Source organism: Chloroflexia bacterium SDU3-3, from assembly GCA_009268125.1.
In the GTDB taxonomy this organism is placed as follows: domain Bacteria; phylum Chloroflexota; class Chloroflexia; order Chloroflexales; family Roseiflexaceae; genus SDU3-3.
In genome coordinates this window covers 1-461373 of record WBOU01000002.1, presented here as the reverse complement: position 1 = coordinate 461373, position 461373 = coordinate 1, and the positions used below count along the sequence as shown (strand labels likewise).

The following is a 461373-nucleotide window of genomic DNA, read 5'->3' as shown; positions in this document are numbered from 1 at the left end:
GGGCGACCCGCGCCGCCCTCTTTTTTGCCCTGCGCCGCCGCGCACGCTGGCGCGATCTTTGCGATAGATATTTCCACAATTCTACGCATGCAAGTATCATGCGGGGCGCACAACCAACACATACAAAGGACACCCGCATTGAGCTGGATCTTCACCATCATCGCCTATCTGATCGCCATCGCGCTGCTGCTCGGGCTGGTGGCCGCTGTGATCGCCCCCTTCGAGTCGCTGGGCTGGTGGGCAGGCTGGAGCAAGCGCTGGCCCAAGCCGATGGGGCTGCCGCCGCCCACCCAGCCGAGGCCCGGCCCCGAGCCAAGCTGCTACATCGTCTACCTCAGCGGCGTGGGCAGCACGGGCGCGGGCGGCCTGACCCCAAAAGAGCGCAATTTCCTCACCCTGCTGGCCCAGCGCCAGCCAGGTGCCGCAATTATTGACGATGTGTTCCCCTACTCGCCTGCTGGCGTGGGCCTTACCGAGAAGCGCGCCACCACGGCGTTCTGGCGCTGGGTCACGCAGGCCATGCGCCGCCCCGCCACCCGCGAGCTTTGGCGGATCATCGGCATCCGCAATGTGCTGCAGGTGGCGGTCTCCGCCGACCCGCGCTACGGGCCGGTGTTCAACTTTGGCATCGCCCGCTCGATCGTGCTGCAGCTGCTGCGCCAGGGCTACCAGATGCGCACGCGCGCACCGATCATCCTGGTGGGCCTGAGCGGCGGCGGGCAGGTGGCCGTGGGCGGCGGTGCCGCGCTGCGCCGCCTGATCGGCGCGCCGGTGTGGGTGATCTCGGTGGGCGGGGTGCTCACCAGCGACGCCAGCGTGGTGGATATCGAGCACATCTACCACCTCTCCGGCTCGCGCGACCACACCCAGTACCTGGGGCTGCGGCTCTACCCCGGCTGCTGGCCGATCTTCCCCAGGTCGGCGTGGAATCAGGCTATGGCCCAGGGCAAGCGCACGGTCATCCGCGTGGGGCCGATGCGCCACATGGGCCACGGCGACTACTTCAGCCCCACGGTGACGCTGCCAGACGGGCAGACCCACGCAGCCCATAGCGCCGATGTGATCGGCGAGCTGGTAGACCGGATCATCGTGCGGGCCGGGGCGACGCGCGAGAAAGAGCAGGGGGCCATATGCTAGGGCAGATCGGATCATTCCTCGCCGCGCTGTGGGCCGCGCTCGGGGCGACGCTGGGGCTTCAGGTCGACCAGATCAGCCTGGCGGTCAGCGCGCCATGGGCCAACGAGGTCGGCATCACCATCGCGCTGCTGGCGGGCATCTCCATGATGATCGGCCAGAGCATGATCTTGTTTGTAAACCGCCTGACGCCGCGCCGCTTCATCTACAGCCTAGGGTTCTTCGCCGTGGTGTTCTCGCTGGGCCAGGCGCTATGGGCGGCCACGCTGTGGGCGGTGGCGCATGTGGTCTTCGGGGTTCAGGGCCAGCTGGTGATGACGCTGCGGGTGGTGGGGGTGGGCAGCGCGCCGCTGATCTTCGGCGCGCTGATCGCCATCCCCTACCTGGGCACGCCGATCGAGTGGGGGCTGAAGATCTGGAGCATGCTGGCCACGCTGATCGCCATGCTGAACACCTTCGAGCTGAACATCTGGCAGGCGCTGGGCTGCGCCATCGGCGGCTGGCTGATCTACCAGCTGGCCACGCGGCTGTTTGGTCGCCAGCTGGGCGCGCTGCGCGACTGGCTGTGGCGGCTGGCCACCAACACCGAGTTCGACACCAGCGAGCAGGAGCTAGCCCTGGCCACCCAGCGGCTCCAGGCCGATCTGGCCCAGTGGGCGCGGCGCTAGACCAGCGCCTCCTCCACCACCTCGCATATGTAGTGCAGCACCTGCAGGTGGCACTCTTGGATACGCGCGGTGTTGTCGCTCGGCACGATCAGCTCTAGGTCGGCCAGGCCCTTGCATGCGCCGCCGGTCTTGCCCAGCAGCGCCACGGTCTTGCCGCCCTTCTCGCGGGCGGCCTTCAGCGCGGCCACCATGTTGGGCGAGTTGCCGCTGGTGGTGAACACCAGCACCACATCGCCGGGGCGCACCAGGCCCTCGATCTGGCGCGAGAACAGCGCCTCGTAGCCAAAGTCGTTGCCGATACATGTGAGCACCGACGAGTCGGCGGTGAGCGCTATGGCCGGAAGGGCGCGGCGGTTGCTGCGGTAGCGCGCCAGCAGCTCCTCGGCCAGGTGCTGGGCGTCGGTGGAGCTGCCGCCGTTGCCTGCGGTGTAGAGCACGCCGCCGCCCAGCACGGTGTCGCGCACCAGCGCGGCGATCGCATCCACGGTCGGGGCCAGCGTGGCCAGGGCCGCGTGCACGGCGGTGATCTCATCTATCTGCTGCTGAAATGAGGCCATTGGTTCATCCTTTCGCTCTGCCGCCCTATGGCGGCCAACGGGCCGATTATACCGCAGCGCACGCAAAAGGGCCGAGGGTTCACCGCGCAGGCGCGCCTGCGGGTATCTGACAAAAGATGGCCGTAGCAGCGCTGGTGTGCCATCCACGATGGCGGTTCCTCTGTGTGCCGGTCTTTCGGATGCGGCAGACGGGGCGATCCGGGGTGCCGGGGCATGCACGGTACGTAAGATCAAAAATCTCATTCACCCGGCCCATGCGGCGAAGATGCTACTCGTGCAAACTGGCCATATGCACGAACACCAGCCGCCAGGAAAACAGCATCGGAACGCCTCAAATTGGGGTTCCAAGGGCGATGCCCTCAGCAGGTATCACGTTTGTGGGCAGGGCATCGGGATGCAGTAAAGCGTACCATCAAGCGTGCCAAGCCAGGCACGGCACGCGAGATCGGGAATCGCATCCGCCCGGCCCATGCGGCGAAGGTGCTACTCGTGCAAACTGGCCATATGCACGCACATCAGCCGCCGGATTTCGGCATAGGAATGCTATAAATTGGGGGTTCCAAGGGGGCGATGCCCTCTGGCGGGGTTCCGAGGGGCTGGCCCCTCGGAGCCGCCCGCGCAGGGCATCCACCCACCAAACAAAAGGATCACCTTCATCGAAGCCGCAACCGGTCGACCTGATCGGGCAACACTTCAAGCATTGCCGACGGTCGGGCCGACGCAGAACCACTCCAAAAGTGACACCATGTGAGGGGCGATGCCCCTGGCGGGGGTTCCGGGTGCTGGCCCCCGGACGCCGCCCGCGCAGGGCACACACTCACTAGCCACGAGGAACCCACATCGTCGATAGAAGCACCGGCTCAGGTCGACCCTGCCACCCTATGGCGGCCAACGGGCCGACTATACCGCAGCGCACGCAAAAGGGCCGAGGAGGAGCAACCCTCCCCGGCCCTTGCCACACCTGGCGGCGCTACTGCTCCAGCAGCCAGTCGAGCGCCAGCAGATAGCCGCGCCAGCCCAGCCCGGCGATCTGGCCGCTGGCCACCGGCGCGACCACCGAGTGGTGGCGAAACTCCTCGCGCTTGTAGACGTTGGAGAGATGCACCTCCACGATCTTGGCATCCAGGCTGGCCAGCGCATCGCGCAGCGAGAGGCCATAGTGGGTCAGCGCGCCGGGGTTGATCACGATCCCGTCGGCATCCCAGCCCTCGGCCTGCAGAAAGTCGATCAGCGCACCCTCGTGGTTGGACTGAAAGCACAGCAGCTGCGCGCCCGCCGCCTCGGCGCGCTCGCGCAGCGCCTCGTCGATCTGGGCCAGCGTGGTCACGCCATAGATGGCAGGCTCGCGACGACCCAGCATGTTCAGATTCGGCCCGTGTAAAATCAGGATTTTCATCACTTTTGCACCATCGGCAGATAGGTACTGTAGGTCAGCCCAGAGACGATCGCATCCGGCACGATAATATCGGTCGCCTCGGAGTAGACCGTGGGGTCGTACTTCGAGGTCGCTCGCACCACAATGCGGTTGCGCACCTGGTCGCCCACATCATCGGGCACGGTCACCACGATCTGCACCAGTTGGCTGCTGCCGCGCGGCAGGCCACCGCGCGGCTCGGTGTAGTTCACCGTCACCGCCCAGTCCAGATCCTGGGTGGTGGTGATCGTGTAGGTATCGACGCCGTTGCCAATATTCGAGAGCGTGTGCAGGAAGTAGAGCTTGCCCGGCTGGGTGCGCGCGGTGCGGTTCGGCGAGATGTTCACCCCGGCCTGCTGCAGCACCGTGGTGGTGGCCGTGGCGCGGTCGAAGGCGGTCGGGTCGCCCACCGAGCGTGCGGTGATATAGGTGGTGTCGATCGCACCCGCGTTGGCGGTGCCCGGCACCTGCACCGTCACCGTCACCGCCGTGGATGCGAAGGCGGCAAGGCGCACACTGGCAGGCGACACCGACGTGATCCAGCCCAGGTTGGACTGCGCCTGCAGCGTGATCGAGTCCTCCATGCGGCCTGTGTTGGTGACGTAGTGCGTGTACTGGATGATCTCGCCCGGCAGCGCCGCGCCCGCACGGTCGGGGTCGATGATCACCGCGTAGGGCGGGCCGATGCGCACAGTGGCGGTGGCCTCGTCGCTCGCGCCCTGGCCGGTGGAGTTGGTGTTGTCCGACGAGGCCAGGATCTGCGCGACGATATCGGTGTTGTCTGGCGCGTCGTCAGGCACCTGCACGGTCAGCTTCACCGCAATAGTCTGCCCAGGCGTCAGCAGCTGCGGCGTGGTGGTGCCGGTAAAGATCACCGTGGCCCCCACCGGGTTGGTCACGGTGCCCAGCGCCGCGCTGATGGTCTGGTCCACGCTGCCGCTGTTCATCACCGTGAAGTCGAAGGTGATCAGGCTGCCAGCGCTGGCCGACTTCACCTGGGCATGCGGCTCGATCAGCACGCCGGGCACCGCCTTGATGCCGGTGGTGATGGTGGCCTCCTGGTGCTCGCTGGGGATGGACGAGGTGGCGCGCACCGTGGTCAGATTGCTCACCGAGGCGGCCTGGCCTGGCGGGATGTGCAGCTCGACCTGGATGGTCTGGCTTGCGCCTGGGTCCAGCGCAACGCTCTCGGGTATCAGCGCCACGGTCCAGCCGCTGGCCGCCTGCGATGCGTCGGCGGTCAAAGTGATGGTATCGCGGAAGTTGCCATTGTTCTTCAGCGTGAGCGTGTAGGTAACGACCGTGTTGGGCGACTCGTCGGGCGCGGTCTGCGACGCCGGGGTCAGCGACAGGCTGGCCACCTGGTTCACATTCACGGTGTCGGTCTGGGTCTTGGGGCCGGTGCCATAGTTCACCGCCTCGGCGGTGATCACCAGCTGGTAGGCCTTGGCCAGCGCGCCGCTGGGCACGTGCACGGTGTAGCTAAAGTTCACCGAGCCGCCGCCCTTGGTCACCGGGCCGATAGGCGAGGTGGGCGGCGTGACCATAGTCCAGCCGGTGGGCAGGGCCACGCTCAGCGTAAAGGTGTCGTCGATATTGCCCACATTGCTCAGCGTGTGGCTGAAGGTCACATCGTCGCCGGGGTCTGCGCTCTGCGCGGCGGCGGCGCTGATCTGCGGCACGGCGGCATCCTGCACCTGCACGGTGTCGGTGCGCTGCGCGCTGGGCTTGGGGTTCGTGACCGACTGGGCGGTGACAGTGAAGGGGTAGGTTCCGCCAGCCTGGCCGTTCGGCACGGTCACGCACACCACCACATTCGAGGTCGCGCCCTTAGGCACCGTCACCGGCGAGCCGCTCTGCACCCGCGAGGCCCAGCCGGTAGGCGGCGTGATCGTGATGGTGAACGAGTCGGTGCCGTTGCCGTTGTTGGTCAGCACGTGGGTAAAGCAGACCTCGTCGTTCGGGCCGCCGGGCTGCGGGGTGGTGCTGGCGGCGCTCAGGGCCAGCGCCGGGGCCAGCGGCACCACAATCGCCACCTCCACGCTGTCCGCGCCGCTGCCGCCCTGCTGGGTGGCGGTGAGCGTCAGGTGGTAGGTGCCCGCAGGCGTGCCCTGCTTCACCCGCGCGCCAAACGTGATGGTGGTGGCCGAGCCGCCAGCCGTCAGCGAGGGCGAGGGGTTGGGGGAGACCGTCAGGTTGGTGATGTAGGTCGCGGCATCGGTCGTCACGCTCATGTTGAACGCGCCATCCGCGCCGCCAACATTCTGCAGCTGCGCCGTGAACGATACATCGATGTCGCTGTTGGCGATATTGGTCGAGACCGTGGTGCTCGGCGGGGTCTCATTGAACAGGTCGGGCATCGCGCCATTGCTCGGCTCGCTGGTCTGGGTGCAGCCGGTGGCCGTGATCGGTGTGGAGAACTGCGAGGTGTTGCCAGCCTGATCGGTGGTGGTGAAGGTCAGGTTGGGCATGCAGCTTGTCACGCCCGAGATGGTGTAGTTGCCGCCGCCGCTGGCGGTAAACGAGCTGAGGAAGAACTTACCCTCGTTCGGCTCGGCCGTGACCGCGTGAAAAACCTCGATCAGACAGCCGCTGCCGCAGTTTGCGCCGTTGGTGTTCAGGCCGGTCACGGTCAGCGTGCCGCCCGCCAGCGCCGCGCTGGCCACGCTCGGTGTGGCGACCCCGGCGTTGCCGCCGCTGGTCAGGCTAATGCCAGCGTGGGTGCCGCTGGAGACGTTGTTGCTGGTGGTGGTGCGGTTGACGCGGTTCGCAGTGGCCGCCGCGCCGTTCACCAGCACGCCCACGGTGTTGTTGCGGATGATATTGCCGTCGGTGGCGTTGGCCTTGCCCGCCGTGCCCAGCGCGCCGATCAGGTTGCTGGCGCTGCCGTCGATGCGGATGCCGCGCGTGTTGCCGGTGATGGTGTTGCCCTTCACCGTGTTGGCGCTGGTGCCCGAGCTGATCACCACGCCGTCGCCCGTGCTGGCGCTGGTGTGGGCCACGATCGTGTTGCCCGGCCCGATGATGTTGTTCTTGCTAGTGCCCAGCAGGTCGATGCCCGCCGCCCCGTTGCCCACCGAGGAGTTGCCGCCCAGCAGCCCGCCGATGGTGTTGTTGCGGATCGCCGCGCCGCTGATATTATTCAGCCGAATGCCGTCGCCGCCATTGCCAGAGATCAGGTTGCTATCGATCGTGATGCCGGTCACGCCATCGTGGGCGTAGATGCCCTGCGAGGTGCTGCCGGTCACGTCGGCGGTGCCTGCGGCGTTGGTGCCGATCTTGTTGTTCGCGATCGTGACCCCGGTGGGCACCACCGACTCAAGCGTGCCATCAAGCTCGATCGCGCTCAGCGCGTGCGCGCTGATGGTGTTGCCATCGATCGTGATGCCGCTGACCGCGCGCTGGATGCGGATGCCCGTGTTCGAGGTATCGCTCGCTGCCGTCGCGCTCTTCAGGCCAATATAGTTGTTCTTGATCGTGGTGCTAGTGGCAACCATCGCACCAGCCGCCTGGTTTGTCACCACCACGTTGCTCAAGTTGTTGCCCGCAATGATATTGCCGCGGTCATCATTCGAGCTATCGGGCGCGTTGGTGCCGCCAATCGTCACCCCTACCGAGTGGGTCAGCTTCACGCCGCCGACCTTGTTGGGGATGGAGGAGCCATTGGCGCCGATGCCGATCCGGTTGCCGCGAATGATCTCGCCGCTGCCAGTGCCGTTGTTCTTATCGACCACCACGCCAAAGCCGTTATTAACATCGACATCGGTAGTGGTGTCCGTCCCATTGCCGCTGATGATATTGCCAGGGCCAATGATCGTATCAAAGGATGTATCCCCGATATAGACGCCCGCTGAGGCATTGGCAAGCGCGGTATTGCCGCTGACATCCACGCCGATCTTGTTGTCGCGGATCAGATTGCCGCGCACATCATTATTAGAAGTAGACGTGTCGGCGGACACAAAGATGCCGTAGGAATTGTTGCCCGCAATCACATTATTGCGGATAATATTGTTGCTCGCCCCACGGATGATCACGATACCGCCCGACTGGTTGTTGGGGCTGGAATTACCCTTCCCCGTGCCAGCCAAGTTGGTGCCGATATACGAATACTCGACCACATTCCCGCTGGCCGCCGCGCTGGTGATCACGATACCCGCGCCGTAGCCGCCCACATATTTCAATCCCCGAAAGCCATAGAGCGCCAGGCCACGTATGGTGTTGCCAGCCGATGAGATCGTAAAGCCATCGCCGACCGTGCCAGGCCCCCAGCTGATGTTTGCACCGTTGAGCGCTACCTGCGGCGTGTTGCTGGCGCTCAGGGCGTCGATCGTGAGGTTTCCCCCAGTCAAGGCGGGAAGTGGTGAGGCTAGATTAAGCGTCCACGTCTCACCCGCGTTCAGGCCAAAGCCGATCACGTCGCCGCCGCTGCTGGCATTGGCCGCATCGATCGCGGCACGCAGCGAGCCTGCGCCCGAGTCATTGGCATTGGTGACACAGATAGTAACGCCCGCGCTGCAGCTGGCCGCAAAGGTGGGGCGCACGCTCAGCAGGGGCGAGAGGCAGACAAGGGCGGCAAGCGCGAGCATCAGCGCGCGGCGTATTGCGTGGGGCACGGCGTTCCTCCTCACGAGGTGTGGAAGCAGACAATCGCTTGATGATAAGAAAGCCTGCCAGCCTAAGCGTTGCGGGGTGGCTTAGGCTGGCAGGCTAGGATGGCGAACCTAGCGCACGACAAACGGTAGATACATACGCGGCACCACCGCGCTCTGCGTTACGGTGATGGTGTCCTGCACGCCGCCGATGCTGCTATTGCTCTCATCATACAGCGTGATGCTGACAATATCCTTGTCGCCACGGTAGGCCTGCGAGCTGACCGTGACATCGGCTGCGAAGCGCAGGATGCGATTGTTGGTGGTGTCCAGCGTGAAGGTGCCATCGGCGGCGATCGTGATGCCTGGGGTGAGCGAGCGGAACGCCACCGTGCTGCCAATGCTCGACCCAGCATCCAGCTTGAAGGTGGCCGCCGTGTTGCCGATGTTCTGCACCTCGTGGGTGAAGGTCGTGATCTGGCCCGCCTTGCCCTCGCCCGAGTCGTCGTAGCCGATGGTGGCGCGCTGATCCTGGGCCACCGTGGTGGTGGTGGTGATGGTGACCGGCTCCAGCAGCAGCGGCGAGGAGATCACGATCGTGGTTTTCGCCTGGGTGCCCGCCGCCGCCTCGTAGGGGATGGACACATTCACCGCAGGCGTCTTGGCGATGCCCGGCGTCAGCGTGACGGTGTCGGTGGTGAGCGTCGTCTCCCACTCGGCGAAGTTCCCGTCGATGGTGGATGTCGTCGCCACAATCGTCACGGTGCCCGTCAGGTTGCCGGTGTTCAGCAGCGTGATGTTATAGGGCACCGTGGTCGGCTTGGCTGGCGGCGGGTTCAGCGTCACCCCGCTGCCCGTCGTCGAGCGCGGTGTCACCTTCAGCACGAACTTGCTCGTCACCTCGGTCGAGACGCTGGTGCTGTCGGTGGCATCGGGGATGAGCGCCGAGGTCACGGTGATATAGGTCGTGTCGGTGGTGGGGATGCGCACGCGCGGGTCGGTGCCCTCCGGCAGGGTCATCGTCAGCGTCACCGGCTTCGACTCGCCCACGCCGCCGTTCTGGCCGGTGCCCTTCAGCGAGAGCGCCTCGGGGTTCAGCACTGGCTCCCAGCCCTTGTCCGACTTGGCCACTAGCTGCAGGTCGGTCAGGTCGAGCGTGCCCACATTCGTCACCCGCAGCGTGTAGGTGACTGGCTCGGAAGGCCCGGCCAGCAGGCTGCTGGCCCCGATCACCTCGATATCAACCGCCGGACTCACGGTCAGAACGCTGAACTCCGAGGTGTTGCCTCGGTAGTCGGTGGCGGTCACGGCTAGCTGCGCGGGCAGGGTGGCCAGCGTGGTGGTGAAGTAGCCGCTGGTATCAATCGCTACCGGGCCAACCGTGGCGATCGCATCGCGGCCCTCGCCATCGAGCGTGCTAGGGTTGGCGGCGAAGAATTGGAGCGTGCAGGTGATACACGCCGAGGGGCTGAGCTTGTCGATTCGCACGCGGCCCGTCACCAGCCGCTTCTCGTTGAGCGCCATGTTGTAGGGCGGGTCGATATCGTGGTTGGGCTTGGTCGCGACCTCGCTGCCGCCTACAGTCGTGCTCTCTAGCGCGATCGCCTTTGCATCGTCGCCCGTCTTGCCCTGGCCATTGCCGGTAAAGCTGTTGTCCTGGATGAACACACGCTGTGGCGTGCCCGTCACGCGCACGCCGCTCAGGGTGTTAGAGTAGATGGCGCTATTGCGGATCTCGACTGGGCCAGACGAGGCATCGATCAGCACGCCATTTTCAGTGTTGCCCAGGCCCGAAAGGTAGTCCGTGCTCGGCTTGGTGGTGCCCAAAGTGTTGTAGCGCAGCGTGGTGGTGGTGGTGCCCGTACCGCTGATGCGGATGCCATTTTTGCCGTTGCCCGCGATGGTATTGCCCGCCGCTGCCGTGCTGCCGCCCACCACCGTGCCCACCGCATTATTGATCTGCACGCCATCGCCGCTGTTGGCGATCTTCACCGCATACTTGCCCTGGTTCGCGCCGCTGGTTGCCTTGCCCAGGCCAATGATGTTGCCCTGGAGGGTGGCGGTCAGCACCTGCGAGCCGCTGAGCAGCACGCCTGCGCCACCGTTGCCTGCGATGACATTGCCCTGGCCAGTGGTAGAGCCACCGATCAGGGTATTTTTCACGCCCGCATCAACATAGATACCGCCAAGCGTGTTGGCCAGCGCCGCGCTCTCGGCGGCATTCAGCCCGATCTTATTGCCCTGGACGGTTGTTCCATCGGTGTTCTTATAGGTCGAGACCGTGCGCGAGATCGAGATGCCATACTTAGTGTTGCCGCTGATGACATTGCCCTCGCCCGTGGTGGCGGTGCCGATCACGGTGTTGCTGGCATTATCTTGCACGCGGATGCCGCCCTGAGCATTCGGCGCGCTGGCCGAGCCGCTGAGCGAGATACCGATGTAGGAGCCGATGATCTTGTTGCCAGTGGTGCCATTATCGGTCAGCAGAACGCCATAGCCCTGGTTTGAGGCTATTACCGTGCGAGCTGAAGCGGTGCCCCTAATCGTGTTCTGGCGTGCGCCAGCCGTAAGGCGAATGCCATCGCCAAGGTTGCCTAGGCCAGTGGCAGGCACGCCATTCTCATTGGTGCCGATGTAGTTCCCAGAAAGGGTATTGCTGTAGGTCTGCGTGCCTGTGAGCTGGATGCCGGAAAGCCCGTTTGCGGAGATCACGTTGATGCCGCCGCTGGTAAGATTACCAATAGCGTTCTGCGCGCTATTCTCAAGCTGGATGCCGAATCCATTGTTCTTCACCGGCTCAAGCGAAGCCGATGCGCCAAGCGATACACCAATATAGTTATTAATCAGTGTATTCTGGTTTGAATTCACCAGCGATATGCCATTGCTACCATTGCCGCTAATATAATTTCGCCCATCATTGCCCGTCGCGCCAATAAAGTTGCTATTTGCGCTCGAAATACGGATACCTGCCGCAGAGTTGGGGTATGCAGTCGATGAGAGGGGTTTGCTGCCAATATATGACCCTTTGACCGTGTTATTAGTAGCCCCCGCCCCACTAATCAAGATACCAACACCCTTTGTGCTATCACTACTGGTAAAGTTAATGATGACTAGCTTATCGATAGTATTCCCAGAAGATGTGATATTGAGCCCAATCGCGCTGGTACTCGATACGTCTGTACCATCAATCACAATTCCAGGCTGGGCAATAATGTTATTCTTGCCAGTAATCGTTGTATTAGGCGTATTGATATCAGGCAGCGGCGCACCTTGTGGGCTGATCGTCCAGAAGCCGCCGCTTGCGCTGCTGTAGCCAAAATCAGGATCAGTGGTATCGGGTGGAATAATAAACTCAATGGTACTGTCAGCACCATCGTTCTGGGCTCTCTCCAAGGCCTGACGCAGCGTACAGTTCTTATTTGCTGCATCGCTATCGTTGCATGCGCTTGGATTATCAGAAAGATCGCTGTCGAGGGCATTATCTACATAGTAGATGGCACTTGCAGCCTGCGCAACCTGGGTTGGAACTGCCGAGGCAATCATGCCAACACAGGAGAGCAAGATGCCCCAATTCGCCAAACGATTGCGGGCCATAGTGGCGCTCCTCACATTTTAACCAATGAGTAACCTTTGCGACCAGTGCTAGCCACATTCTATCATATGCATTCCAATGGTACTTATAGGAATGTAGTACCGAAAGCAGGGTATCGAAGCAGAAAGCAGCGCTGCGCCGACGTTCTTCTCTACAAGTACTATCGCTATTCGGGAGAACCTATGCGGCAGATCTCACGGCGCACATTCGCGGCCCTGCTCGGCGTTTCGGCATTCCTCACCACCACGGCAGGGTGCGCGGGTGTGCCCGGCATCACCGTGATGCCACCTGCGCTCACGCCCACCCCGCTGCGCACCTCGATGGGGATGATCACGCACTTCCAACCCAATAATCAAGACATCAGGATCAGCCTGTGGGAGTACCCAAACGGCGAGGTGAAAGCCGAACTGTCGAGCGACAATAACCGACACATCGGCACGCTTGAGCATCAGTTTCCCAACATGCCAGCAAAAACGATCCTTGTCCATACCGTCGCGAATGACTCCTATAAGATCATCGGCGTGATCGACCGCTCATTCCCAGCCCCATTTCACATCATCGAATTTGAGCCAGCCGGTGCCGACCCCGCCGACAAGGATTCGCTCAAGAGCCAACAGGGGTATCATGCGGTGCCACGGTTGTTTAGCATTTCTATCGAACCCAACGAGCTAGCAAACTGGCAGTCCATCCGGCGCATCGCGATCAAAACCCGCATGTCGATCAAGCAGGGCGCAGCCGCCCCCAGCGGCGCTGGCAACGCCTGGGAGCAGCGGTACGACCCAGCGGTGGAGCTGGCCCCGCTGATCATCGAGGTGAAGTAGCGCGGCGGGCCTTCCCCGCTGGTGCTTGCCGATAGCCAGAATCTGCACGCTGCCGTTCGTTCATAACGGCAGCGGACAATACTCGGCACAAAGGGGATCTATGCGGCAACATCTATTATGGCATCGTGGCCCTGCTGCGGCCTTTGCGGTGGCGCTTTTCATTCTGACGGTAGCCTGCGCGGGCAGCAGCGCGGCCACGCCGCCAACCACGCCCCAGCGGCTCGGCACCTTCCAGCACCGCCTGCCCAGCGGCGAAAATGCCAACATCAGGCTGTGGCACAACCCCGATGGCAGCTTCGAGGCCAAGCTGGAGCGCAGCGGCGGCGAAGACCTGCCGATCGGCACCTTCCAGCAGCACTTCCCCGACATGCCCGGAGAGACGGTGCTCTTCCATTTAGAGGGCAGCGACTACATCATCCTCGGCACGATCGACGAGACCATCACCGGCGAGCTCAGCACCGTCGATTTCGAGCCTGCGGGCGCAACCAACATCAACTGGCTGGAGTCGCTAAAAGTCACGCGGCCCTCGCGCTCGAACCCGCCGATCTTCGCGGTCATCATCCGCGCCGATGAGATCGATAGGTGGCAGGGCGTCCAGCGCATCGCGATCAAGACCCGCGAGTCGCTCAACCAGCTTGTGGAAGATCCCAGCACCACTGGTGCGGCCTGGGAGAAAAAATACGATCCACCGGTTGATATCTCATCGCTCTTTATCGATATTCAGCCCTAGCAAAATAGCCACCCCCAACGAGCAGCACATGGCCCCCGCGCTTCCGCCGGGGCCATTGCCACGCCCTGCGCAATTCCTACAGAAATCTAACACCCCTCTTATAGTATGCCGCCAGATTATGGATACACTATGGACAGCGCGAGTTTGCGGGAGGCCAATTCCCGCAGCCGCAATTCACTGAGGAGGAAACACTCATGGCGAAGATTGTTGGCATCGACCTTGGAACCACAAACTCGGTTGTCGCGGTGATGGAAGGCGGCGACCCTGTTGTTATAGCCAATGCAGAGGGCAACCGCACCACCCCATCCGTGATCGCGTTCACCAAGACCGGCGAGCGCCTCGTTGGGCAGACGGCCAAGCGCCAGGCCACCATCAACCCCGAGAACACGCTGTACTCGGTCAAGCGCTTCATCGGCCACAACTACGACGAGGTGCCGACCGAGCGCGAGATGGTGCCGTTCAAGGTCTCGAAGGGCGCGCGCGGCGACATCCGCATCCACTCCACCAACACCGGCAAAGAGTACGCCCCGCAGGAGATCTCGGCCATGGTGCTGCAGAAGCTGAAGACCGACGCCGAAGCCTACCTGGGCGAGCCGGTGACGCAGGCCGTGATCACCGTGCCGGCCTACTTCAACGACAGCCAGCGCCAGGCCACCAAGGACGCGGGCAAGATCGCCGGCCTTGAGGTGCTGCGCATCATCAACGAGCCGACCGCTGCGGCGCTGGCCTACGGGCTGGACAAGCAGAAAGAGGAGAAGATCCTGGTCTTCGACCTCGGCGGCGGCACCTTCGACGTGTCGGTGCTGGAGGTGGGCGATGGCGTGGTGGAGGTGAAGGCCACCAACGGCGACACCCACCTGGGCGGCGACGACTACGACCAGCGCGTGGTGGACTGGCTGATCGACGAGTTCCGCAAGGATCAGGGCATCGACCTGGGCAAGGATCGCCAGGCTCTCCAGCGCCTGAAAGAGGCCGCCGAGAAGGCCAAGATCGAGCTTTCCAGCATGAGCCAGACCGAGATCAACCTGCCGTTCATCACGGCCGACGCCAGCGGCCCCAAGCACCTGCAGCTGAACATCACCCGCGCCAAGTTCGAGCAGCTCACCAACGACCTGACCGAGCGGCTCAAGGGGCCGTTCCAGCAGGCGCTGCGCGATGCGGGCATCACCGCAGGCGGCCTGGACGAGGTGGTGCTGGTCGGCGGCTCGACCCGCATGCCCGTGGTGCAGGAGATGGTGCGCAAGATCACCGGCAAGGAGCCGAACAAGTCGGTGAACCCCGACGAGGTGGTGGCGATCGGCGCGGCCATCCAGGCTGGCGTGCTGGGCGGCGAGGTGAAGGACGTGGTGCTGCTGGATGTCACCCCGCTCTCGCTGGGCGTGGAGACCATGGGCGGCATCATGACGCGGCTGATCGAGCGCAACACCACCATCCCCACCCGCAAGAGCGAGATCTTCTCGACGGCGGCGGATGGCCAGACGGCGGTGGACATCCACATCCTCCAGGGCGAGCGCGAGATGGCACCCGACAACATGACGCTGGGCCGCTTCCGGCTGGAGGGCATCCCATCCGCCCCGCGCGGCGTGCCCCAGATCGAGGTCACGTTCGACATCGACGCCAACGGCATCCTGAACGTGAGCGCCAAGGACCGCGCCACCAACAAGGAGCAGCGCATCACCATCACGGCCTCGACCAACCTGAACAAGGATGAGATCGACCGGATGGTGCGCGACGCCGAGTCGCACGCCAGCGACGACAAGCGCCGCCGCGAGCTGGTGGAGCTGAAGAACCAGGCCGACAGCACGACCTACCAGGCCGAGAAGACCCTGGGCGAGCTTGGCGACAAGGTCGACGGCGTGCAGAAGGCCAAGATCGAGGGCCTGATCAAAGACCTGCGCGAGGCTATCTCGCAGGAGGACGAGATGAAGATGAAGTCGCTCTCGGCGGATCTTCAGCAGGCGATCATGCAGCTGGGCCAGGCAGCCTACAGCCAGGATGGCAGCGCGGGCGGCAGCAGCAGCGCCCCCAAGGACGATGGCGTGGTCGAGGGCGAGTACACCGTCGAGTAGCGCCACCCGACAGAGCGAGCAGCGCGGGGCCTGGGAACCTTCCCAGGCCCCGTTTTTGCTATCTGGCCCATACCTTTTGCGGATGCAACGAAATAGGCCGGGCATTCGTCTAAAAGGCATTGGGGCATCTATCGAACAACCATGCGGGCACAAGGCGGGAGCGCGCGGACATGAATATCATCGACATGCTGATCATCGCCCTGGTGGGCATATCGGGCCTCCTGGGCCTCTACTGGGGGATCATCCGGCAGGTGCTGTCGGTGGTGGGCGTGCTTGTCGGTATCGTGCTGGCCAGCCGCTACGGCGGCGGCGTGGCCGACTGGATCGAGGGCTTCGGCCCCACCGGGCGCGTGGCCGACATCCTAGGCTTCGCGGCGGTGTTTGTGGCCGTCACCACCGCCAGCAGCCTGATCGCCTCGGTGCTGCACCAGGTGGCCGAAGTGCTGTTCTTGGGCTGGGCCGACCACCTGATCGGCGGGCTGCTGGGCGTGGCCCAAGGCGCGATCGTGGCCACGGTGATCCTAGCCATTCTCAGCGCCATCCCCAGCGAGCAGGTGAGCAGCCTGCTGCGCGACTCGCAGTATGCGCCAAATGTGATTCATCTATCACAGTTTGTGCTCGCGCTGCTGCCCGAGTCGCTGCGCATGGCCGCCGAGGTGTTCTTCCCAAAACTCTAGCCGCTCTCCCTGTCGTCATTCCTGCTGTTAGCGCGTTCAATTGGCGCAACGAGCAAGATGCGAACATTTGATCTATTTCTACGCCATATGGTAGGATTCTGCTCAGACAATCATGCAAAACATCCAAAAGCTATAGAACACATACTTCTTTCTCGAAAATAACTGCAAGAGAAGAACGCATGTACAAGCTGCAAAATGGATTTGCATAAAACTAGGTATGGTATAATGGCACAAATCTCACGGCATACGAACGTATACGATGAACTTCTTAGCGAGAGAGTAGCACCATGAGTCAACTCGGCGAGCGGCTGCGTGCTGCACGCGAGGCGCAAGGCATCTCCGTGGCGCAGGCATCTGCCGAAACGCGCATCCTACCGCGCTACATCGTGGCGCTGGAGGACGGCGACTACCAGCACCTCCCTGGCGATGTCTACGCGCGGGGCTTTATCCGCAACTATGCCGGGTATCTCGGCATGGGCGCCGAGGAACTCATCGAGCTCTATCGTGTCGATCGGGGCAGCACCGACCCGATCAAGGTTGTCGCCACCACATCCACGCCCAAGATCCGCGGCCTGTTTGTGCCCAGCTTCTTCGGCGTGTTCTTCGTGGTGATCGCCTTCGTATGCATTCTCTACCTGGTGATGAACCTGACCAGCACCGGCGGCGGGTCGCAGCTGGCCACCGGCGACGTGCCCACCGTGGCCCCCACGCCCGAGCCGCTGCCCACCTGGGGCAGCGTGCCCACCACCGCAGCGTCGGATCAGCCCGCCGTGGCCAGCCAGCCCACCACGCCCGCAGCCACCCCGCCCGACCAGCAGGTGGCGGGCGGCGCGATCAGCACCCCCACGCCCACCGCGCAGGCGCAGAGCGCCCCGATCGTCGGGTCGGTGCGGATCGCCCCCGGCGACCACAAGGGCTCGTGGATCCGGATCACCACCGACCGCAAGGTGATCTACGAGGGCGCGCTGAGCGCCAGCACCATCCGCGACTTCAGCGCGCAGAACAGCGTGCGGGTGCGGGCCGGCAACGCCGGGGTGGTCTACGTCACCATCAACGGCGTCGAGCAGGGGCCGCTGGGCAGCGAGGGCCAGGTGTTCGACTTCGCGTGGCCGCCACAGTAGACCGACCGCACCGACAGAGGCGTATACCACTGAGGATGGCCGAGCTTCGGCCATCCTCGCACTATTTTCGCCGCAGATATGGCATAATACAAAAGAGAAATGAGGAACTATGCCTGCAGAAAGTAGCTTCGATGTCGTGTCCGAGTTCGACCGCCAGGAGCTGATCAACGCCGTTGACCAGGCCCGGCGCGAGATCTCCACCCGCTACGACCTCAAAGATAGCAAGACCACCATCGACCTAGATGACACCTCGCTGACCATCACCACCGAGTCGGACATGCATCTGACGGCGGTGCGCGATATCCTGCTCACCAAGGCCATACGCCGCAACCTCTCGGTGAAGATCTTCGACTTCGGCGTGGTGGAAGAGGTCAGCGGGCCGCGCGCCCGCCAGGTGGCCAAGCTCCAGCAGGGCATCCCCGACGATCTGGCCAAGAAGCTCCAGAAGCTCATCCGCGAGCACGCGCCCAAGGTCCAGGCGCGCATCCAGGGCGACTCGCTGCGCGTGGCCAGCAAGAGCAAGGATGAGCTTCAATCTGTTATTCACCTGCTGCGCGAACGGCAAGATGAGTTCGCCGTGCCGCTGCAATTCAACAACTACCGATGAAATTTCACATTATCACCCTTGGCTGCCCCAAAAATAGCGTCGATAGCGAGGGCATGGGCGGCATCCTATCCTCCCAGGGCCACACCCCAGTCGAGACCAGCGCCGACGCCGATATCGTGATCGTCAACACCTGCTCGTTCATCGCCGCCGCCCGCGACGAGACCGTACAGGTGCTGCGCGGCATGGCCAGCGAGAAGCGCGCCGGCCAGAAGCTGATCGCCGCTGGCTGCATGGCCGAGAGCCACGGCGACATGGTGGGCGCGATCCCCGGCGTGGATGCCGTGCTCGGCACCCGCGAGTGGATGAAGATCGGCGACGTGGTGGGCACCAAAAAGCCCACCGCCGGTCGCACCGGCATGGTCGACTTCATCCCGCTGGGCCTGGCCAGCGCACCCGCGCCCCAGCCCGCGCCCGAGCCGCCGCTGGCCCACGCCGAAAGCCTGCTGGTGCCCGGCGACTACGCCGACTGGCGCACCACGCCCATCCGGCGGCACGTGGGCGGCCCCTCGGCCTACCTGAAGATCTCCGACGGCTGCAACCTGCGCTGCGCGTTCTGCACCATCCCCTCGTTCAAGGGCGACATGCGCTCCAAATCCATGGGGGCCATCCTGGGCGAGGCCCAGGAGCTGGTGGCCCAGGGCGTGCGCGAGATCGTGCTGGTGGCCCAGCACCTGACCGACTATGGCCGCGACCTGAAGCTGAAGGATGGCCTGGCCACCCTGCTGGATGAGCTGTGCCAGGTGGTGCCCGAGAGCACCTGGATCCGCCTGATGTACGCCTACCCGCACGGCATCACCGAGCGCCTGATCGAGACCATGGCCGCGCGCCCGCAGATCTGCAAGTACCTGGACATGCCGCTGCAGCACGCCCACCCCGACATGCTGCGCCGCATGCGCCGCCCGCCGGACACCGACCGCACCAGGGGCATCATCCGCGACCTGCGCGCCGCCATGCCCGACTTCGCCATCCGCTCGACCTTCATCGTCGGCTTCCCCGGCGAGACGCGCGAGGAGCTGCAGTCGCTGCTCGACTTCTTGGAGGAGACCCAGCTCGACCGCGTGGGCGTGTTCCGCTTCTCGGATGAGCCAGGCACCCACGCCGCCACCCTGCCCGACCATGTGCGCCCGAACACCATCGAGCGGCGCTGGCACCAGGTGATGCAGCTGCAGCAGGGCGTCTCCATCCAGCGCAACGCGCGCTGGGCGGGCCGCGAGATCGCCATGCTGGTGGAGGGCGCTGGCAGCACCGACAAGGGCGAGCCGGTGGTGGTGGGGCGCTCGTTCCGCGATGCGCCCGAGGTAGATGGCCAGGTGTTCGCGTGGGGCAGCGCCCCCGTGGGCAGCTTTGTGACGGTGCGCGTCACCAAGCCCACCGAGTACGACCTGTGGGGCGAGATCGTGCATGTGGACGAGCCGACCCTGAAGCTGGCATAGCAATGCCCCTGCAGCGCTCGGTGGTCGGGCCATCGAGTGCTGCAGGGGCATCGCTACGCATCGCGATCGGCTGCAGGCTTCGCCTCAGCTTCGCTCGCCATTCAGGCGGCGACGCGGGTCTGAAGCAGGCGCTGGAGCCGGCGCAGCTCGTTGGGGTTGCTGCGGGCCAGGTAGTCGATCATGTAGTCGATCGCGGTCTCGCTGTAGTCCTCCATCAGGCCATCGAGCACCTGCTGCACCACCATGGTGACAAAGTCATCCTCGGAGATCGCGGGGGTGTAGACATAGGCCAGGCCCTCGCGGTGGCGGTAAAGCACGCCCTTCTCGGACAGGCGGCTCATGGTGGTCATCACCGTGGTGTAGGCGATATCGCGCTGCTGCGAGAGCTTGCGGTGCACCTTCTTGACCGTGCTGCGCTCATCCTGCCACACGATCTGCATGATGTCGGTCTCGAGTGGGCCAAGAACCTTGACAAGGCCATCCTTGGAGGGGCTGAAGCGAAAGCGCATGTTGAGCGGCATGGGAGTGGACTCCTTTCAGATAGCGTGTGTGCCGGTCGTGTCATCCACTCGCGGAGATCGCCGACCAGCGAGATCCATTAACTTACCTAACGCCTGTTTGTTCGTAAACCGTGCTACTGGGCAAAGTTCCTGTGTTCGCGATCCGCACGTGTAGTGTACTAGCCAGGGACGCACGCAACAAGCGTTTTGGATTACTGCGTGGTTACATAAGATTACTGGAAGATTACTACGCGCCATACCGACGCCTGACCGCGCCAATCGCCTCGCCGCTCGCACGTTATGTCCACCCCTCTCTTGCCATAGCCGCCGTCGCAACATCAGCGCACTGCACCCGCCACAGGCTACCGGCATCGTGTGCTCAATCACCGCACAAGGATCATCAAAGGTACGATCGAATCACATACCCCGGATATATCAGCTCTATGACAAACTGTGGTATGCTCTTTGTAGGATACCGTCGCAAGCACCGTGGCTCTCAGGCCACCCAAACCCCCATCTATCGCTTGTAGTAGGATGAACGATGACAACAGCAGACCCTCGCATACCCATTCAAGATGCAATGCGCGCAGCATTCCCCCTCGCCGAGGATCGGGTGGCGCAGTTCTACCACATGCAGCACTACCAGCTTGGCTGGCGCGATGAGCAGCTGGGCGAGGCCAGCTGCGACCCCGGCAAGCTGCTGCGGCCCCAGCTGGCCATGCTGGCCTGCGAGGCGGTGGGCGGCAGCGCGGCCAAAGCCCTGCCGCTGGCGGCTGGCATCCAGCTGCTGCACGACTTCACGCTCATCCACGACGACATCGAGGACAACAGCGACACGCGGCGCGGCAGGCCGACCGTGTGGAAGCTCTGGGGCCTGGCCCAGGGCATCAACACCGGCGACGGCATGTTCGTGGTGGCCCACCTGGCGGTGCATCGGCTGGCGGCCAACGGCGTGCCCGCCGAGGTGGTGCTGGAGGTGCTGCGCCGCTTCGACGAGACCATCCTGACAATCTGCGAGGGCCAGTTCCTCGACATCAGCTTCGAGGGCAACCGCAGCATCACCGAGGGCGACTATTTGGCCATGATCAGCCGCAAGACGGCGGCCCTGATCGCGGCGGCGGCGGGGCTGGGCGCGATCATCGGCGGGGCCGACGCGCAGGCGGCCAAGAGCCTGTTCGACTTCGGCGAGCACCTGGGGCTAGCCTTCCAGATCCAGGACGATGTGCTGGGGATCTGGGGCCTGCCCGAGCAGACTGGCAAGCCCCTGGCCGCCGATATCTACCGCCGCAAGCTCTCGCTGCCCATCATCCGCGCGCTGGCCACCGCCGACGCCCGCGAGGAGCTAGCGGCGCTCTACGCCCGCCCCGAGCTGAGCGAGGTCGAGGTGCTGCGCGCGCTGGCCATCCTCGATCAGGCGGGGGCCAGGGGCTACACCGAGGGCGTGGCGGCCCACCACCACCGCCAGGCGCTGGCCGCCCTGGATGCGGTGGGCGGCGAGAGCGCGGCGCTCCGCCACATCCGCGCCATCACCGAGGGGCTGCTGGGGCGCAGCAAGTAGCGCGCGGCAAACACAAACGGGCTGCGCTCTTATTGAAAAGAGCGCAGCCCGTTTTTATGTCGTCCTGAATATGCTCGCGCTAGCCGACGACGGCCTCGCCCAGCCCCAGCCGCCGCCGGATGAAGCTGGCAAGCTCCTCGATGGCGCGCTGCGCCTCGGGGACAGCGGCGGCGTAGATCTGGAACACGTGCCACATATCCGGCCACACCGACAGCTCCACCGCCAGATCGGCGGCACGGGCGTGCTCGGCCAGCACCAGCGAATCATCCAGCAGCAGCTCATCCTCGCCCACCTGGATGGCCAGGGCAGGCAGGCCGCGCAGATCGGCGTGGATGGGCGAGATCTGCGGGTGGCGCGGGTCGGTCGCGCCGGGGTAGGCCTTGCCAAGCCCCTCCAGCGCCTCGCTGGTGAAGATCGGGTCGGCATCGCCCTTGGCGGCGCGGCTCGGCAGCTCGCCGGGAAGATCGGTCCACGGCGAGATCAGGGCGGCCCCAGCGGGCATAGGCAGGCCCTCCTGGCGAAGCGCTAGCAGCAGCGCCAGGCTCAGCCCGCCGCCCGCCGAGTCGCCGCCCACCACGATCTGCTCGGGGCGCACCCCCGCTCCCAGCAGCCAGCGGTAGGCGGCCAGCGCATCCTCCACCGCCGCTGGGAAGGGGTGCTCCGGCGCAAGGCGGTAGTCGATCAGCAGGCTGCGCACCCCAGCGGCGAGGCTCAGGCGCGCGACCAGATCGCGGTGCGACCGAGGCGACCCCAGGATATAGCCGCCGCCATGCAGGTAGAGCAGCACGCTCTCGGCGCTGTGATGCGGTGGCACGACCCACTCGGCGGGGATGCCGCCCGCGTCGACCGGCTGCACGTGGGTGCCCTCGGGCAGCGGGATGGGCTGGCCAACATGTCGCTCGACCATGCCCTCGAACCCGGCGCGGCGCTCGGCCAGCGATAGCTCGGCAAACGGGGCGTTCTTCTCGGCAAGCAGGGCCGAGCGGATCTGGACACTTTCTCTGCTGGGCATTCTTCTCTCTCCTGTGGTCTCGCGGTCGCTGCCAAGATCATGCTCGCGCAGGTAGGCAACGCCTAGCGGATGTATGATAATGCCACTATAGACTGTAAGCTATGTTTTGAGAAGAAGGTACCAAAAAGTAACCTATGGAAACCAAGCAGCAACAGCCCGACATCTTTCAATCTGAATGCCACTCGCGACAGGTGCTCAGACTGATCGCAGATCAGTGGACGATGCTTGTGTTCTACGCGCTGGGGGATGGAGCCATGCGCTTCTCGCAGCTGCTCCGGCGGATCGATGGCATCTCGAAAAAGATGCTGACCCAGACGCTCCGCGCGATGGAGCGCGACGGCCTGATCCGGCGCGTGGTGCACCCGGTGGTGCCGCCCATGGTGGAATACTCGCTCACGCCGCTGGGCGAGAGCCTGCTCGGCCCGATCCAGGCCATCTGCGAGTGGGCCTACGGGCACCTGGGCGAGGTCGCCAAAGCGCAAGCGGCGTATGATCAGCAAGATCACACGCCGCTCCAAGATACGGTCGCCGCCCTTGTGAGAGAGCGCTAGGCCTTTTTTCCACGCAGCATGGCCAGCATCTCGTCGCTGTCCTTCTGCATGCGCCGGATCTCCGCGACCGTGGCGTGCTGCTGGCCCACCACGTCGTCGATCAGCGGGCTGAGCTGGCCGATCTCCGCGCCACGGTCGGTCAGCTCGCCATCGGCGCGGCGGATGCGCCGCGCGCTGTGGACGGTGAGGGCGATGCCAAACAGGCCAAGGCCGATGCCCAGCGCAGGCAGCGCGGCCCCGGTGTCCGGCAGCATGGGGCTGGCAACAGTGGGATCGATCGGGTCGCCGCCGCCGCTGGGCGTGGATGGCCCCAAGGTGGGCGGCAGCGGCGGCGTGGCAGCGGCCTCGTCGCTGGCCAGCGCGGCGGCGGTGGGCGCTGGGCTGGCGGTGGGGCTAGCCGTGGCGGTAGAGGTAGGCCTGGCGGTGCTGGCCGCGCGCGTGACGCCAGCGCCAGCATCGGGCTGGGCGGTGGGGGTGTGGGTCTCGACGATAAACTGGGCCTGGGGGGTGGCGATGGCCTGATCCACGCCGTTGCTCTGGTGGGTATTGCCCACGATATCCAGGTATACGTAGGCCGGGTCGGCGGCGGCGGTCACCCGCTCGTCGTCCTCGGCGATGGTGCGCGCCGAAAGGCTGCTGCCCAGCGCCGCATCGCTGTGCACGCGCACATCGACCTGGATGCGCGCGGGCTGGCCAAGCTGCGCAGTGATCACGCAGACCACCGGCGTGCCGTTCTGGCAGCTGCCCACCGACGAGCTGACCTCGACCACATCCATCTGCTCGTCGAGCAGCATCTGCATGCGGATGCTGCGCTGCTGATGGCTGGTCGAGACCACATGCACAACATAGCTGAACTGCCCGCCCGGCGCGACCGAGGCGACCGTGGGCAGCTGCGAGATGGTGAGCGGCGGGTCGACCACCACGGTCTCCAGCGGGCCAGCGGTGGCCGTGGGTATGGCGGTGGGCGGCTCGGCCTGGGCCGGGCTGGGCGCGGGCGTAGCCTGCTCGGGCGCGGGTGTGGCAGTGGGCAGCCCAGCGGTGGCCGTGGCCTGCGCGAGCGTGGCGGTAGGCAGCCCAGCGGTGGCCGTGGGCGGCATGGGCGTAGACGTGGGCGGCGCGGGTGTGGATGTGGGCGTGGCCGTAGGGGCCACATCGGTCGGGGATGCGGCGGGGGTCTCGGTGGCCAACTCCTGCGAGCGGGCAGCAGCGGGAGCCACGGGCGGGTTCACCCAGCGGTAGATCTCTGCGCCCGCCGATGCCATCAGCAGGAGCGAGAGGGCCAGGGTGCTCAGCTCGAGCGGCGTCCAGCTTATCTGCCGTCTGAGTCGGCGCGATAGGGGCCAATGCATGGGGACGTTGCCTCCGTCTTTGATCGTACGCCAGCGGGAAGCCGGATTGCGGATCGCGAGAGACCCGCTGACAGATGGTATACTAGCACGGCGCTTTTCCGCCCGACATGACAAAACGATTGCACATGCACCTAGCCCTTCTCAGCGCCGAGTATCCGCCTACAGCCGGTGGTATTGGCGACTACACCCGCCAGCTCGGCACGGCGCTCGCGGCGCGCGGCCACGCGGTCACGATCTGGACGATTGTGGGGCAGCGCTTTGTGGTGCAGGGCCTAGCGGGCGAGCCACTGCTGGCGCTGCCCTGCGCGGGCGGGTGGGGCTGGCCCAGCTGGCGCTGCGTGGCCCAGGCGCTAGCCCAGACCCGCCCCGACGCGCTGCATATCCAGTACCAGACCGGGGCCTACGGCATGCACCCGGCCATCAACTTCCTGCCCTGGCGGCTGCGCCGCACGCCCCAGGCCCCGCCCACGCTTGTCACCGCCCACGATCTGCTGGAGCCGTACCTCTTCCCCAAGGCCGGGCCGCTGCGCCGCTACGTCACCCGCCGCCTGATCGCCGACGCCGACGCGGCCATCCTGACCAACGAGGCCGACCTGGCCCAGGCCCAGCGCTACCGCCCGCCGCCCCGCAGGCCCGCCGCGCTCATCCCCATCGGCTCGAATATCCCCACGGCGCTGCCGGATGGCTACGAGCGCGAGGCCTGGCGGCGGCAGCTTGGCCTGGCCGACGACGAGGTGCTGGTGGCCTACTTCGGGCTGATGGGGCGCAGCAAGGGCGTGGACACGCTGGTAGAGGCGCTGGCCCTGCTGCCGCCCCACATCCGCCTGCTGGTGATCGGGGGCGAGGCCAGCGCGCCGCAGGATGTGGCCTACGCCGCCGAGGTGCGGGCGAGGATCGCCGCGCTGGGCCTGGGCGGGCGCGTGCAGATCACCGGGCAGCTGCCCGAGCACGAGGTGGCCGCGCACCTGCGTGCCGCCGACATGGCCGCGCTGCCATTCGCCGACGGCGCGAGCTTCCGGCGCGGCAGCCTGCTGGCGGCGCTGGCCCACGGCGCGCCGGTGGTGACGACCGCGCCCCAGGCGGCGGGCGGCGCGCTGCGCCCACTGGTCGAGGGCGAGAGCGCCCTGCTGGTGCCGCCCGACCAACCCGCCCCGCTGGCCCAGGCCATCCTGCGCTTGGCAGGCGACCCCGCGCTGCGGGCGCGGCTGGCCGAGGGCGGGCGGCAGCTGGCCGCACAGTTCTCGTGGGAGCACATCGCCCAGCAGCACGAGCAGCTGTACCAGCAGCTTGCTCGCCGCGAAGGGGCTGATTAACCACGAAGACGCGAAGATCCGGAGATTCGGATGAACCACCAAGACCCTGATTAACCACGAAGACTCCAAGACTCCAAGATCCGGAGATTCAGGTAAACCTCCATTTTGGAGATTTCTCAAAATAATAGGGATGAAGCATCACTTGCTTCATCCCTTTCTTATGGCCATCACTTCTTCAAAACCTTGGTGTCTTGGAGTCTTGGTGGTTCCGGTCCCCGTTCTCAAACCCTTCGTGTCTTCGTGGTTACGTTCCCAGGTTCTCCCAGGCGCGGTCGATCTGGGCCAAGGTGGCATCCAGCGGGCCGCTGTTGTCGATCACCACATCGGCCTGGGCCACCTTATCGGCCTGGGGCGGCTGGGCCTCGATGCGCATGCGGGCCTCCTCGGGCGACATGCCGCGCGTGGCGATCAGGCGCTGGGCCTGCTGCTCGGGCGTGCATGTGACGACCCAGATCGCGTCGCAACGCGCCTTCCAGCCCGCCTCCAGCAGCTTGATCGCATCCACCACAGCCACGCGGGCCAGCCCCGCCCGCGCCACCTCCTCCAGCCAGCCGAACACCGTGGCCCGCACGGCGGGGTGCACGATCGCCTCCAGCCGCCGCAGGGCCTCGGCGTCGCTGAACACCACGCTGGCCAGCCGCTTGCGGTCGAGCGGCCCACCCGGCGCGGTGGCCACCTGCGGCCCGAAGGCGGCCACGATCTGCTGGTAGACCGGCTGGCCCGGCTGCTGCAGGTCGTGCGTCACGCGGTCGGCATCGATCACGGCTGCGCCGCGCCGCGCTAGCTCGGCCAGCACGGTGCTTTTGCCGCAGGCGATGTTTCCCGTCATCCCGATCAGGTAGAGCCTCTGCGCTGGCATTATGTCTCCTGGCGATGCGGTACGAGTATATGATAGGAATACAATAGCGCTATCATATGATATTCTTCGCTCTATTCATCATAGACCGACACGTCAAAGTCACAGACCGGCATGCTAAAGTCATAGACCGACATGCTAAAGTCATAGACCGACACCCAGATGATGGCCGACGCGTGTATCGGCCATCACCTGGGCGCAAATGACTACATGTCCACATACTCCTGGGTGATCAGGGCCTGCTCGGGCACGCCAAACAGCTTGAGCAGCTCGCCGATCAGGTCGATCTTGGCCTGGGCGTCGCGGCGGCTCCAGGTGCGGCTCTTGATCTCCAGGTAGGGGCTAGGCCGCCCATCGAGCGTGTCGATGTTCAGCGCGAAATCCTGGCCCTGGTAGATGAACCGCCAGCGGCGGCGGTGCTTCTCCACCTCCACCACGCGGTCGGGCTGGAAGTACTCGCGGTAGAAGCGCAGCGTGCGGTCGGCGCTAGCGGTGTAGCGAGCGCGGCTGAGCAGCACCGAGTCGGAGTAGACATCGCGCAGCTCGGGCGCGGTGAGCGTGATGGTGTACTTCGGCTCGACGCGGGCCTGCGGGTCGCGGCGGTGATCCTCGCGGATGCGCACGCGGCCCTTGGTGGCGTCGGCCCAGAGGAAGTAGGTGTCGTACTGGTCGCGCTCGCTGGTCTTGGTGATCTGGATGCGCGGGTCTTCGAGCAGCGCGGCGATGCGGTCGGCGTCGGATTGGGCGATCTGGGCCTTGAGCTGCACCTCGAAGATCTCGTCCTGCTGCACGCCGCCGATGGCCAGGATCTTGTCGAGCACGTTCGACTCGCGCTGGGCCAGAAACACATTCACCATATCGGCCACGCGCTGGGCCTCGCCAAGCACGTGCGCCTCATCCACAGTGAGCATGGTGCGGTCGCGCATCAGCCAGCGCCCGTTCACCATGGTGTCGCGCACATCGCTGGAGTGGGCGCTGTAGACCAGCTGCGAGTAGATAGCGTCGGGGGCGTACTGGTAGCGCGGCGAGCTGTGCAGCTTGCCCAGCTCGATCACCACCAGGTCGGCGCGCTTGCCCGGCTCCAGCGAGCCGATCAGGTGATCCATGTGAATGGCGCGAGCGCCGCTGGATGTGGCCAGCGCCAGCGCCTCGCGGGCGGGCACCGCCGTGGGGTCGCCGCTCACACCCTTGGGCAGCAGGGCGGCCAGGTGCACCTCGGTGAGCATGTCCTGGTCGTCGTTCGAGGCCGGGCCGTCGGTGCCCAGGCCGGTGTTCACGCCCTCGTTGATGAACTGGCGGATGGGCGCGATGCCGCTGGCCAGCTTCAGGTTGGATGTGGGGCAGGGCACCACGCCCACACGCTGCTCGCGCAGCAGGCGGATGTCGTCCTTGGTGGCGTGCACACAGTGGGCGGCGATACACTTCACATCGAACGCGCCCACGCGCTTGGCGTAGCGGATGGGCGTCACCTCGCGCTGATCCTGGCTCTCCTCCACCTCGTGGGCGGTCTCGGAGAGGTGGGTCGTCATGGGCACGTCGTACTGCTGGCAGATCCGGGCCGCCTCGCGGTAGATCTCGTCGGTGCAGGTGTAGGGCGCATGGGGCGCAACGGTGGGGATCACGCGGTCGTGGCCGTGCCACTGCTCCACAAAGCGCTGGACGCGCTCCAGGCCCTCATCGAACGAGGCCGCATCGGGGGTGGGCAGGCGCATCACGGTCTGGCCGCAGATCGCGCGCATGCCGCTCTCATCGGCGGCGCGGGCCACCTCGTCCTCGAAGTAGTACATGTCGACAAAGGTGGTGGTGCCGCTGCGGATCATCTCGGCGCAGGAGAGCATGGAGCCAGTGTAGACGAACTCGGGCGTCACAAAGCGGCTCTCGACCGGGAACATGTAGCCGAACAGCCACACGTCCAGCTGCTGGTCGGAGACCAGGCCGCGCAGCAGGCTCATGGGGATGTGGGCGTGGCCGTTAATCAGGCCGGGGATGACCGCGCACCCCGCGCAGTCGATGGTCTCGCTGGCGGCGTAGCGCGCGGCGATGGCGTCGGTCGCGCCGACGGCCACAATATCGCGCCCGCGAATGGCCAGCGCGCCATCCTGAAACACGTTGCCGCCGGGGTCCATCGTCACGATGGTGGCGTGGATGAGCAGGGTATCTACCGTCTCAGTCATAGACCGTTTCCTTATCTGTGTCGTTTATGTATGTGATCGCTAGTATACCACCCTCCTTTTTGGCGCTGGGCGGCGGGGGTGCCCATGCGCTATCGGGATACGAGAGAGACCCGATTGGCTGTCGCGCAAACACGTTGAATGCTCCATCCGACGAGTTTGGCCGTCGAGTGGACGAGCTGTATGGCCAATCCATCGAGTTTTGTGATCAAACGAAGGTACGGTGTTGGCGCGCCGCGAGCGATGGCGGTCCCGCTTATTCACTGGGTGGATGCTCTGCGCAAGCGGCAACTAGGGGCTAGCCCGCACATGGTGTCACTTTCTCTGGCTTTTTGGAAAAAAGTGCGCTGCCGCTGATTCGGCCAGGGGGCGCCTTCGTTGTTAGCGCCGGTGTTTGGTCGGTGGGTGGATGCCCTACGCGGGCGGCGCCTAGGGGCCTGCCCCTAGGAACCACGCAATAGGGTCAGGATGCGTGAGCAGCACCTTCGCCGCATGGAAAAGGTGAGATAATCTCCCCTGAATCCCTCCGTTCCCTTCGCGTCTTCGTGGCTTCGTGGTTCATCATGCTCCTTGGTGTCTTGGAGTCTTGGTGGTGAAAAAGCCTCAACGCATCGGTCACTCGCCTGCGGTCCAGACCTTGCTGTAGGAAGAGCGGCCTAAGAAAACCCCGATGTTAGGCCAAGTGTAGCTTGTCGAGGAGCGGTGGAGCGCACCAGCGCGTGCGACGCCATCGATCGATAGGAGGATGGTATGTGGAAGTGGAGCAGCGGCCTGCTGGCAGCCGCGCTGGCGGCTGGGACCATGGGGGCGAGCGATGCGGCGGCGCAGGGCGCCAGCCAGCAGTGCTTCCCCGAGACCGGCCAGTGCGTCAGCGGGCGGTTCTATGAATACTGGAAGATGAACGGCGGACTGCCCGTCTTCGGCTACCCGATCGGGCCACAGCAGGACATCCGCGACCCCGATACGGTGAATGTCTACCCCACCCAGCTGTTCGAGCGCGCCCGCTTCGAGCTGCACGCGGGCACCCCGGCCCCCTACGACGTGCAGCTGAGCCTGATCGGCAACGACGCGCTGGTGAACCGAGGCGTCTACTGGCAGACCCTGCCGCGCGTGGCACAGGCCCCCGAGGGCTGCCTGCTGTTCGAGGCCACCGGCCACACGCTGTGCGACACCGCGCAGGGCGTGGAGAACGCGCCGAATGGCACGCGCACCGGCTTCCGCAGCTACTGGGAGAGCCACGGCCTGGCCGACCCCAAGCTGGATGCCTACGGGCGCAGCCTGGCCCTGCTGGGCATGCCGATCACCGAGCCGCGCTACGAGCTGAACAGCAGCGGCACGCCGGTGATCGCCCAGTACTTCGAGCGGGCGCGGCTGGAGATGCCGCTGGGCGGCGGCGGGGTGACGCAGGGGCGGCTGGCCGCCGACCTCGCGGCTAGCGCCTACACACCCACAGCCTTCGCCACCGGGCAGGCCTCGCCGCGCAACCTGGTGTTTGATGAGAACGTGGTGTACTGGCTGACATCCGAGGGCGGCAACAGCATCTACCGCCTGGCCAAGGCGGGCGGCGCGCCCGAGATCTACGCCAGCGCCGCCGAGGGCATCGCAGGCCTTGCGGTCGATGGCAAGAACGTGTTCTGGACCAGCGGCAACCGCATCATGCGCGGCAACCTCGACCGCAGCGAGATAGCGCCGATCGCCACGCTGGATGGCCTGAGCAACGTGAACGAGCTGGCCGCCGACGAGTCGAACCTCTACTTTGTCACGCTCGACGGCACCCTGCACGAGATCTCGAAGCAGGGCGGCCAGATCATCACCATCGGCAACGATATCATGCTGAACACCAACGTCGCGCTGGATGCCGAGCACGTCTACTGGCTGGGCCAGGAGGGCGTGTACCGCGCCAGCAAGCGCGGTGGCGACCAGGTGCTGCTGGGCAAGCTGCACAACAACCTGCCCAACCGGATCGTGGTAGAGGATGGCCGAGTGTACGTGGCCACCCTGCTGGGCACCGGTGGCAGCGCCGTGGTGGCCCTGCCCGCCAGCGGCGGCGAGGCCGTGACCATCGCGACCTCGCCCACCTGGGTGCAGGCGCTGGCCACCGGCGGCGACCACATCTACTGGGCCACCGCCAATGGCGAGGTGTGGCGCATCCCCACCTCGGGCGGCACGCCGGAGCTGCTGGAGCTGGGGCAGGATAGCCCGGGCAGCCTGGCGGTGGATGGCGACAGCATCTACTGGGCCAACAACCGTGGCGACGCCGCCGTGATGCGGCTGGGCCTGACCCGCCCGTAGCGGCGGGCACAACAAGGCGGGGCAGGATCATCATCGATCCTGCCCCGCTTCATGTTGCCAAGCAAAGCGACCGCCTACTTGGGCCTGCCCAGCTCGACCGAGCGGCGGTAGGCCGCCCAGATCGCATCGGAGAGCACCGTGCGCAGGCCGCCCTTCTCCAGCTCGTACATGGCGGCGGCGGTGGTGCCGCCCGGCGAGGTGACAGCGTTACGCAGCTCGGCGGCGTGCGCGCCCGTCTCGATAGCGTAGCGCACGCTGCCCAGCATGGTCTGCTTCACCAGCTCGTCGGCCAGGTAGCGCGGCAGGCCCATGTGCACCCCCGCATCCACCATCGCCTCCAGCATCATGAAAATGTAGGCCGGGCCGGTGCCGTTCAGCGCGGTCGACATGTCCAGGTAGGTCTCGTCGCCCACGTACTGCTCTTTGCCCGCCGCGCCCAGGATCACGCTGGCCCAGCCGCGCTGCTCCTCGCTCACATCCGCCGAGGAAGTCCACACCGTCATGCCCTCGCCGATCTGGGCGGGGGTGTTGGGCATCGATCGCACCACCGCGTGGTGGTCGAGGCCCTGGGTGAACTGGCTGATCGCAGCGCCCGCCACGATCGAGATCGCCAGGGCGTCCTCGCGCAGCTGGCCGCGCAGCTCGGCCAGCACCTTGGGCAGGGTCTGCGGCTTCACGGCGAACAGCACCACCTGCGCCCAGCGCGCCGCCTCCAGGTTGTCGTCGATGGCGCGCAGGCCGGGGTAGCGCGCCTCCAGCTCGGCGCGGCGCTCGGCGCGCGGCTCGGTGGCCAGCACCTGCGCGGGGTCCACCAGCTGCTTCTTCAGCAGCCCGCCGATCAGGGCCTCGCCCATCACGCCCGCGCCGATCACGGCGATTCGCAGATCGCGTATCATCACTTGCTCCCCTCGTGGGGCGGCCCCGCCGCTGTGGTTGCGGCGGGGCCGCCGCCGCAGCTACACCGCCTCGGCGTACGCCTCGTGGCCGGGCACCGGGAAGCCAGCGCACAGCTCGCGCACCTCGGCGGCGATCCGGGCCTGCTTCTCGGTGTCGCCGATGTCGGACAGCACATCCGCGATCCAGTCGGCGATCCGGGCCATCTCGGCCTCCTTCATGCCGCGCGTGGTGACGGCGGGCGAGCCGATGCGCAGGCCGCTGGTCTTCGTGGGCGGCTGCGGGTCGTTGGGGATGGCGTTCTTGTTGGTGGTGATGCCCGCGTGGTCCAGCGCGTTCTGGGCCTGCACGCCGGTGATGCCCAGGCCGGTCAGGTCGGCCAGCATGAGGTGGTTGTCGGTGCCGCCGCTGATCAAGTTGATGCCGCGCGCCTTCAGGCCGGCGGCCAGCGCCTGGGCGTTGGCGCGGATCTGCTTGGCGTAGGCCTTGAACTCGGGGCGCAGCGCCTCGGCGAAGGCCACGGCCTTGCCCGCGATCACGTGCTCCAGCGGGCCGCCCTGGTTGCCGGGGAACACGCTTGAGTTAATCGCCTTGGCGTAGGCCGCGTCGGAGAGAATGATGCCGCCGCGCGGGCCGCGCAGGGTCTTGTGGGTCGTGGTCGTCACGATCTGGGCCACGCCCACCGGCGAGGGGTGCTCGCCAGCCGCCACCAGCCCCGCGATGTGGGCGATGTCAGCCATCAGCAGCGCCCCCACCTCATCGGCGATCGCGCGCATGCGCTGAAAGTCGATAATGCGCGGATAGGCGCTCGCGCCGGATGTGATCAGGTTGGGGCGCACCTCGCGGGCCTTGGCGGCCAGCTCGTCGTAGTCGATCTGGCCGGTGGCCGGGTCGACGCCGTAGAAGGCCGTCTTGAACCACTTGCCGCTGAAGTTCACCGGCGAGCCGTGGGTCAGGTGGCCGCCCTGGTCGAGCCGCATGCCCAGGATGGTGTCGCCCGGCTTGAGCAGCGCGGTGAACACCGCGATGTTGGCCTGCGCCCCCGAGTGGGGCTGCACGTTCACCGCATCCGCGCCGAACAGCTGCAGGGCGCGGTCGATCGCGATCTGCTCGATCTGGTCCACGAACTCGCAGCCGCCGTAGTAGCGCTTGCCCGGCAGGCCCTCGGCGTACTTGTTGGTCAGAATCGAACCCTGGGCCTCCATCACGGCGCGGCTGGTGTAGTTCTCGCTGGCGATCAGCTCAAGGCCGTCGCGCTGGCGTCGCGCCTCCTGGTCAATCAGGGCAGCGATCTCCGGATCGCTCTGGAACAGCGTGTCAAGTGCAGACATGGGGGTGACTCTCCTTGGTTATGCGGTGCGCATTCCGGCTGTGCCAACAGGGAGGCATTATACCGTATCGCCCCGATCCCATGATTCTTTTCACCGCCACGACTCCGAGACTCTTCACCACGAGGGCACGAAGCCACGAAGCGGAGAAAAGGGGGACGATTACCACCAAGACTCCAAGATACCAAGGAGAAAAAAAGGCGGTCGTCGCTGCGCAGCATCTTCGCTGTGGGCTGGATTATGGCCAGCCGTCTTGCGCTCGCGCCTTCGCTGGATGGGCTAGGCCGCTGGCGTTTTTCACTGCGGCGCAAGCGGTTTATACTGCGGCGCAGGCGGTTTGTACACCCTCTCCCCTTCGCGCCTTCGCGTCTTCGTGGTATTCGTCCCCTTCTCCCCTTGGAGCCTTGGTGTCTTGGTGGTAAAAAACCAGCGCAGCCGCCCCAGCATCATTGACGCCCCCGCATCAGGATGCTACAATGCCGCACGAATGAGCACCACGCGCAAAAAACAGATCATCCTGGGCGTCTGCGGCAGCATCGCGGCCTACAAGGCCGCCGACCTGGCCCGCAAGCTCACGCTCGGCGGCATCCAGGTGGATGTGATCATGACCGCAGCCGCGCGCCAGTTTGTTGGCGAGGCCACCTTCCAGGCGCTCACCGGCAGGCCCGTGCTGAGCGACATGTGGGCGCTGCCCGAGGATGGCGTGGTGGGCCATGTGGCGCTCGGCCAGCAGGCCGACCTGGTGGTGATCGCCCCGGCCACCGCCAACACCATCGCGCGGCTGGCGGCTGGCTTCAGCGACGACCTGCTGACGACCACCGTGCTGGCCACCCCGGCCCCCGTGCTGGTGGCCCCAGCCATGAACGTGCAGATGTACGCTAACCCAGCTACCCAGGACAACATCGCGCTGCTGCGGCGGCGCGGCGTGGTGGTGATGGAGCCGGGCTACGGGCGCATGGCCGAGCCGATGGTGGGCAGGGGGCGGCTGCCCGAGGTCGCCGAGATCGCGGGCCAGATCTACGCCATGCTGGGCCAGCGCGACGGCTCGCTGCGCGGCAACACCGTGGTGGTGACCGCCGGGGCCAACTACGAGCCGATCGACCCGGTGCGCTTTATCGGCAACCGCTCGTCGGGGCGGCAGGGCTACGCCATCGCCGCCGAAGCCCGCGACCGTGGGGCCAAGGTCATTCTGATCAGCGGGCCTGCAACTATCGACCCGCCCCACGGCGTCGAACTGGTGCGGGTCGAGACCGCGCGCGAGATGGAGCAGGCCGTCCACGCCGCCATCCCCGGCGCGGATCTGCTGGTGATGTGCGCCGCCGTGGCCGACTTCCGCGCCAGCGAGGTGGCCGAGCACAAGATCAAGAAGGGCGCGAGCGACGAGCTGGTGCTGCACCTGGCCAAAAACCCCGACATCCTGGCTGGGATCGCCGACCAGCGGCACCTGGTCAAGGTGGGCTTCGCCGCCGAGACCCGCGACATCCAGGCCTACGCGCGCGAGAAGCTGGTGCGCAAGGGGCTGGACATGATCATTGCCAACGAGGCCGTGGCCAGCATCGGCAGCGCCGAGAGCGCCGCCACGATCATCACCAGCGACCACAGCGAGCCGCTGCCGCAGCAGCCCAAAGAGCAGACCGCCGCCGCCATCCTGGATGCGGTGGAGCGGCTGTTCGCCGAGCGACTGAGACACTAAATACGCCGGCCATGCGCAGCCACCCAGCCTGCGCGGCCAATTCGATACCGATAGAGACTATGAGCGAACAGGAACAACCGGTCGAGCAGGCATCCAGCACGAACAGCAGCGGCGAGCCGACCCAGATCGGGCAGTTCCCCCAGCCAGGGGGCAGGCCCACCCGCCAGCTAGACAGCACGCAGCAGCAGCCCGCCCAGCCCGCGCAGCAGCGGCAGAACGCCGCCCTGCGCGAGCGGATCGCCACCCTGGTGGCGGCCCTGGGCGACCCCGAGCACCCCCTGCACCAGCAGGCCGTGCAAGATCTGGTGGCTATCGGCGACCCCGCCGTGCCCGCGCTGAACGAGGCGCTCAACCCGCGCAGGCCGTGGCTCACCGCCTTCCGCGCCGCCGAGGCCCTGGGCCAGATCGGCGACGGGCGGGCCACCAGCGCCCTGATCGAGGCGCTGCGCCACCCCAACAGCAACGTGCGCTGGGGCGCGGTGCGCGCGCTGGCCGTGATCGGCGACGCCCGCGCCATGCTCGATCTGCGGCGCGTGGCCCGCGACGACCGCGCCAAGACCACCTGGGGCGAGTCGATCGGCGGCGCCGCCGCCAGCGCGCTCGACCAGATGCGCTCGCAGAACGTGCTGTTCCGCAGCGCCGAGCTGATGAAGACCGCGCTGGCCTGCGTGCTGATGCTGCTGGCCCTGGTGGCCGCGGTGAGCGTGATCACCACGCTGCGCACCGAGCTGTCGCGGATCGGCCACGACGCGGTGGACACCAACGCCCTGTTCGCCCCGACCACGCCCACGCCCAACACCTCGGGCACGCCCGAGGCCACGCCCGAGGCCACCGCCCAGGCCGAGGCCACCGCCCAGGCCGGCGCGGCGGCGCTGCCCACCACCGCGCCCAATGCGTCGGATGTGGTCACCGGCACGGTGCTGATGGCCGCCAACGTGCGGTCCGAGCCAAACAGCCAGAGCGGCAACGCCAACAAGATCGGCAGCCTCAACCCTGGCGACGACATCGTCTTTCTGGCATCCACATCCGACAGCAAGTGGTACCGCATCCAGCTGGGCCAGCGCTACAAGGCCAGCTCGCGGATCGACAGCACCGACGGCACCGGCTGGGTGATCGCCACGCTGCTCTCAAAGCCCACCGGCAGCCTGCCGATCGAGCAGGCCGGCGCGCCGACCGCCACGCCCGCCGATGTGCAGCGCCTGACCGAGGCGGAGACGCCGCTGCCTACCCTTCAGCCCTAATCTGCCTGCTATGCGCGCGGCCCAGGCAGCCCGCCGCGAACGATATTTTTTATGACACAACCTCTCTCGAAGACATTGCGCGCCATCTTCCTTGGCGTCGCCCTCGTATCAGTGATGATCAGCGCCGCCAGCTACATCCTGCTGGCCGAGCTGCGCCGCACATCCGACGCCTCAAGCGCCCCGGTGGTGTTTGTGGTCGAGCCGGGCGACTCGACCAACACCATCGCCACCAAGCTGGCCGACGCCAAGCTCATCCGCGTGCCGCTGTTGTTCACCGCCCTGGTGCGCATGCAGGAGCTGGATGGCCAGCTGAAGGCCGGAACCTACAACCTGAACCACGCCATGACGATGAGCAACATCATCTCGGCGCTGCAGCTGAGCCAGGGCGTGGAAGAGGTGCAGCTGACGATTATCGAGGGCATGCGCCGCGAGCAGATCGCCGAGGCGGTGGGCGGCGCGGGCTTCGCCAACATCGACACGCAGGCCTTCCTGTCGGCCACCGCCGACGGCGCGAGCTTCAAGGATCGCCACTTCCTGCTGCGCGACCTGCCCAGCGGCGCGAGCCTAGAGGGCTACCTGTTCCCCGACACCTACCGCTTCAGCAAGACCGCCACGGTCGATCAGGTGATCAACACCATGCTGGACAACTTCGACCAAAAGTACGCCAGCTTCGAGACCTCGGTGCAGGTGCAGAGCAGTGTCCACCAGATCGTCACCATGGCCTCGATCGTGCAGCGCGAGGCCGCCCGCACCGACGAGATGCCCAAGATCGCCTCGGTGTTCTGGAACCGCCTGAAGCCCGAGAACGTGGGCGAGACCGGCGGCGGCAAGCTGCAGGCCGACCCGACGCTGCAGTACGCGCTGGGCAAAGAGGGCGACTGGTGGCCCAACCTCAGCAACCTCTCGCTGAGCGAGATCAACGGCAACACCAGCCCCTACAACACCCGCGTGCAGACCGGGCTGCCCCCCGGGCCGATCAGCTCGCCCGGCCTCGCCGCGCTTGAGGCGGCGGCCAAGCCCGATACCAGCGCGCCGTACCTGTACTTCGTGGCCTCGTGCACCGACAAGGGCGCGCACAGCTTCACCGCATCGTTCGAAGAGTTCCAGAAGCTTGAGCAGGAATACCTGGCCTGCCAGCCCCAGGAGTAGGCCGCCATGCCGACCAAAACCGCCGCCCTGCTGGGCTTCCCGCTGGGCCACAGCCTCTCGCCCAAGCTGCACGCCGCCGCCTTCGCCCACGCCGCCATCGATGGCCAGTATGTGCTGTGGGAGACCCCCGCCGAGCAGCTGGCCGAGCGCGTGGCCGCGCTGCGCGATGAGGCCATGTACGGCGCAAACGTGACGCTGCCGCACAAGCTGGCCGTGCTACCGCTGCTGGATGCCATCCACCCCGACGCCGAGCAGGTGGGCGCGGTCAACACGATCGTGCGCGGCCCGGGCGGCGCGCTCACAGGGTACAACACCGATGTGCCCGCCTTCCTGGCCGCGCTACGCGAGGACGCTGGCTTCGACCCCACGGGGCGGCGCGCGGTGGTGCTGGGCGCCAGCGGCGCGGCCCGCGCTGCCCTGGCCGCGCTGCTGGGCGCGCACGCCGCCAGCGTGGCTGTGGTCAACCGCACGCTGGAGAAGGCCGAGGATGTGCTGGGCGACGCGCTTAACGCCGCCGACTACGACCCCGCGCTCTACGCCATCACCTACGGCGACCCCGCCCTGCCCGAGCTGCTGGCCGAGGCCGAGCTGGTGGTGAACGCAACCTCGCTGGGCTGGCAGGCCGACGAGACCCCGCTGGATGCCGCGCTCATCCCCGCATCCGCCCTGGTGTACGACATGGTCTACCGCCAGACCCGGCTGCTGCGCGAGGCGGCGGCTAGGGGGGCGCGCACCCAAGATGGACTGACCATGCTGGTGCGCCAGGCCGCCCTGGCCTTCACACTCTGGACCAACGTCGAGGTTGCGCCCGAGGTGATGCTGCGCGCCGTGAGCTAAGCCACCTTCTTCAACACCCTGCGAGGCACTATGCTTGTCACCGCTGTACTGATCGCTATCCTCGGGCTTGCCATGGGCATGCTGCTGAACATCCTAGTGGTGCGCATCCCACGCGAGAAGCACATGGGCGGGTGGCCGCGCTGCACGCGTTGCGGCAAGCCGCTGGAGTTCTGGCAGGCGCTGCCGCTGGTGGGCTGGCTGGCGCAGCGCGGCAGGGCGCGCTGCTGCGGCAAGCGGCTGCACTGGGTGCACCCGCTGGTCGACGCGCTCTCGATGCTGTCGCTGGTGGTCTTCTACCTACACTACGATCTCAGTGCCCGCTTCTTCTTCCTGGCCTTTGTCGCCGCCGTGCTGCTGCTGACCGCCGCCATCGACTGGCTGCACCGCTCGATCTACACGCTATTCATCCTGGTGCCCGCGCTGCTGGCGGTGGTGGTGTCGGCGTGGGTGCCCGGGCTGGGGGTGGTGAACTCGGTGGTGGGCGCGCTGTTCGCGGGCTTCGCCTTCGTGCTGCTGTTCATGCTGGCGCGCATTCTGTTCCCCGGCAAGGCCGCGCCCTTTGGGCTGGGCGACGTGTATCTGGCGATCTTTATCGGCGCGACGGTGGGGATCGTGAACCTGATGCCCGCGCTGTTCTACGGCATCCTGGCGGCGGGCATCTACTCGGCGGGCATCATCCTGATGCGGCGGGCAGGCCGGCCCAACATGCCCGAGTACATCGCCTACGGCTCGTTCCTCTGCCTCGGCACCCTGGCGTTCCTCATGGTGCAGGCGATGATCTAGCGCGTTTGCGCGCGGGCGGCCCTGGGAAATAATCCCAGGGCCGCTTCTATTTGAGGGCGGCCCAACCCTCACAAAACTGTATTCATTTTGCTATAGAAATGATCGATTCCTACGATATACGCCCGTTGCGTATGACTAAAGAGTTATTGTAGGAACATAACGCATATGATACGATGCTCCCATAGTGGCATGACCCATCTAGGCGTCGGATAGTATGCCTGCTGTAGCGCCGTCCAGCTGGGGCCAGCGCTCTTTTTATGCCCTACCCAAGCACTGTCAGCTTTCCAAACCAAGACACGCATTGTGGTGCGGCAGCTCTGGAACACACTATCACCACACAACCGCCAGAAGCCATGCAGAGGCCGCTGTATGTGCCTACAAGGATGAGCTATGCGAAGAACCGCCACGTTTCTGCTGGCAGCGACGCTAAGCCTGACGCTCTTCGGGCCATTTGCGCAGGCTGCCCCGGTCGCCCAGACTGACCCGCCTATCGACCCGCCCTACACCGAGGTGACGCCCAGCAATGGCTCGCGCCCCGAGGGCGACGACACCGCCAGCGGCGCAGTCGCAGCCATGATCCAGCTCAACCAGCCCCCCGCCACCGAGTCCGAGGGCCGCGACCAGATCGACGCAGCCCAGCAGCAGCTGCTGCCCGCGATCGAGGCGCTGGGCGCGCAGGTGCTGTTCCGCACCCAGCTGGTCTACAACGGCATCGCGGTGACCGCCCCCGCCGAGCAGATCCCGCAGCTGCGCGCGCTGCCCGATGTCGCCGATGTGCACCTGATGACCCCGAAGGCCCAGGCTGCGGCTGAGATCCCTGCACTTATTTCTTCTTCTCTCACCGCTACAGCCCCCAGCAGCGACGGCAGCGGCGTGCGGGTGGCCGTGATCGATACCGGCATCGACTATACCCACGGCGACTTCGGCGGCGCAGGCACGCCCAGCGCCTATCAGAGCAATAACCCCAGCGTGGTCGAGCCAGGCAGCTTCCCGACCGCCAAGGTGGCCGACGGCTACGACTTCGCAGGCGACGACTACAACGCCGCAGGCACGGCCAGCAGCAGTATCCCCACCCCCGACCCCGACCCGCTCGACTGCAACGGGCGCGGCACGCACATCGCCGGGCTGGTGGCCGGGCAGGGCGTGAACGCCATCGGCGGCACCTACGGCGGCCCCTACAACAGCTCGGTCAACTACAGCGACTTCAAGATCGCGCCGGGCGTGGCCCCCAGCGCGTCGCTCTACGCGCTCAAGGTCTTCGGGTGCGGCGAAAATGCCACCACCACGCTCACCACCCAGGCGCTGGAGTGGGCGATCGACCCCAACCGCGACGGCGACACCAGCGACCATCTGGATGTGGCGATCATCGGGTCGAGCACACCCTTCGGCAGCCCCGACGACCCCGACGCCCAAGCGGTGGCCCGCGCCATCCAGGCGGGCATGGTGGTCGTCACCGCCGCAGGCGATGGCATCGGCAGCTTCTACTCGGTGCAATCGTACGGCACCGCCAACGGCGCGATCGCGGTGGGCGCATCGATCGGCAGCCCGCAGCGGCTGAGCCAGGGCGACGACGAGGAGTACACCGACCCAGCGTGCTTCGACCTCGGCTCGCTCAGCGCGCAGTTTGTGGGCAACAATATGGCGGTGCTGCGCAACCACACCCCCGCCTGCACCTTCCAGGTCGGCCTCGCTTCCTACCGCAAATTCGACGAGGTGATCGACCACCAGGAGCTGTACGACTCGGCCACCGCCGAGATCGGCCCTGGCAAGACGGTAACGCTGCAGGTGGATGTGCCCGACTGCGCGACCCAGGTGGATGTGTTCCGTGGCCCGGTACTGCACTCGCTCAACGGGCGGCGCTACTCGACCCGGCTCATCCAGGCCCAGCACGTGGGCGGCAGCCAGTACTGCGCGGCCTCCGAGGCGGCCTCGTACGGCCTGCCCAGCACCACCACGCGCGGCATCCAGCGCGGCAACGCCACGCTGAAGCCCGACATGGTCGCGCCCAGCATCAATATCAGCTCGGCGGCCATGGGCAGCGGCACTGGCAGCGCCAAGGCCAGCGCCTCGTGGGCGGGCGCGGCCCAGGTGGCTGGCGCGGCGGCGCTGCTGCGCGGCCTGCACCCCACGTGGGGGCCAGCCGAGGTGAAGGCCGCCCTGATGAACACCGCCACGCCCGTGCTGATGGATAATGGCACGCCCTACCCCACGTCGCTTGAGGGCGCGGGGCAGCTCAACCTGGCGCGGCTGGCCAGCGCCGACCTGTTCGCCTACAACAGCGCCGATGGCGATGCCGCGATCAGCTTCGGCGCGCCGGTGCTGAGCCAGCCATGGGTGGAGACGCGCACCATCGCGGTTGCCAACACCGGCACCAGCGACAAGGTGCTGACCACCACACTCCAGCTCGCCGCCCAAGAAAACGGCGTCAGCATCAGCCTGCCCAGCACGGTGAGCATTCCGGCGGGCGGAACCACGGCGGTCTCGGTGTCGATCAGCATCGACCCAGCGCTGCTGGATTTCACGCCCGATCTGGCCACCACCACCGTGCTGACCACCACCGGCAGCACGCTCACCCGCCCACGCTTCTACGTGGCCGAGCACAGCGGATTCATCCAGCTGGGCGGCGGGGCCGAGGCCATCCGCGTGCCCTTCGTGGTGATACCGCGCGCCGGGTCGGAGACCTCGGTCAGCAGCCGATCGCTGACGGTGCCCTATGGCGCGACCAGCTTCTCGCTGCCGCAGACCAACACCGGCGCGCGCAACGCGGCCATGAACATCACCAACAACCGCCACATGGCGCTGACCAGCGCGTTCCAGCTCGTGGGGACTAGCCCGGCCAACCCCATCCTGACCGGCACCCAGCAGGCTGCCGACCTGCGCTACCTCGGTATCACCAGCGACAGCCTGCTGTGGGGTGAGCCAAACATCCTGTTTTTTGGCATTGCGACCGAAGGCCCGCGATCCACACTCAACGAGATGCAGTTCCGCATCTATATCGACTCGAACCTGGATGACGTGGCCGACTATGTGCTGATCAACACCACCTGGCCCGACAGCCAGAGCCAGCCGACCGACGCCTTCCGCTTCAGCTTCTACAAGATGAACGCGGATGGCAGCATCGGCAACGTGGTGGGCGAGGGCCAGGTGAACGCCGCCGCAGCGCCCAACGACTCGCCCTATGTTGATACCGCCCCCTTCAACTCATCGGTGATCATTGCGCCGGTGGGCATGGTGACGCTCAATGTGCCCTCGGGGCAGAGCACGATCAACGTGCGGGTGGAGACGCGGCTGCGCGCGGTGGCCGGGTTCACCGCCATCGTCGATCAGCTGCCCGAGAGCGGCTGGAGCAGCTACGATATCCAGGCCCCGGCTATCGCACCCATATCCATGCTCAAGCTCTCTGGCCGCCCGCTGTTCATCGATACGCCCAGCAGCACGATCAGCGGCACGGTAAACACCACCGCGCTGGCGGCGAGCGGCGGGGCACAGATGCTGGTAATGCATATGCACAACGCCCCTGGAAGCCAGGTGGAGATCGTGAACGTTCGCACGGCGACGCCAGGGAATGATCAAGAGTACCGTATCTACTTCCCCACCATCCTCGTCCGCTAGCCCCTAGCCAGAGCGCCCGCCGCCGAGTCTATTCTCGACGGCGGGCGTTTTTGCGCTCTGCCACAAGCCGCGCATGCCTCCACCTGGAGGGCGGCGCTCCCTCGTGATACGCTATTGCACACCCAAAAGTTATAGCAAGGCCACTATGCTCAGCACCAGCGCAAAAAACCGCCGCCGGAGCATGCGCTCTCGGCGGCGGCCTCGTTCCTTGCTATTGGATAGGCTTCCCTATGGCACCACAAAGCTTGAGGATGGCTGGTTTACCGGCGATGTGTAGGTATTCCCTCCGTAGTCCCACGACACCGAGGAAGAGCCACGGTTCAGCGTGGCACCCGAGGGCGCGGTGCCCTCAACCACCATCATATTTACCGTCGAGCCGCTGGCGACCGTGATAGTACCGCTGATGTTCAGCGATACGATGCCGCCGGGTGCGGTCAGCGGCTTGTCGCAGGTGGCGGCTGATGCCACGGGGTTGGTAAGGGTGCAGGTCGAGACGGAGAAGTTCGACGGCATATTCACCGAGAACGAGTTGAGATCAATTGACCCGGTCGAGCCTGTGTTGGTAAGGTCGATCGATATATAGACCATGCCCCCCGAGGAGGAGAAGCTCGTCGTCACCCGAACACTTGTTGATGGCGTCGGCGTGGGCGTGTTCGACGGCGTCGGCGTGGGCGTGTTCGATGGCGTGGGCGTGGGCGTCGGCACCGCTGGCGTGTCGGTCGGCGTTGGTGTGTCGGTCGGCACCGCTGGCGTATCGGTCGGTGTCGGCGTTGGTGTGTCGGTCGGCGTGTTCGATGGCGTCGGCGTGTCGGTCGGCACCACTGGCGTGTCGGTCGGCGTCGGCGTGTCCGTCGGTGTTGGCGTCGGCGTGTCGGTTGGTGTCGCTGTTGGCGTATCCGTCGGCACCACCGGCGTATCGGTTGGTGTCGCTGTTGGCGTATCCGTCGGCACCACCGGCGTATCGGTTGGTGTCGCTGTTGGCGTATCCGTCGGCACCACCGGCGTATCGGTTGGTGTCGGCGTCGGCGTATCCGTCGGCACCACCGGCGTATCGGTTGGTGTCGGCGTCGGCGTATCCGTCGGCACCACCGGTGTGTCGGTTGGTGTCGGCGTCGGCGTATCAGTTGGTGTCGGGCCAACTGTTGGTGTTGGCGTATCGGTTGGTGTCGGGCCAACCGTCGGCGTCGGTGTGTCTGTCGGCGTTGGGCCAACCGTCGGCGTGTTGGTCGGCACCACCGGCGTATCGGTCGGTATCGATGTCGATGGAACTGCGGTTGTCGGCACTGGTGTATTAGTCGCAGGCACCGATGTCGCGGGCACCGGTGTATTAGTCGCAGGCACCGACGTCGCGGGCGCTGGGGTCTTGGTCGCAGGCACCGATGTCGCGGGCACCGGTGTATTAGTCGCAGGCACCGACGTCGCAGGCACTGGTGTATTAGTCGCGGGCACCGACGTCGCGGGCACCGGTGTATTAGTCGCAGGCATCGATGTCGCGGGCGCTGGGGTCTTGGTCGCAGGCACTGATGTCGCGGGCACCGATATCGCGGGCGCTGGGGTCTTGGTCGCAGGCACCGACGTCTTCCCTGGCAGCGATGTGCTCACCACAGCCGACGTGGCCGTGACCGGCCGTGGCGTGAGCGTGGGTGCCATAGTGGCCGGTGGGAATAGTGGCATGCCGGTGGGGCGCGCTGGTGTGCCCGCTGGGGCAGGCGGCGGCGTGCCGGGCCGCACCGAGGGCGCGGGCGACGACGGCGGCGCGGGCCAGATCGAAGGCGTAGGCGTGGCGGTGCGCGCCGCCGTCGGGCGGGGCGTGCGGCTGCCCGCCACCGGCGACTGCTGCGCGCGCGCCGTGGCCACCGCCGTGCGGCCAATCGAGCCGCCCGCGCTCCGGGTCGGCGTGGGGGTCGGCGTGCCAAGCACCGCCGTCGGGGCGGCGGCCAGCAGCGGCAGCGAGCCGATCTGCGCCGTCGGGAACATGCCCGCCAGCAGCGGCGTGGGGGTGGCCGTCAGGTAGCTGTTGGCGATCGCCGTGGCGGTCGCCACATCCGCCGCGATCCGCTGCACCACGCTCTGCGACATGGGTGGCATCGCGCCCGTGCCTGCCCATGGGCCATAATCGGCAGCGCCCTCGGCCAGCAGGCTCACGTTGCGATAGTTGCTCCTGGGCGACATAGCGGCGGTGATGACATGCTCGATCCCAAAGATCAGCAGCATGGCAAGCGCGATCGTGCCAGCAGCCAGCCAGCGCAGCGGGTCATGCTGCTGCGTTTTTCGCTTCGGTCTCTGCGACTGCATCGATCTGCCTATCCGCTAAAGGCAGCACGAAGCTAAACGTGCTGCCCGCACCAACTTCGCTCTGCACCCACACCTGCCCGCCCTGCCGCTCGATCAGCTGCTTGGTGATCGCCAAGCCCAGGCCGCTGCCGCGCTCGGGCGAGTTGTTGCCCTCGATCCGGCTAAACCGCGTGAACATGCGCCCTAGGCGCTCGGCGGGGATGCCCATGCCAGTGTCGGCCACATCCACCTGCACCTGATCTTCGGCCTGATACGCCTGGATCGTGATCCCGCCAGCCGAGGTGTAGCGCCGCGCGTTATCCACCAGCTGGGTGATGATTAGCCGCAGCTGCTCGCGGTCCGAGAGCACCTGGGGCAGATCGGGCGCGATCTCCACGGTAAGCTTCAGGCCCTTTTTCTCGATAGCGCGCTGCAGCGGTGCCACCGTCGAGTCGATCACCGCGCCGATGTCCAGCGGCTCTGGCTCGGTGGCCAGGGTGTTCGACTGGATGCTGGCGACCATCACGATGTTATTGATCAGATCGCGCAGCTGCTCGGTGCGCCCGTGGATGAGGCCCAGCACCTCGCGCTGATCGTCGTTCATGTCGCCGTAGATACCGCGCTGCAGCAGCTCGATGTAGCTGTAGATCGGCGTCAGCGGCGTGCGCAGCTCGTGCGAGATGGTGGCGATGAAGTCGGTCTTGGCCTCATCCACCTGGGCCTCGGCGGTGATATCGTGCAGCACGATCACCTCGCCGCGCTGCTCGCCCGCCTCGCCGATCACCGGCGCGCGGCTGAGCGTGATGGTGCGCAGGCCCATGCGGTAGTGCCCGGCCACCGTGCGCGACTCGCCAAACATATCCTGGCGCGGCGCGGCGTCCTCCATCTCGATGCTGCCAAACGGCACACCGATCAGCGCGGCCAGATCGCGCTCCAGAATCTGCTGGGCGGCATCGTTGGCCAGCACCACCACGCCATCGGTATCCACCACCACCACGCCATCGGCGATCGACTGCAGGATGGCCTTGCGCTCGCTGGACTCCTCGTAGGTCTGGGTGTAGAGCAGCGCATTGTAGAGCACGCTGGCCGACATGTTCGCGGTGGCGATCAGGGTGGGCAGCTCGGCGGGGGTGAAGGCGGCGGGGCGCTGGTGGCCAAAGATCAGCACGCCCACCAGCGCATCCTTGATCTGCAGCGGGGTCAGCAGCAGGTGCTGAAACTGGGCGATATCGGACAGGCCGCTGGCGGCCAGCAGCGGGTCGTCGCCCGCCACCAGGCGCGGCTCGTGCGCGTCGGCCAGGGCCAGCAGCAGGGGCGCGTCGTCGGCAAGCTCGACGCTGGCCAGCCGTGTCAGGCCAGCCGACGCGCCCTTGGGGACGCGGTAGGCCCACGCACCGTGCTGGTGCAGCAGCGCGCAGACCTCCACGCCATCCAGCAGCGAGCGGGCGGTCTCGCCCGAGACGGACAGCACTGCATCAACGTCGATCTTTGTCGTTAGGTCACGACTAGTGGTGTAAAGCTTCAGCAGGTGGGTCGTCATCTGGTTGAAGGCCACGCCCAGCCGCCCCAGCTCATCGCGCGAGCGGATGTCGGTGCGGCGCTCCAGATCGCCCCCGGCCACCGCCTCGGCGGTGGACACCAGCTCGCCCAGCGGGTGCGTGATCGAGCGGGCAATCAGGTAGCCCACGATCACCGCGCCCAGCGCCAGCGCAAAGGTGATCACCAGCACGGCGTTGCGGCTGAGCGAGAGCGACTCGGCCTGGAAGTCGCTAGAGAGCGCCACCGAGAAGTAGCCGACCTGCGCCTGCGCCACCACCAGCGGACTGTAGGCAAACTCATAGTTGCGCCCGCGCAGCATCACGGTGTCGAACACCGAGCCGGTCTTGTCGGCCTTGAGCCGGTCGAGGATCTCCTGGCGCATGCCGTAGCTCGGCAGCTCGCCATCGCGCTGCAGCAGCGACGAGCCGAGCGGCGCGCCGTCATTGCCGTAGTAGTTCGTCACCACCGACTGGCTGGTCTTCTCGAACAGCTTGAGCATGCGGTCGATCTTGATGCCGACGAATACCCCGCCCAGCACCTTGCCATTTTTGACCACCGGCACCACGGTGTAGAAATATGGCTCGGCGTTGGCCTCAAGCTCGATCAGGTTGGCGTACTTGTCCACCCGATCTGCGGGCGTGCTACGCAGCACGCGCTGGATGTCGGGCAGCGCGCCGAGGTTGGTGCCCGCGATCTCGGTGGGCGGCGCATCGCCCTCGGGCGCACGCTGCCAGTCGAAGAAGGCCTTGCCGGTGCTGTCGAAGGCGATGAAGCGATCGACATCCAGCGTGTCTTTAAACTGGCGCTGGTAGTCGTAGAGCGGGGCGACCGCCTTTTTAATCGTCAGCGGGTCGCCGCTGGCGAAGGCGTCGGGCATGGATGGCGCGCCCACCTCGGGGTTGGGCTGGGCCAGCGCCACCAGGTACAGAAAGGCCAGGTGATCGCGCTCGCGCTGCAGCAGCGCGGTGGATGAGTTGCGGGCGATCTGCTTGAGCTGCTCGGTGAGGCGCTCCTGCCACGAGGCGGCGGTGAGCGCAAGCGCGATCGCCGCACCTGCAAGCGTGACCAGCAGCATGAGCGCAAGGTAGGGGACGATGATCTTATAGCGGATGTGCGACAGAAACAGCCGCAGGAGGCGTTGCATGTGGCCCTACCTTTGCGGGAAAGTGTATGTACAAGACGTAGTGCGGGTCACGGGTGTGCTGCGCATTATATCGTAACTTTATGACACGTTGCAAGGTGCGACCATGCGCCGCCTGCCGCCCGCGAGGGGTGGCGCAGCGCCGCTACGACTGCGCGTAGGGCAGCACGAAGGCGAAGATGCTGCCCTCGCCCTCGCGGCTCTCCAGCCAGATCTGGCCCTGGTGCGCCTCCACCGCCAGCTTGCAGAAGGTCAGGCCCAGGCCAGTGCCGCGCACCTTACGCCCGCGCACCTGGCCAAACTTCTCGAAGATCCGCTCGTGGAAGGCGGCGGGGATGCCCGGCCCGCGATCTTGCACCCACAGCACCAGCCACCTGCCCTCGGGCTGGGGGATACGCACCGGCATCGGGTCGCTGGGCTGGCCGTCGGCGATCACCTGCGCGCCCAGCGTCACCACGCTGCCATTCGGCGAGAACTTGAGGGCGTTATCGAGCAGGTTCTGCAGCACGCGCACCACCTTGTCGTGGTCGGCCTCGATCGGAGGGATGCCGATCGAGACCTGCTGCTCCACCACCACGCTGTGGCTCTGCGCCGAGACGCTCAGGCGCTCGGCGGCCTGGTCGAGCAGCGCGTAGGGGCTGATCGGCTCAAGGTCGAGCGTCATGCGCCCCTCCTCCATCTTGGCGATGTCGAGCAGGGTGTTGATCAGGCCCAGCATGGTCTGGCTGCCCTGGTGGGCGATGCCCAGCAGCTCGCGCTGCTGATCGCTCACGGGGCCGCCCAGGCCGCGGCTGACCATCATGATGCCATTCATGATCGAGGTGAGCGGGGCGCGCAGGTCGTGCACCAGCATGCCGGTGTAGTCGTCGCGCAGCTGCTCCAGCTCCTTCTCCTGCGTCACGTCGCGGAACAGCTCCAGCTGGGCGTAGATGCTGCCGTCATCGTGGCGCACCGGCAGGGTGAAGTGGCGGATGAAGCGCCGCCGCACGCCGCCCAGCTCGTACTCGGTGGTGGTCTGGTCATCGCCCTCGTCGTTCTGCCAGGTGTGGGTGGTGGTCTCGTGGGCGCGCTCGCGCAGCTCGGCCTTCAGCGCGCCCAGGCTGCGGCCCAGCAGCTCGGCCTCGGGCACGCCCAGCAGGTCGGCCACCATGGGGTTGGCGCTCAGGATCTCGTCATCCAGCGTGGTCAGCACGATGCCGTCGGCGGTGGAGTTGAGGATGGCCTGCAGGCGGTCGCGGCCATCCATCACCTGGCGGAACAGCCGCGCGTTCTCGATCGCCACGCCAATGAAGGCGGCCATGCGGGTCAGGCGCTGCTCGTCCTCATCGGTGAACGGGCCATCCAGCTTGTTCAGCAGCTCGATCACGCCGATCACACGGCCCTTGGCCATCATGGGCACGCACAGGATGGATTTGGTGACATAGCCCAGCGACTCGCTGATGTTGCGGTAGAATCGCGGGTCGTTGGCCACATCGGCCACGATCGCGCTCTGCCCGGTGGCCGCCACATAGCCCACCACGCCCGAGCCGAGCGGCACCGACAGCCCGGCCAGCCGCTCCTCGCCGCCCTCCACTGTCATCACAAAATCTAGCGTGCGCTGGGCCTCGTTGATCAGCAGCAGCGAGCCGGCATCCACCCGGAAGTACTGGTTGAGCTTCTGCACCACGAAGGCGTAGACCTCGTGCGCATCCAGCGTGGATGTGACGGTGACGGCGATATCGTTCAGGGTGGAAAGCTCGTCGTCGCGGCGGCGGGCCTGCTCGGTGATCCGAAAGGCCACGATGGCGGCGGCCAGCTGGCTGGAGAGCAGCCGCGTGAAGCCGACCGCATCCTCGGAGAAGCCGCGCGCCTGCGATGCCGGGCTGAGCACCAGCAGGCCGATCGCCATGTCCTGCGAGATCAGCGGCAGCACCTCGGCGTAGCTCACGCCGCGCTGGCGCAGGTAGGGCGCGAGCGCGCTGGCCACATCCTCGCCCTTGGCGGCGTCGATCGTCACCACGTGCCGCTGCTGCAGCGCGGTCTCAAGCGGGCCGCCGGGCAGCAGGTCGACGGCGGCGGGCAGGCTGGCCGACGGCGGAAATTCGCAGACGATCTGCCCGCTCCGCTGCTTGTCGAGCAGCAGCACGGCGCTGCGCGACAGGTCGAGGAACTGGTTCAGCTCATTCAGCGAGAGCAGCAGCAGCTCGTCGAGCGTGGCCGCGGTCTCGATCGCCTGGGTGATGCGGATGAGGGCATCGTTTCGTGGCATAGTTTCGGCTTTGATGCTGTCTTCAGCGGGATAGCTACGCATAGGAACTAACAGCTTCTCTCCAACCGGGCCAGCACACACCGCAGGGATGAAGTATGCTATGATGACGTGCGGCGGCGCGTGATTATTATACGATTCCTACAGATTCCGGCAAGCTGTTCTTGCCTATAGAACGTGACAATTATGTGACTTCGCCCCCTGCGCCGCAGCGATAGCAGGTTTTCTCGCGGTACGAGGCAGCATGTCGCCCCGCCCATCGTTCGCGTCATGCCCGGCGACCGCACCGGCGCGTAGCAAAGGCACCATGCACACACCCCAGAACCTCAACGGCACCTGGCAGCTGATGCCAGTCGACCTGTTCCGCGCGGGCGTCTACCCCGCCGACGATGCGGCCTGGCTTGAGCAAGAGCTGCCCGCCCACTGGCAGCAGCACCCGCTGCTGCAGCGCTACGCGGGCAAGCTGGTCTACCGCAGGCGCTTCGCGCTGCCGCCCGCCGCGCCGGGCCAGCGCCGCTGGCTGCGCCTGGGCGGCGTGTTCTACACCGCCCACGTCTGGCTCAACGGCGTGGCGCTGGGCCAGCAGCAGGGCTACTTCGCCCCCCACACCTACGAGATCACCCAGGCGGCCCAGGCCGAGAACACCCTAGTGGTGGAGGTGGACTGCCCCGACGAGCACCACAAGACCGGCAAGCGCCTGATCACCGGCGTGTTCTCGCACTGGGATTGCCTCGACCCACTCACCAACCCCGGCGGCATCTGGCGGCCCGTGGACGTGCTGGCGAGCGGCGACACCCGCATCGCCGAGCTGCTGCTCGACACCCAGGCCGTGCGCGAGGACGCGGCCCAGGTGCGCTTCCGCGCCACGCTGGACAGCGCCACGGCTGGCGAGGCCCGCCTGCGCTGGACGATCGCGCCCAAGAACTTCGCGGGCCTGGTGCAGACCCTGGTGCAGGAGCAGCCGCTGGCCGAGGGAGTGCGCGAGGTGCAGGGCAGCTTTCACATCCGTGACCCCCAGCTATGGTGGACGCACGACATGGGCCACCCCAGCTGCTACAGCATCCGGCTTGAGGTGCTGCGACGCGGCGAGGTCTCGGACAGCTACACCGCCACCTTCGGCGTGCGCAGCTTCGCGCTGAAGAACTGGGTGGCCTACCTGAACGGCCAGCGCCTGTTCCTGAAGGGCTGCAACTACGCCCCCGGCGACACCCGCATCGCCACCATGGACCGCGAGCGCTGCGAGCAGGACATCCGCCTGGCCCGCGAGTGCCACATGAACCTGCTGCGCATCCACGCCCACGTGGACACGCCCGCGCTCTACGAGGCCGCCGACGAGGCAGGCCTGCTGCTCTGGCAGGATTTCCCGCTGCAGTGGCTCTACGAGCGCGAGGTGCTGCCCGAGGCCGAGCGCCAGGCCCGCCAGATGGTGCGCCTGCTCTACAACCATCCCTCCGTGGGCATCTGGTGCATGCACAACGAGGCGCTCGCCATCGCCGAGACTAGCGACGAGAGCCTGCTGGCCAAGGCGCGGCTCTACAGCTCGACCTTCGGCTGGAACTGGAACCGCGAGGTGATGGACACCCGCCTGAAGGCCGTGGCCGAGCGCGAGGATGCCACGCGGCCCGTGGTGCGCTCCTCGGGCGAGTACGCCGTGCCGGGCGTGCGCGACGGCACCGATACCCACTTCTACTTCGGTTGGTACGACGCCTACGGCCCGCTGGAGGGCTGGGAGCCGCTCATCCGCCGCCTGCCCAAGAACGCCCGCTTCGTCAGCGAGTTCGGCGCGCAGAGCTTCCCCAACGCCGCCAGCTGCGCCCACTTCATGGATGCCGATATCGCCAAGGTCGACTGGGCGCGCCTAGAGCAGCGCCACCAGTTCCAGCCCGAGATCATGGCCCGCTGGCTCGACTGGCGCAGCGCCCAGAGCCTAGAGGAGCTAGCCACGATCACCCAGCGCTACCAGAGCGAGATCAACCGCTTCTACATCGACCGCCTGCGCCTGCGCAAGTACCGCCCCACCGGCGGCGTGGTGCCCTTCATGTTCCACGACCCCAACCCGGCCATCCTCTGGTCGGTGCTGGACTACTGGCGCGTGCCCAAGGCCTCGTACTGGGCGCTGCGGCTGGCCTTCAGCCCGCAGTATGCCTTCTGCATCGTCGCGCCCGGGCCGCACCGCCTGGGCCAGCCGCTCGATCTGGCCATCCACGTGGTGAACGACGCCCGCCAGCCTGCGCCCATCCACATCTCGGCCCGCCTGACCGACAGCGCGGGCGGGCTGCTGTTCGAGCGCACCGCCGAGCTGGCGCTGCCCGCCGACTGCGAGGCCCGCGAGCTGGAGCGCCTGCGGCTGACCCCTGAGCGCACTGGCCAGCACGTGCTGGCCCTGGCCTGGGAGTGCGGCGGCGAGCGCTGCGAGAACCGCTACGAGCTGGATGTGGTGGCCGACTAACCACGAAGACGCGAAGGGCACAAAAGACCGCTCACCACCAAGACTCCAAGGCTCCAAGAAGACAAAAGAGAACGAATACCACGAAGACGCGAAGGTGCGAAGGGCACAAAAGACCGTTTTCACCACTAAGACACCAAGGCACCAAGGGAAGAAAAGGCGCTGGATCAGAGCGCAAAGCCAGCCCTACCCACCCGGCCCATGCGGCGAAGGTGCCGCTCGTGTTTTTTGGCCATATGCACGAACACCAGCGGCCAGCATTCGGCATAGGAATGCTCCAAATTGGGGTTCCAAGGGGCATCGCCCCTGGCGGGGTTCCAAGGGCGCGGAGCCCTTGGTGCCGCCCGCACAGGGCATGACCACCGACCAAGAACTACCATCGTCATCGAGGCCGTAGCCGGTCGGGCCGACCTAGGCGCCGCCCGCGCAGGGCATCCACACACCCACCAAGAGGAACCATCTACCACGAAGGCGCGAAGACACCAAGGGAAGAAAAGGCACTGGATCAGAGCGCAAAGCCAGCCGAGGGCGCAAAAAAGCGCGGCGGGGGATGTGTCCCCCGCCGCGCCAGCAGCACAAAGGGCAGGCTAGAGGCCAGCCACCTGGGCCGCCTTCGCCAGCACGCCCCACAGCACATTCGGCAGCAGGCCCATAGCCAGCATCAGCGCCATGGTCAGCGCCAGCGACAGGCTGACCACGCGCGGCATCGGCAGCGGGCCCTCAGATGCGGGCAGGTTGAACCAGATAACCTTGAGCATGCGCAGGTAGTAGGCCAGCGCCACCACCGTCATCGCCACCGCGATCGCCACCAGCCAGAACGCCCCGGCCTGGTAGCCCGCCATAAACACGAAGAACTTGCCCCAGAACCCGGCCAGGGGCGGGATGCCCGCCAGCGAGAGCACGAAGACCGTGAGCAGCAGCGCCATGGGCATGTTGCGCCGCGCCAGGCCATCCAGGTCGCTCAGGTTGTCGCCGCCGACCGCATCGTGGATGGCGGCCAGCGCGCCGAACGCGCCGATGTTGGTGAGCGTGTAGGCGATCAGGTAGTAGAGCAGGGCCTGCAGGCTGAACTCCTTCGCGCCGTAGGCCGTGGAGCTCCACAGCAGCAGGGCCAGCAGGATGAAGCCCGCGTGGCCGATGCTGGAGTAGGCCAGCAGGCGCTTGGCGTTCTGCTGCGGCAGCGCGGCCAGGTTGCCGAACACCACCGTGGCCAGCGCCACCACCAGCAGCAGCGCGCTCCAGCCACCCAGCGGGGCCAGGCCGCCCGCCGCGCCCGGGAAGGCGGCGGTGAGCATGCGATACAGCATCAGGAAGCCCGCCGTCTTGGACGCGGTGGCGATGAAGGCCGTCACCACGCCGGGCGCACCCTCGTAGACATCGGGGGCGTAGCTGTGGAACGGCACCGCCGCGATCTTGTAGCCCACGCCGCCCACGATAAACACCAGCGCCAGCATCAGCAGCGGCGACGCGCCGCCCGCGCTGGCCTGGGCGATGGTGGTGTAGAGCGTGGCGATCGCGGGCGCGCCATCGCCCTGGCGCAGCCCCGCGCTGGCCGTCAGGCCGTAGGCCAGGCTCATACCGTAGAGCAGGATAGCCGAGGAGAACACGCCGAACAAAAAGTACTTCAGGCCCGACTCGGGCGAGCGGTTGGATGCGCGCTGCTGCCCGGCCAGGATGTACTGCGGAATGGAGGCCAGCTCCAGCGCGATGAAGGCCAGGATCAGCTCCTGCGCGCCCGCCATCAGGCACATGCCCGCCGCGGAGATCAGGATGAGGCCGTAGAACTCGCCGGGGTTCTCGCGCACGGGCCGGCCCATGGAGACCAGCACCACCAACAAGGCCGCCCCCACAAACACCAGCCGCGCGATCTGCGTCAGGTGGTCGGTGGCCAGCGCGCCCAGGATGGGCTGGCCGCCCGGGCCGCCGCGCTGGATGTTGTAGAAGAACGACGTCCACCCCGTACTGGCCGACTCGGGCAGCACGAAGAGGTAGCCGCTCTGCACCAGGGCCGCCGCCAGCACCACCGCCAGCACGATCGCGGTCATCTGCGCCGAGGCCTTGGTGCGCTCGACCAGCGCCGCGCGGTCGGAGGCCCAGCGCTCCATCACATCGGTGATGACGATCATGATGCCCATCACGATCAGCATCATCTCCGGCAGCAGCCGTGAGAGGTCGCTCAGTTCAAAGGTCATAGGTTTGCTCTTTATCCACGAACCTGCGCCGCCGCCCCGCGGGCCGCGCGCAGCCGAACATTCCGCCTAGCGCCCCAGCGCCACCTGCGCGGCCTGCTGCACCGCCGCCGCCACCGGGGCCACGCCCGAGGCGATCGGCTCGGTGAGGATGCCGGGGAAGATGCCGCAGCCGATCACCACCACCGCCAGCAGGATGCCCGCCGCGCGCTCCTGCCAGGTGAGCTTGGGCAGGCTGAGAAACGCCTGGTTGCGCAGCGGCGCGAAGAACACCGCGTGGATGGCCCGCAAAATGTAGGTGACGGTGACCGGGATAGCCAGCGCCGCCAGCACCGCTATGATCGGGTAGGCCTGCCACATGCCCATCAGGATGTTTAGCTCGGCCCAGAACCCGGCCAGGCCCGGCATGCCCATGGCCGACAGACCCGCGATGATGAACAGCACCGCCGTGAACGGCATCACGGCCAGCAGCCCGCCCAGCTCGGGGAGCTGGCGGGTGTGGGTGCGCTCGTAGATCATGCGGCCCACCACCGCGAAGAACAGGGCCGTCATCGCGCCGTGGGCGAACATCTGCAGCACCGCGCCGGTGAGGCCGATGGTGGTGCCCGATGCGATGCCCAGCAGCGTGAGCGCCATATGGCTCACCGACGAGTAGCCCAGCATATACTTCATGTCGGGCTGCACGGCGGCGATCACCGCCGCGTAGAGCACGCCCACCACCACCAGGATGGAGAGCGGCAGCATCCAGTAGCTCGCGCCGTAGGGCATCAGCCACAGCGCCACGCGGATGCAGCCGTAGGCCCCCAGGTTCTTCAGCACGCCCGCGTGCATCATGGAGGCGGCGGTGGGCGCGGCGGCATAGCCCACCGGCGACCAGCTGTGGAAGGGGAACATGCCCGCCAGCACCGCAAAGCCCACAAACAGTGCGGGGAAGATCGCCACCTGCGTGGCGCGCGAGAACAGGCCGCCCTGGGCCAGCAGCCGCAGGTCGAAGGTGCGCAGGCCGCTGCCGAAGTAGACCGCCACCATGCCGAAGATGATCAGCGCCGAGCCGCCCATCAGGTAGAGCGTCAGCTTCAGCGCGCCGTACTCCTTGCGCACGCTGCCCCAGATGCCCACCAGCAGGTACATGGGCAGCACCGCCAGCTCGTAGAACACGAACAGCAGGAACAGGTCGATCGAGACGAACACGCCGTAGACGCCCACCGCCAGCATCAGCAGCAGCACCCAGTACTCGCGGCAGCGCTCCTCGATGTTCCAGCTCACCAGCGCGGCGGTGAAGATCACCAGGCCGTTGAGCAGCAGCATCGGGGTGGAAATACCATCCACCGCCAGGGTGTAGTTGATGCCCAGCTGCGGCAGCCAGGGCAGCGTCTCGACAAACTGGAAGCGCGTGGCGCTGTGGTAGTCGTAGCCTAAGAAGACCAGCGCCGCGAGCACGAGCGACAGGAATGCGAAGCCGGTGCCCACCGCGCGGATCGCCTGCTTCTGCCCGGCTGGCAGCAGCATGATGATCACCGATGGCACCAGCAGGCACAGCCAGATCAGGCTGAGCCAGGGGATATGAGCGGGAAGCTGGAGCACGTTCATAGTACGCCCATCTGCGGCGACCCAGAGCCAGCGCCCTGGCGTCGCGATATCACGAAAGGAACTGGCGGACCACCTGGGCCAGCGCCAGCGCCGCCGCGTTGCTCATGTCGAGCAGCGGCGCGGGGAAGATGCCCAGCGCCAGCAGCAGGGCCAGCAGCGGCGCGGCGGCCACAAACTCGCGGCTGGAGAGCCGCAGGTCGCCCGCGCCGCCCAGGATGCCGCTGGGCGCACCGTGGAAGATCTGGCCAAACATGCGCAGCAGGGCCAGCGCGGTGATCACCAGGCCCAGTGTGGCCACGCCGGTGAACAGCGGCAGCGCGGCCCATGCCCCCCGGAAGATCATCAGCTCGCCCACGAACCCGGCCAGGCCCGGCAGGCCCAGGTTGGCAAACAGCGCCACGCCGAACACGCCCGCGAACAGCGGCATGGAGCGGCGCAGGCCGCCGATGCCGCCAAGCTGCCATGTGCCGGTGCGGTCGTAGAGCGCCCCAGCCAGCAGGAACAGCGCGGCGGTCGAGAGGCCGTGGGCCACCATCTGCATCACCGCGCCGTTGGTCGCGATCGCGCGGCTGTCGGCGTCGCCGGATGAATAGGCCACGGCGGCGATCGCCAGCGCCACGTAGCCCATGTGGTTGATCGAGGTGTAGGCGATCAGCCGCTTGATGTCGCCGCGCACGTAGGAGAGCGCGCCGTACGCGCCCGCCAGCACGCCGGCCAGGGCCAGCGCCGCCATCGTGGGGGCGAAGGTGTGGGCGGCCTCGGGCACCAGCGGCAGCAGAATGCGCAGCATGCCGTACGCGCCCATCTTCGACATCACCCCGGCCAGCAGCATGGAGCCAGCCGTGGGGGCCTCGGCGTAGGTCTCGGGCAGCCAGATATGCAGCGGCCACACGCCCAGCTTGATGCCGAAGGCCAGGAAGATCGCCCAGAAGGCGATGCCGCCGTACAGCGCGGGGTTTGCGCCCAGCACATTGGCCAGGCCGATCTGCTGCGCGTAGCTGGCCAGCATCGTCTGCAGGCTGGGCATCCCGGCCTCCAGGCCCTGCCCGATCCGCCCGAGCTTGATCAGATCGAAGGTGGGCGAGCCTGCGGCGCTGGTGGCCACGTAGAAGAACTGGAACAGCAGCAGCATGCCCAGCGAGCCAGCCAGGGTGTAGACGAAGAACAGCAGCGCGGCGCGCGCGCGCGGCCCGCCGTCGCGGCCCCAGCCCTGCACCAAGAAGAAGGCCGGGACGAGGCTAAACTCCCAGAAGATAAAGAAGAAGAAGAAGTTCAGCGCCACAAAGTAGCCCAGCATCGCCGCTTCCAGCAGGAAGATCAGCGCGAAGTGGGCGTGGGCGCGCTCCCTCACGCCGCCCGCCGCCAGCAGCGCCACCGGCGCAAGCGCCGCCGTCAGCAGCACCAGCGGCAGGCTCAGGCCATCCACCCCCAGGAAGTACTCGACCTGGATGGCGCTGACCCACGGCACCTTCTCGACGTACTGCACCACCGCCTGGCCCTGGGCGGTGGCGCTGGGGTCGAACCCGGCCCAGACCGCGCAGGCCAGCGCCAGCGGCACCAAGGCCCACAGCACCGCCCCGATCTTCATCGCCCGCTCGGGCAGCTTCAGCCAGGCGCTCAGGCCCACCAGCCCCAGGCCCGCCAGCGGCGAGAGGATCAGGAGCGTGAGCAATGGGAAGCCCGCAGTTCGCAAATAGTCCATAGTTGTATCTGCTCGCCGCCCGCCGGTGCGACCGGAAGGCGCGCGTCTTATCGGAATGCGTACAGCACGATAATCCCCAGCACCACCACGCCGCCAAACAGCATCGCGCCGTAGTCCTGGGCGATGCCCGTCTCGGTCTTGCGCAGGCGGTCGCCCACGCCCACCGTCCCGCGCGAGGCGGCGTCCACGCCGTCGTTGAACCCGGCGTCATCCACCAGGAAGGCCAGCCGCCCAAACAGCTGCCCGGCGCGGTCGATCAGCACCACCAGCGGCATCAGCAGCGCGTCATCCAGCCAGCGGAAGGCCCGCGCCAGCGCGGCGGTGAGCCTGCCGAACGTGGCGGCGTACAGCTCATCCACCTGCATACGGCGGTTGAAAAAGGTGAAGCCGCCGCCGAACATCGGCTCCAGTGGCTCGGCCTGGGCCGCCGCCGCGCTACGGTAGAGCGCGTAGCCCGCACCCATGCCCGCCAGCGTGGCCAGCACCGCCAGCGCCATAGCCACCAGGTTCAACTCGCCGCCCTCCTGGCCCAGGTAGGAGGCCAGGCCGTGGAAGAACGGCGTGTTGGAAAAGCCGCCCAGCACCGCGAACGCGGCCAGCACCGCCAGCGGCGCGAGCATGGTCCACGGGCTTTCGTGGGGCCTGTGGTCGCCGTGGCCATCGCCCCGGAACTCACCGAAAAACACCAGCAGCACCTGGCGCGTCATGTAGAACGCGGTCAGGAAGGCCGCCAGCAGCAGCACCGCGCCCACGCCGTACGATCCAGCGCCAAACGCCTCGGCCAGGATCTCATCCTTGCTCCAGAATCCGGCGAAGCCAGGGAAGCCGATCAGCGCCAGGTAGCCCGCCATATACGTCCAGAACGTCACCGGCATCAGCCTGCGCAGCCCGCCCATCAGCCGGATGTCCTGCGAGGCGTTCGGGTCGTGCCCGACCGCGTGCTCCATGCCGTGGATGACCGAGCCGGAGCCGAGGAACAGCAGCGCCTTGAAGAAGGCGTGGGTCAGCAGGTGGAACAGCGCGGCCATCCAGCCGCCCACGCCCAGCGCGGCCACCATAAAGCCCAGCTGCGAGACGGTGGAGTAGGCCAGAATGCGCTTGATGTCGAACTGCGTACAGGCGATCAGGGCCGCGCCCAGCGCGGTGATCGCGCCGATGGCGGCCACCACCGGCAGCGCGCCGCTCACCAGAAAGATCGGGTAGGTGCGCGCCACCAGGAACACGCCAGCCGCCACCATAGTGGCCGCGTGGATGAGCGCCGACACCGGGGTGGGGCCTTCCATCGCATCGGGGAGCCACACATGCAGCGGGAACTGCGCAGCCTTGCCCACCGTGCCGCAGAAGATCAGCAGCGCGATGGCGGTGGCGGTGGAGATGCCCAGCGCCGTGGGCGTGGTGGCGATCTTGGCCAAGAACTCAGGGCTATAGATCTGCCCCGCGCCCGTGCCGAAGTCCATGCTGCCCGCCTGCCACCACAGGTACACCAGACCCAGCATCAGCAGCACATCGCCGATACGCGTGGTGATGAAGGCCTTGATCGCGGCCTGGCGCGGCGTGATCTGGGCGGGGTTGGCGTAGCTGCGGTCGTACCAGAAGCCGATCAGCAGGTACGAGCACAGGCCCATAATCTCCCAGGCCATAAAGAACAGCAGCAGGTTGCTGGCCAGCAGCATCAGCAGCATGGCCGAGGTGAACAGCGAGATGAACGAGAAAAATCGGCCCTGCCGCTCGTCGTGGGCCATGTAGCCGATCGAGAACAGGTGGATGCAGGCCGAGACCACCGCCACCATCGCCAGCATCAGCGCCACCGCGCCATCCACCGTGAAGCCCATGGTCACAGGCGCGCCAGCGCCCGCCGGTGCCCAGCGGAACACGTGGGTGATCGCGGCCTCGGGCATGGCAAAGCCGCCCGCCTCGGCGGCGTGCTGCGGGTGCGGCAGCGCGAAGGCCACGCCCAGCGCCATCAGCGCCGAGCAGGCCATCAGCGCCGTGGCCAGCCAGCCGCTGGCCTGCCCGCTGCGGCGGATGGGCGTCAGCGTAATTATCAGAAAGCCCAGCAGCGGCAGCGCCGGTATCAGCCAGGCATATTCGAGGAAGGACATAGCGACCTCGCCAGGGCGGCGCGGCAGGGCCAGGCCCTGCGACGCGGCCTAACCTCTCAACACATCAACATCATCGATATTGGCCGTCTCGCGGCGGCGGTAGATCGCGATCACCATCGCCAGACCCACCGCTGCCTCGGCGGCAGCCACCACCACCACAAACAGCGCGAACACCTGCCCCGAGGACGCCCCCGGCTCCAGGTAGCGCCAGAACGCGACCATGTTCAAGTTCACCGCGTTGAGCATCAGCTCGACGCCCAGCAGCATGCGCACCGCGTTGCGCCGCGAGAGCGCACCGAACAGGCCGATACAGAAGAGCGCCCCCGCCACAAGCAGCACAAACGGCAGAGGGACCGCATCAGGAAGTGTCACCATAACGCCTCTACGCCTTATCTAGCTCGGCTGGCTGCGCGGCTGCGGCGGGGGCCTGCTGGGCGGCGCGGGCCTTGCGCTCGGCCACCTGCTCGGCCAGCGTGCGCACGCGGCGGCGCGACCCGCCCTGCTCGAAGGCGATCATCACCGCGCCCACCAGCGCCACCAGCAGCAGCACCGACGCCACCTCGAAGGGCAGCAGGTAGGTTCCCAAAAATGCCTTGGCCAGATCCACCGTCGAGAGCACCTGGGAAGCAGCCGCAGCGGCCTGGGTCTGCTGCAGGCCGGGCCAGGGGTGGTTGTACACCGTCGGCGCGATCAGCAGCGCGAACAGGCCCGCCGCGATCAGCGCGGTGAGCCACCAGCGCTGGTACAGCAGGTGCGCGGTCTTCTCGCCCTCCACGTCGCGCGTCAGCATGATCGCGAACAGGATCAGCACCGACACCGAGCCGACATAGATCAGCACCTGCACCAGCGAGATGAACTCGGCCTCCATCAGCAGGTAGAGCGCGGCCAGCGTGAAAAAGCTGGCGATCAGCCAGAGCGCCGAGTGGATCAGGTTGCGCACGCTCACGGCCATGGTGGCGCTGCCCAGCGCGGCCAGCGCCAGCAGGCCAAACACGATTTGTACAAACAGAGTCATCGGGGTCAATCTCCTGCGCGGCACGCGCCTACGGCTGGGTCACAGCAGCCGCCCCTGCGGGGGCAATCGCCTCGTCGGCTGGGGCGCGGTTGGCGCGCAGCATCCAGATATAGCCAGCCACGCTGATCACGGCTGTGATCGCCCAGGCCAGCAGCTCGCGCGCCCAGGGGGCCATGGCGGCCAGCCAGCCCAGCGCGTCGCCCATGGTCCAGGCCGGGCTGCTGCCGTACAGGCGGATGGTGGCCCACAGCCCGGCGCTCATCACGTTGATCAGCGCCAGCGGCAGCAGGAACTTCCACGCGAAGCCCATCAGGTGGTCGACACGCACGCGCGGGAACGCGCCGCGCAGCCAGATCATCACGTAGAACAGGAACCAAGCCTTGGCCTGGAGGTAGATCACCGAGAGCACCACGGCGAAGAACGCGCCCACGCCGCCCATGGCCGCCAGCTGCGCCACGCCCGGCCCCTGCCAGCCGCCCAAGAACACCGAGCAGGCGATCAGCGCCAGCCCGAAGTTTAGGATGTACTGGCCCAGGTAGAACACGGCGAACTTCATGCCGCTGTACTCGGTCATATAGCCCGCCACGATCTCCGAGTCGGCCTCGGGGATGTCGAACGGCGTGCGCTCGCCCTCGGCAAGCTGGCAGATGAAGTAGATCACGAAGCCCACCAGGCCCACCGGCGTGAACACGAACCAGCCCAGGCCCAGGTCGGGCGCGCCCGCCAGCGTGCTGCCCACAAAGGGCAGGCCAGCCTGCAGCTCGTTCAGCTTGTTGAGCGACATGGTGTTGTTCAGCACCACCATGCTCAGCAGGGCCATCGCGCCGGGCACCTCGTACGAGACCACCTGGGCCACCGAGCGCATCGCGCCCAGCAGAGCGAACTTGTTGTTCGAGGCCCAGCCCGCCATCATCATGCCCACCACCGAGATGGAGGAGACGGCGGCGACGTAGATCAGCGCCGTGGGCAGCTCGATCGGCGTGAGGCCACGGCCCCAGGGCACCACCGCGAAGATCATCATCACCGGCCCCAGCACCAGCACGGGGGCCAGCAGGTGCACCTTCTGGTCGGCGGATGCGGGGACGATGTCCTCTTTGGTAAACATCTTCACGCCGTCGGCCACCGACTGGAACAGGCCGAGCGGGCCGACGCGGTTGGGGCCGATGCGGTCCTGCATGCGCGCGATGGCGCGGCGCTCCATCCAAACCTGGAGCATGAAGATCATGGTCGGCACCAGCAGCAGGATGACCGCGATGATGAAGTAGCCTATCAGGATCGCGAGCCAGTCCAGGCCAGTCCAGCCAAACTGCGCGAAGAGCGAGCGAATCAGGTCGACCATAGTCCTGTCCGTTTATTGCTTATCCACCAGGTGCTCGTCTTCAACCCCAGCTTCCTGCTGGGCTTTCTTGGCGGCATTGGCGGCACGAATAGCTGCGAGGCGTGCGGCTTTCTCATCCTGCGGCGCGGCGGGCGTGGCCTCAGCGGGCGCGGGCGCTTCCTCCTGCGCCTTCTTCGCCGCATTGGCGGCACGAATAGCTGCGAGGCGTGCGGCTTTCTCATCTACCGGCGCGGCGGGCGCGGCCTCAGCGGGCGCGGCGGCTGCAGCCTCGGCGGCAGCCTTCGCCGCGTTCTTCGCGCGAATAGCGGCCAGACGCGCGGCCTTCTCATCCACTGGAGCGGCGGGCGCGGCCTCAGCGGGCGCGGCGGCTGCAGCCTCGGCGGCAGCCTTCGCCGCGTTCTTCGCGCGAATAGCGGCCAGACGCGCGGCCTTCTCATCCACCGGAGCGGCCTCAGCGGCCTCGGCGGGCGCAGCCTCGGCGGCGGCCTTGGCCGCGTTCTTGGCGCGGATGGCGGCCAGGCGCGCGGCCTTGTCCAGCGGTGCGGCCTCGGCGGGCGCGGGCGCAGCCTCGGCGGCGGGGGCCTCGCCACTGGCCTGGGCGGCATTCTTGGCGCGGATGGCGGCCAGGCGCGCGGCCTTGTCCATTGGTGCGGCCTCGGCGGGCGCGGGCGCAGCCGCCACCGGCGCGGCGGGCTTGGCGGGCGCGGGTGCGCTTGGCGGGTTCTCGGGCACCTTGCCCACCATCTGCGGCGCGATGCCGATCGCCCCCGGGCGGCGCTTCACATTGCCCTGAAGCTTCTTCAGCGCGTTGTCGCGGGCCTCCTCCCAGAAGCTGGGCGCGAGCGACTCGTAGTACGAGATCGGGCGCGAGAGATCGGCCATGCCCACGTTCAGCCCTGGGTGGTCGTCGGTGGCCAGCTCGAAGTTATGGTCCATCTTGATCGCGTCGAACGGGCAGACCTCGGCGCACAGGCTGCACGACATGCAGGCGTCGTACTCGATCAGGAACTCGGCGGGCGCGGGCACGGCCTTGTCGGTGGCCGGATCTTTCGCCTGGGTGATGTGGATCACCTGCGGCGGGCAGATGCGCTCGCACTGGAAGCACGAGGTGCACAGCAGCTGGGCCGACGTGTCCTCGTAGAGCAGGATGGGAAAGTTGCGGAACGCCTGGGCCAGCGGCAGCCGCTCCTCGGGGTACTGCACGGTGAACACGCCGCTGGTCTGGCTGGGGTCATCCAGCTTTTTGGTAAACGCATCCACAACGTGTCGCTGGATCACCGCGAGCCCGGCCAGCAGGCCCTGGCCCGCCCGCACCTTCGACTCGCCGCGATCGACGGTATAGACCTTACCGCGCTCAAGTTCAACCGACATAGCAATTACCTTCCGCGCTGGTGCGCGAGCGCCCTAGCGATCCACTTCGCCGAGAACAATATCGATGCTGCCCAGAATCACGATCACATCCGCGATCTTGTAGCCCCGGCACATGTCGGCCAGCGGCGAGAGATTGATAAACGAGGGGGCGCGGATCTTGTAGCGGTAGGGCGTATCGCTACCATCGCTCACCAGATAGTAGCCCAGCTCGCCCTTCGGCCCCTCCACGCGGCCGTAGGCGTCGCCGGGGGCGGGCTTCAGCGCCTTCTGCTTGCCCATGGATGCCATGGCCGGGTTGATGTGGCCGCCCTCGGTGTCGGGCAGCCGCTCGATCACCTGCTGGATGATCTTGTAGCTCTCGCGCATCTCGGCCATGCGCACCAGGATGCGGTCGTACACATCGCCCACCGAGCCGACCGGTATGTCGAAATCCAGCTCGGGGTAGACGCTGTAGCCATCGGCGCGGCGCAAGTCGTAGGGCACGCCCGAGGCCCGCAGCAGCGGCCCCGACACGCTGTACGAAAGCGCCACCTCTTTGGGCAGCACGCCCACGCCGATCGAGCGGCTCATCAGGATCTCGTTCTCGCGCAGCAGCAGCTCGCTCTCATCGAAGAAGCGCGGCAGCGCCTGCATCAGGCCCTTCAGCTGCGGCATGAACTCGGGCGGCAGATCGCGCCAGACCCCGCCGAAGCGGAAGTAGTTGCACATCATGCGCGCGCCCGAGGCCATCTCGAACAGGTCGAGGATCTTCTCGCGCTCGCGCATGCCGAAGGCCAGCGGCGTCTGCCACGCGCCCATGTCGTTGAGCAGGAAGCCGGTGGCCGCCGCGTGGTTCTGGATGCGGGTCAGCTCGGCCATCAGCACGCGCAGGTAGTTGGCCCGCTGCGGAACCTCGATCCCGGCCAGCTTCTCCACCGCCAGCGCGTAGCCGAAGTTGTTGCTCATCGAGTTGAAGTAGTCCAGCCGGTCGGTGAACGGCATGATCTGGATGTAGGTCGAGACCTCGGCCAGCTGCTCGTGGTTGCGGTGCAGGTAGCCGAACACGGGCTTCAGCTCCACCACCGTCTCGCCATCCAGCGTCACCAGCATGCGGAACACGCCGTGGGTCGAGGGGTGCTGCGGGCCAATATTGACCTGAAACTCTTGCGTCTTTAGCATATATCTTCGCCTTCGCGGGGCCAGGGGCCGCCAGCGCCGTCGCAAAAAAACAGAAGGGGCGGCATCGCCGCCCACTCCGCCCCCTATTCCGCCTCGTCTAGGTACTTATCGCCCTGTTTCGAGAAGTCTTTCCGCATCGGGAAGCCCTCGAACTCGTCCCACATATAGATCCGGCGTAGCTCGGCGTGGCCGGCGAATTGCACGCCGTATAAGTCATACGCCTCGCGTTCCTGGAACGCCGCGCCCGGCCACTCTGCGGTCAGCGTGGGCAGCTCGGGGTGCTCGCGCGGCACCCGCGCCTTCACCACCGCCACGCCGCCCGCCACGTGGGCAAAATGGTAGACCAGCTCGATCACGCCGTCGGCCAGGTAGTCCACGGCGGTGATATTGCTCAGGTGCTCGTAGCCCAGCGCGTCGCGCAGGTAGCTGGCCACGGCGGGCAGCTGCGCGGGCGCGACCACCAGATCGTCGGTGGCCAGCATGTCGGCGCGGGCGTGCTCGCCCTTCTTGCGGGGCGCTTCCTCGCTGGGCCTGGGGGCGGTGGCGATCCGTGCGCCGGGGATGTCGCGGTCGATGGCTGCCTTGAGTTCGTCGAGGGAGAGATTAGGCACCAGGCACCTCCGCCGCGCTCTTGCGCTTCAGGTCATCGGCGGCCAGCTCGGGGGCCAGCCCAGCGGCCTGATGCGGGGCCACCAGCTGCACGCGCTCATCCATGATCGGGAAGGCGCGCGGCTCCTGGGGGTGCTCGATCACGCCGGTGCGCTCGTCGCCCTTGGTCGGCCCGCTCAGCGGGCTGATCAGCGGCAGGCCGCCCACGGCATCGATCAGCTTGCCATCCACCTCTAGGCCGTGTGCGCCCCAGGTGGGGATGACGATATCCTTGGGCGTGCTCTTGCCGTACCAGCTCACGCGGCCCAGCTTCTGATCGTCGATCTTGGCCTGCAGCGTCATCAGCGCATGCAACAGCGCCTCGGGGCGGGGCGGGCAGCCGGGCACATACACATCCACCGGCAGCAGCAGGTCGATCCCGCGCAGCACATTGTAGCCGTCGCGGAACGGCCCGCCGGATGTGGCGCAGTTGCCCATGGCCATCACATAGCGCGGCTCGGGCATCTGGTTGTAGAGCCGCACGATCAGCGGGGCCATCTTCTTGGTCACCGTGCCGGCCACGATCATCAGGTCGGCGTGGCGGGGCGAGGCGCGGAACATCTCGGCCCCAAAGCGCGCCAGGTCGAAGCGCGAGAGGCCGGTGGCCATCATCTCGATCGCGCAGCACGCCAGGCCAAACGACATCGGCCAGATCGACGAGCGGCGACCCCAGTTGTAAAAGCGATTGACGGTTGAGATCAGGATTCCCTGTTTCTCAAGCTCTATCTGTGTCGGGTCAATGTCGGGCATCGACAACCCCTATCATCAGTAGGTGCGCCAAGCCGCCTGCGCGGGCGAGGCTAGATCCACTCTAGCGCGCCCTTTTTCCAAGCGTACACCAGGCCAAATACGAGGATCACCAAAAAGATCGCCATCTCCACCAGTGCAAAAAGCCCCAGCTGGTTGAAGGCAACCGCCCAGGGGTAGAGAAACACCACTTCTACGTCAAAGAGCACAAACACCAGCGCGTAGAGGTAGTACTGCACTTTAAACTGCACGTGGATGTCGCCGATCGCCTCAAGACCACACTCGTAGGTCTCCAGCTTGTTAGGCGTTGGGCGCTTTGGCCGGAGAAAATAGGCCGCCACAATCGGGATCAGAGGGAATATGGCCGCTATAACAAAAAATAAGCCAATAAAGGCATATGTCGTCAGCATGGCTGCGTTCCTTATGCACTTTCGCGAGCGGTTTTAGTATAGCACAGGGGGTATGGGGGGGGTGGAGGCGAAAAAGGTAAGAAACGCAAAACAAAACGAAACAAACGTAAACTATTTGGCCAGATCAGCTAATTAGTGATCTTCATCTCGACACGACCAACGCGCACGATATCGCCCTCCTCCACCACAGTGGCGTCGCGCACCTCCATCTCGTTCAGGAATGTGCCATTGGTGCTGTTCAGATCCTCCAGCACCCACTCATCGCCACGCAGCTCTAGCCGGGCGTGCTGCGACGAAAGGAACGAGTCGTTCAGCGCGATCTCGCAGCTCTCCATACTACGGCCAATAATATTGCTTGGCCCCAGCGGGAAGACCTTGCCGGTGGGCACGCCGCTCTGGCCCGCGCGCACCACCACCATCTGGCCGTAGGGGCTGCGCCCGCTGGCCGCCGGGGTCTGGCTGGCCGAGCGCAGGTCGCGGATCACCGATCGAAGCACCTGGTAGAGGAAAAAGTACAGCAGCAGGACAACGGCAACCCGCAGCAGAAGGATAATGATGTTCAGCGAGGTGTTAGCAATTTCCATGTTTATGCTACCGTCGGCAGTCCTGCACGCTCTCGAACTTCACCACAGAAAAAAGGACGTCGGCGCTAGCTCTCGCGGAAGGTCAGCTCTAGCCCGCCCAACGAGATCACATCGCCGTCGTTCAGCGCCCGCTCCTCCACGGCCTCGCCGTTCACAAACGTGCCGTTGGTCGAACCGATATCGGCCACCCAGAACCGGCGCGAGCGATAGCGCAGCTGGGCGTGGTGCCGCGACACCCGCGTGTCCTCTAGGATAATGTCGTTGTTCAGGCCGCGCCCGATGGTCAGCATCGTGCTCTCTAGCGGGATGCTCTGCTTGCCGCCGCCGCCAGCCAGCACGAGGCGGGCGCGCGGCTGCTGGGCCTGCATTGGCTGGATGACCTGGGTGCGCTCGCTGCTGTCGGCCTGGGCCGGGGCGCTGCTGGTCTCGGCCACCACCTGGATGCTGCGCCGGGGCACATCGTCGTCGGACATCAGCTCCACCACCGGGTGCTCCAGCATCGAGAAGCCGCGCTCCTGCGCCAGATCGGAGAGGTAGGTGGCCATCTCGCGCTCCATCTCGCCCCGGATGGGCTGGAACGTGGCGTAGTCCTGCGGGTTGAGGTAGGCGCGGTAGAGGTTGGGCACGATCACGCGCCGCACGCTCACCATCTGCTGCGACTCCATGGCCCGCTCCAGGCGCTTGGCGATCTCGGAAGGCTGCACCGGGCTGCGGAAGAGCCGCGTCACCGAGCCTTCAACCAGATTTTCCATGAATGACTCAAAGCGGCCAAGCGCGGACATGGCATGCTCCTCCTGAGCATCGGTGCGGGGTCGCGATGTTGGCGCTCTGAGAGCGCCAGCTTTCCTATTGTACCATAAGCCCCCGGCGGGGCGAAAGCGCCACGGAGCCGACCCTATGCGCCCGCCCCGCCGACGCCATGGGCGCGGGCGTAGTCGCAGATCTCGCGCAGCACGCATAGCCCGCAGCGGGGCGCGGCCCAAGTGCACACGCGCTGGCCGTGGCGCAGCATGTTGTGATGGAAGTTCCACAGCACATCGGCCTCGGCGGGCAGCATGGCCAGCAGCAGCGCGTGGGCTTGCTCGGCGGTGGCGCGCGGCCCGATCAGGCCCACCCTGCCGCTGACGCGGTGCACGTGGGTGTCCACCGGCAGCACCGGCTTGCGGAAGCAGAACAGCAGCACCAGCGTGGCCGTCTTCGGGCCAACGCCCGGCAGCGCGGTCAGCCAGGCCATCGCCTCGTTCACCGGCAGCTCGCCCAGAAAATCGATGTTGGGCGCACCCCGCTCGGCGATGATCTGCTGCAGCACGGCCTTGATGCGCGGGGCCTTGGCCTCGGCAAAGTTGGCGGGCGCGATCAGGGCGGCGATCTCCTCCGCCGGGGCCTCGGCGATGGCCTGCCAGCTGGGGAAGCGCGCCCACAGCTGCTGGAAGGCCCGCTCCTCGTTCGCGCCGGTGGTGCGGTGCGAGAGCATGGTGGAGATCAGCTCGTGCAGCGGCTCGCGGCGGCGCTGCCACGGGCGGATGCCATACTCGCCCCCCAGCCGCTCGTAGACCTGGCGCGTGCGCGCCGCCTCGTCATGCAGTTCTCGCTCGATCATGGCCGTACCCCTTTCCGCTATCACAAAAGCATCGTTGGGAAAGAGGCAAAACCTATGCCGCAGCCCGGCACAGAAAAGCGCCCGCCAGGGTGATGCTGGCGGGCGCTTGTGAAAGTCGCCGCTACTGGTTCAGCAGGCTGCCCAAGTTGAAGCCGCCGCCGCTGTTGCCGCCGCCGCTGCTGCCACTGGCCGCAGGCAGGTAGCCCGCGATGGCCTTGGCCAGGTTCATGATCGGCATTGTCTGCAGCCACACGCGCCCTGGGCCGCGCAGCGTGGAGAGGAACAGACCCTCGCCGCCGAACAGCATGTTCTTAAAGCCCTTGACCATCTCGACATCGTACGAGACGGTCGGCTCGAACATGGCCACGCATCCAGTGTCTACCTTCAGCACCTGGCCTGGCTCCAGCGTGTACTCCACGATCTCGCCATCCAGCGAGACAAACGCCACACCCGGCCCGGTCAGCTTCTGGAGGATGAAGCCCTCGCCGCCGAACAGGCCCGAGCCAAGGTTGCGGCGGAAGTGGATATCGGTCTGGATGGTCTTCTCGCCGCACAAGAAGGCATCCTTCTGCGCGATGATCTGCTGGCCCTCGCCCAGGTGCACCGGCACAATCTTACCGGGGAAGTCGGCGGCAAACGCCACGATGCCCTTCCCGCCCTGCGACGTGAACTCGACCATAAACAGCGACTCGCCCGAGATCGCACGCTTGAACATGCCGCCCAGGCCGCCGCCGCGCCCGGTGGTGTTCATCGCGATGTTGCCGCTCATCCAGGCCATACCGCCGCTCTCCGAGAAGACCGTCTCGCCGGGATCAAGCTCCATCACCACGGACTGCATGGTGGTACCGTAGATCTTGTACTCCATGCCGGTCGTCCCACGGCCAGATGTGGCCACCTGCGGCTCGGGCAGATCCAGGCGCTCACCAAATTTATTGGAGTAGGCGTATTCTTCGGACACAGCAGAACCTCCTCGTTATGTATGCGGCCATTCCACTTCGCAAGATCGGCGGAGCGCTCAGAGCGTCGCCAGCCTGTTTGCAAACACGTGATAGAAGAGATACGCAGCGTGCGGCGGTAAAGTTGCAAAACAGAAGGCGTGGCGCAGGAAATCTGCGCCACGCCCCCCGTATCATGGACACGCCAATGGTAGAGGCTTAGTTTGGCTTGTTCAGCGTGGCCAAGAACTCGACATTGGTGCGCGTTTTGGTCATGCGGGTGAGCACCAGCTCGGTGCCCTCATTCTCGCCCAGCATGCTCACCATGCGGCGCAGCGTCCACACCTGGCGCATCGCATCGCCCAGCAGCAGCTCCTCGCGTCGCGTGCCCGAGCGAGTGATGTCGATGGCGGGGAAGATGCGCTTCTCGGCCATCTTGCGGTCGAGGTGCAGCTCCATGTTGCCGGTGCCCTTGAACTCCTCGTAGATCACATCATCCATACGCGACCCAGTGTCCACCAGGCAGGTGGCGATGATCGTGAGGCTGCCGCCGTTCTCGATGTTGCGGGCAGCGCCGAAGAAACGCTTGGGCGGGTAGAGCGCCACCGGGTCGATACCGCCGGAGAGCGTGCGGCCTGACGGCGGCATGTCCAGGTTGTAGGCGCGCGCTAGGCGGGTGATCGAGTCCATCACGATCACCACATCCTGGCCGCCCTCGACCAGGCGCTTGGCCCGCTCAAGGGTCATCTCGGCCACCTTGGTGTGGTCCTCCACCGGCTCGTCGAAGGTCGAGCTGATCACCTCGCCGCGCACCGAGCGCTTCATGTCGGTCACTTCCTCGGGGCGCTCGCCGATCAGCAGCACCATCAGGTGCACATCGGCGTGGTTGGATGTGATGCCGTTGGCGATCGACTTGAGCAGCATGGTCTTGCCAGCCTTGGGCGGCGACACGATCAGGCCGCGCTGGCCGCGCCCGATCGGGGCCACCAGATCGACCACGCGGGTCGAGAGGATGTGCGGCTCGGTCTCCAGGTGCAGCTGCTCGTTGGGGAAGATCGGGGTGAGCTGATCGAAGGACGGGCGGCGGCGGGCGGTCTCGGGGTCCATCCCGTTGATCTGCTCGACGCGCAGCAGCGAGTAGTAGCGCTCGCTCTCTTTGGGTGGGCGGATCTGGCCCATCACGCGGTCGCCGGTGCGCAACCCAAAGCGGCGGATCTGCGACTGCGAGACATACACATCATCCGCGCCAGGCAGCATGCGCTCGCTGCGCAGGAAGCCAAAGCCATCGGAGACAATGTCGAGCACGCCGTCGCTCAGCTGGTGGCCCTGCTCTTCGGACTGGGCCACCAGCAGCTTCATGATCAGGTCTTGCTTCTTCAGGCCGCTGACGCTCTGCATGTCGAGCTTGCGGGCAACCTCGCGCAGGTCGGAGAGGGTCATCGCCTCAAGCTCGTTCATGCTCAGCTGGGGGGGGCGGCCAAAGCCATCGGCGCTGGGGGCCTCGCGGTCGCCGCGGAAGCGCATGTCGTCGCGCTCGGGGCCACGCGGGCGGAAATCATCGCGCGGGGCGGGCCGGGCATCGTCGCGCTCGGCCACGCGGGCCCGGCCACTGGGGCGCTCGGCAGGTACTTCAGCACGCTGCGGGGTGCTCGGGCGCTCGCTCGCCGCTGCCTCGGGCTCGGGCTCGGGCATGGCGCGCACCTCAACACCATCGGATGGTGCTGGCTCTACAACTTTTCGTATGCGTGGCACACTAAACTCCTCGTTAGCGCATAGCGCGCATCTGTGCAGGTTTTAGAAAACAATGGCGAAAAACAATGGTAGGAAAAAAAAGGCGGCGGATTGTAGCTTTGAGAGGCATTGTGTTTTCAGTAGTAGCAGGCTTCATCGAGGTTGGGTTGGAAAAGCACCACCACCTATAGGCTCGGGAAAGGGAATAGCTGTGGGGGTACATCGGTGATGCGGCAGATCCGCGGCTCTATGCCCACGTCAAAATATACACCGCCATTGAGCGGAGGCCTTCTTAAAAACGCGCTAGGGGGATCAATCCATTGAAACTGGCAGCACGGGGCGTACCACCAACACAAGCGACGGAGGATGCCCAGCAACGCTTCGCTCGTGACTGGAGTATACCACAGCTGTCAAGAGTACGTCAACCTTGGGCAGGGCATGGCTTTGGGGTGAGCAAAATCGCCTTTTCCCGAAGAAACGCTATGGTGCAAAATAACGCAGATACAGCTATTATTTTCGCTTTTATTACATTGAATATGTGTTTGTGCGCTATTCCCCCAGCACCGATACTCTTTCCTAGAATACGAGATGCAGCCTGCCTTTTTTTGCAAAACCGAGCATAAATACCGCCAAACGATCTTTGTCACCAGCCGACTCTACTGGGGGATTTTAGTTGACAGTTGGCTTGAGAATGCCGTACAATGCCCCGAGATGTATTCCTACTTGGTACCCATAGCCCACCAGAACTGGCACTAGGACCACTATGAAAAAGCTATCAACTGCCGAAATTCGCGCGACCTACCTGCGCTTTTTTGAGCAACGCGGCCACACCGTTGTCCCCAGCGCACCGCTGGTGCCAGGCAACGACCCAACGCTGCTGTTCAACAACGCGGGCATGGTGCCGTTCAAAGATACCTTCTTGGGCCTTGAGCAGCGGCCCTACACCCGCGCCACCAGCGCGCAGAAGTGCCTGCGCGTGTCGGGCAAGCACAACGACCTTGAGGAGGTCGGCCCCTCGCCTCGCCACCAGACCTTCTTCGAGATGCTGGGCAACTTCTCCTTTGGCGACTACTTCAAGGCCGATGCCATCCAGCTGGCCTGGGATCTGCTGACCAAAGAGCTGGAGCTGCCCGTCGAGCGGCTGTGGTTCACGGTGTTCGGCGGCAACGATCTGGTGCCCGCCGACGAGGAGGCCGAGCAGCTCTGGCTGAAGGTCGGCGCGTCGCCCGACCGCATCCTGCGCTTCGGCGAGAAAGACAACTTCTGGGTGATGGGCGACACCGGCCCCTGCGGCCCCTGCTCGGAGATCACCGTCTACCTAGGCGAGGATCTGAGCAGGATGCGCGCCGACGGCGTGAACAGCGACGACCCCGACTATGTCGAGATCTGGAACAATGTGTTCATGCAGTTCGACCGCGAGACGATGCAGCCCATCCCCAAGCCGTCGATCGACACCGGCATGGGCCTTGAGCGCATCGCTATGGTGATGCAGGGCGTGAAGGCCACCTACGACACCGACGCCTTCACCCCGATCATCGGCAAGACCATCGCGCTGCTGGGCAGCGACGAGCGCCACTACCGCGCCAACTTCGCGCCCTACCGCGCCGTGGCCGACCACGCCCGCGCGGTGGCCTTCCTGATGTCCGAGGGCATCCAGCCCGGCAACACCGGCCGCAACTATGTGCTGCGCCGCCTGCTGCGCCGCGCCGTGTACCAGGGCCGCACGATCGGCTTCGAGAAGCCCTTCCTGGCCGAGGTGGTGGGCACGGTGATCGACGAGATGGGCGGCCACTACAAAGATCTGCGCGAGCGCCGCGACTTCATCCTAGAGACCACCGACACCGAGGAGCGCCAGTTCCTGCGCACGCTCTCGGGCGGCGTGGTGCGCCTGAACGCGGTGATCGAGCAGACCAAGGCCAGCGGCGGCGACACGCTCTCGGGCGTGGACGCGTTCACGCTGAAGGACACCTACGGCTTCCCGCTCGACCTAACGCAGCGCATCGCCGCCGAGCAGAGCCTGCAGGTGGATGAGGCGGGCTACGATGCCGAGATGGAGAAGCAGCGCGAGCGCGGTCGCCAGGCAGCGCAGTTCAAGCGCGGTGCCGACGCCGAGATCTGGGCCGACCAAGAGCTGCCCGCCAGCGAGTTCACCGGCTACGAGGCCACCGCCGACCACGGGCGCGTGCTGGCCATCACGGCGGCGGGCGACGTGCTGCGCCACGCCCAAGAGGGCCAGCAGGTGCAGATCGTGCTGCACCGCACGCCCTTCTACGCCGAGAGCGGCGGCCAGATGGGCGACACCGGCACGCTGGCCACCGCCGCCGCGCTGGTGCGCGTGACCGACACCCAGCGGCCCATCCCCGGCGTGATCGTGCACCACGGCGTGGTCGAGCGCGGCAGCATCGGCGTGGGCGACGAGGTGGAGGCGCGGGTCGACACGCTACGCCGCCGCGACATCATGCGCAACCACACGGCCACGCACCTGCTGCACAAGGCCCTGCGCGAGTCGCTGGGCGAGCATGCCACCCAGGCCGGTTCGCTGGTCTCACCCGAGAAGCTGCGCTTCGACTTCAACCACAACAAGCCGCTGACCCAAGAGCAGCTGCGCAGCCTTGAGGCCCACGTAAACGCCTGGATCCGGGCCGACGCGCCAGTGTCGTGGGAGCAGAAATCCTACCAGGAGGCGCTGGACTCGGGCGCGATGGCGCTGTTCGGCGAGAAGTATGGCGACCGCGTGCGCATGGTGACGGTGGGCTGCGGCGACCGCGAGCTAGAGGTAGATGCCCCGGTGGCCACCTGCTCGCGCGAGCTGTGCGGCGGCATCCACGTGGGCCGCACCGGCGAGATCGGCGCGTTCACCATCCTGGGCGAGAGCGGCGTGGCCGCTGGCGTGCGGCGCATCGAGGCCGTGACTGGGCGCGGGGCCGAGGCCCTGGCCGAGCAGCAGTCCGCCACGGTGAAAGAGCTGAGCGCCAAGCTGGGCGTGCCCACCGCCAAGGTGGCCGAGCGCGTCGACGGGCTGCTGGCCGAGCTGAAGCAGCGCCAGCGCGAGCTGGATGCGCTGAAGAGCCAGCAGGCGCGCGGGTCGCTCGACGGCCTGCTGGAGAAGGCGCAGAGCCTGAACGGCTTCCGCCTCGTCACCGCCCGCGTGGAGGCCGAGGACAACAACGGCCTGCGCGAGATGGGCGACTGGCTGCGCGACAAGATCAGCTCGGGCGTGATCGTGCTGGGCGCGGTGCTCAACGAGAAGCCGGCCGTGCTGGCGGTGGTGACGCCCGATCTAGTGAAGCAGGGCTACCACGCGGGCAACCTGGTCAAGGCGCTGGCCCCGATTATGGGCGGCGGCGGCGGCGGGCGGCCCGACATGGCCCAGGCCGGCGGGCGCGAGATCGAGAAGCTCGACACCGCCCTGGCCGAGGCCGCGTCGCTCGTGGCCGCGCAGAAGCGCTAGCTGGCCGCCACCACGCTCTGCTGTGGGGTTCTATGGCCTGGGGATGCTCTCCCCAGGCCCCCAGCAGCCATCTTCCCCCGCAGCCCCCAGCATCCCCCATCAGCGCTAGGCGCGTCTGACCAAGGGCCACCTTGGTCGCGCACAGAAATAGTGGAGGAGCCGTGACATCGGGCGCATCTGATCTTGTGATGGTCATGCCGACCGACACATTTGATTCCATCGCCAAACAGATCCGTGCCAGCGGCGCAGGCATCATCCAGCTGCTGATCGCCGACAACAACCCCGCATTCCAGAGCACCGACACCTTCACGCGCCTGGCCGAGCTGGCGCGGCGCGGTCGCGTGCAGCTGATGGTGATCAGCTCCGACGAGCTGACCCTCGCGGCGGCGCAGGAGGCGGACCTGGATGTGGTGGGCGTCGATGGAGCGCGCATCTCCATTCCCGCGCCGCCACATACGCAGCCCCCCGAGGACACCTACAAGACCCACGTCATCCCCCGCGAGGAGCTTGACCCCCCCGCCAGCCGCGACGAGGACAGCGACCTGCTGGCCCAGCTCTACAGCGCTGCGCCACCCGCCGCCCAGCGTCGTCCCACCTTAGACAGGCTCGACGACGATCTGGATGATGATCTGGATGACGGTCTGGGCAGCGGCCTGGATGATGGGCCGAGGGCGCGGCACGATCGACAGCGCAGCCGACGGGACGACCTAGACGACCTAGACGACCTGGATGATGACTACCTGCCGCTGGGACGTAGAGCGCTGGATGAGATCGAGGATGTGACGCCCAGCCGAGGCTCGCGCGCCTATGGTCGACGCGGGGCCGCCCAGCCCCCAGCCCGCCAGCGCGGGCGCAGGCCCATACCCACCTATGCCGATCTGGATGAAGATCTACCCCGCCAGCAGCGCGGCAGCTTTGTGCTGCCGATTATCCTCGGCATCCTGCTGGTGGCCCTACTGATCGGCTTTGGGTTCTACATGAACCGCCCGCTGGTGGCGTTCTGGCCGCCATCCACCAATGTGAAGATCACGCCCTTCAGCAACGAGATCATCCCGCTCGCCGAGTCCAGCGCCGACGGCTCCATCCAGGCCCAGCCGATCAGCACGCGGGTGGAGCAGACCATCCAGGGGATGGCCAGCCAGCAGCCCTCGCCATCGGGCACGGCGCGCGGCACGGTGCAGATCATCAACGCGCTCAACAACCCGATCGAGCTGCCAGTCGGCACCGAGTTTATCGGCACCAACAGCGCAGGCCAGCAGGTGGGCTTCCTGATCGACTCGCCCGCCACCGTGCCAGCGGCCATCAGCACCAGCGATCTGTTCGGATCGCGGGTAGAGTTTGGCAAGATCGACATCCAGGTCTCGGCCCGCTCGCCCGGCAGCGCATCCAACATCGCGACGGACAGCCTGACCCAGCTGATCGTGCCGGGGCAGCCGCCGATCAGCAACAGCGAGCAGGTGCGCCTGATCAACCAGCCGATCGAGGGCGGCACCGAGGAGCTGCTGTATATCGTGACCGAGCAGGATGTGCGCAACATCCTGGGCGCTGGCCTGGGCAAGCTCTATCAGAACGCCCAGACCAAGCTCAGCGCCATGCCGCCGCAGGGCCTCTCGCTCGATCCCGACACGATCTGGCCGAACACCAGCTCGCTCGGCGATCCGGCAAATTACGACACGCCTGTGATCACCCCAACGGTCGGCCAGCCAGTCGATCAGGCCAACCCGGTCTTCACGATGACGCTGTCGGCCAGCTTCAGCGCGCTGGCCGCACCCAAGCCGATCCAGCTGCAGATGCAGAGCTTTCTGAAGAGCTACTTCTACCAGCGCAGCGGCACCGCGCTCTGCGGCGGCGATAGCCAGTTCGATGTCACGCCCAGCCGCACGGTCTGGAACGGCCAGCAGCTGCTGGTCGACGGCGAGCTGACCTGCACGCCCAAAACTGCGATCACGCCCGAGATGCAGGCGCAGGTGCAGCGCGCGGTGCTGGGCCAGAGCTACAGCGCGGCCAAGGCCAACCTCGATCAGCTGCAGAGCCAGGGCGTGATCGGCAGCTACCAGCTGCCCAATGTCGAGTCGTTCCCCAGCATCGGTCTGCTCGTGGGCTTCGAGGGGCATGCGGGCACCTATCGGCCTACCCAGTTTCCCCAGGGCCAGCTGCTGCCTACCGCCGAGCCGAACGCCACCGCCGAACCAGAGGCCACCGCCGAGCCAGAGGCCACCGCCGAGCCAACAGCAGGAGCAGCACAATGACCAGCGAGCCGGGCCGGATCATGGCCCTCGACATCGGCAGGAAGCGCATCGGGGTCGCGCTCAGCGACTCGCTGCGCATGTTCTCCTCGCCGCTCACCACGGTGGGCGGGCAGCCGCGCCATGCGGCCATCGGCAAGATCGCAGCGCTGATCCGCCAGAATGAGGCCACCGAGCTAGTGGTCGGCCTGCCGCTCACGCTCAGCGGCGAGGTCGGGCCGCAGGCCGAGGAGATCAACCGCTTTGTGGCCGAGCTTGCCGAGCAGGTGCATATCCCCATCCACATGTTCGACGAGCGGCTGACCACCGCCGAGGCCCAGCGCGTGATGATCGAGATGGGCATGAAGCCCGAGCAGCGCAAGGCCAAGATCGACGAGATGGCCGCATCGATCATCCTGCGCGACTACCTGAGCGCCAGACACCCGCCGCCGCGCCCGAGCGCCTATGGCGACTACGATGATGATTTCGCCTAGCAGAAAGCACAAAAGGCCGCCCGCATATAACAATGCGGGCGGCCTTTTGCTTTGCTACAGACTATTTCTAGGCAATAGAGAGCGCCAGCAGCGTCATGTCATCGTGCGGTGGCACATCGCCGCAGAACAGCGTGATCGCATTGGTGATCTGGTCGATCAGCAGGTGCGGGTCATCGCCAGCATAGCTGCGCAGGATAGCCTCTAGCCGGGCGAAGCCGAACAGCTCGTGGTCGGCGTTTTGGGCCTCCACGATCCCATCGGTGAACATCAGCAGCAGGTCGCCGTGGTCCACCGCTACCTCCAGCGACTCGTAGCGGGTCTCGGGCAGGATGCCGAGCGGCAGGCGCGGCCCGGGGGTCTCCAGGTAGAACAGCTCGCCATCGGCGCGGCGGCGGATGGGCGTGAGCTGGCCAGCGTTGGAGATTAGCAGGCGCTGCTGGTCAAGATCGAGCATGGCGTAGCAGAGCGCCACAAACGAGCGCGGCGGCACATCCTTCGAGATCCATGCGTTGGCCTCGCGGATGACCTCGTGGGGCAGGCGACGATCGCGCGACTCGGCGCGCACGATCGAGTGTGCGATGGCCATCAGCATCGCGCCTGGGATGCTCTTGCCCGAGGCGTCGCCCACAAACAGCGCCAGCGCGCGGTCGCCCGCCAGCGGCACAAAGTCAAAAAAGTCGCCGCCGGTCTCGCGGGCGGGCACGCAGCGCGCCGCCACCACCAGCCCCCGCAGCTGCGGCAGCACATGCGGGAACAGATTGCTCTGGATGTGCCGCGCGATCTCCAGCTCCTGCTCCACCCGCGTGATCGACTCCTCGTAGAGCCGGGCGTTCTCAAGCGCCACGGCGGCTTGGTTGGCGAATGCCTGGGCCACATCCACATCGCGCTGGCTGAAGTAGCCGATCTGCTTGGAGTCGATGTTCAGCACGCCGATCACGCGGCCCTGGGAGATCAGGGGCACGCCGATCCACGAGTGGATGACCTGGGGCACGCCGGGGCTGGGCATCCAGTCTTTGGTGGCCACCACATCGGGGATGAGGATCGGCTCGCGCCGCGCCACCACCGCGCCCGCCCCGCTCACCCTGGCGTGGATGTGGAACTCGCGCATCATCAGGCGCGCATCGAAGCCCTGCACAGCGGCGAAGCGCAGGATGTCGCGGTCGAGCAGCATGATCGATGCCGAGTCGTAGGCGATCACGTTCTTCAGCTCGCGCAGCATCAGCTCCAGCACCTCGCGCGGGTCGAACGACGCGCCGAGCACACGCGCCACCTCGCGCAGGGTGTCAGCGGTGCGGCGGGCCTCCTGCTCGGCCTCGTAGAGCCGGGCGTTCTCCACCAGCTGGCGCTCGCGCTCCTCGAACAGGCGCACCTTCTGCACGCCCAGGCTCAGGTGGCTGGCGATCTGGCTGAGGAAATCGACCGTCTCGTCGTCGTACATATAGCTGCGGTAGTCCTGCAGCACCAGCACGCCGATCGGCTCGCTGCCGCCCGCGCGCAGCGGCACGCCCACCCACGAGCGCGACTCGATCCCGGTGCCGATCGGCTTGGGGAAGATGCCGCGCTTGTGCAGGTCGCCCATCTGGGCCTGCATGTCCTGCAGCAGCAGCGGCTCGGCGTGCTCGAAGATCCAGGCGGTAGCGCTGCCCGCCCTGGGCGGCGAGCCGATCCAGGCCTCGCCCAGCTGCTGGCCATCCTCCAGCAGGATGGCGTGGGTGATGATCTTGGTATCGGGCGAGCAGATCAGCAGGTAGAAGACCGAGGGCTGCAGCAGATCGTACACCAGCTGCTGCACGCAGTCGAGCATCTCTTGGAAATCATAGGAGGCGCTGATCAGCTGGCCCACCTGGCCGATCGCGTTCAGCTCGCGGATCTGGCGCTTCTGCGAATCGAAGAGCCGGGCGTTCTCCACCGCGATCGCGATCTGGTTGCCCACCGCCTGGGCCAGCTCTACCACCTGCGGCGCAAACGCGTGCGGCGCGTGGCCGAACATGCTCAGCGAGCCAAGCACCTGGCCCCCGGCGCGCAGCGGCACGCCCAGCATGGAGGTGAACGGCAGGTGTGGGCCAAGGTAGCTCAGCGCGCTGGCATCCAGGCGGTCCTCCACCACCAGCGGGCGGTTCTCGCGGGCGATAATGCCCGAGATCGTCTCGGTGAGCGGGATGCTGGCAGCCTCGCGGCTGTACTCGGCGGAGAAGCCGCGCGACATCAGCAGCACCAGCTCGTCGCGCAGGGGGTCGTACATGCGCACCGTGCCCGCATCCATGTGGAACAGCGGCAGGATCATGTCGAGCACGTGGCCCAGCAGGGTGGGCAGCGGCTGCTGCACCACCAGCTCGGCGGCGATCAGGCTCAGGGTCTGCAGCTCGACGGTGCGCTCGTTCACCTGGCGCGAGAGCGCCGCGCCCAGCGCCTGCTGCTGCAGATCCAGCCAGGTGTTCTCCAGCACCACCGCCACCACGTCGCCAAAGCGCTGCAGCAGGTCGGTGTCGTCCTCGTCATACAGGTGCGGCTCGTAGCTCTGCAGCGAGATCACGCCGATCGAGTCGGCGCCGACCAGCAGCGGGATGCCCAGCCACGAGCGCGAGCGCTTCTCGGTGTGGCCAAAGGTGGTGGGGGCCTCGCCAAACTTCGAGCGCTCGGTGTCCAGATCGCGGAACAGCAGCGGGCGGTGGCTCGACACCACCATGCCCGTCAGGCGGCCAAAGTCCTCGTCCTCGCAGTACTCGTGCACGCCCTCGTCGACCATGAGCACCGCGCGGAAGTGGCCCTCTTTCGCCGGATCGCACACGGCGATGTAAAATGCATCGAAGCGAAAGACGTGGCGCAGCTCGCGGGCCACCGCCTCGAAGATCGGGCGGTACTGCGTGGCCCCCCGGCACGAGAGGCTGAGGCTGCGCAGGGCCTCAAGGGCGCGCCTATCGCGCGCGGCCTGCGCCTGGAGCGACTGGATCTGCAGATCGAGTTCGGCGGTGCGTGGTGGTGCCATAGCCTCCTCGGATGGTGTGTGTTCTTCTGAATTATACCGAACTTTTGCCACAATACACACACGCTGGTTTGGCAGTTTGCGCCATCATGGCAATAAACGTGCACCTCCACCAATTTGGCCCGCAAAATAATCCGCGCCGACAGAATGCAACACTTTGCGTGGGCGAGACGTCAACTCTAGCAGCGAATATGGGTGCAGATAGCACCCACGAGAAGGAGATGACCATGACAACCCCAAACGACCCGCAGGATAAGGCCGAGAGCACGACCCAGCGCGACCCCGCCGAGGATCTGTCCAAGGAGCTGCGCGAGCTGGCCAACCAGCTCGAGGCCGCCTTCCGCGCCGCCGTGGAGAGCGACCAGGCCAAGCAGCTGCAGCGCGACCTGGCCAACGGCCTGAAGGAGCTTTCCTCGCAGGTCAAGTACGCGGTCAAGAACGCCCAGGAGAACCCGCAGGTGCAGCAGGCCACCGAGCGAGGCCGCGAGGCGATCCACAACGCCCGCCAGAGCAAGACCGCCCACGACCTGCAGGAGACCCTGGTCAACGGGATCTCGTACATCAACGAGCAGCTGCGCTGGGTGGTCGAGCGCATCGAGGCCCACGAGAAAACCGCCCAGGCCACGCCCAGCCAGAGCGTGCCCGTGGAGCACGAGGTGCCCGTGACCGGCAAGACCACCAAGCTGGATGAGGACGACTCGCCCAGCATCTAGCCAGCACACCACCGCAAGCCGCACAAGGCCAGGGGAGCACTCCCCTGGCCTTGTGCGTATCGAAGAGTTTTGCTCTCAGAACCACAGGGTGCCAACATGCCACCCAAAGGCACCCTGGCCTTCTTGACATATATGCCCGCATATCTATAATTATCAGCCTATAATTTCAACAACACCACTACCATGCTGAAGCGGCGTTGCGCAGGCATCCTGTGCGGCGCTGTGCTATTTTCACCGACATAGAGGAGCGACGATATGAGATGGGCCGGGCAGCTCATCGGTCTCATTCTTGTGACGCTACTGAGCACCTCATGTAGCGCGCCAGCCCCTGTGGCGCAGCCGCAAGGCAGCCCCACAGCAGGCAGCGCCCCCCAGCCCTCCGCCAGCCTCGCAGGCCGCACCCTCGCGGTCGCCACCGACGCCGAGTACCCGCCCTTCGCCTTCCGCACCCCGCCCGAGAACACCCTAACTGGATTCGATGTCGAGCTGATGCAGGCCATCGCCACCAAGGCCGGTGCCACGCTCAGCATCCGCGAGGCCCCTTTCCCAACCCTGCTGCAGGGCCTGGCCGACCGCAAGTACGATGCGGTGGTCGCCGCGCTCACCATCACATCCGAGCGGCAGCAGCAAGCGAGGTTCAGCGAGCCATACGCCACGGTCGGGCAGATCATCGTGGTGCGCGCGGGCAGCAGCGGGGTGGAGGGCTATAAAGATCTGGACGAGATCGGCCTGGTGGGCGTGCTGAAGGACTCGGCTGGCGAGACGATCGCCCGCAAGCGCTCCAAGGTCGATGACGACAAGCTGCGCACCTACGCCGACATCCAGCAGGCCTGGGCCGATCTGGCCGATGGCACGATCGATGCGCTGATCAGCGACAGCGTGCAGGCCGGGCAGTTTTTGGCCACCCCCGCCTATCGGCAGAAGCTGACCCGCATCGGCAAGCCGCTGGCCGCCGAGAGCTACGGCATCGCCGTGCAGCAGGATGACGCCCAGCTGCAGCACGCGATCAACACCGCCCTGGCCGAGCTTGCCTCCGATGGCACGATCGATCGCCTAAAGCAGAAATACGGTATCGAGTAGGCGAACAACACCAACCAAGCGACCGCCTGGGCCGCGCCAAACGGCCCAGTGATGTGCAGCATCCGCACCCACACCAAGAAAGTTATCGCCAATGACCAATGTGGACAGCAGCATCCCAACACGCGGCCCTGGCATCTGGCCAGGGAGCCTGCTGCGGCGCGTGCCGTGGTGGCTTCTGATCATCCTCGCCGCCGGGTTCATGGTCCTCTACTCCATGGTCCAAGAGGAAAAGTATGTCAACACGCTCTCGTACCTGCTGCGCGGCGTAGGCACCACCATCGTGATCACGCTGGCGGCCTACAGCATCGCGCTGGTGCTAGGCCTGCTGGCTGGCCTGGGCCGGATCTCGCAGAACGCCGTGATCTACACCATCGCCACCCTGTATGTGGAGGTGATGCGCGGCCTGCCGATGCTGATCATCATTATCTACATGCAGTTCATCGTCGCGCCTGCGCTGGGCACGCAGCGCAACGCGGTGCTCTCGGCGATCATGGGCCTGGCGGCGGGCTACGGCGCATACATCGCCGAGGTGTTCCGTGGGGCCATCGAGTCGCTCGACCGTGGCCAGGGCGAGGCCGCCCGCTCGCTGGGCATGAGCCACTTCCAGGCCATGCGCCACATCATCCTGCCCCAGGCCTTCCGCCGCGCCCTGCCCGCGCTGGGCAACGATTTTGTGGCCATGCTCAAGGACTCGTCGCTGGCGTCGGCCATCGCCGTGCAGGAGCTGACCAAGCTGATGCAGATCGAAGGCTCGCGCACCTTCGACAACTTCCGCGCGTTTAACGCCGCCGCATTTCTGTACCTCGCCATGACCCTGCTGCTGTCGCTGGTTGTGCGCTGGATGGAGGGGAGGATCAACCGTGACCGACGCTAACCCAGCTTCCGCCCAGCGCGGCGAGCCGATTGTGGAGCTGCGCAACCTGAGCAAGCACTACAAGAGCGTGCGCGCGCTGGATGATGTGAGCCTCGACCTGCACGTGGGCGAGGTGCTGATGATCATCGGGCCATCTGGCTCGGGCAAATCGACCCTGCTGCGCTGCATGAACTACCTGGAGCAGCCCGACAGCGGCAGCGTGCGGGTGGGCGGCGTGACGCTGGGCCAGCGCGGCACCAACATCAACCGGGTGCGCGAGCACATGGGCATGGTGTTCCAGCGCTTCGAGCTGTTCCCGCACCTGACGGTGCTGCAGAACATCATGCTGGCCCCCAAGATCGTGTCGAGCCGCAGCGACGCCGACTGTGAGGCCACCGCGCGCCGCCTGCTGGACAAGGTGGGGATCGCGGCGAAGGCGGGCAGCTACCCCGCGCAGCTCTCGGGCGGGCAGCAGCAGCGCGTGGCGATCGCGCGGGCCTTGGCCATGCAGCCCAGGGTGATGCTGTTCGACGAGCCGACATCCGCCCTTGACCCCGAGATGATCAAAGAGGTGCTGGATGTGATGCTGGCCCTGGCCCAGGAGGGCATGACGATGGCGATCGTCTCGCACGAGATGGGCTTCGCCCGCGCCGCCGCCAACCGCGTGGTGTTTATGGACCACGGGCGGATCGTGGAGACCGGCACGCCACAGCAGGTCTTCGAGCAGCCCCAGCACGAGCGCACCAAGCTGTTCCTCAGCAAGATTTTGCACTAATCTCGGCGCTGGCGCTATCTTCACGCCACCATGCGGGCCGACCGTAGGCAATGCTTGCAGCGTTGTCTGGTCGGCCCAGCCCATGGCTTTGCACCGCCTCTCGCAACCGTGCTATAATCCCACACACGGCTCACACCTATAGAAAACAGCGGCCACGCGGCCAATACGGCGCAAGCGATATGACTCAGGCAACGCCCACAACCGCATACGTGCTCTGCGAGCGCTACCGGATCGAGGAGCGGCTGGGGGCCAACCGGCTGGCCGTGGTGTACCGCGCCTTCGACGAGCGGCTGCACCGGCCTGTGCTAGTGCATATGCTGCGCAAAGATCTGGTGGGGCAGGAGCCGCTGCGCCAGCGCTTCATCCAGGAGGTGCAGGCCAGCGCCAAGCGCTCGCACCAGTCGCTGCTGGAGCTGTACGACAGCGGCGATGTGTCGGGCAGGCCGTTCATGGTCACCGAGCACATCGCGGGGCGCGCCATCCGCGACCTCGGCCCGCTCTCGCTGGAGGAGGCGCTGCTCTACCTGCGCCAGCTGGTGGGCGCAGTAGCCACCGCCCAGGCCGCTGGCGTAGCCCACCCGCCAATCTCGTCGCGCAACGTCATCCTGATCGACGACGGCCACGTGGAGCTGGTGGAGAGCTGGCAGACCCCGCCGAACGAGGTGGCGCTGGATCTGGCCGCCTACCGCCCGCCCGAGCGCACCGAGGGCATGCCCGCCACATCGGCCAGCGCGGTCTACGCGCTGGGCCTGTTGCTGCTGGAAATGCTGAGCGGCCAGCGGGTGTTCACCGGCCAAGACCCGCGCGTGGTGGCCGAGGCCCACACCACCACCCAGATCCCGACCATCGCCGAGGTGCGGCCAGCGCTGCGCGTCATCCCGCTGGAGCAGATCATCGCCAAGGCCACCGCCCGCCGCCCCGAGCAGCGCTACCCCGACGCGGCCTCGTTCGGACGCGCGGTGGATGACCTGTGGCGCACGCTGAACAGCGAGACCAAGCGGCTGGCCAACGCGCCAGTGCAGCGCCCCGGCCTGCGCGAGCGCGTGACACGGGTGGCCGCATCCACCATCCCCGCGATGGTGGCCAGCCAGCCGCCCCTATCGACATCCTCCACCATCCCCCAGGCTGCGGATGCCATGGAAGAGAACGATCTCGCGTCGATGCTGCCGCCCGCATTCCGCCAGAGCCGCAGGCGCTCGATGACCGGGCTAGCGCTGGTGATCGGCCTCATAGCCATAGCCGTGCTGGTGGGCTACAGCCTGGCCAGCTTCGCGATCGAGCAGCTCTCGGGGGTGCAGCTGCCGCGCCTATCGCTGCCCAGCGCATCCATCCCCAGCTACCTGCCCGAGTGGCTGACGGGCGTGCCCAGCGGCGGCGAGGATGTGTATGTGGTGAGCGGCGTGCCGGATGAGGGGCTAAATTTGCGCGATAACCCCGGCATCACCACCAACGTCATCGGGCTGCTGCCCAACGGAACTATGCTGCGCAACCTGGACAACCCGCGCGAGGCCGACGGGGTGACCTGGCTGCACGTGCGCACCCGTGTCGACGACCGCGAGATCGAGGGCTGGGTCTCCAAAAACTTTGTTAAGCCCGTGACCAAAGGCACCTGACCGACCATTCGCCCAACAACCCAACCACTGGCTTGGATCCAAGAAGAACCACGCTATGCAATCCACGTCTGATCCTTCCTATTTCCTTGTTCTGGGCGATGCCAACGCCGACATTATTGCCCCCGCGCCATCTTTCCCCACCGAAGGCGACGACCTGCCAATCGCCCGGCTGCACTGGGCCAGCGGCGGATCGGCCACAAATGTGGCCACCGGGCTGGCGCTGCTGGGCGCACCGGCGCGGCTGGTGGCCCGCGTGGGCGGCGACCCGGCAGCCAGCATCGCGCTGGGCGCGGCCCAGTCGGCGGGCGTCGATCTGCGCCACATCCAGCACGACGAGCAGTCGGCCACCGGCACATGCATCGCGGTGGTCTCGCCCGCTGGCGAGCGCACCTTCCTCAGCTTTCGCGGCGCGAATATCGCGCTCACCCAGCCCAGCCGCGAGGCCTTCGCGCAGGCCCGCTGGCTGCACGTGGGCGGCCACGCGCTGCTCACCAGCCCGCAGCGCGATGCGGCGCTGGGCGCGATCGCCGATGCGTCGGCCCAGGGTATCCCTGTATCGCTCGACCTATGCCTGCCGCTGGTGCGCGAGCACGCCGCGCTGGTGCGCACGCTGATGCCGAGCATCCGCGTGCTGTTCGGCAACCGCCACGAGCTGGCCGAGCTGGGCGCGCACGAGCTGGCCCCCGGCGCGATGGCCGTGGTCAAGCTGGGCGGCGAGGGCTGCGAGGTGCGCACAGCCCAGGGCAGCATCCGCGCCGAGGCCTTCCCCACCCAGGTGGTGGACACCAACGGCTGCGGCGATGCCTTTGTGGCCGCCTTCCTGTGGGCCATGATGAAGGGCTGCCCGCCCCAGCACTGCGCGCTGATCGCCAATGCGGCGGGGGCCTACGCGGCAGCGCGGGCGGGCGCGGCCACATCGCTGCCCGACCGGGCGGCGCTGGAGTCGTTCGTGGCCGCGACGAAGCTGGAGCTGGGGGTGCCCGCGTAGCCCCCAGCTGCGATCAGGAGTCCCGCATGGTTCGAAAGGCGGCGGCGCGCGTGCCGCTGATATGGGCATGGCTGGTCGGCGCAGTAGCGCTGCTGCCACGGATGACCGACCTCACCGACTTCTTCACCACCGACGAGGCCTACCACTGGATCGACCGCGTGGCCGGGTTCAGCAAGGCCCTAGCCACCGGCAACCTCTTCAAAACCTCGCAGACTGGCCACCCCGGCGTGACCATTATGTGGCTGGGCACACTGGGCACCTGGGCCGAGCAGCTGGCCGTGGGCCAGGGCTGGGCGCAGCCGCCCAGCGAGGCGCAGCACCTGGCATGGCTGCGCGCGCCCCACGCGCTGCTGGAGGCCCTGCTGGTGCCGCTGGTCTACATGCTGCTGCGCCGCCTGGTCAGCCCGCTCGCCGCCATGCTGGCCTCGCTGCTGATCGCGCTCTCGCCCTACCTGATCGCCCACGGGCGGCTGCTGCACCTGGATGCGCTGCTCACCAGCTTCGCCACGCTGTGCGTGCTGTTCCTGCTGGTGGACATGCAGGAGGGCGGCTGGCGCTGGCTGGTGGGGTCGGGGGTGTGCGCGGGGCTGGCGCTGCTCACCAAGGGGCCCGCGCTCATCCTGCTGCCGTTCGTGGGGCTGGCCATGTGCGCGCCCGCCGCCCAGCAGCTGCTGGCCGACGTTCGCGGCGGGGCGCGGCCCAATGTGGCGGCGCTGGCCTGGCAGGTGGTGCGCCGCTACCTGATCTGGCTGGGCGTGGCCGCGCTGGTGGTGGTGGCGCTGTGGCCCGCGCTGTGGGTGCAGCCGGTGTGGATCCTCAACAACTACTGGGCCGAGATCCGCGACAACGGGGCCAGGGCCAACGGCGACGGGCAGTTCTTCATGGGGCAGGCGATCGCCGACCCCGGCCCGCTATTCTACCTAGTGGCGGGGGCCTTCCACACCACCCCGGCCATGCTGGCGGGGCTGGCGCTGGCGCCGCTGGGCCTAGCCCTGGCCGAGCCACGGCAGCGCCGCCCGCTGCTGGTGCTGCTGACCTTCGTGCTGTTCTGGACGGCCGTTATGACGGCAGGGCCGAAGAAGTTCGACCGCTACACCCTGCCCACCTGGCCAGCGCTGCTGGTGCTAGCCGCCGCCGGGCTGGCCAGCCTGCACGCGCTGGCGCTGCGGCTGCGCGGTAGGCTGGCCGTGGCTAGCCGAGTGGCCGGGGTGTGCCTGATGGCCCTGCTGGCGGTGGATGCCGCCCAGCTCTGGCAGATCCGGCCCTACTTCCTGAGCTACTACAACCCGCTCTTGGGCGGCGGCGCGGCGGCCCAGCGCAATCTGCTGATCGGCTGGGGCGAGGGCATGGAGCAGGTGGCCAGCTACCTGAACGCGCAGCCCAACCCCGGCAATGAGCCGGTGCTCTCCACCCTGGGCGCGACGCTGCGGCCCTTCCTCAGCGCGCCCATCCGCCCGATCGAGCGCTACGGCAGCGACCGCGCCAGCTACGCCGTGGTCTACCACGAGTCGCTGCAGCGCGCCGCCGACCCGCCGCTCTACGCCAAGATCCAGCAGGGCGTGCCGCTGCAGCAGATCGTGATCAATGGCATCACCTACGCCACCATCTACCAGGTACCGCGCCCCTACGACCACGCGCTGCCCGCCCATTTTGGCGACGAGCTGTGGCTGCACGGCTACAGCGTAGCGCAGAGCCAAGGCCAGCTGATCATCACGCTCGCGTGGGATGTGCGCGCCCAGCCCAGCGCCGACTACAGCGTGTTCTTCCACCTGATCGACGCCAGCGGCGCACGCGTGGCTCAGGCCGATGTGGCGCTGGGCGGCGGCGAAGACCCCGGCACCCGCACGTGGCAGCCGGGGCGGCAGGTGGCCGTGCCCATCGGGCTGGGTCTGCCGCCAGGGCTGCCCAAGGGCAGCTACGCCCTGCTCATGGGCCTCTACGACCAGCGCACTGGCGAGCGGCTGCCCTTCACCCATGCCCCCGCCGAGCCGGAGCGCCTAGATGGGCCGCACGTGCTGCGGCTTCAGGCCATAGAACAAGGAGAATGACCATGACACCCCCGTGGAAGCAGCGCATGGATGCGCTCCAGCTCAAAGATCTGGCCGAGATCTTCGGCACGCCCAAGCCGATCATCGGCATGGTGCACTGCTGGCCGCTGCCGGGCGCGCCGGGCTACACTGGCTACGGCATGCCCACTATCATCGACAACGCCCTGCGCGACGCGCACGCCCTGGCCGAGGGCGGCGTGGATGGCATCATCGTCGAGAATATGTGGGACATCCCGTTCCGCGCTGGGCCGCACATCCAGCCCGAGAGCATCGCATCGCACGCGGTGGTGGCCGCCGCCGTGAAGCGCGAGCTGCCCCAGCTGCCCATGGGCATCAACCTGGTGCACAACGGCGGCGTGTCGCTGCTGGGCATCGCGCTGGCCTCGGGGGCCGAGTTCATCCGCGTGTGCATGTTCACCGGCGCAGGCGTGTGGGATGCGGGCGAGATCGACGAGGGCTGCGCCGCCGACCTGATGCGCCGCCGCAAGGATCTGCACGCCGAGCACATCAAGATCTTCGCCGATGTGGACAAGAAGCACTCGGTGCGCTTCCCCGGCATCGATCTGGCCACGCACATCGAGTGGACGCGCTTTTTCGGGGCCGACGCGCTGATCATCTCGGGGCGGATGACCGGCGACGCGCCCAACCTGCAGAAGGTGCGCGAGGCCAAAGCCATGGCGGGCGACCGCCCGGTGCTGCTTGGAAGCGGTACCAGCGAAAGCAACATCGCGGCGTTTATGGAGGTGGCCGATGGTACGATCGTGGGGTCGTCGATCAAAGATGATGGCGTGTGCGAGAACCCGGTGAGCCTTGCGCGCGTAAAGGCCTTCGTGAGCGCGGCGCGTGGCAAAGCCTGATCTGGCTCATTCCACCAAACGAGCAGCGGTACCATTTCAAAAGTTAATAAAAGATAGTACTTTCACGCCCAAACGAATTAGTACTAGAGGTTAGGTGAAGGATGTACCATTGCCCCGTATGCAATCATGCCCGGCAATGGTACTCTATCGGTGCAGCAGCAATCACCCAACCCAACACTTCACCACCCGCTCTGCCGATTCCTAGCCCGTCCGCCACCCGACCGGCATCGCACACTCGTCCGAGCATCGTACACCCATCCGAGCCCTACATCACACCACTATCGTCGGTACAGCAAGCTCTTGTCTTCTGTTGCATTGTTCGCACGCTACCGTCGTCGTACCAACCGGGCACACGCCGCAGCTTCATCGCAGCCGACACTCTCGCTACAACCAACACCATCCCAGCAGCAGCGCGGCATGTTGTCCCGGCCATCGCAGCAGCATCCTAGCACACCGGTCTCACCCCACCACCACATCACGCCCGTTGGGCGGCGGGCTACGAATCGACCCACAACCTAGCAGTACGTTCCAGCAGCCTCGGCCATGCCGGGGCTGCTGTCGTTCACGCTTCTTTTTCCACAGCGATTAGTGTCTCTATCGGCATAAAACACCGCTGCCGCCAGCATCAAAACTAACAAAACTATAACACTGCTCTAGCGCCGAATCGCCGCAAAACGTGTATGCTTGTACCAGACATTTTCAGGAGGTAGCAAGAGCTATGTCGTTTAACACAAACCGATTGACGGAGAAATCCCAGGCGGCGGTGCTGGCGGCGCAGACCCTGGCCGAGCGCAACGGCAACAGCCAGATCGAGCCAGAGCACCTGCTGCTGGCCCTGCTGGAGCAGGGCGAGGGTGTGGTGCCCCAGGTGCTGGCCAAGATGAACGTGGCCGTGGGCGCGCTGGCCCAGCAGATCCGGCAGGAGATTAACCGCTTCCCGCGCCAGAGCGGCGGGAACGTGCAGATTGTCATCGCCCCGCGCCTGCGCACGGTGATGACCCGCGCCTACGACGAGCTGGCCCAGTTCGGCGACGAGTTTGTGTCCACCGAGCACCTGCTGCTGGCCCTGCTGGCCCACGGCGGCGGCGGCGCAGAGCGCGCGCTCAAGCAGAACGGCGTCACCCGCGACAACCTGCTGACCGCCCTACGCGAGGTGCGCGGCACCCAGCGCGTCACCAGCGCCAACCCCGAGGGCACCTACGCCGCGCTTGAGCAGTACGGGCGCGACCTGACCGAGCTGGCCCAGAAGGGCAAGCTCGACCCGATCATCGGGCGCGACGAGGAGATCCGCCGCACCATCCAGATCCTCTCGCGGCGCACCAAGAACAACCCAGTGCTGATCGGCGAGCCGGGCGTGGGCAAGACCGCCATCGTCGAGGGCCTGGCCCAGCGCATCGTGCGCGAGGACGTGCCCGAGTCGCTGAAGGGCAAGAAGGTGGTGGCGCTCGACATGGGCGCGCTGATCGCGGGCGCGAAGTACCGCGGCGAGTTCGAGGAGCGCCTCAAGGCCGTGCTGAACGAGATCCAGGAGCGCGAGGACGTGATCCTGTTCATCGACGAGCTGCACACCGTGGTGGGCGCTGGCGCTGCCGAGGGCGCGATGGACGCGGGCAACATGCTCAAGCCCATGCTGGCGCGCGGCGAGCTGCGCATGGTGGGCGCCACCACGCTCGACGAGTACCGCAAGTACATCGAGAAGGACGCCGCCCTGGAGCGCCGCTTCCAGCCCGTGGTGGTCGACCAGCCCAGCGTGGAGGACACCATCTCCATCCTGCGCGGCATCAAGGAGCGCTACGAGACCCACCACGGCGTGCGCATCACCGACGCGGCGATCGTCTCGGCGGCGGTGCTCTCCGACCGCTACATCACCGACCGCTTCCTGCCCGACAAGGCTATCGACCTGATCGACGAGTCGGCGGCTCGCCTGCGCATGGAGATCACATCCGACCCGCAGGAGCTAGATGACCTGAAGCGGCGGCAGATGCAGCTGGAGATCGAGCGCGAGGCCCTGAAGCGCGAGAAGGACGCCGCCAGCAAGGAGCGCCTGAACAAGCTGGAGCTTGAGCTGGCCAACCTGAAGGAGCAGCGCAGCGGCGTGGAGGCCCAGCTGCAGCGCGAGCGCGATGTGCTGGGCAAGATCCAGCAGGCCCGCGAGGAGATCGACGCCACCAAGGTGGAGATCGAGCGCGCCCAGCGCGAGTACGATTACAACAAGGCCGCCGAGCTGCAGTACAGCAAGATGATGGCGCTGGACAAGCAGATCGCCGACCTGGAGACCCAGCTCAAGTCCAGCGGCAGCATCCTGCTCAAGCAGGAGGTCGACGACCAGGACATCGCCGAGGTGGTCTCGAAGTGGACCGGCGTGCCGGTGGTGAAGCTGCTGGAGGGCGAGGTCGAGAAGCTGGTGAAGATGGAGGATCGCCTCCACGCCCGCGTGATCGGCCAGGAGGAGGCGGTGGTGGCGGTGGCCAACGCGGTGCGCCGCTCGCGCGCGGGCCTGCAAGACCCCAACCGCCCGCTCGGCTCGTTCCTGTTCCTCGGCCCCACCGGCGTGGGCAAGACCGAGCTGGCCCGTGCGCTGGCCGAGTTCCTGTTCGATGACGAGCACGCCATGATCCGCATCGACATGTCCGAGTACCAGGAGAAGCACACCGTGGCCCGCCTGGTGGGCGCGCCCCCCGGCTACGTCGGCTACGACGAGGGCGGCCAGCTGACCGAGGCCGTGCGCCGCAAGCCCTACTCGGTGGTGCTGTTCGACGAGATCGAGAAGGCCCACCCCGATGTGTTCAACGTGCTGCTGCAGGTGCTGGATGATGGGCGGCTGACCGACGGCCAGGGCCGCGTGGTCAACTTCAAAAACGTCGTAGTGATCATGACATCCAACGTGGGCAGCCCGGTGATCATGGATCTGACCGGCAGCGGGGCCGAGCAGGATGAGATCCGCCGGGCCGCGCTGGAGGAGCTGCGCGGCGAGTTCCGCCCCGAGTTCCTCAACCGCATCGACGAGATCATCGTGTTCCGCCCGCTCAGCCGCGCCCAGATCGGCAAGATCGTCGAGATCCAGCTGGGCAACCTACGCAAGCAGCTGGCCGGTCGCCAGATCAAGCTGGAGCTGAGCGACGGGGCGCGCAACCTGCTGGCCGACGAGGGCTACGACCCGGTCTACGGCGCACGCCCGCTCAAGCGCCTGATCCAGCAGCGCATCCAGAACCCGCTGGCGCTGGCCATCCTCCAGGGCCAGTTCCGCGAGGGCGACACCGTGCGCGTGCGCACCGACAGCGACTCGCGCTACGTCTTCGAGAAGATCGCCGACGAGGTGCCCGCGCTGCCCGAGTAGGCGCAGCCACATAAACAGACGGGGTGTGGGATGGGATAAGCTCCCACCCCGCACCCCGTTTTATGTCATCTTCGCTACGAAGACACCAACAACTCTTTCCAGATCTTCGTGCCTTCGCGTCTTCGTGGGGAATCGCCCCCCTCGCTTTTGAGATCAACGAGAACCCATCGTCATCATCGCCGTAGGGGCGGATCTTGTGTCCGCCCACCGCGAAAGCAATGCAATCATGGTAATCATCTACGATGCTCGCCATGGCAACCATGCGGGCGGGCTTAAAACCCGCCCCTACGTCATTGATTGGCGCGGTATTCCATCCCCAAAACCTTGGGGCCTTGGAGCCTTGGTGGTATATCCGTTCCCAAAAACACAAAAAGGCACCAAGACCCTTTTCAGAATCTTCGTGCCTTCGCGTCTTCGTGGTTCATCCATCCCCCAAAACCTTGGTGTCTTGGAGCCTTGGTGGTAAAAAACCTACGCGGCCTCGATGAAGTACTGGCCGTGCACCAGCTCGAACACCAGCTGGTCCAGCGTCACCTCGGCCTCGTGATATGAGCGCGCAAACCCGACAAGCTCGCTGTCGAGATACATGACGTAGTCGTGGCTTTCGTGATCATACACTATGTTTTTATCGTACATACTCTTCCCTCACGTTGTCCAGAAATACACCTCTAGATGGAAGATAGTATAGCACATGAGTTCTATAATGCAAGAGCTTTTTTAAAAGAAGCTGACCAAGGCGCTCACCACCCCAGCCCACACCCGCGTGGCGCAGGATTTGATAGTGGCACCGTATGTTCGCACGCTGGGCGAGGCTAGGGGTGGGGTAGGGCGTTGCATCGCGTGCTATGATGGGTGCAGCCCATACATAGGAGCGCAGGCCACACCGCACCACCCCCGCCGCCCCGCGCCGCCCGATAAGGAACCCATGGATCTCATCACCGACGCCTACGCCTACCTGCTTGGCCACACCCAGCAGTTCTGGGATGCGCTGGCCCGCCACCTGCTGCTCAGCGGCGTGGCCCTGGCCGCCAGCGTGGCGCTGTGCGTGCCGCTGGGCATCGCCATCGCGCGGCGCGTGCGGCTGGCCCAGGCCGTGATCTCGGCCTTCGGCGCGCTGCGGCTCATCCCCAGCCTGGCCGTGCTGTTCCTAGCCCTGCCCTACCTGGGTCTGGGCCTGCGCCCCTCGCTGTTCGCGCTCACCCTGCTGGCCCTGCCGCCCGTGCTGATCAACACCTACGCGGGCATGCGCGGTGTGCCCCGCGATGTGGTGGAGGCCGCCAGCGGCATGGGCATGTCGCGCGGGCAGGTGCTGCGCCGCATCGAGCTGCCCCTGGCCGCACCATCCATCCTGGCCGGCATCCGCACCGCTGCCGTCGAGGTGATCGCCAGCGCCACGCTGGCCTCGTTCATCAGCGGCGGCGGCCTGGGCGAGTTCATCCAGACCGGCTTCGCGCTCAACCGCACCAGCGTGATGCTGGTGGGGGCTGTGCCCGTGGCCCTGCTGGCCCTGGCCGCCGAATTGCTATTCGGCCTGCTAGAGCGGCGCACCCGCGTCGCGCAGATCAGCATCTAACCGAGGCGCGGCACTGTGTCCCGCCGCGCCTGCACGAGATAGTTGGAGGAGAGCATGCGTAGATTCCACCAGATCGCCCCGCTGGCCCTGCTGGCCGCCGCCCTGCTGGCCGCCTGCGGCCAGTCCGCCAGCCCCGCCAGCTCGACCGCCCTCGTGGTCGAGACCGCAGGCCCCGTCGAGCTTCAGCCCGCCGCCGAGGTGACCGCCCCGGCCCTAGAGCCGGTCGGCGCCAGCGGCGCAGCCACGGCCCCCGCCGAGGCCGCCACGGCCCCAGCCGAGGCCACCGCGCCCGCCGCCACCGCCGCCGCCGAGGCCACCACGGCCCCAGCCGCCGAACCCGGCACGATCAAGATCGGCTCGAAGAACTTCACCGAGATGTTCATCCTGGGCGAGCTGTACGCCCAGCTGCTTGAGGCCAACGGCTTCACCGTCGAGCGCAAGTTCGACCTCGGCGCGACGCCCATAGCCCAGACCGCCATCACCCAGGGCGACATCGACCTCTACCCCGAGTACACCTCCACCGGCCTGCTTGAGGTGCTCCAGCAGGAGCCGATCAGCGACACCGCCAAGCTGCTCGCCACCCTGCGCAGCGAGTACGAGAGCAAGTACCAGCTCACCTGGCTGGAGCCGTCGGCCTTCAACGACACCAACACCTTCGCCGTCACCCAGGACACCGCCACCAAGCTGGGCCTGAAGACCTACTCCGACCTGTTCGCCAAGGCCGCCGACGTGCGCCTGGGCGGCCCGCCCGAGTTCCCCGAGCGCAACGACACCAAGAACCTGGAGAAGATCTACGGCGCGCAGATCGCCGGATTCAAGAGCTACAGCCAGCTGGGCACCGGCTCGCTGCGCTACGACGCCCTGAAGAGCGGCGATGTCGACGCCATCGTGGCCTTCGGCACCGACGGGCGCATCCGCAGCGACAACCTCGTCATCCTCCAGGATGACAAGCAGGCCTACCCCACCTACAACGTCGCCCCGGTCATCCGCCAGGACGCCCTGACCAAGTACCCGCAGGTCGCCACCATCCTCTCCCAGCTCGGGCCGCTGCTCACCGACAGCGTGATGCAGGATCTGAACTACCAGGTGGATGGCCCCGACGCCAAGGAGCCAGCCGCCGTGGCCAAGGCCTTCCTGCAGAGCAGCGGGCTGGTGAAGTAGCCAGCTGTGGCGCGGGCTGGGCTGGAGGAACCGCACCCCGATAGGAAAAATCGGGCCGGTCGCACCAGCCCAGCCCCACCGCTTCGGTCTGGATCATGGCCAGCAGCACCCTAGCAGCACCTTCGCCGGATGGGCCAGGCCGCTGGGTCTTCACCACCAAGGGCAACCGATTTACCACGAAGACGCGAAGCCGCGAAGAGAACAAGAAGATTTACCACCAAGCCTCCAAGGTAGCAAGGGGAGAAGTCTGAAAAGAGCGCCACGCTAGCCTACTTATCCCATGCGGCGAAGGCGCCGCTCGTGTTTTGATGGCCATATGCACGAACACCAGCAGCCAGCGAACAGCATAGGAACGCCCAAAATTGGGGGTTCGAAGGGGGCATCGCCCCATCGCGGGGTTGCTAGGGGCTGGCCCCTAGCCGCCGCCCGCGCAGGGCACACACCCACCACCCAAGCAGAACCGCCATCGTGGATGGCTCACCACCACGTGGGATCGTTCCACCACCACGTGGGATCGTTCCACCACCACGTGGGATCGTTCCACCACCGCGTGGGATCGTTCCACCACCGCGTGGGATCGTCCGCCGACCAGATACCGCCTAAGCAGTACGCAGAAGAACTATGGCAACCATCGTCCTTGAAGAACTGACCAAGCGCTTCCCCGGCGAGCCGAGGGCGGCGGTCGACGCCGTGAGCCTCAGCATCGAGCCGGGCAGCTTCGTGGCCCTGATCGGCCCATCGGGGTGCGGCAAAACCACCCTGCTCAAGCTGCTCAACCGCCTCTACGAGCCGACCGAGGGCCGCGTGCTGATCGACGATGTCGACATCGCATCCAGCCCCGCCACCGAGCTGCGGCGGCGCATCGGCTACGTCATCCAGCAGTCGGGCCTGTTCCCACACATGCGCATCGAGCAGAACATCGCCGTGGTGCCCGAGCTGCTGGGCTGGGACCGCGAGCGCATCCGCCAGCGCACCGACGAGCTGATGGAGCTGATCGGCCTGCCGCCCGAGTACCGCAGGCGCTACCCTCGCCAGCTCTCCGGCGGCCAGCAGCAGCGTGTCGGCCTGGCCCGCGCGCTCGCCGCCGACCCCGCGATCATGCTGATGGACGAGCCGTTCGGCGCGCTCGACGCCATCACCCGCCTGCGCCTGCAGGATGAGCTGCTCGACATCCAGCGCAAGCTGCACAAGACCATCGTCTTCGTCACCCACGACATGGAGGAGGCCCTGCGCCTGGCCGACGTGGTGGTGGTGATGAACGAGGGACAGATCGTGCAATCCGGCCCGCCGCTGGAGATCGTCAGCCGCCCGGCCAGCGCCTTCGTAGAGAACCTGGTGGGCGCGGGCGACATGCTGCGGCGGCTCTCGCTGCTCAACGCGGGCCAGCTGGTGGCGGGGCGACGCGCGGCCCGCACCGCCCCGCCCCAGGGGCCGCAGGTGAGCGCCGACGGTAGCCTGCGCGACGCGCTGGCCGCCCTGATCGGCAGCGAGGCCGACGCCGTGACCGTGGTGGATGGCGCGGGGGCCTCGCTGGGCAGGCTCAGCTTCGAGGACATCCGCAGCGCCCTGGCCGAGCCATCCGAGCGGGAGGCCTAGCATGGACCAGATCCTCGCGGGGCTGCGCTATATCGGCAGCAACCCCGGCCTTATGCTCCAGCTCACCTGGCAGCAGCTGTGGATCACGCTGGTGTCGCTGGGCATCGCCCTGGCGATCGCGCTGCCACTAGGCGTGGCGCTGGCCCGCACGCCCAGCCTGCGCGGCCCCGTGCTGGGTGTGCTCAGCGTGATCTACACCATCCCCAGCCTGGCCATGCTGGTGCTGCTGCTGCCGCTCACCCGGCTCGGCCCGCAGACCGCCATTGTGGCGCTGGTGGCCTACGCCCAGATCGTGCTGGTGCGCAACACCCTGCTGGGCCTCACCAGCATCGACCCGGCGGTGCTTGAGGCGGCGCGCGGCATGGGCATGACGCCCTGGCAGCGGCTGTGGCGGGTCGAGCTGCCGCTGGCCCTGCCGCTGATCGTGGCCGGGGTGCGCATCGCCACGCTCTCGATCATCGGCATCGGCACCATCGCCGCCATGATCAACGCGGGCGGGCTGGGCACCCTGCTGTTCCAGGGCGTGGCCAGCGGCCAGCGCGCCAAGATCGTGGCGGGCAGCCTGGCGGTAGGCGCGCTGGCGCTGCTGGCCAACCTGCTGCTGCGCGGCGTCGAGCGCCTGGTGGCCCTGCCCACCGGGGCCGAGCAGCCCTAGCCGCACCATACACACACAAGGAACCCCAACCATGAATGCCGACACTGTACTGCGCGAGCAGCTTGTGGCCCTGCTGCGCGGCGGGAACGCCCACATGAGCTTCGATGAGGCCGTGAAGGACTTCCCGCTCGACAAGATCAACGCCCTTCCGCCCAATGTCAGCTACACGCCGTGGCACCTGATCGAGCACCTGCGCATCACCCAGTGGGACATCCTGGAGTTCGTGCGCAACCCGGCCCACGTCTCGCCGCCCTGGCCCGAGGGCTACTGGCCCGCGCCCGGCACCCAGGCCGACGCCCAGGCGTGGGAGGCCACGGTGGCCGCCTTCCGCCGCGATCTGGCCGACATCGAGGCGCTGGCCACCAGCCCCGACACCAACCTGACCGCGCCCATCCCGCACGCGCCCGACTACACCATCCTGCGCGAGATCCTGCTGGCCGCCGACCACAACGCCTACCACATCGGCGAGCTAGGCATCCTGCGCCAGGTGATGCAGGCGTGGGGCTAACACAAAAAAACAGGCGGGGCTAGTGTGCCCCGCCTGCTGCTTTCTAATCTCCCCTACGCCTCACCCAGATACTGCCGGAACAGCTCGACCCAGCGGCGCATGCGGTCGAGCTGGTGGTAGCGCTCGATCACGCCGTGGCCAGTGCGCGGGTAGGTCACCATCTCCACCGGCACGCCGCGATCCTTCAGCGCGCGGAAGAACTCGTAGCCCTGGTCCACCGGCACGATCCGGTCAAGCTCGCCGTGCTGAATGAGCGTCGGCGTGGTCACGCGCTCCACGAAGGTGATCGGCGCGCGCGTGTCGAACACGCCGCCCTGCTCGTAGGGGTTAGCCCGCAGCGACACCCGATCCCACAGGCCGATGTGCGCGCCGCCGTGGAACGAGCGCCAGTTGGTGATCGCCGCGCCCACCATGGCCGCCTTGAAGCGCGTGGTCTGCGTGATCGCCCAGGCCGTCATATAGCCGCCGTAGCTCCACCCGCCGATGCCCAGCCGGTCCGGGTCGGCGATACCCTCGGCCACCAGCTCGTCGATCCCGCTGATAATATCCTCGTAGTCCTTCCCGCCGAAGTCGCCGATGTTCAGCTCCAGGAACTCCACGCCCCAGCCGTTGCTGCCGCGCGGGTTGGGCAGGAACACCGCGTAGCCATCGCCCGCGAACAGCTGGAGGGCGCGGTTGGCCACGTAGTAGTTGTGCAGGTAGAGCCAGGCCGGGCCGCCGTGCACCCACGTGACCATGGGCACGGGCTTGCCGGGCTGGTAGCCCACCGGCAGGATCAGGATGCCCTGGATCTCCAGCCCGTCGGCGCTGCGCCAGCGCACGGTGCGCTGCTCGCCCACCGCCAGCTCGGCGGCCAGCTCGGCGTGCAGCGCGGTGAGCTTGCGCCACTCGCCCGCCGCATCCAGTGTCCACACCTCCTGCGGGGTGGTGGCGTCGCTGCGCACCAGGGCCACGGTGCCATCATCCGCGATGTAGCGCGATAGGTAGCTCTCGCTGATCGCGAACTCGCCGCGCGCGCGGGCCACCGGGCCAGTGCCTGCGGCCAGGTCGATCTGGCCCACCGCGCCCTCGCCGCGCTCGTAGGCCATATAGTCCACCCGCGCCATGTCGGGCGAGAACTGGTACCACCACAGGCTGCCGGGGTAGCCCTCGGTCAGATTGCGCGGCGCGCCGCCGCCGATCGGGATGAGCAGCAGGTCGCCTGCGTTCATGCCACGGTCGCTCCAGATCCCCGAGAGCACCGCAACACACGCGCCGTCGGGCGTCACGCGGGGCATCGCAAAGCACTTCTCGGGCACCTGGTAGATCGTGCGCGGCACGCCGCCATCCGGCCCCACGTAGGCCACCGAGGTGGCGAACCACGACCACTCGTACGGCTCGGCGGCGGTCAGCAGCGCCAGGCCGCCATCGGGCGCCCAGCCGAACTCCCAGATCTGCACGTCGCCGGTGGTCAGCTGGCGCAGCTCGCCGCTGGCCACATCGGCGGACCACACGCGCCACCATGCGTGCGCCTGCTCGAACTCCGCCGCGTCGTCGCCGCGTCGGCGGCGCTCAAGCGCATCGGCAGGCTCGGGGTCGCTCATCAGGATGCCGATCTTCGTGCCGTCGGGCGACCACGCGATCTCGTGGATGCAGCCTGCGGTCTGGACCAGCCGCCGGGCCTCGCCGCCAGCGCGGGGCAGCAGGTAGACCTGGGCCAGGCCGCCATCGCGGTCGGAGAGGAAGGCCAGGGTGCGGCCATCGGGCGACCACGTGGGCGAGCTGTCGGATCGGGTGCCGCTGGTGTAGGGCCGCGGCTCGCCGCCGCTGGTCGGCACCGCCCAGATCTGGCGCTTCACAAAGCCCTGGTACTCTTTAAATGGCTCGCAGCGTGTGAAGGTGATCAGCGCGCCGTCAGGGGTGATCGAAACATCCGTCAGCGAGGAGAACGCGAGCACATCCTCCGGGGTCGCAGTCCGCATAGCATATCTCCCGTCATCGAAAGCCTAGAGCAAATCGTTTTATTGTTCTCTGTGGGGTGTTTCCTTGGTGTCCGCGCCCCAGTTCTCGCCGTGTGCCTCGCGCGTGGGTGGGCCAGCGAGGAATGCTATAGATCGATTGTACCACGGCAAATGCAGCATCCGTGGTATATGGCTTGCTCCCATCCCAAGCAAGCAGAAAAGAGAGGAGACGATTATGGCAACCGATCTTCACGCTGCGCTGAGGCAGCTTGCTGCGACCTCGGGCGAAGGCCCGATCCTGAGCATCTACGCCGACTGGGGCCAGACCGACAGCGGCCAGCGCCCTGCGCGCCGCCAGATCGAGCAGGAGCTAGAGCGGCTGCTCGCCGAGCAGAGCCTGCACGGCGAGGCGCACGAGCAGGCCCGGCAGCAGCTGGGCCAGATCATGGGCTACCTCGACACCCAGGCCCCCGCCGACGCCACCGGCATCGCGGTATTCAGCAGCCCCGACCAGCAGCTCTGGCAGGCCCTGCCGCTGCACGCGCCGGTGCAGACCAGCGTGGCGCTCGACCGCTTCCCGCACCTGTTTCAGCTGGCCCGCATCGCCGACGATAACGAGACCTACGCCCTGGTGATCGCCGAGGGCCAGGAGGCCCAGATCTTCGTGATCGCCTACAACCAGCCCGAGCACGTGGCCGCGACCGAGGCCGACGAGAAGATCAAGCGCTTTGACCAAGGCGGGCAGGCCCAGATGCTGTTCCAGCGCCGCACCGACAACGTGATCAAGGCCCACATCAAAGATCTGGCGCAGGAGCTGGGGCAGGTGATCGAGCGCTATGGCGTGGAGCACGTGATCCTCTCCAGCAACGACGCGATCAAGGGCATCGTGCTCGATACATTGCCGAAGCACATCCAGGATCTGGCGGTGGCCTACATCAACCTGGACCCACACGCCGACATGGCCAGCATGATGGCAACGATCACCCCGCTGATGACCGATGTGGAGCGCCAGAAAGAGCAGCAGATCGCCACCGAGCTGGAGAACGAGGTCGGGGCCGACGCGCGCGGCGTGGCAGGCACGGCGGCCACCGCGCTGGCGCTCAGCAAGGGCCAAGTGCGCACACTGGTGATGCAGGCGAGCTTCGCGGGCAGCGGGCGCATCAACCCGAGCAGCGGGTTCCTGTTCGCGCCCGGCTACCTGAGCGACCCCTACGACGGCACACCGCTGAGCGAGATCGACCTGAGGGAGGCCTTTGTGTTCCGCGCGCTGCAGCAGGGCGCGGATGTGGAGATCGTGGAGGAGAGCGCGTACCTGGCCAGCAACGACGGCGTGGGCGCGCTGCTGCACTACCGCGACGACGTGCAGGCCAAGCAGGCAGGCGGCAGCTAGGCAGGCGCGGGCGGGGCTGGCGATGCCGCCCCGCCCGCACTGCGCTAGAACAGCCCGCGCAGCAGCCAGAAGGTCAGCATGCCCGCCGCGATGGTGAGCAGCACGTTCTGGGTGCGCCAGGCCACCAGCGCGCCCACCACGCCTGCGGGCAGGGCAGGGCCGAAGGTTAGGGAGCGGGCCGCGCCAACATCCTGGATCACCAGGGCGGGCAGGATGAGCGCCACAAATACGGCGATCGGCACGAAGCCCAGCCAGCTGCGCAGCCACGCGGGCAGCTCGCCGCGCAGCAGCAGCATGGGCGCGACCCGCGCCGCGACCGTCACCAGCGCCATCGCAACCATGGTCAGATAGATCGTCATCGCGGCTCCTCCTCACCGCCCGTGTGGGCATACTCGGCGCGGGTGAGCCACGCCCCAGCGCCGCTGGCCGCCACACCGGCGATCAGGATGTACCATCGCCCCGGCAGCAGCAGCGCGCCAGCCAGCGTCAGCAGGCCCGCCAGCACCGCCACGGCCAGGCTCGCGCGGCTCTTCAGCAGCGGCACCAGCAGGCCGATAAAGGTGAGCGGAAAGACCAGATCGAGGCCATAGGATGCCGGATCGGGGATGCGCGAGCCGATCAGCAGGCCCGCCGCCGTGCTGATCTGCCAGATGGTATAGAGGCTGATGTTCGAGCCGAACTGGTAGGCCGCGCTACCCTTCCCAGCCAGCCAGCGGCGCATGCCCACCGCGTAGCTCTCGTCGGTCAGCTGCGCGCCCAGCATGGCCTTCTCGGCGGCGGGGCGCTCGCGCACCAGCGGCGCAAGCGAGGCCGCCAGCAGCAGGTGGCGCGCGTTGATGATCGCGGTGGTCAGCACGATCGTCCAGGGTGTGGCCGCGCTGGCGAACAGGCCAGCCGCCGTGACCTGCGACGCCCCCGCGAACACAAACAGCGACATAAACAGTGTCTGCAGCGGGTCAAGCCCCGCGCTCAGCGCGCTGACCGCGTAGATCGCGCCAAACGGCGCGACGCCCAGCCACAGCGGGATGGTGTCGCGAAAGCCCTGCCAGAAATCACCAGAGCGGGGCCGGGCGAAAGCGCCAGCGCCAGCCTCAAATTCTCCCTCGACCATGTTCCACACCCTTTAACGAACATATGTTGCCATTCTTCCTGTGCATGCTAGCATACATCCAACCTATTTCCCTAGCACAATCCGCGCCTATGCCACAGAACAATCCAATACCCAGGGGATGCAGCGAGAACAAAGGTACCAAGCCAAACCTTACTGATTGCTCATTGTTCCCGCCGCGGCTTGCCTGTAGATTCAACTCAATGTGAGCCGCGCTCTCATACTAGCAACCAAGCAACCATAGAAGGAGGCCACATGTCCGATGAGCGAGAAGACACCACGATCTACGCGGTGGTGGTCAACCACGAGGAGCAGTACTCGATCTGGCCAGCCGACCGCGAGCTGCCCCTGGGATGGAACAAGGTGGGCAAGGAAGGCCTAAAGGCCGACTGCCTCGAATATATCCACGAGGTCTGGACCGACATGCGCCCGCTGAGCCTGCGCAAGATGATGGAGGAGCAGGCGCGGCAGGGCTAAACATGGCCGAAAGCAGCGCAACGCCCCAGCCGGAACATCCGGCTGGGGCGTTGCTGTGCGCCAGCGAACCTAGGCCCGCCGCACCTCCACCAGGTTGCTGTGGAAGGTGCTCTGGCCGCCCAGGTCGCCCAGCGCATCGGGCGTGGTCCAGTTTACGTTGCGCCCGCCGCGCGAGTGCATGGCCCAGTGGCCCTTGGGCGCGATCGCCACGCCCGGCATCACGTCATCGGTCACCACCGCGCGCAGCTCGCACCAGCCGCGCTCGCTGCGCACCACCACGTGGTCGCCCTGGGCGATGCCACGCGCCGCCGCATCGGCGGGGTTCAGCTCGACAAATGGCTCGCCCTCCTTGGCCATCAGGCTGGGCTGGCCGCCGAAGCTGGATGAGACAAAATGGTGCGAGGCCCCGCTGATCAGCACCAGCGAGCCAGGCGCGGGCGCGCGCAGCTCGTGGGGGGCGCTGTAGTCGGGCAGCGCATCCACGCCGTGCTCGCGCATGCGGTCGCAGCGCAGCTCGATCTTGCCCGAGGGCGTGGGGAAGATGCCATCGGCGAAGGGCACATCCTTCCCGGGCGCGAAGCTGAGCGGCACGCTGCCCTCGGCCTGCAGGCGCTCGAAGGTGACGCCTGCCATGTAGGGGTTGCTGGCCCGCGTGGCGTCCAGCACCTCGCGGATGACATCCTCGGCGCTGGCCTGCAACCACGGCTCGGTGTAGCCCATGGCGCTGGCCAGCAGCCGCATCACATCCCAATTGCTCTTGGCCTCGCCCAGCGGCGCGATGGCTGGGGCGTTGTACTGGATGTGGCGCTGGCCGTAGGCCTTATGCAGGTCGGCGTGCTCAAGCTGGGTGGTGGCGGGCAGCACGATGTCGGCGTAGCGGGCCGTGTCGGTCATGAACTGCTCGTGCACCACGGTGAACAGCTCCTCGCGCTCCAGCCCCTGCACGATCAGGCCCGCGTTGGGCGTGGAGGCCACAGGGTTGGCGGCGTACACATACAGGCTCTTGATCGGCGGCTCCTGGGCCTCGCCCATCAGCGCCGCGCCCAGTCGATTCATGTTGATCGTGCGCGGCGGTGGCGGGCACTCGCTGGCGTGGCCCACGGCCTCGCTGTTCCAGCGACCGTAGCCGCCGGTGCTGTAGGAGAAGCCGCCGCCGCGCCTGCCCACGTTCCCCGTGATGGCGGGCAGGCAGCACAGCGCGCGGATGGTCTGGCCGCCGTTGCCGTGGCGCTGCACGCCGTCGGCGGTCTTCAGCAGGGCGGGCTTGGCCTGGGCGTAGCGCCGCGCCAGATCGCGGATGGCCTCGGCGGGCACGCCCGTGATCGCCTCGGCGCGCTCGGGCGGGTAGGCCTCGGCGCGCTCGCGCAGCTCGCGCCAGCCCACGGTGTGCGCCTCCAGGTAGGCCTCGTCGTGCAGGCCCTCGGCGAAGATCACCTGCATCAGGGCCAGGGCCAGCGCCGCATCGGTGGCGGGGCGGGGCTGGATGTGCAGATCGGCGGAGCGCGCCGTGATCGTGCGGCGCGGGTCGACCACCACCACATACGCGCCGTTCTTCTGGGCCTGGCGCAGGAAGGGCATAAAGTGCGGCCCGGTGCTGGCCGGGTTGTGGCCCCAGATCAGCACCAGCTTGCTCTCCATCACCTGCGCGGGGTCGGGCGCCCAGCGCGCCCCGTAGGTCGACTCCACCGCCACCTCGGCGGCTGCGCCACAGATCGCCCGATCCAGCCCGCTCGCGCCCATGCGGTTCCAGAGCCGCGCGTCGCACACGCCCATCTGCAGCATGCCCAGCGTGCCCGAGTAGGAGTAGGGCAGGATGGCCGCCGCGCTATGATCGGCGATAATCTGCTTCCAGCGCGTCGCGATCGTGCCGATCGCCTCATCCCAGCTGATCTGCTGCCACTGGCCGCTGCCCTTCGGCCCAGCGCGCCGCAGCGGGTGCAGCAGGCGGTCGGGGGCGTACACGCGCTCTAGGTAGGGGCGCACCTTGGCGCACAGCCAGCCCTGGGTGTGCGCGTGCGACTTGTCGGCGTAGAAGCGCACGGCGCGGCCATCCTGCACCTCGGTGATGGTGGCGCATGTGTCGGGGCAGTCGTGCGGGCATGCGCCGCGTATGAACGTCGTTGCGCTCTCCGATGCCATTGGTTCCCTCCTCCATATGCGGCTTGCTCGCCAGATCTCACGCTCTCGCGCGACCATGATACCGCAAAGGAAGCAGACATGAAGCGCGGCAAAAGGTTCACCGGCGCACCGATATTTTTATGGTATCTTTGTTAAGGCTCTTAATAATTTGACACTGCAACAAACAATCAAAGAGGACTGTATTTCATGGCATCCTTCCAACTCATCCCCGCCGAACCAAAGTTCTACGACTGGTTTGAGAAAAGCGCGCAGAACCTTGTGGACGCCGCAACCCTGCTTGAGACCATGTTTGCCAGCGAGCAGGACTGGCCTGGCCGCGTGGCCCAGCTGACCGAGCTGGAGCACCAGGGCGACTTTATCACCCACGACATCTTCGACCTGCTGCACAAAACCTTCGTGACCCCGCTCGACCCGCCCGAGATCGAGATGCTGACCAGCAAGCTGGATGATGTGATCGACTTCATCCACGCCGCCGCCGACTCGCTGCTGATCTACCGCATCGACAAGACCCAGCACCACGCCCACGAGCTGGCCAAGCTCATCCTGGCCTCCACCAAAGAGATCGCCCAGGCCATCGGCTGCCTGCGCGACAAGAAGCGGCTGAACAGCATTCTGCCGCACGTGCACGAGATCCACCGGCTCGAAAACGAGGCCGACCGCATCCTGCGCACCGCGATCGGCGATCTGGTCGATCAGCGCGACGTGTTCGAGCTGGTGCGCTGGCAGGAGGTCTACCAGCTGCTAGAGAGCGCGTCGGACCGCTGCGAGGATGTGGCGGATGTCCTGCGAACCGTGGTGATCAAGTATGCCTAGCGAACTCATCGTGCTGGTGCTGATCGTGCTGCTCGCGGTCGCGTTTGACTTCATCAACGGCTTCCACGACACCGCCAACGCCATCGCCACCGTCGTCGCCACCCGCGTGCTCACACCGCTGCAGGCCATCCTCATGGCGGCGGGGCTGAACTTCGTGGGCGCGATCACCGGCACCGCCGTGGCCAAGACCATCGGCACCGGCCTGGTGGACACCGCCGCCATCACGCAGGGCGTGGTGGTCTCGGCGCTGGTCTCAGCGATCATCTGGAACCTGATCACCTGGTACTATGGCATCCCATCCAGCTCCAGCCACGCCCTGATCGGCGGGATCGTGGGCGCGGCGATCGCCGAGGCCGGCTTCGCGGTGCCCAAGTACGAGGCGATCCTCGCCAAGGTGATCGTGCCGCTGGTGCTCTCGCCGATCGTCGGCTTCTTCGTGGCCCTGGTGCTGATGGTGCTCGTCACCCGCATGGTGATGCGCCAGACACCCTCGTGGATCCAGCATGTGTTTGGCAGGCTGCAGATCCTCTCCTCGGCGCTGATGGCCTACTCGCACGGCGGCAACGACGCGCAGAAGACCATGGGCATCATCACCATGGCGCTGGTGGCCTACGGGTCGCAGACCACCTTCGACGTGCCGCTGTGGGTGGTGCTGATCTCGGCCACGGCCATGGCCTGCGGCACCGCCTCGGGCGGCTGGCGGATCATGCGCACCATGGGCACGCGCCTGGCCGACCTGCGGCCCATCCACGGCTTCGTGGCCGAGACCACGGCGGGCGTGGTGATCGAGATCGCCTCGCGCCTGGGCTTCCCGCTCAGCACCACCCAGGTGATCAGCGCCAGCATCCTGGGCGTGGGCGCCTCGCGGCGGCTGCGGGCAGTGCGCTGGAACATCGCGGGCAGCATCGCCACCGCCTGGGTGGTCACCATCCCCACCTGCGCGCTGATGGCGTGGGCGGTCTACCACCTCACCAACCTGTTCATCCGCTAGGCGGCACGGGGCGGCAAAAAGCGAGGCGGGCGGCCAGCATTGGTCGCCCGCCTCGCTGCATCTAGCGCAGCCGCCAGCTAGGCCGGCTGCTCCTCGGTGCTCATCTCGGCCACGCGTGGGCTGAGCACCTGCTCGTCGTTCGAGATCTGGCCGTCGCGCACGTGGATGATGCGGTTGGCGAACGCGGCCACATCCGGCTCGTGCGTCACCAAGATGACGGTGATGCCCTCCTGGCGATTGAGCCGCTGGAAGATGCCCATGATCTCGTCGCCAGTGCGGGTGTCGAGCGCGCCGGTCGGCTCGTCGGCCATGATGATGCGCGGGCGGTTCACCAGGGCGCGGGCGATGGCCACGCGCTGCTGCTGGCCGCCGGAAAGCTCGTTGGGCTTGTGATGCAGGCGCTGGCCCATGCCCACCGACTCAAGCGCCTGGCGGGCGCGCTCGGCGCGGTCGGCAGCGGCGGCGGCGTACTGCAGCGGCAGCTCCACGTTGCGCTGGGCGCTGGTGCGCTGCAGCAGCATGTACTGCTGGAACACGAAGCCGATCTTGCGGTTGCGGATATCGGCCAGCTGGTCGTCGTTCATGCTGCTCACGTCTGCACCATCCAGCAGGAAGGTGCCCGATGTCGGCTGGTCGAGGCAGCCCAGCGTGTTCATCAGGGTCGATTTCCCCGACCCCGACGGCCCCATGATCGCCACCATCTCGCCCGCCTCAATGGTGAGCGAGACGCCCCGCAGCGCCTGAAACTCCATATCGCCCATGCGGTACGATTTCACAATGTCGCGGATCTCTATTAGAGCCATACCAGACCTCATGTAGCTTGTGCCGCCATGTGGCGGGCGCGGGTGTTCGGGGCGCTACTCGTAGCGCAGGGCCTCGATCGGGCGCAGCCGCGCCGCGCGGCGGGCCGGGTAGATACCAAAGAACAGGCCGACCGCCATCGAGAAGCCCAGCGACAGAAAGATCGAGTCGGCGGTCACCACCGGCGTGGTCACGCCCGTGAGCTTCACGATATAGGCCACGCCCACGCCCAGCAGCACGCCCACGATGCCGCCCAGCACGCTCACCAGCAGCGCCTCGACCAAGAACTGCTGCATGATGTCGCTGCGGCGCGCACCCACCGCCTTGCGCAGGCCGATCTCCTTGGTGCGCTCGGAGACCGAGACGAGCATGATGTTCATCACGCCGATGCCGCCCACCAGCAGCGAGATACCGGCGATCGAGCCGAGGAATACGGTCAGGATGGTTGTCACCTGGCTGAGCGACTCAAGCACATCGGCCTGGTTGAACACGCGGAAATCATCCTCGGTGCCGTCGCTGCTCAGCTTGTGGCGCACGCGCAGGGTCTTCTCGGCCAGATCCTGCACGCCATCCACCAGATCGGCCGAGCTGACCTGGATGTAGACGGTGGAGAGCAGCAGGCTGGATGTGCTGCTGGAGCGCGCCCCAAACAGCTTGAGCTGGGCGATCTTCAACGGCACCATCACCTGGTCGTCGATCGAGTTGCCGGTGCCGCCCGCGCTCTTCAGCACGCCGATCACGCGGAAGATCTGGTTGTTGATGCGGATGGACGAGCCGATCGGATTCGCGGTCGAGAACAGATCCTCGGCCACACCGCTGCCCAGCACCGCCACCGACTCCATGCTGTCCGACTGATCCTGGGTGATCAGGGTGCCGTAGTCGATCTTGGCGTTGCGCACAGTGAAGAAGCTATCGGTCACGCCCAGCACGGTCGACTGGGTGTTGTTCGACCCGGCGATGATCTGCGAGTTGCCCTGGTAGACCGGGGCGCTGGCCGCGACGCCCGGCAGGCTGGCCAGCACCTCGGCGTCGGCCATCGTCAGGTTGTTGGACGATGAGCGGACGCCGCCGCTGCCAAACGACATGCCCGGCGAGATGGTCAGCAGGTTGCTGCCGATGCTGGAGATCTGCGAGGTGATCGAGGATGTCGCGCCGCGCCCGATCGAGAGCAGCGCCACCACCGAGGCCACGCCGATGATAATGCCCAGCATGGTCAGCAGGGTGCGCAGCTTGTTGGCCCGCAGGCTGCTGACCGCAATCCGGATGCTCTCGCCAGCCCCGCGCCCGAAGGGCAGCGCGGGCAGCGCGATCTTCCGCGCACGTGCTTGTACGGTTGCCATAGCTATCGGTTCCTTCCGCCGCCGCCCATGCCGCCGCTGGGCGGGCCACCCATGCCGCCACCCATACCGGGGATGCCGCCGCCGCTATTATTATTCGACGTTGAGGATGAGGACGAGGAGCCGGTGGAGAGCGTTACCACCACCGTGTCGCCCTCGGCAAGGCCGGAGAGAATCTCGGTGTTCGAGCTGTCGGTCAGGCCGGTCTTCACATCCACCTGCTCGGTCTGGCCGTTGCGCTCCACATTCACCACGCTGCCCTTGGTGCCCTGCTGGATGGCCACGGTCGGCACCAGCAGCGCGTCCTTGTGCTCCTGGGTGGTGATCGTCACCACGGCGTTCATGCCCACGCGGATGGCGGCCTCGGTCTTGTCGAGGTTGACGTGCACCTCATAGGTGGTCACGTTGTTGCTCACCGTGGGGGTCAGGGCCACATAGGAGACTGTGCCGGTGAGCACGGCGGTGGAGATGGCGTCGATGGTGACGCTGGCGGCCTGATCAACTGCAAGGTTGGGCACATCCACCTCGCTGACGCTCATGTTCACGCGGTAGAGCGAGTCGTCGATCATGGTGATGGCGGCGTCGCTCGCGGCGCTCACCGACTCGCCCGCGCTGACGTTGACCGCGCCCACCACGCCGTCGAAGGGCGCCTTCAGCTCCGCCGAGTCGCGGTTCTGCTGGGCCTCGGTGAGGTTTGACTGGGCCTGCGACACCTGGGCCTCGGCCTGGGCCAGCTCCACATCGGTGGCCGGGGCCAGCAGGGCATCCAGGCTCGACTGGGCCTGGGCCACCGACTGCTCGGAGATCTTCACATCGGTGGCGGTGCCCGCGCCGCTGGCGCTGGCCACCGAGGCCTCGGCGCTGGTCACCGAGGCCTTGGCCTTGGCGATGTCGCTGGCGCTGGGGTTCAGCAGGGCGTCGAGCTTGGCCTGGGCCGAGGCCAGGTTGTTCTCGGCGGTCTGCACATCGATCACCTCCTGCTGGCGGGCATTGTCGTAGCTCAGCTGCGCCGACTGCACCGAGGTCTGGGCGTTGTTGAGCGAGGCCTCGGCCTGCACGAAGGTGTTGTAGTACTGCTGGCGCTCGCTGTCGTTCAGCGAGTTGGCCACCTTGTTGCCGCTAGAGTTGGTGGTGGTGGGGTTCGTCGGGTCGTTGCCGGTCTCCTGCACGTAGTCCCAGTTGTGCTTGGCGGCGGCGTAGCTGGCCTGGGCCGTGGTGAGCGACTGCACCGCCTGGTCGAGCGAGTACTGGGCCTTGGTCTTATTTGCGGATGCCGAGTCCTTGGTGGACTGGAGGCTGTTCTGGGCGTCGGTCACGGCGCGCTCGGCCTCTTGGCGGTCGGCGTCGGTGGGGTTGAGCAGGGCGTTCAGCTCGGCCTTGGCCGTCTCTAGGTTGGCCTTGGCGCTGGCCACCGTGCCAGGCTTGGCGTCGCCGGTCTTGGTCTTTTGCAGCTGCAGCTGGGCGGTGGTGAGCGACGACTTGGCCTTCGCGATATCGGTCTCGCTGGCCCCGGCCTTCAGCTCATCCAGGCTGGCCTGGGCGCTCTTCAGATTGGCCTGGGCCTGCGACACCTTCTGATCGAGATCGTCGGTCTGCAGCCGCACCAGCACATCGTTCTTCTTTACGCGCTGCCCTGCGGACACCAGCACCTCGGAGATCGTGCCGTCGAGGCCGAAGTTCAGGTCGCTCTCCTGGTTCGCCTCGATCTGGCCGCTGCCGCTGATGCTCTGCGATATGGTGCCGCGCGTCACCTTCATGCTGGTCGACTGGCTGGTCGCCTTCTGGGTGCCACAGGCGCTCAGCACGAACGCCGCCACGCACACCGGCACGAGCGTATGCCTTAGCACGCGGAAAAAATGCGGTTTCACAAACATCGTTTCTCTCACGATACAACTTGGATCGGTGCGCTGTTCTACCCCGATCGACGGGTTCCAAATGTTCCGAGGCTAAGGGTACTGAAGAGATGTTCAGAAGGTATATAGAAGTTGTGTGACTTCCTAGTATTTCTATATATGCGGGATGCACCGCTTCTACATATAATCTAAATATGTGGGGGCTATACTTAGAAGAACGGCGGGGCACCGCAGCGCACGGCGATGCAGGCCACCAGCACTGAAGATGTGCGCCCATGCCGACAACACTGGGCCTCGCGCCAGCCACACATCGTACTGCGCGCCACGGTATGGAGGAAAGATGAAGAAGACGATCCTGGTTGCCGACGACCACCCGAGCGTGCGCACGCTGGTGGACGAGTACCTGACCGAGGCGGGCTACCGCGTGGTCACCGCGCGCGACGGCGTGGATGCGCTGGCCGTGGCCCGGCGCGAGAACCCCGACCTGCTGCTGCTGGATGTGATGATGCCCAACCTCGACGGCTTCGAGTTTATGAAGATCTACCGCCGCGAGTTCCGCCAGCCGATCATCATGATCACCGCGCGGCTAGAGGAGTCGGACAAGGTGGTGGGGCTGGAGCTGGGGGCCGACGACTATGTGACCAAGCCCTTCGGCATGCGCGAGCTGCTGGCCCGCATCCGCGCGGTGCTACGCCGCGTGACCATGGATGCCAGCCAGCCCGACGATGTCTACCGCCTCGACGACCTGACGCTCAACCGCAGCACGCGCATGGTCACGGTCGAGGGGCTGGCCGTCAACCTCACGCCCTCCGAATTCGAGCTGCTGGCCACCCTGATGGCCGCGCCTGGCCGCGTGTTCGCCCGCGAGCTGCTGCTGGAGCGCCTGCAGGGCAACGACTACGAGGGCGTCGAGCGCACGATCGACGTGCACATCCGCAACCTGCGCCGCAAGATCGAGAAAGACCCGGCGCGGCCACACTATATCGAGACGGTATTTGGCGCAGGCTACCGCTGCCGCGCGCCCTAGCGCGGCCAGGCTCGGCACCCAACAGCGTTCGGCACAAGATTCAGGATAGAACATGCGCTCTCTAACAGCAAAGCTGGTGGCGGCCTTCCTCTTCACAAGCGTGGTGGGGATGGCGCTGGCATTCTTCTTTATCTGGCGCTCGGTCGCCACCGAGTTCGACGACTATGTCGTCACCCAGCTGCGCTCCATCTACATCCGTAACGCCGCCAGCTACTATGCCGAGAACCAGAGCTGGGATGGCGTGGCCCAGGCACGGCTCGACAGCTACCGCACCTTCAGCCAGCAGGACCAGCAGGCCGACAGCAAGCCGCGCGACCCCAACCGAAACCCGCCGCCGCTGCCGCTGCGCTTCGCCGTGGCCGACACCACCGGCCATCTGCTCATCCCGCTCAACGGCTACAATATCGGCGATACCGTGCCGCGCCCCATGATCCAGGATGCCAAGCCGATCGTGGTGGACAGCCAAACCGTAGGCTATGCGGTGGTGCAGATCTTCGAGCCGGTGCGCGACACCAACGAGAACCGCTACCTGACCCGCACCAGCTACGCCATCGGCTGGGCCGCCCTGGGCGCGGCCCTGATCGCGCTGCTCAGCGGCTTCATCCTGGCCCGCTTCATCACGCGGCCTGTGAAGGACATGACGGTGGCCGCGCGCGCGATCGCCGAGGGCGACCTGGCCCAGCACGTGCCCGTGCGCTCCAGCGACGAACTGGGGCTGCTGGCCGCCCAGTTCAACCGCATGAGCGCCGACCTGGCCCGATCCAACCAGCTGCGCCGCCAGATGACCGCCGACATCGCCCACGACCTGCGCACGCCGCTCACCGTGATCTCGGGCTACCTTGAGGCCCTGCGCGACGAGGTGCTGAAGCCCTCGCCCAAGCGCTTCGCCACCATGTACGACGAGACCCAGCTGCTGCTGCGGCTGGTGGAGGAGCTGCACATGCTCTCGCAGGCCGACGCGGGCGAGCTGCCGCTGGCTAAGCAGCCGCTGACCGCCCGCCAGCTGCTGGAGCGCACCGCCGCGCTCTACCAGCACGAGGCCGACCAGCAGCGGGTGCGGCTGGCAGTGCAGCTGCGCGGCGAGCCATCCATGGTGGGTGACCCCGAGTACCTGAGCCGCGCCCTGGGCAACCTGGTGAGCAACGCCCTCCACCACACCCAGCCGGGCGACAGCATCGCGCTCAGCGCCGAGGCCAGCGACAGCCACGTGGAGCTGGCGGTGGAAGATACCGGCTGCGGGATCGCAGCCGAGCACCTGCCCAACATCTTCGAGCGCTTCTACCGCGCCGACGAGTCGCGCCAGATCGACACCGGCGGCTCGGGGCTGGGCCTCGCCATCGTCAAGTCGATCGTCGAGGCCCACGGTGGCCAGGTAAGCGTAACCAGCGAGCTGGGCAGCGGCACCCGCTTCGTGCTCTCCATCCCGATCGAGAAGGCCCTGCCGCCCCCGCTTGAGGCACCGCAGGCGATCGCCTATCATCCGTAGGCGCGGGCCGCACCCTCCACACGACCAACCACAAGACGAACGAGCGCACAGCCTGGCTTTCATGCAATGCGCTGGGCAGAGCGGTATGCTGCCTATGCCACCAGCCGTCGGGCATGGGTGCCTTTCGTTGTGGCTTTTCTTGCGCCCCCTTGGTGCCTGGGCGTTCTGGTGGTAAAACATGCCGCCAATCAACAACGCAGAGGCCCTGCTTTTTCGCCCAAGAGCGCCCCCAGAATGCAGAAGAACATGGTACTATGACAGTGCCGTGTGTCGAAGGCAACCCGCAGCAGCGACCGGCGCGATGGCCAGCCCAAGCGCCCGTCCATGGACCACAGCCGCACACCAGGTGTGGCTGTCTTTATGCCCGCGCAGCGATGCGGCGGCATGGCAGCCCATCCCCTCGCCCACCCCGGCCAGCGGGCGACATGCCCCATGCGGCGGCACCCCCGGCGCGGCATCGCCATTCGGAATCTGGCAGCAACACGACAGAAGAGGAACAGCGACCCCATGGCAGAGCTCGACGATCTCAAACGCGCGCTGGTGATCGGCGCGCACCCCGACGACAACGAGTTTGGCGCGGGCGGCACCATCGCCAAGCTGGCATCCCAGGGCTGGGATGTGACCTTCATCATCGTCACCAACGGCAACAAGGGCAGCCACGACGCCGAGATGACATCCTACCGCCTGAGCGAGATCCGCGAGCACGAGCAGCGCGCCGCCGCCGCCCGCCTGGGGGTGAACAAGGTCATCTTCCTGCGCAACAACGACGGCGAGCTAGAGCCGACGCCGCAGCTGCGCGCCGAGATCGCGCTCTACGTGCGCCATCTCAAGCCGCACCTAGTGTTCACCCACGATCCGTGGAAACACTACATGATGCACCCCGACCACCGTGTGGTGGGCTTCGCCGTGATCAACGGGCTGGTGAGCGCGCGCGACCACCTGTTCATGCCCGGCCTAGCCCAGATCGGCGTGGCGGTCTGGCGGCCCGAGGCGCTGCTGCTCTGGATGGCCGAGCAGCCCGACCACGCCGAAGATATCGCGCCATTCGTCGAGCAGAAGATCGCGGCCCTGCACGAGCACCACACCCAGCTAGATGAGAACCCGACCTGGGAGGACCGCGTGCGCGCGCACATAGCCGAGGTCGGCAGAAAATACGGCCTCGATGCCGCCGAGGAGTTCAAGCGGATCGTGCTCTGATGCCGCGCTCGCCCACGGCGGCGCAGAGATCGGTACAACAGTCCGGCGCGACCTACCACCGCTGCTATGCGCAGCGCCCGCCCCACCCATCGCGCCCTCTCCGACCAAGCGATTGGCAGTATTCTGGCCCGCTGCATGGCGCACAGGAAGGCCTATGCCATCAGTTGCCACATGGCCGACGCCTGAGAGAAGGTAGGTGTAACAGTGCCGTTTTCGCCTTCCTCTTCGAGGGCATCGCCCCTCGTCCAGTTTCAGCAGCAGAGCATCACCCATGTGCTGCGCTGGCTGATGTGGGTGACATCCGCCGCCGCACTGCTGCAGCTGGCCGCGCAGCAGATCACCCAGAACGATGCCATGTGGCCCAGCACCATCTTCACGTTCGTCGGCTGCATGGTCATCCTCGCCGCCCGCTGGCTGGCCGCAAGGGGCGCGCTGCAGGCCGCAGCCCTGCTCACGGTGGGCGGGCTGGTGGGTGCGCTGGTGCTGACGGCGCTGATCGTCTGGCCGCCGCTGATCGCGATCATGCTGGCCATCCTGATGATCGCAGCCATCGCGCTCACCATCCTCGACAACGGCTGGATGAATCTCGCCCTGGGCCTCTGCGCCATCACCGGCCTGGGCATGACCGCATTTCACCTGCTGCAGGGCGGCCAGCAGCTGCAGCAGGTGCTGGTGGATGAGCGCACCCTGGGCATCGGGCTGACCTGGCTCACCATTGGATTTGTGCTGTGGATCCTCTGGTCGTTTCGCCAGCGCCTCGGCGCGCTGCTGGCCGACTTCGAGCAGGCCAACTACCAGCTGACCAGCAGCCACCTGAGCCTCAGCGGCCAAAACGAGTGGCTCACCTACACGCTGCACAGCCTTGGCGACGCCGTGATCGTGGCCGACCGCGCCGGCCTGATCACGATCATGAATGGCGCTGCCGAAACCCTGACCGGCTGGAGCCAGGGCGAGGCGCTGGGCCGACCGCTCGCAAGCGTGGTGCTGCTGGTCGATCAGCTCACCCAGCAGCCCCTGCCCGACCTCGTGCGGATCGTGCACGAGTGTCGCCAGATGGTCAGCTTCCGCTCCAGCGACAACATCCTCATCCATGGCCGCAAGCGCCCCGCCCGCAGCGTCACGGCCACCATCGCACCAATCTTCGACCAGGCCAGCGCCCTGATGGGCACCACGCTGGTGCTGTCCGACATCACCATGGCCCGCCGCACCCAGGAGGCGCTCCGCCTATCGGAGCAGCGCTTCGCCACCGTCTTTCAATCGCAGCTGGTAGGCATCATCCTGATCTCGCTTGACGAGATGCGGATCATCGACATCAACGGCCATGCGCTCAGCATGCTGGGGCATCGCCGCCACGCGCTGGTGGGCCACACCTTGGCCGAGGCCGAGCTGGGCATCCCGCCGCGCTCGGCTAGGGCGCTGTTTCGCCTGCTGCGGCGGCGGCGCGCCATCCACCGTATCGAGCTGCCATTCCGCACCGCCGCAGGCACCATCCGCGAGATGCAGGCATCGCTTGAGCTGATCGAGAGCAGCGCCGAGCCGTATATCATTCTGATCGGGCAGGATGTGACCGAGAAGAAGATGACCGAGCTGGCCCTGCGCGAGAGCGAGAGCATGTACCGGCTGATCGCCGAGAACACCCATGATCTGATCGCGCTGCTCGACGATCAGGCCCGCTATCTATTTGCCAGCCCCTCGCATCAGCGCATCTTGGGCATCCACGTGTCACATCTGATCGGCACCAGCCTGTTCGATGTGATCCACCCCGACGACCGCGAGGCCCTACGCCAGCACTGGCGCAGCCTGCTGCGCGTCGAGCGGCATCTCGACACCGTGCGGCTCTGCCACGCCGATGGCTCGCTGCGCTGGTTCGAGATCCAGTCGACCCTGATCGAGGAGGCGGGCGTGCGCACGGTGGTGCTGGTCGCGCGCGACACCACCCAGCGCCGCGCGCTGGAGGCCCAGTTCTACCAGTCGCAGAAGATGGAGAGCATCGGCAGGCTGGCCGGCAGCGTGGCCCACGATTTCAACAATATGCTCTCGGCGATCACCGGCTACACCGAGCTGGCGCTCGACGATCTGCCGCGCGATAGCACGCTCTACCACGACCTGATCGAGGTTCAGCGCGCCTCCAACCGCGCCATGGGCCTCTCGCGGCAGCTGCTGGCCTTCTCGCGCCGCCATGTGATCGAGTCGCAGGTGGTCAACCTGAACGACACCATCTACGAGCTGGATAAGATGCTGCGGCGGCTGCTGGGCGAGGATATCGAGCTGGTGACGCTGCTGACCCCCGACCCGTGCACATGCCGGGTGGAGCCGGGCCAGATCGAGCAGGTGCTGATCAATCTGGCCGTCAACGCCCGCGATGCGATGCCATGGGGCGGCAAGCTGCTGATCGAGACCAAGCTGCACATGGCGGGCAGCCCCGATCTGTCCATCCCGCTCAGCGGCGGCTATGAGTACGTGGCATCCATCCGTGTCGCCGACACCGGCGTGGGCATGTCACCCGATGTGCTGCAGCAGGCCTTCGAGCCGTTCTTCACCACCAAGCCAGCGGGCACCGGCACCGGCCTGGGGCTGGCCACGTGCTACGGGATCATCAAGCAGCACAACGGCAGCATCCAGCTGGAAAGCGCCATCGGCGAGGGCACCGCTGTCACCATCTTCCTGCCCGCGACCACCGCCGCTGTCACGCCCCGGCCAGCCAGCGAGGCGCTGGCCAAGCCCTATGGCGGCACCGAGACCATCCTGGTAGCCGAGGATGAGGCCTCGGTGCGCGAGATCGTGCTGCGGGTGCTGCGCAGCCAGGGCTACACAGTGCTGGATGCCACCAACGGCGAGGAGGCGCTGCGCGTCGCCGAGCGCTACGAGGGCGCGATCCACCTGCTGCTCAGCGACCTGGTGATGCCGCAGATGAGCGGCACCATCCTGGCGCAGCGGCTGCGCGAGCTGCGGCCCGGCATCCGTGTGCTGTTTATGTCGGGGTATCCAGGCAGCAGCGCCACGCAGCAGGATGCGCTGCTGCTCGCATCATCATTCATCCAGAAGCCGTTTTCGGTGGCGGCGCTGGCCCTGAAGGTGCGCGAGGTGCTGGACTGCGAGCGCGAGGCCAGCGCCTAGCGCAGGCAAGCAAAAGCGGCGGGGAGCCAAGGCCCCCGCCGCCACCAGCCCGGCTAGGCTAGGTCGCCGCAGCACCCGCGCGGGCCTCGCCCGCACTACGGCGCTCCAGCGCCACCAGCACGATCGCCACATCGGATGGGTTGATACCAGCCAGCCGCGCGGCCTGCCCCAGCGTAGCCGGGCGGAACCGCAGCAGCACCTGGCGGGCCTCGTTGCGCAGCCCCTTCACCTCGGCATAGTCGAAGTCGGCAGGGATACGCCGCGTCTCCATGCGCTGGATGCGCTCGGTCTCCTTCAGGGCCTTCTCGATATAGCCGCCGTAGACCGCGCCGATCCGCAGCTGCTCGGCCACATAGCCAGGCAGGGCGGGCAGATCGAGCGCCTGCCGCAGCTGCTCGTAGCTGGTCTCGAAGCGCCCCAGCAGCTCCTCGGCGCTCATCTCCGATGTGATCGTTATGATCCCGGCGGCGGCCAGCCGCTCGTTGGTGGCGGCGGATGGGTAGACCCGCCGCCCGCGCAGCGCGGCCTGCATCTGCTCGGTCTGCTCGCGCTTGTGGGCCACGGCGGCCTGCGTGGCGGCATCCACTAGGCCCAGATCGCCAGCCAGCGGGGTCAGCCGCAGGTCGGCATTGTCACCCCGCAGCAGCAGGCGGTGCTCGGCCCGCGAGGTGAACATGCGGTACGGCTCGTGGATCTCCTTTGTCACCAGATCATCGATCATCACGCCGATATAGGCCTCATCGCGGCGCAGGATGACCGAGGGCTGGCCCTGCGCAGCGCGCGCGGCGTTGATGCCCGCCATCAGGCCCTGCGCGGCGGCCTCCTCGTAGCCGGTGGTGCCGTTGATCTGGCCCGCCAGGAACAGGCCAGGCATGCGCTTGGTCTGCATGTCCGCCGTGATCTCGCCGGTGGCCACCGCGTCGTACTCGATCGCATAGCCCACCCGCATGATCTCGGCCTGGCGCAGCGCGGGGATGGCGCGCAGCATCTGCCACTGCACATCCTCGGGCAGCGAGGTGTTGCAGCCCTGCACATACACCTCGTTGGTGTTCCAGCCCTCCGGCTCCAGGAACAGCCCGTGGCGCTCTTTGTCGGCGAAGCGCACGATCTTGTCCTCGATGCTGGGGCAGTAGCGCGGCCCCACGCCCTCGATCACACCCGAGAACAGCGGCGCGCGGTCAAGATTCTGGCGGATGGCCTCGTGGAACTCGGGGGTGGTGTAGATCAGGTAGCACGGCAGCTGCGGGTGCCAGCCATCCAGCGTGGGCGCGGGGTAGACGTGCGAGGGCGGGCCGTGGAAGGCCGGGTCGACCGGCGGGATGGGGTCGGCGTAGTAGTGGCCGAAGTACAGCGGCGTGCGGCTGCCGTGCTGCACCGTGGCCTGGCTGAAGTCGATCGTGCGGGCGTCGACGCGCGGCGGCGTGCCGGTCTTCAGGCGCACCAGCGGGAAGCCCAGCCCGGCCAGATCCTCGCCCAGCGCCACCGCAGGCGACTCGCCCGCGCGGCCCGCGCCCCAGATCGCCGGGCCGGTGATCGCCCGCCCGCGCAGGAAGGTGCCGGTGGTGAGCACCAGCGTGCGCCCCAGGAACACCCGCCCGGTGTGCGTGACCACCGAGAACAGGCCGCCCTCGGCCTGCGGCGGCACGATCCGCTCGACCATGGCCTGCTTCAGATCCAGGCCGGGCACCTGCTCCAGCGCCTCCTTCATCACCTTGGCATAGAGCCGCTTGTCGGCCTGGGCACGCAGGGCCTGCACGGCGGGGCCTTTGCTCTCGTTCAGCAGGCGGATCTGGATGAAGGTCTGGTCGGTGATACGCCCCATCAGGCCGCCCATGGCGTCGATCTCGCGCACCAGATGCCCCTTGGCCGGGCCGCCGATCGAGGGGTTGCACGACATGTGCGCCAGCTTATCCAGGTCGATGGTGATCAGCATAGTACGGCTGCCCATGCGCGCCGCCGCCGCCGCCGCCTCGCAGCCCGCGTGGCCGCCGCCGATCACGATCACATCGTAGGTTGTCGGGTGTTGATTCTGATTCATAGCCCGAGTATTGTACCATGCACAGGCGCATAAGGCATCCCAGCGCGCCAGAGCGACTCCCGCTCCACCAAACAGGCAGATCCTAGGCCCGCCCCACAGGCTGATAGATAGCCACATCACCAATGCAGCGCACTGTCTCGCCACAGACCACCACGCCAGCACCATCGGGGCAGGCATACAGTGGGTATCCGTGTGTATCGGCATAGGCTTGCATAGCCTGTGCCCCTGGCTCGGCTGCCGTAGCATGGGGGAGAAAGCCAAAGGGCACCAGCCCAATACCTGCGGTATCGAATGCCTCAGCGGAGGGCGTGTCACCGCACAGCAGCGCCGAATCAATCGATGGGGTCTGAACAATCGCCCCGGCGCTCACACCGATCAGCACGCCCTGATGGGCGTAGCGACGCAGCGGCTTAAGAAGCTGTCGCCGCCGGAGCCAGTGGAGAAAAGAAAAGGTATTCCCTCCCGAAAGATGGATAGCATCGCAGGAAAACAGATCCTGAAGCTGGGCGGGATCATATGCTACATCCAGCTCGGTATAGCAGCACAGGTCGATCCCGTACTGGCGATAGTACTGCTGCCGCGCCAAAAAATAGCGACGCGACGGATCATGGGACGAAGCAATATATCCAACCCGTGGATGCGACTGCCCCAAAAGTTCGCACAGCTCGCGGTCAACAGACTGGTTTGCAGGAATGATCTGATCGCTATACAACACCAAACGAAGCATTGTAGGCCTTCTTCCTTGGGCTACACGGCATACTACCAAGTATAGCAACTCGGTGGCAGAGCACCTCCTATCCAAGATGCATATTGCATAACCAGCATATGCCCAGGGCAGATCCGCATCTAATCATTCGGAGATGCGAGCAGCCAGCCGGAGCATGCCGCATAGGATGAAAGAACAAAGCTTCGCGTGTCGAATGTTTCCACCCCCGTTTATTCGTGACACATAACGATTTTCTTAAACCTTTTCTTTACCTATGATCAGAAAGCCGAAAAGATTCACAGTGGTTATGACATTTTGCAATGAAACTGCAATAACTTGGCTCGTGTTATATGGTATAGTGACTACATCAGGTTGGTATGACCTCTGCAATGTACAAGCAAGCCAACACACGCTTGTGGCGGCTCTCAGCGAACAGGCTGGCATAGTCCCTCTGGTGCCAGGTTGCTCGTGCGAACACAACCGTTGTAGAACACAGGAGGCTGTATTCTTGCTACAACGGGCAGCAGCTCCTATCAGCGATCTCCCTCCTGCTGCCACTTCAGTCGCTATCCGCTCGTGCATTTGGCCCCACCTCTAGCGTCTTGATTACGTGAGGGCGATCAAGAGCAACGCGCCAGGTGGTCTATCAGCCGCCTTCATACGATTTTTCGAGCTTATTCCCGCCGATCTGGGCGGACGCGCACCGCCCAGGCAGAAGCCCCCGCATCACATGCACACCCTCAGACCCTGGCCCCGCCCGTAATTCAATATTTCCTCTGCGCCACAGGGGCGGGATGACATCCCGCCCCTGATTTGTGCTATGCGGCAGGCTTGCCACACATTCCGCCCATGTGGGCAAGGCGCAACCGAACGTGGCCCAAGATATGCGATAATGCCTCAGAAACGGTTTGAACAATCTTTATGAGGAGACACCCATGCAGGTCAATGCTGGAATCTTCAAAGCCTACGATATCCGCGGGATCTACCCGACCGATCTGAACGACGAGGCCGCCTACGCCATCGGACGGGCCTTCGTGACCTTCCTGAAGGCCAAAGAGGTGATCGTCGGGCGCGACATGCGGCTCTCCGGGCCTTCCCAGTTCGACCATGTGACCCGTGGCATCATGCACCAGGGCGCAAACGTGATCAACATCGGCATGGTCAGCACCGACCAGTTCTACTTCGCCTGCGCCAAGCTCGGCAAGCCGGGTATGATGGTCACGGCCTCGCACAACCCCAAAGAGTACAGCGGCTTCAAGATGGTGCGGCAGATGCCCTACCTGCTGAGCGGCACCGAGGGCATCCAGGATCTGCGCCAGATCGTGGAGAGCGACGCCTACGACACGCCCAGCGGCACCGGCACCATGAGCGAGGTCGACCTCTCCGAGGAGTTCATCACCAACATGCTCTCGCTGATCGACGTGGCGGCGCTGAAGCAGCTGAAGGTGATCGCCGACACCGGCAACGGCATGGTCGGCCCCATCCTCAAGCGTGTCTACGAAAAGCTGCCGGTCGATCTAGTCGGCCTGTACCTCGACCCCGACGGCAGCCTGCCCAACCACGGGCTGGACCCGCTGCAGCCCGAGAACCGCGCCGAGCTGCAGGCCCGCGTGGTCTCCGAGGGCGCGGCGGTAGGCTTCGCCTTCGACGGCGACGGCGACCGCTTCTTCGCGATCGACGATCGCGGCGAGTTCGTGTCGGGCGACTTCATGACCGCGCTGATGGGCGAGTACCTGCTGAAGAAGCGCCCCGGCAGCAAGATCGTCTACGACGTACGCGCCTCGTGGGCCGTGCCCGAGCTGATCACCGCCGCTGGCGGCACGCCGCTGATGGAGCGGGTGGGGCACGCCTTCATCAAGCGCCGCATGGCCGATGAGGATGCCCTGTTCGGCGGCGAGGTGACGGGCCACTACTACTTCAAGGATTTCTCCTTCGCCGACTCGGGCCTGCTGCCCTCGCTGATCATCCTGGAGATGATCTCGACCACGGGCAAGAAGCTCTCCGAGCTGCTGCAGCCGCTTGAGGCTAAATACTTCATCTCCGGCGAGATCAACTCGCGGGTGAGCGACAGCAAGGCCAAGATGGAGGAGCTGGCGCAGCGCTACAGCGACGGCAAGATCGAGCACATGGATGGCGTGTCGGTCTCGTACCCGACCTGGCACTTCAACGTGCGCGGCTCGAACACCGAGCCGCTGCTGCGGCTCAACATGGAGTCGATCGCCAGCCCGGCGGAGATGGAAGAGAAGCGCGACGAGCTGCTGGCTATTATTCGCGGCTAGCGCTACGTTCGGAAGCACACAAAGGGGCGCGGGCGGCGTGGAGCTGCCCACGCCCCTTTGCTTTGCGCCAGGCTAGGCGCGGCCCCGCCTGCGCACGCGCGCGGCCCACAGGGCCACGGCCAGCACCACCAGCAGCGTGCCGCCGCTGATCGCCAGCCCCAGCGTGAACGAGCGCGGCTGGTAGCGCATCTCCACCGTGTGCTCGCCTGCGGGCAGCCAGACGCCGCGCAAGGTGTAGTTGGTGCGGTAGAGCGCGGCAGGCTGGCCATCCACTGTCACATCCCAGCCATCGGCGTAGGAGTCGGCCAGCACCAGCAGCGCGGCGCTGCTAGCAGTGGCCAGGATGCGCACCTGGTTGGGCGCATAGCTCACCACGGGCGCGGCCTCGGCGGCGGCGGCGGGCTGCACAGCGGGCGCAGCCTCGGCCACCACGGCCAGGCTGGCCGGGTCGAAATCGGCGCTGGCCATGCGGTCGAGCTGGGCGATGTCATCGGGCAGGTGCTCGACGCGGTGAACCAGCCACGCGCGGGGCAGGGCGTTGGGATTGCGGTAGATCGCGCCCTCGTCGCTCTGCTGCACCAGCTCCAGCGGCTGGTAGAGCGCCACATTCTGGCTGCCGGGCGTGAACAGGATGTAGCGCACGTTCAGCATGTCCAGCAGGCGGCGGTGCTTGTAGGCCGAGGTAAGGTAGGCGCGAAAAGCGATATCCTCATCGCCGGTGTGGCGGTAGTCCTTGCCGTCGATCAGGCGCACCAGCTGGTTGTAGCGGGCCGAGTAGAGCGACACATAGCCGCGCACATCCTCCAGGCCGTAGGTCGAGGAAAAGTTGGGCGGCAGCACTTCGTAGTCGCCGCCGTGGATGCGGAACGGCCCTGGCTGGCGCAGCAGAAAATCGACCTGGCGGGTGGGCGGGTAGAGCAGCCCCGCGTCCTGGGCCGCGCCGCCCTCCTGGGCGAGCGCCGCGCTCAGGTCGGCGGTCGGGCGCACCTGGCCTAGGTCGAAGGTGGTGGCGTAGCCCCCGCCGTTCCACACCAGATCCACCGCCAGCACCGCCGCCGCCACTGGCCAGCCCGCCAGCGCCAGGCTGCGGAGGCCCGTGCGCGCCGCAGCCACCAGCAGCCCCAGCGCCGCAGCCGATGCCACGCCCAGCAGCAGCGTGGGCAGCAGCGGCTGCTGGCGCACCGCCGTGATGTACTGGCCATAGCGCGATGCGGGCGTGAACAGCTGCAGGTGCAGCATAGCCCAGCCCAGCAGCGCCGCGCCGCCGCCCAGCAGCAGCGCGCGGTTCACCAGCAGCCCCGCCGAGCGCGTGCGGCTGCGCTCGAACAGCGACTGCGCCCCCATGGCGGCCAGCACCGCCACCGCGAAGCCCCAGACCACAAACCAGCGGGTGTGGTCCTCGAACTGGCGGTAGGGCGGCACCAGCGCTGCGAAAAGCTGCAGCAGCGGCGTGCGCACCGCCATGGCAAACGCGGCGGCGGCGAGCACACCGAAGAAAGCGGCAGCGCTATGGCGCGAGCGGGCCAGCGCCACCAGCACCAGCGCCAGCACCAGCAGCCCCGCGTAGGGCTGCGGGGCCTGCAGCAGCTGCGCCCCCCACGCGGGCGCGTCGCCCACGCGGGCGCTGCCGCCAGTGCTCGGCAGCAGCAGCCGCAGCAGCGCCATGAACTGCTCCTGTGCGCTGCCGGGCTGCACGCCCAGATCGGCGCGCTGGCCCTGGGAGGAGAGCTGCACCGAGGGCAGCAGCTGGGCCGCGCCCAGCCCCAGCGCGCACACGCCCGCCAGCGCCAGCCCCGCCGCAGGCCGCCAGTCGCGCAGCTGGGCGGCGCGCAGCAGCACATAGCAGCCCACGCACAGGTAGGCGTAGAACGCCACCTGCAGGTGGCTCACCAGCGGCAGCGCCAGCACCGCGCCCGCCAGCGGCCAGCGCCGCCAGCGCCCGCCGCCGATCGCCCACTCCGCCGCCCAGAAGCACCACGGCACCATGGCCGTCGCGCCGGTGTGGTGCGGGAACGGCAGCCAGGTGAGCATGTAGCCGTTGAGCATGTAGGCTGCGCCCGCCAGCGTGGCCGCGCCGCGCCCCAGCCCGATGCGGCGCGCGAACAGGAAGGTGCCCGCCCCCGCCAGCATCACCTGCAGGAAGGCGTACCAGCCGTAGGCCTGGGCCAGCGGCAGCAGCAGAAACAGCACGCTGGGCGGGTAGAACAGGGTCAGCTGGCCATCGGGCAGCAGGGGCGTGCCAGCCAGCACGGTGGGGTTCCACAGCGGCCACGCGCCCTGGCCGATCATCTGGTTGGCCAGCACACGGCGCGGGTAGACCTGCTTGATCGGGTCGGTGGCGATCGGGTTGTTGACCGACACGCGCTCGTAGGAGTAGCGCCAAGGGTGGAGATGGAGCAGCGCATCCATGGGCAGCAGCACCCGCCCAGGCAGCAGCGCGCGCCACAGCAGCAGCAGCGCGATCGCGAGCAGCGCGGCCAGCGGAAGCCAGCGCCGCGCGTGGGGCCAGCGAGAGAGAGAAGCCATGCGGCACCTAGGGTATTCAGCAGCCCGCCGCGCCGCCGCGCCGCCGGGCCTCGGGTGTATGCCAAGGCCCTATTATAGCGGGATGCCGTCGAAGCGCCGCTAGAGCGAGCCGGAGATCCATTTACCACCAAGACTCCAAGGCACCAAGGGGAAACATTTAACCACGAAGACACGAAGGCACGAGGGAGAAAAACACCATGCCCAGATGCGATAAAACCGCAGCATAAAAGCGTAGATCCTGAGCCAGGCAAAAAAAGCCCCGCCGCAGCAGGTGTGCGGCGGGGCGAGGTCGGGCGCTAGCGCCGCGACTTGCGCCGCCGCGAGCTGGAGGAGTGATCCTCGTCGTGGAAGAAGATCGAGAGCAGCCACGAGACGATGCTGATCACGATCGCGCCCCAGAACGCTGGCCAGAACCCGGCCACGTGGAAGGACGCGCCGAATACCGCATCGGAGAGCCAAGAGGCAAACCAGAGCATCAGCGCGTTGATCACCAGCGTGAACAGGCCCAAGGTGACCACCACCAGCGGCAGCGAGAGCAGCTGCACGATCGGGCGGATGGCCGCGTTGACAATCCCAAACACCGCCGCCATCACGATCAGCGTCACCCAGCCGTTCGAACCGATGATCTCGATACCCTTCACCAGATTCGTAGCCGCAAGCAGCGACAGGGCATTAATGAACCAGCGGATGAGCAGTTTCAAGACGTCCACTCCTATCAGTTGTACGATGAATGCGGAGCTATTGTAGCAAGTTTCGGGCATGCATAAAAGTACCCCGCCGCAGCCTGTCGCCGCAGCGGGGTGGGGCAGGGGAATGCGGCTATCGAGAGCTGGTGAAGGTCGAGGTCACATAGCGTGGCGCATCGCCGAGCGTGATGGAGGGGATCGAGCCGCCGCGCACGGCCATGGTGGTCTGGCCACCATCGCGGTCGACCACGCGGGCATTGGCCCCGCCCACCGTGAAGCTGGCCTGGATGGGCGTCTGCGCCCAGAGCACATCGATCAGCGCGTTGCCGCGCCGCAGCCGCAGGTCGTAGGCGGCAGGCCCGCTCACCGCAGCGATCGCGTCGAGGTAGATGGTGCCGCGCCCGCTAAACTCGTCGGTGCCGTCATCCAGCACCAGCGCGGTGATCGCGGCGGGAAAATCGAGCTTGCCGTTGCCATCTTGGCTGATGCGGTTCCAGGCCGCCACCGGCGCAGCCAGCGAGACCCTCAGCTGGTGCCAGCCCTTCGGCCCCACGGTGCCAAACGAGTACTGCAGCACCTCGCCCTCGGCATCGCGCAGCCAGACTTTTAGCACGTTGCCGCTGCCATCGCCATAGGCCCACACCGCCAGCTCGCGCGGCGTGCCCGAGATCGGCGCTGGCGTGGCGCGGTTGAACACCACGTAGTCGTTCTGATCGGTGGGGAAGATATAGTTGATCGCCGCCGCCTGCTTGCCTTCCTGCTGCACGGCGGTGGTGGCGGTCAGCGAGCCATAGGGCTGATCGCCGCGCGACCAGCGGCCAAAATCCTCGAAGTCGAGCGCCGAGGACTGCACAAACAGGTTGCCCAGGCTCACAAAGCTGGTGCCGCTCACCTGCTGGCTAAGCGTGCGGAAGGCGCTGTAGGCTGGCTTGGGGTGGGTAAAATCGGCCCGCCCAGTGCCGTACTCGAACAGGCCGTAGGGGTTGCCGGGGTCATCCTTCAGCGTGTACCAGAAGCTGCGCTCGATGCCAGCCCGCCACAGCAGCAGCATGGAGCGCACCAGATAGTTGGCCTGCTGCTGCTGATCGACGATGCCCACCGCGTCGTGGTCGCCAGGGCCGCTCGACCAGCCCACCTCGGTGGCCCAGATCGGCTTCTGGCCATAGCTGGCCATCATGGTGCGCACCCCGTCGGCGGCGGCCATGATCGCGCCATCCTCGGGCGAGTTGGGGTCCACATAGGGGTGGATGGCCAGGATGTCGAAGCTGCCCCACGCGCCAGCGGCGGCCACGCCACGCAGGTACGAGAGGTTGAAGGGGCTGATGCCGCCCAGCAGCACCTTGGCGCTGGGGTCGATCTGGTGGATGGCGGCGCTGGTATCGATCAGCAGGCGGGCATAGGCGGCGGGGTCGGTGGCGGGCTTCCAGAACAGCTCGTTGTCTGGCTCGTTCCAGATCTCCCAGTGCTTGATATATGCGCCGTAGCGCTGCACCACCGCGCGGGCGTAGGCGACAAACAGCTGCTGGTCGGGCGCGTAGAACGACACATCGTTGGGGGCGTCGCCGGTGTAGGGCGTGGCCCAGCCAGGCGGGTGACCCAGCACGCCCACCACCTGCACCCCGCGCGACAGCAGGGCGCGGAAAGCCGCGTCGGTATAGCTCCAGTCCCAGCGTCCCTGGGTCTGCTCGACCCGCCACCAATGGACATCCTCGCGCGCCCAGCCTGCGCCTGCGTTGGCCACCAGTGCGGCGGGCACATCCATGCTGGCCAGATCGGTGTAGCGCGTGGCTAGATGGGTGTTGATACCAAACGGTGCGCTATCAAGCGGCGTGACGCTAGGTTCGGCGGCGTAGACCGCAGGCACCGCGCTTGGGGATGCTGGGAAGAGAAGGGCAGCGCATGTTAATAGGACAAGGAGAAGCAGAAAATTTCGTGCTGTCACGTCATCCGGTAGGGCTAGGCGAGGGTCCGTTGGGGTGATTATAGCGGAATGCACAGATTCTGTCGAGATGGCCGATCGTCCTGTTCAGGCCGACGGCAGGCGACTGGACGCTTTTTCTACTATACCACATACCGCCAATATAGAGGGGTATGGTTCACCCTGATATGCCACACCTAACTATAATCTAGCAAGAAACAAGCGTTGTTTCACTTAAAACTACTATACAAATTTTAATAGCTGCCTGCATTTCTATAGTTATTGCCCTTTTACAAGAAGTTGTGTTTTATTTCACCACACTGCGCTTTACACCTGCTACTATAGTCTCAGTTGAATTTAAAGTTACTTCTACAAGAGGTGGAGGCAGGTTATGGAAACGCTCAAGCAGCCCAAGTTTACTGGTATCATCTGGCTTCTTCTTCGGCTCTGGCTCGGCTACAACTGGGCGATGGACGGCTTCGAGAAGGTCTTCGGCGAGGGCAGCGCAGGATGGGTCGGCAACAAGGCCGGCGCCTCGGTCACCGGCTTCCTGAAGGGCGCGATCGCCAAGTCGTACCTGGCCCCCGACTTTGTGCCTGGCAGCCGCCCCGGCGTGCAGAACTGGTACGCCGACCTGGTGCAGAACGTGTTTATGCCCAACGCCACGCTGTTCAGCTACATGGTGGCCTACGGCGAGCTGCTGGTCGGCATCGCGCTGATCATCGGCATCTTCACCCGCTTCTCGGCGCTGATGGGCGTGATCATGAACCTGTCGTACCTGCTGGCTGGCACGGTGAGCGTGAACCCGCAGATGCTGGTGATCGGCCTGCTGATCGTTATGGGCGGCGCTGGCGTGACCTACTACGCGGCTGACCGCTTCGTGATCCCCTTCCTGAAGGCTCAGATCGCGGCCCGCACCAGCGGCGGCCAGGCTCCCAGGCCGCGAACCGCATAGCCACCATAGACCGGGCTGAACAAAAAGCAGAGCGGGGCCAGCTGGCCCCGCTCTGCTTTTTGTTCTGTCGCGCCGGGTGTGGCTAGCGCTCGGCGTCGCTGGGCGGCAGCACCGGCAGCAGCATGGTGAAGGCGGTGCCCTCGTTCACCGCGCTGGCCACGCTGATCTGGCCGCCGTGCTGAGCGATGATGTGCGCGCTGATCGCCAGCCCTAGGCCGGTGCCCTGGGCCTTGGTGGTGTAGAACGGCTCGAAGATCCTGGCCAGATGCTCGTCGGGGATGCCCTGCCCGGTGTCCGAGATCTCGATCCGCGCGTAGGGCGGCAGATCGGACGAGCTAGGGATGAGGTTGGTCTCGACGCGCAGCGTGCCACCATCGGGCATGGCGTCGCAGGCGTTAATCATCAGGTTGAGGAACACCTGGCGGATCTGGTCGGCGTGGCCGATGATCTCGGGCACATCGTCGGACAGCGAGCTTTGGATGATGATCTGGCCGCGCCGCAGGTGGGTCTGCACCAGCTCCATCGTCTCGTCGATCAGCATGTTCAGATCCACCGGCTCCAGCTCGTCGCGGGCGGGGCGGTAGAAATCGCGCATGCGCGAGACGATCTTGGCGATGCGGGCCAGCTCGCTCTGGGCAATGTCGAGAAAGGTGCGCTGCGGCGAGTCCGGCGGGATGTCCTGATCGACCAAGTAGAGGCTGTTGCGCGCCGCATACAGCGGGTTGTTGATCTCGTGGGCGATCGAGGCGGCCAGCTCGCCCACGGCGGCCAGCTTGGCGCTCTGCAGCAGCTGGGCCTCGGCGGTGTTCAGGCGGGCCTCGGCCTCGGCGTGCAGCGTCTTGGAGGCCAGCAGGGCGTGCTGCAGCACCGTGGCGCGCTCGCGCTCGAGCACCTCGGCCAGGGCCACGGCCACCAGGCTGCCCAGCGACTGGGCAAAGGGCAGATCGCGCGGCAGCAGCAGGTGGGCGTTGTTGCTGCCCAGCACGACCATCGCGCCAATCCGGCGGGCCTCGGTGCGCAGCGGCATAAAGATCGCGCTCGACGGCGGGTAGGGGCTGATCAGGCCGGAGAGGACGTGGTGCTGCTCCTCGGTCAGATCTTCCAGCAGCATCTCGAGCTGGGGGCCGACCACCAGCATGGGGCGCGGGGTGAGGAAGGCGTGGCCAGGGAAGCCCTGCTGGCGCGAGAACCGCAGGTTGTTGCGGGCCTTAAAGCCATTGGCCGCGATCAGGGTCAGCTGCTCGCCGGTGTCGTCGGCGATAAAGGCCAGCGCCGCGCCGGTGCCCGGCAGCAGGTTCATCGCCGACTGCGTGGCCAGCGAGAGGATGGGCTCGAGCTCGTGCGAGACCAGCAGCGTGATGCTCATCGACATCAGCGCGCTCAGCTGCGGCGCGACATCGCCGCGCTGCATCGCGACGCTGGCCTCAAGCTCGGCGATGCGCATGCGCATGGCGGCCTCGTGGCTGGCTCGGTGGTGTGCGCGCCGGATTGCGGCGCTTGGGGTGCGCGTAAATCGATATCTCATATGGGTATTATTGTAGCATGGTGGCAAAATAGGGCAAAGGTACGCTTGTACCCGCCCCAGCAGCCATGGTATCGTGCCCATGAGCCAGCCACGCCGTACGCAATAATGAGGCCCCCATGCTACCACAGGTCGAGCTGAGCGATCTCGCGCCGTCGATCATGCTCACCCTCCGCGAAAATAGACTCACCCCTCGCTATCGCCAGCTCTACGATGCGCTGCGCGATGCCATTCTCAGCGGGAGGCTCGCGCCGGGCAGCAGGCTGCCCGCCACCCGCACCCTGGCCCAGGAGATCGGCGCGTCGCGCAACACCGTGGTCAGCGCCTTCGAGCTGCTGCTGGCCGAGGGCTACCTAGAGACCAGGGTGGGAGATGGCACCTATATCAGCCGCCACATCCCCGACGATCTGCTGCGCAGCGGCCCGCCGCCGATCGAGAGCGCGCCCGCCGCACCGGGGGCGGGCGCACTCTCGGCGCGCGGTGCCCAGATCGCAGCCATCGCCGCCGCGCCCCCGCTCGCCACCAATGCACCGCTGGCCTTCCGCCCCGGCATGCCCGCCGTCGACCTGTTCCCCTTTGAGCTGTGGGGCAAGCTCGCCGCCAAGGTCATGCGCGCGCCCAGCCCCGAGCTGCTGCGCTACGGCGACCCGGCTGGCTACGCGCCGCTGCGCGAGGCGATTGCGTCCTACCTTTCCAGCAGCCGAGGCGTGGCGTGCACCCCCCAGCAGGTGATCATCATCAGCGGCTCGCAGCAGGGGATCGATATCATCGGGCGGCTGCTGCTCGACCCTGGGGATGTGGCGCTGCTCGAAGACCCCGGCTACCTGGGCGCACGCGGGGCGCTGCTGGGCCTGGGGGCGCGGGTGGTGCCGGTGCCGGTCGGCCCCGAGGGCATCGACATCGCGGCGGCCCGGGCCACCAGCCCCAACGCCCGGCTGGTCTACGTCACCCCCTCCCACCAGTACCCCACCGGCATCACCATGAGCCTGGCCCGGCGGCTGGCGCTGATCGAGTGGGCGCGCGACCACAGCGCGTGGATCCTTGAGGACGACTACGACAGCGAGTTCCGCTATGTGGGCAGACCGCTGCCTGCTATGCAGGGGCTGGACACCCACCAGCGCACCATCTACATCGGCACGTTTAGCAAGATGCTATTTCCGGCCATGCGGCTGGGGTATCTGGTGGTGCCGCCGCACCTCATCGGCGCGTTCAGCAACGCGCGCGCCCTGGCCGACCGTGGCTCGCCCAGCTTCGACCAGGCCACCGCCGCCGAGTTCCTGCAGTCGGGGGCATTTGCGCGGCATGTGCGCCGCATGCGCAAGATCTACGCCGAGCGACAGGAGGCGCTGGTGGCTGCCGCCGATCGGCACCTGCGCGGCCTCATCCAGATCGAGCCGAGCGAGGCGGGCATGCACCTGGTGGGCTGGCTCGATGAGAGCGCCAGAGTCGCGCCGATGGTGGCGGCGGCGGCAGCCCAGGGCATCACGCTCAACACGATCGCGGCCTACACGCTTGGGCCGCCCACGCGCCCGGGCCTGCTGTTTGGCTACGCCGCCATCCCCCCAGCCGAGATCGCGGCGGCGGTGCGGCGGCTGGCGCAGGCGTGGCGATCGCTGACATACCGGCGGTAACCGCCAGCAGATTCGGGCGACAGCGTGGCGCAGAATGGGGTCTATCCGTACGTTGATTATCTCGCTATAATTCATAGCATAGTATCGTTGGGAAATCAGCATATCTACCAGACCTTCACTGAGCGAGTACGCGCATGCATGCCACAGCTTACGCTGTCCTCTATACTATTCCTGCGCTCACCGCGCTCGGGCTGAGCCTGCCAAGCTTCGCGCGCCGTCGGCAGGGCGGGCGTGCATTCGGGGTGCTGATGGTGGCGCTCGGGGTGCGCTGCGGGGGGCATGCGCTGAGCCTGATCTCCCCCGATCTGCAGGCCGCTCTGTTCTGGCAGCAGATCTCGGCGCTGGGCGGCGTGGCCATCGGCCCGGCCTGGCTGCTGCTGGCGCTGGCCTGGTGCGGCACCCGCGCCACCGCTACCACGCGGGCGCTCGGGCTGGCCGCAGCCGGGCTGGCCGCGCTCTGCGCCGCGGCCATACTCACCAACGATTCGCACCACCTCTGGTGGGGCGCAGCCTATAGCGCGGCGCGGCCAGGGGCCACCATCGAGCTCGTGCGCGGGCCGCTGTCCTGGGCGGGCATCGCGCTTTCCTACAGCTACACCTGCGCCGGGGTGCTCCTGCTGATCCGCCAGGCGGCGCGCAGCGAGCAGCGGCACATGCGCTGGGTGGCGCTTGCCGCGCTCGCACCGCTGCTCGCCAACCTCGCCAGCCTGCTCTGGCCGCGCATCTGGCCAGTGGATGAGATCACCCCGCTAGTCACCAGCGCCGCCGTGTTTCTGATGTTTGCCATCTGGTTCTCCGCCGGGCAGCAGATCGAAGACTGGCTGGTAGCGCTCTTCGAGCAGGCATCCGATGGGCTGCTCTTCCTCGCTGCCGATGGCACTATCGACTCGCTGAATGCAGCCGCCCGCCAGATCCTGGGCGTACCGCAGGGCCAGCCGATCGCCCACCTAGCCCAGATCGAGGCCCGGCTCGCCGACGCCATCCTGGCCGCATCCAGCATGCCGCACCGCGAGATCGGCGACACCTACGCCACAGCCAGCGGCCTGCGCCAGATCCAGATCCGCGCCGTGCCGATCGAGGGCAGAAAGCACCAGCAGCTCATCCGGCTGCGCGACGCCACCGAGCAGCAGGCGGCCCAACAAACCCGCAGCATCTACCAGCAGCACCTCGACATCCTACGCCAGATCGGCCACGCCACCAACGCGCTGGCCACCCCCCAGCCGCTGCAGCCAATCGCCCAGGCCCTGATCGACACGCTGCACTGGGATCGCGCCGTGATCGGGCTGCTGCAGCACGATGAGAACACGCTGCATCTGGTGGTCGATGTGCCCCGCCCGGCAAAGACCCTTGAGGGCCGCTTCATCGACTCGTACCTCTTTGGCAATATTGTCGAGATGCTCAAGCAGCCAGCGCCCCAGCTGCTTCAGGTGGATGCCCCAGCGCTGGTCGGCACGCCCACCGAGGCCGTGCTGCAGTGCCTAGATGCGCCCACCGTGCTCTGCGTGCCGCTCCACAGCGCGCAGAAGCCCATCGGCATGCTCTTCCTGGGCAGCACCACCGCCCGCAGCCTGCTGCCCGACGAGCTGCAGCTGATGGAGATCGTGGGCGCGCTGGTGAGCAACGCCGTGGTGCGCAGCCAGCTCGACGCCAGCGCGCAGCAGGCCGAGGTGCTCAAGGCATCCTTCCTGGCCACCATCTCGCACGAGCTGCGCACCCCGCTCACCTCGATGCTGGGATTTATCGACATGCTCAAGGCCAACGTGTTTGGCCCGATGCCCGAGGCCTCGCTTGAGGCGTTCGGCCACATCGAGCACAGCAGCCGATCGCTGCACCAGCTGATCGACGACATGATCGATCTGGCCAAGATGGAGGCGGGACATATGGCGGTCGAGCTCTACCCGGTGAACATCGAGCTGGTGCTGTATATGGTCGCCCAGCGCTGGATGCCCCAGCTCAAAGAGCGCGGGCTAACCCTGCGCGAGGAGATCGAGCCAGATCTGCCGCTGATCCAGGCCAACAGCGCGCGGCTGGAGCAGGTGCTCAACCATATTCTCTCCAACGCGGTGAAGTTCAGCAGCGCGGGCGAGATCAGCATCCGCGTGCACCGCTACGATGGCATGGTGGCGATCAGCGTGCGCGACAGCGGGATCGGCATCGCCAAGGCCAACCAGCAGCAGGTCTTCGAGCTGTTCTCGCAGGTGGAGCCGACGCTGACGCGGCGCTACGGCGGGGCGGGCATCGGCCTAGCGATCAGCAGGCACCTGATGACCCTGATGGGCGGCACGATCACGCTGGAGAGCGAGCTGGGCGCTGGGTCGGTGTTCCGCTGCTGCTTCCACACCGCCTTCACCGAGGCCCGGCACGCCGCGCCCATGGTGATCTCGGAAGAGCCATCGTACCTGGGCAGGCCGCGCAGCTAGGCGCAAAACGCCGAGCGGCGGGCCGATCGCTCAGCCCGCCGCCCATCGCCCCTGGCCCGCCGCCTACTCGGCCTGCGAGAGCGAGGCCGCCTTCATCTCGCGGGCCGCCTTGATCAGCCGGGCCTCCAGCACGTGCTCGGGCACGCGCTGCACATCCCACACCAGCCGCAGCTTCTCTAGCCCCATGATCACATACGAAGAGAGATCGAACTGATACCAGCGCATGCCGTGGAAGGCCGAGCGCGGGAAGGCGTGGTGGTTGTTGTGCCAGCCCTCGCCAAACGCCAGCAGGCCCACCACCCAGTTGTTGTAGCTGCGGTCGGTGGTCTCAAACATGCGGTTGCCAAAGGTGTGGCAGATCGAGTTCACGCTCCACGTCACGTGGGTGGTCAGAAACACGCGCACGAACCCGCCCCAGAGCAGGCCCGTCCAGCCGCCCAGCAAGAACGGGATCAGGTACGACAGCACAGTCCAGACCAAAAAGGTGTCGCTCATAAACACCACCAGCCGATCCTTCTTCAGCCAGCGCCCGTAGACCTCAGCGTTCGACTTGAAGCCGTTGAAGAACCAGCCGAGGTGCGCGTGCAGGAAGCCGTGGATCGGGCTGTGGGGGTCGTCGTCGTGGTCGGAGTTGGCGTGGTGCTGGATGTGGATCGAGGCCCAGTCGAGCGCGGGGCCTTCCATGGCCATACTGCCGAACATCAGGAACAGGAAGCGCACCACAGGGTGCGCCGCAAAGCTGCGGTGGGTGAGCATGCGGTGAAACCCGACGGTGATGCCGAGCGCCGTGACCGTGTACATCCCTAGCATGATCGCAATATCGCGCCAGCCCACCAGCTGCTCCCAGAGCAGCACGATGGCGTAGATAGTCGCTATCAGCGGGACAACCACTGTGAACACCACCAGAAAACGCTCAACTGGGGTCTCAAGGCGGCGACGCAGTGCGGCAAAGTCGACGGACATAGCAGGGGGTTCCTTTCACGATTGTGGGGGCGGAGATGACGGTGGGCGCTCGCGACACACGGCGCACAGGGTTGAACCTTGTGCCGTGAGTATAGCAGGCGGGGGATGTGTGAAGATTACGAATCCGCCCCCGCGCGCCCAGGCTATAATGGGGCGACACCAGCGACACCACAAGGTAGAACCTATGCAAGATTCAACAGCCTACGCCCAGCAGATCGCCCGCGCCCTCGGCATCCGCGCCGAGCAGGCGCTGGCCACCATCGCGCTGCTGGATGACGGCAACACGGTGCCCTTCATCGCCCGCTACCGCAAGGAGCGCACCGGCGGCCTGGATGAGGAGCAGATCCGCCAGGTGGGCGGCCAGATCGAGACGCTGCGCGCCACCGACGAGCGCCGCGACGCGGTGATCGCCTCGATCGAGGAGCAGGGCAAACTGACCCCCGAGCTGCGCCAGCAGCTGCTGGCCGCCGCCACCCGCACCGAGATCGAGGACATCTACCTGCCCTACCGGCCCAAGCGCCGCACCCGCGCCTCGATCGCCCGCGAGAAGGGCCTCGCGCCCCTGGCCGACATGATCCTGCAGCAGGCGCGCGTGGGCCAGACGCCCGAGCAGCTGGCCGCGCCCTTCGTGGGCGAGGCGGTGCCCAGCGCCCAGGATGCCCTGGCCGGTGCGCGCGACATCGTGGCCGAGGCGATCAGCGACAGCGCCGAGGTGCGCCGCGCCACCCGCGAGAAGGCCATGCAGTGGGCGGTGCTGCGCTGCGAGAAGATCGACAAGGCCGAGGACTCGCGCGGCACCTACCAGACCTACTACGCGTTCGAGGGCATGGTGGGCCGGCTGCGCCCCCACCAGATCCTGGCGATCAACCGTGGCGAGGAGGAGAAGGTGCTGCGCGTGGCGGTGGATGTGAAGGAGCGCGACTGGCGCAGCGCCGTCGAGCGCACCTTCCGCGCCGACAGCCGCTCGCCCATGGCCCAGCAGCTGGCCCTGGCCATCGACGATGCCGCCACACGCCTGCTGCTGCCCGCCATCGAGCGCGATGTGCGCAGCACCCTGGCCGAGGCCGCCGGGCAGCACGCCATCGGCATCTTCGCCACCAACCTGCGCGGCCTGCTCACCCAGCCGCCGATCGCCGGGCAGGTGGTGCTGGGCATCGACCCCGGCTTCCGCACCGGCTGCAAGGTGGCGGTGGTCGACCCAACCGGGCGGCTGCTTGACATCGCCACGATCTACCCCCACGAGCCGCAGCGTCGCGCCGACGAGGCGCTCAAGATCCTGCGCGGCCTGATTGCCCGCCACGGCGTGGGCCTGATCACCATCGGCAACGGCACCGCCTCGCGCGAGACCGAGCAGCTGGTGGCGGGCCTCACCCGCGGCGCGCCGGTGCGCTACCTGATCGTGAACGAGGCCGGGGCCAGTGTCTACAGCGCCAGCCCGCTGGCCCGCGCCGAGTTCCCCGAGCTGGATGTGAGCCTGCGCGGCGCGGTCTCGATCGCCCGCCGCGCCCAAGACCCGCTGGCCGAGCTGGTGAAGATCGACCCGCAGTCGATCGGCGTGGGCATGTACCAGCACGACCTCGACCAGCCCAAGCTGGCCCAGGCCCTCGGCGGCGTGGTGGAGACCGTGGTGAACCAGGTGGGCGTGGATGTGAACACCGCCTCGCCCGCGCTGCTGCGCCACATCGCCGGGATCGGCCCCAAGCTGGCCGAGCGCATCGTCGAGCACCGCAACACCAACGGCCCATTCGAGACCCGCGTGGCCCTGAAGAAGGTCAGCGGCCTCGGCCCCAAGGCCTTCGAGCAGTCTGCCGGGTTCCTGCGCGTACCTGCGGGCAAAAATCCGCTCGACGCCAGCGCCATTCACCCCGAGAGCTACCGCACCGCCGAGGAAGTGCTGCGGCGCGCAGGCCTGCCGCTGCGCTCCAGCCCCGCCGAGCGCAAGCCCGCGCTCGACGCGCTGCTGGCCCAGCAGCCGCTGGAGCAGCTGGCCAGCGAGCTGGGCACCGGCGTGCCCACGCTGCGCGACATCTTCGAGCAGCTGGTGCGGCCAGGCCGCGACCCGCGCGCAGATCTGCCCGCGCCCCTGCTGCGCAGCGATGTGCTCTCGATGGATGACCTGCTGCCGGGCATGCGCCTGAAGGGCACCGTGCGCAACGTGGTGGATTTCGGGGCCTTTGTCGACATCGGCGTGAAGCAGGATGGGCTGCTGCACGCCAGCCAGATCCCGCGCGGCACCGTGCTGGGCGTGGGCGACGTGATCGAGGTCGAGATCCAGCGCGTGGAGGCCGAGCGCAAGCGGATCGCGCTGGCCTGGGTGCGGCCCTAACCTCACAGGGTCTATGCGTTCTCGATCAGCAGCATCGTGACCACCAAGGCTCCAAGGAGCAAAAAACTATTTACCACCAAGACGTGAAGACACGAAGGCCAGAAGGAAACCTATCGCATAGGGGGAATATTACGCTGGGGCGACCCTGGATAATGCTTAACACTTTGCCGGTTGATCCCAGCGCAAAGGCCGGGTAGAACGCATAAATACACCTAACGCAATGCGCCTACCAATACCCACCGCGATCCATGGTATTATCGTAGGCGCATATTCCCCACACCCTTGCATGCAACGCCGCACGAAACCTTCTGAGGAGCATATGATCAAGAAAGAATACTCAAAGACTGGTCGCTCGTGCAAAGTCACGCTAGAGCTGCCCGCCGAGGTCAAGGCCCAGACCGCATATGTCTGCGGCGACTTTAACGAGTGGTCGCAGGATGACCTAGCGATGAAGCGCCGAAAAGACGGCAGCTTCCACGCCACCTTCTCGCTGAAGCCCGGCAACGCCTACCGGTTCCGCTATCTCTTGGATGGCGCGCGCTGGGAGAATGACTGGGCAGCCGACGAGTACCTGCCAAACGACCACGGCAGCGAAGACTCTGTGATCAAGGTCTAGCCATAGCGGGCCTGCCGCGCGCCCTTGCGCGTGCGGCAGGCGCCAGCACAAGAGGCACATGTGAGCAAGACGACCACTATCTACCTTGCCCTCGGCACCAACCTGGGCGACCGCCGCGCCAACCTGCTGGCCGCTCTGCGCGCCCTGGCCAGCCATGTCGCCATCCGCCAGGTCTCGTCGCTCTACGAGACCGAGCCTGCCTATGTCGAGGACCAGCCGCGCTTCCTCAATGCGGTGCTGCGCGGCGAGACCGCGCTGCCCCCCAGCGAGCTGCTCGCGGCGCTCAAGCAGATCGAGGGCGAGCTTGGGCGGGTGGCCGGGATGCGCTTTGGGCCGCGCCAGATCGATATCGACATCCTGCTGTATGGGGAGACGCAGCAGGCCGATGCGGCGCTCACCATCCCCCACCCCCGGCTAGCCGAGCGCCCCTTTGTGCTGGTGCCCCTGGCCGAGATCGCCCCTGAGCTTGTGCCGCCCGGCTACGCCCAGAGCATCGGCGCGCTAGCCGAGCGCGTGCGCGGCCACGGCGACATCCTCGCCCAGGTGGGCGCGATCGATAGCGGCGAGTGGGCCTAGCGCGCCACGATCAGACCCCCACCGCATACTCGTGAAGGCCGCCGTTCAGCCAGGCCACAAAGGCCAGCACCACCTGCATATCGAACGCGCGGCCCATATCCCAGATCAGGCGATTCATAGCCTCCTCGAACGATAATATCGTGTTATATGGCCGCTGAGTCGTCATAGCGTCAAAGGCATCGGCCACGGCCACGATCCGCGCGCCCAGCGGTATCGCCTCGCCCGCCAGGCCATCGGGGTAGCCTTGGCCATCCCAGCGCTCGTGGTGGTGCCGCACGATCGGCGCGACCGCACCCCCAAGCCGCAGCGGCTGCACGATCCGCTCGCCGATCAGCGGGTGCTGCTGCATGTGGCTGCGCTCATCGGGCGACAGCGGCCCCACCTTGCGCAGGATGCTTTCGTCGACCCCCACCTTGCCCACATCGTGCAGCAGCGCGCCGTAGCACAGCTCATCCAGCTCGCGCGCCCCCATGTCCAGCTGCTCGCCGATGGCGCGGGCGTACAGCGCCAGCCGCTGCAGGTGGCCCTCGGTGTAGGCATCCTTGGCCTCCACCGCCCGGGCCAGCGCAAAGATCACATCCTCGGCCTGCTCCATCCGGTCGATCCGGCGTTTGGCGCGCAGCAGCACGCGGATACGGGCCTCAAGCTCGTTGGGATCATATGGATGGCACAGAAACATATCGGCCTCGGCCTCGATCGCACGCATGCGCACCGCTGGCACATCCTTGGACGCCAGCATGATCACGGGGATGTGCCAGATAGCCGGGTCGCGCTTGATTGCGGCGCAGGTGGCGTAGCCATCGGCATCGGGCAGGGTCTCGGCCAGCAGCACCAGGTCGGGGGCAAACGAGCTGATCGCCTGCATTGCCAGGCGGGCATCGGGCACGCAGGTGGCGCTATGCCCGGCATGGCAGATCTGCTCCTGCGCGCGGGTGCTGGCCAGCGGATCGGCATCCACGATCAGCACCTTCCCTGGCTCGTCGGCGCTGGCCGCCTGCCGAGCAGAAGGCGCATGGCCACCCTGCATCGCCCAGAGAAGCGATTCGTGCGACAGATGCTGCAAAACCATAACATTCTCCTCACCTGTCCAGGGGATGGCAGATTGCTAGCGGAGATGCCCACAGCTGAAAAGGGTGGAATAGATTACCATTCTCGGGCAGTACCAGGGCATATGCGGGCAAAGAGATCAGATAGCCGCATATGCGATCTCAGCGGGGAGTAGGGTGATGTTAGAAACCCTGGTCTATTATGCCACATTTTTTTGTTTTATACTACGATACTTCGTGTGTTGTCAAATTTGCATCACATAGTTTGTTAGGTAAAGCATTATCGAAATCGGCGCAGCAAGCCAGCAGCAGCCCAGCACGCCCAGCGGGCCATGCTACAATACCGCCCAGACTATCGGATGCTGTAACCTGTGGGGAAAAGCAATGTCTGACCAATCGCGCAAAAACAAACGCCACATGATCAAATATGAGTGGAATAAAGACCAGATCCGCGCGCTGCGCATCCATCTGAATATGACCCAGCACGAGATGGCCGACGAGCTTGAGGTGCGCCAGCAGACGATCAGCGAATGGGAGACCGGGCGGCACCAGCCGCACCGATCGACCCTGAAGATCCTCTCGATGCTGGCCGAAAACGCCGAGTTCGCCTATACCACCCAGCCCAAGGCCCCCGATGCGCCGCCCGATCTGATTGACCCCGCCGAGCAGTAGGGCGCACGCATCTCAGAAACTTCTCATCTACGCGAGCCTGCTAACAGACGCTTGCAAGCGGCGTGCCATTCAACCCGCAGAAGACCGAGCCTATACTACAACCAGAAGCCGATCCTGCAGGAGACGCAAGGCTCTATACTAGGCAGACACCCCTTACTGCATGACATGTTGTTTTATGGGTGGTCGATTTATCGCATTATAGAGCCTTACACCATCATTTTGTGTAAACATGGGAATACACAAAGCTCAGATATTGGTGCAAGGCTTTCTCATCAGCTATTTGATTCGTCAGCCAAAAGAGCATGTCATGCAGTAAGGCAGACACCCAGCAAGCACCTAACCCTTCGCACCATAATCAAGGCCAGCAGCGCCGCACTGCGCTGCTGGCAGAGAAAAGGGAGACAGCAATGTTGCGCAAGTTCTTCACGCTCGCCATGCTGATCACAGCGATCTTCAGCAGCTTGGCCACCGCATCGCCCGCAGCCGCCGCCCCGCGCGAGCGCTGCTTCAAAGAGACCGGCTACTGTATCACCGGCTCGATCCTCGACTACTGGGAGAAAAATGGCGGCCTCTCGGTGTTCGGCTACCCGATCACCCCGCTGCAGACCGAGTGGAACAACGACGGCTGGAACGGCCCGACCCAGTGGTTCGAGCGCGACCGCCTCGAAGACCACTCATCCGACCGGCAGGGCATCCTGGCGGGCCGCCTGGGCGCTGCCTACCTCGACATCACCGGGCGCTCGTGGCAGAACCTGCCCAAAGATGACCCCAACGCTGTAGGCACCGGCTGCCGCTACTTCGCCGAGACCGGCCACAGCCTGTGCGGCAAGTTCCTGCAGTACTGGAGCAAGAACGGCGGCCTCGAGCGCTTCGGCTACCCGATCTCGAAAGAGATGCACGAGGAGCTGCCGACCTGGGGCGGCACCGTGCAGTACTTCGAGCGGCGGCGCATGGAGATCCACCCCGAGAACGCCGGAACCCAGTACGAGGTGCTGCTGGGCCTGCTGGGCCGCGAGCTGAACACCTACTACACCGGCGGCTGCGGCGATGTGATCTCCTCGCTGCAGAAGACCGCGCAGGCCTTCGGCCAGTCCTTCGCCTGCGCCACCCCGCTGCCCATGGTGGGCGTGCAGATCGCCACCCAGCAGTTCGAGCGCGGCCAGATGGTGTGGGTGCCCGGCCAGACCAGCACCAGCGGCGGCACGATCTACGTGGTCTTCTTCGACAACGGGCGCAACCGCACGGTCTGGCAGTCGTACTACGATGGGTGGACCGAGGGCCAGCCGGTCACGATCACCGACCCGGTGCCGACAGGCAAGGTGGCCCCGACACGCGGCTTTGGCAAGCTGTGGAGCGAGATCCCCAGCGTGCGCAACACGCTCGGCTGGGCCGTGGCCACCGAGGTGGGCGAGGCGGGCCACGTGCAGTCGTTCCGCAACGGCAACACGATGATCTACCGCAGCAGCAGCGACCGCGTCTACCTGTTCTACAGCGACAACACGGTGGATGATGTGAACCGCATCAAGTAGCGTATGACCTAGCAGCTAGCGGGCAGGGGGCGAGGGCAGCATTGCCCCCGCCCCCTAGCTGTTCCGCTGCCAGATTAGTTGCCATGGCACAACTTTCTGTAGCTGTTCCTTTGCTCACAAAGAATAGCGCGCCTGCTATCATTCTAGCATCCGGCTGATGCCGGGAAAACCTGTTCTTTCTTCCAAAAACTGTTTCCTTGTTTAGTCATCCATAAGGGCAAGATCATGAGCATCGAAAAGGCATCGCGCCGCAGCTTTCTGAAAAACGCCTCGATTGGCGTGAGCGTGCCGGTCGTCACCGGCGTGCTGGCCGCATGCAACAACAGCGGCGCGCCGGCCGCCGTGGCCACACAGATCACCCAGGGCGAGGGCGGCGAGCCCACCACCGTGCCGAGCGGCCAGCTGACCGTGGATCAGATGGACCAGATGCACGTAGATGGCGTGAAGGCATTTGTGGCGGGCAAAGAGACCACCACCAAGGGCAATCAGCCATTCGAGCCTGTTATGGATGGCGATGTGAAGGTCTTCAACATCACCGCCGCCGTCACCAAGTGGGAAGTGACCAAGGGCACCTTTGTGGATGCCTGGACCTATAACGGCACCATGCCCGGCCCGCAGATCCGCGTGACCGAGGGCGACAAGGTGCGCGTGGTGCTGAAGAACGAGCTGCCCGAGAGCACCGCCATCCACTTCCACGGCCTGATCGTGCCAAACAACATGGACGGCGTGCCCGGCATCACCCAGGATCCGGTCAAGCCCGGCACATCCTTCACCTACGAGTTTACGGTCCGGAACAGCGGCTCGCACATGTACCACTCGCACCACAACTCGACCAAGCAGGTGGGCCGTGGTCTGCTGGGCGCGTTCATCGTGGAGCCGAAGGACAAGAGCAAGGAGCCTGCGGTCGATGTGGACTACGTGCTCATCCTCAACGACGCGCTGGGCGGCATGACCTTCAACGGCAAGGGCTTCCCGGCCACCGAGCCGATCGTGGCCAAGCTGGGCCAGAAGGTGCGCATCCGCTACATGAACGAGGGCGCGCTGATCCACCCGATGCACCTGCACGGCATGCCCCAGCTGGTGATCGCCAAGGACGGCTGGCCGCAGCCGCAGCCCTGGATGTGCGACACGCTGAACGTCGCCCCTGGCGAGCGCTGGGATGTGATCATCGACTGCACCGAGGAGGGCGTGTGGGCCTTCCACTGCCACATCCTCTCGCACGCCGAGAGCGACCACGGTATGTTCGGCATGGTCACGGCGCTGATCGTGCAGAAGTAGCTAGCGTATAAAAAAGCAGGCCGGTGGCATAAGCCACCGGCCTGCTTTTTTATGTGCTGTGGGGAGCCTAGCCGCCAACAGGCGAGAACAGGTAGCCCTTGCCGCGCACATTCAGCAGGTAGCGCGGGGCGCTGGGGTCCGGCTCGATCTTCTGGCGCAGGTGGTGGATGTGGGGCTTGATCAGGTCGCCCGCCTCGGCCTCGTCGGCATCGTAGCCCTGGGCGCAGCGCACCAGCTGCGAGTAGCTGAGCATGTTGCCGGCGTGCTCGGCCAGGCACAGCAGCACGCGGAACTCGGTGGGCGTCAGCGAGAGCGAGCGGCCATCGATGGTGGCGACCTGCCGCCAGGTGTCGATCTGCAGCGCGCCCGCTGTCACTAGGCGATCCGACGGCCCCGTGCGCTCGGATGACTCGCTGCGGGTCTGCTGCGAGCGCAGCTCATCCACCGCGCTGCCCACCATATCCAGCAGGGCCTTCTGGCGGGTCTGCTGCGAGTGGTGGGTGAGGGCGGCCTTCACGCGCTCGATCACCTTGGGCGGCTCGGTGGTCTTCAGCAGGTAGTCGAACACGCCCTGGTGCAGACCCTCGACCGCCGTCTCAAGCGAGCCATGCCCGGTGAGCACAATGATCTCGATCTCGGGCTGGCGGGTGCGGGCGGCGGCCACCACCTGCATGCCATCCATCCCAGGCATCTTGAGGTCGACCAGCAGCAGGTCGAAGCGCTGCTTTTCCAGCAGCACCACGGCCTCTTCGCCATTTTCTGCTGATTCCACGGTGTAGCCGCTGCGCTGGAGCAGCGCCACCAGCGTGCGCCGAATGTTCACCTCGTCATCGACCACAAGGAGACGGCTCTGTTCGGTCATAGAATCTTCCTTCAGCGTGGAGCAGTATCACAGGTTCTTTCTATAGTTGCGGCTATTATACCGTATTTGCCAAGATATTTCCGAGTTCAAATGATAGCAGCACACGCTAACGGATGCGTATCTCAAGCGGGCGGCCCAGGCCCACCACCGCGCTATCGCTGCCGTGGAAGACAGTGGGGGGCGCGCGATACTGGCCACGATGCGCGGCCTGCATCAGGTAGCTGCGCTGGTAGACGCCCGGCTGCACGCCCGCCGCACCCCAGCGCATCGCCGCCCCGCCCGCCACATCGCCGATGAGGCGAAACCCGCCCGGCAGCGCATCCTCGCCCCGCAGCACATCTAGCGGGCGGGCCACCACAAAGGTGAGGCGCACCAGCACCACGTCGCCCAGCGCCACGCCATCCAGCGCGATCGGCTGGCCAGTGCGTGGGTCCAGATATTCGCGCAGCACGTGCACGTCGTTTGAAGGGCTAGGGGACAGCGGCGCTGCGCTGTAACCCAGCAGCGCAGCGCCCTGGGCGGTAGCCGTCAGCACCAGGGTGCGCGAGAGCGGGGCGGCGGGTAGGCGCAGCAGTTCGCCGCCGGTCGGGATGATCCGCCCATCGGCCTGCAGGCTGGCCAGGCTCGCGCGCTCGGGCAGCGCACCGCGCATGGCCGCGATGGCGCGCACCGCCCGCATCCCGCCACCCCAGCCCTGCGGCCCATAGGATGCAGCCAGCCAGCGCCGCATCTCGGGCAGCACGGGTATGTCGGGCTGGGCCACCGCAAAGGCGCGGGCGGCCAGCGCGGTGGCGGCGAAGCTGCCGCCATAGCTGGCGCTGGGCACATAGCTACCAGCCGCATCGTGTGCGACCTGGGCCTGCAGCGCGCCTGCCAGCTCGGCGGCGGCGGTGGAGCCGCGCGGCAGCGACAGCAGCAGCAGCGCCATATCATTGGGGCGCAGCCCGCTGGCGGCGCTGGCGCTGGGCGCGGGGGCGGGGCCAAGCAGGCTGGCGATATAGGCGCGCGGCACCTCGCCCAGGGCAGCAGCGCCGCGCGTCAGCGCCGCATCGGGCACGGCCACGCCCGCGCGCCGCGCTACGGCCAGGCTCTCCAGCGCGAACAGGCTCAGATCTGGGTCGGCGGCCTGCGCGCCCGCCACGCGCCAGCCGCCATCCGCACCCTGCTGGGCCAGCAGCTCGGCCAGGGCCTGGTAGGCCAGATCGGCAGTGGATGTCAGCGGCGCGGCCAGCTGCAGCAGCGCGGCGCTCTCCTCGGCGGCGCGCTGCGGCGTGGCAGACAGCTGCGCCAAGGCCTGCTGCTCCAGCGCCTGGATCGACGCCGATAGCCGCACATCCAGCGGCTGCCCCACCGGGCGCTCGACCGCGCCCGACCAGATCCGATCAACCAGCGCGCCGTGGGACAGCAGGGGGGCATCGCTCGGCTGCACATCCCACGCCAGCGAGCGCAGCTCCAGCGTGCCGCCCTGGCCCAGCGCCACCACCCGCACGCTGGCCTGGGGCGAGTCGAGCGCCGACACGCGCCATGCCAGCTCGACCTGCGCGCCTGGGCCGAGCGTGATGCGCTGGCGCTCGCCCCCACCGGTCAGCTGCACCCCCGACATGCCCAGCGTGACATCCACCGCCTGCGCGGCGTGGCTCGTGCTGCGTAGCGTGGCCCGGATCTCGGCCTGATCGCCCTGGCGCATCACGCTGGGGGCCTGCACATCCAGCGACAGCGGGCTGGTGATCGTCAGCGTCTGGCGCACCTCGGCGGGGTGCTGGCCCGCACCCGCCGCCCACGCCTGCACGATCACCTCGGCGGGCGGGGCGGGCAGAGCCAGGGGGAAGGCGAGCACTCCGCCAGGGTCGGTCGGCAAATCCGGCTGCCAGCGCAGCAGCCGCGACTCGCCCGAGGGCAGCCGCTGGTACACCGACAGCGCTAGGTCGGTCGCCACCCCGCGCCCCTCAGCGTCGGCGGCGGTGATCGTGATCGGCAGCGTGGCGCGCGGTGCCACCGGCGTGCCGTGCACGAGCGAGAGCCGCAGCGCCGGGGGTTGCTCCACCGCCAGCGTCGCGCTGGCCGCGCCGCCCTGGCCAGCCAGCAGCAGTTCCACCGCCACCTCGCTTGCGCCCAGCCCGAGCGGCACCGTAATCACGCCGCCAGGGCGAACATCGCGCACCGACACATCCATGCGGTCGCCCTGCCGCGCGATCAGCAGCGCCCGCCGCGCGCGAAAGTCGGCGGGGATGAGCAGCTGGGCCACATCGCCCGCGCGGTAGCTGGCGCGGTCGGCCAGCAGCGGCAGCCGCTGGCCCGCCACCGCTGGCCATGCCGTCTCATCACCCGCAAGCCAGACATGGGCGCGCGCCGCCGAGGGGCGGCCAGCCTGATCGGCGGCGGTCACGGCGATCTCGTACAGACCGCCGCGCCCGCCGGAGAGCGTAATGCTGGCGGTCCCATCATCGCGGGTGCGGATGCTCTTGGCCAGCATGCGGGTGCGCCGCCCAGATGGAAGCTCGCCATCGGGCAGCTGCGAGAGCTCAACCGAGAGCGCGCGGTTTGGCAGCGGCTCGCCCGCCGCCCCGGTCAGCGCCAGCGCCACATCAAAGGGCTGGCCAGCGGGCACGATCCGGCGATCGAGGCGGATGCCGATCTGCGCAGCGGCGGGCGCAGCCACCCCGGCGGCCAGCGCAGGCGGGCGCGGCACGGTGGTGTTGGCAAGCCGTGCGGTCAGGGTGTAGCGCGAGCGCACATCAACCCGCACGCTGTCCGACAGCACCAGGGTTAGACGGCCATCCAGGCCCGCCGTCCCCTGCCCAGCCGCCACCACATGGCCCGGCGCATCGTCGGGCCCCAGCGCCAGGGACCAGGTCAGCGGGGCCAGCGGCAGCGGCAGGCCGCCATCCTCCACCCGCAGCGTGGCCGTCAGCGGCTGGCCCGAGGCCACCGCAGGCGGCAGCTCGATCGCCACATCGGGCGACGGCGCGTCACCCGCAATCGCCAGATCGGCGGTGAACAGCTGACTGCCCAGGCTCAGCGCCAGCATATAGCGCCCCGGCAGCGCCGCTGGCGGCAGCGCCAGGCTGGCGCTGATCACACCACCCGCGCCCACATGGGCGGCGGTGGCGGCCACCTGCTCGGTGGTAGCGCGGCTGCGCAGCGAGAGCGTGCCGCTCAGCACATCGGGCGGCGCAGCGCCCAGGCCGCTACCGCGCACAAACCCGCCCACGTAGATGCGGTCGCCCGGCACATACTCGCGCCGATCGGTCAGCAGCGTGGCGGTCAGCGGCAGCGCCTGGCTGGGCAGCACCGCCTCGCCCAGCGCCAGGCCGCCATCGCCCACCAGCGCCACCAGGCGCGCCGAGCCATCGGCGGGGGCGCGGAACACGCCATCGCCGCCGGTCGCGCCCTGGGCCACCAGCGCGCCCTCGCGGTAGAGCCACACAGGCAGCCCTTCCGACGGGGCGCCGCCCACCGTGGCCCACACCGCCGCATCGGTGCGGCTCTGCCGCAGCTGCGCATCCACATCCGACACGCTCAGCAGCAGATCGAGCCGCAGCGTGCCCACGGCGCGCAGCCGCAGGTAGTAGATCCCGGCAGGCACCGGCCCGCGCTCGCCCAGCGCCAGAATCTGCCCGCCCGCCGCATCGCGCAGCCGCGCCTCCCAGCCGCGCACCAGCGGCAGCCCGTAGCGCGCCGGGTCAAACGACTGCCAGTCGCCCTCGGCGAAACCCAGCATGCGCACCGCCGAGTCGGCATCCAGACGATACAGCGCGGCGCTGAGCGCCGTCAGATTTCGGCTGGCGATCTGTGGGCCAAGCGCGCCAGGCGGGATGCGCAGCACATGGGCCTGCGCCGCTGGGGCCGCTAGCGATGGCGGCGCCTCGGCGGTCTGGAAGCGCAGATCGTAGGCCGCACCCAGCGCCGCGCCGTTCATATCGGTGAGATCTGCCGGAAGCGTGAGCGTGTAGGCGCTGCTCGCCGCAAAGGCCGCCGAGATCCGCGCCTCGTTGCCGCTGGCGGTGATAGCCAGGCCCTCGACCGGCGGGGAGATCTGCAGGGCGCGCTCCAGCACCCGCTGGTCCACTGGCGTGCTGAAGATCACCCGTAGCGGCTGGCCCAGCGCCAGCGGCTGGCCCTGGCCGGGGTAGCGCCCAGCCACCAGCGGCCTCGGCGCGGTGCGAAACTCCCAGCGCTGGGCGGGCTGCGCCGCGTCCCCAAGGGTCAGGGCGGCGCTGTAGGCGGTATCGGGCATCCAGCCGCCCGCCGGGGTGAAGGTGATCACCTGCGTAGCATCGGGCAGGACTGCCTGCGAGAACGCGCCATCGACCGAGGGGCTGATCACCAGGGTGGCGCTGGGGCTAGGGAAGGGCACCGGCTGCGACAGTGTGAGCGAGAGCGGCGCGCCCAGCGCCACCCGCTGGGCGGCGAGTGGCGGCGCGGCGGCCAGCACACGCGGGGCGGCGGTGCTAAATCGCCACACGTAGGGCGTGGCCACGCGCTCGCCCGCCGCATCGGGAAGGCCCGCAGCCAGCGTGGCGGTGTAGGTCGTGCCCGCAGCCAGCGGCGCGGCGGGCCGAAACAGCAGGGTCTCGGCATCTAGCCACAGCGCCTCGCCGAGGGTGGCGGGGTCAAGCTGCAGCGGTGGCGAGGCCAGCGGCACGCCCACCTGCGCCTCGGACACCATCGGGCGGCTGAAGAGCAGGCTGATCGGCGCATCCGGTGTGGTGTCGCGCGCGCCGGGGGCTGGCGAGGCCAGCAGCACGCCCTGCGCCGCGGCGATCGCGAACACGGCCTGCGCCCCCTGCAGCAGCGCCATGCCACCCCGACCCTGCGCCTGCGCGCCCAGGCTCAGCGTGTAGCGCGCGCCGGGGGCCAGCGGCTCGGCAGGCGCGATGGTCAGCGCGCTGCCATCTTCGGCCCAGCGGAAACGCAGCGCGGCGGCGGGCGAGATGAGGATCGCCCGCTCGACCGACTGCCGATCCATGGGCTGGGTGAAGCGCAGCGTGATCGCGGCCTGCGGGGAGATCGTGCTGCCGGGGGCGGGGCTGATCGAGGCCAGCGCGGGGCGGGCGCGCAGCGGCGCGGGGAAGGCCGCCAGCACGCCCAGCACAAAGAAGAGCACCAGGGCTAGCGGCCCGCCGATCTGGCGGCGGCCCAGGTGTCCGAATCTATCTTTCCAGCGGCCAGCAGCGTCGTGTTCAGGCATAGCAGCGGCTAGTATAGCATGGCTTGGTGCGCGGCAAAAGAGAGCGCCCAGCAGCATTGCTGGGCGCTCTCGTGTAGGTGGCGGGGAGGGAGGGATTCGAACCCTCGAGGAGGTTACCCCCCTAGCGGTTTAGCAAACCACCGCACTAGGCCTCTATGCGACCTCCCCGTGCATTCTGTTGTACCCACTGGTGTTCAGTGGAGGAGCGAGTGGGATTCGAACCCACGAGACTTGCGTCTGGTTGTTTTCAAGACAACTGCCTTAAACCACTCGGCCATCGCTCCAGTATTCGAGTGGCAGGCGGGACAGGAATCGAACCTGCAACCTGCGGATTTGGAGGCCGCTGCTCTGCCTAATTGAGCTACCCGCCTATCGGGGCATAATATACCACACGTTTTGAATCCTTGCAAGTGGACTAGAAATGCCTGCGAACCGGCGATGGGAAGCCTTTCCCGCCGCCGGTTCGCCCGCCCACCTAGAAGATGCCCTGGCCCGGCGAGAGAATGTGGTCGGGGTCGAACATGGCCTTGGCCTGCTGGAACTGCGGCCACGCCGCGCCGAAGTGCTGCGCCCACTCGGCCTGGCTCAGCGGGATGGCCCCGATGGCGTAGCGCGTGCCGCCCAGCGCCCGCACCTGCTCGTAGAGCGCGCGGTTGGCGGCCACCATCTGCTGCGCGATCTCGGGCGTGGCCGCCGTGCGCAGGATGTCGAATAGGAAGACCACCTCCTCGTTCGGCACGCGGAAGAACGGCTTGGTGAACTTCGCGCGCTTCACGGGGTAGATCAGCACTGGCCCCTGGCCGGTGTCGGCCTCGGTCAGGCTGGCCACAATCCCGCCGACGTAGGCGTTCACCTGCGACGCGGGCACAAACACATCGTACCAGGGGTGGGGCAGGTACCACGCGCCGATCGACTTCAGGAAGGCCACCGTCGGCGCGAGCCGGTTGAGGAAGTCGAAGTACGTGACGTCGGCGATCGCCTGGCTGCCGGGGTTGAAGCTCAGGCCCGCCAGCAGCGCCGTATCGTTGGGTGTGCTAGGCGCGCTGTAGAAGCTCGCGGCCTCGATCATATACTGCCAGCCGCCGCCCGCCTTGGCCACGATCTGCCCTTCCACATAGTCAAATCGGCCATCGCCGATCAGGGCCTGCTGGTCGGCGGTGAACAGCGCGATGTCGTCGTAGGAGAGCAGGTAGGTGCGTGCCGAGGCCTTGGCCGCCACCAGTTTGACCGTGGCGCGCACGATAATGCCGAACTGGCCCAGGCCGCCCAGCACCGCGTTGAACAGCGCGGCGTTGCGCGTGGGCGTGCACGAGACCAGCTTGCCCTCGCCGGTGACCACTAGCAGCTCCAGCACGTTGTCGATCTGCAGGCCGTGCTTGTGGCTCGCGCCGCCGATGCCGCCCACGCTTAGCGTGCCGCCCACGCTCAGGTCGATGTAGTCGGTGGCCACCGGCGGGATGCGGCCCTGCGCCAGCGTGGCCTGGAACAGGTCGATCCAGCGCACGCCGCCCTCGACCACCGCGTAGGCCGGGCGGATGGAGCAGATCTGGCTGAGCGTGGACATATCGATCACGAAGCCCGCGTCGACCAGCGGCTGGCCATAGGTCGAGTGGCCCTGGCCGCGCGCCGCCACGGCGATATGGTGGCGTCGGGCGAACTTCACCATCTTCACGATGTCCTGCACCGAGCCGGGGCGCAGCACCGCCTGCGGCGTACGCGTGACGATATGGCCGTAGTCCTCGGCCACCGCCGCCAGCGAGGCCGCGTCGGTCAGCAGCTCGCCATCCAGGTGCGGGATGGCATCGGCCCGCTCGGCTGCCGCCGCCTCCGAGACCCAGCTGCGGCTCGCCAGATCGAACCCAACGATCGCAGCCCCAAGCGTCGCCTGCTTCAAAAACGTACGCCGTCCATTCGCCTGTGCCATGGGGGAGACCTTTCTACAAGAGCGAAACACAGGGCAGAAGCTACACGCTATCGGCTATATAAACGGGGTATTGGTCATTTTTAGGCTCATGGCCAGCGCCGAGCGCAGATCGCTGGTGGTGGCCAGCTCGGAAAGGTCGATTCCCAGGCTCACGATCACCTGGGCGACCTCGGGGGCGATGCCGCAGAGGATGGTGCGCCCGCCCAGCAGCCGCACGGTGCGCGCCGCCTGGATGAGCACATTAGCGATGTGAGTGTCCACCGCCGTCACGCCGGTGATGTCCAAGATCACCACGCGCGCCCGCATGGAAGAGGCCGCCTCCATCAGGCTGGAGAGCATCTGCAGGGCGCGGGCGCTGTCGAGCGCGCCGATAATCGGCAGCAGCAGCACGCCCTCGGCGACGTTCAGGGTGGGGGTGGAGATCTCGCGGATGGTGGCGATCAGGTGCTCCTGCCGCTCGTTGGCCAGCTCTAGCTCGGCCACGCGCCGCCCGATCTCCTCGCGCTGGGCCTGGTCGCGCTCGCGGCTCAGCTCTAGCTCGCGGGCCACGCGGTTGACCATGTTGGCCAGCACACCCAGCTCGTCGCGGCGATCGCTGCTGATCGACTGGTGGTCCTTGCCCTGCACGATCAGGCGCAGGCTGGTGCCAATGGCGCGGAGCAGCGTGCGGTCTTCGGGGGAAAGCTGCTTGTAGTCTGCCATGCGCTACTCTTCCCAGGTGAGCGAGAACACGCACGACTCAGCGCCGTGGCGCTGGCACTGCGCGTGCTCGGCCTTCAGCTTGCGCGCGTTGAAGGCCTCGACCGCGCCCTGAAGCGCGCCGAACTCAAAGTTGCAGTTGTAGGGCTGGGCCGCCTCGATCCGCGCGTGGCCAGGGCCGCTCTCCAGCACGCGCCAGTAGCCGCTGTTGCCGCGCGTCACCTGCTGCCAGATGTTCGGCAGGGTCTGGATCACATCCTGCGGCGTCTGGATGCCGAACGAGCGGAAGGTTGCCTGCAGCGCGTAGTAGATGGTCTTGCCGATCTCCTCGGGCAGCGAAGGGTCGGCCTCCTCGAAGCGGTTGAGCACGCTCTCAAGGGTCTGGCCCAGGTACCAAGCATCGGAGTCAACCTGATCGAGCGCCGCCAGCATCTCGGCGTCGCAGTGCTCGGAGGCAAGCGTGCCGATCATCATCAGCACAAAGCCCTGGCTCAGCGGCGGGCCGCTGCGATCGTCGCCGGGATCGGGGTAGGGGGTGAGGTCAAGCGGGAGATAGCGATCAAAATGCTCCATGGCGTGGCATCTCCTGATGATGATATATGCTTTTTACAGATTGTTCGCTTTTATTATAGCAATATTTCGAAACACAAACTAGTAGGATTTTTCTCCTGCTTTCCGCAAGTCATACCGCATCCTAGCGAAAAAAAGCCGCGTGCTATAATCAGGGCACGATGCCAGCGGGCGAGCACCCTGGCGATAACCACGAGGAGCGGAAGCATGGCCGAGCCACGTCTCTTTCAAAACTTTATCGGCGGCAAATGGGTCGCGAGCGCCAGCGGCAAGACCTTCGAGAGCCGCAACCCCGCCGACACGCGCGAGATCGTCGGCGTCTTTCAGGATAGCGGTGCGGAGGATGTGAACACCGCCGTCGCCGCCGCGCAGAAGGCCTACAAATCATGGCGGCTGGTACCCGCCCCCAAGCGCGGCGAGATTCTGCTGCGCGCCGCCCAGCTGCTGCAGGAGCGCAAGGATCGCTACAGCGAAGACCTGACCCGCGAGATGGGCAAGCCGCTGTTCGAGGCCAGCGGCGACATCGTCGAGGCGATCGGCATGGCGCAGTATGCGGCTGGCGAGGGCCGACGCATGCACGGCGTCACCACGCCGTCGGAGATGCCCAACAAATTCCAGATGTCCATCCGCCAGCCGCTGGGCGTGTGCGGCCTGATCACGCCCTGGAACTTCCCCATGGCCATCGCCTCGTGGAAGATGCTGCCCGCGCTGGTGTGCGGCAACACCATCGTGATCAAGCCCGGCGAGGACACCCCGGCCAGCACCTACAACCTCGTGGAGTGCCTGGTGGAGGCGGGCCTGCCCGAGGGCGTGGTGAACATCGTCACTGGCTACGGCACCACGGCGGGCCAGCCGCTGGTGGAGCACCCCGATGTGCCGGTGATCTCCTTCACCGGCTCGACCGCCACCGGGCGGCTGGTGAGCAAGCTGGCCGCCGACAAGATCAAGCGCGTGAGCCTGGAGCTGGGCGGCAAAAACCCCATGATCGTGCTGGACGACGCCGACCTGGATCTGGTGATGGCCGGCCTGCTGTGGGGCGCGTTCGGCACCACCGGCCAGCGCTGCACCGCCACCAGCCGCCTGATCGTGCAGAAGGGCGTGGCCAAGGAGCTGACCAAGCGGATCGTAGAGCGGGCTGCGGCGCTGCGCGTGGGCGACGGACTGCTGGCCGATACCGAGATGGGGCCGCTGATCAACGCGAAGCAGCTTGAGCGCGTGCAGAGCTACATCAAGATCGGCCAGCAGGAGGGCGCGCGGCTGCTCACCGGCGGCCAGCGCCTGACCGAGGGCAAGTACGCCAACGGCTTCTTCCTGCAGCCCACGATCTTCGGCGGCGTGACGCGCTCCATGCGCATCGCCCGCGAGGAGATCTTCGGGCCGGTGCTCAGCATCATCGAGGTCGAGGACTTCGACGAGGCGATCAGCGTGGCCAACGATGTGCCCTACGGCCTCTCGGCCTCGATCTACTCGCGCGATGTCAACGCGGCCTTCCGCGCCATGCGCGACATCGAGAGCGGCATCTGCTATATCAATGCGCCCACCATCGGCGCGGAGATCCACCTGCCGTTTGGCGGCGTGAAGGGCACCGGCAACGGCCACCGCGAGGCTGGCCCGCAGCTGATGGACGCGTTCAGCGAGTGGAAGTCGGTGTACGTGGACTACAGCGGCCAGCTGCAGCGCGCCCAGATCGACAACGAGGCATAGGCACCAGAGGCGCGGGCTTGGAATCCAAGCTCGTGCCTCTTCTTAACCCATAAAGAACCCTTTAGAACTCTTGACAGCCGTATTATACTTTCCCCATAGGCCCCTGTAGCTTAAATGGAAGAGCGCAGGACAATTGCATAACCTGGTCACGGGTGGTCAATTCCAGAGGCACCGAACGGCAAACCCAGCCTAGACGGGTGGAACTCCCGTCCGTGTAACTCGGTAGGGAAGCGCGTTGACAGCCGCCCGACCGCTGGCCAACACGCGAATGTGCGTGCAGCGTGGGTGCGGGTTCGATCCCCGCCAGGGGTGCCTATCCACCGAAAGTTGTAATCTTCCTCATCCCTTTTTCACTTGACCCAGCGCCCTTTTTTGGCTACAACATACGGTACACAGCGAGACCGTAGCCAGCTAGAGGTGCAGCATGCCAACGCAACAGACGCTCCAACAGATCACCCCCCACGTCTACTGGTTCTCGCCAGATTCGGCCACCGACCGCCCCGCGCTCGGCGTGGTGGTGGGCGAGCGCGCCACGCTGCTGGTGGATGCGGGCAACTCGCCCGCCCACGTGCAGGCGCTGCTGGCCGCCCTTGATGAGCGCGGCATTCCTAGCCCCAGCTACCTGGTGCTCACCCACTGGCACTGGGACCACGTGTTCGGCGCGGCCACGCTGAACCTGCCCACCTTCGCGCACCTAGAGACGCGGCGGATCATGCGGGCCATGGCCCGGCTCGACTGGGGCGACGAGGCGCTCGACCAGCGCGTGGAGGCGGGCCGCGAGATCGCGTTCTGCCGCGACATGATCAAGGCCGAGCTGCCCGACCGCAGCGCGCTGGTCATCCAGCCGCCCGAGATCGGCTTCGAGGGCGAGATCGAGCTGGATCTGGGCGGCATCACCTGCGTGTTCGCCCACGTGGGCGGCGACCACGCCCACGACTCGACCGTGGTGCTGGTGCGCGAGGAGGGCGTGCTGTTTTTAGGCGACTGCTTCTACGACGACATCTACCATGGCCCCAAGCGCCTGACCACCCGCCAGCTCTTCCCGCTGCTCGACCGGCTGCTGCGCTACCAGGCCGAGTGCTACATCGGCGGGCACGACCCCGAGCCGATCGCCGCCGCCCGATTCCAGGCCGATGCGGCCCAGCTGATGGGCATCGGTGCGGCGGTGGATCGGATAGGCGACAACCCCGAGATGGTGCGCTGTACCCTCCCCGAGCACCTGGGCCGCCCGCTGATGCCCGACGATCTGGAGATCGCCGACGCGTTTCTGGCGGGCCTGCGCATGCCCGAGGTGAAGCCGGTGCTCTAGGCATGCAGAAGCGGGCGGGGGAAGCCCCCGCCCGCCTGCGCCCAGCGCCAACTGTGCGCCTAGTCCTCTGCCGAGGCCAGCGCTGTGGCCCCCGGCGCGCCCGCCAGCCGGGCCTGCAGCCGATCCTGCGGCACCCGCCAGACCTGCTTCACCAGCCCCACCTTCTCCAGCAGCATAATAATGTACGAGGACAGATCGAACTGATACCAGCGCATGCCGTGGAAGGCCGAGCGCGGGAAGGCGTGGTGGTTGTTGTGCCAGCCCTCGCCAAACGCCAGCAGGCCCACCAGCCAATGGTTGCGGCTCATGTCCTTGGTCTCAAACATGCGGCTGCCGAACAGGTGGCACACCGAGTTGACGCTCCAGGTCACGTGGTTGTTCAGGAAGGTGCGCACCAGACCGCCCCACAGCAGGCCCTGCCAGCCGCCGATCAGGAAGGGGATGAGGTAGCCAAGCGCCACCCACAGCAGGAAGGTGCGCGAGAAGAACATCACCATGCGGTCTTTCTTCATCCACTTGCCGTAGTCGTCGGCGATGCTCAGGCCGTTCAGGAACAGCCAGCCGACGTGGGCGTGGAAGAAACCGGCGATCGGGCTGTGCGGGTCGTCCTCCTCATCGGTGTGGGCGTGGTGCTTGATATGGACGGCGGCCCACTGGTAGGCTGGGCCTTGCACCGCCATCGACCCGAAGGCTAGGAAGAGAAACTTGACCACCGGGTGCGGCTCGAAGCTGCGATGGGTGAGCATGCGGTGGTAGCCGACCGTGATGCCCACGCCAGTGAGCACATACAGCACCAGCATGAGAATGATATCGTTCCAGGTCACTAGCCGGTTCCACAGCTCTACAATCGCGTAGAGCGTGCCAAGCAGCGGTGCGATCACGCCGATCACCACGCCAATGCGCTCGCCAGAAAGCCCAGATTTCGCCATGTTGCGGTTTCTCCACTTTGGTTGCGACAGATACAACCATTGTAGAGAAGGCGGGGCATCTGCAGAAGTGCGCTGCTCACCGTTCTGGGCAAAAAAAAGCGCGCCCGATCGGCGCGCCCTGGGGAGAATCAACAACTGCTCCAACAATCTGCGAGAGTCAAACGATCCGATCTGCTCCTGACCGCTTGCTAAGCAGAGATGCGCTCATCTGCATGCGCCTGGGCGGCTTTCACCTCAAGCGACTCACGGTTGAGCTGATGCCAGACATTCATCCCTGCAAACACCGGCACCGCAAGCATAATGACGATCCAAATCAGCCAGAGCATCTTCCTCTCCTACACGATAGCGATGGGTTTTAGGGCCGGTAGTGCAAGCTTTGTACCACCAGAGCCGTGTACACCCTATGAATTACCGCGAATCGAAAAAGATGTCAATGGTAAATAGCTGATATTTTGCCGCCCGCAGGGCCAGCTAGCGAGCTGCGCCGCTACACCGTGCGGAAAAACCGCGCGTGCTGGGGCGGGGTGGGCTGGTAGGCCAGGCGGCCATCGGCCCAGCGGGCCAGGTCGGCGCTCACCAGCCAGGCCGCGATGGTCTGGGCGCGGCGGCGGGCCGTGCTCTCGGCCAGCGGGGCGATCTGGCGCAGCACCGCGATGACGCCGGGCAGATCGAGCGCGCGCCCCTGGGCCAGCGCCGCCAGCACCGAGCGGGTCGGCTCGCGGTCGCGCAGCAGGCGGCGCAGGGCCTGGCGCTGGCTGTCGCGGCTATAGCTGGCAAAGGCCCGCCCGTAGGGCGTGAGCCGCAGCTGGTGCGGCGCGGCCTCGCCATCCAGCAAGCCCAGGATGCGGGCAGCCTGGGCGTAGTAGTGGCCCTGGCGCGGCCCCTTGGCCCCAATGTAGCTGGCGATCGCGTCGGGCGTATCGACCCCGCGCGCCACGGCCTCGGCCACACGGGCCACATCCCAGAGCACATCGGCTTGTGGTATCTTGACGGTGTTGGCAGTCATGGCATCCGCGCTCCTTCCCCTCGCTAAGGTGCACGCTGTTCATTCTGTCTCGTTATGTTGAATAATACATATGTTCTGATCATTTTGCAAGACCTGAAGGGGCGATCTTTTATGACAATTCAACCCGAGCTTATCGCCGACTACGCCTGCGAGACCGGCGAGAACCCCATGTGGCACCCCGACGAGCAGCGCGTCTACTGGGTGGACATCCCCAGCGGCAGGCTGTTCCGCTACACGCCCGCCACCGGCCAGCACGAGCTGTGCTTCGAGTCGCCCGAGCAGCTGGGCGCGGCCACGCTGCAGTCCGATGGCTCGCTGCTGCTGTTCTTCGAGCGCGGCGTGGTGCGGCGCTGGCGCGACGGCCTGGGCGAGGTGGTGCTGGGCGGCATCGCGGGCGAGGAGACCAGCCGCTTCAACGACGCCATCGCCGACCCGAGCGGGCGGGTGTTCTGCGGCACCATGCCCACCAGCACGCGCAAGGGGCGGCTGTACCGGCTGGACCTGGATGGCGCGGTCACGCCGGTGGTGGAGGATGTGGGCTGCACCAACGGGCTGGGCTTCGCGCCCGACCGCAGCCAGCTCTACTACACCGACTCGACCACGCTGAAGGTCTACCAGTTCGACTACGACATGGCCAGCGGCGCGATCGGCGGCCAGCGCACCTTCGCCAAGGCCGAGCACGGCGGCGGGCTGCCCGACGGGCTGACGGTGGACGCCGAGGGCTACATCTGGTCGGCGCGCTGGGATGGCGGCTGCGTGGTGCGCTACGCGCCGGATGGCAGCGAGGTGGCGCGCTACCGCTTCCCCGTGCCCAAGGTGTCGAGCTGCTCGTTCGGCGGGCCGGACTACCGCGACCTCTATGTGACCACAGCGGGCGGCAACCAGAAGGATGTGGACGGCCCCACCGCGGGCGCGCTCTACGTGCTGCGCGGCGTAGGCCAGGGCGTGCCCGAGTTCCGCTCGCGCATCCTGCTCTAGCGCCACACATACAAAAGGGCGGGGTGGCCTAGTGAAGCCATCCCGCCCTTTTTTCTACCCTGCGCCCGACAGCCTAGGACTGCACCAGCCGCAGGATGCCCTGCGCGGGGATGCGCACCCAGTCCGGGCGGTTGTCGAGCTCGTACTGAAGCTCATACACAGCCTTCTCGATCAGGAAGGCATCCAGCAGCACGTCGAACTCGCCCTGCTGCTGCGGCATAAAGGCCGCGCCCTGCACGGTGCGCAGGTAGCTGCCCAGGAAGGCTGCCGCGACCCAGGCGTACCACGAGCGCCCCCAAGACTCTAGCTGGGCGTCGCCGGTGAGCGCGGTGGCGGCGGCATAGTCGAACGAGCGCAGCATACCGGCCACATCGCGCAGCGGCGAGCGCTTGGCGCGGCGCTCGGCCAGGCTGCGGGCTGGCTCGCCCTCGAAGTCAATAATCACGAAGTCGCCGTCGGGCAGGGCCAGCACCTGGCCCAGGTGGTAGTCGCCGTGGGCGCGGGTGCGCAGCGCGGTCAGCGGGCGGCTGGCCAGCGCGTCGAAGCGGGCGCGGATGGCCTGCTCGCCCGCCAGGATGGCCAGCACATCGGCGCGGTCGGCCTCGGGCTGGCGCTCCAGCCACAGGCGGGCGTTGGCAAACACGCGGTCGGCCAGGGCGTGCATGGCGGCCACATCGGCTGCGGCCACATCCGCGCCGAACGGCTCGGCGGCGAAGGCCGGGTCGTCGGTGGGGGCGGCCAGGGCCAGGTGCAGCTCGGCGGTGCGCTGGCCCAGGGTGCGCGCTGCCCCCAGGGTGGGCGCGAACAGCCGCTCGGCCTCGGGCGCGAGCGCCGCGCCGTCGCCGCTGGGCGGGGGCTGCTGCCCAGGCCCGATCTGGCCCCGCAGCTCGCCCAGCAGCTCCAGCATGCGCCCCCAGGCATCGCCCACGTTGGGCACAAACCCCATGAGCATGCCCAGCACCGCAGGCTCTGCGCCCTGCTCCTCGATCGTGATCGCCCCCGCCACCGGCGCGATCTGGCCAAACTGGCCCTGCTCGGTCAGGTAGCGCCCGATCTCCAGATCGGGGTTCTGGCCCGCCACAATGCGGCGGAACAGCTTCAGGATCAGCCTGTCGCCGTAGATAATCGAGGTGTTGCTCTGCTCGGCCTTGGAGATGCGCGGGGCCAGATCGCCCTGGCCGCGCAGCCGCGCGAAGCTGCTGGTCGGCTCGGCCACCAGCGCCAGCGAGAGGCCGGGCGCACGCGCCGCACCGCCGATAGCGTCGAGCAGGGCCTGGCAGAAGGCCGGGTCGTACACCGCATCGAAGATTGCGGGTGCGCCGAGGGTATCGCCCTGCGAACGCACCACCGCCTGGGGCATATCCTCGCGCAGCGCATCGGCCTGCAGGCCCTCGGCGCGGGCCAGCGGCAGCAGGTAGCAGTCATCCAGCCCCTCGGCGTAGGAGATCTGCACAAAGCACAGGTAGGCCAGCGGCGCGCTGGCAGGGAAGGGCACCGCATCGCGGATCTGGGCGCGCGCGATCGTGCGCGACTTGCCGCCAAACCAGCGGCGCTCGCGGATGTAGGCTGGCAGCGCCTCGGCCAGCGAAGGCTGGCGCAGCGCCTCGTGCAGCGCGTACGCCGATGTCAGTTGCGTCATTTCTGCCCCCTACACGTGGTCGCCGACATTGCGCACCAGCGGGCCGCGCTGCAGCCGGAAGATATGCACAGGCAGATCAGTCGTCAGCTCCACATAGTTCCACTCGCCGCTCCAGGTGTAGCTGGTATCGCGCAGCAGATCATGGGCAAAAAACGGGCCATCGCTGGCCAGCCCCAGCTCGCCCAGCGGCAGCTGCACCCAGCCCGCCTGGGCGCTGTGCGGGTCAAGGTTCACCACCACCAGGATCAGGTTGGAGCCGTCGGCGGACTGCTTGGTGTAGGCGATCAGCTGATCGTTCTCAGCGTAGGCCAGCTCCACGCGGTGGAAGCGGATGCCCTCGTTGCGCTGGAGCGCGCTGTTCTCGCGGCGGATGCGGTTCAGCTGCGCGATCAGCGGGCGCAGGCTATGGGGCTGATCGAGATCCCACACGCGGATCTCGTACTTCTCGTTGTCGATGTACTCCTCGCGGCCCGCCACCGGGGTGGAGAGCAGCAGCTCGTAGGCCGGGCCGTAGATGCCATAGCTGGCGCTGAGCGTGGCGGCCAGCGCCAGGCGCGCGATGAACAGCGAGCGCGGCGCACCGTAGAACTGCGGCGTGAGGATGTCGTGGGTGTTAGGCCAGAAGTTAGGGCGGAAGAACTCGCGCGCCTCGCTCTGGGTCAGCTCGGTCAGGTACTGCTGCAGCTCCCACTTGGTGGTGCGCCACGTGAAGTAGGTGTACGACTGGGTGAAGCCCAGCTTGGCCAGGCGGTACATCACCTTGGGCCGCGTGAAGGCCTCGGAGAGGAAGATCAGGTCGGGGTGCTCGCGCTTCAGCTCGGCAATGCACCACTGCCAGAACGTGAACGCCTTGGTGTGCGGGTTGTCCACGCGGAAGATCTTCACGCCCTGCGCGATCCAGAACTCGAAGTAGCTCTTCAGCTCCTGCCAGAGCGCCTGCCAATCATCCGTCTCGAAGTTGAAGGGGTAGACATCCTGGTACTTCTTGGGCGGGTTCTCGGCGTACTGGATGCTGCCGTCGGGGCGGATGTAGAACCAGTCGGGGTGTTCGCGCACATAAGGGTGGTCGGGCGAGCACTGGAAGGCGTTGTCGAGCGCCACCTCCAGCCCGTGCTCGCGGGCGGCGCGCACCAGGCTGCGGAAGTCCTCCAGCGTGCCAAGCTCGGGGTGGATGCTCTTGTGGCCACCCTGGGCGTTGCCCACCGCGTAGGGGCTGCCCGGCTCGCCGGGCTGGGCCGTGGGGCTGTTGTCCTTGCCCTTGCGGAAGGTCTCGCCGATCGGGTGGATGGGCGTGAGGTAGAGCACATCGAAGCCCAGCTCGGCGATGTAGGGCAGCCGGGCCTCTACATCCTTGAAGGTGCCGTGGCGGCCCGGCTCGGTGGCGGTGCTGCGCGGGAAGATCTCGTACCACGCGCTGAACAGGGCGCGCTCGCGGTCCACCGTGATCGGCAGCTCGGGCGAGGATGTGACGAAGGGCCGCTCGGCGTTGCGCGCCATCAGCCGGGCCAGCTCGGGCTCAAGCGCCATCGAGCGCGCATCGGAGCGCAGGGCCTTGGCGTAGGTCTTCAGCTGCTTGGCCTCGGCCTTGGGGGCGCGGGCGGCGGCGGCATCCACCAAGCGCGCACCGATCTCCAGGTCCACCGGCGTCACCGTGTCGGCGGCGATGCGCTTGGCCATGTCGCGCGCCCAAGACTGGAAGTGGTCCATCCAGCCGACCACACAGTAGGACGCCTGCCCCACCTTGGCCACCGTAAACTCGCCGCGCCAGCGGTCGTTGTCCAGCAGGGCCATGGGGGCCTCGCGCCACTCCTGCTCGCCCGCCTCGCGGTAGCGCACGGCCACACCGATCAGGTCGTGCCCGTCGGCGAAGGCGTCGGCCTCGACCACCACCTTCTCGCCTACCACACGCTTAATCGCAAACGCCCCGCCATCGAGCTGGGGGGTGACTCCCTCGATCACGACGCGGCTGCGCCCTTCACCATCTATCGTCATTGATGCACCTCAAGCACATTCGGTGGGTTCCGCTACTACTCTACCACAAAAGCAGGCAAGCGCTGTGCCAGAGGTATGAGACCCTAGGGCGTATGCGTTTTCGTTCAGAAGAACATTCTTACCACCAAGACTCCAAAAAGCAAACTGTGTAGAGCTAAGCTACTGCTTCCTGCGTTATTCGTTTGCTTCTCTTTTATTCTTTTGGAAAACGCATAGGCCCTGCATGAGACCGCCTACAGACTCAGCTGGCGCAGCCGCTGCTCTAGCTGGGCAATCTCTTTCTCTGTCTCTTCAAGCTGGATAATGATTGACGGATCGGCGCTAAATCCAAAAATTGCCTTCTGCTTCTGTAGCTCACTGCTGCGCCTTCGCGTGAATGAAAGCTGCTGCTGCAACGATTCTCGCTCACGCTGCACATCGCTCGGCGTGCCGATGTTGATCGTGTTCCCGCTCACGGTACTGTTGCCGCTGGAGATGTTCACATTGCCCTGCACGTTCGCGCCCTGCATGTTGATGCCGCCCGCCGCGCCATCTGCGGCGGCCTGCTTCGGCAGCTGGAACAGCACGCCATCGCTGGCGCGGGTGTAGACCGTGGGGATGCCCCAGTCGGGGCGGCGCAGGCCGGAGATGCCCACCACCGCCTTACGACCCTCGGTCACGCAGGCGTCGATCGGCAGGCCCTCGCTCAGCGCGTAGTAGAACTCGCCTGCGAAGGCTGTGGTCGACTCCTCGGGCACTGCGAACTGCATGGAAATGACAGCCGGTATGCCGTTGGCGATCAGGCTGGGCGAGATGCTGCGGAAGGGAGCCGAGGCCCTCGCGCCGCTCTCGCAGGCGTCCAGCACGATCAGGCGCATGCCGCCGCCGCTCATCAGGATGCCCAGCTCGCGAGCGCTCACCGCATCCTGGCTGCCGGTCGAGTCCTCGAAGAACAGCACCCCGTTGCGCTTATCGCGGCTAAAGCCGCCATGGCCCGCAAAGTGCCAGATCTGGAAGCCCTCGCGCAGCCGCCGCTGAAGCGTGGCCCGCGTCAGGTGGCGCTCCTCCACCACCTCGATCCGGCTCGCATCCAGCAGCTTGCGCTCCTTCAGCGCCGCGATCACCGCATCTAGCTCGCGATCGACCTCGGCGTTGGGCATGTCGCTGGGCTGCGCGCCGGTGAGCAGCAGGCGCAGCGGCGGCTTACACTCAAGGCTGGGGGTGCGCACTGGGGCCTGCGGGTAGCGCACCACCGAGATGCCCAGCAGCACGAAGGGGTTATCGAGCTGCGGGTCGAACAGGAACTCCCAGGGCAGCACGGCCACCTCGGCGTCGCCGGGGGCGGTGCGCAGCTTCAGACGGATGCCCTGATCCTCGGACAGCGCGCCCTTGACGCGCATGAGCAGATTCAGCATCTCGCCCTGAAACAGCGCGCTGTAGAGCTTTTTCCCGAGCGTGATCAGGTCATCTTCGGAGGTATCGTCGGTGCGCAGGCCGAGCAGCAGCTCTTGGAACTCGCTGTCGGCGTTTAGGTCGGGCAGCTCGCCGCTGGCCTGGCCCTGGTCCGAGTCGGCCTGGAAGCGCAGCCTGCCGCCCTCGCGCGGCTGGAAGGTGATGTCGATATCGCGATAGGTGCTGGGCATGGGGCTACCTCGCTAGGTAGTGGGAAGAATACGACCGTGCTACGTACAGCCCCATTGTATATGCCATCTAGCGCCGTGTGAAGAGATCGTCGATCAGCAGATCGGGGTCATTTTGAAATGGCCAGAGCAGCAGCCCGGCCAGCTGCAGCTCGCGCGCGGTGGCCCTGGCGGTGCGCAGGTCGCGCGTGAGGTCGGCGGTGCTGCGCTTGGTGCCCTCGCCGGTGGGGAAGCCCAGCTCGGTGACGAGCAGCGGCTTGTCTAGCCCCAGGTTGTACAGATCCTGCGCGGCGGTGCGCAGGTCGGCGGGGAAGCCCTTGCCGTAGTACCAGTGGGCGGCGTAGCGGCCCGAGTTGTAGGGGTCGTCGTCGTAGTAGTGGAAGGAGTAGAGATCGACCACATCGGCCAGGCGGATGCTGGCCTTCTCGGGGCGGAAGTAGCTCTTGGCGAAGCCCACGCTGGTGGTCACGAGGCGCTCCGGGTCGATCTTCTTCACCTCGTCGTGGACGACCTTGATAAAGGCCAGCCGCTGCTCGGCCAGGGGCAGGCAGCCTGCGTAGTCGCCGTTGTCCCAGTCCCAGCAGCGCTCGTCCACCGGCCCGCCCAGGTCCAGCTCGTTGAACAGATCCCACACGATGATCCCAGGCCGCCCCTTCAGGTGCTCCACCACCGGTCGCACGTGGATGCGCAGCGCCGACGCGGCGTTCTGCGCGCCGAACTGATCCTGCGGGTACTTGGCCAGCAGCACCGGCATCACGTAGATGCCGCGCGCGTTGGCGGCGGCGATCAGCGCATCCAGGTGGTCGAGCGCGTAATCCATCTTATAGCTCGGGTCGGCCAGCTGCGCCCCGCCGAACACATAGTAGTTGAGGAACACGCGGATGGTGTTCACGCCCAGCCGCTGCAGGTGGTCGAAGTCGGCCTCGATCGGCGCGAGATCCCACGGGCAGTTGGCATCGGCCCCAAAGTTCAGCGCCGAGCAGGTGGCCAGATCGGCGGTGGTGGGGTGGATGTAGTTCACCCCGCGCATCTCGAACGGCTGGCCGCCCGCCTCAAGCGTGTGGCCCACGGCCACCACGGGCGGCAGCGCGGCGGGCGCGGCAGGCGTGGCGGTGGGGGGCGCAGGGGTGGTGGCGGCGGGCTGCGCGACACAGGCGGCCAGCAGCAGGGCGGCCAGCAGGCACAGCAGCGGGGCGTTTCGGTGTGGCATAAGTGTGGGGTTGGGCAGGCCACGGGCGCGGCCTAGCGGCTAAAGCGGCGGGAACACAGCGCGTGCGGCGGGGGACGTGCGCACGCCCCCCGCCAGCCCGAAGGCTACATCCGCTCGGGGGCGCGCACGCCCAGCAGGCCCAGGCCGTTCTCCAGGGCCTGGGCGGTGGCGGCCACCAGATACAGCCGCGCGGCCCGCAGCTCGGGCGTCTCGGCCTTCAGCACCGAGCAGTCGCGGTAGAACCCGGCCAGCGCCCGCGCCGTCTCGTAGCACCACTCGGCGATCACGAAGGTGGCGTAGCGCACGCCCGCCTCGCGCACCGCGTCGGGCAGCTTGGCCAGCTGCTTGGCCAGCGCCTGCTCGGCGGGGTGCACCAGCAGCGCGGCGTACTCGGCCTGGTCGGCGCTGGAGCGTCGGCCCAGTCCGGCCTCTTCCTCGGCGGCCTTGCGCAGGATGGACCGGCAGCGGGCGTTCATGTACTGGATGTAGGGCGCGCTGTTGCCCTCCAGGGCCAGCATCTTGTCCCAGTCGAGCCGGATGTCGCGCCGGGGATCCTGGTACAGATCGTTGTAGATCACCGCGCCGATGCCCACCGCCTCGGCGATCTTCTCCTTCTCGGCCTCGCTCAGATCCTGGCTCGCCTGATCGACCACGGCGCGGGCGCGGCTGTGGGCCTCGTTCAGCAGGTCGCTCAGGTAGACCATGTTGCCCTTGCGGGTCGAGAGCACATCGCCGTTCTGGTCGAACACCGTGCCAAACTTGATGTGGGTAAGCGCCACCTCGGGCGGCACGTAGCCCATGGCCCGCGACAGCGCAAACAACTGCCGGAAGTGCAGCTCCTGCCGCGCATCCACCACGTAGATGATCTGCGCGGGGTGGAACTCGCTCCAGCGGAACTTGATGGTGGCGGCGTCGCGGGTGTGGTAGAGCGTGCCGGTGTCGCTGCGCTGCAGCAGGAAGGTCGGCATGTTCTTCTCTAGCTCGCTCACCACCACGGCCCCGGCCTCGTCGCGGTAGGCCACGCCCTGGTCCAGCGCCTCCTGGATCACGCCGTCGGTCATGCCCGCGTAGAAGCTCTCGCCGAAGATATGGTCGAAGCTGACGCCCAGCCGGTCGTAGTTGGTCTGGTTGGCCTGGATGGTCAGGTCGACCATCCACTGCCACAGCTCGCGGGCGGTCGGGTCGCCCTGCTCCAGCTTCAGCGACCACGAGCGGGCCTCGTCGTCATACGAGCTGTCGCCCTGCTCCAGCGCCGCCTTCAGCAGCCGGTTGTACTCGGCGTAGAGCTTATCGATCTGGGCGATCGCCTCCTCGCCCTCGGCCTCGGGCTTGCCCCACTTGACGATGGCGGCGATGTTCACGCCGAACTGCTTGCCCCAGTCGCCCAGGTGGTTGTCGCCCAGGGCGTTGTAGCCCAGCGCCGAGAAGATGTTGTGCAGCGCCTGCCCGATGATCGTCGAGCGGATGTGGCCCACGTGCATAGTCTTGGCGATATTCGGCGACGAGTAGTCGATGATGATCGTCTGGCCCTTGCCTAGGTCGTCGCTGCCGTAGCGCTTGCCCATACTGTGCACCTCGCCCAGCACGCTGGTGGCGAACAGCTCGGGCTTGAGCGCGAAGTTGAGGAAGGGGCCAGCCGCGCTCACCGAGCCGATCAGCGACTCGGGGGCGATCTGGATGGCGGCGGCTAGCTCCTGGGCCAGCTGGGCCGGGTTCACGCCCAGCTCCTTGGCGGCGCGGAAGGCCGGGAAGGCCAGGTCGGCGGGGATGTTGGGCTTGGGCGCGACCACCTCGATCTGCGCCTCGGGCACCCGCCCGGTGGCGGCGATGGCCTGCTTGACCTGGGCGGCAAATGTATCTAGAGAGTAATCCACGTAAATCCTCACTTTTCGGTGCAAAAAGAATGGCTAGAGGCACACGGCGCGTGCAGGGCTTCTGTTCCAGCGCAGCAGGTGATGGGCGGCGCGGGGGTGAACCCGCCTGCCTCGCCCATCACCTAGCTACGCTGAAAAAGCACAAGCATGCCGTCGAATCCTCTAGCCGTCGTTCTCTAGCCCGTACTGCTGCCACAAGTATATGCGGAAGCGCCGCTCTGCGCAAGGAGGGCGAATACCATGAAGGCACGAGGGTGCGAAGGCTCAAGAGGACCGTTTACCACCAAGGCTCCAAGGCGCCAAGGGAACGAGAACATGCATCTCGCCACAACCGCCATCACCGATGGGAGCAAGCGCCAGGCCAGCCTGACCTGGTCGAGGTTCATTTTGACCCGGTCGAGGTTCATTTTGACCCGGTCGAGGCTCATTTTGACCCGGTCGAGGTTCATTTTGACCCGGTCGAGGTTCATTTTGACCCGGTCGAGGTTCGTTTTGACCCGGTCGAGGCTCATTTTGACCCGGTCGAGGCTCATTTTGACCCGGTCGAGGCTCATTTTGACCCGGTCGAGGCTCGTTTTGACCACCGTGCGTGAGGGTCGCCAAGGGAAACATCGGGATCGGGCCAATGTTAACCCACCCGGCCCATACGGCGAAGGTGCTGCTCGTGTTTTGATGGCCATATGCACGAATGATAGCAGCCTGTGAACAGCATTGGAACACCCAAAATTGGGGGTTCAAAGGGGGCATCGCCCTCAGCAGGTGTCACTTTTTTGGGCAAGGCATCTGGAAGCAACAAAGTACACTATCTCGGGTGCCGGGCCATACGCAGCACCCGAGATCGGGAATCTCATCCACCTGGCCCATGCGGCGAAGGTGCCGCTATGGTTTTGATGGCCATATGCACGAACACCAGATGCCTGATTTCGGCATAGGAATGCTACAAATTGGGGGTTTCGAAGGGGGCAACGCCCCCTCGTGGGGTTCCTAAGGGCTAGCCCCTAGGCGCCGCCCGCGCAGGGCATCCACCCGCTAAACACCTACCACTGCCATCGCTCATTTAAAAAGCCCAGCGCAAACCGGAAAAGTGACACCTGCTAAGGGGCATCGCCCCCTTGCGGGGTTCCTAGGGGCTGGCCCCTAGGCGCCGCCCGCGCAGGGCACCCACCCGTCGAACACACACGACTGCCATCGCTTATGGAAAAAGCCCAGCACCGACAGCAAGAAGTAACACCCTGTGAGGGCTGGCCCCTGTGTGCCGCCCGTGTAGGGCACCCACCCACCAAGCTGCCAGCGCCATAAAATCGCCCGCGCCGCCACCTAGCAAAAAAGCACTACTACCGCTGTCAGAAAAACGTCATATATGCCACTTGTGCTTTTTCGCAAACCGAATACCATGTAGCCATACCCGAACAACAACCGATACGATCTGGAGAACAGGTGTGGCGCGCTGGCGCTTGCGTCTGAACATTCGCACAAAACTGCTGGCACTGGCGCTCATGCTCGCCTGGCTCCCGCTGCTGGGGGTCAGCTGGTTCGGCCTTCAGAGCCTGGCCACCGCGCGCGCCACCGCCGAAGAGTCGACGATCGATGCGCTGCGACGCCAGACCGAGAACAGCCTCGCCGAGCGAGCCGCCGACAAGGCCAAGCTCTATAACTCCACCCTGGACCACATCCAGCAGCAGGTGGAGAGCGTCGCGGGCTATGCCAACACGCTGATCGCCGCCGGGCCGCCGACCGAGGGCGGCGGTGAGCGCGTGTGGGTGGTGCCGGGCGGCGCGACCCCGCGCAACCTCGCCAACTACCCCGAGACTGTGGCCCGCGCCCGCCAGATCACCCCGCTCATCCGCACCATGGTCGCCCGCAACCAGCTGATCAGCCTGGGCTACGTGGCCTTCGAGACCGGCGGCGTGATCGCCTTCAACCAGGACATCATCGACAAGCTGCCCTACTCGTTCGACCCGCGCGACCGCCCCTGGTACAAGGCCGCCAAGACGCAGAAGGGCACCGTGTGGGCCGACACCTACGTGGACGCCAACACGCTGCAGCTGGTGACGACCTGCGCCACCCCGCTGTACGACACCGAGGGCAGGGTCATCGGCGTGGTCGGCTTCGACATCCTGCTGCAGACCATCCAGCAAGACCTGCTGCAGACCGACATCGGCGCGCAGGGCGGCGCGTTCCTGCTGAACAGCGACGGACAGGTGCTGGTGGCCCCGCAGATGCGCACCGACAACCTGCAGTGGAACGAGCAGTTCCGCACCGAGAACCTGCTCGACTCCGACGACCCGCGCCTGCGCTCGGTGGTGAACCGCATGGTGAACGGCGAGACCGGCATCAAGCGGCTGATGGTGGACCAGGATGACATCTACCTGGCCTACGCGCCCGTGAACTACTCGGGGTGGAGTGTGGGCATCATCTACCCCGAGTCGGCGATCAGCGGCCCTGCCAAGGCGGTGGGCAGCAACATCGCCACCCAGCAGGACGACCTGCGCAACCAGGTGGCGATCATCCTGCTGCTGAGCCTGATCGCGCTGCCGGTGGTGGGGGCCACGCTGACGCTCTGGCTCACCCGCCCGCTGCGGCGGCTGCAGCTGGGGGCGCAGCGCGTGGCGGCGGGCAACTTCAGCCACCAGATCGCGGTGGAGAGCAACGACGAGATCGGCGACCTGGTGCGCTCGTTCAACAGCATGAGCGTGGCCCTGGGCCAGCAGGTGGATGAGCTAGAGGACAACCTGCACCGCCTGGCCACGCTGAACGAGGTCTCGAACCGCTTCAAGACCATCGTCTCGCTGCCCGAGCTGCTGGACATGATCCCGCGCTCGGTGTGCGACGACCTGGGCTTCGACCGCGCCGCGCTCTACCTGGCCGAGGGCAGCTACCTGCGCTGCATCGCCGCCTCGTTTGGCAAGGGCAACGAGCAGCAGGCCATCGACTTCATCGAGGCCGCCAACAACGATCCGGTGTCGCTGGAGGGCAGCACCATCGAGGCCGACATCATGCGCAGCGGCCAGGCCGTGATCATCGACAACCCCTGGGAGCACCCCAAGATCCCCCAGGCCAAGCAAGAAGTGGCCCAGAGCGAGAGCTATGTGCAGGTGCCGATCTTCGGCCACGACGAGGTGATCATCGGCCTGCTCTCCGCCGACTACCAGTTCAGCCAGCGCGAGATCACCCCGCGCGACGCGGCGCAGCTGCTGACCTACGCCAGCGTGGTGGGCCTGACAATCGAAAACACCAAGCTCTACAACCACCTTGAGCAGCAGGTGACCCAGCGCACCACCGAGCTGCGCGCCGCCATGGAGCGCGCGCAGGAGGCCGACAAGCTGAAGACCCAGTTCCTGGCCGCGATCTCGCACGAGCTGCGCACCCCGCTGAACGCGATCATCGGCTTCTCCACCGTGATGCTGGATGAGCTGGATGGCCCGATCACATCCATGCAGCGCGAGGATCTGCGCACGATCAACCAGAACGGGCGGGTGCTGCTGCACCTGATCAACGAGCTGCTGGATCTGGCGCGGATCGAGGCCAACCGCGTGGAGATCAGCCCCGAGAGCTTCGCGCTGAGCGAGGTGGTGGGCGAGGTCACCGACACGGTGCAGGGACTGATCGTGGGCAAGCCGATCAAGATCCACGCCAGCCTGCCCAGCCAGTCGCTGCGGGTCTACGCCGACCGCGCCAAGACCCGGCAGGTGCTGCTGAACCTGCTCTCAAATGCGGTAAAATTCACCAGCGAAGGCACGGTGGCGATCACCGCCCGCCCCATGACCATGATGGCCGAGGGCACGCAGCAGCCGCGCACCTTTATCGCCATCGGCGTGCGCGACACCGGCATCGGCATCGCCCCCGAGCACTTCGGCGAGATCTTCGAGGAGTTCCGCCAGGTGCACGCGGGCCGCACGGGCGCGCGCGGCAGCGGGCTGGGGCTGGCGATCACCCGCAAGTTTGTCGAGCTGATGGGCGGGCAGATCTGGGTCGAGAGCGAGCTGGGCCAGGGCAGCACCTTCACCTTCACCCTGCCAGTGCCCGAGCTTGGCCCGCACGACCCCCAAAACGAGGCGGCGCAAGATGACGCCCGCAGCATAATGGACGGCACACATGCTTGAAGAGCCAACCATCCTCTATATCGAAGACAACCACGACAACCAGCGGCTGGTGGCGCGGGTGCTTGAGGCGCGCGGCTACCGCGTGCTGCTGGCCGACGACGGCCCCCAAGGCATCGACAAGGCCACCGACCGCATGCTGAGCCTCATCCTGGTGGACATGAACATCCCTACCATGAATGGGTATGAGACCACCACGCGCCTGCGCGCCATGCCCAACCTGCACGGCACGCCGATCGTGGCGCTCACCGCCGACGCGCAGCCCGGCACGCGCGAGCGCACCCTGGCCGCAGGCTGCGACGGCTACCTGACCAAGCCGATCGACCCGCGCCGCCTGCCGATGCAGCTTGAGGAGTTCATGACGGGCAAGCGCGAGACGCTGCAGCCCGCCCAGGAGACCCAGATCCTCCGCGAGTACAGCCAGCAGCTGGTGCAGCGGCTGGAGCAGCAGATCCAGGAGGTGACCGAGGCCAACCAGGAGCTGAAGAAGCTGGACCAGGCCAAGAACCACTTCCTCGCCGCGATCTCGCACGAGCTGCGCACGCCGCTGACCGCCATCCTAGGCTACCTCGACCTGTTCGAGCGCGGCACCCTGGGCAGCTTCGAGCCGATGCAGCAGGAGGCCATCCAGGTGATCACGCGCAACGCCCGCCTGCTGGGCGACCAGCTGAACAGCCTGATCTACCTACAGCAGGTGCAGTCCGCCGATGTGAAACGCACGCCCTTCCTGGTGCACGAGGTGCTGCGCCGCGTGATCGGCGAGCTGGAGCACCGAGCCAACGAGGGCGGCGTGGCGCTGCGCGCCCAGATCCAGCCCACCACGCTCTACCACGGCGACGCCACCGGCGTGGAACACGCGCTGCGCCAGATCATCGACAATGCGATCAAGTTCACCCCGGCGGGCGGCCAGGTGCTGCTGACGGTGGAGGATACGCCCAAGGGCATTATCGTGTTTGTGAAGGATACTGGCATCGGCATCCCCGATGTCGAGCAGGAGAATATCTTCAAGCCGTTCTTTCAGCTCGACACCTCCATGTCGCGCAGCCAGAACGGCGTGGGCGTGGGGCTGGCGATCGTGAAGCATGTGATCGATGCGCACCGGGGCACGATCAAGCTGCGCAGTGAGCCTGGCAAGGGTACGCTGGTGCAGGTGTTCCTACCGCGCGAGTGGGAGTAGCGGAAAGCGCAGCGGCCCGCCTATCGGCACGATAGGCGGGCCGCTTTTGTATGCTGAAAAACGCTAGGCGTCGTACGCAGCGCCAGTGGCGTCGGGCGGGGCCGATGCCAGAGTCACCACCTTGATCACGGCCCAGGCAAGCAGGTAGTACACCGCAATGGCCACCAGGCTCGATATCTCGAACACGCTGTTGCCCAGGGTCGGCTCGCCAAACAGGGTGTTGAACGGCGCGACAAACAGTCCGCTCAGGCCGTACACAAAGCTTGCGAAGGCATTGTCGGGGTTGGCAGCCATCGCCAGCAGCGTGAAGCGCAGCATGATCAGCACGGCGATCGCGCTGGCCACAAAGTAGATCACGCGCTGCGTGCGCCGCAGCGAGGCCAGCCGTCGCTCGCGCTCGGAGGGCACCGTGGTGGTGCGGTGCTCCACGCTGGCAACCGCCCGCTGCCCCGGCGTCTCCACAATCTCCTCGCGCACGATACGCTCTCGCTCGACCATAGCTTGTTCCTCCAACGTCTCCAGCGCCTGGCGCTGGGGTGATACGTATAGCTGAACAGCTCTAAGGCAAAAACCGTGCCAGAGACAGCACAGCGGGGTAGGGCACAGCGCCCTGCCCCGCCGCGTGCGCCGCAGGCTAGGCCGAGAAGTCGATCACCGCGTCGCCGCCAGGGATGATGCCCAGGCGCTTGTAGCCCAGCACGCCGCCCGACTCGACCTGGAGGCCGGGGAAGACCTTGCCCAGGCGGGCGTTGCCCAGCCGCTGTGCCAGCACCTCGCCCAGCACGGCGCGGTAGTCGGTGGTGATCTTCAGATCCTGCTTCTGATCCAGGTCGGCCAGCCCCGGCCACGCGCCGTACATCTTGCCGCCGTTCACATGGCCGCCCAGCACAAACATCGCGCCGCCGTGGCCGTGGTCGGTGCCGCCGCCGCCGTTCTTGCCTAGCCTGCGCCCGAACTCGCTCATCACCACCACCGTCACGCGGTTGCGGTGGTTGGGCAGGTCGTTGTAGAAGGCGTGCAGCGCGCGAGAGAGCGTGTCGACCTGGCGGGCGTAGTAGCCGTTGCCGTTAGTGCCCTGGTTGTCGTGGGTGTCCCAGCCGCCAAAGTCCACCGTGGCGATGCGCAGACCCATGTTCAGCTTGATAATCTGGGCCAGCATCTTGAGCGAGTTCGAGAGCGTGTTGCTCTCGTAGGTGACGTTGGCCTCGGGCGTGTAGGTCAGATCCTTGCCGCCGTTGGCGTTCTTGAGGCTCTGGATGGCGTTGATCACCTCCAGCGCGCGCTGGCCAGCGCCCACAAACGCCCCGCTGCCGGTGTACATGGCGTTGAGCGCGTTCAGCATGGCGGGGTTGCTGGTGCTGTTGTAGCTGTATGGGCCGCTTAGGCCGTAGCTGTTCAGGTCGGTCATCACCACGCCGCCGCTGTAGTCGAGCAGGGCGTTGGGGGCAGCGCTGCCCGCCGAGATGGTGGGCAGCAGCGCGGTGGATTCGCCGATCAGCTGGATGTGGCGGGCCAGCCAGCCGCTGGTAGTGTTCTTGTTGCCCGGCGTGCCGCGCTCGATGTAGTCCATGGCGTCGAAGTGGCTGCGGGTGTCGTCGTTCAGGCCGGTGGCGTGCACAATCGCCAGGTTGCCCGCGTCATACAGCTCCTTGAGCGGGGCGGCGTTGGGGTGCAGCCCGAAGCTGCTGGTCGCACCAAACGCCGCGTTGTTCGGCGCGATGGCGAGCGGACTTTTCACCACCAGCGTGTCGCCGGTGGCCCCGCCGCGCTTGGCGTAGTAGATCGCGTCGTCGTAGGGCGACACGAGGCTGAGGCTATCGCAGCCGCCGCGCAGGAAGACCATGACAAAGATCTGGTCGGGCGTCATCACCATTGGTAGGTAAGTGGTGTAGGTCGCATCGCCCTGCGGCTCGGCGGCAAACACAAGCTCGCCGATGCGCCCGCCCGCCATCGCGGTGATCGCGGTGCTGCACCCAGCGACAAACTGGCGTCGTGAGATCGACATTAGGATGCTCCTCATCCTGCGCTGGGCAGGGGTTTAGCGGCTGTGGAACTCGGGGCTGGCGGCCAGCAGCTGGATCATGGCCTGGTAGCGCTGCTTGAGGCCATCGCTCTTGCCCCAGTCGGGGGCCTTGGGGGTGGGCGCGGGCGGCTGGGCCGCGTCGCCGCCCTGCGCGAAGAACGCGATCACCTGGCTGCGCACGGTGTCGCTGATCGCGTAGCCAAACAGGCGGGCGATCCAGGCATCCACGATCTGGGTCACGCTGCGGGCCTCACTCGTCGGATCCCAGCCGCTGATCTCCGGCGTGGTGATGTTGCCGCCCCAGCTCTGCACCAGCAGGAAGGGCAGGTTCCAGCGCCGCAGCGTGCTGTTCGAGCTGATCCAGTAGCTGGCGATGTCGGGGTGGCCGGTGGGGGTCGGCCACTCGAACAGCTTGTGGCCGGTGCCATTCATCTGGTACATGATGGTTCCCCAGAAGCCGCCGCCGCTCTCCTTGCCATCGTACGAGGTCTGGTCGACCGGCAGCTGCGCCCCGGTGGCGCGCAGGTAGGCCGCCACCGCCTCGAAGGGCCGCTTGACCTTCTGGGCCCACGCGGCGGCGAACTCCGCCGAGGTGACGATGGTGCGCACCACCTCGCGCAGCTGGTTGGGGTTGTCCAGGTTGGCCATCCAGGTGGCCACCGCCGCATCGATGGCGGCCTGGGGCGGCTCGTCGGCGATCAGGCGGCGGCAGAGCTTCTTGCACACGTACGCGGCCACCTTCGGGTGCTTGGCCAGCATGTCGAAGACCAGCTTGGCCTCATTTTCTGCGCCCACGTCGCGGGTGCGGATGAGGGTGCCCAGCACCTCCTTCACGCCCTCGTAGTGGTAGCTCTCGTTGAAGGTGTAGAGGCCATTACTGGTGTTGATCGTCCAGCCAGTCAGGCAGGAAGCGGCCTCGTACACGTCGTCGTCGATATAGCCTGCCGGGGTCACGCCATCATCCAGCTTGGGGATGGCGGTGCGGTCGTCGTAGAACTTATAGTAGTTGTCCGAGCCAAAGGTGTGCAGCTCGAACAGCTCGCGGGCATAGTTCTCGTTCCCACCCTCGGCGCCCGAGGCGCGGTTGTTGTAGTTATCCAGCGAGTACATCATCGCCGTGCTCTTGGCGACGGCCTCCAGGAAGCTGCGGAAGTTGCCCAGCGCGTTGGCGCGGATGATCCGGTCGTAGACCGGGAAGGTGGCCATGATCGAACTCTCGCTGGTGCCATTCACGCTGAAGTGGTTGTGCCAGAAGTCCACCAGCACCTCGTAGAGCTGGCGCTTGCTCTGCACCGCCCGGATCCAGGTGGCCACCCGCACCTCGTCGAAGGGGCGGGTGCGCTCGGTGTAGTGCATCGAGACGCTGTACTGCGAGCGCGGCCACAGCTCCTGGGTCAGCTCGTCGTTGGATTTGGCGGAGAGCACGAAGCCCAGCGGGGCGGCGTCGTTGCGGGCGGGGTAGCTCTTGCTGGAGTCGCTGGAGTCGGTGTAGGCCTCGTAGCGGATCTTCAGGCGGGCGTTGCTCAGCGCCTGCTGGCACTCGGCATCGTCGATCGTGTCGGGGCTGAGCTGCTGGCCGACCCACGCGGCCAGCCGTGCGTCGTCGTCGGCCCCCAGCTGGTTGAAGGCATCGATCTCGCCCTGGCGCGGCCCATAGGCCAGCCGGTTGAGCACGATCACCGCCAGCGGCGGCAGCGCGGCGCTCGGAGCGTTCTGGGCGGGCACGGCGGCGCTGGCCAAGCTCTCGGATGCTTTGGGCAAGCCAAGAAAAGAGCGTCGTTGCGCGAGGGCCATAGGATCTCCTTGATGATGACCGACAAGAATAGGTTCAGCGTAATTGTTTGTGTAAGTTCGCACAATAGTTCCATGGTACCTGAATCTGTTCACAAAACTACTATCATGCGTTGTCCAAAAACACCGCTTCCCAGAGCCATATTCACAACGAGAAGAGAAACAAAAAGGCGGAGATAGCGCACATGTTTTGCGCTATCTCCGCCTTTGCAGCAGCTCTAACGATTCCCGCTACGCGCCCTTCGGCACCGGCTGCGGCAGCGGGGCGGGCTGGGACTGGCGCTTGCTGCCGGGCAGCGTGGCGGCGATCACAAACGCGAGGATGGGCATCGCGCCTAGGACGTAGAACACGGCGGTGAGGCCGAAGTGATCGGCCACCAGGCCAAACAGCGGCGTGCTGGCCCCGCCCACGCCGATAGCCAGCCCGGTGGTGATGCCCGAGGCCACGCCCAGGTTGGCGCTCGCGTACTCCTGGCCGATCACCACGGCGATGGTGAAGGTGGCCAGCGTGGCGAAGCCCACCAGGCCCACGCACAGCAGGGCCAGCTGGGTGGGCGCGTTCAGGAACAGCAGCAGCATGGGCGTGATCAGCGCCAGCAGCACCATCAGCACGCGCTTGTAGCCGAAGCGGTCGGCCAAAAAGCCGCCCAGCAGCGTGCCCACCGCACCCGAGATCGAGAGCACCGTGAGCGCGAACGGCGCGCTCTCCAGCGGCACGCCGCGCACATGGATCAGGTACGACGGCACGAACGAGAGCATGCCGTAGTAGAGCGAGGCGCGCAGGATGATCACCAGGGTGACGCGGGCGAAGGCGCTCCAGTCGCTCTTGGCCTCGGCCACCTGCCTGGATGCGCGGGGCGCGGGGCGCAGCCTGGCGAAGCGTGGCATAGCCCACAGCAGCACGCCGGTGGCCAGCAGCGCGGTCGGCATCACCGCCATGGTGCCGGGCAGGCCCCACGCGCTGATCGCCAGGCCCATCAGCAGCGGGCCGAGCGCGAAGCCCACGTTCCCGCCCACAGTGAAGATGCTCATGCCCAGAGCCGGGCGGCTGCGCGCCAGGTAGTTGGCGAAGCGGTAGCCCTCGGGGTGGTAGGCCGCCACGCCGAAGCCGTTCAGCAGCACGCAGACGATAATCATCCAGTAGCTGGGCACCAGCCCGGCCAGGGCCAGGCCCACCGCGCCCAGCAGCAGGCCCATGGGCAGCAGCCAGGGCATCGAGCGCTTGTCCGAGTAGTAGCCCAGCAGCGGCTGCACCACCGCCGAGATCACGGTGGCGGCCAGCACCACGCTGGTGGCGGCGGTGTAGCTCAGGCCACGCTGCGCGATCAGGAAGGGCAGCAGGGCGGGCACCGCGCCTTGGTTGATGTCGTTGATCACATGGCTGCCCGCCAGGATGGCCATGCTGCGCTTGTCGAAGGGTTCGTTTTCCATGAGAATCTTTTGCCGCCGCTTGGCAGCAGGCTAGCGCCGAGATACAGGCTCGGCAGGGCGAACATCTGTCGCGAATCGATGCGATATGCTCAGTATGGGGGCACGCGATCAATACGTCAAAGATGAAGATCATATCGCTGTGATATCATTTGATTATGGATATTCGCCAGCTACGATCCTTCGCCGCCGTCGCCCGGCTGCGCCACTTCACCCACGCCGCCGAGGAGCTGCACCTGGCCCAGCCCGCGCTCTCCCAGCAGATCCGCCAGCTCGAGCGCGAGCTTGGCGTGCGCCTGCTCGACCGCTCCAGCCGCCGCGTGGCGCTGACCGAGGCAGGCAAGGCGCTCTACATCCACGCCCAGGGCCTGCTGGCCGATCTGGACCGCGCCGAGTACGCCATGGCGGCCTTCGCGGGGCTGCGGCGCGGGCGCGTGTCGATCGGCACGCTGCAGACGGTGGCCGAGGGCACGCTGCCGCCGCTGATCGCCCGCTTCCACCAGCGCTACCCAGGGCTGGAGATCCACCTGATCGAGGAGATGACCGACCAGCTGACCGCCATGGTGCTGGGCGGGCTGCTGGACATCGCCTTCATCCACACCGCCGAGCACGAGGGCCAGCCGGGCGTGGAGTTCCCGCCCGTGCAGCACCCCGACCTGATCTGCACGCCGCTCTACCGCGAGCGCCTGATGGTTACGCTCGCGCCTGCGCATCGGCTGGCTGCCATGCCCAGCGTGCCCTTTGCTGCGCTGCGTGGCGAGCCGCTGATCGTGTTCAAGGCCGGGGCCAGCCTGCGCCTGCTGGTGGCGGCGGCCTGCGCCTACCACGGCTTCGCGCCGCAGATCAGCTGCGAGGTGAGCGGGGCCACTTCGGCGCGGGCGCTGGCCGCCGAGGGGCTGGGCGCGGCCATCCTGCCGCGCTCAGCGGCGGAGGGCCAGGGGCCGCATGTGGCGGCGCGGCCCATCCACGCCCCCGCGATGACACGCACGGTGATGCTGGTGCGCCACAGAGGCCGCGACCTCTCGCCCGCGACCGAGGTGTTCCTGGAGACGGTGCGGGATGTGTACCCGACGGATGGCGGGCTGGGATAAGATCCTAGCGAAGATAGACAGCAGATAGCACAAAAACCTCGGCGTTTGCCGAGGTTTTTGCCTTTCTCGCTGGTTCTATTGATTATCGGGCGATAGCATCAGAAAACCGGAAATAGTGTTGGATATTGCCAAGAATCATCGATCTTCTTGCTGGAAGCGCGGGTCTACCTGCTTGGCGCATGTCTCCTCTGACTCAGCCGCAGTGCGACATTCCATATAGGCCGCCGTGGTCTGCTGGGCCTGCTCCAGCGCTGTATCAAGCGGCTGGCCGCGCTGCGCATCGCCCACGGCTTTGAGCAGCCAGTGGCTTTGGTACGAGTCGAGCAGCAGATTCGATGTGGCGCTGGCAAGCGGCTGCTGGGCAAGATCGGCGTAGCGCGCAAACAGCGCCGCTGTATCGGCCCCAAGCTGCTGGGCCAGGGCGGGGTCGGTGGCCTGCGAGCGGCGGGCGGGCAGCAGGCCCAGCGGCAGGGCCTCGCGCTGCTGGCTGAGCCACGAGATCCACTGCCAGCACGCCTGCTGGTGGCTGCTCTCGGCGCTGATGTGCAGGCCAAGCACGATAAAATCATCGGCGGCGAGGCCCTGCGCGCCAAAGGGCGGCGCGGCAACCCCGATCTGCGAATCCGCCAGATGCGCGGGGATGGGCGCGAACTCAAACCACAGGCCAACCTGCTGCTCGTTGACCAGCTGCTGAATCGCCGCTGAGCCGAGCGAATCTGGCGCGGCGCTGGCGGGCTGGCCCGCCGCCAGGAAGTCGATGTAGGCCCGCAGTGCCTTGACCACCTGCGGGTCGGTGAAGTTCGGCACCTGCCGCCCCTGCTCGGTGCGCCACAGGCTGGCCTGAAAGCGCCCCAGAAAGAACGGGATGGTGTACTTCGGGCTTGGGTCGAGGCTGCCGTAGATCGCGGGCTTCGCCGGGGTCTGGGAAAGCTGCTCCACGGTGGCGGGCAATGTCTCAAGCGACCAGTCGCCGCCAAGCTTGGCGGTGGGGTGCGCGGCGGCGATAGGCTGCGCATAGCCCACCCAGCGCACCAGGACAGCGAGCGGCACACCTGTGAGCGTGCCGCCGCGCCGATAGGGCGACCACCACGCCGCCGGAATGTCGCCCTGCTGGAAGCGCTGATCGGCATCCGCGAAGGGCTGAAGGTCGAGCAGCTTCTGGCCGGGGTCGGCGAGCGCGGCGGGCTGGGCGAAGCAGTCGGGCGGCGTCGCGCTGCCGTCCAGCACGATCTCTAGGTCGGCGTGCTGCTCCTGGAAGGCGCGCGCCAGCGGCTGGAGCTTGGCAGAATCCAGCCCTGCCGCGCTGAAGACCACGCGCTCGGCAAGCGGATTGCGGGTCTCGGGGATAGGCGTGTTCACGGTGAATGGGCCGCTGGTCGGCGGCGGGGTGGGCCAGGATGCATCGGTCTCCGCCCCCGCTTCCTTGGCCCGCGCAGCCGCCTCGGCGATAGGCAGGTTGTCTTCGATAACGCCATTCACCAAACTGTAGAGTGCGTGATAGCGGCCAGGGCTTATTGAGGGGGTAAAAGACGCCGGAAAAGGGCGGTCAAGCGCGAACTGAAGCGCTGCGCGGGCCTCGGGGTCGCTCTCCATCTGCTGCCAGGTCTGCTGCTGCTCAAGCAGCGAGCGACGGACCGGAATCTCCCGCACTGCTGGGGGGATAGCGCTATAATCTGCCTCTGGCAGCGCGTGGGTCAGAAACGATAGCAGCTTCCAGGCTTCCTGCGGGTGCTGTGTTCCTGCGCTGATGATCAGGCTCGGCTCAAGCGGTATATCATCTGAGAAGTATGTGGTGGGAATCGGCATAGTGCCAAATTCAAACGTTCGAGTGTCATGATTCAGCGTGCTGTTATAGTGAAGCGCTGGCCAGATAGCAACCTGCTGCGTGGTGATGAGCTGGTCGTAGTCGAATATTTCATCGCCTGCTGGGCCAGGATAGACCACACCATCCCGCACAAGCTGGCGCACGCGGGTCAGGACCTGGGCAACCTTGTCGCTTTCGAAGGGCAGCGTTTGCTCTCCATATGGATTAATGCCCTGCTCGCCTAGCAGCGCCAAAAACAGATCAGAGCCATTTGCCCCTACCGCAATGCCATACACATGGGTGCCATCGGGGCGGGTATGCGCCAGCTGGGTCGCTGCATCGAGCAGCGCCTGCCAAGATTGGCCGGGCGCTGGCGCTGGCAGCTTTGCCTCGTCCCACAGGCGTTTGTTGTATTGCAGCAGCGGCACGTGCATCTGGAGCGGTAGGCTATACACGCGGCCATGGTAGCTGGCCTGTTCGATCACGCCAGGGTAGTAGTCGGTGGGCTGAAATGTCGCATCGGGTTCAAAAAAAGGCCGCAGATCGAGCAGCAGGTTGCTATCCCACACCTCGCTGGTTTGAAAGCCAGATGTTAGGCTGACATCGGCAGCGCGAGCGATGTTCTTGGCGATCTCAAGAGGGCTACCAGACGCATCGGTCAGTTCTACAGTCTGCACATGGATCTCGGGGTGCTGCGCGTTGAAGCGCGCGATGATTGGCGCATACAGCTCAGGTTCTTCTGTGCCGAAGGAGATCACTGCGCCGCTTCGCTGGCTATTTATATCAGATTGCGCATCATATTCATTTCCAAAAGCGCAGGCGGAAAGAATTATCGAAGATGCGAAGGCGAATATTATATGTTTTCTCATACTTACACTCGAAAAAGCTCCTGTTTTACATCCCAACTTCCCAAGCGCGCCTATTCTACACCTAACTAAGAATCCAATCAATAAAAATCTGATGTGCTATGCTGCGAGATCTCGCCTAGGCATAAAATAATCGGATGCCAAAAACGAGGGAAAGGTATACATCGATGAATGAGCTATTGATCTGCTGCGAGTGGGGCGAGCGCGGGGTGGCCCAGCTTGCGCCGCTGTGCGACGCGGTGGTGATCGTGGATGTGCTGTCGTTCAGCACGTGCGTGGCGGTGGCGGTGGAGCGTGGGGCCGAGGTGCTGCCCTACCGCTTCCGCGACGACAGCGCCGAGGAGTACGCCCGCGAGCGCGGGGCCTTGCTGGCGGGGCCGCGCAGCAGCCAGGGCTACACGCTCTCACCCCGCTCGCTGCTGGGGCTTCCGGCGGGGGCCAGGCTGGTGCTGCCCTCGCCCAACGGCGCGACGCTCTCGCTGGGCACAGGGGCCACGCCCACCTTCGCGGGCTGCCTGCGCAACGCGGCGGCGGTGGCGCGGGCGGCCCAGGCCTGCGGGCCGCGCGTAGCCGTCATCCCGGCGGGCGAGCGCTGGCCCGACGGCAGCCTGCGGCCAGGGGTGGAGGACCAGATCGGGGCGGGGGCGATCATCCACCACATGCGCGGGGAGAAATCGCCCGAGGCCCAGGTGGCCGAGGCGGCGTTCCTGGCCGCGCGGGACAGGCTGGCCGAGCTGCTGCTGCAGTGCGCCAGCGGACGCGAGCTGGCCGAGAAGGGCTTCGCGCCCGACGTGGCGCTGGCCGCCGAGCTGGGCTGCAGCGCCGCCGCGCCCGTGCTGCGGGGTGGCGGCTACCGTGCGGCCTAGGCGCTAGGCCTCGGCGGCGGCCTGCGCGGCGGCTGGCTCGCCCCGCCAGACCTTGGGCAGCCGCACCCGGAAGGTACTGCCGCGGTCGAGCTGGCTCTCCACCTCGATCCGCCCGCCATGCATCTCCACGATCTCGCGCACCACAAACAGCCCCACGCCCATGCCGCTGATGTTGCGGGCGTCGGCGTTGTCGGCGCGGTAGAAGCGGTCAAACAGGCGGTCGAGCGCGTGGGCTGGGATGCCGATGCCACGGTCGACCACCGAGATCGTGCAGGTGGCCTCGTCGTCCTCAAGCCGCACGGCGATCTGGCCGCCAGCCGGGCTATACTTGATCGCGTTCTGGATGAGGTTGTGCAGCACCTGCTCGATCCGCAGCTCGTCGCCATCGATCATCAGCTCGCTGTCGCAGCCCTCAAGCAGCAGCGTGTGCTGATCGAGCATAGACTGCACCTGGCCAGCCACGTGGCGCATCAGCTTGGCCAGATCCATCGGCTGGGCGCTGATCTGCAGCTGGCCGGTCTGGATGCGCGAGATATTGAGCAGGGTCTCGATCAGGCGATTCAGGCGGCTGGATTGCTCGACCACCACATCAATCAGGCGCTTGTTCTGCTGCTCGACCTCGCCTGCGCGCTCGAAGCGGCGCTGGATGAGCTGGGCGTAGCCAAACAGCGTGGTGAGCGGGGTCTTCAGCTCGTGCGAGGCGATCGAGAGGAACTGGTCGCGCAGCTTCACGGCGGCCTCGGCCTCGGCGCGGGCGCGCTGCTCGCGCACCAGGGCCTGGGCCAGCTCGCCCTCGGCGCGCTGGCGGGTGGCGATCTCCTTGCGCAGCGCGGCGTTGGCCTCGGCCAGGGTGGCGGTGCGTTCCTGCACGCGCTGCTCTAGCTCCTCGGCCTGGCGGCGGATCTTCTCGGTCTTCACCCACAGGTCGACAAACACATTCACCTTCGACAGCAGGATCTCGGGCACGATCGGCTTGAGCAGGTAGTCGACCGCGCCCAGCGAGTAGCCGTGGAAGACATGGCCCTCGCTGGTGTTGACGGCCGTCAGGAAGATAATCGGTGTGCCCTGCGAGCGCTCGCGCCCGCGGATCAGCTCGGCGGTCTCGAAGCCATCCATGCCCGGCATCTGCACATCCAGCAGGATGACCGCGAAATCATGCTGCAGCAGGCTCTTCAGGGCCTCGGTGCCCGAGAAAGCCTTGACAATGGTGTGGCCCAGCGGGCGCAGCAGCGCCTCAAGCGCCAGCAGATTCTCGGGGCGATCATCGACAAGCAGGATATTTACCGGATGTTCAGATTGCATGTCAGGTCACCTCAGCCTATGAGCGATGGTCCTTGGAGTGCGTGGTAGCGCCGCCATGGCGCAGGCGCTGCAGCAGCGGCGCGATCTCATCCAGCGGCAGCAGGTGGTCAACCGAGGTGGCGTGGATAGCCGCCTCGGGCATGGTGCGGCTCTCGGCGCTGGCCGGGGTCTGCACCACCGCCACGCCGCCAGCGCGCTTGATCGCGGCCAGGCCCGCCGCGCCATCGTGGCTCGCGCCGGTGAGGATGATGCCCACCGCGCGCGCGCCCAGGGCCAGGGCCGCCGTCTCGAACAGCACGTCGATCGAGGGTCGCGCGCTATTGACCGGGGCCTCGGTCGAGAGCGCGTAGGTGGTGCCATCGATCATCAGGTGGTAGTCGGCGGGGGCCAGGGCCACCTGGCCCGGCGTGATCGGCGACTTGTCCTCCACCTCCACCACCGGCAGCGGGCTATGCTGCGAGAGGAAATCGGCCAGCCCGTGCCCATCCTCGGGCGAGCGGTGCTGGGCCACCGCCAGCGGCAGCGGGAAGCTGGCATCCAGGCCGCCCAGCAGCTGGATCAGGGCGTTCAGGCCGCCCTGCGATGTGCCGACCACCACCAGACCATACGGTTGCGCCATATGCCCTCCCTCGCGCGCCAGCTTCGCCACGCTAGGCAATACGCCGATACAGACGCTCGCCCCGCACCAGCTCCTCGTAGTGGTGCTCGTGGGTATTGAAGGCTATCGTCTCCTGCTGACCTAGCCCGAGCAGGCCAAACATCACCAGGCTGTCGTAGAACAGGCTGTGCGCCCGCTCCTGCAGCGCGCGGTTGAAGTAGATCAGCACATTCCGACAGAGTATCACGTGAAACTCGTTGAACGGGCCATCCATGGTCAGGTTGTGCTGCGAGAATACCACATGGTCGCGCAGCGATGCGCTGAAGATCGCGCTCTCGTAGGCGGCGGTATAGTACTCGGAGAACGAGCGCAGGCCGCCGGCCCGCAGGTAGTTGCTGGTGTACTCGCGCATGCGGTTCAGCGGGAAGATGCCCTGCTGGGCCTGGTGCAGCACCTCCTCATTCATATCGGTGGCGTAGATCCGGCAGCGGCTGTAGAGGTTCTCCTCCTGCAGCAGGATGGCCATCGAGTAGACCTCCTCGCCGGTCGAGCAGCCCACGTGCCAGATCCGGATGAACGGGTAGGTGCGCAGGATGGGCACCACCCGCCGCCGGAAGGTCAGGTAGAAGCTCGGATCGCGGTACATCGCGGTCACATTCACCGACACGCCCAGCAGAAAGCGCTCCAGGGCCGCGCGGTCGTGCAGGATGCGATCCTGCAGGGCCGAGATGGTGCTCAGGCCCTCGGCGCGCACACTGTTCCACACCCGCCGCCGCAGCGAGGCCAGCGCGTAGTCGCGGAAGTCGAATCCATAGTGGCGGTAGATCCCCTCCAGCAGCAGCTGGATCTCGATCTCCTCAAGGTCATTTTTTGCCATAGCTCTTGCGCCCATCTGCGGTGCGGCTGCGCGCACCGCAGATCCATCCTGGTTCGGCGTAGCCCCCGCTATTTATACAGCCACACGCGCAGCAGCGAGAGCAGCTGCTCGGTGTCGACCGGCTTGGTGATATAGTCCGACGCGCCCGCCTCGATGCACTTCTCGCGGTCGCCCTTCATGGCCTTGGCCGTCAGCGCGATGATCGGCAGCGCCTTGTACTTGCGCTGCTTGCGGATGGCCCGCATGGTGTCGTAGCCATCCATCTCGGGCATCATCACATCCATCAGCACGATGCTGATCTCGGGCGTGCCCTGCAGGATCTCGATGCCATCGCGGCCATTTTCGGCGTAGACCACCTGCATGTTGTGGCGCTCCAGCACGCTGGTGAGCGCGAAGATGTTACGCACATCGTCATCGACGATCAGCACCTTCTTGCCCGCCAGCACCGGGTCGAACTTGTGCAGCTCCTCCAGCATCTGGCGCGTGGGCTGGGGCAGGTTGGCCTCCACGCGGTGCAGGAACAGCGCGGTCTCATCGAGCAGGCGGTCCATCGACTGCACATCCTTGATGATGATCGTGTCCGAGATCCGCTTTAGCTCGGTCTCCTCGCGGCGGCTCAGATCTTTGCCGGTGTAGACAATGATCGGCAGCGTGCTGAGGCTCTGCTGCTGCTTGATGCGCTTGATCAGATCGACCCCCGACATGTCGGGCAGGCCCAGGTCGAGCACCATGCAGTCGAAGTGCTCGGTGGCTAGGATGGCCAGGGCCTCTTCGCCCCTGCCCACGGCGGTGGTGTGCACATCGCCGTTGCCGATCAGGGCGATCATGCTCTGGCGCTGCACCTCGTCGTCCTCCACTATCAGCAAGTTCTTGACCTTGCGCTCTAGGAAGCCGTGGATGCTGGTGAACACGTCATCCAGCGCCTCTTTCGTCACCGGCTTGGTCAGGTAGGCGATCGCGCCCAGGTGCATGCCGCGCTGGCGCTCATCCACGCCCGAGATGATGTGGACGGGGATGTGCCGCGTGGATGGGTCGTGCTTCAGGCGGTCGAAGATCGTCCAGCCGCCCACGCCCGGCAGCACCAGATCCAGCGTGATCGCCTGCGGGCGGTACTGGCGGGCCAGCAGCAGGCCCTCCTCGCCGCTGAGCGACACGATGCCTTTGAAGCCCTTCTCGCGGGCGGTGTCGAGCAGGATGCGCGCGAACGTCGGGTCGTCCTCGATGATCAGCAGCGTGTGGTCGCCCTCGTGGATCTCGGCGCGGTCGTCGGCGATCTGGGGCTGCGGCGCGCTCTCGGCGGGCGCGGCGGCAGGCTCGGCGGGCAGGGCAGGGCGGCGCGGCGGCAGGCTCGGTGGCTCGCGGCGCGGCGCTGGCTCGCCCTCGGACGGCAGGGCGTAGTAGTCGTCGGGGATGTAGAGCGTGAATGTGCTGCCCTGGCCGATCTCGCTGGAAAGCCGGATCTCGCCGCCCAGCAGCGTGGCGATCTCGCGGCTGATCGAGAGGCCCAGGCCGGTGCCGCCGTACTTGCGGCTGGTGGTGCCATCCACCTGCTGGAAGGCCTCGAAGATGATGCGCTGCTTATCGGCTGGGATGCCGATGCCGGTGTCGCTGACGCTAAAGGCGATCACGCGCGTGGCGCTGTTCAGCGCGCCGCTGTCGGGCGACCAGCCGCCCTGCGCCGGGGCGATCTTCACGTGGATGCCGCCCTGCTCGGTGAACTTGAAGGCGTTGGAGAGCAGATTGCGCAGCACCTGCTGCAGCCGCTTGGTGTCGGTGGTGATCGTGCGCGGCAGCTGGCTGTCTAGGTCGATGGTGAACTCCAGCTGCTTGTCGTGCGCCAGCGGGCGGAAGCCCTGCTCAAGCGTGAGCCGCAGGTCGGCGAAGGCGATCTCGTCGGCATCGATCGACATGGTGCCCGACTCGATCTTGGCCAGATCGAGGATGTCGTTGATCAGGCTGAGCAGATCCGACCCGGATGCGTAGATCGTGTTGGCGAACTCGGTCTGCTTCTCGCTCAAGTTTCGGTCGACATTCTCGGCCAGCAGCTTGGAGAGGATGAGCATCGAGTTGAGCGGCGTGCGCAGCTCGTGCGACATGTTGGCCAGGAACTCGTTCTTGTACTTGGATGAGAGCGCCAGCTGCTCGGCCTTCTCCTCCAGCGACTGGCGGGCCAGCTCGATCTCGCGGTTCTTGCGCTCCACCTCCAGGTTCTGGCGGGCCAGCAGCTCGGCCTTCTCCTCCAGCTCCTCGTTGGTCTGCTGCAGCTGCTCGCGCTGCTGCTTCAGCAGCTCCTCGGATGCCTTAAGCGTGCGGGCCTGCTCCTCCAGCCGCTGGTTGGTCTCGGTCAGCTCGGCCTGCTGGCCCTGCAGCTCCTCGGCCAGCGACTGCGACTGCGAGAGCAGCACCTCGGTGCGCATGTTGGCCTCGATCGTGTTGAGCACGATGCCGATGCTCTCCATCAGCTGGTCGAGGAAGGTCAGGTGGATGTCGCTGAAGCTCTGGAACGAGGCCAGCTCGATCACGGCGCGCACCTGGCCCTCGAACACCACCGGCAGCACCACGATGTTGCGCGGCGGGGCCTCGCCCAGGCCCGAGCTGATCTGGATGTAGTCGCGCGGCACATCGGTGATCAGGATACGGTCTTTCTCCAGCGCGCACTGGCCCACCAGGCCCTCGCCTATGCGGAAGCGGTTGGAAATGTGCTTGCGCTCGCGGAAGGCATAGGCGCTGAGCATGCGCAGCAGCGGCTGGCCGTCGTCCTCGCTCATCATGTAGAACAGGCCCTTCTGGGCGTGCACCAGCGGGGCCAGCTCCGACAGCACCATGCGGGTCACGGTCTCTAGCTCGCGCTGGCCCTGCAGCAGGCGGCTGAAGCGGGCAAGGTTGGTTTTTAGCCAGTCCTGCTCGGTGTTCTTCAGCGTGGTGTCGCGCAGGTTGGCGATCATCTGGTTGATGTTGTCTTTTAGCTCGGCGACCTCGCCCTGGGCCTCCACGTCGATCGAGCGGTTCAGGTCGCCCTTGGTCACGGCGGTGGCGATCTCGGCGATCGTGCGGATCTGGGTGGTCAGGTTCGCGGCCAGCCGGTTCACGTTGTCGGTCAGGTCGCGCCAGGTGCCCGACGCGCCGGGCACGTTGGCCTGGCCGCCCAGCTTGCCCTCGATGCCCACCTCGCGCGCCACGGTCGTCACCTGGTCGGCGAAGGTGGCCAGGGTGTCGATCATCTCGTTGATGGTCTCGGCCAGCGCGGCGATCTCGCCCTTGGCGTCGAGCGTGAGCTTGCGCTTCAGGTTGCCGTTGGCCACCGCTGTCACCACGCGAGCGATGCCGCGCACCTGGCCGGTCAGGTTGTTGGCCATCGAGTTCACGTTGTCGGACAGCTCTTTCCAGATGCCCGCCACGCCGGGCACGTTGGCCTGCCCGCCCAGGATGCCGTCGGTGCCCACCTCGCGCGCCACCCGCGTCACCTCCGAGCCGAACGAGTTTAGCTGATCGACCATGCGGTTGATCGTGTCTTTCAGGTCGAGGATCTCGCCCATCGCGTCGGCGGTGATCTTGCGCGAGAGATCGCCGTTGGCCACGGCCTTGGTCACGTCGGCGATATTGCGCACCTGGCCGGTCAGGTTCGAGGCCATCGAGTTCACGTTGTCGGTCAGGTCTTTCCAGACCCCGCCGACGCCGCGCACATAGGCCTGGCCGCCCAGCTTGCCCTCGGTGCCCACCTCGCGGGCGATGCGCGTCACCTCCGAGGCGAACGAGTTCAGCTGGTCGACCATGGTGTTGATGGTGTTCTTCAGGTCGAGGATCTCGCCCTTGGCGTCGGCGGTGATCTTCTTGCTCAGGTCGCCGCCCGCCACGGCGGTGGTGACCTCGGCGATATTGCGCACCTGGGTGGTCAGGTTGTTGGCCATCAGGTTCACGTTGTCGGTCAGGTCTTTCCAGGTGCCGCCCACACCCTTCACCTCGGCCTGGCCGCCCAGCTTGCCCTCGGTGCCCACCTCGCGCGCCACCCGCGTCACCTCCGACGCAAAGCCGTTCAGCAGGTCCACCATGGTGTTGATGGTGTTCTTCAGCTCCAGGATCTCGCCCTGCGCATCGACCGTGATCTTGCGCGAGAGATCGCCCTTGGCCACGGCGGTGGTCACATCGGCGATGTTGCGCACCTGGGTGGTCAGGTTGTTGGCCATCAGGTTCACATTATCGGTCAGGTCTTTCCAGGTGCCGCCCACGCCCTTCACCTGAGCCTGCCCGCCCAGCTTGCCATCGGTGCCCACCTCGCGCGCCACCCGCGTCACCTCCGACGCGAAGCCGTTCAGCTGATCCACCATGGTGTTGATGGTGTTCTTCAGGTCGAGGATCTCGCCCTTGGCATCGGCGGTGATCTTCTTGCTCAGGTCGCCGCCCGCCACGGCGGTGGTGACCTCGGCGATATTGCGCACCTGGGTGGTCAGGTTGTTGGCCATCAGGTTCACATTATCGGTCAGGTCTTTCCAGGTGCCGCCCACACCCTTCACCTCGGCCTGGCCGCCCAGCTTGCCGTCGGTGCCCACCTCGCGCGCCACACGCGTCACCTCCGACGCGAACGAGTTCAGCTGGTCCACCATCGTGTTGATCGTGTTCTTCAGCTCCAAGATCTCGCCCTGCGCGTCGGCGGTGATCTTCTTGCTCAGGTCGCCGCCTGCCACAGCGGTGGTCACATCGGCGATGTTGCGCACCTGGCCGGTCAGGTTGTTGGCCATCGAGTTCACGTTGTCGGTCAGGTCTTTCCAGACCCCCGCCACGCCCTTCACCTGAGCCTGCCCGCCCAGCTTGCCGTCGGTGCCCACCTCGCGCGCCACCCGCGTCACCTCCGACGCAAACGAGTTCAGCTGGTCCACCATCGTGTTGATGGTATCCTTCAGCTCCAAAATCTCGCCGCGCGCATCGGCGGTGATCTTCTTGCTCAGATCGCCGTTGGCCACGGCGGTGGTCACCTCGGCAATGTTGCGCACCTGGCCGGTCAGGTTGTTGGCCATCGAGTTCACATTGTCGGTCAGGTCTTTCCAGACCCCCGCCACACCCTTGACCTCGGCCTGGCCGCCCAGCTTGCCGTCGGTGCCCACCTCGCGCGCCACACGCGTCACCTCCGACGCGAAGCCGTTCAGCTGATCCACCATGGTGTTGACCATGGTGGCCGTGCGCAAGAAGTCGCCCTGCAGCGGCCTGCCCTCGATCTCCAGCGGGATGGTGCGCGAGAGATCGCCACGCGCCACCGAGCCGATCACGTTGATCACCTCGGTGGTGGGCTGGGCCAGGGTGGAGATCAGGGTGTTTACCGCCTCCACATTGGCATCCCAGCTGCCGTGGGCATCGCCCAGGCTAGCACGCTGCGAGAGCCGCCCCTCGGTGCCCACCACGGTGCTGATCCGCTCGAACTCGCGGGTGGTGCGCTCGTTCAGCGCGATAATATCGTTGAGCGTATCGGCGATCTTGCCAGCGATGCCGGTGTGGTCATCGGGCATGCGCACCGAGAAATCACCCTTTTTCACCGCCATCAGCACACGCAGCAGCTTGCGCGTGTCTAACGAGTCGGTATCCTCTGCTACTGTCATGGATGTGTTTTTCCTCGTGCTCGGATACGGATTTTGTGGCATGCGCCTGGGCGCATACGTGGTAGGCCAGGTATCCCACGGCCAGCGCGGCGGCTTGAGGGCGGTGGGGGAAGGGCTTAGCTTTTTATGCGAAGGGCAGTGTAACTATACCATCAACTTGCGAATCAGGCAGACTATGGCTAGGCACATACAAGGCCTATACGTTTGCCAAAACTAATACATCCAGATCAAACAAGCAATGCTGAAACCATAGGATGTGTTCCCTTTTGTTCCTTGGGGTCTTGAAATCTTGGTGGTAAAAATGTTCTGCCAAACCAAAACGTATAACCCCTACACATGTGCGTCAGGCCGCAGCCAGCAGCGCCGCAAGCCGCTGGAATGCGGTGCGCAGCTCGGGTGGGCCAAGCACAGTAATTGGACAGCCAAGCCGCGCTATCTGGCGGGCCAGCATGTCCAGATCGTCGATCGAGGATCGTAGCAGCGTGCCACCTTCTATCTCTTCGAGCACCGCCAGCGATGCAGGGAACGCACTACGTGCCAAAGCAAGATCTGTGCCAAGGATCACCGTGCAGTCCCATATATCGGGGATATCGGCAAACGATCGGGTGATGTGTGCTAGGCAGTCGAAGCCCTGCGGCGGCGCGAACTCGGCATCCAGCAGGGCCAGGTGGCGCACGCGGTCGAGCCGGAACACGCGCAGATCGTCGCGCAGCAGGCAGCGGCCTGCGGTATACCAGCGCCCGCCATAGCAGGCCACGCCATAGGGTTCAAATTCGCGCTCGCGCACACCCTCGCCCGATGCGTAGCGCAGCAGCACACGCCGCCCGCGCTGGGTGGCAAGCCCCAAGATGCCTAGGTGCACGCTCTCCACCACCGCAGCCGGGCCAGCCACATCCAGCTCCAGGGTGGCGTAGAGCGCCTGCACCCGCTCGCGCAGCGCATCGGGCAGCACCCGCTCGACCTTGGCCAGCACGCCCTCGATGGTGGGGGCGGTGGCACCCAGGCCCAGACGCCGCGCCACCAGCAGCCCCAGGCACAGCGCCATGGCCTCCTCGTCGCGAAACATCAGCGGCGGCAGCTTGAAGCCGGGGCGCAGCGCGTAGCCGCCCTGCCGCCCCACCACCGAGCGGATGGGGATGCCCAGATCTTGCAGCATGGCCACATAGCGCCGCACCGTGCGCACATCCACCTCCATCCGCGCCGCTAGATCCGGCCCGCTGATCTGCGGGTGCGACTGCAGCAGCTCCAACACGGTGAGCACTCGGCTCGTGGGGTGATACATTGGAAAGCATCCCTTGCCAGAAAAAAAGAGGATCGATTATATCCGCGTTACGGTGTATCCTCAATAGTACAGGGTTTACGCACATCGCTCTAGCGCCAACGATGACCATCATGTGACCAGCGCCGGTTGCACATGGTGTCATTTCCTGCGGCTTTTTTCTATGGCGGCGGGCACCAGGTACATCGGCAAGCTCAACCCTGTGATTTCCCAGCGGTGCACTGCCTTCCGCCAGCGGTGCACTGGCCTTCGCCAGCAGTGCACTGCCTTCCGCCAGCGGTGCACTGCCTTCCGCCGAGTGTGCACTGCCTTCCGCCGAGTGTGCACTGGCCTTCGCCAGGTGTGCACTGGCCTTCGCCAGCGGTGCACTGGCCTTCGCCAGCGGTGCACTGCCTTCCGCCAGCGGTGCACTGGCCTTCGCCAATGCTGCCCAGAAGCTCGGCAGTCCCATCGGCACCCGTGAGCAGGAAAGGGGAACAGCCCAACTGATCAGCACACGCGCAGCGCAGAAAAGGCGCGGCACCTAGAACGAACGCCGGAGAGAAGAGCGGGGCGGAGAAGCAACAGCCTGCTTCGGCAGATCATATCGTGGGCAGCTATAGAGGAGAACTCATCATGCCAGAGACCATCAAGCGGGCCGCATCCTACATCTGGGGCAACGCGCGGCTGATCGACCGACAGATCTTCTCCCACCTCTTTCTCGGCGGGCCACGCCAGGCCGCGCTCGACGCGCTGCGGGCCTACCAAAACAATGATGGCGGCTTTGGCCACGCGCTTGAGCCAGACATCCGCACGCCGCTCAGCGCGCCGCAGCCCGTCGAGATCGCCTTCCACGTGCTCGACATGCTGCACAGCTTCGCCGACCCCATGGTGGCGCGGGCCTGCGCCTACCTGCAGGGTATCACCACGCCCGAGGGCGGGGTGCCCTACGTGCTGCCCACGGTGGCAGGCTACCCCCACGCGCCCTGGTGGACGCCCAGCGAGAACCCGCCCGCCTCGGCCAACCCCACGGCGGCGCTGGCCGGGCTGCTGCTCAAGCACGGCGTGGCCCACCCCTGGCTCGAACAGGCCGTGCCCTTCTGCTGGAAGGCCATCGAGCAGTCCGACTCGACCGAGTACCATGATCTGATGCCCATGATCTGCTTCCTAGAGCACTCCCCCGAGCGCGCCCGGGCCGAGCGCGAGCTGCGCCGCATCGGCAAGCGCATCCTCGACGCTGGCGCGGTGGCCGACGAGGGCGCGGCGGGCTACGCCCACGGCGTGCTCGACTGGGCACCCAGCCCGCAGAGCTACTGCCGCACGCTGTTCGACGAGCGGCGGGTGCAAAAAAGCCTCGCGGCGCTTGCGGCGGCGCAGCGCGAGGATGGAGGGTGGGAAATAATGTGGGATGCGATCAGCCCTGCGTGCGCGCTGGAGTGGCGGGGATGGGTGACGGTGAAGGCCGTGCGCACGCTGCGGGCCTACGGGGCGATCTAGGCCAGCGCCGCGCGTCGGCGGGCTAGCTCGGCCTTCAGGGCGGCCACGCGGCGGCGGATGGCGATAAACGCCTCGACGCTGGCGCGGTCGAGATCGAGCGCGGCGAAGGTGGCCCACACCTCATCGGGCAGCGCATCGGCGGCGGGGCAGTCGCCCATCGCCAGCGCGGCCCCCTGCGCCGACCCCGGCAGCATATACTCGCTTGTCATCATATTGCTCATCGCTCATCGGCCCCTCGGCCCCACGTGCAGGGCCGAGGGGATCGCTCCTCTCTGCTTCAGCTAGTTCTGCTCGTTTGCCTGTGCAGACCGCGTGCCATCGCGCAGCGCCCGCAGCGCCGCCAGATCCGCATCGCTCAGATTCTCGGGAAGCACCAGGCGCACCCGCGCATACAGATCGCCGCGCTGATCGGGGCTGCCCAGGCGGGGCATGCCCTTGCCGCGCAGCCGGAAGCGCGTGCTCGCCTGGGTGCGCGGCGGGATGCGCAGCTTGATCGCGCCATCCAGACCGGCCACACGGGCCACCCCGCCCAGCGCCGCCGTCAGAAAGTCCACATCCACATCCGCCGTCAGGTCGTCGCCCTCGCGGCTGAAACGCTGGTGCGGCAGCAGCTGGATGACCAAGAACAGATCGCCCGCCGGAGCGCCCGCCGCGCCCTGCCCGGCCAGCCGCACCCGCGAGCCATCGGCCACGCCGCGCGGGATCTTGGCCTCGATTGTGCGCTCACCCACCTGGATCACGCGGCTCGCACCATTGAACGACTCCTCCAGCGAGATTTCACACACGATCTCCATGTCGCGCCCGCGCCTGGGCCGCTGCTGGGCCGCGCGGCCAGCCGCGCCGCCAAACAGCGAGCCGAACAGATCGGCGTATGGCCCATCGGCCCCGAACAGATCGCCGAAGTCCTCGGGGTCGAGCGTGGCCTGGCCGCCGCCCGCGTGGCGCTGGCCCTGCCAGCGGGCCTGCTGGCGCAGCGCGTCGTACTGGCGGCGCTGCTCGGGGTCGCCCAGCACCTGGTAGGCGCTGTTCACCTCCTTGAAGCGCTCCTCGGCCTTGGCATCGCCCGCGTTTCTGTCGGGGTGGTAGGCGCGGGCCAGCTTGCGGTAGGCCGCCTTTATCGTCGCATCGTCGGCGTCGGGGGCCACCCCCAGCACGGCGTAGAGATCGTTGTTCTCCATGGTATACCTCGCTTCGGAAACAGATTTTTCAAACAGCACTTTTCTGGTTTTTTGCAGTCTTCGCGCCACAGCAACGCCCCACGGCGGCAGCGCGTCGGCGCGCACCATGGGGCGTCGGGGCATTCTCGGCGGCAGCTAGGCGCGCGGCAGCGCCACCACCACGTGGGCGGGGCGCAGCACCTGGCCATCCAGCGTGTAGCCGGTGCGCACCACCTGGTGCACGGTCTCGCGGTCCACATCGGCGGGGTGGCCCGTCACCGCCTCGTGCAGGCGCGGGTCGTAGGCCGCGCCGGGGACCAGATCCATGGGCAGCACGCCCTCGCGGGCCATGGTGGCCTGCAGCATCTGCAGCGTGGCCTGCACGCCGGGGCGCAGCGCGTCGTCGGCGGGGGCGTAGGCCATGGCGCGCTCCAGGTTGTCGGCCACGTCGATCAGGGCCAGCGCCACCCGCCGCGTCTGCGCGGTCACGCGCGCGGCCACGTCGCGGTCCACATTCTTGCGCGTGGTCTCCAGCGCGTCGGCGATCCGCAGGAAGCTGGCCTTCAGCTCGGCGTTCTCCTTGCGCGTGGCGGCCAGCTCGGCCTGGCACTCGCCCAGGCTCTGGCGTCGGCCAAAAAACGGGTCGGTCATCGGGGTTTCCCTTTCACACAGTCGCGCCGCCAGAACACCACCGCCGCCGCGAGCATCACAGCAGCATGATAGCAAAAAAAGCGCACAAAAAAAGGCCCTCGCGGGCGTTTTAGCGCTTCTCTAACACTCCTCTATGGTTCTACCAACAATCGTACGCGCCCGGCAAGAGGCCGCAGCAGACGTGGTATACTCGCCCTGGATAGCGCAAACACCGCACCCAACTACACAGCTATTCAGAACAGCCCAAGGAACACGACATGCCGCACCTCCGCCCCGCCCGCGTGGCGCTGATCGCCCTGGCCCTGCTGGCCGCCCTGCTGCCCCAGCGCAGCCCCGCCCGCTCGCAGGATGTCTTCCACCTGCTGAAGGATATGACCCCGGGCACAAGCTACCGCGAATCCCGACCTCAAGACACCGTTGTGCTTGGGGATTTCATCTACTTTATCACCGATGATTACACCTATAGCGAAAATGCCCAACTCTGGCGCACCGATGGCACCGATGCGGGCACGACCATGATCATGGATTTCCCTATCGATGCGTTCTATGAGGTGTACCAGCTTCAGGTTGCTGGCGACCGCCTCTTCTTTCTAGCTAATAGCATCGTCTACGGGGTCGAACTGTGGACTAGCGATGGCACTGCGGCGGGCACGCACATGGTTGCCGATATCGCCCCCGGCCATCAAAGTTCTTTTACTGACCATGGGCCAGACCTTAACCAGAGCTTCCGCTTCCCACTCGCCGCGCTCGATGGTGTGGTCTACTTCTCGCCCGATGATCAAACGCTCTGGCGCACTGATGGGACAGAATCAAATACCAAACAAGTCCTATCGCTCAAAAATAACTTCATCGACCTGCGCGTCTTCGATGGAAAGCTGTATATCACCGATACCCTTTATCACCTATGGGTAACGGACGCCACCGAGCAGGGGACACAGAAGCTGATCGACTTCACTAGTGATTTCACCCCAGCGTTCCTGGCGAATAATAGCTATCTCGTACCGTTCAACAACAAACGCTATCTTCTAGATGTAGGTCAATCCAATACTATATCGAATCTATGGGCAACCGATGGAACGCCAACCGGCACATCGATAGCCGCATCAATACCACGAAGGAATTCCAACAGCACCTCCATCCCGATTGTCGTCAACAGCAAGCTCGCCTTTTTGATAGAGGGAGATTCAAACATCGAGCTGTGGGCCAGCGATGGCACCGAGGCTGGCACCGCCGTCACGTCATCACTGCCCTATGGCTATTTCTCGGCCCCGCTGCTGATCAATGGCCACATGCTATTTACCATCACCCCCTATTATGGTGCCAAACAGGCCCAGCTGTGGTCCAGCGATGGCACCGAGGCTGGCACGAAGCTTGTCACCACGCTGGATACCAGCGACAAAAAATTCACCATGCGCTCGGTGGGCGGCTACGCCGTATTCTGCGACACCACATGCTGGAGCAGCGACGGCACGGCGGCGGGCACCACCCAAATCACCGACAGCACCGTGCTCTGGCTCTATACCGCATCCGAGCTAGATGGCGCGCTGATAGCGCCGATCAAGAGTGGCTCGGCCACCAGCCTGATGGCCCGCACCGATGGAACGAAGGCAGGCACAAGCCAGTTCTTCTCGAAAAACATGCCCGCCAGCAGCATTACGATCCGCACAGCAGTGCTTGGTAACACGCGGTTTATCGCCACCACCACCGGCCTCTGGGAGACCGACGGCACCCCCGCTGGCACAGAAGAGCGCACAGGGATCACCAGCAAGTTCCCCACCGGCGCAGCACTGGAAGCTATGGTGCCATTCAGCGGAACCCTGGTGCTCCAAGAAAATCATCGGGATGCCAGCTATAACAATTTCTCAGGCCTCTGGCGCAGCGATGGCACGCCCGCAGGAACAAGCCTCATCAAAAACTTCGACCGGCCAATCGGGTCCATGCTGGTCCTACAGCATACCCTCTACCTCCTTGATTATGACGGCACGCTCTGGGCAAGCGATGGCACCGAGGCTGGCACAAAAACGATCGCCACCGGGCTATCAGCCCCTCACCTGCTATCGGTCGGCAGTGATCTGCTCGTAGAAACGCTTACCTTCGGAAGCGGCACAGGAAATAAGACAGCCCGCGTTCTGAAGCTCAATACTGCTAGCAGTAGCCTTGTTGAGATCTCCCCCACATCGGATGCCGCTTGGTTCTATGGCGATAGGATCGGCAAGAGCGCCTACTGGACAATCTCCTCGGGCAGCCAGGTGGGCTGGTGGCGCTACGATGAGGGCGCGAGCGCGCCAGCGCTGATCGCCACCATCCAGACCGATCTCCCAACGGCACGCGGAGGCTCCACGTTTCTCTGGAACAACAAGCCAACATTCATGTGCTATGGCGATACAGCCGCCGAGCTATGGCAGGGCGACGGCACCGCCGAAGGGGCGACGAGGCTGCAAACCATCCCCGCCGACATCCAGAACCTGGCGACGGCTGGCCCCTACATCTACTTTGTGCAAGAAAATAGCGCTCTTCAGCACCAGCTGTGGCGCACCGATGGCACTGCTGAGGGCACAATCCTGCTGAAAGATGCCGACCCACGGATGGCCCAAGGGTATATCGAGTTCCAAGAAGCTATCGGCGGCAAGATCTACTTCACAACCTCCACACCAGATACTGGCATGGAGCTATGGAGCAGCGACGGCACCCCCGAGGGCACCAAGCTCTACGCCGACATCAACCCCGGCCCGGCTGGCTCGACCCCAAGGATCATGCTCAACCTGGGCAGCGCGCTGCTGGTTCAGGCCACCACCGCGTCGTATGGCCGCGAGCTGTACCTGGTCGATATTCCCGTGGGCAGCGAGCGGCTCTACCTGCCGCTCGCCCAGCAGTAGCACAAACCGTATATAAAAAGAAAGAAGCATATGCGACGCCACACGCCCATCCGGCTTGCCATCATGGCCCTGGCCCTGCTGGCCGCCCTGCTGCCCCAGCGCAGCCCCGCCCGCTCGCAGGATGTCTTCCACCTGCTGAAGGATATGAACCCGGGCAGCGTCGCCCGCGCCACCAAGCCGCAGGATACCGCCGTGCTTGGCGATGCCGTCTACTTCATCACCGACAGTAGGCCCTGGGAAAGTAATGCCCAGCTCTGGCGCACCGATGGCACCGACACGGGCACAACCATGATCATGGATTTTCCCATTGGTGAGTTCTCGGTCGTCTACCAGCTCCAGTCCGCTGGGGGCCACCTCTACTTCCTGGCCGACAGCAGCTTCTACGGGATCGAGCTGTGGACCAGCGATGGTACGGAAGCCAGCACCCACATGGTTGCGAATATCACGCCGAGCTATGACGACTCCTTTATGAACTATGGGGCCGATATTGACATCGATGGGCACTTCCCAGGAGCAGCGCTCGGCGGGCTGTTCTACTTCTCGCCGGACAACCTAGAGCTTTGGAGCACTGACGGCACGGAAGCGGGAACAAAGAAGGTGCTCTCGCCCAGCGGCGGGGTCGCAAATCTCCGCGTGGTTGACGGCAAGCTCTTCATCCTCAACGGCAATTTTACTGAGCTATGGGTGAGCGACGCCACCGAGGCCGGCACGCAGAAATTGGCAGATTTTTCGTCAAGCTTCCAAGAATACTTTGCCGCCAATAATAGCTACCTCACACCCTACAATGGCAAAAACTACTTTCTAGATGACGGTGATGACTCCAACTCGGTTAATCTCTGGGCGACCGATGGAACACCAGCAGGCACATCGATCATCGCAAACATGCCAGCATATACTTCTCTCTATGGCATAAACCTCTCCATTCCTATCGTTGTCAGCAACAAGCTCGCCTTTTTGGTAGATGGCATTTCAAATACCGAGCTATGGACAAGCGATGGCACAACCGCAGGCACCGCAGCCGTCACGTCGCTGCCCAATGGCTATTTCTCGGCCCCACTGGTTGTCAACGGCACGATGCTCTTCACTATCAGCCCATACAACAGTAGCCAGGCCGAGCTATGGGCCAGCAACGGCACCGCAGCGGGCACCAAGCTCGTGACCACACTCGACACTAAAAGCACAAATTTCAAGCTGCGCGCCCTGGGGGATAAAGCTATACTCTGCGCCGACACGTGCTGGAGCAGCGATGGCACGGCGGCGGGCACCACGCCGATAGCCGACGGCGCAGCGCTCTGGCTCTATGCCGCATCCGAGCTGGGTGGCGCGCTGATCGCGCCGATCAAGAGCGGCTCGGCCACCAGCCTGATGGCCCGCACCGACGGCACCGTGGCGGGCACAAGCCAGTTCTTCTCCGCCAGCCAGCCCGCAAACAGCAGCGTGTTGGGCACGCCCGTGCTGGGCGACACCCGCTACATTGTCACGCCAACCGGCCTGTGGGAAACCGACGGCACCACCGCAGGGACACAGGAGCACCCTGGGATTCTGTCCAAGCTCCCCAGCAACGCCTCAATCGTCGCCATAAACCAGATCCAGAGCGCGCTCATCCTGCAAGAGCGACACTGGGATGGAAAGAATTACATCTTTGGCATCTGGCGAACCGATGGCACTGTAGAGGGAACAAGCCTGATCACAAGCATTGGTACGGACATCGTCGTACCAAGCTTGCTACCGATGGTTGTTGCAGGCAATGTGCTGTATGTCATCGACGCGCAGAATAACCTCTGGTCAAGCGACGGCACGCCCGAGGGAAGCAAGCAGATCATTAGCAGTATGCCTAACTACAACTCGTTACTCGCAGTCGGCACCGATTTGCTCATCATAGAATCTAACTTTCAAACAAATGTAACGCGTATCTCCAAAGTCGCCACGGACCGCAGCACGCTTGTCGAAATCATGCCATCTGGCAACTACAACTGGAGAAATCCCAACGTCATCGGCAAGAGTGCCTACTGGAATATATCCTCTGGCGGCAAGGTAGAGCAGTGGCGCTACGATCAGGGGGCTAGCAAGCCCGTGCTGGCATCATCAATCACCACAGCGCTGACCGTCTATACAAACCGAATGTTTAACTGGAACAATAAGCTGACGTATATGCTCGAAGGAGACACAAACAGCGAGCTATGGCAGAGCACGAGCGGCACCGCAGCCCCCACCAAGCTGCTCGACATCCCGCACGCCGTCAGCACGGTCATAGCCGCTGGCCCGTATATCTACTTTGAAGCCGAAGACTATGTGGAGGCCGAGGGGTATATCAAGCGCCAGGTCTGGCGCACCGATGGCACCGCCGAGGGCACGGTGCTGCTGCAATCGACCTCGCATATACGCGAGACCTACATCAACCTTCAGAAGGCGGTCGGCAGCACCCTCTACTTCTCCATCTACATGCCCGATCGTGGCAGCGAGCTATGGAGCAGCGACGGCACCGCAGCAGGCACCAAGCTCTACACCGACATCAACCCCGGTGCGGCTGGCTCCGATCCGGAGGTGCTGCTGGAGCTGGGCGGCGCGCTGCTGGTTCAGGCCACTACCGCATCCTATGGCCGCGAGCTGTACCTGGTCGATATTCCCGTGGGCAGCGAGCGGCTCTACCTGCCGCTCGCCCAGCAGTAGCACATATCTCTAGCGTAGGATTAATATGCGACACCAAAGCCTCATCCGGCTTGCCATCGTGGCCCTGGCCCTGCTGGCCGCCCTGCTGCCCCAGGGCAGCCCCGCCCGCTCGCAGGATGTCTTCCACCTGCTGAAGGATCTCGATACCAGCACCAGCGCCGACGCGCGCCACGCCACTGAGGCGATCACTATGGGCGGGGCAACCTACTTTGCAACCTCCGATGGCTATCGCAAGTGCGAGCTGTGGCGCACCGATGGCACTGCCAGCGGCACTGCTGTGGTCATGGACTTCACAGACTACCTGCACTACCGCGTCTTCCAGATGATACCGGCGGTTGATCGATTCTATTTCTTAACCGAGTCGTTTGAGTACGATACATTCCTCTGGGTCAGCGATGGAACCACCGAGGGAACCCACATCGTGCTTGATAGCGAAACGGGTCAGCCGCTTTCCGATTTTCTTCTATATTATGGAGGAGATCCCGACAAGACCTCAGGCAATCCTTTCACTATTATCGGCAATCAGCTATTTATCGCATCAAATTTCGGTACAATCTGGAAGACCGATGGTACAACTGCAGGGACCACCAAACTACCACTAAATACTGGCATCAATAGCCTTATCAATAGCAATGGAACGCTTTACATTGTCGATCATACAGAGAATCTCTGGACGAGTGATGGAACCGCTGCAGGCACCCAAAAATTGTCGCAGATCATGATCAGGGATTGGTACTCAAGTGACTACTTTTCCCCACATGCCACCTTTGCCAACAAGCTCTACTACTTACAGCAGCCAACTAACACCGATCTAACAGAGCTATGGGCTACAGATGGAACGCCTGCAGGAACAAAAAAGGTCGCCGATCTGAATAGCAGCAATCAATACGCCACCATAGCAGCAGACGATAACGGTATCTGGATCAGCACGAATTTCAACGACACGATACTCTGGACGAGCGATGGCACCGCCGCTGGCACGGTTCCCATCACCACCTTGCCCGCTAACATGAACCGCGATCTCGCTTTTCTTGAGGGCAAGCTCTACTTTATTCTGTCAAGCGCCGAGGGCATCGATCTCTGGGCCAGCGGCGGCACGGCGGGCAGCACCGCGAAGGTTGCCACGCTCAGCGCAACGCTCCAGGACACGCAGCTGCGCCAAGTCGGCAGCAAGCTGATCATGTGCGGGCTAACCACGGTCGAGTGCTGGGCATCGGATGGGACAGCGGCGGGCACCACAGCCATCACCAGCGCGGGCACGCGGCTCAAGCTGCCGATCGCGGCGCAGCTGGGCAGCGCGCTCATCGCGCCTGCGGGCGGCACCAACGCGAGGGGCTTGATCTGGAAGAGCGATGGCACCGCCGCTGGCACCGCCGCCATCACCAGCATCACCCTGGGGGTCGGCGCGCTCACCCACGAGGCCCAGCGGGTGAACGGAGCCACATACTTTGTCAGCAACGGACAAGAGATCTGGAAGAGCGACGGCACCACCGCTGGCACCACACTGCAGAGCGAGCTTAGCGCCAAGATACCAAGCGGAGCGCGCTTTAAGCAACTGCTGAGCGTCAATGGCAAGCTGATCATCGTCACCAGCACAGCCTTCCTCGCGTCGGATGGAACAGCGGCGGGCACCGTGGTGTTCAAAGAGGCCACTGACAGCTACAGCTACGAGGTCTTTGACCATCGCCTGCTGATCAGCGATGGCGCATCCAGCCTCTGGGCCAGCGATGGCACCGCCGCTGGCACCATCCTGCTGCCAACCGATGGCGGAACAATCGGCGATCTCACCCGCTATGGTGCGCAGATGCTCTTCACCACCGTGAAAGATGAGGTGAAGACTCTCTGGACGACCAATGGCACCGCCGCTGGCACCACAGCGCTCACCGAGCTTTCTAGCACAGCGGCAACCCGCTTCACCGTACAGGGATCAGGCATCTTTTGGATAGCGCCCACGAACAATCATATCGAGCTGTGGACCTATAACGCACAGGAAAGAAAACCCCAGCAGATCACCGACATCGTGCCAGCTATCACGGTGCAATATATCAAGGTTCTCCTAGCTGGCAAATCCCTGATCATGCTTGTTCAATCAAATGCCGAGCTTGAGATCTGGAAAAGCGATGGCACAGATACAGGCACCGCTAAAATACGCAGTATGCAACTAGCGCTAGGCGAAGAGATCAGCGCGGGAGATCTGGTCTTTTTTATGGGCAAGGACACAGCCCATGGCAACGAGCTATGGCGCACCGATGGTACAGTCGAGGGCACCTTTATGGTAAAAGATATCAACCCCGGCCCGACCAGCAGCTACCCTGACTTCTTTCACGCCGTAGGCAGCACAATCTACTTCTGCGCCTACACGCCCGCTACTGGGGTAGAGCTATGGCGCAGCAATGGCACCACCGCGGGCACGGCGCTGTACGCCGATATCGCCCCTGGCCCCTATAGCTCCAATGTGCGCCCCGATATTGGCAACTTCGGCACCGAACTGTGGGTACAGGCTGCCACCCCGCAATATGGCAACGAACCATATATTGTCAACATCAACGTAGGGGATGAGCGGCTCTACCTGCCCATAGTCACTATGCCGTAGCTAACGTATACAATACACACAAACAAAGACACAATCGGCGATAAAAATATCTATCGCCGATTGTGTCTTTATCTTTGCCCCTTGAATCATTCACCCGTGCCCTTGAATCATCCCCTCCGCCATCCCCTCCCAGCCGTGCGCCGCCGTGGTGTACAATGGCCCCACAAGAGCACAACCAGGATAGGAGCATGGATGGAACGCTTTGCGGATCAGCCGCTTGAGCAGCCACATATCGCCGTCTTCGGCTCGGACAAAGTGGGCAACTTTGTCGTCACCACCCCGCTGCTACGCGGCCTGAAGGAGAAGTACCCCGGCTGCACCCTCGACTTCTTCGGCGGCGAGACCACCCGCGATCTGGAGGAGCGCTGCCCCTACATCGACGCCCGCTTCGCGCTCTACGGCGAGCGCGAGGACTACCTGGGCGAGCTGAATAGCTTTGTGGCCCAGCGCCGCGAGCAGCGCGGCCCCTACGATCTGGCGATCAACTGCGACGAGTTCAGCGAGCTGAACCTGGTGGTGGTGGCCGCCACCGCGCCGCGCTACCTGGTGGGCGCGTCGCTGCAGCCCGACTTCCGCCGCAAGCTGCCCCCCGGCGACGACCCGCGCGACCGGCTGCTGCGCGACCAGGACTGGAACGACGCGGGGCTGGTAGCGCGCTACCCGGGCGTGGTGGCCAGCAACTACATCGCCGAGATCTTCTGCAGCATGGCCTACGTCAACACCGACTTCGCCTACACCGAGGTCGAGTCCGACCCGCCGCCCTTCGCCGTGCCCGACGTGCTGCTGCACATGACGGCCACGCGCAGCGCCAAGCAGTGGCCGCTGGCCTACTGGCGCGACCTGATCGGCTGGTGCGCCGAGCGCGGCCTGACGGTGGGCGTGGTGGGCAACAAGCCCGCCATCGAGCGCGCCCGCTACCACGCAGGCGACCTGGAGACCACGCTGCTGCGCGAGACCGCCCTGATCGACCTGCGCGGCGAGACCCGCCTGACCGAGCTTGCCGGGGCCTTCGCCCAGGCCCGCGCCGCCGTGGTGGTGGACGCCGGGCCGATGCATATCGCCGCTGCCGTGGGCTGCCCCACCGTCTGCGTGTTCGGCAACGACGCCGACGGCGACGGCGCAAGCCCGGTGCGGCTGTGGGCACCGCGCCGCCCCAACGCGCTGGTGGTGCGCACGCCTGCCAAGTGCCGGGCCTGCGTCGAGAACCGCTTCAAGAACGAGGCCTGCCTGGTGGATGGCCACCCCTGTATGCGCGAGCTGCGCCCCGGCCTGGTGATTGCGGCGCTGGAGCAGGCGATGGCGATGGGCGGGCAAAATCGGCAAAAAGCGTGATCCGCACACAGGCAAAAATTACCCAGACTCGCTATACTACCAAACATCCGTTCGTCTACGAGAGCAAGCATGAAAACACAGCAGACTCACCGCGTGGTGATCACGGGCATGGGCGCGATCACGCCACTGGGCAATAGCGTGGCCGCCATGTGGGATGGCCTGGCCGCCGGGCGATCCGGCGTGGGCTACGCCACCGGCTACGACACCGACCAGATCCCCTATGTCATCGCCGCCGAGGTCAAGGGCTTCGACCCGCGCGACTATATGGATGCCAAGGCCGCGCGGCGCATGGCGCGCTTCGCCCAGTTCGCCGTTGCGGCGGCGGGCGAGGCCCTGCGCGACAGCGGGCTGAACCTGGATGCTATCGACCGCACGCGCGTGGCCGTGAACATCGGCACCTCGCTGGGCGGCACCGCCAATGTGGAGGCCCAGACGCTCCAGTTCGAGGCCAAGGGCCGCAAGCGCATCGACACGCTCTACCTGCCCACCTTTATCTACAACATGGCCTCGTGCCAGGTGGCCATCCAGCACGGGCTGCACGGCCCCACCACCACGCCAGTGCTGGCCTGCGCCACCGGCACCTACGCCATCGGCGAGGCCGCCCGCGCCGTGCACCGAGGCGACGCGCTGGCCGCTGTGTGCGGCGGCACCGACGCGGGCGTGACCGCGCTCAACACCATGGGCTTCGGCGTGATCGGCGCGATCGCCCCGGCGGGCGATGACCCCGCCGCCGCCGTGCGCCCTTTCGACGCCCGCCGCCACGGCACCGCAGGCGGCGAGGCCTGCGGCATCCTAGTGCTGGAGCAGCTAGAGCACGCCCTGGCCCGCGGCGCGCGCATCTACGCCGAGCTGGCGGGCTTCGGGGCCACCGAGGATGCCTTCCACATCACCGCCCCCGCACCCACCGGCCAGTACGCCGCCCTGGCCATCACCCGCGCCCTGGAGGACGCCGAGCTGGCCCCCGCCGATGTCGACCACATCAGCGCCCACGGCACCGGCACCCCGCTCAACGACGCCGCCGAAACCCAAGCGATCAAGCTGGCCCTGGGCGAGCACGCCTACCGCGTCAGCGTCAGCGGCATCAAATCTATGCTGGGCCACACCGCCGGAGCCGCCGGGGCGCTGGCCGTGATCGGCTGCGCCAAGACCATCGAGACCGATCTGGTGCCACCCACCATCAACTACCAGCAACCCGACCCCGCCTGCGACCTCGACTATGTGCCCAACGTGGCCCGCAGCCAGCGCGTGAACGTGGCGCTGGCCAACGCCTTTGGCTTCGGCGGCCAGAACGCCGTGATCTGCGTGCGCCGCTACCAGGCCTAGCCCTGGCACAGCATCTGCCTGCCTATCCAGGGGGATAGGCAGGCCACCGCCACTATTCCAGCATCCCAACCACATCTCTAGTATTGCGATAGGGAAGAGCAGAGAGGAAACAGCCATGTGTGGAGGAATTCGCTTCGCCTACGATCCGGCGCTCAAGCCCGCCCTCGACGAGGCCTTTACCGAGCAGCAGGTCGGCTCGTTTGAGCAGAGCGGCCTGGTCGAGACGGTGTTCTGGCAGGCCCGCCCCATGCTGCCCGCCGTGGTGGATGGCGCGCTGCGCCTGTTCGACTGGGGCAACCGCGACCCCCAGCTGAAATTGCCCAAAACCGGCTGGGTACGCATGGAGAGTCTTCAGGAGGGGAAGTGGAACTACCTACGACCCAAGGAAGTAATCATCCCCGCGTGCCAAGGCGTGGAAAAGAAGGTCTGGTTCGATATCGACATCGGCATCCAGGGCTACCTGGTGCGGCGCGGCGACACCGAGCGCATCTATATGCTCACGCTGCCGCCCACCCCCGAGTACACCGCGCTCACCGGCCACGACCGCATGCCCGCGCTGATCAACCAGGACCAAGTTACGCCCCGATCTTGACAATTCATCGTCAAAATAGTTTCATTTTAGTACTATAATCCGGCGGTACCTGCAGGGGATTGACCATAATCCAATGCGGCTCCTATGCTACAGCTACATAGGAGCCGCACCCGACCTGAAAACATGAAGGAGCGCGTGAAATGAGTCTCACGCAGCGCCAGATTTCGCTTGTTCTTCTCGCGCTCACCACCGTCGGAATCACCCTTGCATGTCTTGGTCTACTGCTGACAAATCCCCACGACCAGCTGCTCGTCCCGCTGGCGATCTTCGCCGCTGGCTGCGGCGGCGTGCTCTACGCCTATCTGCGCGGCTGGCCCTACGCGTGCCACGTGCTTGTCGCAGGCTACACCATCGCTATGGGCCTCGGGCTTGACCACGTGTTTGTCACCCAATATGCGCCGCTCGTTCTCATCCTGCCCCCGCTGATCGCCCTCATCACCACCAGATGGCAGTGGGCACTGGGCAGCGGCATTGTGCAGTACCTTATCCTAGTCGTGCGCGCCGGTGGCACGGGCGTCTACGCCCAGCCGCTCACCATCGCGATCTACGCGATCATCCTTGGCGGACTGATCCTCAGCAGGCTGGCCACCGACTCGGCCCAGCGCCTGGCCGACGCCAACGCCCGCGCCGAAGAGCTTGCCAGCCGCGCCGAGCAGCACAGCCGCGAGCTAGAGAAGCAGGCCGCCATCCTCACTTCCCAAAATGCCCACCAGCAGGAGCTGCTCAATCGCATCGCCGAGCTGGAGCTGCCGCTGGTGCCGCTCACCGATCAGGTGCTGCTGGCCCCGATCGTGGGCTACCTCGACGAGCAGCGGGCCGACAAGCTGATGAAGTTCTTGCTGGGCGAGGCCAGCCGCCGCCGCGTGCAGCATGTGGTGCTCGATGTCTCGGGCATCGCCGCGATCGACGAGCAGGTGGCTCGATCGCTGCTCGACACCGCCCAGGCGCTGCGCCTGCTGGGCTGCCGCGTGATGATCAGCGGCATCAGCGCCCCCATCGCTATGACCCTCACCGAGATCAATGTTGACCTCCACCGCATTATCGACGTGGGAGATATCCAAGACTTATTGCGAAACTATAGCGGTATGGCTGTTCATTACGCGGGTATGTAGTTTCAATCTCCCTTGTGCCACCTGCGGTCTTTCGGTATAGTACGATATGTGAAGTATCTGCATAGTCCACATTGCATTTATCACCTCGTAGAAAGGACTCACGATGCTCAACCTTCACAGGCAGGTGCTGGGCACCTTAGTAGCTGTATCCGTAATGGCGATCGGGGCCAACCCCAGCATCGCAGCCGAGCGCCGCGAGCCAGGCTCCTATACCAGCAAGGCCAGCTACAACCGCGATTGCGCCCCCGCAAAACTCATCCTGAACTGGAGCGCCTCCCAGATCGAGCGCAACGGTTTCGATGTCGAACTGTATGGCCAGCCCCAGGCAAGCCTCAGCTTCAAGGGCAGCGGTGTCAAGTACCTCTCGCTTGATACAGCCGCCAACCCGACCAACGCGAGCTATGTGGCCAGCCGCATCACCGAGGCCGACCCCGAGCTTCCGGTCGAGCAGCGCAGCCCCTGCTGGCAGCCCAGCGCGAAGTTTAAGATTGTGGGCGAGTTCATCATGCGCTTCGATCAAAAGAACGCACCCGCCACAATGACCGAGAACTTCATCTTCTGGAACGCGCCGCTCGGCGCCAACGGCAATGGCATGATGACCGCCATCGGCGTCTCGCGCACGCAGGGCCAGTATGTGGCCGCCGTCGCACAGGATCTGAACCTCGCCACCTACCAGGGCCTCTACAGCACGACGCCCATGCCCTCGTGGCTCGATGCCTCGAAGTGGCACGCCATCCGCGTGACCTTCAGCCAGACCGATGCCAAGATCGAGGTCGCCCAGCTGAGCCACCCCTACACGGTGGTAAGCCACGTGCAGCTGCTGCACCCGCCCGAGGCGCTCGACTTCGAGTTCTCGGTCGACAACGAGGCCTTCCCCGGCTTCTACGCGCCGATCACCGTCCCCGATGGGGCGGACATCTCGTACATGTTCTTCCGCAAGGTCCCCACCAACTGGTAGTCGGCCAGTCTTCCCCTCGCAGGCCATGGGTGTACACCCATGGCCTGTTTTTATAGGCCGCGCTGGTGCCAAAACGTACCGATTCGCTCCCCCACCCCCACAATCGTATGCTGCTCGTAGCGCTCGCGCAGGCCGCTCTGCGCTATGTCAGCGTAGCGGTTGGTCTTATCGGCCTGCCATGTGGTGCGCCCAAAGCGGTGATCCCAAAAAATCGTGCGGATATCGGATTCATCGATCTGATAGCTGGGAAAGGTGGTCCAGTAGAGATCGGCCCGCTCGCCGAGGAATGGCGGCATCAGATAGCCAGCCTGCGGCTTCCCAAAGCCAATAAATACATCCACCGGATCAAGATCCTGGCCGTAGTAGGCGCGCACAGCCTGCTCAAAGCTGCGGGCACCAGCCTGGATCGCCGCCTGAGTCGCATCCCAGATAGCCTCCTCGGCCCGGCTGATCACCATGGTCCACCAGAGCTCGCGTGGGCCATTTTCCGCCGTGCGCTGCTCGGTGGCCGAAAACAGATCGGAGGCAAAAGGCAGATTGTGCGCGCCGTAGAAGCGCACGCGCACGCCTAACTTTTGATAGAACGCAAGGCTCTGCTCGTCGCACAGCCGGGCGAGCGCGGCGCGAAGCTGATCTTGGTAGATGCCAACCTCGCGCACCTGCGGCGGGCCAAGCACGGGTGAGAAAAAGCGCTGCACGCCCAGATCAAAAAACAGCTCGACCTTGCCGAACTGCTGATCCCATGCCCAGTCAAAATAGCGCCCATCGACCGACACGCCCGCCAAGGCCGCGTGTCGGCGCGTGCCGCCGGGTGCCCACACCACCGTCTTTGGGGCATAGCGCCGCACCTCTTCGCGGGGCATGGCGAGCACCTGCTCTCGTTCCATGCATATTCTCCTTTCCATAGGCCTACTGAGCGCTGGTGAAAAGCAGTGTGAGAAACCGTGGTCTATAGCAAGAAATATACCAGATTTTAACCACCTGTGCCCAGGCTGTATGGTTTCTCGATTACAATAATTATAGTGTCAAAATATATCCGCCCCTCTGTGAGAGTGTGTTATGAAAGTATCGCAACGGTTGGTCTCGCTAATCATTATGGCAGCCGTCTGTATTGGAGGGCTTCTCACGTCGCTCGTGAATATGTCTAGCCAATCGACGAGCATTGCTGTGCTCCCTACCCTTATAGGATCACTGCTCTGTGCGGCACTGTGGTACTGGCACTGGCGCAATGGGAAGTATGCCAACTACATCTTTATTTTCCTCGTCAGCATCATGCTAGTCATTGTGCTCCCCGACCACTTTGTCTACGACGAGGTGGCATCCACAATTTTCCTGCCTGCCGTGCTGGCACTCATCCTTACCGGACCAATAGGGGTGGTGGCAACAGCGCTGGGGCTGATCGTTGCGCTGCTGATCCGTGCGGGGTTTCAGGGTATCTACACCACCCCTGTGGCACTGATCGTCTACTTTCTGATCACAGGGGGGATGGCGCTGGCGCGGCTGATCACCGATCAGGCGCTCAGCAGCGTCCAAGAGAGCGCGCGCGCGGCGGAGCTATCGCGCACGCAGATGGCGCAGCAGGCGCAGGCGATCGAGGAGGCCAACGACCTGCTCATGACCCAGCTTGACCAGCAGTCCGAGCTGCTCAATCTGGTGACCTCGCTCGAGACGCCGATCCTCCGGCTGGCCGATGGGGTGCTGCTCGCCCCGGTGGTCGGACATATCGACCCAGGCCGGGCCGACCGGCTGCTCCAGCGCATGCTGGCAACCGCGCATGCCGAGCGTGCCCAGGTGGTGATCATCGACATCGGCGGGGTGTCGCTGCTCGACAGCACCGCCGCGGGCAATCTCATCCGCACCATCCAGTCGCTGCAGATCATTGGCTGCAGGGTCATCCTGAGCGGCATCGCCGCCCAGGTTGCCATGACCCTTGTGCACCAGGGGATCAACCTCGACGCAGTGACGATCGTGCGCAGCCCACAGGAGGCGCTTGAGCTTGTGCTCTAGCTGCCGCCCACGCGCGAGCCGCAGCTGGGGCAGAACATGGCCGTCGGCGGCAGCATAAACCCACACGAGGGGCAGGGCTTCTTCCCATACGAAGCGCTGCCCTGTTCGTTGGCCGAGGGGTAGGGTGTGCCCGACATGGTCGGCGGCACCACGCTGATCGGCACATCCTGCGCCGCGCTGCTGGGCTGCGGCACCGGCTCCACATAGCCCTCGTTCTGCGCCGACTTCAGCTCATCCTCTTTCAGCGTCAGCGACGAGCGCAGGGCATCGATCCCCTGGGCCAGCTCGGCGATAGTGGCCGACTGGATCTGGCCCGCGCGGTACAGATCATAGGCGCGATCGCCCAGATCCATACGCTTGGCATCGATCTGCCGACGCTGCTCGGCCAGCTCGCCCTGGATGCGCGCGATGCGGGCAAGCTTCTCGGCCTCGAACTTAGCGCGGTCGATGCCCTGTGAAACAGATTTGCTCAGATTATCTAGAAATCCCACGCTTCAACCTCACTTCTCGCTAGAGCTTCCGCTACTGGGCTGGCAGCAAAATATACCCACTGATCGTCACTCCAAAAGTCGTGCCTGCGCTGGTGCTGCCCTGCTCCACCGGATCGCCGATGAAGGCTGGCGTCACATTCGAGCTAATCTTCGCCTCGTCGCCGTAGGTTGCCTTCACCTGCTCGGCGAAGGCAGCCAGCAGCGCCTGGCGCACCTGATCGGCGCTGGCGGTAGCGGGCACGGTGGCCGTCACCTCTAGCGACACCTTCTGCAGCCGCTGCTGAAGCGGGGTAGGCGAGGGCAGCAGTTTGGTGATCGCCGCAGGCAGGTAGGGGCTAAGCACCGGCTGCACATAGCTGGGGGCGAAAAACCACCCGGCTACAGTCAGCGCCAGCAGCAGCACCGCCGTGGCGATCAGATTGCGGAAAAAGCGCCCGATCGCGGCCAAGAAGCCGCCTCGGCGGCGTACAGGCTGGGCGGGCTGGGCGGGCTGGGTAGGCTGAATCGGCTGCGCCGCCTGCGGCAGCGGCGCGGGCTTGGGGCGGGCTGGCGCTGGCGGCACGCTGGGCTGGGGCTGAGCGGGTTGGGCCTGCGCCACCTGGGCCTGCTGGGTGCGCGCCGCCATGGCCACAGGCTGCTGGGCGGGCTGGCGGCGCACCTGCTGCGCTGGAGCCATGGGCCGCAGCTCGGCCCGCAGCTCGGCCACCGAGTGAAAGCGATCCTCGGGGCGCATCTGCAGCGCCCGCGCGATCGCATCGGCGGTGCGCCGCGAGACCATGGGCGCAAGCGCCGTGATGGCAGGGAACGAGAACGGCGCCTCGTCGCGCGGGTCGCGGCCCGTGAGCATGTGGTGAAGCGTAGCGCCCAGCGCGTAGATATCGGACTCGACGGTGGCGATGCCCTGGTACTGCTCGGGCGGGGCGTAGCCAGGCGTGCCGATCTGGGTGGCGCGGTCGGATTTCTGGAAGACCTTGGCGATACCAAAATCGACCAGCTTGATCGCCCCCGTATCCTCCAGCATCACGTTCGATGGCTTCATATCGCGGTAGATCAGCCCGTTCTGGTGCAGGTAGCCCAGCACATCGCAGATCTGATCGGCCAGCACCAGCACGCGCTCCTCGGGCATAGCGCCTTGGCGCAGCACATCCTCAAGATCTTGGCCGCGCACAAAATCCATGGCCAGGTAGCTGCGGCCTTCGTCTTTAAAGTGGGCGTACACCTTGGGGATGCGAGGGTGCGACAGGCGCTGAAGCAAGTTGGCCTCTAGCTCGAAGCGGGCCAGCGCCTCGTCCAGCTCCTTGGGGTCGAGCGAGCGCTCGATCATCTCCTTCACTGCGTAGCGAAGGCCATCCTCGCCTACAACCTCGTAGACCGCGCCCTGGCCGCCCTGCTTAATGATCCGGGTGATGCGGTAGACCGTCCCCTGGGCCATGCCGTCGTTATTCAGAAGAATGTCGCGCCCGCAGTGCTGGCAAAAGCGCGCGCGCGGTATATTTTGCCGATGACAGATCGGGCAGAGAATATGCTCGACAGGTTCGGCGCTGATATCATCTTCGAGTGGCTGGATGCGCGCCATGAATGTCCCTCCTGCGCTTGCGGTAGCGTAGCACACCGATGCGCATTCGGCAAGCGGATGGCGAACGCCTAGACCTTGATAACATATACGCTCAGAACAGAACGAGGGTTGCGGCTGTGAGCCATGTGCATGGCCCACAGCCCTGCTGTTAGGTGGGCTAGCGAAAAAAGCGATACCGAAGAACACCACAGACCATGGTACAATATCTGATAAGATTCACCATACTTATAGCGATCGTCAGAGCACTGCACCGGCGCATATGGTTGGGAACCTTCTGCCCAACGCCTCTGGCTGGTGCGCTATAGGGGCTGTGTATGTATGTTCGCCCTGGCCATGCATACGAGGAGTTACGCAATGTCGCTGCCGCTGCCGCAGCCCGCGCTGGAGCGCCTCCGATCTGCCCGACATGTTGTTGCGATCACCGGCGCAAGCCTCGCTGCCGAAAGCCAAGTCCCCTCTTTCCGCCAGGCCCGATCGGGCGAGTGGGCCAAATATGATGTCAGCGAGCTTGCGACCCAGCAGGGCTTTGTGCGCAATCCACGCCTCGTCTGGCAGTGGTACGACCACCGGCGGAAGCTGGCCGAGCAGGCCGAGCCGAGCCCCACGCACTACGCGCTGGTCGATCTGGAGCAGCACTACCCCGCGTTCACCCTGATCACCCAATCGATCGATGGCCTGCACTGGCGCGCTGGCACGCGCGATCTGGTAGAGCTCAACGGCTGCCTGCGCCGCGGGCGCTGCTTCGAGGCCGGGCACCTGATCGCCTCGTGGGAAGAGGAAAACGAGATCCCGCCGCGCTGCCCGCACTGCGGCAGCATCCTGCGCCACGATGTGGTGATGTTCGGCGAGGGCGTACCAGCCAGCGAGCTGCGGCGGGCGCGGCAGGCCGTAGAGCAGTGCGACGTGCTGCTGTGCGTGGGCGAGATCAACGCGATCGAGCCAATTTCGTCGTTCCCCTTCGTGGCGCGGCGCGTGGGTGCGATGGTCATCTCGATCTCCGACGACGACTCGATCTATGCGCTGCTGGCCGACTATGTGATACCCGAGAAGCTGGGCGATGTGATGCCTGCGCTGGTGAGCGAGATCACCGGCGGGGCATAGGCATGCCATCCCGACGCTGTAGTGAGAAGTGGCGGCTACCGTATGAAGCTTTTCAACGTACACTCAACCAAATATGACGGCGGCGACCACTATCGCTACCAGGCGCAGATCATCCGCGAAGAGCCAGATTTTATGCTGCTCTACAAGGCCCCAGGCGAGCCGATGAGCGGCTACCGCGGGTCGTTCCCGGCCAAATATCACACCCTTGAGTTCTACTGGTCGAAGCACTATTATAATATGAGCGTGGTCTGGTATGCCGACTGGAAGCCGCGCATGCACTATGTCAACATCGCCACGCCAGCCACCTGGCACGATGGCACGCTACGCTTCATCGACCTCGACCTCGATGTGGTGTGGTTCGCCAACGGGCGGGTGGTGCTGGATGACGAAGATGAGTTCGAGCAGCACCAGATCAAGTACGGCTATCCCCAGGAGCTGATCGCGCAGGCGTGGGAAAGCACTTATGACGTGCGGGCGCTGATCGCAAAGCGCGCGCCGCCCTTCGACGGCAATGCGTACAGTTGGAGACCGAATGGACCTGCATAGCGCTAGGGTCCGCATCCGCTACTGGCAGCACCGCGACGATATCGAGGCCGACGCCTGGCCGCCGTATAATGACCCGCTGGAGCCGATCTGGAATCTTCCTAGGATGTCGGGCGGGTGGGGCGGCTTCGATTTCAGCCCGATGAGGCGGGCGTGGGCGGTCGATACGATCGACCGGCAGCTGGCCGGGCGCATCTCGCTGCGCGAGATCGACCAGCGGCGTAGCAGCGCGCGGCTGGGGGTGACATTTGGCGCGCCCTTTGTGGGGCGCGGGCTGGGCACCGAGGCCATGGCGCTGTTCCTCGACTACTACTTCAGCGAGCTGGGCTTTCAGCTGATGGTGCTGGATGTGGCCGCTCCCAATGTGCGCGCGGTGCGCTGCTACGAGCGGCTGGGCTTTAGCCACGTGGGCACCGACTGGCGCACCGCCGGGCAGAGCTTCAACACGCGCCTGCTGGAATCGCCGCTCTACGAGCCCGTGCGCAAGTACTTCCGCCAGGGGCCGCGCTATGTGGATGTGCAGTTCTTCGAGATGGAGCTGCCCCGGCAGGAGTGGCTGCAGCGCTCGCCGCAGCTGCACCAGCAGATGTAGCAATCCTCACCTGGGCCGCTGGAAGGGTGACTGCGATCCCGCGCCCCAATGCGGGGCCACACCCGCCTGCCGCCACCACGTGACAAAAGTGTTACTTGTCTTCTCTCCGCGCTTGATGCCATAATTGAGTCACCAGACGCAGGTGCTTGTGCCCTGCGCCACATTCACCCGCACCCTCCCATAGCTCCTCGCTGGGGTGGTCGTAAGGCAGATTATGAGCGCGGTTGCACAGAATCCCGAGGCGCATGCCGAGGCCACAGCCGAACGCAGCGCCCCACAGGCGAAGCTACGCTATTTCCCCTTTCTTGAAGGCATGCGCGCGCTAGCCGCGCTGGTGGTGGTGTTCAACCACATCTACGCCGAGGTCTTCCCGCCCGAACAGGGCCGCACGCCATCGGGGCTGCTGGGCCTCTCCAGCTACTTCATGGTGCTGGGGCACCTGGCGGTCACGGTGTTCATCGTCATCTCGGGGTTCTGCCTGGCCATCCCGGTGGTGAACAACGGCGGCGCGATGGTAGGCGGGTTCCAGCGCTTCATCAAGCGCAGGGCGCGGCGCATCCTGCCGCCCTACTATATCGCGCTCACGCTTAGCCTGGGTCTGGCGCTCACCATCCTGAGCAGGCCCATGGGCACCCACTGGGACACCGCGCTCGATTTCCGCCCGCAGGATGTGCTGGCTCACTACCTGATGCTCCAGAACATCTTTGGCACTGGCCGGATCAACTATGTGTTCTGGTCGATCGCGACCGAGTGGTGGCTCTACTTCACCTTCCCGCTCATTCTGCTGCTGTTTCGACGCATCGGGCCGATGCGGACGGCGGCGCTGGCAATATGCGTGGGCTACGCCGCCCAGCTGCTGCTGCTCGACTCGCGGGTGGGGCGGGCCAACCTGCACTTCTTTGGCTTCTTCGCGCTGGGCATGTGCTGCGCGTTTGTGGCGCAGCGCTACCCAAACCAGCTCGCCGAGCGCTGGCGGCCATGGCTGCTGGCGGCGCTGGCTATGGCGGTAGCGGTGATCATCGAGCTGATGGCGCTGTGGGGCTGGGAAAACGCCTCGGCGCAGTTTATCTACTACGATCTGCCCACAGCCGTGGCCACCGTCGCGACCATCCTGCTGGCCAGCATGCCGGCCAGCCGCCTGGGGCGGACGCTGGGCGCACGCCCGCTGGTGGCAGTCGGCGGGTTCTCCTACAGCCTGTACCTGATGCACGTGCCCTTTATCGTACTGTTCTTGCAGTACATCGTGATACCGCTGGGCATCCAGGGCGATGCGGCCTTTGTGCTGACCAGCACCGTGGGGCTGGCCTGCGTGGTGGCCCTGGCCTATGGCTTCTACCGCGCTGCCGAGCGCCCCTTCCTCAACACCAGGCGCAGCTCGGCAGAAGGGGTTGGGAGTGACCTACCGGGCAGGTAGGACTAATAGATAGTTGCCAAAACAGACGAGAGATCGTACTATACAAGGCGGCTGGAAAGGCCTCCAGCCTCTTCATTACATTGCATTTAAGAGGGTGTCATGTCGCTGATTGCAGGAAATCTTGGAGTGGTCGCACGCCTTCTGGACGGACAGCAGATGCCCTGGGCCGTTTGCGCTGGGGCAGCGGCACACCTCTACGGCGATCGACGGCCCATCCAAGATGTCGACCTGATCGTGATCTCCGGCCAGCTGCCCACCGTGGTGAAGCTGCTCCAGCAGCAGCAGAAGGCGGTGCAGTTCGATGGCCAGCGTATCCTGTGGCGCGGCATTAAGGTGTTCGACGATCTCGCGATCCGCAAGGCGATCACCCACCCTTTCCAGCTGGATGAGCTGGCGATCTCGAAGCTGCGCCGCATGCCGCTGCTGGGCGCGCCTGTGGCGGTGCTCGCGCCCGAGGATGTGCTGATGCACAAGGTCATCCTGAACCGTGGGCAGGAGCAGGGCAAGCACGACATGGCCGATGCGCGCGGGGTCATCCGCCGCCAGCAGCTCGACCTCGACTACCTGCGCACGCGCATGGAGCGGATGAATGCGAGCAGCTTTGCGCCCGCGCTGGCCGAGCTGGGCGTGAACGTGTAAGATCGCGCTTTTTTGAATAGAGGGCGCGGCGCTTTGAACAAGCGCCGCGCCCTTTTTGCATGTGGAACTGAATAGCGGGGAGCGACGTCACTCTACACAGCACCCGAAAGAGAAGGAGTCGCTCAATGAATCGTCGCACTGTTGCCACTGTCGCGGCGGTTGTTCTGGTTGCCGTCATCGCTGGTAGCTTTGTGGCGCTACGGAGGCCAGCTATGCCAACCCCTGAGCAGCCAACCGATACACCGCAGGCCACGAACCTCACCCTGCCGACGCCCGCCGCGGCAGCCCCCACGGTCGTACAGCGCTCGCCAGCGCAGGGCGAGGCGCTGCAGCCCGACGGCGCGGTGATGCTCACCTTCGACCGCCCGATGGAGCGAAGCTCGGTGGAGGCGGCGCTGAAGATCGTGCCTGCGGTGGCGGGCAAGGCCACCTGGCCCGACGCGCGCACAGTGGTGTTCCAGCCCGCCCAGCCGCTGCCGCGCGGCGCTTCGTACCGGGTGGCGCTGGGGGCCGAGGCGCGCGGCCAGGATGGCACCGCGCTGGCCGACCCCGTGCGGTTCCAGTTCGACACCAGCGGCTACCTAGAGGTGGGGCAGGTCATCCCCGCCGATGGGACGGCAGATGCGGCGACAACCAGCGCGATCACAGTGGTGTTCACCCGCCCGGTGGTGCCGCTGACCCTGGCCGAGCAGCAGGGCAGCCTGGCGCAGCCGCTGAGCTTCGACCCGCCGATCGCGGGCAGCGGGCGCTGGGTGAACACGGCGATCTACACCTTTACGCCCAGCCAGCCGCTGCGCAGCGGGGCCAGCTACACCGCGCGTGTGGCCCCCGACCTGAAGGATGCGCTGGGCAACCCCATGAACGGCGCGTTCTCGTGGTCGTTCTCCACCGCCCGTCCACAGGTACTCACCATTTCTCCACAGCAGGATGCAAGCGGCGTCTCGGTGGAGCCGAGCATCCAGGTGCAGTTCAGCGGCCCAGTCGAGAGCGGAATCCAGCAGGCGCTGGTGCTGCGCGGCCCCGATGGCGGCGCGGTGCCCTTCCGCTCGCGCTACCTGACCGACACGGTGGTGCTAACCCCAGAGCAGCGGCTGGCGTTTGACACAAGCTATCAGGTCTTCATACCCGCTGGCGCAGCAGCAAGCGCTGGTGGCGCTGGGCTGAATCAGGATTTTGTCAGCACTTTCCGCACCGCGCCGCTGCCCAAGATCATCGGCACCACGCCCGTCGATGGCGCGCAGAACGTCTCGGCCTGGAGCGACTTCGCCATTCTGTTCAACGCGCCTATCGACCCCGACACGGTGATGCCGCACCTGCAGTTCACCCCACAGATCTCGGCCACGCAGGTGTACACCTACTTCGATACCGGCAACAACGCCTTTCACATCGGGCTTGGGCAGATGCCATCCACCGATGTGACGGTGCAGATCAGCCCAGGGATCAGCGACCCATTTGGCAACACCATCGACCAGAGCCTGACGGTGCGCTTCCGCACCGCGCCGCTGCCCGCCAGCATCTACGCGCTCGACCCCACGGTCTCCACGCTCACACCCAGCACCCGGGCGCAGATCCGGCTGCAGGCCACCAACACCAGCACCGTAGACCTAGCGCTCTTCCGTCTGAGCCAGGATGTGCTGAAAGAGCAGCTCTACACGCTCTACAGCGACATCCCCAGCGGAGCGCAGCAGATCCGCAGCTGGCAGGCCCAGCTCAATGCTCCAGCAGACATCCCAACGATGAATGCAGTCGATCTGGTGGAGCAGGGCGGCACGCTTGAGCCGGGCATCTACCTCGTGCAGATCAAATCGCCCGCCAACTCGGCGGCCAATATCGTCTTTATTGTCTCGCCGATCAACCTGACGGTGAAGGCCAGCCAGGAAGGCGCGCTGGTGTGGGCCAACCAGGTGCAGGGCGGCGCGCCGGTGGCCAATCTGGCGGTGGACATTTACCAGGAAGGCCAGCCCGCGCAGCTGCTGGGCAGCCTGACCACCGGCGCAGATGGCGTGGGCCAGCTGGCGCTGAGCCGCAGCGACGACACCAGCCTGATCGCCATCGCCAAAGCGCCGTTTGCCGCAATGGGCAACAGCTGGTCCGAGGCAGTGAGCCGCTGGGAGTTCCAGCCAGGCGGCCAGGACTTCAGCCCAGGGGCGTACGCCTATGTCTACACCGACAGGCCGATCTACCGGCCAGGGCAGCAGGTTCACTTCAAGGGCCTGGTGCGCGACCAGCGCGATGCGAGCTTCAGCATGCCCAAGCAGGCCAGCGCAACCGTCACGGTCAGCTCGCCCACGGGCGAGAGCATCTTCACCAAAGATGTGCAGCTGAGCGCCACGGGCACGTTCACCGGCGAGCTGGCGCTGGGCGCGAGCGCGGCGCTGGGCAGCTACCAGATCGGCGTGCAGATCGGCGACCGTGGCTTCTCGTACGCATTTGAGGTGGCCGCCTACCGCGCGCCCGAGTTCGAGGTGGCGGTGACACCTGGCAAGGCCGAGGCGTTCCGCGGCGAGACCACCAGCGCCAATGTGGCCGCGACCTACCTGTTCGGCGGGCCGGTGGCGGGCGCGCAGGTTTCGTGGAATGTGCTGGCCGAACCGTACCAATTCGCACCCGACTGGGCCAGCCGCTATCAGTTTGGCGACGAGCAGACCGGCGGTGTGTTCTGCTTCGACTGCTGGTGGCGACCGATGCCGCAGCCCGAGCCGATCCTCAGCGGCAGCGGCACCACCGACTCGCAGGGCAAGCTGCATATCGAGGTGCCCGCGAGCGCGCTCGACACTTGGGCCAAAAACCGCACCACCAACGGCTCGCTGGGCGACTCGAAGCTCAGCGCCAAGCTGACGATCGAGGCCGTGGCGACCGGGCGCGACAACCAGGCTATCGCCGGGCGGGGCGAGGTGGTGGTGCACACCGCCGATGTGTATGTGGGGCTGGCCGCGCAGAACTACCTTGGCCAGGCGGGCAAGCCGCAGAGCATTGATCTGGTGGCCGCCAGCAGCGGCGGCACCGCCCGGCCCAACCAGGCCATCGCGCTGGATTTCCAGCGGGTGACCTGGGAAAACCGCGAGGTGAACGACGCACAAGGGCGACGCTGGGAGTCGATCGAGAAGGTCGAGCCTGCTGGCAGCCAAAATGTGACGACCGACGGCAGCGGGCAGGCCACCGCCACATTCACCCCGGCCAGCGGCGGCTCGTACCGCGTGGTGGCGCGGGCCAGCGATGCGGGCGGGCGCGAGACGCGCAGCGTGCTGAGCATCTGGGTGGCCGACAGCAGCTACATCCCGTGGATGCGCGGCAGCAGCGAGCGGATCACGCTGGTGTCTGATAAAACCAGCTACGCGCCAGGTGAGACCGCCAGCGTGCTCATCCCCTCGCCATTCCAGGGCCAGCACTGGGCGCTGATCACGGTGGAGCGCGCGGGCGTGCGCAGCTACGAGGTGCGGAAGGTTGAGAGCAACAGCATCATCTACCAGCTGCCGATCAGCGCCGAGATGGCCCCGAACATCTATATCGCGGTCACACTGTTCAAGGGCGGCGAAGCAGACCAGCTGGCCGATATCAAGTTTGGCGTGCTGCCGATCACGGTCTCGACCGCCCAGCAGACGCTGGGCATCCAGGTGGTGCCCAGCGCGCCCCAGTCCGAGCCGGGCGCTGCGGTGGGCTACGACGTGAGCGTAACCAACGCGGCGGGGCAGGGCGTGGCCGCCGAGCTATCGCTCGATCTGGTCGATAAGGGCGTGCTGAGCCTCGCGCCGCGCCGCGCGAACGACATTGGCGAGACGCTCTACGCCAAGCGCGGGCTGGGCGTCTCCACCGCCAGCGCGCTCTCGCTCTCGTCGGAGCGGCTGTGGCAGCAGGTTGCCCGGCCAGGCAATCTGGCCCAAGGCAGCGGCCCTGTGGGCGACCTAGCCGGGGGGGCAGCGCCAACCGCAGCGGCAGCAGCACCCATGGCCGAATCGGCGGACGCTGCCAAGGGCCGATCCCAGGCACCGCAGGCCGCCGCGCCGACCGTGCGCGAGAACTTCGCCGACACCGCCTACTGGAACGGCGTGGTGACGACCGACGCCCAGGGCAAGGCCCACATCGAGCTGAAGCTGCCCGACAACCTGACCACATGGGTAATGCGCGGCGTCGGCATCACATCCGACAGCAAGGTGGGCGAGGGCATATCGAACATCGTCGCCACCAAGAGCCTGCTCATCCGCCCGGTGACGCCGCGCTTCTTCACGGTGGGCGACCGCGCGCAGCTGGCGGCCAACATCAGCAACAACACCGACGCGCCGCTGGATGCTACGGTCGGGATCAGCGCGACAGGCCTAACGTTCACCGATGAGCTAACCAAAACCGTGCAGGTGCCCGCGCGCGGCGAGGCCCAGGTGACATGGCTGGCCAGCGCGCAGGATGCCGCTGGGGCTGACCTGACCTTCCGCGCCGTGGCTGGGCAGTACAGCGACGCCAGCAAGCCGCCGCTGGCCAGCGCCAACGGCGGGCTGCTGCCGATCTACCGCTACAGCGCGCCCGAGATGGCGGTGACCGGCGGGCAGATCAGCCAGGCCGGATCACGCGGCGAGGCCATCGCCCTGCCGCCCAATATCGACGCCAGCCAAGGCGAGCTGACCGTGCGGATCGACCCGTCGCTGGCGGCGGGCATGCGCGACAGCCTCACCTACCTGGAGCACTACGAGTACGAGTGCGCCGAGCAGACCGTCTCGCGCTTCCTGCCCAACGTGCTCACCGCGCAGGCCCTGAAGGAACTGGGCATCCCCAACGCCGAGCTAGAGGCTCGGCTGCCCGCGCTGGTGGCCGATGGTGTGGATCGCCTAACCACCCAACAGAACAGCGACGGCGGCTGGGGCTGGTGGCCGCAGGGCCAGAGCAACGCCCACATCAGCGCCTACGTGGTGCTGGGCCTAGCCAAGGCCCGCGCCGCTGGCTACGCCGTGCCCGACGAGCTGCTGGGCCGTGGGCAGGACTACCTAGCGGGCCAGCTCAAAGCCACATCCAACGACCAGGAGCGGCTCGCGCTGAGCGAGGCCGACGCCAACCAGCAGTCGTTCCTGCTATTCGCGCTGGCCGAGAGCGGCAAAGGCGACCGCGCCAAGGCGGGCGAGCTGGCCCAGGTGCGCGAGAAGCTGGCCACCTACGCCCGATCGCTGCTGGCCATGGCGCTGCGCTCCAGCGGCGCGAGCGCCGACGACGCCCAGATCAAGGCGCTGCTGGCCGACCTGAACACCAGCGCGATCATGAGCGCCACCGGAGCGCACTGGGAGGAGGAAAACCGCGACTGGTGGAGCATGAACACCGACACGCGCAGCACCGCGATCACGCTTGAGGCGCTGACACGGCTCGCGCCGAGCAGCCAGATCAACGCCCAGGTGGTGCGCTGGCTGATGGTGGCGCGCAAGGGCGGCATCTGGCAGACCACCCAAGAGAACGCGTGGTCGCTGATGGCGCTGACCAGCTGGATGCGGCAGACCGGCGAGCTGAAGAGCGAGTACGACTACGGCGTGCAGCTCAACGGCAAGCCGATCGCATCGGGGCGCATCACGCCCGAGCAGGTGAGCACACCTGTGGTGACGCAGGTGCAGGTGGCCGACCTACTGCGCGACGCCAGCAACCAGCTGCTGATCGGGCGGGGCGATGGGCAGGGCCAGCTGTACTACAGCGCGCAGCTGCGGGCCTTCCTGCCCGTGGCCGAGATCAAGGCGCTCGACCGGGGCATCAGCGTGCAGCGGCGCTATACCCTGGCCAGCTGCACCCCTGGCGAGCAGCCCTGCCCCGAGGTGCGCGAGGTGAAGGCGGGCGATGTGGTGCGGGTCGAGCTTTCGGTGGTGGCAGCGAGCGACCTGCACTACCTGGCGATTGAGGATCCGCTGCCTGCGGGCTTCGAGGCTATCGACCCGAACCTGGCCACCACCAGCGTGCTGGCCGAGGGGCCGAGCACCGGCGGGCCGGAGATCATCCCGCTGGATGATGCCGTGGGCGTGGTCGCGCCCACAGCCAAGCGATTCATCCTGCCGTGGGAGCGCTGGTATGCCCGCACCGAGCTGCGCGACGAGAAGGTGGCGCTGTTCAGCGACTACCTGGGCAAGGGTGCGTACACCTTCAGCTATACCATCCGGGCCACGCAGGCGGGCGAGTACCGCGCCATCCCAACGACGGCCTACGAGATGTACTTCCCCGATGTGTACGGGCGCGCCGACGGCGCGGTGCTGACCGTGAAGTAGCCCCATCCGCGCCTATTGTCGCAAGCCACAGGGCCTGGGGTGCGACCCCAGGCCCTGTCTGCGCTCCCGCTACTTGTCGCCCGAACCTGGCTCGGCCAGCTTGCGGTGCTGCTCGGCGTTCACCGTCTCGGGCAGCACCCTGCTGACTGCGCCCATGGCCTTGGTCTTGAGCGAACCGGCGATCACATGATCTTTCCCGGCCATCAGCGCCTCGAAGCCCTGCCGGGCCACATCCGCCGGATCGTCTTTATGGCCAGTTGCAGCGCGGGTATCATCCATCTCGGCGCGGCTGAAGAAATTGGTATCGGTCGGCCCAGGCTGAAGCGCGGTGATCGTCACGCCGGTATCCTTCAGCTCGTTGCGGATGGCCTCGGCGAAGGACTGGATGAACGCCTTGGATGCCGCGTACACCGCCTCAAATGCGCCCGGCATCAGGGCAGCGATCGAGGAGGTGAACAGCACCCGCCCGCTGCCGCGCTGGACCATGTCGGGCAGCACACGTTTGGCGAGGTGCACGGTGGAGACCACGTTGAGATTGATCATCTCGATCTCATCCTGCAGGCTGGTCTGCCGCGTGAAATCGCCGCCGACGCCCACCCCGGCGTTAATCGCGATCGCATCGATGGGCCGCGCGATCTCGATAATGCGCCCATACAGCGCCTCCACACCGTCGTAGGTGGCCAGATTGGCCTGCACCGTCTGAATCTGCGCGCCGAGCTGGGCAAGCGAGTGCGCGGCCTCCTCGATCGCAGGCCCGCCCGATGTGATCAGCAGATCGTACCCATGCTCGGCAAACTGCCGAGCTAGCTCGTAGCCGATGCCGCTGGAGGCACCAGTCACCACCGCAAAAGGTTTTGCCGTATCCACGCTGTCGACCCTTTCTCTCCCGCGCTGCGGCGGGGTAGAAGCGATATGTTGCTAGAGCCTGCTATGCAACATAGGGGCCAGAAAGCGTGCGGGTATAGCCATAAAACAAAGAAAAAGCAGGAGCGCGGCGGCTCCTGCTCTAAGTCTCTAGATCTGGTGTGTGCTAGGGGCGTGCCAGCCCCTGCACCGTCGTCACCACATCCTGGAACGCGCTGGGGTAGAAGCCGTAGATCAGCAGCCCTAGCACCACGATCAGGGTCAGCAGGCCCACCAGCAGCGTGCTTGGGCCGCGCCGCTGCGGCGTGGCGGGCGGCGTGGCGCGGCTGGGCTGGCTCTGGGCCACCTTGGCCGGGGTGGGCTTGGGCGTGGTGCTCTTGGCGCGCTGCTTGGGCGCGGTGGCCGGTGCCGAGGTGGAGACCACCACCGGCGGCGTCGATTTGGCCGCCGTGCCCGCTGCGCGGGGCGCCGCCGCAGGCGCCGGGGCCGCCGCCGAGCCAGCCGCAGGCGTCACGCGGCGCTGCGGGGTGGTGTCGCTGCGCTTGGGCGCGGCGCGCGGTCGCGGCGCTGGCTGCTCCTCCTGCTTGGTGTTGCGCACGGCGGGCCAGGCATCGCCCAGCGCCTTGGCCAGCGCACCCGCGCTGGGGTGGCGCTTCTTCGGCTCCTTCTCCAGGGCGCGCAGCACCAGCGCATCCACCGCCTTGGGCAGGTCGGGGCGGATGCTGCTGGGCTTGGGCGGGTCGTCGTAGAGGTGCTTGAGGATGATGCCCATCGGCGTGGTGTCCTCGAAGGGCAGCCTGCCGGTGAGCAGCTCGAACAGCACCACGCCCAGCGCATAGACATCGCAGGCCAGCGTGAGCGAGGCGCTGCCCACCGCCTGCTCGGGCGCGAGGTAGGCCGGAGTGCCCATCACCACGCCGGGGCCGGTCATGGTGCGCTTGGCGTCGGACTCGGTGCGTGCGATGCCAAAATCGGTGAGCACCAGCTGGCCGCTGGCATTGGCGATCACGTTGGATGGCTTCACATCGCGGTGGATAACGCCCTGCGAGTGGGCGAAGTCGAGGGCGGAGGCCAGCTGGGAGATGGTGGCGTGGATGCGGTCGGGGGCCATGCGGCGGCGGGCGTCGCGCATCTTGCGCTGCAGCGTCGCGCCTGTCAGCAGCTCCTGCACCATGTAGACCATGTCCTTCTCTTCGCCAAACTGGTAGATCTGGACAATATTGGGGTGCCGGAGCTTGGCGACCACGCGCGCCTCGCGCTGGAAGCGGGCCACAAAATCGGGCGACTCGCCTGCGGTGCCGATCACCTTGATCGCCACCTCGCGATCAAGCGCGGGATCGTAGCCCTTGTAGACGCTGGCCATCCCGCCCGTGCCGAGCAGATCGCGGACTTCAAAGCCGCCGATCTTGCGGCCAGTGAGCATTTGGTTCATATGTTGTGGGTTGGTAGCGGCGCGGGCCTGCGGTTCCTGCCAGGCGCGCCGACGCACGAAAAGACGCTATTTCTGCGATAGCACCCGGTGGATGCGGGTGACAAGCTCATTGACCGATGTGGCGTAGGCCTCTAGGTAGTCCGAGGCGATGGCCTGGGCTAGCTCGGGCCGACTGTGCCGTGCCAGCACAGCCACATGTGGGCGGAAGTCGCGCAGGGTCACGGTCATCCTGCCGCTGGCATCGGTCATGATACCCCAGACAAGCAGCTTCGTCGAGCCATCGTCGCGGGCGCTGGAGAAGCGCACGATCGAGGACTCGGGGGCCACGCGCCCCACGTTTGAGAAGACCTCGCGGCCTTTAAGGATCTCGTTTAGAATGCCGACCTTCTGCGGGATCATATCGACCAGGTTCTGCAGCGAGCCGGGCAGGTGGCCCATCAGCTTCAGCGCCGCCGCGCTAAAGCTCTCGCCGCGCATGGTCACCTGCTTGAGCGCCCGCAGCAGCTCGGCGAAGACCTGCAGCTCTTTATACAGCTCCTTGCGCTCGGCATCAAATGCGCGGGACACGCCAGCGTCGCCGCTGCGGCGCAGGGCCCGCACATAGTTCTCGCAGCGCTCCAGCCGAGGGATGAGGTTGGGCAGCGGGTTGCGGAAGGTGGCCGGGTAGAGCCGCAGGCGCGGGTCGGCGTTGCTGGCATCCATGGGGATGAGCAGCGATGGGTTGTGGATGCGCTGCTCCTCAAGCCAGCGCACGATCTGCTCGCTCAGCGCCGCACCGTTGGGGAGCGAGACCATGGCCTCGAAGGCCTGCTCGGCGCGCGGCCCAGGCGCGTAGTTGGCCGCGTGCACAAAGCGCCCCAGCAGCAGCAGGTCGTTCACCGTCAGGGGCAGCTGGATGCCGGCCAGCTTGCGGCGCAGCTTGCCGATCGCGTCTACATCGATGGCGGTGGTCTCGGCGGCACACTCGATCGGCTGGTCGTTGGCATCGCTCGCGGCGGCGGCGCGCACGTTCATAGCGGCCAGCAGCTTGAGCGGCGCGGGCGGCTCGGCCTTGCTGGCGCGGGTGGCGCTGACCTCGGGGTAGAAGCCAGCGGCGTAGCCGGTGATGATCTCGGTGAGCGCCATGCCCCAGACCGCATCGCAGAAGATATGCGACATATCGAAGACCATGCTGCGGTCGGTGCGGATCATGGTGAGCGCGTGGTCGCCGGTGCCGCGACGCGCGCGGCGCACCTCGGGCAGCGGCGTGGCGCTGGGGTGCTCATCCCAGTTGATGATGATCGGCGCATACTGCAGCGACACCAGCTCGGACTTGGTGGCGTCCGAGAGCATGGCGCGCAGCTCGGGCTGGCGGGCGCGGGGCGACTCGACCAGCAGCATGTCGGTGTCGCTGGGGGCGCTGTGGTCGCGCGCGGCCTGGCGGATGATCGCCGCAACCTGGGCCTTGACCTGGCCCACCGAGGGCGGGCGCAGCCGCCCGATCAGCCGCCCCTCGACCTTCACGCGCCCGGCGTGGTCGATGTCGACCACGTGGCCGTAGCGGTCGCGCAGGGTGCTGTCGTCGGCGCGCTTCAGCACCAGCGGCGTGCCCTCGCCCCCGCCATCCAGCGGGAAGACCAGCAGCGTGCCGTCGGCGTCGTAGGCGCAGGCGTCGATCAGGTGGTAGCGCCCGCCCACCACTAGGGCGATCTTGACCATGTGCAGCGGCAGGGTGGCGCGATACTCGCGGTGCTGCTCGGGCTGCAGAGTCATGGTCATGGCCAGCTGCCTGCGGTAGCGCGGCAGATCCTCGGCGCGGCGGTCGGCGAAGCGCGACTCGATCTGGGCGCGCAGGTCGGCGGGGGCGCGGCGCAGGTGCTTCTGCACATACTGCTGGAACTGGGCGCGGCGGTAGCGGGCGAAGCTCTGCTCGCGCTCGCCTGCCGGGATGCGGTAGGGCCGCTCGTCGAGCCAGCCGCGCTCGAAGCCCTGTAGGTGGTAGTCGGCGCGCATGCGCTCGACGCGCTCGGCGATCAGCTGCTCGCGGTCGGCGGCGCGGCGCGGCAGCTTCTTGCCCAGCTGGGCGGCGGCGTACTCGGGCAGCACCGCATCGATCACGCGCGGCATGACCTTCTCGTCCCACTCGCTGGCCAGCAGCTCGTCGTAGCTGTGCAGCATCTCCATGGCGGCCAGCACCCAGCTGGCGGCGGCGTCGATCTCGCTGGCGGCGGGCGCGGCGCGCTGGAAGCCGACCGACTCGACGCAGTGGCGGGCGGCATCCTCGCGCAGGCCGAACTCGGTGTAGAACTGCCAGAGGCCGTCGGGGAAGGCGCTCTCAACATCCTTGCCCGAGAGCGACAGCAGCTTCTGGTAGCCGTAGAGGATGGTGGCGGGGGCGGCAAGCAGCGCGCCATAGATGCCGATCTGGGCGCTGCCGCGGAAGAGTACACGAAGATCGGCGGCAACTTTGTCTTGTCGCAGCGTGCGGTCTTCCAGCTGGAGCAGGCCCTGAAGCAAAAAGGCTGGGAGGTTGGAGGCCGGGAAGATCTCGGCTACCTCCTGCTTCAGCGCGCGCACTTGAGTGATTCCAAGGCGTGTTACTGACACAAGGCTTGTATCATCAATAGTATCAAGCGCCTGGCGTGTCTCGTGGACAGCGCGAGCGTGCGCCACATCACGTGATGCAACTTTTGTCATAATGCTGTATGGGGTATCGTGCCCGCGCCACAGAAAGCTACGACGCATTATAGCATAGCCCCTTTGCGCCCAACGTGATGATTCTGTGATATGTGGGATACAAACCTGTTGAGATGGGCTGGGTCGCACCCAGCGATATCTTGTATAATACCGCTGCCAGCCGATCATATACCCTCGATCTCCGCTTCCTAGCGCCCATTGCGAGGTTAGAGAATACAGCATGATGTCGCACCACCGCCCGCTTCTCGTCGCACTGACCATGCTCGCCCTGTCGGGCTGCACCGCCGCCGAGACGCCGCCCAGCGCCGAGACGATCACCGCCCAGCAGCCCTTCACGCTGCACGGCAGCTTCCACTACACCAACGGCATCTTCCTCACCTACTACCAGCGCCACGCCGTGGCCCTGGTGGATCTGCACGGCCTGGCCAGCCACAACCCGGCGTGGCGGGTGCCGCCCGAGTCGCTGCAGTTCGGGCGGCTGGAGATCGACCGCGAGCAGCGCGAGGCCACCTACCAGATCGATCTGCCGCTGCGCCCCGATGGCGAGAGCAACGACCTGGACGGCGACGGCAAGGGCGGGGTGAAGCTGTACACCGTGGCCTACTGGTCCGACCCGTTCCACGACGACGACACCATCCACGGCTGGCCCACCTACATCACCTCGCTCCAGCTGACATCGGGCCAGGGCGACGTGGTGAAGGGCGGCAAACTGGTGGCGTGGGCGCCCGACGCCAGCCAGCAGATCCCCAGCGACTTCGGCGGCGACGGCCTGCTGTTCACCAAAGATGACCCGCTGCAGCCGCTGCCTGCGGGCTACTCGGTGATCGACCTGAGCACACGGCCGTTTGGCATCAGCCGCGACACCGAGGGCCTGGTCGACCTCTACGAGGGCCAGAACCAGGGCACCCAGGATCTCTCGGCGCTCTCGTACCGCAAGGCCTTCGAGCGGCTGTTCGTCGAGGCCCGCCAGCGCTATGCCTTCAACGAGGTGGCCGGCAAAGAGCCGGACTGGGATGCGCTGTTCCGCTCGATCGCGCCCATGGTGATCGAGGCCCAGCAGAAAAAAGACCCCGCCCTGTTCTTCGCAGCCATCCGCGCCTTCGCCAACGGCATCCCCGACGGCCACACCGCCGTGAGCGGCGGTAGCCTAGAGGACGACCTGAACGACAAAAACTACGGCGGCGGCTACGGGCTGGCCATCCGCGAGACCGACGACGGGGCGTTTGTGGTGGTCTACGTGAAGGAGGACGGCCCCGCCGACAAGGCCGGGATCAAGCGCGGCGCGACGCTTGATCGCTACGACGCCAAGCCGGTAGAGGACAGGCTGAAGACCATCAGCCCGCCCACCGGCCCCTTTTCCACCCAGGATGCCCTGCGCTACGACCAAGTGCGCTACCTGCTGCGCGGGCCTGTGGGCGCGACCGCCCAGCTGACCTACACCAACCCCGACGAGAGCGCGGCGAAGACCACCCTGCTCACGGCGGTGGATGAGTACAGCAGCCTGAGCTACACCTCGATCTACCGCGGCAGCGACCCGACCGCGCCGCCGGTGGAGTACTGGATCTTGGAGTCGGGCCTGGGCTATGTGCGCGTCAACTCCAATGATGACGACATCGACCTGATCGACGAGCTGTTCGAGCGGGCGCTCAAGTCATTTGAGTATAATGAGGTGCCCGGGATCGTGATCGACATGCGCCAGAACAGCGGCGGCACCAACCTCGATCTGGCGGGCTATCTCAGCAAAGAAAGCATCCCGCTGGCCGGGCTGGTCTACTTCAACCCGATCACCGGCCACTTCGAGGATGGCGAGGGCGACCTGTACATCGAAGAGGTGCAGCCCAGCGAGCAGCAGTACCACTTCGACCACATCGCGCTGCTGGTGGGGCCAGCCTGCTTCAGCGCCTGCGAGCTGGAGGCCTATGGATTCAGCAAGCTGCCGGGCGCGCAGGTGGTGGGCTACGGCCCCACCGCCGGGGTCGAGGCCGAGGTCTCCGAGGGCAGCTTCAAGCTGCCCGACGACATCTACCTGCAGATCCCGACCGGGCGCTTCGTGAACGCCGACGGCACGCTGTTCCTTGAGGGCGCTGGCGTGAAGCCCACAATCGTGGTGCCGCAGAACCGCGACACGCTGCTCTCGGATGATGACGAGGTGCTGAAGGCCGCCGAGGATGCCCTGCTTGATGCGAGCAACACAACGGACAAATAACCCATGACCACGACACAACCCCCGGCCCCCAGCCCCGCCAGGGTCTGGCTGATGGCCGCCCGACCCGCCACCCTGCCCGCCGCAGCCGCGCCGGTGCTGGTGGGCACCGCCGCCGCAGCCGCCGTCGGCAGCTTCCGACCGCTGCCCGCCCTGGCCGCGCTGCTGGGCGCGCTGCTCATCCAGATCGGCACCAACTACGCCAACGACTACTTCGACTTCAAGAAGGGCGCGGACACCGCCGAGCGCATCGGGCCGACGCGCGCCACCCAGAGCGGGCTGCTGAGGCCCGAGACGGTGCGCAACGGCATGATCGCCACCTTCGCCCTGGCCGCGCTGGTGGGCCTCTACCTGGTGGCGGTGGGCGGCTGGCCCATCCTGGTGGTGGGCGTGCTCTCGATCGCGGCGGGCGTGCTGTACACCGGCGGGCCGTGGCCGCTGGGCTACAACGGCCTGGGCGATGTGTTCAGCTTCGTGTTCTTCGGGCTGGTAGCGGTGTGCGGCACGGCCTACGTGCAGGCGGGCGCGGTGCCGCCGCTGGCCATCCTGGCCTCGCTGCCGATCGCCGCGCTGGTCACGGCCATCCTGGTGGTGAACAACCTGCGCGACGTGGCCACCGACCGCGTGGCGGGCAAGCGCACCCTGGCGGTGATCTTCGGCCCCGGCTTCGCCCGCGCCGAGTACGCCGCGCTGGTGGTCGCGCCCTACCTGCTGCTGCCGGTGATCTGGCTGGCGGGCAGCGCGACGCCCTGGGTGCTGCTGCCGCTGCTCACCGCACCGCTGGCCGTGCGCCTGGTGCGCACCATGCTCAGCGAGTCCGGCCCCACGCTCAACCGCGCCCTGAAGGGTACCGGCCAGCTTGAGCTGCTGTTCGGCCTGCTGTTGGCGCTAGGCCTGGTGCTGTAGGAGAAACGCGCATGGCCGAAGATTTCACGCTGAGCGTCGCCTACTGGCCGCGCCGCACCGCCTACCGCTGGTGGGCCATGTTCGACCGCGGCGAGCTGCGCGAGGATATGCAGCAGCTGGCCGCGCTGGGCTTCCGCGAGGTGCGGATCGCGCTGGGGTGGGAGGACGTGCAGCCAGCGCCGCAGAAGGTGAGCGCCGCCGTGCTGGACCGCTTCGAGCAGGCCCTGGAGGAGATCGGCGGCTGCGGGCTGCGCGCGCATGTGACGCTGCTGCCCGCCGCGCTGGGCGGGGCGCTGGCCGCGCCGCGCTGGGTGGCCCACCCCGACCTGCTGCCCGACCTGCTGCGCTTCGGGCCGGGGCACAGCGCCGCCCAGGTGGCCCGCGCCATCCCCGTGCTCTACGAGGGCGCGGTGCGCAGCGGCAGCCCCCACGACATGTTCCGCGACACCGGCATGATCGCCGCGCAGTGCTACCTAGTGCGCGAGGTGCTGGGCTACTTCGGGCCGCACCCGGCGGCGGCGCGCTGGCAGATCGGCGAGGGGCTGGAGCGCCTGCACCCGCCCGAGCACGCGGCGGCGGTGGCCGAGTGGCTGCGCACCATGGACGAGCAGGCCCGCAGCGCCTACGCCAAGGCCGCGCTGGTGGGGGCCATCGCGCCCCAGGCCCTGCTGGGCCAGGCCGGGCCGCGCCCCGACCAGGTGGCCTCGGCCTTCGACATGGCCGCCATCACGCTGGATGAGCCGCTGCCGCTTGAGGGCTTCCGGCTGAGCAGCCGCGACGCGCTAACCTTCCTGCACGCCCTGGCCAGCGCCCTGGCCGACCGACCGCTGGCCGCGCTGGGCCTAGGCCAGCCCACCACGGCGGTCGGCCAGCCCGCCATGGTGGCCGACACGCTCTATGGCCGGTCCACCACCACCGCGCTGGCCACCCACGACCAGCAGGCCGAGCTGCTGGCCGCCATGGTGGCGCGGCTGCGCGGCATGGGCGCGCCGCTCGTCGCCCTGGCCGACGCCAGCGACTACCCCAGCGCCCACTGGGCCACGCCCCCGCTCGACCGCAGCCTGCGCGCCCGCGCCCTGGGCCTGATCGACGCCGCCGGGCGCGAGAAGCCCGCCGCCGCCGCCGTGCGCGAGGCCGCCCTGGCCGCGCCCACCGCCGACCCCGGCCTGCCCGAGCCGATCGACATCGAGCGCTACTGGCACGACCCCGCACACGAGTGCGCCCGCCTCTGGCGCGACTTTCAGCAGGCCCGCCGCTAGGGGCCGCTTTACCACCAAGACGCCAAGACACCAAGATTCAAAAGAATCTTGGTGTCTTCGTGTCTTCGCGTCTTCTGCGCCGCCCTACTGCCCCAGCACCTGCCGCAGCCGCGCATCGGCGGCGCTCACCGCGTCGGCGGGCGGCATGCGGCCCTCCAGCACCTGGCGCTGCATCTGCCACACCTCGTCGCGCAGCGCATCCTGGCTGGGCGTGTTGGGCAGCGGCTGGCCCGCCTCGGCCTGCTGGCGGAACACCCTGGCCGCCGCCAGCAGCGCGTCGTCGCCATCCAGCTTCAGCGCCGAGCTGGCGGGCTGCATCCCCGCGCCCAGCAGCTCGCGCTGGGCCTCGTCGCTGGCCATGTAGGCCAGGAACTCGGCGGCGGCCCGCTGGTCGGCGGCGCTGGCCCGAGCCGAGATGCCCAGCACCGTGCTCTGCACATACGGCACCGGCGCACGCCCCGTCTCGCTGAGCGCGGGCAGCGCGGCCACCCCCAGCTGGTCACCCCATAGCTGGCGGTAGTCGGCCAGCTGGTGCGCCCAGCCGAAGGTCATCATCACCTGGCCGTTCTTGATCGCGCGGTCGATCTCGATATTGCTGTAGGGTCGCGCCATCGCCCGCTGGTCGGCGTTCAGGCCAGCCACCCAGGCCAGCCAGCGCTCGGCCCCCGCCCGCCCGCTGCTGGCCAGCGCCACCCCGCCCGCGTCATCGAACAGCCGCCCATCGAAGGCGTAGAGGTAGCCGATCGTGGCCTCGACCGACAGGTTCAGCGCCAGCCCCCAGCGCGGCGGCGCGGCGCTCGGGTCGCTCAGGCCGTGGGCCAGATCGAGCATGTCGGCGGTGGTGGCGGGCACGGCCAGCACATTCGCGCGGTTGTAGAGCAGCGCCAGCGTATCGAAGGCCACCGGCTGGCCGTACAGGTGCAGCTTACCATCGCGCCCTGTGGCCCTGGCCGCGCCCAGCGCCGCAGGCACCAGCCCCCGCTGGGCATCCTCGCCCACCAGCGCATCCAGCGGCAGCAGCACATCATCCGCCAGTGCGCCCACCATATTGCTGGGCAGCAGCACCATGTGCGGCGCGCTGCCCGCCGCGCTAGCCGCCCGCATGTCGCCCGACAACGAGGCCAGCGGCACCGACTGCGCAAACACGCGGCTGGCCGGGTGCTGCTGGTTGTAGCGGCTCACCAGGCGGGCCAGCGCCTGCCGCTGCGCCCCCGCCAGCCCGTGCCACAGCACCAGCGTGGCGCTGGCGGCGGGCTGGCTGGTGCTGGCCGGGGCCGGGCCAGCGCCCCCACCCGCGCAGCCCGACAGCGCGGCGAGCAGCACAAACAGCAGCAAGGCAGATCGGACATGGTGGGAAACAGCCACAGTTCAGCTCCAATGGCCAGCGCGCACAAAAAGGCAGCCCCACGGCAAGCGTGGCGCTGCTTCCGCAGGCGTGTCGCGCGGCGACAGAAGGGTTTGTCGCCGGATTATAGCACGGCGTCGCGGCGGGCCGCAACATCACACAAAGGCACACAGTTTTACCGCCACGACTCCAAGGGAACCATTAACCACGAAGACGCGAAGGCACGAAGCTTTTTACCACCACGACTCCCAGATGAATTATGGCAACGCGCCAGCTTTACCCACCCGGCCCATGCGGCGAAGGTGCCACTCACACAAACTGGCCATATGCACCAACACCAGCCGCCAGCGAACAGCAGAGGAACGCTCAACATTGGGGGTTCCAACGGGGCATCGCCCCCTGGCGGGGTTCACAGGGGCTGGCCCCTGTGCGCCGCCCGCGCAGGGCACGCACCCACTCTCCACGAAAACCCACCATCATCATACACGCACACGATCGCCCTGACCCACAACAAGCACTATGAAAAAGAAGCCCGCCACCTATCGCCCGCAGCCAGCTGCGCCGCCGCCCCGATCTGCTGGCCGCGCTGGGGATGTAGGGCGCAAAAAAGCGGGGGCCATAGGCCCCCGCCTGCCGCACAGCCGTGCGCGCTACGCCTTGGGCGCAGTCGAGATCGAAGACTCGGAGACCATGGTGGCGGGCAGCACCTCCGCCGACTCGCGGGCGCGCCAGCAGGCCGCAAAGTGGCCATCGCCATAGTTCACAAACGGCGGCTCCTCCACCTTGCACTGGTCGATCGCGATCGGGCAGCGCGTGTGGAAGCGGCAGCCGCTCGGCGGGTTCAGCGGGCTGGGCACATCACCCTCCAGGATGATGCGCTTGCGCTGCTTCTCGACCTGCGGGTCGGGGATGGGCACCGCCGAGAGCAGCGCCTGGGTGTAGGGGTGCATGGGTGCCGAGTACAGCTTGCTGCCCTCGGCCAGCTCCACCACCTTGCCCAGGTACATCACCGCCACGCGGTCGCTGATGTGCTTCACCACCGCCAGGCCGTGGGCGATGAACAGGTAGGTCAGGCCCAGCTTCTCCTGCAGATCCTCCAGCAGGTTGATCACCTGGGCCTGGATCGACACGTCGAGCGCCGACACCGGCTCGTCGCAGACGATGAAATCTGGCTCGACGGCCAGGGCGCGGGCCACGCCGATGCGCTGGCGCTGGCCGCCCGAGAACTCGTGGGGGTAGCGGTTCACGAAATAGGGGTTCAGGCCCACCAGCTCCAGCAGCTCCTGCACGCGGGTGTTCACATCCTTGCCCTGGCGCAGGTTGTGCACCCGCAGCGGCTCGGCCACGATATCGCCCACGGTCATGCGCGGGTTGAGCGAGGCGTAGGGATCCTGGAAGATCATCTGCACCTTGCGGCGCATCTTGCGCATCTCTGCGCCCTTCAGCTTCGTCAGATCGGTGCCCTGGAACAGCACCTCGCCGCTGGTGGGGCGGTAGAGCTGCAGGATGGCGCGGCCCGTGGTCGACTTGCCGCAGCCCGACTCGCCCACCAGGCCCAGGGTCTCGCCGCGATGCACATCGAAGCTCACGCCATCTACGGCCTTCACCGCCCCCACCTGGCGCTGCACAATAATGCCCTTATTGACGGGGAAGTGCATCTTCAGATCGCGCACCTCGAGAAGGGTCTCGCCGGACGGCGCTGCACTCTCGCCCGCCCCGTTTGTCTGTGTGGTCATGTACGTAACCTCGATTGAGGGTAGCAATCCCTCAGATGTGATTTCAACTGGTTTCCATTGTACACGAGCGCGGCCATGCGGCTAGAGTGCCTCGGTGGTCGCGGCGCTCTCGGGGATGGGCGTCTCCAGGGTGATATCGAACAGGCACGCGGCGTTATGGTTCGACTCCACGGTGCGCAGCGCGGGCACCTCGGCGTCGCAGCGGCCCGGCACGAAGTAGTCGCAGCGCGCGCTGAAGGGGCAGATCTGGGGCAGCGTGATAAGATCCGGCGGAAGGCCCCGGATGGGGTTAAGTTTGCGGCCATCCCGCTCATCGAGGCGTGGGATGGAGCGCAGCAGGCCGATGGTGTAGGGCATGCGCGGGTTCGCGAAGATCTGCTGGGTGGGGCCTTCCTCCACCACGCGGCCAGCGTACATCACCTGCACGCGGTCGGCCATGCCGGCCACCACCCCCAGGTCGTGGGTGATGATGATCACGGCGGTGCCCAGCTCGCTCTTCAGGCGGTTGATCAGCTCAAGGATCTGGGCCTGGATCGTCACATCGAGCGCGGTGGTCGGCTCATCGGCGATCAGCAGCTCGGGGTTGCACGAGAGCGCCATGGCGATCATCACGCGCTGGCGCATGCCGCCAGAGAACTGGTGGGGGTAGTCATCCAGGCGGCGGCCCGGCGAGGGGATGCCGACCATGCCCAGCAGCTCGGTGGCGCGGTTGCGGGCCTCGCGCCCGTTCATCTTCATGTGCAGCTCAAGCGACTCGGTGATCTGGCGACCGATGGTGAGCACCGGGTTGAGCGAGGTCATGGGGTCCTGGAAGATCATGGCGATCCGGTTGCCCCGGATCTTGCGCATCTCGTCCTCGCTTTTCTCCAGCAGATCCTCGCCGTCGAAGATGATGCTGCCGCCGGTGATCTTGCCGGGCGGGTTGGGGATGAGGCGCATGATCGACAGCGAGGTCACGCTCTTGCCCGAGCCAGACTCACCGACGATCCCGAGGGTCTCGCCACGGTCGACGCTGAAGGACACGTTGTTCACGGCCTTCACCACGCCATCCTGGGTTTTAAACTGGGTCTCCAGGTTGCGAACTTCAAGTAGTGGCATTGCAGCAGTCCTTATCGTACGGTCAAAACAGCAGCGGCGCGCGGGGCCTGCTGTTGGAAATGCTGTTAGGAGTCACGCGGGTCGAGCGCATCGCGCAGGCCATCGCCGATCGAGGTGAAGGCCAGCATCGTCAGCGAGATGCAGATCACCGGGAAGACCAGCGGCCACGGGTTGGATGTGATGCTGGCGTAGCCATCGTTGAGCAGCACGCCCCAGCTGGTGGGGAAGGGGTTGGCCTCATCCACCGAGGGGCGCATGCCCACGCCGATCACGGTGAGGGTGGCCTCGGAGAGGATGGCCCCCGGGATGGCGAACGACAGCGAGACGATCACCGGCGCAAGCGCGTTCGGCAGCAGGTGCTTGAACAGGATGTTGCGCCGCGACACGCCGATGGTGCGGGCCGCCTCGATAAACTCCTTCTGCTTGAGCGAGAGCACCTGACCGCGCACCAGGCGGGCTAGGCCCGTCCAGCCCACCGCCGCCAGCGCCAGGAACACCAGCAGCAGGCCGTTGAAGGTCTGGCCGATCGCCGTCTCGCGGAAGGCCACGTTCACGGTGATCAGGAACAGCAGGTCGGGGAAGGCGGTGACGATATCGGTAAGCCGCATCAAGAAGTTGTCGGTGAAGCCGCCCACGAAGCCCGCGATCAGGCCCACCGTCACGCCGATCAGCAGCACGAAGGTGGTGGGGATGAGGCCCACGATCAGCGACACGCGGGTGCCGAAGATCAGGCGGGTCAGCAGGTCGCGGCCCAGGGCGTCGGTGCCCAGCGGGTAGGCCGGGCTGCCCGAGGTGGCGGGGTTGCCGGTATTCACCCACATGGGCGGGCGCAGGCTATTGCCCGACTCCTGGTGCACCGGGTTGTAGGGCGTCAGGTGGTCGGCGAAGATCGCCACCAGGATCATCAGAGCGATGAAGACCATGCCGGCCACGGCGGCCTTGTTATTGGTGAGCCGCCGCCACGCGTCGCGCCAGAGGCTGCGAGGCTTGCGCTCGGCCTGTACAAAGTTCGGTTGAGAGAGCGCCCGTGCGTCTGTTGCCATATGCTTCCTCTACGAGAGTGAGATGCGCGGGTCGGCCACGCCGTACAGCAGATCGACGATCAGATTCATCAGGATCAGGATGAAGCAGTAGAACAGGGTCATGCCCAGGATCATCGAGTAGTCGCGCGCGCCCACCGCCGCCACAAAGTCGCGGCCCATGCCGGGCACCTGGAAGATTAGCTCGGTGAACAGCGTGCCGGTCACCAGGCCGGCCAGCATCGGGCCGGAAATGGTGATGATCGGCAGCAGCGCGTTCTTCACGATGTGGCCCCAGACCACGCGCATGTCGGCCAGGCCCTTGGCGCGCGCCGTGCGCACGTAATCCTGGCGCTTCACCTCAAGCACGCTGCTGCGGGCGATCCTGGCGATATAGCCCATAGAGCTGAGGCCCAGCGTGAGCGTGGGCAAGATCCACGGGCGTATCGGGTCATCCCAGTTGGAGAGCACCGTGAACCAATTGAGCCAGCTGGCAAACACCAGCAGCAGCAGGTATCCCAAGATCAGCGATGAGAGCGAGTAGAAGGCGGTGGCAGTAAACAGAACAATATAGTCAATCCAAGTATTTTGTTTCAGAGCAGCCAGAACCCCCAGCGGAACGCCTATCAGCAGCGCAAAAATAAATGCCTGGATGCCCAGACGCGCCGAGTAGTAGAACTTGCTTGGCTTCTCTTTTGTCCCTTTGAAGATCTCATCCTGGACGGTGCGGCGGCCCTGCGAGCGGTAGGTCGGCCCAAGGTTGCCGCTGATCGCGCCCCACACCACCTTGTTCTGGCCAGTCTTGGTATCTTTCTCTACATCAAAGAACATGTAGCGCAGAAACTGCCGCCAGACCGGCAGATCCATGCCAAATTTTGCGCGGAGGACACGCTCGGTGCCGGGGTTCATTCTGCGCCCCTGCTCGGGGTTGCGATCAAAAGGCCCGCCAGGGGTGATCTGCGCCATGGTGAATGTGACCAGACCGACCACGACCAGCACAGGTATAAACCATAGCAGGCGACGAATAATATATGCCGTCATAGGTGTTCCCTCGGTGTTTGCGTGAAATGAAATCGGCTTCCCTATGGGTTTCCGGCCTATCGAGCAGGTGGCGGATATACGCCCACAAAAAAGCAGGATACCAGGGACGCGGGCAGGCCCACGCCCCTGGCCAAAAGACTACTCGGTCACTTCAACGTTCGGCAGGTTGTAGCCGCCGGGCATGAAGTCGAGCGGCGTGGTGTCGGCGGTGGCGATGCCCTTCACATACGGCTTGGTCAGGTTCTTGCCCGACGAGTAGTACATGAACGTCACCGGGGCCTCATCCAGCAGGATATCGCTGGCCTGCTTGTAGAGGGCGGCGCGCTTGGTGGGGTCATCCTCGCGGTCGGCCTGCTCGGTCAGCTTATCGAACTCGGCGTTCGAGAAGCTGGTATCCTTGGCCGACGAGGTGCCGGTCTTGAACACCGACGAGTAGTAGTTCTGCGGATCTGGGTAGTCCGGGCCCCAGCCGAGGAAGAACATCTGCGGGGTGGTCTCGGGCGAGTCGAACAGCGCCGAGTAGGCGTTGGGGTCCACCGGGTCAAGCTTCACGTCGATGCCGAGGTTCTGCTTGAGCTGGTTGGCCATCCACTCGAAGCGCGCCTGGTTGCGGGCGCTCTGGTTGTAGGTCAGCTTGATCTCGGGCAGGCCCTTGCCCTCGGGGTAGCCAGCGGCGGCCAGCAGCTCCTTGGCCTTGGCGGCGTCGAAGGCGTAGGGCTTCTCGCCCTCCAGGTGGCCGGGGATGCCCGGCGGGATGAAGGTGTAGCCCGGGATGCCGATGCCGCCCAGCACGTCCTTCACATACGACTCGCGGTCGAACGCGTAGGAGAAGGCCTGGCGAACACCCTTGTTGTCGAAGGGCGCGACCTTGGTGTTGTAGCCCAGGTAGTACGAGTAGCGCGGCTTGGCGTCTTCCAGCTGGCTCTTCAGCGTGGCGTCGGCCTCGACCGCCGTCAGGTCCTCGCGCGAGATACCCACGGTATCAAGCTCGCCGTTCTTGTAGGCCTCGAAGGCCACCTGGCCCTCGGTGATCATCTTGTGTACGACCTTCTTGAGCTTCACCGGGCCAAGCGGGCCGTTGTAGTTGGGGTTCGGCTCCCACACGGCCTCGTTGTTGTGGTCCCACTCTACCAGCTTGAAGGGGCCGTTACCGATGAAGGTCTCGGGCTCGTACCACCAGTTCTCGCCCGTCTCCACATCCTGCTGGCGAACCGGAGCGCCGACCCACAGGGCCGCGATCGACAGGAAGTAGGGGGTCGGGGCGTTGAGTGTGACCTCAAGGGTGCTGTCATCCACCGCCTTCACACCCACGCCGTCGCGCAGCGCCTGCAGGTCAAGCTCCAGCGCGTCGGTCATGGTCTTGGTCGAGCCGCTGGCATCGGCGCAGCTGGTCACCGCGTACTCGCTGTAGCCCTTGATCAGGCCGCAGCCGATCCACTGGTACTGGCCAGCCAGCTCGGGGTTGGCCAGGCGCTTCCACGCGTACTCGAAGTCCTTCATGGTCAGCGGGCTGCCATCGGAGTACTTCGAATCAGGGCGGAGCTTAAAGGTGTAGACCGTGCCGTCCGCCGAGACATCCACGCTCTCGGCCTGGCCAGGAACCGGCTCGAGGTTCTTGTCGAAGCTCATCAGCGGCTGGTAGTTCATCATGCCGAACGTGATCTCGTCGCTGAACGACATCACCTGCGGGTCGGCGGTCGAAGGCTCGCCGCCCAGGTTGTAGCGCAGCACGCCGGGCTCGTGCGCGGCCTCGGTGCCGCCGGTGGTGGGGGCCGCGGTGGCGGCGGCCTCGCTGGTGGCGGCGGGGGCCTCGGTGGCGGCGGGGGCCTCGGTGGCGGCGGCCCCGGTGGTGGCGGCCGGCACGCTGGTGGCGGGGGTGGATGCGCTACCACCGCCGCTGCAGGCGGCCAGCAGCGGCAGCATCAGCGCGGCTGCGGTTGCCGAGGCAAGCCCGCCGCGAAGAGTAAGTCGCTTCATAGACTATCAGCTCCTTCGTTCAAGCATCTGTCCGTAGCTCTACGGAAACCCTGATTCAATCTGCGGTCATCGTGCCAATATGTGGTGGGCGAGTTCGATCCTCCCATCATCTAGCAGCCCCAGCTGGGGGGCGCAGTCGGCATATCTCAGCGACGCAGGCGCGTCGGGCGCTATCGCACCGGGCTCATGCTCATAAACTGGGTGAATTCCAGCGTGTGCCACTGGCAGCGCAGCTGCCACTCGCGATGAACATGAAACGATGTGTAGGACCACAGCAGATCCTGATCGCAGCGCTGCCGATAGCCCCTCGCCTGCTCGCGGATGGCCGCCCAGACCCGGCCATAGTCCGGCGCGTGGTCGGCATCCTCGCGAAGGGCCCTGCGGAACAGCACATCTACCTCATCTGAGCCACTGTTTGTCCCCATAGAAAACCCTATGATGAAGCGCACAATGAGCAGCCAGCGCCACCGTACCAGGCCATAAGCCTATATCAAAGCCGAGCGTCTACCTTCGATGGCAAACACCCTGCCAGGCGGTATTGTGGGCATCACAGTTGAGAGATGTACTGAAGGAAGACCTGCAGCGTCCTCTCGCCATCGCCGCTACAGCACGATGCGGCGATGGCGGCCAGCCAGCTCAGCCAACAGAAGCCTAGCTCTCGCGCGGGTCAAGCGCATCGCGCAGACCATCGCCAATAAAGGTAAATGCCATGGTCAGCATCGCCACCGCGATACACGGCGCGATCAGCATCCACGGCTGCGACTGCCACGATTTCGAGCCATCCAAGATCATATTGCCCCAGCTCGAAGGGAAAGGGTTGGCCGGGTCGCTGCTGGGCACCACGCCGATGCCCAGGTAGCTGAGCGTCGCCTCGGTGATGATCGCGCCCGGCATGATCAGCGCGCCCGCCACAATGATCGGGGCCAGCGTGTTGGGGAACAGGTGGCGTAGAATGATCTGCGAGTTGGTGGTGCCGATCGTGCGCGCCGCCTCGATAAACTCCTTCTCCTTCAGCGAGAGGATCTGGCCGCGCACCAGGCGGGCCACGCCCGTCCAGTTTACGATCGAGAGCGTCACAAACAGCAGCACCAGGCCGTTCAGCATCTTGCCAAAGGGTGTATCGCGGAACGAGATCTGCATAATGATGAAGAACAGCAGCGCAGGGAAGGCGTAGACCACATCCGCAATGCGCATCAGCACATCATCCACCCAGCCGCCGCTGAAGCCCGCCACCAGCCCGATCGTCACCCCGAACAGCAGCGTGAGCAGCATGGGGATAAAGCCGATGATCAGCGAGATGCGGGTGCCGAAGATCAGGCGGCTGTAGACATCGCGCCCGATCGAGTCGGTGCCCAGCGGATACTTCCAGTCGCCGGCGCGCATGGGGTTCTTGTCCTCGATCCAGGCGGCCTTACGGTACTGGCCAGCCTCGCGCACGTTGTCGCTCTTCACCGGGTTGTGCGGCGCGATCGCGGGAGCGCCGATCGCCACGAAGGCCAGAAAGATGATATAGACAATGCCAACCATGGCCATTTTATTTTTGCGCAGCCGCCGGAGCGCATCGCTCCACAGGCTACGTGGCTTGCGGGTTGGCTCAAGCGTCGCTACGGCTGGCTCGCCGCTACCAACAGCTGTCTGCGAGGGGGTAACCATCGTGTCCACTCCTTACGAGCGCTGCGAACGAATACGTGGATCGAGGACACCGTAGCTCAGGTCGACCGTGAGGTTCGCAATCGCAACCAGCAAAGCGTAGAACAGGGTCACACCCATGATCAACGAATAATCACGGCTGCGGATCGAATCCACAAACGAGTAGCCCAGGCCGGGCACGCCAAAGATATTTTCAATAATAAACGACCCCGTGACCAGGTCGGCGATCGCGGGGCCGAGGATGGTGATCACAGGGATGAGGCTGTTGCGCAGCATGTGGCGGGCGATCACCGGCAGGTCGGCCAGGCCCTTGGCGCGGGCCGTGCGGATGTAGTCCTGGCGCTTCACCTCAAGCATGCTGCTGCGGGTCAGGCGAGTGATGTAGGCCATGGTGCCCAGGCCCAGCACCAGGCCGGGCAGCAGGTAGGCCACGCCAAAGCCCTGCCACTCCTCGGGGCGGCGCAGGGGCGGCACGCTAAACACCGAGCTGAGGAAGATCACCAGCAGCACGCCGATGATAAAGGTGGGGACCGAGACGCCGATGGTGGCCAGAAATAGGCTGATGTAGTCTACCCAGGTGTTCTGGCGCAGCGCGCCGAGGATACCCAGCGGCAGGCCGACCAGCACGGCGAACAGCACGGCCACGAGGCCGATCTTCACCGAGAAGGGGAAGCGCTGCTGGATCACATCCTGCACATCCTCGGTGCCCTTCGAGGAAAAGGTGGGGCCAAGATCGCCCCGAACAGCATTGAACAAATAGTTAAAAAACTGAGAATCAACATACGAGCGACCCAAAACAAACGGGTTACGCTCGCCGCTGGCCCATTTCTGCCCCACCGCGTCGGGGTTGACCCACGCGGGCTTGTCGAGGCCAAATTTCGCATCAAGGGCAGCCTTTGTCGAAGCCGCGAGAGGTTTTTCGGTATCCCATGGCCCGCCAGGCGCACGGTGCATCAAGATGAATGTCACAACGGCGACCGTCAAGAGCACTGGGAAAATCCACAGCGTTCGTCGCACAAAAAACTGAAACATGCGCGGCCTCTGTTTTTACAACTACGTGAGCGCCCCCCTTCCCCACCAGTACGGGAAGGAAGAGGGGCGCGACACGAACAATTGGGTTTAGCGGCTAACGTCCAGGGTCAGCAGCGAACCCCACTGGCCCGGGAACTCCGAGTCGGCAGAGGTCGTCTTGTAGCCCGTCACCTCGGGCTTGACCAGGAAGACATTGGCGTTGCTGTAGGCGAAGGGCGAGGGCAGATCGTCGATCAGCATCTGGCCGGCCTGCTTGATCAGCTCGACGCGCTTGGCCTGATCCAGCTCGACATCGCCCTGCTTCATCAGCGCATCCAGCTCGGGGCTGCTGTAGCCAATGCGCTTGGCGAAGGCCTCGCTGTTCCAGTAGGTGGTCAGCCAGTTCTGGGCATCCGGGTAGTCCTGGAACCAGTTGGTGCAGAAGAGGCAGACCTGCGGGTAGGTGGCGTTGTCCTTGCGGGCGGCGTTGATGGCCTTGCCCTCCTGGGGATCCAGGGTGGCGTTCACGCCCAGGATATCGCGCAGCTGGCCAGCCAGCCACTCGATGCGGGGGGTCACCGCCGGGTCGTCGGCGTTGTAGCTCAGCTTGATCTCGGGGAGCTTGTCGGCGCTGCCGTAGGTCGACTCGGCGAGGGCCTGCTTGGCCTTCTCGGGGTCGAACTTGTAGGGCTGATCGGTGATCGCGCCCGCCAGGTCGGTGGGCAGCCAGCTGTAGGCGGCCACGCAGTCGCCGTTGCGCAGCGTCTCGCAGAAGGTGTCGCGGTCGAAGGCGTAGGCGAAGGCCTCGCGGACCTTCTTGTCCTCAAACGGCGCGATCTTCAGGTTGAAGCCCCAGGCGTAGGTGTTGGCGCCAGGGTAGATCTTCAGCTCGTTGCTGAGGACGGTATCCTCCTTGATGGCCGGGAGCTGGGTCGAGTCGGGCTGGATGATGTCCAGCTGGCCCGCCTTGTAGGCCTCCAGCGCCACCGAGGTGTCGCCCTGGTAGATGAACTCGATGCCATCGAGCTTGGGCTTGCCGCTCCAGTAGTTCTCGTTGGCCTTGAACGCGGCCAGCTGGCCCTCGTCATAGGTCACGATCTGGAACGGGCCGTTGCCGATCTGCTTGGTCGGGTCTTTCCACCAGGCCTCGCCGCCAGCGGCGATCAGGTCTTTCTTGGCCGGGTACATCACCCAGAGGCCGGCGATGTAGGGGTAGTAGGGGGCCGGGTTGGTCAGCTTCAGCACCAGGGTCTTGTCGTCGGGGGTCTGCACACCCTCGGTGGTCAGCTTGGTGCGGCCCGCCTCAAGCGCTGCGGTGTCGGTCATCGGGGCCGAGGCGAAATCCTGGCAGCCGACGATCTCGAACAGGATGGCCTGGTACTCGCCAGCGGTGGCCGGGTCGCAGGTGCGCTCGATCGAGTAGGCGAAGTCCTTCGAGGTCAGCGCCGATCCGTCGCTGTACTTCAGGCCGTCGTGCAGGGTGAAGGTGATCTGGTCGCCAGCCTCGTTGAACTCCCACTTCTCGGCAGCGGCCGGGGCGGGCTTCAGGCTATCGTCCAGCTTGGTCAGGCCCTCGTAGTTCAGCTCCAGCAGGGCGATCTCGTTCGAGACCGAGGACTTCTGGGGGTCGAGCACGTCGGGGGTGCTGATCTGCTGGATGCGCAGCACCTTGCCCGTGAGGGCACCGGCGACGGGGGCAACAGGGGCCTCGGTGGCGGCAGCAGGGGCCTCGGTGGCGGCGGCAGGGGCCTCGGTGGTGGCCGGTGCCTCGGCGGCAGCCGATGCGGCGGGCGCGGTGGTAGCAGGGGCGGTCGTGTTTGCGGGGCCGCCGCAAGCCGCGAACAGCGGCAGGGCCAGCGCCAGCAGTGTCGCCGAGGCGACGCCGCTGTGAAGGTTAAAGCGCTTCATGTAAGCTGAACTCCTTCTGAAAGCATCTGTATCCGTAGTCGTTCACGGATCTCCCACATAAACCCTTCATCGCCTTATGAATAGCCTATGCTCGATAGGTGCCTTGGCCTGTGCCGTAGATTGCTACGGCCTTTCGCCCGAGGGAAAAACACAACGGCAGTGGTGCAGACTGCCGTGGCGCGCTCAGCGTATCGGTCGAAATGCGGGAAAAAGCAGAATATCAAGCATAAGATGTTCACCGAAAAGATCCGGGGTGTAACGTGCCCCAAGTTCAGCAAGTTTCCATGGCCGCCGTGGCCTGCTCGCCTGCGGATTCTCGGTGATGCGCCGCCGGATGCGGTTCCATACCCTGCTATAGGCGAGATCCCCTATTTTAGGATAGCGCAAAGCGTTGTGCAGCAGCACATCGATATCGCTGTCATGGCGATATTCTTCTAGAATCCGTTTACTGCTCGTATCGTCGTCGATATGTGGTGACACAGCTTTGGTGGTGGTCGAATGTTAACATGGCGTTTACCTATTGTCAAACCTATCTTAATCCGCCGGGCCTTGGGTGTTTCTCTGCCTAGCGTGCGGCCCAAATAGGCCGCCGCCCGAGCATCACATGCCAAAAAACAGGGAAAAGACCATGCATCGTTGCAATAGGTTCGCCGTGGAACACGCTGCTGTTTGTCACTTCTATATGAGGTTTAACATATAACACACCGTTGGCCGCGATTCGGTTCAATCGAATTTGCGCGGGTTTTGCGGCAATTAGCGGGGGAGGGTTGGTATAATCAAACAAACGCGACGGACAGGCTACTGTCCGTCGCGTTTGTTTTCGCTCAAGCGGTGTTGTTAGGCCGCGCGGCGGGCCAGCAACTCGCGCACCCGCAGCACCGAGGGGCACATATTGGGCGGCAGCGCGTGGTCGTCGCAGGGCGAGTTGCCGTGGCGCAGCGCCGCGGCGCGGGTGCGCAGCCACTGGCGCTGATAGCCCACCGGCGGCAGCGCGTGGTGGCGCGACTCGGACACCACCATGGGGGCGTGGACATCCACGATCCCCACATGCTCGGCCCCCAGGGTGGCCAGCACCATGGGCAGCTCGCGCATGTCCATGGTGGCGCTGATCGCCAGCGACTCAAGGCCATCGCCGGGCCAGAAGCCACGCGCCTGGGCCAGCAGCGCCTGCGCCGAGATCGACTCGAAGCTGAGGAAGTAGGCCTTGCCGCTGTTCTGCGGGTCGGCGGCATCCTGCATCAGGCCCTGGCAGCGCATGCGGCAGAAGCGCTCTTGCACCGCGTGGAAGTACTCGTCCTCGCCTGTGGCCTGGTGCCACGCCGCACCGCTGGCCAAAAGCGCCTGGCCCGAGCCGCTGCCCACCACCGCCTCGGCGAACAGCCGCGACAGCTCGGCAGCAGCGCGCAGGTCGCTGCCCGTCAGGACGACGAGCGGGAACGCGGCCAGCGCGCGATAGTAGGACTCAATCAGTGATCGTGAGAAAAGCGGCTGCGCCGACTGGATGTACGTAATCACATGTTCCAGAAGGGCAGCATCTGCTGTGCTGCGCGGCGCAGAGTGTGCGGCGCGTATCTGCGGGAAGCTGGCGGCACGATCCGGCACCAGCCCGAACTTCCCCTGGCCTTCATTGGCCACCCCACCGGCGACGCTGCTGGTGGCATCTCGGAAGTTTTTGATCATCAATGTAGGACTCCTGTTAGGGCTGCGTATCTGCGCCATTGCAGCTACGGCAGGCCATCAACAACGTACGGCTCCTTTGTCGGACGAAGCAGAACAGGCACACCTGCTAGGCCTTAGTGCGAGGTCTAGAGGTCATCAGGCCAGCCCATTGCGCATATCCGCAAGCGCCGATGCTTCGTTTTCGGCGCAATTGACCGGCTCGAAAACGTTACTCAGTACCAGGTGCTTCACCTTCCGAGGTGAAGCTTGCATCTGCAAGAACCGTTCCACGTGGTAGGCGGATCTGCTCGGCAGATGGATTCGTGATAGCTACAGCTCCTTTCATTGCTATCTCTTGTTCAAACAGCACATCGCCCACAACCGTCAGGCGCGCACAATCGACAAGCGATGGTGCGCCCAGCGGGAAGCGTGCCTCAAAATCGTCGATCCGCTTGTAGTAGGCGTCGTCAAGCTCGATCTTGATCGTGCCCAGGGTGCGCTGTGGGCGCTGGCGGATCTGGTAGGAATCGCCGAGCTCGAAGATGTCGGAGCGCAGCGCCAGCAGGTCGTTGCAGGTCTTCACCGGCATGAACCTGCTGCGGTCGACCAGCAGGGCGCGGGCATTGGCGAACACCTCGATCGCCGCGCCCATGGCCGTCTCAAGCTGGTAGACGGCGGGCGACTGCGGCTCGCGCGGGTCGAGCGTCTTCTTGTTGCGGATCATGGGCAGCTTGATCACGCCGCCCTGCTCGGCCAGCACCTGGGCCAGCGCGCGCAGGTTCAGCCAGATGTTGTTGGTGTTGAAGTAGCGGTGGCGCTGGATGTCCTGGAAGGCGGCCATGTCGGCCTCGGGGCACTGGGCCACCTCGCGCAGCAGCAGCCTGCCGTCGTCGGCGCGCTGGGCCAGGTGCCCGCCCTTCTTGTCGGCCTCGGTGCGGGCCGCCACCTCCATCAGGAAGGGCACCTGCTCGGCGGCGACGTAGCCCAGAATGGCCAGATCGAGCGATGCGCCCAGGTTGTCGGCGTTGGAGATGAACAGGTACTCGTAGCCAGCATCCAGCAGCGCCCGCAGCATCCCCGAGGTCTGCAGGGCCACGTACAGCTCGCCGTGGCCGGGCGGGCACCAGGCCAGGTCGGGCGCGCTGGGGGCCTCGGCGGGGGCCAGCGTGTCGCAGAGCACCTTGGGCACCTTGTTCTGCATCAGGGTGAGCGGCACAGGCTGCTGGGCAACTTCGGGGTAGCGGGCCAGCACCGCCTCGGTGTCGGCGGCGGTGCTGAAGCTGTTCATGAGCAGCAGCGGCACCTGCGCCCCGTGGGCGTGGCGGGCGTGCAGATTCTGGCGGATGATGATGTCGAGAAAGGACAGGCCATCGCGCACCGGCAGCAGCGACTTGGCCTTTTCGAGGCCCATGCTGGTGCCCAGGCCGCCGTTCAGCTTCAGCACGGCGGCGCGGCCTATGGCGTCGCGGCCCGCAGGCTCGTAGCTGGCAAGCTCGCTCTGGCTGGCAACCGATTCGACGGGGGTAATATCGGCTTCGCTGATGACGCCTGTGACGCCAGCGGCAAGGGTTGTATAGTAGTAGTGAAAATTGTCGATGACAAGATCAGCAAGCCCTTCGCGGCGCATCTTCTCGCGGAAGGGTGCGAAATCAGGAGTCGAGGTGGAGGCCATGCGCCATCCCTTTGCTCTTATGTTGTCGAAACCAGGCCAGTTTTGGCATGCATGGCATTATATCATGCCGATCTCGCCACTTCCTGACATTTTCTTTAGAGCCACATAGATTAACCAGTTCTCAACTTTATCCGATCCCCATGCGCTATTTCTCTATCGCTACCGACAGAGATACTGCGCTCAGTAGAATGGACGAAGGCGTGGCAATCATGGTTGCAGAATCGAATCATTGTCACATCAATTTGTCCTCACTTGTCCCTCTTCAGGCCTAGGCTATTCCGGTATAGTAGCGCCACACACCGCGAGGAGGTATGGCCGATGCACCTTCAGCTTGATCGACAGAGCGCCCAGCCGATCTACCGCCAGCTGATGCACGAGATCCAGCAGCTGATCAAATCGAACGCGCTGCCGCCAGGGGCGCGGCTGCCCACCGTGCGCGAGCTGGCCAAGCAGCTGGGCGTGACGCGCCTGACGGTGCACACGGCCTATAGCGAGCTGCAGAGCGCGGGGTGGCTGGAGGCCACGGTAGGCAAGGGCACCTTTGTGTCGGCCCGCCGCGACCAGGCGGTGCAGCGCACCTCGCTGGGCAGCGACCTTTCGCCGCACGGCATGGTGAGCGACATGCTGTGGATGGCCCAGCTCCCCGGCATGCGCACGCTGGCCATGGCCAGCGCCGCCGAGGAGCACTACCCCACCCGCGAGTTCACCCGCGCGATCGAGGAGGCGCTGGCCCACGACAGCCAGGCGGTGCTGGGCTACACCACCGCCCAGGGCGAGCCGCTGCTGCGCATAGTGCTGGCCGACATGGTGCGGCAGCGCGGCGTGGTGGCCGGGCCAGATGCGGTGCTGGTGACCAGCGGCGTGACCCAGGCGCTAGCGCTGCTGGCGCGGGCCATGGCCGCGCTAGGCGATGTGGTGCTCGTGGAGCACCCCACCTATGTGGGCGCAATCAACCTGCTGTCGCGCCAGGGCCTGCGCCTGGTGGGCGTGCCCACCGACAGCCAGGGCGTGCTGCCCGACGCGCTGGAGGCGATGGTACGCACCTACAACCCGCGCTTCTTCTACTGCGTGCCCGCGTTTCACAACCCGATCGGCATCTGCTATACGCCCGAGCGGCGCGCGGCGGTGCTGGAGCTGGCCGAGCGCTACAACCTGCCGGTGGTGGAGGATGATATCTACGCCCAGATCGCGCTCGACCGGCCCGCGCCGCTATCGCTCAAGGCGCAAGACCCCGCCGATCTCGTGATCTACCTGAGCAGCTTCTCGAAGACGGCCATCCCCGGCGCGCGGGTGGGCTATGTGGTGGCGCACCCCACGCTCATCCAGCGGCTGCTGGTGTTCAAGCAGGCCGACGACCTCTGCTCGCCGCCGCTGCTGCAGCGCGCGATGGCGCTGTTTGTCGAGCGCGGGCACTACGCCGCGCACCTGCGCCGGGTGCTGCCGGTGTACCGCGAGCGCCGCGACGCGCTGCTGGATGCTATGGCGCGGCATTTCCCATCCGACACACGCTGGACCATGCCCGAGGGCGGGTTTTCGACCTGGGTGCGCCTGCCAGCCCATGTGTCGGTGAGCGACCTGTACCTGGCCGCGATCGATCAGGGCGTGGCCTTTGCGCCCGGCACCTTCTTTTTTGCGGGCGAGGCCCCTGGCCCCTACATGCGGCTCTCGTTCAGTGCGCAGCCGCCCGAGGTGCTGCGCGAGGTAACCAAGATCCTGGGCGATCTGCTTCAGGGCCAGATCCAGCGGCGCAGCTATAGCCCGGTAGGCAACCGCCAGTACCTGCCGCTGGTCTAGCGACTTCAAAGCGCTGGTATGACAAGAGGTCGAATGATGCATGAATCGAACAAGCCTTCAGGATAAAAAAGGAGATTCGTCACTATTTTCTTATAAAACTGCAACTTTCGACCTATTCTTATTTTATTCAAAAGGTGCTATACTACCCTTGGTTGCGAGAACGGCGAGAGAAACAAGGTAGGTAGCACGTTCTATGGATCGTCTCGATGACATTGACCGGGCCATTCTTGAGGCGCTGCAGCGCGACGGGCGTATGTCGATCACCGACCTGGCGCAGAAAGTCGAACTGACGCCGCCCACGGTTCAGCGCCGCGTCAAGCTGCTCGAAGAGGCGGGCTACATCAAAGGCTACACCGCCATCCTCGACCCGCTGCGGGTGAATTTGCCGGTCACGGCCTTCATCTTCATCGAGTCGGTTGCAGGCTGCGAGCTTGAGGAGGTCGGCAAGAACCTCTGCAAGATCTCGGGCGTGCAGGAGCTGCACAACCTGATCGGCGAGTGGTGCTTTCTGCTGAAGGTGCGCGCCACCAGCCCGCAGTCGCTGGAGGACATCCTCCACCGCCAGATCCGCCACACCCACGGGGTGCGGCGCACGCTCACCATCCTGGCCACATCGTCGCCCTTTGAGACGCCAAACGTACCCATTCCCGAGCGCGAGTAGCACACACCCTACGAGCCTCACCCACTATATGTCAACTACTACCACTGCGATGAGCAGGGAAAACAAGGGAGTTTTACAATGATCAACGCAAACCCGATGCCGCGCTACGCCGAGACCGCCCAGACCAGCCAGAACATCCTCGACTCGCTGATGCTTGAGCACACCGAGAGCCTAGCTCAGCACGAGCTCATCCACAGCTCGAACATGCCGCTGGACACCGAGGGCCACTGGCGCTGGAGCAACCCGCTGAACCTGATCGTGCTGGGCATGGTGGCGCTGTTCGTGCTGGCCATCGTCGGCTCGATCGTCTCGATGATCTAGCGCGCGCCCACACAGCGCAATCCTTGGCCGCCACCTATGGGGCCAGACGCCAGCGGGGCCGCTTTCGTCCACCAGAGGTACAATCTGGTGGGGCGAAACGGCCCCGCTTCGCTATTTCTTCTTTTTGCTTCGGCATGCCGCAGACCCCAGAAAGGACCAAGGATGAAGGCTCAAGATACCCCCTACGCCGCCGCCCCCACATCAGCCCTGCGCAAAGCGCTCTCGCCAGCCCTGCTGGCCTTTATCGGCCTCGCGCTGCTGTGGGGCGCGTCGTTCCTGTTCATCAAGATCGGCGTCACCGGCATGCCGCCGGATGCGCTGGTGGCCACGCGGCTTACCATCGCCGCCATCGTGCTGCTGGGCGTGGCCCGCGCCAGCGGCGAGCGCCTGCCCAGGGGCTGGAAGATCTGGCGCGACTTCGCCGTGACTGGCGTGGTGGGGCTGGCCATCCCGTTCTCGCTGATCACCTGGGGCGAGCAGGAGATCTCCAGCGGCATGGCCTCGATCCTCAACGGCACCACGCCGCTGTTCACCGCGCTGATCGCCTACTTCTGGATGCGCGGCGAGCGATTCTCGCCGCTGAAGCTGTTCGGGCTGGCGCTGGGCTTCGTGGGCGTGGTGGTGGCGGTGGGCATTGAGAACCTGACGATCGGCAGCAACCTGCTGAGCCACCTGGCGGTGATGGGCGCGGCGTTTTGCTATGGCGTGAGCGGCATCTACACCCGCCGCGCCTTCGCGGGCATCCCGGCGCGCACGGTGGCGGTGGGCCAGTTCGTGTGCGCGGCGGTGGCACTGGTGCCCATAGCGCTGCTGCGGCACGGCCTGCCCACCCAGCTGCCGCCAGCGGGGCCGCTGGGCGCGGTGGTGGCGCTGGCGCTGTTCTGCACGGCGGTGGCCTACATCCTCTACTACTGGCTGATCGACCACATCGGCGCGACCCGCACCAGCATGGTCACCTACATGGTCACGCCGCTGGCCCTGATCTATGGCGCGGCCATCCTGCGCGAGCCGGTCTACCTCAACACGATCGCCGGGCTGCTGCTGGTGGTGCTAGGCATCCTGCTGGCCAACGGCGTGATCGGGCGCAGGGCCGCCTAGCGCGCCTGCCTTGCGCGGGTGTGAAAATCCGCTAAGATGCTGCGGTAGATGCGCCGCGCCGACGGCAGAGGGCTGCCAGCGGCGCGGCGCACCATGTTTGAAGGAGAGCACCATGGCAAGGACTGTACGACTTGTGCTGGCTGGGCTGGGCAATGTGAACCGCAGCCTAATCGCGATCTTCTTTCACCAGCGGCGGCTGCTGGAGGAGCGCTACGGGCTGAAGATCGCGGTGGTGGGCGCAAGCGACTCGGGCGGGGCTGCGGTGGAGCCGCAGGGGCTGGATCTAGAGGCGCTGGTGGCGGCCAAGCAGGCGGGCCAGAGCGTGGCCAGCCTGCCCGGCGTGGGGCGGCCCGGCCTGGGCGGCGCGGCCTTGATCGCCGCCGTGAAGGCTGACGTGCTGATGGAGGCCACACCGGTGGATCTGAAGACGGCCCAGCCAGGGCTGGACACCACCCGCGCCGCGCTGGCCGCTGGCATGCACGTGGTGATCGCCAACAAGGGGCCGGTGGCGCTGGCCTACGGCGAGCTGGCCACCCGCAGCGATCTGGGCGGCGTGGCCAGCAACCCCCGGCTGCGCTTCAGCGCCTGCGTGGGCGGCTTCTTGCCCTCGGTGAATGTGGGCTGGCGCGACCTGCGCGGCACCAACATCGTGCAGGTGGAGGCGGTGTTCAACGGCACCACCCAGATCATCCTGCGCGCCATGGAGCAGGGCGGCAGCTTCGCCGACGCGCTGCGCGACGCCCAGCAGCGCGGGCTGGCCGAGACCGACCCCACGCTGGACATCGAAGGCTGGGATGCGGCCAACAAGCTGGTGATCTTCGCCAACGCCGTGCTGGGCCAGCCTACCACGCTGGATGATGTGGAGGTGATGGGCATCACGCGGCTGGGCGCGCAGGATCTGTCCGCCGCCCAGGAGCGCGGCATGCGCGTGGTGCTGCTGTGCCGCGCCGCCGTGGGCGAGCATGGCCGCTACGACCTGAGCGTGCGCCCCACCGCGCTGCCGCTGGAGCACCCGCTGGCCCGCATGAGCGCCGACGAGATGGGCGTGGTGTTCCACACCGACATCGCCGGGCGGCTTAGCTTCCAGACCCTGGAGCGCGGCCCCCAGCCCACGGCGGCGGCCATGCTGCGCGACTTGATCGAGGTGACGCGGGACATGGTGGCCTAGCCCGCCCAAGCGGCCAGCCCGTGGCGGCGAATCGTGCCGATTCGCCGCCACGGGCTGCCTATCAAAGCAGCGGGATATAGGCATAGCTATGGGCAGAACAGCGCAAAAGCCTAGCCCCAAGAGAAATTAAAAAGGGCATTTATACGTTGTTTTTTACATATACAAAAGTCCTTTTCAGGTAAATATCATAACGATAACACCATACTATATACTTCCACATCACATTCCTATACATCTTGACAAGGTTAATTTAAAGGTGTAGTATTGATTCGTTCCTTATAGGCTAAAATTATCAATGTCATGAATTTTCTACACTTGCATTATTAAGTGTCCCTAAATAAAATTTACTTTTTGACGCAAAGTAAATTACACTCCTATAACATAATACAAAAGACTGATTTTTTGACTACCCGTTTTACTGTATAGTATCACCATAAATTCATCCAAACTTTCTATAATCCAATAAATCAAGCCTATATATCAAATATATAGGCTTGATTGCGCCGATAAAAAGGCGCCTTTCATTTAATTCGTGTTAATATATATATTTTATATCATTCTTTTCTAACTTATCTGCGGCAAAAATTGCTGCGAAAGATACCCTATCTCCAATCTAGGGCGTAGCTTTGAGCATGCTCTATCAAAAACTTGAGCCGCCCCCTATGGTGCCATACTCCCTTGAACGCAAGCGGCTGGTGCGTGAGATTGATAGCGCCCTGGGCGAGGCACCGATCACGGTGCTTGCGACACCACCAGGGTGGGGCAAGACCACAGCGCTCGTCAACTGGTCGCACCAAGGCAGCGAAGCCAACACCTCTTTCTGTTGGATCTCGCTTGAGGAGGCCGACCATGACCCGTTTGTTTTTCTTTCCTCGCTGATCGGCGAGCTGCGACCACACCACCCCCAGCTGCAAGCGCTCCACGACCAGCTACAGGCGCAGCTCCCCCAGCAGCACCAGCATAGCGCGCTCCGCCCGCTGATCCACCAGCTGATCGGCCAGCTGGGGCCGCAGCAGCACCCACTGATCTTTATCTTCGACAACTTCCGGCACATCGCCACCGCCACGCCGCCACAGATTCAGGCGATCTGCAGCCTGCTGCTGCTGCTGGTGCAGCATGTGAAGCAGCTGCGGATCGTGATCCTGTCGCGCACCGTCATGCCGTTCATGGTCAACCTGCAGATCCAGGGCTACCTGCGCATTCTGAACACCGATGTGCTGGCCTTCACCCCCGACGAGATCATCGAGCTTGGGCAGGCCCGCTATATGCTGCATATCGACACGGCGATCGCGCAGCGCATGGCCGACTGGTCGCGCGGGTGGCCAGTGGCGCTGGTGCTGGCGCTAGAGGACTGGAAGCGCAGCAGCGGCCGGGCCAACCTAGAGAACATCCTTGAGCGGGTAGGGCATACCCAAGTGGTCACATTTCTGCGCGAGCATGTCTTCAATACGCTGCCCGCGCCGCTGCAGGCCTTTTTGATCGATATTGCGGCGCTCAACCGCTTCAGCGCGGCGCGCTGCGACCAGCTGCGCGCGCAGCAAGACTCGGCGCAGCTGATCAGCGAGATCGAGCACCACAACCTGTTCATCGATATCCAGCACGACTTCCACACCTTTCACCCGCTCTTCGGCCAGTTTCTGATCGGCATGCTCAAACGCAGCGGCGAGCACGGCGAGGCGCTGCTGCGGCGGGCCGCCGTGTGCTACCAGCAGTGGGGCGAGTGCGCCTACGCCTTCGCGACCCTGCTGCTGCTGCAGGATATCGAGCGGCTGCACGAGCTGGTGATCTGCATCGCGCCCGACATGCGGCGCGAGGGCAGGCAGACCCAGCTGATCCAGTGGATCATGCAGCTGCGCGCCATGGCACCGCTGCCCGTCGCGATCATCCTGCTGCAGATCCGGCTTGCGATCGAGATCGTGGACTGGAACACCGCCTATATGTTCATCCAGCAGGCCATGGTCAGCGGCAACCCCGACCTGATCGTGGAGGCCACGCTCTACGAGGTGCTGATCGCCTGCCTGAAGCGCGAGGCGCGCGCCCAGAGCCTGCTGCAGGCGATCGATCTGGCGGCGCTGCCAGCGCACCTGCTGGGCTTGTACTACGAGCTTGCTGGCCGCGTGGCGCTGATCCAGCACGATCGCGCGGGCGCGATCGCCCACCTCAAGCAGGCGATCAGCCAGCACAGCATCAACTCCACACGGCGCGAGCCGATCACGCTGGCGCACCTCTACGACCTGCTGGGGCTGGTATTTGCCGAGGCGGGAAACCTAGCAGACTCAGCATACTATCTCGACCAGGCCCAGGCGACCTGGAACCTGCTAAGGTACCCGCACCGGCGGATCATCACGCTGAACAACAGCGCCTGGGTGGCGATCGAGAAGGGCAACATGGCCGATGCGCGCCGCTACCTTGAGCTAGCCTATGAGCTGGCCGAGTGCCACATGTATGTGCGCGGCAGGCTGCTGGTGCTGAACACCTTCGCCGATCTGGCGCTGATCGAGGCCGATCTCGTGCAGGCGCACGAGCGCTACCGGAAAGCGGCGGGCTACGCCGCGCAGCAGAACATGCCGCACGAGCACAGCTACGCGATCGCCGGGGCGCTACGCTGCGCTGCGCTGCTTGGCGATCAACACAGCATAGAACTGTGGCAGGCGCAGCTGAGCGCGCTGCCCCATGGCCAGGCCAGCCCACATCAGTACACCCAGCAGATCGCACAGGCGATCGCCAGCCCCGACCCGCACGACCAGCTGGCGATCGCACAGGCGATCGGCGTGGATGCCACCACCGCCCGCCACGACAAGGCCCAGCTGCTGCTGCTGCAGGCGCTGGCGGCCTACCAGCTGAGCGGCTGGGAAGCGGCAAAGAACTACTGGGCGCAGCTTGAGCGCGCCGCGCCAGTGGCGCATCTGCACCCGCTGCTGGCCATCCAGTGCCAGCGCGCTCGCGGTCTGCTGGCTGCCGCCGCCCCAAGCCCATTGGCCAGCAAGATCCTGGGGCAGCTGACTGGCAGCCCAGCGATAGCGCACAGCCAGGCCGACAGTCCGCCGCTGCCAGCCATTCCTGTGCGAGCGGAGGCAGCCAGCGGCAAGCAGGCTGCACCGGTGTGGAGGTTTTCTGCGCTGGGCAGCTGCGCGCTGGCCCACAATCACCAGCAGGTGCCGCTGGCACCGCGCCCGCTCGACCTGCTGGTGATGATGCGGCTGCTGGAGGCGGGCGCGGCGGGGATCGCGGCGCTGCGGCTGTGGGAGGATGTGTGGGGCGACCAAGACTACTCATCCGACGCGCTGCGCCAGTCGCTCAGCCGCCTGCGACGCAGCACGATGCTGCCCATCCGCCTGCACCAGGGGCACTGCCAGCTGACGCTCGACTGGAACCTCGTCGACTACGATGTCTGGCGGCTCGAAGAGCCGCTGACCTACCATCAGATCGAGGGCCTACAGGAAAAGATCGCGCTGTACCACGGCAGCTTCCTCAGCCACATCCACCACGAGTCGCGCTGGCTCAACCAGCGGCGCATCGCCCTGCATCGGCGGGTGCTGGCCCTGCGCGAGGCGCTGGCGCTGATCAAGGAGAAAACGCACCCGCACGAGGCATTCCAGATCTACAGCCAGGTGCTGGAAGAGGACGGCATGCGCGAGGTGGCCACCGCAGGCGCGATGCGCTGCAGCGCCCAGCTGGGCGACCGAAAGCACGCGATCAGCATCTACCAGAAGTTCTGCTCGCGGCTGATCGAGGAGCTGGGGGCCGACCCCTCGCCGTGGCTGGTGCAGCTCTACCAGGAGATCGCGGGTTAGGCTACCACGCGATCGGGCGGCCATCGCGAAAGAAGCCGCCGGATGGCCCGCCGCTGGGCAGCGTGGCCGCCCAGACAACGCCTGCCGCACCTTCGGACACCGGACGCCCGCCCGCGCCGCCCATCTCGGTGGCGACCCACCCCGGGCAGACCGCGTTCACCAGGATGCCGCTGCCCCGCAGCTCGGCGGCCAGCATGATCGTGAGCGCGTTCAGGGCCACCTTCGAGATCGCGTAGGCTGGGGTCGCCCCGCTCAGGTCGCCCAGCGCGCCCGCCCCGCTCGACACATTTACGATCCGCGCCCCGCCGCTTCGGCGCAGCAGCGGCAGGAAGCTGCGGCACATGCGCCACGCCCCAAGCGTGTTGGTGTCGAAGGCGGCCTGCACGATCGCCAGATCGGCGTGGGAGGCGTGCTGCCACGTGTCGTAGAAGATCGCCGCGTTGTTGACCAAAATGTCGATATGGCCCAGCTCGGCCTCGGCCCACTGCGCCAGCGCGCGGATCGAATCTTCGTCGGCCACATCGAGCTGGCGCGCGTAGATCTCGCCGCCAGCTCGGGCTAGGGTGCTAGCCGCCTGCTCGCCCTTGCGCAGATCGCGCGACCCAAGCAGCACCGTTATGCCGCGCTGGGCAAGCTGCCGACAGACCTCCAGCCCGATCCCACGATTCGCACCGGTGACCAGCGCTACCGTCTTTTCGCTCATAGGGGAACCTCTTCATCTCACAAAAAGGAAGGTTGGGTGCAGCATAGCATACGACGAATCACGGCCCTGGCGCGCTCTGGTGGCGGAGCCAGCAGAGCGACACCAAGGCCGAGGCAGCAGGCGCAAGCCTGGGGTGCGCTAGGCGTACTGAAGATCGGCGCGGGTAATCTTGCCGCCAGCCAGATCGAAGGTGTAGTAGGCGCGGAAGCCCCCCGAGGAGCCAGGCGGGGTGAAGCGCACCAGCATGCGCACCTGCTGCGCGCCGGTGGCGGTGCGCTCAAGGATGCTGTAGCGGCCACCCAGCACCTCGTTGTCGGCCCAGGTGCGGATGGCATCGACCCCGCGGATGTGGCGACCCACATCGATAATCTCGGCGTCGGGGGTGAAGCACTCGCCCAGCGCATCCAGATCTTCGCTGGCGACGGCGTCGAAGTAGCACTGCGGCTGGGCGAGCAGATCGGCGGTGGCGGTGGCGGTCGGCGCGTGTGTCGGCACGGGGGTTTCTCCTTCGCTGGCCTGCGGCTGGGTGACCAGCGGCAGGAAGGTTGCGGTGGTGGTCGGGGCCTGGGCGGGCTGGGTGGGCGCGGCGGCTGGCTCGCTGCCCTGGGCCGCGCTGGCGGTGGGGCCAGCGGCGCAGGCCGCCAGCGCGGCCCAGCTGGCCACAGTAACCCCTAGCCACACCAGGCGGACAGCCATCCTACGGTGTGATCGAGACATATGGCTCGGCTCCTTCGGGGCGGGGGAGCGCGAATCTCCGGCCCGCCGATAGGGGTGCGCTATGTCGCAGGCGCTACCAGCTCTAGACGCGGTAGTGGGCATCCACATCCTTGGCGAAGCCCAGGTAGTCGCGCAGCGGCCAGACCACCTCGAACTCCAGGTACTCGCGCATGGGCAGCCGCCCCAGCGCGGTGCGGTCCAGCTCCTCTGCCGAGGGCATGTCCACCACCGCGATCACGCGGCGCTGCGCCGCAACCTTCCAGATACCCACCACCAGATGGTCGTCGATGGTCTGCTGGGCGTGCTCGGTCTCTTTCTTCTCCACATCCCACAGCTCGTCGAGCGAGAGGCGTCCCTCGTGGTTCCAGCGCATCTGAACATAGAACAGCATAGCGGCCTCCTCTAGTTCCCTTGTCGGATGGTAATCCCTAACTACACCATGATATCGACTAGCGGCTCGACATGTGCGCGGATAAGCGACACGATCGGGTGCTGCGGGCCAAACACCTCGCGCGCCAGGTCGAGCGGCATCTTGCCGTCGTGGCCACGCAGGTCGAGCCGCGCGCCCGCCGTGACCAGCGCCGTCGCGCACTCGTCGAAGCCGTGCCAGAGCGAGTCGTGCAGGGGTGTGTAGCCATTGGTGGCCCCTTGGAAGTCGAGCAGCACGCCCGGCTGGCGCACCAGCATGCGGGTGATCTCGGCGTGGCCGTTGTAGACGGCCTTGTGCAGCGGCACCGCGCCAAAGGTCGGCTCGGTGGCGTTCACATCGGCCCCAGCCCACAGCAGCGCGGCCACAATCGCGGTGCGGCCATCGCGCGCGGCCACCAGCAGGGGGGTGTGGCCGTCGTTAAAGCTATTCACTAGCGGGTAGCGCTCGTCGACCGCCGCGCCTGCGGCCAGCAGCCGCTGCACCTCGGCCAGATCATCGGCGACCACCGCCGCCATCAGCTGCTGCCGATCGATCTTCTGCTGGTCATCCTGCTGGCGCTGTTTCAGCAGCGCATCGGCCTGGAACAGCCGCTCCTTACCGATCACGGTCACATTCAGCTCGTACTGGAAGTGCTCAAGCAGCGAGAAGCCGTAGTGCGTGCTGAGGTGCAGCGTCGCGCCGCTGTCGAGCAGAAAGCCCACGATCTCGGGCCACTTGAACCAGAGCGCGTCCATCAGCGGGGTGTGGCCGGTGGTCACCGCCACCTGGTCGACAAAGGCCCCCGCGCCCACCAGCGCCCGCACGATCTCGATGCTGCCGCCCTGGCAGGCCTTGTGCAGCGCCGACGCGCCCGCGCGGCTGTCCACCGCAAACACATCGGCACCGGCCTGGATGAGGTGCAGCGCGATCGCGGTGTCGGCCTGGCATGCGGCCAGCATCAGCGCGGTCAGGCCGCTCTCGGCGTCGCGGGCGCTGGGGCTTGCCCCGGCCTGGGTGAGCGCCTGCACATCGGCGAGGCTATGCGCCCGCACCGCTTGAATCAGCTGTTGTTCCATGGCGGTTCTCCCTCTGGCGATCACGCGCCGCGCAGCGCCACGATAATCGGCGACGGGTCGGTGTAGGATTTCCAGCGCACGATCTTGCCGTTGCGGATCGTCAGCCACTGGATGAACTCGATCTCGAACGGCTGGCCGTTGGCCTTCACCACCGACTGCTCGTGGATCACGCCCGCCGCCTCATCGCCCTGCACCAGCAGGCGCACTAGCTCCTCGCGCTGGACGCTGACCAGGCCGGTGAAGATCTGCAGGGTCTCCAGCACCTGCTGGGGGCCGTGGTAGGTGCCGATCCACGGCATCACATCGTTCATGCCGGGCACGACCGTGTAGTTGATCCACTCGACCTCGGGGTCGAGCAGGCCCAGCGCCGTGTCGAACTGGCCGTGGGTCAGGGCATCGAACCAACCCTTCGCCACCGCGTAGGTATCCTCGTAGGCTTGCTCGGTCATCATCTTGCCCTTTCTGGCTGTGGGGTGCGCCCAAGCCTAGCGGCTCTCGGGGCCAATAATCCAGTGCTCGGTGGTGACAAAGCGCTGGATGTAGCGCGGCTCGACGAAGGTCTTCAGATCATCCTGGGCCTGCTGCCACTCGGGCGACAGGGCGGCGGCAGCCAGCGCCTCGCTATTTTCAAACCACATCAGCGAGATGCCATCGAGCAGGGTCTCGCCGAGGGTGTAGAGGCCATCGCGGGCATAGCACTGGTAGTAGCGCTGGATGCCGGGGATGGCCAGCACCTTGGCCGCGTGCTCCTCCAGCCCATAGCGGCGGAAGTCCTCTAGCTCGCTGCCAGCCTTGCGCTTCACCAGGGTAAACACCTTCAGCATCTGCGACTCGCGGGCGAGCGGCGGCCCCTCCTTCAGCACGTGGGTGGTGGTGTCCAGCCCTACAGTGCGCCAGAACGCCGCCCAGCGCGGCTCATCGAGCCGCGCGCCCTCTAGAAACTCCTTGGTCTGCAGCGAGGCCAGCTGCTCTTCCTCGTTGGCCAGCCAGATCTCGGCCACACCGCTGAACAGCGGGTCGGCTGGCTCGGGGCCAAAGGGCACCCGCGTGTCGATCTGGTAGCGCCGGATCTGCGGGATCTTGCTGGCGTACTGCACCGCGTGGACATTCAGCCAGTAATCCTGAAAGTCGGCCTCGCTCATTCCCGGCTTGGGGTGGGCAAAGATAAACTGGTGGATCATGTCGCTTCTCCTGCCTGCAGTCTGATGTAGCGGCTGTCGTCATGTCGTCGCGGGCATCGTAGCGCCCCGTGCTTAGATCCCACTTAGGTTAGGCTGACTGCGGAAAATGATCGGGCATGTCACAGCATGTTCACAGCCGTGTCACAGCGCATCGCTATGCTTAAGCCATACCCGCAGCAACAACGCAGCACCTACCCGCTGGAATCGGCCTAAGAAATGAGGAGAGCAACCATGAAGAAAGCAATGATCGTGATGGCGCAGTTCGTGGCGGTGGTGGCGGTTCTGGGCATGCTGGTGCTGGGCAGCGCCGCGCCGCTGGGCGACCCTGGCATCGACCCTGGCTTCGCGCCAGCCCCGACCCCCTCGCTGACCCCGACGGTGGCAGGCTAGGCATGCAGATCATCGCCCTAGCGGTCACGTTCCTCGCCATCGTGGTGATTGTCGCAGCGCCCTGGCAGCACCGCCCGCTCAAGATCACTGGCATGCCCCTGCTGATCGGCGCTGGTGCCATCCAGATCCCGATGCTGCTCGACCACCGGATCGCCTACGCACCGGCGGTCGGCGCGGGCCTGGTGGTGATCTGGGCCGTGGCCAACCGCCAGATCCCCGGCGCACGGCTGCTGATGTTCGGCGCTGGCCTGAACGTGCTGGCCATGCTGCACAGCCAGGGCATGATGCCGCTGGCCCCGCATATGGTAGCCTCGCTGCCGCATCTGGGCGCACCCGCACTGCTGGCCCATAGCAAAGACGTGATCGGGACGGCGGATGTCTGGCAGTGGATCGGCGACTGGATGCCGCTGCAGCTGCCATCGCTCACCCTTGTCGGAAGCCCGGGCGACCTGCTGATCGCCGCCGCTGTGATCTACTGGGCCTGCATATCGCGCAGGCTGGCCATTCGCCAAACAGCGCTCATCCGCACCGCCTAGCGCCCCTTTCTCCGCAGAACTGAACCCCAGCGATGTCGCTCTCCCTCGACGATGACCCCTCTACAATGCCGTAGAGCCAGCTTTCCCGCACCTCGGCCCCAGGAAAGACGTGCTCTGTGGCACCACCTGGCTATCCGCTCTCTACCAAAGTGAAATACACCCATGGAAGCTCGACATGACATGCCCGCTGAGCACTCGTGGTGCTCGGCCATGCGGGCCGCCGCGCAGCACTGGCAGTTCGAGAACTACAGCGAGAGCCTGATGCTGCAGACCGCCGCCACCCAGTACGTCGGCGCGAGCCAGAGCAGCTGGCCCGTGCTCTGGAGCGCCGCGCAGATCGGGGTCTGCACCGCCTTCGCGGGCGAGGCCAGCGCCGCGCGCGAGCAGTTTGGCCGGGCCAGCCGTATCGCCATGCGGCTCGGGCAGCCGGTGGTGGCCGGGATCTGCACCAGCAGCGAGTCGCTCTGCGCGCTCTTCGCCGACACATCCAGCGCGCCTTGGATCATCATCCGGTCGCTCTGCAGCCTGCACGAGGGCCTGATGGAGTACATCCAGCTCAACCAGCTGCCCCACGCCGACATGTGCTGGCATGTGCGCACCAGCGAGCGCCAGTCGGCGCGCTGGCAGGGCGGCCAGCTGCCCACCCGCGCCCAGCCCGAGATCCGGATCAGCACGTTCGGCGGGTTCGGCATCTGCATCGGCGGCAGGCCGATAGCCGGGCTGCCCACCGGGCGCAGCGGCGCGCTGCTGCGGTATCTCTGCACGCACCAGGGCCAGATGCTGCACTGCGACGAGCTGCTCGAAACCTTCTGGCCCGAGGTCGACCCCGAGATCAGCCGCAACCGCTTCCACTACACCATGCACACGCTGCGGCGCAGCCTGGCCAGCGCCTGCGGCGAGCACGGCCTGCCGATCGCCCACAGCGAGGGCCGCTACGGGTTCGCGCCCGAGCAGCCAGTGTGGATAGACACCGACAGCTTCCGCGCGCTGATCACACGCGCGCGCCACGCCGAGCGCCAGCAGCATGTGCAGCAGGCGATCGCGCTCTACCTTGAGGCGATGGCCATCTACCGTGGCGAATTTCTGCCCGAGAGCCGCTACGAGAGCTGGGCCGAGGCCAGCCGGACCCAGCTGCGCGACCTGCACCTGGGCGCGCTTGAGCGCCTAGGCTACCTGTATGTGATGGTCGGCAACATCGGCGCGGCGATAGACCAGTGCGCGCGGCTGCTGGAGCAGGACAGCAGCCGCGAGGACATCCACCAGCGGCTGATGCACTGCTATATCGCGCTCGGCCAGCGCTCGCAGGCGCTGCAGCAGTACGAGCGCTGCGTGCAGTCGCTCAGCAGCGAGCTGGGGCTTGAGCCGCTGCCCGAGACCATCCAGCTCTACGAGTCGATCAAGGGGCTGGCGCTGGCCGCCGCCTAAGTGCTATCTAAGGGGGCCTCGCTACACTGGTAATTACCGCTCACCAGGCCATATCACAACAGGAGGACCTATGCCCAAGGTACTTATCATGCTCTCCGAGTGGGGATTCTGGGGGGAAGAGCTGGTCGGCCCGCTTGAGGTGCTGGACGCCCACGGCTACGAGAGCACCTTCATGACCGCGCGCGGGCGCAGGCCGCACGCATTGCCGCCCAGCATGGAGCCAGGCTACCTCGACCCGCCGCTCGACAAGGTGGTGACCGACGAGTACTACGCCCGCAAGACCCGTGAGATCGACGCGTCGCCTCGGCTGGAGAAGCCGGTCAACCTGGCCGCGTGGTTTCCCGAGCGCCCCTACTTCAACGCGCGCAACTTCGGGCACGAGCTGGAGCGCTACTACAGCCTGCGCGACAAGGCCTGGCAAGATCTGGCCGAGTACGACGCGCTGCTGCTGGTGGGCGGCAGCGGGCCGCTGATCGACATGGTGAACAACCAGCGCCTGCACGACGTCATCCTCGGCTTCCACGCCCAGGACAAGCTGATCGCCGCCGAGTGCTACGGCGTGGCCTGCCTGGCCTTCGCCCGCGACTGGGTGGAGCGTAGCAGCATCATCCGGGGCAAGCATGTCACCGGCCACGCGCTTGAGTACGACTACAAGGATGGCACCGGCTTCCTCAACACCGACATCAACGTCGGCCCGCCCTTCTTCCCGCTGGAGCTGATCCTGCGCGACGCGACCGGACCGGATGGCCGCTACCACGGCGGCGTTGGGCGCACCCAGTCGACCATCCTCGACTACCCCTTCCTCACCGGGCGCTCGACCCAGGACTCGCGCCTAGTGGGCGAGAAGATCATCGAGGTGCTGGAGGGCGGCCTGCGCCGCTGGGGCTGGTAGGCACGCGGTGGTGCAGGCCGCACAGACCCTGCACCACCACCCGACCGTTTGGCGCACACACCATGCCAAGGAAAGACCTATGAGCAAACGAAATGGGCACGCCGCGATCATCGAGCAGTTCCTGGCCGACGGCATTGACCATATGTTCGGCAACCCAGGCACGGTCGAGCAGGGCTTTCTGGATGCGCTGGGCAGCTACCCCGAGATGAAGTACATCCTCACGCTGCAGGAGACGGTGGCGGTGATGATCGCCGACGGGTACGCCCGCGCGCGCCAGCGGCCCGCCCTGGTGCAGATCCACAGCTCGCCGGGGCTGGGCAACGCCATCGGGGCGCTCTACCAGGCCAAGCGCGGCCACGCGCCGCTGGTGGTGATCGGCGGCGACGCGGGCATTCGCTACCAGGCCATGGATGCGCAGATGGCCGCCGACCTGGTGGCCATGGCCGAGCCGGTGACCAAGTGGGCGACCATGGTGCACGATGCATCCTCGGTGCTGAGGGTGCTGCGCAGGGCGATCAAGATCGCCGCGACGCCGCCGATGGGGCCGGTGTACGTCTGCCTGCCGCAGGATGTGCTCGACGAGGAGAACACCGAGGCGGTCATCCCCACCGTCATCCCATCCACGCGGGTCGCGCCCGACCCCGGCCTCCTCCGCGAGGCCGCGCAGGCCCTGGCATCCGCCCAGCGCCCCATGTTCTTTGTGGGCGATGGCGTGGCCTACTCGGGTGCGCGCGCCGAGCTGGAGCGGCTGGCCGAGCTCGTGGGGGCCGAGGTCTGGGAGTCGGATGCGGGCGAGGTGAACATCAGCTACCGCCACCCGCTCTACCAGGGCATGACAGGGCACATGTTCGGCGCGGCCAGCAGGCCGATCACATCCAAGGGCGACGCCATCCTGATCTGCGGCACCTACATGTTGCCCGAGGTATTCCCCGAGCTGGGGCCGATCTTCGCGCCAGGGGCGAAGGTCATCCACATCGACCTCAACGCCTACGAGATCGCCAAAAACCACCCGGTCGACATCGCCATGCTGGGCGACCCCAAGGTAGGGCTGGGCTTGCTGGCCGACCAGATCGAGGCCGCCATGTCGCCAGCCCAGCGCGAGGGTGCGCAGCGGCGGGCCGAGCAGATCGCCAGCGCCACCGCGCAGCGCCGCGACCAGGCCATCGCCCACGACCAAGCCCAGCGCGACAGACTGCCCATGCCCATGTCGCGCTTCATGGCCGACATGGCGGCCAGTCTGCCCGCCGACACCCTGATCTTCGATGAGGCGCTCACCAGCTCGCCGCCGATCGGCCGCTACGCCCAGCCCGCAGAGACCGGCAGCTACTTCCTAACCAGGGGCGGCTCGCTGGGGGTCGGCTTCCCCGGCGCGATCGGGGCCAAGTTGGCCAACCCCGACCGCCCCGTGATCGGCTTCAGCGGCGACGGCGGCAGCATGTACACCATCCAGGCGCTGTGGACAGCGGCCCGCTACAACGTGGATGTCACCTTTGTGGTGTGCAACAACGGCTCGTACCGGCTGCTGCAGTCGAACATCGACACCTACTGGGCCGAGCGCGAGATCCCCGCGCACGAGTACCCGCTTAGCTTCGACCTCTCGTTCCCGCCGATCAGCTTCGTCGATCTGGCGCGCGCCCTGGGCGTCGGCGCGCTGCGGGTGAGCAGCCCCGACGAGATCGGCCCCGCTATTCAGCAGGCCCGGCTGGCGGGCGGCCCAGTGCTGATCGACCTGGTGCTGGCCGGCGATGTGCACCCCGAGCGGATCGACCCGGCCCACCACGCCCCGCTGGCGATCTAGCGCCCGCCAGAGCAGCGCGGCGCGCCCGCGGCACCGCGCAGAAGGAGACCGACCATGCGCCTTGATGGAAAAAAGATCGGCGTCCTGATCGAGAGCGACTTCTACGAAGATGAGATCTTCTACTATCGGCACCGCTTTGCCGAGGAGGGGGCCGAGCTGCACTTCCTGACCCGCCTGTGGGGCCAGCCCGAGCAGACCTTCCACGGCCACGAGTACCGCGCCCCGCTGGTGTGCGGCGAGAGCTTCGAGTCGATCGACGACGATCAGCTGCGTAGCTACGCCGCGATCATCGTGCCCTCGGGCATGGTGGCCGACCGGCTGCGCTACACCGAGGATCCGCGCGCCATCCCACCGGCCACCGCGTTCCTGCGGCGGGCCTTCGCCCAGCCGGATGTGGTGAAGGGCATCATCTGCCACGGCATGTGGCTGGTGGCGCGCACCCCCGAGCTGGTGCGCGACCGTCCGGTGACGGTGCACAACAACCTGATCGGCGACGCCCTGAACATGGGCGCGCGCTACACCGACCGCGACCTCGTGGTCGACGGCGACCTTGTCACCGCGCGCACCGGGGCGCACTGCCACCTGCTGGCCCGGCAGATCCTCGACATGCTCTACGCCCAGACCCGATAGACGCGCCCTTCCTGCGACGCATAGCCGCCTATACCGGGCCGCGCGCCAGATGCCGCGCGCCCATGGAGAAGCGAGATGAATGATCTGCGGTTCACCTTCTCGGACACGATCTCGGGCTACATCAGCAACTTCGACCGACGCGAGATGAGCTTCGACCTGACCACATCGGATCAGCGCACCTTCCACGTCGACCTGACGGGCACCACCTTCTCCCGGATCATGGAGAACCTTGAGGAGCCAGTGACGGACGTGTCGGCGCGCGTGGCCGAGAAGCTGGATGATGGCCAGTATGCCCACGTGTACGGCATCTTCGCCCCGGCTGGCGCGGGGCTGCGCTTCGAGGCCAAGACGCTGGTCTTCCCCGGCGAGGAGGTCGGGCAGTATCGGCACGAAGAGCCGCAGTGGTGGGTCAACCAGATCCACTCGATCGCCGACTCGTACCTGAAATGGCAGTTCGGCTACCCGCAGCGCGAGATCGACTACCGCAACTACCGCACCTTCCTGCACCTGGCGGGCGAGAAGCGCGGCGACTACCTGCAGGAGACCGACACGATCTCGCGCATGGTCTACGGCATGGCCTCGGCCTACATGCTCACCGGCCACGAGCGCTTCCTGGAGGCCGCCGAGCGCGGCACCGAGTACCTGCGCGAGCACATGCGCTTCTTCGACCCCGACGAAGACCTGATCTACTGGTACCACGGCATCCAGGTGCAGGGCGAGCGCGAGCAGAAGCTGCTGACATCCGAGTTCGGCGACGACTTCGACTCCATCCCCATGTACGAGCAGATCTACGCGCTGGCTGGCCCCATCCAGACCTACCGGATCACCGGCGACCCGCGCATCCTCTCGGACGCCGAGCACACCGTGAAGCTGTTCGACCGCTTCTACATCGACCGCGAGAAGGGCGGCTACTTCTCGCACATCGACCCGCTCTCGCTCGACCCGCGCGCCGAGTCGCTGGCCCACAACCGCGCGCGCAAGAACTGGAACTCGGTGGGCGACCACGCCCCGGCCTACCTGATCAACCTGTGGCTGGCCACCGGCGAGCCGCAGTACGCCGAGATGCTGGAGCGCACCTTCGACACCATCGTCGAGCACTTCCCCGACTACGACCATAGCCCGTTCGTGCAGGAGCGCTTCTTCGAGGACTGGAGCCACGACAGCACCTGGGGCTGGCAGCAGAACCGCGCCGTGGTGGGCCACAACCTCAAGATCGCGTGGAACCTGATGCGCATGAACAGCCTCAAGCCCAAGCAGGAGTACGCGGCGCTGGCCAGCAAGATCGGCCAGATCATGCCGGGCTTCGGCAGCGACCGCCAGCGCGGCGGCTGGTACGACGTGGTCGAGCGCAGCGTCGAGGCCGATGTGGCCGCGCCCCACTTTGTCTGGCACGACCGCAAGGCCTGGTGGCAGCAGGAGCAGGCCATCCTGGCCTACCTCATCCTGCACGGCAACCAGAAGGACGCCGAGTCGCTGCGCCACGCCCGCGAGGCCGCATCGTTCTACAACGCCTTCTTCCTCGATCACGACGACGGCGGCGTGTACTTCAACGTGCTGGCCAACGGCATGCCCTACCTGCTGGGCAACGAGCGGCTGAAGGGCAACCACTCGATGAGCGCCTACCACTCCACCGAGCTGTGCTACCTCTCGGCGGTGTACATCAACCTGCTGATCAGCAAGCAGCCGCTCGATCTGCACTTCAAGCCCCAGCCAAACGGCTTCAAAGATCAGATCCTGCGCGTCCAGCCCGACATCCTGCCCGCTGGCAGCGTTCGCCTGGAGCAGGTGTGGGTCGAAGACAAGCCCTACGCCAACTTCGACCCCGCCGCGCTGACCGTGACCCTACCCGATAGCGACCGGGCGCTGCGCGTGCGGGTGCGGATCGCACCCGTAGCCTAGCGCGACGCCCTGGCCCCACTACCACAGAAGAGATATGCCATGCAGATCTTTATTCAGACAATTGATGCGGCGACCGTGGTGACGATCAACGGCGAGCTGGATGGCAAGACCGCGCCGATCATCCAGGCCCAGCTGGCCCAGGCGTGCGCGCCGGGCTGCCAGATCGCGCTGGACATGCAGCATGTCAACTACCTCTCCAGCGCGGGCCTGCGCATGCTGCTGATGCTCAACCGGCAGATCGCCGGGCTGAATGGGCGGATCGTGATGGTGGGGCTTAGCTCCGATCTGATCGACACCCTCGCCGAGACTGGCTTCCTCGCCTACCTCCAGATCGAGGAGACGCTTGACCTGGGGCTTGTGGCGCTACACAAGAACTTCGAGGCACAGGATGACTACCGTAACAACAGCCCGAGAGCGGATCGATTCGCACCCGACCCACAGCTACGGTCCGTTTAAGCTGCGCGCTGGCCGCCCGCTGCCGTTCGGGGCCACGCTGGTGCCCAGCGGCGTGAACTTCGCGATCTACTCGCGGCACGCCACCGAGTGCACCCTAGTGCTGTTCCAGCGCGGCGATCCGCAGCCCATGATCGAGATCCCGTTCCCCCACGAGTTCCGCATCGGCGACGTGTTCACCATGATCGTGTTCGACCTGGACATCGAGACGATCGAGTACGGCTTTCGGCTTGAGGGGCCTTACGACCCCTCAAGCGGCCACCGCTTCGACGCGAGCAAGATCTTGCTCGACCCCTACGCCAAGGGGGTGAGCGGGCGCGACACCTGGGGCCAGCCGCCCGACTGGGACAACGCCTTCCAGCACCGCAGCTTCCTGATCTACGATGATTTTGACTGGGAGTCGGACACGCCGCTGCGCATCCCGATGGAGGATCTGATCATCTACGAGATGCACGTGCGCGGCTTCACCCGCCATCCGTCCTCGGGCAGCCGCCACCCAGGCACCTTCGCGGCGCTGCGCGAGAAGATCCCCTACCTGCGCCAGCTGGGCGTGAACTGCGTCGAGCTGCTGCCGATCTTCGAGTTCGACGAGCACGAGAACAGCAGGCCCAACCCCGCCACCGGCGAGACCCTGCTGAACTACTGGGGCTATAGCACGGTCGGCTTCTTCGCGCCCAAGGCGGGCTACGCCGCCACCGCGCGGCTGGGCATGCAGGCCGACGAGCTGAAGACGCTGGTGAAGGAGCTGCACCGCAACGGCATCGAGGTCATCCTCGATGTGGTGTTCAACCACACCGCCGAGGGCAACGAGCACGGCCCGATGATCTCGTTCCGTGGGATCGACAACCAGACCTACTATATGCTCACGCCCGAGGGCTACTACTACAACTTCAGCGGCACCGGGAACACGCTCAACTGCAACAACCCGATCGTGCGCGATCTGGTGTGCGACTGCCTGCGCTACTGGGTGTCGGAATATCATATCGACGGCTTCCGCTTCGACCTGGCGGCCATCCTTGGCCGCGCGCCATCGGGCGCGCCGCTCTCGAACCCGCCGCTGCTTGAGTCGCTGGCCTACGACCCTGTGCTGGGCACCTGCAAGCTGATCGCCGAGGCATGGGATGCGGGCGGGCTCTACCAGGTGGGCACCTTCCCATCCTACGGGCGCTGGGCCGAGTGGAACGGCAAGTACCGCGACGCCATGCGCCGCTTCCTGAAGGGCGACGCCGGGCTGGTGGGCGAGGTAAGCCAGCGCGTGCAGGGCTCGCCCGACATCTACGCCTGGCGCGGCCCCACCGCCTCGGTCAACTTCTTCACCTGCCACGATGGCTTCACCCTGGCCGACCTGGTGTCGTACAACCAGAAGCACAACGACGCCAACGGCGAGGGCAACCGCGACGGCGGCGACGACAACAACAGCTGGAACTGCGGCTGGGAGGGGCCGACCGACGACCCGGGCGTGCTGGCCCTGCGGCGGCGGCAGATCAAGAACGCGCTGGCGCTGCTGCTGGTGAGCCAGGGCGTGCCCATGATCCAGATGGGCGACGAGCTGGGGCGCACCCAGCAGGGCAACAACAACACCTACTGCCACGACTCCGAGCTGAACTGGCTCGACTGGTCGATGGTCGAGTCGAACGCCGAGCTGCTGCGCTTCGCCCGCGCCTGCATCCACTTCCGCCGCGCCCACCCGGCGCTACGCAGCCACCAGCACTTTCGCAACACCGACTACATGGGCAGCGGCTTCGCCGACATCACATGGCACGGCACCCAGGCCTGGAACGCCGACTGGTCGGATGGCAGCCGCGTGCTGGCCTTCATGCTCTGCGGCAAGCACGCCAAGGGCGGTACCGCCAGCGACAGCAACATCTACGTGGCGATCAACATGTACTGGGATGCCCTCAGCTTCGAGATCCCGACGCTGCCAGCGGGGCGCATGTGGTCGGTGTTCGCCAACACCGGGGCCGAGTCGCCCGGCGACTGCTCGATGCCCGGCGACGAGCCGCTTCTTCCCGATCAGCGCAGCATCCTGGTGGGTGGGCGCTCGATCGTCATCCTTATTGGCCAGTAGATCTCCGATCAGAAAGGAACAGCCATGGCCTTCGTTGCAAACCTTGAGCTTACCGATGGGGTCGCCCGCATCTCGCTCGCGGGCGAGCTCGACGCCAGCGTGACCCCGCGCTTCCGCACCCTGGTGGAGGAGGCCGAGCAGCACCGCGCGCGGCGGATCGTGCTGCTGATGAACGAACTGACCTACATGTCCAGCGCGGGCATCCGCGAGCTGGTCTTCCTGAAGCAGAAGATGGGGCCGCACGTGGATGTCTACCTGGTGGGCACGCAGGAACTGGTGCTGGAGGCGATCACAATGACCGGCGTGCAGCACAGCGTGATCTTGCTCGACCAGTACATCCCCGAGCAGATCGAGCAGCGCGAGGCGGCCTAGCGGCCTGCGCCGAGGGCGGGCCGCCACCCTCGGCGCAGGCCACGCCGATGATTGGCCGAAAGACGGCGGGCGCGGCGGCGTATGCTGCAGCTAGGGGGCGGCATCGTGCGCCGCGCCGGTCGATCTCGTCTTCCGACAAGCATCCCTAGGGCTATCAGGTAGACCTATGCAACCGCTCACCGTCGCTGGCAATCTCGACTCGCTCTCCGCCATCGCGGCCTATGTGCAGGAGGCCGCGCGCGTGGCCATGCTCGATGCGAAGACCTCGTATCGGCTGCGGCTGGCGGTCGACGAGATCGCCACCAATATCATCACCCACGGCTATGGCGAGCACCAGATCGATGGCTCGATCACGGTGTCGGCGTCGCTGAATGGCGGCAGCCTCACCATCGTGCTCGACGACACGGGGGTGCCGTTCGACCCGCTGGCGCAGCCGCCCCCCACCAGCCTGGCCCAGGCCCTGCACACCCGCACCCCTGGTGGGCTGGGCATCTACCTAGCGCGGCACGCGATCGACACGTTCGCCTACCGCCGCGCGGGCAGCCACAACTACAACTCGTTCACTGTCTCGGCCCCGGTGGCCACCTGAGCAACCATTCCATACCGCACGTTCGTGCCATGGGCGCGCAGCAGCATGGGCATTGCCACGCTGCGCGTCCGTGCCGTATTTGGAGGCCCTCATGCCTGGTGAATTTGGCTATCTGCTGGTGGTACACCACCACTTCGAGATCTACGACTCGCTGCGCGCCCACCTGGAATCCTCGGGCTACACCATGATCTGCATCCCCGAGGCTCAGCAGGCCCTGAGCATGCTCCGAAAGCAGCCGAGCGACCTAGTGCTGATCGCGCTCGATCTGCCCGACATGCGCGGCAGCGACCTGCTGACGGCGATCAAGAGCGACCCCGACCTTCACGCCATACCCGTGATGATGATCACCGAGCATTCCAACAGCCCCCACCTGGAGGAGTGCCTGTCGCTGGGTGCCTACGACCACATCCACCCCTCGATGAGCCCCATGCTGCAGCAGGCCCGCATCCGCATGTGCCTGCAGTACGGCCTGATGCACAACCCCACCCGCGTCAACCCCGAGAAAGAGGTGCTGCTGATCAAGATCGAGCACGATCTGCAGATCGGGCAGGACATCCAGTCCGACTTCCTGCCGCGCGACCTGCCCGACTTCCCCACCTGGCAGATCGCCGATTTCTACAAGCCCGCCCGCGAGGTCGGCGGCGATCTCTACGATGTGTTTACCACCATGCACGATCAGTATATCTGCCTGATCATCGGCGATGTCTGCGACAAGGGCGTGGGCGCGGCCCTGTTCATGGCGCTGTTCCGCAGCCTGTTCCGCGCCGCCGCCCAGCAGCAGATCCCTGCCAGCCCCGATCAGCCGCCCTACCCAGGCGATCAGGAGTCGCAGGTGCTCTACGACACCTTTAACCTGGTGAACAACTATGTGATCGACAACCACGGCGACAAGGGCTATTTTGCGACGCTCTTTTTTGGTATACTGAACCCATCCGACGGAAGCCTGTTCTATGTGAATGGTGGCCACGTGCCCGCGCTGATCGTCGGCGATCAGGGCATCAAGCACCGCCTTACGCCCACCGGCCCTGCGGTCGGCATCATCCCTAACACCACCTTCGACATCCAGCGCATCCAGCTCGACCCAGGCGACATTCTCTTCACCTATACCGACGGCGTCACCGACGCCCGCAACCCCGAGCGGCGGCTGTTTGGCGAGCAGCGCCTGATCGAGATGCTGCACACTGGCGTGTCGGCAGCCGACCTCGTGACCCAGATCTCCACCCAACTGGCGCTGCACATCGGCAACGCCGAGCAGTACGACGATATCACTATGCTGGTGGTCGAGCACATGGCCCCTGGCTCGCTGACCCACGTGATGCCGCGCTGAGCACGGGCAGCGCCGATACCACCGCACCGCCATCCAGAGCAGAGAAGGAGCGTTCATGACCATCAGGCACAAAAGCTCGCGGATTCTGTCCACCTATGTCGAGGATGTGGAAGACTCGGAAAAGCGCACGCCCTCGGCGGAGCGCCTTGTGGCCTTTAGCGATGCGGTGATCGCGATCGTGATCACGCTGCTGGTGCTTGAGATCAAGGTGCCCCATGTGGAGGAGGGCGGCAACGCCGCGCTGACCATGGCGCTGCTGAACCAGTGGCCGTCATACCTGAGCTTTATCGTCAGCTTTATGATCATCGGCGTGACATGGGCCAACCACCACACCATGTTCGCCCACATCAAGCGCACCGATCATATGTTCCTGCTGATCAATCTGCTCTTTCTGTTCTGGATCGCGGCCATCCCGTTCGCCTCGGCCCTGCTGGGCGAATACATCCAGCGCCCCGAGGAGCAGACGGCGGCGGTGGTGTATGGCGGCGTGCTGACGATCGGCGGTGTGTTCTTCAACCTGATCTGGGTCTACGCCACCGGCCCGTCCAATCTGGTCGATCGCAAGAGCAACCCGGTGCATCTGCGCGCGCTCAGGCACTCGTTTATGTTTGGGCCTGTGCTGTACTTTTTGGTCACGCTGGTGGCCTTCTGGAATGTGGAGGTGAGCCTGGCGTGCTACATACTGCTGGGCCTGCTCTACGCCATGCCGCTGGCCTCGTTCCGGCACCTGCTGCAGCCGCGCAGCGCCTAACACCACAGCCCGCCCCAGCGTCAGCCCGCCCTGCACATTCCGTCGTGGGGCGGGCTGACGCTGGGGCTTTTTTTGCTACAATCGCGTTGCGCCAACAACCCATCTGCACCAGGAAAGGGCACGCTATGACGAACGACCCCATGTCCAAGGCCCGGCTATGAGCCTCGATCTCGCCAGCATCGAGGCGGCCCGCAGCCGCATCGCGCCCCACACTCGCCACACGCCGCTGCTGCCCCTGCCAGCCCTGCGCGGCGACATGCCGCCCAACCTGCGGCTGAAGCTGGAGAATCTGCAGGTCAGCGGCTCGTTCAAGGCGCGCGGCGCGTTCAACCACCTGCTCCAGCTCGCCCCCGAGCAGCGCCAGCGCGGCGTGGTCGCGGCCTCGGGCGGCAACCACGGTGTGGCGGTGGCCTACGCCGCCAGCAGGCTGGGCCTGCCCGCCACAATCTACCTGCCCGAGCAGGCCAGCGCCGACCGCGTGGCCAGGATCGCGGCCTGGGGCGCGCAGGTGGTGCCCTACGGGCGCAACTGGGACGACGCCCACCAGCAGGCCATGGCCCACGCCCAAGCCCAGGGCAGCCCGTACATCCACCCCTTCGACGCCCAGCGCACCCTGGAGGGCACCGGCACGCTCGGCCTGGAGCTGCTGGATGACCTGCCCGAGCTTGACTGCGTGGTGGTGGCCATCGGCGGCGGCGGCCTGATCAGCGGCCTGTCCGCCGCGATCAAGCAGCTGCGGCCCCACGTGCGCATCATCGGCGTCGAGCCGGTGGGCGCGGCATCCATGAGCGCGGCGCTCCAGGCCGGGCGCGTGCGCGAGCTGCCCGCCACCCACACCATCGCCGACACGCTCGCGCCGCGCGCGGTGAGCGAACGCACCCTGGCCCTGACCCGCCAGTACGTGGATGAGGTGGTGCTAGTGGAGGATGCCCAGATGGTCGCGGGCATGCGCTGGCTATGGGCCGAGGCCAACCAGCTGGTGGAGCCAGCTGGCGCGGCGGTGGTGGCGGCCATCCAGGCGGGTCTGGATCTTGCAGCGTACCATGCCCCGGTGGCTCTGATCTGCGGCGGCAATGCTGCGGCGGAGCCAGTGTTCACCAGCTACCAGCGGTAGCCCGCACCCCCAAAGAAGGAGAAAACCTATGACTCAGTCCGAGATCGCACCCGTGCTCGACCTGCTCGCCGCCTTCCCCGCCGTCCTGCGCGACCTCACTAGGCCGCTCGATGATACTACCCTGCGCTTCAAGCCCGAGGGCGAGTGGTCGGTGATCGAAAATGTGGGCCACCTGATCGATATCGAGGGCATCTGGACCGGGCGCTTCCAGCAGATGCTGGCCGCCGAGCAGCCCACGCTGCAGCGGTTCGATGTCGACGAACTGGTGCGCCAGCGCAGCTACCAGCAGAAGCAGCTGTCCGGGCTGCTGGGCACCTTCAGCGAGGCTCGCGAGCAGACCATCGAGTTCCTGCGCGGCCTGAAGCCGCTGCACCTGGAGCGCACCGGCGTGCACCCCACCTACGGCATCATCACGCTCTCGCAGGCCATCGGCATCATGTCCAAGCACGACTACCTCCACCACGATCAGATCGAGAAGACCGTGGCCCAGGCGAAGGAGAAATAGCGCAATGACGCTGGTCGATTCGGTCGATTTCGCGGCGGTGCAGGATGCCGCCGATAGGCTCAAGGGCATCGCCCACCGCACGCCCATCTTCACCTCGCGCTCGCTCAACCAGGCCACTGGCCTGGAGATCGTGCTGAAGTGCGAAAACTTCCAGCGCGGCGGCGCGTTCAAGTTTCGCGGGGCCTACAACACCATCAGCCGCCTGGAGGGTTGCCGCAGCGTGGTGGCCTTCTCGTCGGGCAATCACGCCCAGGGCGTGGCGCTGGCCGCGCAGCTGCTGGGCGTGCAGGCCACCATCTGCATGCCTAGCGACGCGCCCGCCGTGAAGGTGGAGGGCACCCGCGCCTATGGGGCCGAGGTGGTGTTCTACGACCGGATGACCGAGGATCGCGACGAGGTGGCGGGGCGGGTAGCCCAGCAGCGCGGCGCGCCGATCGTGCCGCCCTTCAACCACCCCCACATCGTGGCCGGGGCGGGCACCGCCGCGCTGGAGCTCATCCAGGATGTGCCCGACCTCGACGCCCTGGTGACACCTGTGGGCGGCGGCGGGCTGATCAGCGGCAGCGCGCTGGCGGCCCACGGCCTGCGCCCGGACATGCCGGTGCTCGGGGTCGAGCCAGCCGATGGCAACGACGTGGCCCTGTCGCTGGCGGCGGGCCACCCGGTCCAGATCCCGCCGCCCCGCACCATCGCCGATGGCCTGCGCACCCAGATGCCCGGCGACATCACCTTCCCGATCATCCAGTCGCACGTGGCCCAGGTGCTCACGGTGACAGATGACGAGATCCGCACGGCGCTGCGCTTCCTGCTGCTGCGCATGAAGCTGGTGGTCGAGCCGAGCAGCGCGGTGGTGGTGGCCGCCGCTATGGCGGGCAAACTGCCCGCCGGGCCGCGCCGCGTGGGCATGATCATCACCGGCGGCAACATCGACCCCGAGGTGCTGTCCAGCCTGTGGGCCTAGCCGGAGCATCTGCGCACCTCACGTGGCCTGCTGAATCCTAACACCAGCCCGCTATCGCAACAGGATAGCGGGCTGGTGCCATGCTGTGGCAATAGCCGCCCATGTTATTTGACACATTTATCACAAACGTGTACAACATGGCAGATATTTCCAGCATTGAGAAGAGTGTGCGCGAGCTTCTGACACGCATGTGCCGCATCTGGCACCCAATAGCAGGCAGGCTGCGACGGCGCGGGGCGCTGACCAGCCTATTTGTCGTGCTCACGCTCGGCCTGCTGGAGCCGCTGGCCTGTGTCGCCCACTGTGCGATCATCGAGATGCTGGGCACCGCCAGCGGCATGACAGCCATGCACCACCACCACGCCAGCGCCACGCCCGATCTGGCCAGCGTGGCCCCGGTGGGCACCAACTGCCACGGGATGGCCAGCAGCCCCAACAGCGCCGCCCCAAACTGCCCCACCAGCTTCGGCCAGCCCTTCCACGAGATGCTGCTGCTGTCCGTGGTCATCCTGCTGGTGCTGGCCAGCATCGCCCGCCCCAACCTATCCCCGGTGCTGCGCCAAGCCCAACACCGCCCCCAGCCGCTCTCGCCTCCTCCGATCATTCGACCTGCCTTCGCAGCCTAACATCACCCCAGCACCTCGGGGCATGCACAGCGTACCCCAAGATGGCCCAGCGCACGAGCGCCAGCATCCCCATGGAAAAAAGATCCATGGCCGATCTGCTGCCATGCGCCGCTCGACCAGCCCTTACAACGAATGATGTATTTCGAAGGAGAGAAGAGATGAAGATCGCAACCCGGATCGCGGCCCTGGCCGTGCTTGCTGGCGCGCTGCTCGCGCCCATCGCCATGCCCACCGCGTCGGCCCACGGCCACCTGAAGGCGGGCGACTACGAGCTGGTGATCGGCTTCCTGAACGAGCCAGCCTACCAGGGCGAGCCAAACGGCCTTGACCTGCGCGTGACCAACGAGAAGACCAGCCAGCCAGTCAAGAACCTAGAGGACACGCTCAAGGCCGAGCTGACCTACGGCGGCAGCAAGCAGGAGTTCGCCATCCACGCCCAGTGGGGCCAGGATGGCGCGTATACCGCCGATGTCATCCCAACGAAGGCGGGCACCTACACCTGGCGCATCTTCGGCACCATCGAGGGCACGCCAGTGGACCTCTCGCTCACCAGCGGCCCCGAGACCTTCGGCAACGTGAACGCCAAGGCCACGGTGGCCTTCCCCGCCGCCGAGCCGACCAGCCAAGATCTGCTCGACCAGGTGGCCCAGGCCCGCGCCATCGGGATCACCGGCATTGCCGTGGGCGCGATCGCGCTGATCGCGGCGCTGTTTGTGCTGCTGCGCAAGGCACCGGCCAAGGCCCAGGCCGCGCCGGCCAAGGCCCAGGGCCAGCAGGCCTAGCCACAGCCATGCGCAGGTTTCTCGCCATCACCATTGTCGCGCTGGCCCTGCTGGCCACGGCCACGCCCGCGTGGGCGCACGCCGGGCTGGTGCGCTCCACGCCCGCCGTGGGCAGCACGCTCGATCAGGCCCCCGCCGAGATCGTGCTGGAGTTCAGCGAGCAGCTCGACGCTGACTTCTCGCGCGTGCAGCTCTTCGACTCCAGCAACGCGCTGCTGGATGCAGGCCCCGGCAGCATCGACCCTGCCGACCCGCACACGCTGCGGCTGGCGCTGGGCACCCTGCCCAAGGGCACCTACACCGCGCTCTGGCGCGCTCGCTCGGCGGTGGATGGGCACGTGACCGAGGGCAGCGTGCCGTTCGGCGTGGGCGTGGCCGTCGCGCAGGCTGCACTCATCCCGCCGCCGGGCGCGGTAGAGCCAGCCACCGCCGCGCCACCGCTGGGCAGCGCGGCCACACGCTGGATGGGGCTGCTGGCCCTGGTCGCGGCGCTGGGCGGGGTGCCCTTCGCGCTGCTGGTGTGGCGTCCCGCCTTCCGCGCGGCCAGCGCCGCCGACCAAAAGGCCGACTACACCGCGATCGACCAGTCGTTTGGCAGGCACCTGCGCCGACTGATCGTGGCGGGCAGCGCCGCCGGGCTGCTGGCCGCCGTGGTCTTCCTGATCGATCAGGCGGCCACGGCGGCGGGCGTGCCCGCGTGGCAGGCCCTGGGCCAGCCTGCGGCGGCGCTGCTGCGCAGCTACACCGGCGGGCTACTGGTGGCCCGCGCGGCGCTGGGGCTGGCCACCCTGGCCCTGGCCACGCGGCTGCCCGCCCCTGGCGCGGGCGCGGCCTGGCCGTGGTGGCTGGCCCTGGGCCTGGGTGGCGCGCAGGTGCTCACCTTCAGCCTGGGCAGCCACGCCGCCGCCGAGCCGCAGGGCGCGGCGCTGGCCACCGCCCTCGACTGGCTGCACATCGCGGCCACAGTGGCCTGGGTGGGCGGGCTGGCCCCGCTGGGCATGGCCCTGTGGGGCGCGCGCGAGCGCAGAGACCACGCACTGCCGCTGGGCAGGCTCATCCCGCGCTTCTCGGCGCTGGCCGTGGCCTGCGTGCTGGTGCTGGCCGCCAGCGGCACCTACAGCTACTTCCTGCACATTGGCCAGCCCGCGCTGCTGCGCGACACCACCTATGGGCGGGCGCTGGCCGCCAAGCTGGCGCTGTTCGCGCTGCTGCTGGCGCTGGGGGCGTGGAACCTGCTGGTGCTCTCGCCAGGGCTGCGCAAGGGCGGCACGGGCCTGGCCCGCCGCTTCGGGCGCAGCATCGCGGGCGAGCTGGCCCTGGGCGCGCTGGTGCTGCTGGCCGTGGGCGCGATGACCAGCGTGGCCCCTAGCAAGGCCGCCTGGGCCGAGCAGAGCAAGCTCGGCATCAGCCAGACCGCCGATCTCGACGGCGCGAGCATCCGGCTCCAGGTCGCGCCCGCGCAGATCGGCGAGAACGAGTTCGCCGTGGATGTGCGCGACACCCGCCAGGGCGCGGATGCCGCGCCCGCCACGGTGCTGATCGACTTCACCATGGTGGGCATGGAGATGGGCACCATCCAGGCCGAGATGAAGCCGGGCGGCGACGGCCGCTACACCGCGCGCGGCAGCTACATCTCCATGGGCGGGCGCTGGCAGATCGAGGTGATCGTGCGCCGCCCAGGGTACGACGACATCCGCCATACCTTCCAGGCCGACATTGTCAAGGCCGCGCGGCCCTAGCCGCCCGAGGCGAGCCGCCAGCCGTGCCGTCGGTATCACACACCAAAAGAGGACACACTATGAAACGAATGCCCGCCCTGATCCTGCTCGCCCTGGTTAGCCTGCTCGCCCTCAGCTCGTGCGGCCAGCCCTACACCTTTCGCAGCACGGTGATCGAGCCAGCCAAGCCCGCGCCCGACTTCACCCTGACCGACCAGAACGGCCAGCCCTTCACGCTCAGCCAGCAGAAGGGCAATGTGGTGCTGCTGTTCTTCGGCTTCACATCCTGCCCCGATGTCTGCCCCACCACCCTGGCCGACATCGCCGCCGCCCGCAAGCAGCTCGGCGGCGACGCCGACCGGATCAAGGTCGCCCTGATCACCGTCGACCCCGCCCGCGACAACCAGCAGAAGATCGGCACCTACGTCCACAACTACGACTCCACCTTCATCGGCCTCACCGGCACCCAGGAGGAGATCGCGCCGGTGATGAAGTCGTACGGCGTCACCGCCATCCGCCGCGAGCTGCCGAACTCGAAGCTGCAGTACACCATGGACCACTCGGCATTCATCTATGTGATCGACAAAGACGGCAACTGGCGGGCGATGATGCCATTCGGCGTGACATCCGAGGACATCGCCAGCGACACCCGCTACCTTGTGAACAACTCCTAGTTTCTTCGCGATAGATTCAGCAGAAAGGCAGATCCCATGAAACTCCACACCATCCTGCCCACGGCAGCGCTCGCCCTGGCCCTGGCCGCATGTGGCAGCAGCACCGCCACCGCCCCAGCCGCCAGCACCGCCGCCGCATCCAGCGCCGCCGATGTGAAGGCAGGCGCGATCAGCATTAGCAGCCCCTGGGCGCGCGCCTCGCAGATGAGCGGCGGCATGGGCAGCATGGCCACCGCCGAGGCGGGCGGCATGGGCAGCATGGCCACCGCCGAGGCGGGCGGCATGGGCGACATGGATGGCGGCATGGGCGCGGCCTACATGGTCATCGCCAACAGCGGCAGCGCCGCCGACAAGCTGGTGAGCGTCAGCACCGACGCCGCCAAGACCGCCGAGGTCCACAATGTGATCGAGGAAAACGGCGTGATGTCTATGCGCCCCGTCGAGGGCGGGCTAGAGATCCCGGCGGGCGGCAGCGTCACGCTGAAGCCCGGCAGCTACCACCTGATGCTGATCGGCCTCACCAAGCCGCTGGTGGCGGGCGAGAGCATCACGCTCAAGCTCACCTTCGCCACCGCAGGCGAGGTCACGGTCACCGCCCCCATCCGCGAGAAGTAGCCCGCAGGGCAGGGCGGCGCACGCCGCCCTGCCCGAAGTGGAGAGAGGACATCTATGAGCTGGAAAATCATACTCATCGGCATCTGCGCCTTCCTGATCGCCTGCGTGGCAGCCGCCACCGGCTGGCAGACCCACCAGCAGCGCGAGGCCAATCGCAAGGTCGAGTACGTCATCCCGCAGGGCACCATCCAGCGTGTCGCCGCTGGGCAGCCACTCGATGTCCTCCCATCCACCATCACCATGACCCTCGGCCTGCGCGACATCCTAGTGATCCGCAACGACGACCAGCAGGCGGTGCAGATCGGCCCCTACAAGATCGAGCCAGGCCAAACATTTCAGCAGCAGTTCTTTAATGTTGGAACATTTGATCTGATGTGCACTATTCACGCCGATGCACGCATGCGTGTTGTGGTAGTACGTTCCTCCTAATTCTGCAAGTCGCCTTGGCTAGCATGCCCCAAAAAAACGCATTGAAACGCGATCAAAGAGCAAAAACCTAGCCCATGTAGTGTAAACTGTTGTTATTCTGCTTACCGACAGCAACACAGCTATAGAGTTGTCATGCTAGAATGTGGCGATATTTCGGAGCGCAGCACATGCGTTACGACGCAGCGGCGCAAGGCGGCGGGGATTTTGTGCGCTCGCTGCAAGCGGCAGTGTCTTGCGAGGGTTTGACACATAGGCTATAATGGGCACTAGATTTACGCATTATAGCGCGTTGCTTCGCCTTCGGTACCACAAGACCCGTCCGTATCCGTAAAACATTACACTATGATGAAATCGCACGCGGAGCCGACGGTGGGAGGAGCGATATGGCTACGATGAGCCTCCAAGGGGCCTATGACCAGACCCGGCGCTGGATTGAGAGCAACGATCCGGAGCGTGCCATCGGGCTAGCCCAGCACATCCTCAACTACTACCCGAATAACCTTGAAGCCTATCGTATCCTTGGCGAGGCCTATCTTGCCAGCAGGCAGCTCGACAAGGCTCAAGAAGCATTCGATCGTGTGCTGCGCTCAGACCCGGAAAATATTCCGGCCCACGTGGGCCTTGGCATCTCGTACGAACGGCAAGGTAAGCTCGATCGCGCAGTGCTGGAGTTCGAACAGGCCTGGGAAATTCGCCAGGACATGACGGAGCTGCGCACTCAGCTGCAGCGTCTCTACACCGAGGCTTGGGGCAAAGAGCATGCCCAGGTCGGAATCAGCAAGGCCGGCCTCGCGCGGCTCTACGCCAAAGGGCACATGCTGCCCCAGGCGATCAACGAGTTTCGCCAGGTGATCACCGAGCAGCCCGCTCGCCAGGATGCGAAGGTCGCGCTGGCCGAGGCGCTCTGGCGCGACGGCCAGGAAAACGAGGCCATCGCTCAATCCAAGGACATCCTGGCCCAGCGGCCCGAGTCGCTCAAGGCCAACCTGCTGCTCGGCTACATCTACCTCGCCCAGGGCAAGCCCGATGGCCAGCGCTACTGGGACACCGCCCTGCAGATCGACCCCTACCTGACGGTCGGCAAGGTGCTCTTCGACACGCTGCCCGCTGGCTCCGAGCAGAACCCCGAGCTGCCCGAGTGGGACGCCGATGAGTGGCTGCGCCAGCGCGAGCTTGAGAAGCAGCCCGTGCCCGCCGCCACGCGCCCCATCCCGATCGCCGAGCTAGAGACACCTGTCGCCGCGCCGCAGCGCACGCCGCAGCCCGCTGCCGTCAGCGCGGGCAACAACGATGACTTCCTGGCTGTGCTGCTGGCGGGCACTGGTGCCACCACCGCAGCTGCCGCAGCCGCAGCTGCCGCAGCCGCACCCAAGGCGGCCCCCAGCGCACCGATCGACGAGATAACCGAGCCGATCAACGCCAACCCCTTCTCGCTGGATGACCTAGACTTCGGCGCAGGTGGCGCAAAAGAGGACGACGCGCCGCCGCTCACGCCTTTCTCGCTCAGCGACCTGGGTCTCTCCGATGACGAGATCGAGGGCATCACATCCAGCCCGTCGGCAAGCGAGATCACCCAACCAGGTGAGTTCGTGGCCGATGAGCCGGAGACGGCGCCCTTCTCGCTCGCCGACCTTGGCCTCTCCGACGACGAGATCGCCAGCATCAGCGACGCCAGCGTGACCGAGTCTCCCGCGCCGAGCGCCGACGAGCCGGAGATGGCGCCTTTCTCGCTCGCCGACCTTGGCCTCTCCGACGACGAGATCGCCAGCATCGACAGCGCCTCTACCACCGCACCGAGCGCCGACGAGCCGGAGATGGCGCCCTTCTCGCTCGCCGACCTCGGCCTCTCCGACGACGAGATCGCCAGCATCAGCGACGCCAGCGTGACCGAGTCTCCCGCGCCTGCAGCCGACGAGCCGGAGATGACGCCCTTCTCGCTCGCCGACCTTGGCCTCTCCGACGACGAGATCGCCAGCATCGACAGCGCCTCTACCGCCGCACCGAGCGCCGACGAGCCGGAGATGGCGCCCTTCTCGCTCGCCGACCTTGGCCTCTCCGACGACGAGATCGCCAGCATCAGCGACGCCAGCGTGACCGAGTCTCCCGCGCCTGCAGCCGACGAGCCAGAGATGACGCCCTTCTCGCTCGCCGACCTTGGCCTCTCCGACGACGAGATCGCCAGCATCGATAGCGCCTCTACCGCCGCGCCGAGCGCCGACGAGCCGGAGATGACGCCCTTCTCGCTCGCCGACCTTGGCCTCTCCGACGACGAGATTGCCAGCATCGACAGCGCCTCTACCGCCGCGCCTGCAGCCGACGAGCCGGAGATGACGCCCTTCTCGCTCGCCGACCTTGGCCTCTCCGACGACGAGATCGCCAGCATCAACGCTGGGCAGATCGGCAGCGCCACACCCGACATGCCATTTGGCATCCCTGGCCAGAATCCAAGCAGCCAGCAAGATGACCTACCCGATGACCTGCTGCCATTCTCGTTCGACGAGCTTGACCTCGACAACGGTGGTGGTGGGCTTCCTCCATCGCTCCAGCCCTTCTCGCTGGATGATGCCCCGATGGGGCAGCCGCGATCGAGCAGCTTCATCCCGCCCGAGCCAAAGTTCAACCGCGACGAGCCATCGAGCGAAGACGACGAGGACACCATCGCGCAGAGCGGCGGGTATAGCTGGCAGCAGCCCACGCAGCGCCCTCGCCCCGCCTATGTCGACCCGGTGACCGGTGAGCGCGACCCGCTGATGCCGGATGGCGAATCTATCTTCTCCAAGCTGAAGACGCGCAAGGAGCAAGAGATCGACTCGTTCCAGCCGATCGAGCCGCCGCTCAGCGAGAACTTCGAGGAGACGCCAAACGACCGCATGATCTTCTCGATGGATGACATCTCGCTGCGTGACGACACAGCAGAAGGCGCGGCCCACGAGCAACTGGCTGCCGAGGCTGCCGCCACGCCGAGCACACCCGAGGCATCCAAGCCCGCACACGAAGACGAGAATGTGGAAGATCTGAGCGCTGGTCTCTCCAGCGGCCAGATCCAGCCGTTCTCGCTGGCCGACCTTGGGCTTAGCCCCGAGGAGATCGCCGCGCTGGGCCTGGGCGGCAACAGTGGTGCGGCCCAAAGCTTCACCAGCATGCTCGGCGATGACGAGCCTGCCGAGGCGGCCTCGGCCACACCAAGCACACCCGAGCCAGTGATCGAGGCAGCCCCCGAGGCCGAAAGCCCACAGGCCGACGACTTCGACTTCCTATCGGATGATTCGCTGGGCGCACTTGAGCTAGTGGATGAGGAGCCAGCGGATGAGAAGCCGGTGGCCGAGACCCACGCGGAAGATGACCTCGCCGCAGGATTCGACTCGCTCTCGCCTTTCTCGCTGAGCGACCTGGGCCTCTCGCAGGATGAGATCGACGCCCTTGGGCTTGACGACCAGCCCGAGGACACCGGCCTGCGCATCACCGAGGAAGAGCTCAAGGGCCTGGACATGGGCGGCGACATCGACCTGAGCGAATTCCAGCTCAGCGAGAGCACGCCAGCGACACCAGAGCCAGAGCCAGAGCCGGAGCCACTGTCAAGCTTCGATCTCGACCTCAACTTTGACCCCGAGCCGGAGCCAGAGCCAGAACCCGCCGCCACCGGCACCGGCGACCCTCTGCTGGATCGGCTGCTTGACCTGGGCACGATGCAGGGCTATGTCGATATTGCCGACATCATCGCTGGGGTTGAGAACCCCGAGGCCGAGGCCGAGCGCATCGAGCAGATCGGGCAGATCCTGCACGAGAACAACATCAAGATCTTCGATGGCGATGAGGAAGTGGACATGGAGGCCGAGTACGAGGTCGAGGAGGAAGAGCAAGCCGATGACCTCTCCCAGATCGACTTTGCCGATGTGCGCCCCACCGCCGAAGAGCCGGACATGACCCCGTTCTCGCTCAGCGACCTGGGCCTCTCCGATGACGAGATTGCCAGCCTGGGCCTGGGCGAGCCAGCCCCGAAGACCCGTGAGCCAGAGCCGGTGGCCGATGAGTCCGATATGACCCCGTTCTCGCTCGCCGACCTTGGCCTCTCCGAGGACGAGATCGCCGACCTGGGCCTCAATGACATCCCGGAGACCACCCCCGAGCCTGCCGCCGAGCCGGAGATGACCCCGTTCTCGCTGGCCGACCTTGGCCTCTCCGACGATGAGATCGCCGACCTAGGCCTGGGCGACGCACCTGCGGCAACCCCGGCCCCAGCCGACGATGAGGATGAGCCGGAGATGACCCCGTTTGCCCTGAGCGATCTGGGGCTCACCGAAGAGGAGCTTGCCAGCCTTGAGCCGGATCTCCCGGAGACGCCAAAGGCCAGCGCCAGCCCCTCGCTCGACATCGGCTCGTTCTCGCTCGATGACATCCTGGCCGAACCGACGCCCGAGGAGCCGAAGACGCCCACGCCTGCACCCAGCAGGCCGGTGGATACGCCGCCCGTGGCAGCGACCCCGCACATTGTTGAACCGGCGGCGCAGCCCACACCTGCGCAGCAGCCGACGCCGATTGTGCAGCCCCGGCAGAGCCCAGGGCTTTCCAACTCGCTTTCCGAGCAGGTGCCTGCCCTGGGCAGCTACCTGAAGCGGCTTGAGCAAGACCCCCAGAACCATGCGCTTCGGCTCTCGCTGGCGCGCATCAGTGGGCAGATCGGGCAGGCAGAGGCGGCTATTCAGCAGTACAAGAACATCATCCGCCAGAATGTACTGCTTGACATCGTCGTCGACGATCTGTCCGACCTGATTAGCGACACAGACGATCCGCACACGCTACAGCGGCTGCACCGCCTCCTCGGTGACGCCTACTCAAAGCAGGGGCGTATCGACGACGCAATTAGTGAGTACAACTGGATCTACGGCAACAACTAACTGTGCTAAGGGAAAGGCTGCAGCAATGCGACGGATCGTCGAAGACTTGATCCGAGTAGAAGGCGTAATCGGAAGCCTGCTGGTGGGCAAGGATGGCCTTGTTGTCGCCAGTACGCTACTCGATGAAGAAGATGCCGAGGTTTTGGGTGCCATGTCCGCCGCAGTCTTCGGCGAGATAGATAAAGCGACCAAACGGATCGGCGTTGGAACCCTGGTGGACAGCATCATTGATGCTGAGCAAGGGTCTATCCTGATGCTTGAGGCGAAAGACCTGATCCTGGTTGTGATCACCCAGCGGATGGTCAACCTGGGCTTGGTGAAGATGGAAATGCGACGCGCGTCCAAGCGCATCGGCGAAGCACTCCCCATCTAGCCCTGCCGCTCCACACACGCAAGCGGCGGTGGTCGAAAGGCCACCGCTTTTGTGTGTCGGCAGCAGAGGATGCTAAAACACTAGCACCCTAACGTAATATCAAGCGCTTTCCCTTTTCTTTCATCACATTTTTGCCAAAAGTGCTGATACCTTGCCCGTTTTCTGAGTTTGTGATGAAAAAGCTATGGTATTATTTGGCGTGGCAAACGGATATTATCGACATAGAGCCTTACGGCATCTTATTAAGCGAGACTGAGAAGGAGATTCAGATCATGGAGCGATCACTGATTATCCTCAAGCCCGATGCTGTCCAGCGCGGGCTTGTTGGCGCGATCCTCACCCGCCTTGAGCAGCGCGGGCTGAAGCTGATCGGCATGAAGCTCATCCACATGGATGAGAGCCTAGCCAAGCGCCACTACGCCGTCCACGAGGGCAAGCCGTTCTTCCCGGGCCTGATCTCGTTCATCACCTCCGGCCCGGTGGTGGTGCTAGCCGTCACAGGTAAAGAGGTTGTGGCCACCGTGCGCACCATGGTCGGCGCGACCAACCCGGTCAACGCCGCCCCTGGCACCATCCGCGGCGACTTCGGCCTGGAGACCAGCCGCAACCTGATCCACGCGTCGGACTCGCCCGAGAATGGCGAGCTTGAGGTGAACCTGTTCTTCAAGGCCGACGAGCTGGTGGAGATGGAGCGCAACGTGGACGGCTGGATCTACGGCTAGCCCCTCGGCGCAGGAATAGCAAAGCCCCGCCCTCGGCTGGAGGGCGGGGCTTTGCTATTCCTGCGGCTCTGCCGTGACGATCTCGCTGGGCACAGATATCTCGCTGGGTACGGGCGTCTCGCTCGGCGGCAGCTCTGTTGGCGGCACGGGCGTCTCGCTCGGCGCAGGCGTCTCGCTCGGCGGCAGCTCTGTTGGCGGCACGGGCGTCTCGCTCGGCGCAGGCGTCTCGCTCGGCGGCACCGTGGGCGTGGCACTCGGCGTAGCCGTGGGTGTGGCGGTGGGCAGGGCGGTGGGTGTGGCGGTGGCCGTCGGCGTGGCGCTTGGCATTACCGTGGCGCTTGGCATTGCCGTGGCGGTGGCTGTAACGGTGGCCGTGGCCTGCGGCGTCGCGCTGGCCGTGGCCTGCGGCGTCGCGCTCGGCAGCACGGGCGTCGCGCTCGGGGGCAGCGTCGGCTGAGCTGCTGCGGTCGCGATCGGCGTAGCTGTGGCCGTAGCTGCAACCACCGTAGCGGATAGGGCGGGCGTCGGCGCGGCGGTGGGCGGGCGTGTCGCAGCGGCGGTAGGCACAGCCGATGCTGCGGTAGGGCTGGCGGGCGCGCTCGTGCGCACGGGGGTGGCCACCGCCAGCGTAGCTGTGGGCTGTGGCGACACCGTGGATGACGCGACGGCTGGCAGCACCGACGGGCCAGCGATCTCATCTAGCACCTGCCGCACCTCGGCCAGAGCGGGGCCGGGCTGCTCGGCCTGTTCAACTTGGGCAAGCGTTGCTCGCGACTCGCTGGCCATCTGGCTGAGCGCTGGCAGCACATTGGGGTAGGTATTTGCCAGCGTGGCGTTGCTCAGGGCGCTGCGCGAGTGCTCCAGGGCGCTGTGCATGGCCCCCGCCACCAGCGGCGAGTCAGCCGCAACCCCGCTGGAGATCAGGGCCTGCGCCTCGCTCATGCGCTCTTGGGCATAGCGCACGTGCAGCCACCCGCGCGGCCCAGCATCTGGCGTGATCGCCACTGCCAGATCCTCACGGGCCAGCTTCCAGGCGTAGAGCGGCTGGCCCGGCAAGCTCTCTGCCGAGGCCTGGTCAACCGCCAGCAGCATGAAGGCAGCGGCCAGCGTGGCCAGCGCCGCCTGCGCAAGCCCACGGCGCGCGCGGCGCTCACGCAGCACCAGCGGCAGCCCTGCTCGGCGCTCGGCGTGCTGGCGGATGTCGCGCTCGCCAGCCGCCAGCCACTCGATCATCTCGCGTGGCAGCGGCTCGCGCGATTCGGCGTAGAGCGCGCTGCCCAGATCGGCCAGGGGGGCTAGCTCGCCCAGGCAGGGCAGCGGCGGGCCGCCCAGCTGGGCCAGATCCAGCGCGGTATCCAGCGCGGCGGGGGATGTGGGCCGCTGGCTGCGGCGGTGGGTGTGCCGCCGCAGCGCGGCTATGGCCGCCAGCTCGTGCGCGCCCTCAAGGTAGGGCCATAGCTCCAGATCGGCTCCCAGCGGCTCGGCGGCCTGCGTAGCCATGGCCGCAGCGACCCACAGCAGCGGCTCCAGCGCGGCCTGGTCGGCGGGGTAGCGCGCGAGACACTCCTCTACGCTGGCCCCGGCCTGCATCAGCGCAAGCGCCTGATCAAGAGTCGTGCTGAGCCGATGTTCCACTGCGTCGGTACTCCATCATATCGATCGTGCTGTCAAGCGCCCGGCCCTGCAGCGGCCCATCGGGCACGCGGTAGGGGTCGGGGGCGCCGGGTGCGGCTGGGGCTGGGGCAGGCTCGCCACGCTCGATCAGCTGGTGCAGGGCGGCCAGGGCCTGGTGCTGCCGCTCAAGCACCGCAGGCTCGGCCACACGCAGCGCCTGGGCGATCTCGCTGGCCGACATGCCCGCGAAGAAACGCAGCGCCAGCAGCACCTGCTGCTGCTCGGGGAGGCGCAGCAGCATGCGGCGCAGGGTAGAGCGGTTGGGGCCGGGCTGGCTGGGCAGCTCGCCCCCGCCATCCAGGGGCGTGCGCGGCAATGCGGCGTGCTGGGCATAGCCCGCCAGCACATCGCCAGCGATCTGGTAGAGCCAGCCCAAAAACAGCAGCTCGCCCCGGCTCTCGAACACGCCCAGGTTGTGCAGCGCGCGCACAAACACCTCCTGGGTCAGCTCTTGGGCCAGCTCCTGGTCGCCCAGGCGCGCGTAGAGGTAGCGGAGGATGCCGACCGCATACTGCCGGTAGATCTCGCTATAGGCGGCGATGTCACCAGCCCTGGCAAGGGCGATACGCTCCTCCAAGTGCATGGCTATTCCTTCATTGTGAGCTGGGCCACAGCATCGCGGCGGGGAAAAACAGCCCTGCGCACCAGTGCGGCTGTTCGTGCGTGCAGCAGGTTGGTTGAGGCGCGGCATCGTTTTGCACAGGCATAGTATAGCCCATATGCGACTAATATCAAATATGCTACGGTTTAGACGTCGGTGAGGCCCAAAACGATGCACTCACGGGCCACGCCACCAACAATGTTTACCACCAAGGCTCCAAGACACCAAAGAACAAACGGGAACGAATACCACGAAGGCACGAAGACACGAATGGAAGAAAACGCATGCATTACCAAGGTACGGTGATGCGATGCCGCGTTAGACAGAACGCATAGACCCTGATAGCGCATCAGAGTGCGGTTGCATGAATGAGCGCGGCTTGTTATACTGCACGGAGATTGGGGGGAATCTACCACGCCACGCACCAGCAGCACGGCGTTTTTGCGTCTGCCGCACGGCGGGCGCGGTGGAGCAGCAGCCAGCTAACCCGAGCAAAAATTCAGAGCACCCTTTGTATGCTTTTGGCCGCGTGGCCAGACAGACATCTTTCATTTAAGGTAGAAGCTGCATGAAAATGGCTATCATCGGTCTTCCCAACAGCGGGAAGACAACGGTATTTAACGCGCTCACCCGCGGCACCGCCGAGACCACCACCTACGCCTCGGGCCAACTGGAGCCGAACATCTCCATGGTGAAGGTGCCCGACGAGCGCCTGACCAAGCTATCCGAGATGTTCAACCCGCGCAAGCTGACGCCCGCCGACGTGCAGTATGTGGATGTGGGCGGCATCAGCGGCGAGCACCAGAGCGGCGGCCTGCCGGGCGCGCTGCTGAACTACATCCAGGGTGCCGACGCCTACCTGCATGTGGTGCGCGCCTTCCAGGATGAGAACGTGCCGCACCCCCAGGGCTCGGTGAATGTCGAGCGCGACATCGCCACGCTGGACATGGAGCTGATGTTCTCGGACATGGCGATCATCGAGCGGCGGCTGCAGCGCCTGACCGCCGAGATCAACAAGATGTCGTCGAAGGACAAAGAGCAACGGATCGCCGAGCGCGAGGTGATGCTGAAGATCCAGCAGGCGCTGGAGAGCGAGATCCCGGTGCGCGACATCGAGCTGGATGAGGACGAGGAGCGCCTAGTCAAAGGCTACCAGTTCCTCTCGGCCAAGCCCATGCTGGTGGTGGTGAACACCGGCGACGACCAGATCGCCAGCCCGCCCGAGGTGAAGTACGAGCACAAGCGCAGCGACGTGGTGGCGATCAGCGGCAAGATCGAGGCCGAGCTGGCCCAGATGGATGACGAGGACGCCGCCGCGTTCATGGAGGATCTGGGCATCAGCGAGGCCGCCCGCGACCGCGCGATCAAGAAGTCGTACGATCTGCTGGGCCTGATCAGCTTCCTCACCGCCGGCACCGACGAGGTGCGCGCATGGACTATCCGCAAAGGCATCCCGGCGGTCGAGGCCGCTGGCACCATCCACTCCGACATCCAGCGCGGCTTCATCCGCGCCGAGATCGTGGCCTACGACGACCTGATGCGCGCGGGCAACATGGTCGAGGCCAAGAAGCAGGGCACGGTGCGCATGGAGGGCAAGACCTACATCGTGCAGGATGGCGACATCTGCCACTTCCTGTTCAACATCTAGCGCCGACCGACCGCTGCCGGGGCTGTGGCGCGCCACGCCGCAGCCTGCGGAGCCGCCGTGGGGGCATCGCGCCCCCACTCCCCCAAGCCACTCCCGCGCCATACCGCCACCGCGCAGCAAGCAATGGTAGAAATACATGATGTACTACATCCGGCGCTTGCGCGCCCTTGAGATCCAGCTGCTCCTCACCGCGCTGCTGCTGTTTGGGGCAGGCTATGTGCTGGTGGTGGGCGTGCTGGGCACCGAGCAGCTGGTGCCGACCGCCCACGGCCTGCTCGACGTCCTCTGGCCGTCGATTCTGCCCATCCTGCTGTTCATCCCGATCTCCATCGGCATGAGCTGGCGCATGTCCAACGCCGACCAGATGCTGCTGCCGCTGGTGGCGCTGCTCACCGGCCTGGGCCTGCTGATGATCGCGCGGCTGGAGCCAGCCCTGCTCGACCGCATGTGCGAGGGGGCCAATGGCATCGCCTACCCCTGCTACGAGGGCATCGACACGCGCCAGACCATGTGGGTCTCGGTGGGGCTGCTGGTGATGTCGGCCATCCTGTTTGTGCCCTGGGATGACCTGATGCGCCGCTACTTCCGCACCTCGCTGATGGACTTCCTCAGCCACCAGCGCTACGTGTGGCTGTTCCTCGGTATCGTGCTGATCGTGCTGACCTTTGTGTTCGGCATCGACCCCAACGACAGCGGCGTGCGGGCCTGGTTCCGCCTGGGGCCGATCCTGTTCCAACCCTCGGAGCTGCTGAAGATCATCCTGGTGATCTTCCTGGCCTCGTACCTGGATGACCATCGCGAGCTGGTGGCGCGCGGCTACAAGCTGGGGCCGCTCACCATCCCGCCGCTGCCCTACCTGCTGCCGCTGGTGAGCATGTGGGGCATGGCCATGGGTCTGATCATCTTCCAGCGCGACCTGGGCGCGGCGCTCATGCTCTTCAGCGTGTTTCTGGCTATGCTGTACGTGGCCACCAGCAGTGGCTGGTATGTGATCGCGGGCCTGAGCGCGTTCGGCGTGGGCACCATGGTGCTCTACCGGATCATCGCGATCGTGCAGACGCGCGTGTCGATCTGGCTCGACCCATGGGCGCACGTGCACGACACCGGCTACCAGATCGTGCAGGCGATCTACGCCTTCTCGGCGGGCAATATCCTGGGCACGGGGCTGGGCAGCGGCTACCCCACAGTGGTTCCGGCGGCGCACACCGATTTTATCTTCACCTCGTTTGGCGAGGAGATGGGCCTGGCGGGCACGCTGGCGGTGCTGATCGCCTACCTGCTGCTGGTGTTCCGAGGCTTCCACATCGCGCTGCGGGTGCCCGGGCGGTTCCGCGGCTTCGAGCAGCTGATGGCGGTGGGGCTGACCACCATCCTGGCGGTGCAGACCTTTATCATCATCGGCGGCAACCTGCGGCTCATCCCGCTCACCGGCATCACGCTGCCCTTTATCTCGTACGGCGGCTCGTCGGTGCTGATGAACTTCTTGATCATCGGCCTGCTGCTGCGGATCTCGGCGGGCGAGCGCTAGGAAGACACGCACACCTCGACGGTGCATATTTTTGAAGGAAGAGACATGCAGGAACGCACGGCCACGGCCATCGCACCAGCGAATATCGCATTTATCAAGTACTGGGGCGTGCAGGACAGCGAGCGGATACTGCCCTACAACGGCTCGATCTCGCTGAACCTGGACAGCTGCCTGACGACCACAACCGTGAGCTTCGACCCCGCGCTGGAGGCCGACGAGGTGACGCTGACGCTGTACGGCCAGCAGCCGCAGGCCGCCAGCGGCGGGCCGCTGGGCCGCGTGGTGCGCCACCTGGACAGGCTGCGCGCCCTGGCGGGGGTGCAGACGCGGGCGCGGGTGATGTCGGAGAACAACTTCCCCTCGGATGCGGGCATCGCTTCCTCGGCGGCGGCGTTCGCGGCGCTGACCCTGGCGGGCGCGGCGGCGCTGGGGCTGGATGTGGGCGAGGCCGAGCTGTCGCGGCTGGCGCGGCTCAGCGGCTCTGGCTCGGCCTCGCGCTCCATCCCCACGGGCTACGCCGAGTGGCTGGTGCCCGAGGGGCCGTTCGACGCCGAGGCGTGGGACCGCGACTCCTACGCGGTGAGCCTGGCCCCCGCCGAGCACTGGGCGCTGGCCGATGTGGTGGCGGTGGTGGATGCGGGCGCGAAGAAGATCGGCAGCGCCGAGAACCACCGCCTGGCCGTGACCAGCGCGTACTTTGCGGTGCGGCTGGCCGAGATCCCCGCGCGCCTTGCGGCCACCCGCCAGGCGATCGAGCGGCGCGACCTGCGGCTGCTGGGCGAGACCATGGAGGCCGATGCGGTGTCGATGCACGCGGTCTGCATGACATCCAGCCCGGCCTCGTTCTACTGGAGCGCGGGCACCATGCAGGTAATCCACGCCGTGCGCGGCTGGCGCGACGAGGGCCTGCTGGCCTACTTCACCATCGACGCTGGCCCGAACGTGCACGTGATCTGCGCCGAGGCCGACCGCGCCGAGGTGCAGCGGCGGCTGGATGCGCTGCCGCTGGTGCAGTTCACCATCGCCAACGGCGGCGGCGCGGGGGCGCGGCTAGTGTCGCGCTAGCCCGCCACAATGCCGATGAAGTCGCCGCTGGTGTCGCGCAGCATCAGGCGCTCGGCCACCACGGCGGCGCGGTTGATCGGGCCATAGATGTGTGGAAACTCCGCCGCGAGATGATCTGCCGACCGCTCCCAGCGCACGGGGGCGGCCAGCAGATCAGCCTCGATCACTAGCAGCACAAAGTCGCCCGGCTGGGCGCGGTAGAAGCTGTTGGCCACCTGCAGCATCAGCTCCTCGCCGCGCGTGCAGTGGATGAAGCCGTCGGCGGCGTACTCGGCGGGCAGGTAGTCCTGGCCCTGCGGCCATGTGCGCCAGCGCTCCGCTGGGGCCATGTGGAAGATCTGCGCCATATCGCTCCTCTTTTCTCCTGATCAGAAATATTAATCACCTAGGTCGTGCATACAGCTAGCGCGAAAGCTCAAGCTGGGCATCCTCACTCAGCCCGCGCGCATCCAGCAGCCAGCGACCCAGCGGCGCGAACGACACGCGGCCATCCGCCGCCTGCTGCAGCGCGCCATTCTCGAAGATCTGCACGCCATCCGCCAGCGGCCCGAGCGCGTCGCCCAGGCCGTAGCGCCGCTGCGCGTCGGCGAAGGCCGGGGCGGCGGCGCTGGGCTGCTCGGCCTGGCCGCGCGCGGCCAGCAGCCAGCGCCCGGCGGGCGCGAAGCGGGTGCGCCCTTTGTGCCGCAGCAGCACCAGCCGCTCGAAGTACTGCACGCGCCCCTCGCCGGTCTCCAGCGCATCGCTGAGCGGCTGGCCCAGCTCGGCAGCGCCGCCCATATCGCGCCAGAGGTCGAGGAAGGGCGGCTCGACCACGTGGCCGGTATCCCAGGCCAGCTCGAACTCGCCCGCGTAGCCTGGCTGCTGCAGGTCGAGCAGCAGCGCGTAGGGGCCGACCGGGATGCGGCGGAAGCTGCGCAGGTCGGCGGCCAGCTGCTCGCGCCGCTCGCTGAGCCATGGGTCGGTGATCAGCACATAGCGCACGCCCAGATCCGGCCCAAGCGAGGCCAGGCCGCCAGGGACGATCACGCCGGGGTCAAGCCGCCAGCCCTTGCGCTGGGCGTAGTAGAGCAGCTCGGAGACGGCGGGCGAGATCAGGCCCACGCGCTCGCCCTGCGGCAGGGCCGCATCTAGCCGCCGCCCCAACTGGCCGTAGAGGTCGGCGGTGCGGTACATGGGCGCGATGCGCGTGGCCGAGAGCGCCACCACGGCGGCCAGCACCGCCATCGGCAGCGCCAGTGCGGCCACACGCCAGCGACTGGCCAGCCAGCGCTGGGCCGCATCCAGCCCCAGCGCGGCCAGCCAGGCCAGCGGCGGGGCCAGCGGCAGCACATAGTATTCCTGCCCAATCACGCCCGCCGCGCCCACCAGCAGGAAGAGCGCGACGCCCGCCAGCCAGGCCAGCGGCAGCGTCGCCGCCCAGCGCCTAGCCCGCAGGGAGGCCAGCGCGCCCGCAGCAGCCAGCGCCGCACCCGCCCAGGTCGCCACATCCTCCACTGCCCAGCGCATCACGGTTATGTAGAATTGCGGATCGGCCAGCAACGCGCGGTCGAACAGCTTCTCGCCAATGCCGAACGAAAAGCGCGCATCGGCGGGCAGCGTGGCGGCGTAGCGGGTCCACAGCAGCGCGGGCGCGGCAAAGCACAGGCCATAGAGCAGCAGCTGGGGCCAGCGCCGCCACGGGCGGGCATCCAGCGCCAGCGCAGCCAGCGGCGCGGCCAGGATGACGAGGTTGGGAGTCTTGGCCAGGGGCGCAAGCGCGGCCAGCGCCAGGGCCAGGGCAAACCGCGCGGGGGATGGATCGCGCACCCAGCGGCAGAAAGCCCACAGCGCCAGCGTGGCCAGCAGCAGCATCAGCGAGTCGGGCATGACGGTGCGGCCAAAGTACACCGGGAAGGGCAGCACGCACATGGCCAGCGCGGCGTAGAGCGCCACGCGGCGCGGCCCGCCCGCCGCCATCACCAGCGCGTACAGCGCCAGCGGCGTGAGCGCGCTGATCAGCGCGGTGAGCAGCCGCCCCAGCCAGGCGTGGGGGCCGAACGCGCCGAACAGCAGCGCCAGCGCGCCAGTGTAGAGCGGAAACTCGCTCTCAACATAGCCCTCAGTGGTGCCGCCCCAGTCGATCTGCGGGTGCGAGAACTGGTAGTGCGAGGCCACAAAGTTGCGGGCGATCGCCGCCGTGTCGGCCTGCCGCCACGAGTGGGTGTCGAGCAGCGGCGAGAGCAGGCCGTAGCAGCGCAGCGCGAGGGCCAGGGCGAAGATCAGCAGCAGGTGGTGGCGGCGCACGGTTGCTCCATGGAAACGCGGCGGAAACTTTGGGCGATTGTACCACACCCAAAGGTAGTGCAAAATCAACCGCACGTAAAAGGTTGACTATTAACGCTCTTTTTGACCTTATTACACGATAAAGCTCTTGCAATCGGTATCGCACATGCTATAATCCAAACATCTCCTTCTCCTCTCTTCTCTTGTTCGAAGGGAACTGGTTCACACCAGTTCCCTTCGGACTTTTTTAACGCCTTTTTTCATATCATTACTACCAATTACCATTGCTACGATGATATAGACCACTGTTTAGCTATTTTCTTCTTTGTTTTCCCAAAAAACTCAACCGTAAAAGAGAATCTGCTCGTTAAGCGCGAGCGCCACAGCCTCGCAACCGAAAAACAGGCTTCAAAAACACACGGCCAGCGATTTTAGATCTACAGGATCTATCATGTTCTGCAACCACTAGGCTGGGGAAAGCGGCGATGCAGGTTGCCCATTGCCGACATGCTCGGCAGTATGCCGCTCTGCGCGACCGGTTGGCTTCGTGCCTTCGAATCTTTGTGATATTCGCTCTTTTGCGTGCCCTCGGTGTCTTGGTGGTAAACATCGTTGGTGTGTCGAGAACTCATAGGCCCTGCTTGGTACCAGAGCGCCTATTGCGCAAGAAAATCTGGCGATGTATGATCAGGCCCACGTGCGACATCGCCTAGTAGAAGGAGAACTCGATGGCGTCGCGAACCCCAGGAGGCCGTGGAGGAAGCATCCCGCTGACCAAAGATATGAAGCTGCGCCTTGGCAACCAGTGGAGCGCCAGGGCCACCGTGGCCAAGCCGGGCGACGCCGTGCTGAGCGCGGGCGGCGCGGGGGCAGGCCCAGCCGACGCGCTGGGCCTGTTCGAGCCAGCCGCGCCCGCCGTCATCCTGCACGATGCCGCCGCCACGCCCTCGGCGGTGCTCGGCCAGCCCACCCAGGGCGCGCTTGAGTTCCTGCCCGACGAGCGCGCCGCCTACGTGCTGATGCAGACGGTCGAGACCGCCGACGGCCTGATCTACGATTTCACGCTGCCCCAGCAGCCTGCGGGCGACGATGGCGCGGTGCTGGGCGGCCCCGAGACACTCACCTTCCCGATCAACCCGGTGGCGCTCGCGGGGCCGGGCGGCGATAGCGCGGTGCTGGGCGTGGGCGAGATCATCGGTGGTGTTGTGGGCAGCGAGCTGGGCGGGGCGATCGTAAAGCGGGCCGTGCAGGTGCTGAAAAGCCCCTTCGACAGCGCCCTGCACGAGAGCATCCGCAGGGCCGAGGGCGAGCCGTGGGCCGGGGTGCTGTGGGATCCCGCCCAGAGCTTCGCGCCCATCCAGGGCTTCGAGGGCTGGCGCATGCTGCTCAAGCCCGGGCAGCCGCACCGCGTGCTGCTGTTCATCCACGGCTTCGGCAGCATGCTGGGCGGCCCGGGCACCAACGAGTGGTTCACCCAGCTGGGCCAGCAGTACGATGCGATCATCGGCTACGACCACCCGACGATCTGGTGCGACCCCGAGCACAACGCCCGCGAGCTGCTGGCCATGATCCCTGACGACCTGGAGCTGTCGGTGGATGTGGTGGCCCACAGCCGAGGCGGGCTGGTGGCGCGCAGCCTGGTGGAGCTGATCGAGCCGCAGCCCAAGCTGAACATCCGCAGGCTGATCACCAATGGCACCCCGCACGGCGGCACGCGCCTGGCCGACCCCGAGCGCTGGGATCGGCTGGTGTCGCTGGGCATGACGGCGGCCAGCGTGCTGGCCGCGCCCGCCGGCGGGCTGGTGTGGGTACCGCGCATCCTTGAGCTGGTGCTGAAGGCCGCATCGCAGGTGGTCTTCGACCTGCCGGGCATTGGCGCGATGACGCCCGACGGCGAGTTCATCACCAAGCTGAACGCGGCAGCGCGCGAGGGCAGCATCATCGCGCAGGCCCAGGACCGGGTGCGCTACAGCGTGATCAGCTCGCGCTACACCAGCGGCGGCCTAGCCAGCCCCACCATGCAGCAGGCGCTCGCCAGCTTCGCCGCCCAGACCTTCTTCGACAAGCCAAACGATCTGGTGGTGCCCACCGAGAGCATGTCGCGGCTGGATGACACCGGGCTGGTGCCGCGCAGCCGCCGACTGCAGCTGGATAACGACCACTTCGGCTACTTCAGCTCGGGAAAGGCGATCGCCTTCATGGCGCAGCAGCTGGCCGACTAGCGCAGCGCGGGGTGGGGAAGCATTCCCCACCCCGCGCCAATCAGCTACAGACCAACCTACTTAAGCTCGTCGAGATCATACTGCGCCGTTGTACTTCCGGCATCCACCGCTGCCTGAAACACCACCTTCGCCTCATCGGGCTTCTCCAGCGCCACAAGCGTGCGGCCCTTGCCTAGCAGCGCGTCGCCATACTGCGCGTCGCGCTCCAGCGCCTGGTTGAAATCATCCAGGGCATCGTCATATTCGTTCAGGTGGTAGTTGGTCCAGCCGCGTGCATTCAGCGCGTACGGCTGGTTCTTCTTCAGCTCAAGTGCGCGATCGAGGGTATCGAGCGAATCGTGCAGCTTGGCATCATCCCCGATCAGCAAAGCAAGATCCTGCAGCGCCCAGCCAAGCCCCAGCTGCGCATCGAAGAAGCGGTCGTTCTTCTCAAGCACGCGGCGGAACTGCTGCTCGGCCTGGGTGTACTGATCCTTGCGGGCGGCATTATCGCTCAGGCTGCTGCCCAGATTGCGGTAGGCCCAGCCCAGCTCGCTCTGCACATCCAGGCGGTCGGGGGCCAGGCTAGCGGCCAGCCGTGCCTCGGCAACGGCGGCCTGGTAGTCGGGGGTGCTCAGCTCGGCCAGGGCGTAGCTCTTGCCCAGGTGGGCGTCGGCATCGTCGGAGCGCATCTGGATAGCCTGATCGAACAGCCGCACCGCCGCCTCGTAGTCCTTGGTATAGTAGGCGTTCCAGCCCAGGCCCACCTGCGCGTGCACATAGCCGTGATCGGCATCCAGCGCATCCTGGAAGGCCTGTCGCGCCTTATCGTGCTCACCCTGGGCGCTGTAGATATAGCCCAGCTCGGCGTGGAAGTAGGCTAGCTTGGGCTGAAGCTTCACCGCCTGCTCCAGCGCCTCGGAGGCCTTCGCCAGCTCGGCGCTGTCGTCGCTCAGCTCGTAGCTCTGGCGGTGGACGTGGGCCGTGGCGGCAAAGATCAGCGCGCGGTCGAGCGGGTCTTCGTTCGAGAGCTTCACATTGGCCAGATCCAGATCGTGGGCGGCCTTGGAAAACAGGTCGCGGTCGAAGCTGGCGGCCCCGCGGTCGGCGTTGATCGAGGCCCGCACGGCGTAGGCCAGCGCGTAGCCGCTATCGTGGTCGATCGCCTGATCGATCGCCTCTAGGGCGTGCTGATACTCGCCGCGCTCGGCCTTGGCCATGGCCAGCACCACGCCGCCGAGCGGCGGGTACATGCCCTTGTCCGCGAAAGGCTCCGCAAGCCGCACCGCATCGGCATTCCGCCCGCTCAGCAGGTAGGTCAGCGCCAGATACTCTTTGGCCTCATCGAGATCGGGGTGGGCCGCCTGCAGCTGCTCAAGCGAGGCAATTGAGGCCTTCATATCGCCGCTGGTGGCCAGCATGCGCCGCGCATCATCGGCCTGCGAGATCTGGACGCCGTAGGTGTAGACTAGGTATGCGCCCCCGGCGGCGCCACCCAGCATCAGCACGCCCGCGATGGCGCAGCCGACGAGGCAGCCGCGCCAGCTGCGCTTGGGGCGGGCGGCGTGGTCGTGGGCGCCGGGCCGCTGGCCGACCGCGATCGTATCGCCCATGGTGGGCAGGGCCATGGTCGGGCCGGTGCTCGGCACCGCGTGCGGCGGCGCGTGGCGCGTGCGCCCCACGTGGGGCGGCGCAGCATGCGGTACACCCACGGGCGGCGTGGGCAGCGGCGTGGGCGTGGGCGCAACAGGACGCGTCAGGGGCATGGCCACCGTCGGGACAGTCTCGACGACAGGGGCGGGCGCATACTCGGCGGCGGCGGGCGGCGCGCTGTCCTCGGCGCGCTCGGCATCGCGCAGGGCCGACACCAGATCGCGGGCCGACGGGAAACGATCTTCGGGCTGGCGGCCCAGCGCGCGCAGGATGATCGCCTCGACCTCGGGCGAAAGCTCGGGGCGCAGCTGGCGGGGCGGGCGGGGCGGCTGGTAGAGCCGCGCCACCAGCACGCCCTGCGAGGTCTCGGCCTCAAACGGCATCTGGCCGGTCAGCATCTCGTAGATAATCACGCCCAGCGAGTAGAGATCGGATGCGGGGCCGATGTTGGTGCGGCCCTCGGCCTGCTCGGGCGACATGTAGGCGGGCGTGCCCATCACGGTGCCGGTCTGGGTCAGCAGCGAGGATGTCATCCCGCGCGCCAGGCCGAAGTCGGTGAGGTAGACCCAGCCGCCATCATCCAGCATCACATTCGAGGGCTTGATATCGCGGTGGATCACGCCGTTGCGGTGGGCGTAGTCGAGCGCGTCGGCGATCTGCTCAAGCACCACAATCGTATCTTCCAGCCGCATCGCACCCTGCACATCGATCAGGCTCTTGAGCGTCCTCCCCGAGACCAGCTTCATCGCGATATAGTGCAGGCTCTCCGACGAGCCAAAGGCGTAGATCGGCACAATGTGCGGGTGCTCCAGCGCGGCGGCGCTGTCGGCCTCTTGCCGGAAGCGGGCGATGTAGCTGGCATCGCGGCCAAACTCGGGCGGCAGCACCTTCAGCGCGACATAGCGGCTGGGCATCTGCTGGCGGGCGCGGTAGACCACCGCCATCCCGCCGCGCCCAAGCTCGCTCAGAATCTCAAAGCCGTCGATAGTCTGCCCTAGAAGGTTCAGGCTGGTCATGAATAAAGATCCTACTGTGATGAATGTTGGTCCACGCCCAAGAAGGCCTCATAAAACTATTATAGCAACTTTCGCAGCGTGCCCCTCTATCGGGTATAAACGATCAGGATGCGCTTATCAGCCTACGCCATAGGTCGCATGGTGCTATGACGTAGCCGCAGCGCAAACCGTTGCAGAGAACCCGCGCGGGCTGGAAGATCGGCGTTTTGGGCCAATTTGACAAAGGCATGGCCCTATGCTATACTAGCGCGCGTTGAGGGGGTGTAGCTCAGTTGGGAGAGCGCGACAATCGCACTGTCGAGGTCAGGAGTTCGAACCTCCTCACCTCCACCATCAACACACAATCTATGGGGTAGTAGCTCAGTTGGGAGAGCACGACACTGGCAGTGTCGGGGTCAGGAGTTCGAACCTCCTCTACTCCACCACACAAAACCTGCGCCGCAAGCGCAGGTTTTTTGCTACCCCTCGCCAAGCGCCTCGGCCAGCGCGCCCGCCAGATCGCCCAGCTGGCCAGGCAGCGCGGCCACCACGCCCACCCCGCTGGGGTACCGCTCGCTGGCCGCCCCAGGGTAGAGCAGCAGCGCGCGGCGCACCGCCCCCGCCCCGCCGTAGCCGATAGCCCCACGGTAGGCGTAGGCCTCGGCCAGGGCATCCTGGGGCACGCCGCGCCCGTCGTCATCCAGCCGATACTTGGCATCCAGCACCAGCACCTGCGGCGCGGCCCCGGCGCGCCAGACCTCGATGGCAAGGTCGGGCGTGCGGGTGTGGCGATCGAGCGAGCGCAGCCGCACTGCGCCCGCGCCGGGGCGATAGCGCGGCTGGTAGCGCAGGCGCAGCTCGGCGTCGCCGCGCGCGATCACCAGCAGCGGCGCGTCGGTGGCCAGTCCCACGGTGGCCAGCGCATCGCCATCGGCGGCGGGGCGCACCAGCCGCTGCGAGCGCACCTCGCCGCCTGCCGCCAGCAGTGCGGCGGCCACCTGCAGCGCGCACCACGACTCGTACAGCTGGGGCAGATCGGCGATCGGGATGCTGAGCAGCGGGCTTTGGAATGAAAACGCGGGCTGCTGGCGCAGGGCCTGCCACATCTGGTAGATCGTGCGGTAGCGTGGGTCGCGCTGCAGCAGCGCGGTGGGGCCGTGGAAGCTCGTCAGCGGGCCGACCGCATCCAGCAGCGGCAGGGCGCGCAAGCCGCGCAGGCTGCGCTCGGCGGCGGCGCTGGACTGGGCGATCTCGCGCAGGCGTGCGGCGCGGGCCGTGGGCAGCTGGCCCACGCGCTGCAGCCCGCCCTCGGCCAGGGCGTGGATCTGGCGCGTGCGCAGCAGCAGCAGGCCAAGCAGGTGGCCCAGCAGGCGGTGCTCGTAGATATCGAGCGTGGGGCTAGGGGCGGGCTGCTCGACCTCGCGCGGCAGCATGCCGCCGCCGGGGCGCAGCGCCTGCTGCAGGGTGTCGGCCACGCCGGGGGGCGCGGGGTCGAGCGCGCCCTCGGCCATGCGGGCCAGGGCGGCGGGATCCACCTGGCGGGCCAGGTCGAGCGGCCCGCGCTGGCCCTGGGGTGCCAGCAGCTCGTGCGGGCGCGCCGCCACCTGGCGCACGGCGCGCTCGAAGGCGGGCAGCTGGCCGAGGATGGCGGCATAGTAGGCGTCGAGCAGGCTCTCGGCGGGCTGGGGCTGGCCCGCCGCGCCCTCGGCGGCGCTGCCGCCCAGCGAGGCCACCAGCCCGTAGCCCACCTGCTGCAGGTCGTCGATCAGCGCGGCGTAGCGCTCCTGGTCGATCTTGCGCGGCTCGGCCCGCAGCACCCAAGTGCGCGCGCCGCCCGCGCCGCGCAGCGCCACGGTGTGCAGGCCAGCCGCCGCGCCGGGGTTCCAGCGCCAGCGCCAGTGCGCATCGCCGGGGCGCAGAAACGGCTCCAGCGCCAGCCCATCCACCGCCAGCTCTAGCGTGCCCTCGCCGGGCGGGGCGGCCACAAACTCCACCGGCTGGTGCTCGACCACCGGCGGCAGATCTTCCTCATCCAGCTGCAGCAAAATCTCGCGCATGGGGTACCTTTGCACAAAAGAGGCCCGGCGCAGTGCCGAGCCTCGGGGCGCGCTAGGTGTCGGATGCGGGCGGCGGCGTGGGCGCTGGGTCGGTGCTGTCCACCAGCTGGTCGCCGCGCACCCAGCCCACCACGTTGCCCGCGCCGCGCACCACCACCTGAAGCCAGCCATCGCGCTCCTGGAAGGGGAACAGCCGCGTGTTCGCGCTCGCCTCGTAGATCACCTTGGCCGTATCCGAGGGCGAGGCGCGCACCAGCACGCCATCCGCCGAGGCCGGGCGCTTGGTCTTGAACTCGGGCGGCTGCAGGGCCGCGAGGTCGTTGGCATTGCGCTCGTTCAGGTAGCGGATGATGCCATTGGCAATGCCCACCGCCACCCGATCCTGGCGGTTGACCATGAAGCTGCGGTCGGATGCATTGGTCAAGAAGCCCATCTCCAGGATGATCGCGGGCGTGGTCTTCGCCACCGCGTGGGTGTGGCGCATCCAGTTAAAGGCGAAGTAGCCGCGCATGTTCATGGTGATCGCGCCATCCTGCTTCAGCTTGGTGGCGGTGCCGTACTCGGCGATCATCGCCTCTAGCAGGTGCTGCGAGGCCGGGGATGCGCGCCACGGCGCGCTGGCCTTGTAGCCGCTGGGCTTGGTGCTGCTCGACCCATCGGCGTGGATGGCCACGAAGGCATCGGCCAGATAGCTGGGCGGCACCGTGGCGGGCAGCACATCCACCTCGATCCCACGGGTGCGCAGCATCTCGGCCACACGCTGGGCCACGGCCAGATTCAGGTCGACCTCGCGCACGCCCCCGGCGGATGTGCCGGTGGAAGTGCGCAGCCGCGCCAGCTCGTCGGGCAGCTCGCTGGACTTCCAGTGCCCCGCCTGCAGGCCGATGCGCACCCCGCTGCGCGGCTGCGCCGTGGGCTGGGCCGGGTCGGGGGTGGGCTGGGCCGAGGGGAAGGGCGTGATGGTGGGCGTGGGGGTGAGCGTGGCGGTGGGCGGGATGGGCGATGCGGTGAGGGTGGGCGGGAAGGCCAGCACCGACTGCGGCCCAGGCACGCCTGCCGAATCTATCAGCCCGGGGCTGTGCAGCATGCCCATAAAGAGGGTAAGCGGCAGAGCGGCTGCAAAAAGGGTATGGGTCAGACGAGGAGTTCGAAATGGCACGCCAGGTTCCTTGACATAGGGATAACGTTGGGGAACCAGTATACCATAGCCACGCGGGCCAGAAGATGAGAGCGAGAGGAAAAATAGTGCTACATCACACCGTAGATTGACAGCAGTTGTCGGGCGGCACCATTGCCGCAGCCGACTAGCCCATGTGCCCAACTACGCAGGCCAGACCTTCACATTATCGCCCACGCCCACGCCCAGCAGATGCGCCGCGCTGCCGTTGCGCACCGACAGCTCCAGCCTGCCGCTGCTGCCGAACAGCGCAATCAGCACGCCCACCTCGCCCTCGGCGTAGGTGTCGCAGATCTTGGTGATCCGCTCATCCAGGATCTCGATGGCGAACTTCTGGCCAAGGCCCGACTGCGCGATGTGCTGCGGGCAGATATTGGTGATGTAGTTGCCAAAGTGATCCACGTGGATGATCTGGCCCACCAGCGCGCCGCGCCAGTCCACCGATGGCTCATCGAGCTGGGCCTCGTGCAGGCCAGCCAGCTGCGGCCCCAGCTGCTCGACGCCCACGCCTCTGGAGAGGTGGGCGGCCACCGGGGCGAACACATCGCGCCCGTGGAAGGTACGACTCACATCGGGCAGCCAGAAGCGCGGCTCGGTGAGCGCATGTACCCGCACCTGCTCGGCACCCCAGCGCGCCAGGGCCTCGCGGTAGGCGTAGGTGAGCACGCCGTTGTCGGGGGCCACAAACGTGGCCTCGGGCGTCTGCAGCGCGATGGCCTGGCGCTCGCTGCCCACGCCAGGGTCCACCACGATCACATGCACCGTGCCCTGCGGGAAAAAGCGGTAGAACGTCTGCACCATATAGGCAGTCTGCTGGATGTTCTGCGGCCTGATCTCGTGGGTGATATCCACCATCTGCGCGGCGCGATTCACACCCAGAATCACACCTTTCATGATGCCAACATAGCTATCGGAGCTACCAAAATCGGTTGTGAGCGTCACGATCCCGCTTGGTTGCATGGTATAGGTCCCCCTCTCGTGCGGCTTTCCGTCGCCGAGAAGATGATACCATGAAGCAGGCAACGCGCTCAGCAGAGCGTTCTTACCACCAAGACACCAAGGAAACAAAAACCACGAAGACACGATAGGTGCTGCCACGCCACCCATGTCATCATCACCCTATGGGCGGGCCTTGGGCCATCCCGCGCCGGAGGCACCGGCATCATCGGATACCGTGCGATGAACGATCGCACGCATCGCCATGCGCCGCAGGCATCGGATTTCGAATCCGATGCCTGCGGCGCATGGCGATGGGGCGGGCACAAGACCCGCCCCTACACTCGTGGGAACGCATTGCCACCATTGTGTGGGGTGTCAATGACAGCAATGGTCACAATACCCCCTCTCACCCGGCCCATGCGGCGAAGGTGCCAATAATGTTTTGATGGCCATATGCACGAACATTAGCCGCCAGGAAACGACATAGGAACGCCGAACATTGGGGGTTTCGAAGGGGCTGACACCCCCTCGCGGGGTTCCTAGGGGCTGGCCCCTAGGCGCCGCCCGCGTAGGGCATCCACCCACCAACCACCTACCACCGCCAACGCTTATGGAAAAAGCCCAGCCCCGCTCATAAACATGACACCATGTGCGGGCTAGCCCCGAGGAGCCGCACGCGCAGGGCACCCGGATCGCCCCAGTCCGCTGGGCCTATTTCAGCTTGGCGCGGATGCGGCCCAGCTCCACATCCACATCGGAAAGCTCGCGCTGGGTGTTGAGCAGCTGCTCGCGCTGGCTGCGGATGAAGCGCGTGTAGGGCATGATCGCCTCGCGCAGCCGCTCGATCATCTTGTCCAGCTCGCTATCGAACTGGGCCTGCATGGTCTCGTGGATGCGCTCGCGCAGCTCACCGATCTTCTCGTGGAACTGCTGCTTGACCTGGCGGCGCTTGGTGGGGATAACGAAGATACCAACCACACCAACGATACCAGCGGCAAACACGCCGGTAAAATCGAGCAGCGCCCCATGGAGCACCGCGATCAGCAACGCGCCTAAGCCAATAGCCCCCACCTCGACCAGGGCAGTGGCGGCCAGCGCACCGCGCACGCCATCCTCCAGCGCGGCGGCCTCGGCCTGGCTATCGTAGCTGTTCACCACCTGCTGGGTGCGGGTGGCCACCGCATCCAGCAGCGCCGCGCGGTTGTACTCGAAGCTGCCGCCCACCTCGCCGATGATGTGCTCCTGATGGTGCGGCACGCGGTTGCGCTGCAGATAGTCCATCACCGACTGCCACAGCCGCAAGTTCTTCTCGATCATCCAGTCGATCAGCGCGTGCAGGCGCGCATCGATCTGCTGGGGCACATCGGCCAGCACCTCGTCCTCAAAGGCCTCGCGCACCTGCTCGGTGTGGATGAGCTGGCGGATGTTGGTGAGCCGCAGGGTCTCGTCGAAGAAGCTGTTGCCGCGCAGCTCTAGGTCGGCCAGGATCTTGTCGACCTCGGTCAGGTGGTAGCGAAAGTCGTTGGTCAGATCCTCGCGGAACAGCTCCAGCTGGCGCTCGATATTTTCCAGCGCGCCCACGTCGCCCTGCAGGGTGGCCAGCCGCCCCTCCACCACCTGCAGGTACTTGCTGCCCAGCCGCTGGGCCACGCCGATCGGCGAAAGCAGCTTGAGCCGGATGCGCTCCTCCTCATCCAGCTGGTCGATCACGTAGCGCTCGACGGCCTCGAAGCGGCTCGCGCCCCATGCGGCGGCGTCCTCGCTCTGGCGGCTGCGCTGGGCCAGCCGCGCCGAAATCGGGAAGATCTGCGGGGTCGCGCCCAGCAGGTCGCGGGCGTTCTCCTGGATGAATTCGATCACCTGGGCCAAGTCATCCGGCTCCAGCAGGTCGACCTTGTTCAGGATGATGATCACCTTCTTGCCCCACTCCTGGATGGTGGCCAGGAAGGCGCGCTCGCTCTCGGTGAAGGGGCGGTCGGCGGATGTGACGAACAGCACCAGATCGGAGCGGGGGATGAACTCGCGGGTCAGCTCCTCGTGGCGGCGCACGATCGCGTTGGTGCCGGGGGTGTCGACCAGCACGATCTGCTTGAGCACCTCGGCGGGGAAGCTGTACTCGGCCAAGAACTCGGAGAGCACCTGCTCGTGCGACTCGGGGCCGTAGCGCAGCAGCGTGATGCGGTCGGTGGTGGGGGTGACGCCCTCGCGCACGATCTTCTCGCCCACCAGCGCGTTGATGAAGCTGGACTTGCCCGAGTTGAACTCGCCCGCGATCACCAGCATGAACAGGCTTTCCAGCTGCTCGATGGTCTCATCCAGCGCGCGCGTGTCGCTGGGGGCCACGTCGGCCCCGAAGCGGGCCAGCGCACCATGCAGATCCACCAGCTGCGCCCGCACCTGGGCCAGCAGGGCATCCTGCTGCTCTGTGAGCAGCCGTTGTTTTTTCAGCAACCCGATCACCGCCACCTCCTCGCTTTGCTGCTCGATTCGAAACGAGAAAACATTGTCATCCGCCCGGCGGCAGCCCGCTACCCGATCTTCTTTGTGGGGCCGCGCGCCCGGCTGCCTAGGCCATCCAAGCGCGGTATCTCACCCAGCCGATCCAGGGGCCCACGGCCCTGACAGGCGCAGAGTCGGTCTTCTGCTCTGTCAAAAATAACGTTATAATAGGCCCACAAACGATGCGCTCCGTACTCGTCTGTGTCAGCCGCCTGCGCTGGCCAGCGGCCTGCGGCGGGCGGCCTGCCCCCGGCGGCCATGGCCCGGTGCGGCTGCCGTGCCCCTCGGGCAGCAAATCTTGGCGCATCCATACATGGCAGGCATTGCAGCGGCGCAATGTTCTGGGGCCACGCCACGCCTTCCGCCGCTACGACATGCGGCAGTAGACACCGCGCTGGTGTTCAGCGCCGACCAAACCGGCAGTTCGCCACATTGTAGCACCGCTCCACCGTGGCCGACTCTGGGCACGGCCGCAAACTAATGGCCCTGTATGTGCTGTAGCGCAAACGAAAGCAACTTCCATTCCATCCCGCCGGTGACACTGTAACACAACGCTGAAGCAAGGACATGTATGGGCACATATACAATGCTTGTCGTCGATGACGAGCCGGATATCCGCCAGCTCCTCCGGATCTTTTTTGAACGGCAGGGGTTCACCATCTACCTTGCCAACGATGGAAAAGCTGGCATCGATCTGGCCAAGCGTCATCAGCCCGATATTATCCTGATGGACATCCAGATGCCGTTTATGAGCGGCCTGGATGCGGTTCGCTATCTCCGCACCGATCCGAGCTTCGCGTCGACCCCCATCCTGGCGCTCACGGCCTACGCCCGCGTGAACGTGGCCGCCGACATCATCCGCGCCGGGTTCGACGAGGCGCTCTACAAGCCGATCGACTTCGGCATGCTGCACGCAACCGTGCAGGAGGCGATGCAGCGCAGGCGCTGAGCGCATTCCTGGCCTGCCGCCGATGCAGCCCGGCGGCAGGCCAGCGCGGCGGCGCTAGGCGCGGGTCAGCACCGTCACGCTCTCGATGTGGGGGGTCTGGGGGAAGAGGTCGACCGGCGTGACCTGCTCGACATGGTAGCCGCCCTCGACTAGGATCTTGAGGTCGCGGGCCAGGGTGCCGGGGTGGCACGAGACGTAGACCACCCGCGCCGGGGCGATGCGCAGCACCTGGGCCAGGGCCTGGGGGTGGCAGCCGCGCCGGGGCGGGTCGAGCACGAGCGCGTCGGCCTGCTCCTTGACAGTGGACAGCAGGCGCTCGGCGGTGCCCGCGAAGAAGCGCACGTTGGCCACGCCGTTGGCCTCGGCGCTGCGCTCGGCGTCGCGCACGGCCCCCTCGGCCTCCTCGATGCCGATCACGGCGGATGCGCGCCCGGCCAGCGGCAGCGCGAAGGTGCCGACACCGCAGTAGAGGTCGATCAGGCGCTCGCCGCCCTGCATGGCCAGGCCCTGGCGCACCAGCCGCAGCAGCACCTCGGCGGCGGCGCTGTTCACCTGGAAGAACGACTCGGGGCGCAGCAGGAACGAGATGCCGCCCACCTCCTCGGAAAGCTCGACGTTGCCCACCGCGCCGCCGGGCAGGCTGACCCCGGCCACCTGCGGGGCGCGCTGCATCCACAGCCGCGCCAGGGGCCGCAGGTCGCCGCGCCCGCGCAGGGCCGCCACGGCGTAGCCGTTGGCCTCGCTGGCCCGCAGCGCCACCTCCTCCACGCCGTCATCCTCATCGATCAGGCCGGCCAGTGCCTCCAGGGCGCGGCCAAGCGCGGGCAGCAGCAGCGGGTCGCCCGCGAAGTGCCGCAGCTCGCGGGTGCCCGCGTGGAAGTAGCCCAGCCGCCCGCCGCGCACATGCAGCCGCGCCGAGCTGCGGTAGCCCCATGGCTGCGAGGCGGGCACGATCTCGGCCACGGGCGCGTCGGCCAGGCCGCCGATCTTGGCCAGCTGCTCGGTCAGGATCTGGCGCTTGAAGCGCAGCTGGGCGGCGTGCTCGATGTGCTGCCAGGGCATGTGGTCGGCCTGAGGGTCGCGCGGGGCGATGCGCTCGGGCGCGGCCACCAGCACCTGGGACACCTCGCCGCGCGCGTAGGCCTCGCGGCGCTCGCGCAGACGCACCAGCACCTGCTCGCCGGGCAGGCCGCCCTCGACAAACACCACGCGGCCCTGCCACCGCCCCACGCCATCGCCGCCCTGCGCCATCGCGTCGATGGTTAGCTCTAGGGTCTCGGGCCATTCTGCTGCCATTGGTTCGCTCCTCTTCGGGTTTCGGGCTTTTATGCGCTGCGCCCTTGTAGGCGCAGCGGGCGAACGCCAGGTTCGCTCTTTTCGCTTGTACATATGCTCCACCACCACGGCGGATCGTTCCACCACCACGGCGGATCGTTCCACCACCACGGCGGATCGTTCCACCACCACGGCGGATCGTTCCACCACCATGGCGGATCGTTCCACCACCGGCCTCGCCCATCCAGCGAAGGTGCCTCACATAGGCGGCTGGCCATAATCCGCACGCAGCGACGAGGCCGCGCGGCACAAGGCTGGGCTGTTTTTTCCTATCGTTGCTGGCTAGCGTGGGCGCTGCGTGAAGGTCTCGGCCTCTGGCCCGGCCAGCAGGCCAGCCAGCACCTGGCGGTAGACGGCCACGCGCTGGGCGCGCAGCGGGCGCTTGTGGCCCAGCAGCCACTTGGCGGCCTCGGTGGCGAGCTGGGCGCTGTAGAGCGCCACCAGGGTGGCCCACAGCGGCAGGGCGTGGATGGGACCGAAGACCATGCGCACATAGCGCAGGCGGCTCTGCTGAAAGTGGATGAGGCGGCGGGCGGGCACCTGCTCGCTGCTCTTGCCCTCGTAGTGGGTAATCTGGGCGGCGGGGAGGTAGACCACGCGGCCCGCGCGGCGCAGGCGCAGCTGCCACTCTAGCTCCTCGGAGTACATGGCGAAGCCCGCATCCAGCAGGCCCGCGCGCTCCACCGCGCTGCGGCGCACCAGCAGCGCCGCGCCCACCAGCCAGTCGACATCCTGCTCGGCGTCGTCGGGCGTACCCTCCATACGGTAGCGGGCGGCCCAGCGGTTGTGGGGGAAAAGCTGCTCCAGCGGCGTGCTCTCCAGAAAGAACACGCCCGCGTCGGGGAAGCGGCGGCGGGAGGGCTGGGTCGAGCCGTCGGGGTTGAGCAGGCGCGGGCCGACGGCGGCCACATCGGGGTGGGCCTGGATATAGCGCACCAGCTGGGGCAGGGCATCGGCCAGCGGCTCGGTGTCGGGGTTGAGCAGCAGCAGCCACTGCGGCTGGCCGGGCTGTGCGTTCTCGGGCTGGATGGATAGCTCGGCGGGCAGCGGCATGCCCAGCAGCCAGCGCAGCGCCAGGTTGTTGCCGCCCGCGAAGCCCAGGTTGCGCCCCGGCTCGATCAGCACCACGTCGGGGTGCTCGGCGCGCAGCATGGCAGGCGTGCCATCGTGCGAGGCGTTATCCACCACCACCACGCGGTAGGGCAGCCCCGCGCCGGCTAGCGAGCTATGCACGTGCTCGATGCAGCGCTGCAGCAGATCGCGGGTATTCCACGAAACAATGATGATCGCAAGCTCGCTCATAGGGGTGCTTCTTTCGGCAGAACGGGGCTAGCCGCGCAGGATGCGCTGGAGGCCGCGCAGATGGGCAAACTTCACCAGCTCGAAGTAGGCCAGGCTGCCGCACAGGGCCAGGCCCAGCCAGCCATCGCGCCAGCCGCCCAGCCGCAGGTAGCGCCGCACCAGCTCGCGGGCGGGCGCGCCCACGAAGTTACGCCAGCGCGCCCGCCGCCCGGCGCGGTAGAGCGACTGGGCCTCGTGGATGGCGTAGGATGTCTGCTTGCGCCAGAACTCGTCGGCGCGCTCGATGTTGATATGCAGCAGGTGGCCATGCAGAAAGGCGGCCTCGCCAGCCAGCTGGGCGTACTCGTGCACGTGCATGTCGGTGTCGTAGCGGGCCTGGGCGCGGCGCAGCAGGCGCAGCTGGTGGTCGGGGTACCAGCCGCCGCCGCGCACCACGCGGCCAAAGAACTGGTTGTGGCGCGGCAGCCAGTAGCCCGCCACGGCGGGGCTGGACTGCCCGCCCGGCCCCACCATGGCCAAGATCTCCGCCGCCAGCTCGGGGCTGACGCGCTCGTCGGCATCCAGGAACAGCACCCACTCGCTGCGGCACAGGTCGAGCGCACGGTTGCGCTGGGCCGCGAAGCCGCGCCACGGCTCGACGGCCACGGTGGCACCGGCGGCAATGGCGATGGCGGCGGTGTCGTCGGCTGTGCGGTCGTCGAGCAGCACCAGCAGCTCGTCGGCCAGGGCGGCCACGCTGGCCAGGGCCGCGCCGATGTGGCGGGCCTCGTCGCGGGCGATGATAGCGACGGCGATGCTCATGGGGCTACCTCAGCTGGGCGATGCGCCCGCAGGTGTAGAGGCGCTCGCGCAGGTCGCGGCGCGAGATCTGGCGGCGGGCGAAGGCGGCCCATGCCAGCAGGGCGGCGCGCAGCATGCCCACGCGCAGCAGGGCGCGGTGCGCGGCCAGGGCGCGGCGCGGGTAGCGCTTGCGGAACAGGCGCAGGCGGCTCTCCCACAGGGCGATCTGCATCTGCGAGCGCAGCTGCGAGGTGGATGCGCCGCCCACATGTGTCACCTGGGCCGCAGGCTGCTGCCAGATCGACCAGCCTGCCGCGCGGATGCGGTGGCACAGCTCCACCTCCTCGGCGTACATGAAGAAGTCCTCGTCGAAGCCGCCGACCTCGGCCAGGGCCTCGGCGCGCACCAGCATGCACGCGCCCAGCGGGTGGTCGATCGGGAAGGGCGCAGCGCCCGCGATCTCCTGGGCGTAGCGGCCATGCCACCACGAGCCGTAGAGCCGACCGGGCAGCGCCTCGCCGGGCGGGAAGAGATCGAGCGCGGTCAGGGAGAGCGTGGGGAAGCGGAAGGCGGCGTGCTGCAGCGAGCCATCGGGGTTGAGCAGGCGCGGGCCGACCACGCCCACGCGCGGGTGCTGGGCCAGAAAATCGGCCAGCGCCTCGATCGCGCCGGGGTGCACCACCGTGTCGGAGTTGAGCAGCAGCGCGGGGCCTGCGTGGGCGGGCTGGCCGCCGTAGAGCTGGCGGAGGCCCAGGTTGTTGGCCGCGCCGAAGCCCAGGTTGCGCCCCGGCTCGATCAGATCGACCTCGGAGAACTCGGCGCGCACCATGGCCTGCGAGCCATCGCGCGAGCCGTTGTCCACCACCAGGGTGCGCAGCGGCAGGCCGCACCCGCGCAGCGAGGCCAGGCACTCGCGCAGCAGGGCGCATGTGTTAAAAGAAACAATGATGACGCCGACAGTCTCTCGCATGCGGCCTAGTGTAGCATTCTCGCCCGAACTGCGCAACGCGGCGCGAAAAGGGCGACAGCGGGTGGAAGAAAACGACTGAGGGTAGGATGGGCGCAAGCTGTAAAAGAGGCGAGGATCACTCGTTCTTTCCACATTTTGTGGATAATGTGCATAACCCCGCTAGATATAGTTGCATCACGGGAAGAGCGGGGCACATGCGCAAGGCATGGGGACGGGGAAAATGACCAGGCAGGTCAGTAGCACGAAAGAGCGTAAAGATTAAGAGACATGGCCTATCTCTTAACCTTTACGCTCTTTTTTTCAGCGCGCCGAGAGCGCGGGCGTGGTTACGACTTCAGATCGTCAGGCACATCGCGGTCGCTCAGGCGCACCGTCTTGCGCGTGCCGAACTTCATGGTCTTCTGGCCCTCGCTGGAAATCTGGCCGGTCTGCTGCAGGTTGGTGATCTCCTGCTGCATGGTATTGGCCAGATCTAGCTCGCCCTGGCTGAGCAGGCGGGTGACGGCGCTCTGCAGCTTCTGGGTGGCCCCAGCCACATCGCCCGACTGCAGATCCTGCAGGGCGCGGGTCTGCAGCTTGAAGGCGCTGACCTTCTCGACGATGTTCATCACCTTGGGGTTGACCTGGGATGTCTGGGCTGGGTCCGCCGAGAAGCTGAGCATCACATCGCTGCGGGTGCGCTCGGAGCGTACGCCCATGGCCGGCACATCGTAGGTGGCCTCGATCTGGCCGATGCGATACTGCCCTGCTGGGCGCGGGTCCACCAGCAGCTCGACCAGCAGCGTGCGCCCGCCGCCAGTCTCCAGCTCGCCCAGCGGCACGCCGATATCGCGGTCGGAGATCGGGCGGTAGCCCAGGTTAGAGATCAGCGGGATGACCTGCCAGACCGCGCGGGGCGTGATGCCCTGCACGAAGCGCAGCGTCAGATTGGCGTTCTGCACCGCCGTGGCCTGGGCGCGCTGCACCGTATTCTGGAAGTACTCGGTGATCTTGTCGGGGTGGTCGATGTAGTCGGCGGTGCCGCCCGAGCGATTGGCCATATCGATCAGCAGATCCTCGTTCCAATCCTTGCCCACGCCCAGCGCAGTGATCGGCACGCCCATGCGGCCCGCGTCGTCGGCGCGCAGCAGGCACTCGCTCTCGTTCTCGGTCTGGCCGTCGGTCAGCAGCACCATGCGGCGGATGGCATTCGGCCCGGCGGCGCTGACCTCGCGCAGGCCGCGCTCGACGCCGGGGGCGATCTTGGTGCCGCCCGCGTCGCGGATGCGGGTGATGGCATCCTGGATGGCGCGGCGGTTGGTGACGTGGGTGGCGGGCACCAGCACATCCACGCGGTGGTCGAAGATCACGATCGAGAGCACATCCTGCTGATCGAGCGCATCGACGGCGCGGGCGGTGGCGCGGCGCACGCGGTCGATCTTCTCGCCCTTCATCGAGCCGCTGTGGTCGAGCACAAAAGCGACGCTCACCGGCATGCGCACCTGCGCCATCACGGCGGCGGGCTGCACATCCAGCAGCAGGTAGGCGACCTGCGGCGTATTCGTGACGGCGAGCTGCGGTCGCGCAAGCTCGGTTCGTAGCGTGACCTCCCCGGCCATAGCAACTCCTTGGAGGGTGCGAGGGCATGCCCCATTGGCATGCTCGTGCGGAAACAAACTGCCAGCGGCGCGTAGGCCTTCTGGCTCTGCATATTGTACGCGTGGTGCGGGGCAGAAGTTGCGCCCAGGCAGAGGAAAGTATAGCACACCGCCCCCGATAAAAACGGCATGGTATAATTCTAGCTAGGTGTTGTGGTCGCAAGCGCCGACGAAACAAGCTGTATGGCCTACGCCCAACGAGCCAGCTCTGGAGCAGCCCTTTTGCGCATACCTACCAGCCATGAAACTTCTCATCCTTGGCAATGACAGCCGCGCCCACGCGCTGACGTGGAAGCTCTTCAACAGCCCGACGGCGGGCGAGATCTCCTGCGCGCCCGGCAACGGCGGCACCGCGCCGCTGGCCAGCACCCCCGACTTCGAGCCAAGCGACATCGCGGGGATCGCGCGCTGGGCCTTCGACGAGTCGATCGGCATGGTCATCCCCAGCTACGGCCTGCCGCTGCAGCTGGGCCTGGTGGATGAGGCCGTGTCGCTGGGCGTGAACGTGTGCGGCCCCTCGCAGCGCGCGGCCACCATGGCCTACAGCCGCTGCGCCACCAAGGCCTTCATGCTGCGCCACAAGCTGCCCACGCCGCCCGGGCGGCCCTTCGACAACCTCGACACCGCCGAGCGCTTTCTGGCCACCCAGCCCATGCCGGTGATCATCAAGGCCGACAACCCGACCCTAGGCGAGCAGGTCTTCGACGACCGCTACGCCGCCATCGCCGGGCTGCACGAGCTGTTCAAGGCTAGGCCGCTGCAGGGCGACAACGCGGGCGTGGTGGTCGAGTCGTTCATACACGGGCCGCGCGTGGTGTTTTCGGCGCTCACCGACGGGCGCACCTCGCTGCCGCTGCTGCCCACCCGCATCTACGACCGCGTGGATGAGCGCGACGCGGGGATGCACGCGCCCGGCATCGGCGCGCACACCAACCACTCGAAGTACGCCAGCATGCTGGGCGACTATATGCACCAGAAGCTCATCCAGCCGATCGTCGAGAGCCTGGCCAAGGATGGGCTGCCCTACTGGGGGCTGCTGAGCATCGACTGCATCATCGGGGCCGATGGCCCCAAGCTCACCGGGCTGCGCACCACCTTCCACCGCGGCGAGGCCGAGGTGCTGCTGCCTCGGCTGGAGGATGACCTGCTGCCGCTGCTGCAGGCCGCCATCACCCAGCGCCTGCACGACATGCCAGCGCCGCGCTTTTCGCCGCAGGCCAGCGTGGGGCTGGGGCTGTTCGCGCGGGGCTACCCCAACTACTTCGCATCCGGCGGCACCATCCAGGGTGCCGAGGATCTGGCCCAGGGCGTGCTGCTGTTCCACAGCGACACCGAGCGCCCGCAGGTGAGCATGGGCGGCGGCGGGTTCCTCGGCGGTTTTGGCTTCGGGGCCAGCGCCAGCACCGCCAGCAGCGAGGCGCGGATCACCGGCGGCCAGCCGGTGACGGTGGTGACGCTGGGCAGCACGCTGGCCGAGGCCCGCGCCGCCGCCATGGCCAACGCCGAGCGCATCCGCTTCGATGGCCGCAGCTACCGCCAGAGCGTGGCCGAGCGCGAGTTCGCCTAGCCAATGACGAACGGTAGGGCCGCCGCAAGCGGCGACCCTACCGTTTTCCACCAGCCGTTCTTCTGCTAGCTGCTGCGGCGGCTAGCGCTTCTCGACAACCTCGCGGCCAAGCAGGCCAAGCAGCACGCCATCTGCGCCGTGGTCTTCCATCCGCACGCGCTCAAACCACTGCACCACATAGCTGCGCCCATCGGGGAAGGTCTCAAGCTGCGGCTCGGAGAGCGGCATGCCGAACAGCGCCAGGCTCTCGGCGGCGGTCTTGCCGCGTCGGCCATCCAGCTCAAGGCCGTGGCTGCTCCAGTACTCTAGGAAGGCCCCGCAGAGGCTATGGCCGGTCTCGGCGAAGTAGCGGCAGCCGGGCTGCTCGCCGCCCTTGGCGAAGCTGAACCAGTCGCGGCCACTCAGCTTCAGGATGTCGTCGCCCAGGCGGCCAAGCTGCACATTGTAGGGCGGCGCGCTCTCGGGGTGCAGCTCGAAGCGGTTGCGCTCGAAGTACTGCACGGTGTAGTCGCGGCCATCGCTGCCGCGCTCGGTCAGCTCCTCGCTGAGCGGCATACCGAACACCGCCAGGCCGCCGTTGGCCTGCCAGTAGCTGCGGAAGGTGCCGCGCAGGGTATGGCCGGTCTCGGCGAAGAAGGCCACGCTGGGGTCGCTGGGCTGCGCCACGGGCGCGAAGGCCCCGGCAGCCGAGGCCGCGCCCGCCGGAGCGCCGCCGAAGCTCAGGTTGATGGTGGCCACGCTGATCGGCGTGCCGCTGACAAACACCTGCTGGGCGGTCTGCGTGCCATCGGGCAGGCGCGCGGTGACCGTGTAGGTACCTGCGGGCAGGGCCTCGAAGCGGTAGTTGCCATTGCCGTCGGGGCGGGTCTCCTGGCCGGTGCTCAGCGCCACGGTGATCTGGTCGGGCGCAGCGCCGCTGACCTGGCCCTGGATGACCGAGCGCGAGAGCGCGTCGGGGGCGCTGGCCAGCTGCACAGCGCGGGCCACATTCAGCCGCCCGTGGCCGCTCTGCGGGTCCACCCCTGGCGCGTCGATGTCGTCGGCGGTCGCCTCCAAGATCTGGGCCATCTGCGGCGCGGTCAGCTCGGGGCGCAGCGAAAGCACCAGCGCGGCGGCCCCCACCACCAGCGGCGTGGCCTCGGATGTGCCACTGGCCGACACATAGGTGTTACCGCGATCCTTCGACCAGAACGTGCTGAGGATGTTCGATCCGGGCGCGGCGATATCTACAAAGTCGCCCGTGGTCGAGAACCAGGTGACGTTGTCCTGCCTATCGGTGGCCGACACCGCCATGACGCTGGGGTAGGCCGCCGGGTAGCTGGCCGAGGTGCCACGGGTGCCATCGTTGCCCGAGGCCGCCACGATCAGCACATTGCGCGAGGTGGCGTAGTCCACCGCGTCGCGCAGGGCCTGGGTATCCTCGGGGCCGCCCAGGCTCATGCCGATCACGCGCGCGCCCTGGTCCACCGCCAGCCGGATGCCGTAGGCCACGGTCGCATCGTCGCCGCGACCGCGCGCGCCCAGCACCTTGATCGGCAGCAGGGTGCAGCGCCAGCAGATGCCCGCCACGCCCTCGCCGTTGTCGCCGTCGGCGGCCACGATGCCGCCCACATGGGTGCCGTGGCCCTCATCGTCGTCGGGGTCGGGGTCGTCGTTCACCAGGTCGTATCCGCCGCGCACGCGGTCCTTCAGGTCGGGGTGCGAAAACGACACGCCGGTGTCGAGCAGCGCCACCGTCATGCCCTCGCCCACCGTCACATCCCAGGCGGCGGGGGCCTGGATGGTGTCGAGGTGCCACTGCTGGCCGAGCATGGGGTCGTTGGTGGAGCGCAGCATGCTGCGCTCATAGTTGGGCTGGGCGTAGATCACGCCAGGCACAGCCGCGATCCGCGAAGCGATCACGCCCACCGGCGTGGAAGCGCTAAAGCGCACGCGGTAGGTCGAGCCGCCGATGTCCTCGGCCTGGGTGGCCCCCACCGCCCGCAGCGCCAGGCCCAGCGGCCCAGTGCCCAGCCCCTGGGCGCGCGCGTCGCCCGTCAGCGCGGTGTTGGGCGCAAGCTTTATAATGATCTGATACGCCAGCGCCCGCTGCGTCTCCGGGGCCGCAGCGTAGGCAGGTGCCAAGAAGGCCGCGAGCACGGCCAGGACCATAAGCGCGATGGTCAGTCGCTTCATGCAAAACCTCAATTTCATCTACGGATGCGAGGCGGTACAGTAGAGGGAGCAGGCCATCCCAACGAGCGGCCAGCAGCCCAGCATTGCCACCGATCATTCCAGGGGCCGAAATGCTGGCGCATTATACCACGGTGAGGCTGTAAACAACCCACGGCTTAAGCCGCAGGCTTTGGCCCTGCCAGCCCGGTAGCAGTACCGTCTGGCGAGCCGTATGGCGGGGTTACAGCCGCCCGGCGGGAAATATTCCCGCCGCGATCACATCTGCGAGGCCAGCGAACCCGCACGATGTGCAAACAAACGAGGCTTGTGTTTTCCGGTTCTCTTTCGCGGTATGTCCACCGTTCGGGCATTCCCGCGATGTACTCCGAGGGTCGACAAAATGGATGGACATGCGCAAGCCGAGCGACATTGCCAACTTGCGTGCGCGCTCATTCATTCTGGAACACCCTGACATTCGCCGCTTGATTGGTCGTGACACGCCGCAAACACCTGTAGAGATGGAGCGATGGGAGCGCGGGCAGTACGAAGCGAACGGTGTCACGCTCAAGTCCGGAACGGCGGTACATCCTAGAGTGCCAGAAACTCTAGTGAACGTTGGAGGCCCGCGCCGCTGAATGCGGCGACGCTGGAACCTTGTACAAGCGAGGAATGTGGGTAAAGCCTCATTCCTCCCCCGCCTAAAGAGCGGGGGTTTCGTGAGGCTATTTCTATGAAAGATAGACGCCCAACGTTTTCCGGGGAACCTGTCGCGGCGGTCGGCGGGGTTGTCTACCGCAAAAACCGCCGCAACCAGATCGAGCTGCTGCTGATCAAAAAAGAGGGCGGCCTGTGGTCGCTGCCCAAGGGCCACATCGAGCAGGGCGAGACCCACAGCGGCGCGCTGCTGCGCGAGATCCACGAGGAGACCGGTATCAGCGGCAGCGCCGAGCAGCGGCTATGCGCGGTCAGCTACACCATCCTAAAAGGCGGCTCGCCACGTACAAAGATTGTCACGTACTATCTGGTGCGGGCCACCGGCGGGCGGCCCAAGCCCAGCAAGAAAGAGCACATCGCCAGGGTCAAATGGTTCGCCCTTGCTACCGCGCAGAACCGCATCAAACGCGCCCGCCTGCGCGCCATCATCCAGCAGGCCACGGCGCTGCTCACCGATGGAACGACGCCAGCTCTATAGGAACACGCACAATGACACAACAGCCGCCCAACGACGAATTCCCCAACCTGTCCGATCTCGTCGACGAGTCGATCTGGTACAAGCCGCCCACCGCCGCCCGCCGCATGCTGATCGTCTACGCCCACCCCGACGACGAGAGCTTCGGCAACGCCGGGACGATCGCCCGCTACACCAGCGCGGGCGTGGATGTGCACTACGCCTGCGCCACGCGCGGCGAGTGCGGCGAGATGGACCCCAAGCTGCTGGAGGGCTACGCCGACATCGCGGCGCGGCGCACCGCCGAGCTACGCGCCGCCGCCGAGGCCATCCAGCTCAGCAGCATCCACTTCCTGGGCTACCGCGACTCGGGGATGCAGGGCAGCGAGGCCAACCAGCACCCGCTGGCCTACTGCAACGCCGACATCCAGCGCGCCGCCGGGCAGGTGGTGGGCCTCATCCGCGCGCTGCGGCCCCAGGTGGTGCTCACCTTCAACCCCTACGGCGGCTACGGCCACCCCGACCACATCATGGCCCACCGCGCCACCGTGGCCGCCTTTCAGGCCGCCGCCAACCCCACGCTCTACCCCGAGCAGGTGGCCACCGGGCTGGAGCCGTGGCAGCCCCAGAAGCTCTACTACTCCACCTTCGGCGCTGGCTTCATCCGCGCCGCCATCCGGATCATGCCGCTCTTTGGCCGCGACCCGCGCCGCTTCGGCACCAACCAGGATGTCGACCTGACCAAGATCGCGGGCGAGATCACCCCCACCACCACCAGGGTGAACAGCGCGGCCTTCCTGGCCCAGAAGGAAAAGGCCTGGGACGCCCACGCCAGCCAGACCAGCGGGCGCGGCGTGCTGGGCAGGCTGCCCGCCCCAGTGCGCAGCCAGATCTACGCGGGCGAGAGCTTCACCCGCGTGGTGCCGGCCTGGGCTGGCGGCCCGCGCGAGCGCGACCTGTTCGCCGGGGTGAATGCCTAGCCCACGCCCCATGTGGCCCCGGCCTGCGGCTGGGGCCACGCGCCACAATGCCCCTTGACTTCGAGTGAACTCTAACTTGTAGACTGCCGCTATGGCGACGGAGCAACAGCGATGGACACCGAGCTAACCATCCAGCAGGTGGCGCTGCGCACTGGCCTGAGCGTCCACACCCTGCGCTACTACGAGCGCATCGGCCTGCTCGACCCGGTGGGGCGAGCCGACAGCGGCCACCGGCGCTACACCGAGGCCGACATGGAGTGGATCACGCTCATCCTGCACATGCGCGAGAGCGATATGCCGATAGCCGACATGCAGCGGTTTACCGCGCTGGTGCGGCAGGGCGCGCACACCATCCCGCAGCGGGTGGCGATCCTCGAAGCCCACCGGCAGGCGCTCCACCGCCAGATCGACATCATCCAGCACACGCTCGGCCTGCTCGACGCCAAGCTGGCGCACTACCGCGCCTGGGGCGAGCGGCTGCAGGCTGCGGGCGAAGAACAGGGGCACAACTATGAGGAAGATCGCACTGGGTACGACGGGGGTGGAGGCTAGCGAGCTGAGCCTGGGCTGCATGTACTTCGGCACCAGGACGCCCGAGCGCACGTCGTTCGACCTGCTCGACCAGTTTGTGGGCGCGGGAGGGGATCTTCTCGACACCGCCAACAACTACGCCTTCTGGGCCGAGGGCGGCCAGGGCGGCGAGAGCGAGCTGCTGCTGGGCCGCTGGATGCGCCAGCGCGGCGCACGCCAGCGCGTGGTGCTGGCCACCAAGGTCGGCGCGCTGCCCACGGTGCCCGGCGGCGGGCTAGAGAGCCGCCAGGGCCTGGCCGCCAAGACCATCATCGCCGAGGTCGAGCAGAGCCTCAGCCGCCTGCAGACCGACTACATCGACCTGTACTACGCCCACATCGACGACCGCGACACGCCGCTGGAGGAGACTCTGGAGGCATTCGACCGCCTGGTGCGCGCGGGCAAGGTGCGCGCGGTGGGCTGCAGCAACCTGCGGGCCTGGCGGCTGGCCGAGGCCCGCGCGCTCTGCCAGCGCCACGGCTGGGCCGCCTACTGCTGCGTGCAGCAGCGCCACACCTACCTGCGCCCCAGCCCCAGCGCCGACTTCGGCCTGCAGGTGAGCGCCGACGCCGACCTGCTCGACTACTGCCGCGCCCACCCCGACATGCGGATCATGGCCTACTCGCCGCTGCTGGGCGGGGCCTACACCCGCGCCGACCGCCCCCTGCCCCCCGAGTACGCCACCGCCGACTCGCAGGCCCGCCTGCGCGCCCTGGCCCAGGTGGCCCAGGAGCTGGGCGCTTCGCCCGGCCAGGTGGTGCTGGCCTGGCTGCTGCGCAGCTCGCCCGCCGCCACCCCCGTGATTGCCGCCAGCGACGCCCAGCAGCTGCGCGAGAATCTGGCCGCCGCCAGCCTCGCCCTGAGCGCCGAGCAGATCGCCCGGCTGAGCGGCGCAGGGGCGTAGATAGGGTACAGAACAAAACCATATACCAAACCATTCCCCACATTGTTAGCTGCAAACAATGCTGAAAACAAGTACTTCGCCTACATTGCACATGAGCCAAGATCGCCGCTCCACCTTACCCACCCGGCCCATGCGGCGAAGGTGTCGCTCATGCAAACTGGCCATATGCACGAACACCAGCCGCCAGGAAAACAGCACGGGAACGCCCAACATTGGGGGTTTCGAAGGGGGCTACGCCCCCTCGCGGGGTTCCTAGGGGCTGGCCCCTAGGCGCCGCCCGCGCAGGGCATCCACCCACCAAACATCGACCAATGCCATCGCTGAAAGAAAAAACGCCCAGCGCCGACGGGAAAAGTGACACCTGTTGAGGGGTGATGCCCATGGCGGGGTTCCAAGGGCGTGGAACCCTTGGAACCCCGCCATGGGCATCCACCCACTACCCACGAAGAACCATCATCATCGAGGCTGCAACCAGTCGGGCCGATTATGAGCGATTAATGACATCTTTACCATACCGGGTAAATGCTGCAGCAAATGCCTGATTTGACATATCTTTGCATAAAAATGCTCTAGCCAGTATTTCGCTATCTTTCCGCGTAAGCACAATCACGCATCGATTTTCGCTTTCTCCCGTCCAACGTGGGTTCTTTTGTTTATCGCACCCATCCGCTTCATCTGAGAATGCCATCTTTCATCATCCTTTCCCATTAGGCCTATGCTTGTGCTGCGCACTTCACATAGGATTGCGCTACCACCACAAGAAACTGTAGCATCATCCCTCGTAACCATGCCTAGCGGCCTGCGGTAGCATAGTGGTGTCGAAACACGCATCACACAGCGAGGGAACCATGGGCGACTACATGCTGCGCATGAGCGATCTACCCCCAAGCGAGCTGCCGCGCGAGCGCCTGCGCAAGCACGGCCCGCAGGCCCTGAGCGACGCCGAGCTGCTGGCCATCCTGCTGCGCGTGGGCGTGCAGGGCCAGAACGTGCTCCAGCTCTCGCAGCAGCTGCTGGCCGACCACGGCGGCTGGGCCGGGCTGGTGCAGGCCGACTTCGAGAGCCTGTGCGGCTACCACGGCCTCGGCGAGGCCAAGACCGCCACGCTCAAGGCATGCCTGGAGATCGGGCGCAGGCTGCTGCTGGCATCCCATGGCCAGCGCTTCCAGATCAAGTCGCCCACCGATGTGGCCCAGCTGATGCAGATGGAGATGAGCCACCTGGATCAGGAGCACCTGCGCGCCATCGCGCTAGACACCAAAAACCGCGTCCAGAAAGTCCACACCGTCTACGTCGGTAGCCTGAACAGCGCCATGATCCGCGTGGGCGAGGTCTTCAAGGAGGCCCTGAAGCTGAACGCCTGCGCCGTGATCATCGTGCACAACCACCCCAGCGGCGACCCCACCCCCAGCCCCGAGGATGTGCTGGTGACCCGCCAGATCTACGACGCCGGCCAGCTGCTCGATGTGGATGTGCTCGACCACCTGGTGATCGGCGCGGGCCGCTTCGTGAGCCTGCGCGAGCGCGGGCTGGGCTTCCCCAAGTAGGCCAAACCGCCATCGGGGAAAGAGGCACTGCGGCGCAGCGCCCAGGTGCCTTTTTTTGCGCCGCACGCCCCCGCATACCACCTCCGCATCAGCTGCGCTACATTGCACGTATAGCCTAGCCCTGCTATAATGCGCCGGATTAAGCAACATAACATTATTATATAGACGCAAATCTAGCGCACCTGCATGGAAACACGGGCCGAGACGCCCCTGCGGCACCTGCCGCACTACACAACTGATCGTGGAGCCATCGAGCGCCAGGGCGGGCTGCTCCATCTGCCTGTGGCTCCCTCGCCGAGGCGTATGCGCGTCGCAATCGTCCACGACTACCTCAACCAGTACGGCGGCGCGGAGCGCGTGCTTGAGGCCATCCACGAGATGTTCCCCGACGCGCCGATCTACACCTCGATCTACGACGAGTCGACCATGCCCGACTTCTACCGCTCCTGGGACATCCGCACATCGTGGATGCAGGGGCTGCCGGGCTGGCGGAAGTTCTTCCGCCACTATATGCCGCTCTACCCCAGCGCCTTCGAGAGCTTCGACCTGAGCGAGTACGACCTCATCCTCAGCAGCTCTAGCGCCTTCGCCAAGGGTATCATCCCCGCGCCGCACGCCAAGCACATCTGCTACTGCCACACGCCCATGCGCTTCGCGTGGCGCACCAGCTCCTACGTCGAGCGCGAGCAGATGAGCGCGCCCCAGCGCGGCGTGCTCTCGGTGGTGCTCACCAGCGTGCGGGTGTGGGATGTGATGAGCGCCAAGCGGGTCGACACCTTCGTGGCCAACTCGCACGAGGTGGCGGCGCGCATCCGCCGCTACTACGACCGCGACTCGGTGGTCATCCCGCCGCCGGTGGAGATCGCGCCCTACGAGGAGCGCGAGCCAGAGGACTTCTACCTGGCGGGCGGGCGGCTCATCCCCTACAAGCGGCTCGACCTGGTGGTGCAGGCCTTCAGCGCGCTGAAGCTGCCGCTGGTGATCTTCGGCGAGGGCCGCGACCGCGCCGCGCTGGAGGCGGCCAGCGGGCCGAACATCCGCTTTGTGGGCCACGTGAGCGAGGAGGAGCGCCTAAGCCTGTTCTCGCGCTGCCGCGCCTTCATCTTCCCCGGCGAGGAGGATTTCGGCATCACCCCGCTGGAGGCCATGGCCGCCGGTCGCCCGGTGATCGCCTACGCTGCAGGCGGCGCGCTGGACACCGTGATCCCCGAGCGCACCGGGCGGTTCTTCCACCAGCCCACCGCCGCCGCCCTGGCCGCCGCCGTGGCCGCGTCGCGCACCGACACCTACGATGCGCGCGCCATCCGCCGCCACGCCGAGGGCTTTGGCCGCGAGGTCTTCCGCAGGCGGCTCATGGCCCTGATCGAAGAGATGACCGCAACCTAGCGCGGCAGCCAGCCCCCGTGCTCGCGCCGCAGGGCAAGATATGACCATCCCACAGATCTGGAGCGTGCTGCTGCGGCGCTGGCCGCTGGTGCTGGGCCTGCCCATCCTGGTGGCCCTGGCCAGCCTGGGCGCGGGCGCGGCGCGGCCCAAAAGCTACACCTCATCCGCACGGGTGCTGGTCTCGCGCGGCATCGCCGACGAGCGCAGCACCGCAGGTGTGACATGGGCCAACGAGGACACGGTGGCGCTCGACATCCCTACGATCATCGCCAGCGCGGCGTTTGGCGGCGATGTGGCGGCGGCGCTCCAGCCCCAGGGCCTGGCCCCCGGCGCGCTGCACGGCAGCACCGACGGCAAGATCGTGACGGTGGCGGCCACGGCCAGCCAGCCCCAGGCCGCCCAGGCCACCGTGCAGGCCGCGCTCGACCTGCTGCGCGCCAATGGGCTGCGCTACTGGGGCGACCCCACCTGGTCGCCTGAGCACCCCGGCGTGAACATCGGCACGCTCGACCCGCCTAGCCCGCCCACGGCCACCCCGGGCACCCGCGCGCTGCTGCTGGATGCGGCGCTGCGAGCCGCCGCCGCGCTGGTGGTGTCGCTGGCCCTGGCCTTCGGGCTGGATGCGCTGCGCGGCGGCCTAGCTTTTCACCACGAAGACGCGAAGGCTTGAAGCGGATAAAAAGGAACCTGTTACCACCAAGACTCCAAGACACTAAGGGGACAAAAGGGGTAAGCCCTTAGACATGACCAACCTTCCCCACCCGGCCCATGTGGCGAAGGTGTCGCTGATGTTTTGCTGGCCATATGCACCAACACCAGCGGCCTGCGGACAGCGCGGGCACGCCTAGAATTGGGGGTTCGGAGGGGGCATCGCCCTATCGCGGGGTTATTAGGGGCTGGCCCCTAGCCGCCGCCCGCGCAGGGCAACACCCACTAACCAAGAGGAACCGCCATCCTGATAGCGAATCCCGTTTCCCCCTCTTCGCGCCTTCGCGTCCTCGTGGTATTCGTCCCTCTTTTTCTTGGTGTCTTGGAGCCTTGGTGGTAAACGTTTTACGGACAAAACCTGCGCCGCGTTGCCGATTCCGCCAAGATCGTCTACTATTCCCGCCAGCATCCCAAGCCTGAATACCCCCGAGGAGCCATGCAGCTTATAGATTATGTGAATATCCTGCGCCGACGCTGGTGGGCCATCCTGCTGGTGGCCTTCGCCGCCACCGTCGCAGCATTTCTCTTCAGCAAGGCGCAGACGCCGGTCTACCGCGCCGAGGCCTACTACTCGGTCTCGCCCAGCCGCCTCGATGCCTCGCTCACCCAGGTGATGCAGAGCAGTATGAACAACATGCGCGACTCGGCGCTGGCCAAGTCGCAGCTTGAGAAGGTGAGCGCCCAGCTCCACCTCGACCGCAGCGCCGACTGGCTGCTGGATGACGTGGTGAGCATGCAGGCCCTGCCGAACGAGTGGAAGATGGTGGTGCGGGTCGACTACCCCGAAGAATCCGACACCGCCGCGCGGCTGGCCGACGCCATCGGCGAGAACATGGTGGCACTGCAGACGGCGAAGAACGCCCAGACCGATGGCACCGATAAGATCTACATCTCGGTGCAAGACCACGCCCGCTACATCGGCATGGTCAAGCCCAACACCAGGGTGAATGTGGCCGCTGGCTTCGTGCTGGGCCTCATCCTGGGCCTGCTGCTGGCCTTCCTGATCGAGGCGATGGACAACACGCTCAAGACCGCGCAGGATGTCGAGCGCTTCGTGGGCCTCACCACGCTGGGCGCGATCCCGCACCAGGGCGAGCGCCGGGGCACCAGCCTGGCCCGCAGGCTGAAGCTGAGCAGATAGCGAGCACCCATGACAGCTACCAACCAACTGATCACGCTGCGCGACCCGCGCTCGCAGGCCGCCGAGGCCTACCGCACGCTGCGCACCAATATCCAGTTCTCCAGCCTGGACCGCCAGATCACCACGCTGCTGGCCACCAGCACCTCGCCCGACGAGGGCAAGTCCACCACCGTGGCCAACCTGGCCGTGGCCATGGCCCAGTCCGAGCAGCGCGTTATCCTGGTCGACTGCGACCTGCGCAGGCCCTCGCTGCACACGCTGTTCGGGGTGGATAACGACAGCGGCCTGACCAGCGTCATCCTGGCCAGCGAGGAGGAGGCGCTGCCGCTGGTGGCCACCGAGGTGCCCGGCCTGCACCTGCTGCCCAGCGGGCCGCTGCCGCCGCGCCCTGCCGACATCCTCGGCTCGCGGCGCATGGAGGCGCTGATCGCACGCCTGCGCGCCCAGGCCGACATCGTGCTATTCGACACCCCGCCGGTGGTGGCTGTGACCGACGCCGCCGTGCTGGCCACGCGGGTGGATGGCGTGCTGCTGGTGCTCCAGGCCCACAAGACCAGCCGCGAGCGCGCCCGCCAGGCCCGGCAGATCCTGGAGAAGGTGAAGGCCAATATCCTGGGCGTGGTGCTGAACGACGCCGAGATCGAGCAGGGCTACGGCTACTACAGCTAGGGCTGCTTCTGGTAGAAAAAGCAGAATGGGGCGAGATCCGTGCGGTCTCGCCCCATTCTGCTTTTCACCACCGCGTGGGATCGTCCCACCACCGCGTGGGATCGTCCCACCACCGCGTGGGATCGTTCCACCACCGCGTGGGATCGTTCCACCACCGCGTGGGATCGTTCCACCACCGCGTGGGATCGTTCCACCACCGCGTGGGATCGTTCCACCACCGCGTGGGATCGTTCCACCACCGCGTGGGATCGTCCCACCACCGCCCCTCACCCTTCCGAAACTTGGAGTCTTGGAGCCTTGGTGGTAAACCGTCCCCACTTCGCGCCTTCGTGGTAAATGGTTCCCGCCTAGCCGCCGCAGCCGCCGCGCAGGGTCTGGTCATCCACCACCGCGCCATCAACCGTCACAAACTGGAAGCGCAGCGTGTGCGCGTCGGCCTCCAACAGCATCGCGCCGTACTGCCCATCGTGCTGCACCTGGCTCTCTGCGATCGGCGGGCCGAGGTCGTACAGCGCGCCGCCGCCCAGCCCATTCACCACATAGGGGATGCCATCGTGCGCGAGGCGCTCGTAGCTGTGGTCGTGCCCGGCCAGCACCATGTCTGCGCCCCAGGCCGCAAACGGCCACTGCATCCACTCGCTCGACCCGTGCAGCCCCGACGAGTACGGCGGGTGGTGCATCACCACCACGTTCCAGCACGCACCGGAGGAAGCCAGCCCCTCCCGCAGCCACGCGCCCTGCACCGAGTCCGCTGTGGTGCCATCCGGCTCGCCCGGCATGCTGTCCAGCGCGAACACCCGCACCGGCCCCACATCCACCTGGTAGTAGCGCTCGTTCCCCGGCAGCGCAAAGTAGTCTAGGTAGGGCTGCGCGCCGGGGGCCTGCCAGTCGTGGTTGCCCAGCACCGGGAAGAAGCGGTTCTCCGCCGCGCCAGGGCCATACGCACCCTGGTACTGCCCGATGTAGCGGTGGTAGTACTGCCCGATATTGTCGTCGATCGTGTCCGCCCCGCCCGCCGGGTAGTTGTTGTCCCCCGTTGTCACCACCGCATCGGGCGCGAGGCCCGCCACCTGCGTGGCCACCGCCGCCTCCGGCGGGCTGGAGAGGCCGTAGTCGCCGATCACGGCGATGCGGACAGGCGGCGCAGGCGTTGGGGAGGGCGTAGGCACAGGCGTGGAGAGCGCAGGGGTAGCAGAGGGCACAAGGGTGGCCGCAGCAGCGCCGGGCAGCGCCTGCGGGCGCGGCGGCTCGCCGACGCACGCGGCCAGCAGCCAGCACGCCAGCGCCGGGGCGAGGCGCGGGGCCAAGTTGTGGTTCCAGGCTCGCATAGGCCGCATTATAGCAGCCTTACGGCCAGCGTAGGCGCAAACATTTGGCGGATATCGAAAAAAGCCGACAGCGGCACCAGCGCAGCCGCGCCGCTGCGGGCCTGATCATGGCCAGCCATCCCTCCGCAGCGCCTTCGCCGGATGGGCCAGGCCGCGATCACCCGGCCCGCCACGACTCATCGGCGCGGAAGATGTTGCGCCCGTGCCAGCGCAGCGCCTCAGTCGCGGGGCGCAGGCGTGCGTCGGCGGGCAGGTGGATAGCCCGCCCGCCCAGGTCGCGGATGGGGGCCGCGCCCGCATCATCCGCCACAGCGGGGGAGACCGCCAGCTGGTGCGCGGGCGTCACGGTGATCATGCCCTGATCAAAGGCCCAGTGATGCAGCCCGCACAGCGCCAGGCCATTGCGCGGGTCATCGTTATGGCTGTGGCTCCAGGGCACGATGTGTGCGGCAGCCACGGCGGTGCGGCCCTCGGGGGTGAGCAGCCGGATGCCGCAGGCCGCGCAGGTGTGCGCGTAGGCCTGCACCATCACTCGCCGAAACGCCGCCGAGCGCGACTCGCTGCGGAAGCCCTCGTCGGCATCCGGTGCCTCCTCGATGCGGAAGACACCCCGAGTGCGGTCGAGCAGCTCGCGGCTGTAGGTGAACGAGTCCTGCGCGATCTGCCCGGCCTCCACCAGCAGCGGGCGCGTCTCCGGCGCGAAGTAGCGCTCGATCAGCACGCGCCGCAGATCATCCCGCGAATGGGGTTGTGTCAGCAGCTGGAAAAGATTCCTATCCAGCGACGCGCCGAGCACCGCCGCCCGCAGGTCGCGCAGCGAGCGGATCTGCCGCGCGGAGGAGAGCAGCGCATCCTGCCCTGGCAGCGCGATCAGGTGCCAGAAGCCCTCGCTGCGCAGGTGGAAGAAGGGCATGGCCAGATTGCCCTCGCGCTCGCGGCCCATCACCTTCACCCAGTACAGGTCGAAGACATCCAGCAGGTCGGCATTCGGGACGATGACATTGGTCTGGATCTGGCCCTGCGCGATCAGGTCGAGGATGGACAGCAGCAGCAGCGGCTTGTGTGGGGCGCGCCCCATTGTGGCCGCGCCCCAGCGCGATGGCACCGCATCGGAGCGGAGCTTGGCGAAGGCTCGGGTGTAGGAGTCGATCATGGTTTTTCTGGCAGAAAATGTTGCTGGCGCACTGGCATCATTCTAGCAAAAAAATGCCCCATCCGTCGACAGCTTCTCGCTGTAGAACGAAGATATCACGCGCCCAACCGCCCAATCCGCCCAGCGCACGATGCGCCGCGCGGCGCGGCCCGCTATCATCCGAAGTCCGCACGCGAAACATGAAAGGGAGGGGATATGTCGATACGCGCATCGGTGTACATCGCCACCAGCCTGGATGGCTTCATCGCGCGGCCCGACGGCGACATCGACTGGCTGGAGCAGGCCAGCGCCGCGGCCAGCGAGAGCGACTACGGCTACCAGGCATTCATGGACACGGTCGACGCCATCGTGATGGGGCGCGGCACCTTCGAGAAGGCGCTGGGCTTCGACCCGTGGCCCTACGCGGGCAAGCGCGTGGTGGCGCTCAGCCGCAGCATGGCCGAGCTGCCCAGCCGCCTGGAGGGCCACGCCGAGCTGAGCCACCTCGACCCGGTCTCGCTCTGCGCCCGGCTGGAGGCCGAGGGCGTGCGCCACATCTACGTGGATGGCGGCAGAACCATCCAGAGCTTCCTGCGCGCCGGGCTGATCACCGACATGACCATCACCACCATCCCCGTGCTGATCGGCGAGGGCCTGCCGCTGTTCGGGCCGCTTGGCCGCGACCTCGCGCTTGAGCATATCGCGACGCAGGCCTTCCCCAACGGCTTCGTGCAGAGCCGCTATCGCCCAGCTAGCCAGTAAGGAGCAACGCACCATGGCACGCCCACCCTCGCGCGGTCGCCGCGCGCCGCCGCCCACCAGCTCGCGCCTGCTCGACGAGCTAGGGCTGGCGGGCCTCTCGTGGCAGGTCGTCGGTCTCACCGCCGCCGTGCTCGCGCTGGGCTTCGGCCCGATGCTGCTGGCCTCGCTCCTGGGCACGCGGGGTGCCGCCTACGGGGCGCTGGTCGCGCTCGGGCCGGGGCTGGTCTGCCTGGCCTTTGCCGCGCTCACTTGGCGCTACGGCATGCGCCACGCCGCCGCCACGGGCCGCTCGAAGCTGGAGATCTGGCTGCTGGTGGCCATGTTTGTGACGCTGGCCGCGCTCACCTGGTGGGGCCTGTTCGCCAGCGTGGGAAGCGCGGCTACCTGATGCTCGGGAAGGCCCGCTCAGGCGTAGGCGTGCCGGTCGGCGCTGTCGTGGCCTGCGGGGTCTCCCATTCCAGCGTCTCGGCGTTAAAGCCGTGCTCCTTGCCTGCCTGTGATCGGAGGGTGAGATGTGGCCAACTCACCGCCGTGATCATAAGGCTCCCCTCAGCCGTAGGAAGGAAGTACATGAAGGGTTCTATATGCGGCTTATAAATGAGGAGAACACTATTTGCCTGCAAGCCCTCCCTCTGAGGAACAACTTCTTTGCCCGCAGCGATCAAAAGCACACCGTCATCTTGATTTTTTCGGAAGCAGCTAAACATCACAGCGTGAAATTGCGCAACATCAAGTTTGCACGACGAAATGCCATCAGGTGAATGTGTTGGAGGAACTGGAGTATATATCACACGCCTATTTGATGCAGGCATCCCAACATCATTTGGCGTAATCGCTAGCGTCGTTGCACGATTTTGTGCGACAGCTGTACTATTCCGATTTCGTAATACCTCTGTAGTTGCATCTGTAGAGCTGAGCGTGGGCGTCGGCCCTGCATCAAGCCCCATCTCCGCGAGCTGCCAGTCGTAGGTCGGCACCGCCGTGCTTGTATCGGCCACGCCGCAGCCGCCGAGCAGCGCCGCCACGGGCAGGAGGAAGAGCCACGCGCTGCGCATTAGGGTGCCCTTTCTGGTGCATTGAGGCATGTGGTTGGGAATAGATCTGGTACGCCTTTTGTCGCACTATCAGGGTATCTGCTGTGAAGCGCCGCTGTCCATCACAGGCAGGTGATATCTTTATGAGGTAGAACTATGCATAGAAACAACGGCGTTGAGATATGCTGATCATATCAACCCCACATATTACCAAGATTATTCCCTCTTTTTATGGTAAGATAGCGCTATCTAGCACGATGCTGTCGGTTTTGCTCACCATATCAGTGATAAGCCGCACGATCATGTAGCCTTAGCGATAGCCGCATGGCTCGAAAACAGCCGGGGCGGCGGCGCGAGGCTGTGTTGCAGCACACGCGGCCTATACGCAGGCCGCCAGGCACAAGGGGTCTTATGGGATACGCTGAGGGCATAACAGACGATCAGGTGCGCTACTCCACCCTTTGGCAAAACATCTACCATCGACTCAATGATCACCAGTTCGCAAAAAGGGCGGTGTTTATCTCCAGTTTGATATGTGTGCTCGTCTTTCTCGCCACCATCCCGCTCCCCCGCATCGACAACCACCTGATAGGCTCGGATGGCACAAGCTACTACGCCACCATCAGATCGCTGGTCATCGACCATGATTTTGATTTTACGAACGACTATCAGCTCCTAGGGGTGCGCTCACCAGCGCCGACGGCCCAGGGCGTGCCGCCAAACCCATTTGCCATTGGCGCGCCGCTGCTGTGGGGGCCATTTTTCCTGGCCGCCCATGGCGTCTCCCTGCTGCTGAGTGCGCTCGGCGTCACGGTGCCGACCGATGGCCTAGGCTACATCTACGAGGCCGCTATCTGCCTTGGCAGCATCGTGTACGCGAGCCTTGGCTTCACCATGCTCTACAGCATCGCTCGGCGATTCGGGTCGGTGCTCTCCGCGCTGGTAGCGACCCTGGCCATGTGGTGGGCAACGCAGGCGCTCTACTACATCATCGCCGAGCCGTCGATGTCGCACGCGACCACGCTGTTCACCGTATCGCTCTTCCTGTTGCTCTGGTACCCGCCCGATGCCCAGCGGTCGCCGCTCAGGTGGCTGGGCATCGGGCTGAGCGTGGCCCTGGTTGCCCTCACGCGCTGGCAGGATGGCGTGGTCATCCTCATCCCGCTTGCCGAGATCGCCTGGTGGCTCTACAAGCGCAACATGAGCCTAGGCAGCGCAGCCCTGAGCTTCGCGCTATGTATCAGCGCGGTCGCTGTTGGGTTTCTGCCGCAGATGATCATGTGGCACGCTATCTATGGGACAATTCTGACCCTCCCGCAGGGGAATGACTTCTTTATGTGGTCGAATCCGCAGGTTCTGCCCACGCTGTTTTCCACACGGCACGGCCTGCTCTCCTGGCACCCGATCTTTATCCTTGCGCTAATCGGCATCATCTCCCTATGGAAAATCGACAGATCTGCCGCCGCCGCAGCGCTGTTTTTCTTCCTGTGCCAGCTCTACATCAATAGCGCCGCCGCCCGCTGGTGGGCCGACGACGCCTTCGGCGGGCGCAGGTTCACCAGCGCGATACCGCTGCTCACCCTCGCGCTCGCGGCCCTGATCGGCGCATGCGACCGCAGCCAGCGGCGCAGGCTGATCCTCGCAGCGCTGGCCCTGCTGGTGGTGTGGAACGGGCTGTGCTTCGCGCAGTACCGGCTCGGCTTTGTCAGCATGAGTCAGGCCCTCACCCTGCGGGAGATGACGATCGATCGGCTGCTCATGCCCTGGTATCTGCTCCAGAAGGTGGCGCGCTAGAAAGAAAGCCAGATGCGCAGCGCGATGCTACGCTAGGGTTCGTGGTGATTATCAAGCAGAAAGGCTGATTCGGAGGGGGAATCAAGTTCAGAGGTACGCAAGCTGCGAAAAATGTCAGCCCCTGGAACAGTGTTCCAGGGGCTAAATTGACGATGTTACGGAGTAGGCATCCCGGTGGGCGTTGGGGTCGTCGGCGTGGCCTGCGGGGTCTCCCATTCCAGCGTCTCCGCGTTAAAGCCGTGCTCCTTGCCTATCGCCGACCGCACCGTGATATGCGGCCATGTAGCGGCGGTAATAGTAAGATTTCCTTCATTCTCAGGAAGCCTATATACTTTATACGGTTTATCTGTTTCATAAATAATAATAATACCAAGATCATCATGTCTATCATCAGATAGAGTGACTTGTATACCTGCTCCGATTGTAATGCGCCTTTCGCCTTGTGTTTTCCGAAAGCAGCTTCCCATAAGCACATGAATGTCAGTTTGCACCAATTCACACTGCACAACGCCATCAGGCGATGGAATGGTAGGTAGGGGTGTATAAACGCGACGCCGACTCGATGCGTTGTCAATAGCGCGTGGTGTTATCGCACGGGTTGTTGCTTGATTCTGGGCAACTGCCGTTCGGTTTGAATTCCGCTCAGCACGAGCCGTCGCATCCGCAGGCCGGAGCGTGGGCGTCGACCCCGCATCAAGCTCCATCTCCGCAAGCTGCCAGTCGTAGGTTGGCACCGCGCTCGGCGTGAGGGTGTCCGCCGTCGGCCTGGGGCCGCCGCAGCCGCCCGCAGGCGCTTGGGCGGGCCGAGGCGCGGGCGTGGCCGCGCCCGCCGTGCTCGGCCCGCCCATCTGGAGGCTCTGGGAGATAAACAGCCGCTCCGCATGGTCGTACGCTCCCAGCGACAGGCCTATCGTCCCGTCGGCGGCCACCGTATACGCCACCGCCACATCCCCCGCGCCCGAAGCGCCCTCCTGCCACGCCAGCGGCCTGCGCTCGCGGATCTCGGCGGCGGCGCTGGGCGGCAGCCGGATGAGCAGGTCGCCCGTCGCGGGGTCGACCGCGACCGACTCGGCATCGGGGTAGGCCCAGCAGATCTGCGCGGGGTCGGCCCCTGGGTTGATGAAGATCGTGCTGGACAGGCTGGATGTATCGCCGCCGTACACGATGCTCACCCCAGGGTAGAGCCGCTGGTAGGCAATCGAGGCGTAGACGGGCAGCCGCGCCTGCCCCGCTGGCGCATCGACGAAGATCTCCGAGGTCGGCTGGCCGTAGGCCGCCAGCGCCACGCCCGCATCAGCCGCGACAAACCACCGGCTGACAACCTGCGCCGCCGGTCGCCCGCCGAGGTCTCGCCCGTCGGTCGGCAGCGCAACCTAGTACCCCGACGGCGCGAACTGCACCACGCCGCCAAACGCCTGGGCGGAGAAGAGCGCGTCGCCCGCATCCAGCCCCTGGTTGGGGATAAACGCCAGCCCTGTGTCGATAGAGACCGCCTGCGCGGTCGCAGCATCGGCGTAGGCCGCAGCCGTCGCGGAGGCGGGCGTGCTCGCTGCGGTATCGGCGACGCCGCAGCTGCCGAGCAGCGCCGCCACGGGCAGGAGGAAGAGCCACGCGCTGCGCATTGGGGTGCCCTTTCTGGTGCATCAAGGCATATGGTTGGGAATAGATCAGGTGCGCCTATTATTGCACTATCAGGGTATCTGCTCTGAAGCACCGATGTCAATCACAGACAGGTGATATCTCTCTGAAAAGAGACGCATACAATGATTTTTCTTTGCTACAGCACAAAACCTATTGTATCTCGCAGGTATATTTTATGAAGAAAATACCCACTCTTCTGAGTGTAAGTTAAACGTGCCCTCTCGCCCTGAGCTGGTGGTGAAAGAGACAATGCCGTCTGGCGCGGTAACATTGGTGATGGTAATATCGCCCACATCCTTAGGAAGCTCAAAGACAAGATCGTACGTATCAGCAGCTCCAGCACTATTAGTCAGGACATACGTACCGAGTCTTGCAAATTGATAATCTTGCTTAGGACTCGCCCACACAAAATAATATCCATAGCTGAATTCATCAAATGTTGGGACAACACTTACATGCCAGACACTATTCATACCATTCAGTACCTTCAACTGTGCAGTGGTATCAGTGCCTGTGATATCTTCTATTCTCCTCATACTCTCAGGCAGCGTGTTTATGGGAGGGGTCGTTGGTGTCGGAGTAGCGGCAAGGCGCTGGTTTGAAGGAACAGTTGGGGTAGCCTTGATGGGCCTCTGTGTCCGTAGAGCAACTGCTGTTTTCTCCGCTGCATACTGCTCATCGAGACGTGATTGCTCTTTAAAGCGAGCACAGCGCGCTCGATCTTCTTCGGTCATCCGAGTGGCTTCTTCCCATGTGTTTGGACAATCCTGGCCTGCCTTTATCGGCCTGATCTGAAACCACCATAGCGCCACCACGCAGAGCAATACAGTAAAGAGGGCTAGTATTTTCCTTGTGCTAGTCATATCGTATCTCCAAATAAAGAACAGTCTATGTGGAGATCTACTGCAATGCTATGATAAAGATATAAAAAGCGGGTTCCTCCGAGATAATCTCAGAGAAACCCGCTTTTCACACCAAAGGTGTTTATCGAGCAATCACGCGCGGCCATGCACAGCGCTATGTAAATTGTCACACGTATTGGCAGAAAAAAGCCCAGGAAAGGCTTCTATGTCAGACGTATTGGCAACCTATTTTCAGACGTATTGGCAAAAAGTAAACTTATTGCCGAGCGTATTGGCAAAAAGTTTACTCTGAGATTTTTTAGTTGATAGTAATCAAAACCTTATTCCGCAGATCTCATAATCTCCTCACGGCATCGGCCTGCGATAATACCTACAGCACCAGACAGCTGATAAATAACGGTAATAAATACCTGTTCTAAACCATAAAATATCAATGGACTTTCTTTCCATTCCCTATAAACTTTTGTTTTATCACTATCTTTAACATGGAATATCCAACCGTTTATGAAAATATCAACTATATATCGCCTTGTCAAAGGAGTTCCTCCATCACCAATATGAAACCCAGTTTCTTCATCAAGAAATTGGTTTAATTTATCACGCACATCTTGATATGTTTTCTTCCATTCTAGAGAAATATCAGGATCATCTAATAGCTTACCTAACCCTCTAATAGATATATTCTCAGCCGAAGTAAATATTCGATAGTTTGTGGCAACCGCTTTTATAGACGTAGAGCTTGGAGCTATTCTTTCCGTTAAGCCTTTCTTGCTATTGATAGAAACTGATATCGTAGAATTCTCTTCCAAGGACTTTATAAACTCCTCGCTTAGCATTTCCTCAACCTTTTCGAGAAATAAATGAATAATAGATAGGCTTTCTTGTTTCATAGTTCCCTCTTGTTAGTCAACACCGATGACCGAATACCACGTATCATAATGATATAACACACAACTGCTTTTGCAATACCGAAAAGCAAGTTACCCATTAGCTAAAGCATTCAGATTGGCAAGAAAACTTCTTCCCATATTATGTTGCTAAGAGAATCGACAGCCTCTAGCAGCCCTCCTCTCTCATCCTGAGAAATCACCGATTGACAAAACAAAACGTACGTTCTATAGTAGCCTTGAGAAGGCCAGCGTGTCTTCAGGCAGAACACTACCCCAACAAGTCGCTTCCCTCTTGGAATGAGAGCCTGCCTCGGCTATACGAAGCGAGGAGGAATTTTATGCCTGTACGAGTCCCCAGCAATCGTGGCGGCAATATTATTGGCTCATTCCCCAGCCTCAAGATGCCGCCAAATGTCGCCTACGAGTCCACGATTGAACGCGACCTCCTCTTCTTTCTCGAATACGACCCCACCGTTCATGCATATTACCCACAACCATTCACTATTTCCCATACCGATCTGGATGGCACATCCCACACCTACACCCCAGACTTTCAGGTCATCCGTGCAACAGGAAAAGAACTTGTTGAGTGTAAACCTGCCGCACTTGTTTCTGATGATGTGGCTCAACGCCAGATCAGAATAGGACAAACATGGGCGTCTGCTAATGATCACATGTTTGTCGTGATAACTGATATTGACTTGCGTTCGGGACATCAACTTGCTAATCTCAAGCTTCTCTGGCGCTATGCACGAACACCAATACCCATCGATGTCCCAACCCGTTGCCGCGCACTGTTAGAACACAATCCTGATGGACTACCATTTGGCATTCTCGCTTCGACCTTAGCAGGCACCTCATCGATGATCCATGCGCCCCATCTCTATGCGCTTTTATTCCGAAATATCCTCCGTACTAATATGCATCAGCCACTCACAACCACCAGTTTGATTCGGTTACCCTGTTAGCTGACATTGGAGGAAGCCATGGCTCGATTGCGCCTTACCCAAGGATCACGCTATCTCTATCAGTCGAATGTGTATATCGTACGTCAAATCTTGACCGAAGGTCGGCTAGCTGTCGAAAATCAGAGTTTTGGTGGCCAAGCCATCATCACTTATGCCGAACTTGTTGAAGCCTGGGGACGAGGAGAGATTCAATTTGAGGTTCGGGGACACAATGTGAGCAACACATCCGAACGCCCGCTGGCTACGAGCTACACCTTTGATGACCTTCATATGCTCCCAGCCAAACAACGGGATGAAGCCTGGAGGAGATATCAATTACTCTTACCATTGCTACGCATGCCGCCCAAAGAATGCACCACTGCGGCTATTGCAGACTATGCCGCATCACTACAGCCAACAAATACCGTATCACCAACGACTGAGTCTGTACCAACTGGCAATAACCGGCATACCCGTGCTGCGATTGGGCAGGCTACAAGCAACCGCAGTATTCAACGTTGGCTCAGCGCATTCTTGGAAAGTGGCTTTGACATACGCGCACTCGTGCCAAATACACCAGGGCATGGTCGGAAAGGGAAAACTAATCTCAAAGCTGAACTCGAAGCAATCGTGCAGGGAATCCTAGCCGAGTGTGTAGCCAAACCTCAGTACCGTACTGCCCAGGATGTATATTTTATGATCATCAACCGTCTTCGTGATGAAAATGCACTTCGATCACCTTCTGAGCAGTTAGTACCACCGAGTCCCTCAACCCTGTATCGACGCATTCAAGCTACTGGTATCCAAACCGTTCTCCGTCGGCGGGCCAGTCGGAAAGAGCTACAAACCGATGCTCCGGTGGCACAAGGACCACAGCCTACCCGCATTCTTGAACGCGTCGAAATTGATCATACCCTTCTGGATGTATTTATTGTTGACGAGGAGGATCGCCTTCCCATCGGACGGCCAACACTCACCTACGCACTGGATGTATATACTGGGTTCCCATTTGGCTTCTACCTCGGGTTTGAGCCGCCCAGCTACCGTACCATCAGCAGTTGCCTCCAGCATGGGATTCTCCCGAAGGCAGATACAAGCCAATGCTACGAAACAAAGAACTCCTGGCTAGCTTATGGACTGCCTGAACTGCTCGTTATCGACAACGGCAAAGAATTCATTGGACAGGATTTGGAACATGCCTGCGCACAGCTTGGCATTATTCTGGAACGCATGCCTGTCCATACACCCTGGTTCAAGGGCAGCATTGAACGATTTTTCCGCACCAACAACACGGGCCTTATTCATACCCTCCCTGGAACGACTTTCTCAAATATGATCGATCGCGGCGACTACAACGTCTTTGCGCATGCCTGTCTTCCCCTCAACACATTATTGAAAATCCTGCATATCTTTCTGCTTGATATCTATGCGCAACGTTGGCACGATGGCATTGGTGGCATCCCCGCAAAGAGGTGGGCAGAAAGTGTAGCAAATGGGTTCATCCCTTCTCTGCATAACAATGCCGAAGAAGTACGATTACTTCTTCAGCCGAACGAGACACGTACACTCCAGCGCCATGGGATTGACTTTGAATCGCTGGTATACCAAAGCCCCGACATCGCCCAGATGCGATCAGTGCTAGGCAGTGGCACAACGGTCGCTATCAAATACGATCCCGCCGATTTACGTGCAATCGCTGTCTATTCCCCAAACGAGCAGCGCTGGCTTCGCATACCAGCGATTGATCAAGCTTACACCCAAGGTCTCTCCCTCTGGAAACACCGCGTCATTCGCCGTTTTGTCCTTCAGCAGAAGCGTGACGTCAATATTGAGGCGCTCGCAGCGGCAAAACAGCAGATCCAGCAGATTGTCGCACACGAATTCTCGCTCACTCGTAAGATTAAGGGCCGCAAGTCTGCCGCACGATTCCTCGATATTGGTGCCAATATTACTTCTGATGCACTCACAGTATCAGAAGCTACGACGACCGCGGATCCACAGGCTATCTCGCCCAAACCATCATTGCCACCTCCCACAGATTCACCGCAGCAGCCAAAAGCATATACTGCCAAACAATCCAAGGAAACATCCCCCGCGTCTGTACCTCAGGGTACCCAAGAAACTGAGCAGAAACCATTGCCACCACCTTCGAATGAAGACCCTTTGGACACGTCCGGTTGGGGCGGCGATTATCACTTGCCATCATCAAAGCGATAAAAGGAACGTTCATGGACACATCCAACTCGTCTCCATACCTATCACATGCAGACATCTGTAAGCTTCCAGGACCGCAGCGGATCGTCTACGTGGAGCAAATACGTGTCATCTATCCTCGCTGGACAGAAATCATGAAGAAGATCCGTGAAAGTCACGAGATGCAGCCTATTGCAGCGGAGCCTCCTTGCATGCTTCTCATTGGACAAACAGGGGCAGGTAAAACGACCCTCGCAAACTCCTATGCGCAAAACTACCCCATGACGATAACGGAAACAGGAGTCCATTGCCCAGTGTTACGCACAACGATTCCTTCACCCGCAACCATTAAAAATCTTGCAGCAGCACTCCTCCAGACACTCGGAGACCCACGCGCACTGAGTGGTACAACGGGAGGGATGACAGCTCGTCTTATCAGCTTCATTAAGGAATGCGATGTCCAACTTGTAATTCTGGACGAATTACAGCATTTCTTTAATCGAGACAATCATAAGATTCAAGAAGCCGTTAGCGACTGGCTTAAAAACCTCATCAAAGACACCCATATATCCTGCATACTAATTGGGTTAAAGGGTGAGGCTGAAAAGGTTGTTGCAGCCAACCCACAGCTTGCACGCCTCTTTGGCGACCCCGAAGAATTAGAATCCTTTACGTGGGATGAAGCAATACCTAGCACCATTATAGAATTTCGTACGTTTCTCGACCAGCTTGAGAAGCTGCTCCCGCTCAACGAACCCTCTATGCTGGCTAACCGTGAGCGAGCCTGGAGGTGTTTCGTAGCTTCAGAGGGAATAATTAGCTACCTCATAGCACTTATCCGCCGCGCTTCCTATCTGGCGCTCACTCAAGGACGAGAGCATCTTGATGACATACTTCTTGCCCAAGCCTTTGCAGATCGGCTAGCCGGCAAGCGCCGCAAAATTGCCAATCCATTTATTGGCCCACCACCAATGTCACCGACAAAACCAAACATCCCAACATCGGTGGGAGGGACAAATCAGCGTAGCAAAGCTCGGGAAAAGCGTAAAACGAGCCAAGGCATTATGTAGCATAGGATAGAGTATGCACCTCATCAATCGACTTACTCCCCTTCCCTATGAAAGCATGGTAGGGCTGTTAGAACGTCTGAGACGGGCAAACCACTACGAGGAGCCTTACTGGTATCATGGGTTCTTGCCAAAACCCATCCCACACAATATCAATGCGCTTCGTCTTGCCACCCATTATCGTATCTTGGCTGAGCTTACGGGGATATCTCCAGAACGCTTGGCAGCATGTACCATCCATCGCTTCGTACCAGCATTCTACCCGGAAGAAGAACTGGCTACACTGGTGCATGAATATGGAGATTCGAATATCCCTATGTGGAAATGGAGCGATACTGGACGGTGGATCCATTCAAGCAGCGTCCATAAGGTTTGTCCTCTCTGTTACAGTACCGATCAAACATTCTTTGCCCCCTGGCAGCTTCGCCTTATTACGAGTTGCCAGAAACATCAAGTAATGCTCGTGGACACATGCCCATCGTGTCAGAATTCACTCTGTATTACAATTTCATCCGGTACTTGCGCTCGTTGCGGAAAACCGGTTCATTCCTTTCCAACAACATCGATCAGTAATCACCCAGCAAGCCTACAACTTACGAATCTGCTATGGAGTGCCATTGAATGTGGTTCTAAACCATATTCGCCCGCATCGCTCTCTATTGATGCAAATAATCCGCTGCATAATATGGCAACCTGCACACTCTTCACCTTCCTCTGGCGTGGAGCACAATTACTTCTTTCGCGAGATCCTAATAATCCCATCTTCAACGATTCAACCCTTCTCATACCTCTTGTTAGAGAAGGTTTATACATAACGCTTCAACAAGCAAACGTGAACCTTATTCATAACATGCTTACGGCAATGTGGCAGTTGCTTCAATACTGGCCTGAAACATGGCATATGACATTGGATCGCATCGCTGCCACTGAAGACGATGGTTATGCACGTTTTCCTAGGATGTTGCAGACTAAATTTCGTGGTGGTGAATGGGATTGGCTGCACCAAAGTTGGATGGCATACATGCAGGTGCGCACAGATACCGATATTGTCTATCCTTGGCTACGCTATTATCGTATCGCGCAACGATTGCCTGATAGACAGTTCCCTGAACTCCTTTCTCAACGAGAAGCAGCCCGCCGCCTTGGAATCAGCGAACAGAACCTCAAAACACACATAGCGTCCGGCGATCTCCGAACCACACGTCCGCCAGCGCAGAACCATAAGCGTCCATGGAGACTCATCGAGGCAGAAAGCGTGAAACAACTCGGACTTGCTCGCAAGACCCAGCTTTCGCTGACTGAGGCAGCAAACTCCTATGGCGTAAGTAAAGAACAGATCGTTGCTCTGGTTGCTGCTGGCCTCCTTCAGGCTACGAGTGGGCCTCTTGTAGACGGTACATCGACATGGTGCTTCTCAACAAAAGCTATAATGGATTCCCTTACAGCGTTGCTCGAAAATGTTCCCATCCGAACACTTCCATCCGGTTTCACCAACGAGATATGGGATCTACTCCGAGTTCAACGCACGCTCTCTACAATAGGAATACGACTCCCGCACCTTTTGGCTCTTGTCCAAGAAGGGACACTCCCAACCTATAGAGCAGAAAATACGATAGGGCTACACGTCCTTTGGTGGGAATCACTTGCAGTCTTGACCACGCTGAGCCAGTTCGTACAAGCAGAGCAGCCCGTAATGCTATCGGCAAACATGGTCTGTGAGCGTCTGGAATGCAAACCAACAACCCTCAAACATCTGGTTAGCACTAGACTGCTGATGCCAATACAAGTACAAGATCCGACGAAACCTAAAGATAAACGCCGCCAAGTCTATGATGAGCGTGATGTTATATCTTTCCAGAAGCGTTATATCACTACTGACATCGCAGCAAAGATACTCAGAATAACACCGATAACAGTGCAGAATTGGGCGCGAGCTGGTCGCCTCACCGCACTCATGGGGCCGAGTATCGATGGTAGTCACATCTATCGCTTTGACAAAACCATGCTTGCTGAGTGGCGATATCAGCGACTAACCTTTGGTGAGGCCCTAAAATTCCTCGGCGTAAGCAAAGCCACTCTTGACCGATGGGTGAAACAGGGTAAACTCATCCCTCTGAACGACATGGATGGAAAACAGCGGTGGTTTGGAAGAGAAGATGTGGTAAGGCTACAACGATTTTCCACTCACCTGTAGATGAAGAAGTTACTAGGTTGCAGCGAAACCTGTAGAATTTGGTAATCTTAGATAATAGACGCTGTGGCCTCTATACGTTATAATACGGCAAGGGCGATGCCAAATTAGATATTGTGAAAAATAGCACAATGCAAAATCTATATGCATTAAGCTTGTTCAAAGTTAAGCTCTTCTGACACCCATAGAGCTGTTGGACAGTGTAGATTTAGTAAGATAATAGTTTCTACAACCGATATAGATTCAGAGTGAATCTTAAGCATGATTGAGGATGTATGACCACACCTGTTATATTACAAGCTCATAATCCTATCCTATCAGCTAATTCTAATGATTCGCTGTATAGATCGGATAGTCATACAAACCTAACCTGCTTGGAATTATTCGCTGGTACTGGAGGATTAGCTCTCGGTATTCACTCTTCAGGTTTCAAGCCTCTAGCACTAATCGAATTGAATGAGTTTGCAGTACAGACACTAAAGAAAAATAGTAAGAGTGCTCTTGGTATTAGTCCAGAACATATCCTAGAAAAAGATGCTTTATCTATAGACTATAGTGAATTCACCAACAGGATTGATCTTCTCTCAGGTGGCCCTCCTTGTCAACCATTTTCAACAGGTGGTCGTAAGCTTGGGCCAAATGATCATAGAAATATGTTTCCTACATTTATTGATGTAGTTGCTAAAACGAGGCCTAAAGCTGTCCTTATTGAAAATGTTAAAGGATTAGTACGTCAGTGTTTTAGAGAGTATCTGGATTACATTCTAAAACGACTTCAATTTCCAAGTCATACTATGAAAGATAATCATACTTGGTATGATCATTATAAAGAATTATGTTGTTTGAGAGAATCTGACTTCGCGGATGAAGAACAATATATTGTGACTCATCAGCTTATTGATACCGCTGATTTTGGAGTACCACAGCGCAGAGAAAGAGTTATTATATCAGCATTCCGTAAAGATCTTGGAATCAAGCCATTCACTCTTACCGCAACTCATAGCAAGGAAGCTTTATTATATGATCAGTGGGTTAGCAAAGTATATTGGGAACGGCATAACATTCAGCCTTCACAAGATCATTTAGGTATACGGGAAAGGCTATTGGTTTCTAGCCACCAAGCGAATTTCTTAAAAGAAGAAGGGATTCAACCTTGGAGAACTGTACGTGATGCGTTAAACAATATGCCAGAACCCAGTCCTCGAGGGGAAGAGCCATCTTTGCTTAATCATATACAGCATCCAGGCGCAAGAACTTACAAATCACACATTGGTAGTTTTTGGGATTACCCATCTAAGGCACTTAAGGCCGGTACTCATGGTACGCCTGGTGGTGAAAATATGCTACGCATCGATAAGGATGGTTCTGTTCGTTATTTCACTACACGCGAGGCAGCACGATTACAGACGTTCCCCGACACTTGGGAGTTCTGTGGTCCTTGGGGTGCATGTATCAAACAACTTGGTAATGCTGTTCCTGTTGAGGTAGGTAGACTTTTCGCTTTGGAAATCTATAATCGGCTTAAGCTATCTTTGAAATCATACTAGGATAGATACTATGAATTCCGAGCTGATTGATGTAACGCCCCATCCTACCATCCTGACGGTCTTAGGTGAAATTGAACTCCGTCCTTGGCAATGTCTAGCCGAGCTTATTGATAATTCTATAGATGGTTTTCTTAAGAGAATGCGTGCCGGAGATCCTATAGAAAAGCCTAGAGTTAATATTGCTTTAGGGCAAGAGACAGTTGTTGTCAAAGATAATGGGCCTGGAATGTCAATCAAAGATCTGGAACTTGCTGTTAAAGCTGGCTGGAGTTCTAATGATCGCTTTGGCAATCTTGGCCTTTATGGTATAGGATTCAATATAGCTACGGCGCGACTAGGCTCATTAACAAAAATTTGGACTACGCGTGCTGGTGATGAAGAGTGGGTAGGTTTAGACATAGATTTACCTAAAATGGCTACTGGTGGGTCATATTTACTAAAGCCCCTCACAAGGATAAAAGCAGACCCAAATACTAGTGGTACAGAAATCGAAGTTTCTCGACTACGTTCTGAATGGAAAGGTTCTTTCCTAAATACCCAATGGGTACGAAATAATATAAGTGAGTATTTATCTAAGGTATACAGCACAATGCTGCGTTCCCAAACCCCTCTTCCTATTGGCTTTTCTCTCTATATGAATAACAAAAAAATAGAAGCTTGGCAGCACTGTATATGGCCTGCAGATTGGGACGTATATCGGAAAAATGAAGGATTAGTGCGCCCAGTTCAAGAAATAAATCAGACCTTTGGCATTAAATACTTATCTAAAATAGATGGTAAGCTATATGATTCTTTAGACAATATATCCAGAGATGACGTAATCGAAGTCCCTGAAAGAATCTATGGTTGGATTGGAATTCAGAGGTACGCTGACAACAAAGAATTCGGTATAGATCTTATCAGAAATGGGAGAAAAATAGAAATAGGATGTAAGAGCCTCTTCGAATGGGATGACGTTTTAGAGTACCCTATAGATGACCCACGTAATAGAGGAAGAATTGTCGGTGAAATCCATCTAGATCATGGATATGTTTTTTATACCAAACATAGATTCGAAAGAGAGCATTCTAGTTGGAAACAATTACTGAATGCGATTCGCAATAATGAACCTCTTATTAATAGACCTAAACACGGTTTCCCTGAAGCCAATAATTCACCTCTAGGGCTGCTATTCAGAGTATTTCGCAGAAATTCACCTCTCTCAAAATCAAACCAGACATGGAGGGATATACTTTTTATTCAAGACAATGATAAAGCTCGCTTGTGGGCAGATTCTTATAGGAAAGGCATAACTGAATACTTAGACAACAATAAATGGAAGATAGAATTAGAAGGTGAGGAATCAACACCTACCAGCACAGACGAGTACAATATTGAATTCAAAGAGTCCGACTCAATCGAGACTGATATTGGTCTTGATACGGGAATATCATCAGAAATTAACAGTATTACCACATCAACTAATCAACCAACCAATATCAAAGAAATACCACCTGGAAAGCTTAATGTTATCAATGAAACAAAAACTAACAGAATAATAATACCTCAGTTAAGTTCTACAGTTAGTGGAATAGGTTTATCTAGCCGAGTATATGTCATTGAAGTCTATGATATAAATAAACCACTTGATTCATTTCATGGAACACCTTGGAAAAGTAGAATAACTGAAAAAGGAGTATTCGAGGTTGAAATTCAACCAAAACACCCTTCTTTTAATTCTGCATCATTTCAACTAAGAGATGCTATATTAGCAGAATTCGCTCATTATATAACATCTGAAGAAGTAGCTGCAATGGGTGTTCGTGATGGAACTCATTATGGAGAAATCTTAGTCAGTTTAAGAAACAAGTTTTCAGCAGCAGATTCTTTAGGTACCAACGAGATACGATCAGATATAGATAGTCTTAGAAAGAAACTAATCTATAAACTCGCAAACAAACTTAGCGAAGATTCACAGGAAAACCTTCTAAGAAAGCTATCACCAGAAGATCAACAAAGAGTCGAACTGTCTTATGCTTTAGGGGCAGCGAATGCTAAGAAGATTGATTTCCTTGAGGTATGGCATATAGCTTCTTTGCTCCAAAGCGAACCATCATTGTTCTTTGATGATAGGTGTTTTAAGCGTGATTGGAATCCATCAAAGCTTGGAGGCAATACCGATTTATTAGCTATTTATCAGAAGCAACTGATGCAAGATGTATGGATTTCACTAACTAAAATTGGTGAATTTGCTAATCCATTAACTCCTCCTCTAGAATTATCTCGATCATATCTTGTTTTTGTCCGTGCTTGCATGGGCCGTATAGAGAGCTATATGTCTAGTTTGGATGAAATATATGCCTGAATTATTTGATGATATACTACTCAGATATGGGCCATGGCAGGAATTTGAAAGAACTCCTGTCCGTCTTCTACTACATGCAGGGTGGAAGAATCCACGAGTAGTAGGACGCTCAGGAGATAGTGGAGCTGATATACTAGCAACCGACCCTAAAGGAGCTATCTGGGTATTTCAGTGTAAGTTCTCATCAAAAACACCTCCTGGGAAACAAGCAATTAATGAAATACGTAAAGCAGGCATGATCTATGATGCAGATAAATTAGGTATTATAACATCCCAACAACCAACACGTGCTTTCTTTCAAGAATTAGAGAGGTTAAAAGGATTTGGTTTACAGATCCAACATTTAGGACCCGAAGACCTCAAGAAAGCAAGTTACAAAGTTCCACTATATGTTCCCTCACGGCCTACTCTTCGAGATTATCAAGCTGAGGCTGTCGAACGTTTACGCTCTGCTGTATTAGAAAGTGGCCATGGGCTTATCGTATTAGCAACAGGATTGGGGAAAACAGTTATTGTTGCAGAATTGGTAGCAGATTTGCTATCTGATGGGTTTCTTGACCGAGGAAGAATTCTTGTACTTGCACATACTGTTACGTTAGTTAATCAATTACTAACAAGCTTTTGGCGTCACCTACCCAAAACTATCCCAACCCATCGACTTGCTGATGGAGAAAAACCTAGCTTCTTTGAAGGTATTACTTTCGCTACTGTACAATCTCTTTCTAATGCTAATAACCTTCCGTACTTCGATTTAGTAATAGTAGATGAAGCGCATCACTTAGGTGCACCTGGATACTCAAAGACTATAGAACAACTAAATCCATCTAAACTCATTGGTATTACAGCTACTCCATGGCGTGCAGAGGGTACACCTATTACATCAATCCTTGGAAAACCGGTTTTCTACATGGGTATTAAAGAAGGTTTGGCCCAGGGATACCTTTCCAATGTAGATTATAGAATATATCTGGATAGTATTGATTGGAAATTAGTTAAGTCTGAGTCACAATATGGATATACAATAGGTCAATTAAATAAAAAATTAATCATTCCAATACGTGATGATGAAGCAATACATAAAATAAGAGAGGTATACGATTCAAATAATCGCCGAAGATGTATTGTATTTAGTCCTTCTCAAATACATGCACAAAGTTTTGCCAGTGACTTACGTAGATCTGGTTTTACGGCAGCATCCTTAACCAATACAGATGAACCTACTATAAGGTTTAAAATACTTTCTCAGTTTGCAGCTAACAAAATACAATTTATATGTGTAGTAGATATTTTTAATGAAGGTGTAGATGTTCCAGATGTTGACATGCTGGTTTTCCTAAGGGTAACACATAGTCGACGCATATTCGTTCAACAACTTGGTAGAGGTTTAAGACTAAGCCCAACAAAGGATAATGTTATAGTAATGGACTTTGCTGCTGATATCCGTAGGATTCATGCTGCATTTGATTTATTAGATAATCAAGATGATAACTTTGTTGAAAGGTTACCTTTACCTCATGCAGTTGTAAATTTTATTGATCGTTCTATGGGCAATTTTTTCTATGAGTGGATTGCGGATCTTGGAAATATTCAAGATTACGAAGAAGATGAATTAGTCCGCTTACCAATACTTGACCCAAACCAATTTAATTTCCCAGAGTAATCTTCCTCTAATTAGGAGAGCTATAATGAAGGTTGATGACATAAAGCACGAGATTCGCGAGGCTCTTTACAAATACGCAGATGAAATAGACTGGTTGCACTTAACAATTTCTCAGAGAAAGCAATACTATGAAGTATGGACTTCTGACCCCAATATTGGCGGTAAGCTAGAAAAGATTATGGATTCTAGTCGTGTTCGAGTTTATCTAAAAGATACAATAATGAAATCTTATTCTAGTAAACAGAAACCTGATTTAAAAAGAATTCTTCAACTTCATAGTATATCTTGTGATCATATCTCGCAAGTATTTACAAAACCACAAGCATTTCTCTGTGATAACAATCAACTCTATACATTATCAACAGCAAAGGATTGGAGAACATCCATGCTGAGCGCATTTGAACGAGCTTATGAGATTAAAAATATAAATAGGAATATTATTTTTATCACAGATCATACACAAGGTCGTTTCATAGATAAGTCATATCGTGATATGATATCTATAGCTGCAAAAAAACTGGATATTATAATTTATTGGTTGAATTAAGGCTTATAAATTTGAGATAGCCACTAGCAACTAACTTATCTAGCTGTAACCCATATATAATAATCGTGAGTGCATCTTGACTAGAACTCAAGATGCACTCACTTTTCCTCACTATCTCCTCAGGATTCCAACTTTCTCCTATACCAAGTATTTGCCTAAAGCCCGACTTTGCCAATACGCGTGACGCTAGTGCCAATACGCGTGACGCTAGCGCCAATACGCGTGACAAATTACACGCTACACGTCGAGGTTACGCACCTCCAGCGCGTGCGTCTGGATGAAGCGCTTGCGCGGCGGCACCATGTCGCCCATCAGCATGGTGAAGGTCTCGTCGGCCTGGGCCGCATCGTCGAGCGTCACCTGGAGCACCGTGCGGTTCACGGGGTTCATGGTCGTCTCCCAGAGCTGCTCGGCGTTCATCTCGCCGAGGCCCTTGTAGCGCTGGATGTGGGCCTTCTCGCGCTGCTCCTTGGGCAGCGTGCCCAGGTAGTCGTCGCGCTGGGCGTCGGTGTAGACATACTTCATGTCCTTGCCGACCTTCACGCTGAACAGCGGCGGCTGCGCGATGTACAGGTGCCCGTTGGCGATGATCGGGCGCATGTAGCGGAAGAAGAAGGTGAGCAGCAGCGTGCGGATGTGCGCGCCGTCCACGTCGGCGTCGGTCATCAGCACGATCCGGTGGTAGCGCAGCTTGGCCGGGTCGAACTGCTCGCCCAGGCTCGCGCCGATGGCGGTGATCAGCGCCTTCACCTCGTTGTTCGAGAGCATGCGGTCCAGGCGGCTCTTCTCCACATTCAGGATCTTGCCGCGCAGCGGCAGGATGGCCTGGAAGCGGCGGTCGCGGCCCTGCTTGGCGCTGTTGTGGACAAACACGCCCGAGGCCAGCGCGAAGTTGTGGGTGTGCGGCACCTCGATGTCGTACACATCGATCCGCTCCTCCAGCCGCTCGACCGAGACCACGCGATGGTTGTAGTTGGCCACCGCCTCGCGCGCCTGCGCCTCATCGCCGCCGAAGTAGCGCTCGCAGAACGAGTCGAAGCGCAGCAGCGAGCGGTCGCCAGTCTGCTTCCGGTGATCCTGGTAGGTATCCAGGTTGAGCGCGCCCTCCTGCTCGCAGCCCTTCAGCGCGGCGAGGGTCTTGCGATAGTAGGTCTGCTCAAGCGTCGCCTTGCGCTGAGTGCGGAACTCAGGAGTCCACTGCTCCTTGGTCTTATCGCTCCGCCAAGCGCGCAAATCCGCATCCTGCCACTGAACATCAGCAAGCGCGGCGCGATCTTCGCGGGCCTGCGGATTCGCAGCAAAGTAGCTGCGCGTCCGCTCGGCCTGAGCGCTGCGATGCTCATCCTGCGCCCAGTATTCCTGCTGTGCGCGATAGAGCTGATCATTATTAAGGTTGCGGTAGTCCTCATTCCCCGCATAAAACTCGCGCCAGCGCTCGGTCATAAATCGCTTGTAGTCCTCGTTCGACCACTGCTCTTTGGCCTGGGCCGAAAGGATAGCGCGTGTCTCCGGCTGCTGCATACGCTCGCTCATCTGGAAGCGGAACGCGTCGCTCTGATGAATCTCGCGATTCTTCTGAACGACATCTGGGCGATGCAGTGTCATGCTCACATGCTCGCGGTGCAGTGCCAGGTGCAGATCAGATGGCATTCGGCGGATGTTTGTCGGGTTGTTGTTGCGCTTATCGAAATCGATATGGTGGCAATGATCGCCATCCTCAACAGCGTAGGCATTCGTCCAGCGGTTGTACCAATCCGCCAGCTTATGCGTGAACAGCCACGAGTCCGAGCGCGGGTCCCAGGTCATCTCGTAGCCATCAATGGTGATGCCCGGCTCGCTCCGGTCGGAGAGCTTGCGGTACAGCGGCATCAGCGAGTCGTCGCTGGCGAGCTGCGCGGCCTGCTTGTAGCTGCCGTCGCGCAGCATGAAGCGGTGGTCGGGCGTGCAGACGATGGTCTCACCACTGTCGAGGGTCACGCGCACCACCTCGGTGTTGCGCTTGGTGACGCGCGGGTTGGTGATCTGGCCGATGCCGACGGTGCCATCCTTGCGGATGGTGTAGCAGAAGTGCTTCTTGCCCGCCCGCTGCTCTTCGATGATCTCCACGAAGCTCAGCTCGCGGCCATCAGCCAGCGCGATGCGCGTATCGCCCGAGAAGCAGCCACCGGCGCTGTCGCCCTCGACGATGTACAGCTCGCAGCGGGCCGGGTTGTTGTCCGAGCAGTCGGCCAGCTTGCCGGGCAGCGAGAAGCCCTCCATCGCGCTCTTGCGGGATGTCTCGCGCACCTTCTGCACCGCCATGCGGGTGCGGGCCGCCGAGACGCACTTCTCGATGATGCGCTTGCCGTCCTGCGGGTTCTCCTCCAGCCAGGTCATGAACGCGTCGCCAAACACGCTGGCCACCGCGCCAGATGCCACCGGGCTGACCAGCTTCTCCTTGGTCTGCGAGCTGAACTGCGGGTCTTTCAGCTTCACGCTGATCACGGCGGTCAGGCCCTCGCGCACGTCGTCGCCCGTCAGGTTGGCCTCGTTCTCCTTCAGCAGGTTCTTCGAGCGGGCGTAGGTGTTGATCACGCGGGTGAGCGCGGTGCGGAAGCCCGAGACGTGCGAGCCACCGTCGGTGTTGTTGATGCCGTTGGCGAACGAGTAGACCGCATCGGTGTCGAAGGCCTCGGTGTACTGCAGCGACACCTCGACAGAGACATCGTCGGCCACGCGCTCGGCGTAGAACGGCACCTTGTGCAGCACTGACTTCTCCTTGTTCAGGTGGCGCACGTAGGAGCGGATGCCGCCCTCGAAGTAGAAGTTGACCTCGTGGCCATCGCGCTCATCCACGAAGCGGAAGCGCAGCCCCTTGTTGAGGTACGACATCTCGCGGAAGCGCTGGGCCAGCGTCTTGAAGTTGTAGTCGAGCGTCTGGATGATCGTGGTGTCGGGCAGGAAGGTCGTCACCGTGCCGCGCCGGTCGGTTGGGCCGACGCACTTGACCTTGTCCTTCGGCGCGCCGGCGTGGTACTCCTGGAAGTAGTGCTTGCCGTCGCGCCCGTTGTGCACATCCACGCGCATATACTCCGAGAGCGCGTTCACCGCCGAGACGCCCACGCCGTGCAGGCCCGACGAGACCTTGTAGCCCGCGTTGTCGAACTTGCCGCCCGCGTGCAGGATGGTCATCACCACCTGGAGCGTGCTGACGCCCATCTTGGGGTGGATGCCGGTGGGGATGCCCAGGCCGTCGTCGGAGACCGAGACCGAGCCATCCTGGTGGATGACGACCTCGACCGTGGTGGCGCGGCCCGCCATCACCTCATCCACCGAGTTGTCGACCACCTCGCGCACCATGGTGTGCAGGCCGTTGATGTCGGTCGGGCCAATATACATACCGGGGCGCTTGCGCACCGCCTCCATACCCTCAAGAACCTGGATCTGGCTCTCGTCATACGAGGACGGTTCGAGTGCCGGGGTTACGTCTGTTGTCATAGGTGTGTGCTCTTTTCAGTGGTGCCAGCGCTGCCGCCGTGGCCGCAGGCGCTAGCTTTTGCTCGTACCAGGTATATGTATCGTTGCCCGTTCGCGGAAGAAGATCATGCGCGCCGCGCCCAGGCCGCAGCCGATGTAGGCGCTGCCCACCACGGCCAGGATGAGTCCGATGGTGTTGCCCACCAGCAGGCCCCATAGCACGCCCATGCCCACGCTGATCACGAAGCTGAGCGCCAGCAGGCCGATGGTGGCCCAGAAGTGCTGGCGCACCATCTGGTAGCTTGTGCGCAGCGCCTTGATGGTGTCGAGCCGCCCCACGGCGATCGCCTCGGGCGTGAAGCCGATGTAGATGCGCACCCAGAACACCGCGGTGAACAGCACCAGCAGGGCCAGCGAGCCGAGCAGCGGCACCACCAGGGTGAAGAGCGCGGCGACGAAGGCCAGCGGCACCAGCAGCACCAGGATGGCCGCCAGCAGGATGGCCAGGTAGCCCAGCAGCGACGCGCCAGTGAGGCCCGTGCGCACCGCCCAGGCCCGCAGACTCTCGCGCTCGGCCAGCACCGCGCCGGCCAGCATGCTCATGAACAGTACGCCCAGCGGGATGCGCATAAAGGTGATCAGCAGAAAGAGCAGCGCGGCCAGCGAGCCGTTGGTGGCCGTCCAGACCACGCGCTGGGGCTGCAGCGGTGCCCAGACCTCCCCGGGCAGGGGCAGGCCACCATCCTGCGCCCCCGAGACCGCGTAGGCCGAGAGGCGCGGCACCAGGCCCACCATGTCGAACTGCTGGATCAGGTCGGCCTGCTGCATCACGCGCATGCTGTCGTAGGCCTGCGCGGCGGCGGTCTGGCCGGTGGCCTCGGCCTGCTGCTCAAAAAAGTTCAGCACACCCTCGGTGAGCGGAGCCAGCGAGACCTGCGGCCCATACCAGAAGTAGACGTTGAGAAGGATGGGAATGATAAGCACCCAGAGCCTGCGGTTGATGGTGGAGAACCCCTGGGTGAGCGTGTCGATCAGTGACGTAGTTTGAGGCTTCACGATGCTCAATGCTCTCTCCTCTAAACCTCTCTATTATACCACATTCCGGCCATTTTCGCGTTTCTTTTTGAACACATGTGCTATACTACATGTCGCCCATGGCGCGCTGTGCTATACTACCGCGCAGCGCACTTCGCCCTGCCAGAGAAAGCGACCCGACCGCGCGATGACCGATGCATCTCGCCATTTTACTGGCTTTACGCCAGATGTGCTTGCCGCGCTGGCCGTGCCCGGCCCCGCCGAGCGCTGGGCCGCTGTGCAGGCGCTGCTGCACCCCCAGCTGGCCGCCCTGGCCGAGCTGCTGCGCGCCGAGGGCGAGCGCCGCTTCCCACGCATCTGGCCGATCTACGAGATCACCTTCAAGAATCTGCGCTATGTCAACCGGGGCAGCGGCGCGCGCGCACCGATCGACGAATACCACTTCGCCGTCGACAGGCCGCCGCGCGGGTCGGGCATCTACGTGGCCGTCAGCGCCGCCGAGCGCACGGTGCTGGTGACGCTGCAGGTGGCGCGGGCGCGCAAGCCACAGCTGGGCCAGGTGTGGGAGGACGGCCGCGCGGTGTGGCAGCCGCTGATCGAGCGCGTCACCGATGTGCGCTTTGTAGAAGATAGGGCGAGGGCCGGGCAGCCTGGCGACGCGGACGCGCCGTGGATCGAGCGCTACCTGCGCAGCCGCAGGCCCGGCCCGCTGCTGGCGGGCTTCGCCTACCGCTGGGATGACGCCCGGATCGCAGATCCATCCTTCGCCCAGCAGCTGATCGCCGACGTGCTCGACCTGCTGGCCCTCAACGAGGCAGTGATGGAGCACGCCGAGGATCTGGAGCCGGACGGCCCGGCGCTGCTGCGCGAGGGCCGCGCGATCTACCGCCAGGGCGCGCTGCCGCCGATCGAGACAATCGTCGAGCGCATCCGGGCGCACGGCTTCGCCCTGCCCGAGCCAACCATCCGCGCCTACCACGTGGCCCTGCAGACCAAGCCGCTGGTCATCCTGCCCGGCATCTCGGGCACAGGCAAAACCCGCCTCACCAAGCTCTACGCCGACGCGGTGCACGCCGCCGCACTGCGCCCCGGCCAGGAGAACCCCTACTACCTGCTGGTGGCGGTGCAACCCGACTGGCACAACGCCCGCGACCTGCTGGGCTACCACAACGCGCTCACCGGCACCTTTCACGCCACGCCCTTCCTGCGCTTCCTGCAGCGCGCCGCCGCCGACCCGGCGGCCACCTACTACGTGTGCCTAGACGAGATGAACCTGGCGCGGCCCGAGTACTACCTCGCGCCCATCCTCTCGGCGCTGGAGACCGAGGACCACCTGATCGACCTGGGCATCCCCGGCGACGAGGCCACCACCACGGCGGGCGAGGCGCTGCGCAGCCCCTTCCGCCTGCCGCTGAATGTGCGCTTGACCGGCACAGTAAATGTGGATGAGAGCACCCACAGCCTCTCCGACAAGCTGCTGGATCGGGCCAATGTGATCGAGCTGCGCGATGTGGACCTGGCGGCGTTCCGCGCCACCTACCGAGGCCCGGTGGATGAGCCGAGCTGGGATGTGATCGCCCAGCTGCACGCCATCCTCACGCGGGCCGGCCAGCCCTTCGGCTATCGCACGGTCAGCGAGATGCTGCGCTACCTTGATCACGCCCAGGGCGTGATCGCGCCCGCCCAGGCGCTCGACCAGCAGATCAAGCAGAAGATTCTGCCCAAGCTGCGCGGCGACGACAACCCGCGCCTGCGCCGCGCCCTTGTCAGCCTGATCGACCTGCTGATCGGTGGCGAGCCGCAGCCCTGGGCCAAGGCCGCCAGCATCGAGCCAGAGACCATCGCGGCGGCGCGTTTCCCCGAATCTGCCGAGAAGGCCCGCCGCATGCTTGAGCGGCTAGACGCCGACGGCTTCACCGACTTCTACGGTGCCTAAGCCGAGCGATACACCACCAAGACTCCAAGGGCACAAAAGAACCGATACACCACCAAGACTCCAAGACAGCAAGGAAAATAAGGTCTCGAAAACAGGGCAGCGCTAACCCTTCCCACCCGGCCCATGCGGCGAAGGTGCCGCCAACAAAAGCGCCCCTGTCCGACCCGACGGTAACGCACATTTTCACAAAGAACGCCTCGTACAGACATGCAAAATGACACGTGTTGAAGGCGATATCCCCTGGCCGGGTTCACAGGAGCATCGCCAAAGCCTCGCCTAACAACGCACATCAGCGGCTAGAGCTTGACAGTTCATGCTATTGTAGATTGGAGCAACCGCGCCGCCATCCCTCAACCAGCCACCAGTCGAATAGCCAATCGGTGATCTATGCGCCGCAACGCCGCCCTGCCGCTGGATCAAGTGCTGATCGGTGACAGCACCGAGCTGCTCGGGCAGCTCCCCAACAAGAGTGTCGACCTTGTTTTCGCCGACCCCCCCTACAACCTTCAGCTAAATAAAGAGCTGCTGCGCCCCAACATGTCGCGCGTGGACGCCGTGGATGACGAGTGGGACCAGTTCCAGAACTTCGCTGCCTACGATGCCTTCTGCGATCTGTGGCTGCGCGAGTGCCGCCGCGTGCTCAAAGACACCGGCACGATCTGGGTGATCGGCAGCTACCACAACATCTACCGCCTGGGCACGCTGATGATGGACATCGGCTTCTGGCTGCTGAACGACGTGGTGTGGATCAAGACCAACCCCACGCCGCAGTTCCGGGGCGTGCGCTTCACCAACGCCCACGAGACCCTGCTGTGGTGCAAGCGATCGCGCGGGCAGCGCCGCTACACCTTCAACTACCAGATGATGAAGAACCTGAACGACGAGAAGCAGATGCGCAGCGACTGGGTGATGCCGATCTGCACCGGCCAGGAGCGGCTGCGCGTGGGCGGCGTGAAGGCGCACCCGACCCAGAAGCCCGAGGCGCTGCTGTACCGCGTGCTGCTGGCCAGCACCAACCCTGGCGATGTGGTGCTCGACCCGTTTTTTGGCACGGGCACCACGGGGGCGGTGGCCAAGGCGCTGGGGCGGCACTTTGTGGGTATCGAGCGCGAGGAGGGCTATGCCGAACTGGCCCGCGAGCGGATCGCCCGTGTGGCCGAGGCCCCCGCTGCCCCGCAGGCGCTGACGCTGCGCACCCGCAAGGCCCAGCCCAGGGTGCGCTTCGGGGCGCTGCTGGAGGCCGGGATGCTGCGCGCCGGGCAGCAGCTGTTCTTCCAGCGCACCGGCCAGCCCGCCATGGTCTGCGCCGACGGCACACTGAGCGTGGGCGAGCTGCGCGGCTCGATCCACGGCCTGGGCGCGGCGCTGGCGGGCCAGCCATCCTGCAACGGCTGGGAGGTGTGGCTCTACGCCCGCGCCGACGGCAGCCTGGGGCCGCTCGACGAGCTGCGCGAGCGGTACCGCGCGGAGCGGGGGGCCAGTTAACCACGAAGGCACGAAGACACGAAGGTTCGGGAGACCATTAACCACGAAGACTCCAAGACTCCAAGATTCGGAGATAGGGGCAATTTCTCTATCGCATTTTCACGCTTTCCCTTCGAGTCTTGGAGTCTTCGTGGTAAAAAACCCGGCCTCGCCCATCCGGCGAAGGTATCGCAGGCGGGCGGCTGGCCATGATCCGCACCGCAGCGGGAATACCCGCCCTGTGAGGCAGCGCAATTTTCCTCTTTCCAATGCCCCAATCAGCAAGGTGCATCTCGGCAGCCAGCCTACCTATCCTCGCGCTCTGCGTGCCTGCGCGCCTTCGTGGTGAATCAAAAAAACAATGGTATGATGCTGGGGGCCGCTGAAACGAACATCGGGAGAGAGAGCTGTGACAAACCCACTTTTTGCCCTTTCGCCGCTTGACGGGCGCTACAGCAAGGATGTTGCCGCGCTTGGGCCGTATATGAGCGAGGCCGCGCTGCTGCGCTACCGCGTGCGCGTGGAGGTCGAGTACCTGATCTTCCTGAGCCGCACCCGCAACGTCGGCTTCATCCCGCCGCTGGAGCCGCAGGCCGCCGCCGAGCTGCGCGGGCTGTACCGCGCCTTCCGCGAGGAGGACGCCGAGGCCGTGGCCGCCTGGGACCGCAAGGTGAACCACGACGTGAAGGCGGTGGAGTACTGGCTGCGCGAGCAGATGACCAAGCTGGGGCTAGAGCGCTGGCACGAGGCGGTGCACTTCGCGCTCACCTCCGAGGATGTGAACAACCTCTCCTACGCGCTGATGCTGCGCGAGGCCCGCGACCTGGTGCTGATGCCCGCGATCAGCGAGGTGGGCAGCGCGCTCTACCAGATGGCTATGGCGGATGCCGCCACGCCCATGCTGGCGCACACCCACGGCCAGCCCGCCACGCCCACCACCATCGGCAAGGAGATCGCGGTGTTTGTCGCGCGCCTGCGCCGCGCCCACGGCGTGCTGGCCCAGGTCTCGCTCACCGGCAAGCTGAACGGCGCGACTGGCACCTACGCCGCGCACATGGCCGCCCTGCCCGAGATCGACTGGCCGACCTTCGGGCGGGCCTTTGTGAAGTCGCTGGAGCTGGAGCCAGTGCAGCTGACCACCCAGATCGAGCCGCACGACACCGTGGCCGAGCTATGCGACGCGCTGAAGCGCCTGAACACGCTGCTGATCGACCTGTGCCAGGATGTCTGGCAGTACATTAGCATGGGCTACTTCGGCCTAGCCGCCAAGGCGGGCGAGGTCGGCTCCTCGACCATGCCGCACAAGGTCAACCCGATCGACTTCGAGAACGCCGAGGGCAACCTGGGTATCGCCAACGCCCTGCTGGAGCACTGCAGCCGCAAGCTGCCGATCTCGCGCCAGCAGCGCGACCTGACCGACAGCACCGTGCTGCGCAACCTCGGCTCGGCGTTCGGCTACAGCCTGCTGGCCTACCGGCGGCTGCTGAAGGGCCTGGGCAAGCTGGCCGTGAACCGCCAGCGCCTGCTGGAGGATCTGCAGGCCCACCCCGAGGTGCTGGCCGAGGCCATCCAGACCATCCTGCGGCGCGAGAGCTACCCCGAGCCATACGAGGCGCTGAAGAAGCTGACGCGCGGCCACGCGATCACCGCCGAGTCGCTGGCGGCCTTCATCGACCAGCTGGATGTGAGCGACGCGGTGAAGGGCGAGCTGCGCGCGCTCGCGCCCGAGACCTACATCGGCAAGGCACCCGAGCTGGTGCGGACCCTTCGCGGCAAGTAGCATAAAGCCCATCGGGGGCGTGGGAAACTGCCATGTCCCACGCCCCGATCTCATCCTATACTGTTCATAGTCTCTCCTTACCACTTTTCAAGGAGGAACAATGAGCGACCTTCATCCAGAGGCCCTCTACGAGCACGTCAAGGCGCTCGCCACGACCATCGGGCCGCGGCCAACCGGCAGCCTCGCCGAGGCCAAGGCCCGCGACTACATCCGCACCACGCTGGCCGCACGCGGCATCGCAACCGAGGAGATCCCATTTCTCTGCTGGGACACGTGGGGCTATACCATGTGCGTCCCAGCGGCGCTGGTGGTGGCGGCCACCATCCTGGGGCGCAGCGGGCGGCTGCGCAGGCTGGCGGGCGCAGCCACGGCGGCCTACAGTGTCTACCACATGTGGCAGTCGATGCTCAACGTCAAGCAGCCGATGCGCTGGCTCTTCCCCAAGGTGCCTACGGCCACCACGGTGGCCCGCATTCCGGCGCAGCAGCAGGCCCACCGCAGGGTGGTGCTGATCGGCCACACCGACAGCAACAAGCAGCGGCCATCATTCACACAGGGGCGCAAGAAGCTGCTACAAGCCTCATCGAGCGTGGGATTCCTAGCCCACGCGTTGGCGGCGGCGGCCCTGCTGGCCCAGTCCATCCGGCCCACCAGGATGGGCGGCGCGGCGCAGGCGGCGGCAGGGCTGGTCGTCGGCGGCTTCCTGGCAGGGCTGGCGTATGACGAACTGGCCCCCTTTGTCCCCGGCGCGCAGGATAACGCCACAGCAGTGGCGTGCCTGCTGGGGCTAGGGGCGCACATCCAGACCCACCCGCTAGAGCAAACCGAGGTGTGGCTGGCCTTCACAGGGGCTGAGGAGAGCAGCTGTATGGGAACCCACGCGCTGCTGGATCAGTATGGCGACGAGCTGCGCGACGCCTACTTCATCGACTTTGAGTTGGTGGGGTCGAGCCGGATCGCCTATGTGACGCGGCACAGCGGCATCACCTACTTCACGCCCTACGCGCCCGACGCGGACTCGCTGGCCCTTGCCAGGGCCGCCGCCGAGCGCAGCCGCCAGCTAGGCGTCACTGGACAGCCCGTGGTAATCGTCGAGGAGGTGGCCAGCCTGCGGCGGCGCGGGTTCCGGGGCATCTGCCTCGTGGGGCTGGACGCCGAGGGCTGGCTGCCGCACTGGCATCAGGCCACCGACGACGCCGACCACATCGACCCGGAGGGGCTGGCAACCGCATCCCAGTTCGCCCTGGCCATGATTCAAGAGCTGGATGGCCAGCACACGCCGCTGACCGAGGCGCGCAAGAGCGCCTAACCAAGAAGCTTGCCGCAACCTTGCCCATATAACAACCAAAGCATAGGACTGCGGCGCTATCTGCTCCTGGGAAAGGGTACTGCTAGCTGTAAGGATGGAGAGACTATTCACAGGAGGGGAAGGTTCGTGTACAGTACCAGTACGTCGGTCTGCAGGGCGCTGGTAGAATGCCAGCACGTGATGGACGACCAGCAACCCTACTAACCGAACGATGCGCGCGCACCGGGGGTGGAGATGGCCAATGCCGTCTCTACCCCCGATGTGTTTTTGGGCCTAGCCGCCTGCCAGATTGCGGAAGTAGGACTCCAGCCCTTGGATCTGCTGGGCCTGCTGGGTGTCGCCCTGGGCCTGCAGCATCTTCGCCCAGCTGGCGGCCTGGTCGGCGGCGCGGCTGTACTGCATGGTGTCGCTCAGCACCACCACCAGGTTGCGGTAGGCCTCGGGGTTCTGGGGCTCCAGGTTCACCAGCGACTCGAAGGCGCTAGTGGCGCGCGCCATGTCGCCCTGCGGCACCGCGATGCGCCCGATGATCTCGGTGAGCGTGGCGTCGTCGGGGGTCTTGGCCAGGGCCTGCTCGTAGGCGTCGCGCAGGCGGCCAAGCTGGGCCTTGTCATCCTGCACGCTGGCGATCACCGCGTTGTACTCGGCATCCAGCGCGTGGGGGCTGCTGGCGATGATCGCGATGTAGCGGTCGAGCGCCTCGGCGGTGCGGCCCTGGATGCGCAGCAGGTCGGCCAGACGGATGTCGGTGTCGGGGTACTTCTGGTCCAGCTCCTTCGAGTGGGTCAGCAGCTGCTCGGCCTGGACGTAGGCCTGCTGGGCGGCGGCGGCATCGCCCTTCGACTCGCTGTAGCTGCCCTTCAGCGCCACGGTGCCTGCGTACTCATTGAGGATGACCACATCCTGCGGGGCCTTGGCGTTGCTGTTCTGGTACCACTGCAGCGCCTCATCCAGCTGCGCCGGATCCTGATCCATGCGCGAGTACCAGTAGGCGTGCAGGCGGCCCAGGTTGGCCGAGTGGTCCTTGTTCAGCGGGTTGATCTTGTAGGCCTGATCGAGCACGGCCTGGGCGTAGCTCATGGCCACCAGCGGCTGCATCTGCGCCAGCATGGCGGGCGCGCTCTCGGCCTGCAGCAGGTCGCGCAGCTGGGCATCCTGCTTGACCGCGCCCAGCGTGCCGGATGTCTGGCGCTGGATGTCGGCGATGCTCATCAGGGTGCGGCCCAGGCTCAGGTAGTAGAAATCCTGGTTCGGCTCCATGCGGATGGCGTCGAGGTAGAACTCGGCACCGGCGATCTGCTGCTGCAGGCCAGCGTTCGCGCCCTCGGTGTACTGCTGGCCCTGCTGAAAGCGCATGTCGGCGTACACGTTGTCGATGTTGGTGAACCAGACCACCGCAATGCCGAGCGCAAAGACCATGGTGTAGATCAGCCACCCCAGGCCCGCCGACTCGTCGCGGCGCTGGGATGGGCCGCGCTGGGCCGCGCCGCGCTGGGCCGCGCCGCGCCGCGAGCGACCGCCCTGCTGCTTGGCCGCAGGCGCAGGCTCGGGGGCTGGCTCGGGCTCGGGCTGCGCCCCAAAGCGCACCTGGCCATAGAGCAGGCCCACGCACACGATGGTGGCGATGGCGATCCAGAACAGCATGAGCGAGGACACGATCGGGATGCCGGTCAGGCCCTCGACGCAGTGGGCGACGATGATCGAGAGACATGCGCTCACCAGGGCCTGGGCGTGCCAGTCATCCACGCGGCGGATGAGCGCGATGCCCAGCGTGAACACGCTGATCAGCACGAATAGGTAGCTGGCCAGCCCCAGCACGCCCTTGGTCACCAGTTCGTCGAGGTAGGCCTCGTGCGAGCGGTCGGGCGACGCGCCGCGCGCCTCGATGTTGGCCAGCGCGGGCGGGTAGAATCGGTTGTAGGCCACGAACATGCTCTCCGGCCCCCAGCCGATCACCATGCGCAGCGGGTCGGATGTGATCAGCGCGACCGCGCCGCCAGCGTGCTCGTCGCCCGACCAGATCAGGCGACGCACCAGGCCGGTGCCCTCGTCGGTCTCCAGCAGGCGGCCCATGCGCCCGATGTAGGGCATGGTGCGCAGCGGCTCGAAGATCGGCGCATTGCTGATGTTGAAGGCCACCAAGAAGCCACCCGCCAGCACCGTCACGGCGATCTCGGCGATCAGCAGGCCGCGCCACAGCGCCACCCGCGCGGGGCTCTCGCGGCGGGCACGCCCCCACGCGATCACGATCAGCGCGGTGAAGAACACAAACATCCCGGCCATCGCGCCGATCCAGGGCCCACGGCTCTGGGTGAAGATGATGGTCATGCCCACGAGCACCGCGACAGCGGTCATCCCCACGCCCTGCATCAGCGAGAGCACCCGCGAGCTTTCGCCTAGGCGCGGCAGGGTGTAGAACAGCGCGTAGCTGCCTAGCACAAACAGCACGCCCAGCACCAGGTAGATCCACCACTCGGTGCCGCCACGCCCGGCGGATGCCGCCACCTGCTGATCGCCGCCCTGGCCCAGCAGGAACATGAAGCCCAGCCAGAGCGCGTAGCCCAGCGCCACGATCCCCGGCCAGAGCAGGCTCGTGCGCAGGCGGTCGGCGCGGTGGATGCCCAGCGTGGGCAGCACAAACAGCCCGAGGCCGACCAGCAGCCCGCCGGGGTAGACCCACCAGTAGCGCAGGTCGGGCACGCGCACCACCGCGCCAAAGCAGATCGAGGCGTAGGCGATCAGCAGCGCGCCCGCGATGGCAAGGCCGTAGGCCGCAGCCCAGCCCCACGCGCCACCGCGATTCTCGCTGGCGGTGTCGCGCCGCGCCGTGCGAAAGCCCGCCAGCGCCAGGTAGCAGGCCAGCGGCAGGATGAGGATGAGGTAGGCCGCCACAAAGATCGAGTTGCCCATGGTCGAGGCCACGCGCGAGATCACGTCGCCGCGCCAGGGCAGCGGGTCGTGCTGGCTGTGCTGGATGAGGCCGTAGCCCACAGCGGGGAGCGCACCCAGCACCCCCACGGTGATCAGCCGATCCAGCTGCTCGCGGCGGCGCAGGAACAGCACCACCATGACGGCTAGGGCAATGTACGAGAGGTTGGTGTAGGTTCCCTGCAGGCGCTGGTACGAGCCCCACAGGCTGACCCACGGCGTGATCGAGGTGAGCGTGGCCAGCAGAAAGACCAGCGCAAACACCAGCACCGGCAGCGCCATCGGAAAGGCGATCAACCGCCGCCACCAACTGGGCTGCTGGGGCGGCGCGGCGGCCTTCGGCGCGCTGCCCGCGCGGTCGAGGGCGTAGACCACGCCAGCGGTGAGCATCATCACCACAATCGAGCGCAGCATGGTCGCCTTATCCGGCTCGAAGTGGCGCGAGGAGAGCAGGTTAAAGTAGCTCGGGATAAAGACCAGAGCCATCAGCCAGCCGCCCTCGATAAGCCAGGCGCACCAGCGTGCGATGGTAGACTGTCGCTGTTGCAACGTCGATCCTCCAACATTTCTATCGGCGTGGGCGCAGAGAGCGCGACCATGCGCAGAGAACAGGCGGCGGGCGCGCTGGTGGCGGCCACGCTGCGGCACAGGGATACACAAAGCGGCCCTAGCCCGTAGGCGAGCGCCGCCCAGTATGGCAGGCTTGCACTGTGCCGCCTATAGTATCAGCCCTTGGGCAACATCTCAAGCTGAGGGGTTGATGAGCGGATGCGCTGCTTGAACTGGTCGGCGCGCTCCAGCATCTCGCGGGCGCTGTTGCGGCTGTGCTCGCTGATCGGCACACCATCCAGCATGGCCGCGATCTCATCCACCCGCTGGTCGTCGGAGAGCTGGCTGATCTTGGTGCGGGTGCGCTGGTTGCCCTCGGCGGATGAGCCGAGCACCTGCTTGGCGATGGCGTAGTGCGAGTCGCCAAAGGCCGCGACCTGCGGCAGGTGGGTGATGCAGATCACCTGGTGCTGCGCGCTGATGCCCCAGAGCTTCTCGCCCACCACGTGGCCCGCGCGCCCGCCGACGCCCACATCTACCTCATCAAAGATCAGGGTCGGCACCTCATCCACCTTCGAGAGGATGGACTTGAGCGCCAGCAGCAGGCGGGCGCTCTCGCCGCCGGATGCGATCTTGGCCAGCGGCTTGAGCGGCTCGCCGGGGTTGGGCGAGAGCATAAACTCGATCCGGTCGATGCCGGTCTTATCGCAGGCGTAGCGGGCGGGTGTGCCCTCGGGTGGCGGCGCGGCGTGGGGCAGCCGCGCGGGCACGCCGCGCGGGTCGAGCGCCTGCTCCAGGCTCACCTGGAAGCGCACGTTGGGCATGGCTAGATCGCGCATTGATGCCACCACCGCCTCGCCCAGACGGTTGCCCACCTCGCGGCGGCGCTGCGAGAGCTGGGCGGCTAGGCGGCCCACCTCCTCGCGCAGGCGCTGCTCCTGGGCCTCAAGGTCGGCCATGTGCTCGGCGCTGTGGGTCAAGCGGTCGATCTCCTCGGTGGCCCTGGCGGCGCGGTCGAGGATCTCCTCCACCGTGCCGTGGTGCTTGCGCTGCATCTCGCGGATGAGGGTCAGCCGATCCTCGATGGCGTCCAGCCGCGCCGAGTCAAATTCCATGCTGTCGCGGTAGGCCCGCACATTGGCAGACAGATCTTCCAAGGTATAGAGCAGCTCTGCCGCAAGCTCGGCCAGCTTCTCGACCGAGGGGTCGAGCCGCCCAAGCTCGGCCAGGCTGTCGTTCACCACACCCATGGACTCGATGATCGAGCGGGCCGCGCCTTTGCCGCTCTCCTGCCCGGCGTAGAGCAGCGCGTAGGATCGCGACACGAGATCGGTGATCCGCGCGCCATTCTGCACTAGCGCGCGCTCCTGCAGCAACTCCTGCTCCTCGCCAGCGCGCAGCTTGGCGTCGCGCACATCATCCAGCAGCAGCTGCAGCTCCTCGATCCGCTCGGTGCGGCGGGCGGCGGCGGCGCGCAGCTTGGACAGCTCGTCCTGGGTGCTGCGCAGGGCGGCGTAGCGCTCGCCCACCTGGCCGCGCAGGGGCAGCAGCTGGCCATAGCGGTCGAGCATCTCGCCGTGGGTGCGGGTGTTGAACAGCGAGAGGCCCTCGTGCTGGCCGTGGATGTCGACTAGCTGGCCGCCCACCTCGCGCAGGATGCCGCTGTTGACCGCGCGCCCGTTGATGCGGGCCACGCTACGCCCGCTGCCCGCGCTCAGCTCGCGCACCAGGATAATCGTCTCGTCATCCTCTTCCCACAGGCCGTACTCCTGCAGCAGCGGGATGATGGCGGGCGTGTCGCCGATGCTGAACACACCCTCGATCCGCGCCCGCTCGGCACCGGCCCGCACAAAGCTAGGGTCGGCGCGCTCGCCGCGCAGGGTGCCGAGCGCGTCGATGATGATCGACTTGCCTGCGCCGGTCTCGCCCGTCAGGGCGTTGAACCCAGGTGTCAGACGAAGGTTGAGGCGATCGATGATCGCAAAATCACTAATGTTAAGCTCTAGCAGCATGCGTTCTCTCACCCCTCGCAGCGAGCTTGGCCGCGCCCTCGTGGCAGTGGTGGCAGGGCGGAGGGCTGTCGGCAGGTAGCCAAGCGCAAACACGAGGCATTGTACCATATGCGCTACGCGGACGGATGTCGGCGGCGCGGGCTTTCGCACATTTGTTCTCTATTATAGCGGCTTTTTGCAGGGCGGCGGCGCGGGCGGGCGGCTATTGGTACTATTCGCGATCGTGGTGCGCTGGGGCTGGCGGTGCGCAGGCCAGCCCCAGCGGCGGGCCAGCCTCAGCGCTGGTTGGGGCGCGGCGCGCCGCCGTGGCTGCTGCGCTCGCTGTGCCACACGTGCAGCAGGCGCTGCAGCGCGGTGACGTTGGTAAGCACAGCGAGTACCCACAGCATGGGCGCCACCCAGCCGGTCAGCAGGCCCAGGATTATCAGCACCATGCGCTCGGGCCGCTCAACAAGCCCCACCTTGCAGGCGAAGCCCACGGCCTCGGCGCGGGCGCGCATGTAGCTGGTGAGCAGCGAGCCGATCGTGGCCAGAAAGGCTAGCGTGCTCTCGACCGCGCCGGGGGCGGTGTGCTGGAAGTACATGAAAAAGCCGAACAGCAGCAGGGCATCGCTGTAGCGGTCGAGCGCCGAGTCGAGGAAGGCTCCAAACGCGCTGGTGCGCTGGGTGACGCGGGCCAGCGCGCCATCCAGCATGTCGAACACGCTCGTGAGGATGAGCGCGAGTCCCGCCGCCAGAAAGTAGCCCCGGCTGATCAGGGGCACGGTGGCGATGGTCATCAGCGTGCCGATCACCGTGAGCGTGTTGGGGGTGATCGGCGCGCGGGCGATGGTGCGGCGCACCAGCTGGGCCACGGCCTCGCGTACATGCTGCTCGAACTGAACCCGTACCGACATAGCTGTGCCTTTTCTTCTGGGCCAGCGATGCCGATCCGGCGAGCGATGGGTGGGATGCAGTCTAGCGGCGGGCGAAAGTCCAGCGGCCAAGGCCCTGGCGCGGCTCGCCCGCAAGATCGGCTATCGTGGCTTGGCGATCGTCTGCTGGGCGAAAAATCACGGTTGTGCGCCCGCCAGCAGGTCAAGGAACTCTTGGATCTTCTCCTCGTCGTAGAACGAGATAGTCACACGCAGCTCTTTGCTGGTGCGCGTGATCGCCACCGGCGTATGCAGCAGCTTGCCCAGCTCGTCGCCCAGCGCGCGGTCATCGGCGCTGGTGGTGGCGGCGGGCGCTTCTTCAGCGGGGCTGGCGGGTACCTCGGCGCGCTGCTTGCCGCGCCCGCCGCCCACGCGCGATGCGCGCTTGCGGCGCAGTGTGTCGATAGCGCGGGCCACATCGCCGCCATTGGTCTGGGCCAGCTCGCCCAGCTCCTCGGCCTCGCGAACGCTCAGGGCGTCGTCGATCAGGGCCGCCAGGGCAGCCTGCTGCTGGTCGGCATCCTCGAAGCGCAGCAGCGCGCGGCCGTGACCTGCGGTGATGGTATTCTTGAGGATGGCCTCCTGGGCCTGGGGCGAGAGCTTGAGCAGGCGGCGGGTATTGGCCACGGTCACGCGGTTGTTCTTGCCCACACGCTGGGCCACCTCGCTGTCGGTCAGGCCGAACTCGCGCACCAGCTCGTCGAAGGCGCGGGCCTCCTCCATGGGGTTCAGGTCGGCGCGCTGGATGTTCTCGATCAGGGCCAGCTCCAGCAGTTGCTGGGGCGTGGTCTCGCGCACGATCACCGGCACTTGGGTCAGGCCCGCGCGCTGAGCCGCCCGCCAGCGGCGCTCACCAGCCACCAGCTCGTAGCCGCGCTCGCGCTCGCTGACGATCAGCGGCTGGATGATGCCGTGCTCGCGGATGGAAGCGACCAGATCTTCCAGCATGTCCTCGTCGAAGTAGGTGCGCGGCTGCCGCGGGTTCTGGTGGATCTCGCTGATCGCGATCTCGCGCACCCCGCTGGCGGGCGCGTCGGGGAGCAGCGCGCCCAGGCCGCTGCCCAGGCCGCGTGGCTTCTTCATCATGCGGCGGCTCCTCTCACCCGGCCAAGCAGCTCCTCGGCCAGGGTGCTATACGCCTGCGAGGCGCGGTTCTGCGGGTCATACTCGCTGATCATCTGGCCGTAGCTGGGGGCCTCGCTCAACCGCACGCTGCGGGGGATCAGGGTCTGGAAGATCCGCTGCGGGAAGTACTTGCGCACTTCTTCTACCACCTGCTGGGCCAGGTTGGTGCGGCCATCGTACATGGTCATCACCACGCCCAGGATGGAAAGCTTGGGGTTCATGGTGGTGTGCACGCGGTCGATCGTGCCCTTGAGCTGGGCCAGGCCTTCCAGCGCCAGGAACTCGCACTGCAGCGGGATAAGCACGTGCTGCGCAGCGCAGAGCGCGTTCAGCGTGATCAGCCCAAGCGAGGGCGGGCAGTCAAGGATGATCCAGTCGTAGCCCACCACCGCGCTCAGGGCGCTGTCCAGCCGCCACTCGCGCCGCTCGGCATCCACCAGCTCCACCATCGCGCCTGCCAGGTTCTCGGTGGCAGGCACCAGATCGAGGTTTTCGCGCCCGGTCGAGTGGATGGCAGCATCTAGCCCGGCCAGCCCCATCAGCACCTCGTACGAGGTGGCGGTCAGGCCGCGCTTGGCGACACCCAGGCTGGTGGTGGCGTTGCCCTGGGGGTCGCAGTCGATCAGCAGCACCTGCTGGCCGCTGCGGGCAAGCTCGCCAGCCAGGCTCACCGACGTGGTGGTTTTGCCCACCCCGCCCTTCTGGTTTGCCACCGCCATAATTTTTGGTTCAGGCTGTTTCACGTTTTACACCTGCTCAATCATCCTAGAGATACGGGTACCAGCGTTGCTACCAATCCAAATAGGCGGTTTTACACCCATAGAAAGAAGTGTTTCACGTTTTACACATATCGCGTGGAAAAAGACGTGCTCCGGCTAAGGCTATTGTAGCATGCAGCCCGCAGTTCGAGAACGGGTTTCAAGCCCTCATTCACGAGCATCTCTAAGAAAGGATGGCGCGCATGGGCACACAGCGCTGTGCGCCCATGCGCGCCCCAGGCTAGCGCAGGCGGAAGGTCTGGCCAAAGCCCTGGTCACAGGTGATCACACGGTACGAGGCCGGGTGAATGTAGGGCGGATCCCACAGCTGCCCCAGGCTACGACCCTCGTGGATGAGCAAGGCCATCTTGATAAAGACGGTGTGCGTGACCACAAACACCGTCTGGCCAGGGTGCTGCGCGCAGATCAGGCCGATCGAGCGCTGCACGCGCAGGTGCAGCGCATCCAGCGTCTCGGCACCCTCCAGGGTATATTCCAGCGGCGTGTTCCAGAACGCGTGGAAGCGATCGGTATCGCGCTGCTCAAGCTCGGCGCTAGATTGCCCCTCCCAGGGGCCAAAGCCCAGCTCGCGCAGCTCGGGCCACAGCGCCAGCGGCGCATCGCGCTGGCCGCGCACCGCATGGGCGGTATCGATGGCACGCTGGCTAGTGCTGGCGTAGATCGCCTGGCAAGGCACATCGGCCAGCTGCGATCCAAGATCCAAGGCCTGCTGGCGACCCAGCGCCGTCAGCGGCGAGTCGCCCCAGCCCTGGATGCGGCGCTCGACATTCCACACGGTCTCGCCATGGCGTATAAGATAGATAGCGGTCGTTTCACGTGACATGGGTACCTCGTCTATGTTGCCCACATACAGCCACGCTGCGGGGCACAGAAAGCGCAGCGCGATCATAGCGCACAAGCCGATTTGCGCACAACATTCCTTGACGTGATCTTTCTGCGCGTGGTACTATGAAGAAACGAATAAACCCCATCAATACGCAGGGAAACGCGCAAGTGTGCCCTTGGGCGTCCCCTCGGAAAGGCCGACCGATGATACGTGTAACTGTTGACAGCATCCGCGTCAGCTTGTTGACACAGAATCGAGTCGTGGTTCTTCGCGAAGTCGACAGCAAGCGCTATCTGCCGATCTTTATTGGCCCTTTCGAGGCAGAGGCCATCGCTGCTGCTTTACAAGGCATTGAGCCACAGCGCCCAATGACCCACGATCTCCTTCGCTCTGTGTTTGGCGAGCTGCATGCCCACATAGACTACATCCTGATCAACGACATCCGCGAGAGCACCTACTTCGCGCGGATCGTGGTCAACCAGTCGGGCCAGATCATCGAGATCGACTCGCGCCCCAGCGATGCGATCGCGCTGGCGGTGCGCACCGAGTCGCCGATCTACGTCGCCCCCCACGTGCTTGAGCAGGGCGGCACGCCCTTCGACGAGGAAGAGAGCCTCACACCAGTGGAGCCAGCCGCACCCGCAGCCAGCGCCGACGAGCCCGAGCAGGAAACCAGCGACGAGGATATCTCGATCTTCCGCAACTTTATCAACACGCTCGATATCGACAAAGACGACGATAGCAACCGCAACGAGCAGCAGTAGCCTTCCACAAAAAGGCGAGAGATAGCAACATTTGTGGATAACCCGCTATCTTCTGTGGATAAACGCCCGCAATTGTGGATAACTGGTCGGGGAAAAGCTGTCGACAAAGTGTGAACAACTGACTACGCATATTGGCCGATTGTTCACACTTTGTGGAAAAACATGGGAAACCCATGTGATTAACATGGGTATAGTTTTCCCCGATCTTGCCCATCTCCCCAAGCCATGTGATTCATGTGGATAGTTATTCCCATGGTTTCCTCACCGCGTTCATGCCGCCCTGCTGGCATGAAACCCCGCTTATTCACATTTCCACAGCCCCTACTGTTTCCACTCATGATTCTTTCATGTCATGTAAATAACTATTAGAGAAATACCAGTGCAGCCACAAACTGTGGAAACCGGGCATGCTATACTAAGCCCACGTTCAACCAGCACAGCGATAAAGGCTGCGCAAAACCTGATATCCATGTCGATATCTCAATATGTGAGGATTTTCGTATGCGGCTGTATAAAGCCAAGGCACCCATGCGCATCGGCTTTTTTGGCGGCGGAACCGATGTCAGCCCGTATGCCGAGCAGCACGGCGGCAAGGTGCTGAACTGCACTATCGATAAGTACGTGCGCTGCATGCTGCGCCCCAGCAGCGATGGCGGGATCGTCATCCGCTCGCTCGACCTCGAAGAGGTGAGCCGCCGCACCACCGGCCGCTGGGAGGGCAAGCTCAGCCTGCCCCAGGCCGTGCTCGACGCCATGCCCGAGGCCCAGGGCGTGGATGTGACCATGTTCTCCGATGTGCCGCCCGGCAGCGGCCTCGGCTCCTCGTCGGCGCTGGTGGTGAGCATGCTCAAGCTGATCTCCACCGTCTACAACATCCCGATGGACCCCCACACCCTGGCCGAGCTGGCCTTCCGCATCGAGCGGGTGGACCTGGGCATCCCCGGCGGGCGGCAGGATCAGTACGCCGCAGCCTTCGGCGGCATGTGCGTCTACCACTTCGGCGGCCCGCATGTGATCGTCGAGCCGGTGATCACCGACCCCGCCGCGCTGCTGGAGCTGGAGAGCTGCCTGATGATCGGCTACATCGGCGACCGCAAGCTGCTGACCCACCACCTGATGGAAGACCAGGTGCGCCGCCTGAAGGAGGGCGACACCCTGCGCTACCACGACGAGACCAAGGCGTTTGTTGACGAGTCGGTCAAGCTGCTGCGCGGCCTGAAGATCGCCGACTTCGGGCGGCTGCTGCACGACGCATGGGAGGTCAAGAAGGCCTTCTCGCCGTACATTGCCCCGCCGATCGTGGAGGAGATCTACACGGCGGCCCGCGCCCACGGCGCGTGGGGCGGCAAGATCACCGGCGCGGGCGGCGGCGGCTTCATGGTGTTTGCGTGCCCCTTCGACCGGCGGCTGGAGCTGGAGCGCACGCTGGAGGACCACGGCGTGCGGGTGCGGCCGTTCTCCTTCACCACACAGGGCGTGCACGCCTGGAGCGTGGATGTGGATGGCCCATCGGCCCACTAGCGCCACGGGCTGTGGCGGCGGGGGCAGCGCGCCTCCGCCGCTTTTTCATGCCAGTGCGTTCTCATGCACCAAGCACGGTTTACCACGAAGACGCCAAGATACCAAGGAACAAACGGGAACGAATACCACGAGGGTACGAAGACACGAAAAGAAAACGTATGCAAGACCAAGATACGGTGATGCGATGCGGTGTCAGACAGAACGTATAGACTCTGTTTTTCATACCAGGGCCTGAGCCGACAGGCCAAAAGTGTGGTATGATACCGGCACCTCGCTCCGATGCCTCTTGATCGCGGCAGGCTGGTGTTCTTCTCGTAAGGAGCTGTTGATGAAGGGTGCATAGTTTTCCATTTCGCGCTGTTTCAGCATGCGGCCTCGCTGCGCCGCAGAAAAGGAGATACTATGCTTCAGATTCAACACCTACGGAAGGCGTACGCCGCCGCCACGGTTCTTTCCGATATCTCGCTTATCATCAACGACTCCGAGCACGTGGCCCTGATCGGCCCAAATGGCGCTGGGAAATCGACCCTGCTGCGCTGCCTGATCGGCGCCGAGCAGCCCGATGCGGGCACGATCGCGCTCTCGCCGCCTGGGCAGCGCATCGGCTACTTGGCCCAGTCGTTCGAGCACCTGGCAGGCCACACAGTGCGCAGCGCGCTGGCTCAGGCCCAGGCCGAGGTGCTGGCCGCCGCCGCTGCGGTGGAGCGCGCCGCCGAGGCGCTGGCCAGCGCGCAGGATCTGGATGCGGCTATGGCCGACTACGAGCAGGCCAGCGCGGCGTTCGAGGCCCTGGGCGGCTACAGCTATGAGCAGCACGCCGCCGAGGTGCTGGGCGGCCTCGGGCTGGATGGTATCGACCCCGACCAGCTCGCCGACACGCTGAGCGGCGGCCAGAAGACCCGGCTGGGCCTGGCGCTGCTGCTGCTGAGCCAGCCCGATCTGCTGCTGCTCGATGAGCCGACCAACCACCTGGATGTGGCCGCGCTGGAGTGGCTGGAGGGCTTCGTGCGCTCCTACCCGCGCGCCGCGCTGGTCGTCTCGCACGACCGCGCCTTCCTCGACCGCACCGTCACGCGCACGCTCTACCTCGACCCCGACACGCGCACAGTAGCCAGCTACACCGGCGGCTACAGCGACTTCGCCGCCGCCCGCGAGCGCGAGCGCGAGGCCCAGGAGGCCGCCTGGCAGGATCAGCAGCTCTACATCCGCGAGGTCGAGGCCGACATCCGCCGGGTGCGCGGCAGGGCGCAGTCGATCCAGAACGGGCCAAAGCGCGGGCGCGATTTCTACGGCGGGGTGTCGGCCAAGGTGGCGCGGCTGGCCCGCACCCGCGAGCGCAAGCTGGAGCGCTACATGAGCGACGCCGAGCGCGTGGAGCGCCCGCGCCAGAGCTGGGGCATCCGGCTCGACTTCGGCGAGCCGACGGGCGGGTCGCGCAGCGTGCTGCGGGTGGAGGATGTGTCCTTCGCCTACCCAGGGGCCGCGCCGCTGCTGCGCGATGTGGCCTTCGAGCTGGAGTACGGCGAGCGCGTGGCGCTGGTGGGGCCGAACGGCGCGGGCAAGACCACGCTGCTGCGGCTGATCACTGGCGAGCTGGCCCCCAGCGCAGGCGAGGTGCGGCTGGGCGCTTCCGTGCGGCTGGGCGTGATGGCGCAGCAGCAGGAGACGCTTGACCCCACCCGCACGGTGCTGGAGACGGTGCGCCGCGCCCGCGCGATGAGCGAGACCGAGGCGCGCAGCTTTCTGCACTTCTTCCTGTTTGGCGGCGACAGCGCCTTCCGCACAGTGGGCGTGTGCTCGCTGGGCGAGCGCAGCCGACTCCAGCTGGCGCTGCTGGTGCTGGCGGGCTGCAACCTGCTGGTGCTGGATGAGCCGCTCAACCACCTGGATATCGAGGGTCGCGAGCATTTCGAGCAGGCCCTCGATGCCTTTGAGGGCACGGTGCTGGCGGTCTCGCACGACCGCGCCTTCCTCAGCTCGTTTGCCGAGCGCGTGATCGAGGTGCACGATGGCGGCGTGCGCCTGCACGCGGGCGGCTATGAGGGCTAGCTTCCGCTGGCCAAGGCGGGCAGCGCTTCCACGTGTTGCCCGCTGACCTTTTCCCCCTTCGTATCTTCGTGGTAGAAAACAATTCCGCACATCCACAAAAATGTGGAAACCATGTGGATAAAGTCACTTTTTGTGGAAAACGCTATCACTTTTTTTGAGAAATATCCCGTCCCAATCGGGAAAAATCGACGAGCGCTGAGAACAAATCTTTCCACACCCTGCCATGTTGCGATCATGCGAAAGCCATGGTAGAGTATGCGCCTACTTTTCGAGAGCTATGCGGGCGTGGGCTGGTGCGCTGCCGGGGTGCGTGCTGCCCGCGCCTTTTGCCGCGCGGGGAGATGCTGTGGCCAGCTTGAGCATCGCGGTGATCGGGGCAGGGCGAGTTGGCGGGGCGCTTGGGCGGGCTTTGCACGCCGCTGGCTACCCCGTGGCCGCCGTGTGGAGCCGCAGCCCCGCGCACGCCGCCGAGCTGGCCAGCGCCACTGGGGCTGCTGTGGCCGCCACGCCACATGAGGCCGCCGCGTCGGCAAACCTAACGCTAATTGCGGTGACAGACACGCAGATCGCGACGGTGGCCAGCGCGCTGGGCGAAGCGCCTGCGGGCGCGGCGGCAGTGCACCTGAGCGGGGCCAACAGCGCGGCGCTGCTGGCCCCGCTGGCCGGGCGCGGCTGGCAGGTGGGCGCGTTCCACCCGCTGCAGACCTTCGCGGATGCGCATTCGCCGGTGCTGCCGGGCACTGTGTTCGCTATCGACGCGGCGGGGCCGCTGGCTGAGGATCTGGCCAGTGCGGCGCGTGCGCTGGGTGGCACGCCCCTGCCCATCCCGTCCGAGACGCGGGCCATCTACCACGCGGCGGCGGCCATGATGGCCAACTACACCGTGGTGCTGGCCGCCCAAGCCTCGGCGCTGCTGGCCGAGTGCGGCCTGCCGCAGCCCCAGGCGCTGGCCGCGCTGCTGCCGCTGCTGCGCGGCGCGGTGGAGAGCCTGGACCGCTTGGGCGTGCCCGCCGCGCTCACCGGCCCGATCGCTAGGGGCGATGCGGCCACCGTGGCGCGGCACCTCGATGCGCTGGCCAAGACCGCGCCCGAGGCGCTGCCGATCTACCGCACGCTGGGCGCGGCGGCGGTGCCGCTGGCCCGCGCCATCGGCGGCGACGCGCAGGGCCTCGATACGATCACCGAGCTGCTTCACCCCCCGCCGCACGCGGGCTAGCCAGGGTTCAACACCATGCGAACGAGCATCCTCGACATCCAGGCGATGAAGCAGCGCGGCGAGCGCATCCCGATGATCACCGCCTACGACTACACCTCGGCCCAGATGGTCGAGCGGGCGGGCATCCCGCTCATCTTGGTGGGCGACTCGCTGGGCAATGTGGTGCAGGGCCAGCCCACCACGCTGCCGGTGACGGTGGACGAGATCATCTACCACGCCAAGATGGTGGCGCGCGGCAGCCAGCGCGCCCTGGTGGTAGGCGACATGCCGTTTCTCTCCTACGCCAGCGCGGCGCAGGCGATGGAGACGGCCCGCCGCCTGATGCAGGAGGCCGGGGTGCAGGCGGTGAAGCTGGAGGGCGGCGCGCACGTGACTGCCTTCGTGCGGCAGCTCACCGCGTTCGGCGTGCCGGTGATGGGCCACCTGGGCTACACGCCCCAGTCCGAGCTGGTGATCGGGCGGCGCGTGCAGGGCAAGAGCGCCGACGCGGCCCGCCAGCTGCTGGCCGACGCGCTGGCGCTTGAGGAGGCCGGGGCCTTCGCGGTGGTGCTGGAGCTGGTGCCTGCCCCGCTGGCGGCGGCGATCACGGCGCGGCTGCGCATCCCCACCATCGGCATCGGCGCGGGGGCGGGCTGCGATGGGCAGGTGCAGGTCTGGCACGATCTGCTAGGGCTGTACGCCGACTACCAGCCGCGCCACGCCCGCCGCTACCTCCAGCTGGCCGACACGATCAGCGAGGCGCTGGGCAGCTACGCGGCGGATGTGCGCGCTGGCGCGTTCCCCACCGCCGAGCACAGCGCGAAGATGGATGAGGCCGAGCTACGGGCGGCGCTGGGCCAAGAGGACTAGGGAGGAGCGCGGGGCATGGAGGTTGTCGAGACGATCGCGGCGTTCCGCGAGGCGCGGGCCGGGCTGGGGCGCATGGGCTTCGTGCCCACCATGGGCTTCCTACACGAGGGCCACCTGAGCCTGGTGCGCCAGGCCAAACGCGAGCAGGGCGCGGCGGCGGTGAGCATCTTTGTGAACCCCACCCAGTTTGGCCCCAGCGAGGATCTGGCCCGCTACCCGCGCGATATCGAGCGCGACCTGCGGCTGCTGGCCGAGGCCGGGGCCGATCTGGTGCTCATCCCGGGTGTGGCCGAGATCTACCCGCCCGGCTACAGCACCTACGTGGCCGTCGAGGGCGTGACCGAGGTGCTGGAGGGCCAGCGCCGCCCAGGCCACTTTCGCGGGGTGACGACGGTGGTGTGCAAGCTGCTGAACATCGCCCAGGCCCAGGCCGCCTACTTTGGGCAGAAGGACGCCCAGCAGTGCGTGGTGGTGCGCCAGATGGCCCGCGACCTCGCCATCCCCACCGAGATCGTGATCATCCCCACCGTGCGCGAGCCGGATGGCCTGGCCATGTCTAGCCGCAATGTCTACCTCACCCCCGAGCAGCGCGCCGCTGCCGTAGTGCTCTCGCGGGCGCTGCAGGCCGCCGCCGAGGCCTACCGGCAGGGCGAGCGGCAGGCGGGCGTGCTGCGCCGCCTGGTCGAGGCCACGCTGGCCGCCGAGCCGCTGGCCGCCACCGACTATGTGAGCGTAGCCGACCCGCTGAGCCTGCGCGAGCTTGAGGACGTGGGCGAGCGCGGCGCGCTGGTGTCGCTGGCGGTGCGCTTCGGCACCACGCGCCTGATCGACAACGCGCTGCTGGGCTAGCGCGCCACGCTGCGGGCGATCGCCTCGGCCAGCAGGTCGGCGGCCACGCTGCCCAGCACGGCCAGGTTTACCCCCGGCGCGCTGCCGGTGGCGGCGGCGAACACGATGTCGCCGTCGAAGGGCGTGTGGATGGGGCGGATGGTGCGAGGCAGCGCGTCCTGCGCCATCTCGGCCAGCTTTTTGCAGCCCGCCTTGTCCAGCGGGGCGTCGGTGGCCACCATGCACAGCGTGGTGTTGCCAAAAGCCTGGATGGCCTCGGCGCTGCGGATGGCTCGCGCGGTGTTGATGAAGCTGCCGTCGTCGGCCCTGGCCCCGGCCAAGATCTCCTGGGTGTCGGGGCGGTAGACATCGCCGAAGGGGTTGGTAACGGCTAGCGCGGCCACCGTGGTGCCGTTTGGCAGCCGCGCGGCGGCGCTGCCCACGCCGCCAGGGCTGGCCCAGGCCGCCCCGCGCAGCTTGCCCACCAGCGCGCCCGCGCCTGCGCCCACACCGCCCTCGGGCACGGGGCTGGGGCTGGCGGCCTGGCACGCGGCGTAGCCCATGGCCGCGTCGGGCCAGCGGTCCGCCGCGCCCACGCCTAGGTCGAACAGCACGGCGGCGGGCACGATCGGCACCGGCCCCGCACCGGTGGGGAAGCCCCGCCCGCGCTCGCGCAGCCAGCGCATCACGCCATCCGCCGCGCCTAGGCCAAACGCGCTGCCCCCGGTGAGCAGGATCGCGTCCACATGCTGCACGGCGGCGGTCGGCGCAAGCAGGTCGGTCTCGCGGGTGCCGGGCGCGCCGCCGCGCACATCCACGCCGCAGGTGGTGCCGGGCGGCAGGATGATGGCGGTGCAGCCGGTGCGGGCCTCGGCGTCGTGGGCGTGGCCCACCAGGATGCCGGAGATGGCGGTCAGCGTCTGGTTCATGGTTTTTTCCTATCGTCTGGGTGACTTTTGGCCATACGGTACGCCAAAAAGCGGTTGACGGCAAACGCATCTCTATGCTAAAATGATCCCCGTTGCGCCGGCATAGCTCAGTGGTAGAGCAACTGTCTTGTAAACAGTAGGTCCTCGGTTCAAGTCCGAGTGCCGGCTCCATACGAAGCAGCAACCGTTCTTCTCAAAGATGGTTGCTGCTTTTTTGCGCCGCGCGCCGATCATCCATTTGGCTGCGGTAGCTCGTCCTTTTGGAGGTTGCTATGGCCTGTCGTTTTTTTATACAGTAGGTGTATGGGAAGCTATTCTGGGCAGATGGCGCGGCTGCGCGCTTTTTTTCTGCGCAGGGCCACAAAGGCTCACCCCAAGAGCATAGCGATACGCACCAGATCCTCCTGCCTGCCAGCGCTTTTCCCTGAGGCTTCTGTGCCCCGTACATTAAGGTAGAGCCGCGCTATGCCTTGGCCCAACAGCATGCATAATCCACCGATACACTCGATCCCCGCACGATCCACCCGCTCCCGCACGTGGCCGCGCGCGCGCGCCGCGCTGTGGGCTGCGCTGATCGCCTGCGCGCTGGCCGCCGCGCTGGCCCTGCGCCTCTACGGCATCGGCTGGGGCCTGCCCTACACCGACCACCCCGACGAGCCGTCGGCGGTGAACCGCGTGTTCGGCATGCTGCGCCACAATGACTGGAACCCGCGCTTCTTCGGCAAGCCCTCGCTGTTCTACTACGCCCTGCGCGTGGTCTTCGATGTGCACCTGCGCTATGGTGTGGCCACCGGGCTGTACCAGGGTATCGAGTCGCTGCCATCCACCACCGACCTGTATGTGACCACGCCGGGCTTCTTCGTGTGGGGCCGCGTGCTCACGGCGCTGCTGGGCACGGCCACGGTGGCGCTGGCCTATGCGCTGGGCCGCCGCTGGTGGGGGCGCTGGCCCGCGCTGATCGGCGCGGCGCTGCTGGCGGTCGCGCCCTTCCACGTGCGCAACTCGCAGTACATCACCCAGGATGTGCCGGTCACCTTCACCGCGCTGATCGCGCTGCTGGCTGCGCTGGCCCCGCTGCGCCGCCCGACGTGGCGCAGCTATGCGCTGGCTGGCCTGTGCATCGGCCTGGCCACATCCACCAAGTACAACGCCGCCATGGTGGCGCTAGCGCTGGTGGTGGTGCATGTGCAGGTATGGGGCTGGGCCAGCCTGCGCAAGGGCTGGCTGCTGGCCATGGCGGGCGCGCTGAGCCTGGCCGCCTTTGTGGCCGGCACGCCCTACGCCCTGCTCGCCCCCGAGGCGTTCTGGCACGGCGTGACCCACCAGTATGTGGCCTACAACCCCACCGGCGGCGGCGGCGACCTGATCAAGGACTGGCCGGTGCTGGAGTACCTGCAGTTCTTCTGGGAGAGCGGCCTGACGCCGCTGCCCTGCCTAGCTGCGCTGGTGGGCGTGGGCGTGCTGGTGGCGCGGCGCGACCGCGCCGGTCTGGCGGTGCTGGCGGTGGTGCTGTGCTACCCGCTGATGTTCCTGCCCCAGCAGATCCAGTTCTTCCGCAACCTGCTGCCGATCATCCCGCCGCTGTTTGTGTTTGCTGGCGTGGGCGTGGTGGCCTGCGCGCACTGGGCGCTGCTCCTGGGCCACCACGCCGTTCGCCGCTGGCCGGGGCTGCCGCGCGGGCCGCGCGTGGCCCGCCGCGTGCGGGCGCTGGCCCTGCCGCTGGTGGCGCTGGGGCTGGCCGTCCCGCCGCTGCGCGCCGCCATCGCCCAGGATACCTTCCACGCCTACCCGCACAGCAAGGTGCTGGCGGGCCGCTATGTGCGCCAGCAGCTCTCGCAGGGTGCGCCGCTGGCGCTGGCGCTCAACCACGCCCAGTGGGGCGACTGGCCCATGGCGGTGACGACCGAGGATGTGGCTGAGCACGATGCGGCTTGGTACCGCTCCCAAGGGTTCCGCTATATCGTCGCCGATGTGAAGAAGGCCAGCCCCGCCAGCTACCCGGCCCTGCGGGATGCCTCTACCGTGCTGCAGGTCTTCCCTGGCGAGGCCCAGGGGCGGCCCGGCACGCTGCTGGAGCTGCTTGACCTAGGCTCGCACCCCGAGGAGCTGGCCATCCAGCGCAGTGATGCGGCCTTCGGCACCATGCGGCTGCTGGGCTTCCAGGCGGCGGCGGGCGACCTGCGCGGGCGCTTCACCCCGCTGCACGGCCCAGCCCAGGTGCAGCCCGGCCAGGCGCTCCAGCTGAACCTCTACTGGCAGCCCGCCGCCGCGCTCGACCGCGACTACGCGATCTTCCTGCATCTGGTGAACCAGCAGGGGCAGACGGTAGCCCAGCGCGACACGATTATTCGCGCCGACGACTACCCCACCTCGCGCTGGCGGGCTGGCGAGCTGGTGGTAGATCTGGCCGATCTGCCGATCGAACCCGAGCTGCCCAATGGCCGCTACCGCCTCAACATCGGCGTGTACGACATGGCTAGCGGCGCGCGGCTGCCCCTGCCCGGCAGCGCCGATAGCTCGCTCGATCTGCTGACCGTCGAGCTGGCTGGGCGCTCCAGCTGAGGCAGAACGCCCCTAACGGAAATACAGGCGCGCTGGCGGCGCAGATCTCCGCGATAGGCTCGGCCTGGCACACAACCTGCTTTGACAGCGGGGAATCTGGGTTTATAATACGCGCACCCATACGGTTCTGGCCCCCAGGCGGGGCCAGATGCGATGAAGCAGTATTGCGGCCCCGTGCGCGATACTGTTTTTATATTCTGTCGTATGAGGCAAAAGGAGCAGATTCCCTATGCGAAAGAACGCTTTCCTGCCCACCATCCTGCTGGCTGGCCTGCTGGCCGCCTGCGGGGCAAGCAACACCAGCACCACCGCCACCTCGCCCGCCCGCTCGACGGTCGAGGCGGCGATGACTGCCGCTGCCGCCACCGAGGCCCCCGCTGCTGAGGCCACCGCCGAGGCGACGGCTGCCGCCACCACCGAGGCATCGGCCACCGCCGAGGCCACCACCGAGGCATCGGCCACCGCTGCCGCCGCCCCCGTGGCCGACCTGAAGGGCCGCAAGGTGGTGGTCGGCACCGACGCCAGCTACCCGCCCTTCGAGTCGGTCGACCAGGCCACGAACGAGATCGTCGGCTTCGATATCGACCTGCTCACCGAGGTTGGCAAGCTGATCAACGCCGACTTCGAGTTCCAGAACGCCTCGTTCGATACGATCTTCACCGCGCTCCAGGCCAAGCAGTTCGATGCCGTGGCCTCCGCATCCACCATCACCGACGAGCGCAAGCAGATCGTCGACTTCTCGGACCCCTACATCGATGTGGGCCAGCTGGTGGTGGTGCAGGCCGCCAACACCACGGTGAGCAGCTACACCGATCTGCCCGGCCTGGATGCCGTGGGCGTGCAGACCGGCACCACCGGCGAGACCGCCGCGCTGGAGGATGCCAAGGTTGAGGATGCCAAGCTGAAGCGCTACCAGACCATCGACCTGGCCTTCGCCGACCTGGCCAACAACGCTGTGGACGCGGTGGTGGCCGACGGCCCGACCGTGGGCAACTACACCTCGCAGCCGCAGTACGCGGGCAAGTTCAAGATCGTGGGCGAGGCCTTCACCACCGAGAGCTACGGCGTGGCCCTGCAGAAGGGCGACACCGAGCTGCTGGGCGCGATCAACGCCGCGCTGAAGGTGCTGAAGGAGAACGGCACCATCGATCAGCTGCGCGCCAAGTACAACATCAAGTAGCGCCCCGCACCGAAAGGCCCCACGCGATGTTCACGAGAGCGTCGCGTGGGGCCTTTTTTGTAAACAAAACCTGCAAGTTTTGCACCAGTTTCTGCACAGAAATAGACAAAATTTTACCTTTTGCCTTGCCCTAGCCAGATAAGCGCATTATACTGAATAGGCGGAGAGCCAAACATCGGAAACGTCGCTATGACACTGCAAGACCAATGGGTGCGAACCTATCTACAGAGCAAAATAGGATCTGCCGAAACCTTCCCCTTCGGCCCAGATCCTGTGGTGGCGAAGGTGGGCGGCAAGATCTTTGCGCTCCTTTCCTGCACCCAGCAGCCTCAGCAGCTCAGCCTGAAGTGCGACCCGATCGACGCCCAGCTGCTGCGCGACACCTTTCCCGCCGTCATCCCAGGCTACCACCTGAACAAACGACACTGGAACACCATCATCCTCGACGACAGCGTGCCCGACCACGAGCTGCGGATGATGATCGACCAATCGTATCGGCTTGTGGTGGCCGCCCTACCCCGCGCCGAGCGAGCAAAGCTAGCGCTGCCGTAAGACCCTAGGCGTGGCAGAATGCGCGTATCGCTCTATCTCACCCTGTAACTGTTATTAGATTGCCTGATATTGATGTAAGGATGCGCTATGATCGCACTAGATGAGCTTTGGAACAGAAGCCTAAAGCCGGATCTCTACCACCTGAGCGCTCGGCGCTACCCCGATCGGCTCTTTTCCGAGGCGAGCGAGCACGGGTTTCGCTGCTTTCTGATCGATGGCCGGAAGGCTGGCGACAAAAAGGCTTTTCTGCAGACGTGCTCCGAGGCCATCCAGGCACCGCAGACCGCAGATCAGACATGGCAGAGCCTGGCCGCCAACCTTGTCGACCTGTCGTGGGCACCCTCGTCGGCCTACCTGCTGTTCTTCGACCGCGCCGAGATCATCGCCGCCGACCACCCCGACGACTGGAAAGAGGCCAAGAAGATCCTAGTCGACACAGTGAGCACGTGGCACGCGCGCAACATCCCCTTCTACGTGTTCCTACGTGGCTCGGTGGCCACTATCGGCCTCAATCGCTACCCGCGCACCGCCAGCTAGGCGATGGCGCGCGCCAACCGGCAGAGCATATGGTACGCCATATGCTCTTTTTTTCTCCCCCGCTCGGGGGCACGGGGCTTGCCACAGCCCAGCGCGCCCACATGCGCCCGGACTACGCCGCTATTTGTGAGGCCGTGCTGAATACGTTAAAATATTTTGGGAACACATGAGAAAAGGGGGCAGCGCATGCGTCGGACTCTGTTCTTTCTAGCGGCGCTCGGTCTTGCTGGCTATATCATCGGTCTGAACCGCGCCCTGCAGGCGGCAAAGCTGCGTGGCGACATGTACCGCGACATCGCGTCGCGCCTCGACCAGCGCGTGGTCGAGCTTGGGGGCACGCACTGATGGCGGAGCGCATTGGCGTGATCGACCTTGGGTCGAACACCACGCGGCTGGTGGTGCTGAGCTACACGCCCCACCACTCATTTAAGCTCACCGACGAGGTTCGCGAGACCGTGCGATTGGCCGAGGGCATCGGCGCGGATGGCCGTATCCAGCCCGCCGCGATCGACCGTGGTGTGGCGGCCATGCGGCTGTTTGCCAACTACTGCAAGTCGGTTGGCGTCGACCGGATCGTGCCGGTGGCCACCAGCGCCGTGCGCGAGGCCTCGAACCAGGCCGAGTTCTTGGAGCGCGTGGAGTACGAGGCGGGCCTGAAGATGCGCGTGCTCTCGGCCCAGGAGGAGGCCTACTACGGCTACGTGGGCACGGTGAACGCGCTGCCGCTGGACAACGCCTTCCTGATCGACATCGGCGGCGGCAGCACCCAGGGGACGATGATCCGCGCCCGTGGGTTTGGCCAGTCGTTTAGCCGCCCGCTCGGCGCGCTGCGGATCTCGGATCGCCACATCCACTCCGACCCAATCACCGCCAAAGATTTCAAGGCGCTTGAGCAGGCCGCCGCCGACACCTTCACCGATATCGACTGGTTTAGCGCGTCCCAGGGCGCGACGCTGGCCGGAATCGGCGGTACCATTCGCACCCTGGCCGAGATCGACATGAAGGCGCAGCGCCACCCGCTCGACCGCGTGCACGGCTACGCGCTACGGCTCGACCGGCTGGAGCAGCTGATCGAGCGGCTGCGCGGCATGACCACCCGCCAGCGCGAGGATGTGCCCGGCCTCGGGCGCGACCGCGCCGACCTGATCTTGGGCGGGGCGGTGATTCTGCGCCACCTGATGCGCCAGGGCGGCTTCGAGTCGATTGTGGCCAGCGGCTACGGGCTGCGCGAGGGGCTGTTCTTCGAGCACCTGCTGGTGGGCGAGAACCCGCCAGTGCTGGGCGATCAGCGCGCATTCAGTGTGCTGAATCTGGCGCGGCTCTACAGCTACGAGTCGATCCACGCGGCCAAGGTGCGCGAGCTGGCCACCTCGCTATTCGACCAGCTGCAGTCGCTGCACGGCTTCGGCCCGTGGGAGCGCGAGCTGCTGGGGCATGCCGCGCTCATCCACGATATCGGCATCACCATCGGCTACTACGACCACCACAAGCACGGCGAGTACCTGGTGCTCAACTCGGCGCTGCTGGGCTTCTCGCACCGCGAGGTGGTGATTTTGGCCCAGCTGGTGCGCTCGCACCGCAAGGGCGACATCCTCACCGAGCCATACCAGGCCGTGCTCGACCCGAGCGACCGCGACCGGATCGCCAAGCTGGCCGCGCTGCTGCGGATCGCCGAGCACCTAGAGCGGCGCAAGTGCCAGGTCATCCAGCAGATCCGCGTGGAGATCGGCGATCCAGTGCGGCTCTACACCACCGCGCTGGGCGATGCGTCGGTGGAGATCTGGGAGGCCAACCGGCGCACCGCGCTGTTCCGCAAGGCCTACGGGCGCGGGATCGAGATTATCTAGGCGTCGTCGCCGCGCACCAGCACCTCGCGCGAGCGCCCGTCGTCGGGCGGGCCGACGATGCCCTGCTGCTCCAGCAGGTCGATCAGCTGCGCGGCCTTCGAGTAGCCGATGCGCAGCCGCCGCTGGAGCAGCGAGGCCGACGCGCGGGTGTGCTGCTTCACCAGCTTGATTGCGGCGGGCAGCAGCACATCCTGCTCATCCACGGTGAGGAACTCGCCCAGGCCTGCCGCCGCGCCGCCCGCCGCGCTGTCGGCCTTCTTCTCGCCCGCGTCGCTCTCCTCCTGCTTGGGCGGCTGGGCCATCCGCCAGAAATCCACGATCTTCTCCACCTCGCTGTCCGACACAAAGGTGCCCTGCACGCGCACGGGCTTCGAGCCATCTACCGCGAGGTAGAGCGCGTCGCCACGCCCAAGCAGCTGCTCGGCGCCCTGGCTGTCGAGGATGACGCGCGAGTCGATCTGCGAGGTGACGGCGAAGGCGATGCGCGAGGGGAAGTTGGCCTTGATCAGGCCGGTGACTACATCCACCGAGGGGCGCTGCGTGGCGATGATCAGGTGGATGCCGGTGGCGCGGGCCATCTGGGCCAGGCGGCAGATCAGGGTCTCCACCTCGTCGGGGGCCATCATCATCAGGTCGGCCAGCTCGTCGATGATGATCACGATAAAGGGCATCGGCTCTAGGTCGGCGCGCTTGCGGGCGGCCTGGCGGTAGCTGTCGAGGTTGCGGAAGCCGTACTTGGCGAACACCTTGTAGCGCCGCTCCATCTCGCGCACGGCCCACTTGAGCGTGGGCACCACCCGCTCTAGCTCGGTGACGACTGGCGAGAGCAGGTGCGGGATGCTGTTGTAGACGATCAGCTCGACCATTTTGGGGTCGACCATGATGAACTTGAGGTCTTCGGGCGTGTGCTTGAGCAGCAGCGCGCAGACAAACGAGTTCACCGCCACCGACTTGCCCGAGCCAGTCGCGCCGGCCACCAGCAGGTGGGGCATGCGCTCCATGCCTGCGATCACCGCCGAGCCAGAGACATCCTTGCCCAGCGGCAGCTTGAGCTTGTGCTTGGATCGGTCGAACTCGCTGCTCTCCATCACCTCGCGCAGGCTCACCATAGAGATCTGCGAGTTGGGGATTTCGATGCCGATGGTGTTCTTTCCTGGGATGGGGGCCTCGATGCGCAGCGAGGATGCGGCCAGGGCCAGCTGCAGATCTTTTTCCAGCGTGGTGATCTTGCTCACCTTCACGCCCACGGCGGGCTGCAGCTCGAATTGGGTGACCGCCGGGCCAGTGTTGACGCCCACCACCTGCACCTCGACCTTGAAGCTCTGCAGGGTCTCCTCGATCAGGCGGGCCTTGTGCTTCAGCTCATCCACGCTCACGGTGGTCTCGGGGTAGGTTTCGAGCATGCCGAAGGTGGGCAGCGGCCAGGCCTGGTGCACGGCGGGAACATCGAAGCCATCCAGCGCCTCCTGCACGGTCTCGGCGGCGGCGGGCGGCGTACCCTTGGGCGTGGCCGGGGTGGAGAGCAGCTCGTCCAGCACGCTCTCGCTGTAGGATGTAGGCACGGGCACAGGCGCGCCCTTTTTGCCGGGGCGGGCCTTCTGGGCCTCCTTGGGGGTGGGCATGTCCTTGGGCTTGGGCCGTGCGGTGCCCTCGGGCCGGTTGAACAGGCTGGCGCGGGTGGGGCGGTCGGCGATCGGCGTGGGCACGATCTCGTCCTCATCCGCTGCGCCGGGCGGCGGCACGAAGGGCGGCGGCCCAGCCAGGGCGCGCTGGCGCTGGGGCAGCTGCTTGGGCATCGGATCGGCCACGGTGTGCACCGTGGCCATGCCCGCGCCGCCCCATACGGTGGCCCAGAATCGCGCCATGCTCTCGCCCATGCCCACCACCAGCTCGCGCAGGGTGATGTTGAAGGTGAGCATCACCCCGGCCAGCCCCACCACGCACCAGAGGATGAAGGCGCTGGGCCTGCCGATCAGGCTGGCCGTGCCATCCAGCAGCACAAAGCCTGCGGCCCCGCCGCCTTGGCGGAACTGCTGGTCGATCACGGTGGGGTCGGGGGTCTGGTCGCGCACGCCGATGGTGAACTCCAGCAGCACCAGCAGCGCGGCCAGCACCATCAGCGTGCCCACGATGGTCGCGCCGGTAAACTTCAGATCCTCGTGGCGCTCCTGCCAGAGGATGGCGATGCCCAGCAGCCCCAGCGAGAGCGGCACGAGCAGCGAGCCCCAGCCCAGCAGGTGCTGGGTGGTGTTGATCCATGTCTCGCCGATCATGCCGCTTGAGCCGGAGATATAGAAGACAATGGTGATTGCCGCGATGGTGATCAGGAACAGCGCGAAGAACTCGCGCTGGTGCTCGGGGCTGAGCTGGATCTGCGGCGGGGGCGGGAGCGAGTTCTGGCGGGCGCGCGGCGCGGCCTTGCGGGCCTTGCTCCCGGTTGTCTTGCGGGCGGTTGTGGTGCGCTTTGCCATTCCTCACTCCATAGGGGTATCAACATAACGGGGCTGCCCGTCAGATTATAGCACATATGTTGTTATTTGCAGGCTTTTGGCTTGCCAAAGGCCTAGTTTGCTCGTGCCGGCCTGTGGTGTCGCCAGCTGCTGGCGCTACCATTGTAGGCGATTTTAATGAAAAAAACATGAATCGGCGATTTTGCTAGTTGCAAATCGGGGATGCTTGGATTATGATGGTCCCCAAGTACCCCCATCTCTATTGATTTTGCTGCGGCCACGCTCGCCGCTTCTCGCCCTGTGGGCGATCGTGGTTCACCCTGCCATCGATGATGCTGGCAGGGTTGACGCCATTTTGGGGCCTGCTGCGCAGCGCCCCCATCCTCCACTTTTTCTCTAGGCTGTATCTGGTGGCACGCCAGTTGCTTTTAAGTGCTGCGGAATGATGATACAGCTTTTTTCATGAACTCGTGGAGGACTTCAATGATCAACTTTATCCTGTGGCTGCTGTTCGGCGCTCTGGTCGGCTGGCTTGCGAGCCTTGTGATGCGCACCGACGCCCAGCAGGGCGCGCTGCTCAACATTGTGGTCGGTATCGTGGGTGCCTTCGTGGGCGGCCTGCTGTTCAGCATCCTGCCGGGGTCGAGCGTCAACATCAACGATGGCAGCTTCAGCCTGTGGTCGCTCGTGGTGTCGTTCATCGGTGCGGTGGTGCTGCTGGGCATCGTGAACATGTTCACCCGTGGCCGTGTCCGCTAGCTATCTGGCCTTACTGGCCATACCCCCAAGATCAACGGTGATCTTGGGGGCTTTTTTGCGCCCTGGGCTAGGCGCTGGCGGCCTTGGCCGCGCGCTCGGCGATGATGCCACGCAGCACATCGGGCGTGTCGGTGATGATGCCATCCACATCGAGGTCGAGCAGTCGCTGCATCATGGCGGGGTCGTCCACCGTCCACACGTTCACCTGGATGCCAGCGCGGCGCACCAGCGGGATGATCTGCTGGAGCAGCGGGATCTGGTGGGCCGGGTGCCAAGCGGCGCAGTCGTAGGCCCGCAGTGCGGCGAAGGGCCAGCTCTCGCGCAGCCGCACGTCGATCTGGTAGGTCTGCGTGCCCATCAGGTAGGCGCGCGGCAGGCTGGGCGCGGCGGCGGCCAGCTCGGCCAGGGCCTCGGGCTCGAACGAGGAGAACAGCACCAGGTCGCCCGCGCGCTCCTGTCGCACCACATCCACCACCTGCGCGCCGATCCCGGCCTGCTTCAGCTCGATGTTGAGCCGCAGGCCCTTCTCGCGGGCGAAAGCGCAGACCTCGGCCAGGGTGGGCACCCCGGCCCCCTGGATGTCGAGCGACCGCATGTCGGCCAGGGTGCATGTGTCGATCCGGCGCTGGATGCCGTTCCAGCGCTCGGTGGTCTCGTCGTGGAAGACCACGAGCGTGCCGTCGGCGGTGGCCTGCACATCCAGCTCGGCCATGTCGGCACCCTGGGCCACAGCGAGCTCGAAGGCGGGCATAGTATTCTCGGGCGCGTAGGCGGATGCGCCACGGTGGGCGATTACGAGTGTCATAGCGATCGATCATCCTCTGTCTGACGGAAGGGCTGGCGCCCAGATTATACCGCCTAGCCGCGCAAGCTGCATAGCGCACAGAAGACGCCCGCCTTGGGGAAGGCGGGCGTCTGGTGGTTCTGATGGCTGGGTTGGGCTAGACCACGCTGGTGGCGATCTGATCTTCCTCGATCGGCACGCCGAAGCTGCGGGCCTCGGCGGAGATCATCGGGTGGAGGATCTTCTGCATCGCCATCACGTGGGCGCATGTCTTGCGCACGTGGAAGAACTCGCAGTCGCAGTGCCAGACGCCATTCGAGAGGGTGATAACGTGCTCGTTGTTGCCGCCGTGGAAGCGAGCCGTAAGCTCATCGAGGGCGACGCGCTCTGGCTCCTGTGCGTAGTGTCGTGCCTTTTCGATCTTGCCGATCAGGTCCGAATGCATACGATCCTCCTTATGGCGGCGGCTGCGCACGCGGGGCCATTTCCCCGCCAACGCGCCGCGCAATAGAACCGAATTCCGTGTGCCCGAGGCACATGAGCCAGCGCCGCGTGGTCGTGATGCGTGAAGGCGGCATCAGGTATGTACACCTGGTGCCGCCTTCAGATCGCGATGATCGCTCGAGGTGGTGTTGTTATTGCTCCACGCATGGGCGTAGCTCCTTTGCCAACAGCCGAATGTTTGGGGGAGCGGTCTTAGCTCCTACTTAACATTATAGTGTCGTGATCTGGTGGAGTCAAGCTGGGCTGCTATAATCGTGATATAGCTGTCTGGCTTCTAGAAGGCGCATATCGCCATTTCACCAGATGAGAACTGGGTGAAGGATTAGCAACCTGCCTACTCCCCATGTTATCCACATTTTGTGCATATGTCGCTTTTTTATCACAAATCTGTGGATAAACGAGCCGCTGCCTGCGTTCATGATCTGCTGGCGCAGATCGTCCGCGAGAATGATTGCCCAAGCGGCGGCGCTCTGCTACACTTCACCCGAGACGTTTGCATGTTTCGAGGACGCTATGCGCTGGAATCGGGAAAGCACAACCTGGAGCGGTTCGCGTGGCGGAATGACGGGCGCTACACATAGGTGTAGTGTGCCCATCGACAGGCGAATTGTGTAAACACTTTCTCTCTACGGAAGACGTGATATGTCGTGGGCCAGCGCGGTGGTCCACGGCATTTTTGTTTCTTGGTGGCATGCACCCGCTGGCCAAAGGAGCAGGAGCATGATCATTGCGGACATCAGCGGGCTGGCCCGCATCCACGGTGGGCGCACCATCTTCAGCGGGCTGAGCTGGTGCATCCAGGATGGCGAGAAGATCGGGCTGGTAGGCCCCAACGGCGTGGGCAAGTCGACCCTGCTGCGCACCCTGGCGGGCATCGAGCAGGCCGAGGAGGGCGCGATCGCGCTGCGGCGCGGCGCGCGGGTGGCCTACCTGGCCCAAGAGTACGAGGGCCAGCCCGACCGCGCCGTGTTCGACGAGGTGCTGGCCGCCCGCGCCGACCTGGTGGCGCTGGAGGCCCAGGTGGCCGCCGCCGAGGCCCGCCTGGGCGACCCGGCGGTGGTGGCCGACATGCGCGCCATGGAGCGCGTGCTGGCCGAGCACGAGCGCCTGCTGGCCCAGCTGGAGCAGGAGGGCGCGCAGATGGTGCACACCAACGCCGAGCGATTCCTGCGCGAGCTGGGGCTGGCCGAGCAGCACTGGTACACGCCCATGCGCCTGCTGAGCGGCGGGCAGCGCAAGATGGTGGGCCTAGCGCGCTGCCTGCTGCAGCAGCCCGACCTGCTGCTGCTGGATGAGCCGGACAACCACCTGGATATGGCCCGCAAGGCCATGCTGGAGGAGATCATCCGCAGCTTCGAGGGCGCGGTGGTGCTGATCTCGCACGACCGCTACCTGCTGGATGAGACGGTGGGCCAGATCGCCGAGCTGGAGCCTGCCCCGCGCGGCGGCTGCCGCCTGATCCACTGGGAGGGCAACTACTCGGCCTACGCCACCCAGAAGGAGCTGGCGCTGCTCAGGCAGCAGCAGGACTATATGGCGCAGCAGAAGGAGATCGCGCAGCTAGAGGCGGCCATCGCGCGCTTTAAGCTGTGGGCCTCGATCGTGGTGAACGAGCGCCACATCAAGCAGGCCCGCAACAAGCAGCGCCAGATCGACCGCATGGATAAGGTTGAGCGCCCGGTGCTGGAGCGCCGCAAGATGGCGCTCTCGCTGCGCCCTTTGGCGCGGGGCGGCGCGAAGGCGATCGAGCTGCGGCGCGTGGATAAGGCCTTCAGCGAGCTGATCATCCTGATGGACGCCGTGGCGACGATCATGAACGGCGAGCGGGTGGGGATCGTGGGGCCGAACGGGGCGGGCAAGTCGGTGCTGCTCAAGCTCATCCTGGGCGAGCACGCGCCTGACGGCGGCGAGGTGTGGGTGGGGCCGAGCATCCAGCTGGCCTACTACGCCCAGCAGCACGAGACGCTAGACCTAGCGCAGACGCCCGTGGAGGCGCTACGCAGCGTGCGCCCGATGTACGAGGGCGAGGCGGTGGCGCGGCTGGGGCGCTTCCTCATCCCCTATGCGGCCTGCGGGCAGCCCATAGCCAAGCTGAGCGGCGGCGAGAAGAGCCGGGTGCAGCTGGCGCGGCTGATGCTCACCGGCGCGAACTGCCTGCTGCTCGACGAGCCGACCAACAACCTCGACATCCCTTCTGCCGAGGTGCTGGAGCGCGCGCTCGATGAGTTCGCCGGGACGGTGGTGGTGGTCTCGCACGACCGCTACTTCCTCGACCGCGTGGCGGACCGGATCTTCGAGGTGCGCGATGGCGAGCTGCGGGTGTACGAGGGCGGCTACAGCTTCTACGCCGAGCACCGCCGCAGGCGCTAGCGCCCGGCTGGGGCGGCGATGGCCGGGGCGGCGGGGGCGCTCTGCGCCGTGGCCACGCCGCCCACGCTGTGCCCCAGCGCGATGGCGACGAAGCAGACGCCGAGGGCGATCAGCCGTTTGGCGCGGGCGCGGTAGGGGAGGTGGTTCATGGCTTTCTCCTTTGCCGGTCTCCTGCACGTTCTGCGGAATACTAGGCAAGGGGCGTGCCATGCATTGTTTCGCATTGGGATGCGCCAGGTCGATCGTAGGCAGTGCTTGGAGCGTGCCCGATCGGCCCGACCGGCTACGGCTTTGATGATGATGGTTCCGCGTGTTCGGTGTGCGTGCCCTGCGCGGGCGGCGGCTAGGGGCCAGCCCCTAGGAACCCTGCGAGGGGGCATCGCCCTCCCATGAGGTCACTTTTTCCATCGGCGCTGGGCTTTTTCCCATGAGCGCTGGCGGCGGTGGTTGCTTGGTGGGTGGATGCCCTGCGCGGGTGGCGCCTGGGAGCCTGCCCCTAGCAACCCCGCCATGGGCGACGCCCTCCCATGGTGTGACGTTTCACGTCAACTTTGGTCTTATTTTCCCATAAGCGCTGGCGGCGGTGGTTGCTTGGTGGGTGGATGCCCTGCGCGGGCGGCGGTTCGGGTCCAGCCCTTAGGAACCACGCTATGGGGCATTGCCCTCCCATGAGGTCACTTTTTCCATCGGCGTTGGGCTTTTTCCATGAGCGCTGGCGGTGGTGGTTGCTTGGTGGGTGGATGCCCTGCGCGGGCGGCGGCTAGGGGCCAGCCCCTAGCAACCCCGCCATGGGGCGATGCCCCCTTGGAACCCCCAATTTGAGGCGTTCCTATGCTTTTCCCTGGCCGCTGGTGTTTGTGCATATGGCCATCAAGACCTTAGCAGCGCCTTCGCCGCATGGGCCGGGTGGGTAGGGTGGGGCCGCTGTGCTGCACAGGCCCTTCCCCGAAATAAAGATAAACAAAAGCGGGCAGGGCCAGATCTGGCCCTGCCCGCTTTTGTTTTGGCGCTACTGCTGCGCGGTGGTGCGCTGGAGCAGATCGTAGAGCGAGGTAGCTTGCACCTCGCCGCCGCCCAGGCCGGGGGCCTGCACGGTCTGCGGGTCGCGGGGCATCACATCCAGCGAGTTGTCCGACCACTCCTGGTCGGGGCTGGCGCTGAGCCAGACGCCCTTGGCGGGGCGCGTGGCCGAGACGGTCACAGATTCGCCCTCGGCGCGCAGGGTGAGCTGTGGGTCGGCCAGCGGTGCATCCTTCAGCGGGTCGGGCCAGGCGGCGAAGCGGGCCACCACCTGCCCATCCACCAGCAGGCGTGCGGCCAGCACCTGATCGTCGCGCAGGGTGTTGGGCCAGCTGCCCAGCTCGGCCACCTGGTTTGCGCCCACGGTGATCTGGCGGCGCATGCTGCCCATATGCTCGCCATCCAGACCCCAGATCGTCAGCTCGACGGTGGCCTGCACCGGCTCTAGCCGCCCGCTGGCCACCCATGTCTCGGCGTGGCTGCCCGCGCGGTGGATGCCCACGCTGAGCGGGGCGAGGGCGCGGCGCGTGCTGTGCAGCGCGGCCTTGGCCCGCAGGCTATAGTCGATCAGCGCCCAGCTCATGGTCGGCCAGCAGTCGTTGAACTGCCAGACCAGCGTGCCGCCCACCGCGCGGCGGCCATCCGCGCCCCAGCGCCGCCGCCAGTGCGCGAAGGCCCAGGTGAGCGCCTCGGCCTGCACCAGCTGCGACGCGTAGATGAAGGCGTCGAGGTCGCTGGGCACGCCGGTGTTCTGGGCCAGGTAGTGGACGATGCGCTCCTGGCCCTGGCCGCCCTTCTGGTGGTGCTGGATGATCGGGCTGTCGGGCGAGCTTTCGCCAGGGGCGAAGGCGGCCACCGTGGCGGGCGCGGGGAAGGCCGCCAGGCCGAACTCGCTGATGAAGCGGGCCTCCAGCTCGGGGTAGCGCTGGTAGGGCTGCTTGTCGCCGTGCCACACCGCCCACACGTGCAGGTCGCCCTGGGTGTGGTCATCGGCGGGGGTGGGGTTGTAGGGGCTGCCCGGCCAGTAGGGCACGGTGCCATCCAGCGCGGCGCAGACCTCGGGCAGCACCTGCTCGTAGATGCGGCGGGCCGGGAACTCGGGGTTGTCCTCGGGCGCGGTGCCCTTCTTGAACAGCCGGTTGGCCACGCTGTAGTCCTCGTTGTTGCCGCACCACAGCACGATGCTGGCGTGGTGGCGCAGGCGGCGCACCTGGGCCTCGGCCTCGGCGCGCACGCTCTGCAGCAGCCACTCGGGGGCGGGGTAGAGGCCGCAGGCGAACATGAAATCCTGCCAGACCAGCAGGCCCTGCTCGTCGCAGGCCTCGTAGAAGGCGTCATCCTCGTAGATGCCGCCGCCCCACACGCGCACCATGGCCATGTTGGCCTGCACCATGCGGCGCACCTGGGCGCGGTAGCGCTCGGCGGTCACGCGGGTGCTGGGGATGTCGTCGGGGATCCAGTCGGCCCCGCCCGCGAAGATCGGGGTGTTGTTGACGGCGAAGTAGAAGCTGGTGAGCTGATTCTCGCCCGCCACCGGCTCCTGCGCCAGCTGCACACGGCGCAGTCCCAGCGCCAGCTCGCGCGCGTCCAGCGGCTCGCCGCCGCCCTGGGGCAGCAGCGTGGCCACCAGGCGGTAGCGCGGCTGCGCGCCATAGCTATGGGGCCACCACAGCTGCGGCGTGTCGACGTGGAAGGTGTGCTGGGCCGCGCCATCAGCCACGGGCACCACGGCCTCGTCCAGCGTCGCGCCGTCGGGGGCCAGCAGCGCCAGCCGCACATCCAGCGCGGCCTCGCCCGCCTGCTGCACCTGCACGCGCACCGGCAGCGTGGCGCTGGCCAGATCCTCGGACAGGGCGGCGGGGCAGTGGATGTCGGCCAGGCGGGCGGCGTAGGCCTCCAGCCGCACGGCCTTCCACGGTCCCACGGCCATGATCTGCGGGCCCCAGTCCCAGCCGTAGTGGTACTGGGCCTTGCGCACGAACAGGCGGCTGGTCTCGCCGTTCCACGAGATGCCCTTGGTGCCATCGGCGGCCTCGCGCTCGCGGCCCACACGCAGCGGCGAGAGGAACAGGATGCGCAGCTCGTTCTCGCCCTCGCGCAGCTTGCCGGTGCACTCCACGCGCTGGGGCAGAAACATGTTGTCGCTGGAGAGGATCTGTTCGCCGTTCAGCCAGACGGTGGCGAAGGTATCTAGGCCGTCGAGGCACAGGTCCACCCTGGGCTGCGCCAGCATGTCGCCGCCCACGCTAAAACTGCAGCGGTAGATCCAATCTTGCTCGCCGATCCACTGGACCTCGGTCTCATTCGTGCCGATAAACGGGTCGGGGATGCGGCCCGCACGCAGCAGCGCCTCCTGCACCGAGCCTGGCGCGGTGGCCTCGATCCATCCGTCGGCGGCCAGATCCTGCTCGATCTCCTGGGCGGTGCGCTGCTTGAGCTGCCAGCCGCCAGTGAGCTGTTGGTGTTGCATGAATTGTCGATTCCTCGTCTGTATGGGCAAAAAAGCGGGGGGGAAACTATCCACAAATTCTGGATAGCGTACTGTTTTTGTGGAGAAGTAGTATGCTGCGCCGTAGGTGCGACCACGCCGCCGCGCCATGGGCGGGCGGCGGCGTGGCCTGCGCGCTACTGCTGGATGCGCTCGCCGACGATGGCGAGGACGCCATCAAGCTCGTCGTCGATGCCCACGGTGATGTCCTCGATCACGGCGCGGGTCTCGCGCACGAACCGCTGGTCTTCGAGCGCGGCCAGGTTGATGTCGACGTTCAGCAGGGCCGAGGGCAGTGCCGCCTTGATCAGGTGGGCGGCCACGCCCACGTCGCTGACGGCCAGCCGCGAGCCGCGCCGGGCCAGGGGCGCGCACAGCGGCACCAGGTCGGCCACCGCGCGGGCGATGCGCAGCGGCACCTCGGCGGCCTGCTTGGTGACGGTCTGGATGGCCGCGCGGCGGCTGGCGGCGTCGGCCTCGGTGGCCTTGGGCAGCTTGTAGGCGGCGGCGAGGTGCCCGAAGATCTCGATATCGTCCTGCGCCAGCTGCTGGAGCGCGGCGCGGCTGGCCTCGGCCCGCTCGCGCAGGCCCCTGGCCTCGTCCTCGAACTCGGCGTAGGTCTTCTTCCCGATCGTCAGGTCGCACACCATGGTCAGCAGGCCCGCCGCCATCGCGCCGGTAACGGCAGCCACGCTGCCGCCGCCCGGGGTGGGCGCACCGCTGGCCAGGGTGCCAAGAAACTGCTGGAGGCTCTGCTCAAGAATCTGATCAGCCATCGTGGTCCTCGATTCTTCGTTACTCGCTCTTGCTCAGCTCCGCCGCCACATCCTCGCGCCGCACGCTGCGCTGCTCGCCGGTGCGCATGTCGCGGATGAGCACCGCGCCATTGGCCTGCTCATCCGGCCCGATCACCACGGCCAGCGGGATGCCGCGCTTGTCGGCGTGCTTGAACTGCTTGCCCAGCTTCTCGCCGGGGTCGAGCGCGATCTCGCAGTTGACGCCTGCGGCGCGCAGCTCGCCCGCCACCGCCAGCGATGCGGCGGCCAGCTCGGGGCTGAAGATGGTGACGAAGGCCTGGGTGGTGGTGCCCGCAGGCCCCATGCCCAGCTCCTCCATCACGTCGTGCAGGCGCTCAAGCCCGAAGGCCATGCCCACGGTGGGCAGCGGGCGGCCCGCGAACTGGCCGATCAGCTTGTCGTAGCGCCCGCCGCCCAGCAGCGAGCCCATGGGCGGGCTGTCGACCACGGCCTCGAAGACCGCGCCGGTGTAGTAGGAGAAGGCGCGGGCCAGGCGCGGGGCGATCACATAGTGGTCGCGCGAGATGCCCATGGCGTCGAGGTAGCTGGCGATCTGGCGCAGGTTTGCGATGGCGGCCATGGCCTCGGCGTCGCCCGCCAGCCGCTCGGCCAGCGCGCCCAGCACGTCCTCGGGCGCGCCCTCGATCTGCACGGCCTCCAAGATCTTGTCGGCGGACTCGACCGACACGCCCTGCTTCACCAGCTCGTCGCGCACGCCACCCGGCCCGATCTTGTCTAGCTTGTCGACGGTGCGGTACACGCCCGCTGCCGCGTCGGCATCCAGCCCGGCGGCGCGGGCCACGCCCACCAGCAGGTCGCGGTGGTTGATCAGGGTGCGGAAGTGCTGGAAGCCCAGGGCGCTGAGCGCCTCGGTGAGCACGGCGATCACCTCGGCGTCGGCCATGGGAGAGGCCGAGCCGACCAGGTCGAGGTCGACCTGCCAGAACTCGCGGTAGCGCCCGCGCGCGGGGCGCTCGCCGCGGTAGGACTGGCCCACGGCGTAGCGCCGGAAGGGCAGGTTGATCTCGTTGGGGTACTGGGCCACCACGCGGGCCAGCGAGACGGTCTGGTCGTAGCGCAGGGCTAGCCGCCGCCCGCCGTGGTCGTCGAAGCGGTAGATCAGCTTCTCCTCGTCGCCGATCTTGCCCTCCAGGGTCTCGGCGTACTCAAGGATGGGGGTCTGCATCGGCTCAAAGCCGTGGCGCTCCAGCACGTCGACGAGGGTGTTGACAATATGTTGGCGCAGGATCATGGCCTTGGGCAGGTGATCGCGCATGCCTTTGATGTTCTGTGGCTTGCTGCTCATAGGGATCTGTGACCTTTGTCGATACGGCTGTGCGCTGGCGCTGGCCAGTGCCGCTTTCGTCGGCTGCTTCAGGGCCTCATGATACCATAGCCGCTCTGCGGTGCGTGCTGCTTTGGGCGGATTATGGCGGGCTGGCTGCGGGGCTGCGCGCCTCACGCGATGTCACGTTGGGGGGCCGCGTCCGGTCGAGTGTAGGCAATGCTTGTAGCGTTGCCCGGTCAGGTGGATGCCCTGTGATTATATTGGTGATGTTGGTTCGTCGGGCGTTGCTGTGGCTCATTCGGGCGTTGCTGTGGCTCATTCGGGCGTTGCCGTGGCTCATTCGGGCGTTGCCGTGGCTCATTCGGGCGTTGCTGTGGCTCATTCGGGCGTTGCTGTGGCTCATTCGGGCGTTGCTGTGGCTCATTCGGGCGTTGCTGTGGCTCATTCACGATGGTGGTTCATCGCGTTTGGTGGGTGTGTGCCCTGCGCGGGCGGCGGCTAGGGGCCAGCCCCTAGCAACCCCGCCATGGGGCGATGCCCCCTTGGAACCCCCAATTTTGAGCGTTCCCGTGCTGTCTCCCGGCGGCTGGTGTTGGTGCATATGGCCATTAAGACTTGAGCAGCACCTTCGCCGCATGGGCCGGGTGGGTGGGGTTTTGTTGTCGCGTTGGAAGGGGATTGTGTCGCGTTGGAAGGCGATTGCGGCAGGTCGGAAGAGGATTGCATCACGTCGGAAGCGAAATGTAACACGTCGGAAGGTGATTGCGTCACGTCGGAAGCGAAATGTAACACGTCGGAAGGTGATTGCGTCACGTCGGAAGCGAAATGTAACACGTCGGAAGGTGATTGCGTCACGTCGGAAGCGAAATGTAACACGTCGGGAGGGGATTGCGTCACGTCGGAAGGCGATTGCATCGCGCCGGAAGAGGATTGCGGCAGGTCGGAAGCGAAATGTAACACGTCGGGAGGGGATTGCGTCACGTCGGGAGGGGATTGCGTCACGTCGGGGGCGAGATGTAACATGTCGGGAGGGGATTGTGTCGCGTCGGGGGCGAGATGCATGCGGCCTCGCCCATCCGGCGAAGGTGCTGCTACGGTGCGGCTGGCCATGATCCGCACCGTAGCGGGAACGCCCGCGCCCCACATGGAGGCCTGTTTTTCTTAGATAATGGTGGCCGCGAGCAGCGGCGCGGCTTCGGCGGGCGGATGGGCGCTGGCGACGTAGGCCCTGGCCCATGCCAGCCGCAGCAGCTTGGCCCACAGCCACACCAGCACCACGGCCTGGTCGAGCAGCATGAGCCAGGCCGCCCCGCTCGCCGCAGAATCAAGCGCGCGGTGGGCGGCGACCAGCCCCAGCTGGATGGCCAGGCCCGCCAGCCCCAGCAGCAGCGCGCCGGGGTGGGTGGCGCAGAACGCGACGCCCTTTCCCAGCAGCACGAAGGGGTTTTGGCGCTCCAGGGTCACGGCGAGGGCGCGAGCGTACTCGCCCGCCAGGTTCAGCAGCTGCAGCAGGATGCCCGCCGCGACCATGGTGGGGATGGCAGCGTTTGGCGCGAGCGTCGCTACTACCGACGCTAGCACGATCACCAGCAGCCCCAGCACCACCAGCATGATGCCCAGCGCGGTGAAGCTGAGGAAGAAGTGCCCGCAGCCCGCCCAGAAGCGGCGCTGGCCTGCCCACACGCTCAGCACGCCGCCAGAGAACAGGTTGTAGGCCACGGCGTAGAGCGGCACCAGCAGCAGGGCGATGACGACCCACATCCCTGTGGCCGCACCCGTGCTCTCGTCTTTGGTGATCAGGTCGGTCAGCATGTCGCTGCTGGCCAGTAGGCGCTGCACGTTGATGTGCTCGAAGGTGCCGCTGGATGCGCCGATCAGCGCGGGCCAGGCGTTGAGCACGCCGAGCACGAGGCCCACAAGGTAGAGCGGCAGGGCCAGCCGCAGCCGCAGCGCGTCGCGCAGGCCGCCCTCCAGGGCGGCGCGAAAGTTCTGCATAGGTATCCCCATACTAGCCGAAGAGGCCGAAGGACTGAAGGAAGATCTGGACCCAGAAGCTCAGGCGCTCGCCAAACGAGATGATCGGCAGCACCTGCCGCCCGACGGTGCGGAAGTTGTCGCTGCGGTTGGCCTCGGCGGCCAGCTTCTGGGCGGGGTCGATATCGACCTGGGCGATGGGGCCAGCCGCCGTGAGTGTGGCGGTGCCGCCCTGGCCATCCCAGGTGCGCAGCTCGCGCGCGCCGCCCTCGGTGGTTAGCTCGATCTCCACCGGCACGGGCACCTCGCCCACGCGCTGGATGGTGGCCGAGCTGCCGCTGATGTCCTTTACGGTGTAGTCGATCACGGCGTCGGTGGGCATATAGCTGTCGAAAAACCACGGCTGCGGCCCCAGCTCGGCCTCGATCGTGCGGCGGAAATCCTGGGCGTCGGGGTGCTTGAAGCGGTAGGCGGTGAGGTAGGCGCGCATGGCCGCGCGGAAGCGCTCGGTGCCCACCAAGTTCTCCATGGTGCGCAGGCCCAGCGCGGTCTTGAAGTAGACCACGCTGTAGTCGCCGCTGCCATACTCCCACGCTGGCAGGGTGGCGGGCGCACGTATGGCAACGCCGCCAATGCGGGTGTAGGTGAGCGCGCTGGCGCCCAAGGCCCCGCCGATGCGCGTGCCGGTCTCCTCCATGTAGCGCATGCCGCTGTACTCGGTCAGGCCCTCGTCGAGCCACGGCTCGGCCCCCTCGTTGGTGGCGGTCTGCATGGGCCACCACTGGTGGCCGATCTCGTGTGCGGTCACGTAGGTGGGGAACCCGCTCATGCCGCCGCCGTGCTCGGTGGTGACAAAGGTGGGGTACTCCATGCCGCCCGCTCCGGTGGCGTCGCTGGGCACGTCCACCACCGTCAGGCGCGGGTGGGGGTAGGGGCCGTACCACTCGCTGAAGGCGGCGATCGAGCCTGCGGCGGCGCGCAGGTGCTCATCCACCGCCGACTTGTGCTCGGGCATGTAGTAGAGCGCGATGTCCACATCGCCTGATCTGGTGCTGGCGGTCAGGAAGTCGGGCGAGGCCGCGAAAGCCCAGTCGGTCACATCGGCGGATGTGAAGCGCAGGGTCTTGGTGCCGTCGGCGTTAGCCTGCTCGCCTGCGGGCACGCCCGCGCCCGCCACCACATACTGCTGGGGCACGGTCACGCGCACATCGTAGCTGCCGAACTCGTTGAAGAACTCGGCGTTGCCGTGCCACGGCTCGGTGTCCCAGCGGCCCCGGTCGTAGACCGCCAGCTTGGGGTACCACTGGCCCACCATGAAGAAGGTGTCGTCGCGCCCGCCGTAGCCGGTGCGGGCGAACACGCGCGGTAGCCTGCTCGTCCACTCGGCGTCGATCTTCAGCTCCTGGCCGGGGCCGAGCGGCTGGGGCAGGGGCACGCGCAGCAGCGTGTCGCTGAGCGTGGATGTGGCCAGCAGGTCGCCGCCGCCCGCGATCGCCAGCTTCTCCACGGTGATATCCCCCAGCTTGGTGGGGTCCATCTGGTCGCCGCGCAGCTGCCCGCCGGACTCGCGCATCCACAGCGTCTTGGTGTCGCGGAAGGCCTTGAGGTAGAGCCGGATGTACAGCTCGTGCAGGGTATCCTGCGAGGGGTTGCGGTAGGTGATCTGGCCGCTGCCGCGCACCAGCTTGGCCGCCGGGTCGAGCGCGGCCTCGATCTGGTACGACGCCGTCTGCGGGGCAGCGCCGCCCTGGGCACGCGCGGCGGGCAGGCCGCCGGAAGCAGCCAGGGCCAGCGCGGCCAGGGCCAGCGCGGCCCAGCGCGCCACAGCGCTTGGGTGCCATGTCATAGGGTGTCTCTCCACTGTCTATCGATTGTCTATCGATACTTCCCCCATGATCGCCGATATGCGGCCAGAAAGAAATACCGAATTCTCCGTATTTTGCGCGGGCCTGCGGATTGCCTAGGCAGGCGCTAGGGCATCAGCATCGTCGAAATGCGCCCAAATGTTATGACACAATTACCCGGCGTTGGGAGACCCCATGCTATAATGGCCAGACAGGTCTCTTTCACACTTTCTAAAGGCTATAGCTGATGCGCTACATAATCGGTGTTGATCTTGGCGGAACCCAGATCCGCGTGGGGCTCTCGACGCTTGAGGGCGAGATCCTGAAGGAAGAACGCACGCTGACGCTTGCCGCTGAAGGCCCTGAGGCCGTCATCGGGCAGATTGTCGATTTGGTGGCCCTGGTGCGCAAGGATGTGCCCGAGGGCGGCGAGGTGCTGGGCATCGGCATCGGCTCGCCAGGCCCGCTCGACCCCTTCACGGGCGTGGTGTTCAACCAGCCGAACATGACGGGCTGGGTGGATGTGCCGCTGCGCGACGAGCTGGCCGCGCGCACCGGGCTGCCGGTGGAGCTGGGCAACGACGCCAACGCGGCGGGCCTGGGCGAGTGGCTGTACGGCGGCGGCAAGGGCACCCGCAACATGGTGTATGTCACGATCAGCACCGGCATCGGTGTGGGCGTGATCGCCGACGGCAGGCTGCTGCTGGGCCACAAGGGCTCGGCGGCGGAGGGCGGCCACCACATCATCGACTGGCAGACTCGCGAGACCTGGGAGAACCTGGCCGCAGGCGCTGGCGTGGCGCGCGCCGCCGCCGCCCTGATGCCCAGCTACCCCGACAGCCTGCTGCACAAGCTGACCGAGAGCGAGACGCTGCGGGCCGACCACGTGACGGCGGCGCGACGCCAGAACGACCCGCTGGCCGTGAAGCTGATGGAGCGCGAGGGCGACCTGATCGGCGTGGGCCTGGTCAACATCCTCTATATGTACAGCCCCGAGCTGATCCTGCTGGGCGGCGGCATCGTGACACACAACCCCTACCTGATCGAGCACGCCACCAAGGTTATCCGCGAGAACGTGTTCGCGGCCTACCAGGATGTGCCGGTGCGCCTGGCCGAGCTGGGCGGGCGCGCGGGCCTGCTGGGCGCGGTGGCGCTCTATGCCACCAAGGTGAGTGCCTAGCCCGCTGGCCGCCGCATACCACAAGGCCCGCCGCCCCGCGTAGGGGCGGCGGGCTTTTTTGCCTGCGCCTTTGGCGGAATGCTACGCGGTGCGAGCCTTCGGCGGGGCCATCCTCTGGCGCTCTAGGGCTAGCCAGCGCGCAAAAGCGGGCTAGGGCGAGCTAAAGAAACGATGAGAAAAGCTGTCCGAAAATCGAAACAGCCCGGCTATATTTGTACGCTACTGCTGAATCACGGCGCAAAAGACTGTGCATTCTGTATACCGCATTTCTGCAAGCCGCGCCAGATCGCGCTGCTATAATTGGGCAGCGCAGGAAACCCAGACATATGGAGGCGACAGGACATGACACTCCGTGAATTCCTCGAGATTCCCTACGAGCAGCTTGAAGAGCTGAATCTTGCCGCGAAGGAGCAGCGCCTGAAGCGCGTGCCCGCCGATCAGATCCGCGAAGAGCGCATGAAATACCTCAGCGACGAAAAGCGGATCAAGGCGGTCACCGTGTGCTTCACCGACCTTGAGGGTCGTCTTCACACGCTCGACTACGACAAGAAGTTTCTTCTGAAGTCGGCGGACAACCTCACCTTCGACGGCTCGTCGATCCGTGGCTTCTCGCAGCAGTCCGAGTCGGATCTCCGCCTGGGCATCGACTGGAGCGCCTTCTACTGGCTGCCCTCCGACGTGTTCGGCCCCGGCAAGGTGTTCGTGTTCGGCGACGTGCTTGAGCGCGATGGCTCGCCCTACACCGCCGACATGCGCTCGCGCCTGAAGCAGTTCACGCAGCAGCTGTTTGAGAAGGACGGCACGGTCTGCAATGTCGCCACCGAGACCGAGGGCTTCCTGTTCAAGGGCCGCAACGCCGAGCAGCGCGCCGCCGCCACCGGCATCTTCGAGCTGCTGAGCGAGGGTGGCTACTACCACTCGCTGCCGGGCGACCCGATGCGCCTGTTCATCGACGCCGCCGCCGAGGCGCAGCGCGCGATGGGCTTCGAGAACGAGAAGGATCACCCCGAGGTTGCGCCCTCGCAGTTCGAGATCAACTACTCGTACACCGAGGCGACCGCCGCCGCCGACCAGATCATGCTGTACAAGCTGATCTGCCGCCAGCTGGCCAACAAGCTCGACATGACGGCGAGCTTCCTGCCCAAGCCGGTGACGGGCGTGAACGGCAGCGGCATGCACACCAACATCTCGCTGTCGCGCGGCGATGACAACCTGTTCTGGGATCCGCAGGGCGCTGAGAACATCTCGTCCTTCGGCTGGGAGTTCATCGACCGCATCCTGTCCAGCGGCCAGGACATCTGCCTGGTGCTGAACCCCTCGGTCAACTCGTACCGCCGCCTCGACCCGCACTTCGAGGCCCCGAACGAGATCAAGGCCTCGGCCATTGACCGCGGCTCGATGATCCGCATCCCGCTGGGCAACAAGCGCTCGGCCCGCGTCGAGGTCCGCTCGGTCGCGCCGGATGCCAACCCCTACATGCACATCTACACTCTGCTGCGCGTCGGCCTCGAAGGCCCCAACAAGGGTTCGAGCGTGCGCGCCGGCGAGGAGAAGCTGTTCGACAACATCTACTCGGCCATCGAGGCCTTCAAGTCCAGCAGCGTGGTCGCTTCGGTGCTGGGCGAGGAAGTGCAGGCCCGCTTTGCCGACCTCAAGCAGGCCTCGGCAGATCGCTGCCCGCGCCTGCTCGGCTCGGTGATCAAGCCCGCCGAGGTCCAGTTCCACCACGAGGTCTACAACCAGGAGCTGTGGAACAAGTTCTAGTTCCCGGCCTGCTGGAACGAAAAGAGGGCGGCGAGCATCAGCTCGCCGCCCTCTTTTTGGCCTGCGGGCGGGCTACTTCACTGCCACGCTGGTGAAGGACGTGTACCAGTTGCCGTCGAAGTCCTCGGCGATGAAGCCGACCTGGTAGTCGCCCGCTGGCGCATCCACCCAGTCCCAGCCCAGCTTCTGCTTGCCGAAGGTGAGTGTCTCGCCCTGCTTGCGGATTGGCTCGGTCTCGCCCTCGGTCAGCGGGATCAGGTCCTCCTGGATCTGGAAGGTGTCGCCCTTCTTGGGCGTGATCTCGCGCATGGCCCCGCTCTGGTCGGTGCTGGTGTAGCCCAGCGCCTCTACCAGCTCGCCGTTGCTGAAGCGCAGCAGCGCGCGGCGCTCCTTATTGCTCTTGGCGGTGGTGTAGATGCCCTCCAGCGTGTAAGTGGCGTCCTCGGTCTCCGACCCGTAGCTCTCGGGCTGAAGCAGGGCGATGGGCGTGTTCTTGCCATCATCCAGCACCATCAGCGTGCCATCCCAGTCGTACGAGACATCCACGCTCTCGCCCCAGTCGGGGTACGACACGCCGTCGACCTCCTTGGTGTTATCGGCCTCCAGGTAGTCCATATCCAGCATCTGGAAGGCGTTGCTCTCGGCATCGATCCGGCCCACGAACACATAGACAAAGGCGATATTTGGCCCCTCGATATGCGTGTCGATTGTGACGGGCTTCTTGGCGCTGGCGGTCTCCGCCGATGCGCTGACATCGCCCACGGTGATCGGGTCGTTGCCGATCGAGGCCTGCTCGTCGCTCAGTGGCGCTGGCTCGGCGGTGGCGGCTGGCTTGGGTGTGGCGGTGGGCTTGTTGGGGGCTGCGGTGGGCGTGGGGGCCTGCCGCGCGGGCAGCGGGGTCTTGTCGTAGTGGAAGGCCAGGAAGTCATCCCACAGCGACTGCCCGGCGAAGGCCTTGGCGATGGTGTTGTAGGACTCCGGCCCGGCGTCGCCGGTCTGGTAGAGCTTGGAGTTGGGGAAGTGGATGGCGATGCCGGTGGCGCCCTTGATCCGGTAGCCGAACGAGGTGTCGATCACGGCGGTGCCGATGGTGGCCACCAGCTGCTCGGCGGCCTTGGCCACCGTCTTGTCCTCGCTCTTCTCGGTCAGTAGGTTGGCAAAGCTGCCCAGGTCGATGGCGGGCTTGGGCTGGTCGGAGTCGAATACGGTCTCGAAGGCCAGCGCGTAGCGGCGCGATGCGGCCACCGACTTCTGCTCGCTGGCGGCCATGGCCTCCACCAGGTCATCCAGCGCCACCACCACGCCGGGGATGGCGGCCAGATCCACCGCGCTGAGCGTGGTGCGCTCGGTCTCGGCCTGGATGACATCCTTGGCCGTCATGCTGCTGTCTTCGTCGTACATGCGCTTGACGTAGCGCGCCCGCGCCTCGGCATCCACCACCTGCTCATCCTTGGTGATGTAGCTCTGCACGATGGCCTTGGCCAGGCTGGCCCCGTCGGCGTCGGGCGTGTCGGCCAGGTGGCCGAGGAAGGAGGCGTAGGCCCAGCCCAGCGACGGCTCGACCTCCTCGGATGCCACGGCATAGCGGGCGTAGGGCGCGATGGCGGTGTAGACCTCAAGCTGGCTCATCAGGCAGGCATCGAAGCCCACTAGGTCGAAGGTGCCGATGCTGGTGCTCTTGGTAATCTTGTCCAGCGACTGCGCGATCTCGTTGAGGAACAGCATGTTGCCCATGCTTTCGCCGAGCGGCACCTTCACGCCGCTGCTCACCTCGGGGTCGGGGTCGTTCCAGCCGCCCGGCCAGCCCGCGCCGTGATCCGAGAGGATGAGCGCGTAGTGGTCGGCGGGGTAGCTGCTGGCCGCCCAGGTCACGAAGTCGACCAGCGTCTTCCCATCGGCCATATTCACCTCGCCCAGGTCATCCAGCTCCTCGGAGTTGAGCGTGGTCAGATCATCATCCTGCTGCACCAGGAAGCGTTTGGCGGTGGTCCAGTCGCCGTCGCCATCGTAGCCGCCGTCGTAGCGGTCCATCTGGGCCACGATCGTCACGCGGTCGCCAGAGCCGACCAGCTCGGCCTCGTTCAGATCGTTGAGCATGTCCTCTTCGAGAATCTCGTCGTCGGCGTCCTCGTAGAGCATCACCAGCCATGTGCCGCCGGGTGCGCTCTCGCCTGTTTTGGGCTTGGTGGTGGGCGCTGCGCCGCCGGACGCCGCGGGCTTTGGGGTTCTGGTGGGCCGGGTCTCGGCGGCTGGCTCGTCGGCGCAGCTTGCCAGCAGCGCGGCGAGGCAGAGGGCGCTCAGCAGGCGTGCGCCGAGCTGGGGCAGGGTGTGATTCATGGGCGCGTTCTTCTTTCACATGCGGGCATGGTTGCGAGGAGCATGGTGCTAAAGGATACCGGGATTCTGCGGTGGCGAGCGGTTCGCTTTTGCGCAGGTTGTGTAGCAAAATGCAGCCGCTCCCCTCCTTTCTAAACGTGGCGCGCGGGCCTTTTGTGGCGTGCAGATGCATTGACACGCCCATGTAAACGTGTTAGCCTGTAGCCATCCGTGTCCAGCAAAACATAAGCGATACCAGGTCACAGCGCATGCCACAGCGATACTACCAGGAATATGGCCCCATCCGCCGCCGCCGCGCCGATGGCGGCCCCGAGGAGCCGCCGGAGCGGCCCGAGCGCCCGCGCCGCCCCGAGCGGCCCGAGCGCCCGCGCCGCCGCCGCCGCTCGCTGCTGGGGCCCGCCGCGCTGGTGCTGCTGGTGGCTGCGGTGGTGGTGGCCTTCCCGCTGGCCCAGCACACCTTCGCGGTGGATCGCCCCGCCGAGGGCGTGACGGTGCAGGGCCTGGCGGCGGGCGGCATGAGCCGCGCGGCGCTGCAGGATGCGCTGGCCGAGCGCTACGCCGCCTTCCTGGCGGCCCCGCTGACGCTGGAGTTCGAGGGCCAGCAGTGGCACCCGACCCTGGCTCAGCTGGGCGCGAAGCTAGACCTGGAGGCGACCGCGCGCGACGCGGTGGATGTGGGCCGACGCGGCGGGCCGGTGCAGCAGGCCCAGGAGCTGTGGGGCCTGTGGTCGGGGCGCGGCATTGATCTTGCGCCGCGCCTGCAGGTGGATACGGCCCAGCTGCAGCGCTACCTCGGCTCGCTGGCGGGCGAGATCGAGCGCCCGCCGCAGGATGCCGCGCTCAGCCTGCAGGCGGGCAAGGTGCTGCCCACCGCCAGCGCCGATGGCCGCCAGATCTTGGCCGACGCCACCGCGCTCGACATCATCGCCGCGCTGCAGCAGCTGCAGCCGGGCACGGTGGCCATCCGCACCCGCATGCTGGCCCCGCGCATGGGCAACGATACCATCACCCAGGCCGTGGCCGATGCCCAGGCCCTGCTGCGCCAGCCGCTGACCCTGCGCCAGGGCGAGCGCAGCTGGACCTGGGACGCCGAGAAGATCGCCCAGGTGCTCAGCACGCGCACCGTGAGCGGCACCATGCAGGTCGGCCCCGACCCGCAGAAGCTCAGCCGCGCCGTGGACGACCTGGCCCAGGTGCTCGACTCGGGCAGCGCCGAGCCGCGCGTGGCCTTCAGCGGCGGCAAGCTGCGGATCGCCGAGGAGGGCACCACCGGCTGGCGGCTGCGCCAGCCCGAGGCCGTGCAGGCGATCAGCCAGACGCTGTGGCTGGCCCAGCGCACGGTGGACCTGCCGGTGGAGGAGCTGCGCCCCCAGGTGACGGCGGCCACGCTGCCCTCGCTCGGCATCGTCGAGCTGGTGGGCGAGGGCCGGTCGAGCTTCGCTGGCTCGGCGGCCTACCGCATCCAGAACATCAAGGCCGGGGCCGCCCGCATGGATGGCGTGCTCATCCCGCCCGACGCCGAGTTCTCGTTCAACACCCAGCTGGGCGAGGTGGATGAGGCCCACGGCTTTGTGGAGGGCTACGCCGTGATCGGCAACCGCACCCAGCTGGAGTGGGGCGGCGGCGTCTGCCAGGACTCGACCACCCTGTTCCGCGCCGCCTTCTGGGCGGGCCTGCCGATCACCGAGCGCCACGCCCACCCCTTCTACATCAGCTGGTACGACGACTACGCCTTCCCCGATGCGGCTGGCCCCGGCATGGATGCCGCCATCTACACCGGCGTCTCCGACATGAAGTTTGTGAACGACACTGGCCACTGGCTACTGCTGGACGCCCAGGTGGATGAGAAGAACGCCGTGCTGGCCATGCGGCTCTATGGCACCAAGCCCGACCGCACCGTGGCCGCGATCGGCCCCGAGATCAGCAACGTGATGGAGCCGCCCAGCGAGCCTCGCGTCATTAATGATGCCAGCCTGCCTTCCGGCACCTACAAGCAGACCGACACCGCGCGGCGCGGGATGGACATCGCCGTCTACCGCGTGATCACCGAGCGCGGCGAGCAGCGCGAGCCGGAGCCGTTCTACACGCGCTTCAAGGCCTGGCCAAATGTGTTTGTGCGCGGCACTGGCCAGTAGCCCATGCATCCGGCCAGGGCAGCGGGGCGTACATGCGGCACCGATCAGATTCTTCCAGCCCTCCACCCCGCTCTCCACCATGGAGAAGATGACAATGTTGCCACCGGGCGTACTCAATCGCGCCCCTGATCGGTCTTGATATGGATAAAAACTACTTCAGCCTGTGAAGTATCGTTGGTGTCGTATGGCCGCGCCTGTGGCTATTGCCGAGCGCTGCAAGCTGTGTTACAGTATCGGGCCATACAACCACGAACGTCAGTGGCTGACCTTTGTGGAGTTGGGATCAATATGGCGACGGTTATTCTCAATCCTGGAAAAGAAAAGCCGGTGATTCAGCGCCACCCGTGGGTGTTCTCGGGGGCGATCAGCACCGTGCAGGGCTATGTGGGCCGCGGCGACGCGGTGGATGTGGCCAATGCCGACGGCGAGTGGCTCGCGCGCGGCACATGGAGCAGCGGGTCGCAGATCCGTGTGCGCCTGTTCACCTGGGACCGCGACGAGCCGATCGACGAGCAGCTGCTGCGCAGGCGGATCGAGCGCGCGGTGGCTGGCCGCAAGATGCTGCTCGACCCCGACCGCTCGGGCGACTCGGCCCGCCTGATCTTCGCCGAGTCCGATGGCCTGCCCGGCCTGATCGTCGACAAGTACGGCGACTTTCTTAGCATCCAGCTGCTGACCCAGGGCATGGCGGCGCGCTCCGAGCTGATCACCGCCATCCTGGCCGATATGCTGCAGCCGCGCGGCATCTACGAGCGCAGCGACCCCGACATGCGCGAAAAAGAGAGCCTGCCGCCTAGCGAGGGCGTGCTGTGGGGCGAGGAGCCGCCCGAGCAGCTGGTCATCCGCCAGCACACCATGAAGTTCCATACCTCGATCCAGGGCGGCCAGAAGACTGGCTTCTTCCTCGACCAGTCGCGCAACCGCCGCGTGGTGGCAAGCTACTGCGCTGGCCGCGATGTGCTCGACTGCTTCAGCTACAGCGGCGGCTTTACGCTCTACGCCGCCCAGGCCGGGGCGGGCCAGATCACCGCGATCGACAGCAGCGCCGCCGCCATCGAGGCCCTGCAGGCCAACCTGACGCTGAACCGGGTGCAGGTGCCGGTGGAGTCCGAGGTGGCCGATGTGTTCCAGAAGCTGCGGCAGTACCGCTTCGAGAAGCGCCAGTTCGACGTGGTCATCCTCGACCCGCCCAAGTTTGCCCACGCCGCAGGCCATATCGAGCGCGCGACCCGTGGCTATAAAGACATCAACCTGATCGCGATGCAGATCTTGCGCCCGGGCGGCATCCTGGCCACCTTCTCGTGCTCGGGCCTGATCTCAGCCGATCTGTTCCAGAAGGTTATCTTTGGCGCGGCGGTGGATGCGCGCCGCGATGTGCAGATCATCGAGCGGCTGACCCAGTCGCCCGACCACCCGGTGACGCTGACCTTCCCCGAGGGCGAGTACCTCAAGGGCCTGGTCTGCCGGGTGTGGTAGCCGCGACCGCAGGCGGGGGACGGCACTAGCTGAGTAGGATGCTCGCCATGGTTGAAGCTGGATTCTGAACGACATGCTGAACATCACGCTATGAGCTACCGAATCATCGACGAAGGCCATGTCTCCACCCCACAGGGCTATCGGGCAACGGGTGTCTCATGTGGGTTAAAAGAGGTCAAGGCGCGCGATCTGGCTATGGTCTACTCGGCCAAGCCTGCGCGCGTGGCGGCCATATTCACCACCAACACCATATCAGCCGCGCCGATCTTCTTCAACCAGGCGGTGCTGGCCCGCAACCGCGAGAGCCTGCGGGCGGTGGTGATCAACGCCGGACACGCCAATGTAGCCACCGGCTCGCAGGGGCTTGCCAACGCTGTCGAGTGCGCCAAGATGTCCGCCGACGAGCTGGAGGTGCCGCGCGACAGCGTGCTGCTGCTTTCCACCGGCAGGATCGGCCTCTCGCTGCCTATGGAGAAGATGCGCGAGGGCATCCGCCGCGCCGCATCCGAGCTAGACAGCGGCGGCGGGCGGCGGGCGGCCACGGCCATCCTCACCACCGACACCAGGCCGAAAGATAGCGCCATCTCGGTCTCGCTGCGCGAGGGCCGCAGCATCGTGATCGGTGGCATGGCCAAGGGTAGCCGTATGGTCTACCCGCGCCAGGGCACCCTGCTCTGCGTGCTCACCAGCGATGTGGCGATCGATGGGCGGCTGCTCTCGCGCTCGCTAGAGCAGGCGGTGGCGGGGTCGTTTGGCAGGCTGGCGCTAGATAGCGACATCAGCCCCAACGATGGCATCCTGCTGTTCGCCAATGGCGCGTCGGATGTGCCCATGATCACCGACGCCTCGTCGTGGGAGTATGGGGCCTGGCAGGAGGGTCTGGATGCGATCTGCGCCGACCTGGCGGTGCAGGTGGCCCGCGACTCGCTGGCGGGCGGCAAGCTCATCCAGATCCACGTGCGCAGCGCCGCCGACGAGCAGCAGGCCCAGAAGATCGCCCACGCTATCTCGCGCAGCGCCGCCGTGCGCTGGGCCTGCGCCCAGAACATCGCCGACTGGGGCAGCATCCTGGTGGCGGTGGGCGCGTCGGGCGCAGATCTGCGGCCCGACCTGCTGGAGATCCGCCTGGGCAATGTGCTGGTGCTGCGCGAGGGCGTGGCCGAGCCGTTCGATACCGCCGCCGCAGTGCAGGCCCTCTCGGGGGCCGAGATCGAGCTGACGGTCGAGCTGCACCTGGGCACCCACGCCGCCTCGGTCTGGACAGGGACCGCCGAGTAGGCCTTCCGAATGGTTCGCGCGTCTGCAGGGGGTGTCTCCTATGGCGACCCACGCGCTCCCGCTTTTTCCGCTGGGGCTGGTGCTGTTCCCCAGCGCGCCGCTGGCGCTGCATATCTTCGAGCCGCGCTACCGCGAGATGATCGCCAGCTGCCTCGATCAGAACCAGCCGTTTGGCGTGGTGCTGATCACATCGGGCGTGGCCGAGCAGCCCAATGCGACCTTTCACATGGTGGGCACCACCGCCCAGATCTCCGATGGCGTGAAGCTCGACGATGGGCGCTACCTGATCAACACGCTCGGCCAGCAGCGCTTCCGCATCGACAGCATCCAGCGTAGCCAGCCCTACGATGTGGCTATGGTTAGCTACTTGGAGGAGGGGCGCGAGAGCCTGGCCGAGGGCGCCGACCGCACGCTGCGCAGGCTGTATGATCGCTACTGGGATGCGATCGCCGCCGCCACAGGGGTGCGCGCCGAAGCCGCGAGCCTGCCCGAGGACGTGGTCGACCTGACCTACTGGATGGCCCACCGGCTGCAGGTGGAGAACGCGCAGAAGCAGCACTGGCTGGAGTGCGACGTGGCCACGCGGCTGCGCGAGATGGAGACCTCCCTGCGGGCAGAGCTTTCGCTGCTGCCGGCCCACCCAGGCAGCCCCTTCGAGGGCGGCTGGCGCGGCCCAGGGTCGTGGAACTAGCTGGCCTCTTTATGCAGGGCAGGCCCGCACGCGGCCCCCTGCGCGCATTGCGCACACACCCACATGATACTCGGATCGTGCCGACTGACCCTCTACCTTCCGGCTGTCCACTCGCTCAAGGAAAAGCGCAGCGTGATGAAATCGGTGCTGCAGCGCCTGCGCAACGAGTTCAACGTCTCCACCGCTGAGGTCGACGCCCAAGATCTGCACCAGCGCGGCGTGATCGGCGTGGCCTGCGTCTCTGGCTCGGCATCCTACATCGAGGGCCAGCTGGATGCGGTTGTCCGTTGGGTTGAGGAGAATCGCCCAGATGTGGTGATTCTCGACAGCGACATCGAGATCCTCTGATGACAACCGACGAACTGCTTCCCTACCCCTTTCTGGCCATGGTCGGCCAGACCGAGCTGAAGACCGCGCTGGTGCTGGCGCTGGTGAACCCCGGCCTGGGCGGCGTGCTGCTGGTGGGCCCCTATGGCGTGGGCAAGACCACGGCGGTGCGCGCGCTGGTGGATGTGATGCCGCCGATCGAGCGCGAGGAGCGCGACGAGGCTGGGGCCACGCTGGTGCGCACCGGCCCGATGCGGATCATTGAGCTGCCGCTGAACGCGCGGATCGAGGACGTGGTGGGCGGGATCAACGAGCGGGTGGCGCTGGAGCAGCAGCGGATCGTGTTGGAGGAGGGCGCGCTGGCGCGGGCGCACCGCAACCTGCTCTATATCGACGAGATCAACCTGCTGGAGCCACACGTGCTCGACGCCATCCTGGATGCGGCGGCCCAGGGGCGCACCTTCGTGCGGCGCGGGCCGATGACGCGGCTGTTCCCCACGCAGTTTGTGCTGGTGGGGTCGATGAACCCCGAGGAGGGCACGCTGCGCCCGCAGATCATGGACCGCTTCGGGCTGCGGGTGTGGCTGCCGCCGCTGGCCGAGCCAGCCGAGCGGCTGGAGGTCTACCGCCGCGCCCGCGACTTCCGCGCCGATGCGCAGGCCTTCCGGGCGCGCTACGCCGACCAGACCGCCCAGCTGCGGGCCGAGATCATCGTGGCGCGCGAGATCTTGCCCATGGTGGCGCTGCACCCCCACGCCGAGCAGTTTGCCCTGCGCTGCATCCAGGCGCTGGGCATCCCCTCGCACCGCGCCGAGATCGCCCTGTTGGAGGCCGCCCGCGCCCGCGCCGCCGCCGACAGCCGCCTGGAGGCCACCGAGGAAGATGTGCGCGCCGTGGCGACCCTGGCGCTGCGCCAGCGCCGCAGCGCCGCGCTCGACCAGTACGCCTCTAGCATCGCCGCCGAGGATGCGCAGATCGCCGATTCGCTTGAGCGCGCGGGCCAGCCGTAGCTGCTGGCGCAAAAGCGCCGTCTGGGCTTTGCCAAAGCCCAGACGGCGCTTTTTTGTGCGTGGCGTTCTGCCTAGTCCACAGCTAGCGTCAGGCTCACCGGGCAGTGGTCCGACCCCATCACCTCGCAGTGCACCTCGGCCTCCACGATCCGCTCGCGCAGGTCGGGCGAGATAAAGATGTAGTCGAGTCGCCAGCCGATGTTGCGCTGGCGCGCGCCCGCCCGCATGGCCCACCAGCTGTACTTCACCTCTTGCGGGTAGCGGTGGCGGAAGCTGTCGATCAGGCCTGCGCTGAAGAACTTGCCCAGGGCCTCGCGCTCCTCGGGCATGAAGCCGGAGACGGCGATATTCTCCTTGGGCCGCGCGATGTCGATCTCGGCGTAGGCCGTGTTCACATCGCCCACCACCACCACGCTCTCGCCCGCCGCCATCAGCTCGCCCGCCAGTGCCAGGAAGCGGTCGTAGAAGGCCAGCTTGTGGGCGACCCACTGCGGCCCGCGCCCGCCGTTGGGGAAGTAGATGTTGAAGAAGGTGAACCAGGGGTACTTGGTGATCAGCACGCGGCCCTCGCCGTCGAAGCGCGGGTCGCCCAGGCCCAGCCGCACATCCAGCGGCGGCGTGCGCGAGAAGGTGGCCACCCCGCTGTAGCCCTTGGTCTCGGCGGCGGCCCAGTGGGTGGTGTAGCCCTGTGGCTGCAGCAGCGCGGGGCCGAGCTGCTCGGGGCTGGCCTTGGTTTCTTGAAAGGCGACGATGTCGCCGCCCGATGCGGCCAGCCAGTCGAGCAGGCCCTTCTTCTCGGCGGCGCGGATGCCGTTGACATTCCACGAGATGATTTTAAGTGTTTGCATAGCCTTGATTATACGTTGTGGGCGCTGTTCTGAGAATAGCCCAGGGGCGGATCTGCTAGGGGCTATGGTTTTACCACCAAGACTCCAAGGGGCCACAGGAATGAATACCACGAAGGCGCGAAGGCGCGAAGGAAAAAAACGAACGCATCATCTTTGTTGCGACGACCTGTGGGCGCAGAGCGAAGAGGCTGGTACGCGTATAGGGCTTCCCAAAGCAGATCTGGCCCGATGAGTCAGATTGTGATTTATTTAACATAACATAAATTGTGAACGATTCTCTTCTGTATGTTGCGTGACATTTCCCCGATGGCTGAAAGCGCTGTGCTAGTGTTTCACGGTAAACAAAGCAGTCACTTTCGTACGCACCTTGGGATAAAGAAGCAAGCGTGCGTGCGTGCTGTTTTCTGTGAACTGTTACTCGTTCTCGCAGGGTGCGAGAAAACCATTTAGGGAGCACGGCAATGCAGCGACCACGAGAGACAATCGATGGTAATGAAGCGGCGGCCGGTGTAGCTCACAAGCTGAGCGAAGTGATCGCGATCTACCCGATCACTCCTTCAACACCGATGGGTGAGCACGCCGACGCTTGGACGGCGGTGGGCAAGAAGAATATCTGGGGCGGCGTGCCGCAGGTGGTGGAGATGCAGTCCGAGGGCGGCGCGGCAGGCGCCATCCACGGCGCGCTCCTATCGGGCGCACTCGCCACCACATTCACCGCCTCGCAGGGCCTCCTGCTGATGATTCCCAATATGTACAAGATCGCCGGCGAGCTAACGCCGGCTGTTTTTCATGTTGCGGCCCGCGCGCTGGCCACCCACGCCCTCTCGATCTTCGGCGACCACTCGGATGTGATGGCGACCCGCCAGGCTGGCTGGGCCATGCTCTGCTCGCACAACGTGCAGGAGTCGCAGGATCTGGCGCTGATCTCGCACGCGGCCACGCTTGAGGCCCGCGTGCCCTTCATGCACTTCTTCGATGGATTCCGCACCTCGCACGAGCTGAACACCATCGAGCGGCTGACCGACGACGACCTGCGGGCCATGATCGACGACAAGCTGGTGCTGGCCCACCGCGCGCGCGGTCTGACCCCCGAGAGCCCGGTCATCCATGGCACGGCCCAGAACCCCGATGTGTTCTTCCAGTCGCGCGAGGCGGCCAACACCTACTATCTGGCCTGCGCGGGCATTGTGCAGCGCACCATGGACAAGTTTGCCCAGCTGACGGGCCGCCAGTACCACCTGTTCGACTACGCGGGCGACCCCGAGGCCGAGCGCGTGATCGTGGTGATGGGCTCCGGCGCGGAGACGGTGGAGGTGACGGTGGAGGCGCTGCGCGCCAAGGGCGAGCGCGTGGGCGTGCTGAAGGTGCACCTGTTCCGGCCCTTCGACATCAGCGCGTTTGTGGATGCGCTGCCCGCCACGGTGCGCTCGATCGCGGTGCTGGACCGCACCAAGGAGCCGGGCGCGATCGGCGAGCCGCTGTACCAGGATGTGCTGACGGCCCTGATCGAGCGCGGCAAAGAAGGCATCCGCGTGATCGGCGGGCGCTACGGCCTGGGATCGAAGGAGTTCACCCCGGCCATGGCCAAGGCCGCCTTCGACGAGTTGAAGAGCGAGACCCCGCGTCGCCACTTCACCGTGGGCATCCAGGATGACGTGACCAAGCTGAGCCTGGACTACGACCCGAGCTTCACGATCGAGGCCCCGGGCGCGACCAGCTGCGTGTTCTGGGGCATCGGCTCCGACGGCACCGTGGGCGCGAACAAGAGCGCGATCAGCATCATCGGGCGCGACACCGGCTACTACGCCCAGGCCTACTTTGTGTACGACTCGAAGAAGTCCGGCTCGGTCACCACGTCGCACCTACGCTTTGGCCCGCAGCCCATCCGCGCGCCCTACATCGTCGATCAGGCCAACTTTGTGGCCTGCTCGCAGTTCACCATCCTTGAGCGGCTGGACATCCTGAGCGGCGTGGCCGATGGCGCGACGCTGCTGCTGAACAGCCCCTTCGACGCCGCCGAGGTCTGGAACAACCTGCCGACCGACATGCGCCGCCAGATCGTGGCCAAGCACCTGCGCCTGTTCGTGATCGACGCGGCGGCGGTGGCCAAGAAGGCAGGCCTGGGCGGTCGCGTGAACACCGTGATGCAGACTGCCTTCTTCGCGCTCTCGGGCGTGATGCCGCGCGAGCAGGCGATCGCCAGCTTCAAGCAGAGCATCCGCAAGAGCTACGGCAAGCGCGGCGAGGAGGTGGTGCAGAAGAACTTCGCCGCCGTCGACACCGCCATCGCCCACCTGGCCGAGGTTGATGTCGAGGACATGGTGGCCCGCACCCAGACCGAGCTGTACCGCCGCGCGCCGGTGCCCGCCGAGGCCCCCGCGTTCGTGCGCGACGTGCTTGGCCCGATGATCGCCTTCGAGGGCGAGAAGCTGCCGGTGAGCATGCTGCCCGCCGATGGCACCTACCCGACCGCCACCACCAAGTGGGAGAAGCGCAACCTGGCCAGCGAGATCCCGGTGTGGAACGCCGACGCCTGCATCCAGTGCGGCAAGTGCGTGTTCGTGTGCCCCCACGCGGCCATCCGCGCCACGGCCTACGCGCCCGACCAGCTGGTCGGCGCCCCCGAGACCTTCAAGTCGATGCCGGCCCGCTTCAAGGAGCTGCCCGGCGACCTCTACACCCTGCAGGTCGCGCCCGAGGACTGCACCGGCTGCAGCCTGTGCGTGGAGATCTGCCCGGCGAAGGACAAGCAGCAGCCTGGCCGCAAGGCGCTGAACATGGAGCCGCAGGCCCCGCTGCGCGAGCAGGAGGTGGCCAACTGGACCTTCTTCTCGAACCTGCCCGAGACCGACCGCACCAAGCTGAACACCAACGTGCTGAAGAACACCCAGCTGCTCATCCCGCTGTTCGAGTTCTCCGGCGCGTGCTCGGGCTGCGGCGAGACGCCCTACCTGCGCCTGCTGACCCAGCTCTACGGCGACCGGCTGTACGTGGCCAACGCCACCGGCTGCTCCTCGATCTACGGCGGCAACCTGCCGACCACGCCGTGGGCCACCAACTCCAAGGGGCGCGGCCCGGCCTGGTCGAACTCGCTGTTCGAGGATAACGCCGAGTTCGGCCTGGGCATGCGCATGACCATCGACGCCCAGAACCTGCGCGCCCGCACGATGGTGGACCAGTTCCGCGCCCAGATCGGCGACGAGCTGGCCGATGGCCTGCTGAACGCCCCGCAGGGCACCGAGGCCGAGATCTCGGCCCAGCGCGCCCGCATCGACGCGCTGAAGCAGGCCGCGCCCAGCATCCCCGGCGCGGAAGATCTGGCGTCGCTCGGCGACTACCTGCTGCGCAAGAGCGTGTGGATCATCGGCGGCGACGGCTGGGCCTACGACATCGGCTACGGTGGCCTCGACCACGTGCTGGCCAGCGGGCGCAACGTCAAGGTGCTGGTGATGGACACCGAGGTGTACTCCAACACCGGCGGCCAGGCCTCGAAGTCCACGCCCAGCGGCGCGGTCGCCAAGTTCGCCGCCAAGGGCAAGGCCACGGCGAAGAAAGACCTGGGCCTGCTGGCCATGGAGTATGGCAACGTGTACGTGGCCCAGATCGCCATGGGCGCAGACGACCAGCAGACGCTGAAGGCCTTCCAGGAGGCCGAGGCCTATGACGGCCCCGCGCTGATCATCGCCTACGCGCACTGCATCGCCCACGGCATCGACATGCGCATGGGCCTCAGCCAGCAGAAGCTGGCGGTGCAGTCTGGCCACTGGCCGCTGTTCCGCTTCAACCCGGACCTGGAGGCCAAGAGCATGAGCCTGGACTCCAAGGCCGCGAGCGTGCCGCTTGAGGACTACCTCTACAACGAGACCCGCTACCGCCAGCTGCGCGATAGCGACCCCGAGCGCGCCGCCATGCTGCTGGAGTACGCCAAGGCCGCAGGCGTGGCCCGCCGCCGCCGCCTGGAGCGCATCGCCCAGGATGCCTAGCGCCCCAGCGCCCTAGCTCACCCGGCAGGCGAGGTCTCGCACCTCGCCTGCTTTTTTGCGCCCGCCGTCGGCTATAATGCCAGCTTCCAGAGGCGGTATATGGGCATCAATCAAGGGGGCGTAAAGATGGAACAGCAGGCCGTGGGGCGAGTGGTTTTGCGCGATGGCGCTGGCGGGCGCTGGCTGGAGTTCTCCGCGCCGCGCCAGATCCTCACGACCGACCGGATCGACGAGGTGCTGCCGCTGGTGCGCCAGATCGAGGCGCTGGTGGAGGAGACGGGCCTGCACGCCGCCGGGTTTATTGCGTACGAGGCGGCCCCGGCCTTCGACCCGAGGCTGCCCGTGCGGCCCGATGGCGCGTTCCCGCTGATCTGGTTCGGCCTGTTTCAGCACGTGGGTGAGCTAGACATCGCTGCGATTGAGCAGCCGCAGGCGCTGGCCTGGCGGCCCTCGGTCACGCGCGAGGAGTACGAGCGCCGCCTGCGCGCCATCCGCGAGTACATCGTGGCGGGCGACACCTACCAGGTTAACTTCACCTACCGGCTGCAGGCGGAGGCCGATGTAGACCCGTGGCAGCTGTTCGCCCAGATCGCCGGGGATGGCGCGGCACCGTACGCCGCGTTTGTGGACACGGGCGAGTGGGCGATCTGCAGCGCCTCGCCCGAGCTGTTCCTGCGGATCGACGGCGAGCAGATCGAGTCGCGGCCCATGAAGGGCACCGCCGCGCGCGGGCTGTGGCCCGAGGAAGACCACGCGACGCGCGATGCGCTGCTCGCATCCGAGAAGGATCGGGCCGAGAACGTGATGATCGTCGACATGGTGCGCAACGACCTGGGGCGCGTGGCCGAGCTTGGCAGCGTGCATGTGCCCGCCCTGTTCAGCGCCGAGCGCTACCCCACGGTCTGGCAGCTCACCTCCACCGTGGCGGCGCGCTCGCACGCGCCGCTGGAGCGCGTGCTCCAGGCCACCTTCCCGCCCGCATCGATCACGGGCGCGCCCAAGCGCCGCACCATGGAGATCATCGCGGAGCTGGAGACCACGCCCAGGCGCATCTACACTGGCGCGATCGGCTTTTTTGCGCCGGGGCGGCAGGCCCAGCTGAATGTGGCCATCCGCACCGTGCTGCTGCACCGCCCCACCCGCCAGGCCGAGTACGGCGTGGGCGGCGGGGTGGTGTGGGACTCCACGGCGGCGGGCGAGTACGAGGAGAGCCTGACCAAGGCCCGCGTGCTCACCCCGCGCCCGCGCGACTTCGACCTGCTGGAGACCATGCGCTGGTCGCCCGAGGGCGGCTACGCGCTGCTAGAGCACCACCTGGCCCGGCTGGCCCGCTCCGCCGACTACTTTGGGTTCCGCATCGAGCTGCCGCAGATCCGCAGCGAGCTGGCCGCGCTGGCGGCGGGCCTGCCCGCCGCGCCCCACCGCGTGCGCCTGCTGCTCGCGCGCGCGGGCGCGGTGGCCTGCCAGGCCGTGGCGCTAGGGCCGGAGGCCCTGCGCTTTGGTGATCTGGCCCTGGCCGCGCAGCCGATTGACCGCCGCGACGTGTTTCTCTACCACAAGACCACCCGCCGCATTGTGTACGAGGAAGCGCTGCGGCTGCGGCCTGGGCAGCGCGACGTGCTGCTGTTCAACGAGGATGGCCACGCGACCGAGACCACCGTGGCGAATATCGCAGTGGAGGTGGATGGAACCCTTTACACCCCGCCGGTGAGCTGCGGGCTGCTGGCGGGCACCCAGCGGGCCTGGCTGCTGCAGCAGGGCCGCCTGCGCGAGCGCGTGCTGAGCGTTCAGGATGTGCTGTGCAGCCCGCGCGTCTACCTGCTGAACTCGGTGCGCGGCATGCAGCAGGTGCAGATCGTGGGCTGAGCCAGAGCTGGCGCAATGTATAGCTATTTTTTGATGAAAATGAGCGATACGCACGATTGCGGTCTTTATCATCAATGCTGATTATGGCCAGCAGGCATCATGGCACACCTTCGCCGGATGGGCGAGCTGAAAACCTGCTCCGATCTTCCCCTTCGTGCCTTCGCGGTATTTGTTCCCTTGGTGTCTTGGCGTCTTGGTGGTAAAGGTTCCCCTTCGTGCCTTCGCGGTATTTGTTCCCTTGGTGTCTTGGCGTCTTGGTGGTAAAGGTTCTCCGCCCCGGCGCGCTTGTGCCGACGCGGCTTTTGCTATACCATTCGCGGTGCGCCGGCCTGAAGCAGCGCCCGACCCGTGGCGCGGCGGACCGACTGCCGAGAGGAGATGCCGCTTGACAACCAACAACTACGACGCGGCGCTTGAGGCCTTTGCCGCCTACTGCGCCGACCGCCACGCCGCCGCCATCGCCGCCATCTACCTGGGCGGCAGCGTCGCCCGTGGCGACCACACCCCGGGCCGCAGCGACATCGACCTGTTTGTGGTGCTGAACGAGCGTGATGCCCAGGTGGAGCACGACATCGCCCGTCAGGCCGAGCTGCTGGGCCAGCGCCACCTGCCCGCGCTGCTGCGCTTCAACCCCGAGCCGGTGAGCGCCACCTTCACCAGCCTGGGCGAGATCGACGAGGAGGCCTCGTTCCTTGGCGCGGGCTTCGAGTACCATAACTTTGTGGCCACCGCCCGCCGTATCTACGGCGAGGATCTGCTGCCGCGCCTGCCCGAGCCGGATGAGAGCCGCGCCCAAGACATCGCGCAGTTTGGCCTGAACATGCTGCACGCCCTCGCCCAGGCCCAGGATCAGGCCCAGGTGGTGCCCGAGCTGTCGGCCTTCCTGTTCTCGCCGATCTTTCGCTCGGCGGCTATCGGCCTGGCCACGCAGGGCGTGTATGTGGGCGGCAAGCGCGAGACGGTGGAAGCCTTCGCTGCGGCCTACCCCAACCTGCCGCGCATGAATGCGGCGCTGGGGCGGGCCTATGCGCTGTGGCAGGCATGGGGCGAGCGCGACCTGAGCGCCGAGGAGGCAGTGGAGCTCGGCCAGATCTGTAAAGACTTTGTGGGCGGCGCGTACGAGCTGTGGTGCGTCTAGGGTCGGCCCCGGCGCGCTTTTCTACACGAGGATGCTATGCCTGAGGAACTACGCCAGGCCGCGCTGCAGGTGATCCAGTCGTTTCTTGCGGCCTCGGACATCGCCTGCTCGCTCCAGGGCGGCGGCGTGCGCTTCGCGCGCTGGCCGACGGTGGGCGTGTTTGTCACCCACGCCGAGCATGAGGAAAACAGCTATCCCTCCGGCGAGCAGATCTCGCTGGTGCATCTCGATCTGGCAGTGGCGCTGAATGTCGAGCGCGAGGACAGCCTGATCGTCAGCTGCGCCACGGGGATCGGAGCGGGCCTGGGCGATGCGGTTGCCAACGCCGCCGACCAGTGGTGCGCCTGCGTCATTCCGCCGATCTTCTCGCTGCTGCATCAGCAGGCCATGTACGGCACGCTCTGGCTGCCCGATGGGCTGCCGGGCTGGGATCTGTTTGTCAGCCCCTATGTGATGCGCGGTCAGGATGTGCAGGCCGATCTTGGGCCATTTCTTGAGCAGCAGCCGCTCGTCGTGTCGCTCGGCCATGCACTGCTGGCCGAGCTGCCGCCCGAGCGCATGTTCAACACGGTGATGCTCTACCGTGGGCAGAACGGCAATAATGTGTTTGTGGACTGCTACATCAACGGCGAGAAGTCGGAGCCAGCCGAGCTGGCGCTGCTGGGGCTGCCCTGGCCCGACATCGAGCGCTTTCACTCGGTGCGCCTGTTTGTGTTCTGCATGCGCTCGCAGGGCTGATCGGCGTGGGGTGAAATTGTGCGGTCGCTGTGGGTGCCGCGCGCTCTGCCTCATGTACCAGGCAGAGCGCGCGGTCTTGTGCTGCTAGATGATCAGCTCGATGGTCTGGCCCTTGGCCTTGCGCGGCTCGTTCATGCTGCCGCTGCGGAAGCCCTGGAGATCGAGCGTGACGTAGATGTAGCCCAGCTCCTTCAGCCGCGCCACGATCGCGTCGCGGTGCTCCATGGCCAGGGGCATCTCGTCGGGCAGCAGCTCCAGCCGCGCCAGGGTGTCGTGGTGGCGCACGCGGAACTGGCTCAGCCCCAGGCCACGCACGAAGCGCTCGGCCTCATCCAGCACGCGCAGCTTTTCGGCGGTCACCTGCTCGCCGTAGGCGATGCGCGAGGAGAGGCAGGCGTAGGATGGCTTGTTCCAGTTCGGCAGGCGCATGCGCTGGGCCAGGGCGCGGATCTCGGATTTACCGATGCCCGCATCCAGCAGCGGGCTGAGCACGCGGAACTCGTGGGCGGCGCGGTGGCCGGGGCGGTGGTCGCCCACGTCGTCGGCCATCGCGCCGTAGAGGATGGCGGCGACGCCGCGCTCGGCGGCGATCGGCTCAAGCTCGCTGAACAGCGTCTTTTTGCAGTAGTAGCAGCGGTCGGGCGCGTTGGCCGCGTAGCCGGGGTTCTCCAGCTCGTTGGTGTGCACCACCAGGTGCTCGCAGCCGATCAGGGCGGCCAGCTCGCGGGCCTCGGCCAGCTCCTCGCGCGGGTAGGTCTCCGAGTCCGCCGTCACCGCGATGGCGCGGTCGCCCAGGGCCTCGTGGGCGGCCTGCAGCAGCACGGTGCTATCCACCCCGCCCGAGAACGCCACCAGCGCCGACCCAAGCCCGCGCAGCTGGTCGAGCAGCAGGGCGTATTTTTCATCAAGCGTTGCCATTGGTCTCCTCCGCTCTGCGGCGGGCCGCGCCCGCCCGCGCCGCGATGCGCCCGGCCATCGCGCCCGCGCCGATGCCATTGTCGATATTCACCACCGCCAGGCCGGGCGCGCATGTCTGCAGCATGCTGGTGAGCGCGCCCATGCCGCCGCCGCCGAAGCCGTAGCCCACGGCGGTGGGCAGCCCGACCACCGGCACATCCACCAGCCCGGCCACCACCGAGGGCAGCGCGCCATCCATCCCCGCCGCCACGATGATCGCATCGACCGGGGCATCCAGCATGCGGCGCAGCGGCTCGAACAGGCGGTGCAGCCCGGCCACGCCCACGTCGTAGGCGGTGTGCACGGCGCAGCCCATCTCGCGGCAGAGCGCCGCTGCCTCCTCGGCGGTGGGGATGTCGCTGGTGCCTGCGGTCAGCACGCCCACCGCGCCGCCGTTTGGCGTCACCTCGTGGCCGGGGCGATGGATGGCCACCGTGCGCGCGGTGGTGAAGCGCTCCCACACCACGGCGTCGCCCAGGGCTGCCTCAAGCGCGGCCAGGGTGGGCGGGGCCACGCGGCTGATCAGGGCGCGACCGTTGGCGTCCAGCATGCGCTGGGCGATGGCCACGGTCTGCTCGGGTGTTTTGTTCTCGGCATACACCACCTCGGGCACGCCGGTGCGGGCGGCGCGCAGCAGATCGAGGCTGGCAAATGTATCAAGGTGCGCGTGATCCATGGTGCGCTCCCTGCCCCTTTCGCAGATACCGCCGCAGCTGCGGCCAGTGGCGCGCGGCTGCGGCGGGGGACGTTTGTATGGTGCAGCAAGGGCGCTGCGCAGGGTAGTGTACCAGAAATAGCGCAAAAAGGCGGGCGCGGGAAGGTCGCTTCCCGCGCCCGCCTTTCCGTGCCGAGCCTACCGTGTCACGATCGGCAGGTAGATGGTGGTCGTGGTGGCCGAGGGCGCGGCGAGCGTGGCCGGGCCGTAGGTGTGCGCCATGCCATCGGTGCCGATCTCCTCAAGCCAGTAGTAGAACCGCTGGCCCCCGGTGGCGCTGGCATCGGCCCAGGCGTAGCTGCCGCCGTTCGGGTGCTGGGCCGGGATGAGCGCGGCGCTCACCCGCTCTGCCGCCGCGCGGTCGGGCGTGGCGCTGCGGTAGATGTGGAAGCCGAGGCTGTCCACCTCCGCGCCGGTGGCCCAGCGCAGCACCGCCGCACCCTGCTCGTAGCTGGCGGTGAAGCTCAGCAGCGTGATCGCCGTGGGCGGGATGGGCAGGATACCAGCGAAGATGGTGGTGTCGTGCGTGCCAGGCGTGATCGTGATCGTGTCGGTCATGCCGGTGTTCGGGTCGACATCGCTGTCGCTGCTTGGGTCGCCCTGGTGCGCAGGGCTGAAGGTGAAGTCCGGCGGCAGGTTGCTGAAGCCGACCGTGTAGGTGCCGCCGGGCAGGCTGCCGAAGAACCAGGAGCCATCGGTGTTTGTGGTGGTGGTGGCGATCGGCGTGCCGCTCTGGTCGTAGAGCGTCACGGTGATGCCGGGCGCACCGTTCTCACCGGGGTCGTGCACGCCATCGCCATCGGTGTCGACCCACACTAGGCTGCCGATGCTGGCGGGCTGGAAGATACCGAAGTCGACCGTCAGGTTGGTCTGCGCGTCGGTATCGCCATCGTTCACCGGCTCGCCGCCCGAGATCAGCGTGATCGGCAGGCTGCTGATAACGCCGCTGCTGAGCGTGCCATCATCATTCCCATCGATATCGTCATTCGGGCTGGGCGCTGGCTCATAGGGGCCGCTCTGATCCTGGTTGGTGCTGATCTTGCCGGTGCTGGAGCTGTACCCGGCGGGCGGCGTAACCACCACCACATACTGGCCAGGCGTGAGCATCTGGAACAGGTAGTGGCCGCTGGCATCGGTCAGCACCCCGCCCAGGGCGTCATCGGCGGTGCCCAGCACGCCATCGGGGCCGACCGGCACCTCGACGCCGCCGCGGAAGAGCTGCACCTGCACGCCCGGCACACCATCCTCACGCACCTCCTGCGTGCCTGAGTTGTTCAGGTCGAGCCAGACGGTGTTGCCCAGGCTCAGCGGCTTGTACACCCCGAAGTCAACGGTGGTGTTGCTGGTCGAGCCGCTGGGGTTGTCCACCGTGATGCCACTGCCCGTGGCCGATGTGCCCGGCTGCAGCGTGATCGGCTGGCTGTCGATGGTCTCGATCAGGCCCGCCTTGATCACCATGGTGCCGTTGTCGTCGCTGTCGGTGCCGTCGTTCGGGCTGGGCGCAGGCTCGAACGCGCCCGAGGTGAGCGAGACGCCGCCCGTGCTGCTGCGGAAGGCCTCCAGCGCGCCGCCGGTGGCGAAGTTGCTCTGGGCCAGCCGCACGATGTAGCTGCCCTGCGGCAGCCCCACGAAGCTGAAGCTGCCGCCGGCCAGGGTTGTGGCGGTCTGGATGGGGCTCGCCCCCGCCGTCGCGCCTGCGCTGTCGGCGGGCCACAGCTCTACCACCACCGCGGCGATGCCGGTCTCGTCGTCGGCGTTTCCGGCAATGCCGTCCGCGCCGTTTGGCTGGAACGTGCCGCTGTTGTTGGTGTCGTGCCACACCAGGTTGCCCAGCGAGGCCGTGTAGAAGCCGAAGTCCACCGTGATGTTCGAGCGGGCGTCGGGGGTGGCATCGGCGATGCCGTCGGTCGGGTCATCCTCGCCGGTCGGCTCGTCGTCGGTTGTGCCGCTGCCCAGGGTGACGGTGAGGCTGGCCACGTAGCCGCCGGGCTGGCCCAGCGTACCGACCATGGTGCCGTTGTCATCGCTGTCGATGTCGCCGTCGGGGCTGGGCGCGGCGGTCTCGGCCAGCGCTCCGGCGGTGCTGTAGCCGGTCAGGCTGCTCCAGTAGCCCACCAGCGCGCCGCCAGTGGTGAAGCTGCTCTCGGGGATGACCAGCGAGTAGCTTCCGGCGGGCAGGCTGCTGAACAGATAGTAGCCGTCGGCGTTGGTAGTGGTCTGCCCCAGCAGCGTGTCGGTGGCATCGTAGCCGTTGGTATTGGTGTCGCTGTACAGCTGCACCATCACGCCCGCCACGCCGCGCTCATCCGAGTCGTGTATGCCGTCGTTATTGGTGTCGAACCACACGCGGTTGCCCAGCGCGTAGCTCTTCACAAAGCCAAAGTCGTTGGTCGGGTCATCGCTGCCGATCGCCCCGGTCGTGGCGGTGATGCTGGGGATAGCGCCCACCAGCGTCGCGTCAGAGTCGGTCAGGTCGGTGGCGCTTGCCGCGTTGGCCGTGGTGAGCAGCGTGCCCGCCAGCGGGCCGCCAGCCGCCGTGTCGCTGGGGTTGTCCAGCTTGATGATGTAGGTGGTGTTGGCCTCCAGGCTGGCAAAGTGGTAGTAGCCGGTTTCGGTAGCGGGCGTGGCCGGGTTGTCGCCGGTCACGGTGGTGGCGATCAGCGTGGTGCCATCGGCGGCGTACAGGTTCACTGTCACGCCATCGATGCCGGTCTCGGTCGCATCCTGCACCCCATCGCTGTTGGTATCCAGCCAGACGTAGTCGCCTAGGCCAGTGATACCGTAGAAGCCAGCGTCGAAGGTGGGCGTGTCGGTGTTCTCCACGCCCGTGGTCGCGCTGATCTGGTTGGTTCCAGCCACTACCGAGGCGTCGCTATCGGTCGCATCGCTGGCTGCGGCGGCATCGGCGGTGGTGAGGACATAGCCGAAGAGCGGGCCGCCGCTGGCGTAGTCGGCGGGGTTGTTGAACTTCACGACGTAGCTGGTGTTGGGCAGCAGGCCGGTGAAGGAGTAGAAGCCCTGCTCGGTGGCGGGCGTGGCCGGGTTGTCGCCGGTCACGGTGGTGGCGATCAGCGTGGTGCCGTCGGCGGCGTACAGGTTGACCGTCACGCCGTCGATACCCGTCTCGGTCGCGTCCTGGGTGCCGTTGCGGTTGGCATCATCCCAGACGAAATCGCCCAGCGCGGCGGGGGCCACGAAGCCGACGTCGTAGGTGGGGGTGTTGGAGCCAGCCGCGCCGGTTGGGGCGGCGGTGATCTGGGCGACACCCGAGACGATGGCGGCGTCGCTATCCTTGGCGTTGTCCGCGCCGCTGTCCTGGGCCGTGAGGCGGTAGGGCGCGAGCGGGCCGGAGGTGTAGTCGGCGGCGTTGTCGAGCCTCAGGGTGTAGGTGGTGTTGGGCCGCAGGCCGAGGAAGGTGTAGAAGCCCTGCTCGGTGGCTGGGGTGGCCGGGTTGTCGCCGGTGAGGGCGGAGGCCACGGGCAGCGCGTCGTCGGCATTCCCGGCGATGCCGTCGGCCCCGCTCGCGGTGAAGAGCGAGACGGTGACGCCGTCGATGCCGGTTTCGCCCGCATCCTGGGTGCCGTTGCCGTTGGTGTCGTGCCAGACGAAGTCGCCCAGCGCGGCGGGCAGAAAGAAGCCGAAGTCGTAGGTCAGGGTGGAGGAGCCGACCGCGCCGGTAGGGGCTGTGGTGATCTGGGCCAGGCCGGAGACGAGCGCGGCGTCGCTGTCGAGCTGGTCGGTGGTGGCGGGCTGGTCCTGGGTGGTGAGCACAAGGCCAGCGAGCGGGCCGGAGGTGTAGTCGGCGGCGCGGTCCAGCTTCACGGTGTAGGTGGTGCTGGGGCGCAGGCCGGTGAACAGGTAGAAGCCCTGCTCGGTGGCAGGCGTGGCGGGGTTGTCGCCGGTCACGGTGGTGGCCACGGGCAGGGTGTCGTCGGCATTCCCGGCGATGCCGTCGGCCCCGTTCGTGGTGAAGAGCGAGACGGTGACGCCGTCGATGCCGGTCTCGCCTGCGTCCTGGACGCCGTCGGCGTTGGCATCGAGCCAGACATAATCGCCGAGGGCGGCGGCCTGGAAGAAGCCAAAGTCGTAGGTGGGCGTGTCGGATCCTGCCGCGCCGGTGGGAGCCGCGCCGATGGTGGGCACGCCGCCGATGGTGTCGGCGTCGGAGTCGGTCGCGTCGTTGCCGCCTTGGTCGCGCACGCTGAGCGCGTAGCCCGCGAGCGGGCCGCCGGTGGTAAAGTCGGCGGCGTTATCCAGCTTCACCGTATAGGTGGTGCTGGGGTAGAGGTTGGCGAAGTGGTAGTAGCCGGTTTCGGTGGCGGGCGTGGCCGGGTTGTCGCCGGTGGTGGCAGTGCCGACCAAGGTCGCGCCGTTGTACAGGCTGACGGTCACACCGTCCACCCCGTTTTCGCCCGCGTCCTGCACGCCGTTGGCGTTGGTGTCGATCCACACATAGTCGCCCAGCGAGGCCACCGGGTAGAAGCCAACGTCGTAGGTGGGCGTGTCGGTGCCAGCCGCGCCGGTGGCTGCGGTGATGCTTGCGAAGCCGCCCACTATCGCCGCGTCGCTATCGGTCGCGTCGCTGGCCGAGGCGGCATCGGCGGTGGTGAGGACATAGCCGAAGAGCGGCCCGCCGCTGCTGAAGTTGGCGGGATTGTCCAGCTTCACCGTGTAGGTCTTGTTGGCCTCCAGGTTGGGGAAGTGGTAGTAGCCGTGCTGCGCCCCCGCTGTGTTGGGGTCATCCCCGGTGAGCGCCGTGGCCAGCAGGGTTGCGCCATCATACAGGCGCACGGTGATGCCGTCCACGCCGCCCTCGGCTATGCCCTGGTCGCCGTCGCGGTTCGCATCCACCCACACATAGTCGCCAAGCGATGCGGGCAGAAACACGCCGAAGTCCACCGTCAGGTTTTCGTTGGCGTCGGGCGTTATCGGGTCGTTGTCCGGGGTCTCGCCGGTTGGCTCGCTGCCTGCGGACAGCGTCACCAGGGCTGCGGTGCGCACCTCGCCAGAGACGGTGGTGCCGTTGTCGTCGCCGTCGATGTTGGTATCCGGCGCGGGGGTGGCAGCGCCCTCGTTCGGGCCGGTGGCGTTGCCCAGAGCGCCGGTGCTGCTCACATAGCCCGCCAGCAGACCTCCGGCGGTGAAGTTGCTGGCGTCGAGCGCTACGCGGTAGTTCCCAGGCACCAGCGTGTCGAACAGGTATAGCCCGCCCGATGTGGTGGTGGTGCGCACGGCGGTGGTCTCGCCGCCGCTGATGCTGCTGTCGCCGTTCTGGTCCCAGTAGAGGCTGACCTTCACGCCATCCGGGGCCATGGTCTCGGTGATCTGGTAGATGCCGTCGTTATTGGCATCGATCCAGACCATGTTGCCCAGGCTCAGCGGCGCGTAGATGCCGAAGTCGATGGTGAACTGGCTGTTGCTGTCGGTGGCGCTGTTGGCCTTGCCCGATGAGACTGCGGTGTCGGCCTCGCCCGTCGGCTCGGTGTTTGCGCCAAGGGTGATGGTTCCGCTGCGCACCACGCTGCCTGAGCGTGTGCCGTGGTCCTTGCCATCATCGGCGGCGCTGCCGCTCTCGGCGATGCCCGGCTCGTAGGGCGTAGATGCGGTTAGGTCGTCGATCTGGCCGTTGCTGGATGTGTAGCCAGCGGGCAGATCGATCTCGACAAGATAGGAGCTGCCATCGGTCAGGCCGTTGAACAGGTAGTGCCCGCCGTTCGACGTGGTGTCGGTGGCCAGCGCAGCCCCATCGGCCACGCCATCCTTGTTGCTATCGGCGTACAGGCGCACGGTCACACCATCCACCCCTGGCTCCGTGGCGTCCTTCAGGCCATCGTTGTTCAGGTCGTGCCACACCAGGTTACCGATGCTCATGGTGTGCACGCCAACGTCGATGGTCGGGTCGTTGGTGGTGCCGTTGCTGTTGGTGATGACCTTGCTGGGCTTGCCTGCCTCGCTGCCGGGCGTGAGGGAGAAGGGCAAAGTCACAAGTGTGCCAGCGCTCGGCGCGCCGTTGTCGTCGCTATCGACGTTGGTGTCGGGGTCGGGCGCAGCGGTGCTCTGCAGGCTGCTGTAGAAGCCGAAGAGCGGCTTGCCCGAGGCGAACTCGCTGGCGGGGATGGTGACGGTGTAGCTTCCAGCCAGCAGGCCATGGCCCGCAAGCGCGCCCTGGGTGATGCGGTCGAAGGTATACAGGCCGCTGGTGTTGGTGGTAGTGGTGGCCACCAGGGCGTTGGTCGAGTCGTAGAGCTGGACCAACACGCCGCTGATGCCCTTCTCATCATCGGTATTTCCGGCAATGCCATCGATGCCGCTGGCCTGATACAGGCCGTCGTTGTTGACATCGTGCCAGAGCAGGTTGCCCATGGTTAGGCGGTAGAAGCCGAAGTCGACCGTCGTGTTCGAGCGGGCATCCACGGTGGTGTCGGTGTGGCCGGGTGTGGCAGGCTCGCCCGTCGGCTCGCTGTCGCCCGCGCCGAGCGTGATCTTGCTGCTCACGATGGATGTGGCGTAGCTGCCAGTCCCCGCCCGCCCGCTGTCGTCCGAATCCACGTCGGTGTCATCGGTGCTGCCGGTGCTGCTGGCGTAGCCACGCAGCGGCTGGCCGCTGGCGAAGTTCCCGGCAGGCAGCACCACCACATAGTCGCCCTGGTAGCGCCCGGTGAACAGGTAGTAGCCGCCATTTGAGGTGTTCTGGGTCGCCAGGCGTGCGCCGGTCGGGTTCCCGCTGGCATCGGCGTAGTAGAGATCTACCTGGACGCCGTTGATGCCCACCTCCGCGCCGTCGACCGTACCGCTGTTGTTGGTGTCGTACCACACGCGGTTGCCCAGCGAGTAGATCGGCACAAGGCCGAAGTCCACAGTGGGGTTGGTGGTGGTGCCGGTGGGGTTGTCTACCGTAACCGTCGCCGCGACCTCGCCCGCTTCCAGCAGGAAGGCGCTGGCGTTACTGGCGCTGGCGATCACGCCGCCGCCGGTGCCGATGCCGTTCTCGTCGGTGCCCTCATCTAGGTCGTTGCTAGGCGAGGCGGTGCTAGCCTTGTCGGCGCTGCTCACCAGCCCGGTGGGCGCGGTGATCTTCACCACGTAGCCCGCGCTGGGCTGGCCGGTGTAGGTCGAGTCGGCCAGGCCGCCGAAGCTATAGTGGCCGCTTGCGTCGGTGGTCACGCCGCCGGTTGTGTCGTCGGCGGTGCCCAGGATACCGTCAGGCCCCACCGGAATCTCGGTTACGCCGTCGGCGGTGTAGAGCTTCACCGTCACCCCGCTGAGGCCATTTTCGTCGGCGTCCTTCACGCCGTTGTTGTAGTTCGCGCCGCTGCCGTCGTCCTTCCACACAAGGTTGCCCATCTTCAGCGTGTAGAAGCCGAAGTCTACGGTCTCGTTGCTGTGGTCATCGGCGATGGCCACGCCGCCGGGGGCCTGGTTGGCGATGCCCACGGCGCTGGTCTCGCCTGTCGGTTCGCTGGCGCTCAGCAGCGTGGCCGAGCTGAGCACGCCGCCCAGGTAGAATGGCGTAGTATTCGCAGGAGTGGTGCGCACCAGCGCGCCGTTGTCGTCGCTGTCGGTGTCGGTGTTGGTGTCGGCTGGTGCCACCTCGGCGGTTTCGCCGGTGCCGAGCATGTGGGTGCCGCTGCTATAGTAGCCCACCAGCGCGCCGCCCGTGCTGAAGTTCGACTTGTTCATGCCGACAATGTAGGAGCCGGGCTGGAGCGACACGGGCGTGATCGCTGCGCCGTTGAGCAGATCCTGTTGGGTGAACAGGTAGTAGCCGGTGCCGTTGGTGGTGGCGGTGGCCACGGGGTAGTGCTCGAATCCCGTCAGCACGCCATCGTCGTTGGCGTCGCGGAACAGGTCCACCGCCACGCCGCTGATGCCCAGCTCGCCCGCGTCGAGCAGGCTGTTGTTGTTGGTGTCGAACCACACGCGGTTGCCGATGCTCACCGGCGGCGTGGTCAGGCCCTGGTCGTAGGTGAGATTCTCCTCGCCAGCTGTCAGCGTCTCGGTCGCGGTGCGGCGCACCGTCGGGCTTACCACGATCGATCCGTCGCTGTCTTTGGTGGCGTCGCCGCCCAGGTTGGGGTTGGTGAAGCTATAGCCATCGGGCAGCACAAATTCGGCGTAGTAGTCGCCTGGGGTGAGGCCACCGAACAGGTAGTAGCCGGGGTTGCCCGTGCTATCGTAGTTGGTGACGCGCGTGCCCACCAGCACCCCTGCCGAGGTGTACAGGTTCACGGTCACGCCGTTGATGCCGCTTTCCGGCCCTTCGTCTTGGGTGCCATCCGCATCGGTGTCGTGCCAGACATAGTTGCCATAGCTGGCCGTCGTGCTGTCGGTCGCCACCTCGATACCCACGCGGGGCGGCTGTGCCACCAGCGTGCTGCTGTCGTCGGCGCGGTTTACGCGGTAGGCGAAGGTGTTCCAGGCCACATTGGTGTCGTCGTTGTTGCCGAAGTTGCCGTCGCCGCCTGCGGTGGCCAGCGGGGCGTCGCTGGGGGCATACATGGTGTACTCGAAGCGCACCTGCTGGCCGCGCTGCAGCGTGTAGCCAGCCGGGAACTTGAACCAGACCGAGCGGATGGCGGTCGGGTCGGCGGGCAGGTTCGTGCTCCACATGCCAGGCCCGGCGGTGGTGCCCACGGTCATGGGCGTGCAGGTGGCGTCGGGGTGGCTATCGACCACCAGTGGTCGGCAGGGGTTTTCCTCGGAGCTATAGTAGATGACGAGGCCGGGCACCGCAGGCATCACATCGATCGGCTCTGCGAGGTAGGGCGTCCAGGCGGTTCCAAGCGAGGCCTGATCGCGGGTGCCCACGTTCGATGTTGGTGTGGCGTCGGCATCCTTGTAGGGCAGCAGGTCGATCACCTGCAGGTTGTTGAAGTCGATGTTGCCGGTGTTGTTGAGCACCATCGCAAATGTGAGGTTGCCGCCGCGCACGGTGCGGCCTACCACTGGGTCGCGGCTGAAGTCGCTGTCGAGCTGGCCCTTCACCCATTTGGCCGACTCGATCTGGGCCGATGAGAGGATGGTCACATCGGTGGAAGCGATTGAGCAAAACTTCGCCGGGTCCGATCCGTTGCTGGTGTAGATGGCCCGGTCGGTGGTGTCGGTGCAGTCGATCGGCTTCACATCGCTGGGGATGTTGGTGTAGTTGGTGAGCGCAACGTGGTTAGGCAGAACGGTGCCCGTGGCGATGCCGGGGTTCACCTGCACCTGATACGAGAGCCGGATGGTGTCGCCAGGCACGCGCGGCTTGGCCTCGGGGTCGCCAGCGTAGAGTTTACATGCGGTAGATGCCCAGTCCCAGCGCAGTAGGGTGCGGCCTGTGCCACCGTAGTTGGGCGTGGCGCTGAAGGCCGGGGTCTCGCAGCCAGGCGGCAGGGTGCCCACCGCTGCCCAGCTGCCCGCCAGATACGTCACCTCTGCTGGCAGCAGGTCGGAGAGCTGCGGCGCGTCTAGCGAGTTGGTCGGGTAGCCGCGATTCTCTAGGCTGACCGTGTACGTCACCTTGTCGTTGGGGTTGACCGAGTTGGTGTTTGCGGTCTTGCTCAGGGTTGGGCGCGGCTCCGGCTGGTCGGTGTCGATTGTGGCCGACGGCGTGTTGGCCATGGTCACCGTCGAGCCGCCGTAGGTGGTCGAGCCCTGCAGGGTGTTGGTGATCAGCAGCGGCATGGGTGCGGCAGGCCCGCCGCCGTTTGGCGGGTTGATCACCGTGCTGTAGATCGTGATGCCGCCGACAGCGGTGTACACGGGCAGGCTGCCGATGGTGAAGCGCAGCGCCGAGACATAGTCGCCCGCCACAAAGCCGGGGAAGCTGGCCACCGCCACACCCGCACCAGTCGGCACACCGCCGACCCAGGTGCTGCTGCCGTTCTTCTGATACTCTACCGCCGTGATCTCGGCACCATTCGTGTCGATCTTGGTCACATCCAGGTTGTCGGGGATGTTGTCCACGATCTGGACATTGGTCAGGTTGGCGTTGCCAGTATTCTGCGCCCCAAGCGCATACTCGATACCCGAGCCGACAATAGCATAATCCAGATTGGCCGACTTGCTGCCCGTAAAGCCGGGGTTGCCCACTGGGATGGTGTGGGTGGTCGCTACCGCCGTTGTCACCAGCGAGCCGCCGTAGGGCGTGTACGACACCGTGGCGTCGTTGGTGCGGCTGTCGCCCACGGCATTTGCGCCAGTTGGGAACACCACGCGCACCAGGTAGTAGGCGCACGAGGGCACCTGCACATCCTGCGGTGCCCATGTCAGCTGGGTGCGCCCGCCCACGGTCGCCACCGAGGCTGGGCTAGGGATGGCCGAGATGAAGCTGGCCCCCGCAGGCAGCAGATCCACCACGTTCACGCCGGTGGCGTTCAGCGCGCCCTCGCCGCTGCCGCTGGCGGTGCAGACGGCGATGCGGTAGACCGTGTCGGAGTCGGCGGTGCCAGGGGCGATGACGATCTTGTTGACGGTGGTCTGATCGCTCGCGCTGGCCGTCGCCACGATATCGCCGGGGTTCTGGGGCGTGGCGTTGCTGGATGTCGCCCCGGCGGTGATCGTCGCCGAGGTGCCATTACTGGTGGTGCCGGTGTTGAACTGCACCGTCAGCTCAAACTGGCCGGTGGTGCCCAGCGCCAGCGGCTTCATCAGCCAGGTGGCCTGCCCGGTGGCCGGGTTGTAGCTAAAGCTCTGCACATTCGAGTCTTCGGTGTGCGCCACCTGCGTGATCGAGCTGGGTAGCGTGGTGGTCAGCGCCACATCGCTGCAGCCCGTGCCAGTCGAGCCGCTACACTCGTAGGTGAGGCGGATCTTAAAAGGCTTGCCGCTGGGGATGGGCGATGTGGCCCCCATCAGCTGCTGGCTCAGTACGATCAGCGGGCTGGACGTTTGAGCGGATGCGGCGGGGGTGGCGAGCGTGCCGCTCAGACCAACCCAGCACAGCAACGTGAACGCAAAGAGCAGACTCAGGCACGTGCGAAGGGCGCGCATACAACCTCGGCAATCTTTGACATAAAACGTGGTCAAAATAGGTGCAAAATGGTAGAGGAAATATTACTAGACCAGTATTACTGATTCATATCGGATTCTGATACGTGGGAATGTGAGCTGCTTGTGAGCAGAATTGCAATAAATCGGGTGTCGGCTGCCCCACCCTCAAGAGCTGCTTGACTCTCCTCTTAGAAGAGGGTGTACAACCTATTGGAGGAGGTGCGGTGATGTTACGGATCGGGGATTTCTCGAAATTCAGCCGGGTGTCGATCAAGGCGCTGCGGCTCTACGACGAGCTTGGCCTGCTGAAGCCGGTGCAGGTGGACCCATTTACCTCGTACCGCTACTACGAGTTCCACCAGCTACCACGGCTCTACCGCATTTTGGCGCTGAAAGACCTGGGCTTCTCGCTTGAGTCGATTCGGCATCTATTGGATGGCGAGGTGACAGCTGATCACATGCGCGGCATGCTCATGCTGCGCCGCGCCGAGATCGGCCAGCGGATGCGCGAGGAAGAGGAACGTCTGCAACGGGTTGAGGGCTTGCTACGACAGCTTGAGGAGGAACCTGCTATGTCCAGCTACGATGTGATCATCAAACGGGTTGAGCCGATGCTAGTGGCCTCGGTGCGCGGGGTGGTGCCCACCCCGCCCGAGCAGCACAGCCTGTGGGCCGAGCTTCTGGCCCACCTCGAACCCTGGGAGTCGCGGATCATCGCCCCCTGCATCTCGCTCTACCACGACCCCGATGGCAAGGAGCGCGACTGGGATATCGAGGTGTGCGCGCCAGTTGCGCCCGGCCTGGTTGCGCAGGGGCCTATGGCGGTTGGCATCCTGCCTGGCGTTGAGTCCATGGCCTCGGTCATCCACAATGGCCCGTTCGCCACCATCGGGCAGGCCTACGATGCCATAGCTCGCTGGATCGACCAGCACGGCTACCGCATCATCGGGCCGTGCCGCGAGGTCAACCTGCGCATCCCGACCATTCCAGGCGATCAGCACGACCCCGACACCGTGTGCGAGATCCAGTTCCCTGTCGAGCTAGCGTAGCGATATACTGCGGCAAAACAGGGTGGCGCATTGATATACAATCAACGCGCCACCCTGTTTGCTGCGGTGTGCACGGCCCCCATCGCAACGCATAAGCTATTTAGCTGCCTGCGGAGCTTTACCCGCTAGGACGGGGTATGGCCCTGCTCCTCGCAGTTGACCTCTCAGCAGGATGTACCTTACAATCGTAGCTGCAAATTCGACACCTGCACATATATTCTCCCGATATTTTAGCTGTGCATAAGGAGAAAAACCATTGAGCGAAAATCATGATCGAATGAGAGTTAATGAGATAGATCTTCTGAGATTTATTGCTGTTATTATGGTTATTCTGTTTCATTATGGATTCCGGGCCTATGCCGCTGATGATTATATAAAGATGGATTACACCCTCATCGCTCCTATTGCTAGGTATGGCAGATTCGGTGTAGAGCTTTTTTTTATTATCAGTGGGTTTGTTATATTAATGACAGCAGACCGGGGCGGTTTTGGAACCTTTGTTGTATCGCGCGCATCAAGGCTTTATCCGGCTTTTTGGGTTTGTTGTACGATAACGTTCTTGGTGAAGTTGTTTTTTGGTGGAGATAGGTTCCCAACTAGTATTATACAATATTTGAAGAATATGACGATGTTCGGCAATAGGCTAAACTCGTCAAGCGTAGATGGCGTATACTGGTCTTTATACTACGAGATAAACTTCTATATCATCATATCGCTTATATTGCTGGCAGGTAAGATACATAGAATTAATAGGATCCTTTGGTTTTGGCTCTTCCTGACGCCAATAGTAAACTATTTTAAATGGGATATCCTGAGAGAAAACCTAGTAACACAGTATTCAGTCTACTTCATCGCAGGAGCATCGTATTTCCTGATATGGAAACACGGCATATCGCTTGAGCGCTGTATCATGATTGTGCTCTGCTGGGCGTACGCGCTGATGCTGCTTGAGCCAGAGGTGGCCTTTTTTAATATTCACTATCATACCGACACGAATATCTGGGTTACCAAGGCGTTGGTGACATCGTACTTTGTCGCTATGATGTTTATCGTTTTGCGCAAAACTGGTTCGTTTGGGCAGCTGCGCTGGGTTTTCTTAGGCGGGCTGACGTACCCAGCCTATCTCCTCCATCAGCATGTGGGGTATATCATCATTAATCGGCTCTATCCCATGCTGAATATGCATGTCGTGTTCTGGGGGATGGTTTTCTTTATGCTGCTGGTGTCGTTTGTAATACACCAGTTTATTGAGAAGCCAAGCTCGCGCTGGATGAAACATTCCCTCACGCGATTGTCAGAGAGAGTTGCATCTCTCTGGTTTGCTTCAAAAAAACGGCTCGCGGGCACCTTATCGCAGTGACAGGAAAAAGCGCTGATACGCCCGCCGCAGGCCCAGCTCGGCGCACGCGCCCAGCGCCACGCCCGCCGCATAGCAGGCCATGTCGCTCCACAAGAAGCCCTGGCCCAGCACGAGGTGCCCTAGCGTCGTCTGCCGCACCGCGTCGAGCCACGGCGCGTGGTAGAGCTGGCTCAGCTCCACCGCCGCGGCGAGGGCAGCCGCCCCCGCCGCGGCGCGGGCCACGGGCGCATGCGGCCATAGCCAGCGCGCCAGCAGGTACACCAGTGTGGCCCACAGCGCGTCGCCGCCATACTGCCCGGCTAGGCTGCCGCGCGGCACCAGCGCCGAGCGCGTCAGCAAGCCCAGCGCTCCTACGCTCAGTGCGGCCAGGGCCACGGCGATGCGGTGGCGGGTGAAAAGAAGTTTCATATTCCCTAGATGCGGTGTTTATATTGGTTGCCGAAGATCATAGCGTACACAAAAGGCCTGCCGACATGTGTTGGCAGGCCTTCCCAATGCGCTGAGCTGCGCCCTATGCCGCCGCGCGCCGCTGGCGGAAGCGCCCGCGCAGCCGGGAGAACACCAGCGCCATGGCGAACATAAGCGTCATCACCAGCACCATCGATGCGCCCGAGGCCACATTCATGTAGTACGAGATGTACAGCCCCGCCACTGTGCCGATCACGCCCTGCACCGCGCCCACGAGGATGACCATGGGGAAGCGCCGCACCAGCAGGGTGGCCGTGGCCGCCGGGGTGACTAGCATGGCCACCACCAGCACGATCCCTACCGTCTGCACCGCGATCACGATGGTGATGGCCATGAGCGCCAGCAGCAGCTCGTGCAGCCAGGCCACGGGCAGGCCGATCACCTCGGCCTGGAGCCGGTCGAAGGTCATGAGCGTCAGCTCTTTGTAGAGCGCCAGGATGGTGCCGATCACGATCAGGCCCATGATGCCGATCACGATCAGGTCGCTGCTGCGGATGGCCAGCACGTCGCCCAGCAGCAGGCCAAACAGATCCTTGGTGTTGTTCTTGATCCGCGAGAACAGCAGCACGCCCAGCGCGAAGGTGCCCGCGAACAGCACGCCGATGGCGGTATCCTGGCTCACCTTGCTGCGGCGCACGATCACGCCGATGCCCAGCGCGGTGAGCAGCCCGGCCACCGCCCCGCCGATGGCCAGATTCAGGTTAAACATGAAGGCGATCACCGCGCCGGGGAAGGATGCGTGGGCCAGGGCATCGCCGATGAAGGCCAGATCTTGAAGCACCACAAACGCGCCCACGAAGGCGCAGACCACGCCGATGATGATCGCCGCGATCAGGCTGTTGCGGATGAACTCGTACTGGAGCGGCGCGGCCACGCACTCCCAAAGATTGCTGCAGGTCATAGCTGATTCTACTGATTGATAAGGGTCACGCCGGTGCCGTCGGACAGCACCACCTGCGTGCCATAGGTTGCTGCCAAGTTGTGGGGGGTGAGCACCTGCTCCACCGGCCCCAGCGCCACCAGCCGGTGGTTGAGCGCCAGCAGCGCGCTGAAGCGATCCATGTTGCAGTGCAGGTCGTGCGTGGTGAGCAGCAGGGTCTTGCCCTGCGCGGCCAGCCCGGCCAGGATGTCGAGGATGATCTCCTGGGTGGGCGCGTCCACGCCGCTGATCGGCTCATCCAGCAGCAGCACATCCGGCTCCTGCGCTAGGGCGCGGGCCAGGAACACGCGCTGCTGCTGCCCGCCGGAGAGATCGGTGATCGGGCGGGATGCGAAGGCCTGCATGCCCACCTGCTCCAGGCAGGCGGCGGCCAGGGCGCGGTCGGCGGGGCCGGGGCGGCGCAGCCAGCCCAGCCTGCCGTAGCGCCCCATCAGCACCACGTCGGCCACGCTGGCCGGGAAGCGCCAGTTGATCACGTCGCGCTGGGGCACATAGGCCACCCGCCCGCCGTGCTTGGCGGCGGGCACGCCGCAGATGTGGATGCTGCCGCCCTCGGTGGGGATGAGGCCGAGGATGGCCTTGAGCATGGTGGTCTTGCCAGCGCCGTTTGGCCCGATGATGCCCACCAGCTGGCCCTGGGGCAGCTCGAAGCTGACGCCCTCAAGCACGCGGGTGCCGTCATACTGCACCGTCAGGTTTTCTATAGCGATAGCAGGAGCGCTGGTGCTGGCGGCTGCTGTGGTGGGAGTTTCCATAGGATAAGTGGCAATAGTCATATGATTCCTGGCTGCTATAGTACCAGAGAATAGGCGGCGCGGTGATGCGCGGCGGCGGGCCGACCCTGCGCAGGGTCGGCCCGCCGTGCTCTGGCCTGGATGTGAGCTGGCGGCTACTTGAGCGCGTCGACCACGGTCTTCATGTCGTAGCGTAGCATGTCGATGTAGCTGCCGCCCTCGGTGCCCGGCTCGCCCAGCGTGTCGGTGTAGAGGTTGGCCACCACCTGCGCGCCCGCCTCCTTGGCTAGAGTCTCGCTCAGGGCGGTGCTGAACTGCGACTCGGAGAACACCGCCTTGACGCCCTGGGCCTTGATCTCCTCGATCAGCTTGGCTAGCTCGCCTGCGGAGGGCTGGGCCTCGGGGTTGGTGAGGATGTTGCCCACCACGGTGAAGCCGTACTCCTGCGCGAAGTAGGGGAAGGCGTCGTGGTTGGTCACCAGCTTGCGCTGGGATTCGGGAAGGGCGGCGGCCTGCTGCTTTAGCTCGTCGTTCAGGGCCTGGAGCTTGGCGGCATAGGCGGCGGCGTTGGCGTTGTAGCTGGCCTCGCCCGCCGGGTCGGCCTGCACCAGGGCCTTGCGGATGTTCTCGACATAGGCCATGCCGTTGGCCGCGCTCATCCAGAAGTGCGGGTTGCCCTGCGCGAACTCCTCGTCGGCGTCGATGCCGGTCAGGCCCTCGGCCACGGCCACCCTGGGCATGTCGGGCTTGCCTGCGCTCTCGAACAGTGGGGTGAGCCAGTCCTCCAGGCCAAAGCCGTTGTAGAACAGGATGTCGGCCTCGGCGATCTTCTGGGCGTCCTGCGGGGTGGCCTGGTAGTCCTCTGGCCCGGCCCCGATCGGGATGATGTTCTCGGCCTCCACGCGGTCGCCGCCCACGTTGCGCACCATGTCGGCCAGAATGCTCATGGTGGTGACGGCATGCAGCTTGGCTGCGGGCGCTGCGGTGGCCTCGGCTGCGGCTGGGGTGGCTGCGGTGGCCTCGGCTGCGGGCGCAGTAGCTTGGGATGCTGCAGGTGTGCTGGCTGCGGGCGTGCTGGCGCAGGCGGCCAGGCTCAGGCTGGCCACGGCCAGTAGGGCGGCCCAGCGGGCCAGGGCAGGTGAGACGAGCTTCATGGGTTCACTTTCTGGTGCGAGCCTGCTTCATGGCAGGCGAGATGGCTGAGAAAAGGCAAGCGTCGCTGCTAAAGATATAATGTATCAATAAGGGGATTTTGTCAAGCCGCCCCTTCCACGGTTTTTCTGCACATTATCCACAGGCTATACACACAAATTGGGGATAAGATATGGTACGATGTCGGCCTGATCCATGCCATATCTGCCTATATTCCTCCAAGGCCAGCAGTCATTGGGCTAGATCGCTTGGGGAAAACACTTGGCCAAGCGTCTTGTTTTCCACACCAGATCTGGTATATTTCTGTATCTTGTCTCAATAGGATTGTGCAGCTCGATGAGTTTTTTATGCGTATTGAATAAAAGCGCATCGCGGCATAACTAACCGCTCGCCCCGCGCTGCGGATGGATCGGCTGCAAGCCGGGGCGGTTCTGGCCGAGGCATAGGGGGCGATATGGCAGATGTATTTTGGGCCGCTGGCGCGCGGCGGCTGGCGCCGAGCGCGCGCATGCGCCGCGCGGGCCTGTGGGGCGCGGCGGCGCTGCTGGCGGCGGCGCTGTGGCTGGGCAGCGGGCTGCTGGTGCCCGCCGCGCTGGCGGGGCTGGCCGGGCGGCTGCGCGGCTTTGTGACGGTGTTCCTGGGCATCTTCTTCGAGGCGCTGCCCTTTCTGCTGGCGGGCGTGGTGGTCTCGGCGGCGATCGAGCTGTATCTTACGCCCGAGCGCATCCAGCGGGCGGCGCCGCGCGGCGCGCTGGGGGCGGCGCTGCTGGGCGCGCTGCTGGGGCTGGCCTTCCCGGTGTGCGAGTGCGGCGCGGTGCCCGCCGCCCGCCGCCTGATGCAGAAGGGCGCCCACCCCGCGCTGGGCATCGCCTTCGTGCTGGCCGCGCCGGTGGTGAACCCGGTGGTGATCATCAGCACGGCGGTGGCGTTTGTCGGCACGCTGGGCTGGGGCTTTGTGGCATGGCGCGTGGGGCTGACGCTGGTGGTGGCGATGGCGGTGGCGATGGCCCTGGGCGGCAGCGCCACGGCGCGTGATGCGCTGTGGGCGCACCTGGGTGCGCTGGATGCCCACGCGGGCCACCACCACCACGAGCATGGCGCGGGCTGGCTGGCGCACCTGTTAGGCCATGCCCGCGAGGAGTTTTTCGAGATGAGTCGCTTTCTGGTGATCGGCGGGCTGCTGGCGGCGGCGCTCCAGACCTTCATCTCCCCGGCGGCGCTCACGGCGCTTGGCCAGGGGCCAGTGCTCTCGGTGCTAGCCATGATGCTGCTGGCAGCGGCGCTCTCGATCTGCTCGACGGTGGATGCTTTTGTGGCGCTCTCGTTCGTGGGCAGCTTCGCCCCCAGCGCGCTGCTGGCCTTCCTCGTCTTTGGCCCGATGGTCGATATCAAGAGCGTGCTGATGTTCACCAGCACGTTTCCGCCCCGCGCAGTGGCCGGGCTGGTGCTGCTGAGCGCGGCGCTGGTGGCGGCGGCCTGCGTGGCGCTGAACCTGCTGGGGGCGCTATGACCACCTACCAGCGACGCGAGCAGCTGCCGATCTGCTGGCCTGCCCTGATCGAGACCGCGCTGCTGGGCCTCACTGGCGTGATGCTGCTGGCCAAGGCATCCCACGGCGGGCTAGCCTACTACATCAACCCGCGCTACACGCTGCTGGTGCAGGGCGCGGCGCTGCTGCTGATCGCCATGGGCCTGGGGCGCGTGCGTGGCATTTTTAGCGAGTCGCCCGAGCTGCTGGCGGGCCGCGCTCCCGCCTACATGCTGCTGGCCATCCCGCTGCTGTTGGGCACATTCACGCCCGCGCAGCCGCTGGGGGCGGCCAGCCTGGCGGGCCGCGCCGATGCGCTGGGCGGCTTCCAGCAGGGACGGCTGGCCCAGGGCGACACGCGCATGTGGGATCTGCTCGACTGGGGCATTGCGGCCAGCACGCAGCAGCTGCCCGAGGCTGGCGCACCCGCATATGTGGAGGGGTTTGTGTTTCGCCCGCGCGGCTCGCAGGTGGTGTACGTGGCGCGCTACGTGGTGGCGTGCTGCGCCGCCGATGCTAGCGCGGTGGGCATGCCCCTGGTGGGCGCGGGCGTGGATGCGCTGGCCGATGACCAGTGGGTGGCGGTGGATGGCGTGCTCTCCAGCACGCTCGTGGATGGCGAGGTGCGGCCCGCGATCGCGGCCCGCGCGATCAGGCCGATCGCGCTGCCGGGCGACCCCTATCTCTCCCCGCGCTAGTCGATCAGCCGCAGGGCGCGGGCGCGCTCAAGCACCTGGGTGCGGTTGCGCGCATCCAGCTTGCCGTAGATGCTGTGCAGGTGGCGCTTCACGGTGCCGGGGGCGATCACCAGCGCCTCGGCGATCTGGCTGGTGGCTGCGCCAGTGGCCACCAGCCGCAGCACATCCAGCTCGCGCTCGCTGAGGATGCCGCCCGAGGCGCGCGGCGGGGCAGGCGGCTCCTGCGGTGCGGGCAGCGCCTGGGGGAACGCGCCCAGCAGCGCGCGCACGTAGCCGGGGTCGACCGCCACCGGCGCGCGCCCCTGGGCCAGCAGCTCGTGGTAGCCTTTGATCAGCAGGTGGGCCTGCGCGCCCTCGTCGGCGAAGACTCGGATGAACCCCCCCGGCGCGGCCTGGCGCAGCGCCTCCCCGATCAGCGCCATCGCCTGCGGCTGGTCGCCGCCGATCCTCGCCGCGATCGCCTGCAGCGCCATCACCTCGATCAGCCGCTCCTTCGGCCCCGACTCCACCACGCGCTGCTGCACCTCGGCCAGCAGCTCGTTGGCCTCGGCCAGCGCGGCGGGCGCGGCACCGCCTGCCGCCTGGGCCAGCAGCATGCGGGTGTAGATCAGCACCTCTAGCTCGCGGCGCAGCGGCATGGTCAGCGTGTCCTTGCGGCGCAGCGTGCCGATGTGCATGCGGTAGAACTCCACGCGCGTGCTGATCTCATCAAGCTCGCCCTTGGCCAGCAGGATGCGGATGCGCTCGGATGTGATGTTCATGCGCAGCCACGCGGTGTTGGTCAGCTGGTCGAGGAAGCTGTAGGCCTCCCATGTCGTCTCCAGCGCCACGTCGAGTTGGCCCTGGGCGCGCTGGACGCGCGCCAGGTTGATGTGCGTCTCCACCAGGATGTGGATGTTGCCCCAGCGCTGCGCCAGCTGGATGCTGGTCTCGGCGGTGCGCTGGGCCTCATCCAGCGCGTTGTGCTCGCGCAGCACCTTGCTCAGCACCAGGTAGATCAGGCTGGCCACCGGCGAGGGCGTGCGGTTGGTGGTCTCGAAGCGGCGCACGGCCATCTGCAGCAGCGAGCTGGCGCTCTGCAGGTTGCCGTTGATGATCTGCAGGTAGCTCAGGCCGTAGACGGCGGCCAGGGCGATCGCGGCGTTGCCGCTGCCGTAGCCGGTCTCAAGCGCCTTGGTGAAGGTGGCGGTGGCCAGCTCGATGTCGCGGTTGAGGATGGCCTGAAACCCCTTCAGCCAGGTGATCAAGATCTGCATGAAGCGGTTGCTGGGCGAGAGCATGCCCTGGGCCTGTTTGCCGTAGGCGTTGGCCTGCTCGATATTGCCGTGCATCAGGGCGAATGCGGCCCGCAGCAGGTGCAGCTCGCCCCGCAGCTCGCGCTTGGCGTCATCCATCTCGCCGCTCTCGATAATCTGCATCAGCAGCGGCTCGGTGTGCAGCAGCTGCTTCTCGGCGGCGTCGAACTGCGAGGTGGTGGCCAGCGCCCAGAACTGGATGATGTAGAGCCGAGGCACCGCGCGCATGGCCTCGTCGTCCAGTGCGTCGATCCAGCGCAGCAGCTGGTGCATCTCGCCGTCGGGCAGCATGGTGGTGGCGTTGTCGGCGATCAGCTGGGCGGCCAGGCGCTGGTCGCTGCTCTGCAGGGCGTGCTCTAGCGCCTCGGTGCGCATCTGGTGCGCCAGGTACCACTGGGCCGCGCGCAGGTGCAGGCCGGGCAGCTCGCTGCGGTAGAGCTGGCCCAGCCGGGCCTGCAGGAACTCGGCGAACAGCTGGTGGTAGCGGTACCAGCCACGGTCGCGGTCGAGCGGGTCGATGAACAGGTTGCTCTGCTCCAGCTGCTCCAGCATCTGCTGGGCGTTTGGCTCCGCCGTCACGGCCTCGCAGAGCGATGCGCTCAGGCGCTGCAGGATGGATGTTTTGAGCAGGAAGGATTGCACCTCGGGCGGCTGGTGGGCCAGCACCTCATCCACCAGATAGTCCAGGATGTAGCGGTCGCTGCCGCGCAGCGAGCCGATGAACTGCGGGATGCTGGCCTGCTCGGGCAGGGCCAGGGCCACCAGCTGCAGCCCGGCGATCCAGCCCTCGGTGCGTGCGGCCAGCGTGGTGATCTCGGCCTGGCTCAGGCGCACGCCGACGGTGTTCAGCAGGTCGCCGGCCTCATCCACGGTGAAGCGCAGGTCGGCGGCGCGCAGCTCGGCTAGGCTGCCGCGCGCCCGCTCGCGGGCCAGGTTGAGCGGCGGGTCGCGGCGGCTGGCCACCATCAGGTGCAGCTGGGGCGGGGCGTGGGCGAGCAGGAAGGCCAGCGAGCTGTGGGTGGCGGCGGCCTCGATCAGGTGGTAGTCATCTAGCACCAGCACCAGCGGATCGGCCTGCGCGCCCAGCGCGGCGATGATCGCCGACGTCAGGCTTTCCAGCAGCGTGATCTGCGACGCCGACTGCAGCAGGTCGAGCGCCTGCCCGGTGAGCGCAGGTACAAACACGCTCATCGCCGCGATCACGTAGGCCCAGAAGCGCATGGGGTCGCTGTCGCTGGCATCCAGCCCCACCCAGGCCACGCGCTGCCGCGCCTCGCGCGCCCACGTGCTGAGCGCGGTGGTCTTGCCAAAGCCAGCTGGTGCGGCCACCAGGGTGTAGCGCCGCGCCGCGCTCACGTTGAGCAGCTGGCTCACCCGCGAGCGCGCCACCAGATCGGGCCGTGGCTCGGGTGGGATGAGCTTGGTGCGCAGCAGCGATGCCAGCAGCGGGTGCTGGGAGAGATGCGCGTCGAGCGTGTGCAGATCCGCAAGCATAGTGCCGTTCTCATCCTGGGCCGCGCAGCGCGATGTACCTCGCGCCGCTCTGGCAAAAAAGGTGTACATCTTTTCGCCGCGCCCGCCCTGGCCAAGATCAACCACAACATGTATCGTTTGGGCCATGTCGGCGCGCTGGAACCTGGGTATAGTTCCTGTGCGCGGGCGATCTGCGCCGGGCCGCGCTCGGAATGTGCGCCCGAAAACACAGTATGCTGTCAGGCCCCGCCCTGTCGGCAGGCCGCAGCATACACGGGCGAATTATAACACTACGGGCGCTCTTTATGGACCCTGTCTCTTTGGCTGTAGAAATATGCAGGCTCTCCACGTCGCTGGCTGCCACCCCAACGGCGGCGCTGCACCATGTCTCGCTGGCCATCCCGGTGGGCCAGGTGTTCGGTATCCTGGGCGGGGCGCATGTGGGCAAGAGCGCCCTGCTGCAGGTGCTGGCGGGCAGCCTGCCGGTCGAGTCGGGCAGCGTGGTGCTGGGCGGCGTGGATCTGGCCGCGCGGCGCGACCAAGCGCTGGCGGGTGTTCGGGCGGCCCTGCTGCCCGCCGCCCGCCCCGAGGGCGACCCCAAGCTGCTCGACTATGTATCCGCCGACGCCCAGGTCTCCGGCGCGCAGGCCGAGCGCATGCTGCGCTCGCTGGGGCTGTGGCGGCGGCGGCGCGAGCGCATGGGCAGGCTCTCGGCGGCGCTGCGGCACGCCGTGGGCGTGGTGCGCGCGCTGGCGGCCAGCCCGCCCATCCTGCTGCTGGATGAGCCGGGGGCCGGTCTGGCCCCGGCGGCGGCGCAGACCCTGCAGGGTCAGATCGCCGAGCACGCCCGCAGCGCCGCCAGCACGGTGGTGCTGGCCACCGCCCGGCTCGATCTGGCGCGGCGGCTCTGCGACCGCTACGCGCTGCTTGACGCGGGGCGTCTGGTGGCCCAGCTGTCGAGCGCCGAGCTTGCCGAGGCGGCAGAGCTTGGCTGGTACACCATCGTGGTGCGCGGCTACGTCGAGCCGCGCTGGTCCGAGCGCCTGAGCGGCCTAGCCATCCACCACGAGTCCGGCATGACCACGCTCTCGGGCATACTGGTCGATCAGGTGTCGCTCAACGGCATTCTGAACAAGATCTATAGCCTGGGCCTCACCCTGGTGTCGGTGCGGTCCACCCCCATGGATGCCGCGCGCCTCGGGGAGTACCTGGCCCGCCGCACGTCGGCTGCGTATGCAGAACGCTGCCTGCCCATGGACTATATCGCCTAACAGAAAACCCTTCACGCCCGAGACACAAGGAAGTGCGCTGCGAGCCTGTGTCTTGGGCTTTTGTTTGTCCCTTTGCAATGCAGAGATACGAAAAGGAGAACCCCATTCATGTCGGCAGAAACTTCTGCGCCCACTGCAGCCAGTGCGCGGCCAGCTGCCTCGGGGCGGCGGCTGGTGATCGGCATTGTGCTTGGAGCCGTGGTCATCGCCGCCGCGTTCTTCGGCTTCCGCTACTGGCAAGATTCGACGCTCTATGTCACCACCGAGGACGCCATGGTCGACTCGAACATGGTCTCGGTCGCCCCGCTTGGCTCGGGCACGCTCACGATCTGGCGCATCAGGCCGGGCGACGCGGTGCGCGCCGGGCAGGTGCTCGGCACCGTCAAGCCCGCCAGCGGCTCGGCCTACATCAATGTCACCGCGCCGATCGACGGCACCATCCTGCGCGTCGATGGCAAAGAGGGCCAAGTGGTGAGCCAGGGCCAGAGCCTGGCCTACGTGGCCAACCTCAGCGCTATGCACATTACCGCTTATATCGATGAGACATCCATCCACAAGGTCCACACCGGCCAGCAGGTCGAGGTGACGGTGGATGCGACCGGCGGCCAGGTCTATGTCGGCACCGTCAGCGAGGTGTTGCCCGCCGCCGCCAGCACCTTCGCGCTCATCCCATCCAGCGACCGCGCCAACGGCAACTTCACCAAGGTGACCCAGCGCGTGGAGGTGCACATCGACATCGGCTCGACCGAGAACACCCTGCTGTACCCTGGCGAGAACGCGTTCGTGCGCATCCGCACCGCGTAAGGAGCATAGAAGAAGATGAATCGCGCACCCAAGAAGCAGATAGCCGTGGCGGTGCTGGCTGGCGCTCTTTCCACCCAGCTGGCCGCATGCGGCGCAAATGTCGCCACATCGGCACCGGCGCGCCAGCCCAGCGCCACCGCCATCGCAGCGCCTGCCCCCAGCCTTGGCCTCAGCTCGGGCATCAGCCTGATCGGCGAGGTGAAGGCCGCCCAGGATGCCAACCTGAACTTCCAGGTGGCGGGCACCGTCGCCCAAGTGCTGGTGAAGGAGGGCGACCAGGTGAAAAAAGATCAGCTGCTGGCCGTGCTGGACACCCGCAGCTTCGATGAGAAGGTGGCCCAGGCCCAGGCCGCGCTGGAGGTGGCCCAGGCCCAGGTGCAGGCCGCCCAGGCTCAGCAGCAGGTGGCCAAGGCCCAGCAGTCGGCCCTGAACGATCCGCCCAAGCCCGCCCAAGTGCAGGCCGCCAAGGCCCAGGTGCAGGCCGCGCAGATCGCGCTCAAGCAGGCCCAGACCGGCCAGAGCCAGAACGTGGTCAGCGCCCAGGCCGGGCTCACCGCCTCGCAGGACACGCTGCAGTCCACCAAGGACAAGCTCTCGCGCGCCAAGACCTCTGCCGAGGCCGCTGTCGACCAGTACGCTCTGGCCCTGCAGCAGGCCCAGGCCGCCTACGCCAGCGCCAAGAGCAACTGGGATTTCATCCAAGATACCGGCAAGAACCCGGTGACGCCCGACACTGTCAGCCCCACCACCGGCAAGAAGTCGCCGAACAAAGTCTCCGAGTCGCAGCGCCAGCAGTACTACGCCGCCTACGTGCAGGCCGAGGCCGCCATGCACCAGGCCGAGCAGAAGCTGGAGCAGGCCAGGATCGATGCCGAGCAGGCCCGCCAGGCCGAGGTCGTGGGCGTGCAGACCGCCGAGCAGCAGGTGACGCAGGCCCAGGCCGCCCTGGCCAAGGTCGATATGCCCGCCGACCAGGACAGCGCCGCCAGCGCGCGGGCCAACCTGGCGCTGGCCCAGGCCAACCTGGCCAACCTGCAGCCCGACCCGCGCCCATCCGACAAGGCCAAGACCGAGGCTGGTGTGGCCGCCGCCGACGCCGCCGTGGCGGTGGCCGAGGCCAATGTGCGCCAGGCCGAGTCGGCGCTCAAGCAGGCCCAGCTCAGCCGCTCCTACGCCGAGATCCGCGCCCCCTACGATGGCACCATCGCCCAGGTGAACGTGGACCCATCCGACGCCAGCACCGCAGGCGGCAGCGCAGCCATCCGCATGCTCGACCAGAGCACCCTGAAGGTGGAGGTGCAGGTGAGCGATGTGGACATCCAGCGCGTCTCGGTGGGCCAGCAGGCCACCGTCCACGTCGACTCGACCCCCGACATCACCTACACCGGCAAGGTGGTCTCCATCGCGCCCGAGGCGACGGTGCAGGGCGGCGGGCGCTCGTTCCTCACGCGGATCGAGCTTGACCCCCAGAGCAAGCTGCACCCCGGCATGCAGGTAGTGGTCGATCTTCCGACCGAATAGGCAGGACGCGATGAGTAGCGCGACAACTCCGAGGCGCTCGTTCGTCGAGCGCTTCCAGAGCCTTGACTATAAGTGGCTGGTCTCGATCTCGGTGATCTTCGGCCTGTTTATGGCCGTGCTTGACGCCACGATCGTCAATATCGCTATGGCCAAGTTCCAGGCTGTGTTCGGCGCAACCCTGGCCGATGCACAGTGGATCATCACGGCCTACACCCTGGCGCAGACCGTCAGCATCCCGATCTTCGGCTACCTGGCTGATCGCTACGGCACCAAGTGGATCTATATCATATCGCTGGGCCTGTTTACCATCGCATCTATGCTGTGCGGCCTCTCGTGGAGCCTGGGCAGCATGATCTTCTTCCGCGTGCTCCAGGGCCTGGGCGGCGGCGCGCTGATGCCGCTGGGCCTCGCCCAGGTCTACGCGGTGTTCCCGCCCTCGCAGCGTGGCCTGGCGGCAGCCACCATCGGCATCCCGGTGCTGCTGGCCCCGGCCTTCGGCCCCACGCTTGGCGGCTACATCGTGGAGTACACCGACTGGCGGCTGATCTTCTATATCAATGTGCCGGTCGGCATCCTTGGCGTGTTCATGTGCGCTACCATCCTGCGCAACGATAACGTCAACGCGAACGCCAAGATCGACCTTCCCGGCGTGCTGCTCTCGACCCTAGCCTTCGCATCGCTGGTCTACGGTATAGGCGAGGCGGCCAGCGACGGCTGGGGGTCGACCAAGGTCGTTGGGTTCAGCGTGTTTGGCACGATCTGCCTAGTGCTGCTGATCTTCTTCGAGCTGCGCTCGGCAGACCCGCTGCTCGATTTCTCGCTGTTCAAAAGCTGGAACTGGACCAGCGCCAACCTGATCACCTGGATCATTACCTTTGCTCTCTTCGGCGCGCTCTTTCTGGTGCCGATCTATCTTCAGAGCCTGCGCGGCCTTACGCCCATCCAGTCGGGCCTGGTGCTGCTGCCATCCTCGCTGATCACCGTGATCGCGCTGCCGCTCTCGGGGCAGGTGGTGGACCGCTTCGGGCCGAAGGTGGCGATTGTGATCGGTTTGGCCACGCTGACACTGGCTGGCTGGCTGCTCACCCACCTCACGCTCACCACGCCCACGCTCACGCTCCAGCTCTGGCTGGTGGCGCGCAGCATCGGCATGGGCTTCAGCAACCAGCCCGCCAACGTGATCGCGCTGAGCGATATCCCGCCGCAGAAGCTGGCGCGCGCCTCGTCGTTCTTCAACCTGATGCGGCAGGTGGCCTCGGCGTTCAGCACCTCGTTCCTGGCCACCTATGTGCAGGATCAGGCCAAGCCGCACTTCGCGCACCTGGCCGAGACCACCAACCCATCCTCGCCGATGTACTTCTACGTGCGCAACGCGGTCTCGGCGGCGGCGCTGCGCGGCGAGAATACCCTGAAGACCCAGGCGCTGGTGGTGAAGCAGCTGGTGGGCCAGATGCAGCTCCAGGCCTCGATCATGGCCTACCGCGACGCGCTGCTGCTGATCACGGTGTTTGCGGCGGTGGCGGTGGTGCTCTCGCTGTTCGTCGGCAACCCGCGCGGCCACAGTGGCTCAGCCGAGATGGTGATGGAGTAGCGCTGCTCGCTATAGGCTCGTTGGGCAAATGTCCCCCTGGTGTATGCCAGGGGGATTCTTTTGTTTTGTATTGGTTTAAACATTTTAACCAATAGCAGTAATTTCAAGATAATAGAGTATATTATATGTATTTTAGGTTAATAAGCGCTGATGTATTTCTATTGTTGTCTTCTTTTAATAGATCATACCATTGACAATGTTCACATGGTATTTTATGATAGCAATTGTTTCACACCATAAACACTGATTATATCTACATAATGCTAAGGCGCACGCCAAGCGTTGCTGTGCGTTTTTTCTGAGCGGGGAACTCTATGTCTTTGCGTTTTGCTGCGGCTGCGCGCCACCTGCGTGCGCTTGTCCACCGTGTTGTGCTGCTGGCGATGGTGTTCTCGTTTGGTGTGCCCCAGCACGCCCCAGCGGTCGCGCAGGCGGCCTCTTCTGCACCCCAGGCGTCGCCCATGGCGAATGCCGCCCCCGCATCCGCAGCACCCCCTGCTCAGTTCCGGCCCGCCGCGCTGCAGAAAGCAGCACAGCCAATAGCTCTTTCTCAAACGCCTAATGATGCGCAAAACCCTGAGGAGGAGCTGGCGCGTGGGAAACCAACCTCGTCTAATCGTGCCACTGATTGTTCGGAATGGAGTCCTGATGGCTCACAGCAATTTTGTTTCCCTAGTAGCCAGGCAAATGATGGTGATTTTAAGAGCTACTGGCAAGCTCCCTTTAGCCTGCTCCCTCCTCAATCATTTGCGAAAACAAAAACTGCCGATGATGAGTCTGGCTCGGTTTATTGGCAGGTCGATCTGGGTCGAGAGTATAAAATTACAAAGATTGATATTCTCTGGGCAAATTACGATATAAACCCTTTGCCGTATGAGGTCCAAGAGGTATCAGATGCTGCGAATCCGGTTGTGATTGTTGCTGAGAAATTACCGAGCGGCACACATACCGTTGATACGGTTGATAACCGTACAGCACGATATATTCGGATCAATATTTCACCCAATGATGACCATGATTGGGGCCCCATGATTGTGGAGGCTCAAATATACGGCATCCTCGACATGCCTGAGGATCAGAATAAGACCAAAGAAGTATGCCCCTGCCAGGCAACCCAGCCAAACATAGGCGATCCGTTCAACACCCGCACCGGCTTCCTCTGGTATGGCGCGACCGACCTCACCGTCTCGTCGCCCGGCCCGAAGCTGAGCTGGTCGCGCAGCTACAACACCAGCAATAGCGGCACGTTAGCTGAGCTGCTGGGGAATGGCTGGCAGCACGACTACAATATCAAACTCATCCCGGAAGATGACCCCAATAATACCGAGAACGTTGTCAAAATCATCTCGCCCAAGGGCAATACCTATCGCTATCAACCCAACGGCGATGGCACCTATCAAGGTCTGGCGGGTATCTATAGCACGCTTGCCCACGATAGCGTCACCGGGGTCTACACCCAGACTGATCGCACCCAAGAGCGGTATGTGTTTGGCGCGGATGGCCGATTGCAGGTCTATATTGACGCCCAGGGTCAGCGGCTGAATCTGGAGTATGGCACCTCGGGGGATGGGGCCCTGACAGCCATCCGCGATGCAATACATCCGACCCGTGCGATCACCATCACGTATTTTGGCAAAGTGCCGGGGAATACGATCGTGGAGCCATCACCTGTGGGCCGTATCCGCACGGTGTCGGATGGCGTACGGACCATTAGCTATTCCTATCTCAACGGCGATCTCGCCACGTTCACCAATGTGATGGGGCGTGCGACGTCCTACTCCTATCAAAACCACATGCTCACCACGGTGACGAATGCGCTTGGTCAGGTGGAGATGTCGGCGGAGTATGATAGCTACGATCCTAGCGGTCGTGTCATCCACCAGGTACTACAGGATGGCCAAGACATCACCGCCGCCTATGCGGATGATGCCACGACGATCACGACCACCGCAGCTACCGGCGAGCAGCAGGTGGAGCGGTATGTCTATGGCGAAGATAATGTGGTGACGGCCCAGTACTTGAATGGCGTGCTGGTGAAAGGCTCCGACTTCGACGCGCACTTCGCGCCGGGTGCGACCACCGACGCCAACGGCAACACGAGCCAGACCACCTACAACGCCATGGGTCTGCCCGAGGCCAGCACCAATGCGCTGGGCCAGACGGCGCGCACGATCTACAATGCGCAGAATCAGCCGATCACGATGACCGATACGCTGAATCGGGTCTCGTCCTTCGCCTACGATACTGCCCATAACCTCATCCGCCAGACCACGAATATCACCACGGCCAACCCGCTGGGCTTCACCACGGTCTACACCTACAACGTGCGCTACCCCGGCAAGAACTGGCTGGAGGAGCAGACCTCGTCGACCAAGGTGACGACTCGCTACACCTATAACGACCTCGGCCAGATCACCGAGGCGACGGTGGGATACGGCCAGCCGGGCAGCCAGACCACCGCCTACGAGTACGACGCGCTGGGCCGCCGCACCATGCTGATCAGCTACAAAGGCACAGTCTGGCAGCGCAAAGATAAGACGGTCTACAACGCCGACAACACGGTCGCGCAGTCCATTCAGAACTATGTCGATGGCGTGTTCGACTCCGCCAAGCCCAGCGAGGATTTGGTTACCACCTACGGCTACGATCTGCTGGGGCGGCAGGTGTGGACTCGCGACGTGCTGGGGCATGTGAGCGCCTCGCACTACAATGCGCAGGGCAAGGTCGACTGGTCGGTGCAGAACTTGGTGCCGCTGACGCTCGACAGCCAGGGCCAGCCGGTGTTCCAGCCCTTCGCGCCTGCCCACCCCGATCAGAACGTGGCCACACTGATGGGCTACGACGGCTTTGGCCGCACCAGCTTGGTGACCCAGACGGGCATCCTCACCGGCACGTTCAACCCGCAGACCCTCACCTTCAGCGCCGCAACCACCCGCGTGACGAAGACCGAGTACGACAGCCTCTCGCGCCCCGTAACCACCACGCTGAACTACCGCCCTGGCCTGCCCGCCAGCGCCGATACCAACGTGCAGATGCTGAGCGTCTACGACAATGTGGGCAATACGACTTGGTCGCGCGATGCGCTGGGCCGCTGGACGCACACCGAGTACGATGCGCTGAACCGCCCGATCACCACCACGCTGAACTATGAGAACGGCAACCCGCTGACGGTGGATGCCGCCAACCGCACCTGGACCAATGGCACCGACACCGACATGGTGCAGGTGACGCGCTACACCGCCGATGGCCAGGTGGACCGCACCATCGAGAACTATGTGGATGGCGTGTTCACCACCACCGAGCCGATCACCGACCGCGTGACGCTCTACCAGTACGATACGCTGGGCCGCTCGGCGGGCACCACCCAGAACTACGACCCGACCCAGAGCACCGCGACCGACACCAACCGCACCTCGGCCACCGCCTACGACGCGGTGACGGGCCGCATGGTCGCCCAGCGCGACGCGCTCGGACGCTGGACGCGGCAGGAGTACGATGATCTGGGCCGTGTGGTGGCCACCATCCAGAACTGCCGCGACGCGGCGGGCAACCCCTCGGCCACCAGCTGCGCGCCCTTCAGCGCCAGCAGGCCCGACCGCAATGTGAAGACGACCACCAGCTACGATGCGTTTGGCCGTGTGGACGCCACCGCCGACCCGCTGGGTGTGGCTTCCCACAGCGACTACGACATCCTTGGCCGCGTGGTGGCCAGCACTCAGAACTATGTCCCAGGCGGCGCAGTGGATAGCACCACCAACATCACCTCGCGCACGGGCTACAACGCCCTGGGCCAGACCACCGTGGTTACGGATGCGCTCGGCGCGGTCACGCGCATGGCCTACGATGGCCTGGGCCAGACCAGCGTGATCACCGACAGCCTGGGGCATGTGACGCGCCAGGGTGCCGATGGCACTGGCGCGCAGCGCTGGAGCAAGGCTGCCGACGGCGTGATCTCGATCACTCAGGTGGATGGGCTGGGTCGCGTGGTCGCGACCATCGCCAACTACCAGGATGGCGCGGTCGCCGCGAATGAGCCAGCCGATACCGACCTGATTTCCCGCACCGTCTATGACCGCGCTGGCCGCGCTCTCCAGGAGATCGACGCCGCAGGCGTGGTGAAGGCCTACACCTACGATCTCAACGATCGCCTAGTGGCTGTGACCGAGAACGTGGCGAGCAGCACCTGCGCGCACGCGCCCTGCAATGTGGTGACGCGCTACGCCTACGACCGCGCGGGCAACCACACCAAAGTGACCGATGCGCGCGGCATCGTGACGCGCACCATGGCCTACAACGCCGCGAGCGAGCTGGTAAGCCAGCGCGATGGCCTGGGCTACGAGACCCGCTACACCTACGACCGTGGCGGGCGTCTGGTGGGCAAGGTTGACCCGCGCGGCGGCGACTACAGCCTGACCTACGCCTACGACGAGCGCGACCGCCAGACGGGCATCGCCGCAGGCAGCAGTGCCAAGCTCAGCCCGATCAGCATGGCCTATGACGCGCGCGGCACCCGCACCAGCATGACCGATGGTACCGGCACCACCTCCTTTGTGCCCGACGCGCTGGGCCGCATCACCGAGATCACCGCGCCCAGCACGGGCAAGGTTGGCTACGGCTACACCGCGCTAGGCCAGCGCCGCGAGCTGACCTATCCCGATGGCACCAAGGTGACCTACACTTACACCAGCAGCGGGCAGCTCTACCAGGTGCTGAACGGCACCGCCACGCTGGCCACCTACGGCTACGACGCCACCGGGCGGGCGAAAACCTTCAGCCGCGCCAACGGCGTGACCACCAGCTACGACTACGACAGCGTCGGTCGCCTGAAGCAGAGCACCACCGCATCCACAGCGAAGGGCACGCTCGCGCAGTTTGGCTACACCCTCGACCGCACCGGCAATCGCACCGCCGCCAGCGAGCAGCTTGGCAGCACGCTGCCGATCACAACCAGCAATGTGCTGACCTACACCACGAACCTGAACCCGCAGTCGCTGGTGACGCAGGATATGAATGGTGATGGCGCACGCGATGTAGTGGTGGCCAATGCGGGCAATAACACCGTGCAGATCTTCCTCAACCAGGGCGAGGGCACGCTGGGAGCACCCAGCTCACAGGCGACAAACTACAACCCGCGCGCGCTGGTCGTGGGTGATTTCAACGAGGATGGTAAGGTTGATGTTGCGACCGCATCGGCGGGCAGCAACGGCGTGAGTATTTTGCTGGGCAATGGCAATGGGACGCTTCAGGCCAAGCAGCTGATCGCCACGGGCAGCGACACCTACAGCATTGCGGCGGGCGATCTGAATGGGGATGGCCACCTCGATTTGGTGGCGGCAAATAAGGGTGCGAATACGGTGAGCGTGCTGTTGGGCGCAGGGACCGGCGCATTCACCGTGACCTCCTATACCACGGGAGCGGAACCGCGTGATGTGGCGCTGGCCGACCTCAACCACGATGGCCACCTCGACCTTGCCTTTGTGGCCTACGGGGCGCGTACGATGAACGTGTGGCTTGGGGCGGGCAATGGTACCTTCGCCAGCGCGCAGTCCTACGCCACCGGCATCTCCCCGATCAGCATCGCGGTCGGCGACCTGAATAATGATACCCACCCCGATATCGCCGTGGCGCTCTTTGGCGATACCTACACCCAGGTCTTTCTCGGCGCTGGCAATGGCACCTTTACCGAGGCGGCCCATATCCCCACGGCGATCAACAACCGCCGTGTGGTGATTGCTGATGTGACAAACGACCAGGTGCCCGACATCTCGACAGTGATCGCGAATAATACCACGAGCTGGCTGCAGGTCTATCGTGGTAAGGGCGATGGCACGTTCAGCGCCGACGTGAAGGTCTCCGATGTGCCCAACATCTTCGACCTGCAGCTGGCGGACATGAACGCCGACGGATTGAAAGATTTCGTCTATATCAACTATCTGACCTACCAGCTGAAGGTGCTACGCCAGCAGCCCTCCGCCGCCCGCACCATCGCCTACGCCTACGATGGCCTGGGCCGCCTGACCGGCGCGGACGCCAGCACGGGTGCCGACTACACCTACAGCTACGATCTGGCGGGCAACCGCACCGACGGCGGCAAGACCTACAACGCCGCCAACCAGTTGGTCGGTGCCACCTACGATGCGGCGGGCAACCTGACAAGCGACGGCACCACCAGTTACACCTACGACGCGCTAAGCCGCCTGTCCGCGCAGGGCACGACCACCTTCGACTACAATGCCGACGGCGTGCTGGTGGCGCAGGCCAGCGGCGGCGCGACCACGCGCTACGCCCAGGATCTGGCCGCGCCGCTCAGCCAGGTGCTCCAGGTGGGCGCGACCGACTACGTCTATGGGGCGGGTCGCATCGCGGCGCTGGGCGGCACCAGCTACACATGGTACGCCGCCGACGCGCTGGGCAGCGTGCGCGGCACCCTGGACGCGGCGGGCGATCTCCACTCGCTGGTGAGCTACGACCCGTGGGGCCAGGTGGAAAGCGGCACCGCGCCGACCTTCGGCTTCACCGGCGAGCTCCAGCAGGGCGACCAGGTCTACCTGCGCGCACGTTGGTACAATGCCGCACGCGGTGGGTTTGATGTTGCTCGATGGAGTCCTCGTGAATCTTTTGATGAGCAGCCATATAGTCATAATGTCTATGCCTATGCTTTAGGCAACCCATTATTATACACAGATCCTGCAGGTACGTGTGTTCTTCCTGATGGGACGCCATGCCCATCGCCTGCAGATACACCTGTACCGCCCACACCAGCACCGACGCCAACACCACGCCCTGTGCCAAATAATCCAGGCGGTTCAGATCTTGGGGATGGTAACCAGTGTCTGGCAGGTTTCTTCAAACAGCTATCGCTTAATGCTACATGGGGACTTAATCCAGCAGCACAAGTTGCGGATGGTGAATCTGTAGCGATGACGGTGTGTCGTGCGGTTGGCGATGTTGGCTCCATGATATGGGGTAGTGCTGAATGGTTTGGTGGTGGTACGGCTGCTGCTGGGGGTGTTGTTGTTTGTGCTGGTGGTGTAACATGCTTTGTCGGTGGTCCTATGGCCGTAGTTGGTGCCGGGATTGCTGCCCATGGCGGTGTTATGGCCACTCAAGGAACGTGGCGGCTGGTTTCTACAATTAGTTGTGCCATGATGGACAGTGGCGGCGGCGGAAGTGGTGGAGGGGATGATCCAGCGCCAGCACCAACGCCAGCGCCAACGCCGGAGCCAAGCATAGACCCTTGGGAGCAGAGGCTGTTCAAGCCAGATTACAATGAACAACAGATTAGAGAAATACAGGAGAGAATGCAACATTGGGATCGTAGTTCATATGATAGTGTTGCTCATAGTATTGTGGATCATGCTGGGCGGCATGGATTTGGTGATAATTTTCTAGAGTATTTAAGGCGTGCTGATAGATTTAATACTAGAGGGGCACGACGTACTCCACTTGACTGGCAAACTATACGTTATAATAAGGGGAATGGGGAATTTTTGATTATCAGAGATGGAAAAATAGTTACATATGGTATAAACGAGTTACGATAGCATATGCAACGTTGGTAAAGAAACTTATGATTGTCTAAATATCTACAGCTATGGATCGACACAGTTTTAGCAGAATGGTTGGATTGCAACTAGCAAGCAAGAACTTTGACCGCCATCATTCCTGCGGAACGAACACTGGGTCGACCAAACACGGTAGTGGTCCAAACTAAACTGTAAGCATGTTGTTCAATCTGCTTGTTATAATGGTCGAAAAACAAGCGGATGCGGCGTTTTTGGAATTTGCGGGCTTTGCTGAAGGCAGGGTTTTGTGCACGAGATTGGCACAATGCTGTCGGGGCATGTGGTTCAAGTGTTCGATATAGGCGGTTTCTCCCATTTCCCCTGCCCACTGCATGGTTGTGTTTGGACGGAAGAAATGCTGGGTAGGCCGACCAGAAATTGAAGAAGCAAACACCCCATTTGCCATAATAAGCAGGTAGGGATGCCCACAAATATCGCCCTGCTTCTGCCGAATGATCGCCGTGTAGTGCGTTTGTCGTTCCAACGCAAGCCATATCCGTACCTCATTGGCTTTGGAGCCGATAAATAACATCTTATCCCTCTCGAAAATGAGGGATTTGTTCAGCAGGAGGTTATCTATGGGTGTATGGCTTTTTTAGTATGTTAACTATCATCAGTCGAATTAAGACTGTGATCTGTGGGTCGCCGAAAATATGATAGGGGTGAATCTATTTCGGAATAGTTTATAATCACATTTCTGTAAGATATAGTTTTAGTGCATAGTAGGGGTATTAATATGAATGGAAATGACCATTTATTCACAATTATAGATTTTGATGAGTTTTCTTCCTTTTTTGATTTTAATGATATTTTGTCGAAAAAATCTAATAATGTTATTTTTGTACCCAATGAAATCATAAGCTATATAAATGATACTTTAAAGTGGTTAAATACAATTAATCCCGTAAGTAGTAGTAAATCTTTTTTGGGTTTAAATCTTTTTGGGCCTACAATTATTGAACCTTCTGAAATTAGTAAATTTGTGTCAATTTGTGAGGTTTGGGTGAATTTATTTGAATTTGCTCCTGAAGATGTTCATCTAACTGGTGACTGGGTAAGCGATATTGACGATATGGGAAATGAAGGAGAAGGTTACTATGAGGATATTTTTATTAATCGTTCTCATTTAATTCAGTATATTCAAAATATTATCAATCTTTCGCGGTTGGCTGGTGAGAGAGATGGGTATATACTTCATTATGGGCTTTGAATAACTGTTTATTATAAGATATTTATTATTTGAAGGATAGAGTGAATTTACTTATATTGTAATTGGGTTGAGTTTTTGGGCGGATATATTTAAGGGTATTTTGATTGGATTAAGATATAAGTAGTTTGCTCAATTTTAAAGATCACAACGGATAATTATTAAAAAATTATTTTGTTGGTTATGATATTGTGATAACTGTAAATGCTTAAGAAATCAATTTATGGATTATATTCAGGTAATTTAATTTCTAATTGATTAAATTAGGCTTTATAGAAGCTTGTGTGGCTATTTTTTAGAGAACAAAAGAAATCTGAATATTATGGAGTTCACAGCAGATTTCCATCATAGTGTCACGGATATGGCCGGCACGAAGGCGAAGATCATTGTTCACGATAGCACAACGATTGATCGCGTTGATGATATGCTCAATCCGCACGCGCCGCCGCGCAAGGGTTTGAATGTCCGCCTTTTGTGCATCAGTGAGCGGCTGTTTTTTGCGCCTTTTGTGCGGCATGGTGATCCTCACCTCCAGCAAAGCACTCGCAGTTCCATGGGCGGGCCAATCACGGGCATGCGGTGTTGCTTGCGGGCGGTCTGGAAGATGTCCCAGCCGCGCTTTGATGATGCATTGCCGCTGATGGTGGCTGCGGGTGGTGGTCGGCTTCCGCCGACTGTGGTGCTCGTCGGCACACCAGAGCGTGTTGCTAAGCATGCGCACCCCCGATCCGGCAAAGATCTCGGTACTTTTTCAGTGCAACTCCCTCAGCCTCAACAGCCCTATGTATTACTTCACACCCGCCGAGCTGCCTGCGGTGGTGCAGCAGGTCATCGCGATTGTCCCGCTGGAGGAGTGAGGCGGCGGGTGCGCCATAGGGCCTTCGCGAGAGACGGCTCCCCACGCGAGCGTGGGGAGCTTTTTTATCATCCGGCCAACCCGTGGCACGCCAGTTGCTTTAACGAGCAGCAGAGATGCAATGCGCAGAGGCGCAGAACTCGTTAAGGAGAAACGAGCATGATTAACTTCATCCTGTGGCTGCTGTTTGGCGCGCTGGTCGGCTGGCTGGCGAGCCTGGTGATGCGCACGGACGCCCAGCAGGGCGCGACCCTCAACATCGTGGTCGGCATCGTCGGCGCGTTCCTGGGCGGCCTCCTGTTCAGCTTCCTGCCCGGCTCGAACGTCAACCTGAACGATGGCAACTTCAGCCTGTGGTCGCTGTTTGTCTCGTTCATCGGCGCGGTCGTCCTGCTCGGCATTGTTAACCTCTTCAACCGTGGCCGCGTCCGCTAGCCATATGGCCAAACGAGACGCACCGGCGGGGCGGCGTGCTGCCCCGCCGGTTTTTTGTCCCGTCGCTTTACAATTGCTTAAAAATCCGCCTCGGCGCGGCGAGTGGCCAAACCTCACTATTGCGCATCGCAGCGCGCTAAACGGGCGCAATGTGACCGATTTGCAATATTCGCACCCCTATGGTATAGTACTCCACGTCGCCGATGGGTCTCGCAGAAACGCAGACACGGCGGCCTCGCCAACAAAATACCGCGAAACGCGCTGAGGTATGATACCTCGGAGACGTCGCCAGGTTGTCGTAGCCGCACACACCGTGCCCACCTACTACCTCCTGGTTTTTTGTTGCCAAGAATTGCACCTGTACAACTGAATCGTGATGATGAGGTGAGCCAAAACTATCGCCCGTCCTGGGTGGCACGGCAGTGCTACACCAGCGATGAAGAGTTTGATCCTGGCTCAGGACGAACGCTGGCGGCGTGCCTAATGCATGCAAGTCGCACGCGGCACCTTCGGGTGCTGAGTGGCGAACGGCTGAGGAACACGTGGGGACCTGTCCGGGAGTGGGGGACAACACCGCGAAAGCGGTGCTAATCCCGCATACGCTCTGAGGAGGAAAGCCGAAAGGCGCTCCCGGGTGGCCCTG

329 protein-coding genes, 6 tRNA genes, 1 rRNA gene and 3 pseudogenes are annotated in these 461373 nt (G+C 65.4%); 183 read left to right on the top strand and 156 right to left on the bottom strand.

Going from position 1 to position 461373, the window contains the following annotated elements; all coding sequences use genetic code 11:
* Window positions 1-138: 138 nt before the first annotated feature.
* Window positions 139-1137, top strand: a complete 999-nt coding sequence (locus F8S13_04685; protein KAB8145129.1) for a hypothetical protein — start codon at window positions 139-141, stop codon at window positions 1135-1137.
* Window positions 1131-1802, top strand: a complete 672-nt coding sequence (locus F8S13_04680; GenBank protein KAB8145128.1) for a hypothetical protein — start codon at window positions 1131-1133, stop codon at window positions 1800-1802. The genes F8S13_04685 and F8S13_04680 overlap by 7 nt, the downstream gene beginning before the upstream one ends.
* Here the strand turns inward: F8S13_04680 and F8S13_04675 are convergent.
* From F8S13_04675 to F8S13_04660, 4 genes are all read right to left on the bottom strand, one after another.
* On the bottom strand, window positions 1799-2359 hold the full coding sequence (locus F8S13_04675) for an SIS domain-containing protein (protein ID KAB8145127.1): 561 nt from the start codon (window positions 2357-2359) through the stop codon (window positions 1799-1801). The genes F8S13_04680 and F8S13_04675 overlap by 4 nt on opposite strands.
* 970 nt (window positions 2360-3329) lie before the next feature.
* Window positions 3330-3755 (bottom strand): type II 3-dehydroquinate dehydratase, encoded by a 426-nt coding sequence (gene aroQ, locus F8S13_04670; protein ID KAB8145126.1) that lies wholly within the window; start codon window positions 3753-3755, stop codon window positions 3330-3332.
* Window positions 3755-8386 (bottom strand): hypothetical protein, encoded by a 4632-nt coding sequence (locus F8S13_04665; protein ID KAB8145125.1) that lies wholly within the window; start codon window positions 8384-8386, stop codon window positions 3755-3757. The genes aroQ and F8S13_04665 overlap by 1 nt, the downstream gene beginning before the upstream one ends.
* A 108-nt stretch (window positions 8387-8494) precedes the next feature.
* Window positions 8495-11230: a hypothetical protein gene (locus F8S13_04660; GenBank protein KAB8145124.1), complete on the bottom strand. Its 2736-nt coding sequence runs from the start codon at window positions 11228-11230 to the stop codon at window positions 8495-8497.
* 987 nt (window positions 11231-12217) lie between these two features.
* On the opposite strand from F8S13_04660, the gene F8S13_04655 reads away from it, so the two are divergent.
* The 7 genes from F8S13_04655 to rimO all read left to right on the top strand — a co-directional run bounded on the left by F8S13_04655 (window position 12218) and on the right by rimO (window position 19412).
* Window positions 12218-12775, top strand: coding sequence for a hypothetical protein (locus F8S13_04655; GenBank protein KAB8145123.1), 558 nt, complete (start codon window positions 12218-12220; stop codon window positions 12773-12775).
* Window positions 12776-12875: 100 nt separating this feature from the next.
* Entirely contained in the window at window positions 12876-13505 is a 630-nt protein-coding gene (locus F8S13_04650) for a hypothetical protein (GenBank protein KAB8145122.1), read from the top strand.
* A 194-nt stretch (window positions 13506-13699) separates the two neighbouring features.
* A complete protein-coding gene (gene dnaK / locus F8S13_04645; GenBank protein KAB8145121.1) occupies window positions 13700-15574 on the top strand; it encodes a molecular chaperone DnaK in 1875 nt (624 codons plus the stop codon).
* A 170-nt stretch (window positions 15575-15744) separates the two neighbouring features.
* Entirely contained in the window at window positions 15745-16251 is a 507-nt protein-coding gene (locus F8S13_04640; GenBank protein ID KAB8145120.1) for a CvpA family protein, read from the top strand.
* Window positions 16252-16538: 287 nt separating this feature from the next.
* Window positions 16539-17372: a helix-turn-helix domain-containing protein gene (locus F8S13_04635; protein ID KAB8145119.1), complete on the top strand. Its 834-nt coding sequence runs from the start codon at window positions 16539-16541 to the stop codon at window positions 17370-17372.
* A 109-nt stretch (window positions 17373-17481) separates the two neighbouring features.
* Window positions 17482-17979, top strand: a complete 498-nt coding sequence (locus F8S13_04630; GenBank protein ID KAB8145118.1) for a YajQ family cyclic di-GMP-binding protein — start codon at window positions 17482-17484, stop codon at window positions 17977-17979.
* Entirely contained in the window at window positions 17976-19412 is a 1437-nt protein-coding gene (gene rimO / locus F8S13_04625) for a 30S ribosomal protein S12 methylthiotransferase RimO (GenBank protein ID KAB8145117.1), read from the top strand. Before F8S13_04630 ends, rimO begins: the two co-directional genes overlap by 4 nt.
* Before the next feature lie 101 nt (window positions 19413-19513).
* Here rimO and F8S13_04620 read toward each other — a convergent pair whose 3' ends face one another.
* On the bottom strand, window positions 19514-19933 hold the full coding sequence (locus F8S13_04620) for a BlaI/MecI/CopY family transcriptional regulator (protein KAB8145116.1): 420 nt from the start codon (window positions 19931-19933) through the stop codon (window positions 19514-19516).
* Window positions 19934-20453: 520 nt separating this feature from the next.
* On the opposite strand from F8S13_04620, the gene F8S13_04615 reads away from it, so the two are divergent.
* The gene (locus F8S13_04615) at window positions 20454-21470 is read left to right on the top strand and encodes a polyprenyl synthetase family protein (GenBank protein ID KAB8145115.1); all 1017 of its coding nucleotides are present in this window, start codon (window positions 20454-20456) and stop codon (window positions 21468-21470) included.
* A 79-nt stretch (window positions 21471-21549) separates the two neighbouring features.
* Here F8S13_04615 and F8S13_04610 read toward each other — a convergent pair whose 3' ends face one another.
* A complete protein-coding gene (locus F8S13_04610; protein KAB8145114.1) occupies window positions 21550-22482 on the bottom strand; it encodes an alpha/beta hydrolase in 933 nt (310 codons plus the stop codon).
* A 134-nt stretch (window positions 22483-22616) separates the two neighbouring features.
* Between F8S13_04610 and F8S13_04605 the strand changes: the two genes are divergently transcribed.
* Window positions 22617-23033 carry a helix-turn-helix transcriptional regulator gene (locus tag F8S13_04605; protein ID KAB8145113.1) on the top strand — a complete coding sequence of 139 codons (417 nt, stop codon included), beginning with the start codon at window positions 22617-22619 and terminating at the stop codon, window positions 23031-23033.
* Here the strand turns inward: F8S13_04605 and F8S13_04600 are convergent.
* Window positions 23030-24382 (bottom strand): hypothetical protein, encoded by a 1353-nt coding sequence (locus tag F8S13_04600; GenBank protein ID KAB8145112.1) that lies wholly within the window; start codon window positions 24380-24382, stop codon window positions 23030-23032. The genes F8S13_04605 and F8S13_04600 overlap by 4 nt on opposite strands.
* Before the next feature lie 125 nt (window positions 24383-24507).
* Between F8S13_04600 and F8S13_04595 the strand changes: the two genes are divergently transcribed.
* On the top strand, window positions 24508-25695 hold the full coding sequence (locus F8S13_04595; protein KAB8145111.1) for a glycosyltransferase: 1188 nt from the start codon (window positions 24508-24510) through the stop codon (window positions 25693-25695).
* A gap of 244 nt (window positions 25696-25939) precedes the next feature.
* On the opposite strand, the gene F8S13_04590 is transcribed toward F8S13_04595, so the two are convergent.
* Both F8S13_04590 and F8S13_04585 read right to left on the bottom strand, forming a co-directional pair.
* Window positions 25940-26554 (bottom strand): dephospho-CoA kinase, encoded by a 615-nt coding sequence (locus F8S13_04590; protein KAB8145110.1) that lies wholly within the window; start codon window positions 26552-26554, stop codon window positions 25940-25942.
* A gap of 203 nt (window positions 26555-26757) precedes the next feature.
* Window positions 26758-28725, bottom strand: a complete 1968-nt coding sequence (locus F8S13_04585) for an amidohydrolase family protein (protein KAB8145109.1) — start codon at window positions 28723-28725, stop codon at window positions 26758-26760.
* Window positions 28726-29472: 747 nt separating this feature from the next.
* Here F8S13_04585 and F8S13_04580 point away from each other — a divergent pair.
* Entirely contained in the window at window positions 29473-31014 is a 1542-nt protein-coding gene (locus tag F8S13_04580) for a hypothetical protein (protein ID KAB8145108.1), read from the top strand.
* 74 nt (window positions 31015-31088) lie between these two features.
* Here the strand turns inward: F8S13_04580 and F8S13_04575 are convergent, their stop codons facing one another.
* Window positions 31089-31910: a pyrroline-5-carboxylate reductase gene (locus tag F8S13_04575; GenBank protein KAB8145107.1), complete on the bottom strand. Its 822-nt coding sequence runs from the start codon at window positions 31908-31910 to the stop codon at window positions 31089-31091.
* A 60-nt stretch (window positions 31911-31970) separates the two neighbouring features.
* Window positions 31971-33239, bottom strand: a complete 1269-nt coding sequence (locus F8S13_04570; protein KAB8145106.1) for a serine hydroxymethyltransferase — start codon at window positions 33237-33239, stop codon at window positions 31971-31973.
* Between the two features lie 484 nt (window positions 33240-33723).
* Between F8S13_04570 and coaBC the strand changes: the two genes are divergently transcribed.
* The 6 genes from coaBC to F8S13_04540 all read left to right on the top strand — a co-directional run bounded on the left by coaBC (window position 33724) and on the right by F8S13_04540 (window position 42551).
* Complete coding sequence (gene coaBC / locus F8S13_04565) at window positions 33724-34929, top strand: bifunctional phosphopantothenoylcysteine decarboxylase/phosphopantothenate--cysteine ligase CoaBC (protein KAB8145105.1); 1206 nt, start codon at window positions 33724-33726, stop codon at window positions 34927-34929.
* An 11-nt stretch (window positions 34930-34940) separates the two neighbouring features.
* A complete protein-coding gene (locus F8S13_04560) occupies window positions 34941-36170 on the top strand; it encodes an SH3 domain-containing protein (protein KAB8145104.1) in 1230 nt (409 codons plus the stop codon).
* A 51-nt stretch (window positions 36171-36221) separates the two neighbouring features.
* On the top strand, window positions 36222-37319 hold the full coding sequence (gene mltG, locus F8S13_04555; GenBank protein ID KAB8145103.1) for an endolytic transglycosylase MltG: 1098 nt from the start codon (window positions 36222-36224) through the stop codon (window positions 37317-37319).
* 6 nt (window positions 37320-37325) lie between these two features.
* Window positions 37326-38156, top strand: coding sequence for a shikimate dehydrogenase (gene aroE / locus F8S13_04550; protein KAB8145102.1), 831 nt, complete (start codon window positions 37326-37328; stop codon window positions 38154-38156).
* Window positions 38157-38186: 30 nt separating this feature from the next.
* The gene (locus F8S13_04545) at window positions 38187-38939 is read left to right on the top strand and encodes a prepilin peptidase (GenBank protein KAB8145101.1); all 753 of its coding nucleotides are present in this window, start codon (window positions 38187-38189) and stop codon (window positions 38937-38939) included.
* A 390-nt stretch (window positions 38940-39329) separates the two neighbouring features.
* Window positions 39330-42551 (top strand): S8 family serine peptidase, encoded by a 3222-nt coding sequence (locus F8S13_04540; protein ID KAB8145100.1) that lies wholly within the window; start codon window positions 39330-39332, stop codon window positions 42549-42551.
* A 630-nt stretch (window positions 42552-43181) separates the two neighbouring features.
* Here the strand turns inward: F8S13_04540 and F8S13_04535 are convergent.
* The 3 genes and pseudogenes from F8S13_04535 to F8S13_04525 all read right to left on the bottom strand — a co-directional run bounded on the left by F8S13_04535 (window position 43182) and on the right by F8S13_04525 (window position 49753).
* Window positions 43182-43802 (bottom strand): annotated as a pseudogene (locus tag F8S13_04535) (calcium-binding protein).
* 1003 nt (window positions 43803-44805) lie between these two features.
* The gene (locus tag F8S13_04530) at window positions 44806-47508 is read right to left on the bottom strand and encodes a HAMP domain-containing protein (protein ID KAB8145099.1); all 2703 of its coding nucleotides are present in this window, start codon (window positions 47506-47508) and stop codon (window positions 44806-44808) included.
* 142 nt (window positions 47509-47650) lie between these two features.
* Entirely contained in the window at window positions 47651-49753 is a 2103-nt protein-coding gene (locus F8S13_04525) for a GAF domain-containing protein (protein ID KAB8145098.1), read from the bottom strand.
* A 304-nt stretch (window positions 49754-50057) separates the two neighbouring features.
* Between F8S13_04525 and F8S13_04520 the strand changes: the two genes are divergently transcribed.
* Window positions 50058-52199 carry a glycoside hydrolase gene (locus F8S13_04520; protein KAB8145097.1) on the top strand — a complete coding sequence of 714 codons (2142 nt, stop codon included), beginning with the start codon at window positions 50058-50060 and terminating at the stop codon, window positions 52197-52199.
* Between the two features lie 584 nt (window positions 52200-52783).
* Here the strand turns inward: F8S13_04520 and F8S13_04515 are convergent.
* The 17 genes from F8S13_04515 to F8S13_04435 all read right to left on the bottom strand — a co-directional run bounded on the left by F8S13_04515 (window position 52784) and on the right by F8S13_04435 (window position 71044).
* Window positions 52784-54388, bottom strand: coding sequence for an NADH-quinone oxidoreductase subunit N (locus F8S13_04515; protein ID KAB8145096.1), 1605 nt, complete (start codon window positions 54386-54388; stop codon window positions 52784-52786).
* Between the two features lie 66 nt (window positions 54389-54454).
* On the bottom strand, window positions 54455-55975 hold the full coding sequence (locus F8S13_04510) for an NADH-quinone oxidoreductase subunit M (GenBank protein ID KAB8145095.1): 1521 nt from the start codon (window positions 55973-55975) through the stop codon (window positions 54455-54457).
* 49 nt (window positions 55976-56024) lie between these two features.
* On the bottom strand, window positions 56025-57677 hold the full coding sequence (locus F8S13_04505) for an NADH-quinone oxidoreductase subunit M (protein ID KAB8145094.1): 1653 nt from the start codon (window positions 57675-57677) through the stop codon (window positions 56025-56027).
* 47 nt (window positions 57678-57724) lie between these two features.
* Window positions 57725-59779 (bottom strand): NADH-quinone oxidoreductase subunit L, encoded by a 2055-nt coding sequence (gene nuoL / locus F8S13_04500; protein ID KAB8145093.1) that lies wholly within the window; start codon window positions 59777-59779, stop codon window positions 57725-57727.
* Between the two features lie 48 nt (window positions 59780-59827).
* Complete coding sequence (gene nuoK, locus F8S13_04495) at window positions 59828-60154, bottom strand: NADH-quinone oxidoreductase subunit NuoK (protein ID KAB8145092.1); 327 nt, start codon at window positions 60152-60154, stop codon at window positions 59828-59830.
* A 7-nt stretch (window positions 60155-60161) separates the two neighbouring features.
* Window positions 60162-60794 (bottom strand): NADH-quinone oxidoreductase subunit J, encoded by a 633-nt coding sequence (locus tag F8S13_04490; GenBank protein ID KAB8145091.1) that lies wholly within the window; start codon window positions 60792-60794, stop codon window positions 60162-60164.
* Between the two features lie 28 nt (window positions 60795-60822).
* Entirely contained in the window at window positions 60823-62133 is a 1311-nt protein-coding gene (nuoH, locus tag F8S13_04485; GenBank protein ID KAB8145090.1) for an NADH-quinone oxidoreductase subunit NuoH, read from the bottom strand.
* A 12-nt stretch (window positions 62134-62145) separates the two neighbouring features.
* The gene (locus tag F8S13_04480; GenBank protein KAB8145089.1) at window positions 62146-63504 is read right to left on the bottom strand and encodes a 4Fe-4S dicluster domain-containing protein; all 1359 of its coding nucleotides are present in this window, start codon (window positions 63502-63504) and stop codon (window positions 62146-62148) included.
* Window positions 63505-63537: 33 nt separating this feature from the next.
* Window positions 63538-64662 carry an NADH-quinone oxidoreductase subunit D gene (locus F8S13_04475; GenBank protein KAB8145088.1) on the bottom strand — a complete coding sequence of 375 codons (1125 nt, stop codon included), beginning with the start codon at window positions 64660-64662 and terminating at the stop codon, window positions 63538-63540.
* Window positions 64663-64745: 83 nt separating this feature from the next.
* Window positions 64746-65144 (bottom strand): NADH-quinone oxidoreductase subunit C, encoded by a 399-nt coding sequence (locus F8S13_04470; protein ID KAB8145254.1) that lies wholly within the window; start codon window positions 65142-65144, stop codon window positions 64746-64748.
* A 121-nt stretch (window positions 65145-65265) separates the two neighbouring features.
* Window positions 65266-66060, bottom strand: coding sequence for an NADH-quinone oxidoreductase subunit B (locus F8S13_04465; GenBank protein ID KAB8145087.1), 795 nt, complete (start codon window positions 66058-66060; stop codon window positions 65266-65268).
* A 50-nt stretch (window positions 66061-66110) separates the two neighbouring features.
* On the bottom strand, window positions 66111-66467 hold the full coding sequence (locus tag F8S13_04460) for an NADH-quinone oxidoreductase subunit A (protein KAB8145086.1): 357 nt from the start codon (window positions 66465-66467) through the stop codon (window positions 66111-66113).
* Between the two features lie 128 nt (window positions 66468-66595).
* Window positions 66596-67051: an FHA domain-containing protein gene (locus F8S13_04455; GenBank protein KAB8145085.1), complete on the bottom strand. Its 456-nt coding sequence runs from the start codon at window positions 67049-67051 to the stop codon at window positions 66596-66598.
* A gap of 65 nt (window positions 67052-67116) precedes the next feature.
* Window positions 67117-67833 (bottom strand): DUF2662 domain-containing protein, encoded by a 717-nt coding sequence (locus F8S13_04450; protein KAB8145084.1) that lies wholly within the window; start codon window positions 67831-67833, stop codon window positions 67117-67119.
* A 113-nt stretch (window positions 67834-67946) separates the two neighbouring features.
* A complete protein-coding gene (locus F8S13_04445; GenBank protein KAB8145083.1) occupies window positions 67947-68651 on the bottom strand; it encodes an endonuclease III in 705 nt (234 codons plus the stop codon).
* Window positions 68652-68772: 121 nt separating this feature from the next.
* The gene (locus F8S13_04440; protein KAB8145253.1) at window positions 68773-69516 is read right to left on the bottom strand and encodes a TIGR00266 family protein; all 744 of its coding nucleotides are present in this window, start codon (window positions 69514-69516) and stop codon (window positions 68773-68775) included.
* A 289-nt stretch (window positions 69517-69805) separates the two neighbouring features.
* Window positions 69806-71044: a transcription termination factor Rho gene (locus tag F8S13_04435; protein KAB8145252.1), complete on the bottom strand. Its 1239-nt coding sequence runs from the start codon at window positions 71042-71044 to the stop codon at window positions 69806-69808.
* A 1036-nt stretch (window positions 71045-72080) separates the two neighbouring features.
* Between F8S13_04435 and alaS the strand changes: the two genes are divergently transcribed.
* The 3 genes from alaS (at window position 72081) to ruvX (ending at window position 77487) form a co-directional block, all read left to right on the top strand.
* Window positions 72081-74768 carry an alanine--tRNA ligase gene (gene alaS / locus F8S13_04430; GenBank protein ID KAB8145082.1) on the top strand — a complete coding sequence of 896 codons (2688 nt, stop codon included), beginning with the start codon at window positions 72081-72083 and terminating at the stop codon, window positions 74766-74768.
* A 161-nt stretch (window positions 74769-74929) separates the two neighbouring features.
* Window positions 74930-77017, top strand: coding sequence for a hypothetical protein (locus F8S13_04425; GenBank protein KAB8145081.1), 2088 nt, complete (start codon window positions 74930-74932; stop codon window positions 77015-77017).
* Window positions 77014-77487 (top strand): Holliday junction resolvase RuvX, encoded by a 474-nt coding sequence (ruvX, locus tag F8S13_04420; protein KAB8145080.1) that lies wholly within the window; start codon window positions 77014-77016, stop codon window positions 77485-77487. Before F8S13_04425 ends, ruvX begins: the two co-directional genes overlap by 4 nt.
* Before the next feature lie 67 nt (window positions 77488-77554).
* Here ruvX and F8S13_04415 read toward each other — a convergent pair whose 3' ends face one another.
* Window positions 77555-80473 (bottom strand): GAF domain-containing protein, encoded by a 2919-nt coding sequence (locus F8S13_04415; GenBank protein ID KAB8145079.1) that lies wholly within the window; start codon window positions 80471-80473, stop codon window positions 77555-77557.
* Window positions 80474-80763: 290 nt separating this feature from the next.
* On the opposite strand from F8S13_04415, the gene F8S13_04410 reads away from it, so the two are divergent.
* The 15 genes from F8S13_04410 (at window position 80764) to F8S13_04340 (ending at window position 98227) form a co-directional block, all read left to right on the top strand.
* A complete protein-coding gene (locus F8S13_04410; GenBank protein ID KAB8145251.1) occupies window positions 80764-81183 on the top strand; it encodes a hypothetical protein in 420 nt (139 codons plus the stop codon).
* 255 nt (window positions 81184-81438) lie between these two features.
* Window positions 81439-82263 carry an amino acid ABC transporter substrate-binding protein gene (locus F8S13_04405; GenBank protein KAB8145078.1) on the top strand — a complete coding sequence of 275 codons (825 nt, stop codon included), beginning with the start codon at window positions 81439-81441 and terminating at the stop codon, window positions 82261-82263.
* Between the two features lie 91 nt (window positions 82264-82354).
* Entirely contained in the window at window positions 82355-83137 is a 783-nt protein-coding gene (locus tag F8S13_04400) for an amino acid ABC transporter permease (GenBank protein KAB8145077.1), read from the top strand.
* 28 nt (window positions 83138-83165) lie between these two features.
* Window positions 83166-83891, top strand: coding sequence for an amino acid ABC transporter ATP-binding protein (locus F8S13_04395; GenBank protein ID KAB8145250.1), 726 nt, complete (start codon window positions 83166-83168; stop codon window positions 83889-83891).
* Window positions 83892-84070: 179 nt separating this feature from the next.
* A complete protein-coding gene (locus F8S13_04390; protein KAB8145076.1) occupies window positions 84071-85504 on the top strand; it encodes an SH3 domain-containing protein in 1434 nt (477 codons plus the stop codon).
* A gap of 55 nt (window positions 85505-85559) precedes the next feature.
* Window positions 85560-86492 carry a carbohydrate kinase family protein gene (locus F8S13_04385; protein ID KAB8145075.1) on the top strand — a complete coding sequence of 311 codons (933 nt, stop codon included), beginning with the start codon at window positions 85560-85562 and terminating at the stop codon, window positions 86490-86492.
* Window positions 86493-86518: 26 nt separating this feature from the next.
* Complete coding sequence (locus F8S13_04380) at window positions 86519-88540, top strand: phospholipid carrier-dependent glycosyltransferase (protein KAB8145074.1); 2022 nt, start codon at window positions 86519-86521, stop codon at window positions 88538-88540.
* Window positions 88541-88542: 2 nt separating this feature from the next.
* A complete protein-coding gene (locus tag F8S13_04375) occupies window positions 88543-89397 on the top strand; it encodes a BtpA/SgcQ family protein (protein ID KAB8145073.1) in 855 nt (284 codons plus the stop codon).
* 718 nt (window positions 89398-90115) lie between these two features.
* Entirely contained in the window at window positions 90116-92734 is a 2619-nt protein-coding gene (gene clpB, locus F8S13_04370) for an ATP-dependent chaperone ClpB (GenBank protein ID KAB8145072.1), read from the top strand.
* Window positions 92735-92960: 226 nt separating this feature from the next.
* A complete protein-coding gene (locus F8S13_04365) occupies window positions 92961-93200 on the top strand; it encodes a hypothetical protein (protein ID KAB8145071.1) in 240 nt (79 codons plus the stop codon).
* Window positions 93201-93659: 459 nt separating this feature from the next.
* Window positions 93660-94307, top strand: coding sequence for an ABC transporter permease (locus F8S13_04360; GenBank protein ID KAB8145070.1), 648 nt, complete (start codon window positions 93660-93662; stop codon window positions 94305-94307).
* Window positions 94308-94361: 54 nt separating this feature from the next.
* Window positions 94362-95468: a quaternary ammonium transporter gene (locus tag F8S13_04355; GenBank protein KAB8145069.1), complete on the top strand. Its 1107-nt coding sequence runs from the start codon at window positions 94362-94364 to the stop codon at window positions 95466-95468.
* Window positions 95469-96089: 621 nt separating this feature from the next.
* Complete coding sequence (locus F8S13_04350; GenBank protein KAB8145068.1) at window positions 96090-97064, top strand: ABC transporter ATP-binding protein; 975 nt, start codon at window positions 96090-96092, stop codon at window positions 97062-97064.
* Between the two features lie 22 nt (window positions 97065-97086).
* On the top strand, window positions 97087-97719 hold the full coding sequence (locus F8S13_04345) for an ABC transporter permease (protein KAB8145249.1): 633 nt from the start codon (window positions 97087-97089) through the stop codon (window positions 97717-97719).
* Window positions 97720-97750: 31 nt separating this feature from the next.
* Window positions 97751-98227, top strand: coding sequence for a DinB family protein (locus tag F8S13_04340; GenBank protein KAB8145067.1), 477 nt, complete (start codon window positions 97751-97753; stop codon window positions 98225-98227).
* Between the two features lie 53 nt (window positions 98228-98280).
* Here the strand turns inward: F8S13_04340 and F8S13_04335 are convergent, their stop codons facing one another.
* Complete coding sequence (locus F8S13_04335) at window positions 98281-100188, bottom strand: S9 family peptidase (protein ID KAB8145066.1); 1908 nt, start codon at window positions 100186-100188, stop codon at window positions 98281-98283.
* Window positions 100189-100402: 214 nt separating this feature from the next.
* Here F8S13_04335 and F8S13_04330 point away from each other — a divergent pair, with 214 nt between their 5' ends.
* A complete protein-coding gene (locus tag F8S13_04330; protein ID KAB8145065.1) occupies window positions 100403-101557 on the top strand; it encodes a hypothetical protein in 1155 nt (384 codons plus the stop codon).
* 44 nt (window positions 101558-101601) lie between these two features.
* On the opposite strand, the gene F8S13_04325 is transcribed toward F8S13_04330, so the two are convergent.
* Together F8S13_04325 and F8S13_04320 are read right to left on the bottom strand one after the other, a co-directional pair.
* Window positions 101602-101916, bottom strand: a complete 315-nt coding sequence (locus F8S13_04325; protein ID KAB8145064.1) for an AzlD domain-containing protein — start codon at window positions 101914-101916, stop codon at window positions 101602-101604.
* Window positions 101913-102584, bottom strand: a complete 672-nt coding sequence (locus F8S13_04320; GenBank protein KAB8145248.1) for an AzlC family ABC transporter permease — start codon at window positions 102582-102584, stop codon at window positions 101913-101915. Before F8S13_04320 ends, F8S13_04325 begins: the two co-directional genes overlap by 4 nt.
* A gap of 336 nt (window positions 102585-102920) precedes the next feature.
* Between F8S13_04320 and F8S13_04315 the strand changes: the two genes are divergently transcribed.
* Entirely contained in the window at window positions 102921-103142 is a 222-nt protein-coding gene (locus F8S13_04315; GenBank protein KAB8145063.1) for an MbtH family NRPS accessory protein, read from the top strand.
* Window positions 103143-103211: 69 nt separating this feature from the next.
* Here F8S13_04315 and F8S13_04310 read toward each other — a convergent pair whose 3' ends face one another.
* The gene (locus F8S13_04310; protein ID KAB8145062.1) at window positions 103212-105281 is read right to left on the bottom strand and encodes a molybdopterin oxidoreductase family protein; all 2070 of its coding nucleotides are present in this window, start codon (window positions 105279-105281) and stop codon (window positions 103212-103214) included.
* 186 nt (window positions 105282-105467) lie between these two features.
* On the opposite strand from F8S13_04310, the gene F8S13_04305 reads away from it, so the two are divergent.
* Both F8S13_04305 and F8S13_04300 read left to right on the top strand, forming a co-directional pair.
* Window positions 105468-106094, top strand: coding sequence for a DUF47 domain-containing protein (locus tag F8S13_04305; GenBank protein ID KAB8145061.1), 627 nt, complete (start codon window positions 105468-105470; stop codon window positions 106092-106094).
* A complete protein-coding gene (locus F8S13_04300) occupies window positions 106087-107085 on the top strand; it encodes an inorganic phosphate transporter (GenBank protein ID KAB8145060.1) in 999 nt (332 codons plus the stop codon). The genes F8S13_04305 and F8S13_04300 overlap by 8 nt, the downstream gene beginning before the upstream one ends.
* A 77-nt stretch (window positions 107086-107162) precedes the next feature.
* Here the strand turns inward: F8S13_04300 and F8S13_04295 are convergent, their stop codons facing one another.
* The 3 genes from F8S13_04295 to F8S13_04285 are packed head-to-tail and all read right to left on the bottom strand — an operon-like array spanning window position 107163 to window position 111097.
* Window positions 107163-107888 (bottom strand): ABC transporter ATP-binding protein, encoded by a 726-nt coding sequence (locus F8S13_04295; GenBank protein ID KAB8145059.1) that lies wholly within the window; start codon window positions 107886-107888, stop codon window positions 107163-107165.
* 54 nt (window positions 107889-107942) lie between these two features.
* Window positions 107943-109226, bottom strand: coding sequence for an FtsX-like permease family protein (locus F8S13_04290; GenBank protein ID KAB8145058.1), 1284 nt, complete (start codon window positions 109224-109226; stop codon window positions 107943-107945).
* A gap of 2 nt (window positions 109227-109228) precedes the next feature.
* Window positions 109229-111097 (bottom strand): efflux RND transporter periplasmic adaptor subunit, encoded by a 1869-nt coding sequence (locus F8S13_04285; GenBank protein ID KAB8145057.1) that lies wholly within the window; start codon window positions 111095-111097, stop codon window positions 109229-109231.
* Window positions 111098-111416: 319 nt separating this feature from the next.
* Here F8S13_04285 and F8S13_04280 point away from each other — a divergent pair, with 319 nt between their 5' ends.
* The 4 genes from F8S13_04280 to F8S13_04265 all read left to right on the top strand — a co-directional run bounded on the left by F8S13_04280 (window position 111417) and on the right by F8S13_04265 (window position 117903).
* Window positions 111417-112103 (top strand): response regulator transcription factor, encoded by a 687-nt coding sequence (locus tag F8S13_04280; protein KAB8145056.1) that lies wholly within the window; start codon window positions 111417-111419, stop codon window positions 112101-112103.
* A 52-nt stretch (window positions 112104-112155) separates the two neighbouring features.
* Window positions 112156-113589, top strand: coding sequence for a HAMP domain-containing protein (locus F8S13_04275; protein ID KAB8145055.1), 1434 nt, complete (start codon window positions 112156-112158; stop codon window positions 113587-113589).
* Between the two features lie 507 nt (window positions 113590-114096).
* Window positions 114097-114786: a PIG-L family deacetylase gene (locus tag F8S13_04270; GenBank protein KAB8145054.1), complete on the top strand. Its 690-nt coding sequence runs from the start codon at window positions 114097-114099 to the stop codon at window positions 114784-114786.
* 273 nt (window positions 114787-115059) lie between these two features.
* Complete coding sequence (locus F8S13_04265; GenBank protein ID KAB8145053.1) at window positions 115060-117903, top strand: PAS domain S-box protein; 2844 nt, start codon at window positions 115060-115062, stop codon at window positions 117901-117903.
* Between the two features lie 58 nt (window positions 117904-117961).
* On the opposite strand, the gene mnmG is transcribed toward F8S13_04265, so the two are convergent.
* Window positions 117962-119941 carry a tRNA uridine-5-carboxymethylaminomethyl(34) synthesis enzyme MnmG gene (gene mnmG / locus F8S13_04260; GenBank protein KAB8145052.1) on the bottom strand — a complete coding sequence of 660 codons (1980 nt, stop codon included), beginning with the start codon at window positions 119939-119941 and terminating at the stop codon, window positions 117962-117964.
* Window positions 119942-120023: 82 nt separating this feature from the next.
* A complete protein-coding gene (locus F8S13_04255) occupies window positions 120024-120668 on the bottom strand; it encodes a dipeptidase E (protein ID KAB8145051.1) in 645 nt (214 codons plus the stop codon).
* Window positions 120669-121582: 914 nt separating this feature from the next.
* Between F8S13_04255 and F8S13_04250 the strand changes: the two genes are divergently transcribed.
* On the top strand, window positions 121583-122926 hold the full coding sequence (locus F8S13_04250) for a phosphomannomutase/phosphoglucomutase (GenBank protein ID KAB8145050.1): 1344 nt from the start codon (window positions 121583-121585) through the stop codon (window positions 122924-122926).
* A gap of 72 nt (window positions 122927-122998) precedes the next feature.
* Here the strand turns inward: F8S13_04250 and F8S13_04245 are convergent, their stop codons facing one another.
* The 3 genes from F8S13_04245 to F8S13_04235 form a co-directional block, all read right to left on the bottom strand.
* Window positions 122999-125335, bottom strand: coding sequence for a YfhO family protein (locus F8S13_04245; protein KAB8145247.1), 2337 nt, complete (start codon window positions 125333-125335; stop codon window positions 122999-123001).
* Between the two features lie 413 nt (window positions 125336-125748).
* On the bottom strand, window positions 125749-126213 hold the full coding sequence (locus F8S13_04240) for a phage holin family protein (GenBank protein KAB8145049.1): 465 nt from the start codon (window positions 126211-126213) through the stop codon (window positions 125749-125751).
* Window positions 126214-126271: 58 nt separating this feature from the next.
* Window positions 126272-128002, bottom strand: coding sequence for a hypothetical protein (locus tag F8S13_04235; GenBank protein ID KAB8145048.1), 1731 nt, complete (start codon window positions 128000-128002; stop codon window positions 126272-126274).
* Window positions 128003-128447: 445 nt separating this feature from the next.
* Between F8S13_04235 and F8S13_04230 the strand changes: the two genes are divergently transcribed.
* Complete coding sequence (locus F8S13_04230) at window positions 128448-129011, top strand: DoxX family membrane protein (GenBank protein KAB8145047.1); 564 nt, start codon at window positions 128448-128450, stop codon at window positions 129009-129011.
* 82 nt (window positions 129012-129093) lie between these two features.
* Here the strand turns inward: F8S13_04230 and F8S13_04225 are convergent, their stop codons facing one another.
* The gene (locus tag F8S13_04225; protein ID KAB8145046.1) at window positions 129094-130536 is read right to left on the bottom strand and encodes a GAF domain-containing protein; all 1443 of its coding nucleotides are present in this window, start codon (window positions 130534-130536) and stop codon (window positions 129094-129096) included.
* A 158-nt stretch (window positions 130537-130694) separates the two neighbouring features.
* Between F8S13_04225 and F8S13_04220 the strand changes: the two genes are divergently transcribed.
* Together F8S13_04220 and F8S13_04215 are read left to right on the top strand one after the other, a co-directional pair.
* Window positions 130695-132164, top strand: coding sequence for a PLP-dependent aminotransferase family protein (locus F8S13_04220; GenBank protein KAB8145246.1), 1470 nt, complete (start codon window positions 130695-130697; stop codon window positions 132162-132164).
* 134 nt (window positions 132165-132298) lie between these two features.
* Window positions 132299-134584 (top strand): GAF domain-containing protein, encoded by a 2286-nt coding sequence (locus tag F8S13_04215; GenBank protein ID KAB8145045.1) that lies wholly within the window; start codon window positions 132299-132301, stop codon window positions 134582-134584.
* Between the two features lie 63 nt (window positions 134585-134647).
* Here the strand turns inward: F8S13_04215 and F8S13_04210 are convergent, their stop codons facing one another.
* Window positions 134648-135547, bottom strand: a complete 900-nt coding sequence (locus tag F8S13_04210) for an acyl-CoA desaturase (GenBank protein KAB8145044.1) — start codon at window positions 135545-135547, stop codon at window positions 134648-134650.
* 184 nt (window positions 135548-135731) lie between these two features.
* On the opposite strand from F8S13_04210, the gene F8S13_04205 reads away from it, so the two are divergent.
* From F8S13_04205 to folK, 3 genes are all read left to right on the top strand, one after another.
* Window positions 135732-137873, top strand: coding sequence for an RNA-binding transcriptional accessory protein (locus F8S13_04205; GenBank protein ID KAB8145043.1), 2142 nt, complete (start codon window positions 135732-135734; stop codon window positions 137871-137873).
* A 319-nt stretch (window positions 137874-138192) separates the two neighbouring features.
* Entirely contained in the window at window positions 138193-138489 is a 297-nt protein-coding gene (locus tag F8S13_04200; GenBank protein KAB8145042.1) for a glycoside hydrolase, read from the top strand.
* A 60-nt stretch (window positions 138490-138549) separates the two neighbouring features.
* Window positions 138550-139065 (top strand): 2-amino-4-hydroxy-6-hydroxymethyldihydropteridine diphosphokinase, encoded by a 516-nt coding sequence (folK, locus tag F8S13_04195; GenBank protein ID KAB8145041.1) that lies wholly within the window; start codon window positions 138550-138552, stop codon window positions 139063-139065.
* Between the two features lie 10 nt (window positions 139066-139075).
* Here the strand turns inward: folK and F8S13_04190 are convergent, their stop codons facing one another.
* Window positions 139076-140134, bottom strand: a complete 1059-nt coding sequence (locus F8S13_04190; GenBank protein KAB8145040.1) for an HD domain-containing protein — start codon at window positions 140132-140134, stop codon at window positions 139076-139078.
* A gap of 361 nt (window positions 140135-140495) precedes the next feature.
* Here F8S13_04190 and F8S13_04185 point away from each other — a divergent pair, with 361 nt between their 5' ends.
* From F8S13_04185 to F8S13_04175, 3 genes are all read left to right on the top strand, one after another.
* Window positions 140496-140783 carry a helix-turn-helix transcriptional regulator gene (locus F8S13_04185; GenBank protein ID KAB8145039.1) on the top strand — a complete coding sequence of 96 codons (288 nt, stop codon included), beginning with the start codon at window positions 140496-140498 and terminating at the stop codon, window positions 140781-140783.
* Between the two features lie 434 nt (window positions 140784-141217).
* Window positions 141218-142312, top strand: coding sequence for a hypothetical protein (locus F8S13_04180; protein ID KAB8145245.1), 1095 nt, complete (start codon window positions 141218-141220; stop codon window positions 142310-142312).
* 225 nt (window positions 142313-142537) lie between these two features.
* Window positions 142538-143590: a multicopper oxidase domain-containing protein gene (locus F8S13_04175; GenBank protein ID KAB8145038.1), complete on the top strand. Its 1053-nt coding sequence runs from the start codon at window positions 142538-142540 to the stop codon at window positions 143588-143590.
* 67 nt (window positions 143591-143657) lie between these two features.
* On the opposite strand, the gene F8S13_04170 is transcribed toward F8S13_04175, so the two are convergent.
* The 8 genes from F8S13_04170 to F8S13_04135 all read right to left on the bottom strand — a co-directional run bounded on the left by F8S13_04170 (window position 143658) and on the right by F8S13_04135 (window position 152839).
* A complete protein-coding gene (locus tag F8S13_04170; protein ID KAB8145037.1) occupies window positions 143658-144452 on the bottom strand; it encodes a response regulator transcription factor in 795 nt (264 codons plus the stop codon).
* A gap of 106 nt (window positions 144453-144558) precedes the next feature.
* On the bottom strand, window positions 144559-149700 hold the full coding sequence (locus tag F8S13_04165; GenBank protein ID KAB8145036.1) for a hypothetical protein: 5142 nt from the start codon (window positions 149698-149700) through the stop codon (window positions 144559-144561).
* Between the two features lie 21 nt (window positions 149701-149721).
* Window positions 149722-149811 (bottom strand) — tRNA-Ser (locus tag F8S13_04160).
* Window positions 149812-149841: 30 nt separating this feature from the next.
* Window positions 149842-149927 (bottom strand) — tRNA-Ser (locus tag F8S13_04155).
* A 10-nt stretch (window positions 149928-149937) separates the two neighbouring features.
* A tRNA-Trp gene (locus tag F8S13_04150) sits at window positions 149938-150014 on the bottom strand.
* Between the two features lie 104 nt (window positions 150015-150118).
* Window positions 150119-151567: an FAD-binding protein gene (locus F8S13_04145; protein ID KAB8145035.1), complete on the bottom strand. Its 1449-nt coding sequence runs from the start codon at window positions 151565-151567 to the stop codon at window positions 150119-150121.
* A gap of 54 nt (window positions 151568-151621) precedes the next feature.
* Window positions 151622-152269, bottom strand: coding sequence for an STAS domain-containing protein (locus F8S13_04140; protein ID KAB8145034.1), 648 nt, complete (start codon window positions 152267-152269; stop codon window positions 151622-151624).
* A gap of 3 nt (window positions 152270-152272) precedes the next feature.
* The gene (locus tag F8S13_04135) at window positions 152273-152839 is read right to left on the bottom strand and encodes a hypothetical protein (GenBank protein KAB8145033.1); all 567 of its coding nucleotides are present in this window, start codon (window positions 152837-152839) and stop codon (window positions 152273-152275) included.
* A 204-nt stretch (window positions 152840-153043) separates the two neighbouring features.
* Between F8S13_04135 and F8S13_04130 the strand changes: the two genes are divergently transcribed.
* Together F8S13_04130 and F8S13_04125 are read left to right on the top strand one after the other, a co-directional pair.
* On the top strand, window positions 153044-154540 hold the full coding sequence (locus tag F8S13_04130) for an aldehyde dehydrogenase family protein (GenBank protein KAB8145032.1): 1497 nt from the start codon (window positions 153044-153046) through the stop codon (window positions 154538-154540).
* A gap of 424 nt (window positions 154541-154964) precedes the next feature.
* On the top strand, window positions 154965-155849 hold the full coding sequence (locus tag F8S13_04125) for an MBL fold metallo-hydrolase (protein KAB8145031.1): 885 nt from the start codon (window positions 154965-154967) through the stop codon (window positions 155847-155849).
* A gap of 59 nt (window positions 155850-155908) precedes the next feature.
* Here the strand turns inward: F8S13_04125 and F8S13_04120 are convergent, their stop codons facing one another.
* Together F8S13_04120 and F8S13_04115 are read right to left on the bottom strand one after the other, a co-directional pair.
* Window positions 155909-156778: an acyl-CoA desaturase gene (locus F8S13_04120; protein ID KAB8145030.1), complete on the bottom strand. Its 870-nt coding sequence runs from the start codon at window positions 156776-156778 to the stop codon at window positions 155909-155911.
* Window positions 156779-157265: 487 nt separating this feature from the next.
* Window positions 157266-157784, bottom strand: coding sequence for a hypothetical protein (locus F8S13_04115; GenBank protein KAB8145029.1), 519 nt, complete (start codon window positions 157782-157784; stop codon window positions 157266-157268).
* 111 nt (window positions 157785-157895) lie between these two features.
* Between F8S13_04115 and F8S13_04110 the strand changes: the two genes are divergently transcribed.
* Complete coding sequence (locus tag F8S13_04110) at window positions 157896-158762, top strand: SMP-30/gluconolactonase/LRE family protein (protein KAB8145028.1); 867 nt, start codon at window positions 157896-157898, stop codon at window positions 158760-158762.
* Between the two features lie 73 nt (window positions 158763-158835).
* Here the strand turns inward: F8S13_04110 and F8S13_04105 are convergent, their stop codons facing one another.
* The 6 genes from F8S13_04105 to F8S13_04080 all read right to left on the bottom strand — a co-directional run bounded on the left by F8S13_04105 (window position 158836) and on the right by F8S13_04080 (window position 167650).
* Window positions 158836-160401 carry a hypothetical protein gene (locus tag F8S13_04105; GenBank protein ID KAB8145027.1) on the bottom strand — a complete coding sequence of 522 codons (1566 nt, stop codon included), beginning with the start codon at window positions 160399-160401 and terminating at the stop codon, window positions 158836-158838.
* 9 nt (window positions 160402-160410) lie between these two features.
* Window positions 160411-162393, bottom strand: a complete 1983-nt coding sequence (locus tag F8S13_04100) for an alpha-1,4-glucan--maltose-1-phosphate maltosyltransferase (GenBank protein KAB8145026.1) — start codon at window positions 162391-162393, stop codon at window positions 160411-160413.
* Between the two features lie 233 nt (window positions 162394-162626).
* Window positions 162627-164015 carry a CHAT domain-containing protein gene (locus tag F8S13_04095; protein KAB8145025.1) on the bottom strand — a complete coding sequence of 463 codons (1389 nt, stop codon included), beginning with the start codon at window positions 164013-164015 and terminating at the stop codon, window positions 162627-162629.
* A gap of 67 nt (window positions 164016-164082) precedes the next feature.
* Window positions 164083-165222 carry a glycoside hydrolase family 5 protein gene (locus tag F8S13_04090; protein KAB8145024.1) on the bottom strand — a complete coding sequence of 380 codons (1140 nt, stop codon included), beginning with the start codon at window positions 165220-165222 and terminating at the stop codon, window positions 164083-164085.
* Window positions 165223-165326: 104 nt separating this feature from the next.
* The gene (gene argS, locus F8S13_04085) at window positions 165327-167096 is read right to left on the bottom strand and encodes an arginine--tRNA ligase (protein ID KAB8145023.1); all 1770 of its coding nucleotides are present in this window, start codon (window positions 167094-167096) and stop codon (window positions 165327-165329) included.
* A gap of 176 nt (window positions 167097-167272) precedes the next feature.
* Window positions 167273-167650, bottom strand: a complete 378-nt coding sequence (locus F8S13_04080) for a hypothetical protein (protein ID KAB8145022.1) — start codon at window positions 167648-167650, stop codon at window positions 167273-167275.
* 942 nt (window positions 167651-168592) lie between these two features.
* On the opposite strand from F8S13_04080, the gene F8S13_04075 reads away from it, so the two are divergent.
* Entirely contained in the window at window positions 168593-171199 is a 2607-nt protein-coding gene (locus F8S13_04075; protein ID KAB8145021.1) for a HAMP domain-containing protein, read from the top strand.
* Entirely contained in the window at window positions 171192-172373 is a 1182-nt protein-coding gene (locus F8S13_04070) for a hybrid sensor histidine kinase/response regulator (GenBank protein KAB8145020.1), read from the top strand. The genes F8S13_04075 and F8S13_04070 overlap by 8 nt, the downstream gene beginning before the upstream one ends.
* 63 nt (window positions 172374-172436) lie before the next feature.
* Here the strand turns inward: F8S13_04070 and F8S13_04065 are convergent, their stop codons facing one another.
* The 4 genes from F8S13_04065 to F8S13_04050 form a co-directional block, all read right to left on the bottom strand.
* Window positions 172437-172871, bottom strand: coding sequence for a hypothetical protein (locus tag F8S13_04065; protein ID KAB8145019.1), 435 nt, complete (start codon window positions 172869-172871; stop codon window positions 172437-172439).
* A gap of 136 nt (window positions 172872-173007) precedes the next feature.
* A complete protein-coding gene (locus F8S13_04060) occupies window positions 173008-174393 on the bottom strand; it encodes a DUF1501 domain-containing protein (GenBank protein ID KAB8145018.1) in 1386 nt (461 codons plus the stop codon).
* 18 nt (window positions 174394-174411) lie between these two features.
* Window positions 174412-176190, bottom strand: a complete 1779-nt coding sequence (locus F8S13_04055; protein KAB8145017.1) for a DUF1800 domain-containing protein — start codon at window positions 176188-176190, stop codon at window positions 174412-174414.
* Between the two features lie 228 nt (window positions 176191-176418).
* On the bottom strand, window positions 176419-177618 hold the full coding sequence (locus F8S13_04050) for an MFS transporter (GenBank protein KAB8145016.1): 1200 nt from the start codon (window positions 177616-177618) through the stop codon (window positions 176419-176421).
* 155 nt (window positions 177619-177773) lie between these two features.
* Here F8S13_04050 and F8S13_04045 point away from each other — a divergent pair, with 155 nt between their 5' ends.
* Window positions 177774-178706: a LysR family transcriptional regulator gene (locus tag F8S13_04045; protein ID KAB8145015.1), complete on the top strand. Its 933-nt coding sequence runs from the start codon at window positions 177774-177776 to the stop codon at window positions 178704-178706.
* A 135-nt stretch (window positions 178707-178841) separates the two neighbouring features.
* Here F8S13_04045 and F8S13_04040 read toward each other — a convergent pair whose 3' ends face one another.
* Entirely contained in the window at window positions 178842-181379 is a 2538-nt protein-coding gene (locus tag F8S13_04040; protein ID KAB8145014.1) for an extracellular solute-binding protein, read from the bottom strand.
* Window positions 181380-181513: 134 nt separating this feature from the next.
* Between F8S13_04040 and F8S13_04035 the strand changes: the two genes are divergently transcribed.
* Window positions 181514-182242, top strand: coding sequence for a hypothetical protein (locus F8S13_04035; GenBank protein ID KAB8145013.1), 729 nt, complete (start codon window positions 181514-181516; stop codon window positions 182240-182242).
* A gap of 3 nt (window positions 182243-182245) precedes the next feature.
* On the opposite strand, the gene F8S13_04030 is transcribed toward F8S13_04035, so the two are convergent.
* The 5 genes from F8S13_04030 to F8S13_04010 all read right to left on the bottom strand — a co-directional run bounded on the left by F8S13_04030 (window position 182246) and on the right by F8S13_04010 (window position 191889).
* Entirely contained in the window at window positions 182246-183544 is a 1299-nt protein-coding gene (locus F8S13_04030; GenBank protein KAB8145012.1) for a response regulator, read from the bottom strand.
* 16 nt (window positions 183545-183560) lie between these two features.
* The gene (locus F8S13_04025; protein ID KAB8145011.1) at window positions 183561-184163 is read right to left on the bottom strand and encodes a chemotaxis protein CheB; all 603 of its coding nucleotides are present in this window, start codon (window positions 184161-184163) and stop codon (window positions 183561-183563) included.
* 31 nt (window positions 184164-184194) lie between these two features.
* The gene (locus F8S13_04020) at window positions 184195-185019 is read right to left on the bottom strand and encodes a protein-glutamate O-methyltransferase CheR (GenBank protein KAB8145010.1); all 825 of its coding nucleotides are present in this window, start codon (window positions 185017-185019) and stop codon (window positions 184195-184197) included.
* 68 nt (window positions 185020-185087) lie between these two features.
* Window positions 185088-190607 (bottom strand): response regulator, encoded by a 5520-nt coding sequence (locus tag F8S13_04015; protein KAB8145009.1) that lies wholly within the window; start codon window positions 190605-190607, stop codon window positions 185088-185090.
* Window positions 190608-190950: 343 nt separating this feature from the next.
* On the bottom strand, window positions 190951-191889 hold the full coding sequence (locus F8S13_04010; GenBank protein ID KAB8145008.1) for a YafY family transcriptional regulator: 939 nt from the start codon (window positions 191887-191889) through the stop codon (window positions 190951-190953).
* 612 nt (window positions 191890-192501) lie between these two features.
* On the opposite strand from F8S13_04010, the gene F8S13_04005 reads away from it, so the two are divergent.
* On the top strand, window positions 192502-193362 hold the full coding sequence (locus F8S13_04005) for a hypothetical protein (protein ID KAB8145007.1): 861 nt from the start codon (window positions 192502-192504) through the stop codon (window positions 193360-193362).
* On the opposite strand, the gene F8S13_04000 is transcribed toward F8S13_04005, so the two are convergent.
* The 3 genes from F8S13_04000 to F8S13_03990 all read right to left on the bottom strand — a co-directional run bounded on the left by F8S13_04000 (window position 193359) and on the right by F8S13_03990 (window position 195170).
* Complete coding sequence (locus tag F8S13_04000; GenBank protein ID KAB8145006.1) at window positions 193359-193571, bottom strand: hypothetical protein; 213 nt, start codon at window positions 193569-193571, stop codon at window positions 193359-193361. The genes F8S13_04005 and F8S13_04000 overlap by 4 nt on opposite strands.
* A 72-nt stretch (window positions 193572-193643) precedes the next feature.
* Window positions 193644-194540 carry a J domain-containing protein gene (locus F8S13_03995; GenBank protein KAB8145005.1) on the bottom strand — a complete coding sequence of 299 codons (897 nt, stop codon included), beginning with the start codon at window positions 194538-194540 and terminating at the stop codon, window positions 193644-193646.
* Between the two features lie 135 nt (window positions 194541-194675).
* Entirely contained in the window at window positions 194676-195170 is a 495-nt protein-coding gene (locus F8S13_03990) for a nucleotide exchange factor GrpE (protein ID KAB8145004.1), read from the bottom strand.
* A gap of 257 nt (window positions 195171-195427) precedes the next feature.
* Here F8S13_03990 and F8S13_03985 point away from each other — a divergent pair, with 257 nt between their 5' ends.
* From F8S13_03985 to F8S13_03950, 8 genes are all read left to right on the top strand, one after another.
* Window positions 195428-198046 (top strand): hypothetical protein, encoded by a 2619-nt coding sequence (locus F8S13_03985; protein ID KAB8145003.1) that lies wholly within the window; start codon window positions 195428-195430, stop codon window positions 198044-198046.
* 30 nt (window positions 198047-198076) lie between these two features.
* Window positions 198077-200716 carry a hypothetical protein gene (locus F8S13_03980; protein KAB8145002.1) on the top strand — a complete coding sequence of 880 codons (2640 nt, stop codon included), beginning with the start codon at window positions 198077-198079 and terminating at the stop codon, window positions 200714-200716.
* Between the two features lie 25 nt (window positions 200717-200741).
* On the top strand, window positions 200742-203309 hold the full coding sequence (locus F8S13_03975; GenBank protein KAB8145001.1) for a hypothetical protein: 2568 nt from the start codon (window positions 200742-200744) through the stop codon (window positions 203307-203309).
* A 192-nt stretch (window positions 203310-203501) separates the two neighbouring features.
* On the top strand, window positions 203502-204641 hold the full coding sequence (locus F8S13_03970; protein KAB8145000.1) for a glycosyltransferase family 9 protein: 1140 nt from the start codon (window positions 203502-203504) through the stop codon (window positions 204639-204641).
* A 69-nt stretch (window positions 204642-204710) separates the two neighbouring features.
* Window positions 204711-205964: a beta-ketoacyl-ACP synthase II gene (fabF, locus tag F8S13_03965; GenBank protein KAB8144999.1), complete on the top strand. Its 1254-nt coding sequence runs from the start codon at window positions 204711-204713 to the stop codon at window positions 205962-205964.
* A gap of 115 nt (window positions 205965-206079) precedes the next feature.
* Window positions 206080-206556, top strand: coding sequence for a hypothetical protein (locus tag F8S13_03960; protein ID KAB8144998.1), 477 nt, complete (start codon window positions 206080-206082; stop codon window positions 206554-206556).
* Between the two features lie 140 nt (window positions 206557-206696).
* Entirely contained in the window at window positions 206697-207668 is a 972-nt protein-coding gene (locus F8S13_03955) for an STAS domain-containing protein (protein ID KAB8144997.1), read from the top strand.
* Between the two features lie 103 nt (window positions 207669-207771).
* A complete protein-coding gene (locus F8S13_03950) occupies window positions 207772-208626 on the top strand; it encodes a hypothetical protein (protein ID KAB8144996.1) in 855 nt (284 codons plus the stop codon).
* A 50-nt stretch (window positions 208627-208676) separates the two neighbouring features.
* Here the strand turns inward: F8S13_03950 and F8S13_03945 are convergent, their stop codons facing one another.
* Complete coding sequence (locus F8S13_03945) at window positions 208677-209513, bottom strand: hypothetical protein (GenBank protein KAB8144995.1); 837 nt, start codon at window positions 209511-209513, stop codon at window positions 208677-208679.
* 172 nt (window positions 209514-209685) lie between these two features.
* Here F8S13_03945 and F8S13_03940 point away from each other — a divergent pair, with 172 nt between their 5' ends.
* Complete coding sequence (locus F8S13_03940; GenBank protein KAB8144994.1) at window positions 209686-210633, top strand: STAS domain-containing protein; 948 nt, start codon at window positions 209686-209688, stop codon at window positions 210631-210633.
* Here F8S13_03940 and F8S13_03935 read toward each other — a convergent pair.
* Both F8S13_03935 and F8S13_03930 read right to left on the bottom strand, forming a co-directional pair.
* A complete protein-coding gene (locus tag F8S13_03935) occupies window positions 210630-211124 on the bottom strand; it encodes a zinc-ribbon domain-containing protein (GenBank protein ID KAB8144993.1) in 495 nt (164 codons plus the stop codon). The genes F8S13_03940 and F8S13_03935 overlap by 4 nt on opposite strands.
* Before the next feature lie 31 nt (window positions 211125-211155).
* Window positions 211156-212700 carry a protein kinase gene (locus F8S13_03930; GenBank protein KAB8144992.1) on the bottom strand — a complete coding sequence of 515 codons (1545 nt, stop codon included), beginning with the start codon at window positions 212698-212700 and terminating at the stop codon, window positions 211156-211158.
* A gap of 354 nt (window positions 212701-213054) precedes the next feature.
* Between F8S13_03930 and F8S13_03925 the strand changes: the two genes are divergently transcribed.
* The 6 genes from F8S13_03925 to F8S13_03900 all read left to right on the top strand — a co-directional run bounded on the left by F8S13_03925 (window position 213055) and on the right by F8S13_03900 (window position 223213).
* Window positions 213055-213801 carry an NAD-dependent protein deacylase gene (locus F8S13_03925; GenBank protein KAB8144991.1) on the top strand — a complete coding sequence of 249 codons (747 nt, stop codon included), beginning with the start codon at window positions 213055-213057 and terminating at the stop codon, window positions 213799-213801.
* A gap of 42 nt (window positions 213802-213843) precedes the next feature.
* Entirely contained in the window at window positions 213844-214347 is a 504-nt protein-coding gene (locus F8S13_03920) for a DUF402 domain-containing protein (protein ID KAB8144990.1), read from the top strand.
* A complete protein-coding gene (locus F8S13_03915) occupies window positions 214334-214936 on the top strand; it encodes a GNAT family N-acetyltransferase (GenBank protein ID KAB8144989.1) in 603 nt (200 codons plus the stop codon). The genes F8S13_03920 and F8S13_03915 overlap by 14 nt, the downstream gene beginning before the upstream one ends.
* A gap of 214 nt (window positions 214937-215150) precedes the next feature.
* Window positions 215151-216350: an acyltransferase gene (locus F8S13_03910; protein KAB8144988.1), complete on the top strand. Its 1200-nt coding sequence runs from the start codon at window positions 215151-215153 to the stop codon at window positions 216348-216350.
* Window positions 216351-216449: 99 nt separating this feature from the next.
* The gene (locus tag F8S13_03905; protein KAB8144987.1) at window positions 216450-216989 is read left to right on the top strand and encodes a nucleotidyltransferase family protein; all 540 of its coding nucleotides are present in this window, start codon (window positions 216450-216452) and stop codon (window positions 216987-216989) included.
* A gap of 125 nt (window positions 216990-217114) precedes the next feature.
* On the top strand, window positions 217115-223213 hold the full coding sequence (locus tag F8S13_03900) for an alpha-2-macroglobulin (GenBank protein KAB8144986.1): 6099 nt from the start codon (window positions 217115-217117) through the stop codon (window positions 223211-223213).
* A gap of 69 nt (window positions 223214-223282) precedes the next feature.
* Here F8S13_03900 and F8S13_03895 read toward each other — a convergent pair whose 3' ends face one another.
* From F8S13_03895 to F8S13_03885, 3 genes are all read right to left on the bottom strand, one after another.
* Complete coding sequence (locus F8S13_03895; GenBank protein KAB8144985.1) at window positions 223283-224080, bottom strand: SDR family NAD(P)-dependent oxidoreductase; 798 nt, start codon at window positions 224078-224080, stop codon at window positions 223283-223285.
* A 163-nt stretch (window positions 224081-224243) separates the two neighbouring features.
* Entirely contained in the window at window positions 224244-225509 is a 1266-nt protein-coding gene (locus tag F8S13_03890; protein ID KAB8144984.1) for a protein kinase, read from the bottom strand.
* Between the two features lie 66 nt (window positions 225510-225575).
* On the bottom strand, window positions 225576-228095 hold the full coding sequence (locus F8S13_03885) for a hypothetical protein (GenBank protein KAB8144983.1): 2520 nt from the start codon (window positions 228093-228095) through the stop codon (window positions 225576-225578).
* A gap of 310 nt (window positions 228096-228405) precedes the next feature.
* Here F8S13_03885 and F8S13_03880 point away from each other — a divergent pair, with 310 nt between their 5' ends.
* Genes F8S13_03880 through F8S13_03870 form a run of 3 tightly spaced genes read left to right on the top strand, consistent with a single transcriptional unit; the run spans window position 228406 to window position 232553 of the window.
* A complete protein-coding gene (locus tag F8S13_03880) occupies window positions 228406-230391 on the top strand; it encodes a peptidase S41 (protein KAB8144982.1) in 1986 nt (661 codons plus the stop codon).
* A gap of 3 nt (window positions 230392-230394) precedes the next feature.
* Window positions 230395-231294 (top strand): 1,4-dihydroxy-2-naphthoate polyprenyltransferase, encoded by a 900-nt coding sequence (locus F8S13_03875; GenBank protein ID KAB8144981.1) that lies wholly within the window; start codon window positions 230395-230397, stop codon window positions 231292-231294.
* An 11-nt stretch (window positions 231295-231305) separates the two neighbouring features.
* Window positions 231306-232553, top strand: coding sequence for a hypothetical protein (locus F8S13_03870; protein KAB8144980.1), 1248 nt, complete (start codon window positions 231306-231308; stop codon window positions 232551-232553).
* A gap of 84 nt (window positions 232554-232637) precedes the next feature.
* On the opposite strand, the gene F8S13_03865 is transcribed toward F8S13_03870, so the two are convergent.
* The 13 genes from F8S13_03865 to F8S13_03805 form a co-directional block, all read right to left on the bottom strand.
* The gene (locus tag F8S13_03865; GenBank protein ID KAB8144979.1) at window positions 232638-233918 is read right to left on the bottom strand and encodes an extracellular solute-binding protein; all 1281 of its coding nucleotides are present in this window, start codon (window positions 233916-233918) and stop codon (window positions 232638-232640) included.
* Window positions 233919-234548: 630 nt separating this feature from the next.
* Window positions 234549-235634: a dipeptide ABC transporter ATP-binding protein gene (locus F8S13_03860; protein KAB8144978.1), complete on the bottom strand. Its 1086-nt coding sequence runs from the start codon at window positions 235632-235634 to the stop codon at window positions 234549-234551.
* A gap of 81 nt (window positions 235635-235715) precedes the next feature.
* Window positions 235716-236732, bottom strand: a complete 1017-nt coding sequence (locus F8S13_03855; GenBank protein ID KAB8144977.1) for an ABC transporter ATP-binding protein — start codon at window positions 236730-236732, stop codon at window positions 235716-235718.
* A 65-nt stretch (window positions 236733-236797) separates the two neighbouring features.
* Entirely contained in the window at window positions 236798-237775 is a 978-nt protein-coding gene (locus F8S13_03850) for an ABC transporter permease (protein ID KAB8144976.1), read from the bottom strand.
* Window positions 237776-237784: 9 nt separating this feature from the next.
* Window positions 237785-238792 carry an ABC transporter permease gene (locus tag F8S13_03845; protein ID KAB8144975.1) on the bottom strand — a complete coding sequence of 336 codons (1008 nt, stop codon included), beginning with the start codon at window positions 238790-238792 and terminating at the stop codon, window positions 237785-237787.
* Between the two features lie 138 nt (window positions 238793-238930).
* A complete protein-coding gene (locus tag F8S13_03840; GenBank protein ID KAB8144974.1) occupies window positions 238931-240769 on the bottom strand; it encodes a peptide ABC transporter substrate-binding protein in 1839 nt (612 codons plus the stop codon).
* A gap of 170 nt (window positions 240770-240939) precedes the next feature.
* Complete coding sequence (locus tag F8S13_03835; GenBank protein ID KAB8144973.1) at window positions 240940-241161, bottom strand: hypothetical protein; 222 nt, start codon at window positions 241159-241161, stop codon at window positions 240940-240942.
* A gap of 259 nt (window positions 241162-241420) precedes the next feature.
* A complete protein-coding gene (locus tag F8S13_03830) occupies window positions 241421-242422 on the bottom strand; it encodes an ABC transporter permease (protein KAB8144972.1) in 1002 nt (333 codons plus the stop codon).
* 12 nt (window positions 242423-242434) lie between these two features.
* The gene (locus tag F8S13_03825; GenBank protein ID KAB8144971.1) at window positions 242435-243451 is read right to left on the bottom strand and encodes an ABC transporter permease; all 1017 of its coding nucleotides are present in this window, start codon (window positions 243449-243451) and stop codon (window positions 242435-242437) included.
* An 87-nt stretch (window positions 243452-243538) separates the two neighbouring features.
* Window positions 243539-245338 carry a peptide ABC transporter substrate-binding protein gene (locus F8S13_03820; protein KAB8144970.1) on the bottom strand — a complete coding sequence of 600 codons (1800 nt, stop codon included), beginning with the start codon at window positions 245336-245338 and terminating at the stop codon, window positions 243539-243541.
* 183 nt (window positions 245339-245521) lie between these two features.
* Complete coding sequence (locus tag F8S13_03815; GenBank protein KAB8144969.1) at window positions 245522-245818, bottom strand: hypothetical protein; 297 nt, start codon at window positions 245816-245818, stop codon at window positions 245522-245524.
* Window positions 245819-246175: 357 nt separating this feature from the next.
* The gene (locus tag F8S13_03810; GenBank protein ID KAB8144968.1) at window positions 246176-247018 is read right to left on the bottom strand and encodes a hypothetical protein; all 843 of its coding nucleotides are present in this window, start codon (window positions 247016-247018) and stop codon (window positions 246176-246178) included.
* 208 nt (window positions 247019-247226) lie between these two features.
* Window positions 247227-248624, bottom strand: a complete 1398-nt coding sequence (locus tag F8S13_03805; GenBank protein KAB8145244.1) for a UTP--glucose-1-phosphate uridylyltransferase — start codon at window positions 248622-248624, stop codon at window positions 247227-247229.
* A 363-nt stretch (window positions 248625-248987) separates the two neighbouring features.
* Between F8S13_03805 and F8S13_03800 the strand changes: the two genes are divergently transcribed.
* The 6 genes from F8S13_03800 (at window position 248988) to F8S13_03775 (ending at window position 257505) form a co-directional block, all read left to right on the top strand.
* Entirely contained in the window at window positions 248988-250463 is a 1476-nt protein-coding gene (locus F8S13_03800; GenBank protein ID KAB8144967.1) for a PLP-dependent aminotransferase family protein, read from the top strand.
* 193 nt (window positions 250464-250656) lie between these two features.
* Window positions 250657-251124, top strand: coding sequence for an Lrp/AsnC family transcriptional regulator (locus tag F8S13_03795; GenBank protein ID KAB8144966.1), 468 nt, complete (start codon window positions 250657-250659; stop codon window positions 251122-251124).
* Window positions 251125-251202: 78 nt separating this feature from the next.
* A complete protein-coding gene (locus F8S13_03790; protein ID KAB8144965.1) occupies window positions 251203-251445 on the top strand; it encodes a hypothetical protein in 243 nt (80 codons plus the stop codon).
* Window positions 251446-251481: 36 nt separating this feature from the next.
* On the top strand, window positions 251482-252543 hold the full coding sequence (locus F8S13_03785; protein KAB8144964.1) for an EamA family transporter: 1062 nt from the start codon (window positions 251482-251484) through the stop codon (window positions 252541-252543).
* 112 nt (window positions 252544-252655) lie between these two features.
* Window positions 252656-253711: a homoserine dehydrogenase gene (locus F8S13_03780; protein KAB8144963.1), complete on the top strand. Its 1056-nt coding sequence runs from the start codon at window positions 252656-252658 to the stop codon at window positions 253709-253711.
* A gap of 695 nt (window positions 253712-254406) precedes the next feature.
* Window positions 254407-257505 carry a hypothetical protein gene (locus tag F8S13_03775; protein KAB8144962.1) on the top strand — a complete coding sequence of 1033 codons (3099 nt, stop codon included), beginning with the start codon at window positions 254407-254409 and terminating at the stop codon, window positions 257503-257505.
* A gap of 1 nt (window position 257506) precedes the next feature.
* Here F8S13_03775 and F8S13_03770 read toward each other — a convergent pair whose 3' ends face one another.
* The 6 genes from F8S13_03770 to F8S13_03745 form a co-directional block, all read right to left on the bottom strand.
* Window positions 257507-258208, bottom strand: a complete 702-nt coding sequence (locus tag F8S13_03770; GenBank protein ID KAB8144961.1) for an SDR family oxidoreductase — start codon at window positions 258206-258208, stop codon at window positions 257507-257509.
* A 138-nt stretch (window positions 258209-258346) separates the two neighbouring features.
* A complete protein-coding gene (locus tag F8S13_03765; protein ID KAB8144960.1) occupies window positions 258347-258925 on the bottom strand; it encodes a nuclear transport factor 2 family protein in 579 nt (192 codons plus the stop codon).
* A gap of 82 nt (window positions 258926-259007) precedes the next feature.
* A complete protein-coding gene (locus F8S13_03760; GenBank protein KAB8144959.1) occupies window positions 259008-259316 on the bottom strand; it encodes a hypothetical protein in 309 nt (102 codons plus the stop codon).
* Window positions 259317-259357: 41 nt separating this feature from the next.
* On the bottom strand, window positions 259358-260410 hold the full coding sequence (locus tag F8S13_03755; GenBank protein KAB8144958.1) for a hypothetical protein: 1053 nt from the start codon (window positions 260408-260410) through the stop codon (window positions 259358-259360).
* Window positions 260411-260430: 20 nt separating this feature from the next.
* A complete protein-coding gene (locus F8S13_03750) occupies window positions 260431-260862 on the bottom strand; it encodes a hypothetical protein (protein ID KAB8144957.1) in 432 nt (143 codons plus the stop codon).
* 33 nt (window positions 260863-260895) lie between these two features.
* Window positions 260896-261591 (bottom strand): EthD family reductase, encoded by a 696-nt coding sequence (locus tag F8S13_03745; GenBank protein ID KAB8144956.1) that lies wholly within the window; start codon window positions 261589-261591, stop codon window positions 260896-260898.
* 392 nt (window positions 261592-261983) lie between these two features.
* On the opposite strand from F8S13_03745, the gene F8S13_03740 reads away from it, so the two are divergent.
* The 24 genes from F8S13_03740 to F8S13_03625 all read left to right on the top strand — a co-directional run bounded on the left by F8S13_03740 (window position 261984) and on the right by F8S13_03625 (window position 288135).
* Window positions 261984-262517 carry a DUF5317 domain-containing protein gene (locus F8S13_03740; GenBank protein ID KAB8144955.1) on the top strand — a complete coding sequence of 178 codons (534 nt, stop codon included), beginning with the start codon at window positions 261984-261986 and terminating at the stop codon, window positions 262515-262517.
* Between the two features lie 162 nt (window positions 262518-262679).
* Window positions 262680-263942 carry a hypothetical protein gene (locus F8S13_03735; protein ID KAB8144954.1) on the top strand — a complete coding sequence of 421 codons (1263 nt, stop codon included), beginning with the start codon at window positions 262680-262682 and terminating at the stop codon, window positions 263940-263942.
* 70 nt (window positions 263943-264012) lie between these two features.
* On the top strand, window positions 264013-264834 hold the full coding sequence (locus F8S13_03730; GenBank protein ID KAB8144953.1) for a type 1 glutamine amidotransferase domain-containing protein: 822 nt from the start codon (window positions 264013-264015) through the stop codon (window positions 264832-264834).
* A 79-nt stretch (window positions 264835-264913) separates the two neighbouring features.
* Window positions 264914-266632: a thiamine pyrophosphate-binding protein gene (locus F8S13_03725; protein KAB8144952.1), complete on the top strand. Its 1719-nt coding sequence runs from the start codon at window positions 264914-264916 to the stop codon at window positions 266630-266632.
* A 54-nt stretch (window positions 266633-266686) separates the two neighbouring features.
* Window positions 266687-267262 (top strand): thiamine biosynthesis protein ThiJ, encoded by a 576-nt coding sequence (locus F8S13_03720; protein ID KAB8144951.1) that lies wholly within the window; start codon window positions 266687-266689, stop codon window positions 267260-267262.
* A 75-nt stretch (window positions 267263-267337) separates the two neighbouring features.
* A complete protein-coding gene (locus tag F8S13_03715) occupies window positions 267338-269161 on the top strand; it encodes an N-acyl-D-glucosamine 2-epimerase (GenBank protein ID KAB8144950.1) in 1824 nt (607 codons plus the stop codon).
* Between the two features lie 39 nt (window positions 269162-269200).
* Window positions 269201-269617, top strand: a complete 417-nt coding sequence (locus tag F8S13_03710) for an STAS domain-containing protein (GenBank protein ID KAB8144949.1) — start codon at window positions 269201-269203, stop codon at window positions 269615-269617.
* Window positions 269550-271682: a glycogen debranching protein GlgX gene (gene glgX, locus F8S13_03705; protein ID KAB8144948.1), complete on the top strand. Its 2133-nt coding sequence runs from the start codon at window positions 269550-269552 to the stop codon at window positions 271680-271682. Before F8S13_03710 ends, glgX begins: the two co-directional genes overlap by 68 nt.
* 24 nt (window positions 271683-271706) lie before the next feature.
* Entirely contained in the window at window positions 271707-272054 is a 348-nt protein-coding gene (locus F8S13_03700; GenBank protein KAB8144947.1) for an STAS domain-containing protein, read from the top strand.
* A 166-nt stretch (window positions 272055-272220) separates the two neighbouring features.
* Entirely contained in the window at window positions 272221-272643 is a 423-nt protein-coding gene (locus tag F8S13_03695) for an ATP-binding protein (GenBank protein ID KAB8144946.1), read from the top strand.
* A 91-nt stretch (window positions 272644-272734) separates the two neighbouring features.
* Window positions 272735-273970: a SpoIIE family protein phosphatase gene (locus F8S13_03690; GenBank protein ID KAB8144945.1), complete on the top strand. Its 1236-nt coding sequence runs from the start codon at window positions 272735-272737 to the stop codon at window positions 273968-273970.
* 55 nt (window positions 273971-274025) lie between these two features.
* Window positions 274026-274721 carry a DUF1211 domain-containing protein gene (locus tag F8S13_03685; protein ID KAB8144944.1) on the top strand — a complete coding sequence of 232 codons (696 nt, stop codon included), beginning with the start codon at window positions 274026-274028 and terminating at the stop codon, window positions 274719-274721.
* A 157-nt stretch (window positions 274722-274878) separates the two neighbouring features.
* Window positions 274879-275835 (top strand): pyridoxal-phosphate dependent enzyme, encoded by a 957-nt coding sequence (locus tag F8S13_03680; protein ID KAB8144943.1) that lies wholly within the window; start codon window positions 274879-274881, stop codon window positions 275833-275835.
* Window positions 275795-276340 (top strand): DinB family protein, encoded by a 546-nt coding sequence (locus tag F8S13_03675; protein KAB8144942.1) that lies wholly within the window; start codon window positions 275795-275797, stop codon window positions 276338-276340. The genes F8S13_03680 and F8S13_03675 overlap by 41 nt, the downstream gene beginning before the upstream one ends.
* Window positions 276341-276344: 4 nt before the next feature.
* On the top strand, window positions 276345-277301 hold the full coding sequence (locus F8S13_03670) for a pyridoxal-phosphate dependent enzyme (GenBank protein KAB8144941.1): 957 nt from the start codon (window positions 276345-276347) through the stop codon (window positions 277299-277301).
* 137 nt (window positions 277302-277438) lie between these two features.
* The gene (locus F8S13_03665) at window positions 277439-277927 is read left to right on the top strand and encodes a hypothetical protein (protein ID KAB8144940.1); all 489 of its coding nucleotides are present in this window, start codon (window positions 277439-277441) and stop codon (window positions 277925-277927) included.
* Between the two features lie 158 nt (window positions 277928-278085).
* A complete protein-coding gene (locus F8S13_03660; protein KAB8144939.1) occupies window positions 278086-278709 on the top strand; it encodes a hypothetical protein in 624 nt (207 codons plus the stop codon).
* Window positions 278710-278717: 8 nt separating this feature from the next.
* On the top strand, window positions 278718-280448 hold the full coding sequence (locus F8S13_03655; protein KAB8144938.1) for a hypothetical protein: 1731 nt from the start codon (window positions 278718-278720) through the stop codon (window positions 280446-280448).
* A gap of 59 nt (window positions 280449-280507) precedes the next feature.
* Entirely contained in the window at window positions 280508-281101 is a 594-nt protein-coding gene (locus F8S13_03650) for an SCO family protein (protein ID KAB8144937.1), read from the top strand.
* 36 nt (window positions 281102-281137) lie between these two features.
* Window positions 281138-281716 (top strand): copper chaperone PCu(A)C, encoded by a 579-nt coding sequence (locus tag F8S13_03645; protein KAB8144936.1) that lies wholly within the window; start codon window positions 281138-281140, stop codon window positions 281714-281716.
* A 54-nt stretch (window positions 281717-281770) separates the two neighbouring features.
* Window positions 281771-282145, top strand: coding sequence for a hypothetical protein (locus tag F8S13_03640; protein ID KAB8144935.1), 375 nt, complete (start codon window positions 281771-281773; stop codon window positions 282143-282145).
* A 383-nt stretch (window positions 282146-282528) separates the two neighbouring features.
* The gene (locus F8S13_03635; protein ID KAB8144934.1) at window positions 282529-287040 is read left to right on the top strand and encodes a tetratricopeptide repeat protein; all 4512 of its coding nucleotides are present in this window, start codon (window positions 282529-282531) and stop codon (window positions 287038-287040) included.
* A gap of 25 nt (window positions 287041-287065) precedes the next feature.
* Window positions 287066-287413, top strand: coding sequence for a dynein regulation protein LC7 (locus F8S13_03630; GenBank protein KAB8144933.1), 348 nt, complete (start codon window positions 287066-287068; stop codon window positions 287411-287413).
* 272 nt (window positions 287414-287685) lie between these two features.
* On the top strand, window positions 287686-288135 hold the full coding sequence (locus F8S13_03625; GenBank protein KAB8144932.1) for a nucleoside-diphosphate kinase: 450 nt from the start codon (window positions 287686-287688) through the stop codon (window positions 288133-288135).
* 54 nt (window positions 288136-288189) lie between these two features.
* Here F8S13_03625 and F8S13_03620 read toward each other — a convergent pair whose 3' ends face one another.
* Both F8S13_03620 and F8S13_03615 read right to left on the bottom strand, forming a co-directional pair.
* Window positions 288190-289770 carry a hypothetical protein gene (locus F8S13_03620; GenBank protein KAB8144931.1) on the bottom strand — a complete coding sequence of 527 codons (1581 nt, stop codon included), beginning with the start codon at window positions 289768-289770 and terminating at the stop codon, window positions 288190-288192.
* On the bottom strand, window positions 289742-290500 hold the full coding sequence (locus tag F8S13_03615; protein KAB8144930.1) for a hypothetical protein: 759 nt from the start codon (window positions 290498-290500) through the stop codon (window positions 289742-289744). Before F8S13_03615 ends, F8S13_03620 begins: the two co-directional genes overlap by 29 nt.
* 478 nt (window positions 290501-290978) lie before the next feature.
* On the opposite strand from F8S13_03615, the gene ychF reads away from it, so the two are divergent.
* The 3 genes from ychF (at window position 290979) to mvaD (ending at window position 294651) form a co-directional block, all read left to right on the top strand.
* A complete protein-coding gene (gene ychF, locus F8S13_03610) occupies window positions 290979-292058 on the top strand; it encodes a redox-regulated ATPase YchF (protein ID KAB8144929.1) in 1080 nt (359 codons plus the stop codon).
* 136 nt (window positions 292059-292194) lie between these two features.
* Window positions 292195-293586, top strand: coding sequence for an FtsW/RodA/SpoVE family cell cycle protein (locus tag F8S13_03605; protein ID KAB8144928.1), 1392 nt, complete (start codon window positions 292195-292197; stop codon window positions 293584-293586).
* Between the two features lie 45 nt (window positions 293587-293631).
* On the top strand, window positions 293632-294651 hold the full coding sequence (gene mvaD / locus F8S13_03600) for a diphosphomevalonate decarboxylase (protein KAB8144927.1): 1020 nt from the start codon (window positions 293632-293634) through the stop codon (window positions 294649-294651).
* Here the strand turns inward: mvaD and F8S13_03595 are convergent.
* Window positions 294648-294998, bottom strand: a complete 351-nt coding sequence (locus tag F8S13_03595; GenBank protein ID KAB8144926.1) for a DUF952 domain-containing protein — start codon at window positions 294996-294998, stop codon at window positions 294648-294650. The two genes, mvaD and F8S13_03595, sit on opposite strands and share 4 nt — an antisense overlap.
* A 55-nt stretch (window positions 294999-295053) precedes the next feature.
* A complete protein-coding gene (locus tag F8S13_03590) occupies window positions 295054-297009 on the bottom strand; it encodes a phospholipid carrier-dependent glycosyltransferase (protein KAB8144925.1) in 1956 nt (651 codons plus the stop codon).
* Window positions 297010-297641: 632 nt separating this feature from the next.
* Here F8S13_03590 and F8S13_03585 point away from each other — a divergent pair.
* A complete protein-coding gene (locus F8S13_03585) occupies window positions 297642-299135 on the top strand; it encodes a hypothetical protein (GenBank protein KAB8144924.1) in 1494 nt (497 codons plus the stop codon).
* A 56-nt stretch (window positions 299136-299191) separates the two neighbouring features.
* Here the strand turns inward: F8S13_03585 and F8S13_03580 are convergent, their stop codons facing one another.
* Window positions 299192-301783, bottom strand: coding sequence for a protein kinase (locus tag F8S13_03580; GenBank protein ID KAB8144923.1), 2592 nt, complete (start codon window positions 301781-301783; stop codon window positions 299192-299194).
* 257 nt (window positions 301784-302040) lie between these two features.
* On the opposite strand from F8S13_03580, the gene F8S13_03575 reads away from it, so the two are divergent.
* Both F8S13_03575 and F8S13_03570 read left to right on the top strand, forming a co-directional pair.
* Window positions 302041-302116, top strand: a tRNA-Ala gene (locus F8S13_03575).
* Between the two features lie 16 nt (window positions 302117-302132).
* A tRNA-Ala gene (locus tag F8S13_03570) sits at window positions 302133-302208 on the top strand.
* A gap of 33 nt (window positions 302209-302241) precedes the next feature.
* Here F8S13_03570 and F8S13_03565 read toward each other — a convergent pair.
* The 4 genes from F8S13_03565 to F8S13_03550 form a co-directional block, all read right to left on the bottom strand.
* Entirely contained in the window at window positions 302242-303990 is a 1749-nt protein-coding gene (locus tag F8S13_03565) for a DUF2357 domain-containing protein (protein KAB8144922.1), read from the bottom strand.
* Window positions 303872-304978: an N-acetylmuramoyl-L-alanine amidase gene (locus F8S13_03560; GenBank protein ID KAB8144921.1), complete on the bottom strand. Its 1107-nt coding sequence runs from the start codon at window positions 304976-304978 to the stop codon at window positions 303872-303874. Before F8S13_03560 ends, F8S13_03565 begins: the two co-directional genes overlap by 119 nt.
* A 162-nt stretch (window positions 304979-305140) precedes the next feature.
* Window positions 305141-305956 carry an SAM-dependent chlorinase/fluorinase gene (locus F8S13_03555; GenBank protein ID KAB8144920.1) on the bottom strand — a complete coding sequence of 272 codons (816 nt, stop codon included), beginning with the start codon at window positions 305954-305956 and terminating at the stop codon, window positions 305141-305143.
* A gap of 690 nt (window positions 305957-306646) precedes the next feature.
* Window positions 306647-308395, bottom strand: a complete 1749-nt coding sequence (locus F8S13_03550) for a dynamin (protein KAB8144919.1) — start codon at window positions 308393-308395, stop codon at window positions 306647-306649.
* 221 nt (window positions 308396-308616) lie between these two features.
* Here F8S13_03550 and F8S13_03545 point away from each other — a divergent pair, with 221 nt between their 5' ends.
* Window positions 308617-308820: a hypothetical protein gene (locus F8S13_03545; GenBank protein KAB8144918.1), complete on the top strand. Its 204-nt coding sequence runs from the start codon at window positions 308617-308619 to the stop codon at window positions 308818-308820.
* 185 nt (window positions 308821-309005) lie between these two features.
* Window positions 309006-309383, top strand: coding sequence for a response regulator (locus F8S13_03540; GenBank protein KAB8144917.1), 378 nt, complete (start codon window positions 309006-309008; stop codon window positions 309381-309383).
* A gap of 54 nt (window positions 309384-309437) precedes the next feature.
* Here F8S13_03540 and rlmD read toward each other — a convergent pair whose 3' ends face one another.
* The 5 genes from rlmD to F8S13_03515 form a co-directional block, all read right to left on the bottom strand.
* A complete protein-coding gene (gene rlmD / locus F8S13_03535; protein KAB8145243.1) occupies window positions 309438-310772 on the bottom strand; it encodes a 23S rRNA (uracil(1939)-C(5))-methyltransferase RlmD in 1335 nt (444 codons plus the stop codon).
* Window positions 310773-311000: 228 nt separating this feature from the next.
* On the bottom strand, window positions 311001-312020 hold the full coding sequence (locus F8S13_03530; protein ID KAB8144916.1) for a glycosyltransferase family 2 protein: 1020 nt from the start codon (window positions 312018-312020) through the stop codon (window positions 311001-311003).
* A 27-nt stretch (window positions 312021-312047) separates the two neighbouring features.
* The gene (locus tag F8S13_03525; protein KAB8144915.1) at window positions 312048-312821 is read right to left on the bottom strand and encodes a glycosyltransferase family 2 protein; all 774 of its coding nucleotides are present in this window, start codon (window positions 312819-312821) and stop codon (window positions 312048-312050) included.
* 4 nt (window positions 312822-312825) lie between these two features.
* Window positions 312826-313770 carry a glycosyltransferase family 2 protein gene (locus F8S13_03520; GenBank protein KAB8144914.1) on the bottom strand — a complete coding sequence of 315 codons (945 nt, stop codon included), beginning with the start codon at window positions 313768-313770 and terminating at the stop codon, window positions 312826-312828.
* A 326-nt stretch (window positions 313771-314096) separates the two neighbouring features.
* On the bottom strand, window positions 314097-315368 hold the full coding sequence (locus tag F8S13_03515; GenBank protein ID KAB8144913.1) for a VWA domain-containing protein: 1272 nt from the start codon (window positions 315366-315368) through the stop codon (window positions 314097-314099).
* Window positions 315369-315648: 280 nt separating this feature from the next.
* Here F8S13_03515 and F8S13_03510 point away from each other — a divergent pair, with 280 nt between their 5' ends.
* The gene (locus F8S13_03510; protein ID KAB8144912.1) at window positions 315649-316974 is read left to right on the top strand and encodes a phosphoribosylamine--glycine ligase; all 1326 of its coding nucleotides are present in this window, start codon (window positions 315649-315651) and stop codon (window positions 316972-316974) included.
* Between the two features lie 81 nt (window positions 316975-317055).
* Here the strand turns inward: F8S13_03510 and F8S13_03505 are convergent, their stop codons facing one another.
* On the bottom strand, window positions 317056-319149 hold the full coding sequence (locus tag F8S13_03505; GenBank protein ID KAB8144911.1) for a S8 family serine peptidase: 2094 nt from the start codon (window positions 319147-319149) through the stop codon (window positions 317056-317058).
* 155 nt (window positions 319150-319304) lie between these two features.
* Window positions 319305-319540, bottom strand: a pseudogene (locus F8S13_03500) (transposase).
* A 318-nt stretch (window positions 319541-319858) separates the two neighbouring features.
* On the opposite strand from F8S13_03500, the gene F8S13_03495 reads away from it, so the two are divergent.
* The 4 genes from F8S13_03495 (at window position 319859) to F8S13_03480 (ending at window position 322750) form a co-directional block, all read left to right on the top strand.
* The gene (locus F8S13_03495; GenBank protein ID KAB8144910.1) at window positions 319859-320320 is read left to right on the top strand and encodes an NUDIX hydrolase; all 462 of its coding nucleotides are present in this window, start codon (window positions 319859-319861) and stop codon (window positions 320318-320320) included.
* 104 nt (window positions 320321-320424) lie between these two features.
* On the top strand, window positions 320425-321276 hold the full coding sequence (locus F8S13_03490) for a GlcNAc-PI de-N-acetylase (GenBank protein KAB8145242.1): 852 nt from the start codon (window positions 320425-320427) through the stop codon (window positions 321274-321276).
* A 111-nt stretch (window positions 321277-321387) separates the two neighbouring features.
* Window positions 321388-321828, top strand: coding sequence for a MerR family transcriptional regulator (locus tag F8S13_03485; protein KAB8144909.1), 441 nt, complete (start codon window positions 321388-321390; stop codon window positions 321826-321828).
* Window positions 321788-322750, top strand: a complete 963-nt coding sequence (locus F8S13_03480; GenBank protein KAB8144908.1) for an aldo/keto reductase — start codon at window positions 321788-321790, stop codon at window positions 322748-322750. Before F8S13_03485 ends, F8S13_03480 begins: the two co-directional genes overlap by 41 nt.
* Window positions 322751-323234: 484 nt before the next feature.
* On the opposite strand, the gene F8S13_03475 is transcribed toward F8S13_03480, so the two are convergent.
* Complete coding sequence (locus F8S13_03475) at window positions 323235-323438, bottom strand: hypothetical protein (GenBank protein KAB8144907.1); 204 nt, start codon at window positions 323436-323438, stop codon at window positions 323235-323237.
* A 160-nt stretch (window positions 323439-323598) separates the two neighbouring features.
* On the opposite strand from F8S13_03475, the gene F8S13_03470 reads away from it, so the two are divergent.
* The 5 genes and pseudogenes from F8S13_03470 (at window position 323599) to F8S13_03450 (ending at window position 328201) form a co-directional block, all read left to right on the top strand.
* Window positions 323599-324297 (top strand): JAB domain-containing protein, encoded by a 699-nt coding sequence (locus F8S13_03470; GenBank protein KAB8144906.1) that lies wholly within the window; start codon window positions 323599-323601, stop codon window positions 324295-324297.
* Window positions 324298-324600: 303 nt separating this feature from the next.
* Complete coding sequence (locus tag F8S13_03465) at window positions 324601-325683, top strand: glycosyltransferase family 4 protein (GenBank protein ID KAB8145241.1); 1083 nt, start codon at window positions 324601-324603, stop codon at window positions 325681-325683.
* A 374-nt stretch (window positions 325684-326057) separates the two neighbouring features.
* Window positions 326058-326174 (top strand): annotated as a pseudogene (locus tag F8S13_03460) (GcrA cell cycle regulator).
* A gap of 653 nt (window positions 326175-326827) precedes the next feature.
* Window positions 326828-327532, top strand: coding sequence for a lipopolysaccharide biosynthesis protein (locus F8S13_03455; GenBank protein ID KAB8144905.1), 705 nt, complete (start codon window positions 326828-326830; stop codon window positions 327530-327532).
* Between the two features lie 9 nt (window positions 327533-327541).
* Complete coding sequence (locus F8S13_03450) at window positions 327542-328201, top strand: CpsD/CapB family tyrosine-protein kinase (GenBank protein ID KAB8144904.1); 660 nt, start codon at window positions 327542-327544, stop codon at window positions 328199-328201.
* Here the strand turns inward: F8S13_03450 and F8S13_03445 are convergent.
* From F8S13_03445 to F8S13_03435, 3 genes are all read right to left on the bottom strand, one after another.
* Window positions 328198-328458 carry a hypothetical protein gene (locus tag F8S13_03445; GenBank protein KAB8144903.1) on the bottom strand — a complete coding sequence of 87 codons (261 nt, stop codon included), beginning with the start codon at window positions 328456-328458 and terminating at the stop codon, window positions 328198-328200. The genes F8S13_03450 and F8S13_03445 overlap by 4 nt on opposite strands.
* 90 nt (window positions 328459-328548) lie before the next feature.
* A complete protein-coding gene (locus F8S13_03440; protein KAB8145240.1) occupies window positions 328549-329529 on the bottom strand; it encodes an alkaline phosphatase in 981 nt (326 codons plus the stop codon).
* Between the two features lie 157 nt (window positions 329530-329686).
* Window positions 329687-330682, bottom strand: coding sequence for an HNH endonuclease (locus F8S13_03435; GenBank protein ID KAB8144902.1), 996 nt, complete (start codon window positions 330680-330682; stop codon window positions 329687-329689).
* Between the two features lie 195 nt (window positions 330683-330877).
* Here F8S13_03435 and F8S13_03430 point away from each other — a divergent pair, with 195 nt between their 5' ends.
* Both F8S13_03430 and F8S13_03425 read left to right on the top strand, forming a co-directional pair.
* Entirely contained in the window at window positions 330878-331423 is a 546-nt protein-coding gene (locus F8S13_03430) for a dihydrofolate reductase (protein ID KAB8144901.1), read from the top strand.
* Window positions 331424-331436: 13 nt separating this feature from the next.
* A complete protein-coding gene (locus F8S13_03425; GenBank protein KAB8144900.1) occupies window positions 331437-331811 on the top strand; it encodes a hypothetical protein in 375 nt (124 codons plus the stop codon).
* Here the strand turns inward: F8S13_03425 and F8S13_03420 are convergent.
* Complete coding sequence (locus tag F8S13_03420; GenBank protein KAB8144899.1) at window positions 331804-332478, bottom strand: hypothetical protein; 675 nt, start codon at window positions 332476-332478, stop codon at window positions 331804-331806. The two genes, F8S13_03425 and F8S13_03420, sit on opposite strands and share 8 nt — an antisense overlap.
* Before the next feature lie 516 nt (window positions 332479-332994).
* Between F8S13_03420 and F8S13_03415 the strand changes: the two genes are divergently transcribed.
* Window positions 332995-334251: a hypothetical protein gene (locus tag F8S13_03415; GenBank protein ID KAB8144898.1), complete on the top strand. Its 1257-nt coding sequence runs from the start codon at window positions 332995-332997 to the stop codon at window positions 334249-334251.
* 155 nt (window positions 334252-334406) lie between these two features.
* Here F8S13_03415 and F8S13_03410 read toward each other — a convergent pair whose 3' ends face one another.
* The 4 genes from F8S13_03410 to F8S13_03395 form a co-directional block, all read right to left on the bottom strand.
* Window positions 334407-335537: a hypothetical protein gene (locus F8S13_03410; GenBank protein KAB8144897.1), complete on the bottom strand. Its 1131-nt coding sequence runs from the start codon at window positions 335535-335537 to the stop codon at window positions 334407-334409.
* An 87-nt stretch (window positions 335538-335624) separates the two neighbouring features.
* Window positions 335625-335873 carry a hypothetical protein gene (locus tag F8S13_03405; protein KAB8144896.1) on the bottom strand — a complete coding sequence of 83 codons (249 nt, stop codon included), beginning with the start codon at window positions 335871-335873 and terminating at the stop codon, window positions 335625-335627.
* A gap of 192 nt (window positions 335874-336065) precedes the next feature.
* A complete protein-coding gene (locus tag F8S13_03400; protein KAB8144895.1) occupies window positions 336066-336626 on the bottom strand; it encodes a hypothetical protein in 561 nt (186 codons plus the stop codon).
* Between the two features lie 449 nt (window positions 336627-337075).
* Window positions 337076-337645, bottom strand: coding sequence for a hypothetical protein (locus F8S13_03395; GenBank protein ID KAB8144894.1), 570 nt, complete (start codon window positions 337643-337645; stop codon window positions 337076-337078).
* A 338-nt stretch (window positions 337646-337983) separates the two neighbouring features.
* Here F8S13_03395 and F8S13_03390 point away from each other — a divergent pair, with 338 nt between their 5' ends.
* The 8 genes from F8S13_03390 (at window position 337984) to F8S13_03355 (ending at window position 350141) form a co-directional block, all read left to right on the top strand.
* Complete coding sequence (locus F8S13_03390; GenBank protein KAB8144893.1) at window positions 337984-338613, top strand: hypothetical protein; 630 nt, start codon at window positions 337984-337986, stop codon at window positions 338611-338613.
* Between the two features lie 18 nt (window positions 338614-338631).
* Window positions 338632-340809 carry a DDE-type integrase/transposase/recombinase gene (locus F8S13_03385; protein KAB8144892.1) on the top strand — a complete coding sequence of 726 codons (2178 nt, stop codon included), beginning with the start codon at window positions 338632-338634 and terminating at the stop codon, window positions 340807-340809.
* An 11-nt stretch (window positions 340810-340820) separates the two neighbouring features.
* Window positions 340821-341855, top strand: coding sequence for an AAA family ATPase (locus F8S13_03380; GenBank protein KAB8144891.1), 1035 nt, complete (start codon window positions 340821-340823; stop codon window positions 341853-341855).
* 13 nt (window positions 341856-341868) lie between these two features.
* On the top strand, window positions 341869-344046 hold the full coding sequence (locus F8S13_03375; protein ID KAB8144890.1) for a helix-turn-helix domain-containing protein: 2178 nt from the start codon (window positions 341869-341871) through the stop codon (window positions 344044-344046).
* A gap of 272 nt (window positions 344047-344318) precedes the next feature.
* Window positions 344319-345590, top strand: a complete 1272-nt coding sequence (locus tag F8S13_03370; GenBank protein ID KAB8144889.1) for a DNA (cytosine-5-)-methyltransferase — start codon at window positions 344319-344321, stop codon at window positions 345588-345590.
* Window positions 345591-345600: 10 nt separating this feature from the next.
* Window positions 345601-347934 carry a hypothetical protein gene (locus F8S13_03365; GenBank protein ID KAB8144888.1) on the top strand — a complete coding sequence of 778 codons (2334 nt, stop codon included), beginning with the start codon at window positions 345601-345603 and terminating at the stop codon, window positions 347932-347934.
* Entirely contained in the window at window positions 347918-349594 is a 1677-nt protein-coding gene (locus F8S13_03360) for a DEAD/DEAH box helicase (protein ID KAB8144887.1), read from the top strand. Before F8S13_03365 ends, F8S13_03360 begins: the two co-directional genes overlap by 17 nt.
* Before the next feature lie 25 nt (window positions 349595-349619).
* The gene (locus tag F8S13_03355; protein ID KAB8144886.1) at window positions 349620-350141 is read left to right on the top strand and encodes a hypothetical protein; all 522 of its coding nucleotides are present in this window, start codon (window positions 349620-349622) and stop codon (window positions 350139-350141) included.
* 237 nt (window positions 350142-350378) lie between these two features.
* Here F8S13_03355 and gyrB read toward each other — a convergent pair whose 3' ends face one another.
* Window positions 350379-353618, bottom strand: coding sequence for a DNA topoisomerase (ATP-hydrolyzing) subunit B (gene gyrB, locus F8S13_03350; GenBank protein ID KAB8144885.1), 3240 nt, complete (start codon window positions 353616-353618; stop codon window positions 350379-350381).
* 51 nt (window positions 353619-353669) lie between these two features.
* Window positions 353670-354662 carry a hypothetical protein gene (locus F8S13_03345; GenBank protein ID KAB8144884.1) on the bottom strand — a complete coding sequence of 331 codons (993 nt, stop codon included), beginning with the start codon at window positions 354660-354662 and terminating at the stop codon, window positions 353670-353672.
* A 157-nt stretch (window positions 354663-354819) separates the two neighbouring features.
* Here F8S13_03345 and F8S13_03340 point away from each other — a divergent pair, with 157 nt between their 5' ends.
* From F8S13_03340 to F8S13_03325, 4 genes are all read left to right on the top strand, one after another.
* The gene (locus F8S13_03340) at window positions 354820-356568 is read left to right on the top strand and encodes a GTPase (protein ID KAB8144883.1); all 1749 of its coding nucleotides are present in this window, start codon (window positions 354820-354822) and stop codon (window positions 356566-356568) included.
* A gap of 387 nt (window positions 356569-356955) precedes the next feature.
* Window positions 356956-358053, top strand: a complete 1098-nt coding sequence (locus F8S13_03335) for a site-specific DNA-methyltransferase (protein ID KAB8144882.1) — start codon at window positions 356956-356958, stop codon at window positions 358051-358053.
* 388 nt (window positions 358054-358441) lie between these two features.
* Window positions 358442-359812, top strand: coding sequence for an adenylosuccinate lyase (gene purB, locus F8S13_03330; GenBank protein ID KAB8144881.1), 1371 nt, complete (start codon window positions 358442-358444; stop codon window positions 359810-359812).
* A gap of 100 nt (window positions 359813-359912) precedes the next feature.
* Window positions 359913-361121: a M28 family peptidase gene (locus F8S13_03325; GenBank protein ID KAB8144880.1), complete on the top strand. Its 1209-nt coding sequence runs from the start codon at window positions 359913-359915 to the stop codon at window positions 361119-361121.
* Between the two features lie 273 nt (window positions 361122-361394).
* Here the strand turns inward: F8S13_03325 and F8S13_03320 are convergent, their stop codons facing one another.
* The 6 genes from F8S13_03320 to F8S13_03295 all read right to left on the bottom strand — a co-directional run bounded on the left by F8S13_03320 (window position 361395) and on the right by F8S13_03295 (window position 370317).
* Window positions 361395-364598: a hypothetical protein gene (locus tag F8S13_03320; protein ID KAB8144879.1), complete on the bottom strand. Its 3204-nt coding sequence runs from the start codon at window positions 364596-364598 to the stop codon at window positions 361395-361397.
* A 176-nt stretch (window positions 364599-364774) separates the two neighbouring features.
* Window positions 364775-366610, bottom strand: a complete 1836-nt coding sequence (gene recN, locus F8S13_03315; GenBank protein ID KAB8144878.1) for a DNA repair protein RecN — start codon at window positions 366608-366610, stop codon at window positions 364775-364777.
* 275 nt (window positions 366611-366885) lie between these two features.
* Window positions 366886-367506, bottom strand: coding sequence for a CDP-alcohol phosphatidyltransferase family protein (locus tag F8S13_03310; GenBank protein ID KAB8144877.1), 621 nt, complete (start codon window positions 367504-367506; stop codon window positions 366886-366888).
* Window positions 367507-367662: 156 nt separating this feature from the next.
* Complete coding sequence (locus F8S13_03305; GenBank protein KAB8145239.1) at window positions 367663-368607, bottom strand: ParB/RepB/Spo0J family partition protein; 945 nt, start codon at window positions 368605-368607, stop codon at window positions 367663-367665.
* Entirely contained in the window at window positions 368607-369368 is a 762-nt protein-coding gene (locus F8S13_03300) for a ParA family protein (GenBank protein KAB8145238.1), read from the bottom strand. The genes F8S13_03305 and F8S13_03300 overlap by 1 nt, the downstream gene beginning before the upstream one ends.
* Before the next feature lie 280 nt (window positions 369369-369648).
* The gene (locus F8S13_03295; GenBank protein KAB8144876.1) at window positions 369649-370317 is read right to left on the bottom strand and encodes a histidine phosphatase family protein; all 669 of its coding nucleotides are present in this window, start codon (window positions 370315-370317) and stop codon (window positions 369649-369651) included.
* 140 nt (window positions 370318-370457) lie between these two features.
* Here F8S13_03295 and F8S13_03290 point away from each other — a divergent pair, with 140 nt between their 5' ends.
* The 3 genes from F8S13_03290 (at window position 370458) to F8S13_03280 (ending at window position 374588) form a co-directional block, all read left to right on the top strand.
* Window positions 370458-371018 (top strand): bifunctional nuclease family protein, encoded by a 561-nt coding sequence (locus F8S13_03290; GenBank protein KAB8144875.1) that lies wholly within the window; start codon window positions 370458-370460, stop codon window positions 371016-371018.
* Window positions 371019-371519: 501 nt separating this feature from the next.
* A complete protein-coding gene (locus F8S13_03285) occupies window positions 371520-372539 on the top strand; it encodes a GHMP kinase (protein KAB8144874.1) in 1020 nt (339 codons plus the stop codon).
* 402 nt (window positions 372540-372941) lie between these two features.
* Window positions 372942-374588 carry an ABC-F family ATP-binding cassette domain-containing protein gene (locus F8S13_03280; GenBank protein ID KAB8144873.1) on the top strand — a complete coding sequence of 549 codons (1647 nt, stop codon included), beginning with the start codon at window positions 372942-372944 and terminating at the stop codon, window positions 374586-374588.
* On the opposite strand, the gene F8S13_03275 is transcribed toward F8S13_03280, so the two are convergent.
* Entirely contained in the window at window positions 374585-374824 is a 240-nt protein-coding gene (locus tag F8S13_03275) for a hypothetical protein (GenBank protein KAB8144872.1), read from the bottom strand. The genes F8S13_03280 and F8S13_03275 overlap by 4 nt on opposite strands.
* Between F8S13_03275 and F8S13_03270 the strand changes: the two genes are divergently transcribed.
* Genes F8S13_03270 through F8S13_03260 form a run of 3 tightly spaced genes read left to right on the top strand, consistent with a single transcriptional unit; the run spans window position 374812 to window position 377502 of the window.
* A complete protein-coding gene (locus tag F8S13_03270; GenBank protein KAB8144871.1) occupies window positions 374812-375804 on the top strand; it encodes a DUF2520 domain-containing protein in 993 nt (330 codons plus the stop codon). The genes F8S13_03275 and F8S13_03270 overlap by 13 nt on opposite strands.
* Window positions 375805-375819: 15 nt before the next feature.
* Window positions 375820-376653, top strand: coding sequence for a 3-methyl-2-oxobutanoate hydroxymethyltransferase (gene panB, locus F8S13_03265; protein KAB8144870.1), 834 nt, complete (start codon window positions 375820-375822; stop codon window positions 376651-376653).
* Window positions 376654-376668: 15 nt separating this feature from the next.
* Window positions 376669-377502: a pantoate--beta-alanine ligase gene (locus F8S13_03260; protein KAB8144869.1), complete on the top strand. Its 834-nt coding sequence runs from the start codon at window positions 376669-376671 to the stop codon at window positions 377500-377502.
* On the opposite strand, the gene F8S13_03255 is transcribed toward F8S13_03260, so the two are convergent.
* On the bottom strand, window positions 377499-378410 hold the full coding sequence (locus F8S13_03255; GenBank protein KAB8144868.1) for a P1 family peptidase: 912 nt from the start codon (window positions 378408-378410) through the stop codon (window positions 377499-377501). The two genes, F8S13_03260 and F8S13_03255, sit on opposite strands and share 4 nt — an antisense overlap.
* Before the next feature lie 96 nt (window positions 378411-378506).
* Between F8S13_03255 and F8S13_03250 the strand changes: the two genes are divergently transcribed.
* The 6 genes from F8S13_03250 (at window position 378507) to F8S13_03225 (ending at window position 385088) form a co-directional block, all read left to right on the top strand.
* Window positions 378507-378581: transfer RNA gene (locus tag F8S13_03250), tRNA-Thr, on the top strand.
* A 294-nt stretch (window positions 378582-378875) separates the two neighbouring features.
* The gene (locus tag F8S13_03245) at window positions 378876-380972 is read left to right on the top strand and encodes a phospholipid carrier-dependent glycosyltransferase (protein KAB8144867.1); all 2097 of its coding nucleotides are present in this window, start codon (window positions 378876-378878) and stop codon (window positions 380970-380972) included.
* 229 nt (window positions 380973-381201) lie between these two features.
* Complete coding sequence (locus F8S13_03240; protein KAB8144866.1) at window positions 381202-382152, top strand: basic amino acid ABC transporter substrate-binding protein; 951 nt, start codon at window positions 381202-381204, stop codon at window positions 382150-382152.
* A 189-nt stretch (window positions 382153-382341) separates the two neighbouring features.
* A complete protein-coding gene (locus tag F8S13_03235) occupies window positions 382342-382704 on the top strand; it encodes an MmcQ/YjbR family DNA-binding protein (GenBank protein ID KAB8144865.1) in 363 nt (120 codons plus the stop codon).
* A gap of 87 nt (window positions 382705-382791) precedes the next feature.
* A complete protein-coding gene (locus tag F8S13_03230) occupies window positions 382792-383241 on the top strand; it encodes a barstar family protein (protein KAB8144864.1) in 450 nt (149 codons plus the stop codon).
* Window positions 383242-383585: 344 nt separating this feature from the next.
* Window positions 383586-385088 carry a Ppx/GppA family phosphatase gene (locus tag F8S13_03225; protein KAB8144863.1) on the top strand — a complete coding sequence of 501 codons (1503 nt, stop codon included), beginning with the start codon at window positions 383586-383588 and terminating at the stop codon, window positions 385086-385088.
* On the opposite strand, the gene F8S13_03220 is transcribed toward F8S13_03225, so the two are convergent.
* On the bottom strand, window positions 385085-387559 hold the full coding sequence (locus F8S13_03220; GenBank protein ID KAB8144862.1) for a DNA translocase FtsK: 2475 nt from the start codon (window positions 387557-387559) through the stop codon (window positions 385085-385087). The genes F8S13_03225 and F8S13_03220 overlap by 4 nt on opposite strands.
* A 465-nt stretch (window positions 387560-388024) precedes the next feature.
* Between F8S13_03220 and F8S13_03215 the strand changes: the two genes are divergently transcribed.
* Complete coding sequence (locus F8S13_03215) at window positions 388025-388297, top strand: GlsB/YeaQ/YmgE family stress response membrane protein (protein ID KAB8145237.1); 273 nt, start codon at window positions 388025-388027, stop codon at window positions 388295-388297.
* 67 nt (window positions 388298-388364) lie between these two features.
* On the opposite strand, the gene F8S13_03210 is transcribed toward F8S13_03215, so the two are convergent.
* Window positions 388365-389102, bottom strand: a complete 738-nt coding sequence (locus tag F8S13_03210; protein KAB8144861.1) for a glycerophosphodiester phosphodiesterase — start codon at window positions 389100-389102, stop codon at window positions 388365-388367.
* Between the two features lie 136 nt (window positions 389103-389238).
* Complete coding sequence (locus F8S13_03205; protein KAB8144860.1) at window positions 389239-389526, bottom strand: hypothetical protein; 288 nt, start codon at window positions 389524-389526, stop codon at window positions 389239-389241.
* A 701-nt stretch (window positions 389527-390227) separates the two neighbouring features.
* On the opposite strand from F8S13_03205, the gene F8S13_03200 reads away from it, so the two are divergent.
* Window positions 390228-391955, top strand: coding sequence for an ABC-F family ATP-binding cassette domain-containing protein (locus F8S13_03200; GenBank protein ID KAB8144859.1), 1728 nt, complete (start codon window positions 390228-390230; stop codon window positions 391953-391955).
* Window positions 391956-392964: 1009 nt separating this feature from the next.
* On the opposite strand, the gene F8S13_03195 is transcribed toward F8S13_03200, so the two are convergent.
* The 5 genes from F8S13_03195 to F8S13_03175 all read right to left on the bottom strand — a co-directional run bounded on the left by F8S13_03195 (window position 392965) and on the right by F8S13_03175 (window position 401368).
* Window positions 392965-395445, bottom strand: coding sequence for a glycoside hydrolase family 2 protein (locus tag F8S13_03195; protein ID KAB8144858.1), 2481 nt, complete (start codon window positions 395443-395445; stop codon window positions 392965-392967).
* Window positions 395446-395600: 155 nt separating this feature from the next.
* The gene (locus tag F8S13_03190; GenBank protein KAB8144857.1) at window positions 395601-396239 is read right to left on the bottom strand and encodes a cyclodeaminase/cyclohydrolase family protein; all 639 of its coding nucleotides are present in this window, start codon (window positions 396237-396239) and stop codon (window positions 395601-395603) included.
* A gap of 19 nt (window positions 396240-396258) precedes the next feature.
* Window positions 396259-397566, bottom strand: a complete 1308-nt coding sequence (gene hisS / locus F8S13_03185; GenBank protein ID KAB8144856.1) for a histidine--tRNA ligase — start codon at window positions 397564-397566, stop codon at window positions 396259-396261.
* Window positions 397567-398709: 1143 nt separating this feature from the next.
* Window positions 398710-399543, bottom strand: coding sequence for a hypothetical protein (locus F8S13_03180; protein KAB8144855.1), 834 nt, complete (start codon window positions 399541-399543; stop codon window positions 398710-398712).
* Window positions 399544-399556: 13 nt separating this feature from the next.
* Window positions 399557-401368, bottom strand: coding sequence for a M1 family metallopeptidase (locus F8S13_03175; protein ID KAB8144854.1), 1812 nt, complete (start codon window positions 401366-401368; stop codon window positions 399557-399559).
* Between the two features lie 245 nt (window positions 401369-401613).
* On the opposite strand from F8S13_03175, the gene F8S13_03170 reads away from it, so the two are divergent.
* Together F8S13_03170 and F8S13_03165 are read left to right on the top strand one after the other, a co-directional pair.
* Window positions 401614-402546 carry an ROK family protein gene (locus F8S13_03170; protein KAB8144853.1) on the top strand — a complete coding sequence of 311 codons (933 nt, stop codon included), beginning with the start codon at window positions 401614-401616 and terminating at the stop codon, window positions 402544-402546.
* A 342-nt stretch (window positions 402547-402888) separates the two neighbouring features.
* Complete coding sequence (locus tag F8S13_03165; GenBank protein KAB8144852.1) at window positions 402889-404310, top strand: glutamine synthetase; 1422 nt, start codon at window positions 402889-402891, stop codon at window positions 404308-404310.
* Window positions 404311-404382: 72 nt separating this feature from the next.
* On the opposite strand, the gene F8S13_03160 is transcribed toward F8S13_03165, so the two are convergent.
* Window positions 404383-406647, bottom strand: coding sequence for a hypothetical protein (locus tag F8S13_03160; GenBank protein ID KAB8144851.1), 2265 nt, complete (start codon window positions 406645-406647; stop codon window positions 404383-404385).
* Window positions 406648-406895: 248 nt separating this feature from the next.
* Between F8S13_03160 and F8S13_03155 the strand changes: the two genes are divergently transcribed.
* The 6 genes from F8S13_03155 to F8S13_03130 all read left to right on the top strand — a co-directional run bounded on the left by F8S13_03155 (window position 406896) and on the right by F8S13_03130 (window position 413564).
* Window positions 406896-408782, top strand: coding sequence for a vanomycin resistance protein VanB (locus F8S13_03155; GenBank protein ID KAB8144850.1), 1887 nt, complete (start codon window positions 406896-406898; stop codon window positions 408780-408782).
* A gap of 288 nt (window positions 408783-409070) precedes the next feature.
* A complete protein-coding gene (locus F8S13_03150; protein KAB8144849.1) occupies window positions 409071-410258 on the top strand; it encodes a methyltransferase domain-containing protein in 1188 nt (395 codons plus the stop codon).
* Between the two features lie 90 nt (window positions 410259-410348).
* Window positions 410349-411536, top strand: a complete 1188-nt coding sequence (locus F8S13_03145; GenBank protein ID KAB8144848.1) for an arginine biosynthesis protein ArgJ — start codon at window positions 410349-410351, stop codon at window positions 411534-411536.
* A gap of 40 nt (window positions 411537-411576) precedes the next feature.
* Window positions 411577-412227: a peptidase S16 gene (locus F8S13_03140; GenBank protein ID KAB8144847.1), complete on the top strand. Its 651-nt coding sequence runs from the start codon at window positions 411577-411579 to the stop codon at window positions 412225-412227.
* Between the two features lie 63 nt (window positions 412228-412290).
* Entirely contained in the window at window positions 412291-412575 is a 285-nt protein-coding gene (locus F8S13_03135; protein KAB8144846.1) for a DUF503 domain-containing protein, read from the top strand.
* On the top strand, window positions 412575-413564 hold the full coding sequence (locus F8S13_03130) for an AAA domain-containing protein (GenBank protein KAB8144845.1): 990 nt from the start codon (window positions 412575-412577) through the stop codon (window positions 413562-413564). Before F8S13_03135 ends, F8S13_03130 begins: the two co-directional genes overlap by 1 nt.
* A 71-nt stretch (window positions 413565-413635) precedes the next feature.
* On the opposite strand, the gene xth is transcribed toward F8S13_03130, so the two are convergent.
* Window positions 413636-414412 carry an exodeoxyribonuclease III gene (xth, locus tag F8S13_03125; GenBank protein ID KAB8144844.1) on the bottom strand — a complete coding sequence of 259 codons (777 nt, stop codon included), beginning with the start codon at window positions 414410-414412 and terminating at the stop codon, window positions 413636-413638.
* Window positions 414413-414873: 461 nt separating this feature from the next.
* Between xth and nifJ the strand changes: the two genes are divergently transcribed.
* From nifJ to F8S13_03105, 4 genes are all read left to right on the top strand, one after another.
* Entirely contained in the window at window positions 414874-418395 is a 3522-nt protein-coding gene (gene nifJ / locus F8S13_03120) for a pyruvate:ferredoxin (flavodoxin) oxidoreductase (protein ID KAB8144843.1), read from the top strand.
* Between the two features lie 99 nt (window positions 418396-418494).
* A complete protein-coding gene (gene pabB, locus F8S13_03115; protein ID KAB8144842.1) occupies window positions 418495-420261 on the top strand; it encodes an aminodeoxychorismate synthase component I in 1767 nt (588 codons plus the stop codon).
* A 142-nt stretch (window positions 420262-420403) separates the two neighbouring features.
* Window positions 420404-421399, top strand: coding sequence for a hypothetical protein (locus tag F8S13_03110; GenBank protein ID KAB8144841.1), 996 nt, complete (start codon window positions 420404-420406; stop codon window positions 421397-421399).
* 36 nt (window positions 421400-421435) lie between these two features.
* Window positions 421436-422137 (top strand): hypothetical protein, encoded by a 702-nt coding sequence (locus F8S13_03105; GenBank protein KAB8144840.1) that lies wholly within the window; start codon window positions 421436-421438, stop codon window positions 422135-422137.
* An 84-nt stretch (window positions 422138-422221) separates the two neighbouring features.
* On the opposite strand, the gene larE is transcribed toward F8S13_03105, so the two are convergent.
* The 3 genes from larE to F8S13_03090 form a co-directional block, all read right to left on the bottom strand.
* Window positions 422222-423055 carry an ATP-dependent sacrificial sulfur transferase LarE gene (gene larE, locus F8S13_03100; GenBank protein KAB8144839.1) on the bottom strand — a complete coding sequence of 278 codons (834 nt, stop codon included), beginning with the start codon at window positions 423053-423055 and terminating at the stop codon, window positions 422222-422224.
* Window positions 423042-423770 (bottom strand): nickel pincer cofactor biosynthesis protein LarB, encoded by a 729-nt coding sequence (gene larB / locus F8S13_03095; GenBank protein ID KAB8144838.1) that lies wholly within the window; start codon window positions 423768-423770, stop codon window positions 423042-423044. The genes larE and larB overlap by 14 nt, the downstream gene beginning before the upstream one ends.
* A gap of 177 nt (window positions 423771-423947) precedes the next feature.
* Window positions 423948-434783, bottom strand: coding sequence for a DUF11 domain-containing protein (locus tag F8S13_03090; GenBank protein ID KAB8144837.1), 10836 nt, complete (start codon window positions 434781-434783; stop codon window positions 423948-423950).
* A gap of 227 nt (window positions 434784-435010) precedes the next feature.
* On the opposite strand from F8S13_03090, the gene F8S13_03085 reads away from it, so the two are divergent.
* Entirely contained in the window at window positions 435011-435832 is an 822-nt protein-coding gene (locus tag F8S13_03085; GenBank protein KAB8144836.1) for a MerR family transcriptional regulator, read from the top strand.
* Between the two features lie 256 nt (window positions 435833-436088).
* On the top strand, window positions 436089-437192 hold the full coding sequence (locus F8S13_03080) for an acyltransferase (protein ID KAB8144835.1): 1104 nt from the start codon (window positions 436089-436091) through the stop codon (window positions 437190-437192).
* Here F8S13_03080 and F8S13_03075 read toward each other — a convergent pair.
* The 4 genes from F8S13_03075 to F8S13_03060 all read right to left on the bottom strand — a co-directional run bounded on the left by F8S13_03075 (window position 437181) and on the right by F8S13_03060 (window position 440488).
* Window positions 437181-437600, bottom strand: coding sequence for a DUF2809 domain-containing protein (locus tag F8S13_03075; protein KAB8144834.1), 420 nt, complete (start codon window positions 437598-437600; stop codon window positions 437181-437183). The genes F8S13_03080 and F8S13_03075 overlap by 12 nt on opposite strands.
* 103 nt (window positions 437601-437703) lie before the next feature.
* On the bottom strand, window positions 437704-438561 hold the full coding sequence (locus F8S13_03070; protein ID KAB8144833.1) for a metal ABC transporter permease: 858 nt from the start codon (window positions 438559-438561) through the stop codon (window positions 437704-437706).
* A gap of 8 nt (window positions 438562-438569) precedes the next feature.
* A complete protein-coding gene (locus tag F8S13_03065) occupies window positions 438570-439355 on the bottom strand; it encodes a metal ABC transporter ATP-binding protein (protein KAB8145236.1) in 786 nt (261 codons plus the stop codon).
* 134 nt (window positions 439356-439489) lie between these two features.
* Complete coding sequence (locus F8S13_03060; protein KAB8144832.1) at window positions 439490-440488, bottom strand: adhesin; 999 nt, start codon at window positions 440486-440488, stop codon at window positions 439490-439492.
* A gap of 452 nt (window positions 440489-440940) precedes the next feature.
* On the opposite strand from F8S13_03060, the gene F8S13_03055 reads away from it, so the two are divergent.
* Together F8S13_03055 and F8S13_03050 are read left to right on the top strand one after the other, a co-directional pair.
* A complete protein-coding gene (locus tag F8S13_03055; GenBank protein KAB8144831.1) occupies window positions 440941-441996 on the top strand; it encodes a permease in 1056 nt (351 codons plus the stop codon).
* Window positions 441993-442712 carry a TIGR03943 family protein gene (locus F8S13_03050; GenBank protein ID KAB8144830.1) on the top strand — a complete coding sequence of 240 codons (720 nt, stop codon included), beginning with the start codon at window positions 441993-441995 and terminating at the stop codon, window positions 442710-442712. The genes F8S13_03055 and F8S13_03050 overlap by 4 nt, the downstream gene beginning before the upstream one ends.
* Here F8S13_03050 and F8S13_03045 read toward each other — a convergent pair.
* Window positions 442709-445627: an AAA family ATPase gene (locus F8S13_03045; protein KAB8144829.1), complete on the bottom strand. Its 2919-nt coding sequence runs from the start codon at window positions 445625-445627 to the stop codon at window positions 442709-442711. The genes F8S13_03050 and F8S13_03045 overlap by 4 nt on opposite strands.
* Window positions 445628-445692: 65 nt before the next feature.
* On the opposite strand from F8S13_03045, the gene F8S13_03040 reads away from it, so the two are divergent.
* From F8S13_03040 to F8S13_03020, 5 genes are all read left to right on the top strand, one after another.
* Window positions 445693-446751, top strand: coding sequence for an ATP-binding cassette domain-containing protein (locus F8S13_03040; protein ID KAB8144828.1), 1059 nt, complete (start codon window positions 445693-445695; stop codon window positions 446749-446751).
* A 108-nt stretch (window positions 446752-446859) separates the two neighbouring features.
* Window positions 446860-447555 carry an HlyD family efflux transporter periplasmic adaptor subunit gene (locus F8S13_03035; protein KAB8144827.1) on the top strand — a complete coding sequence of 232 codons (696 nt, stop codon included), beginning with the start codon at window positions 446860-446862 and terminating at the stop codon, window positions 447553-447555.
* A 15-nt stretch (window positions 447556-447570) separates the two neighbouring features.
* Window positions 447571-449076 (top strand): HlyD family efflux transporter periplasmic adaptor subunit, encoded by a 1506-nt coding sequence (locus F8S13_03030; GenBank protein KAB8144826.1) that lies wholly within the window; start codon window positions 447571-447573, stop codon window positions 449074-449076.
* A gap of 10 nt (window positions 449077-449086) precedes the next feature.
* The gene (locus F8S13_03025) at window positions 449087-450667 is read left to right on the top strand and encodes a DHA2 family efflux MFS transporter permease subunit (GenBank protein KAB8144825.1); all 1581 of its coding nucleotides are present in this window, start codon (window positions 449087-449089) and stop codon (window positions 450665-450667) included.
* A 314-nt stretch (window positions 450668-450981) separates the two neighbouring features.
* Window positions 450982-458211 carry a hypothetical protein gene (locus F8S13_03020; protein KAB8144824.1) on the top strand — a complete coding sequence of 2410 codons (7230 nt, stop codon included), beginning with the start codon at window positions 450982-450984 and terminating at the stop codon, window positions 458209-458211.
* A 166-nt stretch (window positions 458212-458377) separates the two neighbouring features.
* On the opposite strand, the gene F8S13_03015 is transcribed toward F8S13_03020, so the two are convergent.
* Entirely contained in the window at window positions 458378-458764 is a 387-nt protein-coding gene (locus tag F8S13_03015) for a hypothetical protein (protein ID KAB8144823.1), read from the bottom strand.
* 204 nt (window positions 458765-458968) lie between these two features.
* Here F8S13_03015 and F8S13_03010 point away from each other — a divergent pair, with 204 nt between their 5' ends.
* Window positions 458969-459442: a hypothetical protein gene (locus F8S13_03010; GenBank protein ID KAB8144822.1), complete on the top strand. Its 474-nt coding sequence runs from the start codon at window positions 458969-458971 to the stop codon at window positions 459440-459442.
* Window positions 459443-459734: 292 nt separating this feature from the next.
* Here the strand turns inward: F8S13_03010 and F8S13_03005 are convergent, their stop codons facing one another.
* Window positions 459735-460154, bottom strand: coding sequence for a transposase family protein (locus F8S13_03005; GenBank protein KAB8144821.1), 420 nt, complete (start codon window positions 460152-460154; stop codon window positions 459735-459737).
* 303 nt (window positions 460155-460457) lie between these two features.
* Here F8S13_03005 and F8S13_03000 point away from each other — a divergent pair, with 303 nt between their 5' ends.
* Together F8S13_03000 and F8S13_02995 are read left to right on the top strand one after the other, a co-directional pair.
* Entirely contained in the window at window positions 460458-460730 is a 273-nt protein-coding gene (locus tag F8S13_03000; GenBank protein KAB8145235.1) for a GlsB/YeaQ/YmgE family stress response membrane protein, read from the top strand.
* Window positions 460731-461164: 434 nt separating this feature from the next.
* Window positions 461165-461373, top strand: a 16S ribosomal RNA gene (locus F8S13_02995); the annotation flags it as partial.

What these genes read in the sequence shown, in the direction of transcription:
- F8S13_04680 (KAB8145128.1), top strand. Translation starts at nt 1,131, where the DNA reads ATGCTAGGGCAGATCGGATCATTCCTCGCCGCGCTGTGGGCCGCGCTC.
- F8S13_04675 (KAB8145127.1), bottom strand. Translation starts at nt 2,359, where the DNA reads ATGGCCTCATTTCAGCAGCAGATAGATGAGATCACCGCCGTGCACGCG.
- aroQ (KAB8145126.1), bottom strand. Translation starts at nt 3,755, where the DNA reads ATGAAAATCCTGATTTTACACGGGCCGAATCTGAACATGCTGGGTCGT.
- F8S13_04650 (KAB8145122.1), top strand. Translation starts at nt 12,876, where the DNA reads ATGCGGCAACATCTATTATGGCATCGTGGCCCTGCTGCGGCCTTTGCG.
- dnaK (KAB8145121.1), top strand. Translation starts at nt 13,700, where the DNA reads ATGGCGAAGATTGTTGGCATCGACCTTGGAACCACAAACTCGGTTGTC.
- F8S13_04640 (KAB8145120.1), top strand. Translation starts at nt 15,745, where the DNA reads ATGAATATCATCGACATGCTGATCATCGCCCTGGTGGGCATATCGGGC.
- F8S13_04635 (KAB8145119.1), top strand. Translation starts at nt 16,539, where the DNA reads ATGAGTCAACTCGGCGAGCGGCTGCGTGCTGCACGCGAGGCGCAAGGC.
- F8S13_04630 (KAB8145118.1), top strand. Translation starts at nt 17,482, where the DNA reads ATGCCTGCAGAAAGTAGCTTCGATGTCGTGTCCGAGTTCGACCGCCAG.
- rimO (KAB8145117.1), top strand. Translation starts at nt 17,976, where the DNA reads ATGAAATTTCACATTATCACCCTTGGCTGCCCCAAAAATAGCGTCGAT.
- F8S13_04620 (KAB8145116.1), bottom strand. Translation starts at nt 19,933, where the DNA reads ATGCCGCTCAACATGCGCTTTCGCTTCAGCCCCTCCAAGGATGGCCTT.
- F8S13_04615 (KAB8145115.1), top strand. Translation starts at nt 20,454, where the DNA reads ATGACAACAGCAGACCCTCGCATACCCATTCAAGATGCAATGCGCGCA.
- F8S13_04610 (KAB8145114.1), bottom strand. Translation starts at nt 22,482, where the DNA reads ATGCCCAGCAGAGAAAGTGTCCAGATCCGCTCGGCCCTGCTTGCCGAG.
- F8S13_04605 (KAB8145113.1), top strand. Translation starts at nt 22,617, where the DNA reads ATGGAAACCAAGCAGCAACAGCCCGACATCTTTCAATCTGAATGCCAC.
- F8S13_04600 (KAB8145112.1), bottom strand. Translation starts at nt 24,382, where the DNA reads ATGCATTGGCCCCTATCGCGCCGACTCAGACGGCAGATAAGCTGGACG.
- F8S13_04595 (KAB8145111.1), top strand. Translation starts at nt 24,508, where the DNA reads ATGCACCTAGCCCTTCTCAGCGCCGAGTATCCGCCTACAGCCGGTGGT.
- F8S13_04590 (KAB8145110.1), bottom strand. Translation starts at nt 26,554, where the DNA reads ATGCCAGCGCAGAGGCTCTACCTGATCGGGATGACGGGAAACATCGCC.
- F8S13_04585 (KAB8145109.1), bottom strand. Translation starts at nt 28,725, where the DNA reads ATGACTGAGACGGTAGATACCCTGCTCATCCACGCCACCATCGTGACG.
- F8S13_04580 (KAB8145108.1), top strand. Translation starts at nt 29,473, where the DNA reads ATGTGGAAGTGGAGCAGCGGCCTGCTGGCAGCCGCGCTGGCGGCTGGG.
- F8S13_04575 (KAB8145107.1), bottom strand. Translation starts at nt 31,910, where the DNA reads ATGATACGCGATCTGCGAATCGCCGTGATCGGCGCGGGCGTGATGGGC.
- F8S13_04570 (KAB8145106.1), bottom strand. Translation starts at nt 33,239, where the DNA reads ATGTCTGCACTTGACACGCTGTTCCAGAGCGATCCGGAGATCGCTGCC.
- coaBC (KAB8145105.1), top strand. Translation starts at nt 33,724, where the DNA reads ATGAGCACCACGCGCAAAAAACAGATCATCCTGGGCGTCTGCGGCAGC.
- F8S13_04560 (KAB8145104.1), top strand. Translation starts at nt 34,941, where the DNA reads ATGCGCAGCCACCCAGCCTGCGCGGCCAATTCGATACCGATAGAGACT.
- mltG (KAB8145103.1), top strand. Translation starts at nt 36,222, where the DNA reads ATGACACAACCTCTCTCGAAGACATTGCGCGCCATCTTCCTTGGCGTC.
- aroE (KAB8145102.1), top strand. Translation starts at nt 37,326, where the DNA reads ATGCCGACCAAAACCGCCGCCCTGCTGGGCTTCCCGCTGGGCCACAGC.
- F8S13_04545 (KAB8145101.1), top strand. Translation starts at nt 38,187, where the DNA reads ATGCTTGTCACCGCTGTACTGATCGCTATCCTCGGGCTTGCCATGGGC.
- F8S13_04540 (KAB8145100.1), top strand. Translation starts at nt 39,330, where the DNA reads ATGCGAAGAACCGCCACGTTTCTGCTGGCAGCGACGCTAAGCCTGACG.
- F8S13_04530 (KAB8145099.1), bottom strand. Translation starts at nt 47,508, where the DNA reads ATGCAACGCCTCCTGCGGCTGTTTCTGTCGCACATCCGCTATAAGATC.
- F8S13_04525 (KAB8145098.1), bottom strand. Translation starts at nt 49,753, where the DNA reads ATGCCACGAAACGATGCCCTCATCCGCATCACCCAGGCGATCGAGACC.
- F8S13_04520 (KAB8145097.1), top strand. Translation starts at nt 50,058, where the DNA reads ATGCACACACCCCAGAACCTCAACGGCACCTGGCAGCTGATGCCAGTC.
- F8S13_04515 (KAB8145096.1), bottom strand. Translation starts at nt 54,388, where the DNA reads ATGACCTTTGAACTGAGCGACCTCTCACGGCTGCTGCCGGAGATGATG.
- F8S13_04510 (KAB8145095.1), bottom strand. Translation starts at nt 55,975, where the DNA reads ATGAACGTGCTCCAGCTTCCCGCTCATATCCCCTGGCTCAGCCTGATC.
- F8S13_04505 (KAB8145094.1), bottom strand. Translation starts at nt 57,677, where the DNA reads ATGGACTATTTGCGAACTGCGGGCTTCCCATTGCTCACGCTCCTGATC.
- nuoL (KAB8145093.1), bottom strand. Translation starts at nt 59,779, where the DNA reads ATGTCCTTCCTCGAATATGCCTGGCTGATACCGGCGCTGCCGCTGCTG.
- nuoK (KAB8145092.1), bottom strand. Translation starts at nt 60,154, where the DNA reads ATGGTGACACTTCCTGATGCGGTCCCTCTGCCGTTTGTGCTGCTTGTG.
- F8S13_04490 (KAB8145091.1), bottom strand. Translation starts at nt 60,794, where the DNA reads ATGACTCTGTTTGTACAAATCGTGTTTGGCCTGCTGGCGCTGGCCGCG.
- nuoH (KAB8145090.1), bottom strand. Translation starts at nt 62,133, where the DNA reads ATGGTCGACCTGATTCGCTCGCTCTTCGCGCAGTTTGGCTGGACTGGC.
- F8S13_04480 (KAB8145089.1), bottom strand. Translation starts at nt 63,504, where the DNA reads ATGTCGGTTGAACTTGAGCGCGGTAAGGTCTATACCGTCGATCGCGGC.
- F8S13_04475 (KAB8145088.1), bottom strand. Translation starts at nt 64,662, where the DNA reads ATGCTAAAGACGCAAGAGTTTCAGGTCAATATTGGCCCGCAGCACCCC.
- F8S13_04470 (KAB8145254.1), bottom strand. Translation starts at nt 65,144, where the DNA reads ATGCTGGCCACCGACGATCTGGTGGTCGCGCCCGCGCAGCTGCCCGCC.
- F8S13_04465 (KAB8145087.1), bottom strand. Translation starts at nt 66,060, where the DNA reads ATGCCCGACATTGACCCGACACAGATAGAGCTTGAGAAACAGGGAATC.
- F8S13_04460 (KAB8145086.1), bottom strand. Translation starts at nt 66,467, where the DNA reads ATGCTGACGACATATGCCTTTATTGGCTTATTTTTTGTTATAGCGGCC.
- F8S13_04455 (KAB8145085.1), bottom strand. Translation starts at nt 67,051, where the DNA reads ATGGAAATTGCTAACACCTCGCTGAACATCATTATCCTTCTGCTGCGG.
- F8S13_04450 (KAB8145084.1), bottom strand. Translation starts at nt 67,833, where the DNA reads ATGTCCGCGCTTGGCCGCTTTGAGTCATTCATGGAAAATCTGGTTGAA.
- F8S13_04445 (KAB8145083.1), bottom strand. Translation starts at nt 68,651, where the DNA reads ATGATCGAGCGAGAACTGCATGACGAGGCGGCGCGCACGCGCCAGGTC.
- F8S13_04440 (KAB8145253.1), bottom strand. Translation starts at nt 69,516, where the DNA reads ATGGAGTACAAGATCTACGGTACCACCATGCAGTCCGTGGTGATGGAG.
- F8S13_04435 (KAB8145252.1), bottom strand. Translation starts at nt 71,044, where the DNA reads ATGAACGAGCTTGAGGCGATGACCCTCTCCGACCTGCGCGAGGTTGCC.
- alaS (KAB8145082.1), top strand. Translation starts at nt 72,081, where the DNA reads ATGAAAAAGCTATCAACTGCCGAAATTCGCGCGACCTACCTGCGCTTT.
- ruvX (KAB8145080.1), top strand. Translation starts at nt 77,014, where the DNA reads ATGACCAGCGAGCCGGGCCGGATCATGGCCCTCGACATCGGCAGGAAG.
- F8S13_04415 (KAB8145079.1), bottom strand. Translation starts at nt 80,473, where the DNA reads ATGGCACCACCACGCACCGCCGAACTCGATCTGCAGATCCAGTCGCTC.
- F8S13_04405 (KAB8145078.1), top strand. Translation starts at nt 81,439, where the DNA reads ATGAGATGGGCCGGGCAGCTCATCGGTCTCATTCTTGTGACGCTACTG.
- F8S13_04400 (KAB8145077.1), top strand. Translation starts at nt 82,355, where the DNA reads ATGACCAATGTGGACAGCAGCATCCCAACACGCGGCCCTGGCATCTGG.
- F8S13_04390 (KAB8145076.1), top strand. Translation starts at nt 84,071, where the DNA reads ATGACTCAGGCAACGCCCACAACCGCATACGTGCTCTGCGAGCGCTAC.
- F8S13_04385 (KAB8145075.1), top strand. Translation starts at nt 85,560, where the DNA reads ATGCAATCCACGTCTGATCCTTCCTATTTCCTTGTTCTGGGCGATGCC.
- F8S13_04380 (KAB8145074.1), top strand. Translation starts at nt 86,519, where the DNA reads ATGGTTCGAAAGGCGGCGGCGCGCGTGCCGCTGATATGGGCATGGCTG.
- F8S13_04375 (KAB8145073.1), top strand. Translation starts at nt 88,543, where the DNA reads ATGACACCCCCGTGGAAGCAGCGCATGGATGCGCTCCAGCTCAAAGAT.
- clpB (KAB8145072.1), top strand. Translation starts at nt 90,116, where the DNA reads ATGTCGTTTAACACAAACCGATTGACGGAGAAATCCCAGGCGGCGGTG.
- F8S13_04365 (KAB8145071.1), top strand. Translation starts at nt 92,961, where the DNA reads ATGGTAATCATCTACGATGCTCGCCATGGCAACCATGCGGGCGGGCTT.
- F8S13_04360 (KAB8145070.1), top strand. Translation starts at nt 93,660, where the DNA reads ATGGATCTCATCACCGACGCCTACGCCTACCTGCTTGGCCACACCCAG.
- F8S13_04355 (KAB8145069.1), top strand. Translation starts at nt 94,362, where the DNA reads ATGCGTAGATTCCACCAGATCGCCCCGCTGGCCCTGCTGGCCGCCGCC.
- F8S13_04350 (KAB8145068.1), top strand. Translation starts at nt 96,090, where the DNA reads ATGGCAACCATCGTCCTTGAAGAACTGACCAAGCGCTTCCCCGGCGAG.
- F8S13_04340 (KAB8145067.1), top strand. Translation starts at nt 97,751, where the DNA reads ATGAATGCCGACACTGTACTGCGCGAGCAGCTTGTGGCCCTGCTGCGC.
- F8S13_04335 (KAB8145066.1), bottom strand. Translation starts at nt 100,188, where the DNA reads ATGCGGACTGCGACCCCGGAGGATGTGCTCGCGTTCTCCTCGCTGACG.
- F8S13_04330 (KAB8145065.1), top strand. Translation starts at nt 100,403, where the DNA reads ATGGCAACCGATCTTCACGCTGCGCTGAGGCAGCTTGCTGCGACCTCG.
- F8S13_04325 (KAB8145064.1), bottom strand. Translation starts at nt 101,916, where the DNA reads ATGACGATCTATCTGACCATGGTTGCGATGGCGCTGGTGACGGTCGCG.
- F8S13_04315 (KAB8145063.1), top strand. Translation starts at nt 102,921, where the DNA reads ATGTCCGATGAGCGAGAAGACACCACGATCTACGCGGTGGTGGTCAAC.
- F8S13_04310 (KAB8145062.1), bottom strand. Translation starts at nt 105,281, where the DNA reads ATGGCATCGGAGAGCGCAACGACGTTCATACGCGGCGCATGCCCGCAC.
- F8S13_04305 (KAB8145061.1), top strand. Translation starts at nt 105,468, where the DNA reads ATGGCATCCTTCCAACTCATCCCCGCCGAACCAAAGTTCTACGACTGG.
- F8S13_04300 (KAB8145060.1), top strand. Translation starts at nt 106,087, where the DNA reads ATGCCTAGCGAACTCATCGTGCTGGTGCTGATCGTGCTGCTCGCGGTC.
- F8S13_04295 (KAB8145059.1), bottom strand. Translation starts at nt 107,888, where the DNA reads ATGGCTCTAATAGAGATCCGCGACATTGTGAAATCGTACCGCATGGGC.
- F8S13_04290 (KAB8145058.1), bottom strand. Translation starts at nt 109,226, where the DNA reads ATGGCAACCGTACAAGCACGTGCGCGGAAGATCGCGCTGCCCGCGCTG.
- F8S13_04285 (KAB8145057.1), bottom strand. Translation starts at nt 111,097, where the DNA reads ATGTTTGTGAAACCGCATTTTTTCCGCGTGCTAAGGCATACGCTCGTG.
- F8S13_04280 (KAB8145056.1), top strand. Translation starts at nt 111,417, where the DNA reads ATGAAGAAGACGATCCTGGTTGCCGACGACCACCCGAGCGTGCGCACG.
- F8S13_04275 (KAB8145055.1), top strand. Translation starts at nt 112,156, where the DNA reads ATGCGCTCTCTAACAGCAAAGCTGGTGGCGGCCTTCCTCTTCACAAGC.
- F8S13_04270 (KAB8145054.1), top strand. Translation starts at nt 114,097, where the DNA reads ATGGCAGAGCTCGACGATCTCAAACGCGCGCTGGTGATCGGCGCGCAC.
- mnmG (KAB8145052.1), bottom strand. Translation starts at nt 119,941, where the DNA reads ATGAATCAGAATCAACACCCGACAACCTACGATGTGATCGTGATCGGC.
- F8S13_04255 (KAB8145051.1), bottom strand. Translation starts at nt 120,668, where the DNA reads ATGCTTCGTTTGGTGTTGTATAGCGATCAGATCATTCCTGCAAACCAG.
- F8S13_04250 (KAB8145050.1), top strand. Translation starts at nt 121,583, where the DNA reads ATGCAGGTCAATGCTGGAATCTTCAAAGCCTACGATATCCGCGGGATC.
- F8S13_04245 (KAB8145247.1), bottom strand. Translation starts at nt 125,335, where the DNA reads ATGGATGCGCTGCTCCATCTCCACCCTTGGCGCTACTCCTACGAGCGC.
- F8S13_04240 (KAB8145049.1), bottom strand. Translation starts at nt 126,213, where the DNA reads ATGCCCGAAACTTGCTACAATAGCTCCGCATTCATCGTACAACTGATA.
- F8S13_04230 (KAB8145047.1), top strand. Translation starts at nt 128,448, where the DNA reads ATGGAAACGCTCAAGCAGCCCAAGTTTACTGGTATCATCTGGCTTCTT.
- F8S13_04225 (KAB8145046.1), bottom strand. Translation starts at nt 130,536, where the DNA reads ATGAGATATCGATTTACGCGCACCCCAAGCGCCGCAATCCGGCGCGCA.
- F8S13_04220 (KAB8145246.1), top strand. Translation starts at nt 130,695, where the DNA reads ATGCTCACCCTCCGCGAAAATAGACTCACCCCTCGCTATCGCCAGCTC.
- F8S13_04215 (KAB8145045.1), top strand. Translation starts at nt 132,299, where the DNA reads ATGCATGCCACAGCTTACGCTGTCCTCTATACTATTCCTGCGCTCACC.
- F8S13_04210 (KAB8145044.1), bottom strand. Translation starts at nt 135,547, where the DNA reads ATGTCCGTCGACTTTGCCGCACTGCGTCGCCGCCTTGAGACCCCAGTT.
- F8S13_04205 (KAB8145043.1), top strand. Translation starts at nt 135,732, where the DNA reads ATGCAAGATTCAACAGCCTACGCCCAGCAGATCGCCCGCGCCCTCGGC.
- F8S13_04200 (KAB8145042.1), top strand. Translation starts at nt 138,193, where the DNA reads ATGATCAAGAAAGAATACTCAAAGACTGGTCGCTCGTGCAAAGTCACG.
- F8S13_04190 (KAB8145040.1), bottom strand. Translation starts at nt 140,134, where the DNA reads ATGGTTTTGCAGCATCTGTCGCACGAATCGCTTCTCTGGGCGATGCAG.
- F8S13_04185 (KAB8145039.1), top strand. Translation starts at nt 140,496, where the DNA reads ATGTCTGACCAATCGCGCAAAAACAAACGCCACATGATCAAATATGAG.
- F8S13_04180 (KAB8145245.1), top strand. Translation starts at nt 141,218, where the DNA reads ATGCTGATCACAGCGATCTTCAGCAGCTTGGCCACCGCATCGCCCGCA.
- F8S13_04175 (KAB8145038.1), top strand. Translation starts at nt 142,538, where the DNA reads ATGAGCATCGAAAAGGCATCGCGCCGCAGCTTTCTGAAAAACGCCTCG.
- F8S13_04170 (KAB8145037.1), bottom strand. Translation starts at nt 144,452, where the DNA reads ATGACCGAACAGAGCCGTCTCCTTGTGGTCGATGACGAGGTGAACATT.
- F8S13_04165 (KAB8145036.1), bottom strand. Translation starts at nt 149,700, where the DNA reads ATGCTGCTGGGCGCTCTCTTTTGCCGCGCACCAAGCCATGCTATACTA.
- F8S13_04145 (KAB8145035.1), bottom strand. Translation starts at nt 151,567, where the DNA reads ATGGCACAGGCGAATGGACGGCGTACGTTTTTGAAGCAGGCGACGCTT.
- F8S13_04140 (KAB8145034.1), bottom strand. Translation starts at nt 152,269, where the DNA reads ATGGCAGACTACAAGCAGCTTTCCCCCGAAGACCGCACGCTGCTCCGC.
- F8S13_04135 (KAB8145033.1), bottom strand. Translation starts at nt 152,839, where the DNA reads ATGGAGCATTTTGATCGCTATCTCCCGCTTGACCTCACCCCCTACCCC.
- F8S13_04130 (KAB8145032.1), top strand. Translation starts at nt 153,044, where the DNA reads ATGGCCGAGCCACGTCTCTTTCAAAACTTTATCGGCGGCAAATGGGTC.
- F8S13_04125 (KAB8145031.1), top strand. Translation starts at nt 154,965, where the DNA reads ATGCCAACGCAACAGACGCTCCAACAGATCACCCCCCACGTCTACTGG.
- F8S13_04120 (KAB8145030.1), bottom strand. Translation starts at nt 156,778, where the DNA reads ATGGCGAAATCTGGGCTTTCTGGCGAGCGCATTGGCGTGGTGATCGGC.
- F8S13_04115 (KAB8145029.1), bottom strand. Translation starts at nt 157,784, where the DNA reads ATGACTGCCAACACCGTCAAGATACCACAAGCCGATGTGCTCTGGGAT.
- F8S13_04110 (KAB8145028.1), top strand. Translation starts at nt 157,896, where the DNA reads ATGACAATTCAACCCGAGCTTATCGCCGACTACGCCTGCGAGACCGGC.
- F8S13_04105 (KAB8145027.1), bottom strand. Translation starts at nt 160,401, where the DNA reads ATGACGCAACTGACATCGGCGTACGCGCTGCACGAGGCGCTGCGCCAG.
- F8S13_04100 (KAB8145026.1), bottom strand. Translation starts at nt 162,393, where the DNA reads ATGACGATAGATGGTGAAGGGCGCAGCCGCGTCGTGATCGAGGGAGTC.
- F8S13_04095 (KAB8145025.1), bottom strand. Translation starts at nt 164,015, where the DNA reads ATGCCCAGCACCTATCGCGATATCGACATCACCTTCCAGCCGCGCGAG.
- F8S13_04090 (KAB8145024.1), bottom strand. Translation starts at nt 165,222, where the DNA reads ATGCCACACCGAAACGCCCCGCTGCTGTGCCTGCTGGCCGCCCTGCTG.
- F8S13_04080 (KAB8145022.1), bottom strand. Translation starts at nt 167,650, where the DNA reads ATGAGCCTCGACCGGGTCAAAATGAGCCTCGACCGGGTCAAAATGAGC.
- F8S13_04075 (KAB8145021.1), top strand. Translation starts at nt 168,593, where the DNA reads ATGCTCGCCTGGCTCCCGCTGCTGGGGGTCAGCTGGTTCGGCCTTCAG.
- F8S13_04070 (KAB8145020.1), top strand. Translation starts at nt 171,192, where the DNA reads ATGCTTGAAGAGCCAACCATCCTCTATATCGAAGACAACCACGACAAC.
- F8S13_04065 (KAB8145019.1), bottom strand. Translation starts at nt 172,871, where the DNA reads ATGGTCGAGCGAGAGCGTATCGTGCGCGAGGAGATTGTGGAGACGCCG.
- F8S13_04060 (KAB8145018.1), bottom strand. Translation starts at nt 174,393, where the DNA reads ATGAGGAGCATCCTAATGTCGATCTCACGACGCCAGTTTGTCGCTGGG.
- F8S13_04055 (KAB8145017.1), bottom strand. Translation starts at nt 176,190, where the DNA reads ATGGCCCTCGCGCAACGACGCTCTTTTCTTGGCTTGCCCAAAGCATCC.
- F8S13_04050 (KAB8145016.1), bottom strand. Translation starts at nt 177,618, where the DNA reads ATGGAAAACGAACCCTTCGACAAGCGCAGCATGGCCATCCTGGCGGGC.
- F8S13_04045 (KAB8145015.1), top strand. Translation starts at nt 177,774, where the DNA reads ATGGATATTCGCCAGCTACGATCCTTCGCCGCCGTCGCCCGGCTGCGC.
- F8S13_04040 (KAB8145014.1), bottom strand. Translation starts at nt 181,379, where the DNA reads ATGAGAAAACATATAATATTCGCCTTCGCATCTTCGATAATTCTTTCC.
- F8S13_04035 (KAB8145013.1), top strand. Translation starts at nt 181,514, where the DNA reads ATGCCAAAAACGAGGGAAAGGTATACATCGATGAATGAGCTATTGATC.
- F8S13_04030 (KAB8145012.1), bottom strand. Translation starts at nt 183,544, where the DNA reads ATGCAATCTGAACATCCGGTAAATATCCTGCTTGTCGATGATCGCCCC.
- F8S13_04025 (KAB8145011.1), bottom strand. Translation starts at nt 184,163, where the DNA reads ATGGCGCAACCGTATGGTCTGGTGGTGGTCGGCACATCGCAGGGCGGC.
- F8S13_04020 (KAB8145010.1), bottom strand. Translation starts at nt 185,019, where the DNA reads ATGGCAAAAAATGACCTTGAGGAGATCGAGATCCAGCTGCTGCTGGAG.
- F8S13_04015 (KAB8145009.1), bottom strand. Translation starts at nt 190,607, where the DNA reads ATGACAGTAGCAGAGGATACCGACTCGTTAGACACGCGCAAGCTGCTG.
- F8S13_04010 (KAB8145008.1), bottom strand. Translation starts at nt 191,889, where the DNA reads ATGTATCACCCCACGAGCCGAGTGCTCACCGTGTTGGAGCTGCTGCAG.
- F8S13_04005 (KAB8145007.1), top strand. Translation starts at nt 192,502, where the DNA reads ATGCCAGAGACCATCAAGCGGGCCGCATCCTACATCTGGGGCAACGCG.
- F8S13_04000 (KAB8145006.1), bottom strand. Translation starts at nt 193,571, where the DNA reads ATGACAAGCGAGTATATGCTGCCGGGGTCGGCGCAGGGGGCCGCGCTG.
- F8S13_03995 (KAB8145005.1), bottom strand. Translation starts at nt 194,540, where the DNA reads ATGGAGAACAACGATCTCTACGCCGTGCTGGGGGTGGCCCCCGACGCC.
- F8S13_03990 (KAB8145004.1), bottom strand. Translation starts at nt 195,170, where the DNA reads ATGACCGACCCGTTTTTTGGCCGACGCCAGAGCCTGGGCGAGTGCCAG.
- F8S13_03985 (KAB8145003.1), top strand. Translation starts at nt 195,428, where the DNA reads ATGCCGCACCTCCGCCCCGCCCGCGTGGCGCTGATCGCCCTGGCCCTG.
- F8S13_03980 (KAB8145002.1), top strand. Translation starts at nt 198,077, where the DNA reads ATGCGACGCCACACGCCCATCCGGCTTGCCATCATGGCCCTGGCCCTG.
- F8S13_03975 (KAB8145001.1), top strand. Translation starts at nt 200,742, where the DNA reads ATGCGACACCAAAGCCTCATCCGGCTTGCCATCGTGGCCCTGGCCCTG.
- F8S13_03970 (KAB8145000.1), top strand. Translation starts at nt 203,502, where the DNA reads ATGGAACGCTTTGCGGATCAGCCGCTTGAGCAGCCACATATCGCCGTC.
- fabF (KAB8144999.1), top strand. Translation starts at nt 204,711, where the DNA reads ATGAAAACACAGCAGACTCACCGCGTGGTGATCACGGGCATGGGCGCG.
- F8S13_03960 (KAB8144998.1), top strand. Translation starts at nt 206,080, where the DNA reads ATGTGTGGAGGAATTCGCTTCGCCTACGATCCGGCGCTCAAGCCCGCC.
- F8S13_03955 (KAB8144997.1), top strand. Translation starts at nt 206,697, where the DNA reads ATGAGTCTCACGCAGCGCCAGATTTCGCTTGTTCTTCTCGCGCTCACC.
- F8S13_03950 (KAB8144996.1), top strand. Translation starts at nt 207,772, where the DNA reads ATGCTCAACCTTCACAGGCAGGTGCTGGGCACCTTAGTAGCTGTATCC.
- F8S13_03945 (KAB8144995.1), bottom strand. Translation starts at nt 209,513, where the DNA reads ATGGAACGAGAGCAGGTGCTCGCCATGCCCCGCGAAGAGGTGCGGCGC.
- F8S13_03940 (KAB8144994.1), top strand. Translation starts at nt 209,686, where the DNA reads ATGAAAGTATCGCAACGGTTGGTCTCGCTAATCATTATGGCAGCCGTC.
- F8S13_03930 (KAB8144992.1), bottom strand. Translation starts at nt 212,700, where the DNA reads ATGGCGCGCATCCAGCCACTCGAAGATGATATCAGCGCCGAACCTGTC.
- F8S13_03925 (KAB8144991.1), top strand. Translation starts at nt 213,055, where the DNA reads ATGTCGCTGCCGCTGCCGCAGCCCGCGCTGGAGCGCCTCCGATCTGCC.
- F8S13_03920 (KAB8144990.1), top strand. Translation starts at nt 213,844, where the DNA reads ATGAAGCTTTTCAACGTACACTCAACCAAATATGACGGCGGCGACCAC.
- F8S13_03915 (KAB8144989.1), top strand. Translation starts at nt 214,334, where the DNA reads ATGGACCTGCATAGCGCTAGGGTCCGCATCCGCTACTGGCAGCACCGC.
- F8S13_03910 (KAB8144988.1), top strand. Translation starts at nt 215,151, where the DNA reads ATGAGCGCGGTTGCACAGAATCCCGAGGCGCATGCCGAGGCCACAGCC.
- F8S13_03905 (KAB8144987.1), top strand. Translation starts at nt 216,450, where the DNA reads ATGTCGCTGATTGCAGGAAATCTTGGAGTGGTCGCACGCCTTCTGGAC.
- F8S13_03900 (KAB8144986.1), top strand. Translation starts at nt 217,115, where the DNA reads ATGAATCGTCGCACTGTTGCCACTGTCGCGGCGGTTGTTCTGGTTGCC.
- F8S13_03890 (KAB8144984.1), bottom strand. Translation starts at nt 225,509, where the DNA reads ATGAACCAAATGCTCACTGGCCGCAAGATCGGCGGCTTTGAAGTCCGC.
- F8S13_03880 (KAB8144982.1), top strand. Translation starts at nt 228,406, where the DNA reads ATGATGTCGCACCACCGCCCGCTTCTCGTCGCACTGACCATGCTCGCC.
- F8S13_03875 (KAB8144981.1), top strand. Translation starts at nt 230,395, where the DNA reads ATGACCACGACACAACCCCCGGCCCCCAGCCCCGCCAGGGTCTGGCTG.
- F8S13_03870 (KAB8144980.1), top strand. Translation starts at nt 231,306, where the DNA reads ATGGCCGAAGATTTCACGCTGAGCGTCGCCTACTGGCCGCGCCGCACC.
- F8S13_03860 (KAB8144978.1), bottom strand. Translation starts at nt 235,634, where the DNA reads ATGACCACACAGACAAACGGGGCGGGCGAGAGTGCAGCGCCGTCCGGC.
- F8S13_03855 (KAB8144977.1), bottom strand. Translation starts at nt 236,732, where the DNA reads ATGCCACTACTTGAAGTTCGCAACCTGGAGACCCAGTTTAAAACCCAG.
- F8S13_03850 (KAB8144976.1), bottom strand. Translation starts at nt 237,775, where the DNA reads ATGGCAACAGACGCACGGGCGCTCTCTCAACCGAACTTTGTACAGGCC.
- F8S13_03845 (KAB8144975.1), bottom strand. Translation starts at nt 238,792, where the DNA reads ATGACGGCATATATTATTCGTCGCCTGCTATGGTTTATACCTGTGCTG.
- F8S13_03840 (KAB8144974.1), bottom strand. Translation starts at nt 240,769, where the DNA reads ATGAAGCGACTTACTCTTCGCGGCGGGCTTGCCTCGGCAACCGCAGCC.
- F8S13_03830 (KAB8144972.1), bottom strand. Translation starts at nt 242,422, where the DNA reads ATGGTTACCCCCTCGCAGACAGCTGTTGGTAGCGGCGAGCCAGCCGTA.
- F8S13_03825 (KAB8144971.1), bottom strand. Translation starts at nt 243,451, where the DNA reads ATGTTTCAGTTTTTTGTGCGACGAACGCTGTGGATTTTCCCAGTGCTC.
- F8S13_03820 (KAB8144970.1), bottom strand. Translation starts at nt 245,338, where the DNA reads ATGAAGCGCTTTAACCTTCACAGCGGCGTCGCCTCGGCGACACTGCTG.
- F8S13_03810 (KAB8144968.1), bottom strand. Translation starts at nt 247,018, where the DNA reads ATGATCAAAAACTTCCGAGATGCCACCAGCAGCGTCGCCGGTGGGGTG.
- F8S13_03805 (KAB8145244.1), bottom strand. Translation starts at nt 248,624, where the DNA reads ATGCGCCGCGAAGGGCTTGCTGATCTTGTCATCGACAATTTTCACTAC.
- F8S13_03800 (KAB8144967.1), top strand. Translation starts at nt 248,988, where the DNA reads ATGCACCTTCAGCTTGATCGACAGAGCGCCCAGCCGATCTACCGCCAG.
- F8S13_03795 (KAB8144966.1), top strand. Translation starts at nt 250,657, where the DNA reads ATGGATCGTCTCGATGACATTGACCGGGCCATTCTTGAGGCGCTGCAG.
- F8S13_03790 (KAB8144965.1), top strand. Translation starts at nt 251,203, where the DNA reads ATGATCAACGCAAACCCGATGCCGCGCTACGCCGAGACCGCCCAGACC.
- F8S13_03785 (KAB8144964.1), top strand. Translation starts at nt 251,482, where the DNA reads ATGGGGCCAGACGCCAGCGGGGCCGCTTTCGTCCACCAGAGGTACAAT.
- F8S13_03780 (KAB8144963.1), top strand. Translation starts at nt 252,656, where the DNA reads ATGGCAAGGACTGTACGACTTGTGCTGGCTGGGCTGGGCAATGTGAAC.
- F8S13_03770 (KAB8144961.1), bottom strand. Translation starts at nt 258,208, where the DNA reads ATGAGCGAAAAGACGGTAGCGCTGGTCACCGGTGCGAATCGTGGGATC.
- F8S13_03765 (KAB8144960.1), bottom strand. Translation starts at nt 258,925, where the DNA reads ATGTCTCGATCACACCGTAGGATGGCTGTCCGCCTGGTGTGGCTAGGG.
- F8S13_03760 (KAB8144959.1), bottom strand. Translation starts at nt 259,316, where the DNA reads ATGCTGTTCTATGTTCAGATGCGCTGGAACCACGAGGGACGCCTCTCG.
- F8S13_03755 (KAB8144958.1), bottom strand. Translation starts at nt 260,410, where the DNA reads ATGGAACAACAGCTGATTCAAGCGGTGCGGGCGCATAGCCTCGCCGAT.
- F8S13_03750 (KAB8144957.1), bottom strand. Translation starts at nt 260,862, where the DNA reads ATGATGACCGAGCAAGCCTACGAGGATACCTACGCGGTGGCGAAGGGT.
- F8S13_03745 (KAB8144956.1), bottom strand. Translation starts at nt 261,591, where the DNA reads ATGATCCACCAGTTTATCTTTGCCCACCCCAAGCCGGGAATGAGCGAG.
- F8S13_03740 (KAB8144955.1), top strand. Translation starts at nt 261,984, where the DNA reads ATGCAGATCATCGCCCTAGCGGTCACGTTCCTCGCCATCGTGGTGATT.
- F8S13_03735 (KAB8144954.1), top strand. Translation starts at nt 262,680, where the DNA reads ATGGAAGCTCGACATGACATGCCCGCTGAGCACTCGTGGTGCTCGGCC.
- F8S13_03730 (KAB8144953.1), top strand. Translation starts at nt 264,013, where the DNA reads ATGCCCAAGGTACTTATCATGCTCTCCGAGTGGGGATTCTGGGGGGAA.
- F8S13_03725 (KAB8144952.1), top strand. Translation starts at nt 264,914, where the DNA reads ATGAGCAAACGAAATGGGCACGCCGCGATCATCGAGCAGTTCCTGGCC.
- F8S13_03720 (KAB8144951.1), top strand. Translation starts at nt 266,687, where the DNA reads ATGCGCCTTGATGGAAAAAAGATCGGCGTCCTGATCGAGAGCGACTTC.
- F8S13_03715 (KAB8144950.1), top strand. Translation starts at nt 267,338, where the DNA reads ATGAATGATCTGCGGTTCACCTTCTCGGACACGATCTCGGGCTACATC.
- F8S13_03710 (KAB8144949.1), top strand. Translation starts at nt 269,201, where the DNA reads ATGCAGATCTTTATTCAGACAATTGATGCGGCGACCGTGGTGACGATC.
- glgX (KAB8144948.1), top strand. Translation starts at nt 269,550, where the DNA reads ATGACTACCGTAACAACAGCCCGAGAGCGGATCGATTCGCACCCGACC.
- F8S13_03700 (KAB8144947.1), top strand. Translation starts at nt 271,707, where the DNA reads ATGGCCTTCGTTGCAAACCTTGAGCTTACCGATGGGGTCGCCCGCATC.
- F8S13_03695 (KAB8144946.1), top strand. Translation starts at nt 272,221, where the DNA reads ATGCAACCGCTCACCGTCGCTGGCAATCTCGACTCGCTCTCCGCCATC.
- F8S13_03690 (KAB8144945.1), top strand. Translation starts at nt 272,735, where the DNA reads ATGCCTGGTGAATTTGGCTATCTGCTGGTGGTACACCACCACTTCGAG.
- F8S13_03685 (KAB8144944.1), top strand. Translation starts at nt 274,026, where the DNA reads ATGACCATCAGGCACAAAAGCTCGCGGATTCTGTCCACCTATGTCGAG.
- F8S13_03680 (KAB8144943.1), top strand. Translation starts at nt 274,879, where the DNA reads ATGAGCCTCGATCTCGCCAGCATCGAGGCGGCCCGCAGCCGCATCGCG.
- F8S13_03675 (KAB8144942.1), top strand. Translation starts at nt 275,795, where the DNA reads ATGCTGCGGCGGAGCCAGTGTTCACCAGCTACCAGCGGTAGCCCGCAC.
- F8S13_03670 (KAB8144941.1), top strand. Translation starts at nt 276,345, where the DNA reads ATGACGCTGGTCGATTCGGTCGATTTCGCGGCGGTGCAGGATGCCGCC.
- F8S13_03665 (KAB8144940.1), top strand. Translation starts at nt 277,439, where the DNA reads ATGGCAGATATTTCCAGCATTGAGAAGAGTGTGCGCGAGCTTCTGACA.
- F8S13_03660 (KAB8144939.1), top strand. Translation starts at nt 278,086, where the DNA reads ATGAAGATCGCAACCCGGATCGCGGCCCTGGCCGTGCTTGCTGGCGCG.
- F8S13_03655 (KAB8144938.1), top strand. Translation starts at nt 278,718, where the DNA reads ATGCGCAGGTTTCTCGCCATCACCATTGTCGCGCTGGCCCTGCTGGCC.
- F8S13_03650 (KAB8144937.1), top strand. Translation starts at nt 280,508, where the DNA reads ATGAAACGAATGCCCGCCCTGATCCTGCTCGCCCTGGTTAGCCTGCTC.
- F8S13_03645 (KAB8144936.1), top strand. Translation starts at nt 281,138, where the DNA reads ATGAAACTCCACACCATCCTGCCCACGGCAGCGCTCGCCCTGGCCCTG.
- F8S13_03640 (KAB8144935.1), top strand. Translation starts at nt 281,771, where the DNA reads ATGAGCTGGAAAATCATACTCATCGGCATCTGCGCCTTCCTGATCGCC.
- F8S13_03635 (KAB8144934.1), top strand. Translation starts at nt 282,529, where the DNA reads ATGGCTACGATGAGCCTCCAAGGGGCCTATGACCAGACCCGGCGCTGG.
- F8S13_03630 (KAB8144933.1), top strand. Translation starts at nt 287,066, where the DNA reads ATGCGACGGATCGTCGAAGACTTGATCCGAGTAGAAGGCGTAATCGGA.
- F8S13_03625 (KAB8144932.1), top strand. Translation starts at nt 287,686, where the DNA reads ATGGAGCGATCACTGATTATCCTCAAGCCCGATGCTGTCCAGCGCGGG.
- F8S13_03615 (KAB8144930.1), bottom strand. Translation starts at nt 290,500, where the DNA reads ATGCCGCGCCTCAACCAACCTGCTGCACGCACGAACAGCCGCACTGGT.
- ychF (KAB8144929.1), top strand. Translation starts at nt 290,979, where the DNA reads ATGAAAATGGCTATCATCGGTCTTCCCAACAGCGGGAAGACAACGGTA.
- F8S13_03605 (KAB8144928.1), top strand. Translation starts at nt 292,195, where the DNA reads ATGATGTACTACATCCGGCGCTTGCGCGCCCTTGAGATCCAGCTGCTC.
- mvaD (KAB8144927.1), top strand. Translation starts at nt 293,632, where the DNA reads ATGCAGGAACGCACGGCCACGGCCATCGCACCAGCGAATATCGCATTT.
- F8S13_03595 (KAB8144926.1), bottom strand. Translation starts at nt 294,998, where the DNA reads ATGGCGCAGATCTTCCACATGGCCCCAGCGGAGCGCTGGCGCACATGG.
- F8S13_03585 (KAB8144924.1), top strand. Translation starts at nt 297,642, where the DNA reads ATGGCGTCGCGAACCCCAGGAGGCCGTGGAGGAAGCATCCCGCTGACC.
- F8S13_03580 (KAB8144923.1), bottom strand. Translation starts at nt 301,783, where the DNA reads ATGACCAGCCTGAACCTTCTAGGGCAGACTATCGACGGCTTTGAGATT.
- F8S13_03565 (KAB8144922.1), bottom strand. Translation starts at nt 303,990, where the DNA reads ATGGCTGGCTTCAGGTGGTGGTGCGCGGCGCGGGCAACGTGGTGGGCT.
- F8S13_03555 (KAB8144920.1), bottom strand. Translation starts at nt 305,956, where the DNA reads ATGCAACCAAGCGGGATCGTGACGCTCACAACCGATTTTGGTAGCTCC.
- F8S13_03545 (KAB8144918.1), top strand. Translation starts at nt 308,617, where the DNA reads ATGCGCTCCGTACTCGTCTGTGTCAGCCGCCTGCGCTGGCCAGCGGCC.
- F8S13_03540 (KAB8144917.1), top strand. Translation starts at nt 309,006, where the DNA reads ATGGGCACATATACAATGCTTGTCGTCGATGACGAGCCGGATATCCGC.
- rlmD (KAB8145243.1), bottom strand. Translation starts at nt 310,772, where the DNA reads ATGTACAAGCGAAAAGAGCGAACCTGGCGTTCGCCCGCTGCGCCTACA.
- F8S13_03530 (KAB8144916.1), bottom strand. Translation starts at nt 312,020, where the DNA reads ATGAGCGAGCTTGCGATCATCATTGTTTCGTGGAATACCCGCGATCTG.
- F8S13_03525 (KAB8144915.1), bottom strand. Translation starts at nt 312,821, where the DNA reads ATGAGCATCGCCGTCGCTATCATCGCCCGCGACGAGGCCCGCCACATC.
- F8S13_03520 (KAB8144914.1), bottom strand. Translation starts at nt 313,770, where the DNA reads ATGCGAGAGACTGTCGGCGTCATCATTGTTTCTTTTAACACATGCGCC.
- F8S13_03515 (KAB8144913.1), bottom strand. Translation starts at nt 315,368, where the DNA reads ATGGCCGGGGAGGTCACGCTACGAACCGAGCTTGCGCGACCGCAGCTC.
- F8S13_03510 (KAB8144912.1), top strand. Translation starts at nt 315,649, where the DNA reads ATGAAACTTCTCATCCTTGGCAATGACAGCCGCGCCCACGCGCTGACG.
- F8S13_03505 (KAB8144911.1), bottom strand. Translation starts at nt 319,149, where the DNA reads ATGAAGCGACTGACCATCGCGCTTATGGTCCTGGCCGTGCTCGCGGCC.
- F8S13_03495 (KAB8144910.1), top strand. Translation starts at nt 319,859, where the DNA reads ATGAAAGATAGACGCCCAACGTTTTCCGGGGAACCTGTCGCGGCGGTC.
- F8S13_03490 (KAB8145242.1), top strand. Translation starts at nt 320,425, where the DNA reads ATGCTGATCGTCTACGCCCACCCCGACGACGAGAGCTTCGGCAACGCC.
- F8S13_03485 (KAB8144909.1), top strand. Translation starts at nt 321,388, where the DNA reads ATGGACACCGAGCTAACCATCCAGCAGGTGGCGCTGCGCACTGGCCTG.
- F8S13_03480 (KAB8144908.1), top strand. Translation starts at nt 321,788, where the DNA reads ATGAGGAAGATCGCACTGGGTACGACGGGGGTGGAGGCTAGCGAGCTG.
- F8S13_03475 (KAB8144907.1), bottom strand. Translation starts at nt 323,438, where the DNA reads ATGGCATTCTCAGATGAAGCGGATGGGTGCGATAAACAAAAGAACCCA.
- F8S13_03470 (KAB8144906.1), top strand. Translation starts at nt 323,599, where the DNA reads ATGGGCGACTACATGCTGCGCATGAGCGATCTACCCCCAAGCGAGCTG.
- F8S13_03465 (KAB8145241.1), top strand. Translation starts at nt 324,601, where the DNA reads ATGCGCGTCGCAATCGTCCACGACTACCTCAACCAGTACGGCGGCGCG.
- F8S13_03455 (KAB8144905.1), top strand. Translation starts at nt 326,828, where the DNA reads ATGCAGCTTATAGATTATGTGAATATCCTGCGCCGACGCTGGTGGGCC.
- F8S13_03450 (KAB8144904.1), top strand. Translation starts at nt 327,542, where the DNA reads ATGACAGCTACCAACCAACTGATCACGCTGCGCGACCCGCGCTCGCAG.
- F8S13_03440 (KAB8145240.1), bottom strand. Translation starts at nt 329,529, where the DNA reads ATGCGAGCCTGGAACCACAACTTGGCCCCGCGCCTCGCCCCGGCGCTG.
- F8S13_03435 (KAB8144902.1), bottom strand. Translation starts at nt 330,682, where the DNA reads ATGATCGACTCCTACACCCGAGCCTTCGCCAAGCTCCGCTCCGATGCG.
- F8S13_03430 (KAB8144901.1), top strand. Translation starts at nt 330,878, where the DNA reads ATGTCGATACGCGCATCGGTGTACATCGCCACCAGCCTGGATGGCTTC.
- F8S13_03425 (KAB8144900.1), top strand. Translation starts at nt 331,437, where the DNA reads ATGGCACGCCCACCCTCGCGCGGTCGCCGCGCGCCGCCGCCCACCAGC.
- F8S13_03420 (KAB8144899.1), bottom strand. Translation starts at nt 332,478, where the DNA reads ATGCGCAGCGCGTGGCTCTTCCTCCTGCCCGTGGCGGCGCTGCTCGGC.
- F8S13_03405 (KAB8144896.1), bottom strand. Translation starts at nt 335,873, where the DNA reads ATGCGCAGCGCGTGGCTCTTCCTCCTGCCCGTGGCGGCGCTGCTCGGC.
- F8S13_03400 (KAB8144895.1), bottom strand. Translation starts at nt 336,626, where the DNA reads ATGACCGAAGAAGATCGAGCGCGCTGTGCTCGCTTTAAAGAGCAATCA.
- F8S13_03395 (KAB8144894.1), bottom strand. Translation starts at nt 337,645, where the DNA reads ATGAAACAAGAAAGCCTATCTATTATTCATTTATTTCTCGAAAAGGTT.
- F8S13_03390 (KAB8144893.1), top strand. Translation starts at nt 337,984, where the DNA reads ATGCCTGTACGAGTCCCCAGCAATCGTGGCGGCAATATTATTGGCTCA.
- F8S13_03385 (KAB8144892.1), top strand. Translation starts at nt 338,632, where the DNA reads ATGGCTCGATTGCGCCTTACCCAAGGATCACGCTATCTCTATCAGTCG.
- F8S13_03380 (KAB8144891.1), top strand. Translation starts at nt 340,821, where the DNA reads ATGGACACATCCAACTCGTCTCCATACCTATCACATGCAGACATCTGT.
- F8S13_03375 (KAB8144890.1), top strand. Translation starts at nt 341,869, where the DNA reads ATGCACCTCATCAATCGACTTACTCCCCTTCCCTATGAAAGCATGGTA.
- F8S13_03370 (KAB8144889.1), top strand. Translation starts at nt 344,319, where the DNA reads ATGACCACACCTGTTATATTACAAGCTCATAATCCTATCCTATCAGCT.
- F8S13_03365 (KAB8144888.1), top strand. Translation starts at nt 345,601, where the DNA reads ATGAATTCCGAGCTGATTGATGTAACGCCCCATCCTACCATCCTGACG.
- F8S13_03360 (KAB8144887.1), top strand. Translation starts at nt 347,918, where the DNA reads ATGAAATATATGCCTGAATTATTTGATGATATACTACTCAGATATGGG.
- F8S13_03355 (KAB8144886.1), top strand. Translation starts at nt 349,620, where the DNA reads ATGAAGGTTGATGACATAAAGCACGAGATTCGCGAGGCTCTTTACAAA.
- gyrB (KAB8144885.1), bottom strand. Translation starts at nt 353,618, where the DNA reads ATGACAACAGACGTAACCCCGGCACTCGAACCGTCCTCGTATGACGAG.
- F8S13_03340 (KAB8144883.1), top strand. Translation starts at nt 354,820, where the DNA reads ATGACCGATGCATCTCGCCATTTTACTGGCTTTACGCCAGATGTGCTT.
- F8S13_03335 (KAB8144882.1), top strand. Translation starts at nt 356,956, where the DNA reads ATGCGCCGCAACGCCGCCCTGCCGCTGGATCAAGTGCTGATCGGTGAC.
- F8S13_03325 (KAB8144880.1), top strand. Translation starts at nt 359,913, where the DNA reads ATGAGCGACCTTCATCCAGAGGCCCTCTACGAGCACGTCAAGGCGCTC.
- recN (KAB8144878.1), bottom strand. Translation starts at nt 366,610, where the DNA reads ATGCTGCTAGAGCTTAACATTAGTGATTTTGCGATCATCGATCGCCTC.
- F8S13_03310 (KAB8144877.1), bottom strand. Translation starts at nt 367,506, where the DNA reads ATGTCGGTACGGGTTCAGTTCGAGCAGCATGTACGCGAGGCCGTGGCC.
- F8S13_03305 (KAB8145239.1), bottom strand. Translation starts at nt 368,607, where the DNA reads ATGAAGAAGCCACGCGGCCTGGGCAGCGGCCTGGGCGCGCTGCTCCCC.
- F8S13_03300 (KAB8145238.1), bottom strand. Translation starts at nt 369,368, where the DNA reads ATGGCGGTGGCAAACCAGAAGGGCGGGGTGGGCAAAACCACCACGTCG.
- F8S13_03295 (KAB8144876.1), bottom strand. Translation starts at nt 370,317, where the DNA reads ATGATCGCGCTGCGCTTTCTGTGCCCCGCAGCGTGGCTGTATGTGGGC.
- F8S13_03290 (KAB8144875.1), top strand. Translation starts at nt 370,458, where the DNA reads ATGATACGTGTAACTGTTGACAGCATCCGCGTCAGCTTGTTGACACAG.
- F8S13_03285 (KAB8144874.1), top strand. Translation starts at nt 371,520, where the DNA reads ATGCGGCTGTATAAAGCCAAGGCACCCATGCGCATCGGCTTTTTTGGC.
- F8S13_03280 (KAB8144873.1), top strand. Translation starts at nt 372,942, where the DNA reads ATGCTTCAGATTCAACACCTACGGAAGGCGTACGCCGCCGCCACGGTT.
- F8S13_03270 (KAB8144871.1), top strand. Translation starts at nt 374,812, where the DNA reads ATGTTGCGATCATGCGAAAGCCATGGTAGAGTATGCGCCTACTTTTCG.
- F8S13_03275 (KAB8144872.1), bottom strand. Translation starts at nt 374,824, where the DNA reads ATGATCGCAACATGGCAGGGTGTGGAAAGATTTGTTCTCAGCGCTCGT.
- panB (KAB8144870.1), top strand. Translation starts at nt 375,820, where the DNA reads ATGCGAACGAGCATCCTCGACATCCAGGCGATGAAGCAGCGCGGCGAG.
- F8S13_03260 (KAB8144869.1), top strand. Translation starts at nt 376,669, where the DNA reads ATGGAGGTTGTCGAGACGATCGCGGCGTTCCGCGAGGCGCGGGCCGGG.
- F8S13_03255 (KAB8144868.1), bottom strand. Translation starts at nt 378,410, where the DNA reads ATGAACCAGACGCTGACCGCCATCTCCGGCATCCTGGTGGGCCACGCC.
- F8S13_03245 (KAB8144867.1), top strand. Translation starts at nt 378,876, where the DNA reads ATGCCTTGGCCCAACAGCATGCATAATCCACCGATACACTCGATCCCC.
- F8S13_03240 (KAB8144866.1), top strand. Translation starts at nt 381,202, where the DNA reads ATGCGAAAGAACGCTTTCCTGCCCACCATCCTGCTGGCTGGCCTGCTG.
- F8S13_03235 (KAB8144865.1), top strand. Translation starts at nt 382,342, where the DNA reads ATGACACTGCAAGACCAATGGGTGCGAACCTATCTACAGAGCAAAATA.
- F8S13_03230 (KAB8144864.1), top strand. Translation starts at nt 382,792, where the DNA reads ATGATCGCACTAGATGAGCTTTGGAACAGAAGCCTAAAGCCGGATCTC.
- F8S13_03225 (KAB8144863.1), top strand. Translation starts at nt 383,586, where the DNA reads ATGGCGGAGCGCATTGGCGTGATCGACCTTGGGTCGAACACCACGCGG.
- F8S13_03220 (KAB8144862.1), bottom strand. Translation starts at nt 387,559, where the DNA reads ATGGCAAAGCGCACCACAACCGCCCGCAAGACAACCGGGAGCAAGGCC.
- F8S13_03210 (KAB8144861.1), bottom strand. Translation starts at nt 389,102, where the DNA reads ATGACACTCGTAATCGCCCACCGTGGCGCATCCGCCTACGCGCCCGAG.
- F8S13_03205 (KAB8144860.1), bottom strand. Translation starts at nt 389,526, where the DNA reads ATGCATTCGGACCTGATCGGCAAGATCGAAAAGGCACGACACTACGCA.
- F8S13_03200 (KAB8144859.1), top strand. Translation starts at nt 390,228, where the DNA reads ATGTCGTGGGCCAGCGCGGTGGTCCACGGCATTTTTGTTTCTTGGTGG.
- F8S13_03195 (KAB8144858.1), bottom strand. Translation starts at nt 395,445, where the DNA reads ATGCAACACCAACAGCTCACTGGCGGCTGGCAGCTCAAGCAGCGCACC.
- F8S13_03190 (KAB8144857.1), bottom strand. Translation starts at nt 396,239, where the DNA reads ATGGCTGATCAGATTCTTGAGCAGAGCCTCCAGCAGTTTCTTGGCACC.
- hisS (KAB8144856.1), bottom strand. Translation starts at nt 397,566, where the DNA reads ATGAGCAGCAAGCCACAGAACATCAAAGGCATGCGCGATCACCTGCCC.
- F8S13_03180 (KAB8144855.1), bottom strand. Translation starts at nt 399,543, where the DNA reads ATGCAGAACTTTCGCGCCGCCCTGGAGGGCGGCCTGCGCGACGCGCTG.
- F8S13_03175 (KAB8144854.1), bottom strand. Translation starts at nt 401,368, where the DNA reads ATGACATGGCACCCAAGCGCTGTGGCGCGCTGGGCCGCGCTGGCCCTG.
- F8S13_03170 (KAB8144853.1), top strand. Translation starts at nt 401,614, where the DNA reads ATGCGCTACATAATCGGTGTTGATCTTGGCGGAACCCAGATCCGCGTG.
- F8S13_03165 (KAB8144852.1), top strand. Translation starts at nt 402,889, where the DNA reads ATGACACTCCGTGAATTCCTCGAGATTCCCTACGAGCAGCTTGAAGAG.
- F8S13_03160 (KAB8144851.1), bottom strand. Translation starts at nt 406,647, where the DNA reads ATGAATCACACCCTGCCCCAGCTCGGCGCACGCCTGCTGAGCGCCCTC.
- F8S13_03155 (KAB8144850.1), top strand. Translation starts at nt 406,896, where the DNA reads ATGCCACAGCGATACTACCAGGAATATGGCCCCATCCGCCGCCGCCGC.
- F8S13_03150 (KAB8144849.1), top strand. Translation starts at nt 409,071, where the DNA reads ATGGCGACGGTTATTCTCAATCCTGGAAAAGAAAAGCCGGTGATTCAG.
- F8S13_03145 (KAB8144848.1), top strand. Translation starts at nt 410,349, where the DNA reads ATGAGCTACCGAATCATCGACGAAGGCCATGTCTCCACCCCACAGGGC.
- F8S13_03140 (KAB8144847.1), top strand. Translation starts at nt 411,577, where the DNA reads ATGGCGACCCACGCGCTCCCGCTTTTTCCGCTGGGGCTGGTGCTGTTC.
- F8S13_03135 (KAB8144846.1), top strand. Translation starts at nt 412,291, where the DNA reads ATGATACTCGGATCGTGCCGACTGACCCTCTACCTTCCGGCTGTCCAC.
- F8S13_03130 (KAB8144845.1), top strand. Translation starts at nt 412,575, where the DNA reads ATGACAACCGACGAACTGCTTCCCTACCCCTTTCTGGCCATGGTCGGC.
- xth (KAB8144844.1), bottom strand. Translation starts at nt 414,412, where the DNA reads ATGCAAACACTTAAAATCATCTCGTGGAATGTCAACGGCATCCGCGCC.
- nifJ (KAB8144843.1), top strand. Translation starts at nt 414,874, where the DNA reads ATGCAGCGACCACGAGAGACAATCGATGGTAATGAAGCGGCGGCCGGT.
- pabB (KAB8144842.1), top strand. Translation starts at nt 418,495, where the DNA reads ATGGGCATCAATCAAGGGGGCGTAAAGATGGAACAGCAGGCCGTGGGG.
- F8S13_03105 (KAB8144840.1), top strand. Translation starts at nt 421,436, where the DNA reads ATGCCTGAGGAACTACGCCAGGCCGCGCTGCAGGTGATCCAGTCGTTT.
- larE (KAB8144839.1), bottom strand. Translation starts at nt 423,055, where the DNA reads ATGGCAACGCTTGATGAAAAATACGCCCTGCTGCTCGACCAGCTGCGC.
- larB (KAB8144838.1), bottom strand. Translation starts at nt 423,770, where the DNA reads ATGGATCACGCGCACCTTGATACATTTGCCAGCCTCGATCTGCTGCGC.
- F8S13_03090 (KAB8144837.1), bottom strand. Translation starts at nt 434,783, where the DNA reads ATGCGCGCCCTTCGCACGTGCCTGAGTCTGCTCTTTGCGTTCACGTTG.
- F8S13_03085 (KAB8144836.1), top strand. Translation starts at nt 435,011, where the DNA reads ATGTTACGGATCGGGGATTTCTCGAAATTCAGCCGGGTGTCGATCAAG.
- F8S13_03075 (KAB8144834.1), bottom strand. Translation starts at nt 437,600, where the DNA reads ATGAAACTTCTTTTCACCCGCCACCGCATCGCCGTGGCCCTGGCCGCA.
- F8S13_03070 (KAB8144833.1), bottom strand. Translation starts at nt 438,561, where the DNA reads ATGACCTGCAGCAATCTTTGGGAGTGCGTGGCCGCGCCGCTCCAGTAC.
- F8S13_03065 (KAB8145236.1), bottom strand. Translation starts at nt 439,355, where the DNA reads ATGGAAACTCCCACCACAGCAGCCGCCAGCACCAGCGCTCCTGCTATC.
- F8S13_03060 (KAB8144832.1), bottom strand. Translation starts at nt 440,488, where the DNA reads ATGAAGCTCGTCTCACCTGCCCTGGCCCGCTGGGCCGCCCTACTGGCC.
- F8S13_03055 (KAB8144831.1), top strand. Translation starts at nt 440,941, where the DNA reads ATGGCAGATGTATTTTGGGCCGCTGGCGCGCGGCGGCTGGCGCCGAGC.
- F8S13_03050 (KAB8144830.1), top strand. Translation starts at nt 441,993, where the DNA reads ATGACCACCTACCAGCGACGCGAGCAGCTGCCGATCTGCTGGCCTGCC.
- F8S13_03045 (KAB8144829.1), bottom strand. Translation starts at nt 445,627, where the DNA reads ATGGCCCAAACGATACATGTTGTGGTTGATCTTGGCCAGGGCGGGCGC.
- F8S13_03040 (KAB8144828.1), top strand. Translation starts at nt 445,693, where the DNA reads ATGTGCGCCCGAAAACACAGTATGCTGTCAGGCCCCGCCCTGTCGGCA.
- F8S13_03035 (KAB8144827.1), top strand. Translation starts at nt 446,860, where the DNA reads ATGTCGGCAGAAACTTCTGCGCCCACTGCAGCCAGTGCGCGGCCAGCT.
- F8S13_03030 (KAB8144826.1), top strand. Translation starts at nt 447,571, where the DNA reads ATGAATCGCGCACCCAAGAAGCAGATAGCCGTGGCGGTGCTGGCTGGC.
- F8S13_03025 (KAB8144825.1), top strand. Translation starts at nt 449,087, where the DNA reads ATGAGTAGCGCGACAACTCCGAGGCGCTCGTTCGTCGAGCGCTTCCAG.
- F8S13_03020 (KAB8144824.1), top strand. Translation starts at nt 450,982, where the DNA reads ATGTCTTTGCGTTTTGCTGCGGCTGCGCGCCACCTGCGTGCGCTTGTC.
- F8S13_03015 (KAB8144823.1), bottom strand. Translation starts at nt 458,764, where the DNA reads ATGTTATTTATCGGCTCCAAAGCCAATGAGGTACGGATATGGCTTGCG.
- F8S13_03010 (KAB8144822.1), top strand. Translation starts at nt 458,969, where the DNA reads ATGAATGGAAATGACCATTTATTCACAATTATAGATTTTGATGAGTTT.
- F8S13_03005 (KAB8144821.1), bottom strand. Translation starts at nt 460,154, where the DNA reads ATGCTTAGCAACACGCTCTGGTGTGCCGACGAGCACCACAGTCGGCGG.